Below are 461,373 nucleotides of genomic sequence, written 5' to 3' on the forward strand. Positions count from 1 at the left end.
CAGGTCCGGGGCGATGCCCCAGGACTCCATGAGCCGGAACAGCGCGGTTTCGATGGCGAAGAGTCCGGCCTGGGTGTAGGCGGTCTGGTCGATCAGCCCGGCGGCCTCGGAGTCTTCTTCTGCCCACATGACCTCGCGCAGCGGCCGGTCCAGGTGGGCGTCGAGCGCAGCGCACGCGGCGTCGAAGGCGTCGGCGAAGACGGGGAAGGCCGCGTGCAGCTCGCGCCCCATCCCGGCGCGCTGCGACCCCTGCCCCGAGAAGAGGAGGGCGAGGCGGTCGCCGGTGACCGAGCCGTTCACCACAGCGGGGTCGGGGGTCTCCTGCGCCAGCGCGTCCAGGCCGGCCAGCAGGGTGTCCCTGGTGTCCCCGACCACGACCGCGCGGTGCTCCATGGCCGAGCGGGTCGCGGCCAGGGAGAACGCGGTGTCCAGGAGGTCCAGGTCGGGGGCGGCCTCCAGGTGGGCCCGGAGCCGCCGGGCCTGGGCGCGCAGCGCCGCCCTGCTCTTGGCCGAGACCGTCCACGGCACGACCGGCAGGCTCCGGGGCTCCTCCGGAGCGGCGTCCTCCGCGTCCGGCGCCTGCTCGATCGGTGCCTCTTCAACGACGACGTGCGCGTTGGTGCCGCTCACACCGAAGGAGGAGACGCCCGCCCGGCGGGGCTCGCCGGTCTCCGGCCAGGGCCGCTCCTCCGCCAGCAGCTCCACCGCGCCGACCGACCAGTCGACGTGCGGCGAGGGCGCGTCCACGTGCAGCGTCTTCGGCAGCACCCCGTGGCGCATGGCCATGACCATCTTGATGATGCCGCCGACGCCCGCCGCGGCCTGGGTGTGGCCGACGTTGGACTTCAGCGAGCCGAGCCAGAGCGGCCGGTCCTCGGGGCGCTTGCGGCCGTAGGCGGCCAGCAGCGCCTCGGCCTCGATCGGGTCGCCCAGGGTGGTGCCGGTGCCGTGCGCCTCGACCGCGTCCACGTCGGCGGGCGACAGCCGCGCGTTCTCCAGGGCCTGCCGGATGACCCGCTGCTGGGAGGGGCCGTTGGGCGCGGTGAGCCCGTTGGAGGCGCCGTCCTGGTTGATCGCCGATCCGCGGATCACGGCGAGCACCTTGTGGCCGTTGCGGCGCGCGTCGGACAGCCGCTCCACCAGGAGCATGCCCGCGCCCTCGGCCCAGCTGGTCCCGTCGGCCGCGGCGGCGAACGGCTTGCACCGGCCGTCGGGGGAGAGTGCGCGCTGCCGGCTGAACTCGATGATCGCCCCCGGCGTGGACATCACCGTCACGCCGCCGGCCAGCGCCATCGAGCACTCGCCGTTCCGCAGCGCCTGCGCGGCCAGGTGGAGCGCGACCAGCGAGGACGAGCACGCGGTGTCGATGCTGACGGCGGGCCCTTCGAACCCGAAGGTGTAGGCGACCCGGCCGGAGGCGATGCTGCCCGCGCTGCCGGTGCCCAGCAGCCCCTCGAACCCTTCGGGTACCTGGGGCATCCGCCCCGCGTAGTCGTTGTACATCACGCCCGCGAACACGCCGGTGCGGCTGCCGTGCAGCGCCTCCGGGTCGATGCCGGCCCGCTCGACCGCCTCCCAGGAGGTCTCCAGCAGCAGCCGCTGCTGCGGGTCGATGGCCAGCGCGTCGCGCGGGGAGATGCCGAAGAACGCGGGGTCGAACCGGTCGGCGTCGTGTAGGAACCCGCCCTCGCGGGTGTAGGTCTTCCCCGGCCGCTCCGGGTCGGGGTCGTACAGGTCCTCCAGATCCCAGCCGCGGTCGGCGGGGAAGCCGGTGATCCCGTCGCCGCCGGCGGAGAGCAGCTCCCACAGCTCCTCCGGCGAGCGCACGCCGCCGGGGTAGCGGCAGGCCATGCCGATGATCGCGATCGGCTCGCTCGACGCCTCTTCAAGCCGCCGGTTCTGCTCGCGCAGCCGGTCGCTCTCCTTCAAAGAGGCCCGCAGGGCCTCAACGATCCTGTCCTCAGACGTAGCCATCGTGAACTCCGAAATCCAAGCCGTGTTAGGAGTGGTCGCCGCCGAGCGCCAACGTGACGAGGTGGTTCACGTCCATGGCATCGATCGAGGTCTGCCGGTCGCTTTCGGCCGGGGCGGGGTGGTCTTCGTGCCGGGCCGCCAGCTTCAGCAGCGCGTCGAGCAGCCCGGCTTCGCGCAGGCTGGCGACCGGAACCGACTCCAGCGCCCTCCTGACGTCCGCTTCGTCGGGGTCCTGCTCCGGAGCCGCCTCCGGCGCCAGGCCGTCGAGCAGCTCGGCCCTCAGGTGGTCCGCGAGGGCGGCGGGTGTCGGGTAGCTGAAGACGAGCGTGGCCGGGAGCCGCAGCCCGGTCTCGGCGGCCAACCGGTTGCGCAGCTCCACCGCGGTGAGCGAGTCGAAGCCCAGCTCCTTGAACGCCTGCCGGGCCTGCACCACGCCGAGGTCGGCGTGGCCGAGCACCGCGGCCACCTGGGTGCGCACCAGGTCTTGAAGGGTGCGGACCTGCTCGGCCTCGGACATGGCGGCCAGGCGCTGCGGCAGCGCCGCCGTCCGGGCCGCCGACGCCCCCGAAGCCCGGCGCAGCGGGGCGCGGACCAGGCCGCGCAGCAGCGGCGGCACCGGCGCCGACCCGAGAGAGGAGAGCAGCGCCCGGGTGTCCAGCCGGACCGGCACCAGGGCCGCCCTGTCCTGTGCGCGGGCGGCGTCGAAGAGGGCCAGCCCCTCCTCCGAGGTGAGCGGGGCGAACCCCCCTCGGCCGATCCGCCGCACATCGGCGTCGTCCAGGTCGCCGGTCATCTCGCCGGCCTGCTCCCACAGGCCCCAGGCCAGCGATTGGCCGGGCAGGCCGAGGGTGCGGCGGTGTTCGGCGAGGGCGTCGAGGAAGGCGTTGGCGGCGGCGTAGTTGGCCTGGCCGGCCGCGCCCAGCGTCCCGGCGGCCGAGGAGAACAGCACGAACGCCGACAGGTCCCTCTCCTGGGTGAGCTCGTGCAGGTTCCAGGCGGCGTCCGCCTTGGGGCGGAGCACCGTCTCGAACCGCTCGGGGGTGAGGGTCTCGACGGTGCCGTCGTCGAGCACACCGGCGGCGTGGACGACCGAGGTCAGCGGGAACTCCGCCGGGACGGACGCCAGTAGGTCGGCCAGCGCGTCGCGGTCGGCGGCGTCGCAGGCCGCGACGGTCACCGTCGCGCCCAGCTCCTCCAGTTCGGCGGCCAGCTCCGCGGCGCCGGGCGCCTCCATACCGCGCCGGCCGGTGAGCAGCAGGTGGCCCGCACCGCGCCCGGCCAGGTGCCGGGCGACCAGGCCGCCCAGCGCACCGGTGCCGCCGGTGATGAGCACCGTGCCCTGAGGGTCGAACACCGGAGCGTCCGCCTCAGCGGGCGTCGCCCGGGCCAGCCGAGGCGCGAGCATGCGGCCCGCGCGCACCGCCGCCTGGGGTTCGTCACCCGGAACGGCGGGCAGCAGCGCCATGGAGTCCTCGTGGCCGTCCGCGTCGATCAGTACGAACCGGTCGGGGTGCTCGGCCTGGGCGGTCCGGAGCAGGCCCCACACCGCCGCGCCGGCCAGGTCGGTGACCTGGTCGTCCGCTCCGGCAGCCACTGCGCCCCGGGTCACCAGGACCAGGCGCGACTCGGCGAACCGCTCCTCCGCCAGCCAGGTGCGTACCGCGTCGAGTGCGGCGGCGGTCGCCGCGCGGACCTGGGACGGCGCGTCCGCAGCCGCAGGCTCCTGGGCGAACCGCAGGTAGACCACGTCCGGCACCGGCCCGTCAGCGGCGGCGAGCGCGGCCACGTCGGCGGGCACCGCTCCGTTCACGGTCACGGTCTCCGAGCCGGCCCGCTTCAGCGCCGCCTCCAGGTCGCCGTCGCCACCGCCGACCACGGCGCACAGCGGCGGGGACGCGGGAGCGTCGGCCGCCACCGGCACCCAATCGACGTAGAACAGCGACCCGCGCCGCTCACCGCCGTCACTGAGCCGCTCGGGCGAGACCGGCCGGAGCACCAGCGACTCCACGGCGGCCACGGCCTCCCCGACCCCGTCCGCCACCGAGATGGAGACACCGTCCCGGCCTGCGGGGGAGAGCCGAACCCGGAGCGTCGAGGCGCCGGACGCGAACAGCGACGCCCCCGACCAGGAGAACGGCAGGTGCCCCTGCTCCGGGTCGGAGACGAAGCCGCCGAAGCCCACGGCGTGCAGGGCGGCGTCGAGCAGCGCCGGGTGGAGCCCGAACCCGTCGCCCTGCTCCTCATCGGGCAGGCTCACCTCGGCGAACACCTCGTCACCGCGCCGCCAGGCGGCCCGCAGCCCCTGGAACACCGGTCCGTAGCCGAAGCCCTGCTCCGCGAACCGGTCGTAGAGGTCGGCCGTGTCGATCGGCTCCGCGCCGTGCGGAGGCCACTGCGCCAGGTCGGCGGAGCCCACCGGGGCGGGGATGAGGGTGCCGGTCGCGTTGCGGGTCCACGGCTCGTCCCCTCCCGCGTCGTCCCGGCGGGAGTGGACGCTCACCGGGCGCCGGCCGGACTCGTCGGCCGCGTCGGTGGCCACCTGGATCTGGACGCCGCCGCGTTCGGGCAGAACCAGCGGAGCCTCCAAGGTCAATTCCTCGACCTGTGCGCAGCCGACCTCGGAGCCGGCGCGCAGGGCGAGTTCCAGCAGGGCGGTGCCGGGCAGCAGCACGGTGCCCTGCACGGCGTGGTCGGCCAGCCAGGGGTGGGTGCGCAGCGAGAGCAGGCCGGTGAACAGGACCCTGTCGCCCTCGGCCGGTACCACCGCGGCGCCGAGCAGCGGGTGCTCGGCGGAGTCCAGGCCGGCCGAGGACACGTCCCCGATCGCCGCCGGGGCGTCCAGCCAGTACCGCTCGTGCTGGAAGGCGTAGGTGGGCAGGTCGACGCGCTGGGCGCCGGGCCGGGAGAACGCGCTCGCCCAGTCGCCGGAAACACCGTCCACGTACAACCGGGCGACGGCGGTCAGCAGCACCGTGCTTTCCGGGCGGTCGGCGCGCAGAGCGGGGACGGTGGTCGCTTCACCGGTCAGGCTGTCCTGTGCCATGGCGGTGAGGACGCCGTCGGGGCCCAGTTCCAGGAAGCGGGTGGTGCCTTCGGTTTCCAGGGTGCGGATTCCGTCGGCGAAGCGGACGGCTTCGCGGACGTGGCTGACCCAGTAGTCGGGGGAGCAGAGTTGTTCTGCGGTGGCCTGCTCTCCGGTCAGGTTGGACACGACGGGGATGGTCGGCGGTGCGAAGGACAGTCCTTCGGCGGCCTTCCGGAACTCCTCCAGCATGGGTTCCATCAGGGGCGAGTGGAAGGCGTGGGAGACCGTCAGTCGCTTGGTCTTGCGGCCTTCGGCAGAGAACCGCTCTGCGACTTCGACGACAGCGGTTTCTTCACCGGAGACGACGATCGAGGTGGGCCCGTTGATCGCGGCGATGGAGAGTTCGTGTTCGTGTCCGTCCAGGTGGGGAAGGACTTCGTCTTCGGTGGCCTGGAGGGCGACCATGGCTCCGCCTGCGGGGAGGGCCTGCATGAGGCGTCCGCGGGCGGCGACGAGTGCGGCGGCGTCCTCCAGGGTGAGGACTCCGGCGGTGTGTGCGGCGGTGATCTCTCCGATGGAGTGGCCGGCCAGCAGGTCCGGGCGGATGCCCCAGGATTCGACCAGGCGGAACAGGGCGGTTTCGATGGCGAAGAGTCCGGCCTGGGTGTAGGCGGTCTGGTCGATCAGCCCGGCCAGGTCGGAGCCTTCCTCGGCCCACACGACCTCGCGCAGCGGCCGGTCCAGGTGGGTGTCCAAGGCCGCGCATGCGGCGTCGAAGGCTTCGGCGAAGACGGGGAAGGCCGCGTGCAGCTCGCGGCCCATCCCGGCGCGCTGCGACCCCTGCCCGGAGAAGAGGAAAGCCCGCTTCCCGGCCGCGTTGGCGGTGCCCTGGACGAGGTTGGTCGCGGGCTCGCCGGAGGCGAGCGCGCCCAGCCCTGCCAGCAGGCCTTCGCGGTCGTTTCCGACCACGACCGCGCGGTGCTCCATGGCCGATCGGGTCGTGGCCAGGGAGAAGGCCACGTCGTCCATGGCCAGGTCCGGGTGCGCGGTCAGGTGCGCGTGCAGCCGCTCGGCCTGGGCGCGCAGCGCCGCCTCCGTCTTCGCGGAGACGACCGTCGAGGCCAGCCCCGCACGCCCCTCGGCGGAGACGGGGGACTCCTGCTCGGCCGGTGCCTTTTCAACCGGCGCTTGTTCGACCGGTGCCTGCTCGATCACGACGTGCGCGTTGGTTCCGCTGATCCCGAAGGAGGAGACGCCCGCGCGGCGGGGTCCGCCGGTCTCCGGCCAGGGCCGCTCCTCGGTGAGCAGCTCGACGGAGCCCGCCGACCAGTCCACGTGCGATGTCGGTTCGTCCACGTGCAGGGTCTTGGGGAGCGTGCCGTTGCGGATGGCCAAGACCATCTTGATCACGCCCGCCACGCCCGCTGCGGCCTGGGTGTGGCCGATGTTGGACTTGATCGAGCCGAGGAAGAGCGGCCGGTCCTCGGGCCGCTCCTGGCCGTAGGTGGCCAGGAGCGCCTGGGCCTCGATCGGGTCGCCGAGGCCGGTGCCGGTGCCGTGCGCCTCCACCGCGTCCACGTCCGAGGGGGACAGGCTCGCACCGGCCAGGGCCTGGCGGATGACCCGCTGCTGGGACGGCCCGTTGGGGGCGGTGAGCCCGTTGGAGGCGCCGTCCTGGTTGACCGCACTGCCGCGGACCACGGCGAGCACCTGGTGGCCGTTGCGGCGCGCGTCGGACAGCCGCTCCACCAGCAGCATTCCGACGCCCTCGGACCAGCCGGTGCCGTCGGCCGCGTCCGAGAAGGACTTGCACCGGCCGTCGGGGGAGAGCCCGCGCTGCCGGCTGAACTCCACGAACGTGCTCGGTGAGGACATCACGGTGACGCCGCCGGCGAGTGCCATGGTGCATTCGCCGTTGCGCAGCGCCTGCACCGCCATGTGCAGGGCGACCAGCGACGACGAGCACGCGGTGTCGATCGTCGCCGCCGGGCCCTCCAACCCGAAGGTGTAGGCGACGCGGCCCGACAGCACACTGCCCGAGCTGCCGATGCCGATGAACCCCTCGACGTCCTCGGGCACGCTGGTCAGGCGGGACGCGTAGTCGTGGTACATCAGCCCGGCGAACACGCCGGTCCGGCTGCCGCGCACCGCGGCCGGGTCGATGCCGGCCCGCTCGAACGCCTCCCAGGTGGTCTCCAGCAGCAGCCGCTGCTGGGGGTCCATGGCCAGCGCCTCGCGCGGGGAGATCCCGAAGAACCCGGCGTCGAACTCGGCCGCGCCGTACAGGAAGCCGCCCTCGCGGGTGTAGCTCGTGCCGGAACGCTCCGGGTCCGGGTCGTACAGCCGCTCGATGTCCCAGCCCCGGTCGTCGGGGAAGCCGGAGATCCCGTCACCGCCCTGGGAGACCAGCTCCCACAGCTGCTCGGGGGAGGCCACCCCGCCCGGCAGGCGGCAGGCCATGCCGATGATCGCGATCGGCTCGTCGGTGCCGGTGCCCGCCGCGACCGCGGGCGGCGCGTCGGCGGTGCCGTCCGGCGCGTCGAGGAGCCGGTCCGCCAGATGGCCGGCCAGCGCGTCCGAGGTCGGGTAGTCGAACACCAGGGTCGCCGGGAGCCGCAGGCCGGTCGCCTCGTTCAGCGCGTTCCTCAGCTCGACCGCGGTGAGCGAGTCGAAACCGAGGTCCTTGAACGCCTGGCCGGGCTCGACGCCGCGCGACGAGCCGTGCCCCAGGACCGCCGAGGCGCGGGAGAGCACCAGGTCGAGGAGGGCGGGCCGCCGCTCCTCCTCCGGGAGCGCGGACAACCGCTGCCTGAGACCGGCCGCCGGGTCGGCCCCGGCGGCCGTCGCCGCCGCGCGCCGGCTGCGCACCCGCACCAGCCCGCCCAGCAGCGGGGGAACGGCGCCGGAGGCGGCGCGCGCACGCAGGGCCGGGATGTCCAGCGCGACGGGGAGCAGCAGGGGCTCGTCCGTGCCGTATGCGGCCCCGAAGAGGGCGAGGCCCTGCTCGGACGGGAGCGGCCGCACGCCGGAGCGTGCCATCCGCTGCAGGTCGGTGGTGGCGAGGTCGCCGGTCATCTCGCCGGCCTGCTCCCACAGGCCCCAGGCCAGCGATTGGCCGGGCAGGCCGAGGGTGCGGCGGTGTTCGGCGAGGGCGTCGAGGAAGGCGTTGGCGGCGGCGTAGTTGCCCTGGCCGGGGCTGCCGAACACGCCGGTGACCGAGGAGAACAGCACGAACGCCGACAGGTCCAGGTCCCTGGTGAGTTCGTGCAGGTTCCAGGCGGCGTCGGCCTTGGGGCGCAGCACGGTGTCCAGGCGCTCGGGGGTGAGGGACTCGACGGTGCCGTCGTCGAGGACGCCGGCGGCGTGGACGACCCCTGTCAGCGGGAACTCCGCCGGGACGGACGCCAGCAGGTCGGCGAGTGCGTCGCGGTCGGCGGCGTCGCAGGCCGCGATGGTCACCCGGGTACCCAGTTCCTCCAGTTCGGCGGCCAGGTTCGCGGCGCCGGGCGCTTCCATGCCGCGCCGGCCGGTCAGCAGCAGGTGGCCCGCACCGCGTCCGGCGAGGTGCCGGGCGACCAGGCCGCCCAGCGCACCGGTGCCGCCGGTGATGAGCACCGTTCCGTGCGGGTCGGGCTCGGTGGCGTCGCCCGCGATGGACGGCGCGGGCACCACCCGGGGTACGAGCACCTCGCCCCGGTGGAGGGCGGCCTGCGGTTCGGCGCCGGCCAGCACTGCGGCTGCGGCGGGGAGGTCCGAGAGCTCCGCCGCGTCGATCAGTACGAACCGGTCGGGGTGCTCGGCCTGGGCGGTCCGGAGCAGGCCCCACACCGCCGCGCCGGGCAGGTCGGTGACCTGCTCGTCCGCTCCGGCCGCCACCGCGCCCCGGGTCACGACGACCAGCCGGGAGCCGGCGAACCGCTCCTCGGCCAGCCACCCCTGCACCAGGCTGAGCGCGCGGGCCGTCGCGGCCCGGACGCCGGCCGGGACGTCGCCCCGCTCGGGGCCGTCCGGGGTGAGGAACGCGAACACCGTTCCAGGGACGGGGGCGTCCGCCGAGGCGAGGGCAGTGAGGTCCGCGAACGCCTCGGCCCGGATCCCGGCGTCCCGGAGCGGCGCCGCTTCGCGGTCGCCACCGAGCACGGCGCAGGACTCCGGCGGAAGGCCATCGGTGCTCCGGGCCCGAACCCAGTCCAGCCGGAACAGGGAGTCGGGCCGGGCATCGCCGACCCGCTCCGCCGAGACGGGCCGCAGCACCAGCGATTCCACCGTGGCCACCGGGGCGCCGGTGGCGTCGGCGGCGGTGACGGCGACCGCGTCCGGGCCCACGGGGGTGATCCGCACCCGCAGACTCTGAGCGCCGACGGCGTGCAGGGCCGCACCCGACCAGGAGAAGGGAAGGAGGCCGCGCTCGGGCTCGGCGATGAAGTCACCGAGCCCCACGGCGTGCAGGGCGGCGTCGAGCAGGGCGGGGTGTACGCCGAAGCGGGCGGCTTCGCTCTGTTCCTCCTCGGGCAGGGCGACCTCGGCGAACACCTCGTCGCCGCGCCGCCAGGCGGCCCGCAGCCCCTGGAACACCGGGCCGTAGTGGAAACCGGCCTCGGTCACCCGCTCGTACAGGTCGCCGACCTCCAGCGCGACCGCACCCGCCGGAGGCCACTCGGCGAGGACGCTCGCCTCCGCTCCGGGGCCATCCGGCACGGAGCCGCCCAGTACGCCGTCGGCGTGCCGGATCCACGGCTGGTCGAGCGGGGCGTCGACCGGTCGCGAATGGACGGTCACCGAGCGGCGGCCCGCGCCGTCCTCGGCGGCCAGCGAGACGCGGACCTGGACACCGTCGCGCTCGGGGAGTACCAGAGGGGTTTCGAGGGTCAACTCCTCCACCCGGTCGCAGCCGACCTCGGAGCCGGCGCGCAGGGCGAGTTCCAGCAGGGCGGTGCCGGGCAGCAGCACGGTGCCCTGCACGGCGTGGTCGGCCAGCCAGGGGTGGGTGCGCACGGACAGCACACCGGTGAAGAGCAGGCCATCGGTGTCGGGCAGTTCCGCCACCGCTCCGAGGAGCGGGTGGTCGGCACCGGCCAGCCCCGCAGAGGCGACGTCTCCCGGCGACCACGGAATGTCCAGCCAGTAGCGTTCGCGCTGGAAGGCGTAGGTGGGCAGGTCGACGCGCTGGGCTCCGGTTCCGGCGAAGAGCGCGGCCCAGTCCGGGGTCACACCGCTGGTGTGGAGCCGGGCGATGGCGGTGGTGAGCGCTTCGGCTTCGGGGCGGTCCTTGCGGCTTGCCGCGACGGCCGTGGCGGCGGTGTTGAGGGTGTCCTGTGCCATGGCGGTGAGGACGCCGTCGGGGCCCAGCTCCAGGAAGGCGGTCGCGCCCTGGGCGCTGAGGGTGCGGATTCCGTCGGCGAAGCGGACGGCCTCCCGCACGTGGCGGACCCAGTACTCCGGCGAGCAGAGCTGTTCAGCCGTCGCGAGGGCACCGGTCAGGTTGGACACCACCGGGATCTGCGGCGGTGCGAAGGAGAGTCCTTCGGCGGTCTTCCGGAAGTCCTCCAGCATCGGTTCCATGAGGGGCGAGTGGAAGGCGTGGGAGACCGTCAGCCGACGGGTCTTCCGTCCCTGCTCACGGAAGCGGTCCGCCACCTGGGTAACCGCGTCCTCTTCGCCGGAGACGACGGTGGAGGTCGGCCCGTTGAGCGCGGCGATGGAGAGTTCGTGTTCGCGTCCGTCCAGGTGGGGAAGGACTTCGTCCTCGGTGGCCTGGATCGCGATCATCGCTCCGCCTGCGGGCAGTGCCTGCATGAGGCGTCCGCGTGCGGCGACCAGCGCGGCGGCGTCCTCCAGGGTGAGCACCCCGGCGGTGTGTGCGGCGGTGATCTCTCCGATGGAGTGGCCGGCCAGCAGGTCGGGGCGGATGCCCCAGGACTCGACCAGGCGGAACAGCGCGGTTTCGACGGCGAAGAGTCCGGCCTGGGTGTAGGCGGTCTGGTCGATCAGCCCGGCGGCCTCGGAGCCTTCCTCGGCCCAGACGACCTCGCGCAGCGGCCGGTCCAGGTGCACGTCGAGCGCAGCGCACGCGGTGTCGAAGGCGTCGGCGAAGACGGGGAAGGCCGCGTGCAGCTCGCGGCCCATCCCGGCGCGCTGGGACCCCTGCCCCGAGAACAGGAAGGCGGTGGTGCCCTGAGCGCCGACCACCCCGTGCACGACGTCCGTCGAGGGCAGGTCCTCGATCACGGCGCGCAGTCCGGAGAGCAGCGCTCCCCTGTCCCGGCCGGCGACGACGGCGCGGTGCTCCAGCATCGATCGCGTGGTCGCCAGGGACAGGCCGACATCGGTCGGCGGAGTGTCCGGGTTCCCGAGCAGGTGGGAATGGAGTCGCTGGGCCTGCTCGCGCAGAGCCTCATGGCTCTTGGCGGAGAACACCAGTGGAATGACCGGGAGGAGGTCTCGCCCCTCGGGGCGGGACTGCTGCCCCATCCCTGCCGGGGCCGAGGCCTGCTCGACCGGTGCCTCTTCAACCGGTGCCTGCTCGACCACGACGTGCGCGTTGGTGCCGCTCACGCCGAAGGAGGAGACGCCCGCCCGGCGCGGCCTTCCCGCCTGCGGCCATTCGACCGTGTCGGTCAGCAGCTCCACCGCGCCGGAGGTCCAGTCCACGTGCGGCGAGGGCGCGTCCACGTGCAGGGTCTTCGGCAGCGTGCCGTGGCGCATGGCCATGACCATCTTGATGATCCCGGCGACGCCGGCCGCGGCCTGGGTGTGGCCGATGTTGGACTTGATCGAGCCGAGGAAGAGCGGCCGGTCCGCCGGGCGTTCCTGCCCGTAGGCGGCCAGTACCGCCTGGGCCTCGATCGGGTCGCCCAGCGTGGTGCCGGTGCCGTGCGCCTCCACGGCGTCCACGTCGGCCGGGGTGAGCCCGGCGTTGGCCAGGGCCTGGCCGATCACCCGCTGCTGGGAGGGGCCGTTCGGCGCGGTGAGCCCGTTGGAGGCTCCGTCCTGGTTGACCGCCGATCCGCGCACCACCGCCAGCACCTCGTGCCCGTTGCGGCGCGCGTCGGACAGCCGCTCGACCAGCAGCATGCCGACGCCCTCGGCCCAGCCGGTGCCGTCGGCCGCCGCGGCGAAGGACTTGCACCGGCCGTCGGGGGAGAGGCCGCGCTGGCGGCTGAACTCGATGAACGTGCCCGGTGTGGACATCACCGTCACGCCGCCCGCGAGCGCCATCGTGCATTCGCCGTTGCGCAGCGCCTGCACCGCCAGGTGGAGCGCCACCAGGGAGGAGGAGCACGCGGTGTCGATCGTCGCGGCCGGGCCCTCCAAGCCGAAGGTGTAGGCGATGCGGCCCGACAGCACGCTGCCGGACGTCCCCACCCCGATGAACCCCTCGACGTCTTCCGGAACGGTCGCCAGGCGGGACGCGTAGTCGTGGTACATCAGCCCGGCGAACACGCCGGTCCGGCTGCCGCGCACCGATGCCGGGTCGATGCCGGCCCGCTCGAACGTCTCCCAGGTGGTCTCCAGCAGCAGCCGCTGCTGCGGGTCCATGGCCAGCGCCTCGCGCGGGCTGATGCCGAAGAACCCGGCGTCGAACTCGGCGGCGTCGCGGAGGAAGCCGCCCTCGCGGGTGTAGCTGGTCCCGGAACGCTCGGGGTCCGGGTCGTAGAGCCGCTCGATGTCCCAGCCCCGGTCGTCGGGGAAGCCGGAGACGCCGTCGCCGCCCCGGACCACCAGCCGCCACAGCTCCTCGGGCGAGGCCGCTCCGCCGGGGTAGCGGCAGGCCATCCCGACGATCGCGATCGGCTCGTCCGCTGCGGCGACCGCGGTCGCCCGCTGTGCCGCCGCCGGTGCGTCGGAGCCCCGAACCGCGTCCAGCAGGTATCCGGTCAGCGAGGCGGGGTCGGGGTAGTCGAAGACGAGCGTCGCGGGGAGGCGCATGCCGGTCGCCGCGTTGAGCCCGTTGCGCAGGTCGACGGCGGTCAGCGAGTCGAAACCCAGGTCCTTGAACGCCCGATCGGGGGGCACGGCCTCGGGGGTGGCGTGCCCGAGGACCATCGCGACGTGCGTGCGTACCAGGTCGAGCACGGCCCGCCGCTGTTCGTCCTCGCGCAGGCCGATCAGGCTGCGGGACAGCTCGGATCCCGCCGAGGCCGGATCCGCGGCCTGGGCCCGCCGGACGGGTCCGCGCACCAGGCTGCGGAACACCGGCGGAACCGGTCCCGAGCCGAACCGCGCGCGCAGCGCGGCCAGGTCCAGGCGCATCAGGGCCAGGACGGCGTCGGCCATCGATCCGGAGGCGTCGAACAGCTCCAGGCCCTGCTGCGGCGGCAGCGAGGGGACGCCGCCGCGGTCGATGCGCGCCCGCTCCGCGTCGCCGAGGCCGCCGGCCATGCCGCCGGCCTGCTCCCACGGGCCCCAGGCCAGCGATCGGCCGGGCAGGCCGAGGGCGCGGCGGTGTTCGGCGAGGGCGTCGAGGAAGGCGTTGGCGGCGGCGTAGTTGGCCTGTCCGGCCGCGCCCAGCGTTCCGGCGATCGAGGAGAACAGGACGAAGGAGGAGAGCTCCGTGTCCCGGGTGAGTTCGTGCAGGTTCCAGGCGGCGTCGGCCTTGGGCCGGAGCACCGTTTCGAACCGCTCGGGGGTGAGGGTCTCGACGGTGCCGTCGTCGAGGACGCCTGCGGCGTGTACGACCCCCGTCAGCGGGAACTCTGCGGGGATGTCCGCCAGCAGGTCGGCGAGTGCGTCGCGGTCGGCGGCGTCGCAGGCCGCGATGGTCACCCGGGTACCCAGTTCCTCCAGCTCGGCGACCAACTCCGGGGCGCCCTCCGCGTCGATCCCGCGCCGACCGGCCAGCAGCAGGTGGCCCGCACCGCGTCCGGCCAGGTGCCGGGCGACCAGGCCGCCCAGCGCACCGGTGCCGCCGGTGATCAGCACCGTGCCCTGAGGGGCGGGCGCCGGGGCGTCCGCCTCGGCGGGGGCCGACGCCCGGACCAGCCGGGGCACCAGCACCTTGCCCGCGCGCACCGCCACCTGCGGCTCACCGCCGTGGGCGGTCGGCGGAAGCAGCGCCGCGAAGTCGTTCCGGTCGTCGGTGTCGATCAGCACGAATCGGTCGGGGTGCTCGGCCTGGGCCGAACGGAGCAGACCCCATACGGACGCGAGGGCCGGGTCGGTGACGCCGTCCTCCGCCCGGGGAGCGACCGCGCCCTCGGTGACCACGGCCAGGCGCGACCTCGCGAACCGCTCGTCGGCGAGCCAGGAGCGCACGGCCTCCAGCGCGCGGGCGGCCGCGGCGCGCGTTCTGGACGGCACGTCCTCCGGGCCGCCGGCGAGGGGCAGGAAGACCACGTCCGGCACCGGCGCGTCGGCCTGGGCCAGTGCGGCCGGGCCGTCGTCGGTGAGGACCGCCCAGCGGGCCGCCCCCGTCCCGGACTCCGCCCCCTCTTCCGGAGCCGGGGCGGAGAGGGCGGGCGCCTCGATCCAGTCGAGGCGGAACATCGAACGCCGGCCGGCGTCACCCGGCACGGCGGGAGCGGCCGGGCGCATCGTCAGCGCGTCCACCGAGGCGACCGCCCGGCCGGCGCCGTCGGCCGCCACCAGCGAGATGGTGTCCGGTCCCGCGGAGGACAGCCGAACCCGCAGGTCCGACGCGCCCGCCGCCACCAGTGAGACGCCCGACCAGGAGAACGGGAGCCGGCCCGTGCCGTCGTCGGAGAACACGCCGAGGGCGGCGGCGTGCAGGGCGGCGTCCAGCAGTGCGGGGTGTACGCCGAACCGGGCGGCCTCGGCCTGCTCCTCCTGGGGCAGGGCGATCTCGGCGTAGACCGCGCCCTCGCGGCTCCACGCCTTGCGCAGCCCCTGGAACAGCGGCCCGTAGGCGAACCCCCGGTCCGCGAACCGGTCGTAGAGGTCGGTGACGTCGACGGGGTCCGCGCCCGCCGGGGGCCACTCCGTGATGGCCTGCGCCTCGGCATAGGACTCGACGGCCAGGGTGCCTGTGGCGTGGCGGGTCCAGGGCTCGTCGAAGGCGGCGCCGGCGGGGCGGGTGTGGATGCCCACGGATCGGCGGCCGGCCCCGTCCGCCGCGCCGACCGCGATCTGGACCTGGACCCCGTCACGCTCGGAGAGCGCCAAGGGGGCTTCGAGGGTCAGCTCCTCCACCCGGTTCGCTCCGGCCTGCTCACCGGCCCGGATCGCCAGCTCGACGAACCCGGTGCCGGGGAAGAGCACGGTGCCCTGCACGGCGTGGTCGGCCAGCCAGGGGTGGGTGCGCAGGGACAGCACACCGGTGAAGAGGAAGCCGTCGTCGTCGGCGAGCGCCACGGCGGCGCCGAGCAGCGGGTGGTCCGGGGAGCCCAGGCCGACCGATGAAATGTCGCCCTCGGCCGGGCCCGGCTCCAACCAGTAGCGTTCGCGCTGGAAGGCGTAGGTGGGCAGTTCCACCTGCTGGGCGCCGGTGTCGGCGAAGAACGCGGACCAGTCCGGGGTCACACCGCTGGTGTGGAGCCGGGCGAGGGCGGTGGTGAGCGCTTCGGCTTCGGGCCGGTCCTTGCGGGCGGCGGGGACGAGCAGGGCGGTCTCGGAGTCGACGCTGTCCTGTGCCATGGCGGTGAGGACGCCGTCGGGGCCCAGCTCCAGGAAGGCGGTCACGCCTTCGGTTTCCAGTGCCCTGATGCCGTCGGCGAAGCGGACGGCTTCGCGGACGTGGCGGACCCAGTAGTCGGGGGAGCAGAGCTGTTCAGCCGTCGCGAGGGCACCGGTCAGGTTGGAGACCACCGGGATCTGCGGCGGTGCGAAGGAAAGTCCTTCGGCGGCCTTCCGGAAGTCCTCCAGCATCGGTTCCATGAGCGGCGAGTGGAAGGCGTGGGAGACCGTCAGCCGGCGGGTCTTGCGGCCCTGGTCGCGGAACCGGTCCGCGATCTCCAGCACCGTGTTCTCCTCGCCGGAGACCACGACCGAACCGGGGCCGTTGATCGCCGCGATGCTCACATCGGCGTCCCGGCCGCTCATGTACGGCTGGATCTCGTCTTCGGTGGCCTGGAGGGCGACCATGGCTCCGCCTGCGGGCAGTGCCTGCATGAGGCGTCCCCGGGCGGCGACCAGCGCGGCCGCGTCCTCCAGGGACAGCACCCCGGCGGCGTGCGCGGCGGTGATCTCCCCGATGGAGTGGCCGGCCAGCAGGTCGGGGGCGATGCCCCAGGACTCCATGAGCCGGAACAGGGCGGTTTCGATGGCGAAGAGTCCGGCCTGGGTGTAGGCGGTCTGGTCGATCAGCCCGGCGGCCTCGGAGTCTTCCTCGGCCCACATGACCTCGCGCAGCGGCCGGTCCAGGTGGGTGTCCAAGGCCGCGCACGTCGCGTCGAAGGCGTCGGCGAAGACGGGGAAGGCCGCGTGCAGTTCGCGGCCCATGCCGGCGCGCTGGGCCCCCTGCCCGGAGAAGAGGAACGCGGTCTTCCCCGCCGCTCCGGTCGTGCCCTGGACGAGGTTGGCCGCGGGCTCGCCGGACGCCAGCGCGCCCAGCCCCGCGAGCAGGCCTTCGCGGTCGTTCCCGACCACGACCGCCCGGTGCTCCAGCGCCGAACGGGTCGCGGCCAGGGAGAACGCGGTGTCCAGGAGGTCCAGGTCGGGGGCGGCCTCCAGATGGGCCCGGAGCCGCCGGGCCTGGGCGCGCAGCGCCGCCTCGGTCTTGGCCGAGACGGTCAGCGGCAGCGCGGGGAGCGAACGGGCAGGCGCCTCCGCCTTCTCTTCGACGGCCTCCTCGTCGGAGGCCTGCTCGGCCGGTGCCTCTTCGATCACGACGTGCGCGTTGGTGCCGCTCATCCCGAACGACGAGACGCCCGCCCGGCGCGGCCGCCCCGTCTCGGGCCACGGCCGGGCCTCGGTGAGCAGCTCCACCGCGCCCGCCGACCAGTCCACGTGCGGGGTCGGCTCGTCCGCGTTCAGGGTCTTGGGCAGCACCCCGTCGCGGAGCGCCATCACCATCTTGATGATCCCGGCCACGCCCGCCGCGGACTGGGTGTGCCCGATGTTGGACTTCAGCGAGCCGAGGAAGAGCGGCCGGTCCTCCGGCCGGTCCTGGCCGTAGGCGGCCAGCAGCGCCTGCGCCTCGATCGGGTCGCCGAGCCGGGTGCCGGTGCCGTGCGCCTCCACGGCGTCCACGTCTGCGGGCGACAGCCGCGCGTCGGCCAGCGCCTGCCGGATCACCCGCTGCTGGGACGGCCCGTTCGGCGCGGTCAGACCACTGGACGCGCCGTCCTGGTTGACCGCCGATCCGCGCACCACCGCCAGCACCTTGTGGCCGTTGCGCCGCGCGTCGGACAGCCGCTCGACCAGGAGCAGCCCGGCGCCCTCGGCCCACCCGGTGCCGTCCGCGTCCGCGGAGAACGCCTTGCACCGGCCGTCGGGGGAGAGCCCGCGCTGGCGGCTGAACTCCACGAACAGCGCCGGGCTGGACAGCACCATCGCCCCGCCGGCCAGCGCCATCGAGCACTCGCCGTTCCGCAGCGCCTGCACCGCCAGGTGGAGCGCGACCAGCGACGACGAGCACGCCGTGTCGACCGTGACCGCCGGGCCCTCCAGGCCGAACAGGTAGGACAGCCGCCCGGTCACCACGCTGCTCGCGTTCCCGGTGAGCAGGTGGCCCTCCAGGCCCTCCGGGGCGGTCTGCCAGGCGGAGCCGTATCCGGAGGCGGCCGCGCCGATGAACACGCCGGTCCGGCTGCCGCGCACCGTGTCCGGGTCGATCCCGGCGCGCTCGAACGCCTCCCAGGTGGTCTCCAGCAGCAGCCGCTGCTGCGGGTCCATCGCCAGCGCCTCGCGCGGCGAGATCCCGAAGAACCCGGCGTCGAACTCGGCGGCGCCGTCCAGGAAGCCGCCCGCACGCGCGTAGAAGGTGCCCCGGTTGTCGGGGTCGGGGTGGTACAGCCCGTCGAGGTCCCAGCCGCGGTCGCCGGGGAAGTCCCCGACCGCGTCGCGGCCCTCGCCGACCAGCCGCCACAGCTCCTCGGGGGAGACCGCGCCGCCGGGGTAGCGGCAGCTCATCCCGACGATCGCGATCGGCTCCCGGTCACCGGACTCGACCTCCAGCAGCCGCCGGCGCGTCTGGTGCAGCTCCGCGGTCACCCGGCGGAGGTATCCGACAAGCTTGTCCTCGTTCGTCACGCGACGTCAGCTCCTTGAGTCACCAGGAAAGTTCGAGTCATCGGCTCAGGCACCGCCGAGCGTGTCGTCGATGAAGTCGAAGAGGTCGTCGACCGAGCCCGACTGCAACCGGTCGGCCACGGACGCCTCCGCCTCCGCCCCGGTCGAGCCGTTCCACTTCGACAGCAGGGTCTGCAGGCGGCCGCTGACGGCAGCCCGGCCGTCCTCGTCGGAGGGGAGCGACAGCAGCGCGGCCTCCAGCCGGTCCAGCTCGGCGAGGAGCGGCGCCACCGGGGACCCGTCCTCGTCGCCGGTCAGCTCCGAGCGCAGGTGCGCGGCCAGCTCCTCGGCGCTGGCGTAGTCGAAGATCAGCGTGGACGGCAGCCGCAGCCCGGTGGCCGCCTGCAGCCGGTTGCGCAGCTCGACCGCGGTCAGCGAGTCGAAGCCCAGGTCCAGGAAGCCGCGCCCGGAGTCCACCGACGCGGCGTCGGCGTGCCCGAGCACCGCGGCCACGTGCGTGTGCACCAGGTCGAGGAGGGCCCGGTTCCGCTCGGCCGCGGGGAGCGCCGCCAGCCGCTGCCGGAGCGTGCCCCCGTCGCCGGCCGCCTCCGGCCCGGCGGCGCGCCGCGCCGGCGCGCGGACCAGCCCGCGCAGCACCGGCGGCAGGTCGGCGCCGCGCAGCGCGGAGACGTCCAGCCGCATCGGGACGAGCACCGCCTCGTCCAGCGCGCGGGCGGTGTCGAACAGGGCCAGGCCCTGCTCCGGAGAGAGCGGGCGCATCCCGGCGCGGCCCATCCGCGACCGGTCGGCCTCCTCCAAGGCGGCCGCCATGCCGCCGGTCTGCTCCCACAGCCCCCAGGCCAGGGAGACCGCGGGCAGCCCGAGGCCGCGGCGGTGCTCGGCGAGGGCGTCCAGGAACGCGTTGCCGGCCGCGTAGGCGCCCTGACCGGCCGCCCCGGACACCCCGGCGACCGAGGAGAACAGCACGAACGCGGCCAGATCCAGGTCGCGGGTGAGTTCGTGCAGGTTCCAGGCGGCGTCGACCTTCGGGTGCAGCACGGCGTCGAACCGCTCCGGGGCGATCCCCTCGACGGTGCCGTCGTCCAGCACGCCGGCCGTGTGCACCACCGCCGTCAGCGGGTGCTCGGCCGGAAGCCGGTCCAGCAGCCCCGCGAGCGCGTCGCGGTCGCCCGCGTCGCAGGCGACGACGGCGGTGGCGGCGCCGAGTTCGGCGAGGTCGGCCAGGAGCTCCGAGGTGCCCTCGGCGTCCGGGCCGCGGCGGCCGACCAGCAGCAGGTGCCGGGTCCCGCCGGCGGCCAGGTGCCGGGCGACGAGGCCGCCCAGGCCGCCGGTCCCGCCGGTGATGAGCACCGTGCCCTCCGGGTCGGGGACGCGCGGCGGGGTGAGCACCACCTTGCCGACGTGCTTCGCCTGGCTCATGTACCGGAAGGCGTCGGGGGCCTCGCGCAGGCCGAAGACGGTGGTCGGCAGCGGGGCCAGCACGCCCCGCTCGAACAGCTCCAGGAGCTCGGCGAGCATCCGGCCCGTCCGCTCCGCCCCCGCCTCGGCCAGGTCGAACGCGCGGTACTCCACACCGGGGTGGTCGGCGCGCAGCGACTCGGCGGAGCGGACGTCGGTCTTGCCCATCTCCAGGAAGCGGCCGCCGTTGGGCAGCAGCCGCAGCGAGGCGTCGACGAACTCCCCGGCGAGCGCGTTGAGCACCACGTCCACCCCGCGGCCGCCGGTGGCGGCGAGGAAGCCGTCGGCGAACTCCAGGGTGCGGGAGGAGGCGATGCGCCCGTCCTCCAGGCCGAGCGAGCGCAGCGCGCCCCACTTGCCGGTGCCGGCGGTGCCGAACACCTCGGCGCCCAAGTGCCGGGCGATCTGCACGGCGGCCATGCCGACCCCGCCCGCGGCGGAGTGAACCAGCACCGACTCGCCGGGACGCAGACCGGCCAGGTCGACCAGCGCGTAGTAGGCGGTCAGGAACGCGACCGGGACGCCGGCGGCCTGCTCGAACGACCACCGCGGCGGCATCCGGGCGAGCAGCCGGTGGTCGGCCACCGCGGCCGTGCCGAGCGAACCGGACCCGGACAGCACGCCCATCACCCGGTCGCCGACGGCCAGGCCGGTGACGCCGGGCCCGACCTCGGTGACCACGCCCGCCGCCTCCTGGCCCAGCGGACCGGCCTCGCCCGGGTACATGCCCAGGGCGTTCAGCACGTCCCGGAAGTTCAGCCCGGCGGCGCGGACCGCGATGCGGACCTGCCCGCCGGAGAGCGGCTCGGCGGCGTCGGGGGCGGCGACCAGGGCCAGGCCGTCCAGGGTGCCCTTGGCGAGGGCGTCCAGCCGCCACGGCGACCCGCCGGCGGGCGGCAGCAGCGAAGAGCCGGAGGACACGCGGGCGAGGCGGGGCACGAGCAGCGTCCCGTCCCGCAGCGCGGCCTGCGGTTCGCCGGGGTCCGCGGCGGCGGCGACCAGCAGGGCGGCGGACGCCTCGCCGCCGTCGGTGTCGACCAGGCCGAACCGCCCGGGGTGCTCGGCCTGGGCCGAGCGCACCAGGCCCCAGACCGCCGCCCCGGCCAGGTCGGTCTTCCCGTCCGAGCCCTGGCCGGCGGCCACGGCGCCCCGGGTGGCGACGGCCAGCCGCGACCCGGTGAACCGGTCGTCGGCGAGCCAATCCTGCAGCACGCCGAGGACGCGCAGCCCGGCCGCGTGCACGCCCGGCGCCACCGCTCCGCCGTCCGCCGTGACCGGCAGCAGGACCAGGTCGGGGACGGGGGAGCCGGCGTCCACCGCGGCGCGGAGCGCGGCCAGGTCCGCGGCGGGCTCGGCCTTCACGCCGTTCCGGGCCAGGGCCGCGGCCAGATCGGGGCCGGCATCGCCCAGCACCGCGCAGCCGCCCGGCCGGGCGGATCCGGCGGGGACGGCCGTCCAGTCCAGGCGGAACAGGGAGTCGTGCTGCTCGCCGCGGGCGGCGCTGAGCTGCTCGGCCGAGACGGGCCGCAGCACCAGCGAGTCCACCGAGAGCACCGGTCGGCCGGTGCCGTCGGTGACCTGCAGGGCGAGCGCGCCGGGTTCGGGCTGCGTCAGCCGCACGCGGAGGGCGGACGCGCCGTGCGCGTGCAGGGACACGCCCGACCAGGAGAACGGGAGGCGGCCCTGCCCGTCCTCGGGGAAGAACGAGCCCAGGCCCACGGCGTGCAGGGCCGCGTCCAGCAGGGCGGGGTGCATCCCGAACCCTGCCGCCTGCTCCCGGTGGTCGGCGGGCAGCGCCACCTCGGCCAGCACCGCCTCGGTGAGGACCTCGCCGCCGTAGCGCAGGCCGGAGCGGAGCCCCTGGAAGACCGGGCCGTAGGCGAACCCCCGGTCCGCGAACCGGTCGTAGAGGTCGGTGACGTCGACGGGGGTCGCGCCCTCCGGCGGCCAGACGGGGTCCGGGACGGAAGCGGGGGCCGCCGTACCGGGGACCAGCGAACCGGTGCCGTGCCGGGTCCAGGAGGCGTCCGGTCCGGCGTCGGCGCTGCGCGAGTGGACGCTGATCGGCCGGCGGCCGGAGTCGTCGGCCGCGCCGACGGTGACCTGGATTCGGACCCCGCCGGTCTGCGGCAGAACGAGCGGGGCGGTGAGGGTCAGCTCCTCCACGGAGCCGCATCCGACCTGCGCACCGGCGTGCAGCGCGAGCTCGACGAACGCGGTGCCGGGCAGCAGCACGGTGCCCTGCACGGCGTGGTCGGCGATCCAGGGGTGGGTGCGGAGCGAGAGCAGGCCGGTGAAGAGGAACCCGTCCGTCTCGGGCAGCGCCACGGCGGCGCCGAGCAGCGGGTGCTCGGCGGAGTCCAGGCCGGCCGAGGACACGTCCCCGGCCGCCGCCGGGGCGTCCAGCCAGTACCGCTCGTGCTGGAAGGCGTAGGTGGGCAGGTCGACGCGCTGGGCGCCGGTGCCGGCGAAGAACGCGGTCCAGTCCACGGCCGATCCGTTGGTGTGCAGGGTTCCGAGCGCGGTGACCAGCGCGGTCGTCTCGGGCCGGTCCTTGCGGGCGGTGGGGACGAGCAGGGCGGTCTCGGAGCCGACGCTGTCCTGCGCCATGGCGGTCAGCACGCCGTCGGGGCCCAGTTCCAGGAAGCGGGTGGTGCCTTCGGTTTCCAGGGTGCGGATTCCGTCGGCGAAGCGGACGGCTTCGCGGACGTGACGGACCCAGTAGTCGGGGGAGCAGAGCTGTTCGGCGGTGGCGGTTTCCCCGGTCAGGTTGGAGACCACGGGGATGGCCGGGGGCGCGAAGGACAGTCCTTCGGCGGTCTTCCGGAAGTCCTCCAGCATCGGTTCCATGAGCGGCGAGTGGAAGGCGTGGGAGACCGTCAGCCGCTTGGTCTTGCGTCCCTGTTCACGGAAGCGGTCCGCCACCTGGGTAACCGCGTCCTCTTCGCCGGAGACGACGGTGGAGGTGGGCCCGTTGATCGCGGCGATGGAGAGTTCGTGTTCGCGTCCGTCCAGGTGGGGAAGGACTTCGTCTTCGGTGGCCTGGAGGGCGACCATGGCCCCGCCTGCGGGCAGGGCCTGCATCAGGCGTCCCCGGGCGGCGACGAGTGCGGCGGCGTCCTTGAGGGTGAGGACTCCGGCGGTGTGTGCGGCGGTGATCTCTCCGATGGAGTGGCCGGCCAGCAGGTCGGGGCGGATGCCCCAGGATTCGACCAGGCGGAACAGGGCGGTTTCGATGGCGAAGAGTCCGGCCTGGGTGTAGGCGGTCTGATCGATCAGCCCGGCGGCCTCGGAGCCTTCCCCGGCCCACACGACCTCGCGCAGCGGCCGGTCCAGATGCACGTCCAGCGCAGCGCACGCCGCGTCGAAGGCGTCGGCGAAGACCGGGAAGGCCGCGTACAGCTCACGCCCCATCCCGGCGCGCTGCGAACCCTGCCCCGAGAAGAGGAACGCGGTCTTCCCCGCCGCTCCGGTCGTGCCCTGGACGAGGTTGGCGGCGGGCTCGCCGGACGCCAGCGCGCCCAGCCCTGCCAGCAGACTCTCGCGGTCGTTCCCGACCACGACCGCGCGGTGCTCCATGGCCGAGCGGGTCGCGGCCAGGGAGAACGCGGTGTCCAGGAGGTCGAGGTCGGGGGCGGCCTCCAGATGGGCCAGCAGCCGACCGGCCTGGGCGCGCAGCGCCGCCTCGGTCTTGGCCGACACCGCCCACGGAAGCTCCGGAAGCACCCGTCCCGGACCGGTCTCCGGAGAAGCGGCGGTCGGTGCCTGCTCGACCACGACGTGCGCGTTGGTGCCGCTGATCCCGAACGAGGAGATACCTGCCCGGCGGGGTTCGCCGGTCTCGGGCCAGGGCTGCGCCTCCGCCAGCAGCTCAACGGCCCCGGCCGCCCAGTCCACGTGCGGGGTGGGCTCGTCCACGTGCAGGGTCTTCGGCAGCGTGCCGTTGCGGATGGCCATGACCATCTTGATCACGCCGGCCACGCCCGCTGCGGCCTGGGTGTGGCCGATGTTGGACTTGATCGAGCCGAGGAAGAGCGGCCGCTCTTCGGGCCGGTCCTGGCCGTAGGTGGCGAGGAGCGCCTGGGCCTCGATCGGGTCGCCCAGCCGGGTGCCGGTGCCGTGCGCCTCCACGGCGTCCACGTCGGCCGGCGCCAGACCGGCGTCGGCCAGCGCTTGGCGGATGACCCGCTGCTGGGACGGGCCGTTCGGGGCGGTCAGCCCGTTGGAAGCGCCGTCCTGGTTGACCGCCGATCCGCGCAGCACGGCCAGCACCTCGTGGCCGTTGCGGCGCGCGTCCGACAGCCGCTCCACCAGCAGCATGCCGACGCCTTCACCCCAGGCGGTGCCGTCTGCCGCGGCCGCGAACGCCTTGGCCCTGCCATCGGGGGAGAGGCCGCGCTGGCGGCTGAACTCCACGAACCCGACCGGGGTGGACATCACCGTCACGCCGCCCGCCAGCGCCATCGTGCATTCCCCGTTGCGCAGCGCCTGTGCGGCCAGGTGGAGCGCGACCAGCGACGACGAGCACGCCGTGTCGACCGTGACGGCGGGGCCCTCGAAGCCGAAGGTGTAGGAGATCCGGCCGGAGAAGACGCTGGCCGCGCTCCCCGTGCCCATGTAGCCCTCGACCGCGTCACCGGCGCCCAGCAGGAGCGAGGTGTAGTCCTGGCCGTTGGTTCCGGCGAAGACGCCGATCCGGTCGCCGCGCACCGACTCCGGGTCGATGCCGGCGTTCTCGAACGCCTCCCAGGTGGCCTCCAGCAGCAGTCGCTGCTGCGGGTCCATCGCCAGCGCCTCGCGCGGGGAGATCCCGAAGAACCCGGCGTCGAACAGCGTCGCGCGGTCGGTGAACGAACCCTCGCGCACGTACGACGTGCCGTGGCCGTCCGGGTCCGGGTCGTAGAGGTTCTCCAGGTCCCAGCCGCGGTCGTCGGGGAACGGGCCCGCCGTGTCGCGACCCTCGGCCAGCAGGCGCCACAGCTCCTCAGGGGTGTCCGCGCCGCCGGGGAACCGGCAGCTCATCGCGACGATCGCGACGGGCTCGTCGGCGGATCCCCGGACCGCCTCCGGCGCGTCGCCTCCGGTCTCGGCGCCGGTCAGCTCTCCGGCCAGGTGGACGACCAGGTCGGCGGGGGTGGGGTGGTCGAAGACCAGGGTCGCGGGCAGCCGGAGCCCGACGGCCGCGCCCAGCCGGTTGCGCAGCTCCACCGAGGTCAGCGAGTCGAAGCCGAGGTCGCGGAAGGCCAGGCCGGGCTCGACCGCCTCCGGCGCCGCGTAGCCGAGCACATCCGCGATCTGCGTCCGCACGATCCCCAGCAGCAGTTCGTCGCGGTCCTGCGCGGAGAGCCCGGCCACTCGGGCGGCCAGCGGGGAGGCGGCCCCGGTCGCGGAGCCGGCGGTCTCCGCCGTCTCGGCGGGCCGGTCCGTCCAGCGCCGCTGGAACGCGGGAAGCTCCCGGACCAGGGCCCTCGGGGATCCGCCCTCGGGGATCGAGCGCTCCCACTGCACGTCGGCGATGACGATGCACGTCTCGTCCCGGTCCAGCGCCCGCTGGAGGCCGGAGACGGCGAGCTCGGGGTCCATGGAGGGGACGCCGCGCTGCCGCAGCCGCCGCTCCAGCGCCCCCTCGGCCAGGCCGCCGCCGGCCCAGTGGCCCCAGGCGACCGAGGTCGCGGGCAGCCCTTCGGCCCTGCGCCGCAGCGCCAAGGCGTCCAGGAACGCGTTGCCCGGCGCGTAGTTGCCCTGGCCGGCGCCACCGTAGACCCCGGCGAGGGAGGAGAAGAGGACGAACGCCGACAGGTCGCGGTCGCGGGTCAGCTCGTCCAGGTTGACCGCGGCCTGCATTTTGACGCGCAGGGCCCGGTCCAGCTGCTCGATGGTCAGCGCGGCGACGAGGTCGTCGTCCAGCGCGGCGGCGGTGTGCACCACCGCGGTCAGCCGCCCGGGCAGCCCGGTGAGCAGTTCGGCCAATGCGTCCCGGTCGGCCACGTCGCAGGCGGCGATGGAGACCTCGGCGCCCAGCGCGGTGAGCTCGGTTTCGAGCTCCTCGGCGCCCTCGGCGGCCCGGCCCCGGCGGCTGACCAGCGCGATGTGCTCGGCGCCGCCGCGCGCCAGCCACCGGGCGGCGTGCGCGCCCAGCGCCCCCGTTCCCCCGGTGACCAGCACCGTCCTGTGCGGCCGCCAGGCGGTCTCCCCGGTCCGGTCGTCGCCGGCGGCGGCCTCCAGGAGCCGGCGGCCGAAGACGCCCGACGGCCGGACGGCCACCTCGTTCTCGCCGCCCCCGCCGGTGAGGACGGTGCGCAGCCGGCGCACCGCGGGCTCGTCGGCGGTCTCCGGAAGGTCGACCAGGCCGCCCCAGCGCTGCGGGTGCTCCTCGGCCACGACCCGGCCCAGGCCCCAGACCAGGGACTGCTCCGGCCGGTCCGGCCGCTCGGAGTCATCGACGGCCACGCCTCCGCGGGTGGCCAGCCACAGCGGCGCGTCGATCCCGGCGTCGCCGAGTGCCTGCACCAGGCCGAGCGTGCCCGCCAGGGCGCGCGGGACGGACGGGTGGCGGCCGTGCGGGCCGGACGCCAGGGCGGTGAGCGACAGGACGCCGCGGACCTCGGTGGACGGCCGCCCGGCCAGGGCGCCGCGCAGCAGTTCGGCGATCCGGTCCCGGTCCGCCTCGGCGTCGATCTCGACCCGGACGGCCTGACCGCCGTCCGCGTCCAGCAGCGCGCCGGCCGCGTCGGCCCAGGGGCGGTCGGCGGGCTCCCCGGTGACGACCAGCAGCCAGGTCCCGGGGGCCGTCTGCGCGGCCTGTGCCGATGCGTCGGCCAGCGGCTTCCAGGCGACCTTGTACCGCCAGCCGTCCGAGGTCGCCTCCGTGCCGCGGGCCCGGGGAACCTTGAGCCAGTAGTGCTCGCGCTGGAAGGGGTAGGTGGGCAGGTCGGTGCGCTCGGCGCCGGTGCCGGTGAAGACCTGGGTCCAGTCCACGGCGGTGCCGTTGGCGTGCGCTTCTGCCAGGGAGGTGAACAGGCGCTCCAGGCCGCCCTCATCGCGGCGCAGGGTGCCGAGCACGGTGGCGCGGTGCTCGGCGGCCGCGGCGGTGTCCTCCACCGCCGCCGTCAGCACCGGGTGCGGGCTGCACTCGATGAACGCCCCGTGCCCGTGGCTCAGGAGCGTGTACACGGCCGGTGCGAGCTGGACGGTCTGGCGGAGGTTGGTGTACCAGTAGGCGGCGTTGAGTTCTGCGGTGTCGATGGGCTCGCCGGTGACGGTGGAGTAGAACGGCACCTGCGAGCTGCGCGGCTCGATCGGCGCCAGCACGTCGAGCAGCCGCTTCTCGATCCGCTCGACGTGGGCGGAGTGGGAGGCGTAGTCCACGGGGATGCGTTTGGCGCGCACGCCGTCGGCTTCGCAGGCGGCGATCAGTTCGTCGAGGGCGTCGGTGTCGCCGGAGACCACGGTTGCGGCGGGGCCGTTGACGGCGGCGACGGAGAGCCGTCCGTCCCACTTCTCCAGGCGCTGGCCGATCTCCTCGGCGGGCAGTGCCACGGAGACCATGCCGCCTTGGCCGGAGAGTTCGGGCAGGGCCTTGCTGCGCAGCGCGACGACGCGGGCGGCGTCTTCGAGGGTGAGGGCTCCGGCGACGCAGGCGGCGGCGATCTCTCCTTGGCTGTGCCCGACGACGGCGTCGGGCTGCACGCCGTGTGCGCGCCAGACTTCGGCGAGGGAGACCATGACGGCCCACAGGGCCGGCTGGACCACATCGACCCGGTCCAGGGTCGGTGCGCCGTCGGTGCCGCGCAGGACGTCGATCAGCGACCAGTCGGTGAAGGAGGCCAGGGCGGCCGCGCATTCGGCCATCCGCTCGGCGAAGACCGGGGAGGAGTCCAGCAGCTCGACGGCCATTCCGGCCCACTGGGATCCCTGGCCGGGGAAGACGAACACCGTCCGACCGGGGGAGCCGGCGGTGCCGCGCACCGCGCCGGAAGCGGCGTCGTCGTCGGCCAGCGCGGTGAGCCCGGCAAGCAGCTCCTCCCGGTCCCGGCCGATCAGAACGGCGCGGTGCTCCAGCGTCGAGCGCGTCGTGGCGAGGGAGTATCCGATGTCCACGGGGTCCAGGTCGGCGTGCTTCCGGACGTGGGCCGAGAGCCGCTCGGCCTGGGCGCGGAGCGCCGCCTCGGTCTTCGCTGACACCGCCCACGGCACCACCGGCAGTCCCCGGAGCGGAGCCGCACTGGGCCGTGCCCCCTCTGCTCCTTCCGCGACCGCCTGCTCGACCGGCGCCTCTTCGATCACGACGTGCGCGTTGGTGCCGCTCATCCCGAAGGAGGAGATGCCCGCCCGGCGGGGCTCGCCGGTCTCGGGCCAGGGGCGGGCCTCGGTGAGCAGTTCCACGGCCCCGGCCGACCAGTCCACGTGCGGGGTCGGCTCGTCCACGTGCAGGGTCTTGGGCAGAACCCCGTGGCGCATGGCCATGACCATCTTGATCACGCCGCCCACCCCGGCCGCGGCCTGGGTGTGGCCGACGTTGGACTTCAGCGAACCCAGGAAGAGCGGCCGCCCCTCCGGCCGGTCCTGCCCGTAGGTGTCCAGCAGCGCCTGGGCCTCGATCGGGTCGCCCAGCGTGGTGCCGGTGCCGTGCGCCTCGACCGCGTCCACCTGGGAAGGGCTGAGCCCGGCGCCGGCCAGCGCCTGATGGATGACCCGCTGCTGGGACGGGCCGTTGGGGGCGGTCAGCCCGTTGGACGCCCCGTCCTGGTTGACCGCGCTGCCGCGCACCACCGCGAGCACCTTGTGGCCGTTGCGGCGCGCGTCGGACAGCCGCTCGACCAGCAGCATGCCGACGCCTTCGGCCCAGCCGGTCCCGTCGGCGGCCGCGGCGAACGCCTTGACCCGCCCGTCCGCCGCGAGCCCGCGCTGGCGGCTGAACTCCACGAAGCCCTCGGGCGTGGCCATCACGGTCACCCCGCCGGCCAGCGCGAGCGAGCACTCGTCCTTGCGCAGCGCCTGCGCGGCCAGGTGCAGGGCGACCAGCGAGGACGAGCACGCGGTGTCGATCGTCGCCGCCGGGCCCTCCAGGCCGAAGCTGTAGGCGATCCGGCCGGAGAGGACGCTGGCGGCGCTCCCGGTGGCGTAGTAGCCCTCCAGCTCTTCGGCGGCCTCGTCCAGGCGCGGGCCGGACACCTGCGCCATGCCGCCGACGAACACCCCGGTCCGGCTTCCGCGCAGCGCGGACGCCGGGATGGCGGCCCGCTCGAAGACCTCCCAGGAGGCCTCCAGCAGCAGCCGCTGCTGCGGGTCCATCGCCAGCGCCTCGCGCGGCGAGATCCCGAAGAAGAGGGAGTCGAATTCACCGGCGTCGTGCAGGAAACCGCCCTCGCGCACGTACGACGTTCCGGAGCGCTCCGGGTCCGGGTCGTACAGCCGCTCGACGTCCCAGCCCCGGTCGACCGGGAAACCGGAAACGGCGTCGGTGCCGTTCTCCACGAGCCGCCACAGCTCTTCCGGTGAATTCGCGCCCCCGGGGAACCGGCAGCTCATCCCGACGATGGCAAGGGGCTCCCGCTCCTTGTCCTCGACCTCGCGCAGGCGTGACCGGGCGTCGTTCAGGTCGGCTGTCACCCGCTTCAGGAAGTAGCGGAGCTTCTCTTCACTCGTGGTCATGGGGAGGTCCTTGGGGTCGATCGCCGGAAAGTCACGTTCATGGAGGCGGGGTGCGCGGTCAGGAAATGCCGAATTCGTTGCCGAGCAGATCGAATATCTCGTCGTCGGACGCCGATTCGATGCGGTCGGCGATCGATGAGCCGTCCGCGGCTCCGGCGGACCCCTTCCACTTGGCCACAAGGGCTTCCAGGCGTGTCGTGATGCGTGTGCGGTCGGTGTCGTCGGCGGCGATCGCGTCGAGCGACGCCTCCAGGGCGTCGATCTCCGCGTCCACCGGCGCGCTCTCCCCGGTGTCGGGCAGGAGCCGCTCCCGCAGGTGGTCGATGAGCGCCGCGGTCGTGGGGTGGTCGAAGACGAGCGTGCTGGGCAGCCGCAGCCCGGTGGCGCCGTTGAGCCCGTTGCGCAGTTCCACGGCGGCCAGCGAGTCGACTCCGAGCTCACCGAACGGCTGGTCGAGGTCGACCGACTGCCCGGACGGGTACCCCAGCACCGTCGCCACCTGGGCGCGCACCGCCTCCGACAGCAGCCGCTCGCGCTCGGCCGCGGGCGCGGCCGCCAGGCGCTCCGCCAGCGCGGAGCCGCCGGACGCGGCGGCGTCGAGTTCGGCCGCCTCCTGCTCCAGGACCTGGCGGACCTCCGGCAAGTCGCCGAGGAGCGGGCTGGGGCGCATCGCGGTGAAGGCGGGGACGAACCGCGCCCAGTCCACGTCGGCCACCACCACGGCGGCCTCCCCGTGCGCGACCGCCTGATGCAGGGCGGTGAGCGCGAGCCCGGGGTCCAGCCCGGGGACGCCGCGCCGGTGCATCTGCTCACCCGCCTCGCCCTCGGCCATGCCGCCTCCGGCCCAGGGGCCCCAGGCGACCGCCGTGGCCGGCAGGCCGCGGGAGCGCCGCCGCTCCGCCAGCCCGTCCAGGAACGCGTTGGCCGCGGAGTAGGCGGCCTGGGCGCCGCTGCCCCAGGTCGCGGCGATCGAGGAGAACAGGACGAAGGCGTCCAGCGGGGTGTCCGCCAGCAGCTCGTCCAGGTTCCGCGCGCCGGCCGTCTTGGCGGCGACGACCCGGGCGAACTCGGCCAGGTCGGTGTCGATCAGCGCGGTGGGGTCGCCCACCCCCGCGGCGTGCACCACGGCGGTCAGCGGGAACTCGGCCGGGACGGACGCCAGCAGTTCGGCCAGCGCCTCCCGGTCGGACACGTCGCAGGCCGCCACCGTCACCCGGGCACCGAGAGCGCTCAGCTCCGCGACCAGCTCGGCGGCTCCAGGGGCCTGGTGCCCGCGGCGGCTGGTCAGCAGCAGGTGCTCGGCGCCGCCGGCGGCGAGGCTGCGCGCGATGCGGCCGCCCAGCGCCCCGGTTCCGCCGGTCACCAGCACGGTGCCGCGCGGCCGCCACTCGGAGATCGGGCCGGAAGGCAGGGGCGCCCGAACCAGCCGGCGCGCGTACACGCCGGAAGGGCGGATCGCGATCTGGTCCTCGCCGCCGTCGCCCGCGAGCACACCGGACAGACGGTCCAGCGCCGGCCCGTCCAGCACCGGCGGCAGGTCGATGAGCCCGCCCCACCCTCGAGGGTGCTCCAGGGCGATCACCCGGCCCAGACCCCAGGTCTGCGCCTGCACCGCGCTGACCTCGGGATCGGTGGAGCCGGTGGAGACCGCTCCCCGAGTGAGGCACCACAGCCGCGCCTCGATGCCCGCGTCCTCCAGCGCCTGGACCAGCAGCACGGTGCCGGCCGTTCCGGTGTGCAGGGCGGGCAGGCCGGGGAAGTCGGCCTCGTCCAGGGCCAGCAGGGAGAGCACGCCGTCGGGGCGCACGCCGTCCAAGGCGTTCCGGAGCTGCTCGGCGAGTCCGGCGCGGTCGTCGCGGGCGGCCGGTTCGACCTGCACGACCGAGGCGCCGCCGTCGGCCAGGCGACGCGCACAGGCGGCCACGGCCTCATCGTCGCGACGGCCGGGCGGGACCACCAGCAGCCAGGTGCCGGACGGGGCCGCGGCCGCGGGGTCGGCGGTGGGCTTCCAGGCGACCTGGTAGCGCCATGCGTCAAGGGTCGACCGGGTGTCCGAACTCTGCCGCCAGCGGGAGAGGGCGGGCAGAACCGCGCCCAGCGCCGCCTCGTCGGTGATCTGGAGCGTATCGGCCAGAGAGGCGAGATCCCCTTGGCGCACCGCTTCCCAGAACCGGGCGTCGACCGACGATGCGCCGCCGGCCGAGGCGGTGGCGGAGCCGTCCAGCCAGTAGCGCTCGCGCTGGAAGGCGTAGGTGGGCAGTTCCACCTGCTGGGCGCCGGTCCCGGCGAAGAACGCGGACCAGTCCGGGCTCACGCCGCTGGTGTGGAGCCGGGCGATGGCGGTGGTGAGCGCTTCGGCTTCGGGGCGGTCGGCGCGTAGGGCGGGGACGGTGGTCGCCTCATCGGCCAGGCTGTCCTGTGCCATGGCGGTGAGGACGCCGTCGGGGCCCAGTTCCAGGAAGCGGGTGGTGCCTTCGGTTTCCAGGGTGCGGATTCCGTCGGCGAAGCGGACGGCTTCGCGGACGTGGCGGACCCAGTAGTCGGGGGAGCAGAGCTGTTCAGCCGTCGCGAGGGCACCGGTCAGGTTGGAGACCACGGGGATGGCCGGGGGCGCGAAGGAGAGTCCTTCGGCGGTCTTCCGGAAGTCCTCCAGCATGGGTTCCATGAGGGGCGAGTGGAAGGCGTGGGAGACCGTCAGGCGCTTGGTCTTGCGTCCCTGGTCGCGGAAGTGGTCCGCGATCTCGATGACCGCGTCCTCTTCGCCGGAGACGACGGTGGAGGTCGGGCCGTTGATCGCGGCGATCGCGGCCCGGCCTTCGAAGCCGGCCAGGGCCTCGGTGGCCTCGTCTTCGGTGGCCTGGAGGGCGACCATCGCTCCGCCTGCGGGGAGGGCCTGCATCAGGCGTCCGCGTGCGGCGACCAGCGCGGCGGCGTCTTCGAGGGTGAGGACTCCGGCGGTGTGTGCGGCGGTGATCTCTCCGATGGAGTGGCCGGCCAGCAGGTCGGGGGTGATGCCCCAGGATTCGACCAGGCGGAACAGGGCGGTTTCGATGGCGAAGAGTCCGGCCTGGGTGTAGGCGGTCTGGTCGATCAGCCCGGCGGCCTCGGAGCCTTCTTCTGCCCACATGACCTCGCGCAGCGGCCGGTCCAGATGCGCGTCGAGCGCAGCGCATGCGGCGTCGAAGGCGTCGGCGAAGACGGGGAAGGCCGCGTGCAGCTCACGGCCCATCCCGGCACGCTGGGACCCCTGCCCCGAGAACAGGAACGCCGTTCCTCGGGGTGATATCGAGCCGTTTACCACAGCGGGGTCGGGAGTCTCCTGCGTTAGCGCCGCGAGCCCCGTGAGCAGGCCTTCGCGGTCGTTTCCGACCACGACCGCGCGGTGCTCCATGGCCGAGCGGGTCGTGGCCAGGGAGAACGCGGTGTCCAGGAGGTTCAGGTCGGGGGCGGCCTCCAGATGGGCCAGCAGCCGACCGGCCTGGGCGCGCAGCGCCGCCTCGGTCCGGCCCGACAGCGCCCACGGCATGGCCGGAAGCCCTGCGCCCTCGGAGACGTCCTCGGTCTCCGGTGCCTGCCCGATCGGTGTTTGCTCGACCGGCGCCTCTTCAACCGGTGCCTGCTCGACGACGACGTGCGCGTTGGTGCCGCTCACACCGAAGGAGGAGACGCCCGCCCGGCGCGGCCGTTCGGCCTCGGGCCACGGCCGCTCCTCGGTGAGCAGCTCCACCGCCCCGGCCGACCAGTCCACGTGCGGGGTCGGCTCGTCCACGTGCAGGGTCTTCGGCAGCGTGCCGTGGCGCATGGCCATGACCATCTTGATGATGCCGCCGACACCGGAGGCCGCCTGGGAGTGGCCGATGTTCGACTTCAGCGAGCCGAGGAAGAGCGGCCGGTCCTCGGAGTGCTCCCTGCCGTAGGTCGCCAAGAGGGCCTGGGCCTCGATCGGGTCGCCCAGCGTGGTGCCGGTGCCGTGCGCCTCCACGGCGTCCACGTCGGCCGGGGTGAGCCCGGAGTTGGCCAGGGCCTGATGGATGACCCGCTGCTGGGCGGGCCCGTTGGGGGCGGTGAGCCCGTTTGAGGCGCCGTCCTGGTTCACGGCGCTGCCGCGCACCACCGCCAGCACCTGGTGGCCGTTGCGGCGCGCGTCGGACAGCCGCTCCACCAAGAGCATGCCGACGCCCTCGGCCCAGCCGGTGCCGTCGGCGGCCGCGGCGAACGCCTTGCACCGGCCGTCGGGGGAGAGCCCGCGCTGGCGGCTGAACTCCTGGAAGGCGGCGGGAGAGGACATCACCGTCACGCCGCCGGCCAGCGCCATCGCGCATTCCCCGCTGCGCAGCGCCTGCGCGGCCAAGTGCAGGGCGACCAGCGATGACGAGCACGCCGTGTCGACCGTGACGGCCGGGCCCTCCAAGCCGAAGGTGTAGGAGATCCGGCCGGACAGCGCACTCGCGGCGGTGCCGATGCCCAGGTAGCCCTCGACCTTTTCCGGGGCCTCGTGCAGCCGGGGGCCGTAATCCTGCGAGGCGACCCCGGCGAACACGCCGACCTGGCCGCCGCGCGCCGCCGCCGGGTCGATCCCGGCGCGTTCGAACGCCTCCCAGGAGGTCTCCAGCAGCAGCCGCTGCTGCGGGTCCATCGCCAGCGCCTCACGGGGGGAGATCCCGAAGAACCCGGCGTCGAAGTCGGCCGCGTCGTGCAGGAAGCCGCCCTCGCGGACGTAGGACTTCCCGGGGCGCGCCGGGTCCGGGTCGTACAGCCCGTGCAGGTCCCAGCCGCGATCGGTGGGGAAGGGCGAGACGGCGTCGCCTGCGGCGGCGACGAGCCGCCACAGCTCCTCCGGGGACCGGACCCCGCCCGGGTAGCGGCAGGCCATGCCGACGATGGCGATCGGCTCGTCGGCGGCGACGGCCGCGGCCTGCGCCGGGACCCGGGTGTCGGCCCCGGTCAGCTCGGCGTTCAGGTGGTCGGCGAGCGCCTGCGGGGTGGGGTGGTCGAAGACCAGGGTGGCGGGCAGCGACAGGCCGGTTGCGGTGTTCAGCCGGTTGCGCAGCTCGACGGCGGTCAGCGAGTCGAAGCCCAGCTCTCTGAAGGCGCGGCCGTCCAGCATCGCCTCCGCGGAGGAGTGGCCGAGCACCGCGGCCGCCTGCGCGGCGACCAGATGGATCAGGGTGCGGTCCCGCTCCTCGCCGGGGAGTGCGGGGAGGAGCGGTGCGTCGCCGGCCACCGCCCGGGGGCGCTCGGCCTCCGGCGCCTCACCGGGGGAGACCGGCGACCGCCCTGCCTCCAGCCAGTAGCGCTTGCGCTGGAAGGCGTAGGTGGGCAGGTCGGTGCGCTCGGCGCCGGTACCGGCGAAGATCGCGGCCCAGTCCAGGCGGACGCCGTGGACATGGAGTTCGGCCAGGGCGGCGAAGAGCGTCGCGGCCTCGGGGCGGTCCGGCCGCAGCGCGGTCGCCGCGGCGGGAGCGGTCGCGGTCTCCGCGGCCATGGCGGTGAGGACGCCGTCGGGGCCCAGCTCCAGGAGGGCGGTCACGCCTTGGGTCTCCAGGGTGTGGATCCCGTCGGTGAAGCGGACGGCCTCCCGCACGTGGCGGACCCAGTACTCCGGCGAGCAGAGCTGTTCGGCGGTGGCGGTCTCTCCGGTCAGGTTGGAGATCACCGGGACGGCAGGGGAAGTGAAGGAGAGCCCTTCCAGCGTCGCGCGGAACTCGGCGAGCATGGGTTCCATCAGGGGCGAGTGGAAGGCGTGGCTGGTGTTGAGCCGCTTGGTCTTGCGGCCCTGCTCGCGGAAGTGCTCCGCGATCTCCAGGACGGCCTTCTCCTCGCCGGAGACGACGACGGAGACGGGGCCGTTGATCGCGGCGATGCCCGCGCCGCTGCCCGATCCGACCAGGGCCTCGAAGACCTCGTCTTCGGTGGCCTGGATCGCGACCATGGCTCCGCCTGCGGGGAGGGCCTGCATGAGGCGCCCGCGGGCGGCGACCAGCGCGGCGGCGTCCTCCAGGGACAGCACCCCGGCGGTGTGCGCGGCGGTGATCTCCCCGATGGAGTGGCCGGCCAGCAGGTCCGGGCGGATGCCCCAGGACTCGACCAGCCGGAACAGCGCGGTTTCGACGGCGAAGAGTCCGGCCTGGGTGTAGACGGTCTGGTCGATCAGCCCGGCCAGGTCGGAGTCTTCTCCGGCCCAGACCACGTCGCGCACGGGGTGCGGGACGTGCCCCGAGAGCTGCTCGTCGAGCGCCGCGCACGCCGCGTCGAAGGCGTCGGCGAAGACGGGGAACGCCGCGTGCAGCTCGCGGCCCATGCCGGCATGCTGCGACCCCTGCCCGGAGAACAGGAACGCGGTCTTGGTCTCCAGCCGGGCCGTGCCGCTGACCACGCCTGCGGCGGGGTCTCCGGCGGCCAGCGCGTCCAGGCCGGCCATCAGGTCGTCGCGGCCGCCGCCGATCACGACCGCGCGGTGGTCCAGCGCGGATCGGGTGGTCGCCAGGGAGTAGGCGGTGTCCAGGAGATCGAGGGCGGGGGTGGCCTCCAGGTGGGCCCGGAGCCGCCGGGCCTGCGCGCTCAGGGCCGCCGCGGTGCGGCCGGACAGCGCCCAGGGCAGCGCCTCGGGGGCGGCCGCCGCTCCCGCCTCCGCCGCCTGACCGTCCGCCGCCTGCCCGTCCGGTGCCTCTTCGGCCGGTGCTTGCTCGACCACGACGTGCGCGTTGGTGCCGCTCACGCCGAAGGAGGAGACGCCCGCCCGGCGCGGCCGTTCCGCCTCGGGCCAGGGGCGGGCCTCGGCGAGCAGTTCGACGGAGCCCGCCGACCAGTCCACGTGCGGGGTGGGCTCGTCCAGATGCAGCGTTTTCGGCAGTGTGCCGTGGCGCATGGCCATGACCATCTTGATGATGCCGCCGACACCGGAGGCCGCCTGGGAGTGGCCGATGTTGGACTTCAGCGAGCCGAGGAAGAGCGGCCGGTCGTCCGGGCGGTCCTGGCCGTAGGTCGCCAGCACCGCCTGGGCCTCGATCGGGTCGCCGAGCCGGGTGCCGGTGCCGTGCGCCTCCACGGCGTCCACGTCGGTCGGCGACAGCCGCGCGTCGGCCAGCGCCTGCCGGATCACCCGCCGCTGGGCGGGCCCGTTGGGCGCGGTGAGGCCGTTGCTGGCGCCGTCCTGGTTCACGGCGCTGCCGCGCACCACCGCCAGCACCTGGTGGCCGTTGCGCCGCGCGTCGGACAGCCGCTCCAGCAGCAGCACGCCCGCGCCCTCGGCCCAGCCGGTGCCGTCCGCCGCGGCGGCGAACGCCTTGCACCGGCCGTCCGGGGAGAGCCCGCGCTGGCGGCTGAACTCCACGAAGCCGCCCGGCGTGCTCATCACCGAGACGCCGCCGGCCAGCGCCATCCCGGACTCGCCCCGGCGCAGTGAGCGGATCGCCAGGTCCAGCGCGACCAGCGACGACGAGCACGCGGTATCGACCGTGACCGCCGGGCCCTCCAGGCCGAGCGTGTAGGCCACCCGGCCCGACATCACGCTGGCGGCCTGCCCGCTGAGCAGGTGGCCCTCGGCGCTCGGCGGCGCCTCGTGCAGGCGGGGGCCGTAGTCCTGGCCGTTGGACCCGATGAAGACGCCGGTCCGGCTGGACCGCACCGACTCCGGTCCGATCCCGGCGCGTTCGAACGCCTCCCAGGAGGTCTCCAGCAGCAGCCGCTGCTGCGGGTCCATCGCCGATGCCTCGCGCGGGCTGATGTCGAACAGGTCCGCGTCGAACTCGGCGGCGTCGTGCAGGAAGCCGCCTTCGCGGACGTAGGACGTGCCGGACGCCTCGGGGTCGGGGTCGTAGAGGTTCTCGATGTCCCAGCCCCGGTTGTCGGGGAACCCGGTGATCGCGTCCGCGCCCTCGGCCACGAGCCGCCACAGGTCCTCGGGTGACGCGACGCCGCCGGGGTAGCGGCAGGCCATCCCGATGATCGCGATCGGCTCGTGCTCCCGGTCCTCCAGCTCGCGCACCTGCCCGCGCGCCTGGCGCAGCTCGGCCGTGGTCCGCTTGAGGTAGTCGAGGAGCTTCTCCTCATTGGTGGTCAACACGGGCTCCCTTGGGACGGCGCGGAGGCGGGCTCGGGACGGCTCACGAGGCGCCCAGCTCTCGGTCGAGGAGGTCGAACATCTCGTCGGCGGTCGCCGCGCCGAGTCCACCGGTTTCGCCGCCGGGCTCGGCCCGGCCGCCGGTCCGGTCGGCGCCGGTCCAGCCGGCGAGGATGCCGCTCAACCGGTCGGTGATCCGCTCCCGCTCCGCGGCGTCGCCGGCGCCCGAGGCGAGCCCCACCAGGGCGGACTCCAGCGCGTCCAGGTGGGCGTACACCGGCGCGGCGGGCGCCGAGGCGGACAGGATCCCGGTGCGCAGCAGCCGGGCCAGCGCCGACGGCGTGGGGGTGTCGAAGACGAGGGTGGCGGGCAGCGCCAGGCCGGTCCGCGCGTTGAGGCGGTTGCGGAGCTCGACGGCGCTCACCGAGTCGAAGCCCAGTTCGCGGAAGGTGCCGCCGAGTTCCAGCTCGTCCGGTGAGGCGTGCCCGAGCACGGCCGCGGCCTCGGTGCGCACCGCGCGCAGCAGCAGGCGCTCCTGCTCGGCCTCGGGCTGCCCGGACAGCCACTCGGTCCACCGCGCCAGTGCGTCGGTGGCCGGCTCGGCCTCGGGTGCCTGCTCCACCGCCGGGGACGGGGCGGACACCGCCGCGGTACGGCCCCCGGTGCTGTCCGCCAGCCAGTAGCGCCGGTGCTGGAAGGCGTAGGTGGGCAGGTCGGTGCGGTGGGCGCCGGTGCCGGCGTACAGCGCGGCCCAGTCGACCGGGGCGCCGTGCGCGTACGCCTCGCCGAGCGAGGTGAGGAAGCGGACCGGGCCGCCGTCGTCGCGGCGCAGGGTGCCCAGGGCGGCGGCGGGGCGCCCGGCCTTCTCGAACCCCTCCTGGAGCCCGGCCGTCAGCACCGGGTGCGGGCTGCACTCGATGAACACCCCGTGGCCGTCGTCCAGCAGGATGTCCACCGTCTGCGCGAGCTGGACGGTCTGGCGGAGGTTGGTGTACCAGTAGGCGGCGTCGAGCTCTGCGGTGTCGATGGGCTTGCCGGTGACGGTGGAGTAGAACGGCACCTGCGAGCTGCGCGGTTCGATCGGGGCGAGCGCGTCCAGCAGGCGCTCTTCGATCTGCTCGACGTGGGCGGAGTGGGAGGCGTAGTCGACCGGGATGCGTTTGGCGCGCACGCCGTCGGCTTCGCAGGCGGCGATCAGTTCGTCGAGGGCGTCGGTGTCGCCGGAGACCACGGTTGCGGCGGGGCCGTTGACGGCGGCGACGGACAGCCGTCCGTTCCACCGCTCCTCCAGGCGCCGGATGGTCTCGTCCGCGGAGAGCGCCACGGAGACCATGCCGCCCTTGCCGGAGAGCTCCAGCAGGGCCTGGCTTCTCAGGGCGACGACGCGGGCGGCGTCTTCGAGGGTGAGGGCTCCGGCGACGCAGGCGGCGGCGATCTCGCCCTGGCTGTGCCCGACCACCGCGTCCGGCTGGACGCCGTGGAACCGCCACATCTCGGCGAGGGAGACCATGACCGCCCACAGCGCGGGCTGGACCACGTCGACCCGCTCCAGGGACGGCGCGCCCTCGGCGCCGCGCAGGACGTCCAGCAGTGACCAGTCGGTGAAGGGCGCCAGCGCGGCCGCGCATTCGGCCATCCGCTCGGCGAACACCGGGGAGGAGTCCAGCAGGCCCACGGCCATCCCGGCCCACTGCGAGCCCTGGCCCGGGAACACGAACACGGTGCCGTCGTCCGCCCCGACGGTGCCGGTCACCACACCGGCCGCCGACTCGCCCGCCGCGAGCGCGGCGGTCCCCCGGAGCAGCGCCTCGCGGTCCTCGCAGACGATCACGGCCCGGTGGTCGAACCTGCTCCGCGTCGATATCAGCGAGTGGCCGACGTCCACCGGGTCCAGGTCGGTGTGCTCCCGGACGTGGGCCGAGAGCCGCCCGGCCTGGCCGCGCAGCGCGGCGGCGCTGCGCGCCGAGAGCACCCAGGGAACGGCGGGCAGGTCGGAGATCGGCAGGGACGCGGCCGGTGCCTGCTCGGCCGGTGCCTCTTCGGCCGGTGCCTGTTCGATCACGACGTGCGCGTTGGTTCCGCTGATCCCGAAGGAGGAGACGCCCGCCCGGCGGGGTTCGCCGGTCTCCGGCCACGCGGCCGGGTCGGTCAGCAGCCGAACGGCGCCCGCCGCCCAGTCCACCCGCGGCGAGGGCTCGTCGATGTGCAGGGTCCTGGGCAGGACCCCGTTGCGGATGGCCATGACCATCTTGATCACGCCGGCCACGCCGGCTGCGGCCTGGGTGTGGCCGATGTTGGACTTGATCGAGCCGAGGAAGAGCGGCCGGTCCTCGGGCCGGTCCTGGCCGTAGGTGGCGAGGAGCGCCTGGGCCTCGATCGGGTCGCCGAGGCCGGTGCCGGTGCCGTGCGCCTCGACCGCGTCCACCTGGGAAGCGCTGAGCCCGGCGTTGGCCAGGGCCTGGCTGATCACCCGCTGCTGGGACGGGCCGTTGGGGGCGGTGAGCCCGTTGGAGGCGCCGTCCTGGTTGACCGCACTGCCGCGCACCACCGCGAGCACCTGGTGGCCGTTGCGCCGCGCGTCCGACAGCCGCTCCAGCAGCAGCACGCCGGCGCCCTCGGCGAACCCGGTGCCGTCCGCGGCGGCCGCGAACGCCTTGCACCGGCCGTCCTCGGCCAGACCGCGCTGCCGACTGAACTCCACCAGCACCGACGGGGCGGACAGCACCGTGGCGCCGCCGGCCAGCGCCATCGAGCACTCGCCGCTGCGCAGCGCCTGCACCGCCGAATGCAGGGCGACCAGCGAGGACGAGCACGCGGTGTCGATGGTGACCGCCGGGCCCTCCAGGCCGAAGGTGTAGGAGACCCGGCCCGACGCCAGCGCGCCGGAGGTGCCGATGGTCAGCCGGCCGTCCAGCTCCGCGGGGAGGCCGGGAAGCCCCTGGCCGTAGTCGTGGTACATGACCCCGGCGAACACGCCGGTCCGGCTGCCGCGCACCGTCGCCGGGTCGATCCCGGCGCGCTCGAACGCCTCCCAGGAGGTCTCCAGCAGCAGCCGGTGCTGCGGGTCGGTCACCCGCGCCTCGTCCGGGGAGATCCCGAAGAACCCGGCGTCGAAGCCGGCCGCGTCGTCCAGGAACCCGCCCTCGCGGGTGTAGCTGGTGCCCCGCCGACCGGGGTCGGGGTCGTAGACGGCGTCCAGGTCCCAGCCCCGGTCCTCGGGGAACCCGGTGATCGCGTCCGTACCGCCATCGACCAGCCGCCACAGGTCCTCGGGCGAGGCCGCCCCGCCCGGCAGGCGGCAGGCCATGCCGACGATCGCGATCGGTTCCCGGCGCTCCTCCTCCGTCTCGCGCAGGCGCTGCCGGGCCTTGTGCAGCTCCAGCGTCACCCAGCGGAGGTTCTCCACCAGCTTGCCGTCATCCGCCATGGGGGCGCACCTCCTCGGAGTGGGGGAACGGGTCGTGGGGGGATCCGGTTGCGAGTGCGTTCACCTGCTGCCTCCCAGTTCCTGCTGGATGAGGGCGAGGAGTTCGTCGGCCGACGCCTCCTGGATCCGGCCCTCCACGTCCCCGGCGGCACCGTCTGCGGGGCTCGCGGCCGGGCCCCGGGAGGCCTCGGCCTGGAGGAGGCCCAGGCGCTCCGCCGCCTCGGCCCGGACGCCGTCGTCCACACCGGGTCCGGCGAGGGCGGCGGCCAGGTCGTCCAGGAGGGCGAGGACGCCCCGCCCGGAGGGGGCGGGGGCGGGCGGCGCCAGCCGCTCGTGTACGTACGCGGCGACCGCGGCCGGGTTGGGGAAGTCGAAGACCAGCGTGCTGGGCAGCCGCAGCCCGGTCGCCGCGTTCAGCCGGTTGCGCAGCTCGACCGCGGTGAGCGAGTCGAAGCCGGCTTCGGTGAACGCCTGCTCGGGCTTGACCGCGCCCGCCGTGCTGTGGCCCAGCACCCCGGCCGCCTCGGAGCGGACCAGGTCGAGCACGGCCTGCGGGCGGTCGGCCTCGCCGACCCCGGCCAGCGCCGCCTGGAACGTGCGTGCGGGCGCGGCGCCCGCGCGCCGGGCGGGCGCGCGGACGACGCGGCGGAACAGCCCCGGCACCCCGGCCGCGCGCAGCGCCGCGGTGTCCAGCCGGGCGGGCAGCAGCACCGGCTCGCGGGCGGCGCAGGCGGCGTCGAACAGGTCGAGCCCCTGCTCCGAGGGGATCGGGAGCAGCCCGGAGCGGGAGAGCCGGGCGAGGTCGGCGGCGGCGAGGTCGCCGGTCATGCTGCTGGTCTGCTCCCACAGGCCCCAGGCCAGGGAGGTCGCGGGCAGGCCGAGGGTGCGGCGGTGTTCGGCGAGGGCGTCGAGGAAGGCGTTGGCGGCGGCGTAGTTGGCCTGGCCTGCGGTGCCGATGGTGCCGGCCGCCGAGGAGAACAGGACGAAGGAGGAGAGCTCCGTGTCCCGGGTGAGTTCGTGCAGGTTCCAGGCGGCGTCGGCCTTGGGCCGGAGCACCGTTTCGAACCGCTCGGGGGTGAGGGTCTCGACGGTGCCGTCGTCGAGGACGCCGGCGGCGTGTACGACCGAGGTCAGCGGGTGCTCTGCGGGGACGGACGCCAGCAGGTCGGCGAGTGCGTCGCGGTCGGCGGCGTCGCAGGCGGCGATGGTCACCGTCGCGCCCAGTTCCTCCAGTTCGGCGGCCAGGTCTGCGGCGCCGGGCGCCTCCATCCCCCGGCGGCCGGTCAGCACCAGGCGGCGGGCGCCGTGCGCGCTCACCAGGTGCCGGGCGACCAGCGCACCGAGGGTGCCCGTGCCGCCGGTGACCAGGACGGTGCCGCCGGAGCGGAGCAGGGGAGCGGAGGCGGCCGCGGACGCCTCCGGGCGGTCCAGGACCGGGGTGCGCGCCGTCCCGGAGCGCAGTGCCAACCGGTCCTCCTCCGTGTTCAGCAGCGCGGGGAGCGCCGCCAGGGAGCGGCCGTCGCCGTCCAGGTCGACCAGGAGGATCCGGCCGGGGTGCTCGGTCTGCGCGGAGCGGACCAGACCCCACACCGCCGCACCGGCGAGGTCGGTGACCTGCTCGTCCGCGCCGACCGCCACCGAGCCGCGGGTCGCGACCACCAGGCGGGCGCCGTCGGACCGGGGGTCGGACAGTCGGCTCTTGAGCGCGTCGAGGACGCGGGCCGTGGCCGCGCGCACCGCACCGGGCACGTCGCCGCCGAAGCCCGCCGGCCTCCCCGACGCCGCTCCTGCGGAGATCAGGACCGCCTCGGGCGCGTCCCCTCCGGGGGCCGCCGTGCCGTCGGCGGAGGCCGGACCGGCATGGGCGACGGCGGCCCCGGCCGCCGCCAGCGCGGCGACCAGGTCCTCGTCACCGGCCACGGCGACCGGCGCCGCCGGGGCGGGCGGCACCGGGACGGGCGCCCAGTCGATCCGGAACAGGGAGTCGTCGCGGGCGCCCCGGGCGGCGGTCAACTGGGCGGCGGACAGCGGGCGCAGCACCAGGGAGTCGACCGAGAGCACCGGGCGGCCGGTCTCGTCGGCCGCCGCCAGCGCGACCGACTCCGGCCCGCGCGGTGAGATGCGGACCCGCAGGGCCGAGGCTCCGGAGGCGCGCAGCTCGGCGCCCTCCCAGGAGAACGGCAGCCGGGCCCGTGCGGATTCGGCGGGGGCGCCGTCCAGCCGGGTCGCCTGCGCGGCGGCGTCGAGCAGCGCGGGGTGGAGGGCGAACCGGGCGGCGTCGGGCTGAGGGACGTCGGGCAGGCGCACCTCGGCGAAGACCTCGGCGCCCGCGCCGTCGGCGGACGTGCGGCGCCAGGCGCGCACCAGGCCCTGGAAGGCCGGCCCGTACCCGAACCCGTCCTCTGCCGCGGCGGGGTAGAAGTCGCCGAGATCCACCTCGGCGGCGCCGGGCGGCGGCCACTCGGCGGCGGACGCCCCATCGGCCGACGCGGGGGCCGGCGCCGCGCCGCCGGGGGCGAGCATGCCGTCGGCGTTGCGGGTCCACGGGGCCTCGGACGGCGCGGACTCGGACCTGGAGTGCACGCTGAGCGCCCGGCGGCCGTCCTCGCCGGGCGGGCCGACCGAGACCTGGACCGCGACACCGCTCCGATCGGGCAGGACCAGCGGAGCCTGCAGGGTCAGCTCCTCCAACCGGTCGCACCCGACCTGCTCGCCGGCGGTCAGGGCGATGTCGAGGAAGGCCGTGCCCGGCAGCAGCACCGTGTCCAGCACGGCGTGGTCGGCCAGCCAGGGGTGGGTGCCCTGGGAGAGGCGCCCGGTGAACAGCAGGCCGTCGGAGTCGGCGAGCCGGACGGCGGCACCGAGCAGCGGGTGCCCGGTGGAGTCCAGGCCCACCGCCGCGACATCCCCGGCGGCCGGAGTGTCGGGCATGTCGATCCAGTGGCGCTCCCGCTGGAACGCGTAGGTCGGCAGGTCCACTCGGCGGGCTCCGCCACCGAAGGCCGGCCGCCAGTCCACCGGGGCGCCCGCGGCGCCGGCTTCGGCCAGGGAGGTCAGGAACCGCTCCAGGCCGCCTTCGTCGCGGCGCAGAGTGCCCGAGGCGGAGGCGCGGCGGCCGGTGTCGCCGATGGCGTCGATGGTCTGCGCGACCGCCATGGTGAGCACGGGGTGTGCGCTGACTTCGATGAAGACGGTGTGGTCGTCTTCGAGGAGCCTGCGGGTGGTGTCCTCCAGTAGGACGGTCTGGCGGAGGTTGGTGTACCAGTACCCCGGGTCCAGTTCTGCGGTGTCGATCGGCTTGCCGGTGACGGTGGAGTAGAACGGGACCTGCGAACTGCGCGGCCGGACGGGGGCGAGCGCGTCCAGGATCCGCCCCTCGATGGCTTCCACGTGGGCGGAGTGGGAGGCGTAGTCCACCGGGACGCGCTTGGCGCGCACGCCGTCGGCTTCGCAGGTGGTGATGAGTTCGTCGAGGGCGTCGGTGTCGCCGGAGACGACGACGGAGGAGGCGCCGTTGACGGCGGCGACGGACAGCCGTCCGTCCCACTTCTCCAGGCGCCGGCCGATCTCCTCGGCGGGCAGGGCCACGGAGACCATGCCGCCTTGGCCGGAGAGTTCGGGCAGGGCCTGGCTTCTCAGGGCGACGACGCGGGCGGCGTCTTCGATGGTGAGGGCTCCGGCGACGCAGGCGGCGGCGATCTCGCCCTGGCTGTGCCCGACGACGGCGTCGGGCTGGACGCCGTGGGAGCGCCAGACCTCGGCGAGGGAGACCATGACGGCCCACAGCGCGGGCTGGACCACGTCCACCCGCTCCAGCGACGGCGCGCCGTCGGCGCTGCGCAGGACGTCGAGCAGCGACCAGTCGGTGAAGGACGCCAGGGCGGCCGCGCATTCGCTCATCCGCTCGGCGAAGACCGGGGAGGAGTCCAGCAGCTCCACGGCCATCCCGGCCCACTGCGAGCCCTGGCCGGGGAAGACGAACACGACCTTGCCGACCGGTCCGGCCTTGCTCTGCACCAGACCGGGGTGGTTGCGGTCCTCCGCCAAGGCGTCCAGTGCCGCCAGCAGGCCGTCGCGGTCGGCGGCGACGGCCACGGCGCGGTGGTCCAGCAGCGCGCGCCCGGTGGCGAGGGAGTATCCGATGTCCACGGGGTCCAGGTCGGTGTGCTCCCGAACGTGGGCCGAGAGCCGCTCGGCCTGGGCGCGGAGCGCCGCCTCGGTCTTCGCCGACACCACCCACGGCACCGCCGGTGGGGCGGCAGGCGCGCTGTGGACGGCTCCGGTGCCGGCATCCGCCTCTGAACCCGGCACCGGAGCCTGCTTGATGGGTACTTCTCCGACCGGCGCCTCTTCAACCGGTGCCTGCTCGATCACGACGTGCGCGTTGGTCCCGCTCACGCCGAAGGAGGAGACGCCCGCCCGGCGCGGCCGTTCCGCCTCGGGCCAGGGGCGGGCCTCGGCGAGCAGTTCGACGGAGCCCGCCGACCAGTCCACGTGCGGGGTGGGCTCGTCCAGATGCAGCGTTTTCGGTAGCGTGCCGTGGCGCATGGCCATGACCATCTTGATCACGCCACCCACCCCGGCCGCCGCCTGGGAGTGGCCGATGTTCGACTTCAGCGAGCCCAGCCAGAGCGGCCGGTCCCCAGGACGCTCCCGCCCGTAGGTGGCGAGGAGCGCCTGGGCCTCGATCGGATCGCCCAGCGTGGTGCCCGTGCCGTGCGCCTCGACCGCGTCCACCTGGGGTGCTCCCAGACCGGCGTCCGCCAGCGCTTGGCGGATCACCCGCTGCTGGGCGGGGCCGCTGGGCGCGGACAGGCCGTTGGACGCCCCGTCCTGGTTGATCGCCGAGCCGCGCACCACCGCCAGCACCTCGTGCCCGTTGCGGCGCGCGTCCGACAGCCGCTCGACCAGCAGCACGCCCGCGCCCTCGGCCCAGGTGGTCCCGTCGGCGGCCGAGGCGAACGCCTTGACCCTGCCGTCCGGGGAGAGCGCGCGCTGCCGGCTGAACTCGATGAACGTGCCCGGGGTGGACATCACCGAGACACCGCCCGCGAGCGCCATCGAGCACTCGCCGCTGCGCAGCGACCGCACCGCCAGGTGCAGGGCGACCAGCGACGACGAGCACGCGGTGTCGATGGTGACCGCCGGGCCCTCCAGGCCCAGCGTGTAGGCGACCCGGCCGGACACCACGCTGCCGGAGCCGCCGGTGAAGGAGTAGCCCTCCGCTCCCGCCGGGGCCCGGCCCAGGCGGGAGGTGTAGTCGTGGTACATCGCGCCGGCGAACACGCCGACCCGGTCGCCGCGGACCGAACCGGGGTCGATCCCGGCGCGTTCGAACGCCTCCCAGGAGGTCTCCAGCAGCAGCCGCTGCTGCGGGTCCATCGCCGCGGCCTCGCGCGGGTTGATCCCGAAGAACGCCGGGTCGAACATGTCGGCGTCGTGCAGGAAGCCGCCTTCGCGGACGTAGGACGTGCCGGATGCCTCGGGGTCGGGGTCGTAGAGGTTCTCGATGTCCCAGCCCCGGTTGTCGGGGAACCCGGTGATCGCGTCCGCGCCCTCGGCCACGAGCCGCCACAGGTCCTCGGGTGACGCGACGCCGCCGGGGTAGCGGCAGGCCATACCCACTACGGCGATGGGGTCACCGTCCGCTGCGGCGGCCACCGGCGGCCCGCCCGCGTCGGTCTCCTCCCCGCCGGAGAGCTTCGCGGTGATGAGCCGGATGACCGCGGCCGGGGTGGGGTGGTCGTACAGGAACGTGGTGGGCAGCCGCAGCCCGGTGGCGGTGTTCAACCGGTCGCGCAGCTCGACCGAGGCCAGCGAGTCGAAACCGGCGTCCTTGAACGCCCGGTCGGGATCGACGGCCTGCGGGCCTGCATGGCCGAGGACGGCGGCGGTCTCCGAGAGCACCAGCTCGTCGATGGCCTTGCCCGGCGCCGGGACGGGCGCTCCGGATCCGGAGGCTCCGCCGGGCGCGCCGGCATCGACCGCTCGGAGGTCCGGGGAACCCAGGCCGGCCGGCGGCGCGCCCGCCTGCTGTCCGGCATCGCTCTCGGAGACCTCCAGCCAGTGGCGTTCGCGCTGGAAGGGGTAGGTGGGCAGGTCGGTGCGCTCGGCGCCGGTGCCGGCGTACAGCGCGGCCCAGTCGACCAGGGCGCCGCGGGTGTACGCCTCGGCCAGGGAGAGGAGCAGCCGGCCGGGTCCGCCGTCCTCGCGGCGGAGGGTGCCGACGGTGGCGGCCGCCTTCTCCTGGGCCTCGGCGGTCTCCTGCACGGCCATCAGCAGCACCGGGTGCGGGCTGCACTCGATGAAGACGGTGTGGTCGTCTTCGAGGAGCCTGCGGGTGGTGTCCTCCAGTAGGACGGTCTGGCGGAGGTTGGTGTACCAGTAGGCGGCGTTGAGTTCTGCGGTGTCGATGGGCTTGCCGGTGACGGTGGAGTAGAACGGCACCTGCGAGCTGCGCGGCTCGATCGGCGCGAGCACGTCGAGCAGCCGCTTCTCGATCTGTTCGACGTGGGCGGAGTGGGAGGCGTAGTCCACGGGGACGCGTTTGGCGCGGACGCCGTCGGCTTCGCAGAAGGCGATGAGTTCGTCGAGGGCGTCGGTGTCGCCGGAGACGACGACCGAGGACGCGCCGTTGATCGCGGCCAGGGAGATGCGCCCGTCCCAGGCTTTCAACCGCCGGGCGATGCCTTCGGCGGGCAGTGCCACGGAGACCATGCCGCCCTTGCCGGAGAGCTCCAGCAGAGCCTGGCTGCGCAGGGCGACGACGCGGGCGGCGTCTTCGAGGGTGAGGGCTCCGGCGACGCAGGCGGCGGCGATCTCGCCCTGGCTGTGCCCGACCACCGCGTCGGGTTCGACGCCGTGTGCGCGCCACATCTCGGCGAGGGAGACCATGACCGCCCACAGCGCGGGCTGGACCACGTCCACCCGGTCCAACGACGGCGCGCCCTCGGCGCCGCGCAGGACGTCGATCAGTGACCAGTCGGTGAAGGACGCGAGGGCGGCCGCGCATTCGGCCATCCGCTCGGCGAAGACCGGGGAGGAGTCCAGCAGCTCGACGGCCATCCCGGCCCATTGCGAGCCCTGGCCGGGGAAGACGAACACCGTCCGACCGGGGGACCCGGCGGTGCCGCGCACCGCGCCGGAAGTGGCGTCGTCGTCGGCCAGCGCGGTGAGCCCGGCAAGCAGCTCTTCCCGGTCCCGGCCGGTGAGCACGGCCCGGTGCTCGAAGGCGGACCGGGACGTGGCCAGGGAGTATCCGATGTCCACGGGGTCCAGCTCCGCCCGCTCCCGGACGTGGGCCGAGAGCCGCTCGGCCTGGGCCCGGAGCGCCTCCCGGGTCCGGCCGGACAGCGCCCACGGCATGGGCTCGGGGGCGCGCAGCGGGCGCCGCGGGGCGGCGGAGCGGGCCGGGGCCGGGGGTTCGGTGAGCACCAGGTGCGCGTTGGTGCCGCCCATGCCGAACGAGGAGACCCCGGCGACCAGCGGCCGCTCCTCGTCGGGCCAGGCGCTGAGCGAGGTCTGCACCCGCAGCCCCAGTTCCTCCAGGGGGATCTCCGGGTTGGGGGTGCTGAAGTTGAGGCTCGCCGGGAGCCGCCGGTGCCGGATGGCCAGCACCGCCTTGAGCAGCCCGGTGATCCCGGCCGCGCCCTCCAGGTGGCCGACGTTGGTCTTGGCGGAGCCGACGGCCAGCGGGCGGTCCGGCGTCCGCACCGAGCCGAGCACCCGGCCCAGCGCCGCCGCCTCGACGGGGTCGCCGCGCCGCGTCCCGGTGCCGTGCAGTTCGACGTACTGGACCGACGCGGGATCGACGCCGGCCCGCCGGTAGGCCCGCCGGAGGACGTCCTCCTGGGCGGGCCGGTGCGGAGCGGTGAGGCCGTCGCCCCCGCCGTCGTTGTTCACCGCGCCGCCGCGGATCACGCACAGCACGTCGTCGCCGTCGGCGACCGCCCGCTCCAGCGGTTTGAGGAGGAGGAAGACGCCGCCCTCGCCGCGGACGAACCCGTTGGCCCGGGCGTCGAAGGTGTGGCAGCGGCCGTCCGGGGAGAGCCCGCCGAACCGCTCGGCGACGACCCCGCTCTCCGGGGCGAGGATCAGGTTCACTCCGCCGACCAGGGCGGTGTCGGCCTCGTCGCGCAGGAGGCTCTCGCAGGCGCTGTGCACGGCGACCAGGGAGGAGGACTGCCCGGTGTCCAGGGTCAGGCTGGGGCCGCGCAGCCCGAGGACGTAGGAGACGCGGTTGGCGATGGTCCCGCGGTGCAGCCCGGTCATGCTGTGCCGGGTGACGGCCGCGGGGCCGTGCCGGTGGTGCAGGGCGGCGTAGTCGTCGGTCATCGCGCCGACGAACACGCCGGTGCGGGTGCCCGCGAGCGACGCCGGGACGATGCCGGCCCTCTCCAATGCCTCCCAGGCCAGTTCCAGCATGAGCCGCTGCTGCGGGTCCATGGCCGCGGCCTCGCGGGGCGAGATGCCGAAGAAGTCCGGGTCGAACAGGTCGACCCGGTCGAGGAACCCGGCCCGCCGCGCGCCCGGGCTCCCGGTGCGCAGCGCCTCGGAGCCGGGCCGGTCCGGCGGGGCCTCCCCGACGGCGTCGGTGCCGTCCCGGAGCAGGCGCCAGAAGCCCTCCGGGTCGGGTGCCCCCGGCAGGCGGCAGGACGCGCCGATGACGGCGATCGCACCGGACGGCGTCGGACTTCCCGACATCGGGCCTCCAAGGGCAGATGGGCGGTGGTCCACCGACGGCCCGTGCCGGGAACAGGGCGGGCCGCGTCCGCGGGGCGTGCTGGGAGCACCGGTCTCCTGGCGGGTCGCGCCGGCCCTGTCCCAGGGGGCGGCCGGGAGCGGCCCGGCCGGCGCGCATGGCGCGGTCAGTGGAACAGTGGGAAAACTACGGAGCCGCACTACCAAAGCGCTCCCTCGCAGCTTTCATCCGAATGAAAGTCACTCCAGGGGGTCGCCCGTGAGCGTGAGGTAGCGGTCGGAGGGGTGTCGACCAGCGGTGAGGCCGGGGATCCGGGCGGGGCGGGGCCATTTCGGACCCGGTTTCGTTGAAAATTTAATTGCTTCCCGGAATGGCGTCCGCAGGGGGTGGAATTCGCCCCGGCGCGCCGGTTCCGGGCATTCGGCGGACCGCCGGTGAACCGCCTCCGAAGGGCGGCCGAAAACGAGAAAAGCGGGGCGCCGCCCATGGGCGCCCCGCCGTTCCGATCCCCCGCGCCGTTCAGCAGCGCTGCACTGCTGCCACCGGCTCATCGCAGAACTCCTCCAGCCACCGGCGGGCCTGGTCCCGCATGATCGCCAGCCCGTTCTCCTCGGCCAGCTCCATGCTCCGCCGCCCCAGGTCCCGGGCCCGCACGGGATCGCCCAGGCCGCGGTGGGCCCCCGCCATCGCCAGCAGGCACTGCGCCTCGATCAGCCACAGCCCGCACCCGTGCATCAGCCCCACCGCCTCCCGGCCGGTGTCCAGGGCGCCGAGGTGGTCGCCCTTCAGGGTCTGCACGGTGCACAGCTCGGAGAGCGCCTCCGCGATGTGCACCAGGGAGCCCCACTCGCGGGCCAGCTCGACGGCGCGCCGCATGCTCTGCTCGGCGGAGTCCGCCTCGTCCAGCGTCGCCTCCGCCCGGCCGAGCGCGATCAGCGCGAGGACCTCGGTCTCCACGTTGTGCTCGTCCTGGGCCAGCTCCAGGGCCTGCAGCGCGCTCTCCCGGGCCCGCTCGCACCGGCCGGCGTCCGCCTCCAGCGCGCTGAGGCCGGACAGCGCGTAGGACTCGCCGTACCTGTGCCCCAGCTCCCGGTGGATCTCCCGGCCCCGGGTCAGCGCCTTCTCCGCCGCGTCGTGCTCGCCGCGCAGGCGCAGCACGAAACCCTCGCTGACCAGGTTCACCGCCTCGTCCCACGGGGTGCCCTCCGCGATGGCCAGCGTCCTGCCCAGGCCGAGGTGCTCGGCGGCCTCATCGAGCCGGGCCAGCATCCGGTAGACCAGGCCGAGGTTGTTGTAGACCATGATCTCGCCGCTGCGGTTCCCGAGCGCCTGCTGCAGTTCCAGCGCGCGCTTGAGTTCGGTGGCGGCCTCGTCCAGCCGCCCCACCGACTGCAGGGTGACGCCGAGGGAGTTGGTCGTGCTGGCCTCGCCCTGCGGGCAGTCGTCGCCGATGTAGATCCGCCGGGCCTCGGTGAGGCAGCGGATGGCCCGCTCGTGCTCGCCGATCTGGATGCAGGCCACGCCCTCGCTCTCCAGCATGAGCGCCTCGGCGCGCCGCGCGCCGTGCTCGCGCGCGGCCGCCCGGATCGCCGGCGCGACCTCCACCCACTGGGTGCGCAGCCCGCGGTGGTTGAAGATGATGCGCAGGCCTTCCGCCAGGCACCACCCCAGCGGGTGCGGCCCGCGCACGGCCGCCTGGAGCAGCAGCGCCACCAGGTTCTCGTGCTCGGCGTCGAACCAGGCCAGCGCCTGGAGGGAGTCGGTGAAGGCCACCGGGAACCGCTCCTTGACCGACGGGTCGCGGGGGATCCGCAGGTCCCGGGTCCGGAACCGCTCGTAGGCGGCGTCGACGGCGGACACGTGGTACTCGATGAGCCGGGCCCACGCCTCCTCCCGCGGCCCGGCCTCCTCGTCCTCCTGCACCCGGTCGCGGGCGTAGTCGCGGACCAGGTCGTGGAACCGGTACCGGCCTGTGACGTGCTGCTCGACCAGGTGCGCCGCGGCCAGCCTGCTGAGCCGCCGGGAGGCCTCGGCGACCGGGACGTCCGCCAGCGCCGCCGCGGCCTCCGGGGTGAAGTCGGCGCCGGGCACCAGCCCGAGCAGCCGGAACAGCCGCTGGGGGCCGGGGGCGAGCGCCCGGTAGGACACGGTGAAGGCCCGGGTGATGGCGCTCTCCTCCGAACCGTCCACGGTCAGCACGTCGAGCGGCCGGCCGCGGGTCAGCTCGGTGACCGCGTCGGAGATCCGGGGCTCGGGGCCGGCGCTGATCTTCGCCGCGGCGATCCGCAGCGCCAGCGGGAGGTGACCGCAGAGCCGGGCCAGTTCCCCGGCGGCCTCCGGCTCGGCGCGCAGCTGCTCCTCGCCGAGGATCTCGCCGAGGAGCGCGCGGGAGGAATCGGGGTGGAGCGTGCTCAGCGGCAGCGGGCGCGCGCCGTCGGTGACGATCAGCTCCCCGAGCCGGTGCCTGCTGGTGACCAGCACCGTTCCGGTGGGCGGCAGCAGCGGGCGCACCTGGCGGCTCTCCCGGACGTTGTCCAGTACCAGGAGCAGGCGCTTTCCCTCCAGCAGCGACCGGTACAGCCCCACCAGCTCGTCCGGGTCGTCCGGGATCCGCTGCGGGTCCGTTCCGAGGGCGCGCAGCAGCTGGGCCAGCGCCGCGCTGGGGTCCAGCGGTTCCCGCTCGACGTCGAACCCGCGCAGGTCGAGGTAGAGCTGGCCGTCGGGGAAGCGCTCGCGGACCCGCCGCGCCCAGTGCACGGCCAGCGCCGTCTTGCCGACGCCCGCCGTTCCGCTGAGCACCCAGACGTCCACCAGTCCTTCGCCGGACCCCGACCCGCCGCCGAGCTGGTCGTCCAGCCGGGAGAGGCAGTCGGACCGCCCGACGAACCCGCGCACGTCGTGCGGGAGCTCCGCGGGGCGCACCACCGCCGCGGGCTTGGCGGGCGGCGGCTCGGCCCCGCCCTTCTCGGCGCCCTGGCCGCCCTGGCCGTTCAGCACCTGCAGATGCAGCTCCTGCAGGGCCTTGCCGGGCTCGATGCCCAGCTCCGTGGAGAGCGTCCGGCGCACGTCGGCGTAGGTCTCCAGCGCCTCGGAGGAGCGGCCCGAGCGGTGCTGCGCCAGGATCAGCAGGTACTGGAGCCGCTCCCGGAACGGGTACTCCTTGCTCGCGCGGCGCAGCTCACCGGTGACCTGCACATGGCGGCCCAGGGTCAGCTCCGCGTCGAAGAGCTGCTCCAGCGCGGCCACCCGCCGCTCCTCGAACATCGGGGCCTCCCGGGCCGCGAACGGCTCGGCCACCCCGCCGAGAGGCGGGCCCTGCCACAGCTCCAGGGCGGTGCGCAGCAGGTCGGCGGCCCGGCGCGGGCGGCCGGCCGCCGCCTCGCGCTCGGCCTCGGCGGCCGTCGCGTCGAAGACGTCCAGGTCGACCTCGCCCGGCTCGGTCTGGATCAGGTAGCCGGGCGGCCGGCGGACGATGGCGGAGCGGCCGAGGAGCTTCCGCAGTTCCCAGATCCGGACCTGCAGCTGGCTGCGCGCGCTGCTCGGCGGGTCGTCCCCCCAGAGCGCGTCGATGAACCGCTCCTCCGACACCACGCGATTGGCGTTCAGCAGCAGCAGGGCCAGCGTCGTGCGCTGCTTGGCGCCGCCGAGCCGCACCGGGCCGGCGTCGCCGCGGACGGAGAGCGGCCCGAGGACCCGGTACCGCACCCGGTCGTCCTCCTGGCCGGGGAAGGTTTCGGGGGCGTCGCCGCCCCTGGTGGTGGACACCAACGAGTTCCCTCCTTTCCTGCGGCCCGACCGGGACCGCGGATCCGGCTCCTCGGACGTCCCGGTACACGCCGCGAATGCTCGGTCGTGTCTTCTGCGCCGCCTCGGGCCCGGGGACGCGCCCCGGGGCCTGCGGCACCGCCGCCGGTGGGGGACGCCGGCGGGTCGGGACCGGTCAGGGGATCGTGTTCAGCCGTCCCGCGATGAGCTCCAGCACCTCGGCCTGGCGGTCGGCGAGGTAGAAGTGCCCGCCGGGGAACACGCGCAGGTCGAAGCCGCCGGTGGTGTGCTCCTCCCAGGCCCGCGCCTCATCGATCGAGACCTTGGGGTCGGCGTCCCCGGTCATCGCGGTGACGGGGCAGCTCACGGCGGCCCCGCCGGGCCGGGGCCGGTACGTCTCGGCGGCGGTGTAGTCGCCGCGGATCGCGGGGAGCACCATGCGCAGCAGCTCCTCGTCGCCCAGCACGTCGGAGTCGGTCCCGTTGAGCCGCTTGAGCTCGGCGACGATCCCGTCGTCGTCGCGCCGGTGGACGGTCTCCTCGCGGTGCCGGGACGGTGCGCGCCGCCCGGACGCGAACAGCGCGGCCGGCACCGTGCCGGCCTTCCGCTCCAGCCGCAGGGCCACCTCGAAGGCGAGGGAGGCGCCCATGCTGTGGCCGAACAGGGCCAGCGGGGCGTCCGTCCACGGCTCGAGCGCCGAGGCCACCTCGTCCGCGAGCTCGTGCAGGTCTTCGATGCACCGCTCGGTGCGCCGGTCCTGCCGGCCGGGGTACTGCACGGCGAGCACGTCGACGGCCGGAGCCAGCGTGCGGGCGACGGGGAGGAAGAAGCTCGCGGACCCGCCGGCGTGCGGCAGGCAGGCCAACCGGACGGAGGCGTCCGGCGACGGGGAGTATCTGCGGATCCAGAGCGGGGAAGCGGGAGTAGACCCGGGCATCGACCAGCCGTTTCTTAATCGGGCGGAATGCGCCGTAGTGGCTGCGGCACTCCGCCTGGAGAGGTCGTGACTGCTTTGTGGTGAATTGTCAGCCATGTTGTGCCTTGGGCAAGTTCGTTGATGTTACCCCACCCTGGTGAATACCGGATCAGCTCCACATAAGCTCACGTCAGAGGCGGATTTCGAAACTATGAATGAAGCCGGCGGGCGAGGATGCGACGGAATCGGTCGCCCTGGCGCGGGTGCGCTCCCCCCTCTCCCTCCGGCCCTGGGGCGCCATCCCGCGGAAGCCGTCGGCGCGGTGCCCGGCCGGTCGCCGGACCGCGGTTCCCCGCGCCTCGTGGGGCGGGGCGGTCGCCCGGCGCGGTCCGGCGGGCGGCGTGTTCCGCTCCCGCCTCTGACTCCCGGCCCCGGACGCCGGTTCCAGTGCATCGACGCATCGCAGGGCCGCGGCGTTCCGAACTTTTCGCGCGAGATGCCTCCCGGTCGGAAGGCGCGCCGAGCGGATGCGGTGGCGCGGGTCACCACCGGAGGTCTTGAGGCGGGGGGAGCGGCGCAGCATACTTCTGGGACGGACGTCCCAGTTTTTTTTGCCGCCGTTCCGCCCCAACCCCCGAGGAGACCGCCATGCCCAACCCCTACGCACGGATATTCGCCGCCCCGGGAGCCAAGGGGTTCACCGCGGCGAGCCTGATCGGGCGGATGCCGGTGGCCATGACCGGCATCGGCATCATCACGATGCTGTCGGTCACCGAGGGCGACTACGCCCTGGCCGGTGCCGTCGCCGCCACCTTCACCCTGGCCATGGCGGTGATCGCGCCCCAGGTCTCCCGGCTCGCCGACCGGTTCGGCCAGCGCCGGGTGCTGCCGGCCGCCGCCGGAGCGGGCATCGCCGGGATCTGCCTGCTGCTGCTCGCGGTCCGGCTCGACCTGCCGGCCTGGACCTTCTTCGCGGCCGCCGTCCCCGCCGGGGCCGTGCCGAACATGTCGGCGATGGCGCGGGCGCGCTGGACCGAGCTCTACCGGGGCACGCCCCGGCTGCACACCGCCTACTCGTTCGAATCGGTCGCCGACGAGATCACCTTCATCGCCGGCCCCGCCCTGTCCGTGGTGCTCAGCACCATGGCCTTCGCCCAGGGGGGACCGCTCGCCGCCGCCGTCCTCCTCGCCGCGGGCGTCCTGCTCTTCACCGCGCAGCGGTCCACCGAGCCGCCGGTCCGCCCGGCCGCGGAGCGGGCCCGCGGTGCGCTGCCGCTGCCGCTGCGCAGCGGCCCGCTCGCGGTGCTCGCGCTGACCCTGCTGGCCGGCGGGGTCATCGTCGGCACGGTCGACGTGGTCGCCGTCGCCTTCGCCGAGTCGCTGGGCGTGCCCGGCGCCACCGGGATCGTGCTCTCCGCCTACGCCCTCGGGTCGGCCGCCTCCGGGCTGGCCTTCGGCGCCCTGGACCTGCCCTGGAAGCCGCACCGCGCCCTGCTCGCCGCCGTCGCCGGAACCGGGCTGACCACCCTGCCCCTCCTGTTCGCCGGGGGCATCTGGACGCTGTCCGCGGCGGTCCTGATCGCCGGGGCGTTCTTCGCGCCCACCATGATCACGGCGATGACGCTGATCGAGAAGGCGGTCCCGGCCTCCTCGCTGACCGAGGGCATGACCTGGGCGCTCACCGGGCTGACCGTCGGCACCGGGATCGGCACCCTCGCCGCCGGCCTTGTCGTGGAGCGGGCCGGCACCACCGCCGGCTTCGCGGTCGCCGTCGCCGCCGGTGCGCTCGCCGCGGCCACCGCCGCGCTCTCGCAGCGCCTGCTCGGCCGCGCGGTCCGCGCCGCAGAGGACGGCGGGGCGCGGCACGCCGGCGCCGTCGGGTAGAACGGGGCTACCGCCGCGCGGAGCGGCCCCGGCCCACCCGAGGAGGAGCACTGAGCGAGCCCACCACCGACGGGCGCAGGATCAAGGGCCTGCGCCGCCGGAACGCGCTCATCGAGGCGACCCTGCGCGTGATCGAGCGCGACGGGGTGGCCGGCGTCAGCCACCGCTCGGTCTCCCGGGAGGCGGGGCTGCCCACCTCGGCCAGCACGTACTACTTCACCGGCCTGGGCGACCTGCTCACGGCGGCGCTGACCAGCGTCATGGAGGAGGACTCCGAGCGGATGCGCAGGCTCTCGGCGGGCGGGGACCGCCGGCGCGACCTCGCGGTCCTCCTCGCCGAGGTCGCCGGGGAGCCCGGCCGGCTGCTCGCCGAGTACGAGCTGTTCCTGCTCGCGGCCCGCCGCCCGCACCTGCGCGAGGCGACCGACGGGTGGATCCGGGCCGTCCGGGCCTTCGCCGCCGGCTACACCGGCGACCCGGTCCGGGCCCGCAACGTCGCCGGCGCCGTCGACGGGCTCCTCCTGCACAGCCTGCTCACCGAGGAGAAGCCGACCGCGGACGAGTTCGAGGCGGCCCTCGCCGACCTCCTCCCCGGCCCCGGACGGTGAGGGGCGCCGGGGGAGGGGCGGCCGGAGCCTCGGAGACCGGTGTGCTTTCCGCCGTGAACAGCGGTGATGTCACTGTTTTATGCGGATCGCCGGATTCGGGAAAGTGTCCGGCGCCGCTGCTAGCGTCCCCGCATGCGACTCGCCACCCTCGAACAGGCGCTGCGGGCCCGCCCCGAAGACCGCGCGTCGTGGCTCGCCTACGCCGAGCGGCTCACCGAGCGGGGTGACGCCCGGGGCGAGCTGATCCGGCTGGAGCAGCGGCGCGAGCACCTCGCCCCGGCCCGCCGCGGCGGAGTGGAGCAGGAGATCGCCGCCCTGGTCCGAGCGCACGAGCGGAGCTGGGACGCGGAGCTCCCGCCGGAAGCGGAGGTCCTGGAGCGACGGCACGGGTTCGCCGTGAAGGTCCGCGTCGAATGGTCCGACCGCGCGCCGGTGGCCGCCAACGAGGCCGTGCGCGCCCCCTTCGTGACCGCGCTGCAGATCGGGCCGGGCGCACGGATGGACGACGCCCCGTGGCACGAGGACCCCGATCAGGACCCGACCGAACCGCCCCCGTCCCTCGACGCCGGCGCCCTGGCAGCGCTCGACCTGGGCCGGGTCACCGAACTCGAACTGCCCTACCTGCAGATCGGTGCGATCGGCGCCAGGGCGCTCGCCGTCTCGGAGCACGTCCACGCCGACCCCTCCGGACCCGGGGCGGCCGGGGCGGGCCGCCTGGAAGCGCTCGACCTGCGCTACTGCGGCGTCGGCGACTCCGGACTGGCCGGGCTCGCGGAGTCCCCCCGCTTCAGCGGCGTCCGCCGCCTGCGCCTGCAGCGGAACGCGCTCACCGCGGAGGGCGTGCGCGCGCTGCACCGCTTCGACCGGCTGACCGAACTCGACCTGCGCTACAACGGCCTCGGTGAGGAGGGGGTGCGGGCCCTGCTCGCGGCGCCGTTCGCCGGCTCGCTCCGCCGGCTCCTCCTCAACCCCGGCGACGCCGGAGCCGGCGGCGCGCGGCTGCTCGCGTCGGCCACCGGCCTGCCCCCCGAAATCCGCAGCTTCTGGAGGAGCATATGAGCACCGGTCTCCGCGACCGCTTCTTCGCCCTGTCATCGGGCGGGGCCTCGGAGGAGGAGGCCGCCCGGTACCGCGCCGAGGTCGACGCGAACCACGCCGGCCCCGCCGCGGTGATCGACGGCCTGTCGGTCTCCTGGCACCCGACGGCGCGCTTCAAGTCGGTGCGCTTCGTCGACGCCGAACGGATCGACGCCGCGGTGCGCGACTCGTTCGCCCGGCCCAGCGAGGCCGCGCCGTACCTGGCCGCCGTCTTCGCCGACCCGCTCGAGCTGTCCTTCCGCACCTTCGAGAACATCCTCCCGCTCGACCACCTGTTCGCGGACGCCGCGGACTTCGAGCTCACCGGGCGCGAGGAGGTCGCGGAGGGCGCGTACACCTTCTCGCTGCGGCTCCCGGACCCCGCCCGGGCCGCGCTGGAGGGCCTCGACGCGCTGGGCCTGTACGTCCCGCCGCTCAACGCCGCCTCGCGCGGCGGCGACCGCTTCATCTTCCACTCGGCGCTGCTGGCCGAGGCGCTCACCGGTGCCGCGGCCGAGGCCCTGCCGGAGCCCCTGCGGGACGGCTTCTCGCACGTGAACCCGGTGTTCCGGTGCAACCGCTTCGAACCGGGCGACGCCAACTTCCACCGGCACCTCGACACCCCCTACTACGACGGCGCGCGCGGCCACGTCTCCCGGTACACGCTCCTGCTGTACCTCACCGGCGGGTCCGGCGACCCCGTCCTGGACCTCTCCGGCGGCGCCGCGCTCACCGAGATCGCCCCCTTCACCTGCGTGCTCTTCGACCAGCGGTACGAGCACGAGGGCGCCCCCTACCGGGACGGCCGCAAGGTCTTCCTCCGCACCGAGCTCGTCTTCACCGACCCGGGCACCGGGCACGACCCCGAGATCGGCGCGCTGTTCAGCAAGGCCTGCTACCTGACCGGCGAGAGCGTCTTCGCCCCCGAGCTGGCCCGGCACGCCGACGACTACTACGACCGGGTCGCGCGGGCGCACTGGAACGGCCTCGCCCCCGGGGCCGCCCGCGAGCCCTTCGTGCACAAGCGCTTCCAGGGTGTGGACTTCGTCGCGAACGGCTACGACTTCTGGTTCCCCCGGAGCGGGGAGCTCTCGCTCGCCGAGTGCGCCGCGATCACCCTGATGGACTACTTCAACTGCCGGATCGGCGAGACCTCGTTCCGCGCCCGGTGCGACTCCGAGGTGATCGAGGCCGAGGGCACCGACTGGATCCCCGGGTTCCTCCGGGAGCGGGGCGGAGGCTCGGCGGTCCCGCCGTTCGACAAGTCCCTCCTCTTCCCGGAGCCGGAGCGGCCGGTCGCCGACGCCGAGATGCCCTGCTGCGCCTTCCACGGCATGGACGGGATGGACACCACCCGCAGCGAGGAGGTCATCGACTGCTACACGGATGAGCAGGAGGAGGCGAAGGCCGAGGTCATGCCCGCGCCGATCCTGGTCCTCGGTGAGGAGGCGGTCCTCGACCCGGACCGCTTCGTGGTCCAGGGCAACCGGATCCACGTCCTCGGCAAGCAGGCCCTCGCCCCGGTGAACTTCGCCGCCTGCCAGGGGCCCGGCCTCGAACCCGGCGACTTCATCGACACCGCGACCACCGTCGGCGCGGTGGACCTCCTCGTCCCGCCGATCCTCTTCGCCGAGTCCGACGGCTGCTACCACCTGCGGTTCGACTTCTTCCGCAACTCCTGGACCGTGGCCCATGAGCAGTCCGCCGTACCGATCCCGGTGATCCGCCCGCTGGAGCTGTCCGACCTCGACCTCTACGAGGACTACGACGAGGACGAGGACGAGGACTACGACGAGGAAGAAGACGAGGAGGACGAGGAGTAGCGGCGGCGGAGGCCGCGTGCCCGCCCGCCGGGCACGCGCCCCGGCGGACCGCGAGGCGGGACCGCCGGCGCCCCTCCCGCCTTCCGGCCCCTCCGGCCGGGGCCCGGCCGGAGGCCCCTCCGTCCTCGAAGGGGCGGGCAGGAGGGCCGGCCGACCCGGCCGGCTCGGAGGTCCCGTACCCGGCGGCCCCCGCGCCGGCCCGGACCGGCCGGTCGCTACACCCGCGGGGCGGTGACGGGCGCGACCGGCTGGCGGAGGACGGTGCGCCGCTTCTCGGGCGCGGTCCTGCGGAAGTCGCTCAGGTAGATCTCGTGGTGCCGGCCGGCCATCCGCAGCCCGCAGCCGGGGATGAACTCGCGGTGCATCCGCGCGAGCACGTCCGCCTCCTCGTCGAAGGAGCCGACGTGCAGCGTCTGCGCGCACCGCCCCTCGGACAGCTCCTCCAGGCGGACGTCGCCGAGGCGCTCCGGGCGGTTCCGGGCTCCGGCCTGCTCGACGGCGGCGGCGAACATGTCCGGGCCGATCCAGTCCGGGACCATGATCATCAGCGTCCACTCCCACCGCGCCTTGTCCCGCGCCGAGGTGAAGGAGTCCATCTCCTCGGCCCACCACAGGCCCTCCAGCGGCGGGACGACGTAGTCGCGCCCGAGCTCCCGCTTGCCGGCGAACTTGAGCTTGTAGGCCACCGGGTAGAGGGCCTCGATCGCCCCGGCGAACGCCGGCGAGGTGTTCGGGTCGCCGTGCCCGTCGACCATGAGGTACCGCATGTCGGGCACGTCCAGCAGCCGGAACCGGCCCCGCCGGGCCTGATAGGCGTCGAGGGTCTTCTTGAAGTCGGTCTTGTCCGCCATCGGGAACCTGGACTCGGGGTGCGAGCCGCTGCCTCTCCGCATCCGGGGGTCAGGGGAGTAGGAGGATACTCCGCGCCCGGCGGGCGGGCCCCGCGTGCGCCGGTTCCGGCGGCCGCGGCGGAACCGGGCCGGTGGGAGGGCGCACCGGGGAACGGGAGGGGCCTCGCCCGCGCCCCCGGGGTCACGGCGACAGCGAGGTGCGGTGCGCCCGGCGGACGGCGAGGGCGCCCGCGGCGGCCGCGGCGGCGAGTCCGCAGAGCAGCACGGGCAGGGCGGCCGCCTCCCCGGGGTGGCCGGGGACCGCCAGCAGCGGCCAGGCGGGCGGGAGCACCAGCAGCGCCCGGCCCCAGGCCTCGGGCAGGGACCAGGCCAGCGCCGGCAGCAGGACCGAGACCGCGCCGGCGGCCTTGACCACCACCAGCGCTTCGACCTTGTTCCCCGCCAGCGCGGCGGTGGCCAGGACGATCAGCGGGGCCTGGGCGGCCGCGAGCAGGACCGCGGCCGATGCCTGCGGCCACGGCCAGGGGGCCGGCGCCAGCCCCGACAGCGGGACCGCGACCGCCAGGCCGAGCAGCGCGAGCGCGGCCGCGCTCGCCGCCCGCAGGGCGAGGTAGGCGCCCGGCGGCAGCGGGGAGGTCCGCAGCACCGGGATGATCTGCTCGTCGGCGTCGTCGATGAGCCGCAGCGCCACCGCGGCCCCGGCCATCACCGGGACGTGCAGCAGCACCAGCGCGGCGAAGAGCGCCGGGGCGGCCGGGGCCGGGTCGAGGCCCTGCGACCGCTCGACGAAGGAGGCGGCCGGCGGGTAGAGGAAGCGCAGCAGCAGCGCCAGCGGCAGCGGCGCCACCGCGATGGCGACCAGCAGCGGATCGCGCGCGGATCCCAGCAGGTCGAAGCGGGCGAACGCGGCGGCCGCCCCGCCGCGCCGCCGGCCCCGACGGTGCCCCGCGCTGCGCTCCGCGGCCCGCTCCCGCCCGGCGGGGCGGTACCGGCCCCGGGGGCGGAGCACCGCGGCGGCGGGCCGGCGGCGCGCCTGCTCCTCGGGGACCGCCCGCCGGGCCGCCCACGCCCAGGCCGCGGCGGCGCACACCGCCGTCCACGCGCAGGCCGCGAGCGCCGGGGCCGGCGGCGGGGCCCCGGCGGAGCCGCTCCGGATCAGCTCGGCGGCGCCGGTGGTGGGGACGGCGAACGCCAGCGGGGTGTCCACGGCGCCGGCCAGGTGCAGTCCGGGCAGGGCGACCAGCGGCGCGACCCAGGGCACCGCGGCGAAGGCGGCGCCCAGCAGGGTGCGCGCCCGCGCCCCGGCGGCCATGCAGACCGCCACCAGGACCACCGAGGTCAGCGCCACGCCCGCGCAGACCAGCGCGGCGGAGGCGGCGCGCGGCAGCGGCCCGCCGGGCGGGGCGGCGGCGGTGATGGGCAGCGCCATGGCCGTCGCGGCGGCGGTGATGGGCAGCGCCATGGCCGTCGCGGCGGCGGTGAGCAGCACCAGGCGCGCCGCCACCGCCTCGGCGGGGCGCAGCGGCGCGGCCGCGCGCGCCGCCTCGGCGCCCTCGGTGCGCTCGAAGAGCAGCAGCCCGACGGCGATGAGCGCGCCGAACCCGGCGGTGTCCAGGAACAGCACGAACGGGGCGAGGACGCGGGCGGCCGCCGGCGGGAGCAGCGCCATGGCCGCCGCCCACAGCACCGCCAGCACGGCGGCCAGCAGCAGCACCCGGTAGCGCAGCGCGATCCGGGCCTCCAGCACCAGGACCGCCCGGAACCGCCTGAACGCGCCGGTACGTCCTCTGCTCATCGCCGGCTCCCGTCCTTCCCCCGGTCCGCCCGGCCGGGTGTCCTCCCGCGCGGCGCCCCTGACCCGCCGGATCCGCGGGCGCGGCCCCCTCCCGGGGACCCGGCCCCGGGCGCGCCCGCGCCGGACCCGCCCGCGCCGGAGCGGTGCGGTGCCGCCGGGCCCCGCTCGGCCGTCCTCTCCGGGCCCGCCGGCGGGCGGAGGCCCCGACCGGAGGAGGGAAGGGGGCGGGAGGGAGCGGCGGCCCCGGACCGCCGCCGGCCGAGAGACCGTCGGGCATGCGGGTGGCCGCCCGGGGTGCTCGGCGGCGGACCGCCCCGTTGGTCTCGGCGCTGCGGGGGCATCAGGGCGCCCTGATACCCCCGCAGCGCCGAGACCAACGGGGAAGCGGGGCGGCGGCGCGCGGCCCGCGGCGGCCGCGGCGGCGCCGGGCCCCCGATCCCCGCCTCTCCCGGCCCGCGGCCGGACACTCCGGGCGACCGGCCGCGCACCCGACGGTCTCCGAGGGGCGCGGGGAGGCGTCCCGCCGTCCTTCCGCCGAACGGGCGCGCCGGCCTGCGGCCGCCGGCCGGGACGCGGGCCTGCCATCGGCGGTGGCGGGGGCCGTGGTGCCGGGCCCGGGAGCCGGCGGGGTTCCGGTGCGGGGGCGGCGCCGTCACAGCCGGACCTTGGTGACCTCGGCGAAGACCTCGTCCAAGGCGGCTTCGCGGGTGTGCAGGGAGGCCAGGCCGCCGCCGGCGATGATCCGGGAGAGCTCGGCGGCGTCGTCCGGGCGGGCGGGGTCGAAGGTGCGCCGCCGCAGCACGCCGTGCTCGGTGTACTCGGCGCGCAGCCCGGGGCGGCCGTGGCGGAGCTTGAAGGCGGCCGGGGTGTCCACGGCGGCGATGCGGCCGCCGGCGACGAAGGCCACCCGGTCGCAGAGGCGCTCGGCGGTGGCCATGTCGTGCGTGCTCAGCAGCACGGCGGCGCCGCGGTCGGCCTCGGCCCGCACGATCGCGCGGATCCGGGCGGCGCGCACCGGGTCCTGTCCGGAGGTGGGCTCGTCCAGCAGGAGCAGCCGGGGCCGGTTGACCAGGGCGCGGGCCAGGTTCAGCCGCATCCGCATGCCCTTGGACAGCTCCGCGACCCGCCGGTCGGCCTCGGCGCCCAGGTCCAGCCGGTCCAGCAGCTCGCCGGGGTCCTCCGCGGCCCCGCGGTAGAGGGAGGCGAAGGCGGCCAGGTTCTCCCGGGCGGTCAGCCGGGTGTAGGCCGCGGGCAGTTCGAAGCCGACGCCGACGTGCTCGAAGTAGTCGGACCCCCACTCGGGCAGCGGGCGGCCCAGGGCGCGCACCGCGCCGCCGTAGCCGCGGACCAGCCGGGTCAGCACCTTCTGCACGGTCGACTTGCCCGCCCCGGAGGGGCCGAGGAGGCCGAAGACCTCACCCGGGGCGACCTGGAAGGTCATCCCGCGGACGGCGGGGTGCGGCGCGCCCCGGTAGCGCACCTCCAGGTCGGCCACGCGGACCGCGCCGCCGGTCACGCCGGCTCCCCGGGCGGGTCCTGGAGGGCGGCCAGCGCCTCGTCTGCCAGGTCGGGCAGGTGGGCGGCGCCGCCGTCCCGGGCCCAGGCGGTGACGGCCTCGGCCAGGGCCGCGGTGCAGGCGGCCGCGACGGCGCGCACCGCCAGCGGCGGATCGGTCCGGCCGGGGGCGAGGCCGCGCTCGAAGGCCTCCTGGGAGCCGCGCATGCTGTCGCCCATGCGGCGGCGGAGCGCCGGGGTGTCCAGGATGAGGCGGGCGCGGAGCAGCAGGTTCTCCCGTTCGCGGGCGTAGACCTCGGGCAGCGCCCGGGCCAGGGCGGCGCGCACCCGCGCGACCGGCGGCTCCTCGCCGGGCCGCTCCCGGACGAGCCGCTCCAGCAGCGGGTCGTAGTCGTCCCGCAGCACCACGTCCTCCTTGGTGGGGAAGTGGCGGAAGAAGGTCATGTGGGAGACCCCGGCCTCGGCGGCGATCCGGGCCACCGGGGTCCTGTCGTAGCCGTCCTCCAGGAAGAGCCGGTAGGCGGCGGCGCGCAGCGCATCGCGGGTCCGCTCGCCCCTGCCCCGGCCGCCCGGGGTCCGATCGCGCCGTGCCATGGCATCCCTCCGAGTGTTATCGGCTAACACGTTAGTCGCTAACATTCGAGGTGTCCAGGGGCGTCCGGCGGACGGCGCCGCTCGGGGGCGATCGGACGCGCGGCGGCCTTCCGGCCCGACCGGCGGACCGGGCGCCCCCGCGCTCTCCGGGCCGGCCCCGCCCTCCGCCGCCGCCCCGCCGGGGCCTCAGCCGATCACCGGGCGCTCCTCGGGGTAGCCGACGCGCCGGGCCCGGCTGCGCAGGGCCAGCGCGGTGGCCAGCGTGATCGGGCCGATGCGCCCGACGAACATCAGCAGGCAGAGCACGATCTGGCCCAGCGGCGGGATGTCGGCGGTGATGCCGGTGGACAGCCCCACCGTCGCGAACGCCGAGACCACCTCGAACAGCACCTGGTCCAGGCTGAACGGGGTGATGGTGATGAGCAGCAGGGTGGAGGCCACCACCAGGCCGATCGCGAGCAGCACCACCGTCACCGCCTGGCGCTCGGTGTCGGCGGGCAGCGTCCGGTCGCCGACCACGGTGCGCGGTTCGCCGCGGACGTTGGCGAGGATGACGAACGCCAGCAGCGCGAAGGTGGTCACCTTGATGCCGCCGGCGGTCCCGGCGCTGCCGCCGCCGATGAGCATCAGGATGTCGTTGACGAACAGCGTCTGGGTGTGGAACCCGGCCACGTCCAGGCTGTTGAACCCGGCGGTGCGCGGCATCACGCCGTGGAAGAAGCCGACCAGGAGCTTCTGGCCGGTGTGCATCGGCCCCAGCGTCGCGGGGTTGGACCACTCCAAGGCGGTCACCAGGAACGATCCGGCCGCCAGCAGCACCAGCGTGGTCCAGGCGGTGATCCGGGTGTGCAGCGACCAGCGCCCGGTCGGACTCGGCCGGCGCCGCCGCCAGACCTCGATCCACACCGGGAAGCCCAGCCCGCCGGCGATCACCGCGAAGGCGATCGGCAGCACGATCCAGGGGTCGGTGGCGAACCCCATCAGCGAGTCGGAGTAGAGCGCGAAACCGGCGTTGTTGAACGCCGACACCGCGTGGAAGACCCCGTGGTAGAGGGCCCGGCCCACCGGGTAGTCGTAGGCGGCGGCGAACCGCGCGGCCAGCAGCACCGCGCACACCGCCTCGAAGACCAGGCTGAACGCGGTGATGCCGACCACCAGCCGGCGCACCTCGCCCAGCGTCACGGCCTTGGCCTCGCCGCCGGCGGTCAGCTGCATCCGCAGGTTGATCCGGTGCCGGACCAGCAGGATCAGGGTCGAGGCCAGGGTCATGACGCCGACCCCGCCGATCTGGATCAGCACCAGGATCACCGACTCGCCCAGCAGCGACCAGTGCGCGGGGGTGTCCACCACGATCAGGCCGGTCACGCAGAGCGCGGACACCGCGGTGAACAGCGCGTCGACGAACCCGGTCTCCTCGCCGGCCTGCGTGGCCGCGGGCAGCATCAGCAGCAGCGTCCCCGCGGCCACGACGAGGGCGAAGGCGGCGGCCGTCGCCTGCGGCGGCCGCGCCCTCCCGGCCGCGGCCGAGACCGCCCCGACCGCCAGGCGCCGCGCACGCCGCAGCGCCCTGACGGGCAGGCTCTCCCGCCCCTGCTCCATGCGGTCCCCCCGCTGTGAGATCCCGGCGGCCGCCTTCCGATATGCGGCCTGTGCCGCCCTTCCGGGCGGCGGACGATCCTATCCCCGACCAGGAGCGGCACCGCCGCCGACACGGCCGGAGCCGCCCGGCGCCGGCCCGGGAGGGCACGGAGAGGGCCGCCCCGCCGGAGCGGAGCGGCCCTCTCCCGGCCGGCGCGGGCCTCACCGGTTCCGGCGGTCGAACCCCCAGAGCAGCAGGGCCAGGTAGGCGCCGTTCACCGCGATTCCGCCGAGCAGCCAGGGCCAGACCGCCCCGCCCTCCGCGGCCACCCAGAAGACCTTGACGGCCCAGTAGGACGGCAGCACGCCGAAGGCCAGGCCCCAGGCTCCCGGGATGAACCAGGGCAGCAGGGGGAGCGCGAACAGCAGCGTCCCGATGCCCCGGACCACCGCGAGCCCTTCCAGCTTGTTCCGGGCGACCATCGCCATCAGCACCGCGACCACCGCGGCGGTCAGGCTCGCGGACAGCGCCGCGGCCGCGGTGCCGGCCAGGCCGCCGCCCGCCGGCATGAACCCGCTCAGCCCCACCGCGACCGTGATGAACACGGTGGTCACCGCCACCAGGGTGGCCACCCGGTACAGCGCGAACACCGGCATGGTCACCGGGGTGACCCGCAGCGCCTGCAGGGTCCCGGAGTCCTTCTCCTCCAGCAGCATCAGCCCGGCCAGCGCGCCGAGCACCGCCGGCGGCCCCAGCACCAGGAACATCGAGACGATCAGCGGGTGGTAGGGGACCAGGTCGAAGCCGTACCGCTGGTCCAGCATCTCCGTCAGCGGCGGCAGCGTGAAGCGCACGAGGGCCAGGTAGAAAAAGGGGGCGACGGCCAGGAAGCGCAGCATGGAGTCGCGCCGCAGCCCGATCAGGTCGTTGCGCCCGAAGGCGCGCACCGAGGCGGCCATGTCACTTCCCCCCTGCGACGACGAACCGGGTGAACAGGCGGCGGGCGAGCAGCGCCAGCAGGGCCGTCCAGAGCAGCTGGTAGCCGATCGCGTAGGCGTACTCCCACGCGGCGGGGTCGGTCTGGCCGAACGCCGCGCCGAGCAGGATGAGCGAGCCCTGCGTCGGGATCAGGTAGAGCACCGGGTGCTCCCAGAGGCCCGAGTAGTGCAGCAGCGGCGCGTTCACCAGGGCCAGCCAGAACGTGGACGGGACCACCCAGTCGGTGACCGAGGAGAACGGCAGCGCGGTGGCGAAGCTGAGCACCAGCATGAGCATGGTCGTGGTGACCAGCCCGGCCAGCAGCGGCAGCGGCGAGAAGGAGAGGCCGTGCGCGATCACCGTGATCACCAGCGCCAGCACCGTGCTGAGCAGGGTCAGGGTGGCGACCTTCGCGCCGAGGTATTCGCGGAAGCGCAGCGGCGAGACGGTCAGCGCGAACAGGGTCCGCTCGCCCTTCTCGAAGAAGAGCGAGGCCGCGATGAAGAAGAACGGGACGACCACCAGGTCGCCGAAGAGCACCAGCGGCGCGGCGACCTCCCGGTAGCCCGTCGGCAGCGGCAGCAGGACCGCCAGCCACAGCGCGACCGAGAAGACGGCGGCGTAGAGGAACCCGTAGCGCTTCTGCAGCCGGAGCTCCAGCCGCATGGCGCTGCGCAGCCGGGCGGGCCGGCGCGCGGCGGGGGCGGCGGCGCTCATCCCAGGCTCCTTCCGGTGACCTCGACGAACACGTCGTCGAGCCCGGCCTCCTGGCTGTGCACCGATTCGATCCGGCGCTCCCGGAGCAGGGCGTGCAGCGCGGCGTCGTCGGCCATCCCGTCCAGCGGGAACTCCGCGGACTCCAGGCGGCCGTCCTCGCCCCGGTAGGCGACCCGCACGGTGCGCCGGCTGCGGGCGAGCCTGAGCTCCTCGGGGGAGTCCATGGCGGCGATGCGCCCGTCGACCACGAACGCCACCCGGTCGCAGAGCTCCTCGGCGGTCTCCATGCTGTGCGTGGTCAGGAAGACGGTGCGGCCCTGCCCGGGCAGCTCGGCGATCATCTCCTTGACGATGCGCGCGTTGGACGGGTCCATCCCGCTGGTCGGCTCGTCCAGGAAGACCAGCTCGGGTCGGTGCAGCAGGGCGCGGACGAAGGTCAGCCGGGTCTGCATGCCCTTGGAGAACCGGCCGACCCGGGTGCGGGCGGCGTCCCCGAGGCCGACCCGGCGCAGCAGCGCCATCGGGTCCTCGGCGGGCCCGCCGTACAGCGAGGCGAAGAACTCCAGGTTCTCCAGCGCGGTGAGCTTCTGGTAGTGGTTGGGCAGCTCGAAGGAGACGCCGATCCGCCGGTAGTAGTCGGCGCCCTGCTCCTCCGGGGGGCGCCCCCACACCCGCACGGTGCCCCGGGCGCCGGTGAGCAGCCCGGTGAGGATCTTCTGGGTGGTCGACTTGCCCGCGCCGCTGGGGCCGAGGAAGCCGAAGACCTCGCCGCGGCCGACGGAGAAGTCCATTCCGCGCACCGCGGGCTCGGCGGCCCGGGGGTAGGTGTAGGTGAGGTCCGCGACGTCGATGACCGGCGGGTCCTGCGGCGGCGCCGCGGCGGCCGGGCCGGTGTCGGGCCGGGTCTGGGCCATGGTGGTCCCCTTGCGATGGCCGGGTGGAGCCGGCTACCCCTCCCGCGCCCCTCCGGCCTCGTGCCAGGAGTCGCGCAGGGCGGCGTAGCCGCGTTCCAGGAACGTGTACATCTCGTGCAGGTCGCGGAGGCGGTCGAGGTCCTCCTCGGGCGCGCCCTCCAGGCGCTTGAGCCCGTCCTCGGCCAGAGTGCGGACCGCCGCCGCCTCCTGTACGCGGGTGTCGATCTCCCCGCGCCAGAAGCCCGGGCGGAGCCGGTAGTAGTGCCGCCGCGAGCCGGGGACGGTGAACCGCTCCACCGCCTCGGAGCGCTGGAGCAGCCGGATCGCCATGCTGATCGCTCCGCGGCTGGCTCCCAGGGCCCCGGCCAGTTCGTCGGCCGACTGGTGCGCGGGGGAGCACACGATCAGTCGGCCGAGGACTCGCCCCTCCATCCGGGGCAGCCCCCTCTCCTCGAAGAACCGGCCGAGTTCCTCGGCAAAGACCTGGCGCTCACGCTCCATCCCCGCCTCCGCCATGCTTCTGCTCCTCACCGTCGCGGGTGCCGTCGGAGACGACGGTAGAACGATCCGCATGAACTTTCAATACTTTTTGAAAGTTCATTCCGCAGGGGCGGAAGGGGCGTCCGTCCTTCCCCTGGACCGCCCGCCGGCGGCGCGTAGGGTCGGGGTGCGGGGGTCTGCGATGCTGGGCGTCAAGAAAGCGCGTCCGGGCGTCAAAACCGCGTATGCGCGCCCCGCCGTGTGCGCGGGGGCGGGCAGAGTGGTCCTCCGCGCGGCGCGGTGGGCGGATCCGGGATCCGCGGACCGGCCTGCGGCGTCAGAAGCGGGGCGGCCGAGGTGGCGGCCCGGTGCGGAGCGGTGACGGAGGAGAGGCAATGGAGTTCGGGCGACGCCTGCTGGCGACGCTGGGCATCGGCGGAGCGAAGGTCTACAGCGAACCGGTGGGGCCGGTGCGGCCCGGCGAGGTGCTCCGGGGCAGTGTGCTCATCGCCGGCGGAGACGCCGCGCAGCGCATCGACGACCTCACTGTGGGGCTGCAGGCGCGGGCGATGATGGACAAGGGCGAGACCGAGTGGGACGTCATCCTGGAGTTCGCCCGGGCCCACGTGGAGACCGGGATCGACATCGCCTCGGGGGAGCGCAAGAAGCTCGACTTCGAGCTCGCCGTCCCCTATGAGGCGCCGCTGACCAGGCTGGACGGCACCCCGATCAGCGGGATGGGCGTCGGTCTGGACACCCGGCTGCACCTGCACGGCGCGGTGGACGCCGCCGACCTGGACCCGGTCGACGTGGAGCCGCTGCCCGCGCAGCTGGCGGTGGTGGAGGCGCTGCGGGAGCGGGGCGCGGAGCTGGAGCGGGCGGTGCTGCACCGCGGCCCGGGGCCGCTGGGCGCCCCGGAGGACTTCTTCCACCAGAGCCTGGAGTACGGGATCGCCGACCGGCACCTGTCCCTGGTGATGCGCGCCGACGCCGAGGGGTGCGAGGTGGCGGTGGTCGTCGCGGGCCGCCGGGGCCCCGCCCGGCAGGTGCGGGTGGAGGGCGCCGACCCCGAACCGGGCCTGCGCGAGCTGCTGGCGCCCCCGGTGGTGCTGGAAGGCGCCTGAGCGGCGACCGGGCCGGCCGCCCCGCGCGGCCGGCCCGCGCCGTGCCCGCCCGCGGTTTCAAGCGGCCTTCTCGGGATATGCGTGTGAGAGCCTTCCCCGGCACCCCCGCCCTCTGATCCCCGAGAGGAAACCGCCCCATGTCCGATGGGACCGAGACCCCCGACAGCGGCTCGGCCGCCGGACCGCCCGACAGCGGCTCCGGCGCCGGACCGGCCGGTGCGGGCATCGCCCGCCACAAGGTGCCGGTGATCGCCGGCGCGGTCGTCGCCGGGACCGCCGCGCTGCTGGTCCTGCCGGTGGTGCTGCACCCGGGGGACCCGTTCGAGGACGTGGGCTCCTGCGAGGACGTCTTCACCGACGAGTTCGTCAGCGGCCTGCCCCTCGACGGCGACCTGATGATGCTGGAGTCCGAACCCGGCGAGAGCGGGCTCCCGGAACGGTTCGACCCGACGCTCATCTGCGTGGACGCGGCGGACAAGAGCCTGGTGGCGGAGTTCTTCGTGCTGGATCCCGCCGAGGACCCGACCGACTACGGCGCGGCGCGCGACATGGTCTCCACCAGGCGCGGCATCGCCGAGGAGACCCGCTCCAACACCGATGAGGAGCGGCCGTTCCGGACCACCGAGCTGGAGGACCTCGACGCCGGCGACGGCGGGTTCACCGCGCTGTACGAGCCGCCGGAGGAGCTGCGCGGCGACTACGCCGAGTGGGCGCCGGACTCCTTCCGGAACGGCCACGCCACGGCCGTGTTCAGCCTCCGCAACGTCGTGGTCCAGGTGACCTCGTTCGGGAGCGGCGACCTGTCGGCCCCCTCCCGGTCCTCCGTCGAGCGCGTGGCCGAGGACCTGGCCGAGCGGATCCCCGAGACCGGCGAGGAGGGCGGCGGCTCCCCGCCGGAGAACACCGTGGAGCCCTGACCCCGGCCCTCCCCTCCCGAACACCCCTCGGCCCCGGAGGCCCGGCGCGCGCGGCGCGCCGGGCCTCCGCCGCGTCCGCCCCGGACCGCCGCCAATACACTCTGGACAAGAAACAATAATCTCGTATAGCTTCGAATACATGATTCCAGTATCCAAGTCAGGCGACCGGCCGCCCGAGGACCTGACCGCCCGGGCGCGGATCAGGGACGCCGCGCTCGCGCAGTTCGCCGCGCGCGGGTACGCCGGGGCGACCCTGAAGAGCGTCGCGGAGACCGCCGGGGTCTCGATCGGCCTGGTCCAGCACCACTTCGGCACCAAGGACGACCTGCGGCGGGCCTGCGACGCCTACGCCGCCGACAGCCTGGCGAACCTCGACAACCTGGGCGTCACCGGAGGCGAGATCGGCGACCCCGACTTCCTCTCCCGGATGTTCCGGCAGAGCCCGCTGGTGCTGCGCTATGTCGCCCGCCTCATGGTCGACGGCTCCCCCTCCGCCGCCGCGTTCTTCGACAGCGGCGCCGAGGCCACCGAAGAGTTCCTGAGCCGCACCTGGCCCGACCGCTTCCCGCCCGGCTCCGGGCGGACGCGCGACGCCGCCGCGGTGATGGCGGCGATGCACCAGGCCACGGTCGTGCTGCACGAGCACCTGTCCCGCCGGATGGGCGGCGACGTGCTGGCCCCGGAGAACACGGCCCGCATCGGCCTGGCGATGTTCGACGTCTACACCTCCATGGCCGAGTTCGCGGCCTCCGAGACCGGCGCGGCCGTGCGCGACGCGGCCCGCGCCCACCAGCACGGCGCCTCCGCGCAGCGGCCCGCGCCGGAGAAGGGCGGCCCGGACGATGACCGCGACCGTTGACATCACCGGACTGGAGAAGGCGTTCGGGGAGACGCGCGCCCTGGACGGCCTGGACCTGACCGCCCGGCAGGGCGAGGTGCACGGCTTCCTCGGCCCGAACGGGGCGGGGAAGTCCACCGCGCTGCGAATCCTGCTCGGCCTGGTCCGCCCGGACGCCGGGGCGGTGCGGCTGCTCGGCGGGGACCCCTGGCACCGGGCGGTGGAGCTGCACCGCCGGCTGGCCTACGTCCCCGGCGACGTCGCCCTGTGGCCCGGCCTCACCGGCGGCGAGGTGATCGACCTGCTGGGGCGGCTGCGCGGCGGCGCCGACCGGCGGCGCCGCGACGAGCTCATCGAGCGCTTCGGCCTCGACCCGACGAAGAAGTGCCGCGCCTACTCCACCGGCAACCGGCAGAAGGTGGCGCTCATCGCGGCCCTGGCCGGCGGCGCCGAGCTCCTGGTGCTCGACGAGCCCACCTCGGGGCTGGACCCGCTGATGGAGGCGGTCTTCCGGGAGTGCATCGCCGAGCAGCGCGCCGAAGGGCGGACCGTCCTGCTCTCCAGCCACATCCTCGCCGAGGTCGAGGCGGTGTGCGACCGGGTGACCATCGTCCGCGGCGGCCGCACGGTCGAGGCCGGCACCCTGTCCGAGCTGCGCCACCTCACCCGCTCCTCGGTCTCGGCGGAGCTCGCCGCCGCACCGCGGGGGCTGACCGGCATGGCCGGCGTGCACGACCTGCGGACCGAGGGCCGCAGGGTCCGCTGCCAGGTGGACACCGACCGGATCGGCGCGGTCCTGGCGCACCTGCACGGCCTGGGGATCGCCGACATCACCGTGCAGCCGCCCACCCTCGAAGAGCTGTTCATGCGCCACTACCGGGCCGAGCCGGCCGGCGCCGCCCCCGGGGCGGTGGCCCGGTGAGCGCGCCCGCCGCCGCACCGCGGGCCGCGACCGCGGGCCCGCTGACCGGGACCGGCGCGCTGGCCCGGCTGCTGCTCCGCCGCGACCGCGTGATGCTCGCGGTGTGGCTGCTGCTGAGCTGGGGGGTGGCGGGCGCCCGGGCGGGCGGCACCTACGAGGCGCTGTACCCGACCGCCGAGGCCCGCCAGGACCGCTACGACCAGGTCATGTCCGAGGTCCCGATGTTCCTGCTGTTCCAGGGGCCGGCCTACGGGACCGACACCAACGCGCTCCTGGTGCAGGAGTCGTTCGGCGCCGCGACCCTGCTCTCGGCGCTCGGCGCGGTGGTCTTCACCGTCCGGCACACCCGCACCGACGAGCAGTCCGGGCGGCGCGAGCTGATCGGCTCGACGGCGGTGGGGCGGCACGCCCCGACGGCCGCGGCCCTGGCCGTGGTCTCCGCCGGCGGCGCGCTCCTGGCGGCGCTCACCGCCGCGACGATGCTGGCCTCCGGGATGCCCGCCGCCGGATCGCTCCTCTTCGGCCTGGTGGTCGGCGCGGCGGTCTGGGTGTCGGCCGCGATGGCGGCGGTCGCGGCGCAGCTGACCGCGAGCCCGCGCGCGGCCGCCGTCGGCGCGTTCGCGCTCTTCGCCGCCCTGCACTTCGTCCGCGGCGTCTCCGATCTCGGCGGCCCGGGGCTGACCTGGCTGGGCTGGCTGACGCCGAACGGGTGGCTGCAGCGCACCCGGCCGTTCGCCGGGGACCACTGGTGGCCGCTCCTCCTGGCGGCGGCGCTGCTCGCGGCCCTGCTCTGGGGGGCGCTCGCCCTGTCCGACCGGCGCGACCTCGGGTCCGGCGTGCTGTCGGCCCGCCCCGGCCGCGGCACCGCCCCGCGCACGCTGAGCGGCCCGTTCGGCCTGGCCTGGCGGCTGCACCGGGGGACGGCGCTGGCCTGGCTGACGGGCACCGCGGCCATCTGCCTGCCGACCGCGCTCGTGGGGACGGCCGCCATGGAGCAGTACGCCGCCGGCGACCGGATGGCCGAATGGGCCGCCTCGGCGGGAGCGGCCCCCGCCGACGTGCTCTTCGTCTACATCGCCTTCAGCACCGTCTTCCCGATCACCCTCTACACGGTCCAGACCGTGCTGCGGATCCGGGCGGAGGAGGCCGACGGGCACGCGGCCCTGCTGCTCTCCGCCCCGCTCGGCCGGGTGCGCTGGGCCGCGGGCCACCTCGCGGTGGCGCTGGCCGCCCCCGCGGTGCTGCTGCCCGTGGTGGGCCTCTGCTTCGGCGCGGGCGCGGGCGACATGGCCACCATGCTCGCCGTCACAGCCCGCCTCGTCCCGGCCGTCTGGGTGATGGCGGGGATCGCCATGGCCGCCTGCGGCCTGGCCGGCCGCGCCGCACCGCTGATCGGCTACGGCGCGCTGGCCGTCGCCCTCACCGCCGAGTTCGGCCAGCACCTGGGCTGGCCGGAACGGCTCTTCCAGGCGCTCTCGCCGTTCGCCCACGTCCTGCCGTTCTTCGGCGCCCCCGGCCCCGGCACCCTCCTCACCCTCACCGCCCTGGCGGCCGCACTGTGCACCGTCGGCCTCACCGCCCTGAACCGCCGCGACCTGCTCACCTGAGACCGGCCTCCGCGCGGGGGCCGGAGCGTTCCCCGTGAATACGAGGGCCGTTCGGAACATCTTTCCCTCCGCCGCCCCGGAAAGGCGTACCGAAGGGGTCCCGGGGCCTCCGGCCCCGGGACCCGGCGCCCGCGCGAACGGTTACGCTTCCCATATCGAATCGTGATGGACGTGGTGTTGGCTTCTTTTTCGAAGCCCCCCTCACACGATTGATCCCCCAATGACGCCCTTTCCTCGATCCGGCAGCGACCGGGGAGCGAGCTTCGTCGAATACGGAGCGGTGATCCTGCTCGTCGCCGCGATCGCGGCGGCGGCCGTGACGGCGGGATACGGCCGCGAGATCGCGGGAATGGTGCGCACCGCCATCGATTGCGCGGCGCAGACCGGAACCTGTCCGACCGGGGATTCCGCCTCCTCCGGCGAAGAGCCGTCCGAACCGGACGGGAACGGGGCGGCGCCGGTCCTGCCCGGCGGGGAGGCGGGGATCCCCGACCCCCTCGATTGCTGGGGATGGGTCCAGGGCGCCTGCGATTTCGGGCAGGGCATGTGGCTGGAAGGGTCCGACATGGCCACGGAGGCCGTCGAGGGGGCCCAAAGCCTCGGCTGCCATTTCCACATCTGCAACCCCGACGACTTCCGGGAGACGTGGTCGGCGACCGGGGACGGCCTCTGGCACACGGTGACCGACCCGATCGGAGCCGCCCAGGACAGCTGGGACGCCGCCACGGCGGGCATCCGCGGCGACTACAACGCCGGCCACGAGGAGCGCTCCGCCGGGCGGGTCGCGCTCATCGTCGGGTCCTCGGTGTTCGGCGCCATCGGTCTGGGGATCCGGTCGGTGCCCGACCGGGACCTCCCGGCGGGCACCGTCGCCACCCACCTCGCCACCGCGACCCGCGAAGGCCGGATGGGGAACGTGGGCGGCGCCGAACGCGCCGCGGAGAACGCGGAGCGGCTGGCCGAGGCGAGCGAGGAGCGGGCCCGCGAGGACCCGACGCAGGACAACCTCGACCAGGCCGAACGGGACCGGCGCGACGCGGAGCGGGCCCGGCTGGAGGCCAAGGCCGCCCCCGCGTTCGAACTGCTGCTGGAGACCGAGACCGGACGCGGACTCAACGGCTTCCTGCACCGCCAGGGGACGCAGATCGAATTCGTCAACGACCCGGACCGGCGCGGCCACGTGATGTACGACCCGCACACGGACACCATCATCATGGGCGAGGACTTCCTCGACACGGACCCGGTGGTGGCGGCCTCGCGGCTCGCGCACGAGATCACCCACGCCCGGCAGAGCTCGGAGGGCGGACTTCCCGACCCGACCCGGATGGACCGCGATCTCTACATCAAATCGGCCCTGGGAACGGAGGCCGATGCGGTCGTCAGTGAAATCCGGGTCTATGAAGAGCTGCGGGAACAGGGGCACGATATCCCGATCACCGAATGGGAGACCGTGTACAACGAATCCTACGAGTCCTATATGGAAGAGGCCGAAGGGACCGGGATGAGCACGGGGCGGGCCGAGGAGAACGCCGACATCGTCGCCAGGGGTGAATTGGCGCGCCTGATCGGCACACAGAACGCCTCCGTCGGAAACATTCCCTATACGGAGTACTATGGAAATATCTGGGACCAGTATTGATCAGGGCCGTGCGGCCCCGGGGCGGTGACGGAATGGCGGACGAGAGCCCCCCGATCGCGGCCGCCCGAATCCGCCTCCCCGGACGGCTCGCCGTCGCCGCCGCGCTGACCGCGGTCCTCGCGGCGGGCGGGTGCGCGGCCGACCCCGCCGGCACCGAGGAGCAGGGAGAGAGCGAGATGCCCGGGACGCAGTCGAGCGGACCGCCGGAGGTGCCGCAGGGCGCGGATTTCGCCGAGGAGCGGCGAGCGGTGGCGGAGGAGATGTGGTCGGCCGGGCGGACCGGGTTCGCCCCGGACGTCGCGTCCCCGCGCTCCACGATGGTCGGCGAAGAGGAGCAGGCCGCCCTCCCGGACGACTGGCGGGTCCTCCTCTTCCAGTCCACGCTCAACCCCGGCCTCGGCGTGTTCGCGGCGCTCGGCCCCGGCGGCGAGGCGTTCGTCCTCACCGGGGACGAGGACGCCTACACCCGCTTGGCGGAGGCGTCCGGGATGGCGGTGGACGGACCGGAGGCGGCCGTCGAGGCGGCCGCCTTCTTCCTCGAGTACACCCGCCGCTCCCAGGACCCCCTCGTCGTTCTCCGCTCGCCCTCCGACGCCGTGCTCGGCCCGTCCGGCGACGAGGCCCGCGAGGAGGCCGAGAAGCGGATCGAGGACGCCGTCTCCGCCCCGGAGGCGGAGCCGGACGGGGACGGCTTCACCGTCACGCTCCACACCCAGCGCGGCGACCGCCTGGACCGCTGGACGGGGACCGTCCGGCGGAACGGGGCGGTGGAAGGCGACTTCAGCACCGTCCTCGAGGACCTTCCCGCCTCCTACGGCCGGCCCTGAGCCCGCCGCGCGCTCCACGACCGGAACAGGAACCGCGATGCCCGCCGCTCCCCCTTGGCCGCTGAGAACGGCCCGCGTGCTGCTCTGGGTGATGTCCTTCCTCACCGCCCTGACCGCGGTGCAGGTCTTCCTGCTGATCGGCGGGGCCTACGGGGCCGGGGTCGCCGCGATGCAGCTCGTTCCCGCGCTGATCTGCGCCCTGGCGGCGGTGCGCCTTCCGCGCACGGGGCGCGCGGGGTACGCGCTGCTGCTGGCCTTCCTCGCCCTCGTCGCCCTGTGGCAGGTCGACCGGTTCACCGGCGGGGAGCCGTTCGGCATCGTCGGCTTCGCCTTCGTCGCGGTGCTGGTGGCCCTCCTGGCCGCCCCGGGAACCCGCCGCCACCTGCGCTCCCACGCCGCCGCAGGCCGGTGACCCGGCCGGAGAGCGGGCGCGGGGCGCGAGAAGGGCGAGACCCCGGGCCCGCGTGCCGTGAGCACCGCGCCGACCCGGGGGTTCCCGGTGGGCCCGGGGGGATCGGGCCCCGACCGCGCGGGTCGGAAGCCTCCTCCGCCGCTCTCCTCTCCGGCGCGGAACGGGCGCTGTGCGCTCTTCCGCGTGCTTTCCGGCCAAGGGGGGAGGGCGGCCGCCGGCCGCCCTCCCCCCTTGGGGAGCGCCGGTCACCGGTCCGCGGCCGCCTCGAAGGCCACGGTGGCGGCGACCTCGATGCGGGGCACCGTCACACGCCAGCGGCCGCGGTCGCGGTGGACGGGCAGGCGGGTACCGGTCCGGGCCTCGAAGGCGCCGCTGATCGGGGTGTCGACGGCCAGGGCGACCTCCACACCGTTCAGCGGGATCGGTTCCTCCAGCCTCGCGATGCGGCCGAGCGGGGCGCGCATCGGTGAGTAGTTGACCACGTGTGCGATCCAGCGCTCGGGGCGGTTCCCGGCCCGCGTCTGGTGGGTCAGGGTCACCTCGGCGCTGCGGGGCGCCGTGGTGCGCAGGACCGGCTCGGGCAGGAGGCGGCCGAGCATCTGCCCGAACAGCTCGCGGTAGACCCAGTATCCGTGGTTGAAATAGCTCGTCCCGACCGGGAAGGAGAACACGCCCACCCCGCCGGCCTCGGCGACCGCGGCGTACTCGCTCGGAACACCGGAGGCCGGGACCGCGTAATCCTTGAGGTGCATGGCATCGGAGACCGGTTCGGTCAGGTGGGCGTGGACCCGGGCGCCGTCGCCCGCGATCCGCCACTGCTCGGCCCCTTCATAGAGGGCGAAGTCGAATTCGGCGTAGCGTTCCGCCTGCCCGAGGAGTTCGCCCGCGACCCGGGTGTAGGGGCGCTCGAACGGTGCCGGGCCGTGGTGGGTGCCGCCCAGGGCGGCCGGCCACAGCCGGTCGCTGCCGGCCAGGTGCGCGGCGTGGTGGGAGGCGATCACTGCGCCGCCGGACTCCGCGAAACCGTTGAGGCGCCCGGCCAGCGCGGCGTCGACCTCGACACTCTCCGGCAGCACCAGCAGCCGGTAGCGCTCCAGGTCGGCCGAGAGGTCGGCGACGTCGAACTGGACGCCGTGCTCCATCAGCAGGCGGGCGACGCCTGACACGCTCGTCCCCAGCATGTGGGCGGCCATATAGGCTTCGAGCGTCTCCTGGGGGCGCTGGAGGGCTTCCTCCAGCCCCGCGCCGTTGTCGCTGTCTCCCCCGGCGAAGAACTGCGACAGCAAAGGGCCGTCGACGACGATGGCGGCCTCGGCGACCGGGACCGCCTGCTCCAGGTAGGGCTCGAGGCGGGCGACCTCGGCGTACGCCTCGCCGATGGTGGAGTAGGTCGCGGGGTCCAGGCGCAGGCCGGGGCCGGGGTCGTCGCCGATGTCGCAGTGCAGGCCGTTGGCGACGGTGCCGGCCAGCTCGGTGCGGAGCTGCACCGGGTGCTTCAGGCCGCCGTAGTCGCCCCAATGCGTATTGAACTTGCCGGTCATGCCGTAGACCGGAACGCCCAGCGTGCGCGCGTAGCGTCCGTGGACCGGGAGGTAGTCGTAGCCCCACAGCCCGGTCGGCTGGCACTCGATCTCGATGTTGTCCAGGTGGGGGATGCGGTCTTGGGAACCGAGGACGGCGATCGTGTTGTACTCGACCTGAATGCCGGGGCGCAGGGAGCGCGTGTGCTCGCTGAGGCGGCGCACCGCTTCGGTGAACAGGTCGTTCTGGCGGCGGCGCTGGGCGTCCATGTCCAGCGGGTCCTCCCCCGCGTCGCGCAGTTCCGTCACGCAGCGCAGGCAGTAGCACTCGGCGACGGAGAACGGCGCGGGGTTGATCATGTCGAACCACATGCCGTCGACGTCGCAGCCCTCCAGGATCTCAGCGGTGTGCTGGAGGGCCGTGTCCAGCACCCCCGGGTGGGAGATGCACATCTGGGTCATGGTCGGGGTCTCGCCCACCGGCGGCGCGCCGGTGGTGCGGTCCCGCCGCATGAGCAGCCACTCGGGGTGCCGCTCGGCCAGATACTCGTCCGCCCAGACGGGGTAGATCGCCTGGACGCGGATGCCGGCGGCCTTGCAGGCCTCGACCTGGCGCACGAGCAGGTCTCCGCTCCCGGGCTCGGGCAGGTGCGGTCCGAGCCCGCTGGGGAAGTAGCAGTAGCCGTTCACGTCCTTGGCGACCACGGTGACCGCTTCGACGTGCGCGTCCTTGAGCGTCGATGCGAACTCGCCGGGGTCGAAGGCGGCGCCGACGCCCTGCACGCCCGGACTGTTGTTGAAGTCGATCATCACCTGGCGCCAGGGCCGCTGCGGCAGCTCGCGCAGCCGCTCGTCGATCCAGAGGCTTCCCGTGTCCATGCACGTTCTCCAATACTCTATATAGCGTACAGAGTAATTAGTATGTACACCATAAGATGTTTTCGAGCGCGGCACAACGCGAACATTGGAGAACGCCATGACCACGGAATACGCCGGGCAGGGGGATCCCGGTCGCACCCTCGGACTGCTGTGGGGCACCAAGGAGCAGCCCCGCCGCGGCCCCAGGCCCAAGCTCACCGTTCCGCAGATCGCCGCCGCGGCGATCCGGGTCGCCGATGAGGACGGGCTGGATGCCCTGTCCATGCGGCGGGTGGCCGAGCGGCTCGAGGTCGTTCCGATGTCGCTGTACACCTATGTGCCGGGCAAGCACGAGCTGATCGACCTCATGCTGGACACGGTGATCGGCGAGGTCCCCCCGGCCGACGGGCACGAGGGGGAGCCGCGGGCCCGGATGGAGCGGATGGCGAGGGAGGACTGGGCGTTCTTCCACCGTCATCCCTGGGTCCTGGAGATCTCCGGTCACCGCCCGGCGATGGGGCCCAACTCCCTGGCGGCCTTCGGCTCCGGGATGCGCGCCTTGTCCGGCCTGGGCCTGTCCGGCGCCGAGCAGGTCATGGTGATCAGCCTCCTCGACGGATATGTGCGCGGCATGGCCCGCGAGTCGATCGACGCCGCCCAGGCCGAGCGGCGCACCGGTGTCAGCGACGACCAGTGGTGGTCCGCCCTGCTACCGCACTGGACCGAGCACGCCGACCCCCGCCTCTCCCCGGACCTGGCCGACCCCTCGGTGGGAGCCGCCGTGTTCGGCGGGTACGAGGAGAAGTTCGATTTCGGACTCCAGCGCCTGCTCGACGGCGTCCAGGCGTTCATCGGCGCACGCGGCGCAGAGACCGGCCGATGACCCCGCAGCCCCCCGGATCCCGAGCGCGCGGGCCCGCGTTCCCGCCGCACTCGAGGCCCCCGGCGCGGCCGATGCCGCCTACCCGGAGCAGAGCCTCGGCCGGGGAGCCGGCACCGAGCCCATCCACGGCGAAACCCCAGGCCCGCGCGCCGCTAACACTGCGTTGACCTGGGGTTTCTCGGTGGGCCCCCAGGGGATCGAACCCTGAACCCGCGGATTAAAAGTTCCCTCCGATGCTTCTATCGCCAGCGCGAAATGGGTGATCTATCCCTGTTTTACGTATATTCCGCGAAGGCCAGGCGGCCCAGGTGGGCGAGGACATCGCCTATTGGCCGCCGCTCCTCATAGAGGTTCTCAAGGTTGAGAGTCCTGCTCAGAGGCCCTCTTCGGAGGAGTGGTAGCTTTCCCCCAGCTGCAGAGCGAACGCGGAGCGATCAGGAGGGATGGCTGCGTGGAGCTGCCGGTGGCGGGGTACCGAAAACGAGACTTGTCCAGGGAACGGATCTGGTGGCGCCAGGAGTGAGGAGTCCAGGCCGTCGGACAGGTCTGCTGGGATGGAGCAGACGCTGGCCGTGTGCGCACTCCCGGCGCCCTCCAACGCCTCGACCAGGGCGTGGCTTAGCGGTGACACGTTCGCCTCGGACGGTCAAACTCAAAACGAGGAACAGGCCCACCTCGCCTCGCCGGGCAGCCGCGGTGATCGTGCTTCCAAGCAGCGCGGCGAATACATCAGTTATGAGGCAGTGCCGGAATCGGTTGTAGATGGTCTGAAGTATTCGGGCATCCCCCGCCAATAGGTGAACTTTCACGCCAGGCCTTCGAACTGTGATCGTAGGTTGTGCGTGTAGGGGCGAAGGTATCGGTCGGCGGGAACGAGGCGATGGAATCCTACTCGGCGCCCCTTGGTTGTGCTCGTGTCACGGCAACCGTTCTACAGAGTATTCTGGCTGGCCGAGGCCTGAATCTCGACAGAGAGCACAACACCACAGCCCCGGCTCAAGGACAGTGAGGCTACCAAGATCAACCTGACGAGTGAGGCGTCGCGTCACCACAGAGCCGCCTGGGGCTGATGATTCGAAGAGTTCTCCCCGTTGGCGGCGACCGGAGCCTGCTCTGGTAGCCGCCTATTTTTGCTTCACGTCTAGAAACGGCACAGGTACTGTCGTACGATTGATTGAAGCGTTGGAGTTATTGCTCCACGAAGTGAATAGAGGGGAGTGTGGTGGTTGTTTAAAAAGGGTGTCCTGCAATTGGCGCTGCAGGCCGTGACTCGCGTACCTCTGCGTGCTGAACGCCAAGAGCAGGAGGCGCTGAGTGAAACATTTATTGACGTTGGCCCCGTTGCTTCGTCGCTGCGCAGGCCGGACCATCAGATCATGTATGGGCGACGTGGAACCGGTAAGACACACGCCCTCTTGAACCTCAAAGGCGAACTGGAGGCTGATGGTGTAAATGTTGTATATCTCGATATGCGCACGGCGGGTTCGGCTTCTGGTTTGTACGGATCAAGAAACGAGGGAATCGCTGAGCGGGCAACTCCGCTTTTGGTTGATGTAATCGAAGAAATTCATAATTCTCTGCTCGATTTGGCAATCGAACGGGGGAACGAAGACTTGCTTGAAGCATTGAGTGGGCTGGCTGCAGCATCTACTGAAATTGAGGTCGTTGGTCCGGTAGAACTGGAGCATGCACGACAAGAGAATAATAAGGGTGCTGATGAAGTCGCCTTTAAAGCTGGAACTGCCGGTGGTGCGAACCTGTCATACACAGTCGGCATGAGTCAGGAGAGCGCGAGCGAAGTCAGGAGTAAGGCGTCGGGAAGTTTTCAGTTCTCACTAAAATTCGGCCCGATCGCTGCGGCGCTGCGCAGGGTAGTCCGTAGAACACCTGGAAGACGTCTTTGGATCCTGGTCGACGAGTGGAGTGCTACACCACTTGACTTGCAGCCACTATTGGCCGACTTGTTTCGGCGTGCCCTATTTCCGGTCGGCGGCATCACAGTTAAAATTGCAGCGATCGAACGGCGATCGGAATTCTCTCTGAAGGCAGGAGGAGGGGAGGGAGAATATGTTGGAATTGAGCTCGGTTCTGACGCATCCCAGGATATATCACTTGACGACTACCTGGTGTTCACAGAAGAAGATGGGAGAGCAATTGAGTTCTTTTCAAATCTTTTCCATCGACATTGTGTTGCTATGTATCCGGAACTTGAGACTTCTTTTCCTGGTTCCCCGGAAGGTGTAACTAATTTCATTTGGGCAATTTGGGGGAATTGGGTATCGTTCGAGGAACTTGTTCGAGCTGCTGAAGGGATACCTAGGGATGGAATAAACATTGCAGGTCTGGCTGCCCAGCGAGCAAGTCCCCAGACTCGATATATGGAGAATGGGATATCTGTCAACGATGTGAGGGGAGCGGCTAGGGCGTGGTTTGTTCGCGATAAAGAAGGCGCGATTAAAGCGGACAAGATAGCTAGGCGAGCACTGGCCAATCTGGTCAGTTTTGCGTGTGCTCGCAGGAGGAGGACCTTTCTAGTTGAAAGGGGGTACGATTCTCACCACAGAGTCATTCGTTCACTGTATGACGCTCGACTTGTGCATATTTTGCGAAGTGCGGTGGGGCCCGGTGGGCAATATGATCTATTTGCCCTCGATTATGGTGCGTATGTGAATGCTCTCTCAGATCATGAGGCAGTGAAATCATGGAACGAACCCTGGGTGCAGAGGTGGGCTGCCCCGGATCCGGTGACGTCACCAGAGGTGCGGAAGGCGATCTTCGCGATTGACCGACTCCTCGCTAAGCCCATTGACCCCCCGCCTTCCCAAGCAGACTGACTCATTGAGGTTTCCGGGGCACGGACTTTTGGCTGGTATGCTCCTTCGCTTCTGGGGGGTAGGGTGAGCTGGGTATGGTCAGCCTAGTGAGGGATCTATAAGCGGACGCTTGAGGTTGGTATTTAGAGCTTCTTGGCGTTGTTGCTCGAAATGCTCGCCTTTGGCGTTTGGGCCGTCTCCAAAGCTTCTTTTATGGCTGCCACGGCATCTGTGAGATCGCGATAGACTTGCGTCTTTTTCTTTGTCCGCTTTAAACCGTGCTTTAGAGGATCTCGCATGTGTCGCTCGCACGCCACGAAGTCCGCATAGCCGGCCGCACACGACAGATAGACCATATCAGTAAGGTCGTTTGGGCTCCATTTTGTCCCTTTATTGAGGTGTCGGCTATGTAGCATCTCCCGAAACAAGCCGGTCGCGGGAAGCTGGGCAATCTCATTTGCGGCATGCTTGAGTGCCCAAGATTTAAGTTGCGGGATGGTTGCACCTGAAGCCCATGCCTCCTCCGCGATTTCCTTCTGAAGATCTGAAAGGAGGAAGGCGTCAATAGTTTTGCGCTTCTGCTGGGAGTCGCGATTTTCGCTGTCTAGCCAATCGCTGAACTTCTGGTTCAGGGGCGTCCATCCGGTCTCCAGGCCGGACTCCACACGTTCAGAGTCGAGCATGACGTCGATCGAGGAAACTGCTTCAGTCAGTGCTGCGATTCGAAAATCGAGAGGGGTTTTTGTGGGAATCGATTTTTGAATGGGCGTTGAGTGTCGAGCTGTAGAGTAGAGTGTGTATGGATCGAGTGTGAATACTGGGTTGGTGCGGACATCGCTGGGGCGACCCGTGTAGCGGCAGAATCCGTTGTGCAGCTCATCGCGTCGAACCTGCAATGGGTCCCGCATTTGCCAACCGCGGCTGTACTGAAGGATTGTTAGTCCTAGATAGTAGCGTTTTTCTTTGTTGAACCGCTTGCTGGTCTCATAGTAGTGGGCGGCAGAAGCGGGTAGGATGATCTTTCCCTGCTCCACCCATCTTTTGAGCTGTTGGGCGGCAGTTCGGTTCTTCTCGGTGCCTCTCTCTTCGTCATATAGGGCATTGCTTATAGCGCTCCACTGGTTCTGATCCAAGTAGACAATGAGTCGCCCGAGTAGCTGGTTGCCAGCCTTCTCGAGTGGCATCTCAAAAAGAACCTGGTCGCCACTTAAAGTGGTTGCGAGGAGCGTCCTGTAGGACGGGGTGAAGTCAATTCTCGCCAGGACGCTTGTTTCCTCGAACGGGGATGGGGTCAATGGAAGTCGGGCTTCTTTTCCATCTGAGCGTGTTAAAATCGCGCATCCCGCATTGCGATCCAATGTTATCAATACGATGGTCGGGTTGTTTTCGCTGTCCACGAGGACAATATAACGCTTTGTTCTGTTGGCGGCTACAAAAGTCCATCCCCCGTCGGGTGCAGCGCCTACTCCAGGGGGACCAGAGCGGTGAGTGGGCGGGCCAAAACTACTGTGATCAGGAGGCTTCGGGGCGAGGAGTCCCGAGGTCGGTCACCGGGGTGTTGGCGCGCAGCACCCGAACTGGCGCCGTCCGTGCGTAGGCGGCCAGGGCCAGGGACAGCTTGGGCTCCCCGCCCGGAGGGCGGTAGGAGTGCAGGAAGTCCAGGAAAGACCGGCCGACCCGTGCCCGCCCCTCAAGCAGTGCGAGGTTGTCTGGCCCGTAGCGGGCCTCAAGACCTCGAGCGGTCGGGCCGTCGGGTTTTTCCACCAGGCCGATCGCGTGATCGCCGTCGCAGACCAGCACGCCGCGGTGGGCGGCTTCGTCTCGGCTGTAGGGGCGCGCGAACACCACCGTCCCGACGTCGCCGAGATCATGCAGCGACGCGGTGGGGTGCGCGCGGGGGTAGAGGTTGTCGGAGTAGAGGACGAAGAGGTCCGTGGGGCGGCCGAGGTGGTCGTCGGCGTTGAGCACGGACGTGATGTCGCCATAGGGGCCGCGCTGGGGGATGAGCTCCAGGCTCACCCCGGGCCGGCTTTGAGGTCGGGGAGCGGTTCCGGCGAGCCGGTCGTAGGTGTCCGGTGCGTTCAGCACGCGGCTCGCCCAGGTGGCGAACTGCGAGTAGTAGGGGTGGTGGACCATGACGGCGTGCACGTTTCCCAGCTCCGCGATTTCTTCCAGGAGAAGGGCGATTCCGGGCTTCCCTCGGACGGGGAAGTACTCTTTCGGAATGAAGCGGGACCACTCGGCCCGCCGCGTCCCCAGCCCGCCCGCGGCGATGACCGCGAAATTCTGGTTTCGGGTGAACGATTCCATTCATTCGTCCCCGTTCGCTAGGGTGCCGGTATGGATGTTCGAGTGACGGGCCTCCTCGTGGAGGACGGGAAAGTTCTGCTGCTCGACCAGGACACCGACGGGCCTCGGCGGTGGAGCCTGCCGGGCGGCCGAGTCGAGGAAGGCGAGGCGCTCGGCGGCGCCCTGGTGCGCGAAATGCGCGAAGAGACCGGTATCGAGGTGGAGGTCGGGCGCCTTCTTTATGTGTGCGACCACATCGTTTCCGAAAAAGGGCTTCATGTCGTTCACATGACTTTCGAGGTGGGAAAAGTCGGCGGGGTTCTCGGTGAAATCACCGAAGGTGTGGACACCCGCCCGATCCGCGGTGTGGAATTCGTGAAGACCGGCGACCTGCCCCAGCGGGGTTTCAGCCAGCGCTTCGCCGACCTGGTCGAGGCCGGGTTCCCCGGCGCCGGCTCCTACATGGGGCCGAAGTCGGCGATCGGCCTATGACGACAGCAGCGTGATCGCCTCCCGATCGATCTCGGACAGGAGGCGGTCCCGCTCGCCCAGCGATGCGAGCCATCGGTTCAGGCGGTCGGCGACCTCGCGGGGCGGACACGGCGGGCCGGTGGAGGCGTCGCGGACCAGGCGCACTCCGACGCCGCGGGAGGCGCCGAGCAGGTGCCGGGAACGCCGCCGGACCACCTCGGCCCGGGGAGCGGGGGTGTTCCACGCGGCGCCGTGCAGGTACCGGGTCACCGGAGCCCACCCGGGTTCGCTGCCGGGGCCGTCGGCGCACCAGGTTTGCAGGTTGCCGACCCGGTGGTGCACGGCATCGGCACCTGCGCCGGGCTCGACCACGGGGGTCGCGTCCCCGAACCGGTAATCGGCGTTGCGCGCCGTAGCGCCGTCGGTGAGGCCGTCCAGCTCGGCGGCGGTCGGCAGCCGCGCGCCTTCGCGAAGGGCATAGGCGGCCGCACCCAGCCAGGTGATCCAGTAGGCCGGGTGGTGCTCATGGCCCGGGCTCACGATCCACCCGTCAAGAGCCGGGTGGAGACGGCCGCCGCGTTCGTGGGGCATCGGGATCGCCAGCAGGTGGACGCCGTCCTGGGTGGCGGTGACGCCGGCCTCGGCGAGCTCGTCGAGGAAACCGCGCATCTCGGCGTTGGAGACCAGCAGGTTGCGCCACGCGATCCCTCCAGAGGCGGGCAGATAGGCCGGCGCGATCCGCCTCGCCTTCTGCGCGGTCGGCGGGGCCGGGGCCGGCGCCTCGGCGGTGATCAGGGTGGTCCGCCTGTAGGCGTGCGCCCCGTCCAGCCAGTGCTCGACCGTCTTGGCCACCCCTGGTGCGGTGATGCCGCGGACCAGGTTCAAGCACCGGGCCGTCTCGCTTTCGACCAGGTCGGCTGCTCCCGGGCGGAGCCGGGTGACCAGCTCGTCCTTGCGCGTGGTGGTGGCGAAGGTGTCGTCGGCGACCGGAGCGGCCGCCTTGGCCGGGGGCGCCGTTCCGGTGCCGGGGAGCAGCCGGGTCACCGGGGCCATGGCGGTCGGCCGGTCGAGCACCGCGGCCTCGTAGGAGACGTGTACGTGGTCGCGGCCGTCGAGGGCTTCGGCGAGCAGGGCCGCGTTCAGAGCGATCAGCCGGGGGAGGGCGACCGGCGGGCACGGGTCGTCGTCGGGAACGAGCTCGGACCAGCGGCGGTGTTCGTCGTCTTGAGCCATGGCCACGATCCGCCGGTAGATAGCGCTGTAGCCCCAGCGCTCCCACAATCCTCCGCGGGTGAAGGAGGAGGCGACGCCCAGCGGGGAGCGCGACAGGACGACCACGGGCGCGTCCGGGAACAGGCCGAGGAAGGGCTTCGCGGTGAAGTAGAGGTTCGTTTCCTTGATGACGTGGCGCCCGCCGTGGTACTTGCTGCGCCGGAACACCTCGACCCAGTGGCTCGCCAGCCGGGACCGGGTCGCGGGGGCGGCCGGGGCGCTCAAAGGCGACAGCGGGTGGCCCCGGCCGAGCTGTTGGCGCAGCGGCTCGTTGTGCTGAACCGTGGCGTGCCGCATGGAATCCAGCACCCAGTTGGAGCCCACGCGCTCGGAGGTGCCCAGAACCAGAAGCGGGGGCATCGGCTCGGTATCCATGTCTTGTGTTCTCCAGGGGGTAGGGAGCTCGAAAAGCGTTGGAGCAGCGGGGAACGGCCGGCGTGCGCGGTGGCCCGCCCTGCCCGCCACCCGGCCGGGACGGGGTGGTACGGCGGGCAGGGTGCTCTTCCGCGGTGGATTCCATCGCCTGCGGCCGACTCGTGCCCGCTGCTGTGGCCGGACGATCGACGGCCCGGCGCTGCAGGTGTCGGGCGGTTCGAAGGGGTCACCGCAGGCTTTTGGGATGTAGGCGCCGCTCACCTGGACCATGGGAAGCCCGGCCGAGGGGAACGGCACCTGCCCGAGCCCTTGGGGAGGGAACCGCGGCTCGGTGGCCGGTCAGAGCGCTGGCGGCCCGGCAACCGGGTTCGGTTCCGGTGCCGTCGGGCTCGGTGCGGGTCGGTGCGGTCGGCCGGGGCGGAGCAGTCCGCGCGCGGTGGCGATCGCCGTGGCGAGGCGGGTGAGGTAGGCCGCGGCGTTGGGTCCGGCCAGCAGCACCTCGACGCCGTCGGCGAGGACCAGGGCGGCGCCGCCGGCTTCGGGCGCGGGCTCGGCCCGGACCGCGTCGGGGTGCAGGGTGCGGATGACGGTGCGGTTCTCGGCGGAGGTCATGCCGCCTCCCGCAGGACCGCCGCGAGCAGCCGCTGCTCACAGGCGCGTTCCTGCTGCTCCTCGGGGAGGTAGGGGCGCACCCGGGCAGGCGGGGCGAAATCGATGAGCGCCTGCTCGAGCACGTCCACCCTGGATGCGGCGAGGACGATGTCGGCGTTGGCCTTGTGCCGGGCCGCATACGGGGCGGGGGCACCGTGCTCGTAGGTCAGTGACCAGTGGGCGGTGTGGCGTAGTGCCACGTCGCAGAAGGCGTAGTAGTCCGGGATTCGGCGGGGTTTGGGAGCGGCCGTGGCCATCACCGCTCCCCCTCCGCGGCCTCCAGGAGCTTGCGCAGCTCCCGCACCGTCCGGGCGGTGAGGATCTGGCCGGCGCGCTCCGCTCGCCAGTCTCCGTGCCCTTTGAGGAGGTCCCGGCTGATCTCCCAGCCGGGGAAATCCGCGGCCAAGACCTCGGCGTCGGTCGGCCACGGCCCGTGCAGCTGTTCACGCTCCATCGCTCGGGTCCTCATAGCTTCTCCTTGATCGGGGTAGGCACGAAGCTACGGAACGTGAAAGAGGGGAAACAGAAACGGGGCGCAGCCTTTCGGCTGCGCCCCGAATCAAAGGGATATGGCGCGTATCCCCTATAGGGGAACCCCCAAGAAGTCGGCCATCTCGCGCTGCTCAGAGTTGGGCATCCGCTTCGGCGCGGCCAGGATGTCCTCGGCGATTTCGCGGGCCGCCTGCTGGTAGCGCAACCACTCCGGCGCGTCCTGCCGCAGCTCCTGCAGCACCTCCAGCGCGGCGCCCGGATCACCAGTCTGAAGATGGGCCTTCGCCCGGTCAATGCGGTGCCGGTTCACGCCGGTCTTCAACTGCTCGCCCACATCGCCCGGAACCTCTCCGGACAGCTCCAGCGCCTGGTCGGGGTGGCCTGTGATCAGCTTCGACTCGATGGTCTTCAGCCGCACCGTGGTCTTGCCGAACATCAGGTGCTCGGCGGTGTCCACCTCTCCGCGCAACCGGGCCGCCGCCGAGGCCGCCATCGAGTGGAACTCCTCGGACTCTGAGGGCCGATTGTTGCGCGCCGCCGCCGCGCCGGCGCGCAGCAGCAGCCATCCCCAGGCCGACAGCTGCTCAGGGGTGGCCCGCGACATCCGCGGCTCGATCTCGTCGGCGGTGCGCACGCACAGCGATTCCACCTCGGAGAAACGGGCCTGCCTCATCAGCGCCCACGCCTGGGAAGAGATCGCGGCCGCGGCGAGCGGCTGGTCGCCGATCTCCAGGGCGTCACGAAGGCTGTCGCGCAGGGCGGTCAGCGCGAGGTCGTGCTGGCGTACCTGGATCAGGTACCGCCCGGCGACACCGAGGACGTCGGCGCGCAGGTGCCGGGCCCGGTCGCGATCGCGACCGTCGAGCTCGCGGACGTGCAGGTGGGCCGATCGGATCACCGAGGGGGCGAGCCTGGCGACCTCGTCGTAGCGGTCGGCGTAGTAGGCCGCGGATACCGACTGGGCGGCGCGGCCGAGCATGGTGAGGTCGGGCTCGTCGGCGCCGAGGTCGAGCAGCGGTTCCCCGGTGATACCGGTCGGAGGGTTGATGGCGGCGCGGATCGCGGCCAGGGAGGCGTCCTGATACTCGTCGCCGGGGGTGGGGGCGGTAGGGGTGGCGAACGCGAGGGTGGTCTTGCCGAGGGCTCGCGCGATCGCGTTGAAGGTCTCCATCCTCGCGCTGCCGCCCTGCTCGATCTTCTTGACGGTGGCGAGGGAGAGCCCGGCAGCCTCGGCGAGGCGCTCTTGGGTCATGCCGCGGCGGCGGCGCAGCTCTCGTATCCGGTCACCCGGATTGATATCGTGGCCCATAGTCAGGTCCCGTCCTTCTGGGGGTTCGCGCTTCCCAGAGTAGGTCGGGGCCTTTTCCGTGTCAGGGCAAGCATGTCGGCATCTGCGAACCGGCCACGCCCTGACGGTCGTCTCCGGTACTCGGTCCAGGTACCCGGAGAAGGCGCTGGCGAGGCCTGTGGCTGGCGCGCTTCGGAGGTGTTGTGCCGGCTGGTCCTGCACCGAGGTTCTTTTCCGGTTTCGCTTGAAGAACCTCGTCGAGCAGAGCGCCCATGGCCCCCGGGGGGCGCCGCGCGGGGCGGCGCCCGGGACGGAAGGTGCTCACGATGACGCCCATGGCGCTGCCCACGACCACGCAGGACACCGGGCCGCTGGGGTTGGTGCGGCCGGTGCCGCGCGGTTCGACCGCGCCCCTGCGGGCGTTCGGCGGCCAGCGGCCCCGGACCGCCCCCGGCCGAGCCGCGGGGGCGGGGTGGGCCCGCACGGCACCGGCGGGCCAGCCGGGCGGGGAGGGGGCGGCGGGGTGTGTGGCGGGCTGTGGTGGCCGTAGGGCCGTCAGAGCCGGGGAGCCGTCCCCGGGGGCGGCTCCCCGGGGGATGCGGGCGGTGTGGGGCCGCTGGTGGGCGCGGTCGCGGGCCCGGGGCGGGGCCGTTTCGTGGAGCGAATCGAGCTCGAGTCAAGCTGAAGAGCGAGCGCGGAGCGCGCAGACGGCGAAACCCCAGGCCCACGCACCTTCTATAGGGCGCTGACCTGGGGTTTCTCGGTGGGCCCCCAGGGGATCGAACCCTGAACCCGCGGATTAAAAGTCGCCGTGATGACGTATCGGGCGATGACGCCTGATGTCGGACCCTCTCGTTCCCGCACGTAGCTGCCCTATCGGGTGTGCCATTCGGTGCCGTTCTCCCCCCATTTGTTCAGGCCGTTCTAGGACGTCCGGGCTCCCTGCGGGCTCCCTGGGCTCCCCGAAGTAGGACGGCCCCGACCTGGTGATTCCACCACCAGCCGGGGCCTGAACCCCCACCTGAACCAGCAGGAAGGCATCCGATGCGCAACCTTCCCTCCGCTCCGGCGGCGCCGCTGTGCCTCGCCACCGCTCCGCTCCCCGCCAACGTGCCCTACGTCCTGACCGAGGTCCCCGGCGGGCCCGTGCTGATCACGGTCCGCGCCGGCATCGGCGCCGCCCAGCTCGCCGCCGCCTTCCGGCGGACCCTCACCGGGCCGGTGCGCCCCTGGGCGTTCGCAGCCCTGGGCATGCCCGACCCCGACACCGCCCCGCAGTCCTACGAGGAAGCGCGGCGGCGGCTGTGCGGCCGGGTGGTCGACGCGGCCGCGGCGGAGCAGCGGGAGCAGGACGGCCGGCCGTGCCCGCGGCCTCACGGCGCCGGGTAGGGCTATCAGGGGCGAAGCCGGTGGTCTGCGGCTGATCCCCTGACACGCAGGAGGGGCCTGCCTATCCTGAGTCCGATCGTTCAGGAAAGGCAGAGCCCTCATGAGCCCGGCCCATCCCCCGGACAGCATCGGCCGTCGTATCGCGCGCGTCAGGAAGCGTCGATCCCTCACCCAGCAAGGCTTGGCCGACCGCTGCCACTATTCCCGTTCGCACATCGCCCAGGTCGAAACCGGACACAAGCTCGCCACTCCGTCTTTCGTCGCCGCTATCGCGGTGGTTCTGGGCATCGACCCCGCCGAGCTGTTCGGACAGCCCTACCGGGGGGACACCTTCGCCGACGATCAGGTGCATGCCCCCATCGCCGCGATTCGGCGGGCCATCGCCTTCGTCGACGTCGCGCCTGAGTTGGAGGCGCCGCCCCGCTCACTGGATGAGCTGGCCTGCGCCCTCTCCGAATGCCAGGGACTGCGCCGGAAAGCACAGCACATCCGCTTGGGCGCCCGCCTTCCCGCACTGCTCGAAGAACTCGCCGTTCACGTCTGCGACCCCGTGGACGCCCAAGCCGAGCATCGGGCTTGGAAGCTCCTCTTCACCGCGCAGGACACCGCAGGGGAACTGGTCCGCCGTCTGGGGTACACCGACCTGGCCAACCAGCTCTTGGAGCGCTTGGCAGTGACCGCCCAGCGCACCGGGGAACCGCATCTGCCTCTGATGGTGGCCCGCCGCCGTGCTCTGCTCATGGCCGGGGTCGCCGCCTACGGTCCGGCCCTGCGTCTACTGCGATCCTCCATCGACCGCGTTCAAGAGGGCCGCCCCGGCGCCGCTGAGGCAGCTGGTTCCCTGCACCTGCGGGCGGCGGTCATCGCCGCACGAGGAGGCCAGGAGGACGCCGCTTGGAATCATTACGCCCAGGCGTGCGAGACCAGCCGCATTGCCGGGGCCCGGCCCTTGGACACCTACGGGACGAACTTCGTGCCCGGCAATATCGCGATCCACGGAGCCGCCATCGCGGTCGAGCTGGGAGACTACGAAGAAGCCGAGCGCCGTGACGCCGGGATCGGGAAGCAGCTGCTCGGCTCGGTCTCCCCCGAACGGCGCGCCCACCACGGCGTTGACATGGCCCGCGCCCACGCTGAGACCGGCCGGCGGGAATCTGCTCTGCGCCGACTGCTCGCAGCAGAACGCGCGGCACCGCAGATGGTCCGCTACCACCCAGTGGCCCAATCGGTCGTCCTGCACCTGGGCAACGCCTATCGCTCCATGCCCGAAGAACTGAGGATGTTCATGGGGCGCATGCACCTGGCCTGAGCCTCCTACGCCTCGGCTGGAAGACTGCGGGCCATGACACGCACCCTCTACCTCACCGTCTCCGGCGCCTCGACCACCGATGAAGAGACCATCCCCGACCTGGTCCGCCTTCTCACGGCCGAAGGCTGGGATATCACCGTCGTGTCCACCCCTACCGGGACGCACTTCCATGATCCTGCTGCCCTCGAGGAGGCCACCGGGCGCCCGGTGCGCACTGAGTTCCGCATGCCCGGTACCGGGACTCGCCTCGTCCCCGGCGGCGCCGTGCTCGCCTGCCCCTGGTCGTTCAACTCCACCAACAAGACCGCCTACGGCATTGCCGACACCTTCGCTGTGGCGCTGGTGTGCGAAATGATCGGCCATGGCGTGCCCACCGTGATCGTGCCCAAGGCCGGCGCACCGCTGGCCAGGCACCCGGCTTTCGGGCGCAGCATGACCGAGCTGGCCTCCATGGAGCCGGTCACTGTCCTGTACGACCCTGATCGGCGCTTGCCTTCCTGGCACGAGGTGGTCGCCGCGCTGTCCGCCGCGGCCCGGTAGTTCCTCCTCCCCAGGGCGTCAAGGCCGCGCATGTTCCAAGCGGGAACATTCGCCAGGTCGCAGGTGGCGACCCTGAGGGCATGGAAACGACCACGACTTCCCCGGCAGCACTTCTGGCCGCGGACTTTCCGTCCTGGTACGTCTTCCGGGACCTTCTTGATGGCCCCGGGCACTGGCGCGCCGTCCGGCAGGACCCGGCGCGGGCGGTGTCCGCGCCGACGCTCGCCGGGCTGCGCGGGCGCCTGGCCGCGGTCGAGGGGGCGGAGCGGTGATGGTCCCACCGGCCGCCCGCATCCCGGGCCACTTCGAGTTCTGCGAAGTCGCGTTGCGCCACCGGGCCCTGTGGTCGCTGTCCTACGAGCACGGCACCGCCGCCCCCTACACCGCCTGGTACAAGGTGGTCCCCGGCGTCGTGCTCGCCGCGTCCCGGTTGGAAGTCCTCGACGCCGCGCTCACCGACTTCACCCCGCCCGCCCGGGTCCGGCCCTACCTGCCCGAGGAGCAGCAGGCGCGCACCGAAGAGCAGCGCCTTCTCGCCGACCTGGCCGAGGCGGTGGCCCGGTGACCTCCGCCGAGCACCACATGGTGATCCGCGCTCCGCACGGCGGGATGGTGCGCGTCGAGGACGCCCCCGAGACCGGCGGCGCCGCCCTCGTGCTCGCCCCCGGGGTGGAAGTCCTGCTCCGCCCCGGCGACACCGACGCCGCGGCCTACCTCACCCGGCTCGCCTCGGCGGTGGCAACCGCGCGCGGCAGGCTCCACCGCCCCGTCTGAAAGCCGCCGCCCGCCCCCGCGGCTCCCCTTGCCGGGGCGGGCGGCACCCCGCACTCCCAGGAGCCCGTGATGACAGAGCCCGTGATGACAGAGTCCGCCCGATGCGGCGCCTGGCTGCCCGGCCACCCCCACCCCTGCGCCCGGACGGCCGGGCACGGCGGCGCGCACGAATCCGTCGTGGGCGGCACCTGGGAGCACCGCCGCCTCCACAAGGAAGAGGAAGGCGAGCACGATGCCTGACAGCAGCGGCGAGGACTACGAGACATGCGACACCTGCCGCACCCGCTACCAGAAGGGCCAGACCAAGCCCTGCGGCTGCCCCTGACCCCGCCGGGACACCCCCGCCGGGGGCGGGCAGGGGTCAGCGGGCGGCCCTCCTGCGTGCGCGCCTGCGGTGCGCCCTGACCCCCGCCTCGGTGTCGGGGCGCAGCGACGCCCCCGCCGCGGCGGCCAGCACCTCACGGACCGGTTCCGGATCGGCCGGGGCCAGCCCGCGGGCCAGGGCGGCCAGCACGACCGGGCGCGGCCGGCGCCGACCGCGCTCCAACCTCGACACCGTCGAGGCGGCCAGCACCGCCCGGTTGGCCAGGCCCCGCACCGACAGCCCCCGCTGGGTGCGCAGCCGGCGCAGCAGCGCGCCGAACGTGGCGGCCAGGCGCGCGGCCTCCTCGGGGCCGGGACGGCCCGGCGCCCACCGGTCGGCCGGCGGGCGTTGCCCAACGTGCGCGCGCCGACCTCCTCGACCGAGCGAACCGCCGGGCTCGGCGGCGTCTGCGTGCACGCTGTGCCTCCTCGGTGCTGGTAAGGCGGGGCGGTGGTTCAAGCGGCCTCGTGGTCGGCGGTGGTGATGGGGTCGGTGCTCATCTGCTGGTTCCTTCCTGGTGGGTGAGTTGGTCGGGTAGGTCGAGGGCGGTCCGGGTGTCGGCGCCCGGGTGGCGGGCGACGGTGGCCTTGGCTAGGAGGCGGCCGGCAGCGGAGCAGCGTGGGCGGGGTTTGGCGGTGTCTGGGGTTTGAGGTCGCCCCTCTGTGTGCACGGCGCCCCCGCCCGCGGTTTTCTCCACTTAAGTCCTCTCGTGTCCGTTTCTTTTCCTTCACGCATTGGGTTCTAGACCGCTAAACCCCGCCAAACCCCGCAGACTCTCAGGGAACCTGCCTTGACCTGGGGGAACTCCCGGCGGGGTTTAGGCGGACCGTGGAACCCCAAACCCCGCCGCCCACCCCCGCCGGTGGCGCCCGCCCCCGGTGTTTCTCCAGGCCAGCGCCCCGCGCGGGGACAGCGGGGTTTGCGGGCAGCCAAACCCCGCCCCGCTGCCCGCTACACATGGGCCGGCTCCGCGCCGACCGGCGCTTCGGCGCGCACGCGGTCGACGTAGTAGCGCCACACCTTCGTCTTCTTGTCGAGCACGCCCCGGACCGTGTACTCGCCGTAGAACCGCCCCTGCTTGCCGGAGAGCATCTTGCCCAGCCCCCGGGGCGAAGGGCGGGTGCCGTCGGCCCTGGTGAGGAACGTGCCTTCCCAGGGATCGGCGCCGGGCGGGCCGGGGAAGGGAACCTCGGCGGACTTGAGCAGGTCGCTCGCCGACTTGGGGGTGTCGCCGAACATGGTGTGCCAGGTCGCCAGGAAGGCGTGCCAGGTCGCGGCCTCCTCGTCGTGTGAGGCGAGCTGGTCGGCGTTGGCCATGAACCCCGGGACTCCGAGCCAGCCGGTGAAGCCCGCCATGGCGCGTGCCCAGCGGCGGAAGTTCCGCATGCTCAGCTCCGCCTTCGGTGCCCCCTCGACCACCCACGCGCGGGCGAGCACGAGGAGCTGGTGGAGCAGAGTGGCGAGGTTGCCGGCGTCTTCCAGCCACTCGGTCAGGTCGGGGATGGTGAACCCGGTCCGCAGGTCCGGGTTGGGCATGCGGGGGTCCAGGACGACGAGGACGGTCCGCGAGGGCATGTCCCCGCCGAAGCTGATGTTGTTTCCGGTGACCAGCCACAGCCGGTCGTTGGGCACGCCGATCTGGTTGGAGCTGCCCAGCTCCCGGTCCGACCAGGCGGCACTGGTGAGCAGCTTGGCCAGGGAAGGCTGGTCGACCTGGTCGAACTCGCCGATGTTGTCGAACACGACCACCGGGTCCGAGGAGGTCTTCAAAGTGGCGGTGATCGCCTTGCGCAGCTCGGCGTCATCTTGGACCCAGGGGCGCGAGGTCGCCCCGTAGAGCTTGCCGGGGATGTCGGTGAGCAGGGTCTTGCCGGAGCCGGGAGCCGACGCCGACACCGCGCCGAGCGGGGCCAGGCCCCCGATGAACGGGCGGAGCAGCGGGGTCATGAGCAGGGCGACGAAATTGGCGCGGCTGCCCCCGTCTGCCCACGGGAAGTCGGCGAGGACGTAGTCCAGGAGGTAGGACCGGGCCCTCGCGACGTCGGCGGAGGTGGGCAGGTGCGGCACGTGGGGGACCTCGCGGACCGGCGCGTAGTAGAGCCGGGTCGCCTCGTCGTAGCCCGGCTCTTGCAGGATCGTGCCGTCCGGGCGCATCACCGGGGAGCCGACGACTCCGGAGAGCGGGCGCACCTGCGGCCAGTGGGTCTGGGAAAGGACGGCCTTCGCCACCCCCACCGACGGTGAGGCCGGGGTCCGCGCCTGGTCGCCGTTGGGCTTCGTCCGGGACTTGTACAGGTGCGTGTGACGCGCCAGGAGCCGCCGGAGCATGTCCGGGGTCACGTCGACCACGGCGAGCGGGAGCGTGTTCTCCTGGGCCGCTAGAACATCGCCGGAGACCTGCACGATCTGGGCCAGGGCGCCGTTGCGGACGTAGGTCTCGGGGATGGCGCACTCGCCGAGGAGGTCGGCCAGGCCGAGGATGGCGTAGGGCTCATAGGTGATGTCCAGCTCGGGGCGCTGGGCGGGTTGGACGCCGTGGGCGTCGAGGACCTGGGCGACGATGTCCCCGGGGGTCGGTGGGGTGGGAGCTGTCTCGGTCACCGCTGCCCCCTGCGCAGGCCGGAGCCGATGGTGCCGTGGCGCGGATCGCGGCCGGCGTCGCGTTCGGGGATGCCGAGCTGGGCGGCCGCGGTGAACAGCACGTCGTAGGCGACGGCCTCGCTGATCTCGCCGGCGCGGACCATCTCCCCGGCCTTGCAGCTCGCCCAGTACAAGGTGTTGTTGCCGTTGCCCTCCTCTGCGTTCAAAACGGCGGCGGCCAGGCCGCGCAGGCGGGCGGAGGAGACCTCGGTGAACCGCCCGCCGGTGTCGAGCCGGGGCCGGGGCGCGGGCGGCCGGAGCCGGGCGGCGAGGGTGGGGTGGAGGTCGTCTATGGGCGCCGTGGGCCAATCCCAGCGCCAGGTGTAGGGCTCGCCGGTGCGCGGGTGGGTGCTCGGCGCGGCGACGATATAGCCGCCGTCGGCCTTGCTGTCGACCTTGGGGCCGATCTTGCCCGCGCCGGACATGAGGTATCCGCCGGGGTGGCGGTAGAGCAGGTGCCAGCCGCCGGAACCGGTGCGCTGGGCGCAGGTCTCCGGAAGCAGGCCTTCCGCCATGAGTTGGCGCATGGTGCCGAGTCCTTCGGGTGGGTCGACGTCGACGACGGCCAGGCCGCTCGCGGCGCCGGTGCGGATGGCCAGCAGCCGCCCGGGGTGGCCGGAGAACATGGCCTCGACCCGGTCCACGTCGTCGGTGGCGGCATAGAACCCGTGGCAGGTCAGGCACTCGCACGCCTCCATCTGCACAGGGGTGCGGTGTTCTGCGCGGCAGGGGTCGCAGTTGGCCAGCGGGGATTTCTTCGTGGACAGAGCGAAGACCTTCCAGCCTCGTTCGACGTAGGTCTGAGCGGCCTCGCGGATGCGGTCGAGTGCGGTCACGGCCTCACCGCCGCCGGGGCGCCGTCCTCGTCCTCGGTGCGCGCGAGGGCGTCGGCCAGGGCCGCGCGCACGCGGGCCACCCCCACCGGGTCGTTCCCGCGGACCTCGACCGAGGCGGCCGCGCGCACCAGGCGGGCCGTGATCGGCGCGTCCCATCCGGCGTCGAAGAACCCGGGGGCGTCGCCGATGTCGAGGACGACGTGGGCCCCGGCGAGCGCGGCCGGCGGCAGGTCTCCCCGGGTCGGGTGCCGGGGCGGGGCCGGGGCGGTGGCGCCGTCGAACCCGGAGATGAAGTAGTCCGGGCCGCTCCGGCGCCGGGGGGTGTCCCGGTGGAGCGGGCAGGTGAGGACGACGGTGCCGGTGATGGGCGGGCGGGCGTCCCCCGGGGCGGGTGCCGGCCCGGGGCGGTGCCGTAGGCTGGACATGGCTTCCTTGTGGTGAGGAGTCTGTTTCGCGGTGGCCGGGGTGGCAGCCCCGGCCATTCGCATGTGCGGGGAGGGGCCGGCGGCGCTCACGCGGTGGCCGGTTCGGGCTGGTCGCGGATGCCGAGGGCGTCGAGGAGGTCGGCGCGGCGGACGCGGTAGCTGTTGCCGATGCGCAGCACGGGGACCGGGAACTCGCCGGACCGCACCAGGTCATACGCCTTCGTCCGCTGTACTCCGAAGGCTCGCGCCGCGGTCACGATGTCCGTGCTCACGGGGAGCGCCCGGACCTCGTCCGAAGTCATGCCCTTTGAGATCACAAAATCACCGACCCTTCGATCTGGGATCACCGTATTCGATAGTATCCGCCAGCGATCGACAGGAGCGCAAGTTTCGGGTTACTGTGATTTCATGTCACAAGAAGAGTGGGCGGCAGACATCGCCCAGACGGTCGGGCGTGAGGTGCGGAGGTACCGGAAGAAGCAGGGGATGAGCGCTGAACAGCTAGCCCAGAAGTGCACCGCGGCCGGCCTTCCGATGAAGCGTCCGGTGATCGCCAACCTGGAGAGCGGCCGGCGGCCGACGGTGAGCCTCGCGGAGCTGCTCATTCTGGGGAAGGTGCTCGAAGTCCCGCCGTTGCTGCTGATCTTCCCCGTAGGGAGGACCACGGTCACCGAAGTCGTGCCGGGGAGGGAAGCCCCCACGTGGCTGGCGGCCAAATGGTTCACCGGCGAGGAGGCGTTGCCGTGGAAATCCTCCGAGGGCTGGGTGGTCTCCCCGGAGGACTGGGCGGCCTGGCAGGACGGCGGGGAACCCGCAGACAGGTTCCGGTGGCAGGACCGGCAGTTCGCAGAACTCCGTGCGACGGCTGCGCGTGCTGATGGCCACAGGAAGGCCGCAGCGGCCGTAGAAGACCCCGAAGCCCGTGAACGGGAGGAACGGGCAGTCAGGGCGGAGGAGCGAACCATCCGGTTCCTGGAGGAGGAGATCCGGCGCGGGCGACGCGAAATGCGAAGGCTGGGGCTGAACCCGGGGGAGCTGCGGCCGGAATCCGCGCATATCGACCAGGGCGACATGTAAGGGAGCGAAGTGAAGGGTTCAACCTACAAACGGTGCAGGTGCCGCGATGAGAAGGGCAAGGAGCTGGGCCAGTCCTGCCCCAAGCTCCGTAGGAAGAACGGCACCTGGAACCCCCGACACGGCATCTGGTACTTCCGCCTCGAAATCGAGGCCGGCAAGAACGGCAAGCGCCGCACCGTGCGCCGCGGCGGCTACTCCACCCAGGACGCCGCCCAGGAAGCGCTCGACGAAGCCAAGGTCAAGCACGGCCAGGGGCGCGACGTGACGGTGAAGCTGCTGTTCAGCACCTTCTTCGACGGATGGCTCGACGGGAAGAAGAACCTCGACCGGTCGACCCGCCGCGGATACGAAGCCCACGGACGTCTCTACCTGAAACCGTACCTGGGGCATATCGAACTCGACCAGCTCCGCGCCGGCCACGTCTCCGCGATGTTCACCGCGATCGAAGCCGACAACGAGGAGATCAGGAAGGCCCGGGAATCCGGCGACCCTGCAGTGCAGGAGGCGGTCAAGGGGCGCAGGATCGTCACCCCGGCGACGCAGCAGCGCATCCGGGCGACCCTGCGCTCATGCCTGTCCGCTGCGGTCAAGCAACAGATCATCACGGTCAACGTGGCGAAGCTGGTCGAGCTGGAAGCCGGCAGGCGGCCGAAGGCGGTCGTGTGGTCGCCGGAGCGAACCGAGCAGTGGCAAGCCCAGTTCGCCCAGGTGCTCGACGAGGCCAGGCGGAACGCGCGCGGCCAAGAGGTCCTTGGGTTCAAGCTCTGGCGGGCGCTGGAACGCCCCTCGAAGGTGATGGTGTACACGCCTGAACAGGCCGGGGCCTTCCTCGACCACGCGGTAGGGCACCGCCTCTACGCGGCCTTCCACGTGATCACGTTCCGGGGCCTGCGCCGTGGGGAAGCGTGCGGGTTGCAGTGGCCGGACATCGACCTTGCGGCGGGCACGCTCACCGTGCGCAGACAGCGCCGACAGCTCGGCTGGGAGGTCGACGAGGCGGACGCCAAGACCGAGGACAGCGAAGCGACCGTCGCCCTCGACGGCGGCACCGTGGAAGCCCTGAGAGCGCATCGCGCCCGGCAGAACGAGGAACGCCTCGCGTGGGGCGACGCTTGGGAAGGCGTCGGGCACGTCTTCACCCAGGAGAACGGGGCGCCCCTGCACCCCGCGACCCTCACCGACGAATTCGAGCGGATGGCGTTCGCGGCCGGCCTGCCGCCCATCCGGCTGCACGATCTCCGGCACGGAGCGGCGACTCTCGCGCTGGCCGCCGGCACCGACATGAAGGTGGTGCAGGCGATGCTTCGGCACTCGTCGATCACCATCACGGCGGACACGTACACGTCGGTGCTTCCGGAGGTCGCGCACGAGGCGGCGGAAGCATCCGCGGCGATGGTCCCCCGGGCCGCTTCCGAGGACAGTCCCAGCACTCCCGGGCTCCCTACGGGCTCCCAAGGGGCGAAGAAAACCGAAGGGCGCCCCTCCCGTAGGAGGAACGCCCAGGTGAGACGGCTTCCAAAGAGTGGGCCCCCAGGGGATCGAACCCTGAACCCGCGGATTAAAAGTCCGCTGCTCTGCCAGTTGAGCTAAGGGCCCGCGACATCGGCCGGTGTAGCAGGGCAGATGTCACCGGCGCACACTTTACCCGAGTCGCACGACGGTTGCACAGCAGAGGATCCGGTCGGTGGAGGTGCGCGAGGGGACGGTGGGGCGCCGCCCCGAGGGGGTGGGGCGGGGCGGGTCGGGGTGCGGGTCAGGGAGGGATCGGGGGGCGCTCCGGGGGGTGCCGGATGGGAAGGCGGCGGCCGAGCGGGCAGGCTGGGGGACATGAACGAGAACTTCGGGAAGAAGAGGCTGCAGCGGAGCAGGACCAACCGGATGCTCACCGGTGTGTGCGGCGGGGTCGGCGAGTTCATCGGCGTCGACGCCAATCTGGTCCGGTTGGCGTTCGCGGTGCTCACGCTGTTCGGGTTCAGCGGGGTGCTGGTCTACATCATCGCCTGGGTCGTGATGCCGGAGGAGGGCGGGCAGACCTCCGTCGCCGAGCACGTCATCCGGAACTTCCAGGGGAAGAAGTCCGACCTCTGAGACCCGCGGGGCGGGGAGCGGGCCGGGAAAAGGGGTCAGTCGGAGCGCTCCGGGGCGTCCATCAGCCCGGTGACCTGGGGAGCGAGCCGGGTCCACGGGGCGGCCAGCAGGAGGGCGCCGACGATGCCCAAGACGCCGGAGCAGACGATGACGGCGCCGAGGTCGACCACCTCCACCAGCAGGCTCGCCACCGCGATGCCGATCCCCTGGACCGCCTGGAGGCCCGCGGCGACCAGGCCGAAGGCGAGGCCGCGGCCGACGGCGGGGACGCACAGCACGAACGCGGCGTTGGCGACCAGCTGGTAGGAGGCCAGGGCGCCGGAGAGCGCGAGCAGCGCCACCATCGCCCACAGCGGCAGGTCGGCCAGCCAGGCGAGGAGCGGGACCGAACCGCCGACGGCCAGCGGGCCGATCAGCCGGATGCGGGTCACCGGGGCGATCAGCCGGGTCAGCACGAAGCCGCCGACCAGGGCGCCCATCGACGGGCCGGCCATGATCAGGCCGGTGCCCACCGCGCCCGCGCCGACCTCGTCGGAGAGCGGGCCGGCCAGGCCGAACGGGACCATGTAGAAGCCGGCCAGCCAGGCGAAGAGCGCGAGGGTGCGCAGCCGCGCGTCGCCGAAGACGAGGCGGGCGCCGTCCCGGGTGACCTGCCACAGCGTCGGCCGGGCCGCCCCGTCGGGCACCGGCGCCGGGCGGGCGCGCACCCCCAGCCGGACGATCAGTGCGGAGGCGACGAACGTCGCGCCGTTGATCATCACCGCGTTGTTCGGCCCGACCAGCGCGACCACCGCGCCGCCGGCCACCAGGCCGACCAGGGTCCCCACGTGCGAGGTCAGGTTGATGATGGCCGATCCGGCGACGTACCGCTCGCCCTGCACGATCTCGGTCATCAGCGCGGCGCGGGCCGCGCCGAACGGCACCATCGGCAGGATCGAGCAGAACAGCAGCGACCAGACCGCCCACAGCGGCAGCCCCGGGATCCCGATGCCGACCACCAGCGCCGCGCGGACCAGGTCGGAGGCGAGCATCACCCGGCGGCGCGGCAGCAGGTCGGACAGGCCGGACAGCAGCGGCCCGGCGAGGATCTGCGGAATGAAGGTGATCGCGCTGGTCACCCCGGCCGCCAGCGGTGACGAGGTCTGCCGGTAGACCAGCAGCACCACCGAGATGCTGAGCAGGTAGCCGCCGGACATGGACAGCGCGTGCGAGAGCCACAGGGAGCGGAACTCCGGCACCCGGATCACGTCGGTGTAGGCGCGCTTCCAGTCGGGGCGGACGTCGTGGCCGTCGCCGGCCGTTCGCGGGTCCCCCACCGGCGGCTCCCTCATCGGCGCGTTCGCGTTCACGCTGGGTCGTTGTTCGATGACCTACGGTCTCGAAACGGGGTCGCCTTCCGCAAGCGGTTCGCCGGAATTCGTAGCTGATTCGTTGTCGGGGCAGATCCCTCACGACATGGGTGGAAGCGTGCGCCGACGGGGCGGTTCCGGACGTGCCGGCGCAGAGGTCAGGCCCAGCCCAGTTCGTGCAGCCGGTCGTCGTCGATGCCGAAGTGGTGCGCGATCTCGTGGACCACGGTGATCCGCACCTCCTCCACGACGTCCTCCGGGACCTCGCAGATCGCGCAGATCTCCCGCCAGTAGATGGAGATCCGGTCGGGCAGCACCCCCGCGTAGAAGTCGCCGCGCTCGGTGAGCGGCACACCCTCGTAGAGCCCGAGCAGGCCGGGTTCGGGCGGGTCTTCGGCGACGGTGATCACCACGTTGTCCATGTAGCGGGTCAGGTCCTCCGGGATGGAGTCCAGAGCGTCGGCGACGAGTTCTTCGAATTCCCTGCGGCTGAGTTCGACCACGCCGCCATTGTCCGCCAGGAAACGGCGTGTCGGCGGTGAGGCGTTGCCGAACCGGGGTGCACGGGCATGATGGACTCGTGTTGTCTCGGTTGAGCACGGCACTCGCGGTGGTCCGCGAACGGGTCGCCGCGAGGCGGGAGCGGCTGCTGCGCGCGTGGCGCGTCGCGGCCGTCGTCCTCGCGGGCCTGGCCGGCGGCTGGCTGGGCCTGGCGCTGGGCGGCAGCGCGCTGACCCCGATCGGCCCGGCCGACGTGAGCCTCTCGGTCAGCCCGAGCTGGCAGGGCGAGACGGTGGTGGACGTCGCCCCGCTGGGCACGCTGCAGTTCGACACGCACACCGCGCCGCTGCGCTTCGAGGCCTCCATCACCGAGATCCGGCTGGCCGCCGCGGAGGAGATGTTCTCCGACCCGGAGGCGATCGACCGGATGGCGCGCGGGATCGGCGCGGAGGTGCGGGACGGCGTCATCCGGCTGTTCGCCCAGTCCGCCGCGGCGGCGGTGCTCGGTGCGGCCCTGGTCGGCCTGGTGCTGTTCCGGGACTGGCGGCGGGCCGCGCTGAGCGCGGGGACGGCGCTGGCCGCGTTCGCCGGCGCCGGGGGCCTGGCCGTGGCGACGTTCAACCCCTCCGCGGTGGCGGAGCCCCGCTACTCCGGCCTGCTGGCCGGCGCGCCGCAGGTGGTGGGCAGCGCCGAGGCGGTGGTGAGCAGGTTCGAGGAGTACCGGGAGCAGCTGGCCGGCCTGGTCGGCAACGTGTCCCGGCTCTACGAGGTGACCTCGGAGCTCCCGGTGTACGAGGGCGACGAGTCGACGGTGCGGGTGCTGCACGTCTCCGACATCCACCTCAACCCGGCGGCGTGGAACGTCATCGCCTCGCTGCAGGAGCAGTTCCAGGCGGACGTGATCGTCGATTCCGGGGACCTCACCGACCGGGGCAGCGCGGCCGAGGACGCCTTCGCCGACGAGATCGCCGAGCTGGACGTGCCCTACGTGTGGATCCGCGGCAACCACGACTCGATGGGCACCCAGCGCGCGGTGGAGCGCCAGCCCAACGCGGTGGTGCTGGACGACTCGGTGGCAGAGGTCGCCGGCATCGTCTTCTACGGGGCGGGGGACCCGCGGTTCACCCCGGACAAGACCGCGGACAACCCCGGCGCCGACGAGGTGCGCCGGATCGGCGAGGCCCAGGCGGTGGGGGTCGCCGACGCGGACCCGCCGGTGGACGTCGCCGTGCTGCACGACCCGGTGCAGGCCGAGGGGTTCGACGGAAGGGTCCCGCTGGTGCTGGCCGGACACGGCCACCGGCGCTGGACCGAGCTGACCGGGTCCGGCACCCGGTTCTTCGTCCAGGGGTCGACCGGCGGCGCCGGGCTGCGCGGCCTGGAGAACGGTGCGGCCGACCCCAAGCCCTACGAGGCCTCGGTGCTCTACTTCGACGCCGAGACCAAGCGGCTGCAGGCCTGGGACGACGTCACGCTGGGCGGCCTGGGCCTGACTTCGGCCCGGATCGAGCGGCACATCGAGGAGGACCCGGACCGCCCGATCGCCCCGCCCGAACCGACGGCCCCCGGCCCCGCCGGGCCGTCCGCCCCGGCCTCCTCCCCGCCCAGCCGGGAACCGGCCTCACCAGCATCGACGCCCTGACCGGCGGCCGCTTCCGGGGGCGCGGGGGAAAGGATTTGGCACTGGGGCGAAATCTCCCCTATGCTTGTCGAGTCCCCGACGACAGGCGCAGCGGGCAGGTGACGACCTCGTTCGTCGTCGAGGCCCCCATCGTCTAGTGGCCTAGGACGCCGCCCTTTCAAGGCGGTAACGCCGGTTCGAATCCGGTTGGGGGTACCACTCCGGTCGAAGTGGTGTCAGACCTCTGGCACAATGGAGAGCACGGAGGACGCCCGCAAAGCCCGCCAGGCGGCGCGGACGCACAACCGCATACGAGGTCCTGTGGAGCAGTTAGGAGTGCTCGCCACCCTGTCAAGGTGGAGGCCGCGGGTTCAAATCCCGTCAGGACCGCTCGCCACTACCGACCAGTGGCAGGGGCCAGGTAGCTCAGTTGGTACGAGCGTCCGCCTGAAAAGCGGAAGGTCGGCGGTTCGACCCCGCCCCTGGCCACCCCGAGAGAGCACGAGAAAAGCCCCGTGACCTGCGCAGCAGGGCACGGGGCTTCTTCGTGCGTCAGGCCGCGGGGGCCTCGCAGTACTCGGCCTCCTTGCCGATGGAGCGGTAGGGGCAGTCGGCGTAGTCGAGGAGGGTCAGGACCGCCTCGCGGTTGCGGGAGGTCTCGGCCGGGATGACCTCGTCGCCGGGGTAGAAGCCGCCGCCTCCGCTGCTGGAGGGGTACATCTCGAAGGTGAAGCTGAAGATGCCCTGGTCGCCCCAGAGCCAGTCGTTGATCGAGCCGTCGGTGATGTAGAGGTCGCTGGACTGCTGCGGGGTGTAGCCGTTGGTGTCGGCCATCATCGTGCCCAGGGCGGCGTGCGCGTCGTAGTCGTCCTGGCTCATGCCGGGGGCGGTGTCGCCGTAGGTGTGGCCGTAGGGCCACAGCACCAGCTCGCCGTAGGTGTGGAAGTCGATGGCCGCGGTGATCTGCTGCTCGCCGCCGACCACCCGGCTGCGGACGAAGTCGGCGACCTGCTTCACCTCGGGGGCGGACTCGGGGGCCGCGCCGCGGTAGGTGATGTCGCCGGGGTTCCCGGAGGAGCCGCCGCAGCACCCCCACTCGTAGGCCCAGTTCCGGTTCAGGTCGGTGCCGGTGGTGCCGGTGCCCTCGTTGGGCTGGGTGTTCTTCCGCCACGACTTGTACGAGCCGTCGGCGATGTCGTACTCGCTGCCGTCCGGGTTGACGTTGGGCAGGATCCAGATCTCCCGGGTGTCGACCAGCTCGGTCAGCTCGGGGTCGGCGCCGTACTCGTCGGTGAGGGTGCGCAGCAGGTAGACCGCCATCTCCACGGTCAGGTGCTCGCGGGCGTGCTGGGAGTGGGTGAACAGCACCTCGGGGCGGTCGTGGTCGGTGCCGACGTCGGAGGTGATCTTCACCGCGATCAGCTCGCGGCCCTCGTGCGAGGTCCCGACGACCTGCTTGGCCGCGAGGTCCGGGTGGTCCGCGACGGTGGCGTCCACCACCTCGTTGAGCTCGGCGAAGGAGTGGAAGTCGGAGTCCTGCGGCGGGAAGTCGCGGACCCCGGCGCCGCCCCGGTCCTCGGGGCCGGGCAGCGCGGTGACGGTGTGGCCGAGGCCGTCGATCTCATCGGCCTGCTCCTCGGTGGCGGTCACCACCACCGAGCCGTCGCCGACCTCGTCGACGGCGGCGCCGGTGCGGGCCACCTCGGTGCGCTCCTCGGCGGTGTCCGGGCCGGTGACCAGGTACTGCCCGGGGCCGTCGGCGGGATCGGCCGCCGCGCCCGAAGGCGGCAGGGAGAGGAGCAGCGCGGCCAGAGGTGCGGCCGCGAGCGCGGTGCGCGTGCGCATGGGGTGGGCCTCCTAGCGGGGTGGGGGGAGTGAGGCTCATGCACCCGTCAATTGGATTCGGACACGGGGAGCGATGTCAACGATCCGCTGCGCAGCGGGCGCGGCGCGGCTCCGGGACCACCCCGCCGACCCGGTGCGGAGCCGCCCGGCCGGAACCGGCCACCGGACTCACCTGGCCGCGGGATGCCGGGCCTGGTAAGCGATCCGCTCCTCCGCGCCGGAGGCCGACTCGGACAGGACGCCGTCCAGCTCGACGAAGGCCTCCCAGGCGGGCAGGGCGCGCGCGTCCGCCTCGGCGGGCGGCGCCGCCCCTGCCTCCTCGGGTACTCCGGTCCGGTCCGCCATGTCCGGTGCTCCTCTCCGTCCGCAGGGAGACGCGCGGGGCCGGGCCGGGTTCCCGGGCGGGTCATCGGCGGGCCAAGAACGCCCCGGCTCCGGTTACCCGGGCCGCCGGAGCGGCAACGCCCGTCCCCGGGCGCCGGAACCGGGTGCCCGGAAGGGAGAGGCATGCGGATCGGGTTCAAGCTGATGGCCGAGGTGCACGGGCCGGGGGAGCTGGTCCGGCAGGCGGTCCGGGCCGAGCGGGCCGGATTCGACTTCGTGGAGGTCAGCGACCACTTCCACCCGTGGCTGCACGACCAGGGGCACTCGCCGTTCGCCTGGTCGGTACTGGCCGCGGTCGCCGAGCGCACCGAGCGGATCGAACTGGGCACCGGGGTGACCTGCCCGTCGGTGCGCTACCACCCGGCGGTCGTCGCGCAGGCCGCGGCGACGACGGCGCTGCTGGCCGAGGGCCGGCACTTCCTCGGGGTCGGCTCGGGGGAGCGGCTCAACGAGCACGTGGTCGGCGCGGCGTGGCCGGCGGTGGACGTCCGGCAGGAGATGCTCCGCGAGGCGCTGCGGATCATCCGGCTGCTGTGGGCCGGCGGGTACCGGTCGTTCCGGGGCAGGCACCTCTCGCTGGACGGCGCCCGCCTGTTCGACCTGCCGGAGGAGCCGCCGCGGCTGATCGTGGCGGCCGGCGGCGGGAGGGCGGCCGCGCTGGCCGCGGAGTTCGGCGACGGGCTGTTCGCCAACGAGCCGCGGTCGGACCTGGTCGATGCCTACACCGGGGCGGGGGGCGCCGGGCCGCGCTACAACGAGGTGCCGCTGGCGGTGGGCCGGGACCGGGGCACCGCGCTCAAGGCGGCGCACCGGATGCTCCGCTTCACCCCGGGCGGCTGGAAGGTCATGACCGAGCTGCCGAACCCGGTGAACTTCGAGGCGGCGGCCGGGAGCGCGACCAGGGAGCAGATCGCCGGCGCGGTCTCGGCCGGCCCGGACCCAGAGGAGCACATCGCCCAGGTGCGGGCGTTCGCCGGCGCCGGATACGACCACCTGGCGCTGATGAACGCGGGCGGCGACCCCGACGAGTTCCTCGACTACTGCGCCGCCGAGCTGCTCGGCCCGCTGCGCGCGGGCACCGGGTGAACCGGGCCATCGCGGAGGGGGCGGGCGCAGGGCGGGGCGCCGCCCGGGGTGCACGTCCCCGGCGCGGTGAGGAGGCGGTGCGCGCTCTCCCGGGCGCCGCCGGGCGTCCGGCGGCGCCCGCCCGGAGGAACGCGGTGCGGTGCGGCCGCCCGCCGGGGTCAGCGCGCCGGGATGAGCGGCCAGTCCCGATCCACCACGGCCTGCGGATCCTTGGCGCGGCGGAGGTAGGCCTCCAGGGAGGCGGCCTGCTCGGCGCGCCAGGCGCGCTGGGCCTGGTGCAGGTCGTCGATGTCCATCGCGGCCAGCTCCGGCCGGGTGGAGCCGAGCCGCCAGGCCAGCCGGGCCGCGGCCAGCGCGTCGGCCTCGCAGCCGTGCGCGTCGCCGGGGTCGAGCCGGATGCCGTAGTGCGCGCACACGTCGACCAGGCGGCGGGAGCCCTTGCGGTATCGGTCGATCTGGCGGTCGAGCACCATCGGGTCGATCACCCGCATCCGGCCGCCGAAGTCGGTGGGGGCGCCGTGCCGGGCGAGCTCGCGGTCGAGGAGGGTGAGGTCGAAGGCGGCGTTGAACGCGACCAGCGGCACCTCCTTGTCGGTGAGCTCGGCCAGCTCGGCGGCGATCTCGCCGAGCACCTCGGCGGCCGGCCTGCCCTCGGCGCGGGCCCGCTCGGTGGTCACCCCGTGGATGTCGGAGGCCTCGACGGGGATCTCCACCCCCGGGTCGGCCAGCCAGGAGCGGACCTGCTTGCCCCCGGTGGACGGGTCGATCCTGATCACCGCGGCGGTGACCACCCGGTCGGCCTCCACATCGGTGCCGGTGGTCTCCAGGTCGAAGGCGGCCATGGGTCGGAGATGCCAGTCGCTCACGTTGCCTCTTTCCGGTCGCTGTCCCCCGGTGCCTTCCCCCGAGCGGCCCGGGGGAACGCGTCCGGTGTCCCGGGGACGGGCGACACCGACCATGAAACCGTACGCCGGGCCTCTGACCGTCCGGAACGCGGGAGAACGCGGGCCGGTGCCGGACGCCTCACCCCTCGGGGCCGGCGCGCCCGCAGAGGCGGCCGGTGAGCGGCACCGCGCTCGCGGTGGCGCACGCCATCGGCAGCAGGAACATCGAGGCGATCGTCCACTCGTCCCACCCGCTGAGCGCGGCGGCGCCGTCCGGGATCAGGCCGGCCTCATCGACGAGCAGGAACAGCGCCCCGTAGCCGAGGCAGAGCGGCAGGGCGAGGAGCGCGGAGCGGCCCGCCCAGGGCACGCGCAGCAGCCGGAGCAGCGCCCAGGCGGTCAGCCCGGCGGTGGCCAGCAGCAGCACCAGGTACCTGAGCACGGCCAGGGCCGCGTCGGCGGCGGTGAACCCGGGCTCGGCGCCGGTCGGGTCGAACGCGGACGCCGACGCGTCGGCCACGAGGAGACCGGTGAGGCCGGCTCCGGCGCCGGCCAGTGCGGCCCGGCCGAGAAGGGATCGGAGGGAGGGGGAGCGCCGCGGTCGGGGAGTCCGGTTCGTGGACACGCCCGCAGTGTCGCCCGGCCGGCCGGGCCCGGCAAGGGCACCGGGGCCGTACCGGAGCGCCGCCGCCGGGGCGTGCCGGGTCAGGCGCCGGTGAAGATGGTCGGCCCGGCGCTGGGCTCGCCGCTGGGGCCGTCCGTCGGCCCGTCGGTGGGTCCGTCGGTGGGGCCGTCCGTCGGCCCATCGGTGGGGCCGTCCGTGGGGGCGTCGGTGGGTTCGTCGGTGGGGCCGTCCGTCGGCTCGTCCGTGGGGGCGTCGGTGGGCTCCTCCGACGGCTCCTCGGGGCCGCTCGGCGAGGGGGCGATCCCGGGCTCCTGGACGGGGACGGGCTCCGCCCGCGCGGTCGGATCGGGCCCGCCCCGGTCGCGGGGCGCCCCGTCCGGGGAGGACCCGGGCGAGGAGGCCGGGGCCTCCGGCGCGACCCGGTCGGCCTCCACCCCGGCCGGGGCCTCCCGGTTCAGCCCGGCCCAGCCGGCCAGCCCGGCCAGGGCCGCCAGCCAGGCCGCGGCCACGCCGAGCAGGATCCTGTTCCGCCGCCGCTCCCGGCCCGCGCGCCTGCGCATCCGGGACGGCGGCCCGGCGCCCCGCACCGCGGCCTCCCTGGCGGCCGGGGCGTCCTCCTCCCGGTCCGGAGGTTCGCCGGCCACCACCCGGCGGGCGACCGGCGCACCCGAGCGCTCCGGCAGCACCGGGGGAGGCGGGGGGAGCGGCGGCACCGCGGTGTCGCGGACCGTGATCCGGCCGTCCCCGTCGCCGGCGGGCGGCCGCTCCGCCGGCTCCCGCGCGGCGGGGAGGGGGACGGCGGGGAACGCCAGGGTGGTCGGGTCGTCGGCCGCGGCGGCGGCGCGGTCCAGCAGCCCGGGGTCGCCCTCCTCGCCGCCGATCAGCGCCGCGACCACGCCGGCCGCGGACGGGCGGAGGCCCGGGTCCTCGTTCAGGCAGGCCGCCAGCAGCGACCGGAGGGGCTCGGGGGCGCCGCCCAGGTCGGTGCGGGCCCCGGACAGCCGGAGCGGGACGGTCAGCGCCTCCGCGCCCGAGAAGGGGGCGCGGCCCAGCGCCGCGAACGCCGTCGCCTCCGCCCAGGCGAACATGTCGGCGGCCGGGGTGGCCTGGGCGAAGACGCCCTGCGCCGCGGTGCGGGGATCGGTCCCGACGACCCGGGGGCCGTCGGGGCCGAGGATCACGCACCCCGGGGAGAGGGCGCCGTGCACCGCGCCGCGCAGGTGCAGCGAGGCCAGCGCGGTGGCCGCGGCGATCGCGGTCCGGTCCAGCTCGGAGCCGGTGAGCGGGCCGCCCTGCCGGACCGCGGTGTACAGGTCCGGGCCGGGAACGTAGGCGGTGGCGAGGTAGGGCGGGTCGGCGTCCGGGTCGGCCGCCAGCACCTCCGGGGTGCAGCGCGCCGCCGGCGGGAGCGCGCCCGGGTCGGCGCCCTCGTCCAGGAGGTGCACGGCCGCCCGGCGCCCGGAGCCGTCCTCCCCGAGGTAGACGCCCCCGCCGAGCCTCCCGACCACCCGGTAGGGGCCGATCCGCGCGGGGTCGTTCGGCCCTGTCCCGGTGATCATCGGGTCCTCCTCCGCTCGTGCGCCCGCGGCGTCCGCCTCTCTCCATGGGACGCGCTGAGAGGGCCACCGCCCCGTCTCTTGAGGGGAAGTTTTTGCTATCCCGGCCGACACCGGCCATTCCTGACAGCAGATGGCAGGAACGCGCCGTAGAACTTCGGGTGACGGAGGCGGAAGACACGAGCGGGAACGCGGAGGACGTCGTGGTGAACGGTCTGCAGGGCAAGGTCGCGCTGGTCGCCGGGGCCACCCGGGGCGCGGGGCGGGCGATCGCGGTGGAGCTGGGCCGGGCGGGGGCGACGGTCTACGCCACCGGCCGCACCACCCGGGAGCAGAGGTCGGAGATGGGGCGCCCGGAGACGATCGAGGAGACCGCCGAACTGGTCGACCGGGCCGGAGGCCGGGGCATCGCGGTCCAGGTCGACCACCTGGAGCCGGAACGGGTCGCGGCGCTGGTCGAGCGGATCGACGCCGAGCAGGGCCGGCTGGACGTGCTGGTCAACGACGTCTGGGGCGGCGACGTCTACCTCACCCAGTTCGGCCTGCGGCTGTGGGAGCACTCGCTGGAGGAGGGGCTGCGGATGCTCCGGCTGGGCATCGACACCCACGCGATCACCAGCCACCACGCGCTCCCGCTGCTCAACCGGAACCCCGGCGGCCTGGTGGTGGAGATGACCGACGGGACCGACGCCTTCAACGCCGCCTACCGGGCCGACGTCGGCCTCTTCTACGACCTGGTGAAGTCCTCGGTGCAGCGGATGGCCAGGGCCCAGGCGCACGAGCTGCGCGACCTGGGCGGGACGGCGGTCGCGGTCACCCCCGGCTGGCTGCGCTCGGAGGCGATGCTGGAGCACTACGGGGTGACCGAGGAGAACTGGCGGGACGCGCTGGAGAAGGTTCCGCACTTCTGCATCTCGGAGAGCCCGGCCCTGGTGGGGCGCGGCGTCGCGGCGCTGGCCGCCGACCCGGGGAAGGGGCGGTGGACCGGGCTGACGCTGTCCAGCGGCCACCTGGCCAAGGTCTACGGCCTCACCGACGCCGACGGCAGCCGGCCGGACGCCTGGCGCTACATCACCGAGGTGGAGCAGGCGGGCCGCTCGGCCGACGCCACCGGCTACCGCTGACCGGGACCCGGCCGGCGGGGGCGGCCCGGACGGCGGGGAGCGCCCGCGCGTGCGGGCGGGCCGGGGAGGCGCCGACCGGATCGGGAGGAGCCGGCGTCCCGCCCGGTCCGCTCGGCGGCGGGCGGGCGCTCACGGTGTCCGTCCGGCCTGCGCCGGTGCGCCGGTCCCCGCCGGGTCCCGGGGCGGGCCGTCCGGGCAGGTCACGCCCCGGCGCGAAGAAGGACCGGTGCGGGCGGCGAACGCGGACACGAAAGGTCCGCGATCGCTCCTAGCTTCGGGGCCATGAGCGAAGCGATCGAGGAATTCCGCGTCGAGGTCCCGCAGGGCGACATCGACGAACTGCACCGGCGGATCGACGGCTGCCGGTGGCCGGACGCGCTGCCCGGAGCCGGCTGGGAGTACGGGGTGGAGCGCGACCACCTGCGCGAACTGGCCGAGTACTGGAGGGACGGGTTCGACTGGCGGGCCCAGGAGGCGCGGCTCAACGCGCTCCCGCAGTTCCGCACCGGGATCGACGGGCAGAACGTGCACTTCGCGCACGTCCGCTCGCCTCGGCCGGACGCCGTGCCGCTGCTGCTCACCCACGGGTGGCCGAGCACCATCGCGGACTTCCTGGACATCATCGGGCCGCTCTCCGACCCGGGCGCGCACGGGGCGCCGGACGCGCCCGCGTTCCACGTGGTCGCGCCGTCCATCCCCGGCTTCGCCTTCTCCGGGCCGACCCGGGAGAAGGGCTGGGGGCCGCCCCGGGTCGCCCGCGCCTGGGCGGAGCTGATGCGCCGCCTCGGCTACGACCGCTATATCGCCCAGGGCGGCGACGCCGGCTCGATCATCTCCCCCGAGCTCGGCCGGGCCGACACCGCGCACGTGCTGGGCGTGCACCTGAACGCGCTGGTCGGCGCCGGCCCGGACTGGGAGAGCGAGGACCCGATGGCCGGCCTCGCCGAGGAGGAGGCGGCCCGGGTGTACGCGGGGGCGGCCGAGTGGGAACAGCGGTCCGGGTACGCGATCATGCACTCCACCCGGCCGCAGACCATCGCCTACGCGCTGAACGACTCCCCGGTCGGCATGCTCGCCTGGAACCTGGAGTGGTTCGTCGACTACGACCCGGCGCGGGCCGTGCAGACCCCGGTGGACCGGGACGCGGTGCTGGCCAACGCCTCGATCTTCTGGTTCACCGGCACCTCCGGGTCGGCCGCCCGGCTGTACAAGGAGTCCGGCGACGAGTTCTACGGCGGACCGGTCTCGGGGGTGCCGACCGCGGTCGCGGTCTTCCCGGGCGACGGCGCGCTGCGGGTCTTCGCCGAGCGCTCCAACCGGATCGTCCGCTGGACCGAGTTCGACCGGGGCGGCCACTTCGCCTCGCTCCAGGCCCCCGACCTGCTGGTCGGCGACATCCGCGGCTTCGCCGCGGAGCTGCTGGGCTGAGGGGGCCGGTCCCGGCCGCGGCGGGGGAGAGGGCCCGCGGTCCGGAGCGGGGCGCCGCTCCTGCCGCGCGGCCGCGGCCTCTTCCGATCCGGCCGCAGGGGCCGCCGGGCATGCGGGCGGGCGCCCGGAGGCCCGCTCGGGAGGGCGGTGTGCTCTGCCAGGGCGGAGAGCGCGGGCGGGCCGCTCCGCCGGCCGGGGCGGGCGGGCGCCCGCGCGTCCGGCGGCTCGGAGACTGTCGGGTGTGCGGCCGGTCGCCCGGGGTGTCCGGCCGCGGGCCGGGAGAGGCGGGGTTCGGGGGCCCGGCGCCGCCGCGGCCGCTGCGGGCCGTGCGCCGCCGTCCCGCTTCCCCGTTGGTCTGGGTGCTGCGGGGGTATCAGGGCGCCCTGATACCCCTGCAACTCCAAGATCAACGGGGCGGTCCGCCGCCGGGCACCCCGGGCGACCACCCGGATGCCCGACGGTCTCTCAGCCGAGGCCCTCGTGGCGGAGGCGCTCCATCTGGCGGCGGTCCCGCTTGGTGGGGCGGCCGGCGCCGCGGTCGCGGCGCGGCGGGGCGGCGAAGGCCTGCGGCGGCGCGCTCGGGGACGGTGCGGGGGTCCGGTCGGTGTAGCAGCGCACCGCGATCGGCGCGCCGACCCGCTTCTCCAGGATGTGGCCGACGTCGACGATCCGGGTGGTGCCGTGCAGCCGGAGCCGGACCTCGTCGCCGGGGGAGACGGAGGCGGCGGGCTTCGCGGGCTTGTCGTTCACCCGGACGTGGCCGCCGCGGCACGCCTGCGCGGCGTCGGCGCGCGTCTTGACCAGGCGCACCGCCCACAGCCACTTGTCCACGCGGGTGCTCGGCGGCCCCTGCGGAAGCGGCGGCTGCGGCGCGGGGCCGGCGTCGTCCCGGCGGTCCTCGGTCACGGTCGGTCCTTCCCCTCGGCGGACGGTCCCGGTCGGCCCCGGACCGGTGCGCCCGGGCCCTCCTCCTGTGCACTCTACGGTCGGCGGCCGATCTCCGCCGCCCCGGCGGACGGCCGGGGCGCGTCCTCCCCCGCGCGGGGGAGGGGCGGCCCCTGAACCCCTCGGCGGAGGGTGAAACCGGGGCGCCACCGGGGCCGACGATGGGGCCATGGCACAGGGCGAAGCGGTCGCGGAGCAGGGGACGGCGCCGGGCGCGGAGCGGAGGACGGGCGCTCCGCGCCGGGCGAGCGGCGCCGCCCTCGCGGCGCTGGTGTGGGCGGTCGGCTACGGCGGGCTGCGGCTGTACTGGGCGCTGACCGGGCGGCCGTGGATGCCGCCGATCGGCGACGACCTCGGGCCGTTCTCCGACTGGCCGGCGGTGCTGCTGTGCGCCGCTGCCGCGCTGGCCTCCGGGGTGCTCGTGCGGCCCGCCCGCGGGGCGTCCGGCGTCCGCTGGGCGGCGGTGGCCGCGGGGGCGGCCGCCGCCCTCGGGCTGGTCTTCGCCTCGTTCCTGCTCCTGCTGGACGTGGTGGGGCTGCTGATCTCCTGGGCCGGCCCGGGGCTGGAGATCCGAGCGGACGCCGTGCTCAGCCGGGCGGGCTGCGCGGCGGGGGCGGTGCTGCTCGCCGCGGCGGTGCTGGCGGAGTACCGGCGGCTCCGCGCGGCCTGCGCCTCCTGCGGGCGGACCGCGCGGTCCCGGTCCGCGCCGGAGCGGGCACCGGGCTGGGCGCGGTTCGCGGCCGGCGCGGTGGTCGCCGCCTGCGCGGTGCGGATCGCGGCCCAGCTCGCCGCCGACCCGGGGCTGATCACCGGCGAGGGGGCCTCTCCGCTCGCCGGCGGGGCGGGCGTCTACGCCTTCGAGGCGCTCTTCCTGCTCGCCGGCACGCTCCTGCCGCTCGCCCTGGTGTCGGGGTGGGGCAGGGTGTGGCCGCGCCGGGTGCCGCTACTGGCCGGGCGCCGGGTGCCCCGGCCGCTGGTGCTGGTCCCCGGCGGCTTCGCGGCGGTCGGGATGAGCTGCTACTTCCTGGTGGGCCTGGGGCAGATGGCGCTGGCCCCGGGCGACCTGGCGGCGTCAGGGGAGGCCATGGGCGGGTACGAGCCCTGGTTCTTCTGGGTCGCCGTCCCGGCCTATGTGGTGTGGGGGCTCGGCCTGCTGGCCGGAACGGCCTCCTACCACCGCACGGCCCGCCCGGCCTGCCGGTCCTGCGGCCGCGGCTGACCCGGCCGCCGGGGAGGCCGCGGCGGGAAAACCGCTCGACCGGTGCCGGGCGCGGTCGGCATAGTGGCGGGCATGGGCCATATCGACGTCGCCGGGGTGGGCTACCGCCTGCCCGACGGGGCGATGCTGCTGGACGAGGTGTCCTTCCGGGTCGGGGAGGGGATGAAGGCGGTCCTGGTCGGCGCGAACGGCAGCGGGAAGACGACCCTGCTGCGCGTCATCGCCGGGGACGAGCAGCCGACCGAGGGCACCGTCGCCGGCAGCGGCCGGGTCGGGGTGATGCGGCAGTTCATCGGCTCGCACGGGGCCGGGGCGCTGCCGCCGGAGGCGAGCGTGCGCGAGCTGCTGCTGTCGGTGTCGCCGCCGGCGGTCCGCGCGGCCGGGGCCGAGCTGGACGCCGCCGAGCTGGCCATGATGGAGGACGACGCCGAGGAGGTCCAGCTCCGCTACGCCCAGGCGCTCTCCGACTGGTCGGACGCGGGCGGCTACGACGCCGAGGTGCTCTGGGACGTGTGCACCGTCGCCGCGCTCGGCACCCCCTACGCCCGCGCCCAGTACCGGGAGCTGGCCACCCTCTCCGGCGGGGAGCAGAAGCGGCTGGTGCTGGAGGCGCTGCTGCGCGGCCCGGACGAGGTGCTCCTGCTCGACGAGCCCGACAACTACCTGGACGTGCCGGGCAAGCGCTGGCTGGAGGAGCGGCTCCGCTCCACGCCGAAGACGGTCCTGTTCATCAGCCACGACCGCGAGCTGCTCGCCGCCACCGCCACGCACATCGTCACCCTGGAGGGCGGCAAGGGCGCCGGTGCGACGGCCTGGGTGCACGGCGGCGGCTTCGAGGGCTACCACCGGGCCCGGGAGGACCGGCACGCCCGCTTCGCCGAGCTGCGCCGCCGCTGGGACGAGCGGCACGCCCAGCTCCGCGAGCTGGTGCGCAACCTGCGGCAGAAGGCCGCGAACAACGACGACATGGCCAGCCGGTACCGGGCCGCCATGACCCGGCTGCGCAGGTTCGAGGAGGCCGGGCCGCCGCCGGAGCCGCCGCGGGCGCAGGACATCCGGATGCGGCTGGCCGGCGGCCGCACCGGGGTGCGCGCGCTGACCTGCACCGGCCTGGAGCTGACCGGGCTGATGAAGCCGTTCGACGCCGAGGTCTTCTTCGGCGAGCGGGTCGGGGTGCTCGGCTCCAACGGGTCCGGCAAATCGCACTTCCTGCGGCTCCTCGCCGACCCGGGGTCGGTCCTGCACTCCGGTACGGCGAAGCTCGGCGCCCGGGTGGTGCCCGGCCACTTCGCGCAGACCCACGAGCACCCGGAGTGGAACGGCCGCACGCTCGCCGGGATCCTCGCCGAGGACCACGCCATGCAGCTGGACAAGGCCGCCCCCGCGCTCCAGCGCTACGAGCTGCTGCACCGGCGCGACACCCGGTTCGACGCGCTCTCCGGCGGCCAGCAGGCCCGGTTCCAAGTGCTGCTGCTGGAGCTGTCCGGGGCGACCATGCTGCTGCTCGACGAGCCGACCGACAACCTCGACGTGGAGTCCGCCGAGGCGCTGGAGGCGGCCCTGGGCGGGTTCGAGGGGACGGTGCTCTCCGTCACGCACGACCGCTGGTTCGCCCGGTCCTTCGACCGGTTCCTGGTGTTCGGCGAGGACGGGACCGTCTACGGGTCGGGCGAACCGGTGTGGGACGAGCGGCGGGTGCGCCGGAACCGGTGAGCACCGGTGGCGCGAACCACTGGAAAAGCCCGGTAGAGTGTTCTTACCGGACGCGGGCCCCTCAGGGGGACGCGCGAATGGTCCTGTGGAGCAGTTAGGAGTGCTCGCCACCCTGTCAAGGTGGAGGCCGCGGGTTCAAATCCCGTCAGGACCGCATCGATCCAGGCCCGGAACCGCACGGTTCCGGGCCTTCGTCGTCCCCGGGGAGGAACCGTGGCCTACCGCTTCGCGACCGACCGGGCCGACCGCTCCGACCTGGCCTCGGGCACCGTGCTGCGGTCCGCCCCCGGCCACCCCGGCTACCCGGTCCGGCTCGCCGAGGAGCTGCTCGGCCGGGTCCTGTCGCATCTGCCGGGGCGTCCCGCCGGACTGTGGGACCCCTGCTGCGGCAGCGGCCACCTGGCCGCCTCGCTGGGGCTGCTGCACCGCGCGGAGCTGGCGCACGTGCTGGCCGGCGACGCCGACCCGGACGCGGTCGGCATCGCCCGGCGCAACCTGGCCCTGCTCGCCCCGGGCGGGCTGGCCGAGCGCGAGCGCGAACTGCTCGCCGCCGGCGCCGAGACCGGCCGGGAGTCGTTCGCCGGGCGCGCCGCGGCGGCCCGCCGGCTCGCCGCGGCGCTGGAGGGCGGCGGCGGGCCGCTGCCGGCCGAGGCCCGGGTGGAGGACGCGTTCCGGCCCGCGCCGCCGCCCCGCCCGGTCGACGCGGTCATCACCGACGTGCCCTACGGCGACCTGGCCCGCTGGCACGGCGTCCCGCCCGGCGCCGAACCCGTCCCGGCGCTGCTGGCCGCGCTGGCCGGGGTGCTGCCGGACCACGCGGTGCTGGCGGTCTCGGCCCGCGCCCGCAAGGTCGCCCTCCCCGCCGGCGTCGCGGTACTGGAGCGGGTGCGGGTCGGCAGCCGCGCCGCGGTCCTGGTCCGCGCCGCCGACCTGCGCGCGGCGGGAGGCTGACCGCCGGGCTCAGGCCACCGAGCGGAACGCCCGGGAGGTGTACAGGGCGACGCCCAGCGAGACCGCGGCCAGCAGCACGAACCCGATGGTGTAGGCCCCGGTGGCCTGGTAGACGGCGCCCATCACCAGCGGCGGGAAGTAGCCGCCCAGCCCGCCGGCCGCGCCGACCAGGCCGGTGACGGTGCCCACCCGGGACGGCTCCACCACCTTGGCGACCAGCGCGAACACCCCGCCGGTGCCCAGTCCCAGGGAGAACGCGATGAGCACGAAGGTCAGCCCGGCGGGGAACTCGGCGGGCGGGTGGAAGGAGAGCAGGACCGCGAAGAGCGCGGTGCCCAGGAACGACGCCAGGCAGACCCGCACCGGGCCGACGCGGTCGGAGAGCGTCCCGCCGATCGGCCGGGCCACCACCGCGACCAGGGCGAACCCGGCGGTGCGCAGCCCGGCGTCGGTCTGCGCGAAGTCGTAGGCGGCGGTGAGCAGCGTCGGCATGTAGGTGGAGAACGCCACGAACCCGCCGAACGCCACCGCGTACAGCAGCGACGCCTGCCAGGTGGCGCGGAGCCGCAGCGCCTCGCGCATCCGCGGCAGCGCCGGGCCGGTGCTCGGCCGCCACCCCGGGGCGTTCCGGCTGAACAGCCACATCACCGCGCCCATCGCGGCCAGCGCGGCGCACATCGCCAGGTGGGTGCCGAGCAGCCCCAGGGCCGCCGCCAGGTGCGGGGTGAGGAGCGCGGACAGCGCGGTGCCGCCCATCCCGGCGCCGAAGACGCCGGTCGCGAAGCCGCGCCGGGACGGGGCGTGCCAGGCGTTGACGAACGGGATGCCGACCGCGAACGAGGTGCCCGCGACACCGAGGAAGAACCCCCACAGCATCAGCATCGGGTAGGAGCCGCCGGAGACGCCGACCAGGAGCACCGGGACGATGCTGATCAGGCAGATCGCGGTGAACATGGCCCGGCCGCCGTACCGGTCGGTGAGCACCCCCACCGGGATCCGGCCCAGCGATCCGACCAGCACCGGGAACGCCACCAGCAGCGACGTCTGGGACGGGCTCAGCGCCAGCTGCTCGGTGTAGGTCCTGGACAGCGGGCCCACCAGGTTCCACGCCCAGAAGGTGAGCGCGAACGCGGCGGTGGCCAGGGCCAGGTTGGCCCCGGCGCCGCCGGCCGCGGCGGCGGGCGCGTCGGCCCCGGGTTCCCCCGTACTCATCGGATCGCCTCCTCGGCGCGGATTCCCGATTCAGGCTAAACGGATCGAAGGGAAATCCGAATTAGGTGCGAGAGGGAGAAAAGGCGTGTCGGGGTGGATTCGAAGAACAGAGCGGCCGATGATTTCCCCTGCGTGGTCCGACAGTGTCGCGGCGCGGAGTAAAAGGCGAGTGATGTTCATGGCCGATGACGGCAAAAGCGCCGGTCGCAGCGGTGGTGCCGGGGATTCCCTGCTACGCCTCGGAACATATCTGACGCGAACTCCGACCACCGCCGACATGCGCGCCGAATTCAAGTCCGGCGGCCGCGGGGGCGATGTCTTCTATCGCGACCGGTGGAGCCACGACAAGGTCGTCCGCTCCACCCACGGGGTGAACTGCACCGGGTCGTGCTCGTGGAACGTCTACGTCAAGGACGGCATCATCACCTGGGAGACCCAGGCCACCGACTACCCCTCGGTCGGCCCGGACCGCCCCGAGTACGAGCCGCGCGGCTGCCCGCGCGGCGCCGCGTTCTCCTGGTACACCTACTCGCCGACCCGGGTGCGCTACCCCTACGCCCGCGGGGTGCTGGTGGAGATGTACCGGGAGGCCCGGGAGCGGCTGGGCGACCCGGTCGCCGCCTGGGCCGAGGTCAGCACCGACCCGGAGAAGCGCCGCCGCTACCAGTCGGCCCGGGGAAAGGGCGGGCTGGTCCGGATCACCTGGGACGAGGCGCTGGAGATCGCCGCCGCCGCGCACGTGCACACCATCGCCGCGTACGGCCCGGACCGCATCGCCGGGTTCTCCCCGATCCCGGCGATGTCGCAGGTCTCGCACGGGGTCGGCGCCCGGTTCGTGAACCTGCTCGGCGGCTCCATGCTCTCCTTCTACGACTGGTACGCCGACCTGCCGGTGGCCTCCCCGCAGGTGTTCGGCGACCAGACCGACGTCCCGGAGTCCGGCGACTGGTGGGACGCCGCCTACCTGGTGCTGTGGGGCTCCAACGTGCCGGTCACCCGGACCCCCGACGCGCACTGGATGGCAGAGGCCCGCTACCGGGGCCAGAAGGTCGTGGTCGTCGCCCCGGACTACAGCGACGCCGCGAAGTTCGCCGACGAGTGGCTGGCCGCCCACCCCGGCACCGACGGCGCGCTGGCCATGGCCATGGGCCACGTGGTGCTCACCGAGTTCTTCGCCCGGCGCACCGTGCCGGCCTTCGACTCCTACGTGCGCAGCTACACCGACCTGCCGTTCCTGGTCCGGCTGGAGGAGCGGGAGGACGGCTCCCGGGTACCGGGCAAGTTCCTCACCGCCGCCGACGTCGAGGAGCTCGCCGGGGAGCCCGAGGCGCGCTGGAAGCCGCTCTTCACCGACGAGGCCGACGGCTCCCCGGTGGCGCCCGCCGGGACGCTCGGCCACCGCTGGGGCGCCGACGGCGCCGGCCGGTGGAACCTCGGCCTGGACGGCCGCACCCCGCGGCTCACCCTGCACGGCGCCGAGGGCGCCGAACCGGTGGAGGTGCTGCTGCCCCGGTTCGACGCCGAGGACGGCTCCGGTCGGCCGCTGCGCCGCGGAGTGCCCGCCCGCCGGATCGGCGGCCACCTGGTCACCACCGTCTTCGACCTGGTCATGGCCCAGTACGGGGTGGCCCGCGAGGGGCTGCCCGGGGAGTGGCCGGCCGGCTACGACGACCCGTCGCTGCCCTACACGCCGGCCTGGCAGGCGGAGATCACCGGGGTGCCGGCCGACCGGGCCGCCCGGATCGCCCGCGAGTTCGCCGCGACCGCCGAGGCCAGCGGCGGCCGGGCGATGATCGTGCTCGGCGCCGGCACCAACCAGTGGTTCCACGGCGACACCATGTACCGGGCGTTCTTCACCCTGCTGCTGCTCACCGGCTGCCAGGGGCGCAACGGCGGCGGCTGGGCGCACTACGTCGGCCAGGAGAAGTGCCGCACCAGTACCGGCTGGGCGGCCTACGCCTCGGCGATGGACTGGAGCCGGCCGCCGCGCTTCATGGCCGGAACCGCCTACTGGTACCTCCACACCGACCAGTGGCGCTACGACACCTACGGCGCCGACGCGCTCACCTCGCCGCTGGGGCCGGGCGAGGTGGCCGGAAGGCACACCGCCGACCTGGTCGCCGCCTCCGCCCGGATGGGCTGGATGCCCTCCTACCCGACCTTCGACCGCAACCCGCTGCGCATCGTCCGCCAGGCCGAGGAGGCCGGCATGGACCCGGCCGACTACGCGGTGGAGGAGCTGCACGCCGGCCGGCTCCGGTTCGCCTGCGAGGACCCCGACGCCCCGGAGAACTGGCCCCGGGTGCTCACCGTGTGGCGGTCCAACCTGCTCGGCTCCTCCGCCAAGGGCAGCGAGTACTTCTCCCGGCACCTGCTCGGCACCGACTCCGCGGTCCAGGGCGGGCAGGCCGGCCCCGGGCACCGCCCGGGCGGCCTCGCCTGGCGCGAGCCGGCCCCGGAGGGCAAGCTCGACCTGCTGGTCACCCTGGACTTCCGGATGACCACCACCACGCTGATGTCCGACATCGTGCTGCCCGCCGCCACCTGGTACGAGAAGCACGACCTCTCCACCACCGACATGCACCCGTTCGTGCACGCGTTCAACCCGGCGATCGACCCGCCCTGGCAGGCCCGCACCGACTTCGACGCCTTCCACGCGCTGGCCCGGGTGTTCAGCGGGATGGCCGAGACCCGGCTGGGCCGGGCCGGGGACCTGGTGGCGGTCCCGCACGGCCACGACACCCCCGGCGAGCTGGCCCAGCCCGGCGGGACCGCGCCGGACTGGAAGGCGGCCGGGGAGCGGCCGGTGCCCGGCCGCACCATGCCCGCCCTGGTCGTGGTGGAGCGCGACTACCCGGCGGTGGCCGACCGGATGGCGGCGCTCGGCCCGCTCGCCGAGGAGGCCGGGCTGCCGGTGAAGGGCGTCTCGTTCACCCCCGACGAGGAGGTGGAGTGGCTGCGGCGGCGGAACGGCGCGGTGCGCGGCGGCCCCGCCGACGGCCGGCCGTCGCTGGACACCGACGTCAAGGCGTGCGAGATGATCCTGGCGCTCTCCGGCACCAGCAACGGGCGGCTGGCCGCGCAGGGCTTCGCCCGGCTGGCCGAGCGCACCGGCGCCGACTTCTCCGACCTCATCGAGCAGGGCCGGGAGCGCCGGGTGGTGTTCGGCGACGCCCAGGCGCGGCCGACCCCGGTCGGCGCCAGCCCGGAGTGGTCCGGCAAGGAGGCGCCGGACCGCCGCTACTCGCCGTTCACGGTGAACGTGGAGAACGGCAAGCCGTGGCACACCCTGACCGGGCGGCAGCACTTCTACGTCGACCACGACTGGATGGCGGAGTTCGGCGAGCAGCTGCCGGTGTACCGGCCGCCGCTGGACATGCACCGGCTGTTCGGCGAGCCGCTGCGGGGCGCGGACGGCCGGCGCGAGGTCGCGGTCCGCTACCTCACCCCGCACTCCAAGTGGTCCATCCACTCCGAGTACCAGGACAACCTGCTCATGCTCACCCTCTCCCGGGGCGGGCCGGTGCTGTGGATGAGCCCGGTCGACGCCGAGGCGATCGGCGCCCGGGACAACGACTGGGTGGAGGCGGTCAACCGGAACGGGGTGATCGCCGCCCGGCTCGCCGTCTCGCACCGGATGCCCGCCGGGACCGTGTACATCTACCACGCCCAGGAGCGGACCGTGGACATGCCGCGCACCGAGACCACCGGGAAGCGCGGCGGCATCCACAACTCGCTGACCCGGCTGCTGGTCAAGCCCACCCACCTCATCGGCGGATACGCCCAGTTCAGCTACGCCTTCAACTACATCGGCCCGACCGGCAACCAGCGCGACGAGACCACCGTGGTCCGCAAGCGCACGAGCGAGGTGAGGTACTGATGGCGGGCACGACCGGCGAGCGGCCGATCGGCCGCGTCATGGCGCAGGTCGCCATGGTGATGAACCTGGACAAGTGCATCGGGTGCCACACCTGCTCGGTCACCTGCAAGCAGGCCTGGACCAACCGCAGCGGCGTGGAGTACGTCTGGTTCAACAACGTGGAGACCCGCCCCGGCCAGGGGTACCCGCGCCGCTACCAGGACCAGGACCGGTGGAAGGGCGGCTGGGCGCGGACCCGCTCCGGGCGGCTCAGACCGCGGGCCGGCGGGCGGATCAGGAAGCTGGCGACCATCTTCGCCAACCCGCTGATGCCCTCCATCGAGGACTACTACGAGCCCTGGACCTACGACTACGACCACCTGATCAGCGCGCCGCTGGGCGACGACGCGCCGGTGGCCCGGCCCCGGTCGCTGCTGTCCGGCGAGCCGATGCAGGTGCGGTGGAGCGCCAACTGGGACGACGACCTGGCCGGCGGCCCCGAGCTGGCCTCCCAGGACCCGGTGGTGCAGCGGCTCGGCGACAGGGTGCGGCTGGAGTTCGAGCAGACCTTCATGTTCTACCTGCCGCGGATCTGCGAGCACTGCCTCAACCCGTCCTGCGTGGCCTCCTGCCCCTCCGGCGCGATGTACAAGCGCTCCGAGGACGGCATCGTCCTGGTCGACCAGGACCGGTGCCGGGGCTGGCGGATGTGCGTCACCGGCTGCCCGTACAAGAAGGTCTACTTCAACCACAAGACCGGCAAGGCCGAGAAGTGCACGATGTGCTATCCGCGCATCGAGGTGGGCATGCCCACCATCTGCTCGGAGACCTGCGTGGGCCGGCTGCGCTACCTGGGCGTGGTGCTCTACGACGCGGAGCGGGTCGGCGAGGCCGCCGCGGTCGCCGACGAGCGCGACCTGTACCGGGCCCAGCTCGGCGTCTTCCTCGACCCGGAGGACCCCGGGGTGCGGGCGGCGGCCCGGCGCGACGGGGTGCCGGACCGGTGGGTGGAGTCGGCCCGCCGCTCCCCGGTGCACGCCCTGGCCGTCCGGCACCGGGTGGCGCTCCCGCTGCACCCGGAGTACCGCACCATGCCGATGGTCTGGTACATCCCCCCGCTCTCCCCGGTGGTGGACGCGCTCTCCTCCACCGGGCACGACGGGGAGGACGCCGGCAACCTGTTCGGCGCCATCGACACGCTGCGCATCCCGGTGGAGTACCTCGCCGAGCTGTTCACCGCGGGCGACCCCGCGCCGGTCGAGGCGTCGCTGCGCACGCTCGCCGCGATGCGCTCGCACATGCGCCGGATCAACCTCGGCCAGGAGCCGGACCCCTCGATCGCCGAGTCGGCCGGCACCGACCCGGAGCGGATCGAGGAACTGTACCGGCTGCTCGCCCTGGCCAAGTACGACGACCGCTACGTCATCCCCACCGCCTACGGGGTGGACGACGCCGACCGGGGCGTGATCGACGAGGTCGGGTGCAGCCTGGACTACGAGGGCGGGCCGGGCATGGGCGGCATGGGCGCCTCGCACGGCCGGGCGCTCGGCCCGCCGCTCGGCGAGGCCTCGGGCCGCCCCGACCCCGCCGGCGTGGAGACCTTCCACGCGCTGCGGATGCGCCAGACCAGCGACGCGCCGGTCGACCGGGACGAGCTCAAGGGCAGGGTGAACCTGCTCAACTGGGACGGCAACGGCCGCCCGGAAGGGCTCTTCCCCGGAGAGCAGCACGGCCCCGGTGAGCGCCGCGCCGACCGGGAGGAGGACCGGTGAGGACTCAGGGGAGGCAGGTGCGCGACCGGGACACCGCGGTGGTGCGGCGCGCCGCCGCGCTGCTGCTGGACTACCCGGACCGGGCGTTCTTCGAGCGGCTGCCCGGCATCCGGGCCGCCGTGCTGGAGCTGCCCCGCGGCGGCCCGCGCACCGCCCTGGACCGGTTCTGCGCGTTCGCGGCCTCCACGCCCGAGCTGGAGCTGGCCGCGCACTACGTGGAGACCTTCGACATGCGCCGCCGCCGCGCGCTGCACATGACCTTCTACACCGACGGCGACACCCGCAGGCGCGGGCACACGCTGGCCCGGCTCAAGGAGGTCTACGCCGAGTGCGGCTGGCGGCCGGGCCCGCGGGAGCTCCCCGACCACCTGTCGGTGCTGCTGGAGTTCGCCGCCCGCGGCGACTCGGAGTGGGGCCGGGCGCTGCTGGTCCGGTTCCAGCCCGGCCTGGAGCTGCTCCGCGCCGGGCTGCACGAGCACGGCACGCCCTACGCCGAGGTGGTGGACGCGGTCGCGGCGACGCTCCCGCCGCCCGCGGCGGCGCAGCGGGCCGAGGCCCGCCGCCTCGCCGAGCAGGGGCCGCCCGCCGAGGACGTCGGGATGGAGCCCTACAGCGCGGCCGGCGGCGACGGGGCGGCCGGCGCCGCCGGGCCGGTGCAGCTGGGCATGCCCGCGGTGGGCGCCCCGGCGCCCTTCGACCCGTCCGCGGAGGGGCCGCGGTGACCCCGGCCGGCGTGATGCTGTGGGGCGTGCTTCCCTACGTCGTGCTGGTGCTGTTCATCGGCGGCGCGGTCTGGCGCTACCGGTACGACCAGTTCGGCTGGACCACCCGCTCCTCGCAGCTGTACGAGTCGAGGCTGCTGCGCATCGGCAGCCCGCTGTTCCACTTCGGGCTGCTGGTGGTGGTCATCGGGCACGCGGTGGGGCTGGCGGTCCCGAAGGCGTGGACCGCGGCGCTGGGCGTCACCGACGCGGCCTACCACGCGGTGGCGCTGGGCCTGGGCGCGGTGGCCGGGGCGTGCACGCTGGCCGGGGTGGCGCTGCTGGTCTGGCGGCGGCGCACCGCGGGGCCGGTGTTCAGCGCCACCACCGCCAACGACAAGGCGATGTACGCGGTGCTGCTGCTGGCGATCGTCGCCGGGCTGGCCACCACGCTGGTCTCCACTGCGGCCGAGTTCACCGGCGGGCACGAGCCGGACTACCGGACCACGGTGTCGGTGTGGTGGCGGAGCATCTGGGTGCTCCGGCCGGACGTCGCCGCGATGGCCGCCGCGGGCATGGTCTTCAAGGTGCACGTCCTGGTGGGGATGGCGCTGTTCGCGCTCTTCCCGTTCACCCGCCTGGTGCACGCGTTCAGCGTCCCCTGGTTCTACCTGTTCCGCCCGTACGTGGTGTACCGCTCCCGGGACGAGGCGGGCGGGCGGGCGACCCGGCCGGTCCGCCGCGGCTGGGGATGACCCGCGAGCGGCCCGACCCGATGACGAGAAGGGAGCCCGGCCATGCGGCTCTTCCCGCCGATCCCGCTGGAGGAATGGGATCGGACCAAGGCCACGCTGCACCGGTTCGAGCAGATCGTGGGCAAGATCAGGATGGCCTCCAGCCCGCGGCGGAACCACTGGTGGCACGTGCCGTTCCGGCTGACCGGCACCGGCCTCACCACCCGGCCGATGGGGCTGGTGGACGGCAACCCGCTGTTCACCGTCGACTTCGACTTCGTCCGGCACCTGCTGGTGGCGCGCACCGCCGAGGGGCGGGAGGCGTCGTTCCCGCTCAGCGGGCAGAGCGTCGCGTCGTTCTACCGGGAGGTGCTGTCCGCCCTGGAGGGGATCGGGGTGCACGTCGACATCGCCCGCCCCTACCCGTTCGACCTGCCCGACTCCGGCCGGCCGTTCGCCGAGGACACCGAGCACGCCACCTACCAGCCGGCCTGGGCCAACCGGTACTGGCGGGTGCTCGGCCAGGTCGGCGCGGTGCTGGAGGAGTTCGCCGCCGGCTACTCCGGCAAGACCAGCCCGGTGCACCACTTCTGGCACACCTTCGACATCGCCCTCACCCGGTTCGGCGGTGCGGAGGCGCCGCAGCCCGAGGAGGCGGGCCCGCTGGTCAGGGAGGCCTACTCCGAGGAGGTGACCAGCTTCGGGTTCTGGTTCGGCGACGAGAAGGTCCCCGAGCCGGCGTTCTACTCCTACACCGCGCCCGAGCCGGCCGGGCTGGCCGAGGCCCGGCTGCCGGCCGGCGCCGAGTGGGCGGAGAGCGGCCGGGGCCACCTCGCGCTGCTGCGCTACGGGGCGGTCCGGGAGGCCGAGGACCCGAAGGGCGCGGTGCTCTCCTTCTACGAGGCGGCCTACCGGGCGGGCGCGTCCCTGCTGGGCTGGGACACCGAGCGGCTGGCCTGCCCGAACGGGGTGACCGATCCGTACAGCGAAGCGAGGGGGAACCGGTGGGAGACGAACTGAGGCCGGAGGTCACCGACGTCCCGGCCCGGCGCCGCTACGAGGCCCGGCTCCCGGACGGCACCGTCGCGGGGTTCGCCGAGTACCTGCTGGCCGGGGAGATGGTGGTGTTCACGCACACCGAGGTCGACCCCGCCCACGAGGGCAAGGGGGTGGGCGGCGCGATCGTCCGCGCCTCGCTGGACCACATCCGCTCCCGGGGCCTGGTGGTGCTGCCGCTCTGCCCGTTCTACCAGGGCTGGATCGCCCGCCACCCGGACTACCGGGACCTGGTCTACAACCGCCCGGAGAGCAGGGTCACCGACTGACGGCGGGCGCCGGCCCCGGCCGGGGAGGGGGCGCGGGGCCGTGCGCTGGGCGTTCCCTCTGTCACGCAGGGGAGGCGCGGGCACCGGCCGGGTCACGAAACGGCCGACATCGGACAACGTCCGCGGCTCAGGCGGGTCGCGGGCCGAACCGGGGGTAGGGACGCGGTTCATCCGACCGTCCCCCCTCGGCCGCGAAGGAAACCCTCTTGGACCGTCTCAACGAACTCATCGTCTCCGCCACGGACGTCTTCTGGCTGTGGCTGCTCATTCCACTCCTGGTCCTGCTCAGCCTCTATTTCACGGTGCGGCTGGGCGTGGTGCAGATCCGCCTGGTACCGGAGATGCTCCGCCAGTTCCGCGGGAAGCCGGAGACCGCCGCGGACGGCAAGAAGGCGGTCTCGCCGTTCCAGGCGTTCTCCATCTCCGCAGCGGCCCGGATCGGCACCGGCAACGTGGTCGGCGTGGCCGGCGCGATCGCCATCGGCGGGCCCGGCGCCGTGTTCTGGATGTGGGTGATGGCGCTGCTGGTCGGCGCCGCCAGCTTCGTGGAGTCCACGCTGGCGCAGCTGTACAAGGCGCGCGACAGCAAGGGCTTCCACGGCGGCCCGGCCTACTACATGACCCGGGGCCTCAACGCGCGCTGGGCCGGCGTCATCTTCGCGGTGCTGATCACGGTGACCTTCGGGTTCGTGTTCAACGCGGTGCAGTCCAACACCATCTCCGGCGCCGTGCAGACCTCGGTGGAGGCGGCCGGCGCCGAGGTGCCCGGGTGGCTCCCGGTGCTGGTCGGGCTGGCGCTGGTGGCCGTCACCGCCGCGGTCGTCTTCGGCGGGGTGCGCCGGATCGCGCAGGTCGCCCAGGCCCTGGTGCCGTTCATGGCGCTGTTCTACATCCTGATGGGCCTGGCCGTGGTGGCGCTCAACGCCGAGAAGATCCTGCCGATGCTCACCCTGATCGTGCAGAGCGCCTTCGGGCTGCGCGAGGTGGCCGGCGCCGCGCTGGGCACCGTCATCGTGCAGGGCGTGCGCCGCGGCATGTTCTCCAACGAGGCGGGCCTGGGGTCGGCGCCGAACGCGGCCGCGACCGCCTCGGTCAGCCACCCGGTCAAGCAGGGCCTGCTGCAGACCTTCGGCGTCTACTTCGACACCCTGGTGATCTGCTCGATGACGGCCTTCCTGATCCTGGTCTCCGACCCGGTCTACGGCGAGGAGCGCGGCCCGGCGCTCACCCAGGAGGCGCTCCAGGCCGGCCTGGGCTCGTGGTCGCTGCACGCGCTCACCGCGGTGCTGCTGCTCCTGGCCTTCACCTCGGTGCTGGGCAACTACTACTACGGCGAGGCCAACGTCCGCTTCCTCAGCGGCAAGCGCGGGGTGATGCTCGGCTTCCAGCTGATCTTCCTGGTCGCCACCTTCCTCGGCGCGATCGGCAAGGTCGACGTGGTGTGGAGCCTGGCCGACACCACCATGGGCCTGATGGCGATGGTGAACCTGCTGGCCATCGCGCCGCTGGGCGGGATCGCGCTGCTGCTGCTGAAGGACTACGTGGAGCAGCGGCGCCAGGGGCTGGACCCGGTGTTCACCCGGGACCGGCTGCCGCAGCTGCGCAACGTCGAGTGCTGGGAGCCGGCGCGGCCGGAGGCCGAGCCGGCCGCCGAGCGCTGACCGGCGGACCTCATCAGGGTGCCCGACACGCTGGGTGGCGGTCGGGCGCCCCCGGCGACCCGGAGTGATCCCGGCAAAGCGTTGATCAGGTCGAAAACCCCTTATAGCGGGCGGGAGGGCGTGTCCGCGGCGCACCGAGTCGCTAGTGTGCTATGTCACATCGCCGCGCCTGTGCCGAGGGGGACACGATGCCCATCGTCTCGATCGAGCCCGCCACCCCGGACCGCTGGGACGACCTGGAACGCATGTTCGGACCGACCGGAGCGTACGGCCACTGCTGGTGCGCGTTCTTCCGGCGCCGCGCGAAGGACTTCACCGCCAGCACCTCCTGCCCGCCCCCGGAGCGCGGCCGGGGCAACCGGGAGACGCTGCGCCGGCTCACCCTCGACGGGCGGGTCCCGGGCCTGATCGCCTACGACGGGGCGGAGCCGTGCGGCTGGGTCGCGGTCGCGCGGCGCGAGGACTTCATCCGGCTGAGCCGCTCCCGGGCGCTGCGCCCGGTGGACCCGGACGAGCCGGGGGTGTGGTCGGTGGTCTGCTTCTGGCTCCCGCCGCGCCGGCGCAAGCACGGGCTGGGCACCCGGCTGCTGGACGCCGCGGTCGAGTACGCCCGGGCCGAGGGCGGCAGCGTGCTGGAGGGGTACCCGGTGGACACCGCCGGGGGGCGCGCGCCCAGCGCCGAGGTCTACACCGGGAGCGTCCGGATGTTCCAGAAGGCCGGGTTCAGCTGCGCGCCGCACCCGGTCAGCGAGCGGCCGGTGGCCCGGCTGCGGCTCAAGGAGGGCTGAGCCGCAGCCGGGTTCCGCGTCGCGGGTCAGCGGGTGGAGACGTCCACCGTCTGCTCGGAGGCGGCCACCGCCTTGTCCACGCTGTGCCCGAGGGCGAAGCCGGCCGGCGCGTAGGCGACGCCGAACTTCTCGGAGTAGGCGGCGGCGAAGTCGGCGTCGGTGACGGACACGTCGGTGTCGGCGGAGGCCGCGCCGGCGAATCCGAAGAAGGCGGGGATGACGATCGCGGAACCGAGGAGGATGCGCTTGATGCCGTTCATGTCAAGCCTCTGCATTTCTTTTCGAGGGAGTCATCTGCGTCCAGCAGCGGTCTCGGCCGTGCTTTCGGCGGGGGTTTCGTGTGCGTGGGCCCTGCACGGTCAGGACTCTCGCCACCTGCGGGGCAGGCCAACCGGGATCCGTTGAGTGATCCAGATCACTCCGTTTGCGACCCGGGGCGAACACGGATGAAAAGGGTGTGCGCCGCCCCGGAAATCCGGTGAAAATGCGGGCGGTTTCGGTTTCCGTCCGCTCCCCGCTTTCCCGTCTTTGAGTCGAGGGATTACGCATTTTCCGGCCCGGTCCGTTTCCGCCGGGACTCGCCCGGGAGGGAGCCGGTGCGGCCGACCCGCCGGGCTTGCCTACCCCCTAGGGGTATGTTAATCCTTGTCTCCGAGATACCCAGTAGGGGTATGACGAGAGGAGACCGACCATGTGCCAGCCCTGTGGGTGCGACACCGCGGCCGCCGACACCGCCGGTGCCGCCGCCGCGGACGCCGCCGAAGGCGTCCGCGTCTACACGGTCGAGGGGATGACCTGCGGCCACTGCGTGAACTCGGTGAGCGCCGAGGTCGGCCGGGTCCCCGGCGTCACCGGCGTCCGGGTGGACCTGGAGGCCGGGCGGGTCTCGGTCAGCGGCAGCGGCTTCGACGACGCGGCGATCGGCGGCGCGGTCCGCGACGCCGGGTACGCCCTGGCCGCCGGCTGACCCCGGGCCCCTCCGCCCCGCCGCGCGCCCGCGCGGCGCCCGCGGGCCGCCGCCCCTCCTCCGGGGGCGGCGGCCGTCGCCGTCCGGGGGGCGACTTTACTTAACCCGTGGTCAAGTGAAAGACTTGACCGCATGGAAAGCAACGAGCCCCCGCACGGCGGAACGCCCGAGGAGGCCCGGGCCGCGCTCGCCGCCCTGCAGGCGGACCGCGCCGCCCTGGCCGAGCGGATCGCCTCCCCCTGGTGGTACCACCCGGCCCTGGCGGCCGTCATGGCCGCCTTCGCGGTCTCCCCGGCCACGTCCGCACCGGGCGTGCTCGTCGTCGGAGGGAGCGTCGCCCTGATCTTCCTGGTGCAGGCCCAGGAGAAGGGGAGCGGCCTCTCGGTCACCCGCCCGGCCGGTCCGCGCAGCCTGGCGGTGCTGCTCGCCTACGGCGCGGTCGCCATCGCCCTGGTGGTCGCCTCCCTCGTGCTGGCCGCCGCGGGGGAGCGGCCGTGGATCGCCGCCACCGCCGGCCTCGCCTTCGCCTCGATGCTGGGCGGCGGCCTGGTCTACGACCGCGTCTACCGCGCAGAGCTGCGCGATGGCCGCTGACCCCCGCTTCGACGAGGCCATCCACGCGCCCAACCGGCTGCGCATCTGCGGCCTGCTCCGCCCCGTCGACGGCGCCGACTTCGCGGTCCTCCGCTCCACCCTGGGGCTGAGCGAGGCCAACCTCTCCAAGACCCTGCGCAGCCTGGTCGGACTCGGCTACGTGCGCACCGACAAGTCCGCCTCGCCCGCCCGGTCGGACGCCCGCCGCACCACCCGGGTCTCGCTGACCCCGGCCGGGAAGCGGGCCTTCGACGCCCACCTGGCCGCACTGCGCGACCTGGCCGAGGGGCGGCTCCCGCCGCAGGCCGGCGCGGGCCGGGGCCGGTAGCGCCCCGAGCCGCCGGGCCGGCGGCGGTACCGGAGCGGCCCGGCGGGCGGCGCGGCTACCCCCCGCCCGCCGGCAGGGCCCCCGCCCGCTCCGGGGGCGCCGGGTCCTCCCGGTCCGGTGCGTGCAGCGGCAGCCGCACCGTCACCGCCAGGCCGCCGCCCCGGCGCGGCGCGGCGGCCGCCGCGCCGCCGTGCGCCGCCGCGATGGAGGCGACGATGGAGAGCCCCAGCCCGCTGCCGCCCTCACCGGTGCGCTCCCGGCCCCGCCCGCCGCGGTGGAACGGCTCGAAGAGCCGGCCGGCCTCCGCCACCTCGGGGCCGGTGTTCTCCACCCGGACCACCGCCGACCCGCCCTCGGCGGCGACCCCGACCCGGACCGACCCGCCCGCGGCGTTGTACCGCACCGCGTTGTCCACCAGGTTGCGCACCAGGTGCTCCAGGAGCACCCGGTCGCCCAGGACCACCGCGCTCCGCTCCGCGGCCCGCAGCCGCACCCCCCGCTCGGCCGCGGCCTCCCGGTGCGCGGCCAGCACCCGGCGCGCCGGGCCGGCCAGGTCCACCGGTTCGGCCGCCTCCAGGCCCCGGTCGGAGCGGGCCAGCAGGAGCAGGCCGGCGACCAGCCGCTCGCTCTGCTCGGCCGACTCCAGCACCCGGCGCAGGTTCGGCTCCAGATCGGGCGGCACCCGCCCCTGGGAGAGCGGGATCTCCACCGCCGCCCGCTGCACCGCGAGCGGGGTGCGCAGCTCGTGCGAGGCGTTGGCGACGAACCGGCGCTGGCTCTCGAAGGCGTGCTGCAGCCGCTCCAGCATCCCGTCGAAGGTGTCGCCCAGCTCCCGGAACTCGTCGGCCGGCCCGGTCAGCGCGAGCCGCCGGTCCAGGTCGTGCTCGGAGAGCCGGCGCGCGGTCTCGGTCACCCGGTGCAGCCGGCGCAGCAGCCGGCCCGCCACCAGCCAGCCGGCGAAGGCGGCCAGCGCGGTGACCGCGACCAGCCCCGCGCCGGAGCGGAGCAGCAGGTCGCGCAGGACCGCCGCGCGGTAGTCCTGCATCGAGAGGGCGAGCTCGGCGGCGATCGGCTCCCCCGCGTCGGGGCCCCCGGCGGCGCCCGGGTCCGGCCGGACCGGCTCCGCGGGCATGAACGGGGGCGCCTCGCCGGGGGCGGTGCCCTCCAGCGGGGCCGCGGTGACCACCGTGCTGTGGTCGATCAGCCCGGCCGAGACGGTCGCGTAGTTCAGGGCCAGCAGCAGCACCCCGGCGGCGAGGAAGACCCCCGCGTAGACCAGCGCCAGCCGGGTCCGGACGGTCAGCGCGGCGCCCTTCGGCAGGGCGCGGATCCGGGAGCCCACCTCAGAGCCGGTAGCCGTGCCCGAGCACGGTGCTGATCAGCGGCGGCTCGCCGAGCTTGCGGCGGAGCCCGTGCACCACCACCTTCAGCACCCCGCTCGCCGCGTCCAGGTTGGCGTCCCACACCTTCTCGGTCAGCTGCACCGGGGAGACCGGGGCGCCGTCGGCCAGCAGCAGCTCCTCCAGCACGCCGAGCTCCTTGGGGCTCAGCTCCAGCGGCCGCCCGTCCCGGCTGGCGGTGCGCCGGTGCGGGTCCAGTTCGAGGCCGGCGCGGCGGAGCACCGGCGGCGGGGCCGGCCGGGACCGCCGGGCCAGCGCGCGCACCCGCGCCACCAGCTCCGGGTAGGCGAACGGCTTGGGCAGGTAGTCGTCGGCGCCCAGGCCGAACCCCTCGACCCGGTCCCCCACCCCGCCGGCGGCGGTGAGCATCAGCACCCGGGCCTGCACCGACGGGTCGCCGACCAGCAGTCCGCACACCTCGTCGCCGTGCCGCCGGGGCAGGTCGCGGTCGAGCACGACCACGTCGTAGCCGTGCACCATGGCCATCTCCAGGCCGGTGTCGCCGTCGTAGGCGGTGTCCACCGCCATGCCCTCGCCGCGCAGCCCGTCGGCCAGCATGTCGGCCAGTGCCTCGGTGTCCTCCACGATCAGGATCCTCACCCGCGCGCCCCGTCCTCTCCGCCTTCTCGCTCCCCCGGTTTTCTACTCGGCGCGGGTTAGCCCGGGGTTAAGGCCTCCGCGCAGCTCAGCGCCGTAACCCCGGGCTAACCCGGTGACCGGTGGCATGGGTGCGGCCCCGGCCGGGCGGCCGGGGACCGAAAGGAGACGCGATGCGAGCGATCACGGCCGCGGCGGCCCGCGGGGGCGCCGGCGCGCTGCTCGCCCTGGGGCTGCTCACCGGGTGCGGCACGGCCGGCGGCGGCCAGGGGGAGCAGGCCGGCGGCGGGGCGGAGAGCGAGGAGGAGCGCCTCCAGGAGGCGCAGCTGGAGTTCGCCCGGTGCATGCGGGACAACGGGGTGGACATGCCCGACCCCGGCGGGGACGGGTCGGTCGCGGCGCTGCAGATGGACGGGAAGACCGAGAAGGCGCTGGAGGCCTGCGAGGAGGAGGTCCCGATGGACGAGTTCGAGCCCTCGGAGAAGGAGCTCGCCGAGATGCACGAGCGCGACCTGGAGCTGGCCGAGTGCCTGCGCGGCGAGGGCATCGAGGTCGAGGACCCGAAGAAGGGCGAGGGGATGACGCTGCCCGCCGACGCCGACGGCATGGAGGAGGCGATGGAGGCCTGCGGGCAGGACGGCGGCATGGCCCCCGTGCAGGGCGGGGGCGGGGGGAAGTGAGGCGGATCCGCCGCCCCGGCCGCCGCGCCGCGGCCGCACTGGCCTGCGCGGCCGTCCTCGCCGCCGGCGGGGGCGCCGCGCTGGTCGCCTGGGGCGGGCCCGAGGAGGAGCGGGACGGCGCCGCCGGCACCGGGGCGAGCGAGGAGGTCCGCCGCACCGACCTGAGCGAGCACACCGCCCTGGACGGCGAGCTCGGCTACCGCGGCTCCGGCGAGGTGCTCGCCGGCGGCGAGGGCGTCCTCACCCGGCTGCCGAAGAAGGGCGCGGTGGTCGGGCCCGGAGAGGTGCTCTACGAGGTGGACGACCGCCCGGTGGTGCTGCTCCGCGGCGACGCCCCCGCCTACCGGCCGCTCGAGCCCGGCGCGGAGGGCGAGGACGTGCACCGCTTCGAGCGGGCCCTCGCCGAACTGGGCTACACCGGCTTCACCCCGGACGAGGAGTACACCGCGCTGACCGCCGAGGCGGTGAAGCGCTGGCAGCGCGACACCGGCGCCCGCCCCACCGGCGAGGTCGACCCGGCCGGGGTCTGGTTCGCCCCCGGTGAGCTGCGCGTCTCCGGGCACCCCGGGAAGAAGGGCCAGCGGCTCGCCGGCTCCGAGCCGGTGCTGGAGACCACCACCACCGAGCAGGTGGTGCGCACCGAGGTCGAGGCGGCCGACCGCGGCCTGGTGGAGGAGGACGACGAGGTGGAGGTGGTGCTGCCCAGCGGCGAGCGGGTCGCGGGCCGGATCACCTCGGTCGGCACCGTGGCCGAGGAGCGCGACGACGGCCAGGGCGGGAAGTCCGACCCGGTCCTGTCGGTCTCGGTGGAGCCGGAGGAGAGCGCCACCGCGGCCTTCTTCGACCGGGCCCCGGTCGAGGTCGAGGTGCGCACCGACACCCGCGAGGACGTGCTCGCGGTGCCGGTCGGCGCGCTGATCTCGCTGCCCGGCGGCGGCTACGGGGTCTCGGTGCTCGGCTCCGGCGGCCGGGTGGCCGACGTCGAGGTGGAGACCGGCCTGTTCGCCGACGGCCTGGTGGAGATCGAGGGAGACGTCGAGGAGGGGCAGAGAGTGGTGGTCCCCACGTGAGCGCGGACGGGACCGGCCGCGCGGCGCCGGGAGCGGAGCCGGCGCCCGCGGCCGAACTGGCCGGGGTCTCCCGGCACTACCCGGGCGGGGTGCGGGCGCTGGACGGGGTGTCGCTGCGGATCGGCCGCGGCGAGCTGCTGGCCATCGTCGGCCCGTCCGGTTCGGGCAAGTCCACCCTGCTCAACCTGCTCGGCATGCTGGACGTGCCGACCGGGGGCACGGTCCGGGTCGCCGGGCACGACGTCGGGGAGCTGGACGACGACCGCCGGTCGGCGCTGCGCGCCCGCGCCGTCGGGTTCGTCTTCCAGCAGTTCCACCTGGACGCCGGCGCGAGCGCGCGGGACAACGTCGCCGACGGGCTGCTCTACGCCGGGGTGCCGGCGCGGCTCCGCCGGGAGCGCGCCGAGCGGGCGCTGCGCCGGGTGGGCCTGGGCGACCGGCTCGGCCACCGGCCGGGCGAGCTCTCCGGCGGGCAGCGGCAGCGGGTCGCGGTGGCGCGGGCGCTGGTCGGCGAGCCCGGCCTGCTGCTGGCCGACGAGCCCACCGGCGCCCTGGACACCGCCTCCGGGGCCGCGGTGGTGGAGCTGCTCCGCGAGCTCAACGCGGCGGGCACCGCCGTCGCGGTCATCACGCACGACACCGGGCTCGCCGCGTCGCTGCCCCGCCGGGTGCGGGTGCGCGACGGCCGGATCACCGCGGACGAGCGCGGCGGCGCGGCGGAGGTGCGGCCATGACCCCGGGGGCACCGCCGCGCCCGGCCCGGCTCTCCCCGCGCGACGTGCTGGGCACCGCCGCGGCCGGGCTGCGCGCCCGCCCGCTGCGGGTGCTGCTCTCCGCGCTGGGCATCGCGATCGGCATCGCGGCGATGGTCGCGGTGGTGGGCATCTCCGCCTCCGGCCGGGCCGGGCTGGAGGAGCGGCTGGAGAGCCTGGGCACCAACCTGGTCACCGCGGAGCCGGGGAAGTCGCTCTTCGGCGGGGAGGCGGAGCTGCCCGCCGAGGCCGCGGGCCGGGCCGGGCGGATCCCCGGGGTGCAGCGGGTCGGCCAGGCCGGCGAGGTGCCCGGCGCCTCCGTCTACCGGTCCGACCTGATCCCGGAGGAGGAGTCCGGCGGGCTCAGCGTGCAGGCCGCCGGCCCCGGCCTGCCCGGGGTGCTCCGGGCCGAGATGGCCGAGGGGTCCTGGCTGACCGCGCCGGCCTCGCGCTACCCGGCGGTGGTGCTCGGCGCCACCGCGGCGGAGCGGCTGGGGATCACCCGGGTCGCCCCGGACACCCGGGTGCTCATCGGCGACGCCTACTTCAGCGTGGTGGGCGTGCTGGAACCGGTGGAGCTGGCCCCGGAGCTGGACACCGCGGCCCTGGTCGGCTGGGACGCGGCCGTCCGGGAGCTGGGCTTCTCCGGGAACCCCACCCGGGTATACGTGCGGGCCGACCCGGAGCGCCTGGGCGCGGTGCGCGAGCTGCTCCCGGGCACCGTCGACCCGGAGCGGCCGCACGGCGTCTCGGTCTCCCGCCCCTCCGACGCGCTGGCCGCGCAGCAGGAGGCGGACCGGGCGCTCACCGGCCTCCTGCTCGGCCTGGGCGGGGTCGCGCTGCTGGTCGGCGGGGTCGGGGTGGCCAACACCATGGTCATCTCGGTGCTGGAGCGGCGCGGCGAGATCGGGCTCCGCCGCGCGCTGGGCGCCACCCGCCGGCAGATCCGCGGCCAGTTCCTGGCGGAGGCGGTGGCGCTGTCCGCGCTGGGCGGCGCGGCGGGCGCGGTGCTGGGCGCCGGGGTCACCGCCGGGTACGCGCTCTTCCAGGGGTGGGCGATCGCGGTGCCGCCGTGGGCGCTGCTCGGCGGGGTCGCCGCGACGGTGCCGATCGGCGCGCTGGCCGGGCTGCTGCCCGCGGTGCGCGCCGCGCGGCTGCCGCCGACCGAGGCGCTCGGGCCGGGCTGACCCGGGCGCCCGGCCCCTCCCCGCGGCCGCCGCGGGGAGGGGCTTCGGCGTTTCCGGGCGCGCCCCGGTGCCCTTGATATACCCTAGGGGGGTATGGTACTCATATGAGTGCGGGCACGGAGGCGGCGGAGCCGCCCCGGGCCGGACGGGATCAGAGGGACGACAGGAGGCGGAAATGTCCGGTGCGACCACCACCGTTTACACCGTTCAGGGCATGACCTGCGGGCACTGCGTCGCCTCGGTCACCGAGGAGGTCGGCGAAGTGGCCGGCGTCACCGGGGTCGAGGTCGACCTGGCCACCGGCCGATTGGAAGTGTCCGGCGACGGCCCGGTGGACGGAGCGCTGGTGCGCGCCGCCGTCCAGGAGGCCGGCTACGAGGTGAAGGACTGACATGAACGTTCCCGCGAAACTGGGCCTCTACGGCCTCGGACTGGTCGTGGCGTTCGCCGGGGCGCTCGGCGCCGGAACGCTGACCGGCCCGGTGCTGTCCGGCGGCCCGGCGGCGGGCTCGGAGGGCGGCCACGGCGGCGCCGGCGGCCACACCGGCGCCGAAGGCGCCGGGGCCGGCGCCCCGCCCGGCCTGCAGGTCTCCGACGGCGGCTACACCCTGGAACCGGTCTCCGCGCCGGAGAAGGCGGGGAAGAAGGGCGAGCTCTCCTTCCGCATCACCGGCCCCGACGGCGAGCCGGTCACCGGCTTCCGGGTCGAGCACGAGAAGCGGATGCACCTCGTCGTCGTCGGCCGGGACACGGCGGGCTACCGCCACCTGCACCCGAAGATGGACGGCGACGGGCTCTGGACGGTGGAGACCGAGTTCGATACCCCCGGCCCCTACCGGATGTTCGCCGACTTCGCCCCCGAGGGCACCGAGGAGGGCCTGGTGCTCGGCGCCGACCTCGCCGTCCCCGGCGACTACGAGCCGGAGCCGCTGCCCGAGATCGAGCGGGTCGCCGAGGTCGACGGCTACACCGTCCGCCTGGGCGGCGCCCTGGCCGCCGGCGGCTCCGGGGAGCTGGACTTCACCGTCACCAAGGACGGCGAGCCCGTCGACGACCTGGAGCCCTACCTGGGCGCCTACGGCCACCTGGTGGCGCTGCGCGCCGGCGACCTGGCCTACCTGCACGTGCACCCGCACGGCGAGCCCGGCGACGGCGAGACCGCCCCCGGCCCCGAGGTGCGTTTCACCGCCGAGGCGCCCAGCACCGGCGAGTACCGCCTCTTCCTCGACTTCAAGCACGGCGGGAAGGTCCGCACCGCGGAGTTCACCGCCGCCGCCTCCCCCGGCGGCAGCGGCGGCCACGGGCACTGACCCGGCGCGGACTTCCACGATCCACCCCACGGAGGACACAGCGATGAGCGGAACCGATCAGGCGGAGCGGGCACAAGGCCAGGTGGAGCTGGCCATCGGCGGAATGACCTGCGCCTCCTGCGCCAACCGCATCGAGCGGCGGCTGAACAAGCTGGAGGGCGTCACCGCCACCGTCAACTACGCCACCGAGAAGGCCCGGGTGGTCTTCGACGAGGGCGCCGCCGAGATCCCGGTCGACCGCCTGATCTCCCAGGTGGAGGACGCCGGCTACACCGCGGCGGTGCCCGCGCCGCCGAAGCCCGCCGGCGGGGGCGCCCCCGCCGGGGACGGGGCGGCCGAGCCCGACCCGGTGCGGGCGCTCCGCGACCGCACCCTGGTCAGCCTGGTGCTGTCCGTGCCGGTCATCGCGATGGCGATGTTCCCGGTGCTGCAGTTCGCCTACTGGCAGTGGCTCTCGCTCACCCTGGCCGCGCCGGTGCTGGTCTGGGGCGCGCTGCCGTTCCACAAGGCCGCCTGGAAGAACCTCCGGCTGGGCACCGCCACCATGGACACCCTGGTGTCGATGGGCACCCTCGCCGCGTTCGCCTGGTCGCTGTACGCGCTCTTCTTCGGCACCGCCGGAGAACCCGGCATGGTGCACCCCTTCGAGCTGACCATCGCGCCCAGCGACGGCGCCGCCAACATCTACCTCGAGGTCGCCGCCGGCGTCACCACGTTCATCCTGCTCGGCCGGTACTTCGAGGCGCGCTCCAAGCGGCGCGCCGGGGCGGCGCTGCGCGCCCTGCTGGAGATGGGCGCCAAGGACGTCGCGGTGCTGCGCGACGGCACCGAGCAGCGCATCCCGGTGGAGGAGCTGGCCGAGGGCGACCTGTTCGTGGTCCGCCCCGGCGAGAAGATCGCCACCGACGGCACCGTCGAGGAGGGCAGCTCCGCGGTCGACATGAGCATGCTCACCGGCGAGTCGGTCCCGGTCGAGGTCGAGCCCGGCGCGCAGGTGGCCGGGGCGACGGTCAACGCCGGCGGGCGGCTGGTGGTGCGCGCCACCCGGGTCGGCTCCGACACCCAGCTGGCGCAGATGGCGCGGATGGTCGAGGAGGCGCAGAACGGCAAGGCCGAGGTGCAGCGGCTCGCCGACCGCATCTCCGGGATCTTCGTCCCGGTGGTGATCGTGCTGGCCGTGGCGACCCTCGGGTTCTGGCTGGGCACCGGCGGCGGCGTCGCGGCGGCGTTCACCGCCGCGGTCGCGGTCCTCATCATCGCCTGCCCCTGCGCGCTGGGCCTGGCCACCCCGACCGCGCTGATGGTCGGCACCGGCCGCGGCGCCCAGCTCGGCATCCTGATCAAGGGCCCGGAGGTGCTGGAGAGCACCCGCCGCATCGACACCATCGTGCTGGACAAGACCGGCACCGTCACCGAGGGCAGCATGGCCCTGGCCGAGGTGCACGTCGCCGCCGGCGAGGACGAGAAGGAGGTGCTCCGGCTGGCCGGGGCGCTGGAGCACGCCTCGGAGCACCCGATCGCCCAGGCCATCGCCAAGGGCGCCGCGGAGCGCGCCGGCGCCCTGCCCGCCGTCGAGGACTTCGCCAACCAGGAGGGGCTGGGCGTGCAGGGCGTGGTCGACGGCCACCTGGTCCTGGTCGGCCGGACCGCGCTGCTGGCCGAGTGGTCGCAGCACCTGCCGGAGGAGCTGGAGCGGGCCAAGGCCGATGCCGAGGCGCGCGGCCGCACCGCCGTCGCGGTCGGCTGGGACGGCGCCGCCCGCGCGGTGCTGGTCGTCTCCGACACGGTCAAGCCGACCAGCGCCGAGGCGGTCCGCCGCTTCCGCGAGCTGGGCCTCACCCCGATCCTGCTGACCGGGGACACCACCGCGGTCGCCGAGTCGGTCGCCGCCGAGGTCGGCATCGACGAGGTCATCGCGGAGGTGATGCCCAAGGACAAGGTGGACGTGGTCAAGCGGCTGCAGGGCGAGGGCCGGGCGGTGGCCATGGTCGGCGACGGGGTGAACGACGCCGCCGCGCTGGCCCAGGCCGACCTGGGGCTCTCCATGGGCACCGGGACCGACGTCGCGATCGAGGCGGGCGACCTCACCCTGGTCCGCGGCGACCTGCGCTCCGCGGCCGACGCGATCCGGCTCTCCCGGCGCACCCTGGCCACCATCAAGGGCAACCTGTTCTGGGCCTTCGCCTACAACACCGCGGCCCTGCCGCTGGCCGCGGCCGGGCTGCTCAACCCGATGATCGCCGGTGCGGCGATGGCCTTCTCCAGCGTCTTCGTGGTCGGCAACAGCCTCCGGCTGCGCCGCTTCAAGGCGGCCGACTGACCCGGAGGGGAGCGAGGAGCGCCGCGGGGCGCCGGGCCGGCCGGCCCGGCGCCCCTTGCGCTTCCGGGGCGCGCCTCGGGCGCCCCGCGCGGTCCGGGGCGGCGGGGGCGCGCCGGCGGCCGCTCCGCCGAGGGGCGGCCGGGAGCAGGGGAGGGGAGTGCGCCCGGCGGGGCCGGGCGGCGCCGTCCTCGCGGGACCGGCGCCGCCCGCGGGGCGTCCGGGGTCCCGGCCGGAGCCCCGCGCGGGAAGGGGTCAGCGCGCGGCGGGCTCGGGCGCCTCGGCCGCGGCGGTCCGCTCCACCCAGGCGCGCACCTCCGCGGCGGTCCGCTCCACCGGGGAGCCGGTGGTGTCCAGCAGCTCCACCGGCGGGTCCAGCTCCGCGCCCTCCTCGGACAGCCAGGCCGCGTAGTCGAGCATCTCCGCGATGCGCGGCTCGTCCCACCCGCGCCAGGCGGGCCGGGCGCGCAGCCGCGCGGCGAGCACCTCAGGGTCGCAGGTGAGCGCCAGGTAGTGGATCCGGGAGAACAGCGCCCGCTCCGGCAGCGGCTCCAGCTCGGGCGGGACCACGGTGCCGCAGAGCACCACCGGGCGGCCGCTCTGCTGGATCATCGCCGCGGTCCGCAGCCAGGTGGAGCGGAACGCCCGGTGCTCCCCGGCGGGGTCGCGCAGCGCCCCCACCCAGAGCACGTCCTGCTCCAGCACCACGAACCGGTCGGAGAGCGCCTCCACCAGCAGCCGGCCCACGGTCGACTTGCCGGTGCCGCTCGGCCCGGCCACGCAGAACAGCGGGGACCGCAGGAAGGGGCGGTCGCGGCCGCAGAAGCGGCAGCGCAGCCCCCGCCCGCCGGCCCCCGGTTCCGGAGCCTCGTCGAATTCGCCGCACTCCGGGCAGATCAGCGGGTTCAATCGAACAGGTTCTCCAGGAAGCTCTTCTTCCGGCGGCGCCCGTACGGGCCGGGCGAGTCGGAGTAGCCGCCCCGGTACCCGTGCGGCGAGTCGGGGTAGCCGCCCCGGTGGCCGCGCGGGGAGTCCGGGTAGCCGCCCCGGTGGCCGCGGGGCGAGTCGGGGTAGCCGCCCCGGTGGCCGCCCGGCGGCACCTGGCCGGCCGGAGGGGCGTAGGGCGGAGGGGCGGCGCTGCTGTAGTGGCGCTTCTCCGCGGCGATGATCTGCTCGAGCTCACCCCGGTCCAGGAAGATCCCCGAGCAGCCGAGGCACTGCTCCAGATGGATCCCCTGTCGGGCGACGGTCTGCAGGCTTCCTTGGCACTTTGGGCATATCACGCCGACATCGTATGCGAGGCGCCGCGGGCGCGGTCACTGGCTGTGGACAGGGCACTATCGATCCGTCGCCGAAACCGCTACGGTACGTCCGGAAACCCTTGCGGTTGAGGGGTTTTCGTGCAATTCCGCGACCCAGGACGGCGACGGCCTTGACGAGTAGCTGCCCTCATCTGAAGCTCTACGACCCCGAGTTCCACCGGGACCACCACGCCGCGTACGAGAAGATGCGCGCCGAGCACGGCCCGGTGATCCCCGTCGAGCTCGAGCCCGGTGTCGAAGGCTGGCTGGTGATCGACTACGCGACGATCACCGCCTGGTGCCGGGACGAGCGCGCCTTCAGCCGGGACGCGCACCGGTGGCGGGACTGGCGCGAGGGGCGGGTCCCCGACGACGCCGCGGTGATCGGGATGATGAAGCCCCGGCCCAACGCGCTGTTCTCCGACGGCGAGGCGCACCGCCGGGTGCGGCGGGCGATGACCGACGCGTTCGCCCGGTTCGACTCGGCCCGGATCGCCGCGGACGCGCGGGAGCTGGCCGGCGGCCTCATCGACGAGTTCTGCGCCCGAGGCGAGGCCGACCTGGTGGCGGAGTACGCCAACCCGCTGCCGCTGCTGGTGATGAACCGGCTGTTCGGCATGGACGAGGCGTCCGGCCGGCGGTTCTTCGCCGCGCTGCGCGACATGTGGGACGGCGTCGACGCCGAGCGCGCCAACCAGGAGATCGAGACGGTCCTCTCCGAACTGGTCGGCGCCAAGCGCGACCGGCCCGGCGAGGACATCACCAGCATGCTCATGCAGCACCGCGCCGGGCTCACCGACGAGGAGGTCATCCAGCACCTGGTGCTGATGATCGGCGCGGGCAGCGAGCCCAGCGCCTGCCTGCTCTCCAACGCGGTGCGGGTGATGCTCACCGACCGCCGCCTCGGCGACGACCTGGCGTCCGCGCGCACCGCCATCCCGGACGCCATCGACCAGGTGATGTGGACCGCGCCGCCGGTCACCAACTACCCGGTCATGTACCCCACGCAGGACGTCACGCTTCCCAGCGGCGCGGTGATCCGCGAGGGGAGCCCCGTCCTGCTCGGCTTCGCCGCGGCCAACCGGGTCGTCGCCGACGAGTACCGCGACCGGCTGGAGGACGCCCCCAACCGGGCCCACCTGGCCTGGGGCGTCGGCCCGCACCGCTGCCCCGCCAAGGAGATGGCCACCGCCATCTCCATCACCGGCATCGAGGTGCTGCTGAACCGGCTGCCCCGGCTCCGCCTCGCGGTGCCCGCCGACGAGCTGGCCTGGCGCCTCTCGCCGTTCGGCCACGCCCTGACCCGGCTCCCCGTCGCTTTCGATCCCCAGTCCCCCGAGCAGGAAGGAACGGCGTGGAAGCCGTCAGACTCCGAACCGGATACCTCCACGACCAGGCCGCCGAGCTCCGAGAAGCAGGGGCGGTCGTCCCTGTCGAGCTTCCTGGCGAGGTTGCTGCGTGGGCGGTGACCCGGCACGCCGCGGTGATGGAGGTGCTCACCCACCCCCAGGTCAAGAAGAACCCGAAGTACTGGCGGGCCTGGCGGGACGGTGAGATCCCGCCCGACTGGCAGCTCATCTCCTGGGTCGCCGCGGACAACATGCTGGCCCGCGACGACGAGGACCACACCCGGCTGCGCAAGCTCGTCTCCAAGGCCTTCACCCCGCGCCGGGTGCAGGGGATGCAGGACCGCATCGCGGAGATCGTCGAGGGGCTGCTGGACGGCATGGAGGCCGGTGACGGCACCGCCGACATCAAGGCGCAGCTCGCGCTGCCGCTGCCGATGACGGTGATCAGCGACCTGTTCGGGGTCGAGGAGGAGTCCGCCCGCGCCGAGCTGCACCGCCGGATCGGGATGATGTTCGACCAGAGCATCACCCCCGAGCAGGCCTACGAGAACCACGTCGGCACCCAGCGGTTCCTCACCGAGCTGGTGGCGCGCAAGCGCGCCGAGCCCGGCGACGACATGACCAGCGCCCTGATCGCCGCGCGCGACGCCGACAACGACCGGCTGTCGGAGTCGGAGCTGGTGTGGACGCTGATCCTGATCATCGGCGCCGGCTACGAGACCACCATGAACCTGCTCACCAACACGGTGCAGGCGCTGCTCACCCACCGGGACCAGCTCGACATGGTCCTGCGCGGCGAGCGCGAGTGGAGCGACGCCGTCGAGGAGACGCTGCGCTGGAACACCTCGATCCAGAGCGTCCCGCTGCGCTACGCCGCAGCGGACATCGAGATCGACGGCACCGTGGTGCCCGAGGGCGACGCGCTGCTGGTCTCCTACGGCTCGGCCGGCCGCGACCGGCTGCTGCACGCCGAGGGCGCCGACCGGTTCGACATCACCCGGGAGGACAAGACGCACGTCTCCTTCTCGCACGGGGCGCACTACTGCCTCGGCGCCAACCTGGCCCAGATGGAGCTGGCGGTGGCGCTGCCCGCGCTCTGGAAGCGCTTCCCCGGCCTGGAGCTGCTGGAGGCCGACCCCGAGCAGGTCCCCTCCATCGTCTCCAACGGCGTCACCTCGCTCCGGGTGCGCCTGGGCTGAACCGCGCGGCGGGGGCGGCCGCTCTCCCGGCCGCCCCCGCGCCCGCGCCCGCGGGCCGCGCCTCTCCGCGTGCGCGCGGGCACACCGGTGACGGTTTCGGGCCGGCCCCGCCGCCGCCCCGGGTGACCGGGACCGGTCTGCTCAGGGGATCCGGGACCGCCTCCGCCGGGAGGGACTTAGACTCGCCTGGGTGGCGCCCGGATCGCGTGCGCACCTCTGACGAGCCCGAGGAAGCCCCAGCCATGAGTACTGAGCAGACCGGCCCCGGACACGTGCTGTCCGGGCGCTACCGGCTCACCGAGCTGATCGGTGCGGGCGGTATGGGCCGCGTCTGGCGGGGCGAGGACGAGCTCCTCGACCGCCAGGTCGCGATCAAGGAGCTCATCATCTCCCCGCAGCTTCCGCAGCAGGAGATCGACGTACTGCGCACCCGGATGCTGCGCGAGGCGCGCAGCGCCGCCCGGCTCGGCCACCCCTCCATCATCACCGTCTTCGACGTGGTGGAGAGCGACGACCGCCCGTGGATCGTGATGGAGCTGGTCCGCGGCCGCTCGCTCGGCGACATCATCAAGGAGGACGGCGCGCTGACGCCGGCCCGCGCCGCCAAGATCGGCCTGCAGATGGCCACCGCGCTCTCCATCGCGCACGACCGGGGCATCGTGCACCGCGACATCAAGCCGGGGAACGTGCTGGTCGGCAGCGGCGACCGGGCGGTCCTCACCGACTTCGGCATCGCCCGGCTGGAGGGCACCTCCGGGCTGACCAGCACCGGCCTGCTCATCGGCTCGCCCGGCTACCTCGCGCCGGAGCAGGCGCAGGGCCGCCCGGCCACCCCGGCGACCGACATCTGGTCCCTGGGCGTCACGCTGTACCAGGCGGTGGAGGGCAGGATGCCGTTCCACCGGGAGGTGCCGGTGGCCACGCTGACCGCGATCGTCACCGAGGAGGTGCCCCCGCCGGGGTCCGCGGGGCCGCTGACCGGGGCGCTGGAGGCGATGCTCACCAAGGACCCGGAGGGGCGCCCGTCGATCACCGAGGCGCACGCGCTGCTGCACGCCGCCTCGGTCGCCGCGGAGCGGAGCCGGGCGCGGGCGGACCGGGACGCGATGCGCGCCGCCCGGACCACCGTCGCCGAGCCCCCGCCGGTCGCGGACCCGTCGGCGGCCGCCGCCCCGGCGGGGGCGGCGGAGGCGGGGGGCGGGGAGCGCCCGCCCTACCTGCCGCCGGGCGCCGGCGCGGCCGCGCCGCCCGGGACCGGGCGGACCGGGCGGGCGGCGCTGCTCATCGGGGCGGCCTGCGTCGCCCTGCTGCTCGCCGTGGGCCTGGCGTTCTGGCTGGGCCAGGGGGAGGGGGCGGACCCCGCCGAAACCGGGCCCGCCGCCGAGCAGGACGCCGGCGGGGGCGCGGGGGAGGCCGCCCCCGGCGGCGAGGACGGCGCCGAAGAGGAGCCGGAAGAGGAAGAGGAACCGGAGCCGGAGGGCCCGCCGGTGGAGAACTACGCCGACGAGACCGGCTTCTCCGCCGACCTGCCCGAGGGCTGGGAGTACGACCGCCGGGAGGGCACCAGCGTCTTCTTCGACCTCCCCGGCGGCGGCTACCTGCAGATCGACCAGACCGACTCCCCGGGCGACGACGCGGAGCAGGACTGGCGGCAGCAGGAGGGCGCCATCTCGCAGAACTTCTCCGGGTATCAGCGGCAGCACATCAAGGCCCTGGACGACCCCTGGACCGACCGGTACGTCAGCGCCGCCGACTGGGAGTTCACCTTCGACGGCCGGCACGCGGTCAACCGCGCCTTCCACACCGAGGACAAGGGGTACGCCCTCTTCCTGGTCTCGCCCCCGGAGACCTGGGAGGAGAACCGGGGGCTGCTGGACGGCGTCGCCGCCTCCTTCGAACCGGCCTCCTGACCCCGGCCCGCCCGGACCGGCCGGGGCCGCCCCCCTCCCCCGCGCCCTCCTCGCCGCGGGGCCGGGAGCGCGCCGTCCACAGGCGGTGGACGAGGGGGCGGCGGCCTCTCCCGGCTGTGCGATGCTGAGCTCCGGACCGTCCCCGACGAGCGGAGGAACGCGGGCATGGCCGTCATCGCCGCCCTGCTCTACCTGGTGCTGATCCTGGCGAGCGGCGGCCTGGCGCGCCGGGTGCTCGGGGTGCCCATCGGCTGGCCGCGGGTCATCGTGGTCGGGTTCGCGGTGCTGGCCAGCGCCTACGGCGCGGTCTACGGGGTGCTCACCTCCTCCGGCCTGGAAACGGGCCCGGAGGCGGCCCAGGGGGACCCGCTCCCCTACATCGTGCTGCCGGTCCTCGCCATGGCCTGGACCTTCCTGGGCGGACTGGTCGTCCTGGTGCTGCTGGAGATCTTCCTGCCCACCGGGACGCTGCCGCCGGTGCGCGCGCTGTTCACCGGGTGGCGCTCGCGGCTGCGGCGGGCCCGCCGGTACGCCCAGATCACCGCCATCGCGGCCAAGCACGGGCTCGGCGCCTACCTGCGCGGCCGCAGGCGGACCGCGCCGGCGCAGGGGATGGCCAAGACCGCCCGGTCGCTGACCGCCGCGCTGAACGAGGCCGGGGTCGCCTTCATCAAGTTCGGCCAGATGCTCTCCTCCCGCCCCGACCTGGTGCCCGACGTCTTCGTCCGGGAGCTCTCCCGGCTGCAGACCGCGGCCGACCCGGAGCCCTGGCCCCGGATCGAGGCCGCGATCGAGGGGGCGCTGGGCCGGCCCGTCGGCGAGGTGTTCGCCTCGATCGACCCCGAGCCGCTCGCCGCGGCCTCGGTCGCCCAGGTGCACGCCGGCGAGCTGCTCGACGGCGAGCGGGTGGTGGTGAAGGTGCAGCGCCCCGGGGCGCAGCGCCAGGTCGAGGCGGACGTCGACATCCTGCTCCGGCTCGGCCGCCGGCTGGACCGGGGCACCGCCTGGGGGGCGGCGCTGGGCGTGCGGCGGCTCGCCGAGGGGTTCGCCGACTCCCTGGAGGAGGAGCTCGACTACACCGTCGAGCTGGACAACATGCGCGCCATCGCGGCCGCCGGCGGCATCCGGGTGCCCGCGCCCCGCCCCGAGTACTCCTCGCGGACCCTGCTGGTGATGGAGCGGATCGACGGCACCCCGGTCGGCGGCGCCGCCGACCTGCTCGCCGGCTTCACCGCCGAGGAGCGCCGGGAGCTCGCCGAGCGCCTGGTCGGCGAGGTGCTCAGGCAGATCACCGTGACCGGGGTGTTCCACGCCGACCTGCACATGGGCAACATCCTGATCGGCCCGGACCGCGAGCCCGCCATGCTCGACTTCGGCTCGGTGGGGCGGCTGGACGGCGGCGCCCGCACCTCGCTCGGCCTGCTGCTGATGGCCATCGAGCGGGACGACTCCGCCGCCGCCGCCGATGCCCTCATCGACCTGCTGGACCGCCCCGACGAGCTGGACGAGCGGCGGCTGGAGCGGGAGGTCGGCCAGCTCATGGTCCGCTTCTCCGGCGGCCTCGGCGGGCGGGGGAGCGCCGACATGTTCTCCCGGCTGCTCCCGCTCATCCTCGGGCACGGCTTCTCGGTGCCGCCGCAGATCGCCGCGGCCTTCCGCGCCCTGGCCGCACTGGAGGGCACCCTGGCCGCGATCAGCCCCGGCCTCGACCTGGTCGAGGCCGCCCGCCGGCAGGGGCGGCTGCTCGCCGGCGAGACCCTCGGCGGCACCGACGTGCGGGCCGCCCTGGAGCGGCGGCTCGCCGCGATGCTGCCCGCCCTGGAGCGGCTGCCCCGCCGGCTGGACAAGATCACCCAGGACCTGGAGCAGGGCCGGTTCACCGTCGGCATCCGCCCGTTCGCCGACCGGCGGGACCGCGGCTTCGCCACCGGACTGGTCCGCCAGACCGTCCTCGCCCTGCTGGCCGCCACCGCGGTCCTCGGCGCGATCCTCCTGATCACCGCCGACACCGGCCCGATGGTCGCCCCCGCGCTCCCGCTCTACGCCTTCTTCGGCTACACCCTGCTCTTCGTCGGGTTCGTGCTCGCGCTGCGCTCCCTGGTCCTGGTCTTCCAGACCGACCGCCCCGGCGACGGCTGAGCGGCCGCCGGGCCCCGGCCGGGGCGCGCCGCCGTCCGCACCGCGGGCGCCTGCGCCGCCCGCCGGGCGGACGGGGCGTTTCGCTCCGCCCGGCATCGGCGGGCACGGCGCCCGCGCCGCCCGGGGGCGGGCGGGGCGCCCGCCCCCGGGCCCTCCGGGCCTGCTCCGCCACCGGCCCCGCTACCGGTCCAGGTGCACGTCCAGGCCGGTGCGGCCGGGGGCGAGGTCCGGGCGGAGGACCAGGTCGTCGTCGTAGTCGCCGCCGTTCTGCCGGCGGAACGGCAGCGGTTCGGCCTCCGGGACCGACAGCACCCGGTCCACCAGGGCCTTGGCCGCCCGCTCGGCGTCCTCGGCGCTCGCCCGGTCCGCGGAGTGGACCGGGAACGGGGGGAGCGGCGCCATGCCGGTGTACCAGAGCGTCCCGTGGGTGAGCGGGAAGAGCAGCTGCTCCAGGTCGCCGTTGACCCCGCGCGGCCCGATCGACGACTCCCGCGCGCCGATCGTGACCACCGGGAGCACCCGCCTGCCCTCCAGCGGCCCCTCCCCGTAGCGCATCGCCCGCCCGGTGACCGGGTCGTGCAGCCCGAACGCGAACCCCTTGACGAACACCCGGTCGAACCAGCCCTTGAGTATCGCCGGCAGGCCGTACCACCAGAGCGGGAACTGCACCACCACGGTGTCGGACCAGGCCAGCTTCTCCTGCTCGGCGACGACGTCCGGGCTCAGCAGCCCCTCCCGGAGGGCCCGCTCCGAGGCCGCCCCGACGTCCAGCCGCTCCGCCGGGTCGTGGCCGTAGTCGGCGGCCCGCACCACCGGGTCCCAGCCCATCGCGTACAGGTCGGACTCGCGCACCTCGTGCCCGTGCTCCCGCAGCGCGGCGACGCCCGCGTCGCGCAGCGAACCGTTCAGCGACCTCGGCTCCGGATGCGCGAACACCCACAGAACTCTCATGTTCTCCTCTTCTGCGCTTTCAGTGCCCCTGAGGCAGTACCCCGATCATCCGGATGGGAACGCGGACCGGCGCCCGGCCTGCGAGCCGCGCACGCGAGATGCGCATCGGGTGGCAGAGAGTTCGCCGAAAGTGATTCCCAATCCCTTTGATACTCTCCTTGCATGGCTGATGACGAGTACCCCGTGGGTGACGGCCCTGCCGTCAGAGTGAGCCTCTCCCTTCCGGAGGGAACGGCAGAGGCCGTGCGCGCCATCACGGGCAAGCGCGAGTTCTCCGCCTATGTCGCAGAGGCCGTCGAGCACCGGCTGCGCGGCGAACTGATCGCCCGGGACCTGGAGGAGTACCAGGAGGAGCATGGGAGGTTCACGGACGAGGAGCGCGCCTGGGCGGATGACGCGCTGTCGGGTGAGGCGCGGCTGCCCGGGGAAGCGGCGTGAAGGGCACTCTCGTCCTCGATTCCGCGGGGCTGGCCGGCTACCTGGAGAGCGATCGGAAGGTCATGCTGCTCGTCGATGCCGCGAAGCGGCAGGACCGTGCCCTGGTCATCAGCGCGGCCACCGTCATCGAGGTGCAGCATGGAAGGGTCCGGCCCGCTCGGATGAACTGGGTCCTCTCCCGTCTCAGGGTCGAAGACCTGACCAGGGACGCGGCCCGTGCGGCTGCGGCGCTGCTCGAAGAGGCCGGCCTGCACGGCCACCGCTGCGCGATCGACGCGATGGTCGCCGAGGCGGCTCTGCGGCAGCGGCCTCCTGTCACCCTGCTCACCTCGGACGTCGGCGACCTGTCCCGGCTCTGCGGCTCCGCTGTCCGGGTGATCGGTATCTGACGGCTGTCCGCGCTCGTTCCGCGGGGGCGAGCACGGGCAGTCCGGCGGGGAAGCAGGGGGCCGCATCCGGGCCGCCCGGCACCGGCGGTGCCCCTCCCGGCGCGCGCCCGCCCCGGGCCGTCCGCCCTCACCTCATGTGCATGGAGAAGCCGACGGCCTCCAGGTCCAGCATCCCGGTGAGGGCGTCCCAGGCGCCCGGGTCGCCCTCCAGGACCCGGGCCGAGGCGAGCACGTCGGCTCCGGCCTCGACGAGGGCGTCCCGCTCCTCCGCCGGCCCGTCCTCGGCGGCGAGGATCCGGTGCCGGACCCTGAGCGTCACCTCGTCCCCGGTGTCGGTGAAGCGCAGCACGACGGCGAGCGTGCGCCCCGCGGCCTTCTCCGGGTCCAGCCGGTACCGCCAGCCGCGCACCGTCTCGGCCCCGGTCTGCGAGGCGGCGATCATCCCGCCGATCCGCGTCAGCGCCGCGCCGGGGTCGATCGCGTGCTCCAGCTCCAGGGCGCCGGTGAGGTACCAGGACCGGGCGATCGGGTTGACCTGCCGGTACCCGATGGCCCGCAGGGCGGCGGCCTTGACCAGCCGGGCGTCCTCGTCCCCGGGCGCGGCGCGCAGGGCGAGCTGCGCGAGCTCGGCGGCGAGCTGGTGCTCGCCGCCGCGGTGGTGCTCCTTGGCGGCCTCCAGCACGCGCTCCACCCCGCCCATGAGCTCGGCGAAGCGCCGCGCCCGGACCGCGGGCGGCGAGGGGAGCATGTCGGTCGCGTCGCCGCTGAACCAGCTCACCCAGCCGGTGAAGAACTCGGGCACGGCGGTGAACGGGACCCCGTAGGAGGGGACGGTGAACGGGGGGTCCAGCACCTCCTCGGGGAGCTCCTTGAGGGCGTGCTGCAGCTCGACCGGGGTGTACCCCTTGTTGATCAGCCGGATCGACTGGTCCCACAGGTACTGCGCGGCGTCGCGGTACTTGGTGACCGCCTCGGAGATCCGCTCCTTGCCCCGCATCGGGATGATGTGCGAGCCGAGCAGCCACTCCGGGCGGATCTCCCGGACCCGGTCCAGGGCGGCCGTGTAGTTGTCCGGCACCCGCGGCTTGGACCCCCGGATCGTGTGCATGTTGGGGATCCCGGTGAGGAATTCGTCGGCGATGACCACCATGTCGTAGGCGGGGATGTGGACGCCGAACTCGCTGATGGCCTCGCCGCCGGTGTAGAAGGCGCGCAGCTCCACGCCGGCGATGGTCAGCGTCTCGTCGCCGGAGAGCAGCCTGGTCGGGGGGATGTACCCGGCGTCCCCGCCGGCGGGGACGGTTCCGATGCCGTGGTGGTGCCTCTCCTCCGGGCCGAGGAAGGCGCCGCCGTAGTAGGCGACGCCCATCGCCTGGCGGTCCGCGATCTCGCCGAACTCGTTCGCCCGCTCGGCCGGGAAGTTCTCCCAGGCGTAGACGTCCACCGCGCCGGACTCCACGTCCTCGGCGGAGACCAGCGCGGCCGTGCCGTTGTAGTGGTCGGTGTGGTGGTGCGAGTAGAAGACCGCGCGGATCGGCTTGTCCGAGACCTTCCTGATCTCGGCCGCGATGATCCCGCCCGCTTCGAGGTTCACCCCGGTGTCGTAGACGATCAGGCCGTCGTCGCCCTCGATCACCGTGCTGCCGCCCAGGTGGCCGCCGGGGCAGTAGACGTTCCACACCGGGAGGTCCCCGCACCGGTAGGTGCCCTGCCGGTCCACGGTGAGCCTGCGGTGCTCCAGGAAGTACTCGGGCCAGCTCCGCTCGACGTCGTACGGGTTGGCCATCTTCCCTCGCCCCCTGGTGAGCGGCGGGCCCGCCGCCGCTGAGGAACCCGGGCCCGGGCACCCCCTGCGCACCGGGCCGGCGGCGCGGGAGGCCCCCGCACCGCCCCCTCATCCTCACCCGGCCGGCCCCCGCCCGCCCGCACCGACACGGCCCCGGGACCGGTGCCGCGGCCCGGCGGAGCACGGCCCTCCGACCCTGCTCCGGCGGTGGAGGAGAGGGGAGTGGTGCAGCCCTGGTCGCGTCCTCCGGGAAGAGGGCGTGACCAGGGCTTTTTTGTCTCTCCGGCCGCTACTTGAGCAGCTGGCGGGCCATCACCAGGCGCTGGATCTGGTTGGTGCCCTCATAGATCTGGGTGATCTTCGCGTCGCGCATCATCCGCTCGACCGGGAAGTCCTTGACGTATCCGGCGCCGCCGAGGAGCTGGACCGCGTCGGTGGTGATCTCCATGGCCGCGTCGGAGGCGTAGCACTTGGCCGCGGCGCCGAAGAAGGACAGGTCGGAGTCGTTCCGCTCGGACTTGGCGGCGGCCGCGTAGACCATCTGGCGGGCGGTCTCCAGCTTCATCGCCATGTCGGCGAGCATGAACTGGACGCCCTGGAACTCGGCGACGGCCTTGCCGAACTGCTTGCGCTCCTTGACGTAGGCGACCGCGGCGTCCAGCGCGCCCTGGGCGATGCCGATCGCCTGGGCGCCGATGGTGACCCGGGTGTGGTCCAGGGTGCGCAGCGCGATCTTGAGTCCCTCGCCGACCTCGCCGACCCGGCGGTCGTCGGGGATGCGCACGCCGTCGAAGAAGAGCTCGCGGGTGGGGGAGCCCTTGATGCCGAGCTTGCGCTCCGGCTCGCCCAGGGTGAAGCCCGCGTCGTCGGCGTGCAGCACGAACGCGGTGACGTTGGAGCCGCGCTTGCCCTGCGGGTCGGTCACCGCCATCACCGTGTAGTACTCGCTGACGCCGGCGTTGGTGATCCACGACTTCTGCCCGCTGACCACCCAGGAGTCGCCGTCGCGGACCGCCTGGGTGCGCATGCTCGCGGTGTCCGAGCCGGCCTCCCGCTCGGACAGCCCGTAGGAGAACATCGCCTCGCCGCGGGCGACCGGGGCCAGGTAGCGCTGCTTGACCTCCTCCGAGGCGCCCAGGATGAGCGGCATGGTGCCGAGCTTGTTCACCGCGGGGATGAGCGAGGACGACCCGCAGGCGCGCGCCACCTCCTCGATGACGATGCAGGTGGCCAGGGCGTCGGCGCCGACCCCGTCGTAGGCCTCCGGGATGTGCGGGGCGTGGAAGTCGGTGGCGCGCAGCGCCTCGTAGGCCTGCTGCGGGAACGCGCTCTTCTCGTCCACCTCGGCGGCGTGCGGGGCGATCTTGTCCTCGGCCACGGCGCGCACCGCCGCCCGCAGCTCCTCATGCTCCTCGGTCGTGGTGAACAGGTCGAAGCTCATGTCTTCCTCGCCTCCGGGCCGGGCTCGCGTGGCACGTGGTGCCGAACTGTGGCATTCAGTGTCAGCATAGGTGATGCAGGAGGACGGCGACGGAATCGGGGGGCAGGCATGTCGGAGGCGGCGGAGCCGGGGCGGGGCGCCCGGCCGGAGCGGCACGACGTGGTGGCGGCGGCGGTCCGCCTGTTCGAGCAGGCCGGCTACGAGCAGACCACGATGGGCGACATCGCGGAGGCCGCCGGGCTGAGCCGGCGCAGCCTGTTCCGCCGGTTCGGCACCAAGGAGGACATCCTCTTCGCCGAGCTGGAGGAGGTGTTCGCCGCGGTCCGGCGCTACCTGGCCGCCGCACCGGAGGGCGACCCGGTCGCCGCGGTCACCGCCGCGGCCCGGATGGTCTTCCAGGGCTACGCCTCCACCCCGGAGATCACCGTCCCCCGGTTCCGCCTGGTCCGCGCCGTCCCGCGGCTGCGCGACCGGGAGGTCGCGATGACCGCCCGCTACCAGGCGGCGTTCAGCCGGCACCTGGCCCGGGGGGAGAGCGACGGGGACCGCGCGCTGGCCGCCGAGGCGGTCGCGGCCGCGGTCATCGCCGCGCACAACCACGTGCTCCGCTCCTGGCTGCGGGCCCCGGAGCGGCCGGTGCCCTGGGACCGGCTGGACGCCGCGATGGCGTTGGTCACCGAAGGGCTCGGCGCGCGGCTGCGGGACGGCGGGACCCCGGCCGCCCCGGAGCCGGCAAGGGTGCTCGTCGCGGTCTATCCGAGCGGCGCCGGAGCCTCGGAGGTCCTGGACAGGGTGCGCGAGGCGCTTGCGCCGGACGGCTGCGACCGAGGTTAGAGGCGGGTAGATTCGCGGGGGCGGTGCAGCGCGATCAGGACTGGGAGACGACCTCCGGTGAGTACGGCGGCGAACGAGGCGGCGAAGAGCGGGTCCACCGAGGCGGCGGCGGAGGCGTCGCGGCGGCGCACGTTCGCGGTGATCTCCCATCCGGACGCGGGCAAGTCGACGCTGACCGAGGCGCTGGCGCTGCACGCCGCGGCGATCACCTCGGCCGGCGCGGTGCACGGCAAGGGCGACCGGCGCGGGGTCACCTCCGACTGGATGGACATGGAGCAGGCCCGCGGCATCTCCATCACCTCCGCGGCGCTGCGCATCGACTACCGGGACACGGTGCTCAACCTGCTGGACACCCCCGGCCACGCGGACTTCTCCGAGGACACCTACCGGGTGCTGTCGGCGGTGGACTGCGCGGTGATGCTGCTGGACTCGGCCAAGGGCCTGGAGCCGCAGACGCTGAAGCTGTTCGACGTGTGCCGGGCGCGGAAGATGCCGGTCATCACCTTCGTCAACAAGTGGGACCGGCCCGGCCGCGAGCCGCTGGAGCTGATGGACGAGATCGAGCAGCGGATCGGTCTGCGCCCGACCCCGCTGAACTGGCCGGTGGGCATCGCCGGCGACTTCCGCGGCCTGCTCGACCTGACCGAGGGGGAGGAGTCGGCCGGGGCCGGCTTCACCCGGTTCCGCCGCGCCCCCGGCGGGGCGGCCAAGGCCGAGGAGGAGTTCGTCGGCGCCGGGCAGGCCGCTGCGGAGGAGGGCGCCGCCTGGACCCAGGCGCAGGAGGAGATCGAGCTGCTCGGCGAGATCGGCGCGGTCTACGACGAGAAGTCGTTCCTGGCCGGGGAGTCCTCGCCGCTGCTGTTCGGCGCCGCGCTGCCCAACTTCGGGGTGGGCGCGCTGCTGGAGACCCTGGTCCGGCTGGCCCCGCCGCCCGCGCCCAAGGCCGACACCGAGGGCCGGGCGCGCCCGGTGGAGGCGCCCTTCTCCGGCCAGGTGTTCAAGATGCAGGCCGGCATGGACCGGGCGCACCGCGACCGGATGGCCTTCGTGCGCATCTCCTCGGGCCGCTTCGACCGCGGCATGGTGCTCACCCACGGCGCCACCGGCCGCCCCTTCGCCACCAAGTACACCCAGGCGGTGTTCGGCTCGGAGCGCTCCACCATCGACACCGCCTTCCCCGGCGATGTCATCGCGCTGATCAACGCGGCCGCGCTCAGTGTGGGCGACACCCTCTACGACGGCCCCAAGGTCGCCTACCCGCCCATCCCCAGCTTCGCCCCCGAGCACTTCGCGGTGGCCCGCGCCGTCGACGCCGGCCGCTACAAGCAGTTCCAGCGCGGCATCGCCCAGCTGGACAGCGAGGGCGTGGTCCAGGTGCTCTCCTCCGACGTGCGCGGGGAGCAGGCGCCGGTGCTGGCCGCGGTCGGCCCGCTCCAGTTCGAGGTGGTGGCCCACCGGATGGCCGAGGAGTTCCGGGCGCCGATCGACCTGGCGCACCTGGACTACTCGCTGGCCCGGCGCACCACGCCCGAATGCGCGCCGGTGCTGCACGGGCTGTCCGGGGCCGAGGTGCTGCGGCGGCGCAGCGACGGCGAACTGCTGATGCTGGTGCACAACAAGTGGCGGCTGCGGGTGATCGAGCGCGAGCACCCCGACATGGTGATGGAGCCGCTGCTGGCCGGCGGGGTCGATCCGGGCGAATGACGCGCCGCGCGCACTCCGCGCACGGATGTGCGCATGAGTGAACGGCGACGAATGACATACGGAATCATCACGATTCTCCCCGCCGAGCTGGGAAGGACTCCCTCGGTGGGAAGTTTCACAGGGGCGCCGAGCCGAGGCCGGCGACCTCGGACCGGGCACGGCGTTGCCGTCGCGTGACGACCGGCTCATCCTGCGTGCGTAAAAACTTGCATTTATTTACAGTACGATGAATCCGGGTACTGCTTCCGGTGTGTCTCACGTCACCTGTTCGTTAATGCGTGAGAATTGTATGATTTTACTTCACTGGAGTTTAATAAAAGGGAACAAAGTCAGTACCGAAAGCGTGGCGGAGGGCACCCCTCCGCACGCCCCCGCACCCCGCCTGGAAGGCTTGAAAGGTTGGCTCGGGCATGAGTGAAGACGGCAAAGGGCGCACGGTCGAGCTGCGGTACGACGGCGGGGAACAGACCTTCCCGCTGCTGACCGGTTCCGAGGGCGACCAGGCCATCGACGTCAAGAACCTGCTTTCGGGCGCCTCGATGACCACTCTCGACCCCGGTTTCGGCAACACCGCATCCTGCCGGTCGGAGATCACCTACATCGACGGTGCCGCCGGCATCCTCCGCTACCGCGGCTATCCGATCCAGGATCTGGCCAAGCACAGCTCGTTCCTGGAGGTGGCCTACCTCGTCATCCGCGGCGAGCTCCCCTCCCCCGGCGACCTCAAGGAGTTCGGCGAGCAGCTCAGCGCCAACGCCGAGATCCCCGCCGAGATGAGCGCCCTGCTCGACGCGCTGCCGCGCAACGGGCACCCGATGACGCTCCTCGCCGCCGCGGTCAACACGCTGGCCGCCTACTACGCCGACAGCGCCGACCCCAAGGACGACGGCCAGGTCGAGAGCGCCACGATCCGGCTGTTGGCCAAGCTGCCGACGATCGCCGCGCACATCTACCGCCGCTCCATCGGGGCCGAGCCGATCGCCCCGGACCCGTCCCTGGACTACGTCGGCAACCTGCTGCACATGCTGTTCGGCGACGGCAGCGGCGACAGCGAGCTGGACGCGCTCTACGCCAAGGCGCTCGACCTGCTCCTGCTGCTCCACGCCGACCACGAGCTGAACTGCTCCACCGCCACGGTGCGCGTCGTCGGCTCCTCCGACGCCGACATCTACGGCAGCGTCTCGGCCGGCATCAACGCCCTGTTCGGCCCGCTGCACGGCGGCGCCAACCAGGCCGTCCTGGAGATGCTGGAGGAGATCCGCGACCTCGGCGGCGACATCGACTCCTTCCTCGCCAAGGTGAAGGACAAGGAGTCCAAGACCCGCCTGATGGGCTTCGGCCACCGGGTCTACAAGAACTTCGACCCGCGCAGCCGCGAGATCAAGGGCCTGGCCGCCGACATCCTGGCCCGCCAGGAGCGGCCGGACGAGCTCTTCGCGCTCGCCCTGGAGCTGGAGGGCAAGGCCCTCGAGGACTCCTACTTCACCGACCGCAAGCTCTACCCCAACGTCGACTTCTACAGCGGCGTCATCTACCGGGCGATGGGCTTCCCGACCAACATGTTCACCGTGCTCTTCGCGCTCGGCCGGCTCCCCGGCTGGATCGCGCACTGGCGGGAGCAGCGCAAGGACCCGGCGACCCGGATCGCCCGCCCGCGCCAGCTCTACACCGGCCCGACCGAGCGCGCCTACCCCGGCCAGGGGTGAGCCGCGCCGCCCCGGAGCGGGCGGCGGGCCGAGCGGTGCCACCGGGTGCGGTGGGCGGCGGAGGACGCCGCCCACCGCACTCTTCGCGCTTCCAGCGTCACTTTGAGTGAGATTTTCCCTTCCGTTGGTGATCGTCCCGGAAGGGAGCGGGCACCTCTCGACCATGCTCGACTTCTTGAGCCGGAACTGGTGGGTCCTGACCGTGCGCGGCGCCGCCGCGGTGCTCTTCGGGCTGCTCGCGCTCTTCTGGCCGGAGATGACCGCCCTCGTGCTGGCCCTGCTGTTCGGCGCCTACGCCCTGGTCGACGGGGTGCTCGCCGGCGTCCACGCGGTCCAGGCCGACTCCGGGAGCCGCGTCCCGCTGGTGGTGGAGGCGGTGGTCGGCATCCTGCTCGGCATCGCCGCGCTGCTCTGGCCGGTGGCCACCGTCGTCGTGCTCACCGTCCTCATCGGGGCCTGGGCGGTGATCACCGGCGTCGTCGAGATCGCCGCGGCGGTCCGGTTGCGCAAGGAGATCACCGGCGAGTGGCTGTACATCCTCAGCGGCGTGCTCTCGGTCTGCTTCGGCCTGCTGCTGTGGTTCTGGCCGCTGGGCGGCGCGGTGGCCATCGCGCTGATCATCGGCGTCTACGCGGTCTTCTTCGGCATCGTGCTGATCTTCCTCAGCCTGCGGCTGCGCAAGCTCCGCGGCACGCCCGGCCCCGCGGCCTGACCCCGGCGTACCGCTCCGGGTGTAGCGGGGGTGTCGACCGCCGGCCGACGACGCCCGCCCGCCCGGCCGCATAGCGTTTCACCCGGACCGCGCGGAGCGGGGGAGGGAGACGCCATGGCGGAGGGCCGGCCCGAGAGGGAGAGGCCGTGGTCGTACCGGCTGACCGGGCGGCGGCTGAACATCGCCTGCGCGGTGCTGCTCGCGGCGGCGCTGCTGCTCGGCGAGGCCGTGTTCGCCACCGCCCGGGGCGCCGCCGTCCAGCCGCACGTCGTCGCGCTGCTGCTCGCCGGCTCGGCGTCGATCGCGGTGCTGGACCGCTTCCCCTTCGCCACCGCCGCGGTCGTCGGGCTCTCCCTGCCGCTCTACTACATCTTCGGCGCCACCGACAGCTGGCTGCCGTGGTCCCTGCTGGTCGCCGCGGTGGTGCTGCTCGCCTCGGCGCGGAACCGGACGGCCGCCGACGCCACCCTGCTGATCGCCCTCGCGGCGTTCGCGGTGGGCGAGCTCTTCGACTTCCAGCTGTGGCGGACCCTGGCCATCGCGGCGTGGATGGCGGTGGTGCTGGCCCTCGGCGAGATCGCCCGCAGCCGCAACGCCTACCTGCGGGAGGTCGAGGAGCGCGCCGCGGAGGCCGAGCGGACCCGCGAGGAGGAGGCCCGGCGCCGCGCCACCGAGGAGCGGATGCGCATCGCCCGCGAGCTGCACGACGTCATCGCGCACGACATCTCGCTGATCAACGTGCAGGCCGCGGCCGCCGCGCACCGGCGCGACCCGGAGCAGGCCTACGCCGCGCTGGAGGCGATCAAGGACACCAGCAAGGAGACGCTGCGCGAGGTGCGCGCCACCCTCGGGGTGCTGCGCCAGGTCGACGAGGACGGCGCCGGCGGCGCGCCGGTCGACCCCGCCCCCACCGCCGGCCGGATCGGGGAGCTGGTCGAGGCGGCCCGCCGGGCCGGGCTGGACGCGACCCTCACCGTCCGGGGCGAACCCGACCCGGCGCCCTCCGCGCAGGCGGGCCTGGCCGCCTACCGGATCGTGCAGGAGGCGCTGGCCAACGTCCGCCGGCACGCCGGCGCCTCCTCGGTGCGGGTGGCCGTCGGGCACGCGCCCGGCGCGCTGACCGTGGAGGTCGCCGACGACGGCACCGGCGGCGCGGGGACGCCCGCCGAGGGCAACGGGCTGCGCGGGATGCGCGAGCGGGCGGCCGCGCTCGGCGGCGGGCTCAGCGCGGGGCCCCGCCCCGGCGGCGGCTTCCTGGTCCGGGCCGAGCTGCCCACCGGGGGTGCGGACACGACCGGAGGATGACCCGTCCGCACGCCTGCGCGCCGCCGCCGGGTGGTGCAGTATGGGGGCGCCCGCCGGGCCCCGTCCCGGCCCGACCCGGGAGGCCGAGAATGATCCGCGTGGTGATCGCCGACGACCAGACCCTCGTCCGCGCCGGGTTCCGGTCGATGCTGGAGGGCGAGGGCGACATCGAGGTGGTCGGCGAGGCCGCCGACGGCGCGGAGGCGGTCGCGCTGGCCGCCCGGGAGCGGCCCGACGTGGTGCTGATGGACATCCGGATGCCCGGCGTCGACGGCCTGGAGGCCACCCGCCGGATCGCCGCCGACGACCGGCTCTCCGGGGTCCGGGTCGTCATCCTCACCACCTTCGACCTGGACGAGTACGTCTACGGCGGGCTGAAGTCCGGCGCCGCCGGGTTCCTGGTCAAGGACACCGAGCCGATGGAGCTGATCCACGGGGTGCGGGTGGTCGCCCGCGGCGACGCGCTGCTGGCGCCCTCGGTCACCCGCCGGCTCATCTCCGAGTTCGCCGGCCGGATCAAGGAGCCGCCGCCCGCCCCCCGGCTGAACAGCCTCACCGAGCGGGAGCGCGAGGTGCTCTCCGCGGTCGCCGCCGGGCTGAGCAACGAGGAGCTCGCCCGGCGCCTGGTGGTCAGCCCCGCCACCGCCAAGACCCACGTCAGCCGGGTCCTCACCAAACTCGGCGCCCGGGACCGCGCCCAGCTGGTGGTGATCGCCTACGAATCCGGCGTGGTCCGCCCCGGCTGGCTCTCCTGACCCCCCTTCCCACCGGCGCTGCGCCTCACGGGGTGGGGGGCCAGGCGGGCGGCGAGGGCAGGAGGGCGGGCCGACCGGTCGATCGGGTGCGGCGTCTCACGGGGTGGGGGTTCAAGCGGGCGGCGAAGGCGGTGGTGGGGGCGGGGCGGAGGTGGTCGCCCGGGCGCGGCTCCCCACGGAGCGAAGGTTCAAGCGGGCGGCGACGGCAGGGAGGGGAACCGGCTGGTCGGTCGGGCGCGGCACCCCGCAGAGCGAAGGTCAAGACGGGCGGCGACGGCGAAGGTGGGGGCGGGGTGCAGGTGGTCGCCCGGGCACGGCCTCTCGCGGGGGCGGGGGTTCAAGCGGGCGGCGAGGGCGGGGAGAGGGGAACCGGCTGGTCGGTCGGGTGCGGCGGGGCGGGTCGGGGCGGCAGGGGTGGGGTAGGGGCGGGATCGCCGTTCCCGTGCCGCCCCGGGCGCCGGGGCCGGCCGCCTTCGAAACCGCCACACTCCTCTGGCCTGGGCGAATACGCACGGTGATGGCGGGGTGGGGTGCCCTGCGCACCGCGAGAGCACCCCGGTGATTCCCGGGCGCGCATCCCGGCCCGGATCGGCCCCCGGGAGGCCCGAATCGCCCTGACCGGGCCGGTGATCGGGGGTTCGAGCACCCGCAAGGCCGCAAAGCAGAGGGCCGGAACCCGGGAAGGGCAGAGGCGGGGGCGAGATGTCGCTTTTGCTCTGCGAGGAGGGCCCACTTTGACCACTCTGGGTAACCAGTGAGGGGGTATTGGGGCTTCGGGGCTTACTACTCGCTGGTAGATGTAATCGGGGTGCCGCCGGGGTGCGCAGGGCGCCCGGCCCCTGCCCGATTCCCGCCGCGAACCCGGCATATGGGATACGGCCCCTGGGTGGCGCGGGCCGGGCCGGTGAACGCGGCGCCCGGCCCCCTCCCGCCCTCGCCGCCCGTCTGAACCCCGGCCCCGTGGGGCGCGCGCCCGGGCGAGGCCTGCACCCCGCCCCTACCGTTGCCGTCGCCGCCTGCGTGAACCTCGGCCCCGTGGGGCGCCGCGCCCGGGCGACCGCGTCCGCCCCGGCCCTACCTTCGCCGTCGCCGCCCGTCTGAACCTGCACCCCGTGAAGCGCCGCGCTTGACCGACCAGCCGGCACGCCCTCCCCGCCTTCGCTACCTGCTTGAACCTCGGCCCCGTGGGGCGCCGGGCCTGGGCTGGGCACCTTTTGTTCCTCAGCAGGGTCAAGATCATCGCCCTGAGGGCGCTCGCCGCAGGGCTCCGGTTCGGGACTGGCCACAGGCGGCCGAACGCCGCAGGGCCCCTTGTCCAGGGGGTTCGGCTGGCTGAGACTCATGGGCATCGGGCGTCTCGGGCGACCGGGGCGAGGGCTCCCGGCAAGGGGGTGGCAGAGGCGGTGGTGGACACGCGCACGCTGGACGGGGTGCTCCACGTGCGCGACCGCGTCGCCGCCGTCCTCGTCGAACTCGACCGCGGCGTCGCCCACCGGCTGCTCCAGGGCGCCGAGCTGACCGGCGCCACCCGGGAGCGCTGGGAGCGGGGCCGCGCCGAACTCGCCCTGCTCTGGCGCCTCTTCGACGCCTACGGGCACGCCGCCTCCCGGGCCGAGGCGGTCCGGGACGACCCCGCCGCGCTCGCCGAGCTGCTCCGCGGCCCCTCCGTCGAACTGGCCCGGCCCGAGGCGGCCGCCGGCGACGCCGGCCTGCTCGGCGCGGAACCGGAGCGGTACACCTTCGCCGCGGCGGTCCGGCGGATGAGCGCCGCCTACGACACCGGGGCCGCCGCCGTCACCGCGATCGACGCGGCCTGGGCGGAGCTGCTGCCCCGGGTGGAGCGGCTGGAGGCCGCGCTCGCCGAGGCCGGCGCCGAGGCCGGCCGGACCGGCCCCGCCCCGGGCCGGGACGCGCTCGCCGCCGGGGTCGCCGCGGCCGCCGCCGCGGCCCGCACCGACCCGCTCGGCGGCGGCGCCGACACCGCCCGCCTGGACCGGCTCGACGCCGCCGCGGCCCGGATGCTGGAGGCGGTGCGCGCCGCGGAGCGCGCCCGCACCGGCTTCCCCGCCCTCCGCGCCGGCCTCGCCGCCGAGGTCGCCGAGGCCGACGCCGCCGCCGAGGCCGCCCGCCGGGGCCGGGACCGCACCGGCGCGCGGATCGCCGGCCCCGCCCCGGCCGGTCCGCCGGACACCGCCGGCCTGCGCGGCCGCCTCGCCGACCTGGACCGGCTCCACCGCGACGGGCGCTGGACCGAGCTGGCGGCCGCCGCCGACGCGGTGCGGCGGGACGCCCGCGCCGCCGCCGAGGCGGCGCGCCGCTGCGAGCGGGCCGACGCCGGCCTGCTCGCCCGGCGCGCCGAGCTCCGCGGCCGGCTGGACGCCTACCGGATGAAAGCGGTCCGGCTGGGCCGCGCCGAGGACCCCGAGGCGGCGCGGCTGCTGCGCGCCGCGCACGACCTGCTCTGGTCCGCCCCGTGCGACCTGGCGGCGGCCGAAGCGGCGATCACCGCCTACCGGAGCGCCGCCGCGGCGCCGGAGGGCCCCGAGGCGCCGGCCGCCCGGGGGAGAGGAGGGACGCCCCGATGACCACCTGCACCGACCGGGCGTGCGGCGGGACCGTCGAGGACGGCTTCTGCACGGTGTGCGGCCTGGCCCCGTCCCGGTCGCCGGCCGCGGCCGGCGCGGCGCCCCCCGCCCCGCCCGCGCCCCCGGCACCGTCCGGACCCGCCCCCGGCCCCGCCCCCGGGCCGGCCTCCGGCTCCGCCCCCGGGTCGGCCTCCGGCTCCGCCCCCGGGTCGGCGCCCACCGCCGCTCCGGCGCCCCGGGTGCCCCGCCCGGCGCCGGGGCCGGGCCACCCCTCGCACCCCTCCCCGGCCGCCCGCCGCCCCGCCACCCGGGCCGGGTCGCGGCCCTCCCCGGTGAGCGGCCCCTCGGGCCGGCTGGCCGGCCGCAGCACCCCCTCCGGCCGGGTGAGCCGCCGCACCGGGTCGAGCCGGCGCGGCATGCTCGGGCTGGGCCTGGTCCAGGTCCCGCCGGTGCCCTACCGGGACCCGGCCACGGCGGTGATGCCCGCCCCGGCCGTCGCGGAGAAGAACCGGTTCTGCGGCAACTGCGGGGAGAAGGTCGGCCGCTCCCGAGGCGACCGCCCCGGCCGCACCGAGGGGTTCTGCCGGGCCTGCGGCACCGAGTTCTCCTTCACCCCCAAGCTCCGCAAGGGCGACCTGGTCGCCGGCCAGTACGAGGTGCTGGGCTGCCTGGCGCACGGCGGGCTCGGCTGGATCCACCTGGCCCGCGACCACAACGTGAGCGACCGCTGGGTGGTGCTCAAGGGCCTGCTGAACAGCGGCGACGCCGAGGCGCACAAGACCGCGGCGGCGGAGCGCTCCTTCCTCGCCGAGGTGGAGCACCCCAACATCGTCAAGATCATCAACTTCGTGCAGCACCCGGACCCGCGCACCGGGGTGCCGGTCGGCCACATCGTGATGGAGTACGTCGGCGGCAAATCGCTCCGCGACCTCATCGTGGAGCTGCGCGAACGCGAGTCGGACTCCGCGAGCCTGCCGGTCGCGCAGGTCATCGCCTACGCGCTGGAGGTGCTGCGGGCCCTGGACCACCTGCACGCCAAGGGCCTGCTCTACTGCGACTTCAAACCGGACAACGTGATCCAGAGCGAGGAGCAGATCAAGCTCATCGACCTGGGCGGCGTACGGCGCATCGAGGACGCGGTCACCCCCGTCTACACCACCCCCGGCTACCGGGTCCCCGAGGCCGAGCTGCGCGAACTGGGCCCCACCGTCTCCTCCGACCTGTACACGGTCGGCCGGACCATGGCGGTGCTCAGCACCCGGTTCAGCTTCACCCGGGAGCACCCGCACACCCTGCCCGACCCCGCGCAGGCCCCGGTCTTCGAGGCCTACGAGTCCTACCACCGCTTCCTGCTGCGCACCACCCACCCCGAGCCCGACAGCCGGTTCCACAGCGCCGGCGACATGTCCGACCAGCTCACCGGGGTGCTCCGGGAGGTCCTCTCGCTCGACTCCGGGCAGGCCCACCCGGCGCCGTCCGCCCTGTTCGGGCCGGAGCGGTTCCTGTCCGGCGCCGCCCCCGAGGTCCGCGCCGGCGGCGCCCCGGACGCCCTGCTCGAACCGGACTCCCCGGCCGGCCTGGCCGCGACCCTCCCGGTCCCGCTGGTCGACCCGGCCGACCCGGCGGCGGGCCTGCTCGGCGGGCTGGCCGCCGGCCGCGCCGAGGAGCTGGTCGCCACCCTGGAGGCCGCCCCCTCGCCCACCCCGGAGACCCGGCTGATGCTGGCCCGGGCGCTGATCCTGTCCGGCCGCGCGGAGGAGGCCGCCAGGCCGCTCGCCGAGTTCGAGGCGCGCATGCCCGGAGACTGGCGGACCCACTGGTACGACGCGCTGACCTCGGTCCGGCTCGGCGACTGGGCGCACGCCCGGGACCGCTTCGACGAGCTCTACGCCCACCTGCCCGGGGAGGCCGCCCCCAAGCTCGGCCTCGCCGCCTGCCTGGAGCGCACCGGCGAACCGGACACCGCGGCCCGGCTGCTGGACACCGTCTGGACCACCGACCGCTCCTACGTCGGCGCCGCGTTCCGGCTGGCCCGGATCCGGCTCGCCCAGGGCGACCGGGGCGGGGCCGCCCAGGTCCTGGACACCGTGCCCGAGCTGTCCAGCCTGTACACCGCCGCGCAGACCGCGGCGGTCGCCGCCCAGGTCGCCGCGGACGGGAAAGGGGCGCTCGGCGAGGCCGACCTGACCGAGGCCGGCCGCCGGCTGGAGCGCCTCGGGCTGCAGGGCGCGGTCGGCGACCGGCTCCGCACCCGGGTCCTGGAGACCGCCCTGGAGTGGACCCTGGCCGGGGGCGCCCCGGCCCGCCCGGTCCGGCTGCTCGGCGACGACCTCGACGAGGAGGGCCTCCGCCGCAACCTGGAGCGCACCTACCGCGCCCTGGCCCGCACCGCCACCGACCCCGCCGAGCGCAGGAGGCTGGTCGACCGCGCCAACGCCCGCCGCCCGAGGACCTGGATATGACCCCCGCCCCGCACCCCCGCCCCCTCCGCGACGGCCCCGGCGCCGCGGCCCCGCCAATGCGCGCTGACAGGGCCGCGGCACCGGGGCCGTCGCGGGACGAGCGAACGACACCGGGCCTCCCCCGCCCGTGGAAAGGCGTAAGACTATGAACGGGGAGGAGGCCGGGGCGGGAGCGGAGGTGCTGCTGACCTGCCCGGCCTGTGATGACGTGATCGGCAGCGAAGACGAGTACTGCGAGAACTGCGGCCACCGGCTCGGCGAGGACCCGCCCGAGCCCGAACCGGAGCCGGAGCACGAGCCCGCCGAGCGGGACCGGATCGAGGCGGCGCTGGGGCCCATCGCCGGCGTCACCGACCGCGGCCTGCGCCACGAGCGGAACGAGGACGCGATGGCGATGCTCACCCCGGGCTCGCGCTCGCCCGCGATGATCGGGGTGGTCTGCGACGGGGTGTCCTCCTCGCCGCGGTCCGACGACGCGTCCCTGGTCGCCGCGGAGACCGGCGCGGCCGCCGTCGCCGAGGCGCTGCGCGGCGGCGCGGACCACCGGGAGGCCGCCGCGGCCGGGCTGACCCGGGCGGCCGCGGCCGTCGCCGCGCTCGCCGGCCCGGACGGCGCGCCCGCCTGCACCTACGTGTCGGCGTCGATGCCGGAGGGCGGCGGCCCGGTCACCATCGGCTGGATCGGCGACAGCCGCGCCTACTGGCTGCCCGGCCCGGGCGCCCCCGGGCCCGCCCGCCGGCTCACCCGGGACGACTCGTGGAGCACCGCCATGGTGGAGGCGGGCGTGCTCACCGCCCAGGAGGCCGAGGAGTCGCTCTACGCGCACGCCATCACCGCCTGGCTCGGCGCCGACTCCGGCGAGGTGGACGGGCACGTCGTCACGGTCGAGCCGCGCGGCCCCGGGGCCATCGCGATCTGCTCCGACGGGCTGTGGAACTACGCGCCCGAACCCGACGAGCTGGCCGCGGTCCTGGCCGGCGCGCACGGCGACCCCGCCGGGGCGGCCCGCGCCGGGGTGCGGTTCGCCCTGGACGCCGGGGGCCGGGACAACATCACCGTCGTCGTGATCAGCGTCCCCGAGGAGGTTCCGTGAACACAGCGTCCGGCGGACCGCCCGGCTTCCGGGTGGACGTGGACCAGAACCCCTACCTTCCCGTCGGCGGCACCGAGGTGCACGCCATCGTCACCGTCGCCGCCGGCCCCTCCGGGCCGCCGCCCGCCGCCGCCCCCGGCGCGGGCCCTCCCCGGCCCGCCGCCGGCCCGCCGCCCGCCGCCGAGGTCGTCATCATCGACGGGTCCGGCTCCATGTACGGCGAGAAGATCGTCGCCGCCAAGCGGGCGGCCCGCGCCGCCGTGGACGCCCTCCGCGACGGGGTGCACTTCGGCATCGTCTGCGGCACCGGCGTCGCCCGGCCCGTCTACCCGGCCGAACCCCGCCTGGTCCCCGCCGACGCGGGCACCCGCGCCGCCGCCAAGGAGGCCGTCGGCTCCCTGGACGCCTCCGGCGGCACCCGGATGGGCACCTGGCTCACCCTCGCCGACGAGCTCTTCGCCCCGTTCGGCGCGGGCGCGCTCAAACACGCCGTGCTCCTCACCGACGGCCAGAACAACGAGCAGACCGAGGGGTTCGAGCGGATCCTGGCCCGCTGCTCCGGCCGGTTCGTCTGCGACTGCCGCGGCGTGGGCACCGACTGGAACGTCGACGAGCTGCGCCGGATCGCCTCCGCGCTCCTCGGCGACGTCGGGTTCATCCGCGACCCGGACCGGATGGCCGACGACTTCCGCGCGCTGACCGAGCGGGCCATGGGCAAGAGCGTCGCCGACGTCGCGCTCCGGCTCTGGGCGCCCAAGGCGGCCCGGGTCCGCTTCGTCAAGCAGGTCGCCCCCGGGGTGGAGGACCTCACCGGCCGGGCCGCCCCGAGCGGGCCGCAGACCGCCGACTACCCGCTGGGCTCCTGGGGCGAGGAGAGCCGCGAGTACCACCTGTGCATCGAGGTGCCGGCGGGCGCCCCCGGGCAGCAGATGCGCGCCGGCTGGGTCAAGCTGGTCGCCCCCTCCGCCGGCGGCGCGGTGCTCGCCTCCGGCAACGTCCTCGCCGAATGGACCGAGGACGAGGCCAGGGCGACCGAGATCAACCCCCGGGTCGCGCACTACACCGGCCAGGTGGAGCTCTCCCGCGCCATCCAGGAGGGGCTCAAGGCGCGCCGGGAGGGCGACGACGAGTCGGCCACCGTCCGGCTCGGCCGCGCCGTCGCGCTGGCGCACGCCTCGGGGAACCGGGCCACCGCCGAGATGCTCGGCCGGGTCGTCGACGTGGTCGACCCGGCCACCGGAACGGTCCGGCTCAAGAAGGAGGTGGAGAAGGCGGACGAGATGACCCTCGACACCTACTCCACCCGGACGGTGCGCACCAGGGGCGCGGGGGAGTCCGCGAAGGGGGAGTAGGAAGAGGGAGGACCGTCCATGCCCAGATGCCCGGCAGGGCACCAGTCCGCGGCGCCGGACTTCTGCGACGTCTGCGGTATCCGCATGGCGCCGCGCCCGGCCGCGCGCCGCGCCGGGCCGGAGGAGGGGCCGCCCTGCCCCAACTGCGCCACACCGCGCGCCGGGCGGTTCTGCGAGGAGTGCGGCCACGACTTCTCCCTGGACGACGCCACCCAGCCGGACGGGCGGCTGCCCGCGGTCCGCCCGGACGGGCCGCGGCCGCCCTCCGAACCGCCGCGCCGGCCCCCGGCCGGCCGGGAGGGCCACTCCGGGCCGAGCGCCCCCGGCGAGAGCCGCCCCTCGGTCCCCGGCCTGTGGCGCGCGGTGATCACCGCCGACCCGGCGTTCTACCAGGCCATGGCGGACCGAGGGATGCTCGACCCGAACCGGCTCGCCTTCCCCGCCCAGACCCCGCGCCGCCGCGTCCCGCTGAACCGCCCGGAGGTGCACATCGGGCGGCGCAGCAGGCGGCGCGGCATCGTCCCCGAGATCGACCTGGCCGGCCCGCCGGAGGACGTCGCCGTCTCGCACCGGCACGCGGTGCTGCTCGCCCGGCCCGGCGGCGCCTGGGGCATCGTCGACCTCGGCGCGGTCAACGGCACCACCATCAACGGCACCGACAACCCGATCGAGCCGCACCGCGAGTACGAGGTGCGCGACGGCGACCGGGTCTACGTCGGCGCGTGGACCGTGATCACACTGCAGAAGGGGTGACCCGGATGGCGCAGACGCACGCACCGCCTGCGGAGCCGGCTCCGCGGGCCCCCGAACCGCCCTCCCCCCGACGCGGGGCGCGCCGGGCCCGGGCCGTGCTCCGGCACTGGCTGGGCAGCGGCACCCCGGGCCGGATCCGGCTGTCCGCGCTGGCCTCGCTGGCCGCCGCCGCCCTGCTGTTCGCCGCGGCCGCCGCGGCGATGTCCCAGGCCAGGGAGGGCTTCCAGGTCATCGGGGGCGGCGCCGGGGCCAAGGTCGCCGCCTCCAGCGACCTGTACCTGGCGCTCAGCGACATGGACGCCCAGACCGCCGACATCCTGCTGATCGGAGGGGACGGCACCGAGCAGGCCGAGGAGGCGGAGCGGATCTACGACCGCAGGCGCGCCGAGGCCGGCGCCGCCCTGGTGCAGGCCGCCCAGCTCGCCGAGGGCAGCGGCGCCGAGGAGCGCAACGTCCGCGAGGTCATCGACGGGCTCGGCGCCTATGAGCGGCTGGCCACCGAGGCCCGGGCCGCCGGGACCGACGACGGGGAGCCCTCGGACGAGGCGGTCGGCCTGTACCGGGACGCCACCGACCTGATGCGGCTGGAGCTGCTCCCCAAGGCCTACAACCTGACCCTGGACAGCGGCGCCACCGTCCGCGTCACCTACGAGGAGAAGCGCGCCGCGGTGCTGGCCGGCGCCGGCTGGACCGCCGCCGCCGGGCTGGCCGCCGTCGCCGCCCTCGGCTGGCACCACCGCAACCTCGCCACCCGGTTCCGCCGCCGGATCAACCCGGCGGTGGCGGTGGCCGCCGCCGGCGCGCTGCTGCTCACCGGGGCCGCCGCCGGCACCCTGCTGCTCCAGGCCGAGCGGATGCGCGCCGCCAAGGAGGACGGCCTGGACCCGGTGCTGGCGCTGTCCAGGGCGCACGCGATCAGCACCGGCATGCACGGCGACCAGAGCCGGTTCCTGCTCGACGGCGAGCGGGCCGACACCTACGCCCAGGTCTACCTGGACGGCGCCCGCTCGGTGGTGTTCGTCGAGGGGGAGGACCTGGCCGCCTACACCGCGCAGCTGGAGGAGTCGGTCGGCGCCTACCCCGACGCCGAGCTGCTCGGCCTGCTCGGCCTGGAGGCCGCCGAGCCGTCCCAGGACGGCGGCCGGGAGCGCGCCGCCGACGTGCTCGACGCCTACCTCGCCTTCCAGCAGGCCGACGCGGAGCTGCGGGAGATCGCCCGGGACGGCTCCCGGTCCGAGGCCGCGGAGTTCCGGATGGGCGAGGCGGAGGAGGCCTACGCCGCCTACGAGTCGGCCCTGGCCGACCTGACCCGGATGCACGCCGACGCCTACGAGGAGGCCGTCGCGGCGGGCGACCGAGGGCTGCGCGGGTGGGGCTGGATCCTGCCCGCCGCGGTGCTCGCGGTGGCCGCCCTGGCGGTCGCGGGCGCCTACCCCCGATTGGCGGAGTACCGATGACCGACCCGACACCGCGCCGCCCGCCCCTCCCGGCCCGTTCGTCCCTTCCCGCCCGCACGGCCGCCGCCGCGGCGCTGGTCTGCCTGGCGCCGCTGGCCGGCTGCTCGTCCGCGCTCGCCGGGACCCCCTCCCTGCTCGGCAAGGACTCCCTGGTGGTGGGGGTCAAGGCCGACCAGCCGGGGCTGGGCCTGGAGACCTCCGAGGGCAGGTTCGAGGGCTTCGACGTGGACGTCGCCCTCTACATCGCCGGCCACCTGGGCATCGCCGAGGAGGACGTGGAGTTCACCGGGGTCACCTCGGCCCAGCGGGAGGACGCGATCACCGGGGGGAAGGTGGACATGGTGGTCGCCACCTACTCCATCACCGAGCAGCGCAAGACCGTGGTGAACTACGCCGGCCCCTACTACGTGGCGCACCAGGACATCCTGGTCGGCGCGGACGAGGAGGACGTGGAGGACGTCCGCGACCTGGAGGGCATGACGCTCTGCCAGGGCGAGGGCTCCAACTCCGCCAACCGGATCATCGAGGAGAAGGGCATCGCCGCCGAACTGGAGGAGGAGCCCGCCTACGGCGACTGCGTCGCCCGGCTCGCCGGCGGAACGGTCGACGCGGTCTCCACCGACGACCTGATCCTGGCCGGCTTCCTCGCCTCCGACCCCTCCGCCTTCCGCCTGGTCAACGCCCCGTTCACGAACGAGAAGTACGGCATCGGCATCGCGAAGGAGGACGTCGGCGGCTGCGAGGAGGTCAACCGCGCGGTCACCCGGATGTACCAGGACGGCACCGCGGAGAAGCTCCTGGACGAGTGGTTCGGCGAGACCGGCCTGGAGCTGGTCACCTCCGTCCCCCAGTTCGAGGGGTGCGGCTGACCCGCCCCGGGCCGCCCCGGAGCACCGCGGGCGGCCCGGGGGACGGCTAGCCGATCCGGTCGCTCATCTGCGGCTCGGTCTCCTGCCCGTGGGTGAACGCCTCGCGGGCCACCCGCTCCACGGCCTTGCCGAGGGCGCCGGCCACCTCGTCCACCGCGAAGTTCTTGCCGACCGGGGTGCTCTGCAGCAGCGAAGTGCCCAGCGATGCGGCGTTCGCCCCGATGTCGTAGGGGGAGCGGGGGATGTCCACCATGTCGGCGTAGGTGTCGCCGAGCGCCTTGCGCATGAACGCGGGGACGGCCGGCTTGAGCCCCGGCGGCACGTACGAGCTGTACAGGTCGATGCACTCCTTGGTCAGCGCGATCCCGTCCTCGCTGGAGGCCCACTCGATCTCGCGCCCCTCGTGCCACAGCTCGGTGGCCTGGCGCCGGTCGCCCATCTCCATGAGGAACTCGTCGGGCACGCCCAGGAAGTGCGAGATGATCTTCCAGGCGTAGGCGAATCCGTCGGCCTCGTTCGCGTCGACCTTGAGCCCGACGTTCTCCATCCCGTCCAGCACCGCGATGGAGAAGACCAGGGCGGCGCCGGCGGTGTAGAGCTGCGACACCGGCATGCCCATGCCCTCGTAGTCCCACTGGCCGGAGCGCCGGTGCAGCTCCCGGATGGCGGCGTGCACCAGGCGGACCTTCTGGCAGGTCGGGATGAGCTTGGAGTGCTCGGTGAACGCGTCGGAGTCGCCCATGCCCATGAACAGCCGGGTCGACTGGGACAGCCGGCGGTGCGGCTGGTGCGAGAGCCGGTGGGTGGAGTGCAGCGTGTAGGCGCCGATCGGGGAGAGGTAGGTGCCGACCAGGCCGACGGTGGCCTGCATCCCCGACGCCTCCATGTGGTGGTGGCGGAAGAACTCGGCGATGTCCGGCAGCCGGCCGCGGTCCATCCAGTCCGGGAAGTCCCGGGTCGCCTCCAGGAACTCGTGCAGCACGGGCGGGGCCTGCGCGGGGATGTCGTCGTCGGCGGAGGAGATCTGCCGGAACAGCCGGTTGACGCTGTCGACCTGGCCGTCGTCGAGCAGCTTGCGGACCACCTCGTCGGCGGGCGGGTCGCCGAGGTCCTTGAGCCGCTCGCGGAACTCGGGATAGGTCATCACCATGGGAACGTCCCCTCGGGTAAATCGCGCGGAGGGCGACCGGGCGCCCCGCGCACCGGAGGGACCCCGGAACACCGCACCCGGCCACCGGACCGGGAGCCCCCGCACGGCCGACGCACTGCGCACCGCACCCGCGGCCCCCGGCCATCGATTGCGTGGGTGGCCCTGCTCACCCGCCTCCCCCGCCAAACCCCGCCCCCGCCTGCTGGAATGCCAGGTGGGCGAGATGGCGGGCCGTGCCTCCGGCTATCCCGTCATGGGGCCTTCACCGAGGCGAGGAACGCCTCCCACTCGGCGGCGGGGAATTCGAGGTGGCCGAGGTGGCGGTGGCGGGTGTCGCGGACGGCGGTGGTCCGGCCTTCGGCGACCTCGACGCAGTTGCTTTCGCCCGTTGAATAGGTGGCCGTGTGCCAGGTCCGTCGAGGACTCACGGTAGTTCTCCTCTGATCCGCTTCATCAGGGACAAGGACTCTTCGGCGGGGAGAGCCGAACCGAGGATGTCGGCGAACAGGCTCGCGTGCTCGGCGACATGATCGGGGTTCTCCACCGGCCCGCCCGCCCGCCGGACCTCCCGCCACAAGATGTCCCCGAGGTCGGGGACGCTCAGCAGGCGGAAGGGGCCGTCCAGCCCTGGATGCATCTTCGTTTTCAACGGAACGATCAGTAGCTCTATGCGCTCATTGCCAGATGAGGCGATGAGGTGGTCTATCTGTTCTTTCATCACCTGCGTTCCACCGGTGGGGCGCAGGAGGACGGTTTCATCGATGACCGCCGTGTATCGGGGAGCGGCGGGAGAGGCCAATATCCGCTGTCGCTCCAGGCGGGAAGTGACCAGGGCGTTGACCTGCTCTGGTGTGGCGTTCATGTTCCCGGCGCGGATCGTGGCCCTGGCATATGCCTCAGTCTGGAGGAGACCGGGCACGACGAGGGGATGGTAGTCCCGGATGCACGCGGCTCTCTGCTCTAGCTGCGAGACCTCCTTGACCCAAGGGGGGACCTGATGGGCGTTGAAGCGGAGCTTCCAGGAAGCCGCCACCCGCCCGCGAGTGGTGAGCACGTTGTCGATTCGTTCGACATGCTCCCATTTCGGGGCCACGCGACCGCGCTCGATATCGCTGATCATCGATTGGGACATCGGGATCGCATCGGCCAGCTGCTGCTGCGAGAACCCGCTCTGTCTGCGGAAACGGCGTAAGTCGTCACCGAACTTGAGAGCGGCGTCTTCAGTGGGAGTCATTGATCACCACCTTTTACCGATACTCTATCGGATTCCATCGATGGGTATAGCTGTTTTTCGAGGACAGCAGCGATATGTGGATATCGGTGGCGGCGCCCGGTGATGGTGAACCCATCGAAAGGCCCCCGCGACGGTGCCAGCCGTCCGGAGGCGTGGCCATCACCCGACTTTCACACCGAGGTGACGACATGTGCCAGGGTATCCACCATCGCGATGGGGAGCGCTTCCCCACCCTGTGGAACCTGCTGTCCGTACTGATCCTGCTCGTGGTCCCGGTGCTGGGCGTGCTGCCCGACCCCGGGCCCGGCCCCCGCCACGCGCGCGGGGCCCGCCGCCTGCCCGAGCCCCCGCCCCGCCGGGAGGACCCGCCTGCGGTTCCGCCCTCGCGCTGCGTCCCCGGGGTGGCCCCGGACTACAACGCCTTCCTCGCGCTGCACACCGAGCACCGGGCCACCTGGCTGCTGACCTACCGCGAGGAGTCCGACAAGCCCTACCAGGCCGGCAACCGCATCGACCCCGACATCGCCCTGGCCGCCACCACCCTGCAGGCCCTGGCCCGCGCCCTGGCCTCCTTCCCCGCCCCGGCCTACGCCCGCCCCTACATCGACTGCGTCCGCACCGACTGACTCCCGACCGGGAGGGGGAAGCCGCGCGCCCGGCCCACGGGGGACCGGGCGCGCGGCCGCGCATCGGACACTCGCAGTAGTCTTCAGCTCGCAAATCGGATTCGGAAGGGCGAGGATGAGCGAGCCGGACAGAACCCCCACTGGAGCGGCGACCACGGCCGAAGAGGCCGGAACGGAACCAGGGAAGCCGCCACCGAGCGACCTGGAGTCCACCGGCGGCGTGAAGGAACTCCTGGCGAAGGTCGCCCGCACGGTCCCGAAGACGCTGTGGCCGATGCTGGTCGCCGCCTTCCTGCCGGCCGCGCCGCTCCTCCTGCTCGGCCACGGCCTCCAGGTGTGGGAGAGCAGGGACGCCGTCTACCTCAACGGCTCCCTGGAGGCGCTCTCCGACCCGAGCGCCCCGTTCCTCGCCTCCGCCGGGGTGCTCGCCCTGCTCGGAGTGGCGCTCGTCCCCATCGTCATCGGTGCCCCTGTACTGATCGGCGGCGCCGCCCTGCTGGGCCGGACGATCGCCGTCCGCGACGCCTGGCGGGCCGCGCTGCGCCGCTACTTCACCGTCCTCACCTGGTTCCTGCTGGTGATCGCGCTCGCCACGGCGGTGGCGGCGGCCGCCATCGGTCTGGCGGTCGCGGAGACGCCGTCCTGGTTCGCGGTCGGAGTCCCCGGGCTGCTCGGCCTGCTCCTGCTGGCGCCGTTCATGGTGGCGCTCCCGGTCGCCCTGCTGGAGAGGCGAGGCGCGTGGCAGGGCCTGACGGTCGCCTACCGGCTGGGGCGCGAACGCCGCCGCATCCACCTGATGTTCGTGGTCGCCTCCTGCGGACTGTCGGCCCTGGCAAGCACCGGGCTGGACCGGCTGCTCCAGGCCTGGCCCGGCTGGGGCGACGGGCACCCGGGCGCGGAGGCGGCCGGCCTGCTCGCCTCCGCGCTGGTGCTCGCCCCGGCGGTCCTGCTGCTCTGCGCGCCCGTGGTGTACCGGGAGCAGGCGGCCCCCGCCGACCTCGTGCCCGGCCCGGACCTGGACCGGATCGCCGCGCACCTTCCCCCGCCGCACATCGGAGGCCGCTCCTGGGCGGTGCTCCCGGCACCCGCCCTGGCCGCGCTGCTCCTCCTCCCGACCCTGGCCGGCCCGGCGGCGCTGTGGGCGAACCCGTTCGATGCCCTGTACCTGGAAGGGAGTCCCATCGACTCGGTATGGAACGACGATGGCGTCGTCGACATCTCCCCGCAAGGGGAAGGGGCGCTGATCGCCGTGGCGAACGGGGGAGCGTTTCTGGAAGTCTGCGACCCCGAGTGCGAAGCCGTCACCGAGAACGGGGGCTTCGAAGGGGGCGGCGCCGCAGTGGTCGGCGAAGGGCTGGTGCACACTGGCTGGCAGGACTCCTTCAACTGGGAGGCAGGAGAAGAAGAGTTCTACGCCCCGAACCCGGACTCCGGTCTGTACCTGTGGTCCTGCGTTGACGCCACCGACTGCGATCTGGGCGACGGAACCCAGATCCGCTCCTTCCAGGGCGATCTCTACAGCCTCGCCTCAGCGGTGGCACCCTATGGGGACGGTCTGGTCATCGCCTCCTACGTGCCGCCCGCCGATGACAGCGACTCGGCCAGGGGGATCGGTGACGACGAGGGCGATCTGCTCCTGCAGGTATGCGACGAGCCGACCTGTGCCGATCCGCGCACGATCGAGCCGCCCGGCGACGTCGCAGCGGGCGGCTTCCCCACCTACGACGCGTTCCTGGACATCGCCGTCTCTCCGGCGGGAGGCTTCGCCGTCGCCGCCTTCGACGCCTCCTACGGCGTCCTGAACGTCATCTCCTGTTCCGACGCCGAATGCGCCCAGCCCGAGGTGAACGAGATCTTCGGGGAGCAGTTCCGCAAGAAGTTCGACGACGATCTGCAGGCCCGCTTCGGTGCGCGCATCGAGTACCGCCCGGACGGCACCCCGGTGCTGGCCTACCGGTCCATTCCGGACGGCGCAGTACACGTGACCGACTGCCATGACGCGGCCTGCACCGACTTCACCGACAGAACCATCACCGGCCCGGCATGGAGGCGGCCGCTACCGGGGCTGGCGGTGGACTCGCAGGGCAACCCGCAGCTGGCCACCTTCGACCCGGCCGAAGGGCGGCTGGTGCTGCTCTCCTGCCTGGACGGCGGCTGCACCGAGACGGTGCGGACCCCGCTGGCCCGCACCGATGAGGAGCCCGGGGTGAGCGCGCTCGCCCTGGACGATGAGGACCGGCCGCACATTGTCTGGGCGGACGCGGACGGGGAGGCGTTCCTCGGCGGCCGCTTCCTCGCCGATGCGCGCTATCTGCGCTGCGCCGAGCCGCTGTGCGGCGCGCTTCAGACTCCGTAGTCGACCGCGAACAGCCGCGGTGACGTGCACCGCCACCCGCCGGCCCCGACGTCCGGCCGGGGCGGCTCCAGCCCGCCGGGGGCGCACCCGTTGTACAACCCGACGGCGGAGCCGTCCTCGGCGGCGTAGGAGGCCAGGTTCCAGACCGCCGTTCCCACGTCGACGCTGAACTCCTCCACCCCGGGGCCATAGGCGTAGGGGGCAGCGGTGATCAGGTCGGCCATGGGGGCCTCTGGATCAGATTCCCGGTGCTGGGCACCGAACTGGTCGATCGGCACCTTGGCCCCCTCGGAGACGTCTTTTTCTGAGACCTTCCCGGTTCCGGCGTCGATCGCCCGGTGTTCCTCGCCTTCCTGCACGTGAACCAGGTCGCCGCCGGGATCGATGGAGATGACCGAGACCGGCTCCGGGTACTTCCAGAGCGTCTCTCCGGTCTCGGTATCGGCGGCCCAGAGGAGGCCGTCGTCGCTGTCCTGGATGGCGAAGACCGCCGTCCCGTCCGCCACGGTGAGCAGGTCGGCGATATCGGCCCTCTTCGGCAGGTCGACGTCGGACAGCGTCCGACCGTCCTTCAGACCAAGGCGGATCAGCCGGGACGGCCCTTTCTCATCCTTGCCGGGCTTGTCCAGGAGGTACGCTCCATCGTCGTTCAGAGATCCGACGGAGGCATCGGTCGGCGGTTTTCGCGACCACACGATCTCACCGCTGTCGGTGTCGACCAGGAAGTACCGGCCGTCGGCGTCCTCGATCAGGACGCGGCGCTCGTCGGTGGCCTCCGGGGCGATGAAGGCCGAGGCCGTGTCGATGTCGATGCGCTTCCACTCTCCGCCGCTTTCCGGAGAGACCAGATAGAGCAATGCCTCCTCGGTTCGTTCACGCCAGGCATTGACGATCAGATTGCCCCCCGCGAAAAGGACCTCTTTCACGTTTTTGGACTGCTCAGGATCGACTGTGACCTCCCACAGCTTCTCGCCGGTCTCGGCGTCCACCGCGATGAAGTGGTCCTGCTCGTAGTAATGGACGGTGCCCTGGTGGGCCAGCGCGGAAGGAGAGGAGTAGGCCTGGTCCAACCACTCGGCCTCCGGGAGCAGCAGAGGGGTGCCGCTGTCTTCGTACACCGTGTGGTAACCGCCGTCCAGCGGCAGCGACCAGCGCACCGACCCGGCCTCCCCGCAGTCGCCGACCTCCGCGCAGGTGACCACCCGGTCCGGACTGATCGCGGTCGGCTCCGACGGCAGCTCGATCTCGGCTTCCTCTTCCTCCGACGGTGCACATGCGGAGAGCAGCACGGCGCAGAGGACGCCGGCGGACAGAGTGAGCCGGCCGCGGCGCACGCCGAAGGTTTCCGTGGCATGCGGGAGCGGGCGCTTCATCAACGGACTCCTTCTGGTGTGGACGACGAGTTCGGGGCTTCCCGATCACGAGCTGTACGTGTTGCTGCCTGCTCGGTAGGTGAGCCCCGACGAGGGGAAATACGCAGCTTGTGAGGCTGTGGCCGCAAGCGGCCGCCGAATGACCACCTCAGGTGAGTAACCGTCACAAGACACGGGGTAACCTAGCAGGTCGTAACACCACGGGAGCCAGCGTACGGCACGGAATTGAATTAACAGTAATAATTTCATTGGAAGCCCGGTGAAAGGAGAGAGATTAAGTGAGTGGCGTCGGTGTTAATGGAAACCCCGCAGTATCAAAAGCGGAAGATGCCCAAGGTGCGGCAGGGGCGATGGTTGGCTTGAGGGGGGATTTTGTAAAAGCGATGGGATTGGCTGAGACTGCTGTAGGGAAAGAGCCCGGTGTTGGGGGGTATGAAGAGTACATGGTGCGAAACGTTAACTATATGGCAAAAGTCGAAGAACATTCGATCTCTGCAGCGGAAAACACAGAAGGAGCGAGTAAGTCTATAACGAACGAGGACGCTGAAGCGGCGGAGACGTATGACCGCTCTACGGGAGGAATTTCGAGAAATATTAATGTTTACTAATTGAAGTCAATATAGAACAGAATCGTTGGGAGTAAGTCATGGGGTTGGTCTACAAGAAGCCGGACGCTGAGCCGGGGGCTGTTGAAGATGCGGCCGGGGAGATCTGGGCGGTAGGTGGAACGCTTATGGGCCAGTCGGGAGACGTCAGAGAGCATCTTACGGGAGCAGCGAACGAGTTCACGGAGTTGGTATCGGATGATATTCGCAGCGCCGGTATCTACAGTGAAGGTAAATGGAATAATGCTGCGGAAGCTATTTTTCATGCGGCATTTGTGACAGAGAAATGGGCTTCGGACCTTAAATGGTACGATCTTGAGATCGTTAAACTAAAGACACAAGAGGCATTTCACAGAGTTAGGCTTTTGGGGATTTTTGGAACCTTGGAAGATGCAACCAATGTGGCAAATGCAAAAGAGTATGCAGATATTCTTGAAGGTCTGAATAAGCAGGCAAAGAAACTATGGGATGACTTGAGTGATCGGGGTGACGACTGCCAGAGAGTTCTTAGAAGCGGTTGGTCCGAGAGTGCAGTGAAAGAACTTGGGCAGTCAATTGATATGGGGTGGGCTCCATATAATGTAAGTGGAGCAGGAATGCCTCTTCCTGTCACAAAGAACGAGGGAGAGGAGATGGCTGAGGAGATGGAGCTTTACGCAACGGGACAGCGCCCGATTGACGATCGTTACTATGAGATTATTGCAGCTCTAAATGCCGTTAATGCTCGGGCTTTGGAGAGCCAGAGAAGAGGAGCGAAGCTCAGCGAAGATGAGATAGCCTTCCTGGAAGGCTTCCACACCGAACTAGGGAATCTGGAGAAAAACGGCGCGCAAGGCGCGCTGGCGGTCCCGTTCCTTCTCGATGAAATGGGATTGGTGGACTCTGAGGGAAATCCGACTCAAGAGGGTGCCGATCTTCTGAAGACCCTTGGCGGGGGGATCCTCGTCCTCTCCAATGCCGACTATGGCGGTGGGTTCGACCGGCTCCCCCCAGAGCTCCAAGCGCTCGCCTATGGTCCGCAGGCTGATTACTATGGAAACTTCGTTCCCCCACAAACCGATCCCTCTTCATCGGAAGCGCCGCACGAAGAGAATACAGTAAGGGGTTCGGCCTGGCGCTCAGGAATGCTTGGGTTGGCAGGGCTCTTCGAGGGGGTGGATGAGAATCTTCGAGGAGGAAAGGCTTTCTCTGCAGGGATTACCACATCGATCGCCCATAACATGAATCTCCCCGACTCTCTCTCGGAGCCTGCTCGAGAGCTTATGGGGGCGCTCCCTGAAAAAGATATAAATAATATCCTTGAAGTGTCGACCAGAAACCCGGAGGCAAATCACGCTATTCTGACGGGTCAACATGACCATCGTTACTATGGCTCTGACCCATCGAAAACTATTGAAAATCTGTTCACGTATAACTGGGAAGACGATGAAGCCGTCTCTGGGCTCATCGATTGGATTCCAGAGTATGGAAGCCCAATGTATTCAGAAGAGACGCGAACTATGGCAGGGGAGGCCTCTGCGGCGCTCATAGGAATAATGACGAATCCGGAGATGTTCGATAGCCTGACTAACACAGGACTACAAAAGGACACTTCATTCACGGCATACAATGTTACTATAGCAGATAGTCTTACCGATATTTTTGAAAGGTATGTCGTAAGTTTTGCAGACTCGACGCTCGCGCAGGAAAAGTCCGGATCGAAAGCAGATATCGGGGCTGGTGATTTTTATGTAGAAACGAATAAGATTGCAATGGGGGGACTGGAAGCTGTTCGATTCATGCAGTATCTAGTCGGGAACGACTATACTGCAGCGAGAACTCTCGGAATAGTCGATGAGTACATTAACGTTGCGTACGGTGCTGCTCTAGTAACCGGCGACACGGTTCGTTACGCTGAGTCCAGCGGCGGCTTGTCGTCGCTCTATAATTCAGCACTAAGCAACGAAGCTATGGCTAGAGGTATCGACGAGGCAGAAGCGAATAAGAGAAATCAAAAAATTGCTGATCTGTCGATCGAGATCGGCAAGGCTGCGCTTCCAACAAGTCGCTTTCCGGTTGTCGCTGAAAGTGTTGGGTTTCTGATCGACGTAGCTAAGGAACCTACGTTTAAATATCTTTTCCCCACTCCTCCGCCGGCAGAGATGCGGCTGAATGGGGCGGAGGTAGAACTGAAACCAGAGATGATTGAGCGGCGCTTTCAGATAATGTCACTTGGCCATTCACTCAGTGGTTCAGATGGCGTTATCAGTAAAAGTGAGCTTGATTCGCTGAGTGATGAAGAGTATAAGACTTTGGTCGATGACTATGGTGTTATTAGAGAAGATAGAGATGGGAATTATCGAGTAGAGGTTGATCCTGAAAAATGGAAAAACTACAACCCGGAGGATACGGGAGCAGATGACCCCGCAGGGGGAACTGACAACACCAAGATCGATCAAGCTTTGGTGAATTCAGTTACTGGTGAGGCGGAAGATCGATCTGACGATTTTGTGTCTTACTATGAAAAAAACTGGAATGGAACTAAAGAAGCGTGGAGTGCGAAGAGCGAGGGGGAATATAAAGCCAAAATCGAAGGAAAGAAAAAGTGATCGTTTTGGTGTTTGCCTGCAATGGGATGGTATGAAACGGTGAATGATAGAAGGAGGCGTCGACTTCCTGGGCTTCTCGGTGGGGTTGCTATCGGAATTTTGATGCTGACAGCAGCTTCGTGCGCTACGAGTGGGGCAGACGGGTCGCCTTCCGAAGAAGGGGATAGTCCGGAAACTTCAGAAAACCTGTCTGCTTCATGGGTTACTCGAGTCGTTAGGGTCTATCTAATTTCGGAGCAGTTTGAGGAATTCTCTGAACCCGAGAAAGAAGAGTATCTGGCCGGGGTGGATAATTATAGGGGGGAGAGCGTTGACATATTGACGTCAGGTGGAATAGTTGAAGAAGAGGAAGGTGGGGGGCTTGAAGTAGTTCAAGATTACCAGAAGTGGAAATTTTGGGATCGCCTTAATGAGGAAGGCGGCGATTTTGCCGATTTTCAAATAGCACTGGATGAGAGCCTTTGGGAACTGGCTGAAGAAAGGGAGGTTGAAGTTTGCGAAAAAAAGGTGAAAGGTGTGGAGATAAGGAGAGAGTATATGGAAAACCACTTCTCTCCAAGTGATACTCAGGAGGAGCAGGTTGCGAAAATCGAAAATTATTTTTCATGTTAATTGGTGAGTGGTTGTGAAAGTTATGTCAATCGGGTTGCCAACGGATACCCATCCATAGACGCGTCCCGCGGCACCTTGAACAGCTCTTCCGCCTCCCTCTCCGGCTCCCCGCCCTCTCCGAGTGGGAGCCGGTACCACGCCTTCTCCGTCTGGAGGAGGACCGCATCGTCCTCGGCCGAAAGCAGGTACTGCACCACTTCCCCCTCCCCCTCCAGCAGCGGGGTGTCGGTGAAGGCCGTTCCGGTCTCATCCAGGGTGATCAGGCGGCCGGCCGGGCCGGTGCCCCCCGGTGTCTGAGTGCCCTGCTGGGCCGTCTGCCCCTGCTGCTGCGGAACGGGCTGGACCCCCTGCGCGGGAGATGGCGCCATGGCCCCGCCCACCGGCGACAGCAGGGCCGTTCCTCCGCCCCAGACCGGCGCCCCCGGCAGGTGCTGCCATTCGGTGCCGGCGGTGGTGAGGGAGGCGTTCATCAGGTTGTCGCCGCTCATCCGGACCGTGAGGGGCTCGCCGGCGGGGCCGGTGGCCTGGGTGATCGGGGCCTGGTCGCGGATGTGCAGGGCGCCGTCGGGGTCGACGGCCCACTCCGAGGGGGTGCCGTGCTCGTCGAAGGGGACCGTGCCCTCCTGGGTGGGGGAGGCGGTCGGGTCGTCCAGGGGGACGGAGAGCACCTGGAAGGAGCCCGCCTGCCCCTCGGCGGCGCGGGCGGCGAACCAGATGCGGTCGCCGTGGATGCGCGGGTCGGTCCAGACCTCCGCGGGCGGGGCCTCCAGGGCGCCCGCCTGCTCGTAGATGTAGCCGCCCTTCTGGTCCTTGGTCAGCTGGGCGACCTGGACCGTGGGCGACTCCGGGGGCGCGTAGACGAAGTGGTTCCAGTCCTCGGAGAACCAGGAGTGCGCGGGCAGCGCCGGCGCCATCGGGTCGACCGCCCCCTCCGGCAGCTGGAAGGACGCCTTCTCCTTCCCCGAGTCGGGGTCCAGGAAGACCAGGGCCTGGTCCTGCTCCGGGTCGCCGCCGTCGTGGCCGCGGTAGAGCAGCGCCAGCCCGGTCGGCGGCCCCTCGGCGGAGCCGCTCCCGGCGGCGGTGCCGCCGGCCTCCGTGCCGGTCGAGCAGGCGGACGTGGAGAGGAGGGCCGCGGCCGCGATCGCGGCCGCGGGGCGTGCGAAGCGCATCGGAACGCCTTTCCGTTCTCTGGGGGCCGGGGCTACTCGGCGGGGTCGCTCCAGGCGACCTGGACCTGCTCGGGCGGGCGGCCGCGCTTGGCCAGCAGCGCCCGGCCCTGCGGCAGCCGGCGGGAGGCGACCCCGTTGGCCAGCCGCCCCTCCGAGCGGTCGCCGGAGAACAGCACCCCCGGGGTGGACATGTCGCCCAGTCCCTGCAGCACCGGTTCGAACACCGCGCGCGACGCGCCGCCGGTGCGGCGGGCGGCGATCAGGTGGAACCCGATGTCGCGGCCCTGCGGCAGCAGCTCCGCCAGCGGCGACAGCGGGCTGGTCCGGCCGGCGACGATGTCCATGTCGTCCACCACCACGAAGATCTCCAGCCCCTTCCACCAGCTGCGCTCGCGCAGCTGGCGCGGGGTGACGTCGGGCCCGGGCAGCCGCTCCTTCAGTGAGCGGGCCAGGTCCGCGGAGACCGCCTTGGTGTGCTCGGCCGACGTGCAGTACGCCAGCAGGTGCTCCTCGTCGACCAGGCCCAGGTGGGCGCGGCGGTAGTCGACCAGGACGATGCCGACCTCCGCGGCCGGCCGCGCCGCGACCTGGCGGAGCAGCGCCCGCAGCAGCGTCGACTTGCCGGTCTGCGGGTCGCCGTAGACCACCAGGTGCGGGTCCTCGTCGAACTCCATCGAGGCGGGGCCGAGGTCGCTCTCGGCGACGCCCATGACCAGCTTCTTCCGGCGGCGGGCGGGCTTGGTGGAGGAGAGCAGGCCGTCCAGGTCGACGCGGGCGGGCAGGGTGCGCACCTGCTGCACCTCGCCCTGCTTCCACCGGGCGCGCAGCCGGTCCACCAGGTCCCGCACGCCGTCGGAGAGGTCGGCGTCGCCGGCGGTGCCGTCCAGCCGGGGCAGCGCGATCTGCGCGGTGTTCTCCTCCGGCAGCAGCGCCCGGCCGGGGGTCTCCTTCGGCAGCTCCTCGGAGAGCTTGCGGTCGATGCCGGAGTCGAAGGCGTCGGTGAGCCGGAACTCCATTCGGCCGCCGAACAGCGCCTGCAGCCTGCTGCGCACCTGCGAGCTCGCCGCGCCGGTCAGCAGGGTGTGCACGCCCAGCGAGGGGCCGCGCGAGGCGATGTCCAGCAGCGCCTCGTCGGCGTCGTCGAAGGTCTCCCGCACCGACGACCAGCCGTCGATCAGCAGGAACACGTCGCCGGCCACCCCGGAGGGCGCCTTCCCCTCGGCGCGGGCCCGGCGCAGCGCCGCCGGGGAGTCCAGGCCGAGCTGCTGGAAGGCGCGCTCCCGCCGGTCCAGCTGGTTGCGCACGTCGGTGAGGACCCGCCGCACCCGCTCCGGGTCGGACCGGCCCGCGATGCCCGCGACGTGCGGCAGCCGCTCGAACGCGGCCAGCTGCCCGCCGCCGAAGTCGATGCCGTAGACCGCCACCCGACCCGGCGGGTACCGCCAGGCCAGCGAGGCGATCAAGGTGCGCAGCAGGGTCGACTTGCCGGTCTGCGGCCCGCCCAGCACGACCATGTTCCCCTCGGCGCCGGAGAAGTCCAGCTCGGTGGGGACCTGCCGCTGCTCGCGGGGGATGTCGGTGACGCCGACGACGGCCTTCACCTCGGTGGGCTCCGGTTCCACCGGGTCGCCCCCTGCGTCCTCCCCGGCGAGTTCCAGCACCTGGTCCAGGGTGAGCGCGGGCGGCAGCGGCGGCAGCCAGACCGCGCGCACCGGCGGCGCGTCCGCCGCGACGATCCGGTCCACTGCCACTTGCAGCGTGCTGCGGGCCTTCTCCTCGCTCCGCGCGGGCTCGGCCGGGGCGGCGGCGCCCAGCGGGCCGTCCAGCAGCAGGCCGAGGCCGTTGTAGGAGATCAGCGGCAGCACCGGGTCGTCGGACCGGTCGGTGTCGGTCGGCGGCGCGTAGGGCTGGGAGACCATCGCGGCCTTGAACCGCTCGAAGACCGAGGTGTCCACCTTCAGGTAGCCCGACCCCGGCTCGGGCGGCAGGTGGTAGGCGTCGCCGACGCCGATCGCCTCCCGGCTCTCCGCCTCGGAGAAGGTGCGCAGCCCGATCCGGTAGGACAGGTGCGACTCCAGGCCCTTGATCTTGCCGGACTCCAGCCGCTGGGTGGCCAGCAGCAGGTGAACCCCGATCGACCGGCCGATCCGGCCGATCGCCACGAACAGCTCCGCGAAGTCGGGGTGCGCGGTGAGCAGTTCGGAGAACTCGTCGATGATGACCAGCAGGTGCGGCAGCGGCTCCAGATCGGTGCGGCCCCCCGCCCGCTCCTGCTCGTAGGCGTGCAGGTTGGGCAGGTTCCCCGCGTCCTTGAGCAGCTGCTGGCGGCGGGTCAGCTCGCCGTACATCGCCTCGCGGAACCGCATCACCAGGCCGTCGTCGTCGGCGAGGTTGGTGATCAGCCCGGCGCTGTGCGGCAGCCGGTCGGTGTCGGCGAACGTCGCGCCGCCCTTGAAGTCCACCAGCAGCAGCGCCAGCCGCTCCGGCGGGTGGCTGATCACCAGCGACGCGACCAGGGTGCGCAGCATCTCCGACTTGCCGGAGCCGGTGGCGCCCACCACCAGCCCGTGCGGGCCCATCCCGCCGAACGCCGACTCCTTCAGGTCGAGCAGGATCAGCCCGCCGGAGGGGCCGATGCCGATCGGCACCCGGAGGAAGTCGCCGGTGCTCCGCGGCCGCCAGGTGCGGCGCGGGTCGAGCCGGGCGGCGTCCGGCACGCCCAGGATCTCCGGCAGGCCCACGGTGCCGTGCAGCGCGTCGCCGCTGTCGGTCGCGGCCAGCCGCAGCGGCGACAGCAGGTGGCCGATGGTGGTCATCAGCGCGGCGCCGGCCCGGTCCGCGGTTCCGGACAGCGGCGGGTCGGCGTCGGCCGGCCGGGTCGCCTCCCCGATGTCCTCGGCCAGCGCGCCGTCGGCGTCCACGGTGAGCCGCATGTCGACCTGCTCGGGCTCCTCCCGGCGGTCGCCGAGCAGCACCACCAGGTGGATGCCGAGGTCGGCCAGGGAGGAGACCGGCGGCTCGGCGGCCAGCCCGGACAGCGTGGACTGGAACTCGCCGTCCACGATGAGCACCAGGCGGCGGGTGCCCGGTCCGGGCCGCTCCCCGCGGCGCCGCTGCATGTCCACGGTGCGCTGCTCGATCTCGGCGGCGAGCAGCTCCGCCATCTCCATGGTGTTGCCCGCGACCAGGCGGGTGGTGAACGCCCGGCCGGGCCCGACGTGCTCCAGGTCCTCGGCGGCGTTGTGCGGCAGCCACTTCAGCCAGTCCCACTCGGCGAGCAGCCGCTGGTGCCGGACCACGCCGATGCGCACGTCCTCCGGCGCGGAGGACGCGGCGATCTGCGCGGCCAGGGCGCGGGCGGCGTCCCGTCCGGCGGCGCGGTCGCCCACGACCGAGACGGTGCCCAGCTCCTCCAGCGGCAGCACCAGCGGCATCTCCGGGACCTCGGCGTACAGCTCGACCAGCTGGTCGCCGAGGCCGCGGCAGACCGGGTCGTAGACGATGAGCGGGTTGGAGGTGTCGACCCTCAGGCTGAGCCGCCGCGCCAGCGGCCGGGTGCCGGTGCCGATCCGGACCCGCAGGAAGTCGGGGTCGCTCGCGCGGCGCTCCCAGCGCCGGGCGGGCAGCCGCACCGTCTCGGTGAGCAGCTCCGGGGCGGGGTGCCGGAACGCGGCGCCGGCCCGCTGGGTGGCGGCGACCTCGCGCACCGTCTCGCGGAGCTGGTCCAGGTAGTCCAGGTAGCGCTCGCGCTGCTCCCGGATCCGCTTGCGCGGCCCGTTGTGCTGCGCGGTGAACATGACGATGCCGATGACCACGCTGGCGATCATCACCAGCATCGCGGCGGCCGCGTACAGCGGCCGGTTCCCCATCGTGATCGCCATCAGCAGCGAACCGGAGCCGCTGATCACCGGCATGATGATCATCGCGATCGAGCTGTTGGCCGGAGGGTTGTCCGGCAGCTGCGGGGGAGGGGCGATGACCAGCGGGTCGGACCCCGGATCGGGGACCGAGTGGCGCGCCGGCCGGTGGATGAGTGTGGTCGCCACGGCGAGGTCTTTCGTACGGCTGGGAACAGAGAGGAGCGGGGTTGCTACGGTAATGATCCCGCGATCGGGTGCTTTCACCTAATTCGCTGCGCACGGACGGCGTTCGAGCGACCACCGCGCGCACTTGTCCTTCCCCATCTCCATCCTGTAAAGGACCAGACGGACGTGAGTGGATACTGTCGGGTCAAGGTCGCCGGGCCGCAGCGCTGGGCGGACCTGGCGCTCCCCGGGACCGTGCCGGTGGCCGGCCTGCTGCCGCAGGTGATCGGCGTCTGCTCGCCGGAGGCCGACGGCACCCGTCCGGCCGGATGGACCCTGGTCGACGCCGGGGGCGCCCCGGTCCCGCCGGAGTCCACCCTGGAGGCGGCGGGCGTGCTCGACGGCGACGTGCTCACCCTGCGCCGGGTGACCGCGCCCGAGCGCCCGGCCCACGTCGACGACGTGCGCGGCGCGGTGGAGGACCGGGTCGACGAGTCCGGCGGCATCTGGACCTCCTCGACCACGTTCGCCTTCGGCACCCTGGTGGCCGGAATCGGCCCGCTGCCGATGCTGGCCGCCATGCAGTACCTGGACCCGTCGCCGCTGAACATCGCGGTGGCCGCGGCGGGCGCGCTGCTCTGCCTGGCCCTGGGGGTGTTCGCCTCCCGGCGCGGGATGCGTGCGGTCTCCGGGGTGCTGCTCGGCGCCGCCTGCGCCTGGGGCGCCTCGGCGTCGGTGCTCGCCGCCCTGCTCGCCTCCGGGCCGGACCCGCTGGTGCTGGGGGTGTTCGGCTGCGTCGGGGCGCTGCTCATCGCGGCCGTGGGCTGGGCGCTGAACGAGACCGGTCTGGCCTACCTGGCCGCGCTGGCGGTGCTCGCGGTCTCCGGGGGCGTGCTGGCCGGTACCGGCATGTTCACCGACCCGGCCCAGGGCGCCCGCGCCGCGGCCGTGCTGCTGGTGCTGATGGTGGGCGCGCTCCCTCGGATGGCGCTGTCCATGGGCGGGCTGTCCGCCCTGGACTACGAGGTCCGCCACTCCGGCCAGGTGGCCACCGACCGGTTCGAGGAGACCCTGACCAGCAGCGACCGCCTGCTGCACGGACTGGTCCTGGGCTGCGCCCTGGCCGCCGCGGCCGCCGCCCCGCTGCTGGTCCTGCTCGGCGGCCGGACTCAGGACGTGCTGCTGGCCGCCCTGGTCTCGCTGCTGATGGTCTTCCGCGCCCGGCTCTTCGACCGGATCCGGCACACCCTCCCGCTCCGCCTGGGCGGCACCTTCGGCCTGGGAGTGAGCGCCCTGGGCGCCTGGACCCTGCTGCCGTCCCTCGGCCCCTGGCTCCCCGCCCTCACCCTCGCCGCCGGCGCGGTCCTGGCCGTCCTCAGCTGGGTCCGCCTCGCCGACGTCCCCCGCGCCTCCCTCCGCCGCACCCTGAACGGCGTGGAGATCGTGCTGGTGATCGCGCTGTGCGGGGTGCTGGCCTGGTCGATGGGGCTGTTCGACCTGGTGGTGCGGCTGACCTCGGACTGACCGCCCGGTCCGCCGCGGCGCCGTCGGAAGAGGCGGGGGAGTTTCCGGCGCAAGGGGAGGTGAGACAGGGCATGTCCGGAATCGGACATCTTGGGGTGTGTGATCGTCGGTGAGGGACGATACGCTCACAGTGAGCCCATGCGTGGCGTGGGTGATCCCCTGCGTGAGAAGGAGTGTCCTGTGTCGAACTATGCCGGTTTGACCGAGGCCGATGCCCTCGGGAAGGGCGGGGAAGACCTCGGGATCTCTTCCGAGGGGCTCTACCAGCGGCTCAACAACCTGATCCAGGACATGGACCGGGACGGGGACTCCCTGCAGGGCAATGCGCTGGCGAGGTTCCGGGACGCGCGCAACGAGCTGACCACGCGGTTCGACGAGCTGATGACCTGGTGCCGGAACAACGGGATCAAGCTCAACGAGGGCCAGCGGGAGTTCACCGCGGTCGACAGCGACTCCGGGGACGAGTTCGCGGCCGCCGGGCGGCAGGCCGGGGGGCTGTCCCGGCCGATCAACGGCTGACGCCGGGCGCACGCTGAGCCGAGCACGTCTGAAGGAGAGGAAGAGTCGTGAGCTACGAGGTCTACGGCAACGTGGCGGGCCTGCAGGGCCTCGCCGAGGACCAGCAGGGGCACCTGAGCCGGTTCCAGGCGATCATGGAGGAGATCAAGACCCAGTCCGAGACCACGGTGAACAAGTGGGAGGGCTCGGGGAACGACCAGTTCAAGGCCAAGGCCGAGGAGTTCGACACCCAGTTCGCCGCGGTGAACGACGCCTTCGCCAAGGTCATCGACGCCACCGACGGCGCCGCGAACAGCTACTCGCGGCTGACCAACCACCTGAACAACCTGTTCTAAGCCCCTGCTCCGCGCCATGACCCAGCCTGCGACGACGCCCCCGCCTCCTGCCCCGCGACCGGGGCCGGCCCCCGGAGGGCCCGCGCCCGCGGACGCCGGGGAGCATGTGCCGGAGGCCTTCCACTTCACCCCCAACGCCGAGCAGTACGTGCTGCAGGCCGACGCGCTGCGCCGGCGGCAGCTGCGCGCCGCCCTCCTCTACGGGTCGAGCCGGTACTGGCGGCGGCGCCAGGCGGTGTGGCCCGCCCTCATCGGCGGCGCCATCCTGATCGCCCTCATCTGCGGCGGCATCGCGGTGCACGCGGCGTTCGAGAAGCAGCAGGTCATCAACGAGCAGCGGAACAGCGGCGGGCAGACCGGCCCGCTCTTCGGCGGCCCGGGGCAGCAGGGGGCGCCGTGACCGCCCCCCGATCGGAGAAGTGAGCACGCAGATGCCCGGTGGAGAACCGCCTTCCACCGACTGGATCCCCGGTTTCCACTCGCCCGTACTCGCCTACCGCGGCCGGAACTCCCAGGTCTTCAAGGCCGTCAGCGCGCGCACCGGGGCCCCGGTCGCGGTCAAGGTCATGCACGCCCCCGGCGCCTACGACGAGATCCAGCTCCTGCGCGACCTGGCCGGGGCCCGCGGGCTGGTGCCGCTGCTCGACGTCGCCCGGGCCGCCACCGGGGAGCCCGCGCTGGTGATGCCGTTCCAGCCGGACGGCTCCTACGCCGACGTCATCGCCCGCGGCGGGCCGGTCGGTCTGGCCGAGGCGGTCCGCGCCGGGCGCGCCGTCGCCGGCGCGCTCGCCGCCGCGCACGCCCGCGGCCTGCTCCACAACGACGTGGTGCCCGGCAACGTGCTGCGCGCCGGCACCTCGGCGGTCCTCACCGACTTCGGGTCGGCCGCCGCGGCCGGCTCCCCGCCGCCCCGCCTGCGGACCAGCAGCGAGCTGGCCTTCCACGCCCCGCCGGAGATCCTCCGGGCCCGCACCCCCGTTCCCGCATCCGACGTCTACGCGCTCGCCTCCACGCTGTGGACGCTCATCGCCGGGCACGCCCCGTTCTCCGACGGCAGCGGCGACCGGGCCGACGCCCAGGCCTCGGCCCGCCGGGCGCTGCGCGAACCCGTCCCGCCGCTCCCGGAGGCACTGGCCCCCGCGCAGGTGAGCGGGCTGCTCGCGGCGGCCATGGCCAAGGACCCGGAGGACCGGCCGGTGACCCCCGCCGCGTTCGAGACCGAGCTGGAGCGGATCTGGAGCGAGGCGGGCGCCGCGTTCCGGTCCGACACCCCGGCGGCGGGTACGCGCCCGGCCGCTCCGCCCCCCGCGCGGCCCGCGCCGCCGCCCGGGCCGGGCGGCACGGAGCCGAGGCCGGCGCCGCCCTCCGGACCCGGTGCGACGGAGCCGCGGCCGGCTCAGCAGGCGTCGGCGGCACCGGTGGCGCCCGCGTCGCCGAACCGGCCTTCGCGACCGCCGGCGCGGCCGGGCGCGGCTCCGACCGCCCCCCGGGCGCCCCACCCGGCGCCGGCGGCCCGGCCGGCCGAGGAAGGGCCGACCGGGCCGGCCGCGGCCCCCGGGCGGACGGCGGCGGTGCCGTCGGGTCCGCAGGTCCCGCCGGTCCCGCAGGAGCGGCCGGGACCGGGCGCCGGGGCGGCGCCGCAGCCGCTGTGGGGCGCGCCGGGCGGGCACCCGTCTGCGGCGCCGTCTCCGCAGGTCCCGCCGGGTCCGGAGGACAGGGGCCCGGGGCCCGCGCCGGAGCGGTCGGCGGGAGGCGCCGACTGCCCACCCGCCGCGCCGGCTCCACCGGAGGAGCCCGAGCCGCCGGTCCGCCAGGTCGGCCGGCGGCCCCAGGCCAAGCCCACCCCGCTGCCCAGCGAGGGCGGGGAGGAGCGGGCGGCGCCCTCCCCGGAGCTGCCGGAGATCCGGACCGAGGCGTGGGCCCTGCTGGAGGGGTGGAGCGGCGGACCGGACTCCCCGCCGCTGCCCGGCGCCGCCTGGAGCGGGCCCGAGCCCGTGGACGGCGGGCCCGACCACAGCGACCTGGAAGGGCCGGCCCGGCCGCCGCGCTGGCGCCGCCACCTGCACATCGCCGCCGCGGCCGGGTCCGTCCTGGCGGTCTCCGCGCTGCTCGGGGTGGGCGGGGCGGTCCGCCCGGCCGAAGTGCGGACGGCCGCCGCCGAGGAGCCGGCCGCCGAGGAGAAGGGGAAGGACGCCGCCGCGGACGAGGGGAAGGGCGCCGGAGAGGCGTCCGGCTCGGAGGGGAAGGCCACCGCGCCGCGGCCCCCCGGGCGGGTCTGGCTGGAGGACGGCTTGACCGGGGTGCAGGTGAAGTGGGAGGACGCCTCCGGCGGCACCGCCCGCTACTTCGTCGTGGGCGGGGTGTCCGGGCAGCCGCAGACGACGCTCGCCCGCACCGGCCCCGGCGTGGAGGAGGCCCAGGTCCCGACCGGGAGCGAGACCGCCGAGTACTGCTTCACCGTCGTCGCGGTCGACGGCCTGTCCGCTCCGTCCGCCCCGGCCTGCACCGACCGGGCCGGCGCCCGGGCCCAAGCCCAGGCCGAGGCCGAGAAGGAGCGGGAGGAGCAGGAGGCCGCGGAGAAGGAGAAGGAGGAAGAGAAGAAGAAGGAAGAGGAGAAGGCGGCGGAGGAGAAGGAGTCCTCTTCCGGCGCTTCTTCATCCGCCGAGGGGTAGGACGGCGGGTGCTCTCGTGTCACCGGTACTGCTTCAGTAGCGGCGGTACACGTTCGTACGGGGGCCGACCGCGATGACGAGGATGACGAGTCGATCATTCTCGATGCGGTAGACGGCTCTGTAGGAGCCACTCCTGATCCGGTAGAGGGAGTCGTGTCCTTTCAAAGGCTTCACCTGGGGGTTCGGGGCATAGGGATCATCGCCGAGCGTGCTCAGTGCGCGCAGTAGCGCGATGGCGTCGGGCTGCGGGATCTTCTTCAATGCCTTCGTGGCGGCCTCTTCGAAGACGAAGGCGTACTTCAAGCGGCGTCCCCAGGGTGTGCTTCGCCCATGATCTCGGCCATCACCTCGGACATGGAGTAAGTACGTCCACTGCTTTCGGCCTGGATCTGCTCGGCCTCCTTGGCGAGCTGCTCGTCCTCCCACTCTTCGAGCTTCTCGAGCATGAACATGGGAACGAAGGCGCCTACGGGTTTCCCATCGCGTGTCACCACCGTGACGCTGCCCTCCTGGGCCGCGGCATCGATGGCTTTGGCGAGTCCGGATCTGAACTCTCGGATGCTCATCGTCTCGTCCATAGGGTCAGTGTACTCAGAATGTGTACACATTGCTGGTAAAACGTTAGTTCATCGCCGTGTGGTGGGGCGAAATTACTAGCGTTTTGATAGTTCATCGCCGCGGGGAACGGGTGCGGCCCCGGCCCGGAGGGGGTCCGGGGCCGGGGCCGGGTCGGGGGTTTTCAGGGACTGCCAGCGAACGGGGTGCTTACAGGCCGGAGACGTTCAGGAGGAGGTTGGGGGTGTTGGCGGGGACGCCGGAGAGCTTGTCCTTGGAGGCGTTGTCGGTCAGCCAGGTCTGGACGGTCGCCTGGTCGGCCTGGCCGTTGGCGTCCTTGTAGAGCGCGGCGGCGCCGGCCACGTGCGGGCTGGCCATCGAGGTGCCGCTGAGCGCGTCGGTGCCGCCGCCCGGGACGGTCGACTCGATGTCCACGCCCGGGGCGTAGATGTCCACGGGGGAGCCGTGGTTGGTGAAGTAGGCCGAGGCGTCCGAGGAGTCGGAGGCCGCGACCGTGGTGACGCCCTCGGCGCGGGCCGGGGAGACGTTGTTCGCGTCCTGGCCCTCGTTGCCGGCGGCGACCGCCACGAACACGCCGGAGCCGGCGAGCGCGTTGACCGCGTCGTCCACCGCCTGGGAGGCCGGGCCGCCCAGCGACAGGTTGGCGACCGAGCCCTCGGGGGCGTTCTGGGCGACCCAGTCGATGCCGGCGATGACGTCGGCGTAGGTGCCGCTGCCGTTGTCGTCGAGGACCTTCACCCCGAACAGGTCGGCCTCGGGGGCGACGCCGTAGGAGGCGCTGCCGATGGTGCCCGCGACGTGGGTGCCGTGGCCGTTGCCGTCGGAGCCGTCGCCGCCGGTGGCGTCGAAGGCCGACGAGGCGCGCCCGCCGAAGTCGGGGTGCCCGGCGTCGATGCCGGTGTCGATGATGTAGGCGGAGACGCCGGCGCCGGTCGCCTGGGTGGTGTAGGAGTCGTCCAGGGGCAGGTCCTCCTGGTCGATCCGGTCCAGGCCCCACGGAACGGCGCTGGCCTGGACCTTGCCGACCTGCTCGACGTAGGCGACCTCGGGGTTGGCGCGGACCTCCTCGACCTCCTCGGCGGTCAGTTCGGCCGAGTAGCCCTCCAGGACCTCGCTGTAGGTGTGCTCGACGTCCTTGGCGGAGATGTCGACGTCGCCGCTCTCCACCGAGCTGGTCTTCATGCCGTCCTCGAGCACCACGATCCACTCGCCGGAGACGGCGGCGTCGCTGGTGCGCAGTGGAGCGAGCTCGTCGGCGGAGGCGGCGCCCGCGCCGCCCAGCAGCGCGGCGGGGATGGCGAGCAGGCCCGCGGTGGCGACACCGATGGTCGTCCGCTTCGCGAAGGTCTTCTTCACGTGCACCCTCCTCATGGGAGCAGGGCCCGGAACCCGTTGGGGGTGACGGGCCGTGTGACGTGTTTCGTCACGACGCGGGGACTTTAGCCAGAAATCCGGGGAATGCGACAGGGTCTTCACGTTCTGTGACCCTGTCGGGCAGTGCCGGGAGAAGGTGTGCAACTTGTGCACCCTGCGGCCGCTTTTCCTGTCAAGGCGTCTAGGTGGCAGGATCCGGCCAGAAAAACGTGTAAACCGTGTGTTACCTGTGGCGTTACGTAATCGGTGGCTCGTGTTCAGCGCCGTGTCCGGTTCCGGTCCGTATAACGGAAGGGGCCGCGCCCGAATCGGGCCGGGCGCGGCTGCCGAAGGCCGGCGGGGAAGAGGGGGCGCCCCGGGCGGGCGCAAGGAGGCGCGCCGGGGCGGCGGCCGGTGGCAGGATCCGGCCAGCGGGGAACCGCGCGGGGCTCCGCGGGGTCTGAACGGGTGGAGACGGCGAAAAGCGGAGCGCCGCCTCCCTCGGGGGAGAGGCGGCGCTCCGGAGGTCTCTGCGGGGCTCTCAGGCGGCGCTGAGGTCCCGGGAGTGGTGCCGGCCGCGCTCGAAGGTGCGGCGGTGCGTGGAGACCGGCGAAGAGGGGTACAGCAGGGCGGCGGCTCCGGCCGGGTCACTGGCGGGGTGGGTGACGGTGTCGCCGAGGTAGTCGCTCCAGATGTACTTCCCGTCGCGGCACCAGACGTTGATCCCCCGCATCACCGAGATGACGGCCATCTCGCTGGTGCCGGCGCGGTACATCGGCCGGACCGCGGAAGAGACGAGCTCCTCCCAGAGCGCCACGATCGCGCGCTCGGCGCAGAAGGCGTGCCGTGGTCTGTGCTTGACCCGGTTGGCCAGGGCCGTCTTCACCCGGTTCGCCCTCGGGTTGTTCAACCGCCAGTGACTCAACGACGTCTCCCGATGTGTCGGTTGCCGCGGTGGGGTGCCGCTCATTCAGATGCGGCCACGTGTCCGCGGCCGGACCACGTGCCCGGCCTCCGTCGGGGCGGGTGCCTGACCCGTGATCTCCACAAAGCTCAGCGAGGGACAACGGCTTCGTTACCTCGCGGTTATTCTTTGCGATCCGGATAGTAGCAGCATCTGACCCCTAGGGGTCGAGGGCTTCAAAAGTGGCCCATGTCACATTCTCGAATCTCGGGAAGAGTCGAGGTTTGGAATGTCTTGGCAGGTCAGATCGGTGGACTCGAACGGGTGGGCGAATCGGGGGCGCGTCTCCGAGGTGCGCCGGCCCCCGGAAGGGGGTGCCCGCGGCAGGGCTCGCGGAGGGCGTGCCGGGGCGCCGGTTCCGCCTGCTCCGTGGCGGTTTGCGGGTGGGTTGTCACAGATGGTGCTGTGATGGGCGTCTCTTGGGCTTCGGTTGAGGTTCGCTTGACCTTCTCCCCTTCTCAGGTCCGCTGTCCGGTCGGCCGGTTCCAGCCCCGGGCCAGAGCGGTCAGCCACCCCACCCCGAGCACGGCGACCAGCGCCATCCCGGCGCAGTCGAGAACCGGTACCAGTGCCGCCTGGACCGGGGTGAACGGCGGGATCCGGCCCTGCTCCAGCAGCTGGGCCTGCCAGTAGGTGCCGGTGAAGAGGAAGGCCAGCACGGCCGCGATCGAGTGCACCGAGTCCCAGAGCGCGTGCAGCAGCGAGACCCCCAGGAAGGCGAGGAGCACGCGCAGCGTGATCCGCCAGCGCCCCGGGGAGGAGGCGGCGAACAGCACCCCGCCCAGGATCGCCGTCCACAGGCCGTGCCCGACCGGCGCCAGCAGGCCGCGCAGGATCTCGGTCTGCACCAGGGCCAGCAGGTCCAGCCCGCTCTCGGTGATCAGGGCGTTGAGCGCGTAGCCGGCGCTCTCGAAGGCGGCGAAGCCGAACCCCACGGTCGCGCCGAGCACCATGCCGTCGCGCGGGGAGGTGGACGCCAGGCCGCGGGCGGTGAGCATCAGCGCGCCCGCCTTCACCGCCTCCTCGATCAGCCCCACCCCGAGGTAGACGAAGGCGGCCTGGCGGAGCAGGTAGCTCTCCAGCAGCGAGGCGCCCAGGACGCCGAGCACCCCGCCGACGATGAAGCCGAAGAAGAGCGCCTCCGGGCCGATCGCGCCGCCCGGGGCGGTCCGGGTGCGCTCGTAGGCCCAGCAGACGAAGGTGACCGGGACCAGGAAGCTGCCCAGCAGGATGACGGTCGGCAGCAGGGTGGGGTTGGCGGTGGCCAGCGTGACCGCGACGGTCGCCAGCCACAGCGCCAGGCCGGTGCCGAACAGCCGGGGCCAGACGTGCCTGCGGTGCTGCCGCCGCGCGGTGTGCTGCGGGCGCGGCGGTGTGCGGGGCGGCTGCATGTTCCCTCACCCTCCTTGCGCGCCCTCCGGGCGTGGGCGCAGCCGCCATGCTGGCAGGGGAGGGAAGGGGGGCGGCGGCGGATCGCGGGCGCGCTGTGTGACCTTTGCCCGACTCCGGGGCGTTCTTTCCAGGTCCGGGCGCATGCCAGCATGGATACAACATGGATACCGTCACCGGCAGCGCGACCGAGCGCGCCTACCGCCACACCAAGAACGCGATCCTGGACCGCCGCTACGCCGGCGGCGAGCTGGTCAGCGAGGGCGACATCGCCTCCGCGGTCGGCGTCTCCCGCACGCCCGTGCGCGAGGCACTGCTCCGCCTGGAGTCCGAGGGCCTGGTCCGGCTCTACCCCAAGCGGGGGGCGCTGGTCGTCCCGGTCTCCCCGGAGGAGATCGCCGACGTGGTGGAGGCCCGCAGGCTCATCGAGACGCACACCGCCGAGCGCGCCGCGCGCGCGGGCGGGCAGGACCGCGCCGAGCTGGCGGTCCGGCTCACCGGGCGGCTGGACGAGATGCGCGCCGCGCTGGGCGCCGGGCCGGACCGGCCCGCCTTCATGGCCGCCGACCGCCGCTTCCACCGGGAGATCGTCGAGGCGAGCGGCAACCGGATCCTGATCGGCCTGTACGACTCGCTGCGCGACCGGCAGCTGCGGATGATGGAGGAGGGGGCGCGGACCGTGCGGCGCATGGAGCGCAACGTGGAGGAGCACGCGGTGATCCTGGAGGCGGTCCGGGCCGGGGACGCGGAGGCGGCGCGCACCGCCGTCACCGCCCACCTGGACACCGCCGCGGAGCTGCTGGGGGTGCGCCGGTGAGCGCGGAGGGAACGGCGGAGGCCGCGCGCGTGCGGACATCGGGTGATCGGGTGACGGACCCTCCCGGCGGGGCGCGCGCCTGGCTGGTCTGGACCGTCGGCGTCGGCGTCTACTTCCTCGCCATGTTCCACCGCAACGGGATGGGCGTGGCGGCCCTGGAGGCCCAGGAGCGCTTCCAGGTCGGCCCCGCGGCGCTCTCCCTGCTGCCCATGCTGCAGCTGCTCGTCTACGTGGCGCTGCAGGTGCCGGCCGGGCTGATGGCCGACCGGGTGGGGCCGCGCCGCTCGCTCCTGCTCGGCCTGGCCTCGATGGCGGCGGGCGTGGTGCTGTTCGCCTTCGCGCCCGGCATCGGCGCGGCGGTCGCCGGCCGGGTGCTGATCGGCCTCGGCGACGCCGTCACCTTCCTCAACGTCATCCGGCTCGGTGCGCTGTGGTTCCCGCGCCGCCGCTACGCGCTGGTCAGCGCGCTGACCGGGGTGGTGGGCGGCCTCGGCCAGGTGGCCAGCGTCGCGCCGCTCTCCTTCGCGCTGCACGGCCTGGGCTGGACCGGCGCGTTCCTGCTCACCGGCGGGGTGACCGCGGTGATGATGCTGCTCGTCGCGCTGGTGGTGCGGGACCGGCCGAAGGGGGAGCCGGCGCCGCACCCGCACGCCTCCGTGTCGGTGCCGGAGAGCCTCAGGGAGGCGCTGCGGGCCCGCGGCCCGCAGGTGGGCATGGCGCAGCACGCCGCGCTCATGGCGCCCTACACGATGCTGGGCGTGCTGTGGGGGTACCCGTTCCTGGTGGAGGGCGTGGGGCTGAGCCCGGCGCAGGCCGGTGCGCTGCTGACCACCCTGGGCGTGGCGGTGCTGTGGATCTCCCCGGTGCTGGGCGCCGTGGTGGGCCCGCGCCCCGGGCTGCGCCGCCCGATCGGCATGGGGCTGGCACCGCTGCTCGGCCTCTGCTGGCTGGCGCTGACGGCCTGGCCGGGGAAGCCGCCGGTGCCGCTGGTCGTCGCGGTGATCGCGGTGAGCGCGGCCGCGGCGGTGATGGCCCCGGCGCTCTCCTTCGACTTCGCCCGGGACGGCATGCCGCCGGAGCGCACCGGGGTGGCCTCCGGCCTGGTGAACATGAGCGGCTTCACCACCACGGTGCTGGCCACCGTGCTGGCCGGGGTGATCCTGGAGTCCGGCGCGGGCTTCCAGGCGGCCTTCGTCCCGGTCACCGCGACCACGCTGGGCGCGGCGGCGCTGCTGGTGGTGCTCCTCTGGCGCTACCCGCGGCAGGACCGCTGACGGCCCCTCGCGCGCCCGCGCGCCCGCGCGGGGGAGATAAGGGGAGGCGAGGGGAGGGGCCCGCCCCGGTCGTCGGCCGAGGGCGGGGAGGCGGGTGCTCTTCCGCGCCCGCCGCCTTTCCCGGCGGCGGTCCACCGGCGGCGGTCTAGAAGACGTCCGGGTCGCCGCGGATGCCCGGGCGGGGCCGGTCCCGCCGGGTGATCATCAGGATGACGGTGATGACGACGACGGCCGCCCCCGCGGCCATCAGGATCATCCCGATCGCGTTCAGGTCCAGGCCCGCGACGTCGGCGGTGATGCCGAAGGCGAGCACGGCGCCGATGACGATGAGGAAGATGCCGAGTCCGATGCCCATCTGAGCCTCCGTACGGAGTGGGAACACTGGCCGTCCGTCCGCTCGGCAGTATTCCACGCGAAGGCCGCCCGGTCCGAGGCGCGGACGACCGCAACCCGGACCGGAAAGGGCCGCGGGGCGGGGCGGCGGACCGCCCCGCCCCGCGGCGGGCGGGCGGCCTTCGCAGGTCACCCGGTGATGAGCGGTTCCGGGGCGGGTGCGGTGAGCCCCGGAACCGGGATCAGAAGGCGGATTCCGGAACGTCCATCAGCTCCAGGCCGGTGGCCTCGGCGATGGCGCGCTCGGCGGAGAGCTTGGGCAGCACCTGGGTGGCGAAGAACCGCGCGGCGGCGATCTTGCCGGTGTAGAAGTCGGTGTCGGCGGCGTCCGCGCCGTCGATCCGCCCCAGGGCCACCTCGGCCTGGCGCAGCAGCAGCCAGCCCAGCACCACGTCGCCGACGGCCATCAGCAGCCGGGTGCTGTTCAGCCCGACCTTGTACAGCGTGCGCGGCTCCTCCATGGCCTTCATCGCGTCGCCGACCATGACCTCGACGATCTTCTCCACGTCGGCCACGGCGTCGGCGAGCAGGCCGCGCTCCTCCTTGAGGCGCCCGTTGCCCGCGTCGCCGCCGGCGAACGCCTTGATCTCGCCGAGCAGGGAGCCCAGGGCCTGCCCGTTGTTCTTGACGATCTTGCGGAAGAAGAAGTCCTGCGCCTGGATCGCGGTGGTGCCCTCGTAGAGGGTGTCGATCTTGGCGTCCCGGATGTACTGCTCGATCGGGTACTCCTGCAGGTACCCGGAGCCGCCGAGGGTCTGCAGCGACTCGGCGAGCAGCGCGTAGGAGCGCTCCGAGCCGACGCCCTTGACGATGGGCAGCAGCAGGTCGTTCAGGGCGACGATGTCGTCGTGCGCCTCGCCGGCGTGCTCGGCGATCTGCACCGCGTCCTGCTGGGTGGCGGTGTAGATGACCAGCGCGCGCAGCGCCTCGGCGTAGGCCTTCTGGGTCATCAGGCTGCGCCGGACGTCGGGGTGGTGGGTGATGGTCACCCGCGGGGCGCTCTTGTCCGCCATCCGGGTGAGGTCGGCGCCCTGCTTGCGCTCCTTGGCGTACTCCAGGGCGTTCAGGTAGCCGGTGGACAGCGTGGCGATCGCCTTGGTGCCGACCATCATCCGGGCGTACTCGATGATGAGGAACATCTGCCGGATGCCGTCGTGCTTGTCGCCGACCAGGTAGCCGATCGCCGGGTGCTCGGCACCGAAGGTCAGCTCGCAGGTGGTGGAGGCCTTCAGGCCCATCTTGTGCTCGACGTTGGTGACGTAGGCGCCGTTGCGCTCGCCGAGCGAGCCGTCCTCGTTGACCAGGTACTTGGGGACCAGGAAGAGGGAGAGGCCCTTGGTGCCGGGCTTGGCGCCCTCGGGGCGCGCCAGGACCAGGTGGAAGATGTTCTCCGTCATGTCCTGCTCGGCGGAGGTGATGAAGCGCTTCACCCCGTCGATGTGCCAGGTGCCGTCGCCCTGGTCGATCGCCTTGGTGCGGCCGGCGCCGACGTCGGACCCGGCGTCGGGCTCGGTGAGGACCATGGTGGCGCCCCAGCCGCGCTCGATGGCGAGCCGGGCGAACTCCTTCTGCTTCGCCGTGCCCTCCTGGTAGAGGACGTTGGCGAAGCCGGGGCCCGCGGAGTACATGTGGATGGAGGGGTTGGCGCCGAGGATCAGCTCGGCCGCGCCCCAGACCAGGGAGCGGGGGGCGCCGAGGCCGCCGAGCTCCTGCGGGAGGTCCATGTTGTACCAGCCGGCGTCCATGTAGGCCTGGTACGACTTCTTCAGGCTCTCGGGGATGGCGACCGTCTTGGTCTGCGGGTCGAACACCGGCGGGTTGCGGTCCGCGTCCTCGAAGGACTCGGCCACGACCCCGGTGGCGAGCCGGTTGACCTCGTCGAGGATGGTGCGGGCCGTGTCCTCGTCGAGCTCCGCGAACGGGCCGGTGCCCAGCACGTCCTGGCGCTTGAAGACCTCAAAGAGGTTGAATTCGAGGTCACGGAGGTTGCTCTTGTAGTGCGTCATTCGCGCGCTCCGCTGTCTGTCGTGGCCGCTGTGCGTGCACAAGCGATCGACTACTGGTGGGTAACAACATCATGTTACTACCCGGTAGTAGCCGTTTGCCAAGACGCGCCGCGGATGGATCCACCCCTCCCTTCCGGTCACCCCTTCCTGACCGGTCGGAACGCGTGCGCGGGTGCCCGCGGCACGGCGCCCCGGACCGGTCGGCGGTCCGGGGCGCGGCGCGGGCGGTCGTCCGAGCGGGCGGAGGGGTCAGGAGCGGTGGCCGGGCTCCAGCCGGGGCGGCAGGCCGAACAGCGGGAAGAGGTTCTGCGCGTCCAGGTAGAAGTGGAGCCCGGTGATGGCGCCGTCCTCGATGTCCAGGATCTGCAGCGCCCACGGGTCGTGGCCGCCGTCCTCGGCCGGGTGGTAGTGGCCGAAGGCCGGGGCGCCGTTGGCCGAGGTGGGCACCAGCAGCGAACCGCGGCACTTCTCGCCGGTGCCGAGCATCCAGCCGGCGATGTCCTCGTGGCCGCGCAGCCAGAGCTCGAACGGGGGCATGGTCATCGCGGCGTCGTCGCGCAACAGCGTGACCAGCGCGGCGATGTCGTACCGCTCGAAGATGTCGACGTACTTGGCGAGCAGCTCCCGGTGCTCCTCGTCCATGTCCGGGCGGCGGCCGGACGCGCCGGCGGCCTCGGCGCCGTGCTCGGCGAGGGTGGCGCGGGCCCGCTGCAGCGCGCTGTTGACCGAGGGGACCGAGGTGTCCAGCAGCTCGGCGACCTCGGCGGCCTTCCAGCGCAGCACCTCGCGCAGGATCAGCACCGCGCGCTGGCGGGGCGGCAGGAACTGCAGGGCGGCGATGAAGGCGAGCCGGATCGACTCCCGGGAGACCACCGCCTCGGCGGGGTCGGCCTCGGGGGAGAGCACCCGCGCGTCCGGGATCGGCTGGACCCAGGCCGACTCGGGCAGCGGGGCGCCGAGCGGTCCGGCGCAGGTGCCGACCGGGGCCAGGTCGACCGGGCGGGCGCGCCGCTGCCGGCCCTGGAGCATGTCCAGGCAGACGTTGGTGGCGATGCGGTACAGCCAGGAGCGCAGCGCGGAGCGCCCCTCGAACCGGTCGTGCGCCTTCCACGCCCGGACCAGGGTCTCCTGCACCGCGTCATCGGCCTCGAAGGCCGAGCCGAGCATCCGGTAGCAGTGCCCGGTCAGCTCGCCGCGGTGCTGCTCGAGTGTCTCGTCCAAACGCTGTTCGCCCATCAGCGGGACCCTTCTCGTCTCAAGGAGCGTCCATCGTACGCGGGAGGCCCGACAGAACAGGGGCTCGGTTCCGAGAATGCCGCACCGCTCCGGTTTTCGGGCGAATTTCCGGTTTTTCAGCGGACTTTTCAACGGCGGTACTTCGTGAACGGCGCGGAAGCGCCCAATCGGGGAGAAGGGGAATAAGGGGCGGACCGGAACACCGTCCGGCCGCCCCTCGGCGCGGGCCCGCCGCTCAGAACCCGATCTCGGTGAACTCCCGGGTCCGGGCGGTCAGCGCCTCCTCCACCGGGAGCCGCTCCATCGACGAGGCCCCGTAGAAGCCGTGCACGTTCTCGCAGGTGCGCAGGATGTAGCGGGCGTCGTCCGGCTCGGCGATCGGGCCGCCGTGGCAGAGCACGGTGACGTCGGGGCGGACCGCCAGCGCCGCGCGGGACCAGGCGTCGATCCGCTCCGCGCACGCGGGCAGGCTGAGCGCGGTCTCCGCGCCGATCCGCCCGCCGGTGGTCAGCCCCAGGTGGCAGACGACCACGTCCGCGCCGGCCTCGGCCATCGCCGCGGCGTCCTCCTCGGAGAAGACGTAGGGCGAGGTGAACAGGTCCAGCCCGCGGGCGCGGCGGATCAGCTCCACCTCGTGCGCGAAGCCCATCCCGGTCTCCTCCAGGTTGGCCCGGAACACCCCGTCGATCAGGCCGACCGTGGGGAAGTTCTGCACCCCCGAGTAGCCCAGCGCGGCCAGCCGCGGCAGGAACACGTCGAGGTCGCAGAACGGGTCGGTGCCGTTCACCCCGGCCAGCACCGGGGTGTCGGTCACCGCGGTGAGCACCTCGCGCGCCATGTCGACGACGATCTCGTTGGCGTTGCCGTAGGCGAGCAGCCCGGCCAGCGAGCCGCGGCCGGCCATCCGGTACCGGCCGGAGTTGTACACCACCAGCAGGTCGACGCCGCCGGCCTCCTGGGACTTCGCGGACAGGCCGATGCCCGCCCCGCCGCCGATGACCGGCGCCCGCCGCTCCCGCTTCTCCCGGATCCGCTCCAGGATCGCCTCTCTGGGAACCCTGCCCATGCCTCTCCCCCTCGTCGTCGTGGTCGTTCAGGTCCCGCCCGGGGCCGCGCCGGCCCCCGGGCCTCATCGGAGCAGCCCGTCCAGCAGCTCCACCGCGGTCTCGGCGAACACCGGGTCGTTGATGCGGGCGTCCAGCTCGACCAGGCGGACCGCGCCGCCGGCCAGCCCGTCGCGGACCGCGCCGAACAGCGCGGCGTCGGCTGCCGGGTCGTGGAACGGCCCGCCCTCGGCGGAGACGGCCGAGACGCCGCGCAGCGGCAGCAGCACGGCGGCCGGCGCCGGCAGCGCGGCGACCCGGGCGGCCAGCCGGGCACCGAGCTCCGCGCACTCCTCCGGGGTGGTCCGCATCAGGGTGACCGCCGGGTTGTGCACGTGCAGCAGCCGGCCGGCGTAGCGCTCCGGCACGGTCTCCCGGGCGCCGAAGTTCACCATGTCCAGGGCGCCGACCGAGACCACCCGGGGGGTGTCCGGCCCGCCCCCGGCCAGCCGGCCCGGCCCGGCCGACATCACCCCGCCGGCCAGCTCGTCGGCGAGCTCGGTGGTGGTGAGGTCCAGGATCCCGCTGAGCCCGCCCTGGTCGGCCAGGGCCTCCAGGGTCCGCCCGCCGGCCCCGGTCATGTGGAAGACCAGGACCTCGCGGCCCTGCTCCTCCAGCAGGTGCCGGGCGTGCGTGACGGCGGGCGTGGTCACCCCGAACATGCTCGCCGCGACCGTCGGACCGGGCGGCCGGTAGGCGACGGGGGCGCCGCGCACCATGCCGGCCACCGCGTCGGCCGCGTTGGACAGGATCCGCGCGGAGACCGAGTTGATCCCGGACACGTCCACCACGCTGGGCATCAGCACCAGGTCGCTCTCCCCGACATAGGGGGCGGTGTCGCCGGAGGCCGCGGTGGACACGGCCACCTTGGGCAGGCCCAGCGGGAGCGCGCGCATCGCGTGCGCGGCGATCGAGGTGCCGCCGGTGCCGCCCGCGGCGACGGCGCCGGCCAGCCGGTCCTCGCCGTGCAGCCGGAGCAGGACCGCGCGGGCGCCCTCGGCCATGGCGGCGACCGCGGCGCCCCGGTCGCCGGCCGCGGCGAGCTCCGCGGCGTCGTGCCCGGCGGCCCGGGCCACCTCGGTGTGCGCGATGTCCGGGCCGCGCGGGGCGCCGGCGGCCGGGCCGAAGACGCCGCAGTCGACCAGGACCGGGCGGACCCCGGCGGCGGCCAGCCGGTCGGCGATGAAGCAGCTCTCGGCGGCCTTGGTGTCGAAGGTGCCCAGCACTGCGACGGCGGGCCGCGCGGGGGCGGTCATCCGTTCTCCACCGGGTGCCCGGCGCCGGCGGGGATCTCGCGGAAGTCGGGGGCGCCGCGCAGCTCCTCCTCGGCGCCGGCCGGGCCGTAGACCACCACCAGCTGCAGGGTGGTCCAGCCGGTGTTGTGCGTGGAGTGCGGGGTGCCGCGCGGGATGTGCACCACGTCGCCGGCGGCGATCGGGAACGCCGGCCCGTCGTCCACGGTCTGCTCGCCGGTGCCGGACAGCACGTAGATCACCTCGTCGGAGCCGGGGTGCAGGTGCCGGGCATGCCCCTTGCCGGGGAAGACGGCGACGTCGCCGACGCTCACCGCGCCGTCCGGCCGGTTCCGCAGCGACACGCGCCACTTGATCCGGCCCCAGTCGAAGAGCTGGGTGGGCAGTTCGCCGGGTCCGCTGCCGTCGGTGCTCGCCATGGAAGGCCCGCCTCCTCGCGCTCGTGCGGCGCGGCCGCGCCGCGCCGTCCGGTCCGTGGGCCCCGGCCGCCCCGGGGCTTCGGTCCCGGGGGGCGGGGCGGTGCACAGGGGGTCTTCCCCGTCCTCCCGCCGGGCCAACGGCCGATCCGCGCCGCCCGGCGCGCGCCCGCGCGGGCCGGCGGGGGAGCACGACCCGTCGACCTAATTTCGGTCTGACCGTATGTCGCGGCTGACCTGGGCGCTCCGCGGCGACATGATGGGAGTCCCCCGTACCCGGTGGGTAGAGAACGTGAATAACACGCGGTGAAACTAATTTTCCGGGAAATGCGAGCAGGAATGGTGTTCCTGTGGCTAGATATGGGGGGTGGCGGACACGTTCCGTGTCCGCTCGGACACCATCGGCTGAAAAGCGAGGTGCCCGCCTCGAAGCGGGTGCCTCTGGACCAAGAGGACGGAATCACATGCTGAAGAAGATGATCGCCGCCGGTGCCGTCACCGTGGCCTCCGCGGGGGTCCTCATGTTCGGCGCGGGCACCGCTTACGCGGGCGGCGACGAGATCGAGACCTCCGGCAACGGCTCGATCCTCGGCGGCAACCAGATCGTCGCCGACCTGAACGTCCCGATCAACGTCTGCGGCAACGCGATCGGCATCCTCGGCAACGCCGGCGCGGCCTGCGAGGACTCCGGCGCCGTCGTCCACGACTGACGCGCGTCCCCTTCTCGCGGACAGTGGACTGAAGGGGCGGGGCGGCGCCGGACTCAGCGGTCGGCGCAGTCCCGCCCTCCCGCGTCCCCGGGCCCCTGGCCCCGGCCCGTCCGCGATGATGCCGGCGCCGCGGCCCCCTCCCCGTGCTCGGGCGGGGCCGCGGCGCTCCGCGGCCACCGTGCCGGAGAACCGAACGGGCCGCCCCCGGTCAGCCGGACCCGGCCCGCTCGGCCGGTGCGGTCAGGCAGAACACGTTGCCCTCCGGATCCCGCATCACCTGGAACGACCCCTGCTCGTCGGTGACCGGGGGGCCTTCGGCCGAGGCGCCCAGCCGGGCCGCGGCCGCCGCGGCGGCGGGGAGGTCGGCCGTCCGGACGTCCAGGTGCAGCCGGACCGGGCCGGACGCCGGGGCCGGGTCGGGCTGGAAGGAGATCCGCGGCCGCCCGTGCGCGGCGGGCAGATGGGACCACCCGTCGGCGCGGTCCACCGGTCCGGCGCCGAGCAGCGCGCCCCAGAACCGGGCCAGCCGGGGCGGGTCGGCGGCGTTGACCACGATCTGGTCGAAGGCGGAGCCGGGAAAGGTCTCGGGCATGGGGCAATGCTAGATGGGAGATTCCGCCCAGGGCGATGATCTTGGAGCTCAAGCATGAAGAAGGCCCGCCCGCCGCATCCTCGCAGGTGGCAAGGGTACGGCGGGCGGGCCGGGCGGCCGCGCGTCATCACGGCGTCAACGGACCAGGCCCAACCACCCCGGAAGAGCCCTCCGGGACGCCCAACGCGTCATCGATGGCGGCACTCTGGGCGCCCTCAGGATCGTCGTACAGGTGCCCGTAGACGTCCATGGTCACCGAGAACGAGGCATGGCCCATCCACGCCTGTATCCGCTTTCCCGGCACGTTCCGGGCGATCAGCAGCGAGGCGAAGGTGTGCCGCAGGGTGTGCACCTTGGGCGCCCCCTGGACCCCCACCGCCTTGCACGCCGCTTTGAACCGGTCGCGGGCCGTACTCTGGCACACCGGCAGCACCCGCCCGCCGCGCACCCGGTAGAACACCAGCTCCGCCGTGGACGTGCCCGCCGCCGCGTCCGGCGCGTCGACGGGGCGGCGGGGGAAGCGCGCGGCGTGGGCTTGCAGGGCCAGGGCCACCCGGGCGGGCAGCGGCACGGTGCGGCGCGACTTCTTGCTCTTCACCGCGACCAGCTTCCCTTTCTGCAACTGCCGGTCCACTGTGACGGTGCGCGCTTTGAAGTCGATCCGGTCCCAGGTCAGCCCGAGCATTTCACCCATGCGCAGCCCGGTACCGGCCCCGAGGACCACCAGCAGGCGCCAGTCCGGCGGAACCGCTTCTTCCAGCGCGTCCACCTCAGCCAGGGTGAAGGGCACCACTTCGCTTTCGGGGAGTTCGGGCAGCATGATCGCCCTGCACGGTGTCTTGCTCCGCTTTTCTGCTTCCACGGCGGTGCCGAACAGGGCGCAGCAGATCTTGTAGGTCAGGTGGACCGAGCGGGGCGAGAGGGTTTTGGCCCACCGGTTGACCGCGCGCTGAACATCGGAGGAGGTGACCGCCCGCACCGGAGAGTCGCCCAGGGCGGGGATGACGTGGCGGTTCAGCCAGGCCCGGTAGGTCCGATACGTGGAGTCGCGGGCCGAGGTCTTCACCGCTTCCAGCCATTCGGCGGACCAGGAGGCCACCGACACCTCACCGGCCTGGTAGTCGGGGAGGATGCCCGCCCGCTTCTGGGAGCGCACCTGGTCGCGGAAGGCGCGCGCTTCCTTCAGGGTGGACCAGGTCTCCGAGGTCTGCTTCCCCGCAGGCGTGCGGTAGGGGACCTTGTAGGCATAGACCGTGCGGCCGCTCCGCTTGCTCTCCCGCTTCCGTTCGACCTTGCGGATTCCCTCGCGCATTTCACCAGCAGGCCACGTGTCCGCCATTCCAACCTCCCGAACTCTCGCTTTCAACCTGCCTGTATTTTATCGGAAATGCCCAGGATTAACGCGGGAATTCATGGCCGCATCCGGCCCCGGACCCATTCTTTGATTTCCTCCGGAGAGAACAGCAGCGCCCGCCCCGCGCGGGCCGCACGGAAATACCGCTTGTGGTTGTCATACACCCACGACGCGGGTTTGCGCAGGTAAGAGGCGACGTCTTGGACGGTCCACAGTTCATCCACCGAGAATTCCTTTTCCTTCAAAATTCAACCTCACAATTCTGCATTCCGGGATAGCGGCGACGCCGAACAACAATCCGCATTTCTGGCCCGTGCCGGCCTCCCACGAACCAGCCCCCGACCCCCGCCCCTTCGCCCGGCTCCGCCAGGGCGCATAAGACGCGCTCCGCGCGACGTGTCTCCTCCGGCGGCGGGCGCGGGAAGGCAGGCCCGCACAGCTTCAGACAAGAACGGACGCGCTCCGCGCGCAGCCCTCCCAGGGCCGCCGTGGTGACCGCCACCGGGAACGTGCAGGTCGATGCGGCGGGAACCCGCCGGCGGTCGTTCCTCCCGACGGCACAACCCCGCCATCACGCCGCCCACACCGCCATCTGCGCCTCGCGCCGCAGCACCGCCTTGTACTCCGCCCGCGCGACGGCGCGGTCCTGGGCCATCCGGTGCGCGATCAGCACATCGGCCGCGCCAAGGTAGCCCGACCCGGCATAGGACCACGCCCCGACCACCTCCGCGCCTTCCAGTCCCCACACGTCGGCCCGCCCGGCCTTGCGGGACTCCCGTGCCCGCCAGGCGCGGCGCACCGCCCGCAGCACGCCCAGCGTCAGCGAATAGGCCCGCGACTTGGTGGTGAAGTGGCCCCGGTAGCCCAAGCAGTGCGCCCACCGCCGCAACCGCAGACCGGACAGGTCGCGCCGCTTGCCCAACTCCCAGCAGGTCGCCACCATCCGCGCCAGGTGCGCCCCGACTTCCCGGGTTAGTGCAGCGCGGTCCAGTCGCCGCAACCGCCGCGCCAGCGCATCCGAGTCCGCGTCCACGGTCTTGGTCGCGTACTTGGCCAGATACCCCGCCGCCTTGGCCGGGTCATCCAGAGGCCGCACGTCCAGCTGGGAACCCCACTCCGCCACCCGCGCCACACCATCGGGGGAAGGCAGGGCGAACGCGGTCGAGGCCACCGCCGAGCGCACCGCCGAGGCCAGCAGTTCCGCCGTGGCCCAGGAGGGCGGGGCCACCACCGCCGACCGGTCGCCCGGGACCACCCCGTCCAACCGCAGCACCGCATGGACGTGCGCCAGCCCGCGCCGCTGGAATTCCACGACCTTCACATAGGACAGGCGCAGCAGGCGGGGGACCTCCCGGACCCCCACCTTGCGACCCAGCGCGGCCGAGGCCGCCGGAGCCAACGCGCGTTCGATCCCGATCCGGGTCCGCCGCCACAACTCCCCAAGAGAGGCGTTCCACAGCACCGCCCCCGTGTAGTCCCAGCAGTCCGGACAGACCGGGGTGCCCACCGCCGGGTGATCCGGTTCGTGGACCAGGCCGCACCCCGCCGGCCGCCCATGGGGACAGGTCTTCTTTCTGCCGCGGGGCAGCCGGCAGGGCGCTCCGCCGTCCCGGGCCGCATGCACCGCGCCGAAGCCCGGCGCGGTCAGGGTGAGGAACAGCGCCGGATGCTCCCCGACCGAGGAGGGCACCGCGTCGTCTTCTCCGGTGGGGGTCCGGCCCCGCATCCCCGCCGCGATCATGTGCCACGCATCGGCCCGATAGGTGCGCGAGCACGGCGGGCACACCGCAGCCCGGCGATCCCCACAGGCCACCAGCAGCACCCCGTCCGGAGCATCCGCCGTCGAGGTCTGGGCCAGCACCTCACCACTGGAGGTGTCCACCGCCGCCGCCCGGCCCGAGACCCGCACCGGCCGCACACAAAACCCCGCACGCGCCACCTGGCCACGCCACACCGCGAAATCAGGTCGGCACGCCCGAGCCTCCAACGCGTCCACACCCACCACCCCCGCAACCGGCCGCCTTCCCCTTCCACCACCAATCCTCAAACAGAACGGCCGGATCACGCCGCAAACTTCGTCTGCTTTTCGGGGCAGCGCCTGTCACCGGTCTTCGTACTTGACCGGTAAGCGCACCCCTTCCACCCTTGTCCCTATGCGCCTGTCACCGGAGGAATCCCGCACTCGATTCGCAGCAAGCCGTGTGGCCAGACTGGCCACCGCCGACGCCGAAGGGCGGCCGCACCTTGTCCCGGTGACGTTTGCGACCTGCGGCGACGCGGTGGCCATCGCCATCGACCACAAGCCCAAGAGCACCCGCGCGCTCAAACGGCTCCGCAACATCGCGGACAACCCCCATGTCGCGCTGCTGGCCGATGACTACGGCGACGATTGGGAACGGCTGTGGTGGGCGCGGGCCGACGGAGAAGCGCGCGTTGAGCACGAAGGCGCAGCATGGTCCCAGGCCCGGGACCGTCTCGTTGAGCGCTACCCGCAGTACCGGGAGAACCCGCCGGACGGTCCCATGATCATCGTTGAGGTGCAGCGCTGGTCCGGCTGGTCGTTCCGGTAGCGTCAGGGCCATGCCAGCCGAAGCACTCCACCGACAGATCGCTGACGCGATCCGTGCCGACATTCTGTCGGGCGTGCTGCAACCCGCCGACCCCGCGCCGTCTGAGAACGAGCTTGCCGAAAGGTTCCACACGACACGGAACACCGTGCGGAAGGGACTCGCTCTTCTCAAGGCGGAAGGCCTTCTCGTGTCCGGTCAGGGGCGCCGGACGATCGTCCGTCCCAGACCGAATATCCGCCTGCTCTCCACAGGGATCAACCACCGGGCCCACAGGGACGCGGGGCGGTCCAACTTCAACGCCGAAGCCGAGGACCAGGGACGCCGCCCGGAACAGCGCCTCTTGGAGGTGGCGACGGTTCCGGCACCTGATGAGGTGGCCGAAAGGCTCAGCGTCCCGCCCGGGGCCAAGGTCGTGGTACGGCGTCGGTTGTTCCTGGTCGATGGCGAGCCCATGCAGCTCTGCGATGGGTACTACCGGCCAGAGCTTGCAGAAGGCACCTCGCTGGTCGAAGCACGCAAGATCAAGGGCGGCGCACACGGAGTGATCGAGGACCCCGAGGGCCCGGTACGGCGACGCATCGTCCAGTTCGTGGAGGACCTGGAAATCCGCATGCCGCTCCGTTCGGAAGTGGACGCTCTCCACCTGCCCCAGGGGGTTCCCGTGGCCCGGACTCTGCGGACCGCTTACGACAGCCATGGAGACGTGGTGGAAGTCCTCGATTCTGTCATTCCGGGCGATCGTTACGCATTCCGGTACATCATTGACGTTCCGTAGCGCGTTCTTGTTCGAAGCACTTGTGTACCCAAGGTGGGGCGGTTAGCGTAGCGACTCACAACTTGTGTACCCAAGTGATGCCGACACGAAGAAGCCTCGACCGGTGCCGTTACACCGCCGAGGCGCGGCCTCACCCGAGAAGAGGACCGGTGAGACATGACCCATCGTAGTCACCGCCGCTCGCATGCCAAGCCCGCCTGCTCCCTTTCCGTCCGTCTACTGCTCTGGCTCTTCCTCCTGTTCCTGCCTCTGGGGTTCGCTTCCGTCGGTCGCCATGCGGCCGGTGGCGATGAGCACGACCCCCACCAGGAGCCGCAGGAGCCTTCAGAGCCCCGCGAAACGCCAGCACACCCCGACCGGCCTGTATCCCCCTGGATCCCGGACTACTTCGCTTTCTGCGAGGTGGCGCTCCGCCATAAGGCGCAGTGGGACCTCACCTACTCCCCCTACCAAGCAGCATCGTTCGTCGCTCGCCACCGGGCCGATGAGACCACGATGGCGACTTCCACCCTCGAACTGCTCGACCACGTGCTCACCACCTACGCCGCTCCCTCCCATGTCCGCCGCTATGTCGAGGACACGGCGGTGCGAAGCGCTGAACAGCAGGAACTCACCGAACTGCTCAAGAAATTCGGAGAAGGCACCGGATCAGAACGCGCGAGTCAGGAGTGATCGAGCCGTGAACGAGACCACCAGCAGAGCAAAACTTCTCTGGCCCCGAGTGCACCGGCCTGACCCTGCCACCGACCACGCCGATGCCCTCTACGACCGGCTCTCAGACGCCCTGCGGGAACGCGGCCGCACCGTGGCCGACCGGGCCCGCAACCAGCAGGCTGCCGACGACGCCTTCACTGCGTTGGACGAGCACCTTCGCTCCGGCGGACTGCTGCCCACCCCGTGGCGCGGAGCCGCCGCCGAAGCCGAGCAGGCGAGTACCGACTAACCAGGCACCGGACCGACGCGGAAGTGCAGCCGACCTTTGCCGGCCGAGCCACCGCCAACGCCCGGACCCCGCACCCCGCACCCCGAACAGCAGAGAAGAGGAGACCGCCATGCGCACACCCCAGGACCCGCGCCCACCCCCGGGAGCGGGACAACAGAGAAAGGAAACCCCTCATGAAGAAGATGGTCCGCCGCATGGCTGTGGTGTTCGGCTACCCGCCGACCAACATCTGCCCCAACTGCAAGAAGCCGATGGGCCCCGGCCACAACTGCGGCTAGCCATAGAGAAGAAAGGCGGTCCGCCCCCGAATGAGGCGGGGGCGGACCGCCGCCCACCAGCAAACCACACCCCCGGGAGCCCGACCATGTCCCCACCCCCTGAAGCCCCAGAGTGCAGCGCCGAAGCCCTCATGTCCTCCACCGAGGTAGCCCGCCGTGTTCGGAGCCTCCCTGAAGAGCGTGGCCCGATGGCGCAAGACCGGGCGCATCACCGGCTTCCGCACCCCCGGCGGAGCCTGGCGATACCCCGCCGACCACATCCGCACCCTCTACCGGGCCGCCCGAACCGAACGCCTGTGAGGACTTTCCCTACGCGATCAAGGAGCCCGCCCGCGCCATGGGCGCGGGCGGGCTTTCGCGTCCCCCGGGCGGTTGGTCGGCCGAGGTCGGGTGCGCTTGGGCGGGCATCCGCGCTGCGCGCCCTCCTCCGTCGGGTGCTCGCGCGGCACCCGCCCCGCGCCCCTCCCCGGCCTCCCTTCCCCCGGCTGCCCGCGCACCCCGCCGCGCCCCGGCCGACGCGCGGAGCCCGCCCGCGCCGGGAACACCTCTCCCACTCGGTCGGGGAGGCGCCCGGCCGTGTGCGCCCCGCTCTGACCGGCCCGCCCGGGACGCCCGTCGCGCGGGGCCGGACGCTGCCCGCTGCGCGCGCCCGGGTCCGTCCACCACTCCGCATCGGCGCGGGGCCCCGACGACCGGGCGGCCCGGCGGGCAAAGACGCGGTGGAGCCCCGGAGGGCCCCGACGCGCCGGGCAAGCTTAAGGCCGCCCGGCCTCCCCGCGCGATGCTCCCCGGCGACCGGACCCGTACCCGCTCCCCTACTCGCCCGGCCCGCCGGGAGACACGGAGCGAAGGGAGACGCGGGAGGACCCGTGGCCAGGGGCGGGCTTTCTCCGGCGGGCCACGCCCCGCCCGGGGCATCGAGCCCCGCCGCAGCGTCCGCCCAACCCGGCCGGGGCCGCCGGGGACCACCCGGGCGCATCCGGCCCACCGGGCTACGCGGGTCCGCCGGCGAACCCCGCCCCGGGCCCCCTCCCCGCCGCTTCCACGGGACGGCAGACCCGCTGCGCCCGCCGAACCTCCCCCTGTAGCGTCGAAGCATGAGCGACGACGAAACCGTCCGGCCCATCGGCTCAGCCCCCAGCGCCCGCGCCCAGGACCAGGCCCAGCACGACGCCGAACAGCGCCAGGAGCACCAGCGCGCCATCCTGGCCGCCGAGATCGGCGCCGAACTCAACCGCGCCGGTCAAGTCGTACTCCACCCCGCCAACGACCAGCAGCGCACCCTGTTCAAGGCCGCCATCCGCCGCGCAGCGAAAGAGATCGGTAAGAAGGTCATACACCGCACCCTGAAAACCGGGTCCCTGATGGCCGCCGTGGACGAGGAACCCAGCCCCCTACAGGAGCAGCTCAACCACGCCCGCGCCCGCAACGCCATCGACGACGCGCTAGGCGACCCGCGTCAACACCGGTGATGACACCAACGCCCCCGACCCCGAGCCGGGCCACCAGCGGACCGAACGCGTCAACCAGGCGTCACCAGACCCCGCCCGAACAGGCCGGAACACACCCCACCAGACCCAAGCGCGCCAACACGCAGAAGCGGCGCTGACCAGGGCAGACGCCACCAACCGAGGCCAGTCCGGACCAGGCCGAAACCACCCTTTCAAGGGTGCGTTGATCTTGGAGTTGCGGGCCTATCGGAGCGCTCCGATAGGCCCGCAACGTCACGATCATCGCGAGGGAGGGGCGGCACCGGCGCCGCGGCGGCCGAAAAACCATTGGCGCCGGACCGGCCGGAGGACCAGGATCGCTCGCAGAGGCCAGGGTAGGGCCCGGGAACCGGGCGAAAAGGTTCATCAGGATAGCCTTACCTGAGTTCCCCGCCCCGTTCTGGAGAGCAATGTCCGAAAGGCAGTCCGCCGGCGGCCGCCGGATCATGCGGCGTGCGCTGGTGCGCAACCGCGGCCGACTGGCCGCAGGCATCGTCGGCACCTCACTGCACCAGGCGGCCGAGGCGCTGGTGCCGGTGGCCATCGGCGTCGTCATCGACCGGGCCGTCGCGACCGGCGACGGCACCGCGCTGGCCCTCTCCCTCGCCGGCCTGGCCGCGCTGTTCACGGTGCTCACGCTCTCCTGGCGGTACGGGGCGCGCTCCCTGGTCGCCGCGGTCCAGCAGGAGTCGCACCTGCTCCGGGTGGAGGCGTCCGCCCGGGCGATCGACCCGCGGCGCGCCGACACCGGGCTGCGCTCCGGCGAACTGCTCAGCGTCACCACCTCCGACGCCGACCGGACCGCCCGGGTGCTGCACTTCATCCCGGGCGCGTTCGCCACCGTCGTCGGGCTGGCCGTCGCCGCGGTCTCCCTGCTCCGGATCGACACCGCGCTCGGCGCGGGCGTGCTGGTCGCGGTCCCGGTGCTGGTCGCCGCGGTGCAGCTGGCCGGGCCGCTGCTCACCCGGCGCGCCACCGCCCAGCAGGCGGCGGTGGCCCGCACCGCGGGGCTCGCCACCGACCTGGTCCGCGGCCTGCCCGCGCTGCGCGGCATCGGGGCCGAGGAGAACGCGGCGCACCGCTACCGGGAGTCCAGCGCGACCGCCCTGCGCAGCGCGCTGCGCGCCGCGCTGCCCAGCGGCCTCTACCTCGGGGCGACCACCATGGGCGGCGGGCTGCTGCTCGCCGGGGTCGCCGGCTTCGCGGGCACCGCCGCGATCCAGGGCCGGATCAGCGTCGGCGAGCTCGTCGCCATCGTCGGCCTGGCGCAGTTCCTCGCCGAGCCCGTCCGCGAACTCGGCATGTACACGATGGGCTTCGCGGTCTCCCGCGCCTCGGCGAACCGGCTGGCCGGGGTGGTCGACGCGCCGTTCCGGCTGGACGCGGCCGAGGCCGGCGGCGGAGCGGAGCCGGCGGAGGCCCCCTCCGACCCCGAGGCCCGGGTGGAGTTCAAGGGCGTCCGGCACGCCACCCTGGACGGCCTCGACCTGGTGCTGGGCCCCGGCGAGATGCTCGGCGTCGTCTGCCTGGAGCCCGCCGACGCCCAGGCGCTGTTCGCGCTGCTCTCCGGGCGGGTGCCCGCGGCCGAGCGGGAGGGCCGGGCGGTGGTCCGCCCGGGGCTGCTCGCCGAGCCGCACGACGTCGACCTGTTCGAGGGGACGCTCCGCTCGAACATGCTGGCCGGCGTCCCCGGCGGGGACGGCGACATCGGGCCGGCGCTGCGCGCCAGCGCCGCCGACGAGGTGGTCCGCACCGTCCCCGGCGGGCTGGACGCACCCGTCACCGACCGCGGGACCACCCTCTCCGGCGGCCAGCGCCAGCGCGTCGGCCTGGCCCGCGCCCTGGCCGCCGACCCGCCGGCGCTGGTCCTGCACGACCCGACCACCGCGGTGGACGCGGTCACCGAGGAGAACATCGCCGAAGGGCTGCGCGCACTGCGGCACGGCCCCGGCTCGGACCGGTCCACCGCCGTGCTGACCTCCAGCCCGGCGCTGCTCGCCCGCGCCGACCGGGTGCTGGTCGTCGCGGACGGCAGGGTCGCCGCCGAGGGCACGCACGCGGAGCTGGCCGCCTCGGACGCCGGCTACGCCCGGGCGGTGCTGCGGTGACCGCCCGGTGCGCGCCGGGCGCGCTGGAACAGGGGACCGACGACGTGCAGGGGGAGCAGGGATGAGCGGGGAGAGCGCACACCGGATGCTGCCCGTGGCGTCCGCGCGGCAGACCTGGGCCGTGGCGCGGACCGCCTTCGGGCGGGCGCGCGGGGCGGCCGCGGCCGCGCTGGCGGTGAGCGTCGCCGCCAACCTGTGCGCGCTGGCGGCGCCGTGGATCCTCGGGATGCTGGTCGACGCGGTCACACAGGGGCGCGGCGCGGAGCGGGTCGGCGTGCTCGCCGGGGCCATCGCGGTCTCCGCGGTGGCGGCCGGGCTGCTGAAGAGCGTCGAGGTGGTGCTGGTCGCCCGGGTCGGCGAGACCGCGCTGGCCCGGCTCCGCGAGGACGTGGTGGAGCGCGCGCTGCGCCTGCCCGCCCCGGTGCTGGCCCGGCTCAGCGGCGGCGACCTGCTCTCCCGGGTCTCCGACGACGTGGCGGTGGTCGGCGACATGGTCCGGGAGAAGGGGCCGATGGTGCTCTCCTCGCTGATCACCGTGGTGCTGGCGCTCGGCGGCATGGGGGCGCTGGACTGGCGGCTGGGCCTGGCGGGCGCGTGCGCGCTGCCGGTCTACGTGATCGCGCTCCGCTGGTACCTGCCGCGCTCGGCGCCGCTCTACGCCGAGGAGCGCGAACTGCTGGGTGAGCGGGCCCAGGCCCTGGTCGGCACCTTGCACGGCGCGGAGACGGTGCACGCCTACCGGATGCACGGCGAGCGCGCCGCGCTGATCGACGAGAAGTCGGACGCCGCCCGGGGCGCGGTGCTCCGGGTCTTCCGCAAGTTCACCCTGTTCGCGGGGGGAATGAACGCCGCCGAGTGCGTCGGCCTCTCGGCGATCGTCGCGGCGGGCTTCTGGCTGGTCGGCGCGGAGGCCGTCACGGTCGGCGCGGCCACCGCCGCCGCGCTCATCTTCCACCGGCTCTTCGGGCCGCTCGGCGCGCTGATGACCACCTTCAACGACATCCAGTCGGCGGGGGCGAGCCTGGCCCGGATGGCCGGGGTGACCCTGCTGCCGGAGGCCGCCGCGCCCGCCGACGCGGAGCGCCCGGCCGACGGCGGGATCGAGCTGCGCGGAGTGGGCCACCGCTACGACGGCGGCCCGGCGGTACTGGACGGCGTCACGCTGACCGTCGCCCCCGGCGAGCGGGTGGCGCTGGTCGGCGCCAGCGGCGCGGGCAAGACCACCCTGGCCTCGGCGGTCGCCGGCGCCATCGACCCGGCCGAGGGCACGGTGCTGCTCGGCGGGGTGCCCCTGGACCGGATCGACCCCGGCGCGCTGCGCCGGCACAAGGCCCTGGTCAGCCAGGAGGCGCACGTGTTCGCCGGGACGCTGGCCGACAACGTCCGGCTGGCCGCCCCGGAGGCGGGCGCGGACCGGGTGGCCGCCGCGCTGGAGACGGTCGGCGCGCGCGGCTGGGCCGAGGCGCTCCCCGAAGGCCTGGACACCGTGGTCGGCGAGGGCGGCGCCCGGCTCACCGCCTACCAGGGGCAGCAGCTCGCCCTGGCCCGGCTGGTCCTGGCCGACCCGGCGGTGGCGATCCTGGACGAGGCCAGCGCCGAAGCGGGCAGCGCCGGAGCCCGCGACCTGGAGCGCGCCGCCCAGGCGGCGGTCGAGGGGCGGACCGCGCTGGTCGTCGCGCACCGCCTCGCCCAGGCGGTCACCGCCGACCGGATCATCGTGCTGGAGTCCGGCCGCGTCGCCGAGCAGGGCACCCACGGGGAACTGGTGGCCCGCGGCGGCCGCTACGCCGAACTCTGGTCGGCCTGGAGCGGCGGCGGGGACGGCGGCCGGTAGCGGCCCGGAAGAGCGCGGAGCGGAGCCGCGGCCGGAGGAGCCGGCCGCAGGGGAGCCGGAGGGGATGCCGGAGACGTCGGCGGCCGACCCGCTGCGGTCGGCGGACGGGGGCTTCGTTCCGGTGAGCGCCTGGTCCGGAGGCTTTGCAGACCCCGACCGCATCGACGGGGCGATCGTGCTCTCCGTCGACGGCCAGGTGTTCCTCGATGAGGACTACGGGGACCTTGTCGACCGGCTGTGGGCCTACATCCTCACCATGCTGGAGGAACCGGGGGAGAAGGACTCCGTGGAGGCGTTCTTCCCGGGCCGGCCCCTCCGGCTCGCCTTCCGGAGGGTCGGTGGCGGGCGTCTGCCGGCCTCGGTCGGCAGATAAGAGGGTGCCGGAGAAGAGGGTCCAGGCCGGCGAGGCGGAGTTCGCCCGGGCTCTGCTCGATGCCGCGGAGGAGTTCTCCACCGGGATGGAGCGGCTCCTCCCCGGGCGCTACGGGTATCGGCTCGACCGGGTCGGCCGGCTGCGGAACCGCCGGTGAAGCGGGCCCCGGGGCCGGGTCGGCGCCCGGGGCGGCGGAGCGGTCGGTACACCGGCCGGTCAGTACACCAGCACGGTGTCGTACACGTCGAGGCGGCCGCTCTCCCAGAGCCAGTCCATCGCGGGCAGGCTCACCCGGGCGCAACCGTGCGAGGCGGGGTAGGTGGGGACGGAGGTGTAGCCGTGCACCGCGATGCCCCCGTTGAAGTACTTGGGCTTGTACAGCGCGCCGAGCGGGCCCGGGTCCCAGGCGTCGACCTCGCGGAAGACCGTGTACTCGCCGGTGGGGGTGGTGGCGACGTGCTCCTCGCCGTCCTGCTCGTAGGTCTCGCCGGAGCCGGTGGAGGTGCTGAAGGCCTGCTCGACCTCGCCGTCCGAGACCACCAGGAGCAGCTGCCGCTCCAGGTCGATCTCGACCACCTCGCCGGAGGAGCTCTGCGCCGAGGGGCGGACGCCCTCGTCGAGCGCCTCGCGGGTGTCCGGGCCGACGATGCCGTCCCGGTCGATCCCGGCGGCCTTCTGCAGCGCGTGCACCGCCTGCACGGTGACGGTGCCGAAGTGCCCGTCGGCGGAGTCGATCCAGTAGCCGAGCTCGATCAGCCGCTTCTGGACCTCCTTCACCTCCGCGCCGGAGTCGCCGTGGCGCAGCTGGTCGGAGGAGGAGGCGGGGGAGAAGACCGCCGGAGCCGCCGCGGCCTCGGCGGTCCCGGTCAGCGGGGACGTCGGAAGGGGGAGGACGACGGCGGACACGGCGAGCGCGGCGGCCGCCGCCGCGCGCCGGGGGGCGCGTCCATGCTTGCGTTCGGTCATCTCTGCGCTTTACCCGCCTTTTGCCGACCTCTACCGGATCGCAGGCCGCGGCCGCATCCGCCCCCGAACGCCCCCGCGCCCCGGACTCCCCACCAGTCTCCCTCCGGCCCGCACCGCGTACGGGGCCGGCCGCCGGGGCCGCCGTCCGGCGGGGACGGCGGGGGCCGGGCGGTGCGGGGACGGCCGCCCCGCCCGGCCGGGGAGGTCCGGGCGGCGGTCACCAGGCGACCGGGACCCGGGACGGGCCGGAGTCGATGAAGCCGCTGACCCACGGGATCCCGGTGACCGGGACGGCGAGGCGGAGGCCGGGCAGGCCGGCGGCGAGGGCGCGCAGCGCGGCGGTGACCACGGTGCGGGCCAAGGCGGCGCCGAGGCAGTGGTGCGGGCCGCGGCCGAACGCGATGTGGCCGGCGGGGGTGCGGCCCGGGTCGAACCGGGCGGGGTCGGCGAACCGGTCCGGGTCGTGGTGCGCGGCCTCCAGGCGGACCAGCACCATATCGCCGGCGGCGATGCGCACGCCGCCGACCTCGGCGTCCACGGTGGCCCAGCGCGGCATCACCTCGCCGGTGGTGCCGGCGAGCCGGCGCAGCAGCTCCTCGGTGACGGCGGCGGCGCGCTCCGGGGCGGCCGCGTATTCGGCCATCCGGCCGGAGTCGAGCAGCAGGATCGCGCCGGTGCAGATCGTGTTGGCGGTGCTGAGGTAGCCGGACCCGGCCAGCGTCATGGCCATGGCGGACAGCTCACGGTCGGTGAGCCGGCCGTCGTCGGCGTCGTGCACCGCGATCAGCGCGCTGAGCGGGTCGTCGCCGAGTTCGGCGCGCTTGGCGGTGATCAGCTCGTCGGCATAGGCCGTGAACGCGCCCCAGGCCTGCGGGGTGCCCTCAGTGAGGGCGGGTTCGGCGGCCCCGCGCAGCCGGTCCCGGGCGGCCGCGGGCACGCCCAGCAGGTCGCCGATGACGGCGAGGGAGAGCGGCGCGGCCAGGTCGGCCATCAGGTCGGCGGGCGGGCCGGCGGCGGCCATCGCGGCGACCCGCTCGGCGGCGGCCGCCTCCACGCCGGGCCGCAGCGCGGCGATGCGGCGCGGGGTGAACGCCTTGGCGACCAGCCGCCGCAGCCGGGCGTGCGGCCCGCCGTCCTGGAACAGGGTCTCGTTCCCGGGGTCGCGCCCGGTGGGCGGGGTGACCCCGAAGCGGGCGTCGGTGAGCACCCGCACGGCGGCGTCGTAGGAGGTGACCAGCCAGGCGGGGGCGCCCTCCGGGGTGAGCACCCGGGTGACGGGGGCGGTCCGGCGCAGCTCGGCGTAGGCCGGCGGCGGGTCGATCGGGCGCGGGCGGTCGAAGGGCAGGACAGGGGTGTCCGGCATGGTCGCCTCCGGTGGTCGGCGGCCCGTCCGCCGGGGCGCGTCGGCCGCGTTTTCCAATACGACTGCAATGTAATGATGTCCCTCCGTGCGTGTCAATGCGACTGCATTGTGAAAAACTGGGGCGGTGCCGAAGAGAGTCGACCACCGCGCCCGCCGCGCCCAGATCGCCGACGCCCTGACCCGCCTGGCCGCCGAGCGCGGCCTGGAGGCGGTGAGCCTGCGCCACGTCGCCGCGGAGGCCGGGGTCTCCGCGGGCATGGTGCAGCACTACTTCCGCTCCAAGGACGAGATGATGGCCTTCGCGATGGGAACGGTCGCGGAGAACGTCGAGGCCAGGCTGGCCGAAGAGGGCGCCCCCGCCCCGGACGCGCCGCCCCGGGACGCCGTCGGCGCCCTGCTCCGGCAGCTGCTCCCGCTGGACGGGCCGCGGCTGGCCGAGGGGCGGGTCGCGCTCGCCTTCCACGCCTACGCCGCGGTCCGCCCGGACGCGGCCGGGCCCCTGCACCGGGGCGGCGACCGGCTCCGCGCGTTCATCGCCGACCGGCTCCGCGCCGCCCGGGCCGAGGGGACCGCCCCGCCCGGCATCGCCGAACCGGCCGCCGCGGCCGGCCTGGCGGCCCTGGTCGAGGGCCTCGCCCTGCACGCCCTGACCGGCCAGACCGCCCCGGGGGAGGCCGCCGCGGTCCTCGACGCCCACCTCGACGCCCTGTTCGGCCCGCCCCCGGCCGGAGCCTGACCCCGCATCCCGTGCGGGCAGGGGAACGGGAGGCATGCGGATACCACCGGGCGCAGGCGAGGACGGGGCGGCGGAACCCCCGGCCGCATCCAGGGGCATCCCGGGACGCCCCTGTACCCGGACGGCGGTATCGCGGCGGGTATCGGCGGCGGGGCGTCCGAACCGCTCCCGGCACAGGCGCACCCGTCGCCGATCTGCGGCGGCTCGGCCCGGACGCCGTTCCCAAGGTCCTCGAGAAGGTCCTTCTCCTGGAGGAGGACCCAGAAGCCGGATACCCCCTGGGCGGCGAACCCACGGGGTTCCGAAAACCGGTCGTCGGACGCGACACCCGGCGTGTCGTGTACCGCGTCACCGACGAGAAGCACGTGGAGATCCGCGAGGTCCGGGCCGTCGGAGCGCGAGCGGACGCCCAGGTCTACGCCGAGGCCTCCCGGAGAGTCCGGGCGGCATCGGAGAACACTCCCACCGCCCGGAAACTCGCGGCCGTCATCGAGCACCTCGGCAGACCGGCGGAGAGGGCGGCGCATGAATCGCCTCCCACGAGAGAGCCCGTCCCGGACCGGTCGGCCGAACGCCTGATCCATACCGTCGGCATGCTCCCTGAGGACGTGGCCGCCCTCGATCTGGAACAGGCCGTGGACCTCTGGGCCGACTTCCGATCACGACCGCACTGACCCCGCACCGACCCTGCGGACGGGGGAGCGGAGCGGGGCGGCCCGTCCGCCGCGGACGCGCCCACGGCCGCGCGGTGGGGGAAGCGGGCATGGCCGGGCCCGCTTCGCGGGCCCCCGAGGCCGGGGTCAGGGGAGGGGGACGGGGGCGGCGGCCAGGCGGTGCACGGTCTCGGCCAGGCCCCGCCAGCCGAGTTCGGTGTCGCGGGTGCGGGTGTGCGGGGCGCGGAACCAGCCGAGGTACTCGGCGGCCTCGCCGAGGTTCCAGCGGAGCGGGTAGAGGGCGAGCGCGGCCGGGTCGGGGGCGTGGCCGGTCCGCTCGGTGTACCGGGCGAACAGGGCCGGGTCGGTGCCGAACTCGGACAGGTCGCGCTCGGGGACGGCCAGGCCCGCGGTGTCCCAGTCCACCAGGCGCAGCGCCGACCCGTCGTCCATCAGGTTCCCGGGGTGCGGCTCGCCGTGCGTCACCACCTGCGCCGCGCCGCGCCGCTCCACCTCGGCGGCGAGCCGGTCGAAGTCGGCCAGCCGGTCGCGCAGCGCGTCGGCGCAGGCCGCGATCAGCTCCCGGGCGGGCTCGGCGAACGGCCCGCCCCGCCACGGCGTGCCGGTCTCCTCCAGCGCCGCCGCCAGCCGGTCGCGCCCGTGCGGCTGCAGGGAGGTGCGCGGGGTCCGCGCCGGCGGCGGCTGCCGGTGCAGTTCGGCGAGGAGGTCCAGCACCCGCTCCCGCTCCTCGTCGGAGCGCTCGCCGTCGTAGCTCCCCGAGGAGCCCGGGGTGTGCGGGAAGACCGCCAGCGCGTAGCGCCCGCCGACCCGGACCGTGCTCCGCCCGTCCCCGGTGCGCAGCGGGGCGACGACGAAGCCCAGCCCGCGCCCGCCCAGTTCGACCGCGGTGTCCATGGCGTCGCGCAGCCCGGCGAAGGCGGCGTCCGGCGTCGGTCCGCAGTGGTCCTTGCGCTCCAGGTCGGACAGGGTGGTGAAGTACCGCCGTCCGTCGGCGCCGGTCACCGACCAGTGGTGGTCGCCGAACCCGACCGGGAGGTAGCCGGTCTCCGCCGCGTCGATCCCCCACTCCCGCAGTACGCCGGTCAGCCGGTGGTCGTCGAAGTCCTCGGGCCGCTGCTCCATGCGGCGCACGCTAGCAACGCCCGCCCCGGCCGGGCACCCGGTTTTCCGCCCCTGCGGACGGACGGCCCGCCGGGCGGCGGGGCGGAGCGGTGGCGGCAGGACCTGCGCGGGCCGGGTGCACCGGACCGCCCAGGACGGTCCGGCCGGGCTCCCTCTCGGCGGTGCTCCGCCCCGATGGACCGCCTGCGCCGCCAAGCCGCCCGGCCCGCGCACGCTCCACCGGGGCCCGCATGCCCTCGCCGCCGGTGCCCGTCCCCTCCGTGCGGGAGGCGGCCCTCCCCGGCCGGGGCCGGCTCCGGGCCGGTCAGCGGAGGGCGGACGGGGCCAGGCGGTGGATCTCGGCGCGGAGCACCGGGTCGGTGTCGAAGACGCCGGTGAGGTGGGTGGTGACCATGGCGGCGCCGTGCGCCTCGGCGCCGCGGAGGGTCATGCAGGCGTGCTCGGAGCGGATCAGGCAGGCGGCGCCGGCCGGGGAGAGGCCGCGGTCGAGGGCGGCGACGGTCTGCTCGCCGAGCCGCTCCTGGACCTGGGGGCGGGCCGCGTACTCGCGGAGCAGGCGGGCGAGTTTGGACAGGCCGACGATGGGCGCGCCGGGCGCCGGCAGGTAGGCGACGGTGGCCCGGCCCGGGAACGGCAGCAGGTGGTGCTCGCAGAGCGCGACGAACGGGACGTCGACGGCGGCGATCACGCCCTGGGACGCCGACTCGGGCGGGAACCGGACGCCGAGGTGGCGGTCGGGGTCCAGGCGCAGGCCGCGGGTCATGTCGGCGAGGGCGGCGACGAACCGCTCCGGCGTCCGCCGGGTGGACTCGGTGTCGCAGGCCAGCCCGAGTTCGGCCAGCATGGCGCGGGCGTGCTCGACGGCGGCCCGCGGCGGCGCGCCGTCCCGGGGCGCGCGGTCCCGGCGGGCGTCCGGCGGTGCGCCGTCGCGGGGTGCGTCCGCCGGCCGTGCGCCGTTCGGGGGGAGGGCGCCGTCCGCGGCCTCCTCCCGGGCGGCGGTGTCCCCGGTGGCGTCCCCGGCGGCGCGGGGCGGGGAGGCAGGCGGTTCGGCGGCGCCGTCCGGTGGTGCCTCGCGTGCCGGGCGGGCGCCGTTCGGGGTGTCGCGGGCGGCCGGAGTGGAGACGGTCGTCACGGGTGTGCTCCTCATGCTTGCGGGGCGGCCGCCGGGCGGGCCGCGGTCGGGCGGAGGGATGCGCGGCGGTGGCCGGAGCGGCGGCCGGGGCGGCGGGTCATCCGGTCCACTCGGCGCGGTTGACGTGCGTCTCCTGGACGTGCACCGAGCGCAGCCGGGCGCCCGGGGCGGTGTCCAGGGAGCCGAGCAGGTCGGCGGCGACCCGGCCGAGGAGCTCGGCGACCGCCTCCACCGTCGGGTAGGGCAGGCCGGCGGCGAACCGCTCCGCGGGCGCCGGGTCCGCGGCGCCGAACCGGTAGACCCGGCTGCCCAGGTCGGGCAGGGCCTTGGCCAGCGGGTCGTCGGCGCCGAGCATCGCGCCGTGGTCCAGGTTGGCGTCGATCCAGGCGCGCAGCCCGGACTTGAACGCGCCGAACTCCACGACGGTGCCGGCGCTCAGCTCCGGGGCGGCCACCGACACCTCGGCCCACCAGGAGTGGCCGTGCAGGTTCTCGCACTTGCCCGAGAGGTGCGGCAGCCGGTGCGCGGTCTCGAAGTTGTGCCGGACGGTCACCCCGTGCCGGAGCGGCGCGTCCTGGGCGGTCGGTGCGGTGCTCATCAGGCGATCCCCAGTTGCTTGTGGGTCTGCAGGGACAGGTTCCAGCGCGGGTGGTCCAGGCAGTAGGCGACGGCGGCGCGGGTGTTCTCCTCCACCTCCGGGCCGTCCATCGGCTGCAGCCGGAACGACCCGAAGTCGAGGTGCTCGAAGAGCGCCGGGTCGCCGCCCTCCTGCGGGTAGACCAGCTTGAGCTCGTCGCCGCGCTCCACCACCAGCTCCGCCCCGATCTTCGGGCTGATGCAGAGCCAGTCCAGACCGGGCGGCGGCACCTGGGTGCCGTTGCTCTCCACGGCGATCTCGAAGCCCCGGTCGTGCAGCGCGTCCACCGCGGCGGCGTCCAGCTGGATCAGCGGCTCGCCGCCGGTGCACACCACGAACCGGTGCGCCGCGGTGTCCGGCAGCCACTGCTTCTCGACCGCGTCGGCCAGCTCGCCGGCGGTGCGGAACCGGCCGCCGTTCACCCCGTCGGTGCCGACGAAGTCGGTGTCGCAGAACCTGCAGACCGCGCGGTGCCGGTCGCGCTCCAGCCCGGTCCACAGGTTGCACCGGGAGAAGCGGCAGAACACCGCGGGGCGGCCGGCGTGCGCCCCCTCGCCCTGCAGGGTGTAGAAGATCTCTTTGATGAAGTAGGTCATCGCGGCGTGCTCCGGTAGGGCGCGGGGTCGGGGACGCCGGCCTCGGCGAAGCCCTTGAGGCGGAGCCGGCAGGTGTCGCAGCGGGCGCAGGCGCGGCCGTCCCCGTCCGGGTCGTAGCAGCTCGACGTGGCGGCGTAGTCGACGCCCAGCCGCAGCCCCTCCCGGATGATCTCCCCCTTGGTGAGGTCGATCAGCGGGGCGTGCAGCCGCAGCGGCCGGTCGCCCTCCACCCCGGCCTTGGTGGCCAGGTTGGCCATCGCCTCGTAGGCGGCCAGGTACTCCGGCCGGCAGTCCGGGTAGCCGCTGTAGTCGACCGCGTTGACGCCGGTGAACACGTCGGCCGCGCCGATGGTCTCGGCGTAGGCCAGCGCGAAGGAGAGGAAGATCGTGTTGCGGGCGGGCACGTAGGTCACCGGGATGCCGGAGGAGATCTCCTCGTCGGAGGAGTCCTTGGGCACCTCGATGTCGTCGGTGAGCGCGGAGCCGCCGAAGACCCGCAGGTCGATGTCGGCGACCACGTGCCGGGCGACGCCGGCGAGCTCGGCGGTGCGGCGCGCGGCCCGCAGCTCCGCGGCGTGCCGCTGGCCGTAGCGGAAGCTCAGCGCGTAGGGGGTGAAGCCCTGCTCCGCGGCGATGGCGAGCGCGGTCGCGGAGTCCAGGCCCCCGCTGAGCAGGATGACGGCGGGTCGGTTCATGGTCGGTGCCTTTCTCAGGAGGGACGGGGAAGGGGCCGGCTCCGGCGGTGCACCGGCAGGGCGGCGGGCATGATCGCCATCCGGTCGGGCTCCCACCCGACCTGCTCGGCCGGGACCGCGAGCCGCAGCCCGGGGACCTTCGCCAGCTCGGTGAAGGCGATCCGGGAGACCACCCGGGTCAGGTGCGCGCCGGGGCAGTAGTGCGGGCCGTGCCCGAACCGCAGGTGCGGGTTGGGGCGGCGCTCCGGGATGTAGCGGTGCGGCTCGGGGAAGGCCGACGGGTCGTGGTTGGCGGCGTCGGTGGAGACGAGCACCATCTCCCCGGGGCGCAGCCGCACCCCGGCCAGCTCGGCCTCCTCGGTGGCGATCCGGGCCAGCGCGTTGCCCAGCACCACGCCGAACCGGAGCGCCTCCTCCACGTGGCCGTGCGCCGACTCCGGGCGGGTGCGCAGCTCCTCCAGGGCGTCCGGGCGGCCCAGCAGGTGGAACGCGGCGACGCCGAGGAAGCTCGCCAGGTCCTCGTAGCCGGCGACGAACACCACGCCGAGCACGTTGGCCAGCTGCTCCCGGGTGAGCGCCGGGGCTCCGGCGCCGTCCGCGCCGTCCGCGCGGGCGGCGCCGGCGGCGTTGGCGGCCGCCAGCCGGGGCAGCAGGCCGGCCCCGGGCGGGCGCTCCCCGTCGGCGAACGGCGCCATCCGCGCCATCAGGTGGTCGCGGAGCCCGCGCCAGTTGGCGTGCACGGCATCGGTGGGCAGCCCCATGGTCAGGTCGGTGTCGGCCCAGGCCGCCAGCCGGGGCAGGTCCGCCGCGGGCAGCCCGAGCAGCCTGCACATCGCCCGCCCGGCCAGGCGCGCGGCGAAGACCGCCTGCAGGTCGGCCCGCCCGCCGCCGGGGCCGGGCACCTCGGCCAGCGCCGACCGGGCCTCGCCGGCCAGCCACTCCTCCGGCAGGTCCGGCAGGTCCGGGCCGAGCGCCCGGCGGACCTCCTCGTACAGCCCGGCCCGGCGCAGGTACTCCAGGGCGTCGAGGAGCTCGGGCGCGAAGATCGGCGCGTCCTGGACCGGGCTCTGGTCCCCGGCGACCAGGGACCGGGCGAACCGGGGGTCGCGGAGCACCGTCCGGGCCTCCCGGTGCCCGGTGACCAGCCAGGCCTCGTCGCCGCCGTTGGTGGTCACCCGGCCCACCGGGCAGCGGGCGCGCATCTCGTCCAGCCGGGGGGAGAGCCGGTCCCCGTCGGTGCTGAACGGGTACCGGGGCAGGGTCTGCTCGGGGGCGGTCACGCGGCTCCCACCTTCTCTCTCGGCTCTGGGCGGTCCGTCCGGGGGACGGGCGGTATCGGGGGTGCGGCCCCGCCCGCGCGCGCCGGCGGGGCGGCGGGGGTGCCGGGGAACCGCTGCGGCCCCGGTCCCTTCGGGTTCCGGAGCGGGGCGGCGCCGGCGGTTCCGGCCACCGGGCGGCCGCGGTTCCGGGCGCCGGCCGCCCGGTCCCCTCGGTGTGCGGGCCCCGGCGCCGCCGGCCGGCCCGCCCGGTGCCCCCGCTGGAGGGCACGGGCGGCCGCGGCCGGCGCCGCGCAGGCGTTCCCGGGGCGGCGGAGCGCGCCGGCGGGCGTCCCCGGCGGCGGGCCTGGCGTCCTCAAAGCGCTCTCCTCACACTTCGGCGTATCGGCGGTCACCAGCGGACGGGCAGCCGCAGCGGCGCGCGGAGCGGGGAGGCGTCGTCCCACTCCACCTCCTCGGGGCGGACCGCCAGGCGCAGGCCGGGGAAGCGCTCGGCGAGCACGCCCAGGCCGATGCGGAGCTGCATCCGGGTCAGGTGCGCGCCGAGGCAGTAGTGCGGGCCGCGGCCGAACACCAGGTGCGGGTTGGGGGCGCGGCCCGGGTGCAGCTCGTCGGGGGAGTCGAACACCGCGCCGTCCCGGTTGGCGGAGGCCAGCACCGGCATCACCGCGTCGCCGCGCCGGATCTCCGCCCCGCCCAGCTCCAGGTCCTCCTCGGCGACCAGCAGCACGATCGCGTTCATCAGCGGGACGTACCGGAGCAGCTCCTCGACCAGCGGCCCGGACGGGTCGGCGGGCAGCGGACGGGCCGGCCCGCCGTCCCCGCCCAGCAGGGAGAGCACGGCCGCGGCGAAGTGCTGGACGTTGGTCTTGTACCCGGCCATCAGCATGCTGACGGTGAAGGTCACCAGCTCGTCCCGGCTCAGCCCGCCCTCCGCCGCGGAGCCGGCGGCCAGTTCGCCGAGCACGTCGCCGCCGGGCTCGCGGAGCTGCCGGTCCACCAGGGCGGCGGCGAAGTCCTGCAGCTCGGACAGGGCGCCGAGGATCCGCTCCAGCGGCACCTGGGTCGCCTTCAGCACCGTCTCCACCAGGGGCTGGAACCCCTTCTCCGCGCCCGGGGCGATGCCCAGCAGCGCGCAGAGCACCGCGACCGGGAACGGGCCGGTGAAGTCGGCGACCAGGTCGGCGGAGCCGCCGCGGGCGGCCATCCGGTCGGCGGCCTCCTCGGCCAGGGCGCGGACCCGCGGGGCGAACCGCTCCAGGCGGCGCGGGGCGAACGCTGGGGAGGCCGCGCCGCGCACCCGCCGGTGCTCGGGGCCGTTCAGCTCCAGCAGGGTGAGCACCCGGCGGCCGGCGCCGCCGCCCCGGCCCGGCGGCCAGGTGGAGATCACCGGGCGGACCAGCCGCGGGTCGGCCAGCGCGGCCTGCACCTGCTCGTACCGGGTGACCAGCCAGACCGTCTCGCCCTGCGGCAGCACGGCGCGGGTCGGCCCGCCCGCGGCGCGCAGCGAGGCGTACCCGCACGGAGACCCCGGGGAGCCCGGCTCGGGCGGGGGGACGGGCGGCGCGGCGGGGGCGTGCGGTGCGCCGGGGGCGCCGTCGAGCGCGGTCATGCCTCCCCCTCCAGGCGCAGCTCGGCGAGGTAGGTGGGCCACGGCGTGGCGGGGTCGTGCACCACGTCGGCGAGGCGCCAGCCGGCCTCCGCGGCGGCCGCGGCGATGCCGTCCGGCGGCAGGAAGTGGAAGTCGGACCACTCCGAGGCGGCGGCGCCGTACCGGACCCGCATCCGGGTGGTGCCGCCGGGCACGATCATCGTGGTGCCGAGGATCCGCGCGCCGGGGCGGGCCAGCCCGGCGAGGCGGCGCAGCGCCGCCCGGGTCCCCTCCGCGCCGCCGAGCAGGCCGAGGTTGGCCCCGGCGAGCAGGAAGGAGTCGAACGGCGGCTCGTCCAGCTCCAGCTCCGGCAGCGAGCCGGGGAGGGCCCGCACGCCGCGGGCGCGCGCGGCCGCGACCGCGCCGGGCGACGGGTCCACGCCGACCACCTCGCAGCCGCGCGCGGCCAGGTGCACCGCCTGGCGCCCGGCGCCGCAGCCGACGTCCAGCACCCGGCCGGAGCAGCGGAGGTAGGCCTCCCGGTCCACCGGCCACCACGCCTCCGGGCCGGACAGGTAGAACGCCGCGTCCTCGGCGTAGACGTAGCCGTCGGCGAGCTCGTAGACCAGGTGCGCGGCGCCGGGGCGGCCGCCCGCCGCGAGCACCGCCCGGTAGGCGTCGCCGAACGGGTCGCCGGGCGCGGGCCCGGCCGGCGCCGCGGGGACCGGGGCGCTCATCGGGCCTCCACCGGTGCTCCGGGCCGCCGGATGTAGCCGGAGGCGAAGAAGAACTCCAGGTAGCGGTCGATCAGCGCGTCGTCCACCGGCGGGCAGTGCAGGCCGCTGCCGGCCAGCGCCGCGTCGGTGTTGTCCCGGAGCAGGTCGGGGAAGACGCCGCGCAGGTACATCTCCTTGACCGACCGGTCGGAGCCGCGGCCCCGGTCCACGCAGAGCGAGACGAACGGCGCGGTGGGGCTGGTCGGGTCGGCCGCGACGTGCTCGACCAGCGCGGCCACCCACCGGTCGTAGGGGATGGTGCGGATCTCGTACCCGGCGGCCCGCATCCGCGCCACCACGTCGCCCAGCCCCGCCGGGCGCGGGTTGGTCAGGTGGTAGGTGCGCAGGCCGGGGGCGCCGGAGGCGGCGATGTGCAGCACCGCGTCGGCCAGGTGGTCCACCGGGACGAAGTCCATCGGCAGCTCGATGCCGGGGGCCAGCCCGGTCTCCGCGACCATCTTGAACAGCGAGCAGATCGCGGTCTCGGTGTTGCACACCCCGGTGTCCGGGGCGCCGGTGACCTCGTAGGGGCGGTGCACCGCGACCGGCAGCCCCTGGGCGGCGGCGCCGCGCAGCACCTCCTCGGCGACCCACTTGCTCTCCCCGTAGCCCATGGTCAGCCGGTCGGCGTGGGCCAGCGGGAGGTCCTCGGAGACGGTGCGCACCCCGGCGGCGCCGAACCCGGAGAGCACCGCCACGGTCGACAGGAAGTGCACCGGGACCCGGCGCGGCGCGGCGATCCGGACCACCTCCCGGGTGCCGTCCACGTTGGCGGCGCGCAGCGCGGTGTAGGGGTAGATGAAGTTGACCTGCGCCCCGGAGTGCAGCACCAGGTCGAGCCGGTCGGACAGCTCGGCGGCGCGGCCGGCCTCCAGGCCCAGCCCGGGGGCGGCCAGGTCGCCGGGGAAGCAGACGGCGCGCTGCTCGGCGCCGCCGGCGTCCAGCCCGTACCGGTCCAGGTTGGCCAGGACCCGGCGGCGGGCGTGCCCGGCGTCGCGGGCCCGCACCGGGCAGTGCACCCGGGCGCCGGTGCGGGTGAGCAGCCGGTGCAGCAGGAACGCGCCGACGAACCCGGTGGCGCCGGTGAGCAGCACGTCCTCGGGTGCGTGCGGGCGCGGCGGCGGGCCGGAGGCGGGCGGCAGGGTGAAGCCGAGCTCCGCCTCGGCGGCGAAGTCCACCGGGCCGGGCTCGGCGCCGCCGGCGGGCGCCCCCCGGACGCCGTCGACGGCGGCGGCCAGCCCGGCCGGGGTGGGCCGGTCCAGCAGCGCGCGGATCAGCCGGCTGCCGTGCCCGGCGTCGATGCCGAACATCGCGCGGAGCCGGACCACCACCTCCGAGGCGAGCAGCGAGTCGCCGCCGGAGCGGAAGAAGTCGTCGTCGGGGCCGGGGCGGGAGCCCAGCACGCCCTCCCACACCGAGGCGACGGCGTCCGGCACGCCGCGGACGGCGGGCGCGCCCTCCCGGTCCGCGCCCCGGGGCCCGGCCGGGGGCCGGACCGGCGCGGCGGCGAGCCGGCCGCGGTCCACCTTTCCGGCCGCGGACACCGGGAACTCGGGCAGCTCGGTGAAGGCGCGCGGCACCGCCGGTCCGGGCAGCCACTCGGCGCAGAAGGCGCGCAGCTCGGCCGGGTCGAGCGGGCCGGCGCCGGGGGCGGCGGTCAGGTAGGCGGTGAGCCCGCCGGAGGGCGCGGCCTCCACCGCCGCCTCGCCGACGGCCGGGTGCTCGCGCAGCCGGGCCTCCACCTCGTCCGGCTCGATGCGCTGGCCGCGCACCTTGAGCTGGCGGTCGACCCGGCCCAGGTACTCCAGGGCGCCGTCGGCGCGGAGCACCGCCCGGTCGCCGGTGCGGTACCAGCGCCCGCCGCCGGGGCCGCGGACGAACCGCTCCGCGGTGCCGGCCGGGTCGCCCAGGTAGCCGAGGGCCAGGCCGTCCCCGCCGACCAGCAGCTCGCCCTCCTCGCCCGCGTCGGCCACCGAGCCGTCCGGGCGGACCACCCGGCAGGAGGAGTTGGCCAGCGGGCGGCCGATCGGCACGCTGCGCGCGCCGTCGGGCACCTCGTCCACCAGGTGCACGGTGGAGACCACGGTGTTCTCGGTGGGGCCGTACAGGTTGGCGACCCGGGTGCCGGGGCAGGCCCGGAGCACCGCGCGGGCCAGCGCCGGGTCCATCGCCTCGCCGCCGGCCGAGGCCCAGCGCAGCGGGCGCAGCGCCGCGGGCAGGGTGCGGGCGGTGTGGTGGAAGACGCTGGTGGTGAGGTAGGCGACGGCGATCTCCTCGGCCGCGATCAGCCGGCCCAGGGCGGGCGGCGACACCAGCACCTCGCGGTCGGCGATCACCAGGCAGGCCCCGCCGAGCAGGGCGGACCAGATCTCGATGGTGGAGGCGTCGGAGGAGAGCCCGTAGCCGTGCAGTACCCGGTCGCCGGGGCCGGGGCGGGGCAGGTCCGGGTCGGAGGCGGCCAGCCGGAGCACGCCGCGGTGCGGCACCGCCACCGGTTTGGGCCGCCCGGTGGAGCCGGAGGTGAACATGGTGTAGGCGGCGTCGGTCGCCGCGGCGGGCGGGCCGTCCGGCGCGGCGGCCGACGCGCGGTCCGGTGCGGAGCCGTCCAGGTCGAGCCGGGCGCGCAGCCGGCGGATCCGGCAGGAGCCGCCGGGCAGCACCACGGCGGTGCGCACCCCGGCGTCCTCGGCCATCGCGTTCAGCCGGGCCGGCGGGTGGTCGTCGTCGAGCGGCACGTAGGCGGCTCCGGCGCGGAGCACGCCGAGGAAGGCGGCGAGGGCCTCCGGGGAGCGGCGGCCGCACACCCCGACGGCGTCGCCGGTGCGCACGCCCGCGCCGCGCAGCCGCGCGGCCAGCGCGCGGGACCGGTCGGCCAGTTCGCCGTAGCTCAGTTCGCGCCCGCCGTGCCGCACCGCCGGGGCCTGGGGGTGCAGCAGCGCGCGGACGTCGAACAGGTCGTGCAGCAGGGCGTCGCGGGGGTAGTCGGCGGCGGGTCCGGCGAGGTCTGCGGTCCGCGCGGCGGCCGCGGCGGAGCGGGTCGTCGTCACGTGGGCTCCTTTCGTGGTGCCGGCCCGGGTCAGCCGAATTCCGCGGCGAAGGAGGCGAAGTCGGCGGCTCGCCAGCGCTGCGGGCGCATCCGGACCGTGACGTCGCCGTCGAGCTGCTCCTTGGTGGCCTCCAGGTAGCGGGCCGCCTCGTCGGGGCCGAGGTAGCGCAGCGCCATGGCCTCCCGGGCGGCGGGGTCGGCCGGGTCGGCCCATCCGGTGACCGGGCCCTCCGCGCTGACGTAGCGGTAGGGGGCGGTCTCGTCCTGGACGCACAGGCTGAACCTGCGGGCGGTGCCGATCAGCCGGGCCTTGACCGAGTCGCGGCCGGTCTGCACGGTGATCTCGCCGCCGGGCTCGTACAGGTACCAGACGGGGGCCAGCAGCGGCGCGGAGGCTCCGCGGGGGTCGTCGACGCCGAGGACGCCGACGCGCACCTCGGAGAGGAACGCCTCGCGCTGGTCGCGGGGCATGGCAGGAAGCATGGGGGTCCTTCGGGTACGGGGGAAGGGAAAGGCGGCCGCGCGCCCTGGTCAGGGCGCCGCGGAAAAGGCTCCCACGGTGCGGTCGAATTCGTATCCGAAGGAAGGAAAAGAGAAACGAGGCGACGGGTGTCCGGAGATCTTTCGTCCGTTTAGGTGGCGTTTCGTCGGCCGGGAATTCTGATCCGCGGACGGGTTGCGGCGAGTTTGTTTCCGGTGCGGCGGGCTCTCCGATACCCCTGGTCGCGCCGGTGGGGGGCGTGCGGGCTCCGCTCGGGCCGGTGGACGGAATGCCGATTCGGGGATGAAAAAGGGGAGAACGGCGATCTCGTCGCCGTTCTCCCCTTTTTCGCCGGAGATCGGAACCGGGGTCAGGTGCTCCGGGTGCCGGGGAATTCGGGGATATCGCCGCGCGCGAACTCCTGCTGCGTGCTCTGCATGGACGCGGTGTCATTGAGGTGCGGGAAGGGCTCGTCCGGGACGCCGGTGCCGAGGAAGGCGCAGAGCCGGTCCCAGCCCTCGCCGACCCGGTACACCAGCAGCCGGTCGGCCGGGAGGGCGGCCCGGACCTCGGCGTTGTGCCGCTCGAACGCGGCCACGGCGGTCGCCTCGTCCGGCGTGCGGCCGAGGGGCCCGCCGAAGTGCGTGCGCCACATGTGCTCCATCAGCGGGGTGAACGCCCGCATGTGCGCCATCGCGTCCGGGAAGGGGGTCCCGCCGCGCTGCTCGGCCAGCTGGAAGATGGTCTCCCGCATGCTGGTGTACCAGCGGTGCGGGTCCCTGGTGGTGAGCACGAACTTCGCCTCCGGGAAGGCCTCGGCCAGCTCCCGCCAGAAGAAGGAGACCGGCCAGTCCACCCCGGACCGCCAGCCCTGCAGCAGGTGCTCCCAGTCGGTCTCCGGGCCGGGGGAGGCGTGCGCCTCGGCCCACCGCTCGGCCAGGGCCGGGGTGCCCATCACGTCGAACATGTGGTGGCAGGGGCCGAGGCCGAGCAGCTCCAGCGCCGCCTTCATCGAGGTCGTCCCGGTGCGCGGGAACCCCGCGCCGATCACGTTCAGCATCCGTGCTCCTCCGATCCGCGCGGCCGGGGGGCGGCCGCGCCGCGATGGGGATACCCCTCCGCCGCGATGCGCAGTCGCGCGGTTGCGGAAGGCGGCCTCCGCCCGGCGGGGCGGCGGACCGCCCTGCCCACCCATCCGGACACGGACCCCGAAAAAGCGGACGAAGGCGGAACTCCGGGGAACTCCCGGGGCGCAGGGGCCGACGGTTCCCGGTGACGCCGACGCCCGGTCGGCCGGAGACGGACGGAGGCACCCTGATGAGGCGGCGGAGAACGAGGACGGGAACGGCCGGAGGCCTCCCGGGGCGGAGGCGGGGATGACCGCGGCCGCTCCGGGAGCACCCGCGTCCGGCGCACCCGCCCGGGCCCCGGGCGGCCCCGGCGGAACCGGGCGCCGGCCGGCCGTGCCGCTGCCGGTGCTGCTCGCCGCGCTGGCGCTGCTGCTGGCCGGGTCCGCCGTGGTCGCGGTGGGCGTCGGACCGGTCGGCATCGGCCCCGGCGCCGTGCTGCGGGTCCTCGCCGACCGCCTCTCCGGGGCCGGCCCGCCCGGCCCCGGCGCCGGATACGCCGACTACATCGTCTGGGAGCTGCGCGCCCCCCGCGTGGTGCAGGGGGTGTTCGTCGGCGCCGGGCTCGCCGTCGCCGGGATCGTGGTGCAGGCGGTCGTCCGCAACCCGGTCGCCGACCCGCACGTCCTCGGGCTCTCCTCCGGGGCCGCCGTGGGCGCGGTCGCCGTCACCACCACCGTCGGATCGGCGCTGCTCGGCGCGGTGACCCTGCCCGCCGCCGCGTTCGCCGGGGCGCTCGCCGCCGGAATCGGCGTCTACGCGGTCTCCCGGACCGCGGGCACGCTCTCCCGGACCCGGCTCATCCTGGCGGGCATCGCCGTCGGCCAGCTCCTCGGCGGCCTCACCTCCTTCCTGGTGCTGCGCGCGGAGTCCGCCGACGCCCAGCAGCAGGTGCTGTTCTGGCTGCTCGGCAGCCTCGCCGGTGCCCGCTGGGACCTCGCGCTGACCTGCGCCGCCGCGGTCACCGCGCTCACCGCGGCGGTGCTGGCCTCCGCCGGGCGGCTGAACCTGCTGGTGCTCGGCGACGAGGCCGCCTCCGCGCTGGGTCTCGACCCCGGCCGGGCGCGGGCGGTGGCGTTCACCGCGACCGCGCTGCTCACCGGGACGGTGGTCGCCGTCTCCGGCACCATCGGCTTCGTCGGCCTGGTCGTTCCGCACCTGGCCCGGCTGCTGGTCGGCGCCGAGCACCGGCGCGCGGTCCCGGTCGCCGCGCTCCTCGGCGCGCTCCTGCTGGTCTGGGCGGACACCGCGGCGCGCACCGTGCTGGCCCCCACCGAGCTGCCGATCGGCATCCTCACCGCGGCGGTCGGAGTGCCGTTCTTCGTCGCGGCGCTCCGCCGCTCGAACCTGGTGGGAGGGGACGCCCCATGAGGCTCCGCGTACGCGGCGTCACCGCCGGCTGGACCGCGGTGCCCGCGGTCGAGGGCGTGGACCTGGATCTCGCGCCGGGCACCCTGACCGCGCTGGTCGGGCCGAACGGCAGCGGCAAGTCCACCCTGCTCAAGACCGTCTACCGGGTGCTGCGCCCCGGCGCCGGGCGGCTCCTGCTCGGCGAGGACGACCTGTGGCGCCTCCCGCACCGGGACGTCGCCCGACGGGTCGGCGTGCTCGGGCAGGACCAGCACGGCGGCTTCGACTTCACCGCGGAGGAGGCCGTCGCGCTGGGGCGCTCGCCGCACCTGGGGCCGCTCGGCCGGCTCGGCCGCACCGACCGGGAGGTCGTCGCCGAGTCCCTGGAGTCGACCGGCTGCGCGCACCTGGCCGCGCGGCCGATCGCCACGCTCTCCGGCGGCGAGCGGCAGCGAGTGCTGCTCGCCCGCGCCCTCGCCCAGCGCCCCCGGCTGCTGGTGCTCGACGAACCCACCAACCACCTGGACCCCCGGCACCAGTTCGAGGTGCTGGACCTGGTCCGCGGGCTGGGGATCACCGCCGTCGCGGCGCTGCACTCCCTGGACCTCGCGGCCTACTGCGCCGACAGCGTCGCCGTCCTGGACCGGGGCGGCATCGCCGGACACGGCGCACCCGCCGAGGTGCTCACCGCCGAACGGCTGCGGGAGGTGTTCGCCCTGGAGGGCGACGTGATCCCGGACCCGGTCGACGGCCGCCCCCGGCTGCTCACCCGGCCGCTGCGCACCCGCCCGGGTGCGCGGACCGGCCCCCACCGAGAGGAAGCGAGACCGTCATGACCCCCTCCGCAACCGCCGCCGGACCAGCCCGCACCCCGGTCATCGGCATCCTGTTCTTCGACGACGTCGAGGAGCTCGACGCGGTCGGCCCCTGGGAGGTGCTCTCCTTCTGGGCCGCCCACGTCGCCGCCGGCGCCCCCCGCACCCTCGCGATCAGCCCGGACGGGAAGGACGTCCGGTGCGCCAAGGGCCTGCGGGTCTCCGCCGACCACTCCCGGGACGACGCCCCCGCGCTGGACGTGCTGATCCACCCCGGCGGCCGGGGCACCGGCGCCCTGGCCGAGGACCGGGAGCACCTGGACTGGCTGCGCGCCCGCGCCGTCGCCACCCCGATCACGGCGAGCGTGTGCACGGGGTCCCTGGTGCTGGCCGCGGCCGGCCTGCTCACCGGGCGCCGGGCCACCACGCACTGGCGCTCCCTGGGCCTGCTCGCCCAGGCCGACCCGGGCATCGACGTGGTGCACGACGCCCGGTTCGTGGACGAGGGCGCCGTCATCACCTCCGCCGGGGTCTCGGCCGGCATCGACATGGCCCTGCACCTGGTGGCCCGCCTGGACGGGCCGGCCGCCGCCGACCAGGTGCGCCGCGGCATCCAGTACGAGCCCGGCCGTGGCTGACCGCGGGGCCGCCGGGGCCGCCCGCCGCCCCGGCGGCCGGGCGGCCCGGTGCGGGCGCGCCCTCGCGGCGGCGGGGGCGCTGCTCCTGGCCGCCGCGTGCGGCACGGCCGGCGGGCCCGCCGCGGCCTCCGAGACCGATGCGTGCCCGGCGCCGCCGGAACCGGGCGCCCCGCCGCGCAGGGTGGTCACCATGGACGGCGGGTCGGCCGCGATCCTGCACGCGCTGGGGGAGGGGGACCGGATCGTCGGCACCGCCGCGCCGGACTTCTTCGCCGCCTTCGACGGCCCGGAGCGGGCCGAACTGGACCGGATCCCCGTCATCGACGAGGGGCAGGGCAACCGGGAGGCGGTCGTCGCGGCCGAACCGGACCTGGTGATGGGGGTGCACATGTTCCAGTTCGGCACCTTCGACGGGACGCCGACCGTGCACGAGCTCTCCGGGGCCGGGATCGACGTGCTGGTCTCCTGCTCCCCGCCGGGCCCGGTGTCCGGCCTCGGGGAGACCGAGGAGTTCATCCGGAACGCGGCCGGGGTGCTCGGCGTCCCGGAGCGGGGGGCCGAGCTGGTCGAGCGGATCGAGCGGGACGCCGGCCGGGTCCCGGAGGGGAGGCCGGTGCGGGTGCTGGCGCTGTCCGCGCCTCCCGGACCCGGGCGGCCGATCGGCACGATGGGCGGGACGAGCCTGGTCAACGGGATCATCGCCCGCGCCGGAGGGGTGAACATCGCCGAAGGGGAGGGGGCGGACCTCGCCCAGCTCAGCGCGGAGCAGGTCGCCGCCGCCGACCCGGAGGCCCTGGTGGTGCTCACCGGCTTCTCCCCGATGCCCGAGGAGAAGCTGATCGCGGCGGTGCGCGCCAGCCCGCTGCTGTCCCGCAGCACCGCCGTCCGCGACGGCCGGATCGCGGTGCTGCCGCAGTCGGTCGCGCTCTCCCCCAGCGTGCTCAACGGCCGCGCCGTCGCCGGCCTCGCGGAGGTCCTGCACGCCCCGGAACGGTGACCGGCGCGGGCCGCGCCGGCCCCTCGCCGCTCTGGGGCCCGGCCGCCGCTGCCGGCGTCCGGGCGGTCCGCCCACCCGCTGTGCGGCCTCGCGCCGCCGCCGGGACCCGGCCTTCCGGGCGGTTCCGGGCCCTTCGGGCCGGGGGCGCCCGGTGGGGAGCGGTCAGCGGGTGAAGGCGCCCGCCCCGGCGGCCGCGGCGTCCCGGGCCGCGCCGGCCCCCCGACGGTGAGCAGCCGCGCGGCCGCTGCGCCGGTCCCGGAGGACGCACCGGTGGCGGGGGCGCCCTTGCCCTTGGGGGCCAGGCCCATGACGACCCCCCGCTGAACGGGATCGGAGTTCCTTCAGCCCGGGAGGCGCCGGCGCGGTCCGGGCTCCCCGGGAACCGCGATTCCGCCGGCGGGGTCGAGGGGCGGGGCCGCCCCGGAGCCCGGTCACCCCCGGGCGCCGGTCCGCGGGCGGTCCGCCTCCTCGCCGGCGGGGCCGGGCGGCGGGGCGGGGTCCGCCGGCTCCTCGCGCAGGCCGAAGCGGCGGTGCAGGGCGCGGAGCGGGCCCGGCGCCCACCAGTTGGCCCGGCCGGCCAGCCGCATCAGGGCCGGCACCAGCAGGCCGCGGACCAGGGTGGCGTCGGCGATGACGACCAGGGCGGTGCCCAGCCCGAGCATCTTCAGGAAGACCACGCCGGAGGTCGCGTAGGCGGCGAAGGAGAGCGCGAGGATCGCGGCGGCCGCGGTGACCAGCGGCCCGGTCCGCTCCAGCCCGGCGGCCACGGCGGCGGTGTTGTCCCCGGTCCGCTCGTACTCCTCCTTCATCCGGGCCATGATGAACACCTCGTAGTCCATGGACAGCCCGTAGACGATGCAGAACATCAGGACCGGGATGCTGGTGTCGAGGAACCCGGTCGGGGTGAACCCCAGCGCGCCGGCCAGGTTCCCCTCCTGGAAGACCCAGACCAGCGCGCCGAACATCACCGACAGGCTGAGCAGGTTGAGCGCGGTCGCCTTCAGCGGCAGCAGCACGCTCCCGGAGAGCAGGAACAGCACGGTGACGGTGGCCGCGAAGACCAGCGCCAGAGCGAGCGGCAGGCCGTCGACCACCGCGTCCCGGTAGTCGAGGAACTCGGCGGGGGTGCCGCCGACGGCCGTGCCGAACGGTGCGTCGACCGCGCGCACCTCGCGGACCAGGCTCTCCGAGCCGGCGTCCATCCGCTCCTCGGTCGGAACGGCGGAGAACCGGACGGAACCGCCCTCGGCGAACCGGTCCGGGGTGCCGGGGCCGGTCCGCTCGCCGCCGGCGTACCGGCCGGCGGGCGAGTCGACCTGGGCGATCCCGGGGACCCGGGAGAGTTCGGCGGCGTAGGCGGCGACCTGCTCCGGGGCGGGCTCCGCACCGGTCGCGACCACCTGGATCGCGTCCGGGGCCTCGGTGGAGAACCCGGCGCGGAGCTCGTCCTCGGCGGCGCGGACCGCCGAGCCGGGCGGCAGGATCCGCTCGTCGGAGGGGCCGAACCGGGCGTCCAGGAACGGCGAGCCGAGCACCAGCAGCACGGCCAGCGCCGTCCCGCCGAGCAGCACCGGGCGGCGCATCACCCGGACCGCCAGCGCGTGCCAGAACCGGCCGCCGCGCTCGGCGCGGCCGGCGGGCTCCCGGCGCAGCACCCGGTCGCCGGCCAGGGCCAGCAGCGCGGGCAGCAGGACCAGGGCGGCGAGGACGCCGAAGAGCACCACGGCGACGCCGCCGTAGGCGAACGAGCGCATGAACGGCATCGGGAAGACGAGCAGCGCCGCCAGCGAGGCGAGCACGGTGACGCCGCTGAACACCACGGTCCGCCCGGCGGTGGCGGTGGTCGCGGCGACGGCCTCCGGCACCGGGCGGCCGCGGCGGCGCTCCTCGCGGAACCGGGAGACCATGATCAGCCCGTAGTCGACCCCCAGGCCGATGCCGAGCACCAGGACCAGGTTGAGCGCGAACGTGGACACCTCGGCGGCCAGCGCGGCGGCGCGCAGCGCGGCCAGGGTCCCGGCGATGGCGGCCAGGCCGGCGGCCATCGGCAGCGCCGCGGCCCAGGGCCGGCGGAGCAGCAGGAGCAGCAGGACGAAGACGCCGGGGAAGACCAGCGCCTCGGCCCGGACGAAGTCCCGCGAGGACTCCTCGCCGATCTGCCGGAAGACCTCCTCGCGCCCGGTCACCCGCACGGTGAGGCCGTCCTCGGCGCGGTCGAACTCCGCGTGCAGCTCGGCCAGGACGCCGCGGGTGCGGTCCGCGTCGCCCGGGATGAAGCCGAGCACCAGCGCCTGGGAACCGTCCTCGCCGCGGAGCGCGGGCGAGGAGGCGGAGTCCCAGTAGGAGTGGGCCTCGGCGACCTCGGGGACGGCGGCCAGCTCCTCGGTCAGCGCCCGGCCGGCGGCGCTGCTGGCGGCGGAGTCGACGTCCCCGTCGTCCGCGGTGACCAGCAGGGTGACGCTGGGCGCGCCGGTGCCGAACTCCTCGGCCAGCGCCGCCCTGGCCTGGGCGGACTCGCTTCCGGGCGGCCCCTCCAGCCGGGAGAGGGAGAGCGCGTTCAGCGCGCCCGCGCCGTAGCCGACGGCGATGAGGAAGAGCAGCGCGGACAGCGCGGCGACGGCGGTCCTGCGCCGGGCGGCGAAGGCGCCCAGCCGCCACAGGGCGGTCCGGTGCGGAGGACGCGGCGGGCGTCCGGGTCGGGTGGGCATCGGAGGATCCCTATCGCTCTACGATCTTGGGATGCCGAGACTATAGGGAGTCGGGATCATATGGAAGGCATATTATTGTGAAGTCTTATGATGTTCGCATGGCGGAGAAGAGCACGGAAGAGAAGGGCGAGCGCGCCGGCGTGCGCGGCCCGCTGGCCGACCTGACCGCGTTCCGGCTGATCAAGCTCGGCGACCTGATCTACGCGGAGGCCCAGCGGACCCTGGCGCCGCTCGGCCTGACCCCGCGGACGTTCCACGTGCTCGCCGGCGCGGCCTCCATGGACGCCCCGTCCCAGCAGGACCTCGCGAAGACCCTGGGCTTCGACCCCAACGTCATGGTCGGCGCCGTCGACGAACTGGAGCGCCTCGGCCTGGCCGAGCGCATCCGCAACCCCCGCGACCGCCGCCGCTACATCGTGGCCCCGACCGGGGCCGGCACCGCCAGGCTCGCCGAGGCCGCCCAGGCGGTCCGCGAGGCCGAGGACCGGCTCCTCGCGGAGGTTCCGGAGCAGGACCGCGCCGCCCTGCACCGCGCCTCCGGCCTCCTCCTCGCCGCCCACCCGGGCCCGATCAAGACCGAGTAGCCGACCCGCGGCCGACCCGCCCGGCTCCGGCCCGGTGAGCGGGCTCGGCGCCGACGACCGGGTCGGCCGGACCGCGGCGGCGCGTGCCGCGCGGACCGCGGTCCGCGCGGCACGGGCTCGCGCCAGGCGGAGCCCGCCGCCCGCGCAGGTCGGAGCCGGACCGGTACCGGGAGGCGGGGAAGGGCGTCCCGGGCGGCCGCCGGATACGCGGTGGGGAGAGCGCGGCCCGACCCCCGGCGGACCGGCCGCCCGCCCTGCGGGCGGGGCCGGGGGGCGCCTGCATAGCCGGGGCCCTTCGAGGGGGCGGGGCCGCCCGGCTGCGAAGCCGGGGCCGGAGGCGTTCCGCCGGCTCCGAGTCCCGGGGCGGAGGCGCTCTCCGTCGGTGCCGTCCGGTGGGGCGGCTCCGCCTCCACCCACCGGAGCGGGCGCCCTGCGGGTCGGGTCGGGGGGCGCCTGCATACCCGGGGCCCTTCGAGGGGCGGGGGCGTCCGGTTCCGGAGTCGGGGCCGGAGGCGTTCCGCCGGCGCCGTCCGGTGGGGCGGTCCCGCCTCCATCCGGCAGCGCGGCCGGCCGGCGGACCCGGAGGGGGCGGAAGGCGCCCCCGGGGGACGGTCCCGGGGGCGCCGCGGGCGGGGTCAGGCCCCGGAGGCGGGCAGGCGGCGCGCGCCGGGGGAGGGGGCGGCGCGGAAGAAGGACGGGGGAGTGAAACCCGCCGCCGCGTAAGCGGAGCGGACCTCCTCGGCGCAGGCCCCGGCGCGGTCCGACTCGACCAGGGCGATGACGCAGCCGCCGAAGCCGCCGCCGGTGATCCGGGCGCCCAGCGCGCCGGCGGACAGCGCCGCCTCCACCGCGGTGTCCACCTCGGCGACGCTCACCTCGTAGTCGTCCCGGAGCGAGGCGTGCGAGGCGGTGAGCAGCGGCCCGATGTCCCGGACCAGCCCGGAGCGGAGCAGGGCGACCGTCTCCAGCACCCGCGCGTTCTCGGTGACCACGTGCCGCACCCTGCGCCGCACCACCGGGTCGTCCAGCGCCGCCAGCGCATCGGCGAGCCCCTCGGCGGGGACGTCGCGCAGGGACGGGACGCCCAGCACCCGGGCGGCGTGCTCGCAGGCGCGGCGCCGCTCGGCGTACATCCCGCCGACCAGCCGGTGCGGCGCCCGGGTGTCGATGGTCAGCACCGCCAGGCCGTGCGCCTCCGGGGCGAAGGGCACCTGCTCGGCCTCCAGCGACCGCACGTCCAGGAAGAGGGCGCGCCCCTCGGCGGAGAGCAGCACCGCCGACTGGTCCAGCAGCCCGCACGGCATGCCGACGAAGTCGTTCTCCGCCCGCTGCGCGGTCCGGGCGACCTCCCAGAGGCCGGGCGCCCGGCCGTGCAGCGCGGTGGCGGCCAGCACCGTCGCGCAGGTCAGCGCGGCCGAGGAGGAGAGCCCGGCGCCGGCCGGGATGGCGCTGTCCACCAGCATGTCCATCCCGCCGACCGGGTGCCCGGCCTCGCGCAGCGCCCAGACCGAGCCGGCCGGGTAGGCCGCCCAGCCGGACACCGCCCCCGGCTCCAGGTCCGCGACCGGGATCTCGACGGCGCCGCCCCCGGACTGCAGGGAGCGCAGCCGGAGCAGCCCGTCGCCGCGCCGGGCGGCGGCCGCCGCCAGCGTGTGCGGCAGCGCGAACGGCAGCACGAACCCGTCGTTGTAGTCGGTGTGCTCCCCGATCAGGTTGATCCGGCCGGGCGCGGCCCAGACCCCTTCCGGGTCGCGGCCGAACGCCTCCCGGAACGCCGCCCCGGGGCCGCCCGCGGTGTCCGGGGCGGTCATGACGGGCTCCCCGGGCGGCGGGCGAAGGCCCAGGCGTCGGAGACGGTCTCGTCCAGCGAGCGGCGGGGCTTCCAGCCCAGTTCGGTGCGGGCCCGGTCGCCGGCGGCGATGAGCACCGCGGGGTCGCCCGGGCGGCGCGGGCCCTCCTCGACCGGGACCGGGAGGCCGGTGACCCGGCGGACCGCGCCGAGCACCTCGCGGACCGTGGACCCGCTGCCGGTGCCCAGGTTGTACACCCGGTGCACCCCCGGCCGGACCGCCTCCAGCGCCCGCAGGTGCGCGTCGGCCAGGTCCAGGACGTGCAGGTAGTCGCGGACCGCGGAGCCGTCCCGGGTCGGGTAGTCGGTGCCGTGCAGCCGGGCCGGCTCCCCGCCGCCGGCCGCGGCGCGCAGCAGGTTGGGCACCAGGTGCGTCTCGGCGGCGTGCCGCTCGCCGAACCGGCCGTACGCCCCGGCGACGTTGAAGTAGCGCAGGCTCACCGCGCCCAGCCCGTAGGCCTCCGCCCAGCCGCGCAGCATGTGGTCGACGGCGAGCTTGCTCGCGCCGTAGGGGCTGGTCGGCCGGGCCGGGTCGTCCTCGGAGACCGGGACGGCCTCCGGGTCGCCGTAGACCGCGGCGGTGGAGGAGAAGACCAGGCGCCGGACGCCGTGCCCGCGCATCGCCTCCAGCAGCGCCAGCGTCCCGGCGACGTTGGTCCGCCAGTACGGCGTCGGGTCCCGCACCGACTCCCCGACCAGCGACTCCGCCGCGAAGTGCAGCACCGCGTCATAGGAGGGGCCGAGCACCGAGGCGGCGTCGAACACGCTCGCCTCGGCGAACGACGCGCCCTCCGGCACCGCGTCCCGGTGCCCGGTGGACAGGTCGTCGAGCACGGTGACGGCGTGCCCGGCCTCGGTCAGCAGCGCGGCGACCACGCTGCCGATATAGCCGGCGCCGCCGGTGACCAGGAGTTTCACGGTGCGGCCTCCCTCAGTCGCCGGGCGGTGGTCTCGGGCAGCACGTCGCTGACGAACACGCCCATGCCGGATTCGGATCCGGCCAGGTACTTGAGCTTTCCGGGCGCCCGGCGCACCGAGAACACCTCCAGGTGCAGGTAGGCCAGGCCGGGCTCGGCGCGCACCGGGGCCTGGTGCCAGGCGGCGACGTAGGGCAGCGGCGCGCCGAACAGCCGGTCCAGCCGGCCGAGCAGGTCCAGGTAGAACGGGGCGAAGTCGTCCCGCTCGGCGCCGGTCAGCTCGGGCAGCGAGCCGGCCCTGCGCCGCGGGTACAGGTGCACCTCGACCGGCCAGCGGGCGGCGGCCGGGACGAACGCGGTCCAGTGCGCGCTCTCGGAGACCACCCGCAGTCCGGCGCGGCGCTCCGCGGCCAGGTTGTCGGCGAGCAGGTCGCCCCCGGTGCGCTCGCGGTACTCCAGGGCGGAGGCCAGCATCCGCTCGGTGCGCGGGGCGGTGAACGGGTAGGCGTAGATCTGGCCGTGCGGGTGGTGCAGGGTCACGCCGATCTCCGCGCCCCGGTTCTCGAAGCAGAACACCTGCTCCACCCCGGGCAGCGCGGACAGCGCGGCGGTGCGGTCGGCCCAGGCGTCGACGATGGTGCGGACCCGCTCCGGCGGCAGGTCGGTGAAGGACGCGCGGTGGTCGGAGGAGAAGCAGAGCACCTCACACCGGCCGGCGGCCGGGCGGCGGGACGGCTCCAGCTCCCCGACGCCCTCCAGGCCCGCGCCGTCCCGGGAGGCCAGCGAGGGGAAGCGGTTCTCGAAGGCGACCACGTCGTAGGCGGGGGCGGGGACCTCGGTCGGCCGGTCCGGGGTGGACGGGCAGAGCGGGCAGTCGTCGCTGGGCGGCAGGTGGGTGCGGCCCTGGCGGTGCGCGGCCATCACCACCCACTCGCGCAGCAGCGGGTCGAACCGGGCCTCCGGCGCCGCCTCGCGCGGCGGCAGCCCGCGCGGGTCGGCGGGCGGCTCCGGCCGGTCCTCCGCCTCGTCGAAGTAGATGATCTCGCGCCCGTCCGCCAGGCGCGCCGACGTCCTCTTCATCTCCCCGTCCGCTCCTCGTCCCCGGCGCCGCCCCCGGCGGCCTCCGCGACCACCAGCTCGCCGACGTGCTCGGCGAGCACCCCGCGCGCGGCCGCGTCCAGCCCGGCGTCGCTGACCAGCACGTCGCACCGGTCCAGCGGGGCCATGGTGCTGATCCCGACCGTCCCCCACTTGGTGTGGTCGGCGGCGACGACCAGCGAGCGGGAGGCCCCCACCAGCGCCCGGTTCATCTCCGCCTCCATCAGGTTGGGCGTGGTGAACCCGGCCCGCTCGTGCATGCCGTGCACCCCCAGCACCAGCAGGTCCAGGTGGAGGTCGTGCACCGAGCGGAGCGCGATCGGCCCGACCAGGGCGTCGGAGGGGGTGCGGAAGCCGCCGGTCACCGCCACCGTCTGGTCGGTGCGGGTGCTGCGGTGGAACACGTCGGCGACCCGCAGGCTGTTGGTGACCACGGTCAGCCCGGGCACGTCGCGCAGGTACTCGGCGACGATGCTCGGCGTGGTGCCGGCGGACAGCCCGATGGCGCTGCCCGGCTCCACCAGCCGGGCGACCTCGCGGGCGATCGCGTGCTTCTCCGCCACCTGCAGGGTGGACTTGGCCTCGAAGCCGGGCTCCTCGGTGCTGGTCCCGGACGGGGCGACCGCCCCGCCGTGCACCTTGCGCAGCTCGCCCCGGGACTCCAGGGCGTCCAGGTCGCGGCGGACGGTCATGTCGGAGACGCCCAGCCTCCCGACCAGGTCGGTGACGCGGACGGCGCCCGTCCGGCGGACCTGTTCGAGGATCAGCTCGCGGCGCTGTGCGGCCAGCATCGGCCCCTCCCGTTCCGTCGCACCGCCGGCCCCGGAGGGCGGCCGGCGCCGGTCGATGATTGATTCTGTTTGATTTTGTTGCCTCTAGCTTCTCAGCTTGCCCGGTGATGTCAAGGCGGGGCGGGGGGCTCCCGCGCCCCGGCGTCCGTACCGGGTCGGATGATCCCAGGTGATACCGGATTCTCCGGGGTCGTCGGGGGCCGGTCGACACCCTTCATCGCTGTTCGGATATGGGGGAGTGTGTTGACAGTCGATGGATTATATGAAGATTATGTGAATGTTTGTGCGGGTCCGTGCCTGCGGCCGGCCGGTGCCGGTGAGCGCGCCGCGCCCGCATGATCGCACTCCGGAGGCGGTCCGAGAGGGGCCGGCTCCGCGCCCCCCGAAGCAGGACGAGGTTTCCAGAGAGGACGGGCCACCGTGCACGTACTGGCCCAGGACCAGCTGCGGCTCGACGCAGCCGGGGTCGACTATGCGCTGCTCGCGCTCTACTTCGTGTTCGTACTGGGAGTCGGGTTCATGGCCCGCCGCTCGGTCTCCGACAGCCTGGACTTCTTCCTGTCCGGGCGGTCGCTGCCCGCCTGGGTCACCGGCATCGCGTTCGTCGCGGCCAACCTCGGCGCCATCGAGATCATCGGCATGTCGGCCAACGGCGCCAAGTACGGCATGCCGACCATGCACTACTTCTGGATCGGCGCCGTCCCGGCGATGCTCTTCCTCGCCCTGGTGATGATGCCGTTCTACTACGGCTCCAAGGTGCGCAGCGTCCCGGAGTTCATGCTGCTCCGGTTCGGCAGGCCCGCGCACCTGGTGAACGGGGTCAGCTTCGCCGTCGCGCAGATCCTCATCGCCGGCGTCAACCTGTTCCTGCTGGCCAGCATCGTCAACGTGCTGCTGGGCTGGCCGCTGTGGGTGTCGCTGCTGGTCGCCGCGGCCATCGTGCTGACCTACACCGCGCTGGGCGGGCTGTCCGCGGCGATCTACAACGAGGTGCTGCAGTTCTTCGTCATCGTCGCCGCGCTGCTCCCGCTGACCTACGTCGGCCTGCACAAGATCGGCGGCTGGGACGGCCTGGTGGAGAAGGTCTCGGCGAGCCCGGGCGGCGCCGAGCAGCTGTCCGCCTGGCCCGGCAAGGAGCTCACCGGCTTCGGCGACTCCTTCCTCAGCGTGCTCGGCATCGTCTTCGGCCTCGGCTTCGTGCTCGCCTTCGGCTACTGGACCACCAACTTCGTCGAGGTCCAGCGGGCGATGGCGTCCAAGAGCATGTCGGCGGCCCAGCGCACCCCGATCATCGGCGCCTTCCCCAAGCTGCTCATCCCGTTCATCGTGGTCGTCCCCGGCATGATCGCGGGCGTCTCGGTCTCGGAGATGGTCGCGCTGAAGGCCGGCGAGAGCCCCGGCGTCGACTACAACGACGCGATGCTGCTGCTCATGCGCGACCTGCTGCCCAACGGCATCCTCGGCGTCGCGCTGGCCGGCCTGCTCGCCTCGTTCATGGCCGGCATGGCCGCCAACCTGAGCGCCTTCAACACGGTGTTCACCTACGACATCTGGCAGTCCTACGTGGCCAAGGGCCGCCCGGACCGCTACTACCTGAAGATGGGCCCGTGGGTGACGGCCGGCGCGACCCTCGGCGCGGTCGGAACCGCGTTCATCGCCTCCGGCTACAGCAACCTGATGGACTATCTGCAGCAGCTGTTCTCCTTCTTCAACGCGCCGCTGTTCGCCACCTTCATCCTCGGCATGTTCTGGAAGCGGATGACGCCGACCGCGGGCTGGGTCGGCCTGGTGCTGGGCACCGCCTCGGCGGTGGCGGTGTTCCTGCTCTCCGAGGCCGGCGTGATCGCGCTGTCCGGGCAGGGCGCCAGCTTCGTCGGCGCGGGCGCGGCGTTCGCGGTGGACATCGCGGTCAGCGTGGCCGTCAGCCTGATGACCCGGCCCAAGCCGGACGAGCAGCTGGTCGGCCTGGTCTACTCGCTGACGCCCAAGGAGTCGCTCAAGGCCTCCAGCACCGGCGAGGACGCCGGCTGGTACCGCAGGCCCTGGCTGCTGGCCGGCATCGTGCTGGCCATCGCCGTCGTGATGAACATCGTCTTCGGCTGAACCGGGAGGAACAGCGATGAGCAGCCCGAACCCCGCCCGCGGCCGCACCGCGGCGAGCCTGCTGACCGACATCAGGACGATCATCGCCCTGCTGTTCGCGATCTACGGCGCGGTGCTGGCCGTCCTCGGCGCCGCGCCCTCCGCCGAGGACCTGGAGAAGGCCGGCGGATTCAACGTCAACCTCTGGGCCGGCCTGGGCATGCTGGTGTTCGCCGCCGCGTTCGCCGGCTGGGCCTGGCTGAGCCCGGTCGCCCCGGCGGCCCCGGCCGATGAGGAGCCGGGCGCCGCGGAGTGACCCGGGACCGGCCCCGGGCCGGGAGCGCCCGCCGCGCCCCGGCCCGGAAGGGCCCGCGGGGCCGCTCACAGCTCCCGCAGCACCTCCTCGGCGGCGCGCCGGCCGCTGGTCAGAGCGCCGTTGAGGGTGCCGTTGTACGGGAAGTCCGCGGTCTCGGTGCCGGCCCAGTGCACCCGGCCGAGCGGGGCGCGCAGCAGCGGCCCGTACTCGGTCAGCAGGCCGGGAGGGGCGGGCGACTGGTAGGCGCGGCTGTAGGGGTCGGGCTCGGCGTTGAAGGCGACCACGTCCAGCGGCTCGCCGGCCAGCGGGCCCAGCGCCTGCTCCAGGTTGTCCAGCAGCATGCCGCGGTGCCGGGCCGGGTCGTCGGTGACGCGCTTGTCCGCGCCGAGCGGGTCGGCCTCGCCGAAGGTGTAGGTGTGCGCGATCAGCCGGCCCCGGTCGGAGTCGGCCGGGCTGTCGTCGAAGGTGAACGCGGGGACCCCGGACTCGAAGTGGACCTCCCCGGAGAGGCCGAAGTTGGTCCAGAACGGCCGCTGGTAGACCAGCTCGGTGCGGATGACCTCGGCCTGCGGCCACTGCCGCTGCAGCCGGCGCCGGCTCGGCGGCAGCGGCGCGATGTCGATCCGGGAGGCGTCGGCGGGGGAGAGCGCGAGGATGACGCGCCGCGCGGAGATCGAGCCCCACGGTCCGGACACCTCGGCGCCGTCCCCGCCGTGCTCGATCCGGGCCACGTGCCGGCCGGTGCGGATCCGGTCGGCGACCTGCTCGGCCAGCCCGCGCACCAGCTCCGCGGCGTCCAGGCGGAACGGCACGATCTCCTCGATCGGCCCGGGGCCGATGTGCGCCAGCAGCCACAGCAGGCTGATCCGGTCGGCGGGCACCCCGGCCTCCATGGTCAGCTGCTCCTCGATGAAGGTCAGCGACTCGGAGTCGAAGGCGTGCGTGCGCAGCCAGGACCGCACCGACTGGGAGTCCAGCTCCTCGGCGCGCTCGGAGTTCCACGGCTCGGCGAAGTCGATCTCCTCGGCGAGCTTGGCCAGCCGGCCCAGGATCCACTCGTCGCGGACCCGGGTCCACCAGGAGGCGGCGAGCGGGACGTTCTCCTCGCTGACCGAGGTCTCGCCGTCCTCGTCCATCCGCAGGTCGTCCAGGGCGGTGTCGCAGTCCACCCGCTCCACCTCGACGCCGAACCCGCGGGCGGCCGCGATCAGCGCGTCGTCGTGGTCGCACAGGTAGAGCGAGCCGGGGGAGACGCCGTCCACCCCGGGGTCCGGCAGCAGCGCCCGCCCGCCGGGCGCGTCCCGCCCGTCCAGCAGCACGACCGAGCCGGCCCCGGCCTCCTCCAGCCGGCGCGCGGCCGCCATCCCGGACAGCCCGGCTCCCACGATCACGACGTCGGCCCGCTCCATTGCCGCCTACCCCTTCCTCCAGGTTCCCTTACGACGGGCAACGGCCCGGAAGGGCCGCGAGTGCCGCCGCCGGCCGGTGATCTCCGTCCAGATCAGGCCAGGCTTCCCGGCACCGGCGGAGGAACCGCGGAGGCGCGCCGCGCGTCGCCTGGGGCGGTGCGCCGCTCAGCCGGGCTCCCCGGCCCCGGGGCGGGCCCCGCGCTCCCGGCGGGGGCCGTCCGCGGGGGCGGCGAGGGCGGTGAGCCAGCGGGTCAGCTCGGCCAGCGGGGACGGGTCGAGGGTGTAGAACCGGCGCCGCCCCTCGGAGGCGTCGTGGACCAGCCCGCACTCGCGCAGTACGCGGAGGTGGCGGCTGACCGCCGGCCTGCTGATGGTGAACCGGCCGGCGATCTCCCCCGCGGTCAGCCGGGTCCCTCGGAGCATCAGCAGGATCTCCCTGCGCACCGGGTCCGCGATCGCGACGGCGACGTCGTCCATGCCGGAAAGCGTAACCTTTACGTTACGCATTGGCAAGGTCCGGAGCCGTGAAGCGGGGCTGAACTCCGCCGCACGGCTCCGCTGCGGTCGGCCCGCGGCGCCGGGCGGCCTTCCGGGGGGAGAAGCGGCTTCCTCGGTGGAAAGCGGGCGTCGTATGGTGTCCCCTGCGTGTTAAGTACCGGTTTCGGTACAGGTAAAGCCGTGATGAAATCGCTGCTCTCCAGGCATGGCCGGGCCCCGGGCCCGGTGCGACGATGAGCGGTGGTCACACGGCACCGGGGCCGGACCCGTCCGGCCCGCCGTGAGGGAAGAGAAGAAGGAGGACCGGCCAGATGTCCGCTGCTCCGGCCGATGCCAAGGCGGAAGGGCGCCCGCCGAAACCGAAATGGACGCCGGCGAGCATCGCCGTGTGGACCGCCGTCGCCCTGCTCGGCGCGGTCGCCTGGGCCATGCTCGCGATCTCCCGCGGCGAGGAGGTATCGGCGGCCTGGCTCATCTTCGCCGCGGTCTCCTCCTACGCCATCGGCTACCGGTTCTACGCGCGGTTCATCCAGTACAAGGTGCTGATGACCGACGACACCCGGGCCACCCCGGCCGAGCGGTTCAACAACGGGGCCGACTTCCACCCCACCGACCGCCGGGTGCTCTACGGCCACCACTTCGCCGCGATCGCCGGCGCGGGCCCGCTGGTCGGCCCGGTGCTGGCCGCGCAGATGGGCTTCCTCCCCGGCACCATCTGGATCATCCTCGGCGTGATCTTCGCCGGCGCCGTGCAGGACATGGTGGTGCTGTTCTTCTCCATGCGCCGCAACGGCCGCTCCATCGGCCAGATGGCGCGCGATGAGATCGGCCCGGTGGGCGGAGTGGCCGCCCTGGTCGCGGTGCTGGCCATCATGGTCATCCTGCTCGCCGTGCTGGCGATGGTGGTGGTCAACGCGCTGGCGGACTCCCCCTGGGGCGCCTTCTCGCTGATCATGACCATCCCGATCGCCCTGTTCATGGGCGTCTACCTGCGCTACCTCCGCCCCGGCCGGGTGATGGAGACGTCCGGGATCGGCGTGGTGCTGCTGCTGGCCGCCATCGCGGGCGGCGGCTGGGTCGCCGAGCACCCGGTGCTCCGCGAGATGTTCCACTTCTCCGCCAACGAGCTGACCTTCGGCCTGATCGCCTACGGCTTCATCGCCTCGGTGCTGCCGGTGTGGCTGCTGCTCGCCCCGCGCGACTACCTCTCCACCTTCATGAAGGTCGGCGTGGTGGTGCTGCTGGCGGTCTCCATCCTGATCGCGATGCCGAGCCTGCAGCTGCCGCAGTTCACCGACTTCGCCTTCAACGGCGAGGGCCCGGTGTTCGCCGGGTCGCTCTTCCCGTTCGTGTTCATCACCATCGCCTGCGGCGCGCTCTCCGGGTTCCACTCGCTGATCTCCTCGGGCACCACGCCCAAGCTGATCGAGAAGGAGAGCCAGGTCCGGATGATCGGCTACGGCTCGATGCTCACCGAGTCGTTCGTGGCGATCATGGCGCTGGTGACCGCCTGCATCATCGACCCGGGCGTGTACTTCGCGATGAACATGCCGGCCAACGCGCTCGGCGACACCGTGCAGAGCGCCGCGGCCGCGGTCAGCCAGCTCGGCTTCACCGTCGACGCGCAGACCCTGCAGTCCACCGCGGAGCTGATCGAGGAGGAGTCGATCCTGGCCCGCACCGGCGGCGCGCCGACCTTCGCGCTGGGCGCCGCGCAGATCTTCTCCTCGGTCTTCGGCGGGCCGGCGATGATGGCCTTCTGGTACCACTTCGCCGTCATGTTCGAGGCGCTGTTCATCCTGACCACGGTGGACGCCGGCACCCGCGTCGGCCGGTTCATGCTCCAGGACACCCTGGGCAACGTCTACAAGCCGATGCGCGACGTGAGCTGGAAGCCCGGCCTGTGGCTGTGCAGCGCGCTCACCGTCGCCGCCTGGGGCTACTTCCTGTGGGCCGGGGTGAACGACCCGCTGGGCGGCATCAACCAGCTGTTCCCGCTGTTCGGCATCGCCAACCAGCTGCTGGCCGCGGTCGCCCTGGCGGTCTGCACCACGCTGCTCATCAAGTCCGGCCGGGCCAAGTACGCCTGGGTGACGCTGGTCCCGCTGGCCTGGGACGCCATCGTGACGCTGACCGCCAGCTACCAGAAGGTGTTCTCCTCCGACCCGGCCATCGGCTTCTTCGCCCAGCGGGCGCAGTACGCGGAGGCGCTGGCCGCCGGCGAGACCGGCCTCGGCGCCACCCAGGGCGTCGAGGCGATGCAGAAGGTCGTGGTCAACACGACCGTCAACGGCGTCCTCTCGGTGCTGTTCGCGGTGCTCATCATCATCGTCCTGGTGGACTCGGTGCGGGTGTGGATCAGGGCGCTGCGCGCGCCGGAGGGCGTCCTGCCCACCACCGAGCACCCGCACGAGCCGTCCGGCCTGTGGGCGCCGTCCGGGCTCATCCCGACCAGGGAGGAGCGCGAGACCGCCAAGCGGCGCGCGGCCGGCGTCGGAGCGGGGGCCGCGGAGGGGAAGGACGGGGAATAGGCGGGGCCTCCCCGCGACGAGCAGACCGGAAGGGAGCGAGCCCATGGTGTCCGACCTGATCCCGAGGGTCCGCCGCGGCCTCCGCGAGGCCTGGTGGATCGCCCGCGGCATCGCCGGCGAGCGCGCCTACGAGATCTACCTGGAGCACCACCGGCGCGAGCACCCGGGGGAGGAGCCGATGGGCGAGCGCGAGTTCTGGCGCCGCCACACCGACAAGGGCGACACCGACCCCGGCGCCCGCTGCTGCTGACCGGCCCCGAGAGCGGCCCCCGGAGCCCCGGCTCCGGGGGCCGCTCCGCGTCCCGGCCCCGGGCGCGCTACGCCGCCTGAGCCGGCCTCTTCAGCACCTCCGTCACCGCGGCGATGCTGTGCTCGCCGTGCCCGGCCTCGGCGGCCCGGCGGAGCAGGTCGTGGAAGGGCCGGTGCCACTCGGTGTCGAGGCCGGCCTCCCTGCCGAACTCCTCGTCGTGGGCGGCCCCGGCGAGGAAGGTGTTCACCGAGGACAGCGGGGTTCCGTAGTCGCCCTTGTCGATCTCCTCGGCGAAGACGGGCAGCACCGACCCGATCATCTGGAACCACTTGGCGCTGAACCGCACCATCGAGGCGGCGTCCAGCCCGCGCGCCCGCAGCGCCGCCGCGCCCTGGAAGAAGCCGACGAGCGCGGGCAGCAGGGTGCCGCCGACCGCCATCTCGTACAGGGACGCGAGGTCCGGTTCGCCGCCGAGGTGGACGGTGTCGCCGCCGAGCACCCGCAGCACCGGCTCGAACTCGTCGAAGACGGCCCTGTCGCCGCCGTAGTAGAGCAGGGTGTCCTCCGCGCCCACCGCGGTCGGCACGTTCTTGACCGCCCCGCCGAGGTAGCGCGCGCCCTGCTCGGCCGCCCACGCGGCGGTCCGGCGGGCGTCCGCGGGCGAACCGCTGTTCAGCGTCACGAGCGTCCGCCCGTCCAGCGCGGCGGCGGCCGGCCCCAGCGCCTCGAGCGTGGCGCCGTAGGTGGTCAGGCAGGCGACGACCAGCGGGCTCGCCGCGACCGCAGCCGCGACGCCCTCCTCGTGCGCGGCCCCTTCGGCCACCAGCGGCCCGGCCTTGGCCGCGGTCCTGTTCCACACGGTCACCGGGTGCCCGGCGCGGATGAACGCCTCGGCCAGCGCCCGGCCCATCGAGCCCAGCCCGAGGACGGTGACGGGAATTCGGTCCTGCCCGGTCATGTACCGCTCCTGCTCCATCGGCGCATCGCCGCAGATCGGAAAAGGGGAAAGGGCACCGGCGCCGCCTCTCCGCGATCTCGGCGGGTGCCCGCACCATGCTGCAGGGGCGCGGAAATTTCTACAAGTACCTACAATTCTGTTCGGTACCTACATTCCTGTCAGTGGGGGTCGCGTTGAAGAAGCGGAAGTACAGCTGCGGGCTCGACGCCGCCATCGACGTCATGGGCGGCAAATGGAAGGGGCTGATCCTGTTCTGGCTGGGCGAGGGCCCGCACCGCTTCGGCGAGCTGCGCCGCGCCGTCGAGGGCATCAGCGAGCGGATGCTCATCCTCCAGCTGCGCGAACTCCAGGCCGCCGGCCTGGTCCACCGCGAGGTCCACCAGCAGGTCCCGCCGAAGGTGGAGTACTCGCTGACCGGGTTCGGCCGCTCGCTCACCGACGCGATGGCCCCGCTCGGCGAATGGGGCGAGGAGAACATGGAGCGCCTCGAAGCCCTCCGCTGAGCCGCCCCCGGACCCCCTCCCGACCTGCGTGTCCGGCCCCTGTCCAGGCCGCTGTCCAGGGCCTGTCCAGAGAACCGGCCGCCGCCGTCCCGCCCGCCGTCCGGCGGTCCGTCCGGTCCCGGCCCGCACCGTCCCTCCCAGTGGCCCGGCGGCGAGGAACCGGGCCGTGAGGCGAGGAGGCAGGCGATGGAGCGCTGGCTGCACACCCCGGTGGGGATGAGCGCGCAGCGGTGGGTGACCCGGCCCGGGTGCAGGACGGTCCTGGTGGTGGTGCACTCGGTGGCGTGCGCCCAGCGGCTGATGGACGCGGTGGCGCTGATCCAGGCCGACACCCGGGTCCAGGCGGTGTTCACCGCGGCGCCGTCGGTGTTCACCCGGGGCGTCCGCGAGTGGCTCGCGGACCTGGACTGCGTCGAGATCCCCTGGGAGCAGGCCGAGCAGACCCGGTTCGACCTGGCGCTGGCCGCCAGCTACTGGGGCATCGAGCGGGTGCACGCCCCGCTGGTGCTGCTCCCGCACGGCGCCGGGTTCGGCAAGTTCATGACCCCCGCGCTGACCGGCGCCGCGGCGGCACCGCGGCAGACCTTCGGGCTGGACCGGCAGCGCCTGGTACACGACGGCCGGGTGGTCCCCTCCGCGCTGGTGCTGGCGCACGAGAGCGAGCGGGACCGGCTCGCCGCCTCCTGCCCGGAGGCGCTGCCCTGCGCCGAGGTGGTCGGCGACCCGGTCGCCGACCGGCTGGCCGAAGCGCTGCGCGCGCCCGCGCGGTTCCGCGCCGCCCTGGGCCTGGCCGGCGGGGAGCGGCTGGCGCTGGTGCTGTCCACCTGGGGCCGGCACTCGCTGATCGGCGCCCGCCCGGACCTGGTCGCCCGGCTGGCCCAGGAGGCCAGGGAGCACGACGGGTGGCGGGCGGCGCTGCTCATGCACCCCAACGTGTGGGCCGGGCACGGAGCCTGGCAGCTGCGGGCCTGGACCGCGGACTGGAGGGCGTCCGGCCTGATCGTGCCGGGGCAGCGGACCGACTGCGCCGGTCTGCTGGCCGCGGCCGACGCGGTCCTCGGCGACCACGGCTCCACCACCCTGTACGCGGCCCTGACCGGCCGCCCGGTCGCGGTCGCCGCGGCGGGCGGCGCCGACGTGGACCCGGGCTCCCCGATGGCGGGCCTGCTGGCGCGGGCCCCGCGGATACCCGAGCGGGGGCCGGTGCTGCCCTGCCTGGAGTCGCTGCCCCCCGGCGGCCCGGGCGGCCACCTGGACGGGGCGGCGGCCCGGATCACCTCCCAGCCCGGCCGGTTCGCCGAGCGCATGCGGCGCCTGCTCTACGACCGGCTGGAGCTGCCCGAGCCGCCCTGGGCGCCGCGCCTGCCCGCCACCGGAACCGCGCCGCTGCGCGCGGCCGCCGCCGAGGCCGCCCGGGGAGGAGCCGATGCCTGAGGCACCGCGCATCGTGGTGGCGGGGGTCGCCAGCCTCACCGTGGCCCTGCCGGTCGACGGCTTCCCCGTCCCGGACGGGGGCGCGCGCTTCCCGGAGTGGATGGAGGCCGGGGCGGCCGGTGTCGGGGCCGACGTCGCCCTGGCCCTGGCCGCCCTGGGCAGCAGGGTGGAGCTGTGCACGGTGATCGGCTCCGACGCGGCCGGGGAGGCGGTCCGGGCCGAACTGCGCGCCGCGGGGCTGCTCGGCACCGGCTGCCTGACCGGCGGCGGCTCGTCGCTCTCGGTCTCGCTCTCCGCTCCGGACGGGCGCCGGCGCGATTTCGCCCGGCACGAGCCGGTCAACCGGGCCGGCTACCCGGTGCCGCTCTTCGAGCACCTGGTGCGGGGGGCCGACCTGGTGGCGCTCACCACCGCGGCCTTCACCCGGCCGCTGCTCGGGCCGGCCGGCCGGTCGGGGGTCCCGGTCGCGGTGGACGCCCAGCTGATCGCGGACGCCGGCGACCCGCGGCGGGCGGACTGGCTGGACGTCGCCGACGTGGTGTTCTGCTCGCACGAGCGGCTGCCCTGCCCGCCGGAGGAGTGGATCGGCCGGATCTTCGCCGAGTACCCGGGGTGCGCGATCGCGGCGGTCGGCCGGGGTGCGCAGGGGGCGAGCATGGGGCTGGCCGACGGGACGCTGGTGCACGCCGCGACCGAGCCGCCCCGCCCGGTGGTCAGCCCGGCCGGCGCCGGGGACGTGCTGTTCGCGTCGTTCCTGCACGCCTGGCTCTCCGCGGGCAACCCGGCGCGGGCGCTGACCGAGGCCGTCGTGCACGCCTCGTACGCGACCGGCGAGCCGTTCCCGTCCCGCGGCCACCTCACCGCCGAAGGGCTGCGGGCCCTGGCCGGCCGGCACCCGGTGGACGTCACCACCGGCCGCTGGAGGTGACGGAGGCAGTGCGGAGGAGGGGCGGCCCGGCCGCCCCTCCCTCCCGAAAACCCGATGATCTCGACGTTGCGGGGGTATCGGAGCGCCTTGTCGTCAAGCGGCCGTTGCACCGAGGAACACCGAGGAAAACGAGGAACCCGGGGAAGGGCGAGAGACGGAGGCGCCCCGACCGGGCGCGGCGCCTCGCGGGGCGGGGGTTCAGGCCGGCGGCGAGGGCGGAGTGGGGGACCGGCCGGTCGGTCGGGCGCGGCAGAGTGGGTGGAGGCGGTCGGGGCGGGCCGGGGCGGGGGGCGCCGTGCCCGCGTCGCCCCGGGGCCGGCCGCCACTGAAACCACCACCCCTCCCTGACCTGTGTGAATACGCAGGGTGATGGTGGGGTGGGGTGCTCTGCGCACCGCGAGAGCACCCGGGTGATTCCTGGGCGCGCATCCCGGCCCGGATCGGCCCTCCAGGGGCCTGAATCGCCCTGATCAGGCCGGCGATCGGGGGTTCGAGCCGTTCGGAAGGCCGGGGAGTGGGGACCGGAAGCCGGGAAGGGCAGGGGCGGGGGCGATATTTCGCTTTTGCTCTCCCGAGAGGGCTCGCCTTGGCCACTCTGGGTAACCGACGAGAGGGTGGTGGGGTCCCCGGGGCTTACTACTCGCTGGTAGATGTCATCGGGCCTGCCGCGGAGGTGCGCAGGGCGCCCCCGCCCCACCCCGTTCCTCGCCGCGAACCGGGCATACAGGGATACGGCCCTCTGGTGAGTACGTGCGGCCCGCCCGCACCGCCGGGGCGCCTCTTCCTCGGCCTCTCCCCGATGATCTTGACGTTGCGGCCCTATCAACGCGGCTTGATAGGGCCGCAACGTCAAGATCATCGGGGAAGTGCGGAGCGCGCTGCGTGCTACGCCTGCCGCTTGGCGGCCGCGCGGCGCTTCCAGGCGAGTTCGAAGCGGCTCGGGTAGCGGATCTTGAGGTTGCCCATGGTGACGTTGCCGGAGAAGCGGAGGAGACGGGAGTCCTGACCGGGCGGGTCGGTGGCCCGGTTGACCACGTTGCCCATGCCGGCGCTCATCTCTTGTGTCTGGATCTCCCAGCCGCGCGGTACCACCACGACGATGTTGCCCATGCCGGCCGAGACCTTGACGGTCATGGTCTTGTGCGGGCACTCGGCCTCGGTGAAGTCGAGCTTGATGTTGCCCATGCCGGTGCTGGCGACGATCTCGGACGGGGCGACCCAGTAGCCGGTCTGCCGCAGGTTGCTGCCGGCGGCCTTGAGCACGAGCGGCTCGTCGGCCCGGCGCGGGGCGGACACCGTCTCGGGGAGGTCCTCGACGATCGGCTCCAGATCGGCGAAGGTCTTCGCGGAGAAGGCGGCGTCCAGCCGCTCCTCCAGCTCGTCCATGGAGAGGCGGCCCTCGGCGGTGGCGTCCCGCAGCCGCTCGGCGACCGCTTCGCGGTCGGTGTCGGCGGCTCTCATCTTCGCGGCGTCGGGGCGGTGGGGCGAGATTTCGTCAGAGGGCATGGCAGGAGTTTACGGGGGGTTTCGTCCGGACCCCCAGAGGCGATCGCGCCCGGTTCCTCCCGGAAGGAGCCGTCAACCGTGCCGTCGGCTGCTGGGACGAAGCGGGTGTCAGAGGGTACGATTCCTGCGGATGAGTACGAGAAGGCCCTCGCCGACGGCGAGGGCCTTCCGTCTGTTCAGGTCAGACCGAGCCGGTCTTTACCGCGCTCAGCAACGCGGCCCACTCGGCGCTCGGGACGGCGAAGTACCCGTCCCGGGGGTTCATGGAGTCGCGCACGGCGGCGTCGCCTCCGGGGATGTCGGCCACCTCCACGCAGTTGGACGGGTTGCTGTAGCTCGACTTGCGGAAGCGGAGTCCCGTGTCGTCAGTGGATGAGTACATGGTCGGCGGTTCTTTCTAAGCGGATAGGGATCGCAGGTAGCCAGGAACGTCGTCAGGGTCGAGCGCCTTGGCGAGCAGCCGATCGAAGCATCTGCGGTAGCGGTCGATCTCCGGCGGCTTCTCCAGGTAGAGGCCATCCGTGTTGGTCTCCAGGAACACGAGCGACTGAGCTGCGTCCTCATAGTCCAGGATGACAAACGGGCCTCCCATGCCGGCGTGCAGTCCAGCGGACAGGGGGAGGACCTGCAGCGTGACGCTGTTCGGCGACTCTGCCAGCTCGATGAGCCGCTCGACCTGGGAGGAGAACAGGTCCGGCGTCGCGCGCAGCATCTCGACCGCGCTCTCGTGGATTATGGCCCACACGTCCGGCGGATCTTCCTGTTCCAGGATCTTCTGGCGCCGCATGCGGGCCTCAACGGTGCGCTGGATGTCGTCGGGGTCGCGGATGAGCGTCGCCTGGGCGCTCGCTTCGGCGTACCCGGCGGTCTGGAACAGGCCGGGGATGTATTGGGCTTCGAAGAGGCGGACACTCTTGGCGCCTGCCTCCAAAGAGGCGTAGGCCCCGCCGAGCACGTCGTCATAGCGGTTCCACCAACCCCGCTCACGGGATTGGCGGGTGAGGGCGAGGATCGACTCCCGCTCCCGCTCATCTTGAACCCGGTAGAGGTCCAAGAGCAGCCGGATGTCGGTGACGGCTGGCTTCTTGCTGCGGCCGGTCTCGATGTTCGACACCTTCGTCATCGACCATTCGAGCGAGTCGGCGGCCTGCTCGATCGTCATGCCGGCATCGAGGCGCTTCCTCCGCATTTGCGCTGATAGCTGGCGGCGGCTGACTGAAGGACTGCTCATCTCGACCTCCCGGATGGACGCCGCTGAGCCTACCGGCGAAGCCCCTGAAACAGACATTTCGTAAGTCCTTGATTAGGAGTTGTGGATAGCGAATCTTCTCATGGGACTTGCGATTCGAAAGTTTTAAAAGCAGGATGAGGGCACGTACTCATCCAGCCGCCCTCATCCAGCGGCATCCATCCCGAGGAGGTCGCTCATGCGACTCTCACTGCTGCTCTGCTGGCTGTCCTGGCTCCCCGTCTGCCGCTTCCCGGCCTGGGGCCCGCCCGGACGCCACCGCGCCACCCGCGAGCCCGCGCCCGCGTCCGCCCCCAGGCCCGCCCCGGCGCCGGAGCCGGTGCCGGAGCCAGCGGAACCCGAGCCCGAATCGGCCCCCGACACGGAACCCGCGCCCGCCGCGCGCCCCGAGCCCTCGCCCATCCGCCCCTACACCCGGTGGCAGATCCCGGACTACAACGCCCTGTGCGACCTCACCCTGCGCCACAAGAACCGCTGGAGCCTGAGCTACAAGGACGGCCAGGACGCCTGCTACACCGCCACCTCACTGGTGGAGGACGGCGTCGTGGTGGCGGCCTCCTCCACCGACCTGCTCGACGCCGCCCTCACCGAGTTCACCCCCTCGCCCCGGGTCCGCGCCTACGCCCTCGACCCCCGGGCCGCAACCATGGCCCGCGAATCCGAGCAGCGCCTCCTCGCCCGGATGATCCGAGAGGCGGCAGCCGCATGACCGCCCCCGGCCCCCGGAACGTCCCGGCCCCGCTCTCCCGGCCCGCGCAGCACCGGACGGTCCGCGACCCCCGGCCCGGCATGGTCCGCGTCGACGCCGACCCGGACGGCGCCGCCCTGGTCCTGGCGCCCGGCGTCGAAGTCCTGCTCACCGGCCCGCACGCCGGCGCCTACCTGACCCGCCTGGCCGCCGTGCTGGCCACCGCCCGCGCCCTGCTCTCCCGCCCGTCGCCCACGCCGGGCGGCGCCCGAGTCCTCCACCCGCGCGTCCACCGCCCCGACGAGGTCACCGACCACGCAGACGGCCTCTACGACGCCCTCTCCGAAGCGCTGTGCGAACGCGGCCGCACCGTCGCCGACCGGGCCCGCAACCAGCAGGCCGCCGACGACGCCTTCACCGCGCTCGACGAGCACCTGCGCCGCGCCGGCGTCCTTCCCACCCCGTGGAAGAACGCCGGGCCGCCGCCCGCCCTGCTCTGACCGGCGCCGCCCCTGAACGCCGCCCGCCCGGGTCGCTCCCCTTCCCGGGCGGGCGGCCGGACCTCGCCCACCGGGCGGAAGAGCACCCGGGAACGCCGCACCTCCCCCGCCTCTCCGAGGCCGGGGAGCGTTCCGGGCAGGCCACCGCCCCGAAGACGCGGAGCAGCCGAAACGGAGACCGGACGGCTCCCGGGAGCGCCCGGCATGGACGCCTCCGGGAGCCACCGGCGTGCAGGGATCACTCGTCGGGAGCGGGAGGCAGCGCGGACATCCGCTCGCGCACGGAGGCGATCGTCTCCTCGGCGCCCATTTCATACAGGGCCTCCACGGCGGCGGAGTAGTGCTCCACCGCCCGCTCGGTGTCGCCGGCCCGGGCGGCGAGATCGCCGAGCGCCTCCAGGGCCTCGGCCCGGGCGGTCTCGGAGCCGCGTTCGGACGCCTCCGCCAGCGCCTCGTCCAAGGCCGCACGGGCCTCCGGGAGGTCGTCCTCGTCCGTCGCGGCGCGGGCCAGCGCGATCCGGGCGCGCAGCGCGTGGTCGATGTTCTCGCCGGCCTCCAGCAGGCCGTGTGCCCGCCGGAGTAGCGGCACGGCCTCGGCCTCCCCGCCGAGCCGGTTGAGCGCGCGCCCCATGGCCAGCAGGGTGACCCCCAGGTCGTTCCGGACCTCCGCTCTCTCCTGCAGCGCACGGGCGGCCCGGAGGTGGCCGAGGGCCTCCTCGGGGCGCTCCGCTCCGAGCGCGAGCAGGCCCCGGCGCTGCCGGACCTGGGCCACCTTCTCCGGCTCCTCCAGCTCCTCCCATAAGGCCGCGCTCCGGGTGAGCGCCTCCTGCGCCTTTTCTTCGAGACCCAGGAAGCCGAGAGTGAGGCCCTGCTTGCTCAGCAGCCGGGCGCGGAGGCGCTTGTCCGTCGCGACGCGCAGCGCGGCGTCCCCCGCCCGCAACCAGCCGGAGGCGTCGCGTCGGCGAAGGTAGAGGGGCCAGAAGCCTTCGGCGATGGCGGTCGCGCAGGAGGCGAGCCCGGCCCCGGCGGCGTATTCGCCGATGGCGATGAGGTTCTCCCGCTCCCTGTCCAGCCAGAGGAGGGCCTCCTGTGAATCGGCGAACCGGCCCTGTCCGCCCCGGTTGGCGCGGACATAGGGGCGCAGCGCGCGATCCGCCGCGCGCGCGTCCCGGGCGAACTCCTCGGCTAGGTGCCGCAGTGCGTCCGTCCGGCTCTCGGCCTCCTGCTCCGCTGCCTTGCCCTGGGCGTGCAGGGCGAGCAGGTCGTGGAAGCGGTACCGGCCGCCGCGCAGGTCGGTGAGCATGCTCGCGGAGGCCAGGGAGCGCAGCAGCCGGGCGCATTCGCGCTCGTCCCCGCCGACGAGAGCGCGGGCCACGGAGACCGTGACGTCCGGGCCGACGTGCCGCCCCAGCCTGCGGTAGGCGCGGGCGGCATCGGGGGGCAGGGCGTCGTATGAGAAGTCGAAGGCGGCCTGGACCGATTCTTCCTCGGCATCGCTCAGTACGGACAGCCGGTCACGGAGGCGGGACAGCTCCGTTTCCGCGTCGGCGAGTGTGAGCCCTTCGGCGGTGTGCACGCCCACCGCGTTCACCGCGATCGGCAGCCCGCCGCAGAGTTCGGCCACTCGGGAGGCGGACGCCTCGTCGGTCTCGGCATCGGCGTCGGCGGCCCGGGTCAGGTCCAGAAGGAGCTTCGTCGCGTCGGTGTTGTCGAGGGGATCGACCCGCAGCAGGCGGCCCCCGTCGAGGGTGAGGCCGGCGAGCCGGTCCCGCGCGGTCGCCACGACGACGTGCGCTCCCTCCCCGGGCAGCAGGCTGCGGACCTGGGCCGCGGAGACGGCGTTGTCCAGCAGAATTCCGAAGCTCTTTCCGGCGCTGATCGACCGCCACCAAGAGGCCCGCGCGGGCAGCCCCGGCGGGATCGCCGCGGGAGGAACGCCCAGGGAGCGGAGGAACACCTCCAGTACGTCACTCGGCCCGGCGGTCTTGTCGGGGGAGAATCCGCGCAGGTCGTAGAAGAGGTTTCCGTCTCGGCCCGCTCCGCCGTTCCCGGTCTGGAGTTCGTAGAGGAAACGCGAGGCCAGGCCGCTCTTTCCCACCCCACCCATTCCGTACAGGCAGATCAGCGCGGTGCGCCCGCCGGCCTGGGAGATGATCTCCCGCATCGCGTCCAGGATGGGGCCGCGGTTGACGAAATGGGGGGTGACCGGCGGTACCTGGCGCACCATCTGCGGAATGGTGCCGGAGTTCTGGATGAGCTGGGTGCTCTGCACGTCCCCGTGCACGGCACCGACCTGGATGACGGTGCCGAAGCGGTCGCCGCTGACCCTGTTCGAGGTGGATGTGCCCTGGTCCGGTGGGTTGCCCTGCGGTTCTTCCGGACGGTGCATGTCTCACCCCGTATGTCTTTTTAAAGCCACCTTGTAGGCACGCTCGATTCTCTCCCATGGTCACAGAACGGAGCCAGGCGGGGGAGTGACAAGGGTGATATGCGGAGGTAGGGATGGGAGCGGAGAGGGCCGCGCCGAGAAGCGCGGCCCATGTCGACGGCTTGGCCGTCCCCTCAGAGGGGGAGGAGTTCGATGATCTCCCCGGCGATCGTTGTCGCCGGTCCGATCAGCGCCTCCGCAGACCATTTGCCGATCCAGTCGAGCGCGGTTGCGGCAAATGTGGCCAAGTGGGCCGCTCCGGTCATTGTCGTGACCTTCCGATTGGTCGTAGTTATGGCTGAAAAATCCCTACTGAAGCATGAAGGTGTGTCGAATTGCGGCCTTTCCGAAGGGCTCTTCGCGGCAAGCGAAAAAAGGGGTGGAGGTGGGGTCGGCGTACAAGAAGGCCGACAGGGCCGCCTTGGCGGTGGCAAAAGGAAGGCTACACCATAGGGGGCCTAGAAGGAGGCTTTCGGGAGGGTGTCCAGAGTTAACCGGATATACCCGGCTTCGGGTATAGAGAGTTCGGTGAAGATGCGCTCCGCGAGCTCAAAGCGGTCCTTGGCTCCCCGGACGGCTCCCTGCGCTGCGAGGAGGTAGCCGAGCGCGGTCAAAGCCCGCCCCTGCTCCAGGCGCAATCCCGCCTGGCGGGCTTCTTCCAGGGCCTGCGTGAAGTATTCGCGGGCGACCTGCGGGCGGCCGTGGGCCAGTTCGACTTCCCCCTGCCCGAGATGGATCTCGACGCTGATCCCTGGGCTGCCGTATGTGGTGCAGTCTTCTCGTGCGAGTCGGAAGTACTCCTGCGCTATGTCTATATTGCCGAGTTTGAGGTGTGATTGTGCCGAATTGCTGAGGATGGCAACTTCGGACCAGCGATCGCGAAGTTCGCGAACTATGCCCAGAGCTCTGCTGTAATGCCGGAGGGCCTGCTCGTCATCCAGGCGGTAGGAGGCTATTTCTCCCAGGTTCGCGATGATGACCGCTCTGGTGCGCTGGTCGCCGGACTCCTGCGCCTTCAGGAGCGCCTCCTCGCAGAGGGAGGTGGCCTCGCGGTGGTATCCGAGCCGGTAGAAGGCGCCCGCGAGGTTCATCTGGGTGTCGGCGAGGGCCACCGGGTCGGACAGCCGCTCCTGCAAGCGCAGGGCGTCGCTGTGGGCCGAGATCGCCGCGTGGAAGTCGCCGTCCCGGAAGTGGCAGGCGCCCCTCCGGTCCAGGCTGAGGGCGATGCCCGGCCTGTGCCCCGCGCGCTCGAACTCCTCCTGGGCCTCTTCGTGCAGGCGGGCCGCGGTGCGGTAGTCGCCTCCGACGAAGGCGATCAGTCCGAGCTGGTGCCGGGTCCAGGCCAGGCCCGTCCCTTCGCCCCGCTCCTGCCACAGGTCCAGTGCCTCGCGGGCGCACCTCTCCGCGTTGCCGCGGTCGCCCATGCGCAGGTAGGCGCGGGAGAGCTGGTAGGTCGCGTGCGCCTCGGCCCCGGTGTCGCCCCTGCCGCGCCAGATGCCCAGGGCCCTGCTGTGCAGCGGGACCGCGGTCTCCCACGGGCCGTGGGAGAAGAGGTGCTCGGCGACGGTGTCGGCGAGGAGCGCCGCCTCCCGGTCGTGGTCGGTCCGGGCCGAGTGGTGGACCACGTCGAGGACGGCCGGCAGCCGGCGGTTGAGCAGCTCCATCGCCGACGCCTTGTCCCGGGGCGGCGGCGGCAGGAACGGGGCGACCGGGGCGGCCGTGCGGTCGAAGCGGTCCAGCCGGAGCCGGTCGGGGTAGAGCAGCCGGTCGGCCTCGGTGCAGACGGACAGGTAGGCGTCGAGCATCCGGGAGCGGACCGCGTGCTGCTCGGCGGGCGGCAGCCCGGTGCGGGCCCTGCGGTACGCGTGGTTCATCACCAGGCTGTGCAGCCGGTAGCCGCCGGAGCCGGGGTCGGTGTCGATCAGCGACGCGTCCTCCAGCTCCTCCAGCGCGTCCTCGGTCTCCACCGGCTCCAGGCCGACCATCGCGGCCGCGACGTCGCGGTCGATCACCGGCGACGGGTGCAGCCCCAGGCGGAGCAGCGCGCTCTGTGCGGAACCGCCGAGGCTGCGCAGCGACACATCGAAGACGCTGGAGAGCCGGCGGCTGCCCGCGCGGAACTCGCCGACCCGGTCGCCGGCCGCGCGCAGCCGGTCGATGAGCCGGTTCCCGGCCAGGTCGGCGCGGGTGTCCAGCCGGGTCGCGATGAGCCGCATCGCCAGCGGCAGCTGGCCGCACAGCTCCACGATCCGGGCGGCCGTCTCGGCCCCCTCGGACGTCTGCTCCCGCGCGGCCATCCTGGTGAACACGGCGACGGCGTCGCCCGGCGCGGGCACCTGCAGGCGGACGTGCCGGGCGCCGTCGATGTCGGGCAGGCTGTTCCTCCCGGTGACGAGCACCGCGCAGCCGGCCCCGGCCGGCAGCAGGGGGAGGACCTGCTCGGCGCCGGCGGCGTCGTCCAGGACGATCAGCATCCGGCGGCGGGCAGTGTAGTCCCGCCACACCGCCACCCGCCGGTTGAGCGAGGCGCCCTCGGCCTCCGGCAGGCCGACCCCGACCAGCTGGAGCAGCTCGCCCAGGGCGCCGAACGGGGTCAGCGGGTCCCGGTGCTCGTGGTGGCCGCGCAGCTCCAGCATCAGCCTGCCGTCGGGGAACTCCCCGGCGAGGCGGTGCGCGGCGTGCACCGCGAGGCTGGTCTTGCCCACCCCCGGCATGCCGCTGAGCACGCAGACCCGGGCGGCGGTGGGGACCGCGGAGGAGGTCAGCAGGCCCAGGATGCGCTCGGTCTCCGCGGTGCGGTCGGAGAAGTCGGCGAGGTCGCGCGGGAGGTTGGTGGCCACGGCGCCGGGGTCCCGGAGCGGGGGCCCGGCCTCCGCGGGCCGCGGGCCGGCCGGCGGGGGAGCGGAGCCGGCACCGGCCGGCTCCGGGCGGCTGCGCAGGATCTCCTGGTGCGCGCGGACCAGCCGGGGGTGCGGGTCGGAGCCGGTGCTCTCGGCCAGGCGCTCGCGCACCAGGTGGAAGTGGTCGAGGGCGTCGGCGGTCCGCCCGGCCTGGTGCAGCGCGCGCATCAGCAGCTCGGCGAGGGACTCGTTGAGCGGGTAGGCGGACGACGCCTCGCCCAGCCGCTCGGCGGCCTGCTCGGCGAGGCCGGCCCGGAGCGCGTGCTGGGCCCAGGAGAGCAGGACCGACTGGTGCACGCCGCGCATGGACAGCCGGACCGACTCGATCCAGCGCCCGGTCAGCCCGGGAAGCGGTTCGCCCCGCCACAGGGCGAGGGCCTCCTCCAGGAGCCGGAGCCCCGCGTCCCGGTCGCCGCGCCCCAGCGTCGCCGATCCCCGGGTGCGCAGCTCCTGGAAGCGCGCCCAGTCCACGTCCTCCGAGGCCAGGCCCAGGACGTACCCGCCGACGGCCTGCCGGATCCGGGACCGCGGGACCCCCGCCCCGGCGAGCCGGCGGCGCAGCCGGGTGACGTAGGTGTGCAGGGTCGGGCGCCAGTTCCCGCCCACCGCGCCGTCCCACAGCCGGTCCGCGAGCACCTCGGGGGCGACGGGCCGGCCCGTGTTCAGGGCCAGCGAGACGAGGAGAAGCATCTCCTTGCCGGAAACGTCCACGCCCGCCCCGTCCACCGTCACGTCGAGCGAACCCAGCACGGAGATCTGCACGCCGCCGCCTCCCAACCGGCTCGGGAAGGAAGGGCTATTTTGACATTCCGCCAACTGCTCTAATGGCGTCCGGAAACAGAATTCCGGTGTTATCGGGCGGCCTGAGCTGTGCTTTCTCTGAGAAAAACGGCTAAACCACTACCGGGGAGATCGACCGGAACAGGACGTGCGGGCCGGGTGCATATGGGCGGTGCACATGCACCTGAGGATGCAAGGCCGCTATGGCGCGGACATTTGCAGGTGCACGGACCAGGGAATCCGTTCCGACCTGCGGGGACAGGGGCGGGGGCGGTGGGGGTCCGGCGGGCGCCCGTGTGCGGCGCGTGTGCGGCTCCGCTGCTCCGGGGGCGGGGGTCCGGAAAGGAGGGCGCCGTTATTGAAATGAAACGCGTCGCCCGCCGCCCGTTCGGGGGCGGCCGGTTCCAGTGGGCCGCGATATCTGCAGAGAACCCGCCGGGCCCCCGCTCCCGCCGCCGGGACCCGGTGCGCCCTCCCGGGCATGGAAAAGGCCGCCGTCCGGCCCCGAGGAGGGGCCGGGCGACGGCTCCGTGGGACGTCCGGTACCAGGGCTCGGCCTGGTACCGGCCGGTCAGTTCACGGAATCAGGCACCGGGAGATCTAGTCGTCGATCTCGACGGAGCAGTAGGTGAGCACGTCCAGGTTGACGGCGACCAGGCCAAGCGCGGTCTGGTCCTTCACACAGGCGGTGAAGTCATCGTGCCCGCCGGCGAAGGCGGTGCCGCCGCCCAGGCCGATCAGACCGGCCGCGATTACAGCGGGCAGGGCGAACTTGGCTGCGGTACGCATGGTTCTCCCCTTACGGGTATGGGTCCTGTGAGCGGGTCGGCCTCCCCACAGCTGTAGTAACCGATACGAACCTTACGGAAACGTTCAGTAGTTAAATGCTCGCTGATCTCTGTTTAGATCCAGCACCAAGAGTCACAGCCGCACCGCCTTCCGGGGCCTGCCGCGGGTGCCGGTGAGCATGGCGGAACTCCTGCGGCGCAGGGGATCCCGCGATCCGGGCCGGGCGCTATGGGGCGGTATGGGGTGGATGGGCCGGCTCGGGCGAGTGCCGGGCCGGGGCGCCCCGGATCAGAGCAGCCCGGCGAGGCGGTACAGGACCAGCGAGCCGGCCACCGCGACGTTGAGGCTGTGCCCGGTGCCGACCATGGGGATCTCCACGGCCGCATCGGCCAGCTCCAGCGCCTCCGGCGGAATGCCGCTCTGCTCGTGGCCGAGCAGGGCGACCGCGGGGGTGCGCGCGGGCGGCAGGTCGGCCAGCCGGACCGACTCGTCGGTCAGCTCGACGGCGACGATGCGCGCGCCCCGCTCGCGCATCCGCTCCAGCCAGCGGACCTGGTCGCCGCTCCAGTGCACGCAGGACGGGCGGCGCAGGGTGTTCCCCCGGTCCAGCGCGTCGGGCACCCAGCGGAACCGGGGCACCGCCAGGCACGCGCCCACCGCGTCGCAGGTGCGCAGCAGCGTGCCCAGGTTGGCCCCGTGCATCGGCCACAGCGGCGCCGCGTACAGGTGGTCCCAGCAGGTGTGCGCCTTCCGCCGGCGCTCCCGGCGGAGCTCCTTGCGCGGCCGCGGCCGCGGGGCGCTCACGCCGAAGGGGAGGCGCCCTCCCCGGTGCGGAAACCGTTCATCGAGATCATCATCGAGGGGCGTTTCGTCGGCACGCCCGGGCCATCGACGGTGGAAACGGTGCACTGCGACGGTAGCCGCCCGGCGGGCCGGGCGCCAGCCGCCGAGGTGGGGGCGGGTGCGGGCGGCCGTCAGCGGGTGGCCGGGACGTACTCCGGGCCGCCGCTCCCGGGGACCAGGAACGCGGCCGGCCGGTCCGCCGGCGGGGCGCCGCCGCGCAGTTCCTCGCTGGGGGCGGCGTCCAGCTCGAAGCCGATCATGGCGAGCCCCGGACCGGCCTCGCCGAGTACCCCGCGGGCGACCTCCGCCAGCCAGGCGTCGAGCGGCGCGCGCCACTCCAGCGACTCGGCCCCGCTCCGCGGATCGAACGGGAACCCGCCCACCCGCGGGTCGGCCCTGCGCAGCGTGCTCAGCGAGAAGTGCAGGTCGAGCAGGAGAGGGCCGTCCTCCCCGCCGAACAGCGCGCACCCGCACGGGACCCGCGGCCCGCCGGGCAGGCGGACGGCTCCGATCAGCCGCCGGGCGTCCCGCAGCGCCCGCACCGTGCGGGGCGCCTCCCGCGGCGCGCCGTCCGAGCCGTAGGGCTCGGCGTAGCACCCCTCGACCGGGGCGGACGCCCAGAGGGCGGTCAGCAGCCGCTGCAGCCGCTCCTCGCCGACGGGCCCCTCGGGTTCCAGATAGAGCCGGTAGAAACCGCCGGTCCAGGAGGCTTCGGCGATGATCGGGGGGACGCTCACCGGGCCAGTCTCGCCGACGCGCGGCCCGGTCCGCCAGGGGAGGGCGGTGTGCGTGTGCACATGCGCGCCCGGGAACGGTGTGCGAATGCCGATTGCGGTCCCGGCGCCGCTGCGGAGAGGCTGGCAGGGGCCGCCGCGCCCGTGCCGGCCGTCCCCCGGAACGGCGCCCCGGCCTCCCGCCGGCAGACCCTTCCGAGGAGGACACCCATGGACACCCCGCAGCGCGCCGAGGCGGACGCCGCGTTCCTCGCCGACTTCGCGGCGATGAGCTCGTTCGGGGCCACGCCCGACGGCGGCGTCGACCGGCAGGCCGCGACCGGGCCCGACATCGCGCAGCGGCGGTGGTTCGCCGGCCTGCTGGAATCGCGCGGCCTGCGGGTGGTCTACGACCGGATCGGCAACCAGTTCGGGCTGGTGGAGCCCGTCCCCGGCGCCCCCTGCGTGGTGGTGGGCTCGCACATGGACTCGCAGCCCACCGCGGGCCGCTACGACGGCGCCTACGGGGTGCTGGCCGGCGCGCACGCGGTGTTCCGCATCGCCGAGGAGTGGCGGCGCGGGGAGGCCGAACCCCGGTTCAACCTCGCCGTGGTCAACTGGTTCAACGAGGAGGGCTCCCGGTTCGCCCCGTCGATGATGGGCAGCTCGGTCTACACCGGGAAGATGCCGCTGGAGGCCGCGCTGGCCGTCCGCGACCGGGACGGGGTCTCCGTCGCCGAGGCGCTCGCCCCCACCGGCTTCCTCGGCGAGGGCGACGGGCCCGAGGCCGCGTTCTGCGCCGAGATCCACATCGAGCAGGGCCGGCTGCTGGAGAAGGCGGGCACCCGGATCGGCCTGGTCACGGCGGGCTGGGCGGCCCGCAAGTACGAGATCACCGTGCACGGCGACCAGGCGCACTCCGGAGCGACCGTGATGGAGGACCGGCGCGACGCCCTCTACGGCGCGGCCCTGCTGGTCGCCTACGCGCGCGAGCTGGCCGACCGGTTCCCCGGCGCGCTGCACACCGCCGTCGGGCAGCTGGACGTCTACCCGAACTCGCCGGTCGTCGTCGCCTCCCGGGCCCGGCTCCTGCTCGACCTGCGCTCCGCCGACGAGGAGGTGCTCGCCGCCGCGGACGAGCTGATCAACGAGCGCTTCGCGGAGATCGAGCGGACCGCCGGCGTCTCCATCGAGCGGACCCTCTCGCACGCCTGGGACATCGACCCCTACCAGCCGGAGGGCGTGGAGCTGGCCCGGCGGACCGCGGCCCGCCTCGGGCTGCCCGCCGACGAGATCATGACCGTCGCCGGGCACGACTCGACCAACATGAAGGGCATCGTGCCGACCGTGATGCTCTTCGTGCCCTCGGTGGAGGGCGTCTCGCACAACGTGGGCGAGTACACCGCCGACGAGGACCTGCTCGCCGGCCTGGAGGTGCTCACCGGCGTGGTCCGCGACCTGGCCGGCGGCGCGCTGGCCGGCGGGGCCCCGGCGTCGGACGGCTGAGTGACCGTTGGGCGTGCGGCCGGTCGCCCGGAGTGTCCGACCGCGGGCCGGGCGGGAGCGGAGTTCCCAGGCCGCCGTCTTGCCGACCCCTGGGGTCCGCGCGGCCGCAGCACGGGCAGGGGGTCGGCCGGGGCGTTCGCGGTGGCGGGGGAGCGGGGCGCGGGCGGCATGCCGCCACCCGGCCCCGCCCCCGGTCGACCGGTTTACCGGAAGGAACCGCCGGAGCGGGTGGCTACTCCTCTTCCTCCTCCTCCGGCTCCTCCTCTTCGAAGACCTCGTCGATGACCTCGGCGGCGACGTAGCCGGCGGCCAGGCCGCCGGCCATGCCCAGGGCGGCGCCGCCGACCGCGCCCATCATGCCGCCGCCGTGGTCGTCCCCGTGGTCCCCGTGGTGGCCGTAGTGCCGGTGGCCGCCGAACAGGGAGCGGTGCCGGTCCAGCGCCTGGCCGATCCAGTCGGCGACCAGCGCGGTCCAGTCGGTGCCGTGCGCCTGGGCGTGCTCCACCCGGAACAGGCCGTAGGCGTCGCCGCCCCCACCGAACACGCCGCCGCGCCGGTCGAACTCGATCACCACGTCCATGCCGTGCTCGTCGGCGACGAAGGACAGCTCGATCTCGTTCACCTCGTGCGCGTACTCCGGCGAGGCGTAGTACTCGATCTCCTGGAACAGCGGGAACTCCTGGCGGGTGCCGCCCAGGTGCCCGTGCTCGACGTCGGTGTGCTTGAGGCCGAACCCGAGCCGGGCCAGTGCCTCCAGCACGCCGTCCTGGACCGGCAGCGGGTGCACGTGCACCCGGTCCAGGTCGCCCTTGTCCGGGGCGCCGTCGATCACCACCTCGGTGCGCAGCCCCAGCACGGCGCCGGGCAGCGGTGCGCCGCCGGCCTCGGTCAGCGGCGCCTGCCACGGCACCGGGTAGCGGAACGGCAGCGAGCGGCGCTCGCCGGCCTCCAGCCGGAGCGGGCCGGAGACCGGGATCCGGGCGAACTCGACGCCGGCCGCCGCTTCACCGTCCCCGACCTCCACCTCGGCCCGGGTGGCCAGCGCCACGGCGATCTCGCCGATCCGGGCGTCGACGTCGCCGCCGTGCAGCTCGACGTGCCCTTCGAGCACCCCGCCCGGCTGGACGTGCGGGTTGGCCAGCACGGTGTCGATGCTGGGGCCGCCCACACCGAAGGCGGCGAGGAAGCGTTTGAAGACCATTGCGTCCTTCCGAAGAGATCCTGGGCGCACCGCGGGCCCCGGATGCGGAAACCCCTGCGCCACAGGCGGAACGGTGCCCCGCGGAGCGGAGTTCCCGACCCGCTTTTCCGGTCGGGGCGGCCCCCGGAACGCTCCCGACCGCAACCGCGGGCCGGGGCCGCCGCTTGACCTTGACGCCGGTGTCAAGCCCCTACGGTCCCGGCATGTTCACTCGACAGAGCGGTGCCGCGGGCACCGGATGGCCGGTGTGCCTGCTGCTGGCCACCTTCGTCATCGGCACGGACGACTTCGTCATCGCGGGCGTGCTCCCGGAGATCGCCGCGGAGCAGGGCATCAGCGAAGCGGCGGCCGGGCAGCTGGTCACCGTCTTCTCGATCACCTACGCGCTGGCCGCGCCGGTGATCGCGGTGGCCACCGCGCGCTGGCCGCGCAAGGCCCTGGTGGCCGGCGGGCTCACCGTGTTCGCGCTGGTCAACCTGGTCACCGCGGTGGCTCCCGGCTACCCGGCGCTGATCGCGCTGCGGGTGCTGGCCGCGCTGGTGGCCGCCTCGATCACCCCGGCGGTCTTCGGCATGGCCGGGCGGCTGGCCGCACCCGGCCGGGTCGGATGGGCCATGGGCGTGGTCTCCGCGGGCCTGACCGTCTCGCTGTTCCTGGGCGTCCCGATCGGCTCCCTGCTGGGCACCTGGTTCGGGTGGCGCTCGACCTTCGTCGCGGTGGCGCTGCTGGCGGTGCTCGTGGCGGCCGCGAGTGCCGCGCTGCTGCCGAGCCTGCCCGGGGCCCCGCAGACCGGGGTGCGCCGCCGGCTGCGGACCCTGACCCGGCCCGCGCTGCTGACCTGCGTGCTCGGCACCGCGATGGGCGCCTCGGGCGGGCTGCTGACCTACACCTACATCGGCCCGATCAGCCACGACCTGAGCGGCCGGGGCGGATGGATGCTCGCGGTGTTCATCGGGGTGGTCGGCGCGGCCGGCGCGGTGGGCACCTTCGCCGGCGGGCGGCTGACCGACCGGTGGGGCGCCGACCGGGCGCTGCTGAGCGCCTTCGCCCTGCTGGCCGCGGCCATCGCCGCCCTGGCCGGGATCGGGCTGGCCGGGCAGGGGGCGGCGCCGGTCTGGCTGGTCGCCGCGGCGCTGGCGGTGTACGGGTTCGCCGGCTGGGGGTTCAGCCCGCCGATGAACACCCGGGCGCTCCTGCTGGCCGGCGACGCCGGCACCGAGGCGGTGGCGCTGAACACCAGCGCCCTCTACGTCGGGGTCTCGGTGGCCGGAGCGGTGGGCGGCGGCGCGGTCGCGCTGTACGGGGGCACCGGTGCGGCGGTGGCCGCGGCGGCGATCGCCGCGGTGACGCTGGGGGTGATGGCGGCGTCGGTGCGGCGGTTCCCCTCCGCGCCCGCCCGGACCGCCGCGGAGGAGGCCGCCGCGGGGTAGCGGAGGCCGGAACCGGGCGGTCCCCCGGCGACCGCCCGGCCGCCGGGGCCCGGCTCCTCGTAGAGTGAGCGCATGCCCTCCGAGGACCGCACGGCGAAGGCGGCCATTCGCGACGCAGCGATCGAGCTGTTCGGGACCTATGGCCCGGACGCGGTCTCGCTGCGCGCGGTCGCGGCCGCGGCCGGCGTTTCGCAGCCGCTGATCATCAAGCACTTCGGTTCGCGGCACGGGTTGAAGGAGGCGGCCGACGAGCACGTCCTGGCGCTCGCCCGGGAGGCGCTGGAGCCGCTGCTCACCGGAGGGGAGATGGCCGATCGGGGCATCGCCGGCGCGCTCGCCTCGACTCCGGTCACCCGCTATCTGGCCTACCTGCTCATCGGGGACGGGCCGCACGCGGACGAGGCCTTCGCCTCGCTGCAGCGGTTCAGCGCGGTGCTGGTCGAGCGGATGGCCGCGGCGGGCATGGTCGCCTCCGGCGTCGACCGCGAGCGGCTGGCCACCGTCATGCTGGTGCACGACCTGTCGGTGGCGCTGCTCCGCGAGCGCATCATCCGGAGCCTGGGCGAGGACCCGCTCAGCGATACCGGCCTGCGGCAGTGGCGCGACCTCGTCGGCCGGCTCTACAACGGCACCGTCCTGGGCCCGGCCCCGATGGGCTGAGGGCGGAGCCCGGTCCGCGGGGCCCTCTCCCCCTGCTCTCTCCCGGCCCTTTCCGCGCCGCCCGGGCTCTTCCCCGGCGGCGGTCGGCCCGCACCCGGACCCCCTCGGGATTCGCCGGAAATTCCGGCCGGTGCCGGTGGCACGGGGGGTGAGCGCTTCTCATGGGCGTCCCCGGAGGCCTCCGGGCGGTGCTCTGCGCGATTCGCGGTCATCGATCGATTACCATGGTGATCGATTATTCACCGTTGCCGATGCGGTGGCCGGCCCGTGCCCCTGGCCCGGTGCGCCCGCCCCGCTCGACCCAGGAAGCACGTGCTCACCCCCGCGCTCTCCGCCCCGGGCCCGCCGTCGCCGCGGGCGACCGGAACCCCGTCGGCGCGGGACGGGCGCCGGCGGGGTTCCGGCCGCCCGCGGCTCCGGAGCCGCCGGCCTCACCGCGGCGCGGTGGCGGCCGCGTTCCTCCTGCCGATCAGGAACCAGCACAGCGCCCCCAGGAACGGCGCGCAGAAGATGAACAGCGCCCACACCAGCTTCATCCCGATCTCCAGTTCGGAGGCCAGGCTGCTGATGAAGGCGGCGACGATGAAGGCGGCGTAGGCCAGCAGGAAGAGGCCGACCAGGATCAGTGCGGCCACACCCCAGAACTGGCCGTCGGCGAACAGGGCGGCGCTGTGGGCGAGCATGGTACGGAGTCCGATCAGTAGGTGTTTCAGCGTCGGCTCAACGCTAGGAATCCGGATCCCCTCCGCGCGTCACTCCGTGGAGCCATCCTCGCCTTGCGACGGAAGTCGGTGTTCGGGGCGCCCCGGCGTCCGATCGTCGGTGACGCCGGACACGGCGGTGACCTGGCCGGACCGGACCGAGGCGGGGCGGCGGCCGCTCCGCGCACCGCCCGGCGGAGCCGGACGGAAAGGTCGGTCCGGCGGACTCCGGCCGGGGAGGGGCGCTCCGGGGGGCGGTCCGCTGTCTCCGGGGCGGTGCGGCTCCGCCCGACCGGACCGGTACGCCCGCCGCCCCGCGCCCTCCGTGCGCGGCGCCGGAACCGGTACGGGATACCAGGTCAGAAGGGGTGAGGGGGCTCAGGTGGCGGGGTGTGCGGGGGGTTAGCCTGAGGGCCCCTCCGCGACACGACGGGAACCCCGCTCATGCCCGCACATCCCCCCGGACGGGAGGCCCGGCCCCGGCCGGAGCGCGCCCGTATGGACACCCGGACCCTCCGCGCGGACCTGAGGGCCCTGCTGCTCGACGCCTCGATCGCCCTGGTGCTGACCGCCGGCGTCTACGCCCTGCTGCACCACCGGATCGAGGCGGGGTCCTCGCAGACCCTCATGGTGATGCCCTTCCTCGACGACGCCCACCGGTACCGGTTCTACTGGGCCTGCCAGGCGTTCGGCTGGACCGGGCTGCTCTGGGCCTGGATCAGCGTGCTGCTCGGGCTGCTCCGCGCCACCGCCCCCGGGCGGTGGACCGTGCTCTCGCACGCCGGCATCGAGCGCTGGCACCGGGTCAGCGGCATCACCACCGTCGGCCTGATGCTCGGCCACATGCTGGCGTTCTTCTTCGAGCTCCTCCGCGAGAACGCGGAGACCGGTGAGGGCGGCGCGCTCACCGCCTTCGCCGACGTGTTCGTCCCCGGCTGGTACGGCTCCGGCACCGGCCAGGTCGCGATCCTGCTCGGCCTGATCGCCTTCTACCTGGCGGTCCCGCTCGGCTTCTCGTTCTACGTCCGCAGGTGGACCGGGACGCGGATGTGGCGGGTGCTGCACCGCTTCGTCATCGCGGTCTACGCGCTCAGCGTCTGGCACACCCTGCTCTACGGCACCAACGTGTGGTTCGACGGCTGGTTCCGCACCGCGGTGTGGCTGCTCCAGCTGCCGGTCGCCCTGCTCCTGCTGGCCCGGCTGCTGGCCCCGCTGCGCCCGGCGGAGCGCCTCGCCGCCGCCGACCTGCGCGGCCCCGGGCGGTGGCGCGCCCTGGCCCGGCTGGCCGGCCGCGCCGCGGCCGCCCTCGCCGTCCCGGTCCTGCTGCTGGTGGCGGCGACCGGCCGCGACGGCGGCCGCACCCCCGGCGAGGAGGCCGGCGACATGCTGGTCACCCGGCCGATGGTCTGGGCCGGGCTGGCCGTGCTGCTGACCGTCCTCGCCGCGGTCGCCATCGCGGTCCGCCGGGACGCCCGCCCGGCCGAACCGGAGCCGTCCCCGGGGCGCTGACCAGGGAAGGGGAGACGGCCTCCGCCGAAGGTCGCAAACCCGGTGGGCACCTGAACCGGATGTGCCGGAGGGGGCCGCTCCGGGACCGTGGAGACCGACGGGGCCGGACGGTGCGGACGCCGCCGATCCGGCCGCCCTTGGTGCGACCCACGGAGCAGGAGTGACTCGTGAACCCGACCGAGACCATCGGAACGTCCCCGCCGCCGGGCCCGGCCCGGCGGCGCCGGCTCCGGACGCCCTTGGCCGCGGCGGCCGCCTTCGCGGCCGTCGCCGTCCTGGCCGCCGGTTGCGCCGGGGGCGCAGCCGATCCGGTCCGCAACCCTCCTCCCACCCTCGCCGAGACGGCCGGGCTCACCGCGCAGGACGTCGATGCCTGGCTCGACGGCCTGGTTCCGGACGCGCTGGCGCGCACCGGCGTCCCGGGCGCCGCGGTCAGCGTCGTCCATGACGGCGAGATCCTCACCGCGCGCGGGTTCGGTCTTGCGGACACCGGGGCGGACGGAGGTGACCCGGTCCCGGTCGACGCCGATGAGACGCTCTTCCGACCGGGATCGGTCTCCAAGGTGGTCACCGCAACGGCGGTGATGCGGCTCGTCCAGGACGGCGAAGTGGACCTGGACACCGACATCGCGGAGTACCTGGACTTCGAGCCGCCCTCCTCCTTCGAGGAACCGGTCACCATCCGCCACCTGCTGAGCCACACCGCCGGCTACGAAGAGCGGTACGGCGGCGGTATCAGCGGGGAGGGGAAAGTGCCCGACCTGGGCGAATATGTGAAGAACGACGCCCCGGAGCAGGTGTACGAGCCCGGCACGATGCCCGCCTACTCCAACTACGGCATCACGCTCGCCGGCTACATCGTCGAGCGGGTCGGCGGCGTCCCCTTCGAGGAGTACCTCGAGCAGAATGTGTTCGAGCCGCTGGGAATGGACTCCTCCACCTTCGCCCAGCCCGTTCCCGGGGAGCTGGAGGGGCGCCTGGCGAAGGGGTACATGACCGACACCGAGCCGTCCAGGCCTTTCGAGGTCGTCGCGGACGCCCCCGCGGGTTCGATGAGCACGTCGGCGACCGACATGGCCCGCTTCATGCTCGGCCACCTGGGCGAGGCCGGCGACCGGTCCCCGCTGAGCACCGAGACGCTCCGGCTCATGCACGCACCGGCCCTCGGGGAGGAGGAGCTGGGAGGCCTGGCCGCGGGACCGCGTATGGCACTGGGCCTCTTCGAGCAGGACCGCAACGGCCGCAGGATCGTCGGTCACGGAGGGGACACCGCCCTTTTCCACGCCCACATGCAGCTCTACCCGGACGAGGGGACCGGGGTGTTCGTGGCGCTCAACGGCACGGGCGAAGGCGACGACGTGCGCCAGTCCATCCTGGACGGGTTCACCGACCGCTACTTCCCGGACGAGGGCAAGGACGGAACCGGGGTGCAGCCGACCGCCGCCGAACACGCGGCCATGGCCGAGGGCACCTACGAGGTGTCGCGGATGCCCTGGAGCACCTTCATGACCATCACGGGCCCGCTCATGGGGCAGACCCGGGTCACCGCGCAGGAGGACGGCACGCTGCTGTTCGCCCCGTGGCCCTACACCGGGCGCCCCACGCTCTTCGAGGAGGTCGAGCCCTGGGTGTGGCGCGAGGTCGACGGCCGGACCCGGGTGGCGATGCGAGTAGAGGGCGGACGCGTGGAGGCGATCAACCTCGACGCGGCCATCACGTTGCAGGCCGTCGACGGTATGCGCGACGCGGACACGGCCCGGCCGGTGCTCCTCGCATCCGCCGCGGTGCTGCTCACCGTGCTCGCGTCGGTGCCCGCCGGAGCGCTGCTGCGCCGTCTCACCGGTCGGCCGCGCCGGGACCCCGCCGGACGTACGGCCCGGGTCCTGACCAGGATGGGCGCGGCCTGCGCGCTGGCGTCGCTCGCGGGCTGGGGGATCGTCTTTACGCGGATCATGGAATTCCAGGCGGTGGGGCAGGGCACGCTGTACATGCTCCTGCTGGGCCAGCTGCTCGGTGCCGCCGCCATCGCGCCCGCAGCCGTGGTGCTGTTCGAGGCCGTCCGGCGCCGTGCCGGATGGAAGCGCTGCCTGGGCGCCGTGCTCGTCCTGTCGGCCCTGATCGGGGTGGCCGCCTTCGCGGCCGTCTTCAACCTGTTCTCCTTCGATCTGTCGTACTGACCGCCTGTCCGCCGCGGGAGGGAGGACTCCCGCGGCGGGAACGGCATCATGTCCACCATCCGAATCAGCCGAGAGAGCAGGGTGACGATGACCGATGGAGATCCCTCCTCGCCTGCGTCCGGCCTCTCGGACCCCAGGGTGACCGCGCGTGCCGATGCGGCGCTGAACCGCCTGGGGGTGCGTTCCGCTTCCGCGCGGGACCTTCTTCTCGCGGCGGCCACGGCACTGGCGTCCGGAGCCGCGCTCTGGTCCGTGGCGGGGCTCCTGACGGTGCTGGAAGGGGACGAGCCGGTCCCGGAGGCTCCGGTCGCCTTGACCGTGCTCACCGCCCTGCTGGCCGTGCAGGCCCTGGTACTGGCCGTGCGGCGCAGGAGCCCGGTGGCGTGCCTGGCGGCCGCGGTCGCCGTCCAGGCGGGGATCTTCGCCTGTACGCCCCCGGAGCTGGACCTCCAGGGGCCCGCCACACTGGTCGCCGCCTACACCTGCGGAACCCTGCTCGAACCGCGTCGACTGCTTCGGGTCGCGGGGGTCGCTGGAGCCGCCCAGGGGATCGGAGACCTCCTCCTGGCGGGGGTCCTGCTCCCGGTACTGGAAGGCGGTTCCGCGATGCCTCCGTCGACCACCGTCACCGAGGATCTGGGCCGGATCGGCGGAGCACTGCTGCCCGCCCTGTTCATCTACGGGGGGGCCGCCGCGAGCGGGGCCTATACCGCGACCCGCCGCCGCTACACCGGGCTGGTCCGCCTCCGCGCCGCCGAGGAGGCCGAGCGGCAGCGGGAGCGGGCCGCGGGCGCGGTCATGGCCGAGCGCGCGCGGATGGCCCGCGAGCTGCACGACATCGCCGCCCACCACCTGTCCGGCATGGTCGTCCAGGCGGGCGCCGCGGAGCGGCTGATCGGCCGGGACGACGCGGCCGCCCGGGAGGCGACCGCGTGGATCCGCTCCCAGGGCCGGGAGACCCTGGACGGCCTGCGCCTGGTCGTCGGCGCGCTGCGCGACCCCGGGGAGGCGGACGGGGGCGGGCTCCCGGACTCCGGGGCGCCGGTGCCCGGCGCCGCCGCCCTCGACCGGCTGGCCGGCTCCGAGCGGGAGCTGGGGGCCGACGTCGTGCTGGTGCGCGAGGGCGACCCGTGCGACCTGCCGCCGGTCGCCGACGTCACCGTCTACCGGGTGGCCCGGGAGGCGCTCTCCAACGCCCGCGACCACGCCCCGGGCGCCCCCGTGCGGATCCTGCTCCGCTGCGGCGCGTCCCGGGCCGTGCTGCAGGTCGACAACGGGGCCGCGCCGGGCGGGGGCCGCCCCCCGGAGGAGGCCGCCCCGCGCGGGATGGGGCTGATCGGCATGGCGGAGCGGGCCCAGCTGATCGGCGCCGGACTGGAGGCCGGCCCGGCCCCCGGCGGCGGGTGGCGGGTCCGGCTGGACATCCCGCTCGACCGGGAGGGCCGGGGCGCGGTCGCGCCCGGCGGCACCGCGGACAAGGAGAGGGAGGGCTCCCGGTGATCAGGGTGCTCCTGGTGGACGACCAGACCGTCGTCCGGGCGGGCTTCCGCGTCATCCTCGGCTCGGCGGACGGCATCGAGGTGGTCGGCGAGTGCGGCGACGGGCCCACCGCGGTGGAACTGGCCGGGCGGCTGCGCCCCGACGTCATCTGCATGGACGTGCGGATGCCGGGCGGCGACGGCCTCGCCGCCACCCGCAGCATCCTCGCCGGCGGCCCGGAGGACCCGCCGGAGGTCCTCATCGTCACCACCTTCGACCTCGACGAGTACGTCTTCGGCGCGCTGGAGGCCGGGGCGGCCGGCTTCATCCTCAAGGACACCGAGCCCGACGACCTGATCGACGCGGTCCGCCGGCTCGCCGCCGGCCACGGCCTGATGGACCGGTCGGTGACCCGGCGGGTGATGGCCGAGTTCGCCCGCCGCCGGCCCGCCCCCCGCCCCGGGGCGGGGGTCCTGGAGCTGCTCACCGCCCGCGAGGCGGAGATCGTCCGGCTGCTCGCCCGGGGCATGTCCAACGCCGAGATCGGCGCGAGGCTGTTCATCGAGACCAGCACCGTCAAGTCCCACCTCGGCCGCGCCATGACCAAGATCGGCACCCGCGACCGGCTGCAGACCGTCGTCTGGGCCTACCAGAACGGCGTGGTCCGGCCCTGACCGCCCGCCCCGATCCCGGCCCCTCCGGCCGGCCCCGGGGCGGCGCCGGCGCCTGGGCCGCCCCGGGGGAGGCGCGGACGGAACCGCGGCGGAAGGGGGCCGCGGCGCGGGTAGGGTGCGGGGATGCAGCAGTGGCCCGAACAGCCCCAGTATCCGTACCCGCACCACCAGGGGCCCCAGGGGCCGCCCCCGCCGGCCGGGCTCGCCGGGACTCCGGTGATGTTCGACGTCCGCCCCTTCCAACAGGTCAGGGAGAACGTCTGGGCCGACGGCGCCGGTGACGCGGTGGTCCTCGACTTCTTCAACGTCGTGCCGGACCTGCCGGCCCCGCTGGAGGACCCCGCGAACCTGCAGGCCCGGATCAGCGCCAACACGGCGCAGGCCGGGATGGGCCTGGTCGACCTCGACGTGGTCGGCCTGGACGGGCTGCCCGCCGTCCGCCAGATGGTCAAGGGGCCGCACCCGCAGCAGGAGCGCGGCACGGTCTACCTGGGCTCCTACACGATCCCCCGGGCCGCCTGCAGCGTCACGGTGAAGGTCCAGTGCCTGGAGGGCCAGCCCACCGGGACGCGCGAGGCCGCCGTGTTCCCGCAGTTCCTCCAGCAGTACAAGGGCGGCGCCGCCTCCCCGGACGAGGCGATGGCGGCCTGGGCCCAGCACCCCTACGCCTACGGCGTCACCGGCGGCTTCCCCCGCAACCACGCCGACGACCCGGCCTGGGACCCCTACTTCCCCGACCACCCGCTCTCCCGCGCCCGCCGCCTCCTCGGCTCGCTGGCCCACTCCCTCCGCCTGGACCCCGCGTTCAAGGGCCTGCCGCCCTTCTGGCCCTACCGGTAGCGGCGGGGGGGCGCCCGGAAGCGGGGCGCGTTCCCGGCCCCCGGGAGGAACCGGCGCGGGAGGACTCCGGGGCCCGCGCGGAAAGGCGGCCCCGGGCGGGGGGATCCGGTCGGAGCGCCCCGCCCGCCCGATCGCCGGAGCGGAACCCGCGGGCCTTTCGGATCATTTTCCGGACGACCGGAATACATGATCTGCGCATTTTCCATCAGAAGCGGATATGGCCGGAGAAAACGTGCGGTTTCTGTGGGTCTGCGTGTTCATGCCGAGTGGTGCGCCGGAGTTCCGATAGCGTCCTTCGGGCGGCGCTCATTCGGTCGCCGGCAAGGCGGAGACCTGGCCTTATGGTCTCCTCCGCCGTGCGGTGGGCCGAGAACGCGGCATTCGAATCGGGACCGGCTCCATTCGCCGTTCGTCATCGGAAGGTGGTCGACCGTTGGCCGACGGCTGGGGCACCGTTCAGCCGTCTCAAGAAAGGTTGCTCTCCGCCGGTCCCCCCTGGCCGGTTTCGTCCCCCGATGAATCGGAGAGCGCTGCATGTTGAAGACATATCCGCGACATGCGCAGACCCGCCGCGCCCCGCGGGTGCGCCGCTGCTTCCGCACCGCGCTGGCGGCCTCGGCGGCCGCCGCCGTCGCCGGTTCCCTGACCCTGGTGGCCGCGCCGGCCTCCGCGCAGCCCGCGGAGGGCCATGGCGACGGCGTCTACCGCGGCGAGGTCGAGGTCGTCCGGACCCCGGCCGGCGCCGGGAAGGATTCGGTCCTCACCGGCAAGGTGTTCGTCGACGCCGACCGGGACGGCGGCAGCGACGGCGAGCGCGGCCTGGCCGGCGTCATGGTCACCAACGGCCGCGACGTGGTGCGGACCGACGGGAAGGGCCGGTACCGGCTGCCCGCGTTCGACAACATGACGGTCTCGATCACCCAGCCGTCCGGGTACCAGGTGCCGCTGGACGAGCACAACATCCCGCAGTTCCACTACAACCACCTGCCCGAGGGCTCCCCGGAGCTGCGCCACGGGGGCATCGAGCCGACCGGCCCGCTGCCCTCCGCGGTCAACTTCCCGGTCGTGGAGAGCGAGGAGACCGCCGACAGCGCGCAGAGCTGCGTCATCGCCGGCGACCTGCAGACCACCGACCGGCAGGAGATCGCGTACGCCCGGGCCGGCGCGATCGAGGACCTGTCCGAGCGCGACGACTACACCGGCTGCGGCGCGCTGTTCGTCGGCGACATCGCCAACGACGACCTGTCGCTCTACCCCGACATCAAGAAGGAGCTGTTCACCGAGGTCAACGGGCCGGTCCGGCTGCTGCCGGGCAACCACGACATCGACTTCGACGCCCCGAGCGCCGAGCACGCCTTCGACACCTTCCGCGCGCAGCTGGCGCCGGAGTACTACTCCTACGACGTCGGCGACGTGCACGTGGTGGCGCTGAACACCGTCGAGTACCCGTGCACCGCGGCCGAGGACGGCCCGGACGGGATCAAGGAGCGCTGCGCCGACCCGGAGGGCGCCCCGGCCTACAACGGGCGGATGGACGAGGACCAGCTCACCTGGCTCAAGCGGGACCTGGCCAACGTCGACCGGGACCGGCTCATCGTCGTCGCCGGCCACATCGGCCTGCTCAACTACGCCGACCAGAGCTCCCCGGTGCACCAGGTCGACCAGGTGAAGCGCGTGCACGAGCTGCTCCGCGGCCGCCCCGCCGTGGCGGTGGCCGGCCACAGCCACAGCATCGAGAACCTCAAGGCCGGCGACGCCGCCAAGGGCTGGCGCGACCTCTTCGGCGTCGAGGGCCTGCCGTTCCCGCACATCACCGCGGGCGCGATCTCGGGCGACTGGTACTCGGGCGAGGTCGGCGAGGAGGGCTACCCGGCGGCGATCGGCCGGGACGGCGGCCGCCCCGGCGTGGTGACGCTGGACATCGAGGGCAGCGGGTTCCGGGAGCGCTACACCGTCACCGGCGAGCCGGACGGCGTGCAGACGCAGCTGGGCGTCAACAGCCCGACCTACCGCCGCTGGTACGAAGAGCGGAAGAAGTGGAACGACGACCCCGCCGGCGAGGCGCCCGAGCTGGAGGACCCCCTGGCCGTCGACCGGGGCGACCTGGCCGGCGGGACCTGGCTGACGACCAACTTCTTCCCCGGCTCCACCGGCTCGAAGGTCGAGGTGAGCATCGACGGCGGACCCGCGGGGAAGGCCGAGCGCACCCAGCGGATGGAGGGCGAGGCGGTCGGCACCGGCCCCGAGTACTCCGACCCCTACGCGGTCTCCCGGCAGCTGGTCCACGGCGGCAGCCTCGCCGACCGGACCATGCACCTGTGGCGGTTCGACCTCCCCGCCGACCTCGGGGCCGGTGAGCACACCGCCGAGGTGACCGCGACCGACTCCTACGGCCGCGAGTTCACCGACACCCTCGAGTTCGAGGTGGTCGAAGAGGCGTAGCGCGCCCGCCCCGCCGCGCGTCCTTCTCCGGGGCCGCCGTCCGCGCGGACGGCGGCCCCTCCGGCTTCGGCCGCCCGCTCCCCGCGGTGGCCTCCCGGCTCCCGTTCGCGTGCCAGGTCGGCCGCCCTTGACGACATGAATACCCTAGGGGGGTATATTGACGGTCCTGGCGTCCCCGAGAGGCAGGAGAGCCCCCCATGCGCCTGTTCGCGATCCGCGATTATCGCCACCTGTTCAGTGCCCAGGTAATCGCGCTGTTCGGCACCGGTCTGGCGACGGTCGCCCTCGGGCTCCTCGCCTACGAGCTCGCCGGCCCCGACGCCGGCGCGGTCCTCGGCACCGCCCTGACGATCAAGATGGTCATGTACGTCCTGATCGCACCGCTGGCCGCCGCCTACGTCGACCGCCTGCCCAGGCGGACGTTCCTCACCCTGCTCGACGCGGTCCGCGCCGGGGTGGTGCTCGCGCTGCCGTTCGTCACCGAGGTCTGGCACATCTACGTCCTGATCGGCCTCCTCCAGGCCGCGTCGGCGGCGTTCACACCGACCTTCCAGGCGGTCATCCCCGACATCGTGACCGAGGAGAGCGACTACACCCGCGCACTGTCGGCCTCCCAGGTCGCCTACACCATGGAGAGCCTGCTCAGCCCGGTTCTCGCGGCGGTCGCGCTGACGTTCATCACCTTCGACCTGCTGTTCATCGGCACCTCGATCGGGTTCGCCGCGTCCGCGCTGCTGGTGCTGGCGACCCGTATCCCGAACGCCCGCCCCAGCGCCCGCACGGGCGCCTGGGACCGGGTCGCATCGGGGATCAGGGCCTTCGCCGCGACACCGCGGCTGCGCGGGGTCATGGCGCTGAACCTGGTGGTCGCCGCGGCCGGGTCGATCGTGGTGGTCAACACCGTCAACCACGTCCGCGACCGGCTCGGCGGCACCCAGGCCGACGTGGCCTGGATGCTCGCCGCCTCCGGCGGCGGGACGCTCCTGGTCGCGCTGGCCCTGCCGCGCGTGCTCGACCGGCTCGCCGACCGCGCGGTGATGACGACCGGCGCCGGCGTCCTCGTCGCCGGGACGGCCGCGGCCGTCGCGATGACCGCGACCGGCCTCGCCTCCTGGGCGGCCACGGCCGCGGTATGGGCGGCCATCGGCGGCGGGATGGCGCTGATCGTCACCCCGACCGGGCGGGTGATCCGGGCATCGGCCCCCCGGGACGGGCTCCCCGCGGCCTTCGCGGCCCAGTTCTCCCTGTCGCACCTGGCATGGCTGGTCACCTACCCGATCGCCGGGTGGATCGGCACGAGCGCCGGGTTCACCCTCGCGTGGTCGCTCCTCGCCGCCCTCGCCGCGGCCGGGGCCGCGGCCGCACTGGCGCTGTGGCCGCGCGAGGCCGGCGCCGTCGCCCGGACTGGGGACGCCCCCGCCGGAGGGCCTGGGACGCCCGAGGGCGCCGAGGCGTCCGAGGGCTCCCGGACGCCCGGAACCTCCGGGACGCCCGGGACCCTCCGGGCCTCCGGCGCACCGGGGGCGCTCGCCCTGCGCGAAGAGGCGGGGAGCGCGGAAGGCACCCTCGCGGCGGGCCAGTGCGCCTGCACGCGCCCCGTCTGAGCCGTAGGGCGGGGGGCGGCCGGCTCCCGCGCCGGCCGCCCCCGCCCGGCTCCCGCCCCGGGGCGGCCCGGGGGCCGGCCACGGGCGGATCAGGGGCGGACCGCGCCGACGAAGTGCTGGTCCCAGTAGTCGGCGAGATTCACCACGGAGACGGTCTTCCCGCTGCTGGGGGCGTGCACCATCTTGCCGTCGCCGGCGTACATGCCGTTGTGGCCCAGGTCGTCGAAGAAGAACATGATGTCGCCGGGCTGCAGGTCCTCCCGGGAGACCTTGTTCGCCAGCTCGAACTGCTGGTAGGTGGTGCGGGGGATGTTGACCCCGGCGGACCCCCAGGCGGCCTGCATCAGGCCGGAGCAGTCGTAGCCGTCGGGGCCGGTGCCGCCCCACAGGTAGGGGGTGCCGATCTTGCCGTAGGCGAAGTCCAGGGCCGACCGGGCGCTGCCGGAGGCCGAGCCGGAGTACCCGCCCGCCCCGCCCTCCGAGGCCGTCCCGGCCACCGGGTTCTCGCCCTCGAACCCGGCGAGCAGCTCCTCCTGCTCGGCCAGCTTCTCCTCGACCTCCTCCTTCTGCTCCTTGAGGTCGTCCCGCTCCTCCTCCGCCTCGTCGCGCGCGTCCTCGGCCTCCTCCTTGAGGGCGATGAGGCGCGCGGTGGAGTCGGTGAAGTCGTCGAGCCGCGCCTTCTGGTTCTCCGACAGGTAGGTCATGTCGGAGGAGTGATCCAGGACGTCCTCGGGCCTTTCGACGCTGAGGACCACGCCCGGGGAGGCCGGGTCGACGGACTTGTAGGCGGCCGACGCGAAGGCGGACACGTCGTCCCGCAGCCCCGCGTAGCGGTCCTCCTCGTCCCCGACCTGCTCGTCCAGTGAGTCGGCGCGCTCCTCGGCGGCCTCCAGGTCCTCCTCGGCCCGGTTGTACTCCTGGACCAGGCCGCTCGACTCCTCGGTGAGCTCCTCGATCTCGGCCCTGACCTCCTCCTCGGTCGGTTCGGGCTCGGCGTGGGCGGTGCCGGCGGGAAGCAGCAGGCCCCCCGCGGCGAGGGCGCCCAGGCCCGCGAGGACGTGCTTCTTGGCGTTCTTCTCATCGGTCATGAGGGGGTTCCGCTCCTTGCTGCGTGGATCAGACGAGGGGAGCGCGCCTCCGCGGCCGGACCGGCCCCGCGGCGAGCACGCGAACGGCGCACTCGCCCCCGGAAGCCGCACACGGGAACCGACCCGGCGACGGTTCGGCCGTGCCGGCCGTCGTGCCGGCGGTGGTGTCGGCCGCACCAAGGCCGCGGAAGGCGCGATGAGGCCGGGCGCTCCCGGGCGCAGGGCGGACGCCCCGCGCCACCGGCGGACGGCGGGGGCCGGCCCCACCGCCGCGAGCGCGCCGGCCGGGCTCGTCTAAACCCGGATCACGCAGAGGGAGAGCAGCAGCCGGGAACCGGCCAGGGGGACCGGGCTCCGGCGGAGGAAGCGCACCCGCCCGCCGCCCGGCGGCGGGCCCGCCCACACCATCGAGAGCGGCAGCAGCCCGAGGAGCACCGCCACGGCCAACTGGACCGCGCCGGTCCTGTGGTCGGCCCCCAGCAGCCCGCCGTCATTGCAGTGGGCGTCTCCGAGGTGCCCATGCCCCCCGTCGGCCACCACCGCCTCCGCGACGGCGGCCGCCCCCTGCCCGGGGAAGGCCGGAGCGCTCTCGACATGGCAGATGAAGAGGAAGAGGAAGGCGCCGGCCAGCACCACCGGCGACAGCCCCCTTGCCCAGGGCTGCCGCAGCACTCTCGTGATCCGGCCGAACACGGCGAGAAGAATACACGGCGCCGGGCGCCTCTCCCTTTTCCGCGGGCTCCGCGGGGCCGGGGCCGGAGGCTCCCGACCCGCCGCAGGGCGGAGCGGCCCCGCGCGGGAGGCCTGCGCGGCAGTACGGGGCCCGCCCCGGAAACGACGAAGTCCCAAGCTCTCCACCTGGGAGAACTCGGGACTCGTGATGTGTCCGAGGGGGGACTTGAACCCCCATGCCCTTAACGGGCACTAGCACCTCAAGCTAGCGCGTCTACCTATTCCGCCACCCGGACCGGTGTGGACGGCGCCTCAGCGCCGGACAGGGTCAACCATAGCAAAGGTCCGGGGGTGGGCGGACATCGTTTTTTCCGGGCGGGGCGTGGGAGGGTTCGGGGGACAGTGGTCGCGGAGCGCGGAGAGGAGCGGGGTTCCATGGCGGAGCCGGTGGAGCGGAAGGCGGGGGCGGCGGAGGAGGAGGTCGTGGAGCTGTGCCGGGAGCTCATCGCGATCGACTCCTCGAACTACGGGGACGGGTCCGGGCCCGGGGAGCGGGAGGCGGCGGAGTACACCGCGGCCAAGCTCGACGAGGTCGGGGTGGAGGTGCAGGTCTTCGAGTCCGCGCCGAAGCGGACCAGCCTGGTGGCGCGGATCGAGGGGGAGGACCCCTCGCGGGCGCCGCTGCTGCTCCACGGGCACCTGGACGTGGTGCCGGCCGACGCCGCGGACTGGACCCATGACCCGTTCGCCGGGGAGATCGCCGACGGGTGCGTGTGGGGGCGCGGGGCCGTCGACATGAAGGACATGGACGCGATGATGCTGGCGGTGGTCCGCGAGCGGATGCGCACCGGGCGCAAGCCGCCGCGCGACATCGTGCTGGCCTTCCTCGCCGACGAGGAGGCCGGCGGGAGCTACGGGGCGCAGTGGCTGGTCGACCGGCACCCCGAGCTCTTCGCGGACTGCTCGGACGCGGTCAGCGAGGTCGGCGGGTTCAGCGTCACGGTGGAGGAGGACCGCCGGCTCTACCTGATCGAGACCGCGGAGAAGGGCATCGCCTGGATGCGGCTGACCGCGCGCGGCACCGCGGGGCACGGGTCGATGGTCAACGACGACAACGCCGTCACCGAGCTGGCCGAGGCCGTGGCGCGGCTGGGCCGGCACGAGTTCCCCGTCCGGCTCACCAAGACCGTCCGGACCTTCCTGGAGGAGGTCTGCGAGGAGTTCGGCATCCCCTTCGACGAGGGGAGCCCCGAGGCCGCCCTGGAGCGGCTCGGCCCCGTCGCCGGGATGATCGGCGCCACCCTGCGCAACTCGGTCAACCCGACCGTGCTCTCCGGCGGCTACAAGGCCAACGTGATCCCCGGCACCGCCACCGCGCAGGTCGACGGCCGCTTCCTGCCCGGGATGGAGGAGGAGTACTTCGCCGAGATCGACCGGCTGATCGGCCCCAAGGTCGACCGGGAGTTCATCCAGTACCTGCCGTCGGTGGAGACCGAGTTCTCCGGCGGGCTGGTCTCGGCCATGGGCCGGGCGCTGGAGGAGGAGGACCCCGGGTCGAAGGCGGTGCCCTACTGCATGTCCGGCGGCACCGACGCGAAGAGCTTCCAGCGGCTCGGCATCCGCAACTTCGGGTTCGCCCCGCTGAGGCTCCCGCCCGAGCTCAACTTCTCCGGCATGTTCCACGGCGTCGACGAGCGGGTTCCGGTCGACTCGCTGCGCTTCGGCGCGCGGGTCCTGGACCGGTTCATCGATCTGAGCTGATCCGCCTGGAGCGGGGAGGGGAGGGGCGGCACGCCGCGCCTCCCCTCCCTTTTTCGCGTGCGGGAGGAGGGAGGGGAGGGGAATCGGACGGGGAGGGGGAGGAGGGGGAAGCCGAAAAAAATCCGTTCCGGTTCCCCGTTTTTACCCGAACGATCGCCCAGAGTGGTGCTAGCGTGACTCTCGGTCGGCAGGGGAGGGTCTCTGCCGGCGGCCGGAATCCGGCCGCTCGTTTCCGTCCATCGGTGTGCACGAGGTGGCTTCATGGCGCAGAACGAACGCGTACGGCGGGGGCTCCCCGCCGCTGCGCGTCTGCGCGGGAGCCGGGCGCTCGGGCGGGCCGCGGTCCTCCTCGGCCTGGTGGCCGGCGGATGGCTGCTCGGCGCGTCCGCCGCCCAGGCCGACATGCCCGACGCCCCCGGTGCCTCCGGGGTCGAGGCGGTCGTCGACGGCGCCGCCGAGCAGAGCGAGCGCCTCGTCTCCTCCGCCGGGAAGCGGGGCCCCGCCTTCGAGGGGGCCCGGCCGGACGGCTCCGGACTGAGCGGCCTGCGCGCCGCGGTGCCGTCCGAGGGCGGCTCCGAGGGCAGGGCGCCGGTCGGCGAGGCCGTCGGCGGCACCGTGCAGGGCGCGGTCGGCGGTGTGCAGGACACGGTCCAGCGCACCGGCGGCGCCGTCGGGGGAACCGTCGGCGCCGTGGAGGAGCAGGCCGAAGGGGTCGTCTCCGGCACCGTCGAGGCCGGACGGTCGGTCACCGGCGGATCGCTCGCCGAGGGCGACCTCGCCGACGCGGTCTCCGGTATCGGGAGCACCGGCAGCCGACTGCAGGAGGGGCTGGAGCGCACCGTCGAGGGCGCCGCCGACATCACCGAGCGGCCGTCCGACGACGGCTCCGAGGACCCCTCCGAGCGCTCCGGCGACCGGAGCGGGAACGAGCGCGGCGAGGAGGAGGACGGCGCCGAGCGGCGCGCGTCCTCGGCCGCCGCGCAGACCCCGGCCGCACCGGGCACCGCCCGGATCCCCGCGGCCGTTCCCGCGGGCTCCGCGGACGCCGGCGAGCAGGGCGCGATCGGCGCGCCCGGCCACCCCCGCGTCTCCGGATCCGACTCCACCGGCGGACCCGCGTCCCCGGTCCCCGCGCCCGCCGCAGGCTTCCTGCTGCAGCAGCGCGCCGACACGCTGCGCCCGTTCGCGCACCGCGTCGACCTGCCCGGCGACCCGACCCTGGTGGTCCGCGACGCCGCGGACGACCCGTCGTTCTCGCCCGACTAGTTCCACCTCTCCAGGCGGCCGGCGCCGCCGCGCCCCGGCGATGCCGTGCGGCCGCTCCGGCGCCTCCGCCTGTTCTCCGTGCCCGCAGGGGGCACGCGCATCCCGTCTCACGCCCCGCTCGGCTTGTGCCGCAACGCAAAGGACCAGCATCATGCCCAGCACCGCAAGGACCGCAGTGACCGCCTTCGTCGCGGCCGGTGTGCTCTCCACGGCACCGTTCGCGCTCGCCACCGCCCCGGCCGCCGCCGATAGCAGCACCAGCGGGAACGGCTCCATCGGCGGGGGGAACCAGGTGGACCTCGGCGCCGACCTCCCGATCAACCTGTGCGGCAACGCGATCGCCGTGCTCGGCAACGCCGCCGCGGCCTGCAAGGACTCCGGGGCGGTCAGCGAGGACTCCGGCTCCTCGTCCTCCACCTCGGGCAACGGCTCGATCCTCGGCGGCAACCAGGTCGGCGCCGACGTGGACGTGCCGGTGAACGCCTGCGGCAACGCGGTGGGCGTGGCCGGCAACGCCGGGGCGGCCTGCCAGGACTCCGGGGCGTCCAGCGGCGGCGACGGAGACGACGGCGGGGACGACGGCTACGAGCCCGAGGAGCCGGGTGAGCCGGAGCGCCCCGGTGAGCCCGAGGAGCCGGAGCACCCGGGCGAGCCCGAGGAGCCGGAGCACCCGGAGCACCCGGGGGAGCCCGAGGAGCCGGGCGAGCCGGGTGAGCCGGAGCACCCCGGCGGGCCGGAGGAGCCGGGCGGGAAGGAGCCCTCCCCCTCCCCGTCCGCCCCGGTCGCCGATGACCGCACCGAGCCCGCGCTGCCGCTGACCGGGTCCGCGGTGCTGGCCATGGCCGCCGCCGGCGCCGCCGCGGTGGTGGCCGGCCTGGGCGCCCTGGTCATGGGGCGCCGCAAGAGCCGGAGCGGCCGGTAACCGGATCGGCCTCCCGGTCCTCGTGACCGGGGGCTGACGCGAGTCCCGCGGGCGCGGCCACGTCCGCGGGGTTCACGTCAGCCGCCGCTCCCCGGAGCGGAGCTGACCACGGAGCGTGTCCGCCAGGCACGCCGGACGCCGAGACGCCCGCCGACCGCGAGGCCCGGCGCCCCTTCCACGGGCGCCGGCCCCCCCGGGGTCCCGCAGTCACGCAGTCCCATCGATTCCATCTCATCCGCTTTCTTGTCCCTGAAAGGAAATCCCACATGCGCAAGTGGGCCCGAATCTCAGCAAAGGCCGTCCTGCTCACCGCCGGCTTCGTCGCCCTCGGCGCGGGCGTCTCCTTCGCCGACGCCGGCACCGTGGAGACCTCGGGCAACGGTTCCATCCTCGGCGGCAACCAGCTGGTCGCCGACGCGAACGTCCCGGTGAACGTGGCGGGCAACGCCATCTCGGCCATCGGCGGGAACTCCGGCGCGGCGGCGGAGAACGTCGGCGCCGTCGTGCACGACCGCGGCCCCGACACCGTGGAGACCTCCGGCAACGGCTCGATCATCGGCGGCAACCAGGCCGTGGTCGACGCCGACGTGCCGGTCAACGTCGCGGGCAACGCCGTCGGCGCGGTGCTGGGCAACGCCGGCGCGGCCGCCCACGACACCGGCAGCGCCGTCGTCGAGCACGACCGGCACGGGGACGGCCGCGAGGTCGAGACCTCCGGCAACGGCTCCATCATCGGCGGGAACCAGGGCGTGGTCGGCCTGGACGTGCCGGTGAACGTCTCCGGCAACGCCGTCGGCGCGGTGCTCGGCAGCGCCGGCGCGGCCTCCGAGGACGTCGGCGCGATCGTGGACCACCACGGCCACCACCACGGCCACGACCACGACCGCGGCTACGACGAGCGCAGCGCGCAGTCGTCCCCGGTCGGCGGCGGGCTGGTCGACCGGCTGAGCGAGGCCGCCCGCCCGCTGCACCTGCAGACCGGCGGCCTGGACGCCGGCCCGGTGCTGCACCAGAGCGCCGAGCGCGAGCGCCAGAGCTGGTCCGAGGGCGACTCCGTGGAGACCTCGGGCAACGGCTCGATCCTCGGCGGCAACCAGCTGGTCGTCGACGGGAACATCCCGGTGAACGTGGCGGGCAACGCCATCGCGGCGGTCGGCGGGAACGCCGGCGCGGCCGCGGAGGACACCGGCGCGGTCGTGCACGACCACGGCCGCGACGTCGAGACCTCCGGCAACGGCTCCATCATCGGCGGGAACCAGGGCGTGGTCGGCCTGGACGTCCCGGTGAACGTCTCCGGCAACGCCGTCGGCGCGGTGCTGGGCAACGCGGGCGCCGCCTCCGAGGACGTCGGCGCGATCGTGGACCACGGCGGCCACGGCGGCCACATGCACCAGGCCGCGGAGGAGCCCGCCGCCCCGCTGCCCGCGCCCGTGGACTCCCTGCCGCTCAACGCGGAACTGCCCGAGACGCCCTCCCTGCAGGTGCCCGGCTCCGAGACGCTGCCGCTGACCGCGGAGGAGCCCGCCGCGCCCGAGGCCCCGGCCGAGCTGTCCGGGCTGCCCGAGGCCGGCGGGCCCGCCGAGACGCTGGGCGGCGCCGTCGACGGCGTGACCGGCGGCACCGAGTCCCTCGGGGTGGACCTGGGGGCCTGATGCCGGCGGTGTGACCGCTCCCTCCCCGGCCTCCGTCGCGACGGCTCGCGGTGGACTAGCGGAGGCCGGGGGCAGGGGAGCGGGACACCGCTGAGGCGAGTCCCCGCGGAGGCGCGCGCGCTCCGCGGGGACTCGCCCGTTCCGCGGCCGGATCCGGACACCGGCCGCGGGCAACCCCGGGGTGCTTCGGGCGTCCCGGAAGGGGCGCCGGCCTGTTCCCGCGGGCACCCCGTCGACATGTGATGGAACTCACATGGTCCGCACCTGTCGGATGATCCGGCGCCGGATGACCACGGTTCGGCTGCCGTCCCGGTAGAGCCGGACCCGGGCCAGTTCCCAGCGGCCGTACTCGGCATGGTCGGTCAGCGTCTGCCGCGTCACATTGCGCGATGTTCCCCTCGGGAAGCGGAGTTCCCGGTATTCGTAATCGAGCATTAGGCCTATTCTGCGACTGGCCACGGTGTACGTGCCATAGCGTTCCTACCCGTGGACGACCGGAGAGCGGCCCGGAGGGGACCGGGAGGGGACCGGGAGGGGAAGAGCGCTCCTCCGGCGGCGGACGGGAAGCGATCCGCGAGGCCGTCGGTTACCGTCAGTGGCCGGGGGACCGGAGAGCCGACCCCGGGCCGCACCGACACGGCGGCCGCAGGGAGAACCGGCCGCAGAGACAGCGCAACGCGAGACGTAGGGGAACAGCGTGCCACCCAAGAAGGGCAGCGCCGGAGAGAGCGGCGCGAAGGGCTCCGGAGCGAAGGCCGGAGGGAACAGGCTCGTGATCGTGGAGTCGCCCGCCAAGGCGAAGACGATCGCGGGCTACCTCGGCCCTGGGTACACCGTGGAGTCCTCCATCGGCCATATCCGCGACCTCCCGACGAAGGCGGCCGAGATCCCCGCGCGCTACAAGGGGGAGTCCTGGGCCCGCCTCGGCGTCGACGTCGACCACGGCTTCGAGCCGATCTACGTGGTCAACACGGACAAGAAGGCGCACGTCAAGAAGCTCAAGGAGCTGATGGCCCAGGCCGACGAGCTCTACCTCGCCACGGATGAGGACCGCGAGGGGGAGGCGATCGCCTGGCACCTGCGCGAGGAGCTCAAGCCGAAGATCCCGGTCCGCCGGATGGTCTTCAACGAGATCACCAAGGACGCGATCCAGCGCGCCGCGGACAACACCCGCGACCTCAACCTGCGCCTGGTCGACGCCCAGGAGACCCGGCGCATCCTGGACCGGCTCTACGGCTACGAGGTCTCCCCCGTGCTGTGGAAGAAGGTCATGCCGAAGCTGTCGGCGGGCCGCGTGCAGTCCGTCGCCACCCGGCTCGTCGTCGAGCGGGAGCGGGAGCGGATCGCGTTCACCCCCGCCGAGTACTGGGGCCTCAAGGCGGTCTTCGACACGCTCGGCGGCTCCGGCGACGGCCCGTCCACGTTCGCCGCCGCCCTGGTCTCGGTGGACGGCGACCGGGTCGCGGTGGGCCGCGACTTCACCTCCGAGGGGACGCTGCGCTCCCCGAAGGGCGTGCTGCACCTGGACGAGGCGGCCGCCCGCGGTCTGGCCGACCGGCTCTCCGGCGGCGAGTTCGGGGTGCGCACCGTGGAGCGCAAGCCCTACCGGCGCTCCCCCTACGCCCCGTTCCGCACCACCACGCTGCAGCAGGAGGCCTCGCGCAAGCTGGGCCTGTCCGCCAAGCAGACCATGCAGGTGGCGCAGCGGCTCTACGAGAACGGCTTCATCACCTACATGCGGACCGACAGCACCACGCTGTCGGAGAGCGCGCTGGCCGCCGCCCGGGGGCAGGCGACCCGGCTGTACGGCGCCGACTACATCCCGGACAAGCCGCGCGCCTACTCCAGCAAGGTGAAGAACGCCCAGGAGGCGCACGAGGCGGTCCGCCCGGCCGGCGACACCTTCCGCACCCCGGCCCAGACCGGGCTGAGCGGCGCGGAGTTCCGCCTCTACGAGCTGATCTGGAAGCGCACCGTCGCCTCGCAGATGAAGGACGCGGTGGGCGAGTCGGTCACGGTCAAGGTGGCCGGCACCTCCAGCACCGGCGAGCAGGTCGAGTTCACCGCCACCGGCAAGGTGATCACCTTCCACGGCTTCCTCAAGGCCTACGTGGAGGGCTCCGACGACCCCGAGGCCGAGCTGGACGACCGCGAGCGCCGGCTGCCTCCGGTCGAGGAGGGCCGCCCGCTCAAGGCGGAGGGCATCGAGGCCGAGGGGCACGCCACCCGGCCGCCGGCCCGCTACACCGAGGCCACCCTGGTCAAGGAGCTGGAGGACCGGGAGATCGGCCGGCCGTCCACCTACGCCTCGATCATCGGCACCATCCTGGACCGCGGCTACGTGTTCAAGAAGGGCTCGGCGCTGGTGCCGTCCTTCCTGGCGTTCGCCGTGGTGCAGCTGCTGGAGCGGCACTTCGGCAACCTGGTCGACTACGACTTCACCGCCCGCATGGAGGACATGCTGGACGGCATCGCCCGCGGCGAGGCCGAGCGGGTGCCGTGGCTGCGCCGGTTCTACTTCGGCGCCGAGCAGGAGGCCGGGCTGAAGGAGCTGGTCGGGGAGAACCTCTCCGAGATCGACCCGCGCGAGGTCAGCTCCTTCCCGATCCCGGGCACCGACATCGTGATGCGGGTCGGCCGGTACGGGCCCTACATGGAGCGCGAGGGCGCCCGGGTGAACGTCCCCGAGGACCTCGCCCCCGACGAGCTCACCCCGGAGCGGGCCGAGGAGCTGTTCGCCGCGCCCAGCGGCGACCGCGAGCTGGGCACCGACCCGGGCACCGGGAACACCGTCGTGGTGAAGAGCGGCCGGTTCGGCCCGTACGTGACCGAGCTGCCGCCCGCGCCCGCGGAGCCCGCCGAGGAGGGCGAGGCGAAGAAGGGGAAGGCGAAGTCCAAGGCGAAGCAGGCGGAGAAGCCGCGCACCGCCTCGCTGCTGAAGTCGATGACCCCGGAGACGGTCACCCTGGAGGACGCGCTGCGGCTGCTCTCCCTGCCGCGGGTCGTCGGCGAGCTGGACGGCGAGCCGGTCACCGCGCAGAACGGCCGGTTCGGCCCGTACCTGAAGAAGGGCACCGACAGCCGCTCCCTGGAGACCGAGGAGCAGATGTTCACGGTCACCCTGAAGGAGGCCGAGGAGCTCTTCGCCAAGCCCAAGCAGCGCGGCCGCCGCGCCGCCGCCGCGCCGCTGCGCGAGCTCGGCGAGGACCCGGCGAGCGGGCAGAAGATGGTGGTCAAGGACGGCCGGTTCGGCCCCTACGTCACCGACGGGGAGACCAACGCCTCGCTGCGCAAGGGCGACGAGGTGGAGTCGATCACCGACGAGCGCGCCGCGGAGCTGCTGGCCGAGCGCCGGGCCAAGGCCCCGGCGAAGAAGGCGGCCGCGAAGAAGCCCGCGGCCAAGAAGGCGACGGCCGCCAAGAAAACGGGCACCGCCAAGACCGCGGCGAAGAAGACCACCGCGGCGAAGAAGGCGACCGGCAAGACCGGGACCCCGAAGAAGAGCGGCGGCTCCGCGGAGTGACCCGCCGGGCCCGGACCCGTTCCGGGCCCGGCGGAGCGGCGCCCCGGCGGCCCCGACCGGTCGGATGATCGGCCGGCTCCGCTCCCCGCCCGCCCGGTCCGCCCCCGGGCCGCTCTGCCCCGGTGGGGCGGGAGCGGCGGCGGCCGCGGGAGCGGGCAGGGTGGCGTGGATCCCCGGGCGGCAGTAGTGTGCCGCGCACGGTCCCTGATGCCCCGCGCCCCCGCAGGTTCGCGGTGGCGCGGATCACCGACCGTCCCGCGCCGCCGGTGAAGGGCACATATCGGCCGATCAGCGGCGTTGGTCACCCGTACCCTGCCCCGGCGGGCGCCCGTCCCCTTCCGGAAGCCTCGCTACCCTTCACGAATATGAGCAGATCTGCATCCCTAGGAGCGCCCGGAGAGGCGCGCAGCGTGCTGGCGATCAAGCCGTTCCGGCGGCTGTGGGTCTCGCTGTCGCTGTCCGGCCTCGGCGACTGGCTGAGCCTGCTCGCGATGGTCTCGCTGGCGGTCGCCCTCACCCGGGACGCCGCCCCGGCCGTCCCCTACCTCGCGGTGAGCGGAGTGCTCGCGCTCCGCCTGCTGCCCTGGCTGCTGCTGAGCGGCCCGGCCGCGCGCGCCGCCGACCGGCTCGACCCGCGGTTCACCCTGGTCGGCGCGGACGCGCTGCGCGGCCTCCTCTACCTGTCGGTGCCCCTGGTGGGCCGGCTCGACTGGCTGCTCGCCGCGCACCTGCTGGCCGAGGCCGCGGCGCTGTTCCGCGCCCCCGCCAAGGAGGCCGCGATCGGCGGCCTGGTCCCGAAGAAGCGGGTGGCCCAGGCCGACCGGATCGCCCTGCTCGCCGGGTACTGGACCGCCCCCGTCGCGGCCGCGCTGTTCGCGCTGCTGGCCGGGGTCGGCACGGTGCTGGGCGCGCTGGCCCCGGCGCTCGCCGGGCCCCGCGCCGACCTCGCCGTCTACCTCGCGCCGCTGGCGCTGCTGGCCTCCGCCGCCGTCGCCTGGACCGCCCCGGTGCAGGGGCGGCCGCGCTCCGAGCGCCCGGCGCGGCGCCCGGAGCCGGAGCAGGCCCCGCAGCCGCCGTCCGGCGACGAGCAGCCGACCCAGGAGGTCCGCGCCGTCGAGGTCGACCCCAACGAGCTCACCGCCCCCATCGGCACCGCGGAGACCCTGCAGGTCCCCGCGCTGCCCGACCCCGAGAAGCAGAAGGCCGAGGAGGAGGCGCGCAAGGCCGAGGAGGCCAAGCGGAAGGCGGAGGAGCGCGCCCGGCTGCGCGCCGAGCGGCAGGCCGCGGCCGAGGAGCGCCGCCAGGCCCGCCGCACCGGCTCCGAGACCGACCCGCTGGCCACCCTGCGGGACGGCTTCCGCACGGCGGGCTCCGGCGCGCTCCCGCGCGCGCTGCTGCTGGGCATGCTCGGCTCGTTCGCGGCCGGCGGCGCCCTGGTCGGCGTCGGCCGGATCCTCGCCGACCGGCTCGGCGCCGGCAGCGCCGGGTTCGGCGTGCTGTTCGGCGCGCTGGCCGCGGGCGCGGCGCTGGGCGTGCTGGCCGGCCCGCGCACGCTGCGCCAGTTCAGCCGGCGCCGGCTGTTCGGCCTGGCGCTCGGCGCCTCGGCGGCCGCGCTGCTGTTCACCGGCCTGATCCCGAACATGGAGCTGGCCGCGGTGCTCTCCCTGGCGGTGGGCGCCGGCACCGGCCTGGCCTGGACCATCGGCCTGACCCTGCTCACCCAGGAGGCCGACGGGCCGACCCGCCCCGCGATCCCGGCCTTCGCCTACACCGCCGGCCGCGCGGCGCTGCTCACCGCGGCGGCCGTCGCCCCGCTGCCCGCCCTGCTGATCGGCGACCACACCCTGGCCGTCCGGGACCTCACCTACGACGTCCTCGGCTCCGGCACGGTGCTGGTCATCGCCGCCCTGGCCGCGGCGGTGGCCGCGGTGGTCTGCTACCGCCGGATGAACGGCGAGCCGGGCGACGTCCCGCTCCTCACCGAGCTGCTCGCGGCGGTGCGCGGCGTCCCGGTCCCCGGGGACAAGGGCGCCGGGGAGCAGGAGCGCCCGCCCGGCACCTTCATCGTGCTGGAGGGCGGCGAGGGCGCCGGCAAGTCGACCCAGGTCGGCCAGCTCTCGGTCTGGCTGCGCGACGAGGGCTTCGAGGTGGTCACCACCCGCGAGCCCGGCTCCACCCGGCTCGGCATGCGGCTCCGCGCGCTGCTGCTGGACAAGGAGCACACGGGCATGTCGCCGCGGGCCGAGGCGCTGCTCTACGCCGCGGACCGGGCGGACCACGTGAACGAGGTGATCATGCCCGCGCTGCGCCGCGGGGCGATCGTGATCAGCGACCGCTACGTCGACTCCACCCTGGCCTACCAGGGCGCCGGCCGGGACCTGCCGGTCTCCGAGATCGCCCGGATCAACGACTGGGCCACCGCGGGCCTGGTGCCGCGGCTCACCGTGCTGCTCGACCTCCCGGCGGAGGACGGGCTGGCCCGGCTGGGCGGCACCACGGACCGGATCGAGGCGGAGTCGCAGGAGTTCCACGACCGGGTCCGGCGGGGCTTCCTCGACCTGGCCGAGCGGGACGCCGGACGCTACCTGGTGGTGGACGCGCGCGGCGCGGCCGAGCAGGTCACCCGGGAGATCCAGCGCCGGATCCGCCCGCTGCTGCCCGACCCGGTGCCGCAGGACGCCGAGGCGATCACCGGGATGATGCCGGTGATCAAGGACGACGAGGGCTGAGCCGCACCGCCGGCGGCCCCGCGGGCCCCCTCCGCCGCCGGCGGAGGGGGCCCGCGCCCGTTCCGGCCGCGGCGGCGGCCCGGGGCTCCGGCGGGAACGGCTCCGGCGCCGCGCGGACCGGCCGCCCGGCGGCCGGGCGTCGGCCGCAGCGCCTATGCTGAACCCCGATGAGCGTCTTCGATGACCTGGTGGGCCAGGAAGCGGTGGCCGGCGGGCTGCGGGCGGCGGCCGCGGCGGCGAGTGCGCTGCTCGCGGGGGACGAGGCGGCCGGCAAGCGGATGACGCACGCCTGGCTGTTCACCGGCCCGCCCGGATCCGGCCGGAGCGAGGCCGCGCGGGCGTTCGCCGCGGCGCTGCAGTGCCCGGACGGCGGCTGCGGCCACTGCACCTCCTGCCACCAGGTCCTCGGCGGCACCCACGCCGACGTGCTCTACGTCCGCCCCAGCGGGCTGAGCTTCGGCGTGGACTCCACCCGCGACCTGGTGCTCCGCTCGGCGTCCCGGCCCACCGGCGGCCGGTTCCGGGTGGTGCTCTTCGAGGACGCCGACCGGGCCACCGAGGCGGCCTCCAACGCGCTGCTGAAGGCGGTGGAGGAGCCCGCCCCGCGCACCGTGTGGCTGCTGTGCACCCCCACCGCGGAGGACATGCTGGTCACCATCCGCTCCCGGTGCCGGCAGGTGGTGCTGCGCACCCCGCCGACCCGGGCGGTGGTCGACGCCCTGGTGAACCGGGACGGCATCGACCCGGCGACCGCGGACGAGGCCGCCCGGTCCGCGGCCGGCCGGCTGGACCGGGCCCGGCGGCTGGCCATCGACGACGAGGCCCGGCGGCGCCGCTCCGAGATCCTGGCGATGCCCGCCCGGCTGGACGGCACCGGCGCCTGCGTCACCGCCGCGGCCCGCCTCTACGAGCTGGCCGAGGCCGAGGCGAAGGCCACCACCAGCGCCCTGGACGAGACCGAGAAGGCCGACATGAAGGCGGCCTTCGGCGAGGGCGCCACCGGCAAGGGCGTGGCCAAGGCGGTGCGCGGCGCGGCCGGCGCGCTCAAGGACCTGGAGGAGCGGCAGAAGCGGCGCGCCACCCGGCTCAAGCGGGACTCCTACGACACCGCCCTCACCGACCTGCTGCTCTTCTACCGCGACGTGCTGGCGGTCCAGTTCGGCTCCGGGGTGGAGCTGTCCACCGGGGCGAACCGGGCCGACCTGGAGCGCATCGCCCGCTCCTCCGCGCCCGAGGCCACCCTGCGCCGGATCGACGCGATCATGCGCTGCCGGGCCCGGATCGACGCCAACGTGCACCCGCAGATCGCCCTGGAGGCGATGACCTCCGCCCTCTACCAGGGCTGAGCGCGGCGCCGGGGCCGCCGGGGAGGCGCGCGGGAAGCCGCCCCGGCCGGAGGGTGACGGAGATCATGCCCGGAGCCTAGGGTGTCCGGATGGGCATGATGATGGCGGTCAGCTTCGAGCGCTACGGGCGGCTCTACTACCTCGACCCCGGGGACGCCTCGCCCCGGGTCGGCGACAAGGTGCTGGTGCCCACGGACGACGGCCCGGAGGTGGCCGAATGCGTGTGGGCGCCGCAGTGGGTCGGCGACGACGTGGAGGGCCTGCCGGTCTGCGCGGGCCTGGCCGGCCCGGAGGACCTGGAGCGCGACGAGCGCAACCGGAGGTTCCGGGCGTCCGGGCGGGCCGCCGCCAAGCGGCTGATCCGCGCCGCGGGGCTGCCGATGCGCATCGTCGCCGTCGACCACCTCCCGGCCGAGCCGCTGTTCACCGTCTACTTCACCGCCGAGCGCCGGGTCGACTTCCGCGGGCTGATCCGCGACCTCGCCCGCGAACTGGGCGTCCGGGTGGAGTTCCGCCAGGTCGGGGCGCGCGACGAGGCGCGGATGCAGGGCGGGGTCGGCTCCTGCGGCCGGGAGCTGTGCTGCGCCACCTTCCTGAAGGACTTCGAGCCGGTCGCCGTGCGGATGGCCAAGGACCAGGGGCTGCCGGTCAACCCGATGCGCATCGCGGGGGCCTGTGGCAAGCTCATGTGCTGTCTGAAATACGAGCACCCGCTGTACCAGAGCCCGGGCACCGAGCAGGCCCGCGGCAGGCGCGGCGGGGGAGGCTCCTGCGACCGGGCGGCGGTCTGCGGCCCGCGCAGGGCGCACGAGGCGGCGCGGGACGCGGGCGGCGCCTCCCCGGGCGGGTGCGGCGGCGATGGAGCGGAGACCCGACCGGCGTGAACAGGACTGGACTGGCCGCCTGCGCAGCGGCGCTGGCGGTGGCGGCGGCCGGCTGCACGGGCGAGGGGGCGGACCCCGGCGGCCGGGGCGGTGCCGACCGGGCCCCCGAGCCGGGCCTGGAGGGGTTCTACTCCCAGGAGATCGACTGGGGCGCCTGCGAGGACGGCGACGAGGACTTCGAGTGCGGCGCCTACGAGGTCCCGCTCGACTACGGCGACCCGGGCGGGGAGCGGCTGGAGATCGCGGTCAAGCGGCGGCCGGCCGCCGCCGAGGCGAAGGGGTCGCTGCTGGTCAACCCCGGCGGGCCCGGCGGGTCCGGATACGACTACGCCGGCGCCGCCTCCTCGGTGGTCGGCCTGGACGTGCGGAAGCACTTCGACGTCGTCGGCTTCGACCCGCGCGGGGTGGCCCGCAGCGAGCCGATCGCCTGCCTGGACCTGGAGGGCATGGACGACTACCTCGGCACGGACGTGCTCAGCGAGGACGGCGACGCCGACCCGGCCGAGGTCACCGACGCCGGGGTGGAGCGGCTGGAAGAGGGGGGCCGGGCCTTCGTCGAGGGCTGCCGGGAGCGCGCCGGCGACCTGATGATGCACATGGGCACCGATTCGGTCGCCCGGGACATGGACGTGCTGCGGGCCGTGCTCGGCGACGAGGAGCTGACCTATCTCGGCAAGTCCTACGGCACCATGATCGGCGCGGTCTACGCGGACCTGTTCCCCGAGCGGGTGGGCGCCGTGGTGCTGGACGGGGCGCTCGACCCGGAGCTGGACCAGCTGGAGGCCGGGATCGAGCAGGCGAGCGGCTTCGAGACGGCGCTGCGCGCGTTCGTCGAGGACTGCCAGGGGCTCCCTGACTGCCCGGTGCGGGGGAGCGGCGCCGACGCCGGGACGGCCTGGATCGAGGACCTGCTGGAGAAGGCCGGCCGGGAGCCGCTGGAGGGGCCGCCCGGCGACGACCGGGAGGTCGGCCGGGCCCGGGCCGAGCTCGGCATCGCCGGGGCGCTCTACTCCGAGCAGACCTGGCCCGAGCTGCGGGCGGCGCTGGCCGAGGCGGACGAGGAGGGCGGCGGCGCCGGGCTGCTCGCACTGGCCGACGCGATGTACGGCCGGGACGACGAGGAGGAGTACCTCAACTCGACGTCGGCCCTGGTCGCGGTCAACTGCTCGGACGCGCCGAGCCCGCGGGACCCCGAGGCCTACCGGGAGGCCGCCGAGCGCGCCGAGGAGGAGTACCCGCTGTTCGGCGCCTCGTTCAGCTGGTCGGCGATGACCTGCGCGTACTGGCCGGAGGAGGCGGTCGCCGACCGGCCCGCGCCGACGGCGGAGGGCGCCGCCCCGATCCTGGTGGTGGGCACCACCCGGGACTCGGCCACCCCCTACGAGTGGTCGGAGAAGCTCGCCTCGACCCTGGAGTCGGGGGTGCTGCTCAGCCGGGACGGCGACGGGCACACCGGCTACCGGATGGGCGACGGGTGCGTGGACCGGGCCGTCGAGGCCTACCTGCTGGAACGGGAGGTCCCGGAGGACGGCGAGGCGTGCATGCCCTGACCCGTTCCGGCCGCCCCGGCGCCGCACGGCGCGGGCGGTCCGCCGGGCACGCTAGAATGGTGGCGGTCTCGCGCCGAGCGCGGGACCGACGCCGCCTTAGCTCAGTCGGCAGAGCGATTCACTCGTAATGAATAGGTCGTCGGTTCGATTCCGACAGGCGGCTCCAGCCGAAACGCCATCCCGGACCGGGGTGGCGTTTTCGCGTGGGTGGCCAATCGGGTGGCCAGTGGCCTGCTCGGCGAAGAGGTCCCCATGACGTGGGCGCCCTCGGTGATCACCGGGCGAAGCTCCTTGCGGTAGACGACCTCGGTGGTGCGGGTGCTGCTGTGGCCGACCAGGCGGGCGATGTCCTCAGCCCGCCTCTCCGCAGGGCCGGGTCCCGGTGTCCTGCCCGTGCCGCTGCCGCTTCCCTGCTCTTCAGGGAGCGGGAGCAGGGGGCCGGGCCGTCTTCTCGCCGGCCTTCGGCGGCGCCGGGCCCGTCCTGGCGGGGCCGGCGGCGACCAGGGAGCATCGCAGGCAGGGGCGCGGCGCCGGGGCGGTATCGCGCCCGTGTCCACCGCTTCTTCCGCGCGCTCCGAGGGGTGAGCGGGGCCGGGCGCCCGGCCCCCGCTCGCTCTCGGCGGGCCGGGGCCGGGTGGCGGCCCCGACCGGGGCCGGGGAGCGGCGTCCCGGGGTCAGCCCTTGCGGCGGCGGCCGCGGTAGACGGTTCCGGTGCGGACCCGGCGGCCCGGGGCCATCGGGGCGGCGAAGAGCAGGGCCAACATCAGGACCAGCATCAGTACGGCCGGAGAGACGGCCGAGGTGAGCTGCTGCTCCTCGGCGGCGGCCCGCTCGGTGCCGTCGCCGCGGCCTGCGCCGGGGGCGACGGAGGGCAGGTCGGCCGGGTCGTCGGAGAGGCCGGGGGCGCCGGGGGAGAGCGAGGGCAGCGCCGGCGGGGCGGTCGGCAGCGACGGGCGGCCGCCCGGGGCGCCCGGGGTCAGGGGACCGGGCGGTGTGGAGCCGGGGCCGGGGACGCCGGGCAGTTCGGCGCGCTCGCGGTCGTCCGGCCGCCCTCCCTGCGGGCCGCCGCCCTGCGGGGAGGACGGGCGCTCCGGTGACGACGGCGTGCCGCCCGGCTTCTCTGGCTTCTCGGTCTTCTCGGTCTTCTCCGGCTCGCTCGGCTCCCCGGGCTTCTCCGGTTTCCCGGGCTCCTCCGGCTTCTCCGTCCCGCTCGGCTCCTCCGGTTCCCCGGGTTTCTCCGAGGGGTCGGGAGAGGGGGAGGGCGGGGGCTTCGAGGGGGACGTCGGCGGGTCCGTCGGGCTCGGGGTGGGCGTCGGCGTGGGCGTCGGAGTGGGGGTCGGCGTGGGCGTGGGTGTGGGAGTCGGCGTCGGCGTCGGCTCCGGGTCCTCTACGGCCACATCGGTCGAGGCGGCGGCGGGCAGCCGCTCCTCCTCGGGGACCGCCTCGCAGTCGCCGCCCTCGGGGGCGGGCGCGTAGAGCACGGTGGCGGTGACCCGGAGGCTCTCCTTCGGGGCCCCGGTGACCTCGGTGCTGAACGGCAGCTCGGCCGGGTCCCCCAGGGCGGGCTCGAAGCCGTTGTCCGCGGTCACGCCGTAGAGGCAGAGCCGTTCGGCGCCCTCCTGCGCGTCCAGGGTCAGCACGGCCTTCTCACCCGGGGCGACCGGCGGCCCGCTCGCGGTCAGGGAGAGCGGGAACGGCGCGGAGGCGAGCGCGGGCGGGGCGAAGGCGGCCAGGGTGCAGCCGACGAACGCGGTGGTCAGCGGGATGGCGGCGGGGATCCGGGGGAACGGCCGGCTCCGGCCGCTGCTCCGGGCGCCCGCGGGTCGCCGGCCGCTCGGCATGGGGTCGCCTCCTCGGGGGCCGTTCGGCGTTGGGCGTCGGTCCAGCATCTTAGGCAATCGGGGCGGCGAACACGAGGCCCACGGCCGGGCCCTTCATGAAGATCTTCCCTGTTGTCCGGCCTGTCGGGACCGCCCCGTTCTCCGCCGCGGGGTGCGGCCGGCCGGGGCGCCGCTCCGCGTCCCGGCCGGCCGCACCGCCGTTCCCTCAGCGCTTGGCCGACGCCCGGGGACGGGGGCTCCGCGGGGCCGGCGCGTCCCCGCCCCGCTCCTCGCCGGAGGCCTCGTCGGCCTCCTGGGAGCCGGAGCGGGCCGGGAAGTCCGGGACGAACCGGTAGCCGACGTTGCGCACCGTGCCGATCAGCGACTCGTACTCGCTGCCGAGCTTGGCGCGGAGCCGCCGCACGTGCACGTCGATGGTGCGGGTGCCGCCGAAGTAGTCGTAGCCCCAGACCTCCTGCAGCAGCTGGGCGCGGGTGAACACCCGGCCCGGGTGCTGGGCCAGGAACTTCAGCAGCTCGAACTCCTTGAAGGTGAGGTCGAGGATGCGCCCGCGCAGCCGGGCGATGTAGGTGGCCTCGTCGATGACCAGGTCGCCGCGGCGGATCTCGTCCGGGTCGTCCGGTCCGGCGTCGGCCTGGCCGACCGCCAGCCGGAGCCGGGCCTCGACCTCGGCCGGGCCCGCGGTGGCCAGCAGGAAGTCGTCCACCTGCCAGTCGGTGGTGAGCGCCGCGACGCCGCCCTCGGTGAGCACGGCGATCAGCGGGCAGTCCAGGCCGGTGGTGTCCAGCAGGCGGCAGAAGTTGCGCGCGGACGCGAGGTCGCTGCGGGCGTCGACGAGGACGGCGTCCACGGCCGACGCGCCGCGCTCGCCCCCCGCCGCGAGCAGCGCCCCGGGCTCCGCGGGCGCCACGCGCACCGAGTGCAGGAGCAGGCCGAGGGCGGGCAGGACATGGTCGGACGGTTCGTTGGAGTTCGTCAGCAGCAGCAGGTGGCTCATGCGTCTCTTCCCGTCACCCCGCCGAAGTCAGCGGTCGATCGAAGGCGCCATTGCCCCCGGTGGAGAATTAATCGAGTTCATGCCTCCGAGAAGCACAAGGATAATCAACCGATGCCGAGCGGAACCATCAGGTACTGGGCCGCGGCGAAAGAGGCCGCCGGCACCGCGGAGGAGCCCTACACCGCATCCACCCTGGCCGAGGCGCTGGAAGCCGCGCTGGGCAGGCGGTCCGGGGACGATCGGCTGGCCGCCGTGGTCCGCCGCTCCTCCTTCATCGTCGACGAGCGCCCGGTGGGAAAGCGGGACCACGGAGAGGTCTTCCTCACAGAGGGCGGAGTGGTCGAGGTTCTTCCCCCCTTTGCGGGAGGATGATCGGGAAACGCCGAATTCCGGCGTTCAGAAGGTGATTCGGGGTGCTCCGCCGAGAGCACGGTTCGCGAAGGAGGTCCGGTGGCCGACGGGGGACAGGGCGCGCGGGGAGCGGGGTCCGCGGGCGGCGCGCCGCGCATCACCATGCTCGGCAAGCACGGGTGCCACCTGTGCGAGGAGGCGCTGGAGGTGATCCGCAGGGTGTCCGCCGACACCGGCGCCGGATACACCGTCCGCTACCTGGAGGACGCCTCCCGGCAGGAGCGGGACGAGTACTGGGAGCGCATCCCGGTGACGTTCGTGGACGGCGCCCCGCACGACTTCTGGCGGGTCAGCGAGCGGCGGCTGCGGGCCGCGCTGGACTGACCGGGCGCCGGTCCCGGAGGGCCCGCCGGGCGCGGCGGGCGGGAGGGGAGGCCCACTTTGTGCGTGCTTTCACAAGGGCGTAATCTGAGGGTCAAATTACGCCGCCGCCGGGGTCCCGCCGGACGCGCCGCGCGCGCATGGGAGACCATCGGACGGTGGCGGTTCGACCTCCGCAGGCCCAGACGACCGCAGCTCAGGAGCGCCCGACCGTGACCCCTCGTTCGACCCGGCCCCGGGAGAGGGGCATACCGGAGGCCACGGTCGCCCGGCTCCCGGTCTACCTGCGCGCCCTGCAGGGCCTGGCCGAGCGCGGCATCCTCACCGTCTCATCGGAGGCCCTGGCCTCCGCGGCCGGGGTGAACTCCGCCAAGCTCCGCAAGGACCTCTCCCACCTCGGGTCGTACGGGACCCGCGGCGTCGGCTACGACGTCGACTACCTCGTCTACCAGATCTCCCGTGAGCTCGGTCTCACCCAGGACTGGTCGGTGGCCATCGTCGGCGCCGGCAACCTGGGCCGCGCACTGGCCAACTACGGGGGGTTCGGCACCCGCGGGTTCCGCATCGCGGCCCTGCTCGACGCCGACGAGGGCGTCGTCGGGGACGAGGTGGCGGGCCTGCGCGTCGGGCATATCGACACGCTGGAGGACGTCGTCTCCGCGGAGAGGGTCTCGATCGGGGTGATCGCCGTGCCCGCCGTGGCCGCGCAGGGCGTGTGCGACCGCTTCGTCGAGGCCGGGGTGACGAGCGTGCTCAACTTCGCACCGGTGGTCCTGAATGTGCCTCCGGCCGTCGATGTGCGTAAGGTCGATCTATCCATCGAACTGCAGATCCTCGCCTTCCACGCCCAGAGGAAGGCGGACGGCCGGGCGACCGCACCGCCCGGAGGACGGATCGGCGCGAAGGAGAAGGCGTGACCGCCCCCGGCGGCACCGCCTGTGAGGCCATGCAGTACGCGGCCGGTGGCACGGCCGTATCCGCGATCACCGCATAGGAGTGCAGATGAGTGTCCTCGCCGTGGGGCTGAGCCACCGCAGCTCGCCCGTGGCGCTGCTGGAGCGCGCCGCCCTGGACGGTGAAGAGCGGCTCAAGCTCATGGCGGAGATGACCGGCTCCTCGGTGATCGACGAAGTGATGATGGTCTCCACCTGCAACCGCACCGAGATCTACGCCGAAGTCGGCAAGTTCCACCCGGCGCTCACCGAGGTCATCGGGAGGCTGTCCGAGCGGACCGGGATCTCCACCGCCGAGCTCACCGAGCACGCCTACGTGCACTACGAGGACCGCGCGGTCCAGCACCTGTTCTCGGTCGCCTGCGGACTCGACTCGATGGTCGTCGGCGAGGGCCAGATCCTCGGCCAGGTGCGCAACGCGCTCAAGGACGCCCAGCACGGCGGCACCCTCGGCCGGGTCCTCAACGACCTCGGCCAGCGCGCGCTGCGGGTCGGCAAGCGCGCCCACACCGAGACCCACCTGGACCACGCCGGCGCCGACATGGTCACCCTCGGCCTGGAGGTGGCGCTGGACCGGCTCCGCCCGAGCGGCGCCCCCGCCGCGGCGGCCGCCCCGGCCGCCTGCCCCGCCGCCGGAACCGCGGTCGCCGACGCCGCCGCCGACGTCGCGGCCGCGCTCCCCGAGCCGGGCCCGCTCACCGGGCTGCGGGTGCTGGTGCTCGGCGCCGGCTCGATGAGCGCCCTGGCCGCCAACACCGTCGCCCGGCTGGGCGCCTCCGCGGTGACCGTCGCCAACCGCACCGCCGAGCGCGCCGAGCGGCTCGCCGAGTGCCTCACCGAGGCCTACGAGCCGATCCGCAGCCGCGCGGTGCCGTTCACCGAGGCCGCCGCCGAGCTGCCCGCCGTCGACCTGGTCGTCTCCTGCACCGGCGCACAGGGCCTGGTGCTCACCGCCGCCGACGTGCGCTCCGCACTGGCCGGCGCGCCGCGCGGCGGCCGCCCGCTGGTCCTGCTCGACCTGGCGCTCCCGCGCGACGTCGACGAGGAGGTGCGCGCCCTGGACGGCGTGCACCTGGTCGACATCGAGGACCTCCGGCAGGCCGCGGCGGCCGGCGCGGGCGGCGCCGGCGGGCGCACCGGGGCGATCTCCCTGGTCCGCGAGATCGTGGACGAGGAGGTCGCCGAGTACCGGTCGGTGCGCCGCGCCGACGAGGTCGCGCCGACCGTGGTCGCGCTGCGCGCGCACGCCGGCGAGGTGGTCGCCGCCGAGCTGGCCCGGCTGGAGAACCGGCTGCCCGGCCTCGGCGAGAAGGAGCGCGAGGAGGTCTCCCGCGCCCTGCGCCGCACCGTCGACAAGATCCTGCACCGGCCGACGGTCCGGGTGAAGGAGCTCGCGGCCCGGCCCGGCGGGGACAGCTACGGCGCGGCGCTCCGCGAACTGTTCGACCTGGACCCCGCGGCCCCGGAAGCGGTGGCCCGGCCCGAGACCGTCCCCGGGGAGGACGCATGACCTCCGCAGCCGCCGCCCGCCTGGGCACCCGGCGCAGCAACATGGCCACCACCCAGTCCGGGCTGGTCGCCCGCGCCATCACCGAGCGCACCGGCGTCCCGGTCGAGCTGGAGCTGATCACCAGCTTCGGCGACGTCACCAAGGCGCACCTCACCCAGCTCGGCGGCACCGGCGTGTTCGTCAACGCGCTCCGCGACGAGCTGCTGGCCGACACCGTCGACTTCGCGGTGCACTCGCTCAAGGACCTGCCCACCGCGCCCGCCGACGGCCTGGTGCTGGCCGCCATCACCGAGCGGGACGACCCGCGCGACGCGCTGTGCGCCCGCGACGGCCTCGCCTTCGAGGAGCTGCCGGCCGGGGCGCGGATCGGCACCGGCTCGCCGCGCCGCGTCGCCCAGCTGGCCGCCCTCCGCCCCGACCTGGTCTACGTGCCGATCCGCGGCAACGCCGAGACCCGGCTGGGCAAGGTCGCCTCCGGCGAGGTGGACGCGGTGGTGCTCGCCTACGCCGGGCTGGTCCGGGTGGGCCGGGTCGGCGACGTCACCGACGTGTTCGACCCGGACCGGATGCTGCCCGCCCCGGGCCAGGGCGCGCTGGCCGTGGAGTGCCGCACCGAGCGGGCCGGCGCCGACCTGTCCTACCTGTCCTCGGTGGACCACGCGCCCACCCGGCTGGCGGTCACCGCGGAGCGGACCGTCCTGGCCGAACTGGAGGCCGGGTGCGCCGCCCCGGTCGGCGCGTACGCCACCTACGCCGGCGGGCGGCTGCGGCTGCGCGCCGCGGTGGTCTCCACCGACGGCACCCAGGCCGTCCGCGGCGAGAGCGGCGCCGAGGTCGAGGCCGACCCCGCGTCGCTGAAGGCCGCGGCCGACCTCGGGCGGGAACTGGCCCGGTCGATGATCGCCGACGGCGCCGACCGCATCGTGGCGGATGCGGCCGCCGGCGGCACCGCCGACTGAGCACGTCCGAAGCGAGAAAGGCGGACCATGAATCCCCAGAGCGAGGAGCCGCGGCCCGGGACCGGAACGGTCTCCCTGGTCGGCATCGGACCCGGCGACGCCGGGCTGCTCACGCTGCGCGGCGCCGAGGTGCTCGCCGAGGCCGACGTCGTCATCACCGCCCGCGAGCCCGGCCCGGAGATGGCCAAGCACCGCGCGCCGCTGCTCGCGCACTGCCGCGACGGCGTCCAGGTGATCGACCCCGAGCAGGTCGCCGAGGAGATCGACACCACCGCGGTGCGCCACGCCGAGCAGGGCCGCAGGGTCGTCCGGCTGTACAGCGGCGACCCGTTCCTGGGCTGCCGGGGCGACCGGCTGGCCGACGCCTGCCGCGCCGCCGGCGTGGACGTCGAGGTCGTCCCCGGCGTCTCCTCGGTGACCGGGGTGCCCGCCTTCGCCGGCGTCCCGCTGATGCCGCCCGGCGTCAGCGAGCTGCGGGTGGTCAACGCCCGCGAGGACAAGGTCGACTGGCCGCGGCTGGCCGCCGACCTCGCCGAGCGGGACGACGCCGTGCTCGCCGTGTTCTTCCCCGAGGTGCCCGACGACGGCGGGCGCAGCGGCACCGGTTTCGACTGGCTGGTCAAGACGCTGACCGCCGGCGGCCACCCGGGCACCACCCCGGTCGCGGTCACCCGGATGGGCGCCACCACCGAGCAGTCCACCATCCGCTCCACGCTCTCCCGGCTCACCGCGGAGATGAAGGCCGCCGACGCCAAGGGGCACAACATCACCGCCCCGGCGCTGTTCATGATGGGCCCCGGCGTGGCCCGCCAGGCCGAGCTGTCCTGGTACGAGAGCAAGCCGCTGTTCGGCTGGCGGGTGCTGGTGCCGCGCACCAAGGAGCAGGCCGCCGGCCTCTCCGAGCAGCTGCGCGGCTACGGCGCGGTGCCCGAGGAGGTGCCCACCATCTCGGTGGAGCCGCCGCGCACCCCGCAGCAGATGGAGCGCGCGGTCCGCGGCCTGGTCACCGGCCGCTACCAGTGGGTGGCGTTCACCTCGGTCAACGCGGTCCGGGCGATCCGCGAGCGGTTCGAGGAGTACGGGCTGGACGCCCGCGCCTTCGCCGGGGTGAAGGTCGCCGCGGTGGGCGAGCAGACCGCGGCCCGGCTGCGCGAGTTCGGCATCCAGCCGGACCTGGCGCCGCCCGAGGACAAGCAGTCCGGCGCCGGCCTGGTCGAGGTCTGGCCGCCCTACGACGCCGAGCTCGACCCGATCGAGCGGGTGCTGCTGCCGCGCGCCGACATCGCCACCGAGACGCTCTCCGCCGGCCTCGCCGACCTGGGCTGGGAGGTCGACGACGTGACCGCCTACCGGACGGTGCGCGCGGCCCCGCCGCCCGCCCCGGTCCGCGAGGCGATCAAGGGCGGCGCGTTCGACGCGGTCCTGTTCACCTCCTCCTCCACGGTGCGCAACCTGGTCGGCATCGCCGGCAAGCCGCACAACACCACGGTGATCGCGGTGATCGGCCCGGAGACGGAGAAGACCGCGCTGGAGTTCGGGCTGCGGGTCGACGTGGTCGCGCCCAAGGCGTCGGTTTCCGCCCTCGCGGAGGCGGTTTCGGAGTACGGTGCCAAGCAGCGGGCCGAGGCCCTGGCGGCGGGCAAGCCCGCCCTCAAGCCGAGCCAGAAGCGGCGCGGACGCCGCCGCAAGGCCCTGTGATCAGGGGCCCGGTGAAGTAAGACGATGGAGGACCGTCCCGTGAACGCCCGCTTCCCCGCAGCGCGGCCCCGCCGGCTGCGCCGCACCCCGGCGCTGCGCCGGCTGGTGGCCGAGACCCGTCTGCACCCCTCCGAGCTCATCCTGCCCATGTTCGTCAAGGAGGGCATCGACGCGCCCAACCCGGTGTCGTCCATGCCCGGCGTGTTCCAGCACACCCCGGACAGCCTGCGCAAGGCCGCCGAGGAGGCGGTCGAGGCCGGGGTCGGCGGCATCATCCTGTTCGGCATCCCCGCCGCCAAGGACGAGCGCGGCTCCGCCGCCGACGACCCCGACGGCGTGGTGCAGAAGGCGCTCCGCGACCTCTCCTCCGACCTCGGCGGGGACATCGCGGTCATGGCCGACCTGTGCCTGGACGAGTACACCTCGCACGGCCACTGCGGCCTGCTCACCGCCTCCGGCGAGGTGGACAACGACGCCACCCTGGAGCGCTACGCCTCCATCGCCGTCGCCCAGGCCGAGGCGGGCGTGCAGGTCGTCGGCCCGAGCGGGATGATGGACGGCCAGGTCGCCGCGATCCGCGCCGCGCTGGACGGGGCCGGCCACCACGAGGTGGCGATCCTGGCCTACGCCGCCAAGTACGCCTCCGCGTTCTACGGCCCCTTCCGGGAGGCCGCCGAGGGCGCGCCGCAGTTCGGCGACCGCACCGGCTACCAGCAGGACCCGGCCAACGCCGCCGAGGCGCTGCGCGAGGTGGAGCTGGACGTCGCCGAGGGCGCCGACATGGTCATGGTCAAACCGGGCCTGGCCTACCTGGACATCGTCGCGAAGGTCGCCGCGTCCTGTCCGGTGCCCGTCTCCGCCTACCAGGTGAGCGGCGAGTACGCGATGGTCGAGGCGGCCGCGGAGAAGGGCTGGCTGGACCGCGAGCGGGCGATCATGGAGACGCTGCTCGCCTTCCGCAGGGCGGGGGCGGCGCAGATCCTCACCTATTGGGCCGTAGAGGCCGCGCGCATGCTGCGCTGAGGGCCGGAACGACCGGGAGGCACCCGGGCGGGACGGCGCGAAGCGGCCCCGCACCGGGTGGCAGAGACGACACGGAGCGGGGAGGCGGAAACGATGGCCGACGTACTCAACCGGCGGCGCCGCAGGCACGGGCGCCAGGCCGGGGGGAAGCAGAGCAGCAGGATGGACGCGGCCCTGGAGTACGCCTCCCTGGGGTGGCCGGTCTGCCGGGGCGCCTCCCCCTCCTCGGACGGGGCGCGCGCCTGCGGCTGCGACCGGATGGGCTGTCCGGCCCCGGCCGAGCATCCGGTGTCGGCGGCCTGGGCGGTGGAGGCCACCACCGACCCCGACACGATCCGCCGCTGGTGGACCGCGGCCCCCGAGGCCAACGTGATCCTGCCGACCGGCCGCGTCTTCGACGTCTTCGACGTGCCGGCCGGCGCCGGGGTGATGGCCCTGGCCCGGATGGACCGCGCCGGCACCCGGCCGGGCCCGGTCGCCGCGGTCGACGCGCAGCGCTACCTGTTCTTCGTGGCCACCCGCTCCCCGGCGGACGAGGACGAGTGGTGGTCCTGCCACCTCGACTGCGTCCCGGAGGCCGTGGAGGAGACGCCCGGCCTCCGCTGGCACTGCCGGAACAGCTACGTGCTGGCCGCCCCCTCGCCGCTTCCCTCGGGCGGCGGCGCCTCCTGGATCCGCCCGCCCCGCCTCGGCACGTCCCCCTCCGGTCCCCTCACCGCCCCCGCCGAACTCCCCGACCCGATCGCCGTCCTGGCGGTCCTCGCCGACGCCTGCGAGGAGTTCACCGCCTGACCCCTCCCCGGAGGCCCCTTCCCGCCCGGCCGGGGGACGGCCGGAGCCGGGGAGCGCGGAGCCCCGGCCGGGGGCGCCCGCCCCCTTTCGGTCCGGGCCCGGCACCCGATGTACTGGACGGGGCGCCCGCGAGCGGGGCGCCGGCCTGCTGAGCGGTACCGCCCCCGCCGCGCCCTTTTCCCGCCGCCGACCGCCCGGGGGGCGCCGCGCCCCGCGGACGGCGCGGCCATCGGAGCCGGCGGGCCCGAACGGGCTCCCGCTCCGCCCCGTGCTCTCCTCGCCGCTCCCGGGCGGCGCCTCCGCGCCCCGCGGGGCTCACCGCCGAGCGGCGGCGGAGGGCGGCCGCCCTCCCGGACCGGTGCGCTTCCGGGCCGGCGGCCCCGCGGCGCCGGGCGTCAGCCCTTCTTCGGCGGGTCCAGCCGCTGCTCGCTGACGAGGATGCCGTCCTCGTCGCTGTAGAGCCAGGCCTCGGGGGTGAAGACCACGCCGCCGAAGGCGATCGGCGCGTCCAGCAGGCCGGCACCGGACTTGGCGGACTTGCGCGGGTTGGACCCGAGCGCCTTGACGCCGAGGTCGAGCCCTGCCAGCGCGGCGACGTCGCGGACCGCGCCGTTGATCACCACCCCGGCCCAGCCGTTCTTCTCGGCGGCCGCGGCGATCATGTCGCCCATCAGCGCGGTGCGCAGCGAGCCGCCGCCGTCCACCACCAGCACCCAGCCCTCGCCGGGCTGGTTGAGCTGCTCCTTCACCAGCGCGTTGTCCTCGTGGCACTTGATCGTGGCGATCGGGCCGTGGAACGCGGACCGCCCGCCGAAGGACCGGAACTGCAGCTCGCAGCTCTGCAGCGCGTCCCCGTGCTCGTCGATCAGGTCGGCTGTGGCGAACACCTCGTTCATCGGGCTCCCTCGGATGCGCGTGGGGCGGTGGCGCGGGCCGCCCCGGGCCCGCGCACGCTGTCCCCGAAACGCTATCCGGGCCGGCCCGGTCCGCCGCGCCCGCCCCCGCCGCCCCGCCACCCGGCCCCGGGGCCCGGCGGGGAGGCGGCGCGGAGCGGGCCGGAAGCGGTGCCACACTGGATCCGTGGCTACACATCAGACTTCCGTTGAGCTGTTCGAACGCGCCGGCGCCGTGGTGCCCGGGGCGGTCAACTCCCCCGTGCGCGCCTTCGGCGCGGTCGGCGGGACGCCGCCCTTCATGGCCTCCGGGAACGGCCCGTACCTGACCGACGTGGACGGCAACACCTACGTCGACCTGATCTGCTCCTGGGGGCCGCTGCTGCTGGGGCACACCCACCCGGCGGTCGTCGACGCGCTGCAGGAGGCCGCCGCGCACGGCACCTCCTTCGGCGCGCCCAGCCCCGGCGAGGTGGAGCTGGCCGAGGAGATCACCGCGCGCACCCCGGTGCAGAAGGTCCGCCTGGTCAACTCCGGGACCGAGGCGACCATGTCGGCGATCCGGCTGGCCCGCGGCGCCACCGGCCGCAGCAAGGTGGTGAAGTTCGCCGGCAACTACCACGGCCACGTCGACGCGCTGCTGGCCGCCGCCGGCTCGGGGGTGGCGACCTTCGCGCTGCCCGACTCGCCCGGCGTCACCGGGGCCAGCGCCGCCGACACCCTGGTGCTGCCCTACAACGACATCGAGGCGGTGGAGCGGGCCTTCGCCGAGTCCGGCGACGAGATCGCCTGCGTGATCGCCGAGGCCTGCCCGGCCAACATGGGCATCGTGCCGCCCAAGGACGGCTTCAACGCGAAGCTGCGGGAGATCACCCGCCGGCACGGCGCGCTGCTGGTGCTGGACGAGGTCCTCACCGGCTTCCGGGTCTCCCGCTCCGGCTGGTACGGCCTGGAGGGCGTCGAGCCCGACCTGACCACCTTCGGCAAGGTGATGGGCGGCGGGCTGCCCGCCGCGGCCTTCGGCGGCCGCGCCGACCTGATGGACCAGCTGGCCCCGACCGGCCCGGTCTACCAGGCCGGCACCCTGTCCGGGAACCCGCTGGCGACCGCCGCGGGCCTGGCGACGCTGCGCAACGCCACCGACGAGGTCTACGCGCACATCGACCGGGTGTCCGCGCAGGTCTCCGACGCCGCGGAGAAGGCGCTCGGCGCGGCCGGGGTGCCGCACCGGGTGCAGCGCGGCGGCAACCTGTTCACCGTGTTCTTCACCGACGCCGAGGTCACCGACTTCGACGGCGCCCGCGCCCAGCACCTCCAGCGCTACTCGGCGTTCTTCCACGCCATGCTGGAGCAGGGCGTCTACCTGCCGCCCGCGGCGTTCGAGGCGTGGTTCTTCTCCGCCGCCCACGACGAGGAGGCCGTCGGCCGGGTGCTGGCCGCGCTGCCCCGCGCCGCGGAGGCCGCCGCCCGGGTGCCCTAGCCGCCGCCGGGCGCCGCGCCGGCCCCTCCCGGCCGCCGCCCCCGGTGCCGCCGGGGCCGGCGCGGGAGGCCCGCCGCGGCGCCCGCCCCGGCGCCGTCCGCGCTCGTCGGAGGCGGTCCGGTCCGCTGGGACGGGGATTAAACCCAGGGTCTAGGGTTGTTATCGACCCTGGTTCCGGACGGCGGTCCCGGAACCGGGCGGTTCCAGAGCCGGGCGAGGCCGGGGAGGGCGCCTCCCGCGGCCGCCCCACCCTGTGCGACCCGAAGGGAAACCATCGGCCGATGACCACGACCACCGTCGTCCACCTCCTGCGCCACGGCGAGGTGCACAACCCCGGGGCGATCCTCTACGGGCGCCTCCCCGACTTCCACCTCAGTGAGAACGGGACGGCGATGGCCGACCTGGCCGCCAAGTGGTTCGAGGGGCGCGACGTCGCCGCACTGCACTCCTCGCCGCTGGAGCGGGCCCAGGAGACCGCCGCGCCGCTCGCCGCCGCGACCGGCCTGGACGTGCGCCTGGACGACCGGCTGATCGAGGCCGCCAACCGGCTGGAGGGGCGGCACGTGTCCGCGCGCTCGCTGCGCGACCCCTCGCTCTTCCGCCACCTGTACAACCCGTTCCAGCCGTCCTGGGGCGAGCCCTACCGGCGGATCGTCACCCGGATGGTCGACGTGGTCAAGCACGCCCGCAAGGAGGCGTGGGGGCGCGAGGCGGTCTGCGTCAGCCACCAGCTGCCGATCTGGATGGCGCGGATGGCCGCCGAGCGCAAGCGGCTCTGGCACCGCCCGGACCGCAGGCAGTGCAACCTGGCCAGTGTGACCTCACTCACCTTCGAGGACCAGCGCCTGGTCAGCGTGGGCTACACCGAGCCCGCGGCGGAGCTGTACGGCTCCGATCCGGTGCTGCCGGGCGCGTGACGCGCCTGGTGCATGCACCGACGGGGGAGAGGGTAGGCTGGTCCTTCGGGTGCGGTGACCGCGCCGGCGGGACCGCCCGCGCAGCCGCACTCCCCCGATCGCCCCTGGCGCCTCTGGTGCTTGAGGGCCGTCATGTCCTCGATGTCTTCTGCGAGAAGGTGATCGCATGGGTTCCGTGATCAAGAAGCGCCGCAAGCGCATGGCCAAGAAGAAGCACCGCAAGCTGCTCAAGCGCACCCGCGTCGCGCGCCGCAACAAGAAGTAGAAGTAGGACCGTCTCTCCGCCGACGCCTGCGGCCGACGCGGAGAAATCCCCCTCTTCCACGATTCCCGATCTGCGGAGGCGTGAGGCCATGGGCCGCGTCGTTCTCGTCACCGGTGTCTCCCGGTACCTGGGTGCCAGGGTCGCCGAACAACTGAGCGCCGACCCCGGGGTGGACCGGGTCGTCGCGATCGACTCCGCCGCGGTGGCCCGGCCGCTCGGCACCGCCGAGTTCACCCGGGTGCGGCTGCACGACGACAGCATCAGCGCGGCCCTGCGCGATTCGGACGCGGACACCGTGGTGCACCTCGGCTTCGCCGAGGCGCCCCGGGGCCGCGGCGGCCGCCGCCGGACCCCCTCCGGCGGCAACGTCCTGGGTACCATGCAGCTGCTCAACGCCTGCCAGCGGTCCGGCACCGCCCAGCGGCTGGTGGTGCGCTCCAGCGCCGCCGTCTACGGCAGTTCGGACCCCGGTGCCCCGTGCACCGAGGAGCTCGGCTCCCGGGAGGTTCCGCGCTCGGCCTACGCCCAGGACGCGGCCGAGGTGGAGCGCTACACCCGGACGCTGGCCCGGCGCCGCCCCGACCTCTCGGTGGCGGTGCTCCGCTTCGCCAGCCTCATCGGCCCCGCCATGGAGACCCCGCTGACCCGGTACTTCGGGCTGCGGGTGGTGCCCACGGTGCGCGGCTACGACCCGCACATGCAGTTCATCCACTCCGAGGACGGGGTGGAGGCGGTGCGCCGGACGGCCCTCGGCGGCGACGGCGGCGGCGCCCTGGACGGCGTGTTCAACGTCGCCGCCCCCGGCTCGCTGCCGCTCTCGCACTGCCTGCGCCGGGTGGGCGGCCGCCGGTTCGCCGTCCCCGAGCGCGGCCTGCGGATGCTGCGCGGGATCGCCCGCCGCACCGAGCTGGACTACTCGCCCGAGCAGCTCCGCCTGCTCTGCTGCGACCGGGTCCTGGACCACGGGAAGCTGGAGCGCGCGCTGGGCTGGAGCCCCTCCTACACCTCGCAGGAGGCCTTCGAGAGCTACCTGGCGGCCGCGGCGGCCTGACCGCGCCCTTCCCCTCTCCCCTTCTTCTCCGCGCCTCTTCCCGGTGCCCCGCGCCGATGCCGCCGCGCCGGAGAGCCGGGGCGCGCCTGCCGCCGCCGGGCCGGATCGTTGATGGGAGACCGTCCCAGGGCGATGATCTTGACGTTGCGGGGCCATCAGAGCGCTCTGACGGCCCCGCAACGTCAAGATCATCGGAGGAGGGGCGGGGCCGGGGGCTGCTGCGGCGGCCGCCCCTTTCCCGCCGGCGGTCTAGCGGCGGGAGCGGCGCACCGCGCCCACCGCGAAGCCGCCGACCAGGGCGCCGGCCGCGGCGGCCGGGACGCCCACCCGCAGCGCCGCGCGGTGCCGCCGGAACTCGTGCACCGGCCAGCCGTGCGCCAGCGCGTACCTGCGCAGCCGGTCGTCGGGGTTGACCGCGTTGGGGCGGCCCACCTCGCCGAGGAGCGGCAGGTCGTTGGCGGAGTCGCTGTAGGCGGTCGAGGAGGCCAGGTCCAGCCCCTCCCGCTCGGCCAGCTCGCGCACGGCCGCGGCCTTGGCCGGCCCGTGCATCATCTCGCCGATGAGCCGCCCGGTGTACACCCCGTCGGCGGTCTCGGCGATCGTGCCGATCGCCCCCTCCAGGCCGAGCCGGCGCCGGATGATGTCGGCCAGCTCCACCGGGGTGGCGGTGACCAGCCAGACCCGGTCGCCGGCCCGCAGGTGGCGCTGGATCAGCGCGCGCGAGCCCTCCCAGATCCGGTCGGACATGGTCTCGTCGTAGATCTCCTCGCAGAGCTCGACGAGGTCGTCGACCCGGTACCCGGCGACGAAGGCGAGCGCCGCCTCGCGGGCGGCGTCCATGTGCTCGCGGCGCTCGTTGCCGCCGACCCGGAAGACCAGCTGGCCCCAGCCGAAGCGGAGCAGGTCGCGGGTGGTGAACAGGTCGCGGGCGGCGAGCCCGCGGGCGAAGTGGTAGATCGACGCTCCGCGCATCAGCGTGTTGTCGACATCGAAGAAGGCCGCGCGGTGGCGTCCAGGGGTTCGGCCCGGCATGGCATCGAGCCTATGGCCCGGCCGGAGGCGCCCGGCGCCGGGGAGGGGGCGCCGACCGTGTCGTGATGTAACTCACAGCATGAACGGCGATGCAGGTGATCGCGGTGTGCCGGGCTGCGCGTTCCGCCCCCCGGACGGGGGTCGCGGCGCCCGCCGATTCACGTTCACTCCTCCGCGTGCAGCATGATTAGCGGGATGGTCGAGGTAGCACTGGCATTCGTCTGCGCCCTGGTCGCATGGAGCGCCGCGGCGGCGCTGATCGCGCGCGCCCTGCGTGAGCCGCGCACCTACGCGAAGGTGCTGGCAGGTTCCGCGGGGTCGGTCGCGGTCGCGCTGAGCGCCGCGTTCATCGGGGCGCTTCTCGATTTCTCCGGTCCGACGTTCCGCCTCCTGCAGATCGGCGCGGGCCTGCTCGGCCCGCTCCTCGCCGCGTGGGGGGCGGCCGAGTACGCGGTGGCCTCCGCTCGGGCGCGGTTCGGGCTGCGCCTGGGCGTGGCCGTGCTGTCGGTGGTCCCGGTGGTGGTCCTGGCGCTGGACCCGGTCCGCGGGAACTTCGACAAGGACTACCCGGCGATGTCGGACCACTACGACCTCATCCCGGGGATCGCACTGGGCGCGGTGCACGTCTTCTCCGTCGGCCTGCTCCTGGCCTGCGCCGTTCTGGCCGTGCGCGCCGAGGGGCGGCGCACCGCGAACCACCGGCTCTCGGTGGTCGGGCTGATCGCGCTGGCCGTGCTGCTGGAGATCACCGTCACCCGGCTCGGCCTGGGCATGCTGGGGCAGGTGCTGATGGCGGGCGCGCTCGGCGCGCTGTGGACCGGCTTCCTCCGCGCGCAGAACCCGCCCGAGGAGCCCAGAGGCCGCCGCCGGGGCCGCCGGCGCAGCGGTGCGCCGCGCTCCGGCGGCGACGACCTGGACGAGCACGACCGAGAAGACCCGGACGAGGGAGACGACGAGGTGTGGGGACGGCGCCGCAAGCGGACCGAGGACGACCACTACGACGACGACGGCTACGGCGACGGCTATGACGGCGGCTACGACGAGCCGCCCGCCCCGCGGGCGCCGTCCAGGCTGCGCGGCGTCATCACCATCTACACGCTGGCCGAGGGCGGTGCGGACGGCTTCGACGACTGCGCGGACCTGGTCGTGGACGAGGTCGCCCGGCGGGAGCCGGACACCCTGCTGTTCGCCTGCCACACCGTGCCCAGCGCCCCGCTGCAGCGCATCGTCTACGCGATCTACCGGGACGAACTCGCGCTGGAGGAGCACGAGCAGCAGCCGCACGTCCGCGAGTTCTCCCGCCGCTCGGGGCAGTTCGTCACCGCGACCAACGTCATCGAGCTGGCCCTGTCGGGGGCGTCGGCCACCGACAACCTCGCCGACATGCTGATGCCCCGCTAGCCCGCCGGCCGGGCCCGGGTCCTCCCCTCCGCGATCCCCGGGGAGGAGGGCGGGGGAGCCGGGCCCCGCGGCCCCTCCCGGGCCGTTCCCGCCGTGCGGGGCCGCTCTTCCCCGCCGGTTCGCCCGCCGTTCGGCGGGGCGTTCCGGCCCGGCGGCCGGAAGCCCTCCGGCGGCCGGTTAGGCTCGTACGGCCGCCCGGCTCCGGGCGCCCCGCGCCGCAGGTCGGGGCCTCGGCGCAGGGCAGCGCCCGTGCCTCGGCGCGGGTGAAGTACCCTTCCTTGAGGTATCCGTCCCCCGGCGTCCGAGACGTCGCAGCGGGACCGCCGCCGGCCGGCCCCCCGGTCCGCGGGCGCCGCCGAACCCCTACGGAGCGTGCTGGAATCCCGATGCGCAAATTCCTCGTCTTCCTGGTCCTTCTGCTGATCCTGCTGGTGGTGGCGGACCGGGGCCTGCACGCGGCGGCTCAGAGCGAGATCGCCAAGCGCGTCTCCGCCCAGTACGAGCTGGCGTCGGAGCCCGCGGTCACCATCGGCGGCATCCCCTTCCTCACCCAGGCCGTGGGCGGGAACTACTCCGAGATCAACATCGTCACCGGCGCGATGAACGTCGGCGACGTCCAGCTGGAGCGGGTCGACGTCACCGCCTACGACGTCCAGGCCCCGATCTCGGAGCTGATGAGCAGCGCCCCCCAGGCGACCGCCGGGCGGGCCGAGGCCACCGTGAAGCTGCCCTACAGCGAGCTGCAGAAGCGGCTCCCGGAGGGCATCGTGATCAACAACGAGGGCGGCGAGCCGCGGATGAGCGGCGACCTGTCCCTGGGCGGGTTCAGCCGCCCGGTCTCCGCCGGGCTGGACATCGCGGTGCAGGGCGACGCCATCGCCGTCACCCCGGTCGACGTGCAGATCGGCGACACCGGCCTGGACCTGGCCGGCCAGGTCGAGCAGCGGCTCGCCGTCTCGCTGCCCATCCCGAGGCTCCCGTTCGGCCTGGAGATCACCGGCATCCAGGCCAAGCCCGGCGGCGTCGAGGTCTCCGCCGAGGCCGCCGACGTCCAGCTGATCGGCGGGCAGGCGCAGCAGGGGTGAGCGGCGCCGCGCTGACCGCCGGGGACCTGGGCGGCCCGCTCGGCGAGCGGGCCACCCTGGTGCAGTTCTCCTCCGCGTTCTGCCGCCCCTGCGCGGCCACCCGGCGGGTGCTGGCCGAGGTCGCGGGGATGGTCCCGGGCGTCGCCGCGCTCGACGTCGACGCGGAGTCCCACCTGGAGCTGGTCCGCGCCCTGGAGGTCGAGTCCACCCCCACCGTGCTGGTGCTGGACGCCGGCGGGCGGGAGCGGGTCCGGGCGGCCGGCCTGCCCAGAAAAGCCGACGTGATCGCCGCCCTGGGCCGGGTCCTGGACTGACCTGCGCCTTCCGCGCGAACCGGCCGCCCGGCCCCGGCGCCGGCCGCGGCGGCGGGCGCCGTGTGAGGCGGGCCACGGGTGACATCCTCGGCCCGAGCCCGTACGATCGGTCACGTGAACTCGGTGACAGGCGCGTTTCTGACGAAGCGGCGGGCAGTGGACTACTGCCACGTCGCCGCCGCGCTCTGTCTTCCCCGCCCGTAGAGCGGGACACCGCCGCGCCCTGAACCGGGCGCGCCCGTGGACCACCGCCGACGCCGCGCGCATCCTCCCGCCCCGCCCCGGCACCGCTCACGCAGCAGGGACACCACCATGCAGCCGGTCATCCAGGACCGGCGGTGGACCGCACCGCCGCAGTCCGCGAACCGCCTCGCACACCCGACCGCCGACGCACGCCTCCGGGCGGCCGGTCCCGCATGCGCGCACGCCCCTCTCAACGCCGCTGCACACATCGATCAAGGAGGTTCCCCATGAGCCGCTCCGACGTCCTGGTGGACGCCGACTGGGTGGAGGCTCACCTGGACGACCCGAAGGTGGTCCTCGTCGAGGTCGACGAGGACACCTCGGCCTACGACAAGGGACACATCCGCAACGCGATCAAGCTCGACTGGAAGAAGGACCTCCAGGACCCGGTCCGCCGCGACTTCGTGGACCGGACCGGCTTCGAGAAGCTCCTCTCCGAGCGGGGCATCGCCAACGACGACACCGTCGTCCTCTACGGGGGCAACAACAACTGGTTCGCGGCCTACGCCTACTGGTACTTCCGCCTCTACGGGCACCAGAGCGTGAAGCTGCTCGACGGCGGCCGCAAGAAGTGGGAGCTGGACTCCCGCGAGCTGGTCGACACCGCGACCGAGCGGCCGGCCGCCCAGTACACCGCGGCCGAGCAGGACACCTCGATCCGGGCGTTCCGCGACGAGGTCGTCGAGGCGATCGGCAGCAAGGCGCTGGTCGACGTCCGCTCGCCCGACGAGTTCACCGGCAAGCTGCTCGCCCCGGCGCACCTGCCGCAGGAGGCCTCGCAGCGCGCCGGGCACATCCCGACCGCGCGCAACATCCCGTGGGCGAAGGCGGCCAACGAGGACGGCACCTTCAAGTCCGACGAGGAGCTCCGCGAGATCTACTCCGAGGCCGGCGTCGACCTGGACGGCGACGTCATCGCCTACTGCCGGATCGGCGAGCGCTCCTCGCACACCTGGTTCGCCCTGCACGAGCTGCTGGGCCTGCCGAACGTGAAGAACTACGACGGATCCTGGACCGAGTACGGCTCCCTGGTGGGCGTCCCGGTCGAGCTGGGGGAGGCCAAGTGAGCGCGGACGGATGCGGCGCGCCGGTCGGCGGTGTGGTGCTCTCCGAGGGCGCCGCGGCCGACCAGGCCGTCATTCAGGGCGTGGTGAGCCGGGGCGGCGCGCCGCTGGCCGGCGCCTACGCCCGGCTGCTGAACGGGTCCGGCGACTTCGTCGGCGAGGTCGCCACCGGTGACGAGGGCACCTTCCGCTTCTTCGCCGCCGACGGCGACTGGAAGGTGAAGGTCCTGGCCTCCCGGGGCTTCTCCGCCGAGTTCGATGTGCGCGCGGAGGTCGGCAAGGTCGCCGACCTCGCCGTCCAGGCCTGACGGCCGGGCGGAGGGCGCGACGGCGTCCGCGGAGGGCCCGCCGAGGGAAAGGGCCGATGACCCGACCGGATCCGCCGGTTGCTAGGGTTCGCACCGTTCACCTCCCCCCGCACGGAGAAGCAGCAGGACATTGACCACCGCCGCCGCCATCGCGGTCCTCGCCGCGGCCCTGCTGCACGCGGGGTGGAACGCCATCGCGCACGCGATCACCGACCGGCTGCTCGGCTTCGCGCTGATCGGCGCGGCGGGCATGGCGGGCGGCGCGGCCACCGCGGCCTTCGCCGGCCTGCCCGACCCGGCGTCCTGGCCGGCGCTGGGCCTCTCGGCCCTGCTGCACGTCGGCTACATGGGCCTCCTCATGCTCTCCTACCGGGTGGGCGACTTCGGCCAGGTCTACCCGCTGGCCCGCGGCACCTCCCCGTGGCTGGTCGCGCTGGGCGCCGCAGTGCTCCTCGGCGAGACGCTCTCCCCGCTGCACCTGGCCGGCGTCCTGGTGGTCTCCGCCGGGCTGACCGCGCTGGTGTTCGCCGGCGGCGTCCCCGGCCGCGACCGGCTGCCGGCGCTGGGCGCCGCCCTGGCCACCGGGGCGATGATCGCCGCGTACACGGTGGTGGACGGCGTCGGGGTCCGCGCCTCCGGCGACCCGCTGGCCTATCTGGCCTGGCTGATGATCCTGGAGGGGCCGTGGTTCCTCATCGCCGCCCTGGTGCTGCGCCGGGGCCGGCTGGCGTCGCAGCTCCGCCCGGTCTGGCGGATCGGCGCGCTCGGCGGCCTGCTCTCCATGGCCGCCTACGGGCTGGTGCTGTGGGCGCAGACCATGGGCAGCCTGGCGGCGGTCGCGGCGCTCCGGGAGACCAGCATCATCTTCGGGGCGATCATCGCCGCCCTGGTCTTCAAGGAGGGCCTCGGCCGGCTCCGGGTGCTCTCCGCGGTGGTGGTGGCGACCGGGATCGCCCTGCTCAACCTCTGACCGGGGGCGGCCGCCCCCGGCCCCTCCGCCCGGCACACCGAACGGGGACGAGTCCGGCATCGGGGCGAAAGGTCGTGACAACTCGGCTCCGTCCTGTCAGCATTTCCTCTCACCAGGAGGTGCTCGGAGTTGCCCGAACCAAGGACTGGACCCCCGCAGCATCGGACGACCCACCTCGGCTGGCGGCACGAGGTGCTGATCGGCGACCCCGGCCCCCCGCCGCGCCGCCCGGCCCCCGCCGAGCGCGCCGAGGTCAGCCCGGAGTGGGTGGCGGCGCAGCGGGGCACCGAGGCGCACACCAACCGGCCGCTGGTCGTCGCGGTGCGGGTGCTGTGCGGGCTGGCGCTGCTCGCCGTCGCCCTGTGGCCGCTGCGCATCCTGCCCGGCCTGCTCGCCCTGGTCGCGGTGCTCGCCTGCCTGGTGGTCGCGGTTCCGGTGGCGGTGGCGCTGCTGCAGAGCCGCCGGGTGGTCGCCGAGCGGCTGGCCGCTGAGCGGGCCCGGCTGGAGGCCGAGCGGCGGGCGGCCGAGGGGGAGCTCCGCCGCCGCCAGGAGGAGCACGCCCGGGAGCACACCGCCTGGCGGGCGCGGCGCCGCGCGTTCGAGGCGCAGCCGCGCTGGTACGGGCTGAAGGTGCCGGAGGACGCCGCCGCGGTGCTCGTCGCCGGCGGCACCGACGCCGGCTGGTCGGCGGTGCTGACCGCGGTCGGCGCGTCCCGGGTCGGCTCCGGGGGCGACGTCACCGTGCTCGACCTGTCCGGCCGCGCCGTCGCCGGGGACCTGGCCGCGCTGGTCCGCCGGGCCGGCATCGCCCCGCGGATCTGGGTGCTCCCCGCCGACCTGCCCCGGATGAACCTGGGCATCGGCCTGGAGGCCGCGCAGCGCGCCCGCACCCTCGCCGCGGTCGCCGCCGCGTTCGATCCCAAGGCCGACACCGAGGCCGACGTGGAGCTGATCGGCGCGGTGCTGGAGGTGCTCGGCCCGGACGCCGGGACCGGCGACCTGCTGGCCGGCCTGCGCGCGCTCGCCCTCCCCGAGGAGGAGGCGGGGGAGGAACCGCCGGACCCGCTCACCGCGGAGCAGCGGGCGCGGATCCGGGAGCGCTGCGGCACCGGCCGGGAGCGCGCCGAGCGCGCCTGGGAGCTGGAGGGCCACCTGGCCCCCTTCGAGGGGGTCGGGGCGCGGGCCGAGGCCGAGCCCTACGCCCAGGTGAAGATCATCGCCACCGACCGGGCCGCGGGCGCCGTCGCGGCCCGCGCCTACGGCACCTACACCGCGGCCGCGCTCTGCCGGCTGCTGGAGATGCGCGGCGCCGCCGCCGACGGCCGCTGGGGCCGCACCATCATGGTCTGCGGCGCCGACGCCCTCTCCGGCGCCGACCTGGACCGGCTGACGGCCGCGGCCGCCGCGGCCGGAACCGGGCTGGTGCTCTTCTTCCCCGAGGCCGACGACGAGGTGATGGCCCGGCTGGACCGGGACGACGCCTTCCCGGTGCTGATGCGCCAGCCCGCCGGCCGTCCCGCGGCCCGGCTGGCCGAGTGGCTGGGCGGCGCCCCGGAGCTGCCGCTGCACCGGCTCACCGAGGTGATCGGCGAGGCCCTGGACGGCACCGTCGCCGACAGCTACGTGGAGGACGTCCACCCCGGGGCGGCGGCCACCGCGCCGGTCGCGGTCCGCAACGCGGCCTCCTCGATCCCGCCGCTGGACCTGGCCCGGCACCTGCGCGACGCGACGTCCTGGGGCCGGGCCACCGCCCAGGCCGCGCAGATGGACGAGGAGGGCGCGGGGGCCGGCACCCGCTCCCACCGGATCGACGCCCACGGCCTGCGCACGCTGCCGCCCACCGCGATGCTGGTGCCCGGCCCGGACGGCCCGGTCGCGGCCGACGCCAACCCGGGCATCCTCACCCTGCCCGCGGCCACCCTGGCCACCGTGGAGGAGGGGCCGCCCGCCCCGCCGCCCGAACCGGAGGGGGACGCCCCCGCCCCCAACCTCGGCCCGCCCCCGGAGCGCCTGGACTGGCGCTCGGAGCGGCAGCCCGAGGCGCACTGACCGCGACCGGAGGCCGGCCGGGCCGGCGGCGGGGAGGCCCGCGCATCCGCCGGTCCGCGGGACCGGGGAGCACACGGGACGGCGGTGGGCCGGGCCACGGCGTGCGGCCAATAGGCTAAGAGGGGAACCGCGCCCTCCGACCGGACGGGGCGCTCCCGCCGGCCCGGGGCCGGTGACTCCGAGCGGAAACCTAGTGGGGATCATGAGCGAACTTCCCTTGCGCGCCCAGCTCGCCTCCGTGCTGGGCAAAGGAGCGGCGTCGCTGTCCCGGGCGACCGGGCGGGGCGACGGCTCCGTCATCGGCGGCCGGGTCGCGCTCAAGGTCGAGCCGGACCTCCTCTCGAAGCTGGCCCGCGGCCGGCGGCTCGCCCTGGTCAGCGCGACCAACGGCAAGACGACCACGACCCGGCTGATCACCGCGGCGCTGCGCGACCTCGGCGAGGTCGCCACCAACGACCAGGGCGCCAACATGCCCACCGGGCACATCACCGCCCTGTCCCGCTACCCGGACGCGCGCGTCGGGGTGCTGGAGGTCGACGAGAAGTACCTGCCGCAGGTCATCAAGGACACCAAGCCCGCGGTGACGGTCCTGATGAACCTCAGCCGGGACCAGATGGACCGCGCCTCGGAGATCAACCTCCTCGCCAAGAAGTGGCGCGACGTCCTGCGCACCAGCGAGACGCACGTCATCGCCAACGCCGACGACCCGCTGGTCGCCTGGGCGGGGCTGGGCGCGCAGCACGCCACCTGGGTGGCGGGCGGCCAGCGCTGGAAGGAGGACTCCTGGTGCTGCCCGGAGTGCGGCGGCCACCTCAAGCGCGACCCCGACCCGCACTGGGAGTGCCCGGAGTGCGGCCTGCGCCGCCCGGACGCCTCCTGGGCCGTGGACAACGCCTCCGACAGCGTGGTCGACCCCAACGGCGGCGCGCTCCGGCTGGACCTGGGCCTGCCCGGTGACGCCAACCGGTCCAACGCCGCCATCGCCCTGGCCACCGCCGCCGCCTACGGCATCCACCCCAAGCAGGCGCTGCCGCGGCTGCGCGAGATCCGCTCGGTCGCCGGCCGCTACACCTCGGTGGTCACCCACGGCGTCGAGGTCCGGCTGCTGCTCGCCAAGAACCCGGCCGGCTGGCTGGAGTCCTTCGCGGTGCTCGGCCCGCCGGACGTGCCGGTGCTGCTCTCGGTGAACGCCCAGATCCCCGACGGCAAGGACACCTCCTGGCTGTGGGACGTCGACTACACCGTGCTGCGCGGCCGCCGGGTGTTCGTGCTCGGCGAGCGCCGCACCGACCTGGCGCTGCGCCTGGAGACCGACGGCGTGGCCTTCGAGACGGCCGACCGGGTGGACGACGTCGTCGCCCGGCTCAAGGGCGAGCGCCCCGACCTGACCAAGGTCGACGTGATCGCCAACTACACGGCCTTCCAGCAGATCCGCGCGGCCTACGGGCGGGTCCAGTGACCGCCCGGCACCCAGGACACGAGGACAGGTGAGCATGACCGACACGAGCAGCGCGCTGCGCATCGTCTGGATCTACCCCGACCTGCTCAGCACCTACGGCGACCAGGGCAACGCGCTGGTCCTCCAGCGCCGCGCCGAGCTGCGCGGCATCCGCACCGAGATGGTGCACGTGCTCTCCAGCGACCCGGTGCCGGCCGAGGGCGACGTCTACCTGCTGGGCGGCGGCGAGGACCGGCCGCAGATCCTCGCGGCCCAGCGGCTCCGCGCCGACGGCGGCCTGAAGCGCGCCGCGGAGGCCGGCGCCGCGGTGCTCGCGGTCTGCGCGGGCTACCAGATCATCGGGGAGAGCTTCGGCGACGACGCGGACAACCCGCTGCCCGGCGTCGGCATCCTGGACGTCCGCAGCGGCCGCGGGGAGACCCGCGCGGTCGGCGAGATCGTCGCGGACATCGCCCCGGAGCTGGGCGGCGGCCGGATCACCGGGTTCGAGAACCACCAGGGCCGCACCTCCATCGGCCCGTCGGCCCGCCCGCTGTCCACCACGGTCGCCGGCATCGGCAACGACGGGCGGACCGAGGGCGCCTACCAGGGCCAGGTGCTCGGCACCTACCTGCACGGCCCGGCCCTGCCGCGCAACCCCGCCCTCGCCGACATGCTGATCAGCTGGCGGGTCGGCCAGATCGCCCCGCTGGAGCCGTCCTGGGGCGAGCGCCTGCACGAGGAGCGCCTCGCCGCGGCCCTGAACGCCTGAGCCGGTCCCTCCCCGGCCTCCGCCCGCCGCGGAGGCCGGGGGCCGCTCCGCCCCGCCGCCGGGCAGGCGCCCCGGAAGGCGCCGGACCCGCGCCGCTCCCGCCGCCCGCCGTCGACCTCCCCTCGAGTCGAAGTCCTACGATGCGGATCGACCGGTGGGAAGCCGTCCACGGCACTGAGGAGCGGGCAGTGATCGTCACCATCGCCAGGGTCATCGACCCCGATCGATTCCTCGAGGTCTTCGAGACCTCCGGCGCGGAGAAGCGGCGGGAGCACGGCTGCCGGGGAGCCTGGGCCTACTTCGATCCCGACGACGCGCACCGGGTGTGGTCCGTCTTCGACTGGGACGCGGAGGACTACGCGGGCTTCCTCGCCGACCCCGAGGTCCCGGCCATCGCACGGCTGCTCGGGATCGAGGCGCCGCCGGTGCACGCCGCCCCCGCGGCCGAGCTCGACGCCTGACCACCGCGCCGGGCCCGCCCGCGGACGGGGCGGTTCCGCCGGCCTCAGCGGCCGCGCAGGCCGCGCAGCCGGTCCTGGGCGGCGGCGCCGGTGTCCGGCGGGACGATGACCTCCTGGGCGGCGGCCACGCCGTCCACCAGGAACTCGGCGTCCACCGGGACGTTCCGCTTCACCAGCGCCAGCGCGATCGGGCCCAGCTCGTGGTGGCGGGCGGAGGAGCCGACCCTCCCGACGGAGCGGCCGTCCAGCTCGACGGCGGCGCCGCGCTCCGGGAGCCGCTCGGCGGTCCCGTCCAGGTGCAGCATGACCAGCCGGCGGGGCGGCCGGCCCAGGTTCTCCACCCGGGCCACCGTCTCCTGGCCGGGGTAGCAGCCCTTCTCCAGGTGGACGGCGGTGCCGATCCAGCCCATCTCGTGCGGGATGCTCCGCTCGTCGGTGTCCAGCCCCTGCCGGGGGCGGTGCCCGGCGATCCGGCCGGCCTCGTGGGCCCAGAGGCCGACCGGGCGCGCGCCGGCCTCGGTGAGCGCCGAGGCGGCCGCGGACAGCGCCTCGCGCGGCAGCAGCAGGTCGGTCTCCTCCTCGGCCCGGCGCACCGGAAGGTCCTCGGGGAGCGACCCGGCGGCCTTGCCCAGCACCTCGTCCCGGTCCGGCCCGGCGAGGGTCAGCACGGCCCGCTCGCCGGTGGCGTCGGCCACCTCGACGCGGAGCATGAACCGCATGGAGTCCAGGAAGGCGGCGAGCTCGGCGCCCTGGCCGGGCTCGGTGTGCAGCCAGGTGGCGGAGCCGTCGTCCAGCACGGCCATGTGCTGCTTGACCCGGCCGTTGGCGTCCATCAGCAGCGCCTCGGTCGCGGTGCCGGCGGGGATGCCCTCCAGCGCCTGGCTGGTGAGGCTGTGCAGCAGGGAGAGCCGGTCCGGCCCGGTGACCCGGACGACGCCCCGGTCGGAGCGGTCGACCCAGCCGGCGGAGCGCTCCAGGGCGCGCGCCTCCTGGGCCGGTTCGCCGTAGTGCGCGGCGACGGCGGAGTCCGGGGCTTCGGCGGCCACCGCCCCGGGGCGGCTCAGCAGGGGTGAGGTCATGCCTGTGAGCCTACGCGGCAGTCGCGGCATTCGCCGAACACGGACAGGTGGCGTGCGTCCGCGCGGAACCCGAACCGCTCCTCCAGCTCCGCCACCAGCTCTTCGGCGAGCTCCAGCGGGACGTCGGAGGCCTCCCGGCAGGACCGGCAGACGAGGTGCAGGTGGTCCGCCTCGGCGGCGAGGTGGTAGGAGGGCGCGCCGGCGCCGAGGTGGGTGTGGGTGACCAGCCCGACCTTCTCCAGCACGTCCAGGGTCCGGTAGACGGTGGACAGGTTGAGGCCCTCGGAGGTCCGCTGCACGCGGGCGCGGATGGCATCGGGCGTGGCGTGCTCCAGCTCGCCCACCGCCTCCAGCACCGATCGCCGCTGGGGCGTGACTCGGTAGCCGCGGGAGCGCAGCTCGTCCTGCCAGGTCCGGTCGGCCATGCCCCGAGTCTACGGGCGCCCCCGGACGCCCGGAGAAGCCCGCGAAAAAACATTTGCCCCACCGCCGGGGGGACGCATACCTTCGAGTCACGCAGGAAAGGAGGTGGTCCTGAAGTGAAGGTTTTTAGGGCTGGCGAGGTGTCCGCCCGCTAGGGCGCACCCAAGCGGTTCGCACCGGCGAATCCACAGCGGACACCCGAACCCCCGGGAGGCCGGACTAGTCCACCGGCCCCGCCGTCCGAGGCGGAGCAGCCCCGGGGGTTCGCCATGCCCGGACCCCGCCCAGAGGAGAAGGGGCCGGCCGGCCGCGTGCCCGGGGCCGAGAACCCTTCCCCCGTTCAGGGCCGGAAGATGAATGCAGAATGACTTCATGGCATCGCTGACCATCCGCGACGTCTCCGATGAGGCCGTTCGCACCATGAAGATCCGCGCCGTGACGAGCGGGCAGTCCCTCCAGGCCTACTTGCGGGCACTCATCGAACGGGAGGCCGCGAAGCCGACCCTGGCCGAGATGGCCGAGCGGATCGAGCGGCGCGCCAAGCCCGAACTGACTGCGGAGGACGTCACCGAGGCGACCGACCAGGGCCGGGAGGGCCGTTGATCGTCCTCGACAACTCGGCGGCGGTCCGGATGCCGACCTCTTCCGACCCCGGCGCGCATGAGCTCCTGCGCCGGGTGGCCGGAGAGGACGTGCTGTGCGCCCCCCACCTGGTCGACACCGAGTCCATGTCGGCGGTCCTCGGGCTCAGGACGGGCGGAAAGATCACCGGCTCCGACGCGGACGCGGCCGTCGCCGACTTCCGCGAGCTGCCGATCGAACGCTATGAAGTGCTCCCCCTGTGGCCCCGGCTCAAGGTGCTGAGGTCGAACCTGTCCGCCTACGACGCCGCCTATGTGGCATTGGCCGAGGCGCTGGACGTACCGATGATCACCGCTGACGCGCGGATGGCGCGGAGCGGGGCGGCCCGCTGCCCGCTGGAGGTCTTCGGCTGGCACGGGCGCTCCCTCACCGGCCCCGCCCGCCTCGTGCGGTGCGGCACGGTGCCGCTGCGCCGTCGGCGGGGCGGGTCGGCCTCCGGGCGGGGTCAGTCCTTCTTCGCGGTCTTCTTGTCGGCGCGCTTGAGCTGGGCGGACATGTAGGAGCGCAGGTCGTGGCCCTGGGCCGCCATGTCCCAGGCGTAGCCGAGGGTCTCGCGGTCGTCGCCGAACAGGCCGTAGAGGCGGTGGCCCGCGGTCACCTCCAGCCCGGTCTCGGTGCGCAGCACGGCGTCGGTGGAGAGCTCCACCCGGTTCGCGAAGACGTTGCCGAGGTAGACCTCGCTGAAGCCCTCCGGGTGCGAGATGAGCACCTCCACGTGGACCGGCGTGGTGCCCTCCGGGGCGTCCTTCGGCAGCTCGGTGCCGGCCGGGCGGATCCGCCAGTAGCCGTTCTCCGAGGTGACGTACTCGCCGAGCGAGCCGTCCCCGGCGACCCGCCAGGCGCAGGACCGGTAGGCCAGGAACGGGCCGCCCTCGTAGGAGAACTCGATCTCCTGGCCGAACTGGAACTCCTCGGTCCCCTCGTAGCCGGCGACGCCGACGCCCTCCCAGCGGCCGATCAGGAAGGACAGTTTTTCAAGATCGGGGTGGATTTCAGGCTGCATAATGTCCGAGAGTAGCCGCGCGCGGGCGGTGCCGGGGCCAGGTCGCCCGGCGGGGCGCAGCCCGGGGACGGGATCCCTTCCGGAGCTGGTAAAGAAGAGGGATGCCCGTGCCCGCCGCCGCTGAGGCGCGGCGCTGGCGTCCAGGGCATGTGCGCCGGGTGCGCGGACGGACGCGCACGGTGCGGGGACCACAACGGAACGGGGGCCTTTTTCAATGCTGGTGATCGGGGCGGTCCTCATCGTCGTCGCGGCCGTGCTGGCCGTACCGGCGGTGATCGCGCTGCTCCGCTACACGGCCCACCGGGACTTCGAGCGGCTGCGCCCGCGGGCGCTGGTCGCGCGCGACGGCCAGGACATCGAGGTGACCGGTGTCGCGGTGGCGGGCCCGTACGGCGAGGACGAGTCGCGGCTGGCCCGCATCGCCTGCGTCTGGCACTGCCACGAGGTGCTGCGGCACTACTGGACGCCCGCCCCGGTCCCGGAGACCGGTGAGCGCGAGCGCACCTACGACTCGATCGCCGAGTACGGCGAGGAGGTGCCGTTCGGCCTGGTCGGACCGGGAACGCCCGAGGACCGGGCGGCGACGGTGCTGGTGGACCCGGCGGACGCCGCCGCGGACGGGATCGACCTCGCCCTGCAGCGCGTCGTGGGCCGCCCGCAGAAGGGCGTCCGCGCCCCCGCCGACGACCTGCTGCCCCGGGTCAAGGGGCGGATCTCGGGGCTGTTCCGCGGGGAGACCATCGAGTTCGAGTACCGGGAGTGGCTGATCAAGTCCGGTACCCCGGTCACCGTCCGGGGACGCGTGCAGGTGCGCGACGGCCGCCCCTTCCTCACCGCCCCGCCCGACGACAAGCTCCGCATCACCCGGACGGAGCAGCCCCCCGCCCAGGAGGCGGCCCACAGCGCCCGCAAGGCCCTCCTCCTCGGCGGAGGCACCCTGGCCTCGGTCGGCGTGGGCCTGCTGATGGTCCTCGGCGCGGTCTGACCCGCTCGGAACGGCCGCCCCCGGACGCCGTCCGGGGGCGGCCGTTCCGCTTGGGCGGGGGAGGCGGCCGGGCCTCTAGGCTTGCGCCATGAGTCGCGCACTGGTGGTCAAGGTCACGGCAGGGGAAGACGCGCCGGAGCGGTGCAACCAGGGGTTCACGGTGGCGGCGGCCGCCGTCGCGTCGGGGGTTCCGGTGTCGCTCTGGCTGACCGGGGAGGCCGCGTGGTTCGCGGTCCCCGGGCGGGCGGAGGGGTTTTCGCTGCCGCACGCCGCGCCCCTGGCCGACCTGCTGGAGAGCGTGCTGCTGGCGGGCCGGGTCACGGTCTGCACCCAGTGCGCCGCCCGCCGCGGCCTGGAGCAGGCCGACCTGATCGAAGGCGTGCGCATCGCGGGAGCCCCGAGCTTCGTCGAGGAGGCCGTCGCGGAGGGAGCGCAGGCCCTCGTCTACTGAGGACCGCCGAGGAGCGCGGAGGACGAGCGGGCGGCGGCGGAGGAGGTAGGGCCGGGGTGCAGGGTCGCCCGGGTGGGGCGTGCACCCGGGCTCGTTCTACCGGCGAGGAGTGTGCGGCCGACGCTCCTGCCTCCGGCCGATCTGCGGGGCGGGGAGGAGGGCCGGGCGGTCCGGAAGGCAGCAGATCCTAGGCGCGGAGAGCCCGCCCCGACTCTGGGCGATCGTCGATGAGGCGGCTCTCGTCCGTCCTGTAGGCGGTCCAGAGGCGATGCGTGGGCAGCTGGAGCATCTGATCTCTGTCGGCCGGAAGCACGACAACGCGCATGTTCAGGTATTGCCGTTCTCTGCTGGTGCTCACGCTGGTCTCGCGGGCCGGTTCGTCTTGCTGGAGTTTCCTGAGGACCCTGGGGTGGTCCACGTGGAGTCCGCTGCAGACGGCCTCTACCTGGAGACTCCTCAAGATCTTCAGCGCTATCAGCTGCTCTACGATCACGTGCACGCATCTGCATTGTCGGTCCGAGATTCCCGGGGATATCCCAAAAACCGGGTGTCAGCCCTCTAGAAAGAAGAACCAGATGGAACCGGTCTTTCACAAGTCCAGCTACAGCGGGTCTCACGGGGACTGCGTCGAGGTCGCCGACTCTCCCCAGGCGAGCGCAGTGCGCGACACCAAGAACCGCCGCCTCGGCGCACTCCTCTTCCCTTCTCCCGAGTGGCGTTCCTTTGGGCTGACCGCTCCTGGCGACGGAGAAGGCCCGCCGCGCTTCGCGCGGCGGGCCACGCGGGTGGGAGCGCGGAGCGCCCATCTCTCCGGCTACGCCTCGACGAGCTCGATCCCGATCGCGACCACGCCCAGGGCCTCGCGCTCGGGCGGGTAGATCTCCCGGATGTTGCGGAGCTGGTCGGCTTTTGAAGCGTTCGGGTTCACCGACGAGACCGGCTCGTGCTCGAACATCTCGTCGAAGTCCCGATAGCGGGCAAGCCGCGTGATCCGCGTGAGCACTTCCTCGTTGCGGCACTTGAACCGGAGAAGGTCACCTTCCTTAAGCCGCTTGCGGCTGCTGTCGTCGACCCTGATCTCGGTCGTCTTCTTGCCCGAGGCGATCAGGTCGAAGTAGCGCTTGTAGATGCCCATCTCGTGCGCGCGGGGGCGCTGGTCGAGGTCGGCGGGCCGGTCGGTCATGAGTCGTCCGAGTTCCTTGACGGTGAAGCTTCGGAAGAAGTGCTTCGGATCGGTGAGCAGTTCGCCGACGAGCCACAGCAGCGCGTCGACGTAGTGGTCGGTATCCCCCGGCCATTGGGTGGTGTCGAGCATCCACGGCTCGACGTCGGCCGGCAGCGCGCCCGGGCCGCGGTCGCGCAGCAGCGACTTGGACAGCTTCGCGCCGGTCGGGGCGAGCACCTGGGGCGTGAAGATCCGGAGCGGCATCCGCGCGCCGGGGGTGTCCAGGACGCCGAGGGCTCCGTCGACGAGCTGTGAGCCGAACGCCCAGTCGCCGCCCTTGAGCATCACCCGCAACGTGGTGTCGTCGCGGACGAGCAAGCGCTCTTTGACCAGGTTCCGGTACAGGGTGGCCACGTCGATGTAGGCGTCGTTCTCCGGGTCGACGTCGATCTCGTAGGCCCCGTGGTCGAGGCAGACGGCAGCGAAGCGGGCGCCGTCTTCGTCGAGGTGCACGAGCTTGGTCCGGTCGGCGCGCTTCTCCGCCCACCCGCAGTCGGGGCAGGGAACCCGGATGTGCACGACCCCGTGCGAAGGCGCCATCCACCACCGGATCTCGTCGAGCCGCTCAAGGGTGCGGAGGAACTCGGCGCGAAACGCCGGGCTCGACTGCTGGTCGGTGTAGGTCTCCAACGCGTAGTCGGTCGCGGTGGCCTCCGACAGGGAGTCGAAGAACGCCCGGTAATAGGTGTCGATCAGCTCGTCGACGCCGGCCTTGCCCAGGGCGTGAAAGTAGGTGGCCTGGTAGGCGTGGTGGGTCTCGGGGTCGAGGATCACCTCATGCGGCGCGTTGTCCAGCGCGCCGAAGCGTACCGAGGTCTCGACCGGGAACTCGCGCCGGGCGATCTTCGCGAGGAGGAAAGCCGTCGTCTGAACCAGGTTCGTCCCCAGGTGCGGGGCGCCGTTGATCTGGGTTCCGACGACGAATTCGATGCGCCGGGGCCGCATGGCGTGCACGCGGGGGCGCAACATGTCGATGGACCGGAGCAGGGCGTTGGCCAGAACCGAGTTGGGGGAGATCAGCAGGGGGGCGGCCGGCACGGTGTCACCTCTGGGGCTTGGGTATGCGCACGTTCGCGAGGATGAAGTCGACCCGGTGCTCGGCCGATTCGGCGGGGACGAAGGTCGGTTCGTACCCGGCGTCGTAGTAGCCCTGAACGATCAGCTCGTGAACGCGGCGGATCTCGCGTTCCTTGGCCCACACGATGTCGTCGGGGTCTTCGAAGGTGTCGAGGGGGTCGAGCACGAACACCGTGTCGTACCGGTAGATCCGGTTCGCCTCTTCGAGCTGGGGGGTCGGCGACAGACCGAAGAACCGCTCCCACCCGTAGGAGTCCGGAATACCGCGGTTGTAGAAGCGGAACCCGTGCTTGTGGCCTTCGAACTCGGAGACGAAGGCGTCGAGCACCTCAGCGGCGTACTCGCGCCGGTCTTCGGCGCGCAGGTGCCGGCCGAGGCGCTGGCGGTGCTTGCGGTAGATCGCGCGCCCGGGCTCGCTCTCCATGCACGGGATGCCGTGGCGGATCAGCTCGGCTATCACGTCGTCCTTGCCGGCCGAGGGGCCACCGGTGATGACGAACCGCCGCGGCGGCTGGGTCTTGGCGGCTTCGATCGCCGCGGCAAGCCGGTCGGTCTGGGAAGTGGTCATGATGCCGGGTCCTTGTCGGTGGTGGTGCGCCGGTCGAGCCACGGGGCCGACCAGGCGTCGCCGAGGGCGACCTCGGCACGCATGGCGGCGACGAAGCCGTCGCGGTCGCGGCGGTCTCTTCCGGCGCGGGTGAGCTTGTCGATGTCGTCGGCGCCCAGGGGCGGTGTCCATCCGGCGAGCGCGACCAGGTCGTCGGCCGAGGCGTCGGCGAGCGCACCGAACCCGCCGGAGGGATAGGCGTCGAAGTAGTCGCCGACATCGGCGCGCAGGACGCCGTATCGCCACGCCGCGGTGACCGACTGCCGGATGATCTCTTGCCGACCGGCGCCCATCGCGGCCATACGGCCGAGGGTCAGCAGCTCGGCGCGGAGGGCGTAGATCGAGGCCCATACGCGCGAGAGCTGGGTTTCGTGCTCGGCGAGCTCCCAGGCGAACACATCGGCCGGAAGGCTCGGCATGTCCTTCGAGGCCCGGGTGAGCCGGGGGGCTGCGGCCGGCATCGCGCGGAACTGTTCGGAGTCTTGCCACAGCATCCACGCGAGCCGTTCGACGAGCTTGGGCTCGACGCGCTTGCGGAAGTGGTCGACGTCGTGCCCGCACGCCTTCGCTGCGGCTTCGCGCCGCCTGGTGAGCGTGGTTCCCGGCTCTCCCGGGGGAAGGCCGAACAGGGCGCGCGCCGACTCGGCGTACCGCGCATCGTCGAAGCGCGCCAGCAGTCCGCGGAGAACCGTGTTCAGCGCAGCGGTGCGGGATGCGGCGTCGGCGGGGTCGGCCGCGCGCACCAGGACGGCGCGCAATGACAGTAGATCGGGGTCGGTCCCCGGCGGCACCGGAAGGCCCTTGCGGAGTAACGAAGCCAAGGACGAGCGCAAGAGCTCGCCGTCGGCCCTGGGGGGCTCATGGGGCATGCGACCAGTGAAACACGATGCCCAGAAAATGCCCAGTGCTCGTGCCCAGAAAATGCCCGGTCGATGAGAGCACGGCAGAACGGGGCGGCGGTTCGGGTGGTGGTGCCTGCTGTGGGGCGTGGACACGACCTCGGCCGACACCGATCACGTCGGCCGCGGAGAGCCGGGGGCGCTTGGGTCTCCGCGGAGGCGGTGGACGTCCGGTGGCTCACCCCCGACGAGGTCCGGGCGCGGATGGCGCCGGCCTATGCCTGCCGGATCCTCGATGCCCTCGCCTCCGGTCCGCCCGCCGTGCGTGCCCATGACGGGCGCGACCTGCTGGGCTGACCGCCCCTGAAACGGAGAAGGCCCGCCGCGCGAAGCGCGGCGGGCCGGGGCGGATGCGGGGCGGGGCTACTTCTTGCCCTGGTTCTTGACCGCCTCGATGGCGGCCTTGGCGGCCTCCGGGTCGAGGTATTCGCCGCCGGTCTTGCGCGGGGTGAAGTCGTCGTTGAGCTCGTAGACCAGCGGGATGCCGGTCGGGATGTTCAGCCCGGTGATGGCGTCGGTACCGATCTTGTCCAGGTGCTTGACCAGCGCGCGCAGCGAGTTGCCGTGCGCCGCGACCAGCACGGTGCGGCCCGCGGCCAGCTCCGGGACGATGGCGTCGTACCAGTAGGGCAGCATCCGGTCGACCACGTCGGCCAGGCACTCGGTGCGCGGCATCAGCTCCGGCGGAAGGTCTGCGTAGCGGGCCTCGCCGACCTGGGAGTAGGTGTCGCCGTCGGCGATCGGCGGCGGCGGGGTGTCGTACGACCGGCGCCAGACCATGAACTGCTCATCGCCGTACTCCTCGCGCGTCTGCGCCTTGTTCTTGCCCTGGAGCGCGCCGTAGTGGCGCTCGTTCAGCCGCCAGGTGCGCTGCACCGGAAGCCAGTGCAGATCCGCGGCGTCCAGCGCGATGTTCGCGGTGCGGATGGCGCGCCGCAGCAGCGAGGTGTGCACCGAGTCGGGCCGGATCCCAGCGTTCCGAAGCAGCTCACCGCCCTTGCGCGCCTCGGCCTCGCCGGTCTCGGAGAGGTCGACGTCCACCCAGCCGGTGAACAGTCCTTCGGCATTCCAGACACTTTCGCCGTGTCGCAGCAGTACGAGCTTCCCCATGGCGGCCAGCCTAGCGACTCGGCGCAGGGAGGAGAGCGGCGCCCGCCCTCACTCGGCCCGCGCCGCCCGGCGTTGATCTTGGCGTCGTTGCCGTCTCAAAGCCGGGTGGTCTCCAGTGGCTGCTGCAACACCGCACACCAGAGGAGGGGAGGGGACGGGAGGGGGCCGACTGGTCGGTCGGGCGCGGCGCCCCACGGGGCGGGGGTTCAAGCCGGCGGCGACGGCGGAAGGGGGCCGGCCGGTCGGTTAGGCGCGGCGCCCCACGGAGTGACGGTTCAAGCAGGCGGCGACGGCAGAGGAAGGGGCGGGTGCCAGGCGTCGCCCGAGTGTCGGGCCCCCGGGGTCGGGGTTCAAGCCAGCAGCGAAGGCGGCGGTGGGCACCGGCTGGTCGGTCGGGTGCGGCAGGGCGGGTGGGGCGGGTCGGGGCGGGCAGAGGGCGGCGGGGGTGTCGTTCCCGCGTTGCTCTGGCGGCGAGGTCGGCTGCCTCTGAAACCGCCACACCCCTCTGGCCTGGGTGAATACGCAGGGTGATGGCGGTGTGGGGTGCCCTGCGCATCGCGAGAGCACCCCGGTGATTCCCGGGCGCGCATCCCGGCCCGGATCGGGCCTCTGGGGGCCTGAACGGCCCTGATCGGGCCGGTGGTGAGGGGTTCGAGCCGCCCGGAAGGCAGGGAAGTAGGGGGCCGGAAGCCGGGGAGGGGAGGCGCGGGGGCGGGATGTCGCTTTTATTCTCCTGGGAAGCCCCGTTTGGCCACTCTGGGTAATCGGCGCGGGGGTGCTGGGGGCTTCGGGGCTTACTACTCGCTGGTAGATGTAATCGGGGTGCCGCAGAGGTGCGCAGGGCGCTCCCGCTCCCGCCCGCTCTCCGCCGCAAACCCGGCATAGGGGATATGGCCACCCTGGTGGGTGCGGGCCGGGGAGTGAACGCGGCGCCCGGCTCCCTCCTGCCCTCGCCGCCGGTTTGAACCCCTGCTCCGCGAGGTGCCGCGCCTGACCGACTGGCCGGTCCCCACCGCCGCCTTCGCTGCTTGCTTGAACCCCCGCTCTGCGGGGCGCCGCGCTCGGGCGACCGCCTCCGCTCCGCCCCTACCGCTGCCGTTGCCGCCGGTTTGAACCCCTGCTCCGCGAGGTGCCGCGCCTGACCGACTGGCCGGTCGCCCCCGCCGCCGTCGCTGCCCGCTTGAACCCCCGCTCCGTGGGACGCCGCGCTCGGTGGGGCACCTTATGTCCCTCGACCTTCTCCGGGTTCCTCGTCGCAACGGGCGCTTGACGGCAAGCCGGTTGAGACGGCAGCGGCGCCGAGATCAAGGGGAGGGAGGGGGCGTGGGTCAGTCCTCGGCGGCGCCGTCCCGGGCCGACTCCACCAGGTGCCGGAAGGACTCCAGGTTGCGCAGGCTGTAGCCGCCCTTCTCACGCCACTCCCACTCCTTCCGGATGGAGGAGGCGAAGCCCAGCTCGAGGGCGGTGTTGAAGTTCTCGTCGGAGTAGGTGAGCACGCAGCCGAGCACCCGGTCGACCTCGTCCGGGTCGATCGCGGGCAGCGGCAGCCGGCCGGTGATGTAGACGTCGCCGACGTCGTCGGCGGAGAACGCCATCCCGTAGGCGGTCTCGTTCTTCTGCAGCAGCCAGCGGTAGAAGCCGCCCTCGTTCTCGTCCGGGCGGCGGCAGAAGAACGACTTGACCAGCAGGCTGTGCTCGCCCACGTCCAGCCAGACCAGGGTCTTGAGCTTCCGCTGCCCGGGGAGCGTCGCCAGGAACGCGCTCGGGCGGGGCCGCTCGTACTCCACCCCGGCCTCGGCCAGGGCCGCCTCGATGGCCGCCGCCGCGGCGGCGCGCGGGCCGTCCGGCAGGGCGTCCGCGCGCGGTCCGCCGTCCGGCCGCTCGGTCGGGTCAGTCGCCAACGTCATGCCCCCATGGTGCCGTGCCGGTTCCGCCGGTGCGCGCCCGGGCGCGCTCAACAGGCGCGCACCTCGGCCAGCGGCTCCGCGCCGGAGCCCTCCGACACCAGCCCGCGGTAGGCGCCGAGCAGCCCGTCGGCCGTGGCCGACCAGCTCAGCCCGGCGGCGTGCGCGATGCCCGCCTCGCCCATCGCGGCGCGCAGCCGGGGCTTCCGGATGACCTCGTGCAGGGCGCGGGCGTAGTCGAGCGGGTCGTGCCCGTCGATCAGCACCCCCGAGGCGCCGTCGTGCACCGCGGTGGGCAGCCCGCCGACCCGCGCCGCCACCACCGGCGTGCCGCAGGCCTGCGACTCCACCGCCACCAGCCCGAAGGACTCCGAGTGCGAGGGGACCACGGTCGCCGCGGCCGCCCGGTAGTAGTCGGCCAGCTCGGCGCGGGGGGCCGGCGGCTCCAGCCGGACGAGGCCCGCGATCCCCAGCGACCGGGCCAGCTCGGAGAGGCGGCGCGGCTCGTCGGCGCTCCCGGACAGCCCGCCGACCACCGCCACCACCAGCCGGCCGCGGAGCGAGGGGTCCTTCTCCAGCAGCAGGGCCGCGGCGCGCAGCAGCACGTCGGGGGCCTTGAGCCGCTGCACCCGGCCGACGAAGAGCAGCAGCTCGGCGTCGTCGGGCAGGCCGATCCGGCGCAGCGCCTCGACGCGCGAACCGGGGGTGAACACGTCCAGGTCGACGCCGGGCGGGACGATCCCCACCCGCGCCGGGTCGGCGCCGTAGTGCCGATCGAGCTGGCGGGCCTCGTCGTCGGTGTTGGCGACCAGCAGGTCGGCCTGGCGGACCAGCTGGTCCTCGCCGCGGACCCGCAGCTCCGGTTCGGGGGCGTCGCCCTCGGCCAGCGCGTGGTTCTTCACCCGGGCCAGGGTGTGCATCGACTGCACCAGCGGCACGCCCCAGCGCTGCGCGACGGCCATCCCGGCCCGCCCGGAGAGCCAGTAGTGGCCGTGCACCAGGTCGTAGTGGCCGGGGCCGTGCCCGGCCTCGGTGCGCAGCACGCCGAAGGTGAACGGGCACAGGTAGCGGGCCAGCCCGACCTTGTCCAGCGGCCCGTAGGGGCCGGCCGCGATGTGCCGCACGGTGGCGCCCGGGGCGAGTTCCACCGCGGGCGGCTGACCGGGGCGGGTCGCGCGGGTGAAGACGTCGACGGCGGCGCCGCGCTCGGCCAGCCGCCGGGCCACCTCGACGATGTAGACGTTCATACCGCCCGCGTCGCCGGTTCCCGGCTGGTCGAGGGGGGAGGTGTGCATGCTCAGCATGGCCACGCGGAGGCCCTCGGCCCCGCCGCGCGGCTCCGGCATGTCCGGCTCCACTGGTCGTCGTCCCCTTCCCGCTCCTTGTCCCGCGCTCCGCGGAACCCCTCCGCACAACAGGGAGGGAACACGGCGTGTTCCCGATCATGGCGGGGGCGCGGGGAGGGCCGGGGACCGGGGTGGCCGCAGCGCCCTCCCGGGGCGCGGCGGGGTCAGTCCGCGGCCGGGGCGGGGCCGGCCGACCAGCCCTCGGTGAGGAACGCCACGGCCTCGGGGTAGGTGGGCTTCCACGCGGAGTAGGTGTGGCCGCCGGACGGGAAGAGCGTCCGCACCGACATGTCGTGCTCGCGGAGGAGCTTCGCGAACCGCTCCGCCTCGCCGTGGATGCTGCCCTCCTGCAGCGGCGTGCGGTCCTCGGTGCCCTCGATCAGCATGAACCGGATGTCGCGCACGTCGGGGTCGCCGAGGAGCCGGTCGGGCGCGTGCGCGTCGGTGTCCCGGCCGAAGGTGCCGCTGGGGTCGTCCACCTTGAAGTAGCCGGCCCAGCTGACCGCCTGCGAGTACAGGTCGGGGTGGCGCAGCGGGATGGCGGCCGCGCCGTAGCCGCCCATGGAGAACCCGCCGATGGCGCGGAGCTCCCGGGGGCGGCGGTCCTCGCCCTCGACGGCCTCGATCGCCTTCTCGGTGACGAAGGTCTCGATCTTGTAGTCGTCGTCGACCGCGTCGCCCCACTCGGTGTCGGCGCCGCCGACCTCCTGGCCGAACGGCGCGGCGATGACGAACTCGACGCCGGTGCGGCACATCTGCTCGTCCATCGCCTCGCCGACGCCGGAGTCGATGATGTCGCGGTGCGTCCCGGTGGAGCCGTGCAGCAGGTAGAGCACGGGCAGGTCGGCGCTGTCCGGGCCGGGCGGCCGGTGCACCCAGATCGGGCGGCCGCCCTCCGGGGCGGCGGCGTCGGGGACGCGGACCACCTCGTCCTCGCCGGGCTGGTCGCACACGGCGACGGAGCCCGGGCGCGGGTGCACCCCGGCGGCCGCCGGGCCGCGGCCGGCCGGGCCGCCGTTCGGCACGCTCTCGGCGCCGGCCTGCGGGGCGGCCTCGGTCGGCCGGTTCGCGTCCTGCATCGCGGCCAGGGTGGCCGCGGCGGCCACGACGAGCGAGGACGACACCAGGACGGTGGCCCTGCGGGAAAGCGAGCTGAACACACCGCGATCCTATGGTCCGGGACGGATGGGACGGGTCCCGCGGTGCGGCCCCCCGGGCGGGGGCGGCGCGCGTGCCGCCCGAGGAGCGGAGAGGCGGGATCTCGCAAAGTGTAGTCGGTCGACCGCATCCTGTCAGGGCTGCTCCAGTGCCTCCTGGAAGGCGGCGCAGGCGTCCGCGGTGAACAGCGCGGACCGCACCTCGCGGACGGAGGCCGCCGGGTGCGCGCGCACCTTGCGCACCGCGATCCGGGCCGCGGACTCCGGCGGCCACCGGTGGACCCCGGTGGAGACGGCGGGGAAGGCCGCGCTGCGCGCGCCCGGCTCCTCGGCGACCGCCAGGGGGACCGGTGGTCAGGAGGCCGGCGCCTCGGAGTGATCCTGTTCGGCGCTGTACACCGGGCCGACGGTGTGGGTCACCCGGCGGGCCGGCGGCCGTCCGGCGGTCGTGGCCACCGCCCGGCCCGCCGGCAGGCCGCGCCCGTTAGGAGGAGGCGCGCAGCCGCCGGCGCCCCGCCAGGATCTCCGGCCCGCCGCCGCGGTGGATCGCCCCGTCCACCCCGCCGCCGCCCAGCAGGCCGGAGTCGGCCGCGTTCACCACCGCGTCCCCCCGCTCCTCGGTGATGTCGCCCTGCACCGGCGACACGTCCATCCGCCCGCCTCCTTCGACTTTCCTCTTCCGCCCGCGGGCGGCGCCGCCCGGATGGGCCATCGGACCCCCGGCGCGCTCTCCCTTCCGCGGAAAGAGGGAGGCCGCACCCCCGCCGACGCGACCCGCGGCCTCCAGCGGGACCGGGCCGGCCGGCGGGCGGACGCGCGGGGGCGCGGCCCGGCCGCGCTGACCGCCCGGGCGCCGCCCCCGCCGGAGCCCCGATCCGGGGCCCGCCGGGCGGCTCCGCCCCGCGGGGAGCCCCCGCCGGACCCTCTGCCCTGCAAGGGAACCGGAAGCTAACCCGGGGGTGCCACAGGGTGTAGTACTACCGGGCGTAGACTCATGTCCATGAATCGGCTCGGCGACCTTGAACGCGCGGTTATGGAGGTACTGTGGCAGCGAAGCGAGCCAATGACGGTCCGCGAGGTGGGGCGCGCCCTGCATGAGCGCGATCTCGCGCACACGACCGTCATGACGGTCCTCGACCGCCTGGCCAAGAAGGGCGTCGTCGATCGGGCTCGTGAAGGTCGAGCGTGGAGGTACCGTCCGGCGGCCAGCCGGGAGTCCTACGTATCCGAGCTGATGTTCGACGCGCTCGGGCAGACCGGAGACCGCGACGCGGCACTCGCGGCCTTCGTCCGCTCCATGAGCGACGACGAGGCCGAGGCGCTCCGCCGCGTCCTGGGGGAAATCGACGAGCCAAGGACGTAGCCCGATGGTCAGTGCCGCTCTGCTCGCCGCGATCGCGATCGGTTGCTTCGCGGCCGCGGCACGCCTGCGACGTGCGTCCTGGCCCTACCGCGGCCCCTATGTGGCGGTCATCGCCTGGCAGGCGCTCGGACTCGCCTGGGGGGTCTCCACCATCGGCGCGCTGCTCGCCTTCGGCCTGTCCGTCTACGGGCAGGGCGTGTTCGGCGGGCTGCTCGCCCTGGTCGGCGACGCGTCCGCGCACGGCTTCTACCTCACCGGCGCCGCGGAGAGCCCGTTCGCACCGGTGCAGGTCGCCGCGATCCTGTTCGCCCTCGGCCTCACCCTGGTGCTGTTCTGCGGCCTGACCGCCTCCTTCGTCCAGGTGGTGCGGACCCGGCGCCGCCACCACGACCTGCTGGAACTGGTCGGCCGGGACGACCCGGGCGTGCCCGGCGCGCGCATCCTGGACCACCCGGCGGCCGCCGCCTACTGCCTGCCCGGGGTGCTCCGCTCCGAGGTGGTGATCAGCGCCGGCGCGCTGAAGGTGCTGGACGAGCGGGAGCTGGCCGCGGTCATCGCGCACGAGCACGCGCACCTGCGCCAGCGGCACGACCTGGTGCTGCTCCCGTTCTCCTCGCTGAAGCGGGCCTTCCCCCGGGTGCGGCTCATGGAGGGCTACTACCGCACCGTGGCGCTGCTCATCGAGATGTGCGCCGACGACCAGGCGCGCCGGGAGCGCCCGCCCAAGGAGCTCGCCACCGCGCTGATGCGGTTCGGCGCCAACAACGCGCACACCCCGGTCGGGGCGCTGGCCGCCACCTCCGAGCAGACCGAGGTGCTGGCCCGGGTGAAGCGGCTGCTCAGCCCCGCCCGCGCGCTGACCCGCGCGCAGAGCGCCGCGGTGCTCTGCGGCGCCGCCCTGCTGATGGCGGTCACCGTCCTGCTCTGGCACGTCCCGGTCTGAGGCGCGGCCCGGCCCCGGGGAGCGGCCGCGCCGCCCGGGCACGAATCCGGCGCTCCGCGCGTTTACCCTGGGACCGGCGGCTTCGGGCCGGCGGTCACGGTTACGGCGCTACGAGTGCGGGGTCTCGGTTATGGGTTTGATCTGGCAGGCCATCTACATCGCCATCTTCGTGACGTCACTGTTCGCCCTGGTCGAAGCGGTGCGCACGCCTTCGCAGGCGTTCCCCGCGATGGACAAGCAGACCAAGGGGATGTGGGTGGCGATCCTCGGCGTCGGCACCGGCCTGTCACTCCTGGCCGCGCTGAGCGGAAGCGGGATATTCACCTTCCTCGCCCTGGTCGCGGCGCTCATCTTCATCCTCGACGTGCGGCCGGCCGTGCGCGGCGTCGGCCGCAGCGACGGCCCCTACGGTCCCTGGTAGCAGCACCCGGACCGCGCGCTCGGCCGCCGCGGCGTAGGCCGGGTCGAGCACGTAGAAGGAGTGGCCCAGCACCTCCGGGTGGAGGGCCTCGCCCGGGGGCACGTCGTAGCTGCGCGGGTCGGGCAGCGGGTCGGCGAAGGCCACCGTCCCCCCGCCGCCCGGAGCGGTGTGCACCGGCCCCCCGATCGCGTCGGTGCACCGCCAGAGGTTCCGCCAGTGCGCCACCCGGCGCTCCACGTCGGCCAGGGCCGCCGGGCCGAAGTGCGCCGGGAAGTACCGCGCGTAGAGCCGGTGCAGCGGGGAGCCGTGGGTGATCAGCGCGACCCGCGGCCGGCAGCGCGGCGGGAGCTGCCACACCGTCGCCGCCGCCAGCACCGACCCCTGCGAGTGGCCGGAGAGCAGCACCGCCCGCCCCTCGTCGGCCTCCCGCGTCACCCGCGCCACCAGCTGCGGGACGGCCCGCTCGGCGTAGGACGGCGGGGCCAGCGGGTGCGCGGCGCGCGGCCAGAACGTGCCGATGTCCCACAGCACGCCGACCGCCTGGCGCACCGGCCGGTTCCGGTAGGCGCTCTGCCCGACCAGCACCAGCGCGGCCAGCATCAGCCCGCCCAGCCAGGAGCCGGCCGTCACGCCGAAGGAGAGCGCGCCCTGCACCCACTCGGTCGCCCCGCCCGCGAAGGCGGCCGGGCCGCCCGGCGGGCCGTCCGGGGCGGCGGTGAGCCGGCCGGTGCCCAGCGCCACCGCCACCAGCACCATCAGCGCCCCGCCGGGCACCAGGAACGCGGCCAGGCAGGCCGGCAGGGCCTCGGTCAGCCCTCCGCGGGCGCGGGCCGCGGCGATCTCCCGGGTGCGCCGCGCCTGGCGGGGCCGGCCGTACAGCGCGGCCACCGCCTCGGCCTCGGCGCTCCGGCGCCGCCGCAGCCGCGCCGCGAGCACCGCCGCCACCGCCGACGCGATCACCGCCTCCATCGCGAAGGCCAGCTGGAGCCAGTGGTAGGCGCCGGGCACGTGCAGCGGCAGGCAGCCGGCCCGCTCGGCGCCGGGGTAGTAGCAGCCGCCGAGCAGCCCGGCGCTCTGGTAGACGACGGCGGCGGTGAACACCCCGCCCAGCAGCAGCCCGACCGCGGTCGCCGCCGGACCGGCCATGCCCCGCATCGCCGCGCCGCCCCCGCCGGGGGTCCGCCGGTACAGCACCGCGGCCGCGCCGAACAGCACCAGCAGCAGCGCGCACTCCAGCGCGAGCAGCGAGTTGAGCGCGGGCGCCAGGCCGGGCAGCCGCCCCTGGGCCTCCCAGTCCGGGCGCGGCCACAGCAGGTACCCGGCGGCGGCCGCCAGCAGCAGCAGCGAGGTGTCGCGCAGCCGCGCGCACACCGCGTCGGCGCGGTCGTTCCAGCGCCGCGCCGTCCCCGGCACCAGCACCATCAGCGCCGAGGCGGCGACCGCCAGCGCGGCCCCCGCCGCCACCGCGGTGCCCGCGGCGTGCAGCGGGCCGCCGGCGCCGCCCCGGTCGTACCCCAGCGCCGGGGCGGTCAGCAGCAGCGCCACCGTGCCCACGGCCACCGCGATGTGCGCCGACCGGAGCCGCCCCATCACCAGGCTGTTCTGCCAGAACTCCGGGCTGCTCAGCGTCGCGCTGCCGGACGGCGCGGGGGCCGCGCCGTCGGCCTCCGCCTCGTAGATGCCGGAGGTGCGCCGGGAGAGCCGCCACAGCAGCGCCACCACCGCCAGCGGCAGCACCGCCCCGGCCAGCACGGCGCGGCCCGGTTCGGCCAGCAGCCCGCCGGGCGCCGACACCACCCCGAGCAGCGGGCGGAGCTCGGCGCAGCGCGCCCCGTAGTACCCGGCGCACTGCCAGCCCACCAGGTCCATCCCGATCCCGGCCGCGGCCAGCGTCAGCAGCACGGTCAGGCAGAGCGCGAGCAGCCGCACCGCCGACCCGTACACGGAGTCGGCGACGAGGTGCGCCCTCGACCCCGGCGGGCGGTCGCCCGGCTCCCCCGGCCGCATCCAGTAGGCGATGTTGACCAGCATGAACGGGAGGAGCAGCAGCCACAGGGCGCGGGACGCCCGCCCCGAGGTCAGGTTGCCCCAGGCGAAGATCTCCCGGGGGACGCCCGGCACCACCTCGGTGTCGGCGGCGCGGCGGCGGCGGAAGAACCCGGAGAGCCGGTCGCCCCCCACCCGCATCGCCGGTTCCACATCGAGCAGCTCCTCGGCCTGCCCGCCGCTCACCCCGTGGATCCGCAGCTCCACCACCCGAACGTCCGGCATGGCAGGGATTGTCGCACGCAGGCCCGCGGAAGGAACGGGCCCCGGGCGGATCTCCCGGGAGCGCCGCCGCCCCGCCCCTCTCGGCCCGCCGCCGCCCCTTCCCCGTTGGTCTTGGAGTCGCGGGCCCATCAGGGCGCCCTGATAGGCCCGCAACTCCAAGACCAACGCGAGAGGCAGGGGTGCGCCGGCGCGGAACGGGCACTTCGCGGGGCGGGCCGGGCGAAGCCGGGTGCGGGCGGCGATCACAGGCCACGTCCACCCATCGGCCGCCTCGATGCCCCGGCCGCCCCCGAGGTTGAAGAACAAGCTCAGGGGCGGGGGTCAGGACACCAGGTCGGTGCCGGCCGCCCAGGTGTTGCAGGCGCCCGGGGTCTGCTCCTCGAAGCCGTGCCGCAGCCATGTCCGGCTGTTGCGGGCCGAACCGTGCGTGCGGTCGGCCTCCGGGCCGCCGGGGCGGTCGGCGGTCGCCTCGGCGTCCTCCAGCATCAGGTCGGCGTCCTCGGAGGTGAGGCCGTAGGAGACCCGGATCGAGCCGAGGAACACCCCGGCGAGGCAGTTGGCCTGCAGCTCGGCCCGGCGGGTCCAGGCGTTCTGCGCGCCGCGGTCCTCCTCGTCGCCGCGGCGCCGGTGGTAGTACTCCAGCAGCCCGGACTCGCCCTGCACGTGGTGGGCGTACTCGTGGGCGAGCAGCGAGGCGTACACCACCCCGTTGGGCTCGCCCTTCCACTTGCGCACCACGTCCTCGGTGCCGATGTAGATGCTGGTGCTGGTCCGGCAGTAGAAGGCCCCGGCCTCGGAGGGGTAGTCCCGGCAGGGGCTGGTCCCCGGCTCCTCCCAGAAGACCCGGGACGGCGGCCGGTAGGGCAGCTCCGCCTTGGCGAACTGGGCCTGCCAGGCGTAGTCGAGGCAGTCGGCCAGGGTGTCCAGGAACCGCTCGACCGACCCCGGGTCCTCCACGTCGAGCGGGGACGTCGGACAGGGCAGCGGAGAGAGCCGCCCGGTCCGGTACAGCGGGTTGTCCACCAGAGCGTCCCGGCCGCTGGGCCGCTGCGCGCCGGCCGGCGCGCCCGCCGCGTCGGCGTCGGTGTCCGGGGTCCCGGGAGGCACCGCGCCGCCCGGGCCGACCGCGGTCCACAGCAGCACGGTGAGCGCGACGACGAGCGCGGCCAGCGCCGCGTAAAGCGCGCCGCGCCCCCTGCGGGGCCGCCGTGCCCCTGCGCCGATCCCCCGCTCCACGCTCCCCCGATCCGCCTCAGCCGACCACGTTCTCGCCCGCACTCCAGGTGTTGCACGCGGCCGGGTCGCCGCGGTCCATGCCGTGCGCGGTCCACATGGCCCCGTTCTCCGGAGAGCCGTGCGTCCGCTTCTCGGGGTCGAAGTCGCCCCGGCGCTCGGCGTCTTCGAGGATATTCGCCTCCTCCTCCGAGCCGACCGGGAGGCTGTCCTCCACCGACCCGAGGAAGGTGCCGCCCAGGCAGTTGGCCTGCAGCTCGCTGCGGCGGGTGAGCAGGCTCCGCTCCCCGGGGTCGGAGAGCGAGCCGCGCTCGGTGTGGAAGTAGCCGAGGATCCCCGCCTCGCCCTGCACGTGGTGGCCGTACTCGTGGCTGAGCAGGAAGGTGTAGGCCTCCGGGTGCTCGGTCTCGTTGGAGTTGGCCACGATGTCCTCCACGCCCAGGTAGAGGCCCTTGTTGGCCTGGCAGTAGAAGGCGGCGGTGCCCTCGGTGGGGAAGTTGCCGCACGGGCTCTGCCCGGAGGCGTACCAGAAGATCCGGTTGGGCCGCTCGAACTCCATGCCGCCCTCGGCGAACTGCTCGCTCCACGCCTTGTCCAGGCAGTCGGTGATCTCGTGCAGGAACGCCTCCATCGAGGCCTCGTCCTCCACGTCCACCTCCGGCGCCGGGCAGGTGACCTCGGTCATCTCCCCGGTGGCGTAGAGCGGGTTGGCGGTGAGCACCGAGGCGTCGCCGGCCGGGTCCGGCGTCGGCGCGGTGCCGGGGCCCTGCGACGCGGCGGCCGGGCTCCCCCCGCCGAACAGCGCGGAGAAGGTCATGAAACCGGCCAGGCCGACCGCGGCCAGGCCGGTGAGCAGCACCAGGGTCACCGCGGCGCTCGGCCGAGGGCGGTCCCCGCGCAGCGCGCGCGGCGCACCGAGGCGGGCGGCGGCGCCGCCCGCTCCTCTCGCCCGGTCCCTGCTCGGAAAACGGGAAGCCCAGTCGCGCATGGGGCCGGCCCACCTCCTTCGGATCCCGATCGGAACCACTGACCTTCGGCCCTTGACGATTATGGCGGGTATGGGGGTGTTCCGGTGCACGGGTGCGCGGCCGGCACCGGTCCGAGAGGGCGCGCCGCCGGAGCGGATAAGCTCACCCCCGACGTCGACCGGCGACGAGACGAACGAGGTGAACCGGTGCGCACCGCTGCGACGGCCCGGGCGGCCGCTGCGCGCTTCGCGGCGCGCACCGCCCCGACCCGCGTGCGCGCGGCGGCGCTGTGCGCCGCGCTCGCGGCCCCCCTGGCGCTGGCCGGCGCCCCCGCGGCCGCCGCGGACCAGGGGCCCGGGACCGCCCCCGACGCGATCCCGGACACCGCCCCGGAGACGCACACCGTCCCGCAGGGCGGCGAGAGCGACGGCATCACCAACGACGTGAACGTGCTGCTGGACCAGCGCGGCGTGCTGCACGTCGAGGAGACCCTCGCCTTCGGCGGGGGCGGTGCGGCCGAATTCACCCGCACACTGCTCGCCCGGGAGCCCTACGACGCCGACCACGACCGCCTCTACCGGGTCTCCGGCATCTCCGCGCAGGCCGCCGGCGGCGCCGGGGTCCCGGTCCGCACCGAGGAGTACGACGGCATGGTCGACCTCGTGCTGGAGCGCGGCGAGGCCGAGACCGTGGTGCTGGACTACACGGTGACCGGGGCCATGGAGCAGACCGCCGACGGCGTCGAACTGGAGTGGTCGCCGATCGCCGGGTACAGCGAGCGGGTGGCCGAGACCACGGTCCGGGTGGACGCCCCGCAGCCGCCGCGCGCCCTGTCCTGCTCGGCCGGGGTGCCGCGCAGCTCGATCTACTGCACCTCCTCCGACATGGGCGGGCACGAGGGGCTCGTGGCGCGCTTCCTCCAGGCCGACATGGCGCCGGGGGAGCGGCTCTCCATCGTCGTCGCCTACCCCGAGGGCACCGCCTCGGCCGACCCGGTCCTGGACCGCACCTGGTCGCTCACCTCGGCCTTCGCCATCACCCCCAAGACCGCCTCGGTCTTCGGGCTGCTGCTGCTCGGCCTGATCGGCGGCCTCATCGCGCTGATCCGGCTGCGCGGCCAGGACGAGCGGGCGCTGCGCACCGAGTCCGGCGCGGCCTCCAACGCCCCGCTGGAGGCCGGCCCCGACGACGGCCTGCGCTTCCGCCCGCCGGACGGGGTGCACCCGGGCCAGATCGGCACCCTCATCGACGGCCAGGCCGACGTGGTGGACATCGCCGGCACCGTGGTCGACCTGGCGGTGCGCGGCCACTTCACCATCGAGGAGCTGCCGCACGAGAGCGGCGCCTCGGTGGACTGGATGCTCAGCAAGCGCGTCCCGCCCGCCGACGAGGAGCTGCTGCCCTACGAGCGGATGCTGATCGACGCGCTGTTCGACCGCCGGGTGCGGGTCCGCCTCTCCCAGCTGCGCCGCGGCGGCTTCGCCCAGCGGCTGGGCGGCGTCCGCGACGAGCTCTACCGCGACATGGTCCGGCTCCGGTGGTTCGCCAACCGGCCCAACGTGGAGCGGAACGGCTGGGCCAGCGCCGGCATCGGCCTCACCGTCGGCGGCGTGCTGCTCACCGTGCTGCTCGCCGCCTTCACCCAGGCCGCGTTCACCGGGCTGGCGGTGGTCATCGCCGGCGCCGCGCTGACCGTGGGCGCCCAGTACATGCCGGCCCGGACCGCCAAGGGCAGCAGCGTCCTCGCGCACACCCTGGGCTTCCGGGCGTTCCTGATGAGCGCCGAGGCCGAGCACGTGCCCGAGGGCCGCCGGGTCGACCTGTTCTCCCGCTACCTGCCCTACGCGATCATCTTCGACAACGTGGACCGGTGGGCCACGGTGCTGGCCGCCGCCGGCGCCACCGAGGAGACCGCGAACAACCGGCTGCCCTGGTACGAAGGACCCGACGAATGGCAGGTCGAGGACTTCGCCGAGTCGATCAGGGCGTTCGTGCTCACCCTGGCCGGCGTGATCTCCAGCGCCCGCCAGCTCCGCGCCCTGGGCTGACCGGCGGGCGCGGCCGGACGGAAGGAGACGGGCCCATGCGGGCGGTACTGCAGCGCGTCGACGGGGCGTCGGTCACCGTCGGCGGAGAGGTCGTCGGGTCGATCCCCGGGGAGGGCCTGCTGGCCCTGGTCGGGGTCGCCCACGACGACACCGGCGCGCAGGCGCGCCGGCTGGCGGAGAAGATGTGGCGGCTGCGCATCCTGGAGGGGGAGCGCTCCTGCGCCGACGCCGGCGCACCGCTGCTGGTGGTCAGCCAGTTCACCCTGTACGGGGACGCGCGCAAGGGGCGCCGCCCCACCTGGCAGGCGGCGGCCCCCGGGCCGGTGGCCGAACCGCTGGTCGACACCGTGGTCAAGGAGCTGCGCGGTCTCGGCGCGCACGTGGAGACCGGGGTGTTCGGCGCGAAGATGTCGGTCGGGCTGACCAACGACGGGCCGTTCACCGTCCTGCTGGAGGTCTGACCCCGGGCACGGCGGCGGCCCCGGCCCTCCCCGAGGGGCGGGGCCGGGGCGCCGGGCAGGGCGGCGCGGCCGCTACTCCTCGCCGGGCTCGAACTTGTAGCCCAGGCCGCGCACGGTGACGATGAACCGCGGCGCCCCGGGGTCGCTCTCGATCTTCGCCCGCAACCGCTTGACGTGCACGTCCAGGGTCTTGGTGTCGCCCACGTAGTCGGCGCCCCAGACCCGGTCGATGAGCTGCATCCGGGTCAGCACCCGCCCGGCGTTGCGCAGCAGCACCTCCAGCAGCTCGAACTCCTTGAGGGGGAGCTGGACCTGCTCGCTGCGGACGGTCACCACGTGCCGCTCCACGTCCATCCGGACCGGCCCGGCCTCCAGCGCGGAGGGGAGCACGGCGTCGCCCTCCTCGCCCTGGCGGCGCAGCACGGCGCGGATCCGCGCCACCAGCTCCCGGGACGAGAACGGCTTGGTGACGTAGTCGTCCGCGCCCAGCTCCAGGCCGACGACCTTGTCGATCTCGCTGTCCTTGGCGGTGAGCATGATCACCGGCACGTTCGACTTCTGCCGCAGGGTCCGGCAGACCTCGGTGCCGGAGAGCCCGGGGAGCATCAGGTCGAGCAGGACCAGGTCGGCCCCGGTCCGGTCGAACTGCTCCAGGGCGACGGTGCCCGTTTCCGCGACGTTGACCTCGAAACCTTCCTTGCGGAGCATGTACGACAAGGCGTCGCTGTAGGATTCCTCGTCCTCGACGACGAGTACGCGCGTCACTTTCGCTGCCTCCCGATCGGCTTGGGTCGTTCGTTGGGGGGAGGGCCGCCGTCGCCGGCGGTGCTGGTGCTCGGGGACGGCCCGTCGCCCTCGTCGCCCTCCGCCCCTTCGCTGAGGGGCAGGCGCAGGGTGAACGTCGAGCCGGACCCCTCCTTGCTCCACACGGTCACTTCACCGCGGTGGTGCGTCATGATGTGCTTCACGATGGCCAGTCCCAGGCCGGTGCCGCCGGTGGCCCGGCTGCGCGCCGCGTCCACCCGGTAGAACCGCTCGAAGACCCGCTCCAGGTCCTGCGGCGGGATGCCGATGCCCTGGTCGGCCACGCTGATCTCGACGGCCTGCTCGGTCGCCTCGGCGCTCACCGACACCCGGGTCCGCTGCGGGCTGTAGGCCACCGCGTTGGAGACCAGGTTGCGCAGCGCGGTGGCGAGCAGCCCCTCGTCGCCCATCACGACCAGCTCCGAGGTCCCGCCGGAGGCCAGCTCGATGCCCTTGGCGTCGGCGGCGGTGCGCACCGTGTCCAGGGCCTCCTCGATCACCTCGTCCACGTCGACCTCGGTGGGCTCGGCCATCGGCTCGGCCCCCTGGATCCGGGAGAGGGTGATCAGGTCCTGGATCACGTGGGTGAGCCGGGAGGCCTCCTGCTGCATCCGGCCGGTGAACCGGCGGACCGCGTCCGGGTCGTCGCTGGCGTCGGCGATCGTCTCGGCGAGCAGCGACAGCGCCCCGACCGGGGTCTTGAGCTCGTGGCTGATGTTGGCGACGAAGTCGCGGCGGACCGCGTCCACCCGGAGCCGCTCGGTCTGGTCCTCGGCGAGCACCAGCACCAGGCCGGTGCCGCCGAGCGGGGCGACCCGCACCGCGAAGGTGGCGGCGTCCGGGCCGAACCGGCGCATCTCCACCTCGATCTCGGTCTCCCGGATCACGCCGTCCCGGCGCACCTGCCGGGCGAGCGCGAGCAGGTCGCCGATGACCATCTCGTCACCCCGGACGATGCCGTAGGCGCGCGCCGCGGAGCTGGCCCGCAGCACCCGGTCGGCCGGGTCCAGGACGACGGCGGAGGAGGGCAGGGCGGCGAGCACCTCGGCGGTGCCCGCGGGCAGCTCGGTGGAGGGAGGGGACGGGGGAACGGGGGATCGGCGGCGGCGGCCCCACGGGATCGCCAGCCCGGCGCCGAGCCCGATCGCCAGGCCGGCGAGGGCGGCGACCATGGTCAGGATTTCGCCTTGCACAGTTCGATCGTAAGCGGACGGAGGTCGCCGCTACCCCTTTGACCATGTGTTACAACCGAGGTTCCGCGAATATTCACCGACACTTACGGATTCCTTCAATGACCAGCTGGGACGATTGAGACCATGCGCGACACCTACCACGAGGAGCTCGACGCCCTCAGCGACCGCCTGATCGAGATGACCAGGCTGGCCCGGCACGCCATCGCCCGTGCGACGACGGCGCTGCTCGACGCGGACCTCTCCGCCGCCCAGGAGGTGATCTCCGGTGACGAGGAGATCAACCGCCTGGACGAGGAGATCGAGGTGAGCGCGTTCGACCTGATGGCCCGGCAGCAGCCGGTCGCCACCGACCTGCGCGCCATCATCACCTCGCTGCACATGGCGGGCGACCTGGAGCGGATGGGCGACCACGCGGTGCACATCGCCAAGATCGCCCGCCGCCGCCACCCGGACTCGGCCATCCCCGCGGAGCTGCGCTCCATCGTCCTGGAGATGGGGCACCAGGCGGAGCTGCTGGTGATCAAGGCCGGCGAGGTGGTGGCCAACCGGGACGCCGAGACCGCCCTGGAGCTCGACGCCGACGACGACCGGATGGACAAGCTGCGGCGCAAGCTGCTCCGCCGCATCCTCGACCCGAGCTGGGAGCACGGCGTCGAGGCGACCATGGACGTGACCCTGGCCGGCCGCTTCTACGAGCGGTTCGGCGACCACGCCGTGCACGTCGCGGACAACCTCGTCTACATGGTCACCGGGGAGAAGCCCAAGGACTTCGAGCCCGAGGCCTGACCCGGCCGGCCCGGGCCGCCGCCCGCCCCCGGGCGCCGGCCTGGGCCCCTTCCCCGGAGCGCCCCGGGGCGCACCCGAACCGCCTCGAAGAAAATGTGATTTACGTCACGCCCCGGAGCGGCCTCGATCGTGCCGCCCGGGGCGTTCTTCCTTGTGCGGGGCGGAGTGTCGCCCGGCGTGTCGGGCCCCGGGCCGCGGGGCCGATTCCCCGTGCGGGGCGTCACGCGGGGTGTCGGGGACCCCGCCTCCCACCGGGAAGAACTCGCCTTCACGGGGCTTTCGAGAGGGGGCGCGGACAGGTCCATGCGCCTTTGTCAAGACCTAGAATCCGGCGCTGACCTGCGCGTACGTAAACCGAATAGGTACGTTAAGTCACAGATTCGTGGTACCCTTGTGGTAGCGGAAGGGGTACTTGTCACATGACTTTCAAGGTCGGCGACACCGTTGTCTATCCCCATCACGGGGCTGCTCGTATCGAGGCGATCGAAACTCGAACCATTAAGGGCGAGGAAAGGTCGTACCTCGTCCTCCGGGTCGACAAGGGTGATCTTACGGTACGCGTGCCCGCCGCGAACGCCGAAGACGTCGGCGTCCGCGACGTGGTGGGCCAGGACGGGCTGGAGCGGGTCTTCGAGGTGCTGCGCGCCCCGCACACCGAGGAGCCCACGAACTGGTCGCGGCGGTACAAGGCGAACGTCGAGAAGCTCGCCTCCGGCGACGTGAACAAGGTCGCCGAGGTCGTCCGTGACCTTTGGCGGCGCGATAAGGAGCGCGGTCTTTCCGCGGGCGAGAAGCGGATGCTCGCCAAGGCGCGGCAGATCCTGGTGAGTGAGCTCGCCCTCGCGGAAAAGACGAATGAGGACAAGGCAGAGGCCCTTCTCGACGAAGTCCTCACGAACTGACATAAGCCACGAAGAGCAACTGCATTCATGCTGAAAATGCCACGGGTGGGCGTCGGTACCGACGTCCACCCTTTCATGTCGGGCCGCACCCTCTTTCTCGCCGGGCTGGAATGGCCGGGGGAGACCGGGGTGAGCGGCCACTCCGACGGCGACGTCGCGGCACACGCCGCTTGCGACGCCCTTTTCTCCGCGTGCGCGCTGGGTGATCTCGGTGCCCAGTTCGGGACGGCCGACCCGAGGTGGAAAGGCGCGTCCGGTATCGCGCTGCTGACCGAGTCGGCGGTGCGGGTCCGCGCCGCCGGGTTCGAGATCGGCAACATCGCGGTCCAGGTGATCGGCAACCGGCCGAAGTTCGCCCCGCGCCGCGCCGAGGCGGAGAAGGCCCTCTCCGAGGCCGCCGGGGCACCGGTGACCGTCTCGGCGACCACCACCGACGGGCTCGGCCTCACCGGCCGGGGCGAGGGCATCGCCGCCGTGGCCACCGCCCTCTGCGTCCCCCGGGACTAGACCGCCTGCCCCCGCCGGGGCTCCGGCTCCGGCGGAAGGCGCCCGCTGAGCGGCGCGGCCCCACCGGAGCGCTCCGGTGGGGCCGCGGTACCGGGCCTGCGGATCAGGCTCCGTCGTCCTCGGGGGCGTCGGGTGGCGTGGGGCCGCTGCGGACGCGGCTGTTGGGCGGGGCCTCCGGCGCCGGCGGGAAGCCGCGCATCGGCGGCCGCCGCGGCTTGAGGACCATCGGCCGCTTGGGCAGCCTCCGGGGCTGCGGGGGATCGCCGGCGACCAGGGTCGAGGCGTCCGGGGGCACCGGCGCCGAGGCGGCCCCGGACGGTTCCGCGGACTCCGCCGGTTCCGCGGGCTCCGCCGGCCCGGCCCCCTCCGGCGCCTCCCGGACGCTCGCGGGGGCGGCCTCGTCGCTGGTCGGATCGTCCTCGGTGAGCAGGTCCACGAAGCCGTCCTCCGCCCCGTCCTCGGACGGGGCGCCCGGCCCGCCGGCGGCCGGGAGCGGGCCGAGGCTCTCCGCGGCCAGCCGGATCGCGCTCTCGCCGGACTCCGGGTCGCGGCGGGGCAGCGGCGGGCGCTCCCCCTCCGGGGGTGCGGCCGGCCCCGGTCCCGCCTCCTCGGGCCCCGCCCCCTCCGGGTCCTCCGCGTCCTCTTCCTCTTCCTCTTCGGCGGAGGACGGGCGGAGCGGCACGGTCGGCGCGGTGATCACCGACGGCCCCGCGGCCTCCCCGGAAGCGGGAGCCGGCTCGGCCCGGTCCTCCCCGTCCCGCTCCTCTTCCTCCTCCGCGCCATCGGCGCGGTCCGGCTCCCCGGCCGGCTCCTCCCGGTCCGGGAGCGGCTCGGCCTCCGGAACCGCGTCCGGCCCCTCTGCCTCTTCTGCCTCTTCCCAGTCCTCCCAGGCGTCCCGGGCCTCCGCCCCGCGGGGCTCGGAGCCGGCGCGGACCGGCCCCTCCGCGCGCGCCCCGGCGCCCTCCGGGCCCTCCCCGGGCCCCTCGGCGGGGGAGGACCCCTCGCGGAGGACGGGCGGCGCCTCGGCCGGGTGCAGCACCCGGACGGTGGGCATCGGGTCGGTGTCCGGACCGTCCTCCTCCGCGGGCTCCGCGTGGAGCGGCCGCGCACCGGCGCGCGGCCACAGCAGCGTGGCGGTCTTCTCCGCCGGCGGCTCCGGGGCGGGCTCCGCGTCCTCGGGCTCCGGGTCGGCGGCCTCGGCGCCGGTGCGCTCCTCGGCGCGGACCGCGGTGCCCGCGGGCAGCGGGGCGGCCCGCTCCTCGGGGCGGGGGGCCCGGCGCGCCGCACGGCGCCGGTCGGGCAGTTCGCCGTGGAGGTGCCGCCAGACCCGGACGAACAGCAGGAACGCGATGAGCAGGGCGACCCACGGGGCGGCCGCGACCACGACCAGGGCGACGGCGTCCACCAGCCGCTGGTCGCTGGCGCGCAGCGCGCTCGCGCCCGCGGCGATCAGGATCAGCACCAGGATCAGGCCGTCGACCTGCAGCCGGTGCACCCGCGGGGCGGCGCGCAGCACGAAGCTCGCCCAGAACGCGAGGAGCAGCAGGAGGGTGAAGACCGCCGGGTACAGGTGCGCGTACGGGGGCTCCGCCCCGCCCTGTACGGCGACCTGGTAGATGCCGTTGTAGGAGAGGACGACGGCGCACGCGGCGATCACCAGGACGCCGACCCCGGACAGCAGGATCGCTACCGCCCGGGATCCGCCGCCCTCGCGGGCGGGTCGCGTCCCGGTGCGCGGAGGAGAGGAGGAGGGTTTCACGGCCATGGTGGTCGGAAGCGTAGCCCAGCAAAGGCGGCGAACACGAGGAACGACGCGAAAACGGCCGTAACCCGCCGTGGTCGCATGGAATACGGAAGTGATTCCGGACGACCTTTTCCAAGCGGCCCCGAGGGGGCGGGAAACGGCTACCCTGGGGTGCGTGAGTCTGCGCTTTTACGACACCAGGTCCAGGCAGGTCAGCGATTTCACCCCGGTCACCGAAGGGTGTGCCTCGCTGTACCTGTGTGGTGCCACGGTGCAGGCTCCGCCGCATATCGGGCACATCCGCTCCGGTGTGAACTTCGACATCCTCCGCAGGTGGCTCACCTACCGGGGGTACGAGGTCACACTCTGCCGCAACGTCACCGACATCGACGACAAGATCATCAACGTCGCCCGCGCCGAGAACGTGCACTGGTGGGCGGTGGCCGAGCGCAACCAGCGCGCGTTCACCTCCGCCTACGACGCGCTGGGCTGCCTGCCGCCGTCGGTGGAGCCGCGCGCCACCGGGCACGTCCCGGAGATGGTGGAGCTGATGCGCCGCCTGATCGACCGCGGCCACGCCTACCCGGCCGGGGACGGCTCCGGCGACGTCTACTTCGACGTGCTCTCCCACCCCCCCTACGGGGAGCTGTCCGGGCAGCGCGTCGACCAGATGCGCGACCCCAAGGACGCGGAGGGCGCCAAGCGCGACCCCCGCGACTTCGCCCTGTGGAAGGGCGCCAAGCCCGGGGAGCCCAGCTGGGAGACGCCGTGGGGGCGCGGCCGGCCGGGCTGGCACCTGGAGTGCTCGGCCATGGCCACCAAGTACCTCGGCTCCTCCTTCGACGTCCACGGCGGCGGACTGGACCTCGTCTTCCCGCACCACGAGAACGAGCTGGCCCAGTCCAGGGCGGCCGGCGACGCCTTCGCCCGGTACTGGATGCACAACGGGCTGCTCACCCTCGGCGGCGAGAAGATGAGCAAGTCCCTGGGCAACTCGCTGCTGATCAGCGAGATGGTGCGCCGGGTCCGCCCGGTGGAGCTCCGCTACTACCTGGGCCAGGCGCACTACCGGTCCGCGCTGGACTACTCCGAGGAGGCGCTGCGCGAGGCCGCCTCGGCCTACCAGCGGATCGAGGGGTTCCTCACCCGCGCCGCGGAGCTCGCCGGCCCGGTCCGGCCGGCGCCCCGGGTGCCGGACGCGTTCGCCTCCGCCCTCGACGACGACCTCGGCGTCGCCCAGGGGCTGGCGGTCGTGCACGGCCACGTCCGGGACGGCAACACCGCGCTGGGCGAGGGGCGCAAGGAGCGCGCCGCCGAGCTCGCCGCGGAGCTCCGCGCCATGCTGGCGGTGCTCGGCCTCGACCCGGGCGCCGAGCAGTGGGCCTCCGAGGGCGACGGGGCGGGCCTGCGCGACGTGGTCGACGCGCTGGTCTCGGTCGCGCTGGAGGAGCGCCAGTCCGCCCGGGGCCGCAAGGACTACACGGCCGCCGACCGGATCCGCGACCGGCTCACCGCTGCGGGGATCACCGTCGAGGACACCCCGAACGGGCCCCGCTGGGAGCTGCGCCGCGACTGACCGCACGGGTCCGCTCGCGCACCCGTGCGGGCGGGCCCGCGCCGCGGCGCGGGCACCGGCGCACCGGGTCCTCCGGGGCGCCTATCATCGCAGTCTGGAATACGTATCGTTCCCGAGATCAACGCGGATTCGCCGCAGGCATGCGCGCACGGGACCAACGGGGGAGGGGCGGCGGCCATGACTGCGAAGAAGAACAAGAAGGGACCGACCAAGGGCAGCGGGGGCAAGAACCGCCGCTCGCTCGAGGGCAAGAAGGGCACCCTGCCCGCGTCCGAGCGGCACTGGTACTCGGACAAGAAGCGCAGGACCGCCGACCGGGGCGAGGCCGCGCAGCAGCAGCGGCCCGAGCGCCAGTCCTCCGGCCGCACCGGGGAGAGCCCGCGCGGCCGCGGCGAGCTGCTCGTCGGCCGCAACCCGGTGCTGGAGGCGCTGCGCGCCGGCATGCCGGCCACCCGGCTGTTCCTCGCCAACAGCCTGGAGCAGGACGTCCGGGTGAACGAGGCGGCGAAGCTGGCCGGCGACGCGGGCCTGGAGATCAGCGAGGTCCCCCGGGCCGAGCTGGACCGCCGCTGCGACAGCAACGGCCTGCCCGGCGCCGCCCACCAGGGCATCGCCCTGCAGGTGCGGCCGTACCGCTACTGGAGCGCGGAGGACCTGCTCGACGCGGCGAAGCGCTCCGAGACGACCCCGCTCATCGTCGCCCTGGACGGCGTCACCGACCCGCACAACCTGGGCGCCATCGCCCGCTCCGCGGCGGCGTTCGGCGCGCACGGCATCCTCATCCCGGAGCGCCGCTCCGCGGGCGTCACCATGGCCGCCTGGAAGACCTCGGCCGGCACCCTGGCCCGCCTCCCGGTCGCCCAGACCGTCAACCTCACCCGGGCGCTGGAGGCCTACAAGCAGGAGGGCCTGTTCACCGTCGGCCTGGACGCCGGCGGCGACACCCGCCTGGACGAGATCGCCTTCGCCGCCGACCCGCTGGTCGTGGTGGTCGGCTCCGAGGGCAAGGGCCTGTCCCGCCTGGTCCGCGAGGCCTGCGACAGCATCGCCTCGATCCCGATCAGCGGCGCCGAATCCCTGAACGCCTCGGTCGCCGCCGGCGTCTCCCTCTACGAGGTGGCCCGCCGGCGCACACCCGCACGGTAGCCGGAACCGGTACCATGCGACTGGGTGTCCCCCGGACACCGGCCGGTGTAGCTCAATTGGCAGAGCAATCGCCTTGTAAGCGATAGGTTAGGGGTTCAAGTCCCCTCACCGGCTCTCAGCGGTTCCGAACCGCGAGAACGCCCCGGGGCGGATCAGGTCCGCCGACCGGGGCGCTCTTGTTTCCCAGGGGCTTCCCCCGGGCTGCCCGGGGCGTTCGGTGGGGGTGAAGGCGGTCTTTTCCGGTGCGGAATCTTTACCGGAGGCGGCGCGAATCTCGGATACATTCTCGGCGTCCCCCATTGAGGCCGGAAAGGTCTGAATCGTGAAGAAGTCGGGAAGAATTCTCGGAGTCCTGGGAGCCGCCGTTCTCGCGGTCACCCTGACCGCCACCCCCGCCGAGGCGACCATTAAGACCCTCTACACCAGGGACGACCCCTCTGGTGGGAAGGCGTACTGGAGCTCCGTGAACCACAGGCTCAGCGTCTACGACATCAAGAAGGACGGAAGGTCGGTCGTCGGGCGGGTGTACACCTCGCGCGGCTATGTGCTCGGAAAAGTGTCCGTCGGCGGGTACGGGAAGTCCGCTTCGAAGGTCATCGACGTCGGTTCGGCGAACACCGTGAAGGTCGAGGTCTGCCTCACCAACAGCGTCTCCCTGAAGGTCTCCTGCAGCTCCACCATCAGTTACACCTGATGCCCGTGCGGCGGCCGCCTTTCCGGGGAGCCCTTCCCGGAAAAAGCGGCCGTCCGGGTCGGCGGGCGCGGATCACGCGGCGGCGACCACCACGGCGACCGAGCGGTCCGGGGTCGGTACCTCGCGGGCGGTGCGCAGGCCGGCGGCGGTGAGCCGGTCGGCCACCTCGTCCGGGGGCCAGGGGGTGACGCCGCGGCGGGACATCCGCCAGCGGAGCACGGCCTCCCGCACCGCGCCGGGGCCGGTGTCGCCGGGGGCGCCCTGCGGAGCGGAGCGGAGGGCGGTGGCGGCGATCAGCCTGCCGCCGGGGCGCAGCGCCGCCGCGACCCGGGGCAGGGCGGCCGCGGCGGCCTCCGGGGAGAGCACCGCCAGCGGCAGCCACACCAGGTCGTAGGCGTCCTCCTCGATGAGGCCGGCGACGTCCTGCAGGCGCGGTTCGACCCGGTCGCGCACACCCCGCTCGGCCAGGTGCCGCTCGGCCAGCCGGAGCATCCGCGGGTCGGTGTCGAGGCCGACGGCCCGGGCGCCGGGGATCCGCTCCACCAGCGCGGCCGAGACGCCGCCCACCCCGGTCCCGACGTCGAGCAGCACCGCCCCGGGGCGGAGCAGCAGGTCGGCGAGGCCCGGGTCGTGCCGGGCGGCGAGGTCCAGCAGGCCGCTCATCCGCTCGCCGGACGCCTTCCCCTCGGCGAGCAGCACCGCGTCGCCGTCGGCCGGCTCCTCGACGGCGCCCTCCGCGGCGTTCGCGGCCAGCCGGAGCATCCGGGCGGTGCGGTCGGGGAGCGCCCCCGCGTCGGGCCGGGCGTGCAGCGCCGCGCGGTACTCCTCCCGCAGCCTCCACCCGGACGCGGCCCGCTCGGCGAAGCCCGCGGCGCCGAGCAGCGCGCCGTGCTCCTCGGAGAGGCCGGTGCCGGAGCGCTCGGCGGAGACCGCCGAGGCCAGGGCCGCCAGCGTCCAGGCTTCGCCGACCAGCGCGTCGATCCGGGAGAACAGGTCGGTTCCGGGGGTCGCCATGGCGCGAGTCTGCCAGGCCGGGGGCGGAAAGGCACGGCGGTGAACAGGCGGATACCCGGCGAATTCCCCGCACCGGACCCGGTGACAGTCCCCGGAGGTCTGCTGTAGAAAGGCTCGGGTGCGGCACCGGCCGCACGTCCGTCTCCTGCACGAAGGAGGTTCCGATGGCATGTGTCGGGTACGACCTGACGGTTTCAGTGGACCACGTGGAAGACGTCGAGCTGCTGGTCGACGAGCTGGACGAGGCGACCGCAGCGGAGTCCGTTGAGCTCTGACCGGCTCCCCCCGGGCGGGGCCGGGTCGGCCCCGCCCCCCGCCGCCCTCCCGCCGCAGGTCGGAGCCTGGCCGGGCGCCCGCGAGCGGGAACTCCCCCTCGCCGAGGCGGACCGGCGCATCCGGGCCGACATCGCCGCCCAGGGCTGGCGGGCGCGGTACCGGTTCCTCGGCTCCGGCGACCCCGGGGAGCCCGCCGCCGCCCAGTGCGAGCTGTGGGGCCCCGACGGGACCGAGGTCCCCTACGGGCTCGGCAGCGGCAAGGGGGCGCACGCCCCGGCCCTGGTCGGAGCGGAGTACGAAGCGGTCGAGCACGCCCTGACCGGCCCCGGCCGGCTGGACGAGCTCCCGCTGGCCGCCGTGCCCGCCGCCGACCTGCTCGACGGCCCGTTCGCGGCCGACAGGGCGGTGCGCGACGTCGCCCGCCAGGACGGCGCCCGCGTCGCGGTGCTGCCCTACCGCGGCCTCGACGGCGGGCCCCCCGTCGACGTCCCGCTCTACCTGTGGGCGCCCTGGTACCCGGTGCCGACCGAGGGCATGCTGCGGTTCCGCGCGGAGTTCGGCGACACCGCCGACTACACGCACGCCATGTCCTACAGCGTCAACAGCGGCTGCGCGATCGGGGCGACCTTCGATGAGGCCGCGCTGCACGCGCTCAACGAGTGGGTGGAGCGCGACGCCCTCTCGCTGTTCCTGCTGGGCGCCGTCTACGACGGCGGGCCGATGCCCGGGGCGGTGCGCCCCGAGACGCTGCCTCCCCTGCTCCGGTCGCGGCTGCGGGCCGCCGAGGAGACGGTCGGCGCGCGGGTCGTCGTCCTGGACCTCACCACCGACCTGGGGATCCCGGTGGCCATGGCCTACGCCCCCGACCTGGCCGGCGGCGCCGCCCGCTACCACGGCATGGGCGCCTCGCTGTCCGGGGAGACCGCGGTGGACCGGGCGCTGACCGAGTTCGTCCAGGGCGAGCTGCTGGCCCGGGTGGTGGAGGCGCACCGGGCGGGCGCCGAGGACGACGGGCGCCCCGCCGAGCACCCCACCTTCGACCGGCTGGTCGCCGAGCACGACATCGCCGCGGGCGTGCGCCGCCGGCTCGCCGCCCACCCGCGCCTGCTGGCCTGCGCCCACCTGGACTTCGCGGACCGGCTCGCCGAGGCCCCGGACGCCGGCCCGCCCCCGGAGACCGTCCCGGAGGGGACCGGGGTGGCGGCGCAGCGCGCGGCGGTGGTCGAGCGCCTGGCGGCCGCCGGGCACCGCGCCGTCGCCCGGGAGCTGGCGGTACTGGAGCACGGCACCACCGTCGTCCAGGTGCAGTGCCCCGGCCTGGAGCGGTTCCACCTGGTCACCAAGGGCCACCTGGCCCTCCCCGGCGCCCGCGGCCGCCGCCACCGGGCCGTTCGCACGCCCTGACGGCCCCGCCGCCGGGCCGGCGGCGGTCCGTACCGACGGACATCCCCCGCGTTCTCCCGGACATGGCCCCTCGGGGACCCCGCGGGCGAGGATCGTGCCATGGCGAACGAGAGCGGAACGGTACTGGTCATCGGCGGCGGCGGAAAGGTCGGGCGGCGGGTCGTCGCGCGGCTGCGGGAGAAGGGGGTCGAGGCGCGCGCGGCGTCCCGGTCCGGGGACGTGCGGTTCGACTGGAACGACCCCGGGACCTGGAAACCCGCCCTGGAGGGGATCGACCGGGTCTTCATCACGCCGCTGGACACCACCCCGTCGCCGACGCCCGCGTTCGCGGCGGAGGCGGTGGCCGCCGGGGTGGAGCGCCTGGTGCTGCTGTCGGCGCGCGGCGCGGACGTCCCCGGATACTACGGCGACGGCGGGGAGGGCGTGCAGCCGCACCTGGACGGGGAGCGGGCGGTCCGCGGGTCCGGTGCGGAGTGGACCGTGCTCCGGCCCGGCTGGTTCATGCAGAACTTCTCCGAGGGGTCGTTCGTCGACGGGGTGCTCGCCGGGGAGCTGGCGCTGCCCGCGGGGGAGGACGGCGCGTCGGCGTTCGTCGACGCCGAGGACATCGCCGCGGTGGCGGCCGCCGCGCTCACCGAGGACGGGCACGCGGGGCAGGAGTACGAGCTGAGCGGGCCGCGGCCGCTGGGCATCGCGGCGGCGCTGGAGGAGATCGCGGCGGCCTCCGGCCGGACCGCCCGGTACCTGCCGGTCAGCGTCGAGGAGTTCACCGGCGGCCTGGTCGCGCAGGGCGTGTCCCGGGAGGAGGCGGGCCTGTGGGCGTCCGCGCTCACCCCGATCCGGACCGGCGCCGACGCCGCGGTCGCCGACGGGGTCCGGCGCGCTCTGGGGCGGGACCCGCGCGACTTCGCGGAGTTCGCTCGGGACGAGGCCGGGGCCTGGCGGGGCTGACCGCCCGGGGGCGGCGGGCCGGCCCGGGTGGGACCGCCCGCGCCCCGGGGCCGCCCGGAGGGCGGGGCCGGGGAAGGGCCGTCGGAACCCGGCCTCTCCCCGGTCGCGGGCGGGGACTCCGGTCCGCCCGATGCAGGCGGCCCCCGGTCCGCGGCCGGTACGGCCGGGCGGCGGGCGGCCTGTTCCGGCGGCGGGTGCCGGATCGCGGGCGGGGAGGGGGCGCCGCGGACGGGCGGGACTTCGGCCCGTCCGGTGCGGGCAGCGGTGCACCGGGGACCCGCCCGCGCCCCGCTGCCCGTCCCCGGTGGCGGGTGCTCGGGCCGGCGGGGCGGGCGGTCGCGCTGACCGGGTGTGGTCCCGCCGGTCAGCCGGCCGGGGCGCCGGCCTGTTCGGGGGCGGGGGCCGAGGCGCGGCGGTAGGCGGTGGGGCTGGTGCCCTGGACCCGTTTGAAGGCGGCGGAGAAGCCGAACGCGTCGGCGTAGCCCACGCGGCGGGCGACGGCGGCGACCGTCATGTCGGGGCGGGAGAGCAGGTCCGCGGCGAGCGTCATCCGCCACTCGGTCAGGTAGGCCACCGGGCCCTGGCCGACCAGCTCGGTGAAGCGCTTGGCGAGGGTGGTGCGGGAGACCCCGGCGCGGGCGGCCAGCGCCGCCGTCGTCCACGGGCGGGCCGGCTCCTCGTGCACCGCGTGCAGCGCCGGGCCGACCACGTCGTCGGCGAGCGCCCGGTACCAGGAGGGCGGGGCGGCCTCGGGCCGGTCGAACCAGTCGCGCAGGCTGCACACCAGCAGCCAGTCGAGCAGCCGGTCGAGCACGATCTGCCGGCCGGGGCGCTCCCCGCAGAGCTGCGCCTCCAGGTAGTCGCGCATCGCGGTGCAGTCCTCGTCGTCGGGGACGACGGCCACGCGGGGCAGCACCCGGAGCAGGCGCTGCGGGACCTCGGAGCGGACGTCGTAGGCGCCGGCCATCAGCACGGTGGCCGCCGAGACCTCGGAGCGGACCGAGCCGCCCGGGTCGCCGAAGACCCCGCCGCAGCGCACCTCCCGGACCGGCGCGAGGTGCCGGGGATCCGGGTCGTCGGTGAAGGCGAACGGTTCGGGCCCGCGCACGATGGCGGCCTCGCCCAAGCCGAGCCGGAGCGGCTCGCCGCCCTCGGGCACGATCCACCCGCCGCCGCGCAGCGGCACGCACAGCGTCAGGTAGGCCCCGTCGGTGAACCGCAGCGACCAGGGCGGATACAGCACCGACCGGCCGAAGACCGAACTCCGGCCCCGCACGTTCCGCAGCAGCTCGTCGAAGACGTCCATGCCGGCAACGATAGGCGGCCCGGCGGCCGGCCGCCGGGGCGGGCACCGGCCGGGTCCGCCTCGCGCGGGGTACTCCGGCGGCGCATCGCCGGAGGGGCGGGCGCGCGGCGGCCGTCCGGGCGGCCGCCGCGGGCAGGGCGGTACCTCCTGAAGAGCCCCTTCCCGAGGTGTTCACCGAAGGGCCCGCGGAGGGCGCTTCCGCCGGCGCCGATGGGCGTCATCGGCCCTCGGGCCCGTTTTCGAGCTGGTCGAGCAGGGAGCGCAGGCGCTGGATCTCGGCGATCAGGCCCTCCCCGTCGAGGTTCTGATAGGCGCTGTCCCGGGCATCGGCCGTCTTCGCCTTCGCGGCCTCCTCGGCCTCGGGGGCGGGGGCGTTCTCCGCCGGGCGCATGTGCTCCCCGGGGAGCAGGGACGCGGTCTTTGCAGGAACGTCTTCGAGGACCGCGGCAGGGGTGCGGGGGCCGATCTCGTTCATCCGGCCGTCCTCCGGTGCCGCGCGTGCGCTGCGGAAGGGGAGCGGGCGGTCTCCGCCGCGGGGCCGCCGCGCCGCCGGCCGAAGCGCCGTCCGGCCTCGCCCGCGGGTCTCCGGGGCGGGGCGGCCGGGCGGGGTCAGCGGTCCGCCCGGTGCGAGGCGTCGATCGTCGCGGCGATGCCGTCCAGGATGAGTTCCAGGCCGAAGGTGAAGTCGTGGTCCTCGGCGGGGTCGGCGGGGTGCTCGAAGACGCCGGAGGCGAACAGCTTCGCGGCCTCGGGGTAGCGGTCGGGGTCGACCAGGCCGGCCAGGGCGCGGCCGTAGGCCCGCTCGGCCTCGGCCTGGTCCAGGCCGGAGGCGCGGCGGCCCTCGGCCATCTGCCGGTCGGTGGAGCCGGTCCGCTGCACGTATACCGAGACCAGCATCAGGATGCCGACCTTGGCGCCCCAGTCCAGGCCGGTGCCGCGCAGGGCGCGGAGCAGCGCGTCCATCCAGCCGACCATGTTCGGGCCGCTCGGCGGGCCGCTGACCGGGATCTCGGCCAGCCAGGGGTGCTCCTCGAAGAGCGCGCGCAGGGCCAGCGCCCAGCGGCGCACCCCGTCGCGCCACTGCCCCGGGGGCGGGTCGATGTCCGGGACGGGGGCGCCGACGTGGTCCTGCATCAGCGCGAACAGCTCGTCCTTGGAGCCGACGTGCCGGTAGAGCGACATCGCGGTGAAGCCCAGCTCCTTGGCGACCTTCGCCAGGGTCACCCCGGCCAGGCCGTCCCGGTCGGCCAGTTCGACGGCGGTGCGCACGATCCGGTCGGCGTCCAGCGCGGCGGGCCGGCCGAGCCGCGCCGCCGTCGGCACCCGCCACAGTCGGCCCAGCTCCGGGGGTACTTCCTGGTCGGCCATGTCTGAAAGATACCGCCGCCCGCGGCGGCTCCGGGGCCCCGCCGTCTCGGGGGCCCGGCGGCCCCGTGTTAGTTTATGTCATATAGTTTTAGGCATAAATTAAGTCGGGTCCGGTGGGAGCGAGGAGATCGGGATGGCGGAGACGGGCAGGATGCGGGCGCAGAGGCCCGGACCGGTGCCGGACGGGGAGCGGGCGCTCGCGCCCGACCTGGCGCGCGGGGCGATGCTGCTGCTCATCGCGGTGGCCAACGCGGCAGGGCTCTTCCTCGGCGCGGCGCCCGGGGTGGAGCGGGACCCCGAAGGCGCCGAGCGGGTGTTCAACCTGCTCATGATCACTCTGGTGCACGCGCGGACCTACCCGCTGTTCGCGCTCATGTTCGGCTACGGGCTGGTCCAGCTCGCCCGCAGGCTGGACGCGGCGACCGGGTCGCCCGCCGCCGCGCGGGCGGTGCTGCTCCGCCGCAACGCCTGGCTGCTGGTCTTCGGACTGGTCCACGCGGCCCTGCTGTTCGCCGGCGACGTGCTGGGCGCCTACGGGGTCGCCGGGATCGTCTTCACCCTCCTGCTGCTGCACCGCAGCGACCGGGTGTACCGGATCGTGCTCTGGTACTGGGGCTTCTCCGCGGTCTACGTCGCGGTCCTGTTCGGGCTCGCCGTGCGGGGCCTGGCGGCGGGGAGCGGCGAGCGGGCGCCGCTGCCGCTGCTGGGGTCGGACTCCGACGCCGCGCAGGACTACCTCTCCTCGGCCGCCGCGCGGATGAGCGAGTGGCCGCTGCACACCCTGTACATGTCCGGGTTCGTGCTGGTGGTCTGGCTGGGCGCGTGGGCCGCCCGGCGGCGCGTCCTGGAGGAGCCGGCCGAGCACGTGCGCCTGCTCCGCACCGCGGCCGCGGGCGGCCTGGCGATCGGTATCGCCGGCGGCCTGCCGATGGGCCTCTACGCCGCGGGGTGGCTGGACGCCGACGCCGGCACCGCCGCGCTGCTCAAGCAGCTCTACCAGGTCTCCGGCATGTTCGGCGGGGTGGGCTACGCCGCGCTGTTCGGGCTGGCCGCCCTGGCCCTGGAGGGGCGGCGGCAGGGGGTCGCGCTCCAGGCGCTCACCGCGCTGGGGCGGCGCTCGCTCAGCGGCTACCTGCTCCAGTCGGCGGCCTGGCTGGTGCTGGTCGCCCCGTACCTGCTCGCTCTGGGCGAGCGCTCCTCCAGCCCGGCGCTGGCCTCGCTCGGCTGGGCGGTCGCGGTCTGGCTGGCCACCCTGGCCGCGGCCTACGCGATGCAGCGGAGGTCGCTCCGCGGCCCGGCCGAGGTGCTGCTGCGACGGCTCTCCTACCGGAGGCGCTGACCCTTCCCGGGCGGGCCGGTCCGGTGCACGGTGGACGCCGACACAGAAGCGGAGGACCCGATGCGCTCCCGGATGTTCGGCGGCAGCGGGCTTCGGGTGTCCGAGGTCCACCTCGGCGCCACGGGGTTCGGCCGGACCGGCCGGGGCGAGGTGCGCCGGATGGCGGACCTGTACGCCGAGGCGAATGAGGGCGGTTGTGGGCGACGGGCGGGAGGAACGCCACCGACACCGCCTCGGGGTACGGGGCCGCCCTCAGAGACGGACGACGACGGTGCGCGCGGCCTTGTCGTGCACGGTCTGCCGGCGGTCGTCCCACAGCGGCCAGAGCAGGTCGATCAGCAGGCCGATGTAGGTGAAGGCCAGGGCCGCCAGGACCAGTTCGCGGACGAGCGCGCCGCCGGCCGAGGGCGGCTCGCAGGTCTCCCAGACGACCAGCCTGCTCCGGCACAGCCGCTTGCCGAGGGTCCGGCCGGACCGGGAGTGGCAGCCGACCCGGTACACCAGGCCGAAGAGCAGCCAGCACGGCAGGCCGATGACCACGCCGACGATCATCAGCGGCGACGAGCCCTCCTCGTACCCGGCCGGGTCGGTGAGGTAGGCGAGGCCGAAGAAGGAGCCGATGATCGCGGCGCCGACGGCGATCCCGCCGAAGACGATCACCAGCCGGTCGATGAGGTAGGCGCCGACCCGGCGCCCGTAGCCGGCCAGCGGAGCCCCGTTCGGGGCGGTGAAGGGCGGCGGGCCCGGGTACGGCGGCGCGGCGGGCGGGTGGCCGTACCCCTGGGGCGGGTACCCCTGGCCGCCGTGCCCCTGCGGGTGGGCGGGGGCGCCGTAGGGGGAGGGCGGGCCGCCGTACGGCGGGCCGGGGGAGGGCGGGTGGGTCATCGGTCTCTCCGGGTCGGGGGGAGGGGGCCCGGGGGCGGCGTCAGTCGGAGACGACGACGGCGGTGTTGCCGACCTTGTCGTGCAGCGCCTGCTTGCGCGGGTCCCACAGGATCCACAGGCAGCTGATCCAGCCGAGCAGGCAGTAGACCAGCTCGCGGACGAACGTCCGGCCCTTGGCCGGGAGGCCGCCGCCGGTCTCCAGATTGACGACGTGCAGGCCCAGCATCCGCTTGCCGAGCGTCCGCCCCTTGCGGGTGTGCGACAGCCAGCGGTACAGGAACGGCGCGAGGAAGGCGAACGCGTAGGTGAGCACGATCCCGATGACCAGCACCGCGGCCGCCCCGCCGGTGAGCTCCTCGCTGTCGCCGGCCATGGCGAAGGTCAGCGCCATGGTCAGGCCGAGGGTCACCCCGATGGTGACGAAGAGGATCACCATCATGATCGCGGCGTCGATGAGGGCGGCGAAGAGCCGCTTGTCGGCCTCGGCGGCGTACAGGCCCGGCGGCAGCATCTCCTGCTGCTGGTACTGGCCGTAGCCCTGCTGCGGATGGCCCTGCTGGTACTGGCCGTACGCCTGCTGCTGGTAGCCGTGCCCCTGCTGCGGCCACCCCTGGCCGCCGGGCTGGTTCTGGTAGGACGGGTCCATCGAAGAGCTTCCCCTGAGGATCGAATGCGGTACCCGCCCCGCGGCGGGGCGAGCGGCCGCCCCATTGTCCCCTCTCCCCCGGCCCCCGTCGACCGCGGGTCCGCCGCCCGGGAGACAGGGCGTGTACAGCGGTTTCCCGGCCGGGACCGGCCGCTCCGGCGCGGGCCGGGGGAACGGGCCTTACCCCGGACCGGCGGGTGTGCCAGGATCGCACTGCCCTGGCAAGCGCCCCCGGCTCGTCGAAGGGACGACCCCCATGCCCCGCCCCTCCCTGCGCATGCTGATCGCCGGGCCGGCCGCCGCCGCGGTCCTGCTGCTCGGCGCACCGCTCCCGGCCGCCGCCGAGCAGGCCGCCCCGGCGCGGGCGGACTGGATGGCCGCGGTCCCCGACTCGGCGGGCGTCGCCGAGCTGTCCATCCCGGGCACGCACGACACCGGCGCGTGGCGCGGGACGGTCTGGTCGCGCACCCAGGACATGGACCTCGGCGCCCAGCTGGAGTCGGGGGTGCGCGCCCTGGACGTGCGGACCCGGCACTACCGGGACGCGTTCCCCATCCACCACGGGCCCGAGTACATGCACCTCAACTTCACCGACGTGGTCCGCACCACCGCGGAGTTCCTGGCGGAGCACCCGACCGAGACCGTGCTGATGCGGCTCAAGGAGGAGCACACCCCGGCGGAGAACACCCGCGGTTACGAGGAGACCCTCGACCACTACATCGAGTCGGACCCGGACACCGCGCCGCTCCTGTCCGAGCGGCTGTGGCGCCCGGACGGCGGGACCGCCCTGCCCGACCTGGGCGAGGTGCGCGGGAAGATCGTCATCCTGCAGGACTTCGACGCCGGCAAGGCGTACGGCCCGCGCTGGGGCGGGCCCGCCACCGACATCCAGGACGACTACCGGGTGCCCACCCTCTTCGACATCCCCGCCAAGTGGGAGAAGGCCCGCGCGCACTTCGAGCGGACCGCCGCCGGGGACCCCGGAGTGCTCCACATCAACCACCTGAGCGGGAGCGGGGCGCCGTGGGCCAACCCGCGCGAGGTGGCCACCGGCGGTCCGGGCTTCCGCGGCGTCAACGACCACGCCCGGGAGTACTTCGCCGATGCCGGCCCCGATCGGGCGGGCACGGTGATGATGGACTTCCCCGACCAGCCGCTCATCGACGAGGTGCTGGCCCGCAACCCGGGCTGAGCGGGGCGGCGGTCCGGGCGGCCGAGGGCCGGGACGGGGCGGGCGGACCGGGGGACGTCGGCGGGGTTGGCTAGACTGCGACCCGCCGCCCCTCCCCCCGTGAGCCCCCGACGCCACCGAGCACGACGGCGGTGCTCCCCGCGCGCCGGAGGCGCCCGCCGAAGAAAGGCCCGTTCGTGGATCCCTCCCGCGCGCAGCTGATCGCAAGCATCTCCGCGGCCGTCGAGGCGTCCCCCTCGGACCCGGTGCTCCGGCTGCACCTGGCCGGGCTCCTGCTGGACGCGGGGGACACCACGGCCGCCATCCCGCACATCGCCACCTCGCTCCAGCAGGACCCGCAGTCCGAGCAGGCCAAGGCGCTGATGGGCCGCGCGCTGGGCGCCCCCGGGGCCCCGGCGCCCCAGGCGGGGCCGCCGGCGCCGCCCGCGGCGGCACCCCCGGCTCCTCCGGTCGCGCCTCCCGTGTCCCCGACTCCTCCGGTCGCGCCTCCCGCGCCCCAGGCCCCTCCGGCCGCACCTCCGGCGCCGCCCGCGCAGCCGCCCGCCGCCCCGTGGGAGCAGGCCGCCCCCGCCGCCCCCGCCGCGCCGGCCCGGTCGGCGGACGAGGACCCGGGGGCGGAGCCGGCCGCCGGTCCCGGGTTCGGCTTCGCCGACGCCGGCCGGGGCGGGACGGCCCTGCTGGAGCGGGACGGCGACCGGGAGGAGCCGGACCCCGGCTCCGCCCCCTGGCCGGACGGCTCCGCGCCGCCGCTGGCCTCCGAGGACTTCCCGCCGGAGCCGGTGCGCACCACGCTCGCCGACGTCGCCGGGATGGACAAGGTCAAGGACCGGATCAACGCCGCGTTCCTGATGCCGATGCGCAACGAGCGGCTGCGCAAGGCCTACGCCAAGAGCCTCCGCGGCGGCCTGCTGCTGTACGGCCCGCCCGGGTGCGGCAAGACCTTCATGGCCAAAGCGGTCGCCGGGGAGATCGGCGCCCGGTTCCTCTCCGCCTCGGTCGCCGACATCGCCGACACCCGGATGGGCCGCGCCGAGCAGAACATCCAGGCGCTGTTCCGGCAGGCCCGGCAGTACCGGCCGTCGGTGGTCTTCCTCGATGAGCTGGACGCGCTGGGCGGCCGGCGCGGCAACGCCTCGGCGATGCTGCGGCCGCTGGTCACCCAGCTCCTCACCGAGCTGGACTCGGTGGAGGACGACAACGACGGCGTGTTCTTCCTCGCCGCCACCAACCACCCGTGGGACATCGACAGCGCCCTCAAGCGGCCCGGCCGGCTGGACCGGATGCTGTTCGTGCCGCCGCCGGACCGCAAGGCGCGGGCCGCGCTGGTCGCCTCTGCGATGGCGGACCGGCCCGGCGCCGGCATCGACCCCGGGAAGATCGCCAAGCACACCGAGGGCTTCTCCGGCGCCGACGTCGCCCACCTGGTGGACAGCGCCGCGGAGCGGGCCATGCTGGACTCCGCGCGCACCGGCACCGTCCGGCCGATCACCATGGAGGACTTCCAGGCGGTGCTGGCCGAGGTGCGCCCGTCCACCGGGCCCTGGCTGGAGACCGCCCGCAACGTGGTGGAGTTCTCCGGCGACAGCGCCTACGACGAGCTCGGCGCCTACCTGCGCGCCCAGCGGCGGACCCGGAGGTAGCGGTGGGGCCGGTCGCGGAGGCCGTCGAGCGGGCCGAGGCCCGGATCGAGATGAAGCGGCCTGAAGAGGCCCTGGAGATCATCGGGAAGGCGCTGGCCGGCGAACCGGAGAGCGCCGAGCTGTGGCTGGTCAAGGGCAAGGCCCACCTCACCGCCGGCGACCCCGGCGGCGCGGTGGAGGCGGCGCGCCGCGCGCTGGCCGCGGGGGCGGACGGCGGCGCCGCGCCGTACTACCTGCTCGCCCTCGCCCTGCTCCAGAGCGACCGGGCGTACGAGGCGCTGGACCCGGCGCTGACCGCGGTCCGGCTCGCCCCGGAGTACGCCCGCGGGCACGCCCTGGCCGCGCTCGCCCTGGCCGACCGGAGCCGCAAGCGCCTCCCCGGGGCCGACCGGGCCGCCGCCGACGCGCGCGCCGCCGCGGCGCAGGCGGTCGCGCTGGCCCCGGAGGAGGCGTGGGTCCAAGGACAGGCCGGGATGGCCTACCGGTGGCTCAAGGACCACGCCGCGGCCCGGCGCCACCTGCACGAGGCGGTCCGGCTCGCCCCGGACTACAGCTGGGCGCTGACCCAGCTGGCGGTGGTGGAGTCGCAGCGGCACCGCCCGGTCAAGGCGCTGCGCCTGGCGCGCTCCGCGCTCGCCGCGGACCCGGGCAACTTCACCGTGCTGCGCGCGGCCTACGGCGAGTGCCGCGCGTTCACCGCCCGGATGGTCTGGGGCTGGGTCGTCCTCGGCCTGATCTCGCTGCTCGCGCTCGCCCCCGCGAGCGCCGCGCCGGAGGCCGGGGGCGTGCTCCGGATGATCACCGCGGGGACCGCCACGGCCGTCCTCGCCTTCGCGGTGTTCACCGCCTGGCGCGTTCCGGCCCAGGTCCGCGGCTTCCTGCTGAACCGGCGCCGCGGCCGGGCGTGGGCGGCCAGCCTGCTCGCGACGGGGCTGTCGGCGGCGGCCATCGGCTGGGTGCCGCTCTCCCACGCGTGGATCCCGGGGCTGCTCTTCCCGGCGGCGGTGATCGCGCACGCGGTGCTGGTCAGGGCCGTGGACAAGGACGCGCAGGCCCGCTTCGAGGCGGGCGAGAACCCGGAGGGGCGGCCGCGGCGGACGAGCGGCCCGGGCCCGATCCCGCCGCACGCCCGCGCCGGCGCCCGGCCGGGGCTGCGCCTGGCGGCGCTGCTGCTGGACGCGGTGGTCTGCGGGATGCTCGCCTTCGCCGTCTACTTCGTCGGCATGCTGGTCAACACGGTGATCACCCTGGGCGTGCTGGGCGACGACACGGAGGCCTTCATGATCGGCACCTTCACGGTGCTGGGCCTGGTCGTGGCGGTGCTGTTCTGCTACCACTGGCTGCCCGTCACCCGCCTCGGCGGCACCCCCGGCAAACTGGTGTCCGGGCTGCGGGTCATCGACCCGGCCACCGGCCTCCCCCCGACGGCGGGCCGCGCGGCCGCCCGCTCCGCCCTCCACTTCCTCCTCGGTCTGCTCCCCGTCCTCGGCTACACCGCCGAGGCCCTCGTCATGCAGCGCGACCGCCCGCACTACCGCGGCCTCAAGGACGACCTGGCCAAGACCTGGGTGGTCCGCGTCCTCCCCTCCTCCCCACCGCCCCCCGCGCAGGGCGCTACGCCGGCCCGGCCTTCGCCCCCCGGCGGACCGCATCGATGAGGAGCCAGGCGCTGGTCGACGGGTTGGGGCCGACGGTGCAGGGGGCCTTGGGCGCGTCCGAGACGCGCAGGGCCCGCCTCTTGGCCTCTTCATGCGCCCCGAAGGGGAAGTCCTTCGGAAGGCGCTTGGCGTACCTGTCGATGTGTTTGCAGAGCTTCTCTCTGCCCAGCACCGAGCGGTGGATCGAACTCGTGTAGTCCTGGAAGTGGTAGAGGAGCCAGAGCTCGAAGCAGGGGTTGGAGACCACGGCGTCGACGCCCTCCCGCTTGGCGAGGGCGACCGCCTGATGGAGCCGGGTGTGCTCGTCGACGTCGACCAGGCACCAGACCTCTTCGAAGCGGAGGTTCGCGTCCCGCTGGCGCTTGGCGTTCTTGGCGGCCTCGTCGCGCTCTTCGACGGCCCGCTCGACGACCCGCAGCGGATCGTGTCCTTCCCCGATCGGAACGATGTCCACGGGGAGCGCCGCGAAATGGCGTTTGAGCCCGTTGAGGTAGTCGACCTCGGTCACTTCGCCTTCGCAGACCACCAGGATCCGCGGTTTCGCCTCACGGTGCGGCTTGCGCCGGGAGAGATCCTTCTTCGCCCTCCGGGGACGGGTCATCGGCACCCCTGTGCAGATCTATGAACATCGACCGGATGTCGTCGAAGTCGACGAACGGGACCGCCCCGTAACGCCCCTGAAGATATCCTCTTTCGGTGTTCTCTGCGCCGCGCGGGTGGAAATCGGCGAGCGAGTAAAGTGCGGTGGCGCCACTGCGGTCCTTCTCGGTGAACCAGACTTCGTCCCGTCTGAGCAGGTCGCTTTCGAGCATGCTGCCGAGGAGCGTGGTGTCGTGGGAAGCGAAGACGAGCTGTGCCTGTTTCGGGTTGGTCTCTGGATCCTTGAAGATCCTGATCAGAGTGGAGGAGAGCATCGGGTGGAGGCTGGAATCGATCTCGTCCACGAGGAAGACGCCGCCGGTGATGATGGTGTGCAGCATCTGTCCTGCGAGAGAGAGCCAGACACGGGTTCCGTCGCTCTCCTCGTCCAGGTCGAGCTTCCGGGGGCGGCCGTCGGCGCTGTGAGAGAGCGTCAGCCTGGTCTCCAGATCCTTCCTGGTATCGGACAGGAGGGATTCGGCCGTTCCGCTGTCGGTTTCGAAAGCCTTGATCGCTCGGCTGATCTGCTCGAAGTCTTCATCCGGAATCGGCGTTCTTTCCAGTGTGACCCTGGATATTCCGAGGTCGGCCACGCGGACCAGGTGATCGACCAGTGCCGGTAGATTTTTTTCCTGCAGGAGGATCTTGATGACGCGCAGGCGGTGGCGCTCATCATCGAAGTCGTGTGCGGCGTACGTCATTCCCTGGGTGAGGGACCGGTAGACGCGGAGAAGGGTCGGGTGGTCGTTGGAAGCCGCTGTCGAAAGGTAGAGGGCATTGGCCCGAGTGAGCCGCTGGATCCGCCTGACCTCGCCGGTGAGCGATCTGCCGAAGCGGTAGTCCTCTTTTCCGTGCCCGGAACGCTCGAAGAGCCGCCGGGCACGGCCGTTCGGGTACGCGAACAGCCATTCTCCGGTGACCTCGTCATCGGTCACCTCGAAACCGTAGGTATGCCGTTCCCCTCTGTGGACGAAGTCGACTTCGTAGAACGAAGGGGAGGAACGGGATGTGTCGTCCAGCCGGAAGGGGCGCCGGGGGAATCCTCCTTCGGGTCGCCACCGTGTGTGAGAGTCCGACACCGCGCGTTGCATCCAGCGCAGCGCGTCCAGCACGTTCGACTTCCCCGAGGCATTGGCGCCGTAGATGCCCGCCACGCGCACGGTCGGAGGCAGGGCGTCGCCCTTGGGCTTCGGTTCGCCGCGCTTGGGGACGGCGACGAGGGAGAGCTCCTGCTCCTCGCGGATGGACCGGTGGTTGGCGACGCGGAACCTGAGCAGCACGCGCGGCCTCCCTCTTCGTGTCTGACACGCCATGACTCTTGCGGTGAGCATCGTATGCAGAGAAACACCGAACAACGAAGAGTTTTGCCGTAAGCAAGCCGTAAAAAACATCACTGACGCAACTTCGAAGTGATGTCTTGCCGTGTGGAGACCGAAGGGGCAGGGCCGAGCGCCCCGGCCGGGTGCGGTGTCTCGCGGGGCGGGGGTTCAAGCGGGCAGCGACGGCGGGAGGGGGACCGGCCGGTCGGTCAGGCGCGGCGCCCCGCGGAGCGAAAGTTCAGACCAGCGGCGACGGCGAGGGTAGGGCCGGGGTGAAGGCCTCACCCGGGTGCGGCGTCTCGCGGGGCGAAGGTTCAAGCGGGCGGCGAGGGCGGGAGGGCGTGCCGGCTGGTCGGTCGGGTGCGGTGGGGCAGGGTGGGGCGGCAGGGGCGGAGTAGGGGGCGGGGGCGCCGTTCCGGCGTTGCTCTGGCGGCGAGGTCGGCTGCCTCTGAAACCGCTGCCCCTCTCTGGCCTGACCGAATACGCAGGGTGATGGCGGTGTGGGGTGCCCTGCGCACCGCGAGAGCACCCCGGTGATTCCCGGGCGCGCATCCCGGCCCGGATCGGCCCCCGAGAGGTCTGAATCGCCCTGATCGGGCCGGTGGTGAGGGGTTCGAGCCGCCCGGAAGGCAGGGAAGTAGGGGGCCGGAAGTCGGGGAGGGGAGGCGTGGGGGCGGGATGTCGTTTTTGTTCTCCTGGGAAGCCCCGTTTGGCCACTCTGGGTAATCGGCGTGGGGGTGCTGGGGGCTTCGGGGCTTACTACTCGCTGGTAGATGTAATCGGGGTGCCGCAGAGGTGCGCAGGGCGCCCCTGCCCCTGCCTGATCCCTGCCGCAAACCGGGCATAGGGGATAAGACCCCTCCTGGTGGGCGCGGGCCGGGCCGGTGAGCGCGGCGCCCGGCCCCCTCTCGCCTTCGCTGCCTGCTTGAACCCTCACCCCGTGGGGCGCCGCGCTCGGGCGACCGCCTCCGCTCCGCCCCTACCGCTGCCGTCGCCGCCTGCTTGGACCTTCGCTCCGCGAGGTGCCGCGCCCGGCTGGGGCGCCCGGCCCCGCCCCTTCCTTGGCCGTCGCCGCCGGTCTTGACCTCGACCCCGCGGGGCGCCGCGCCGGACCGACCGGCCGGTGCCCACCGCCGCCGTTGCTGCCTGCTTGAACCCCCGCCCCGCGGGGTGCCGCGCCCGGCTGGGCGCCGCGCCCGGTTGGGGCCGGGGCCGCGCCTGGGGGAGGGGAGGCGGCGCGGCCCCGGGGGCGTGCGGGGTCAGGGCACGTCGGCGGGGGTGAGGACGACCATGTCGTCGCGGGTCGGCTCGGTGAGCGAGATGAGCCGGCCGGCCTGGCGGGTGATCATCTTCTCCAGCACCTGGCGGGCGTAGCGGGCGTTGCCGAAGGCGTCGGTGCGCGGGACCGAGTCGAAGTGCGCGAGCAGCGCCTCCGCCGTCTCGGCGGGGATCCGGTAGCCGCCCGCCTCGGACATGCCCTCCACGATGGAGACCAGTTCGGGGCCGGAGTAGTCGGCGAACGGCACCCGGTGCGCGAACCGGGAGGCCAGGCCCGGGTTGGAGGCGAGGAACCGGTTCATCTCCGCGTCGTAGCCGGCGACGATCACCGCCACCTCGTCCCGGTGGTCCTCCATCAGCTTGACCAGGGTGTCCACCGCCTCCTGGCCGAAGTCGTTCCCGCCGCCCGCCGGGGTCAGCGTGTAGGCCTCGTCGATGAAGAGCACCCCGCCCTTGGCCTTCTCGAACACCTCGGTGGTGAGCTGCGCGGTGTGCCCGACGTACCGGCCCACCAGGTCGGCGCGGGCCGCCTCCACGGTCTGCCCGCCGGGCAGCACGCCCAGCGCGTTCAGCAGCCGGCCGTAGAGCCGGGCCACCGTCGTCTTACCGGTACCGGGCGGCCCGGAGAACACCAGGTGGTGGCTGAGGGTCGGCACCGGCATCCCCAGCTCGCGCCGGCGGGCCGCCGCCACCAGCACGTTCACCAGGTCGTTGACGACCGTCTTCACCTCGGCGAGCCCGGTCAGCCCGTCCAGCTCGGCGCGGAGGGCCGCCACCTCGTCGGTGCCGGCGCCGGACTCCTCGGCCTCGGCCGCGTCGCCCAGGTCCTCGGGGACCAGCAGGGTCAGCTCCGCCGGGTCGGCGGGCGGGTTCTCGCCCAGCCGGTGCGCCTGCCGGTCCACCATCTCCTCGAACACCTTGCGCGCCTCGCGCCCGTTGCCGAACGCCGGCCCCTTCGGCATCTGGTCGAAGTAGCGGAGCAGCAGCGGCGGCAGCCCCTCGTCCAGGGTGTAGCTGTGCCGGGAGCCCAGGCTCCGGACGATCTCCACCAGGTCCTCCGGCCGGTAGTTGGGGAACTCCACGGTGCGGGCGAACCGCGAGGCCAGACCGGGGTTGGAGGAGAGGAAGCCCTCCATCTCCGGCGCGTAGCCGGCGACGATCACCACCACGTCGTCCCGGTGGTCCTCCATCAGCTTGACCAGGGTGTCGATGGCCTCCTGGCCGAACCCGCCGCCGCCCTCCGCGGAGAGCGTGTAGGCCTCGTCCACGAAGAGCACGCCGCCGCGCGCCTTCTCGAACACCTCGGTGGTCTTGATCGCGGTGGCGCCGACGTACTGCCCCACCAGGTCGGCGCGGGCCGCCTCCACCACGTGGCCGTAGCGGAGCACGTCCAGGTCGGCCAGGAGCCGCCCGTAGAGCCGGGCCACCGTGGTCTTGCCGGTGCCGGGCGGGCCGGCGAACACCAGGTGCCGGGCGACCGGCGGCGACGGCAGCCCCATCTCGGCGCGGTGCCGGGCCATCCGGTTCCGGTTCACCAGCGTGGTGACCTCGCTCTTCACCGTCTCCAGGCCGATCAGGGCCTGCAGCTCGGCCAGCGGACCCTCGTCCTCCTCCTCATCGGCGTCCCGGCCGGAACCGCCGCCGGGCGCCCCCGGGACCGGCGCGCCGGCCGGAACCGCGTCCGGGCCGTAGCTGTCCTCCGCCCGGTTGCCCTCGCTGACCAGCTCCTCGGCGCGCACGTGCGACCCGGCGACGGTCTGCCGCAGCCCGGCCCTGCCGTTGTCCCGCACCGTGCAGCCGTCGACCAGCACGTCCTCGCCGCTGCCGACGAGCACCCCGTCGGCCTCGTTGCCGAACAGGTCGCAGGAGCGCAGCACCGCCCGGCCGCCCGCGGCGACCAGCGCGCCGTTCCGGCCGTTGCCGTGCACCCGCACCCGCAGCGCGGTCACCTCGCCCTCGGCGTGCACCGCCAGTCCGTCCCCGCCGCACCCGGAGACCTCGCCGTCCCGCAGGTCCAGTACGGCCCCGCCGGAGGCGGTCACCCCGTTCTCCCGGGCCTCGGCCACCCGCAGCCCGGTGACGGAGAGGCGGACCTCGCCCGAGGCGTGCACCCCGGCCCGGCGGGCCTGCGCCACCTCGACGTCCTCCAGCCGGCCCCCGCCGCCCTCGAACCGGATGCCGTGCCCGCGCACCCGGTGCAGCCGGACGCGGCGCAGGAACGGGGCGGCGCCGGAGAGCACCGACACCCCCGCCCCGGCCGCCCCGTCCACGGTCAGCTGGTCGAACTCGGCGGTGGAGTCCTCGGCGACGACCACCCCGCCGCCCTTGGCCGCGTGCACCTCCAGCCCGCTGAACGCGGTCGAGGAGCGGCCGGCGACGCGCACCCCGTCGCCCCCGGCCTCGCGCACCTCCACCCCGGTGAGCAGCCCGCGCGCCTTCTCTTCGGCGAGGACGCCCTCGCGGCCGCTGCGCACCACCGTCACCCGGTCGGCGCGCGGGTCGGTGCCGCCGTGCAGCACCAGGCCGCGGCCGGCCGCGTCGCGCACCTCCACCTCGGACAGCCGCACCGCGGAGCGGGACGACACCACCACCCCGTCGTCGGCGACGTCGTGCACCCGCAGCCGGACCAGCTCCGTCGCGGCGTGCTCGTCCACCGCCACGGCGGGCTTGGCGGTGCCGCTCACCTCGCACTCCTCCACCAGGCCCGCGCCGCCGCCGGCCGCGTAGACGCCGTTGCCGCCGGCGTCGCGGATGGTGCACCGGCGCACCTGGGGGGCGCCGCGCTCGTTGATCACCAGGCCGCTGGTGGCCACGTCCTCGATGACGCAGTCCTCGATCACGCTGGGCTGGGCGGAGGTCACCACGATGCCCGCGCCCTCGGTGCAGGTCACCCGGCAGTCGCGGAGCGCCAGCGCGCCCTCGTCGCGGGCCAGCACCGCCGCCCAGGCGGCGCCGTCCACCCGGCACTCGGCCAGCTCCACCTGCCCGGCGGCGGCGTCCACCACCGGGGCCTCGGGGTCGCGGCCGCGCAGCACCAGCCCGGTCAGTTTGACCGCCTCGGCGATGGAGGTGATCAGGCTCCCCTCCGAGCAGAGGAGCTCCACCGAACCGGGCTCCTCGGCGGCCATCAGGGTCACCACCCGGGTGAGGACCAGCTTCTCGTCGTAGCGCCCCGGCGCGAGGGAGAGCACCGCCCCGTCGCCGGCGGCGGCGACCGCCTCGCCGATCGTGCGGTAATCGGCGCCGCCCGACGGGTCGACGGTGCGCATGTGCGGGGTGTTCAACTCTTCGTCTCCAAGATCGTTCAGGTGGACGCGGCCGATCGCCGGGTGGACGGCGCCGCATGGGCGGCGGCCGGGCGGACGGGGCGCCGGCGGCGGACCGGTGCCGGGCCCCGGTCCCAGAATGCCGCCTCCGGCCCCAGCGTGCCGCCCCGGGCCGACAGTCCCCGGGGAGCGGCCCCGGAGCACCGCACCGGCCCCGCGCCGCCCGGGGCGCGGGGGAGCGGTGCGGTGCTCATCAGGGGGCCCGCCGCCCCGGCGCCGTCCGGGCGGCCGCCGGTACTCCGCTCACCGCCGCTCCGCTCACCAGCACTCCGCCTCGACGACCGAGGCGGGGAGCTTCCCGGCGCTGCCGGTGTTGGTCAGCCGGAGGGTGAACGACCGGTTCACGTCGCCGAACTCGGTGACCGCCCAGTAGTTGCCGCCCTCGGGCCTGCCGATCTTGTACACGCCGCGGTTCTCGCCGCCGGCCCGGTCCCCGTTGAACAGCTCGTAGTGCGCGGGCTCGCCGCTCTCCCACAGCGGGTGGCCGTCGTTGACCACGAGGATGCGCAGCGCGCAGGTGGCGTTTGTGGTGCCCGGGGTGAACGTCCAGGTCGCGGCGGTCTCGGCGTAGGAGTTGGGGTCGCCGCTGACCGGGAGGGCGTCGTAGGAGTCGTCGCAGCCGAGGTCGGTGTAGCCGGAGGAGCCGGTCCGCTCGATGCCGCCGCCGTGCAGGGCGTAGGAGGCGCCCCTGTCGTCGCAGCCGGGTCCGGCCACCGCGACGTAGTTCCCATCGTCCTTGACGTCCCGGGAGCCGGGGGAGGAGTCCAGGTGGGTGGAGAACGGGCCGCCCTCCTCTGCGGCCTGCGGGTCCTGCTTCTCCGGGGCGCCGCCGCCGGAGCCGCCGTCACCGCCGCCCTCCCCCTTCCCGGGGCCCTTCTCCTCGGGCCGCTCGGGGGCCTCGGCGCCGCCGCCCTTGCCGCCCTCCTCGCCGCCGGGGCCGTCCTCGCCCTTCGGGGCGCCCTTCTCCGGGTCGGCCTCCGCGTCCTTCTCCCCGCCCTCGCCGGGCCGGTCGCCGGGGCCCTTCTCCCCGTCCTTCTCTCCGTCCTTCTCCCCGCCTCCGCCGGCACCGCCTTCGCGGTCCTCGCCGCCTTCGCCGTCCTCGCCCTCCCCGGGGGCGCCGTCGACCAGGGACTGCGCCGGGGCCTCGCCGACCGGGCCGGAGCCGCCCTCGCCGCCCCCGCCGCCGGACTCCCCGCCGCCTCCGCCGTCCTCGCCGTCCTCCTCGCCGACCGCGCCGGGCGCCTGCGGCAGGACGTCCGGGACGAAGCCGCCCGGGTCCTGGCCGCCGCCCGCACCGCCGTCGCCGGGCACCACCGGTCCGCCGCCCGCCGCGGGCACCTGGGCCCCGGCGGGGGCGCCCGCGGCGTCGGCCGGGCCGCCCTCCGTCCCCGCGGCGCCCGCGGCGCCGGCCAGCCGCATGCCCGTCTCGGAGAAGCCGAAGGGGGCGGCGACCAGCATCAGGCCGGCGATGGCGGCCAGTGCCATGGTGGGCTTGCCCGGCCGGTGCGCGCTGTCCGCGGCGCCCTTGCCGTCCACCGCGGGCCGGGCGCCGAACCGGCCCAGCGCGGCGGTGAGCCCGGCCGCGGCGCCGGCGGGGGGAGCCGTCCCGGCGGCCGCCGCGGCCGCGGCGGCGGGGCCGGCGGGGGCCGGCGGCCGGGGCGCGGACGCCGGGCCCGGCTGCGCCGCGGCCGACTCCGGTGCGGGGTCGGCCGAGCTCATCAGGGCTCCGGGCCGCTCGGCCTTCGCGGATTCTCCTGCCATGTCTCGGTTCCTCTCTGAATGGGGCCGGTCGCGGGCGGGGCGCCGCGCTCCGGTCAGGGGGCGGGGGGCGGTGAGGTCTGCGGATTGAGGGCGGAGAAGAAGTCCGAGGCCAGCGACGGTGCTCCCGCCGCCGGCACGGGCGCGGCGGGGCCGCTCCCGTGCGGTTCCCCGGCATTCTCCTCCACCGAGTCCTCCTCGGGGGCAGGCGGTCCGCCGCCGGAGCCCGGGGCGGACCCCGAGGGGCGCGGGGGCGCCCCGCCGGAGCCGGACCCGCTGGAGGCACCGGAACCGCCCTCGGGTGGTGCGGTGGTGGAGCCGGATCCGCCGGAGGTATCGGAGTCGGCCCCGGGCGCTCCGTCGGTGGAGCCGGAGCCGCTGGAGGTGCTGGAGCCGCCCCTGGGCGGCGCGGCGGCCCGCACCGGGGGGCCGTCCGCGGGCGCCGGCCGGGGCATCCCGGAGAGCGGGCCCTCCATCCCGGCCCGCCGGGCCAGGTCCAGGGCCCGGGTGAACCGGCCGTCGGCGGCCCACCGGTGGGCGGTCGCGTCCAGCTGGTCGCGCAGGCGCGGCGGCAGTCCGGCGCGGACCTCCTCGTCGGAGCGGCCGCGCACGTCGCGGTCGTAGAGCGCGCCGAACAGCTCGACGGCGTCGTTCCGGTCCCGCGCGGAGGACGCGTCCGGGTCCAGGGCCTCGGCCAGCTCCCGGAGGACCGGGGCGGGCAGGTCGGCCAGCCGGGCGGGCGCGTCGTAGCGGGACGCGGCGTCGGCCGTCGCCTCGATCTCCTCCAGGTAGCCGGCGAGGACCTTCGGCGGCGCGCCGTCCCCGCCGCCGTGCGGGGCGTCCATGTACCCGCCGGCCTCGCGCACCGCGGTGGAGCGCGGCGAGCGGCGGAGCGCGCCGGGGGGCCGCTCGTTCTCCGCGTCCTGCGGCGGGTCGGCGTACTCGTCGCGCAGGCCGAGCCCGTGCAGGGTCTCGTGCAGCCACACGTCCGGCCCGTCCCCCAGCCGCCAGGCGGCGGTGTCGCTGCGGCCGGGCAGGTCGGGGTTGTCGTGCACCCAGGACACCCGGGTGTGCGGAGCCTCCTCCGGGCCGACCGACTCCACCCGGACGTGCAGCTGGTCGCCGCTGCCCGGGAGCCGGTACCGGCGGTTGAGCACCTCCTCCAGCCGCGCCCGGTACTGCTGCTCGGCGTCGGCCGCCTCCCGCTCCGAGACGTCGGGCCCGGGGCCGAAGTGCACCCGCACGGTCAGCTCGCGCACGTGCGTCGGGCCGCCGGGCACCGGGTCGGGCAGCGGGATCCGGCGGACGTCGAAGCCGTGCTCGGCGACGGACACCGACGGGTTCCGCACGTCCGCGTCCGGGTCGTCCAGCACCTCGGTCCGCGCGGCCTCCACGCCGGAGGTGTCCCGGTTCCCGCCGACCCGGGCGACCGGGGCGCTCTCCCGGGCCTGCGCCCAGGACTCCGGGCCGGCCAGGCCCTCGTGCACCGGCGCCTCCCGGAACCGGTCCGGGTCCTGCCGCGGACCGGGTGCGCCGTCCTGCTCCGGGGCGTCCTGCTCTGGGCCGTCCTGCTCCGGGGCGGGCGTGGTGGGGGAGCCGTCCTGTTCCGGGGAAGAGCCGTCGTCCCGCCGGGCGGTGTCCCCGCCGCCCTGCGGCGCCGGGTGCGGACCGTTCGCCGGGGCGGGGCCGGGCGGGCTCGCGGCGTCGACCCGGATCCCGGAGGAGGTCCCCTCCCCGTGCTCCGGGCCGCCGCCGGTCTGGGTCCCGCCTGTCTCCGTTCCGCCGGACCCGGTCTCGCCGGGGGCACGGGCGCCGGCCAGCGCGGTGCCGAGCGCGTCCAGGCCGCGGCGCTGCCCCTCCAGCGCCTCCTGCAGCCGGGTGCGGCGCTCGGCCAGGTCGCGCAGGGCGGTGCGGACGCCGTCGTCGAAGACCGGGCGCCCGGCGGCGGCCTCGCGGTCGATCAGGTGCAGGGCGCCCTCGGCGGCGGCGCGGTCCCGGGCCTCCTGCTCCGGGGTGCGGTCCCAGCCGCCGTCCGGGGCGGCCGGGCCCGCGCCGAGGTGCCTGCGGAGGGCGGCGACGGCGTCCCGGACCTCCGGGGACCAGTCCGAGGGGTCCAGGTTCGGGGGGAGCCCCAGCAGGTCCATCGCGGTGCGGGCGTGCTCGGCGGCGTTCCTCCCCGCCTCGCCGCGGGGGTCGCGGTCCAGCCCGAGGTGCCGGTCCACCGCGTCGAACAGCGCCTTCTCCGCGTCGGCGGCCCGCTGCTTCGCGGCGGCGACCCCGTCCCACGCGGCCTCGGCGCCGCCGCCGAGCAGCCCGTGGGCCTCCGCCTCCTCCCTGGTCAGCCAGACGTCGGCGTAGGTCTCGGTGGAGACGGCGCGGGCGTGGTGCCGGACCGGGCCGAACGGCCCGTACCGGTGTCCGGGGGAGTCCGCGACCACCAGCGCGTCCATCGGCATCCGGACCAGGTAGCGGCCCTTCTTCTCGGCCGGGCCGCGGTGGTCGGTGTCCACGGTCGTGGCGGCCTGCTTGCCGCCGCTCGCGCCGCCGCCCGGTGCGGCGCTCCCCGAGGCGGACTGCGAGGCGAAGACCGCGCTCGGGGCGAACCCGTCCTGGGCCGGGTCGGTGCCGGTGCCGAACGCGGCCGTGCCGTCGGCGGAGACCGGCTGGGCCATGTCCCCCTCGTGCGACCCGGACTTCTCCTCGCGGTGCAGGGTCTGCACGGAGCGCTCGGTCGAGGCGTCCGCGTCCACGTCGATGATCCGCCCCTCGCCGGGCCGCAGCGAGGTGAACAGCCGGGCGTCCAGCCCCGGGACGTCGAACGGGCCGTCGCCCCCGCCCTTCAGCAGCGCCGCGCCGCCCTCGCCCTGGGAGGCGGAGAAGAGCGAGCGGAGCGCCTGCTCCCCGGCGGCCGCCGGGAGCATCCCGCCGCGCACGCCCGCGCCGCGCCGCCCGTTGAGGAAGGTCTGCGCCGCGTCGGGGGAGGGGGTCCCCTCGCCGGGGCTCCACCCCTTCGCCAGCGCGGCGGCCACCGCCAGGGCGTCACCGGCGCCGGGACCGATCGACTCCGGCATCGGGAGGTTCTCCGGCCCGGAGGAGGGGCGGCCCAGCACCAGTTTCCGCCACCAGGAACCGACGTCCTCCATGTCGTTCTGGAACTCGGCGTCCCGGTTGAGCGGGACGGCGGCGGGGCGCTCCTCGGGCCGCACCGGCCGCCGGCCGTCCTCGGCCGCCGGCCCCGGAGGAGCGGTCTCCATGGCGCTGACCGGGACGATCTCCTTCAGCGCCCCGACGTCGTCCACCGCGCCCTCGATGGGGGCCTTGGGGTCGTTCCAGCCGCCCTCGTGGGTGAGGGTGAACAGCAGCCGGGGCCGGGACTCGGTGTTCACGCCCGGTTCCTTCACCGTGCGGGTGCGGTTGTCGCTGGTGGAGTCGGCGGACGCGGTGGTGTGCTCGGTGCCCAGCTCCGGCGCGGGCAGCGGGCCCTTGAGGCCCAGCGTGTTCACCCGGTCCGACGGCAGCTGAGGGGAGCCGCCCTCGGTGGCCGGCGGCTCCGCGGCGAGCGGCCGCGCCCCGCCGTCGAGGCCGCTGGAGAGCGCGAACTTGTTCCCCTCCGCGGTGGAGGTCCCCCGCTCCTCGGAGTCGGTGTCGGTGCGCTCGGAGGTCATCTGGGACTCCACCGCGCCGGCGGCGGGCGCGCCCCGGTCCAGCCGCAGCCGCAGCCAGCCGCCGTCGCTGAACCGCTGCCCGCCGAGGGTCCTCTCGCGCAGCCGGACCCGCACCACCAGGCCCTCGCTGAGCAGCGGCCGGCGCATCCCCCGGGCGCCGTTGGGGGAGAGGGCGACCCGGACGTCGTGCTCGCTCTGCTTGGTGAGCCGGTACCCGGCGGCCTCCACCTGGTCCTTGATCCCCTGGACGGCGGCGTCGACGTCCAGGCCGCCGAGGGAGAGCCCGCGGCCGGTCCCGGGGGCGGGGGCGGAGAGGCCCTCCGGCGCGCCGCGGGCGGTGCGCAGCCGGGAGGACAGCCCTTCGGTGCCGCGCAGCAGCCCCTTCATGGCGAGGTCGATGACGCGGTACCGGGTCTCCTCGCGGCCGGTGGTCCCGTTTCCCCCGTCGCCGTCTTCGGCGCCTCCGTCCGCCGGGCTCCGGGTGGTCCGCTCGAACGGCATGCTCACCAGCATGTTCCACCGTTCGCGGATGTCGGCGGAGAACCGGAACCGCACGTCGCGGGAGACACCGGCGGTGCTCCCCTCCAGCTTGAACTTGTCCTCTTCGGAGAACCCGGTGCTCTCTGCGGTGGCGTCGGACCGGCTCCAGGTCCAGGAGCCGCCCAGCGCCCCGCGGATCAGGTTGTACACCGGGGAGCCGCGGTCCGGGGAGCCCTGGAACTTCAGGCCGGCGTCGGCCTTGTTGGAGAACGCCCGGCCGCTGCCGGCGGCGCGCTCGGTCTCGGTCTTGACCGTCAGGTCGAGGCCGCCGTCGCGGAACGCCTCGGAGACCGACATCCCCCGGTCCTCGGCGGTGATCATCCCGTCCACGTCGGAGCGCCTGGTGATCGCGTCCTCGTACTGCTGCCGGAACGGCAGCCCGCCGCGGTGCAGCGCGTCGGATCCGGCGGCGAGCGAGCGGGGCGAGGTGAGCGTGCGCAGGTGGCCGCCGACCGCCTCGCCGGACCACAGCGCCCTGGCGTACCCCGTCGCCCGGCCGAGCGCCTGCTCCACCGCGTCCAGCAGGCCGTCGGCGTGCGCGGAGCGGTTCGCGTGCGGCAGGTCGAGGAGGGGGTCACCGCCGCCCTCCCGGATCCGCCGGTCCCGCTCGGCGCGGAACTCGGCGTCGCGCACCTCCGACCGGGCCCGCGCGGCCCGCGAGCGGGCCTCCGCCTCGCCCACCCCGTCGAACCCGGCCCGGCGGACCTCCTCGCGGGTGTTCCGCAGCGCCCTGTCGGCGCCGTCCGCCCGGTCCCGGGCCTCCCGGGCCCGCTGCTCGGCGCCGTCGGCCTCGTCCTCGGCGGCCTCGCGCCGCTCCCGGGCGCCGTCCAGGTCCCCCTGGGCCTCGGCGAGGTCCTCTTCGGCCTGCCGGACCCGCTCGTTCCGGTCGCGGAGCCCCTCCCGGGCCTGCCGGAACAGGTCCCGGGCTTCGCGGAGTCCGTCCTCCGCCTCCCGGAGGCCGTCCTGCGCCCGCCGGATCCCGTCCCCGCTCTCCTGCGCCGCGCCGCCGTCCCGGCCGCCCGGGGCGCGCCGGTCACCGGAGGATCCGGCCGCCTCGCCCGGGGTGCGCCGCCCCGGCGCCGCCTCGGCCCTCCGCCGCTCCTGGGCGAGCCTGCCCTCGGCCTCGGTCACCCGGTCCTGCGCGGCGGTGATGCCCCGCCACGCCCGGGTGAGGCCGCGCCGCGCCTCCGGGAGGCCCCGCTGCTCCTCCCGGAGGCGCCCCTCGGCCCGGTCGACGCGTTCCAGGGCCTCGCCCTGGAGCCGCGCGGCCTCGCCCGCCTCCTCGCGGAGCCCCCGGGCGGCCTCCTCGGCGGCCCGCGCGGTGCGGTCGGCCTCCGCGGCGGCGTCCTCCCTGCCGGGCAGGCGCTTCAGCGCGGACAGGCCGTTCCGCAGCCGGTTCGCCTCGGTGTGCAGCGCCTTCAGGGGGCGCGGCCGACCGCCGCCGTCCACCGGCCGCCGCTCGCCGGGGACCTCCCGGGCCGCCGGGGTCTCCACGAGGAGCACCGGCGGGGGGTCGCCCTCGCCGGCCCCGCGGTAGAGGGCCTGGGACTCGCCCCCGGCCAGGGAGATCCGGAGATCCGCGGTGTAGCTCCACCGGTCCACCGGGCCCGACGAGCCGGCGCCGGCCTCCACCCCGCCCTTGCCGCCGTCCTGCGCCGACCGGGTCCATCCCCACTCGGCGCGGTCGGTCGCCCCGAACTCGGTGATGAACCAGGGCATGTCCGCGGGGGTCTGGCCGTGCCGGTACTGGGCCTTGAAGCCGCCCTCGACCGCGGCCTTGCGGCCGTGCTCGGTGGCGTCGCCGAGAGCGGCGCTCCCGGTCAGCGCGGAGGAGAGCTTCCCCGAGTCGCGGGTGCCCCGGTGCACCCCGTCGGTGAAGTCCGCGCCGACCCGCACGCTGAAGTGGTTCGCGCCATCCTGGGAGCTGCGGTCGGACATCATGCCCAGCCCGCTGAGCACCTGCCGGGCCGGGCCCGGCCCGAGCCGGAACAGGTTGGTGAACCCGGACGGGCGCAGGTCGATGGTGACGCCCTCCCCGGAGAGCGCGTCGGCCTCCACCGCCGCGCGCTCGATCCGCGCGTACAGCCGCATCGTGTTCAGCAGCCGGGTGTCCCGCTTGCGCCACAGCCGGTTCCACGCGCCGGGCCGGTCGCCGGTCCGCTCGCCCGGCGGCAGCACCAGGTCCGGCCGGGCCCGGTGGACCGCCTCGTGGACGCGGCGGGCGATGTCCCCGGCCGGGGTGGCGCCGGGCTCCTGCCGGCCCTGCCCGCCGTCCTGCTCCCCGCCCGGGGCCTCCCGGCGCAGGTCGCCGTTGCCCCAGCGCAGGCCGACCGGGTGGGCCTCGCCGAAGTCGGTGATCCGGCCCCGGTCCAGCCCGAGCCCGCCGGGGGAGGGGTGCTCGGCGCCGGCCGGCGGGTCGGCCCAGGCCGGACCGGTCAGCTCGGCGGCGTCCTCGGCGGAGAGCAGGTCCAGGGTGGTCGTCTCCACCGTCCGGGACACGCCCTCGGTGGTGGTGATCCGGTACCGGCGGGTGACCTCGTACAGCGCGGAGTGGTCCTCCGCCGACGCGGTCCGGTTCCGCTCGGCCCCGTGGTCGGTGGAGCGGCCTTGCTTCACGGTGCGCTGGTGGCCGCCCTTCAGGGAGCCGCCGACCCGGGCGGTGGCGCCCGGGGTGGGGTCGACGGTGCCCATCACGCCGCCCTCGGCCTCGACCTCGAACTTCCCGCTCCGGTTGGCGGTGGCCGACGCCGACGCCGAGGACTTGTCCCCGTCGCTGAACGAGCTGCCCTCCAGGACCGGCCCGACCTTCCGGTAGTGCACCGGACCGCCGTGGATCTCGGCGCTGTTCAGCCACTCCCTGGACCCGGTGCGCCCGGACTCCCGCTGGGTGTAGGGGAGGGACAGCGTCTCGCCCCGGTCCAGCCGGGCCATCGCCTCCTTGACGCCGTTCGGGGCCAGCAGCCGCTCCAGCCGGTCCCGCTCGCCCGGGGCCAGGTCGTGCCGGGAGCCGGCCGCGTCCGCGGTGGAGAGCCCGGTCCCGGTCCGGTCCCCGCCGGGGCCGAGCAGGGCCAGTGTCCGGGCGAACCGCGGGGCCCGGCGCAGCACGGGGCCGCCGGCGGCGCCGATCGCGTCCGGCAGGGCGGGGACGCCGTCCCCGGTCGCGACGCGGCCCGGCAGGGTCACCCGGCGGACGTCGGACACGGTCGCCTCGGGGTCGCGGAGCGGGCGGTCGCCCCCCTCCCCGGGCGCGGCGCCGGCGCGCTCGCGGGCGGTGGAGCCGCCCCCCGGTCCCTCCTCCCGGAGAGTGAGCCGGATCCGGGTGTCCGCGGTGTACTCGGCCGCGTCGCCCGAGGCGTCGACCGCGCGCTTGGTCCTGGTCTCGGCGGCCGTCTGGTACTGGGTGCCGCGCTGCCGCTGCGCCAGCAGCACCTTGAGCTTCACGTCGAGCAGGGCGACCTTGCCCATGATCTTGCCGACGACGGTGGCCGGGGCGGTGATGTTGACCTGCTTGCGGGACTGCTGGGAGGCGGTCCCGGTGCTCTTGGCGCGGTCCTCGTAGGTGGTGGTGGGCCGCCCGGTCGCGCCGTCCGCCGCCCGCCACACCCGGGAGAGCTCGACGTCGACGGTGCCCCGGCGCGACCCGTCCGCGGACTCCACCGGGACGGCGACGGTGAGCCGGCCGCTCTGCTCCGAGGAGCGCGGCCCCTGCTCGGCGGCGTCCTGCAGCAGCCGGAGCCCGTCGCGGGTCGGCCACCACCCGTTCCGCCGCATCCGCTCGCGGACGGTGTGGACGGTCTCCGCCGCCGCGCTCGAGCGCGGGGCGTGCACGCCGGAGAACCCGCCCTGGTCGCGGGTGCCCGCGCGGGTCAGCGCGTCGAGCAGGCCGCGAGTGCCGCGGTCGACGGGCGGGGGCGGGGCCGTCTCGCTCCGCACGGAGGAGGCGTCGGAGTCCTCCGCCTCCTGATGGGCGGTCTCCGTCTCCTGGGCGGTCTCGGTCTCCTGGGCGGTCTCGGGGTTCTCCTCCGCTTCCGGGATCGGGTCCAGGTCGTGCCGCCGTCCTCGCAGGCCGCCCTGGTTCTGCTGTGCGGTGGAGGACTCTGCCTGGGAGGAGAAGTCGGTCATCTCGTAGGACTGGGTCCCGACCCGCTTCGGCGGGGCGGCGGCCGGGAACCGGCGCTGCTTCGAAGGGCCCGCGTCCTCCTTCGCGTCCTCCTTCGCGCCGTCCTTCGCGCCGTTCTGCGGGTCTTCGCCGAGGGAGCGGCCGGTGCGCTGCGGGCGGTCCTGCGGGCCGCCCCGTTCGCTCCGCCCGCTCTGCCCGTTCTGCTCGTTCGGCCCGCTCCGCTCACCGCGCCCGTTCCGCGCGCCGTCCCGGTCTCCGCCGGTGCGGTTCCCGCCGTCGCCCCGCCGGCCGTTCTGCGCACCGTCCTGCGCGCCGCCGCGGGCCCGGGACAGGCTGTCCGCGTAGTCGTCGAGCGCGTCCCGCTGCCCGCCCAGCCGCTTCTGCAGCTCGCCGCGCCGTTCGACCAGGTCGTCCAGGGCCTTGCGGAGATCGGGGTCGAGGCGGTCCTCGTCGGTGAGCGCCGCCAGCCGCCGCTCGGCGTCCTCGCGGTCCGCCTTCTCCTGCTCGGGCGTCCGGCTCCAGCCTCGGTCGGCCGCGCCCTCGGTGAGCCCGAGGTGGCGGCGGACCGCCGCGACGGCGTCCCGGGCGTTCCCGCTCCACTCGGCGGGGTCCAGGTCCGGGGAGAGCGCCAGCAGGTCGGCGGCCCGGCGGGCGTCCCGCTCCGCGTCGGAGCCGGCCTCGCGGTCCAGGCCGAGCTCCCGGTCGAGCGCGTCGCTCAGCGCCTTCTCCGCGTCGGCGGTCTTCTGCTGCGCCTCGGCGGTCTTCTCCCAGGCGTCCTTGGCATCGGGGCCGAGCAGCCCCAGCTCGGCGGCCTGGCCCTCGGTGAGCCACACGTCGGCGTGGGTGCGCACCGTCTCGGTCCGGGACCGGCGCAGGGGGAGGCCGAACGGCCCCTCGGTGGCGGTGTCCTCCGCCCTGACCTCCGCGTCCAGCGGGATGCGCACCAGGTAGCCGGCGGCCTTCGGGGCGGCCTGCCCGTACTCGGTGCCCTGGGAGGTCACGGCCTGCTTGTCCCCGGCGGAGGAGGCCGACAGGGCGCCCGAGGTCCCCGATCCGCCGGTGATGAACAGGGAGTTCTCGTTGAAGCCGCTGCGCGGTTCGCCGCCGGTGCCGGTGGCGCCGGTGATGTCCAGCGACATCGGCACCGTGGCCCCGTCCGACCGGGTGGTCGTGCTCTCCTCGCGGCGCGCGGTCTGGACGTAGCCGTCCGAGCCGGCCGAGGCGGAGACGTCGATGATCTTCGCGCCGCTCTTCAGGGCGGAGACGTTCAGCGACACGTCCAGGCCCGGCACGGCGAACGGGCCGCTGCGGTCGAGCAGCGGGGCGCCGGGACCGCGCTGCGCGTCGGGGAAGCCCGTCCGCAGCCGCTGCTCGCCGGCGGCGGCCGAGAGCACGTCGGCGCGGGCGGCGGCCCGCCCGCCGCGCAGGAAGCCGGTCGCGGCCTCGACGGTGTCCCGCCCGTCCGCGGGCCTCCAGCCCAGCGCCCTGGCGCCGGCCCGGACCAGGGCGTCGGCGATCGGGCGGTGCGCGACCCCCTCCGGGACCGGCAGGTCGAACGGGACCTTCTCCGGGCTCCCCCGCCCGTCGCCGCCCTGCTCGGCCCCGGTCCCGCCGGTCTCGGCCCCGGCGGTCCCAGAGCCCTCTCCGGCCGTGTTCCCGGGGGTGCTCCCGGTCCCGGCGCCCTGCCCGCCGGCCTCCCCGGTCCCGGCCCCCTCCTGCCCGGGGCCGGCCGGCTCCAGCGCGCCCACCGGGACGATCTCCTTGAGCGTCCCGACGCCGCCGACCCTGCCGGGCACGGTGTCCAGGGAGCGGTCGGTCATGCCCTCCAGGCCGAGGGTGAACTCCAGCCGCACCGGGGTCTCCGCGTGCACGCCCGGGGCGTCCACGGTGCGCTCCCGGTTGTCCGCCGTCGACGCGGCGGAGGCCTTCGCGGTCTCGGTGCCGAACTCGGCCACCGGGACCGGGCCCTGCACGTTGACCACGTGGATCCGGTTCTCCGGGAAGGTGGGGTCGCCGCCGGCGTCCGGCGCCCCGGCGCCGACCGGGTGGCCGCCCCCGTCCAGCCCGAACACCACCCCGGCCTTGTTCTGCCTGGACGCCGAGTCGCTCTGCTCGTCGGTGCCGGTCACCGTGCGGGTGGAGGTCATGCCGGCCTCGACCGGGCCGAGACCGGTCCCGTCCGCCCCGGGCTCCCGGACCAGCCTGATCCGCATCCAGCCGCCGTGGCTGGCCCCGCCGGAGCGCACCCCGCCCTTGGCCCGGACCTGGACCACGGTCCCCTCGCCGAGCAGGTCGCGCATGGCGGGCCGGGAGTGGTTGCGGGAGAGCGCCACCCGGATGTCGTGCACGCTCTGCTCGGTGAGCTCGTAGCCCCTCTCGCGGACCCGGGCCTTGATGCCGTCCACCGCCCGCTGCACGTCCACGCCGTTGAGCGCGTGCCCCCGGGTCGCCCCCTCGGGCAGGGAGCCCAGTCCGCGGCCGGCCTCCCGGGCCTCCCGCAGCCGGCGGTCCAGCCCCTCGGTGCCGCGCAGCAGCCCGCGCATGGCCAGGTCCAGCACCCGGTGCCGGGACTCCGAGGCGTTCTCCGTGCGCCCCTGGGCGTCGAGCGGGCCGGCGCCGACGTCCTCCTGCCGGTCCCTGCTGGTCTGCCAGGGCATCGGCAGCGCCAGCGTCCACCGGCGGCGCTCCGAGCCCCGCACCCGGAGCCGGCCGTCGCCGTCGACCCGCACCGTGCTGCCGGGCAGGCCGATCTGCTCCTCCTCGGTGGAGGTGGCGCTGTCCGCGCGGCCGGTGCCGGACTTGCCGGTCCAGCGCAGCCCGAACATGCCCCGGAGCCGGTTGTGGTTGGCCGAGTCGGGGTCGGGCGCGCCCTGCCCCTTCAGGCCGAAGGAGAGCAGGTGCGCGTCGCTCTTCCCGGTGCCGCCGGACTTCTCGGTCTCCGCCTTGTAGGTGAGGTCGATGCCGCCGCCGAGCAGCGCGTGCGAGGTGCGCATGTTCAGCCGCTCCGCGCTGAGCAGCAGGTCCACGTTGCCCCGGCGGGTCAGCGCGCTCTCGTACTGGGCCTGCACCGGCAGGCCGCCGTTGCGCAGGTCGTCGCCGTTGGCGGCGAGCGACTTGGCGGAGGTGAGCAGCCGCGGCTGGTCGAGCAGGGCCGGGCCGGACCGGGCCGCCGCGTCGAAGCCGACGGCCTGGCCGAGCAGCCGCCGGACCGAGCCCCACAGGCCGTCGCCGTCGGCGTTCACCGGGGCGTGCGGCATGTCGTCCAGCAGGCGCGAGCCCTCGTCGAGGATCCGCCGGTCCCGACGCTCGGCGAACCTCCGGTCGGCGTCGCGGCCCTGCGCCGCGGCGGCCTCCTCCCGGGCCCGGCGCGCCCGGTCGACGGCCCCGTCCGACCGGGTGCGGGCCTCCCGGGCCTCCTCGCTCCGCCGGTTCGCGGCGGTCTCGGCCTGCTCGGCCCGCCGCTCGGCGTCCTCGGCCCGCCGGGCGGCCTCCTCCGCCTTCCTCCCCGCGTCCTCGGCCTTCTTCCCGGAATCGCCGGCGTCCCGCTCGGCCCGGTCCGCGCGGCGCCCGGCCTCGGCGGCCCGGCCCCCGGCCTCCTCGGCCCGCCGCCGGGCGCCCCCGGCCTCGCGCTCGGCCTCGGCGGCGCGGCGCTGGGCGCCCTCGGCCCCGCGTTCGGCCTCGGCGGCGCGGCGCTCGGCGTCCTCGGCCCGGCCCCGCGACTCCTCGGCGCGGCGCTGGGCGCCCTCGGCTCCGCTCCGGGATTCTTCGGCGCGGCGCTCGGCGTCCTCGGCCCCGCGTTCGGCCTCGGCGGCCCGCCGCTCGGCGTCCTCGGCCCGGCTTCGGGATTCCTCGGCGCGGCGCTCGGCCTCCGCGATCAGGTCCTCGGCCCGCCTGCCGGCGCGCCGGGACCGGTGCGACGCGGTGTCGCCTCCGTGCTCCGCACCGCCGCTCCGCTCCGGGCGCCGCTCGGCGTCCTGGTCCCGGCCCCCGGCCCTGTCGGGGCGCGGCTCGGCGCGCCCGAACCGGCGCTGCGCGGCGTCGGCCTCGCGCCTCGCCTCCTCGGCGCGGCGCTCGGCGGCGTGCAGCTCCTTGCCCAGGGAGTCCAGCCGGTCGGTGAGCCGCAGCCCCCGGGCCTGGTCGGCGGCCCGCCGCGGCCCGTCGCCCTCGCCGCGGGCGGCGGCCTCCTCGGCGGCGAACAGCTCCTCGCTCGCGGTGCGCCACCGCTGGGCGGTCCGCTCCTGCTCGCCGCGGGCCTCATCGGCCTGCCGCCGCAGCTCCTCGTAGAGCGCCCGGCCCCGGCGGAGCGCTTCGGCGCGCGCGGCGGCCTCGTCGCGCAGCCGCCCGGCCTCCCCGGCCTTCCGCCGCTCTTCTTCGGCCCTGTCCCGTTCGGTCCGGGCCTTCCGCTGCTCTGCTTCGGCCTTCTCCCGCTGGGCCTGGGCCTTCTGCCGCTCTTGCTCGGCCCTGTCCCGTTCAGCCTGGGCCTTCTGCCGCTCTGCTTCGGCCTTCTCCCGCTGGGCCTGGGCCTTCTGCCGCTCTTGCTCGGCCCTGTCCCGTTCAGCCTGGGCCTTCCGCTGCTCTGCTTCGGCCTTCTCCCGCTCGGCCTCGGCCTTCTCGCGCTCGGCTCCGGCCCGCTCGGCGTCCTCCTCGGCCCGCTCCTTCAGCGAGCTGTGCTCGGCCCGCAGATCCCTCTGCTCCCCGCGGGCCTGCTCCGCGTCGCCGCGGGCCTCCTCGGCGTCCTTCTCCGCCTGCTCGGCGCGGCGCTCCCTCTCGCCGGCCTCGCGGAGGGCCTCCTCGGCCTCGCGGCGCCGCTCCCGGGCGTCCCGGGTGAGCGCCCCGGCGTCCTCCCCGTCCGGGGCGGGGGAGGGCTCGCCCGGGACCGGCCTGGTGCGGGGCGTCTCCACCAGCAGCCGCGGCTCGTCGGCGGGGGAGTCGAACAGCTGCGCGGGGTCCCCGTCGCCGACCTTCGCTTCCAGGTTGAGGGTGAGGCTCCACGCGTCCACCCGCCCGGAGGCGGAGGAGCCGCCGGTGACGCCGCCGTTGGCGGTGCCGGACAGCGGGACCGAGTGCTCCCGGTCGAACCGGTAGGAGAGCCCGCCGTCCACGATGTGCCGGGGCAGCCCGGAGGGGGTGCTGCCGAACCGGCCCTGGACGCCCAGCGCGGCCTGCCCGTACCAGCCGGTCCCGCGCTGCCGGCCGAGTCCGATGCCGGTGGTCCCGCCCAGCGAGGAGGAGAGCTTCCCGTCGTCCCGGCCGCCCTGGTGCACCGGGTCGGTGGGGGAGGCGGTGAGCACCACCCGGACGAAGTTCGCCCCGTCCCGCACGTCGCCGCTGAACGTGTCCGTCCACTTCGACGTGGTGTTGATCAGGAAGTCCTTGAACCGGCCCGGTGCGGGCATCAGGAAGTTGCGCAGCCCGCCGGTGAGCAGCCGGACGGAGACCCCCTCCCCGATGAGCGCGTCCGGCTCGGCGGTGATCCGCGCGGCCAGGTCGTCGATGGCGCGGGTGTTGAGCTCGCGCATGTCGGAGCCGAGCCACGGCACCTTCCACCGGCTCCGGGGCGGCGGGTTCTCGCCGGGCGGCAGGACCAGGTCGGGGAAGCGGGCCCGGACCGTGTCGCGCAGCCGCTCGCGGACCCGCAGCACGTGCGGGTCGCCGTCCGCGCCGCGGACCGTTCCGTCGCCGCCCTGGAGCCGGACCGGGACGGCCTCGCCGAGGTGGCGCACCCGACCGCCGTCCAGGTCCATGCCGCCGGGCCGCTCCGGAGGAGCGTCGGCCGGGGTGTCGGCCGGGGGGTCGGCCGAGGACCCGCCGTCCTCCCGGGGCGCCTGTCCGGCGGTGTCCCCGGTGCCCTCCGCGCCGGTCTCCTCCCCGGCCGTGTCCCCGGCGGCGTCCCCGGCGGTCTCCTCCCCGGCCGTGTCCCCGGCGGCGTCCCCGGCGGTGTTCGCACCGGTGTCCGCGGTGCCGGTGCCGCCGTCCCGGTCGGGGCCGTCGGTCGCCCGCTTCAGCTCGGCGGCGTCGGAGACCGGCAGCAGGTCCCGGGTGACGACGGTGATCTCCTCGGTGCCGCCGTCGGAGTGGACGACCCGGTAGCGCCGGGTGACCTCGTACAGCGCGGCCGGCCCCTCGGTGCCGGAGCCCCGGGCCCGCTCGGAGGCGTGCTCGGTGCCGCGGGTCTTCTTCACCGACCACTGGCCGCCGCCGGTGGCCTCGCCGCCCACCCGGACCTTGGTGGCGCTCTCCGGTGCGGACACGGTGCCGGTCACGCCGAGCCCCGCGCCCAGGTCGTACTTGTTCGTCCTGGTCGCCGTGGTCGAGGAGGAGACCGACGACTTGTCGGTGTCGCTGAACGCGCTGCCGTCCAGCACCGCCGGGCCGATCCGCCGGTAGCCCACCGGGCCGCCGTGCACCTCGGCCCGGAGCACGCGCGCCTCGCCGCCGAACCGCTTCCGCCGCACCTCCGTGTGCTCCCGGACCAGGACCTCCCCCTGGTCCAGCAGGGGTGCCGCCTCCTTGAGGGACTCCGCGTCGAGCAGCGACCGCCACCGCTCCCCGCCCCGGTCGGCGCCCTCGCCGCCCTGGTCCCCGGTACCGCGCACGTCCTGCACCGCCAGGGTGCGGGTGAACCGCGGGGCGCGGGTGAGCACCGGGCCGTTCCGGTCGCCCGACCCGATCCGGTCCGGCGGGGCGGTGCCCTGCCCGCCGCCGGCGGAGGGGCGGCCGGGCAGCGCGACGCGGACCGTGTCCCGCACGGTGAACCCGCCCCCGTCCCGGGGGCCGCCGACCTCGCGGACGGTGGTGTCGGCGGTGAACTCGGAGGCGCCGTCCCCGTCCGCGTCGACGCCGCGCTTGTGCTTGTGGTCGCTGAAGGCCTGGAAGTCCATCCCGCGCTTGCGGACGCCGATGGACGTCTTCACCTTGGGGGTGATCAGCCCGGTCTGGCCGGCGATCTCGCCCACCACGGTGATCGGCATGGCCGGGTTGAACGCCTTGGTGGACTGCTGGGTCCCGGCGGACACCGTCTTGCCGCGGCTCTCGTGGACGGTGTTGCCGCGGGGTGCGGAGTCCGGGGAGGTCCGCCAGCGGTGCCCGGTGCGGAACCGGGCGGTTCCGGCGCCCCCGTCGGCGCCGACCACCCGCACGTCGACGGTGCGTTCGCGGGCGAAGAACCCGCCGGGGTCGCGCCGGGCCTCGCCGGCGAGCCGGTCCCGCTCGCCGTCGGCGAGCCGCCGGCCGTCGGCCTCCAGGTGCGCGGCGAGCCCGTCCGCCCAGCGTCCGGCCGGGTCGCCCGAGCCGGGGCGCACCTTGTCGTAGCCGCCCTCGCCGGGGCGGCCGGCGGTGGCCAGCGCGTCCAGCAGCGGGACGGCGCCCTCGTCGGCCGGCGGGGTCTCCCGTGCGGCCTCCTCCCTGCCGGGGTCGTCCCCGGGCGGCTCCTCCGCGTCGGCGGAGTCCTCGGTCCGCTGCCGCTCGGGCCGGTCCTGCAGGTTCTGCGAGGACTCGCTCTGGGGCGGGGGACCGCCGCCGTCCTCGGCGCCGTCCCCGGTCCGGTCGGTGGAGAGCACGGTCATCTCGTGCGACTCCGCGGATTCGGGCGCGGTGGGGTCGGTGGTGGTCGGGTCGGTATCGGCGGGATCCTTCGCCGTGCCCGTGCCCGTGCCCGTGCCCGTGCCCGTGCTCTGGGTCGGGGTCTGCTTCGGCTTGGGCGGTGCGGCGGCCCGGAACCGGCGCGGGGCCGGCGGGGGGCCGCCGTCCCGGGCCTCCCCCTCGGTCCGGACCGGACGCGGGGGCTCCGGGCGGCGCGGCGCCCCGCCGCCGCCCTGTTCGGCGCGGTCGAGTGCGGCGGCCAGGCGGCCGTCGGCGGTCCACCGGCGGACGGCGTCGTCGAGCCGGTCGCGCAGCCGGGGCGGCAGGCCGGCCCGGACGTCCTGGTCGGACCGGCCGCGGACGTCGCGGTCGTAGGCCGCGTTGAACAGGGCGGCCGCGTCGTCGCGGTCCCGCGCGGAGCCCTCCGGCTCCAGGGTCCGCCCGATCTCGGTGCGCACCGGGGCGGGCAGGTCGGCCAGGGGGGACGGGCCGTCCTTCGGGGGCTGGGCGTTCGGGGACCGGGCGCCGGGCTCGTCCGTCCGGCTCTCGGTGCCGGTCCGCTCGGGGGAGGAGGGGACGTCGGTGCCCTGTTCGCCCTTCCCGGACCGGTCGGCGGTGCTCTCGGCGCCGTCGGAGCCGGTGGACCGGGACGGCTGGGCGCCGGCCGGGGAGCCCGCGCCGGGGTGCTGCTTGGCGGGGGAGGAGGCGCCCTGGCCGGATCCCTGGTTGGAACCTTGGGCGGCCCCCTGTCCCCCCGTGCCCGCCTGGGACGGGGCCACGGTGACGGGGGTGCCGGTTCCGGTCGCCTGCGTCTGCTCCGTGCCGGCGGTCTTGTCTTCGGCGGTCTCGTCTCCGGCGGGGCGGTCGTCCTGGGTGGTCTCGTCTCCGGCGGGGCGGTCGTCCTGGGAGGCCTTGGCCCCGGTGGGGCCGTCGTTCTGCTCGGCCTCGCCGTCCTGAGCGGGGCGCTCGGACGGGGCGGGGGTCTCGGAACCGTCGTCGGCGGCGCGGGTGGAGGGGGCGTCCTCCGAGGTGCCGGCCTGCTGCTCGGTGGTCGGCTTCGGTGCGTCCTGCCGGTTCTGCGGGTCGCCGCCCGGCCGCTCTGCCGGAGGCGCCGTCTGCTGCTGCGTGCCTGGCGGACGCTCGGTGGACTGCTCCGAACGCCCGTCCGATCCGGCGGGGGCCGGTGCACCGTTGTGCACGCTGTCCTGATCGGTGTCCTGATCGGTGCTCTGGTCGGCGTCCGGAATCGCGGCGGCCCCGTTTCCGTCCTGCTCGGTCTGCTGTGTGTTCTGAGACCCCTGGGATTCCTCGTGCGCCGGGAGGCCGCTCTGCTCCGGGGCGCCGTCCTCGTTCTTCCCCGCTGCGCTCCGGTCGCCGGCGGAGGAGCCGGAGCCCGCCTCGCCGTCCTGCCCGTCTCCCGTCGCCTTCTGGTCCGAGGAGGTCGGCACCTGCTGCGGGGGCGGGACGGTGTCGGTGGCGGTGTCGTCGGCGGCGGCGTCGGCGGTGCCGTTCCGGCCGTCCTCCTGCGAACCGTCCCGCTCCTCGTCGTCGGCCGCGCCGCTCTCGCCGTCGTCCTTCCCGGAGGAGTCCCGCGCCTCCCCGTCGCCGCCGTTCCCGTCGCCGGTGGAATCGCCCGCCAGGGTGGTGGCGTCATCGTCCGTCCCGGAGGGGTCCGGGGTCTTCTCCCCGCCCCCGGCCGGGTCGCCCGCGAGGGTGGACGAATCGTCCCCGGTGTCCTTCGGGGCGTCCGGTCCGTCCGCTCCGTCCGCCCCCAGGGAGAGCGCGTTGAGCTTGTCGACCAGGGCCATGCCGCCCTGGGTCAGCCCCTGCTGCACCGCCCCCGACACCGCGCCGGAGACCGCCGACAGCCAGGTGATGGAGAACGTCTTCTCGTCGCTGAACAGCAGGTTGAAGAAGCCCTCGCTGAGCGTTCCCTGGGCGGCGTTGGCGATCGCCTGCGAGCTGTACTGGGAGAGCATGCTCTTCCAGGTGGAACCGGTCGAGGCCAGGCCGTCCCGGACGCCGTCGGGGAGGCCGCGGGCGAGCGCGTCGCGCAGCTGCGGGCTGAGCCCGCCGGCCTTGCCCAGCACCTCGTCGAGCCTGTCGCCCAGCTCCTTGGAGCCCCAGTGCCGGGCGAACGCGTCGGCGTACTCCCGGCCGAGCCGGTCGGCCTCCTCGCGGCCCAGTCTGGACCCCAGCCGGTCGGCGAACGCGTCGCCCATCCGGTCCCGGAACCGCTGCGCGGCGATCGGCGTGGCCCAGCCGTCCCCGGCCTCCTTGGCGAACGGGACGAGCAGCTGGTTCGCCTCGTCGCCCATGATGTCGCCGATGTCGTCGGCCAGGCCCTTGCCGGCCGGGCCGGTGCCGTCGAAGGCCTCGTCCAGGTTCTTGGAGATGGCCGGCCCGGCGGAGTTCTTGAGCAGGTCGTCGAACTTCTTCGCCAGCGCGTTGCCGCCGAACGCCGCGGCGGTGCCGAACACCCCGTCGAGCACCGCGCCCTTGGCGGCGTCCTCGGTGAGCTTCTTGTCCCAGGAGTCCCGGTAGCCCTTGTCGATCTGGATGCGCTGGATCAGCGCGTCCAGGGTCAGCGCGAACATCTGGCTGATGATCATCTGCTGGACCAGCTCGGAGAGGAGCCGGAACATCACCCGCTGGATCACCGTGCGGGTGATGGCCTTGAAGATGGGGATCTTGAGCAGCGACAGGCCGAAGGTCTTCGGCGCCATGGCGATGGCCCAGGCGATCTCGACGGCCAGCTGGATCAGCTGCCCGATGATCATCCACTTGGCGTACTGCACCTGGGTGGCCGCGTTGCTGAGGTACTCCTGCAGGCCGCGCGTGGTCTCGGCGCCCTGCTGGAGGTAGCTGCGCTCACCCCCGGTGAACTGGTCCACCGAGTCGGAGAAGAAGTCCGCGGCGGTGGCGTCGAAGCTCTCCCGGACCTTGTTCTTCACGCGCAGCACGAGCTGCGGCAGCTCGTTCTCCAGCTGCTCCGCCGTCACGCCGTAGACGTCGGCCAGCGCCCACAGCCGGTCCTCGTCGGCGGTGGGCCACTCCGAGCCGGTGAGCACCATGAACAGGGTGCGCAGCTCGGAGGGAAGCTCCATCCCCATCCCGCGTCACCGTCTCCTGGAAGGGCCGTCTCCGCCCATGTCCCCGATCAGCTTGTCGGACAGCCCCTTCCCGTAGTCGTCGTCGGCGGCGAACTGCTTGGCGGTCTCCACCGTGCCCTCGGCGGTGTCCTGGAAGGCGTCGGCCAGTGCGGTGAAGAACCTCTCCACCCCGTACTTGGCCGGCAGGTACTTCTCACTGATGGAGTCGGCGATCTCGTCGCCCTCGCCCCACGGCCGCCCCAGCGCGTCGGCGGAGGAGGAGAAGCGGGACTTGATGTCGCGCACGTAGTCGGCGAGCTGGTGCATCTCCGCGCCGTCCTTGGCGACGGCGTCGGTGTCGATGGAGATGTGGTCGGTCATCGGATCTCCTCTCCGTGGGGCGGCGGGCCCGGCCTCCGGCCGGACGGGAGCCGGGGGCGGGCCCGCCAGGGGCGGGCGGGGGTCAGGGCCTGGGCGGCCCGGGGAAGTCGAGGCCCAGTTCGGCGAGGAACGCCGACGGGTCGCCGCCGCGGATCACCTCGGCCCGCGACTCGGGGGTCCCCGGGGCCACCGGGCCGAGGGCCTCGGCGACCCGCCGCTCCATCTCGGCGCGGGCCCGCCCGATCACGTCCAGTACCGCGGCGGACAGCTCGGCCGGGGCCATGGTCCGGTACTTGGAGGTGTGGAACCTCAGCTCATCGATCTCGCCTCTGGCGTTCACCTTCGCGCTGACCATCCGGTCCTTGGACACGGCCTCTGCGGTGGCCGACTCCAGGCTTTCGCTTGCCTCCGAGAGGCTGCGCTGCGTCTCCCGAAGCCGTTCGAGTTCCCGGGCCATCTGCTCCGGCAGGGACATGTCCAACGCCGCTCGCTCCCTTCCCGGGGCCGGCGCCCGGCCGGCCCAGCACCGCGGGGCCCCCGTTCGCGGAGGTGCCCCACACCTTCTCGTCCTCGGTCAGCCAGGTGCTGCGGTTCCGCTCCTGGTTCCCGGCGCCGGCCCCGCCGGCGCCCATGCCCCCCATGCCGCCCATCGGGGGCATCATGGGCGGCATCATCGGCCCGCCCGGGCCCGACTGGCCGTTCTGGCCCGCGGCGCCCTGGCCGCCCGCCGCCCCCTGGCCGCCGGCGCTTCCGGAGCCGAGGCCGGAGCCCTGGTCCGAGCCGAGACCGGCCCCGGCCCCGGCTCCGGACCCGGAACCGGCCAGGTCGGACATGTTGAACGACCCGCTGCCGCCGGAGGAGCTCCCGGTCAGGTCCGACGACCCGAGGGAGCCGCCCGGCCCCGGAGAGAACCGGTCCTCCGGAGAGGAGCCGAAGTCGCCCAGGCCGCCGGGGCGGTCGCTGCCGGACATGTCGAAGGAGCCGCCGGTCCGCTCGTCGCCTCCCGACGACCAGAGGTCGTCCGAGCCGCCGGTGCGCCCGGGGATCCCGGGCATGTCGAAGGAGCCGCCGGTCCGCTCGTCGCCTCCCGACGACCAGAGGTCGTCCGAGCCGCCGGTGCGCCCGGGGATCCCGGGCATGTCGAAGGAGCCGCCGGTCCGCTCGTCGCCCCCCGACGACACGAGCTCGTCCGGGCCGCCTATCCGCTCCCGGTCGGGGAGGTCGGACATGTCGATCGACCCGCCGGCGGGCGGCTGCTCCTCCAGCGATCCGCCGTCCGGGCCGCCGCTCTCCACCCCGGTGCGCTCCGGGAGCCCGGGCAGGTCCACCGAGCCGGAGGGGGCGTCCGAGCCGGCCTCGTCGGACGAGGACGTCAGGTGCTCCCCCCGGCCCAGCACGTCATCGGGGCCGCGGCCGTTCAGCCCGTCGCCCCACGGGTCGTCCAGCGACCCGCCCGGCAGGGGCCCGCCGTTCTGGTCGCGGTTCCGGTTCCCGGTGCCACCGGATCCGGTGAGCGGCCCGCCGCCGACCGGCGGCGGGATGAAGGGGGAGCCGCCGCCCGGCCCGCCGCCGGGACCGGAGCTCATCTCGAAGGAGCCGCCGTCCGGGGCCTTCTGCCCGGGTCCCCCCTCGGTCCCGCCCTCGGGTCCGCCCCTCAGGTGGACGCTGCCCTGGGCCTGGCCGTCTCCGTCGCCGTCTCCGCTGCCCGTGCCGCCGGACCCGCCGCCGGGGCCGTCGCCCATCTCGATGGTGCCCTTGTTCTCGGGGCCGCCTTCGCCGAAGAGCTCCTTGAGGATGTCGTCGGCGCTCTTGCCGCCGTTCCCGCCGTCGCCGTCTCCGCCGCCGCTTCCCTCCCCGTCCTTGTCGCCGTCCCCGTCCTTGTCCCCGTCGCCGAAGAGGTCCCGGAAGGCGTCGTCGATGTCCTTGTCGCCCCCGCCGCCGCCGTCCCCGTCGCCCTCCCCGTCGCCGCCGCCGAAGAGCTCGTCGAGGATGTCGTCGATGTCCTTGTCGCCGCCGGGCCCGTCATCGGAGCCGCCGGGGCCGGGCTTCACGGTCCTGGGCGGCGTGTAGGGCAGGATGGACGTCGAGGCGTTGGAGTAGCTGGTGGAGAGCGGGCCGATGTTCTCCGCGGCGGCCTTGCGGAGCGGCTCCAGCTTGGCCCACCACAGGTCCTTCATCTCCTGCTCGATCTCGCGCCAGGCGTTCACGTCGTCGGTGGACCTGCCGCCGATCTTGATGACCCCGTCGCTGTCCTTGGTGACGGTGCTCCGGTTCTCCTCCCACCAGATGCGCACGATCCGGCGCGGGCTCCGGTCGGGGTCGGCGACCCAGGTGTTGTAGGCCTTCACCACCGGGTCGGAGAAGGTCGGGTCGACGGCCTTGACCGCGTCGGCCACCGCCTTCTCCACCGGGCTGAGGTAGTCGGCGACGCTCTTCAGCTCCAGGGCCTTCATCTTGAGGTGCTCGGCCAGCGCCTTCGCGGCCGCGCCCTCGAACGACTCGTTCCCCGGCTTGACCTTCTGGTACAGCGCCCAGAGCTCGTCGTACCTGTCGTCGAAGAACGTGTGGTAGTCCTTGAGCCGCGTGGAGAGCCGGCTGAGGCCGGCGCCCTGGTAGGAGTCGCTGCCGAAGTTCGGGTCGCCGAGGCCCTTGGTGACCACGGTGCCCATCGAGGAGGCGAACTTGCCCCACAGGGTGTCGGCGCCGTCCAGGATCTGCGGGTTCAGGAAGATGCCGGAGTAGTAGTCGCCGATGCCCTTGTGGTAGTCGCCGTACAGCTGGTCGCCGTGGGCGAAGCCGTACCACTCGTCGGCCTCGTAGGGGTTGCCCTCGTTCCAGAAGACCCGCTCGAACCAGCCGGTCTCGTAGACGGTCCGGGCGCTCGCCATCGGGGGGACCGCGCCGCTGTCCTTGGCGTCGGCGAAGACGTTGAGGACGTGGTCCAGCTCGGTGGAGCCGACGCCCTCGGAGCCCCCTCCGGCCACCCCGTCGGAGGGGGCGGTTATCCCCTGCCCCTCTGTGGGGTGGAGTTCCTTCTCGTTGTCCACGCCGCCTCCTCGGATGCGGTCGGGGCGGGCCTGCGGCCGCGCCTACTCGTCGGTGGACGAGGTGACCCCGTCGCCCTCGCCGTTCCCGCCGTTCCCGCCGCCGTTCCCGCCGGTTTCGGAGGAGAAGATCCAGGCCAGCTGCTCGGCGGTGAGCTCGGCGTCGTTCTCCAGGTCGTCGAAGACCAGCTCGCTGTCGGCGATGCCCTTGGAGATGGCCAGCAGGTCCCCCTCGTACTTGACGAACATCTCGTCGACCTTCGTCAGCACCGCCGCGACCTCGTCGGAGAGCACCCCGGCCGACGGCAGCAGGGCGCGGTTGCCGAACTTCGGCTTCTTCGCCTCCTCGCCCGCGTAGTACTGGTCGAACTCGGACTTCTCCGCGGAGAACAGCTCCCGCATCGGGTCGATGTCGTTCTCGCGCAGGGTCCGCAGGTACTCCGGGGTGACCTTGAGCTGGTCCTCGGCCATCTCCGCTCCCGTCTCCGATTGCCGTCTTCGAAACGATCGGCCGCCGCGGAGGGGCCGGCGCCGGGCCGGCCCCTCCCCGGGGTCACTTCTTGCTGCTCCAGACGCCGGCCTCGGTGAGGTCGCCGCGCTTGTAGCGCTCGGTGATGTCGTCCAGCGAGACCTGGGCGCTGGTCAGCAGCACCCGCATGTCGTCGACGTTCTTGCGCCAGTTGGCGATGGCCACCTCGTACTGCTCGGAGGCGTCACCGACCCACTCGCTCTTGATCGACTTGACCTTGCCGTCCAGCTCCTCGATGGCCCGGGCGACCTCCTCGGTCGCCTGGCGCAGGTCGAGCCCGGCGGTGTCCATGCCGCCGTACTTCGCCGAGAAAGTGCTCATGCTCAGGGCTCCTCTCAGGAAAAGGGGGGTGGGACGGGTCAGCGGCCGGAGGCGGCGTCGCGCTGGTTGGGGTTGAGCGCGGAGCTCCAGTCGGCGGTCGCCATGTTCTCGTCCTCCATGGCGTTGAAGCTGCGCTCGGTGCCGCCGAGCATGCCGATCATGTTGTTCATGTCGTTGGTGATCAGCCGCAGCTCCTCCAGCCACTTGACCAGGGCGGTGTCGTAGCGCATCGCGGCGCCGCCCTGCCAGTTGCCGCCGAGCAGGTCGCGGGTGGCGTCCACCCGGGTGTAGATGCCGTTGCAGGTGGAGTGCGCGGTCTCCATGGCGTCCTTGCCCGTGCGCATCGCTTGGTCACTGCTCTTGAAGTCGCTCATCCGGGCCGCTCCTTTCTGGTGGTCGTCCTCCGGCGGTGGTGGGGCCGCCGGTCCTCACTCCGGGCAGTCGGGCTCGCCCGGCGGCGGTGGCGCGGCGGCCGGGGAGGCCGCCGCGGCGGTGCTCAGCTCGGGGCCGGTGGGCAGCATGTCCAGCAGCGGGCTCGGCACGTCCCGGGCGGTGGACGGCGGGTGGCCGAGCTTCTCCGCCGACTCCTTGTCCGGCACCGGGTACTTCGCGCCGGTGTCGGTGACCAGGAAGTAGGAGCCGCGGGCGGCGTCGCCGCCGGCCCGCGCCGCGCGGACCAGGCCGCCCTCCCCGGAGCGGACCCCGATCAGGTCCGGCGCGGTGCACGAGGGGGTGCTGCCGGCCGGCGGCTCGGCGGCGCGCGCGGTGATCGACGCCGGGGGGCGCAGCGCCAGGCCGACCGCGTCCCCGCCGTCCTCCACCGCGCACAGCGCGGACCCGCCGGTCCCGGCGAGCTCCGGCGGCTCGGCGGGCAGCCCGCCGCTCTCCGGCTCCCGGCCGGACAGGTGCGGGCGGAGCTCGGCGACGGCCAGCGGAACCGCCTCGGCGGAGCCGCCGCCGTAGGCCTCCTCGGCGGTGCGCGGGTCGGCCAGCAGCAGCCGGGCCGGCACCTCGCCGACCGGCGCCAGGCCGTCCCGCTCCAGCACGTAGTACTGGCCGGCGTCCCCGCCCTCGCCGTCCACGGTGAACACCTGGCCGACGCGGCGCGGCTCGCCGCCGATCTCCGGGCCGCCCCCGCCCAGGCCCTCCACCTCGGGCGCGGCCAACTCCGGGCCCTCCGGGAGCGCGGCCAGCAGCTGGGCGGAGACCGGGTGCGCGGGCGAGGTGCCGTACCCCAGCGCCTCCGCCGCCCCGTTCTCCTCGTCCAGCCGCAGCCGCTCGCCGCCCCACAGCAGGTGGCGGGAGCCGTCCGGGCCGGCCGCCAGCACCGCGCGGTCCCCGGCGACGTCCTCCCCCTCGGCCTTGCGGCCCACGGTGAGCGCGGTCAGCGCGCGCGGCGCGTCCCCGGCGCCGGTGGCCACCGGCACCGCGCACACCTGCCAGACCAGCGGCTTCTCGGCGCCGCCCGCGGGCACCCCGTCCGGGGCGCCGGGGATGCCGATCGGCGCGGCCACCGGGGTGCCCTCCAGCGACGCCGCCGCCACCCGGACCGGGTCGCCCGACCCCAGCAGCAGCGCCGACGCGCGGTTGGCCACCGGCCACAGCGCCGAGTCGGAGTAGACGTAGCTGCCGCCGCCGTCCTTGACCGCGATGACCGCGCCCTCGGTCCGCCAGGACGTCGCGCCGCCCGGGAAGATCAGCCCGAACACCAGGAACCCGGCGCCGATCAGCAGCGCCAGCACCAGGCCGATCGCGGTGCCGGAGCGGGTCCGCCGCATCGGCGCCTCAAGGGCGTCGGGGTCGGCCTCCAGCATCGCCGTGGACAGCCGGCCCACCATGAACCCGTGCGCCTGTACCTGGTCGCGCCGCGTCTTCATCGGCGCCGCCTCTCACCGGTCACGCTCACCCGCCGATCCCGCGCAGCAGGGCGAACAGCCCCAGGTTGGCCGGGATGAGGCAGACCAGCACGATCGCGGCGAGGCTGTGCAGCAGCTCCCCGGCGCGGCCCCAGTGCGGCAGCACCCGGTTGCCGGGCAGCGCCCAGGCCGCGACGAGCAGCCCCAGCGCCGCCGAGAGCAGCACCCCGAACAGCACCAGCCGGGCGGTGTCCCCGCCGAGCGCGGCGCCGCCCAGGGCCAGCGCCAGCGCCCCGGCGCAACCGGGGACCAGCAGGCAGAGGCGCTGCGCGGTGCCGCTCAGCCCGCGCGCCTGCAGCAGCAGCACCAGGCTGAGCGCCGCGCCCATCGAAGCGGCCGCCCAGCCGGGGTGCGCGGCCAGCACCGCCAGCGCCGCCGCGCACACCGCGCCGGAGGCGGCCAGCAGCGCCGTCTGGAAGGCGTCCGCGCGGCGGGTGCGGTCCAGCACGTCGCGGGCGGGGTGCGGGTCGATGTGCTCCTGCAGCTCGTCGGCGCCGGCGGGCAGCGGCGGCAGCCGCAGCCCCGACAGCCGGAACGCCAGCGCGGGGGCGAACGTGCCGAGCAGCACGGCCACCCCGGCGAGCAGCCCGGCGACCCCGGGCAGCGGGACGCCGTCCCAGAACATCAGCAGTGCGCCGGCGCCCGCGCCGAACACGGTCAGCACCCCGACCCCGGTGAAGAACGGCAGGCAGCCGGCGGTCGCCGCGACGGCGAGCACCGCCGCACCGGTGCCGGCCGCGCCGCCGGCGAGCATCCTGGCCCCGGCCAGCGCGGCGCCCGGGTCGCCGTCCGGGGCGCACGCCCCGGCGAAGGCCATGAACAGCACCGCGGCCGCCCCGGTGGCGGCCGCGCCCTCGGGGGAGTCCAGTGCGCGGGAGGCCGCGGCGGCGGCGAGGAGCAGCAGCACCGCGGTCCCGGCGGCCAGCGCCGCGGAGAGCGCGGAGAAGCCGAGGAAGGCCGGCGGGACCAGGGCCGCGGCCAGCGCCGCGGCGCCCGCCCCGATCAGGAAGCGGCGGGCCGGGGCGGCGCCCCACGGGTCCGGCCGCTCGGCCATCCCGGTGGCGACCCCGTCGACCAGGTCGTCGAAGTGGACCGGCGGCATCTGGTCGCGCCGCTCGCGCAGGTAGAGGGCGTCCCCGTCGCACAGGCCCAGCGATTCGGGCGTCTCGTCCTCGTCCAGCGGCGGCGACCCCAACCGCTGGAGCACCCAGCCGGAGTGCTCCAGCCCGCTCTCGTCCAGGTCCTCGCCGTCGTTCTCGGCATAGAGCAGGAATGTCGGCAGGAGTTCCGCGAGCGGAACGTCGCAGGGCACCGCGATTTCAAAGGAGGACTCGGGCGCCCGAATGGTGAGACGGCACAATTCCGCCGCAGCGGTCTCCGTCATCATACCCCCGGTCTTCTCTCGCTTCGGCGCGGGAAGGCACTGTACCGCAAGGCCTCCCGGTCTCCCGTATGAGCGGGGTCACCCCCGGTCGGGTGCTCAAACGAGCACATCGCACCGGACTGCGCCCTCGATGCGGCCGGAAATGCTCGGCTACATTAGCACCGCTCCGATAATGGCGATCGTGACGTTTCGATCAACATTCGGTGACCGAGAAGGGCGGCCAGCATAGATGAATCCGAGCGGGTCAAGATTGGCCGTTCGAACATCTTTTCCGTCTTGATTTGTCCGATGGAACAGAAGCAGGGGTCCACGCAGCCGTGAGCACGATCATCGTCCGCAGGCCGGCCCGCCGGCCCGGCCCGGAGCTCCCCGGCGGGGAGCTGGCCCTCCAGGAGCCGCCCGTCCTGCCCGAGGCCAACAACGACATCTCGGCCGTCTTCATGTACCTGCCGATGGCGCTCAGTTCACTGGCCATGGTCATGATGTTCATGCGCCCCGGCGCCGGCGGCGGCGCGATGGGCACCGCCATGCCCTACGTCGCCGGCGGCATGATGCTGGTCGGCGCGGTCGCCATGATCGGCGGGCAGTACCTGCGCACCCGGCTGGAGCGCCGCCGCCAGCTGGCCGGCGAGCGCCGCGACTACCTGCGCTACCTCGGCCAGATGCGCGGCCGGGTGCGCGGCCTGGTCTCCGCCCAGCGCGACGCCCGCGCCTGGAGCGGCCCCGACCCCGAGGCGCTGTGGTCCCTGGTCCGCACCACCCGGCTGTGGGAGCGCCGCGCCTCCCACGGCGACTTCGCCGAGGTGCGCTTCGCCGTCGGGCGGCAGCCGCTCAACACCGCCATCGCGCCGCTGTCCACCAAACCGGTGGAGGACCTGGAGCCGCTCTGCGCGCACGCGCTGCGCCGCTTCATCAACGCCTACGCCACCGTCGACGACCTGCCGGTCTCCATCCACCTGCGCGGCTACTCCCACATCGCGCTGCGCGGCGACGCCGAGGCCGGCCGGTCCATGGTCCGCGCCCTGCTCGGCCAGCTCGCCGTCTTCCACGCCCCCGACGAGCTGCGCGTCGCCGCCTGCGTCGGCGACGACCGGCTGGCCCGCTGGGAGTGGCTCAAGTGGCTGCCGCACTGCCTGCACCCCGCCGAGCGGGACGGCGCCGGCCCGGTCCGGCTGATCGCGCCGGACGCGGTCGAACTGGAGCGGCTGATCGGCCCCGACCTGGCCGACCGCCCCCGGTTCGACCCGCAGGCCGCCCCCGGCCGGGAGGAGCCGTTCACCGTCCTGCTGGTGGACGGCGGCCGGGTCCCGCAGGGCGCCCGGATGGCCGGCGGCGGCTACCGCAACGCCGTCGTCGTGGAGATCGGCGCCGACCGCACCTGGGACGGCGCCCCGCACACCCTCTCGCTGCACGTCGAGGAGGACGGCATCGAGGTCGCCGACCTGGACCGCTCCGGCCGCGAGGTGTTCGCCCCGCTGGGCCGCCCGGACCGGCTCGGCGAACCGCGCGCCCGCGCCCTGGCCCGGCTGCTGGCCCCCTACCGGATGAGCGTCTCCACCGAGGTGGTGGAGCCGCTCACCACCGACTTCGACCTGACCACCCTGCTGGGCATCTCCAACCTGCACGCCTGGGACGCCCGGCGGAGCTGGGAGGCCGGCGACCGCCCGGAGTACCGGCTGCGGGTGCCGATCGGGATGACCGAGAGCGGCGGCCCCCTGGAACTGGACCTCAAGGAGTCCGCGCTGGGCGGGATGGGCCCGCACGGCATGCTGATCGGCGCCACCGGCTCCGGCAAGAGCGAGCTGCTGCGCACCCTGGTACTGGCCCTGGCGCTCACCCACTCCTCGGAGACGCTCAACTTCGTCCTGGTCGACTTCAAGGGCGGCGCCACCTTCATCGGCCTGGACGGGCTGACCCACACCTCGGCGCTGATCACCAACCTCGCCGACGAGACCGCCCTGGTCGAGCGGATGCAGGACGCGCTGCACGGCGAGCTGATCCGCCGCCAGGAGCAGCTCCGCGCCGCCGGGAACTTCAGCTCCATCCACGAGTACGAGAAGGCCCGCCGCTCCGACCCGTCCATGGAGCCGATGCCCACCCTGGTGGTCGTGGTCGACGAGTTCAGCGAGCTGCTCGCCGCGCACCGCGACTTCATGGACCTGTTCGTGATGATCGGCCGGCTCGGCCGCAGCCTCGGCGTGCACCTGCTGCTCGCCTCCCAGCGGCTGGACGAGGGCCGGATGCACCAGCTGGAGAGCCACCTGTCCTACCGGATCGCGCTGCGCACCTTCTCCGCGATGGAGAGCCGCGGCGTGCTCGGCGTCCCCGACGCCCACCAGCTCCCCTCGGCCCCCGGCAACGGCTTCCTGAAGAGCGACACCGACGACCTGGCCCGGTTCAAGGCCGCCTACGTCTCCGGCCCCTACCGGGCCCGCCGCCGGCCGGTGCGCACCGCCGCGGCCACCGGCGAGGTCGCCCCGCTGCTGGCGACCTACGTGGCCAAGGCGGCGCCGGCCGCCGCACCGGAGCCGCAGAGCACCGAGGAGGAGCCCACCGCGACCCTGCTGGAGACCGCGCTGGAGGCGGTCCGCGACGCCGGCCCGCCCGCCCGCCGGGTCTGGCTGCCGCCGCTGGACGCGCCGCCGACCCTCGCCGAGCTGCTCGGGACCGACGGCCCGTCCTGGTCGGAGGAGCCGGTGCTGGAGGTGCCGCTGGGCCAGGTCGACCGCCCCTTCGAGCAGCTGCGCACCCCGCTCGGCGCCGACCTGCGCGGCGCCGGCGGGCACACCGCCGTCGTCGGCGGCCCGCAGTCCGGCAAGAGCACCCTGCTGCTCACCCTGCTCTCCGCGCTGGCGCTCACCAACACCCCCGCCCAGGTCCAGTTCTACGTGCTGGACTTCGGCGGCGGCACGCTGCGCGGCATCGCCGGCCTGCCGCACGTCGGCGGGGTGTGCGGCCGGCTGGACACCGAGCGGATCAACCGCACCGTGGCGGAGATGACCGGGCTGCTCGCCCGCCGGGAGCGGCTCTTCGCCGAGCACGGCATCGACTCGATGGCGGCCTACCGGCGGCGCCGCGCCGCCGGGGAGTTCCCCGACGAGCCGCACGGCGACGCGTTCCTGGTGATCGACGGCTGGGCCACCGTCCGCCAGGACATGATGGACCTGATGCCCGACATCGTGCAGATCGCGCAGCGCGGGCTGAGCTACGGCGTGCACCTGGTGGTGGCCTCGCCGCGCTGGGCCGACGTCCAGTCCAGCCTGCGCGACCTGCTGGGCACCCGGTTCGAGCTGCGGCTGGGCGACGCGGTGGACTCCGCCATCAACATGCGCAAGGCGGAGACGGTGCCGCGCATCCCGGGCCGGGGCCTCACCGAGGAGCTCAAGCACTTCCTCACCGGGGTGCCCCGGCTGGACGCCGAGACCGACGCCGCCTCCCTCGGGGCCGGCCTGGCCGACCTGGTCCGCAAGGTCGACGAGGCCTGGGACGGCCCGCCCGCACCCCCGGTGCGCACCCTCCCGCTCCGCCTGCCGTCCTCCGAGATGCCGCCCTCCGAGGCGGGCCCGCGGGTCCCGCTGGGCCTGGAGGAGCGCCGGCTGGAGCCGCTCTGGCACGACTTCTCCACCTCCCCGCACCTGCTGGCGGTCGGCGACACCGAGAGCGGCAAGACCAACCTGCTGCGCCTGGTCACCCGGGCGATCCGGGAGCACTACACCGCGGAGGAGGCGCGGGTGGTGCTGGTCGACCCGCGGCGCGGCCTGTACGACGCCATCCCCGAGGAGCAGCGGCTCGGCTACGCGGTGACCGGCGCCTCGGCCCAGGAGATGATGAAGGCCGCCGCGCAGGCGCTGCAGCCCCGGCTGCCCGGCCCCGAGGTCACCCCGGAGCAGCTGCGCGCCCGCTCCTGGTGGACCGGGCCGGAGCTGTTCGTGGTGATCGACGACTACGACCTGCTCGGCACCGGCGGCGCCGGGCCGCTCACCCCGCTGCTGGACATGCTCCCGCTCGGCGCCGACATCGGCCTGCACCTGATCCTGGCCCGCGGCGCCGGCGGCTTCAGCCGCGCCATGGGCGAGCCGGCGCTGCGCATGCTGATCGACGCCAACACCCCCAGCATCGTGCTGTCCTGCCCGCCCTCGGAGGGCGTCCTGTTCGGCTCGATCCGCCCGCGCACCCTGCCCCCGGGCCGCGCGCTGCGCCTGGACCGCCGCGACCCGGTCCAGATCCAGCTCGCCCTCGCCCCGGAGACCGAGGAGGCCGCCCGCCGCTGACCCGCAGAACACGGCAGACGGGGCGGCGCCCGAGCGGCGCCGCCCGGGGAGCACCGCAGCAGACGCAGCAGACGGAGCAGAGACCAGGAGGCGGAATGGACGGCGACCGGCGGCCCGCGCAAGGAGGCGGCGTCGACATGGTGATGCAGGTCCCCGAGGACGTCTACGACAGGACCGCGGCGTTCTACCGGGACGCGCTCGGATACGACACGACCGAGGAGGAGACCGGAGACCCCGCGGCCCCGCGCGTCCTCACCGTGGACCTCGGGCCCGCCACCCTCAGGCTGGAACTGGTACCGGGCGCCGCCCCCGCCGACTTCCGCATCGGACCCCGCGGCCTCCCCGGGTGACCCGGCCCCGCCGGAAACGTCGCAGCGGGCCGCTACCGTTCGGGCTCCGCACGGGCGACCAGGAGGCGGCATGAGCGGTGACGGACGGCCCTCGTTCAGCGGCGGGGTGAACATCGCGATGAAGATCCCGAAGGCCGACTACGAGGCGACGGTGGCGTTCTACCGGGACGTCCTCGGACTCGACATGACCGAGGAGGAGGAGACGGGCACCCCGTCGGTCTCGCGCACCTTCGCGGTGCGGTTCGGGCCCACCACGCTCTGGCTGGACTGCGTGGACGGCGCCGCGCGCTCCGACCTCTGGCTCGAACTGCGCACCGACGACCTGGAGGCCGCCACCCGGGCGCTCGCCGAATCCGGCCACTCGCCCTGCGACGAGGTGGAGCCCTTCGCCGACCCGGACGCCCGCGCGCACTGGATCCGCAACCCGGCCGGAGTGGTCCACCTGCTCGCCCAACACTGACCCGCCCCGGCGGCGTACGGTGGCACCCCTTCGCGCGCTGGTCGGTCGACCGCGGCGCCTCACGGGGCGGGGGCTCGAGCAGGCGGCGAGGGCGGTGGTGGGGACCGGCTGGTCGGTCGGGCGTAGTGCTCCACAGGGTCGGGGTTCAGACGGGCGGCGACGGCGGTGGTGGGGGCGGGGCGGAGGCGGTCGCCCGGGCGCGGCGTCTCGCGGAGCGAAGGTTCAAGCAGGCAGCGAGGGCGGCGGTGGGGACCGGCTGGTCGGTCGGGCGTAGTGCCCCACGGGGTCGGGGTTCAGACGGGCGGCGACGGCGGTGGTGGGGGCGGGGCGGAGGCGGTCGCCCGGGCGCGGCGTCTCGCGGAGCGAAGGTCCAAGCGGGCAGCAAGGGCGGCGGTGGGGACCGGCTGGTCGGTCGGGCGTAGTGCCCCACGGGGTCGGGGTTCAGACGGGCGGCGACGGCGGTGGTGGGGGCGGGGCGGAGGCGGTCGCCCGGGCGCGGCGTCTCGCGGAGCGAAGGTCCAAGCGGGCAGCAAGGGCGGCGGTGGGGACCGGCTGGTCGGTCGGGCGCGGCAGAGCAGGGCAGGGAGGCAGAGGGGCGGGATCGCCGTGCCCGTGCCGTCCCAGGCTCCAGGGCCGGCCGCCTGGAAACCACCACCCTCTCCCCGACCTGGGCAAATACGCAGGGTGATGGTGGGGTGGGGTGCCCTGCGCACCGCGAGAGCACCCCGGTGATTCCTGGGCGCGCATCCCGGCCCGGAACAGGCCCCCGAGGGGCTGGATCGCCCCGGTCGGGCCGGTGATGGGGGGTTCGAGTGGCCCGGAAGGCCGGGAAGCAGGGGCCGAAACCCGGGAAGAGCAGAGGTGGGGGCGAGATGTCGCTTTTGCCCTGCAGAGAGGGCCCGCCTTGGCCACTCTGGGTAACCGGCGAGGGGGTGGTGGGGGCCTCGGGGGCTACTACTCGCTGGTAGATGTAATCAGGGTGCTGCGGAGGTGCGCAGGGCGCTCCCGCTCTCGCCCGATCCCCGACGAGAACCCGGCATAGAGGGATAAGGCCCCCTGGTGGGCGCGGGCGGGCCTACCCACCCCTTCGCCGGGGCGCCGCCTCCCCCCGTCGGGGGCACGCGCCGCGCTGGGCCGGGCCGGTGAACGCGGCGCCCGCCCACTCCCGCCCTCGCCGCCTGCCTGAACCCTCGCCCCGTGGGGCGCCGCGCCCGGGCGACCGCCTGCGCCCCGCCCCTACCCTTGCCGTCGCCGCCGCTTGAACCTTCACTCCGTGGGGCGCCGCGCCCGGGTGAGGCCTGCGCCCCGGCCCTTCCCTCGCCGTTACCGCCTGCTTGAACCTGTGCTCCGGGAGGCGCCGCGCCAGGCCGGAGCGCCCGCCCCGGCCCCTGCCCCTTTTCTCCGCCGTTGCCGCCGTCGCCGTCGACCTCCACCCCGCCGGCCGTCACCGTGCGGCGCCGGCCGCACCTCCCGGCGGCCTTCAGCCCTCCCTGGTGCGGCGGTACCTCAGCGCCGCTCCGCCCAGCCCCAGGACCAGGATGAGCAGGGCCGAGCCGCCCACCACGGCGAGGGTGCGGCCGACGGCCGGCCCGGACGGCGGGTCGGGGGAGAAGGCCGCGGCCTCCACCCCGCCCCCGCCGGACCGCGGGGCGGGGGCGGCGGTCAGCGCGGCCACCGGGTCGAGGGTGCCCGCGCCGAGCAGCGCGCCCGCACTCTCCCCGGGGGCCGGGTAGGCGGTCGAGACCAGCCGCTCGGCGGTCTGCCCGGCGGTCAGACCGGGTTCGCGGGAGCGCACCAGCGCGGCCGCGCCCGCGACGAAGGCCGCGGCGACCGGGTCCCCGCCGGCGACGAAGTGGCCGTCGCCGCCGGGACCGACGCTCATCACCGCCCGGCCGGGGGCGGCCAGGTCCACCGGGGCGGGCCGCCCCTCGGCGTCCGCCGCCGGCTCCCTGGCGGCGGGCGCGCCGTCCGGCCCGGTCGCGGCGACCGCCAGCACACCGGAGCCGGAGCGGGGAAGGGCGGGCGCCGCGTCCTTGCCCGTCCCCCCGTCCACCGGGGCGGACGCGGGCGCCACCACCAGCGCGTCGGCCTCCGCGGCCGCCCGCACCGCCGCGGCCACCGCGGGGTTCTCGGCGTCCGCCGGGACCGCCGCCCCGACCAGCACCACGCCGGCCCCGCCGTCCACCGCCCGCTCGATGCCTTCGGCGACGTCGCCGGGCCCGGCGGCCCCGCGGTCGCCGGCCACCGGAACGGAGAGGATCCGCGCGGCGGGGGCGACCCCGGTCATCCCGCTGCCGTCCTGCCCGCGCGCGGCGACCACCCCGGCCAGGAAGGTGCCGAAACCGGTGCAGTCCTCCCCGGAGCCCTGCACCGCCCCGTCCAGCGCGGCCGCGGTGTCGTCCACCCCGCCGCCGACCACGGCGACGGTGACCCCGCCCCCGTCAGCGAACCCGCGCGCCTCGGGCAGGCCCAGCGCGTCCTCGGTCCACACCCGCCGGTCGATCACGGTCTCGGAGGGCGGCAGGCAGCCGTCGCCGCTCCGCACCGCCGAGACCTCGGGCAGCGCGGGCGGGGAACCCGAGGCCCCTTCCGCCGTGTCCGCCCGCCCGGTCCCGGCCCCGGACCCCGCGAACACCGCCGCCGCGAGCAGTACCGCCCCGCCGGCCCTGAAGTCCCGCACCGACCCCACTCCGTCCTCCGGTCGCCCGTCCGGGCCGGTCCCGGCCCGATCCGGGGCAACCCTAGCGGCCGGGGCGGAACCGGGCGGGCCCGCGCCCCGGCCGTCGCACCGGTCTGCCACACTCCGTGCTGACCGGGAGCCCGACCGGGCGGTCACCGGAGCAGCGGATCGGACGGCCAGAGAGGCGCATCCATGTCATTCCTCGTCACACCACTCCTGTCGTCCCTGCCGGACGGAGAGGTGCTCGTCATCGGGCGCCCGAAGTTCCGCAAGCGGCGCACGGCCGAGAGCATCGAGGTCCTGGACGGGTGGAGCCGGGAGATGGCGGAGAGGTTCCCGGACGAGGCCGCGGAGCACCCCTCCTGGGACCTGCACGCCTGCTCCGACTTCGAGCTGGACCGGTTCCGCAGGAGGTCGGTCCGCGACCCCGAGGGCCGCGACCCGCGCCAGGCCGAGGCGCTCGAACTCTCCTCCCAGTACTACTCCGCCGCCTTCGAGGTGGCGGTCGCGGCCGGCGGGACCGCCGAGATCGCCATCGGCGGCCGGACCGTGTCCCAGCCCAGCCCGGAGGACCCGGGGGAGATGTGGTACTCGGGCCTGAGCCGGGCGGCCGAGCGGGCCATCGTCTCGGGCTCGCCGGAGCGGCTCGCGGCCCTGCTCGCCCACCCCCGGGACCGGTTCCCGAAGGCGGCGGGGATCGCGCTGATCGACTCCTACGCCGAAGCCCTCCTCACCCACCTGCGCGGGGAGCCCGCCGGCCCCGCCCTGGACCGGGCCTTCGCCGACCTGGCCGGCTTCGAGGCCTACGGCCTCTGCCCCGCCCCCGTCGCCGCCCTGCACCGGCTCGACACCGGGGACCGCGAAGGCTTCGCCCAGGCCCTGGCCGACACCCTGGCCGAGTTCCGCGACGTCTTCCACCAGCGGGGCCTGAAGAGCGCCGACGCCGGGCTGATCAACATCGAGGCCCTCGCCCTGGCCTGCCTGGCCCGCTCCCGCGGCTGGGACGTCCCGATCGACTCCCCCTACCTCCCGCAGGGCGTCCTCGACCGCGCGGCCGGAGTCTCCTTCCGCTGACCGGCACCCCGGTCAGCGCGCCGCCGCCTCCGCCGGGCGGCCGCCGCGCGGGAACGCGCGGCGGTACTCGCCGGGGGTGACGCCGACCCGCTTGGTGAAGTGGTGCCGCAGGTTGTTCGCGCTGCCCAGGCCGCTCAGCTCGCCGATCCGCTCCACCGGAAGGTCGGTGGCCTCCAGCAGCGACTGGGCCCGGGCCAGCCGCTGGTCCAGCAGCCACTGCAGCGGGGTGGCGCCGGTGGCGGCCTGCAACCGCCGGTAGAAGGTGCGCGGGCTCATCGCCGCGCGGCGCGCCAGGTCGGCCACTGCCAGCGGCCGGTCCAGGTGCTCCCGCGCCCACTCCAGCACCGGCGCCAGCCCCGCGTCGTCGGAGGGCGGCACCGACAGGTCGACGAACTGGGCCTGGCCGCCGGGGCGGTGCGCGGGCACCACCATCCGGCGGGCCAGCTGGTTGGCGACGTGCGCGCCCAGGTCGCGGCGGACCAGGTGCAGGCAGAGGTCCAGGCCCGCGGTCAGACCGGCGCTGGTCAGCACGTCGCCGTCGTCCACGTACAGCACCGAGTCGTCGACCCGCACCTCCGGGAAGCGCCGGGCCAGCTGGGCGGTGTGCATCCAGTGCGCGGTGGCCCGCCGGCCGTCCAGCAGTCCCGCCTCGGCCAGCGCGAACGCGCCGGTGCACAGCGACACCATCCGCGCCCCCGCCGCATGGGCCCGGCGCAGCGCCGCGACCAGGTCCGGCGGCACCGGCGCGCCCTCCTCCACGCAGGCGTCCGGGACCGACGCGACGACGACGGTGTCCGTGCCCTCCAGCCCGTCCAGCCCGTACGGGGTGCGCACGGACAGGCCCGCGCCGCTCCCGCCGGGCCCTGCGCCGGCCCCGCACAACCGCAGCTCGTACCAGGGGTCGGCCAGGTCCGGCTGCGGCTTGCCGAAGACGGTGCACGGGATGCTCAGCTCGTACATGTCCCAGGAGGGCAGCCCGATCTCCTCGGGGACGACCAGGGCCACGGTGCCGGTGCTCATGCGCCGAGGCTACGGCAGCGCGGCGCCGGGGGAGCGGTGGCAGGAATTGGGTGAGGGCCGTCACTCCGGCCACTGTCGGGGCCGCCCGCCCGCTGCGAACGTGGTCTCCGCCCGCCTCCCCGGCGGGCGGAGACCGAAGAGAGCAGGGAAGCACGGACATGGCGATCGACCGCACGGCCGTCGGAGTGATCGGACTCGGCGCGATGGGCTCGGCCCTCGCGGGGGCGCTGCTGGACCGCGGCCACCCCGTCACGGTATGGAACAGGACGCCGGAGAAGGCCGCCGCGCTGGCGGAGCGGGGCGCCCGCGTCGCGGCCGCCCCCGAGCAGGCGATCGAGGCGGGGCCGCTGGTCGTCGCCTGCGTCCTGGACGACGACGCGCTGCACGCCGCCGTCGACCCGGCCGCCGCCGCGCTGGCCGGGCGGACCCTGGTGAACTTCACCTCCGCCTCCCCGGAGCAGGCCAGGGCCAACGGGGACTGGGCCCGCCGGCACGGCGCCGAGCACCTGGACGGGGCGATCATGACCACCCCGCCGGGGGTCGGCGACAAGGGGATGATGTTCCTCTACGGCGGCTCGCCGTCCGCCTTCGCCGAGCACCGCGCGGCCCTGGCCGCCCTGGGCGACCCGCTGCACCTCGGCGAGGACCCCGGGCTGGCCTCGCTCTACGATGTCGCGCTGCTCGGCCTGATGTGGTCCGCCATGTCCGGCTGGCTGCACGGCGCCGCCCTGGTCGGGGCGGAGAAGCAGAGCGCGGAGGAGTTCACCCTGCTGGCGCTCCGCTGGCTGGACACGGTCGCCGGGTTCATCCGGACCTACGCGCCGCAGGTGGACGCGGGCCGCTACCCCGGCGACGACGCCACCATCGACGTGCAGATCGCCACGATCGGCCACCTGCTGCACGCCGCCGAGGAGCGCGGTGTGGACACCGCCCTCCCCGCACTGCTCAAGGAGCAGATGGAGCGGGCCGCCGCACGCGGCCACGGCCGGGACAGCTACGCGGGCGTCATCGAAGCGCTGCGGAAGGCCGACGCGTGACCGCCGGCGCCGCCGCGGACACCTCCCCGGCGGCGGCGCCGGACCGCGCCGGACCGCGCCGGACCGGAGGCGGTGCGGGCCCTCACCCCTTCGGAACGAGGAACCCCGAGGTGTCCAGGTCGAACCCGAACGGCTCCGGCAGCGTGATCGGCCGCCCCCACGGCGCGGAGCGGACGTCCAGGTAGTCCCGGCCCTCGGGGCGGGAGAGCAGCGACACCCGGGGGCCGTTCGGGTCGTATCCGTCCACGAGCAGGTAGAGCGGGACGGCGGCGGAGGCGTAGTCGGCCCGCTTCGCCCGGCGGTCGTCACCGGCGTTCCCCTTGGAGGCGATCTCCACGACCAGTTCGACGTCGTCCGGGGCCACCGGCTCCCCGCGGCCTTCCGGGACGGCCGACTCGGGCAGCACCACCAGGTCGGGCGTCCTCAGCCGGAGCGCGGAAGGGATCACGACACCGGTGCCGTGGTGGATCTCCCGGCCTTCGGGGAGGCGGGGCAGGAGCTGCCTGACGATCTTGAACTCGTTGCTGCTGTGCCTCGGCGCGGGCGGCGGGACCAAGACGATGCCTTCCTCGCGGATCTCTGCCCGCCAACCGTCGGGCACGTCCATTTCCTTCCAGGTGCGAAGGAGGAAGTCCCATTCGGCGCCGGTGCGCTCTGCGGCGGCCTGCTCCTCGATCACGGAGATCCCCAAGCGACGTCACCTCCCGGTCCGGAGGCTACTCGGATCCGCCTGTCCCTGCGGTGTGTGCTCCACAGTACGCGGCGGGAGGCCGGCCGCCGGGTACCCCGCCCGCGCCCCGGCTCACCCCAGGCGCCTGCTCCAGGCGACCTCCTCGGCGAGCTGCCCGGTGCGGGCGAACAGGCGGACCTGGTGGGTGGAGGCCAGCACCCGGGCCATCTCGCCGCGGTCGGCGGGGGTGAACCCGAGCTTCCGCCAGAACGGGCCGGAGCGGCGGCTGAACAGCCAGGCCCGCTCGGCACCGCGCTCGGCGGCCCGCCGCACGGCGTACTCGGCGAGCCGGCCGCCCAGGCCGGAGCGGCGGGCGTCGGGGCGGACCGCCACGCTGCGCAGCAGCACGTCGCGGCCGTCCCCGCCGGCCTCGAAACCGGTGCTGGCGTAGATCCGCCCGTCGGCGTCCCGGGCGATCCACAGCGCCACCTCGGGCGAGTCCAGCCCGCTGAGCGTCAGGTCGGCCCCGGTCAGGAAGGCGGTGAGGTCGTCCAGGTCGGTCCCGGTCACTTCGCGAAGCTCGTCCACGGGGCGCGACCCTACCGGTCACCCCCTGACGGCCCCGCGCAGCACCCGGGCGAACTCCTCCGCGTGGTCGATGAACCCGGTGTGGTCGCCGGGGAACTCCACCGGCGGGACGCCGAACAGCCCGGCCAGCGCGGTGGAGGTGCGGTGGGTGATCAGGCCGCCGGAGCCGGCGCCGATGCCGACCACCACCCGGACCGGGCCGGCCTTGAGCGCGGCGGTGTCCGGCAGGTGGCGGGTGGTGCCGCGCAGCTCGTGGGCGAAGAACCGGGCGGCGTCGGCCTCGTCCTGCTCGCTGCTCTCGCCCTCCGGCGGCCCGGCGGCCTCCTCGTCCATCTCGCCCATGTCGAACCCGGCGTTGGCCATGAACTTCATCCAGGCCGCGCCGGTCCCGTGGCGGTGGAAGGTGTCGATGATGTCCTCGGTCGCGGCGCGCTGCTCGGCGGCCTCGGGGAGCAGCTCCAGCAGCGGCGGCTCGTGCGCGACGGCGGTCCGGACCCGGCCGGGGTGGCGCTCGGCCAGCGCGAGCACGGTGACGGCGCCCCCGCTGCTGCCGAACACGTCGGCGCTCTCGGCGCCGACGGCGTCCAGCAGGGCGGCGACGTCGTCCGCGCGCAGCTCGGGGGTGGAGTCCTGCTCCGGGTCGTCGACGCGGCTGCCGCCGACGCCGCGCGGGTCGTGCGTGACGACCGTGTACTCGCCGGCCAGGGCGTCGGCCAGCGGAGCGAAGTCCGCGGCCCCCATCGGCGAGCCCATCAGCAGCAGCGGCGGACCGTCGCCGCGGACCTCGTAGTGCAGCCGCGCACCGGGGACGTCGAGGGTACGGGTGGTCGCCATGGGCCTCGTCCTTTCGGGATGGGGTGCACCGCCGGCGCGGTACAGAAAGGAGACTCCCGGGCCGACCGGAATTCATCGCCGCTCTTTCTGCGATGATTCATGCCGCCATGCCCCTCCGGCGGGGGCGTCGACATCGGGCGGCCGCCCTGCGGGACCGGGGCCGGACCGCCCACCGAGCGGATCGGGGCGGACATGGGCGGACACGTGGAGCAGCGGTTCGAGCGGATCCTCGCCATCGACTGGACCGGCTCCCGGGGCGGGAGCCGCTCCCGGGGGGCGCTGATGCGCGAGTACCTCAGGCGGGCCGCCTGGTGGGGGAAGGCCCTCCAGCTGAAGGGGTGGCCGTTCATCGACCCGGCGGACGCGCTCGCCCCCGACGTGCAGGCCCCCAAGGAGCTGGTGGACCGGCTCTACGAGGACGAGCGCTTCCTCAACCAGGACATGCGGGTGGTGAAGACATGCGTGCGCTCCATCCGCCTCGCCGCGGTCCGCGACGCCGGCCGCCCGGTGCCGCCGTTTCCGGACATGTTCGAACCGCTCATCGCCATGTACGAGCGGGGCGGCGGGTTCTCGCTGGACAAGACCGGGATGGTCGGCGTCGGCGGCGCGGCGTTCCACCGCGGGATCCTCCCCGACCACCTGCACAAGAAGCCCGGGATCCCGCTGGACCACGCGTCCCTGGACGCGATGGACGCCGCGGACGCCTGACGTCGGTCCCCGCCCCGGTGAGGAGGGGGCCCGGGGCGTCGCCCGCGCGGCCGACACGCAGCGGCCGGCTCAGGAGCGCTCCGCCCGCCGGCCGCCGAAGCCGCGGCAGAGGTCCGGGCGCGCCGGGCAGGCGGACCGGGACGCGGACGGAAGACGGGGCCGGGCGCGGACGCCCCTCCGCTCAGCCCCGGCGGGCCCTCCGCTCCGAGTAGAAGTAGTCCTTGGAGGACAGGGTCAGCACCAGGATGAGCACGGAGAAGACCATGGACCCCAGGGCGCCCGGGGCGATCAGGATCGCGACCATGTTGAACAGCGCGGACACGCCGTACACCACGGTGATCGTCCACATCACCCACGGGCGCGGGCGGCCGGCCTTCACGCCCAGCAGCACCAGTCCGGCGCCGACGCCGAGGAAGCCTGCGGCGACGATGCTGTTCACCAGCGGGCTTTCGACCCCGTCCCACATGCCGGTCACGGAGAGCACCGCGCTGACCGCGAAGCTGATTCCGGCGAGCAGCGGCAGCACGCTGGAGAGGAAGAGCATGACCCGAACGGCGGTCACCGCGCCGGGGACCTGCGGCCGCCCCTGAGCCGGATACGGGGCGCCGTACCCGGCGGGCGCTCCGTACGCCTGGTGCGGCGCCCCGTACCCGGGCCGGCCGGGGTACGGCTGCGGGTACGCCCCGGGCTGATGCCCGTGCCCGTGGTATCCGGGCCACGACCCCGGTGGGGGAGGCGCCTGCGGCGGCTGCCCAGGGTGCGGCGGGTGGGACATCGATCGACTCCTCATCGGTGACTGGGGGGTTCTGCGCGGTGAGGGCGCCGGATTGCCCAGGGGGTCGAGGTGACTCTGTGCTGGAGGGACCCTCACCGTCGGTGGTCGACTATAGGTGCGCCGTGTCCGGAATGGCACTCGGTGCGCCGGGAGGGAAGAGGCATGCGTCTCGCCGGCCGCCCGGTGTCCGCACCGGCGGAACGCCGTGGACGCACCTCCGCCGACACCCCTTCCCGGCACCGGCACACCGCCCCCGACCGGCAAGGACTGCGACCGCCCCGCTGACGGGCCCTCGGCTGCGAAGGGCGTTGAACCGGCCGCCCGAACCCCGCCCAGCCCCGCACGGCGCCCACCACCGATGACCGGAAGCGGCCGCCGCCCCGGCCCTCCGCCCGGGGCCACCGGGAAATCGGCCACCGGCCATGGCACGATCTGTCCCGTCCGCGCCGCGGAGGTCCTCTGGTCCGCCGGCGTTCACACCGTGGCGCCCTCGATGACGACATCGCCACCCGTATTCAACGGAGCAGAACGGAAGAGATGGAACCGACCCGCCAGAACGAGCTCCTGCGGAGCATCGGCACCCGGCTGCTGGATCACGTGCCGGAGGAATGGACGGAGATCCGCATGACCTACCACGCGGTCAGGAAGCACAAGGCCGCAAGCGTGCAGGTCCGTGGGGCGGACGGCTCCGAGGAGGAGGTGGGGATCACCGCCGAGATCTACCTCGACCTGGAGAAGCTGCGCAAGGGCATGTACCAGGGAGGCAAGGGCACCTGGTTCCTGATGGAGTACACGATCACGCCGCCCGGCCGCTTCTCGGTGGATTTCGATTATGAATCCGAGCCCGACTTCTTCGGTGTCCCCTCGGGCGGTGGGGATTTCCTTGATGACCTCCACCACTTCCCTCGAGACGAGGAGAACATCCCGGCCTGGCTGGCGCAGAAGATCTCCGGAGGCTGACCGGCCGCCCGGCGGGGCGAGCGGAGCCGCCAGGGCACAGAGAAAGAGGGACTGAAAGAAGGAGGGGCGCCCACCGCCGGGCCGGGCGCCCCTCCCTCACAAGGCCGGTGTCAGTCCTGCCGGACCGCCTGCCTCGAAGTGAAATACCGCCGGGAGCGGCCGTTCAGCAGCAGGAAGGGGAGGACAGCGAAGGCGACCACCATCAGCAGTCCGCCTCCTTCCGGGCTCCTGCCCGCCGCGGCTTCGAGGGAGGCCGAGACCAGGATGGCCAAGGCGAGCGCTCCGTAGAGACCGGCGCTCGTCCACATCACCCAAGGACGGGGCTTCCCGGAGATGACACCGAGCACCACGGAGACGCCCCCGAAGGCGAGCAAGGCCGCGGCGACCCCGAAGCGCGACCAGAAATCCTCAGCCGCCTCCATGCCGGAGAGGAGGACGATTGTCCCGGCGATGAGCTGCTGCCCTCCGCTGAGGACCGATGGGATGCCGATGAACAGCATCAGGAAACGCGCGAAGGTGATCGAGAACGGGACCGACGGTCTGGCCGCCGGCGCCGGATGCGGAGTGTGGGGCGGAAGGTGGGGCCCCGGTGGCGGGCCGTACGCCCCATGCGCCCCGTACGGCTGCGCGGCCGGAGCGGGCGCTCCCGGCGGCATCTGCCCCGGGGGCGGTGCGAACTGCGGTCCGGAGTAGGCACCGGGCGGCGTGGGCCAGGCGTTCGGGGGCTGGTTCCGCTGCACCGGCCGGGGAGCCCCGGGAGGCGCCGGCTGCGGAGGTCCCTGGGGAGGCTGCCAGGACGGCTGCGGGGACGGGGGATGGGTCACGAGGATCCTTCCGTTCGGTCGGCCGATGTGCGGTCCACATCGCTGGGGGAGAGGAGAACGAATCGGCGCGGCGCGGTGGAGCGCCTGCCGGGACGCGCCGAAGAAGACCCGGCCGGGCGGAAGGCGCCCGGTACGGAGGAAGAGGAGCGCGACCGCTCCTCATCCGGCGGCCGGTCCGCCGTCCGGTTTTCCGGATCTGCTGTACGTGAACGAGTCGAGGACCGGAACCGGTCACGGAGCGTCGGGTCCGCGTCGGCGGCGCGCGTTTCGGGCCGTGCGTATCACCGTGCGCAAGAGGCGCGATTCCGGGAGCGGAGCGAGCTCGCGCAGCTCCGCCTCGTAGCCGCCGGGGAGTGCGGGCGCAGCCGGAGCGGACGGTGCCGGGGCGGAGGAGGCCGGTTCGGCGGGGCGGGAGCGCTTCCGCCCCTTCCCCTCCTTCCGTTCCCTCCTCTCCTCTCTCTCCTTCCGCTCCTTCTTCCGTTCGGCCTTCCGCCCGGTCCCGGCCGGCCGGGACTCTTCCGGGGAGGCCGGCCGCGGCTCCTCCACCGGGGCCGGCGCGGCGGCCTGCTTCCGCCGCCTCTCCTCCTCTTTCTCCTGCTTCCTGGCCCGCTTCTTCTCCCGGCGCTGCTCGTCGCGCCCAGGGCGGCTCCGCGCCGGCTTCGCGGGCGGGGCGGCGGTGCCCTCCATGAACGCGCGCGCCGCGTCCGACCCCGGGACGGCGGCGGTCCGGCGCGGTGCGGCCGGCCGCACCGCCGGGGGCGGCACGGGGGAAGAAGACGGCGCCGGCCGAGGGGCCTGCGGCGGCTGAGCCCCCGCCCGCGCCCCGGCCGGGGGGACTCCGCGAGCGGCGGGAGGCGCGGGCGGTCCCCCGGCCCGCCCCGGCTGCGGGCCGGCCGGCGGTCCGGGCGGGGCCGCGCCGCGCGGCCCCTCCGGGCCCGGGGCCCCGGGCCGCTGCGGTCGGGGTGCGTTCATCCGGCCCTCCTCAGCGCGTGCAGGGCGATGCGGGTGGCCGCGGTGTGCGTGGCCCGCGCGATCCGGCGCGGCTCCAGCGCCTCCGCGCCGGCCAGGTGCCGGTCGTGCCGGAGCGGCACCACCGCGGCGCCGCTGCGGCGCAGCACCGCGGCCGCGCCGTCCAGGTCGAACGCCGGGTCCTCGTCCGGGCCCTGCTCGACCAGGGCCACCACCGCCCGCTTCGGTGTGGCGGTGTCGCCCTGGGCGGCCATCCAGTCGAACCCGCGCGCGATGTCGGCGGCACCGTCGGCGGTGGCGGGCGCCACCAGCACGTGCGCGTGCGCGCCCGCCTGGGCGGCGTGGTTGAAGCCGTCGTACACGTCGGCGCCGCGGTCGACCAGGGTGATCCCGAAGTAGCGGGTGAGCGGCAGCAGCGTCTCCCGGAAGTCGCGCGCCTCCAGCGCCTCCTCGGCGCCGCCGTGCACGGCGGGCAGCATCCACAGCCGGTCGCGCACCCGGGCCAGGTGCTCCTCCAGGTCCTCGAAGGAGGACGCGGCGACCCGCCGCCGGGCCACCTCGCCCAGCGAGGAGGACGGCTCCACGCCCAGCCGCCGGGCCAGCGAGGTCGACCCGGGGGTGATGTCCAGGGTGAGCACCCTGTCCTGCCGGTAGTGCGCGAAGACCGCGGCCAGCAGCGCGGTGACGGTCGCCTCGCCCGCGCCGGCCCGCGGCCGGGTCACCACGATCCGGCGCCCGGTGGTGATCGGCCGCTGCAGCTCCTCGCCCAGTTCCAGGGCGCGCCGCGCGCCGTCGGACGGCAGGAACGGCAGGGCCAGGCCCTGGCCGGCCCGGCGCAGCAGGGAGTCGCCGCGCCTGCCGGTGCGGGTGGGGGCGCCCATCGCGCTCCTCTCATCAGGCGGCTCGGGTGAAGCCGCGCGGGGCGGTCAGAAGGTGGCGAGCAGCCGCTCGTAGGTGCCCAGGGCGCCGACCGCCACCGGCACGCACACCACCACGGCGACCGCCTCGATCCGGGAGGCGGTCCGGCGCAGCATCGCCCGGGTGTGCTCGGCGGGGTCGGCCGCCAGCGCCACCACCGGCAGCGCCAGCACCGCCGCGAGCAGGCCGATCGACGGCAGCGGGGCGAACGGCACCGCCGCGTCCAGCGCCCAGGCCAGCGCCAGCACCGCCGCCACCGCGGCGGCCAGCAGCGGAGCCTTCTCGGTGACCAGCGGGAACATCCGGGAGCGGCCGGCCAGGATGATCGCCAGCAGCCCGGTGAGGACCATCGTCCACGGCGTCGGGTCGCTGCTCAGCCCGTACGCGGCGGCCACCGCGCACGCCGCGACCGCGACCGCCGCCACCACCAGGCCGCGGTGCGTGCCGGCCAGCGCCGAGCGGACGTCCTCCCGGGGCACCTCCCCGCCTTCGCCGCGCCGGTCGTCCAGCACGGTCAGCCCGGACAGCGCGCACCCGGCCCACAGCGCGGCCAGGCCGGCCCCGGTCGCGCCGCCGACCACCCCGCCCCGGCCCAGCGGCGAGGTGAGGCCGAGCAGTACGAGCAGCACCGATACGACCGCGGCGGTCCCGGCCCACGGCACCCAGCCGGGCCAGTCCTGGTGCGCGGCGGCCGTCCACACCGCGAGCACCCCGGTGCAGCCGCCGGCGATGGTCAGCGCGGTGCCCAGCGGCTCCCGCCAGGCGGGGCCCAGTGCGGCGCCGCCGGCGGTGAGCAGCACGCCCATCCCGGCCAGGACGGCGACGGCGGTGCCGGGCGCCCCGCCCCGGACCAGGAACCCGATGCCCAGGACCAGGGCGACCAGGGTCGCGGTGCCGGTCCACCGGGCCGCGGAGGCCGACCAGTACGCCGGGTGCTCGCCGAGCGCGGTCCCCACCGCCTCCGGCACCTCGTGCACGATCGGCGCGGGCAGCGGGTCGTCCGCGCGGACCAGCCGCAGCACCGAGCCGTCGGGGACCTCCCGGTCGGCCAGGGTCGCGTCGGCGTCCAGCAGGTCGCCGCCGACGGTGCTCAGGTGCCGGGGCGCCGCCGGGCCGTCGGGGGCGTCGCCGAGCATGCGCAGCACGTCCGGCATGAGCGCCCCGATCGGCTCCTCGGCGGGCAGCACGGCGTCGACCCTGCGGCGCTCGCCGACCAGCGTCACCCGGCTCCAGGTGGTCATCGCTGTCCTTCTCCTCTGTCTCCGGCGGTCACGCGGGCACCTCGCCGGGCTCGATCCGCTCCAGGTAGCCGTTGCGCAGCAGCCAGCGGACGCTGGGCAGCTCGGGCGGCTCGGTGAAACCGCCGGGGTCGATGCCGAACCGGAGGCCGCCGCCGGGGTTGCCGCCGCTCTCCGGGGAGAGCGACGCCGAGACCTGGAACGGGTAGGTGACCCGGTAGCGGTGGTAGCCGGACGGGTCGGCCGCGGAGCCGGGCAGCCCCCGCTCCTCGAACGGCAGCCCGTCGGGGAAGAGCAGCGAGCCGCTCTCCTGCCCGAACGCGTCGACCACCAGGCCCGGCTCCAGGGTGAGCTTGGCGGAGTCGCCGCCGCCGGAGACCCGCTCCTTCGCCTCGGCGTCGAGTCCGGCGCGGCGCTCCTTGGCCTGCGCCCGCTCCTCGGCGGTGAGCTCGCGGGGGCCGGGGTCCACGATCGCGAGCTCCTGGTAGAGCCAGCGCGCGGCCTCGTCCTCGGAGGGGAACTCCACCCCCGTGCGGCCCCGCTCGTACTCGACGATGCCCACGGTGAAGTAGTCGCCCTCCTTGCTGACCAGGTAGTAGCTCTCCACCTCGCCCGCCTCGGGCCGCGGCTCGCCGGGCAGCACGTACAGCTCCTCGTCGACGCCGGCCTGCTCCAGCTCCTCGCGGAGCATGCCCAGGCCGACGTCGGCGCCGACCCAGTCGGCGGGGACCGGCAGCGACCCGGGGGCGGGCGGCCCGGCCTCGGCCTGGGCCTTCTCCTCTTCCTGGGTCTTCAGCCTGCTCTGCAGGAAGGACCAGCCGACCGTCCCGGCGCAGCCGACCGCGGCGATGACCACGCCGGCGATGATCTTGGTGAGGTGCTCCTCCAGCCGGCGCCGGCTGCGCTGCGGGCCGAACACCGCGGCCTCGCGGAGCCGCTTGCGCCGTACGGCGACCGACTCCAGCAGCTGGCTGTCGTAGTCGCGCGGCACGGGGGTCCTTTCCGGGGGACAGGGGAGCGGCCTCCCGCACCGTAGCGGAAGGCCGCGACGAGGGGGCGGGCGCCCCGGGGCGGGTCAGATGGACTGCACCGCGGCCCCGGCCCGGCCGAGCGCGGTCTGCGCGGTGCCGTCGTTGCTCTCCAGGGTGTTGCGCACCAGCCGGATGATCTCGCGGACCTCGTTGCCGGCGTTGTGCCACTTGAGCTCTTTGGCGCTGTACTCCTCGGAGACGCCGGTCGCCTCGAAGTCGGCCATGGCGTTGGAGACGTCGGTGTCGTGCTCGCCGATGATCGACTCCAGCCGGGCCATCACCCCGTGGATGTTGCCCTGGGCCTCCTGCGAGGCGCCGATGTCGTAGCTGTTGCGGCCGGTCATGCGATCCCTCCTCGGGCTGCGTCAGCCCCGGAACTTGGCGGCGTCGAAGTTGGCGGTGCCCATGTTCTGGTTGGCCTCGTCGGCCATGGTCTGGCTGCCTTCGGAGAAGGCCTGGTCCATGCCGCGCTGGCCCTCGTTGATGGAGCCCAGGCCGGCGTTGAGGTCGGCGGTGATCTGGTCGGCCCGCGCCTTGAACGAGTCGAAGGCGGCCTTCCCCGAGCCGTCGAACTTCCCGGCCAGCGGCTCGGCGGCGTCGATGAGCTTGGTGATCAGGTCGCTCAGCTCGTCCCCGGACCCCGAGGTGTTCTGCGTCAGGGTGGTCAGGGTCTGCTCCCCGAAGTCCCAACGTGTCATCCGCCGCTCCTCAGCCGCTCGGTACCGCTTCACCGGTTTCGGGCCCGTGACACTGCGCCGGGGGAGCCCTCACCGTCGGTGGTCAAGGATAGGCATAATGCGCCCAAAGCGACACTCAAGGGGCTTGGTGTGCACGACGGGGCGGATGGGAGCGGACGAGTGAAGTTCGAGCTGGTGGAAGCAGTGATGCAGGCCGACGGGGCCGAGCGGGAGACGGTCTCTGAGCCGACCTCCGAACCGCCGCTGCCCCGGCCGCTCCAGCTGCCTCCCGGCGACCTCATGAGGCAGCGGAACGCGGCCCTGACCACCCGGATCACCAGCGTGATCGCGTCGGTGCGCCCCGCTCTGGACCGCCTGGGCGCGAACGTCGCCCACACCCGGGAGGAAGTGGCCGGATCCGGTCGTGTGACCCCGCTCCCTCCGGAGGGCTTTCGTCCCGACAGGTTCGCCCCCGGAGGGTCCCGCTCCGCGCAGCGGCCGGAGGAGGGCCGATGAGCAAATGGGACATCGACGCCCTCGGTGTCCAGGGGGTGCTGAACACGGTCATCGCGGTGCTGGGGGAGAGCGAAGGCGAAGGGCTCGGCGGTGCCCTGCAGAAGGCCGGCGACGGGCTCGCGGACTCGGCCGCCAACGCGGTCAGCTTCCCCATCGAGTCGGCGCTCTTCAAGTACGCGGAGGAGTACGGCGGCCACGCGGAGAAGATGGCCGACCGCGCGGCCTCCGCCCTCGGAGGGTGCGCCGACGCGGTGAACGCCTACCTCACCGGCGACCTGGAGATGGCTGAGGAGGCCCAGTCGAACGCGGGAACGGTCGAGTCGGATCTGCCCACGACGTCCAACGGCTCCGCGCAGTTGATGTGAACACCCCCGGTCACATGAGAGGAAAGCCCGCGGGCACATGGAAACCTACGCACCCGACGCGACCCTGCAGACCGGTCTCGACACCGACGCCAGCGTCCTCATCGTCCCCGATGCCATTCCGATACCGGGGACCGCTCTGGAGGCCCTCTCCGAATCCGTCTCCAGCATCCGCTCAGCGGCCGGCGACATCGCGGATGGCGGAGAGGGCGTCAAGTCCTCGTGGCAGGGGCTGCGCTCCGTTTACGAGGCGCCTGAGGACGAAGAACTCTTCTCCGTGATGGACCCGGTCGCCGCACAGGGGAACGCGCTCCGCGACGATCTGGTCGACATCGCCGACGCCCTCGACGAGTTCGGAGAGGAGGCGGCGGATGCGAAGAACAAGCTGAAGGCCCTCAAGATCATGGCCACCGACTTCGTCGATGAGGTCTCCGAGGACCCTCTCGGGTTGGCCAATCTCTACAACCTCGCCATGAACCGAGCGCTGAAACGCATGGTGAACAACGCCTGGGAGAAATTCCAGGAGGCGGAGCGGACCTGCGGGAACAAGATCTCCAAGCTGTGCGATGGGCCGAAGTTCGTTCCGGCGACCGGAGGGGAGCCCGGGAAAGGGGAGATCCCCTACGGAGGGGCGCCTGGAGACACTCCTGAGGCCGACTACGACTACGGAAAGTTCTCCGAGTGGATCCGGATCGGCCGCGACGGCTTGGACCTTAAGAAGTCGTATATCGAGGATGTGGATAAACCCTGGCCCCTGGACTGGGCGGTGGACGGGTATTCGGCTGCCTGGGACAACTTCACCGGTGGCGCGACCTGGGGGTTCGGTGTCGCTGCGGTCTCCGCCGCAGGGATGTGGCGCGAGGGCAAGGGATGGGCCCGCAGCCCCGGGGAGGTCATCGACAACGCTCTCCAGTTCCAGAAGGAGAGACTCCAGGGCGCGGGAGCCCTGGTCGGTGTCTACGGTGAAGACGGCTGGATGACGCCCTTCACCGACGAATGGTCCTGGGGCAAGTTCGGCGACAACGCCGGCGCCGCATGGGGGGCCACCGCAACCGAGTTCTTCGCCTTGGACGAGTGGGATGACCGCCCCGCTTACACGGTGGTGACCAGCGTCGGGAACATCGCCACCTTCTTCACGTCCTTCCCCGCTCGCGGTGGCACCGTCTTGACCCGAGCCCTTGAGATGAGAGGGGAAGGCAAGGGGGCGGGCGACTGGACAGTCCAGGAATTCTGGGGGCGGGGCGAGGCAGGGAAGAGTGGATTCAGCCTCCCGAAATCGTTCCAGGAATTCAAAGCGAAGTACGCTCAGATAAGTTCTGATATCCAGATTCGCCTGGACTCTGTGAAGGCAGATATTCTTTTGCGATTCGGAAGGCCGGCTGATGCCGGGCGCGGAATTGAAGAGTTCAGTTTGGAGGAAGAGCGGAAATCTGAAGCGACTGAGGATGACTTTTCTCGAGAGAGCGAGTCCAACCTCGACCCGACTTTCGAAGGATCGATCGAGCCTACTGGCCAGCAGCAGAGAGGGGTGGACGAGAGCTACGAGAGCCGTATTGATGTGCAGCGCGATGAGGCATTCTCTGGCGAAGCTCCAGAGCGAAGGGTGTTGGAAGCCGCTAGAGCAGTTATCGAAGAGGCTGAGCGTATCCTTCGCGAACCTCAAAGGGTTCTAGTGGGCGCCAATGGAATGGAGATCCCTGAAAGAAGAGGGGATGGAGAAAACGATGTCGACGGACTGATGATTTCTTCATCTCATGATGAATCTGGTGGTGTAGGCGATGGAAGGCAGGGCGATACAGGTTCTCAAACGGTTCAGCAAGAAGGTCCCTCGCAGCAGAATTTGGTAAGCGACACTTCTGCAAACTCGCAGGTTGTCACGAGCCTTAGCCCCGACCTTACTGGTGGCGGTAGATTTGGGGCGCCTCCAGGAGGAAGCCGTCCTGGTACAGGGGATGGGGGAGTGGAAGGCGGGGGTGAGCCCGCTGGATCTCCTATCAAAATTGACGATAACCACCCGCTTTCTCCTGATAGGGAGGAGCGGTTTGGTGATCGGGGTGGCCTCTCCCCGAATGCGATATACCAGGTTTCTTATAAAGATGGCGCACACTGTGGAATTTTCAAGACCGACTCCCACGGTGAAATTATAGAAATCGAAACCTGGTCAAAGTCTTCGCAAGGGGCCACGCGGGCCAATTTTGAACTTAACAACCCAAGGCCGAATGCAAAATATAAGGTCGACGGACTTGTTTTTGAAACCGATCATCTCGGGCGCACGGTTTCCGTGGAGGGTGAGATTTCGCTTGGGCCTGGAGTTCGGGATAAAGAAGCCGAAGAGGATGTCAAAGAGCAAGGAAAAGCAGATTTTATTGAAATCTATGAAAAAGAAAATCAAGAAATCTTGCGACTGGCTAGACAGCGTTCTGGAAATAATATTTCACTCGATGATGTGCCTCACTACATGGAGGTTGTCTGGAACGCGGGGCATCTGATCGCTCGCCAGTTCCTTGGGCCGGCGGAGAAAATTAATTTGGTCCCTATGGTAGAGTACTTGAATAGGGATATTCGCCGTGTTGATGGAAGTAAAGCGACTCTCCAGGATAGCTTCAGGGTTGCCGAAAGAACGTGGGTAAAAGCTCTAGATGATACCCCCCCTGGCAAGGTGAAGGTTCGCATTGAATTGTCATATGAGGGAGATGCTTCAACGCCGGAGATAGTGGATGTGAGGTACACTATCAATGGGACTCCAGAAGTCATTTCTTATAGCAATATTCCCCCCATAGTAAAGGGATAGTCGTGAGAGGGAAACAATGGATTCGGAAAAAATAAATGATCTTATTTCCGGAATCGCAGAAAGCGTGGTTTCTGTTGCACCTGATGGGTGGATTGAAGTAGGCTTGAATTCAGCAAATGTTGCGCTTTTCCAGAAAATTAGCGCACCGGTTCTCTTGGAAGGAGGGGAGGTTTATGACAACGTTTCACAAATATCTTCTTCGACAATGAAAATGGTGCGCACATTGCGAGAAGAGATGTACAAATCCGGGAAAGGTACTTGGTATTCCATGGGGATTGTGATAACAAAAGAAGGGAAGTATAGAGTTGAGTATAATTACGATGAACCTCTTTCTGTAGACCTTCCGATTCCCGATAATTATTATGCTCTAGATTTAAATTTTTTCCCTAGGGATGCAAATTGCATTCCAGGGTGGGTTGCAAAGAAATTGGAGAAGGTGAATAAAGAAAAAGAGGGGGGTGGTACTTAAATAAAACTTCCTGTTCTTGCATTGATTTGCAATGCACGAAAAGCGATGAAGGCGGCCAGAGTGAAAGTTGTTGCTTATTTTTCTGGTAGAGCTAGAGGCATTTAAGGGTTTTGGGTTGACTTTAGATACTCCATCTGTGCTTTAATATTTTCAGTCGCCCGAGATGGGAAAAGCTGCTCTCGTGTGCCGAATGCCATATATATTGTTTCTCTCTGCTTTCAATTGGAACTCCTCTGAGTGGGCCGGCGAGGATGAGCCTTTTTCATCCTGTTTCTCGGAGCTGAAGAACGAGCACGGCTCGAGCGATCTCGCTGGCGTGGCGGGGGGCAGCAGCGTAGGCGGCGCAGGATGCGCCACTGCTCGAGCTGGGCGATCGCCCGTTCGCCGGGCCCGCGGAGCTGGGCGTGTTCGGAGTTGATGTCCTTCTTCCACTGCGGCTTGCCTCGGCCTTTGAATGGGCAGAACGCCAGCTCGGACAGGCCCACGTAGGCTTTGTCGCCCAGAGCGATCAGTCCTTGGGTCCGGAGGCGTTCGGCGATCTTCCAGATCCGGGCTGCCCGCACGTCGTGCACTGGCCCCAGGAGCGCTCCCGAGGTCCACAGAAGGGCCCCGTCCGGGGCCGCGACGACCTGGATGTTCATGCCGTGTTGTTTGTGCTTGCCGGAATAGAAGGGGCGGTCGGCCGCCACGCGGTCGCAGGCGATGAGTGTGCCGTCGACGATCACATATCCCCACCCTGTGCGGCGTGCGCGGCGTAGGCCCTGTTCGAGGGTGGGTGCCTGCTTAGCGGGCAGGGCTGTGGTCTCGCGCACGTAGCGCCAGGCGGTTGTGGTGCCCACGTCGAAACCGGCTGCGACCTGGGTGAACGTCTCACTTTTGTGTAGGTGGACCAGTACGAGCAGGGCCTGTTGTGCGGGGGCCAGGCGGTGCCATCGGGAGCCGGTGTTCTTGCGGTGGGCGCGGATGGTGCGGGCGGCCGGGTTCAGGGTCCGGCGTGACAGGGGCAGCGCGGCACGGTAGAACAGCATGTGAAGCCTCTGGTGCTGGTTCTTCTTGGTCGAAGACCCGTCTACCAGGGGCTTCTTGCTGTCAGGGGAGGTTTCGTCAGACCGGTACGCGGCTGTGACCTGCACACTCAGAATGAAAAAGGCTCAGTAAAGAATTTGGGAATGGCGTAACTTGGTGGGCAGATGGCGAAAATTGGTGGCGCTTCCACCCGCGTTCTTCAGATGAGTCAGGAATACTTTGAAGATATTGAGGTGATCTCAACGAGTTCGGAGACCGGGATGAAAGCCGCGAACAGCAGAAAGATGACGTCGGGGTGTGAACCGTCGTTCCCCTGACACAGGTGTGGAGCCCCAGGCAAAAGGCGAGGTGACGAATCTGCGCCGGTCCACCTGAAAGGCTCCACGTGGTTCCCTATACCGCCACCCTCGAGGTGCCCGTGGACACCGTTCTCCGCGTTTCCGCTCTCCTGGCGGCCGAGCGCCGCCGCGTCGGCCCCCCCCGCCCGTTCCCGGGCCCTGTCCTGCTGCAAGCAGGCCGTCCCGGTCCTGCGCCGGTTCCGCGACGACACCTCCATCGAGGCCCTGGCCGGGGACAACGACATCTCCCGCGCCACCGGCTACCGCTACATCGACGAGGGCGTCGCCGTCCTGGCCGATCAGGCCCCCGACACCTGCACCGGGTCCTCGACCACGCCCGCACCGCCCCCGCCAGGCCGATCGTGCCGGACGGCAAGCTCTTCGCCGGCGACCGCCGCTCGGAAAAGGGCCCCGACGACACGAAGGACCTCTGGTACAGCGGCCACGAGCACCGCCACGGCGGCAACGTCCAGTTCCTCGCCGACGCCCGGGGAGAGCCGTTGTGGGTGTCCTATGTCGAGCCCGGATCGACGGCGGACATCACCGCCGCCCGCCCGCACGTGTTCCCTCTGCCGCACAAGGCCGCCGTACAGGGGCCGGTGGTGCCGGCCGATCCCGGATACGACGGTGCGGGAACCGGTGTGCACACCCCTCTCAAGCGCCCGCCCGAGGCGGACGAAGAGCGGTGGGATGTCGACGACCGGGCCCACGACCTGCCGCTACGCGGCCTGCGGTGCATCGGCGAGCGCGCGATGGCGGTACTGGTGGGCCGGTGGCGGGTGCTGCGCCACACCGCGATGAGCCCGTCCAAGACCGGGATGATCGTGCAAGCCGCCCTTGTGTTGACCACCATCGAAAAACAAACTCGCTGAGATCACCTCATTCGACGATAGAGGGTTAATAGGATGCTTGAACGAGGATCTCTGGACCTTATAGAGCAGGGCGAATACATCCATAAAGCCGTTGTTGTAATGGTGCGCTCCTTTGTAAAAGAATGGAAAGAATTCAAGTTTCGATTTGATGTTCTTCATGGCTGTTCAACTGGAAGAGGCATTGTTGCATACGTGGACGGCGCGTGGGAGGAGATGAAAATTCCTCTGCAAGTACTTTCTGTGCTGGACGACCTGCGAATAGGGATGTATGTTGAAGATGAAGGCACTTGGTTCAGTATGTTGATACACTGCAATAAAGCCGAAGGATATACTACCAAGTACAATTATAAATCTAAGCCTATTTTTGATGTCGAGCCGACAAATGAAACATACGCAGAGGACTTTAAGTACTTTCCAAGAAGTCCCGACCTCACGCCTGAATGGCTTCGAGACAAGATCGCCGAAGCTTGAGATCGGAATTTATTGAAGCTATTGCTTGAGGTCTACGAAAAGCGTATATTTGCAAAATACCCTAAAGAATTCGAAGAGGTAATGGAAAGAGTTGATTGAAGTAAGGCAAAGTCTGCAGTGATTTAGGGGGTGACTTAAATTTTTTTGTCACTCTTGAAGGGGGTGGTGTCTGGCAGTCGGAACCATTCGGGAAGTGGAGGTGATTTCAGTTCCTGTCGGCTGGTAGCCGGCAGAGGTGAGGTCAGTGTTTGGCAGGTGAGGAGTTCAGGTGATGGAGTTGAGCCTTGATGAGCTCTGTCTTCATCTGCGAGGGAATAGAGGACTCAGTGAGCAGATACCAGGCCGCTTGAGCCTCGCGCTTTCCCAGGAGTACCCCTTTGATTGGGCCTGAGAGCGCGTGCCCTTCTCCTGTCCTACGCAGGGTTTCCGGCCCGGCGGCCATACCTAGAGGAACGGGTAGTCCGTGCCACCGGGGCTCATAGGTGGTGTCACTCCGCCCACGCATGCGGCGGACGTGGAGCATCGTCAGAAGCTCTTCCTCCGCAAGGGCTTCCACCAGCTTGGGCAGCTGGGCCAGCGGAAGCTCCGCCTCGTCCTGGTAGCCGATCGCCATGGAGATGTGCTCGGCCCCCTTCTCGCCGTTCCAGGTGACACGCATACTTCCGGAGAACGGGCGGCCGCCGTCCTGAGGAGCGGAGAAGTGCAGTACCGAAGGCCTGAGAGCCCGGTGTCGGCACAGGCGGATCAGCCTCTCCGGGACCCAGGGAGCCAGGGCCGGCTCGTGCGGGCCCCAACCGGCGGGGTGGGAGTCGGCGAGGTGGTCCGTGATGATTTCGACCGCCCGACCCAGCGGGGGAGCGTACGGCTCGCCGTGCTGAATGGTGAGGTCGAGGACGAGTTGTGCGCCCAGGGGGGAATCGTCGAGGAACCCCGGAGCCGGCTGCGGGCCGTTCTCGGAGGGGGCCGGGATGTACCCCTCCTCGGAGTCCCAGTGGAGCGGTAGGCCGCTGATCCCGTCGAAGTGGGTGCCTTCCTCGGTCTGGGCGACCCAGCGGGCCGCCGGGGTGCCCAGGAGGGTCCGCAGCGGGTAGGTGATGCGGGACGTGGACGGGGTCAGGACCTGCAGGATCTTCCCCTGCGGGGCGTGCATGGACAGCGCATCGGACATCCACGAGGAGAAGGGGACGACCTCGCGGTCCTGGGCGATCACGAACGCCTTCTCCGTAGTGCGCTCCACGGCCGGGTGGTCGGTCTCCTCCCAGACGGAGAAGTCGGCCTGACCGGAGGTCCAAACGGTGCCGCCCAGACGCCAGGCGAGGCTTTCGGCGAGGCGGTGCGCGATCTCCCGCCCCTGTTCGTCGGGTCTGGCCCGGACTTCGACCCACCAGCACTCCTCCGGTAGGCCGACCGCGGCCTCAGGGCCGAGCAGCCTGGCGACCTCACCGGGGGACTCCACCAGCTGCGCGGGTTCGAGGGTCGCCAGCACATGGCGCTCGTCGCTGCGGATCTGCAGGACGTTCCCGCCGCTGAGCGGACGGAGCCACGCCTCCGGAGCGGCGTCCCGGAGCGCATGGGCGATGGCGCGCATGTCGGGGTCTTTCGCCACCAGGGCGACCACGTCGTAGCTCAACGATTCTCCTTACGAGGCGGGTGAATGGGGGGAGATATGACCCCGAGTGGCCAAGCATAGGCAGTATGCGACGGAAGTGGAGGCTGGGAGTCGGGCTTCTGCTCTCTCCACGAACTCCTCCAAGGTGCTCGCCGTATCGGTGAACGGGTGGGGGTGGCCGCTTCCGGCCTCCGCCGTACAGCCGCTTCGGAGCGGGCGGGGCGGCGGCGATATCAAGACCATCGGAAGGGTGCGGAGTTTCGGGTGTAGGGGAGCGGCGGCCGAAATACGATCACCTTGTGCCCCGATAGCGTCACGAGGAGTCATATGCCTGTCGTCCGCCGCGCCCTGTCCCTGCTTCCGGCGGTGAGCGCGCTCCTGCTCGCCTGTGCCGTCCCGTCCGCCTCGGCCGCGGTCGGGGAGGCCGGTCCCGGGGGCGCCCGGGCGGAGACCGGGGACACCCGAGTGGAGGCGGGGCCCGGCGGGGTCCGGGTCGATACCCCCGACACCCGGGTGGAGGTCGAGCCGGACGAGCCCTACGTCCTGGTCTGCTCGAACGGGGTGCGGGTGGTGGTCACCGCCGGGCGGGTGCCGGACTGCCCGAGCACGCCCGAACCCCCTGCGTCGCCGCCCGGGCCGCCCGAGCCCGCCCCCGAGGAGCCCCGGCTCCCCGGCGCCCCCGACCCCGAGGTTCCGGACGAGCCGGTGGCTCCGGAGCCGGAGGCCGAAACCCCGGTTCCGGAGGACCCCGCCCCGGAGGCCCGCGCGGAGGAGCAGGCCGCCGCCCCGGCGCCGCCCGCGCCGCCCGCCCCCGGGGCGGAGCCCCCCGCCGAGGAGGAGGCGGTCCCGGTGGCCTCGTTCGTCCCCGGCGGGCAGCAGCCGTCCGACGCCTTCACCCCGATGCGCGCCATGGTGATCGTCGTGGTGGTCGCCGTCACCGCGGCGGGCGCCGGCCGGGCCGCCGCCGGGCGCCTCGGCGGCTGACCTCCGGGGAGGCGGGGGCCGCCCCACGAGGAGAGGGCGGGCCGCGACGCGCGGCCCGCCCCCGGGATGGTCGTCAGGGCCGCCGCTCGGACGGCCGCGCTCGGGCGGTCAGGGGGCGTCCAGTGCCGCGTCGGCCTGCTCGAAGCCGGCCAGCGCGTCCTCGATCCCGCCCGCGTCGTTGACCAGGATGCCGGTGTACGGGCTGCCCATGTAGAGCATGAGCACCACCGGCGCGAAGACGAACAGCAGGTTGACCGCGGCCCAGAAGTAGGCGGCGGCCGAGCGCTGCTTCATCATCGCGAACGGCAGCACCGCCACGGCCACCGCCGACACCGCCGTGATCGCGGTCAGCACGGGCGGGATGCCGTCCCCCGCCGCGTCCGCCCGCTCGATGCGCGCGTCGCTGAGGTTGGTGAGCTCCTGGCGGGCGGTGAGCAGGTCCAGCCCCTCGCCGGTGTCGGAGCTGGACAGCACCCGCACCGACGCGGCGAGGTCGGCCAGCGCCTCGTCGCCCTCGGGGCTCAGCCCGCCCTCCCGCTGCATCAGCGGCCAGTCCTCCTCCACCACCGTGGTCAGGTAGGTGCGGAGCTGCCCGCGGACCGTCTCCGCCTCCTCGGCCGGCAGGGCGGCGGTGCTCCAGTACAGCGCCTGGGCGGCCCCGGCCTCGGTGGCGACGCCCTCTTCGGCGCCCTTGAAGTCCTCCCAGCCGATCACCACCCCCATCGCCGCCGCCGCGAGGTAGAGCGCGAGCGCGCACGGGGCGATGACGACGCCGACCGCCCCGCCCGAGGAGTCGTCGCTGACCCGGAACCTCCACGCGGCGAGTATCGCGCCGAGGACCATCGCGGCGAGTATGGAAAAGGCGAGAACAGACGTCATCATGTGCATTCCGTAAAGGGAGGCGGATGGTTTCCGCTCCATCGGTAGCACGGAATCGGTCACCCGCTCGGCGGAAAAAGAGAACACCCGGAAAAGTGCGTTTTCGGTCGTTCGGGAGGTCTTGTCTCAGCCGAGGAGGGGGAGCAGGCGGGCCGTGGCGAGCAGGGCCAGGCCGGTGGCCAGGCCGGTGGTGAAGGCGAGCGCCTGGGCGGCGAGGTGGCGGCCGGATGCGGCGGCGCGGCGCGCCCTGCTTCCGGGCCGGTGCGAGGGGGAGGGATGCCGGTCCGGCGGCGGGTCGGTGTGGGGCCGGGGCGCCTCGGGGCCGAGTTCGGCGTGCGTGCGGAGCAGCCAGGGCGGCAGGGCCGGTTCGCCGGGCGGGTGCGCCGCCCGGGCGTAGGGGGAGAGCAGCAGCGGAGGCCCGTCCGGTGGTCGCCGGGGAGGAGCCGGGGAGGCGGCCGGGGCCGCGGAGGCGGCAGAGGCGGCGGAGGACCTGTGCCGTCCGCCCGGCGGGTTGAACCGGCGGCCGCGCGGGCGGGAGGTCAGGGCGTGCAGCCGGTCGGTGGTGCTGGTCGAGGTGGATGCGGTGATGCTCATGGGCGGGTGTTCCCTTCGGGGCGGGGGCGCCCGCCCTGCCCCCTCCGGCGCGGGGCGGGCGCCCGGTCTGCGGGTCAGGCGGCGTCCCAGGCGGTGCCGTCCAGGTCGTGGTCGAGGTGGAGCCAGACGTTCCGGTGGCCGGACCCGCCGTGCTGTCCCCAGGCGGTGGACAGGGCGTCGACCATGGCCAGCCCGCGCCCGTGGGTGGAGTCGGGGTGCAGGCGGCCGGGGGTGAGCGGGCCCTCGTCGGCGGGCTCGGCGGCGCCGCTGTCGCGGCAGGTGAGCATCAGGCCGGCGCGGCGCCGGTGGACGAGGAGGGTGTAGCGGCCGCCGGGGCGCCCGGAGCGGGAGTGCGCGATGGCGTTGGTGGCCAGTTCGGAGCCGAGCAGGGTGAAGAGGTAGCGGAAGTGGGCGTCGTGCTCGGCGGCGCAGGTGTCGAGGAAGGCGCGGGCGAGCGGGAGGAAGCCGGGCAGGCCGGGGAAGTCGTAGCGGCGGGCGGAGTAGTAGGGGCGGTCGGGGCGGCGGTTGAAGTAGTGCCGGTACAGCGGCGGGATCAGCGCGTCGAGCGAGACGGTGACCTCGGGCAGCGGCGGCACGGGGGCGAGGACGGGCATGCGGGCACACTCCTCCTGCGAGAGCAGTGGACAGGATCGGGGAGGCATCCGCGCGGGCTCGTTCGAACAGCAGGTAGGGCAGCGGATGCCCGAGTAGCGTGACCGTCAGGTGTTCGAGTGATGTCATGGTCACCGACTACACTCTTAGAGTAACTAGAGATTCTCCAGGGTCAAGCATTCTGGAGAATCTCTAGATTTTTCGATAGCTTTGCCCCATGTCGCGAACCCTTAGCCCAACGGTCAGGCGCCGCCGCCTTGCACGAGTGCTGCGGCAGCTTCGGGACGAAGCTCGTCTGACTCTCGACGCCGCTGCCAAACAAGCAGGGATAGCCCGAGCGACGCTGGGCAAGATCGAAACCGCTGAGCTGAAGCGAGTTCGTCTGTCTGATCTCGACTCCCTTGCCGTTCTCTACGAGATCGACAACTCAACCCGACTGGCCTTGCACCAGTTGGCTAAGGACTCTTCTGAGAGGGGGTGGTGGTCAAAATACAAGGATGTCTTCGGAGGGAAGGCCCTTCCCGACTTCGAGGCGGAAGCATCTTGCATCCGAACCTTCCAGGCGCAAGTCGTCCCCGGTCTGCTGCAGACTTCGGACTACATCGAGGCCGTGTTCACGGGAACCAACGCGTTTGTCGCTGAAGAGGTCGCGCGGCATGTAGACGCTCGCGTGGAGCGACAGAAGATCCTCACTCATGCTTACCCGCCTGACTACACCGTCATCCTCGACGAAGCGGCACTGCGGCGGCAGGCCGGCTCTGCCACGGTCATGAAAGAGCAGCTCGAACACCTCGCTTACATGACCACCAGGCCCCACATCGCCCTGCACGTCCTGCCCTTCAGTGCAGGGATGCACGCGGCCAGCCTCGGCAGTTTCACCATCATGGACTTCCCCGACCCGTCGGACCCCTCGCTGGCTCATACTGAGAACCCGACTTCTATCCTGTTCGTTGAAGAGGAGACAGAGCTTCGCCGCTACGAAGCGATGTGGCGAGAGGCCCACAACGCTTCCCTGACGGTCAAGCAGTCCGTCGAGTTCATCAAGCAGATCGCCTCATCCTTGGAAAGCGAGCAGTGACAGCCGTGAGGTTCCGGAAGAGTAGCTACAGCGGTGCCGGTCAGGACTGTGTGGAGGTTGCGCACGTCCCCACCGACTACCGCAAGAGCAGCTACAGCTCCGGTAACTCGCAGGACTGCGTCGAGGTGGCCAGCCTTCCCCGGGCCGCCGCGATCCGGGATTCCAAGCACGCCGACGCCGGTCACCTCGCCTTCCCCGCCTCCGAGTGGGACGCCTTCCTCGGCGCCGCGCGGGCCGGGCGGCTGTAGGGCTCCGGCCGTGCGAGAGGGCCCGTCCCGGATTCCGTCCGGGGCGGGCCCTCCTCTGTGACCTGGGTTTTCAGGTCGGCTGTCAGACCTCGTCGGTATCAAAAAGGGCAACTCCCACCACGGAGAGAGGAAAGCCCCATGAGCAGCGTGCTGCGGATGACCAACGGCGATATGGACGACGTCCTGGCGATGCTCGGACCCGCTCCCCTCGACGACGAGCAGCGGCGGAGGCTCGCCTACTCGGAGCGGGCCGCCGCCGAGGTCGATGCCCGGCTCGACCACCAGGGCATCGACCTCGGGCTCTCGGTCGGTGCCGCGCTGGAGCACCTGGTGACCGGCGACGAGCGGGAGGAGGACAAGGGCACCTCCTACACCTACGCCTTCGACTGCCTGGTCGCGCCCTTCTTCTCCGACGTGTACGACCTGGGGGCGTGGAGCAGGTCCGCGCGGTTCTTCTCGCAGATGGGCGCCGAACTGAGGAAGCTCGGCGTGCCGGACGAGCTGTGCCCGACGTCCTTCCTGTTCACCGGGCCGCCGCTGGAGGCCCGCATCCCGCACACTCCGGACGGGCCGGTGCTCGGATACCTGCACTCCTCCAAGGCGGAGCCGCTGGTCAAGGCGTACGGCGAGGCGATCGGCCGGCTCCCCGCCGACTACCGGTACGCGGCCAAGATCTTCATCGAGACGATGGAGGTCGAGGTGGACTCCTACGAATACGGCCTCAAGCAGGGCTGGAACCGCACCTACAACCACTTCGTCCTGGAGGGCTGACCGGCGACGATGAAGCCGAGGAACCCCGGGGCGGTGGCCGGCCGCCCCAGGGTCCGGGCTCAGAGCCGGTCGACCTCGGTCAGGTCGATGTCCACCGGGAACGGGGCGGAAGCGGCGAGGTGCGAGTGGTGGATACCGGTGAGGAAGTAGGCCCTGGTCGCCGGATCGATCTCGTAGGTGTAGACGACGGGGCCGCCGTCCCCCTTCTCGACCCGCCAGAAGTGTGCGATCCCGGCCTCGGCGTAGAGCAGGGGCTTGCGCTTGCGGTCACGCTCCTCGGACTCGGTGGAGACCACCTCGACCACCAGGTGCACCGCCTCGGGCGGGTAGGTGGTCTCCGACCAGCCGGGATCGGCCTCCGCGGAGGCCTCGACCACGAGGACATCGGGCTCCGGCCGCTGCCGGGGTCCGAGGGTCACCGTCATCTCCCGGCGCACCTTCAGCGCCTCTGGCACGGTACGGCGCAGGCCCGCCACCAGCACATCGCCCATCAGAGCGTGGAAGGCCGTCTGCAGGGCGGGCACCACCAGGCCGCCGTCGATCAGCTCGGTGTGCGAGGGCAGACCGGGCAGCCGGTCCAGGTCCTCGGAGGTGTGGCCCTCGACGGGAGGCCGGAGCAGTTCGGGGGCGGGCACACCGGGGCCGGGCCGGGCGTACACGTCATCACCTCCGGCGGGCGGCGGGGAGACCGGCGTCCGCCAGGCTAGCCGGGCGGGGCGGCCGTACGCAGGGGAATCCTGTTACCGGAGGCCGACCGGGGCAGGCCCGTCATGCCGCGTCCCACCCCTCGGTCAGGGCGGTCGCGACCTCCTCTGACAGGGCCCGCAGGTCCGCGTCCGAGTACTCGGCGTCCTCTTCGGTCTCGGCCTCGACGACCAGCGAGTAGGCCTCGAACTGGACCAGGGTGACGCAGGTGCTGAAGCCGTCGCAGGTCTGCAGGGCGTCGCGGGGACCGATCCGGACGGCCCGGTGCTCCTCCCAGCCGTCGTTCACCGGGGTCTGGGGGGAGTAGGCCTCATAGGCCAGCTCGTCGATGGTGCCGTACTGCTCCGCGTCCTTGAGGTACATGTCGACCCCGGCCCGGTCCCCGGCGATGTCCGAGGCCCCGGAAGAGAGCAGATCGCTGCACCGCACGTCGATGGCGCCCTCCGGCAGGCCGCCGTCGTCCTCGACCGCGGATTCGGAACAGTGCGCCGAATCGGCGAGCGCCTCCTTCAGCACCGCCGGGTCGGGGGCGTCGGCCTCGGGGCCGAAGACGGGGTAGGCGCTGGTGAGGGTGGCGCAGCCGCCGACGGAGAGCAGCACGAGGCCGGCCGCCGCCGCTTTCGCGATCCGCACGTGGTTCCTCCGGAAGGGGAGTCGGGACAGGAGAGGGGCGGCGAGGCGCGCCGGGCCCACGGTGGCCCAGACGCCCCCGCCGCCCCGACGGTTCCAGGGTGGCGCGAACCGGACCCGCCCGGGGGAGGGCCGGGCGTCAGGCGTGCGCGCCCTGCCAGCCGCTGCACTTCGCCCTGGTGTACGACCCGTCGCTGCGCATGTTGGTGTAGCACGCCCTGAGGTACACCGGGGTGCCCTCGTTGATCCGCTTCAGGCTCTTATGTGTGCGCGTGTTGTACCCGCAGGACGTGGTGCTCCACTGGTGGAACTCGTTGACCTTGAGCTCGGCCGTCAGGCAGTAGCCGTCCTTCTCCAGGTCGTAGGAGTCGATGTAGTCGCCCTGGTGGGTGAAGCTCACCTCGCCCCCGGCGACCGTGATGCGCTCGTCCGTCCCGGCGTACGCGGCGGTGGCGGGCGCGATGGTCAGGGTCGCGGTGAGCGCGACCACTCCGAGGCGGGCGGCGATCCTTCTCTTGGTGGACATGCGGTTCCCCTTGCCGGAGACGACGAAAAGTCGGGCCGGGGGAGTATGTCATATTACGATCGGGATTTCGTAATAGGTTTATCGGCCCCTGGGTACGCGGGCAGCGGGCCGCCCGCGTCCCCGCGGTACCTGAGAGGGCCTCCGCCCGGCTCCCTAGTGGTAGTAGGTGACCAGGCCGCGCCCGGTGCGGGCGCATTCGCGGAACCAGCCGCGCAGCTCCCGGACGCCGTCCAGGGCCTGCGGGTCGATCCGGTCCTCGTCCATCGCGTCGAACTCGGCCGCCAGCTCGGCGGCCCGGTCCGCCTCGACGCAGCCGATCTGCGGGAAGTCGTCGATGGGAGGCAGCGGGACCACCTGGCCCTCGTATGTGAGAGAGGCGGGGTCGAAGGAGACGCCGGCCTTCTTCAGTTCGGCCTCCACCTCCTCGAACCAGTCATAGCGGACCGGGCTCCACTCGCCGTTGAACAAGAACGAGGCGCACGGGTGGGCCTCCAGGATCGTTTTGAGGCAGTAGGCGTAGAGCGCCCCGGAGCCCTTGTCGTACTCCTCGCCGAGGAGCAGGTGACGTACGGCCTCTCGGGCCGTCGGGCCGCCCGTCCGGTCGAGCCGGTCCAGGCTGTCGGCCCAGTCGGAGCGGAGCAGGCTGTTCAGGGCCTGCTCGCTGCTGGAGCCGATCACCGACCGCAGCTCGGCGAGATCGACGGCGTAGGGCATGAGGCCGTAGGACAAGACGGTGCCTTTCCAAGGAGATGAGCAGGACGGGGATGTGCGCGGAGCGCCGACGCGGCTACCGGTCGGCCTCCTTCTGCGGGTCGAGCAGGGCGGTCTGCACCAGCACCGGGGAGGAGCCGCGGCGGACCCAGCGGCCGCGGCCCGGGGGCTGGGCGTCGGCGTAGAGCCGGGGGAGGATCTGCCCCTCGCCGCGGTCGCCGGACATCAGCAGGGCGGCGGAGCCGGACTCGCGGACCGCCTGCACCAGCGGGTCGTACATGCCGCGGGAGGCGCCCGCGACCCGGCGGGCCAGCACGAAGTGCAGGCCGATGTCGCGGCCGGCCGCGGCGAACGGGACGAACGGGGCCAGCGGCTTCTGCCCGGCGGTGGTGAGCAGGTCGTAGTCGTCGGCCAGCACCACGATGCGCGGGCCGGACGGGCGGTCGCCGGAGCCGTCGGGGTTCCGCTCCTCCAGCTCCTTGGCCACGCCGGCGGCCAGGCCGGCGCAGAGCCGGGCGCTGCCGGCGTAGCCGCCCAGGTACGGCTCGGGGATCGCGTCCTTGAGGGTGCGCCGCGGGTCCATCACCGCGAAGACCACCTCCTCCGGCGCGTACCGGGCGGTCAGCCCGGTGGCGAGCAGCCGCAGCAGGTTGGTCTTGCCGCACTCGCCGTCGCCCAGCACCAGCAGGTTCTGGTCCCGGTCGAACAGGTCCAGCACCACCGGGGCGAGCGCCTTCTCGTCCACGCCCAGCGGCACCCCGGCCGGTTCGGCGTCCGGCCCCGGAAGGAAGCGCGGGTGGAGCGCCCGGGGCAGCACCCGGACCCGGGGGACCCGCGCCCCGCCCCAGGCCCCGGCGGTCTCCCGGGCCGCCTTCTCCACCGCCTCGCCCAGGTCGGAGGCGTCGTGCAGGCCGTCGATCCGGGGCAGCGCGATCTGCCCGAACAGCTCGTCGCCGGTCAGCGCCCGCCCCGGTACGTCCGGCGGGAAGGTGCCCGCGAGCTTGCGGTCCACGGTGGAGTCGGCCGGGTCGTTCAGCCTCAGCTCCACCTTCTGCCCGAAGGTGGACTGGGTCGCCATCCGCACGTCGTTCCAGCGCAGCATGGCCGCGACCACGTGCACCCCGTACCCGCCGCCGCGCTGCAGCACGTCGGTGACCAGCTCGTCGATCTCCTCGAAGTCCTTGCGGATCGCGCCGAACCCGTCCACCACCAGGACCACGTCGGCGGTGGGCAGCTCGGGCACCTCGCCGCGGGCGTGCATCCGGCGCAGCCGGTCCACCGAGTCGATGCCGTACTCGCGGAACACCTCCGCGCGGTGCTCCAGCATGCCGCGGACCTCCTCCACGGTGCGCCGGACCCGCTCCCGGTCCAGCCGGCCGGCCACCCCGCCGACGTGCGGCAGCTCGGTCAGCGCCTGCAGGCCGCCGCCGACCAGGTCCAGCCCGTACACCGCGACCTGCTCCGGGGTGTGCGTCAGCGCCAGCGACAGCACCAGGGTGCGCAGCAGGGTGGTCTTCCCGGTCTGCGGGCCGCCGATGAGGGCGGCGTGCCCGCCGGAGGCGGTCAGGTCCAGCTCCCACACGCCCTGCCACTGCTTGGCCGGGTCGTCCAGCACGCCGATGGGCACCCGCATCGGCGCGCGGTCGCCGGGCAGCCGCAGGCCGCCGGGGCCCGCGGCCGGCTCGCCGACGGCCTCGTCCAGCGGGGCCGCCGCGGGCAGCGGCGGCAGCCACACCCCGCGCGCCCGGGTGCCGTGCCCGGACAGCTGGTCCACCATGACCTCCAGCAGGCTGGGGCCGGTGGACCGCTCCGGCATGGCCGGCTCCTCGGCGGCGGGGGCGTCCCGGTCGCTCTCCGGCCGGTCGAACGAGGTGAACTCGCGGGGCCGGGGCGCGGCGTCGCGCTCCTCCTCGGCGGCGAGGGCGCCGCGGAACGGGCCGGACACGTACCCGGCCTTGAACCGCCGGTAGACGGTGGTGTCCACCTTCAGGTACCCGAACCCGGGCAGCGCCGGGAGGTGGAAGGCGTCCGGGGAGTCGAGCACGGTGCGGCTCTCCTCCTCGGAGAAGGTGCGCAGGCCCAGCCGGTAGGAGAGGTAGGTGTCCAGGCCGCGCAGCTTGCCGCCCTCGATCCGCTGGCTGGACAGCAGCAGGTGCACGCCGATGCTGCGGCCGATCCGCCCGATGGACAGGAACAGGTCGATGAAGTCCGGCCGGGCGGTCAGCAGCTCACCGAACTCGTCGATGATCACCAGCAGGTGCGGCAGCGGCGCCAGGTCCGGGTTCTTCCGCCGCAGGTGGGCGTAGTCGCCGATGGAGGCGACGTTCCCGGCGTCCTTGAGGACCTGCTGGCGGCGCTGGACCTCCCCGGAGAGGCTGGCGTAGGCGCGCTCGATCAGCGCGGCGTCGTCCTCCAGGTTGGTGATCAGGCCGGCGACGTGCGGCAGCCCGGCGAAGGGCGCGAAGGTGGCGCCGCCCTTGTAGTCGGCCAGCACCATGGACAGGTCGTCGGGCGAGTGCGTGGCGGCCAGCGACAGCACCAGGGTGCGCAGCAGCTCGCTCTTGCCGGAGCCGGTGGCGCCCACGCACAGCCCGTGCGGGCCCATGCCGAGCTGGGCGGCCTCCTTGAGGTCGAGGACCAGCGGCTGCCCGGTGTCGTCGGTGCCGATCGGGACCCGCAGGAACGCCCGCTCGCTGCGCGACGCCCACAGCCGGGGCACGTCCAGCGCGCCCGGGTCGGCGATGCCCAGGGAGGCGGCGAAGTCGGCGGCGCCGGCCTCGGCGGCGGACTCCTCGGCGGCCTCCGCGGAGAGCCGGAGCGGCGCCGCCATCCGCACCAGCCCGGTGAGCAGGGCGGGGGTGACGTCGTCCACGGTGCCGGCGGAGGTCTGCTCCTCCTCGCCGCGCAGGTCCTGCACGACGGCCCGGTCCCCGTCCACGGTGATCCGCACCGACACCTCGCCGGGCTCGTCCACCTGCCGCTCGACCAGGTGCAGCACGGTCGCGCCGAGCGCGCCGGGGGCGACGGCGTCGTCCGGCCGCACCAGGTCGGCGGCGGTCTCCCCGTGCGTGTCGTGCACGATCAGCAGCCTGCGCATGCCGGCGTAGGCCTCGCGGCGGCCCATCCCGCGCCGGATCTCCCCGGCCAGGTCGGTGCGGGAGCGCAGCTCGTCGGCGAGCAGGGCGCCCAGCTCGGCGGGGGCGGGGGCGATCAGCCGGCGGCCGCCGCCGCGCGCGTCGGCGTCGGCGGTGTGCGGCAGCCACTTCAGCCAGGACCAGTCGCCGGCGTGCTCGGCCGGGTGCGCGACCGCCACCGCCAGGTCCTCCGGGGCGTGGAACACCGCGGCCTGCGCGAGCAGCGCCCGGACCAGGCGGAGCACGTCCGGGCGGGCCCCGACCAGGCTGACGTCGCCGACCCGGTCCAGCGGGACGGTCAGCGGCATCTCCGGTGCGGTGGAGAACCGGTGGATCACCGCGTTCGCCTCGGAGGCCATGAACGGGTCGGTGGGGGTGAGCGCGCTGCCCTGGTCGGCCAGGGCCAGCGGCCGCGCCGCGACCTCCCCGGTCCCCGCCCGCACCTGCAGGAAGTCCCGGTCGCGCCGGCGCCGCTCCCACAGCCGGGCCGGGTCGCGGACGATGTCGTAGAGCGCCTCGGGCGGCGGGGCGAGCAGCCGGGCGCGGGCGCGGGCCTCCTGCTCGGCCCGGCCGAGGTCGTCCCGGAGCTCTTCGAGGTATTCGAGGTAGAGCTCGCGCTGGTTGCGCCGCTGCCGTGCGGCCTGCCCGCGCCGGGAGAAGAACATGCCCAGCGCCGCGAAGACCGCCACCACCAGGATGACCGCGCCGAACACGATGAACGCCGGGTTGCGCACCACCATCATGATGGTCAGCGACGCCATCATGCCGACCATCGGCAGCACCGCCATCAGCGGGCTCTGCTGGGAGTTGCCGTCGGGAAGCGTCGGCGGCGCCTCGACCTCGCGCGTGTCCTGCGGCGCGGGCGGATGCACCGTCCGCGCGGGGCGGTGCACGGTACGCGTGGCCACCGGCGCTCCTCTCGGGGGGTCTCGGGGGTGTGCCGTCCTGCGGGGCGGCCCGCTGCGGGGCGTGCAGGAGGGTTGACGGAGGGGATCCTACGGGAGTACCACCCATCGGGGACGAACGGGACGGCGTGCGGCCGGAGGCGGCCGCCGCGGGGAGGGGAATCGGGATGGACGATCGCGCTCGGCTGCTCGGGCGGGTCCGCGGGGCGGTGCGGGGGACGCCGTACCAGGTGGAGGAGACCGCGGCCGGTGCCCGGGTGCACGGGGCGGCCGGCGCCGGGCGGGGCGCCGCGGCCGCCTCGGTGGACGTGGTGCTGGACGAGCGGAAGGGCCGGGCGGTGCTGACGTCCGGCACCGAGGTGGACGGGCGGCCGGTGCGGGCCGGGTGGGAGCCGGGCCGGGGCGGTCCGGTCGGCGCCGAGGAGCTGGAGTCGCGGGTCGCCGGCGCCGTGGAGGCGGCGGGCTGGCGGGCCGAGACCCGGCCCGGGGACGCCGCGTTCGGGTTCGGGTCGCCGTCGGCGGTCGTCGCGATGCTGGTGCTGCTCTTCTCGCTGCCGCTCGGGGTCACCCTGGCCCTGGTGCTCTGAGCGGGGAGAGCGGACACGGGGAAGGGCGGCGGGGAGCCGTTCCCCGCACCGGCTCCCGCCCCCTCGCAGGGCGCTGTCGGCGGCCTCTTCCGGACAGCGGCCGCGGGGCGGCCCGGCGGGAGGAGCGGCCCGGATCCGCGCGGGGCGGACGGCGTAGCGGCACTTCAGCGGCCCGGGCGCTTCCGGGGCGCTCGCGGGGATACTCCGGCCTGGGACTCGGACGGGCAGCGGGCCGGTTCCGTTCCGTGGGATCGATGGTGCTCCGCCGTGCCGGGGCGGACTGGTGAGAACGTGCGTTCTCTGATTCGATCGCACCTCCGCAGCAACCGAGAAGACGGGGGTGGACGTGTCCATTCTGAAAAAGGGGGCGGTCGCGATCGCGGCCGCAGGGGCGATGCTGTTCGCCGGGACCGCCGTGGCGGCGCCGGCACAGGCGGCCACCGGGTACGACCGGTGCCCGCACGGGTACTTCTGCCTCTTCTCCGGCTACGGCGGAAGCGGAAAGATCGGGATCTTCAAGTACGGGTCGTCGGACCTGCGCCTGCAGGGGCTGGACAACGACGTCCACTCGCTGTGGAACCGCTCCGGTCGGCGGATCGAGGGGTGGGCCGGATACAACTACACCCCGACTCCGCCGAGCACGATCGGCCCGATCTTCGGTGCCAGCGCCTATGGCGTCCCGCGTGATCTGAACGATTTCGTCGGCGGCATCGTGAGCTCGGTCCGGGCCGTTTAGCGCCCGCGTCCGCGCCGGGCGGCTCCGGCCGTCCGGCGCGGCCCGCGCCCGTCGTACGGGGTTCGGCGGGCGCGGGCCGAGGGCGCCGGGCTCAGCAGGTGAAGCCGGGGGCGTCGCGGGTGAGCAGGGCCGGGCGGGACGGGGCGGCGCCGAGCGCGTCCAGGTCCGCGGCCAGCCTGCGGAGCAGGGCGCCGACGTCGGCGGCGGCGCCGTCGTGCATCGCCTCGGCGACGATCAGCGCCCGCCCGGTGCCGGGGCGGATCGCGGACAGGCCGCTCTGCCGGTTGGTCCAGCGCCGGGCGTGCGCGTTGCCGCCGGTGTCGGCGAAGACGATCTCGCCCGGGGCGGGGTGCTCGGAGCCGCCGGACAGCGGCACGTACACCTCTCCGCCGCCGGCCGGGCGGACCTCCAGGTCGCCGTCGATCCGGTCCAGGTCGAGGGCGGCGACCGGGATCGCGTAGGCCATCGACACCGCGTTGCAGAGGTCGACCAGCGGGTGGATCCCGGGCAGCGTCCCCTCCTTGGCGAACCGGCGGAGCAGCGACTCCGAGGCGCACCGGTACTGCGTCGGCTTCAGGCCCATCCGGGTGAACGCGCGGCGCCAGGCGCCGATCTCGGGCAGGGCGCTGAGCGGGGCGTCGGCCAGCCGGGCCTTCGCCTCGGTGTGCAGTGCCTCGGTGTGCAGTGCGGCGAGCCGGCCGTCGACCGGGGCGGCGGGGGCGCCGGCGGTGAGCACGCCTGCGGCGAGCTCGGGGAAGGCCGCCCAGACGTCGTCGGAGTGCCGGAAGTGCATGCGGGTCTCCTGGTTCCCTTCGGTCGTGTGCGAGGTGGGTGCGGGTCAGCGGGAGGCGAGTGCGAGCTGGACGCCGAGGGCGGCGAAGGCCCCCGCGAAGGAGCGGCGGATCCAGGCCAGGGCACGCGGCCGGGCGGCGATGAAGGAGCGGACGGCGGCGGCGAACACCCCGTAGCCGAGGAAGACCAGCAGGGTCAGCCCGGTGAAGACGCCGCTCAGTGCCGCCATCCGGCCCAGCGCGTCGGGCGCGGCCGGGTCGGCGAACTGCGGCAGGAACGCGAAGAAGAAGATGGTCAGCTTCGGGTTGAGCAGGTTGACCAGGACGCCGGAGGCGATCACCCGCCCGACCGGGCGGTGCTCGTCCCGGGGGTCCTCCGGGACGGCGAGCGCGCCCCGGTCGCGCAGCATGGCCCAGGCCATGTACAGCAGGTAGGCCACACCCAGGTACTTGAGCACCTGGAACGCCAGGGCGCTGGTGTGCAGCAGCGCCGCCAGCCCGGTCAGCGCCGCCGCCGCGTGCGGCAGCGTGCCGATGGTGCAGGCCAGCGCGGCGACGGCGCTCGCCCGCGCGCCCCGCGCGAGCCCGGCCGCCATGGTGAACAGCGCGCCGGTGCCGGGGGTGGCGACGACGATGAGCGACGTCAGCAGGAACTCGATGCTCATGGCGGCCTTCCGCTTCCGGACCTGGTCTGAAGGGGCGGCGGCACGACACGGCAAGGCACGGCCCCCGCTCTCCTGCCCAGCCTTCCGCTGCCGATGGCCCCCCGAACAGATCCAAAACCGGTGCAGAGGAGTGGTCCAAAGGGGGGGCGTCCCACGGGGCTGAGGTCCAGACGGGCGGCGACGGCGGAGGAGGGGCGGGGTGCGGGAGTCACCCGGGTGTGGCGCCTCACGGGGCGGGGGTTCAGGCGGGCGGCGAGGGCGGGAGCGGGTCCGGGGCGGCGGTCGTGTGCGGCGGGGCGGTGGGGCCGGCCGGAAGGGGGCGGGAACGCCGCGCCCGCGTCGCCGCCCCGTCCTCCGGGGGCGCCGGGCAGGGACGGCCGCGATCGCTGAAACCCCGTGACCTGGGTGAACACGAACAGTGAAGGGGGAGAGGGAGCGCCCTGCGCACCTGCGCGTCGCCCCGATGGCGCCGGGGTGCGCATCCCGGCCCGGATCGGACCCTTGCGTGCCCGAAGGGCGTTCTTTCGGGGCCGATCGGCAGGTTCGGAGCGCCCGGAAGGCGGGAAAGCGGGTGCCGGAACCCGTAAGAGGGCGGCGGAGGGGCGGTCCGCCGCCCCTCCCTCTCCTCGAAGCCCCGATTTCGCCACTCTGCGTGACCGAAGAGGGGGTGGGGCGGCCCCTGGGGCTTGCTACTCGCGCGTAGGCGTAGCCCGGGGCCACGCGGAGGTGCGCAGGGCCGCCCCATCCCGCCCACTCGCCACCAGAAACCCGACATATGAGGTATTCCTCCTGCCTGCAGGCCCAGGCCCTCCCCCGGCCCGCCTTCACCCCGCCATCACCGCAGACCGGCCCGGCAGGCGAACACGGCGCCCGCTCGCCTGAACCTTCACCCCGTGGGGCCCGCACCCGGGTGAGACCCGGGCCCCGGCCCGCCCGGCCCTGCCTCCTCCGTCGCCGCTGCTTGAGCCTTCACCCCGTGAGGCGCCGCGCCCGGCTGAGACGCCCGGCCGCCCGCCCTCTTCCGCCGTCGCCGCCTGTCTGAACCTCCGCTCCGCGATTTGCCGCGCCCGGTCGAAGAGGGGAGAGCGGATCGGTGCCGGGGCCGGGAGGGAGCCGGTTCCGGGTGGGGCCGCGTCGCTCCCCGTGGGGTGGGAGGGCGGGTGGGATACTCGGGGCATGGACGATGGCGCGAAGGCGTTCCTCGAAGGCGGACCGGGGGACCTGCGCGAGCGGGTCGTTCCCGTCAGGCCTTCGGAGGGCGAGATCAAGATCCCCTTCCAGGGCGGATACGAGCACTTCACCGCGACGCCGAGGCAGCGGGAGACCCCGGAGGGCCGGCTCCCGGTCTACGAGTGGTCCTCCCGGACGAAGGTGGCCGAGTAGGGGCACCGCGGCGCTCCCCGTCGGCACTCCGGCCGGCGGTGTCGTTACCGTGGGCCCGTGGAGCGGTCGAAGGACGGGGAAGAGGAGCGGGCCGGCGCCCGCCCGGCCGGTTCGGGCGCCGACTTCCTCCAGTTGGACACGGCGGAGGCGCCCCGCGGCGGCCTGGCCGGATGGCTGGCCGGGCGGCTGCGCGCGGCCATCGCCGACGGCCGGCTGCCCACCGGCTCGCGGCTTCCGCCCACCCGGACGCTCGCCGCCGAGCTCGGCGTCTCCCGCGGCGTCGTCACCGAGGCCTACCGGCGGCTCAGCGAGGGCGGCCAGATCAGCGGGCGGGGCCGGAACGGCACCGTGGTCACCGCCGCCCCGGCCCTGGTCCCCCCGTCCTCCGCCGCGCTGTTCGCCCCGGTCTCCGAGCCCGCTGTTTCCGAACCCTCCTCTTCCGAGTCGTCCGACGAGCCGCCGACCCGGGCCTCCGCGCTGTCCGCCGCACCCACCCCCGGCGGGCCGTTCTCCGCCGCTCCCGGGGCGGACGTCTTCGCGGAGCTGCGCGCCGCCCCCGCCCGGTACGACCTGACCCCCGGCGTGCCGTCGCTCTCGGCGTTCCCCCGCGCGGCGTGGCTCCGCGCCGAGCGGGCGGTGCTGGACGGCCTCTCCGCCGCCGACCTGGGCTACGGCGACCCCGCCGGCGCGCCCGCGCTGCGCCGCGCGGTCGCCGGCTGGCTCGCCCGCAACCGCGGCATCCGCGCCGACCCCGGCGAGGTGGTCATCGTGGCCGGCGTCTCCCAGGCGCTGTCCATGCTGGTCCCGGTCCTGGCGGAGCGGGGCATCGGCGCCGTCGCGGTGGAGGAGCCCGGGTCGATGGGGGTCCGCCGGCACCTGGCCGGCCGCGGCGCCGCCACCCCGCCGGTCCCGGTCGACGAGCACGGCATCCGGGTCGGCGAGCTGCGCGCCACCGGCGCCCGCGCGGTCGTGCTCACCCCCGCCCACCAGTTCCCCACCGGGGTCGTCCTCGGCGGGGAGCGCCGCCGCGAACTGGCCGAGTGGGCGCGCGCCGGCGGCCTGGTCGTTGAGGACGACTACGACGCCGAGCACCGCTACGACCGCCCGCCGGTGGCCGCCTTCCGCTCGCTCCTCCCGGACCGGGTCTGCTACCTGGGCAGCGTCTCCAAACTGCTGGCGCCCGCGCTGCGCACCGGCTGGATCGTGCCGCCGCCGGAGCTGCGCGGCCCGCTCGCCGCCGCCAAGCGCGACGACGACCTCGGCAACGCCGTCCTCCCGCAGCTGGTCCTGGCCCGGCTGATGGACTCCGGCGACATGGAGCGGCACCTGCGCTTCCTGCGCCGGCGGCACCGCCGCAGGAGGGACGCGATGATCGGCGCGCTCGCCGCCGGGCTGCCCGACGCCCGGGTGCACGGCGCCGCCGCGGGCCTGCACCTGACCGTCACCTTCGGCGGGGACTTCGACGACACCGCGCTGGCCGCGGCGGCGCTGGCCGAAGGGGTGAAGACCCAGCCGCTCTCCTGGCACCGCCGGCTCCCCGGCCCGCCCGGCCTGGTGCTGGGGTACGCGGCCTGCTCCCCGGGCGCGATCGCCGACGCCGTCGCGCTGCTGGCCCGCGCCCGGCGCGGCTTCCCCGGCCCTCACCGGCGGTGATGCGGCGCAGGAAGAAATGCACGACATCTCGGCCCGAAACGGGTGCCCGAATCCCCGGAACCGTGGCACGGGCGCCCGGTCCGCCAGGTTCGGCGGTTTTCGGTCCGGGCGGCGCGGGGCAATCGGCGGCGGAGGGGGTGAGGCCGCCCGGTGCGGGGGGTATCGCCACAGCGGGGAGTGGGATTTTCGGGGGGAGGGCGCGTGCACGACGGTGACTGGGTCGCGGAAACGGCGACGGACATCCGCGGCGTGCTGAAGGTGATGGTCGACGCCGGGTGGCTTCCCGGGGGGACCGCGGTCGTCGGCACCGGGAGCATGTGGGAGTTCGTGGCGGTCGGCGGGATCATCGGGGGCCGGGGCGACCTGCTCTCCGGGCCCGATGTCCGCTACGACGTCGCGAGCCTCACCAAGGTCATGGCGACCTGGCCGCTGGCCGGGCGCGCCGCCCGGGAGGGCCTGCTCGGGCTGGACGAGCCGCTGGGGCGGTACCTGCCGAACGGCCCGTACCCCGGCGGGGAGGTCACCGTCCGGCAGATCCTCACGCACACCTCCCGGCTCAACCCGGTGAGCTGGCTGGAGACCTACGTCGGCACCGAGCGGGACCTGGCCGAGGCGATCCTGGCCGAGCCGCTGGACGAGGAGGGGTACCGCTACATCGACCGCGGGTTCATCCTGCTCGGGCTGGTCCTGGAACGGCTGCTGGACACCACGCTGGACGTGGCCATGCACGACCTGTGGCGGGAGGCGGGGATGTCCGCCACCGGCTACGGGCCGCTGCCGCGCTCGGCCGGGGTCGCCCCGACCGAGCGGAGGCTCCCCGGCACCGGGCCGATATGGGGCGTGGTGCACGACGAGGCGGCCGCGCTGATGGGCGGCATCGCCGGGCACGCCGGCCTGTTCAGCACCGCGATCGACGTGGGCGCCTTCGCCCGCGAGGTGCTGCGCTCCGCGGAGGGGGAGGAGGGGACGCTGGTCCCGGCGGAGTTCGTGCACGAGAGCTGGGCCCCGGCGGTCCGCATCGACGAGCGGCTCTCCCGCGGGCTGGCCTGGCTCGTCGACGACGAAGGGGTGGTCTACCACCACGGCTACACCGGGACCAGCCTGTTCCTGCAGCCCTCCACCGGCCGCTACGTCGGCCTGCTGACCAACGCGGTGCACTACGGCCGCAAGCGCACCGGCCTCAGCGACCTGCGCGCGGCGGCCCGCGCCTGCTTCTCCGCCTGAGCCCGGCCGCCCCTTTCCGATGATCTTGACGTTGCGGGGGTATCAGAGCGCTCTGATACCCCCGCAACGTCAAGATCATCGCCGTGGGGGCGGGGCGCTCAGTCCGGGCGGACCGCCGCGAGCAGCGCCTCCAGCAGCTCGGCCACCCCGGGCGGGCCGTCCACGACCAGGTCGGCCTCCTCCGCCAGCGCGGACACCTCGGCGGAGCCGCTGCACACGGCCAGCCCCGGCACCCCGCCGGCGCGCAGCCGGCGCACCGCGGCGAAGGCGGGCAGGTCGCCCAGGTCGTCGCCGGCGTACAGGACCGACCGGGCGCCCCGGTCGGCGGCGAGGGCGGCCAGCGCGGCCCCCTTGTCCATCCCCGGCGGGCGGAGCTCGACCACCATCCGGCCCGGCTCCACCGCCAGCCCGGTCCGCTCGGCCAGCCGGGCCAGCGGCTCCCGGAACTCGCGCAGCGCCCCGCCGGGGTCGGCGGCGCGGCGGGTGTGCACCGCCAGCGAGCGGTCCTTGTCCTCCACCGCGGTGCCCCGGGCGCCGGGGAACCGGGCCCGCACCGCCTCGACCAGGCCGGGCAGCTCCGCGCGGACCTCGGCCAGGCCCGGGTGCGGCTCCGGGGCGTCCAGCCGGCCGCCCTCCCACCGCTCCAGGCCGTAGTGGCCCAGCACGGTGATGCCCGGCACCCGGTCCAGCCCGCCGTAGTCCACCGCGGTCGCGGCGGGGCGGCCGGTCACCACCGCGGTGCCGCCGACGAGCGGGGCCAGCGCGGCCAGCGCGCCGACCACCGACGGGAGCGGCCGGGAGTCGCGCGGGTCCGCGACGATCGGGGCGAGCGTGCCGTCGAAGTCGAAGGCGAGCAGCGCCGACGAGGGCTCCGAGGCGATCGCGGCGAGCGCGGCGCGCCCGGCGGGCGTACTCGGGCGGGGCAAGGGCATGGGCGGACCTGTTCCCTGCGGGAGCGAGCGGGGTGCGGCGGAGCGCGGCCCACCGGGCGGACCCGGTGCGGGGCCGGATCTCAGAGGCGGATTCCCAGGTCGCGGGCGGTCCGCTGGCGGCGGCGGTCGGCGCGCAGCCGACGGAGGCGCTTGACGGTCAGCGGGTCGAACGCCTGGGCCTCGGGCCGCTCGACGAGGCCGTTCAGCAGTTGGTAGTAGCGGGTGGGCGAGAAACCGAACTCATCGCGGATGGCCT

The 461,373-nt window shown here is 74.1% G+C and carries 361 protein-coding genes, 8 tRNA genes and 3 pseudogenes (2 of these 372 cut by a window edge); 202 read left to right on the forward strand and 170 right to left on the reverse strand.

The genetic code is table 11. The features are described 5' to 3' along the window. From J0910_RS03300 to J0910_RS03335, 8 genes are all read right to left on the reverse strand, one after another. Positions 1-1,974, reverse strand: the 5' portion of a protein-coding gene (locus J0910_RS03300; protein WP_420157024.1) for a type I polyketide synthase. The gene continues 12,360 nt to the left of window position 1, outside the view; the window shows 1,974 of its 14,334 coding nt (coding positions 1-1,974); the start codon lies at positions 1,972-1,974; its stop codon lies beyond the left edge, outside the window. 25 nt (positions 1,975-1,999) lie between these two features. Beyond that, on the reverse strand, positions 2,000-18,148 hold the full coding sequence (locus J0910_RS03305) for a type I polyketide synthase (protein WP_420157025.1): 16,149 nt from the start codon (positions 18,146-18,148) through the stop codon (positions 2,000-2,002). Positions 18,149-18,193: 45 nt separating this feature from the next. Further along, positions 18,194-29,260, reverse strand: coding sequence for an SDR family NAD(P)-dependent oxidoreductase (locus J0910_RS03310; protein WP_420157026.1), 11,067 nt, complete (start codon positions 29,258-29,260; stop codon positions 18,194-18,196). A 58-nt stretch (positions 29,261-29,318) separates the two neighbouring features. Further along, complete coding sequence (locus J0910_RS03315) at positions 29,319-37,322, reverse strand: type I polyketide synthase (protein ID WP_420157027.1); 8,004 nt, start codon at positions 37,320-37,322, stop codon at positions 29,319-29,321. A 43-nt stretch (positions 37,323-37,365) separates the two neighbouring features. Beyond that, complete coding sequence (locus tag J0910_RS03320) at positions 37,366-40,749, reverse strand: type I polyketide synthase (RefSeq protein ID WP_420157028.1); 3,384 nt, start codon at positions 40,747-40,749, stop codon at positions 37,366-37,368. Positions 40,750-40,809: 60 nt separating this feature from the next. Then, complete coding sequence (locus tag J0910_RS03325) at positions 40,810-49,452, reverse strand: type I polyketide synthase (protein WP_420157029.1); 8,643 nt, start codon at positions 49,450-49,452, stop codon at positions 40,810-40,812. A gap of 517 nt (positions 49,453-49,969) precedes the next feature. Then, entirely contained in the window at positions 49,970-53,215 is a 3,246-nt protein-coding gene (locus tag J0910_RS03330; protein ID WP_420157030.1) for an AfsR/SARP family transcriptional regulator, read from the reverse strand. A 175-nt stretch (positions 53,216-53,390) separates the two neighbouring features. After that, positions 53,391-54,152 carry a thioesterase II family protein gene (locus tag J0910_RS03335; protein ID WP_420157031.1) on the reverse strand — a complete coding sequence of 254 codons (762 nt, stop codon included), beginning with the start codon at positions 54,150-54,152 and terminating at the stop codon, positions 53,391-53,393. A gap of 627 nt (positions 54,153-54,779) precedes the next feature. On the opposite strand from J0910_RS03335, the gene J0910_RS03340 reads away from it, so the two are divergent. The 4 genes from J0910_RS03340 to J0910_RS03355 all read left to right on the forward strand — a co-directional run bounded on the left by J0910_RS03340 (position 54,780) and on the right by J0910_RS03355 (position 59,523). Next, on the forward strand, positions 54,780-56,015 hold the full coding sequence (locus tag J0910_RS03340) for an MFS transporter (RefSeq protein WP_420157032.1): 1,236 nt from the start codon (positions 54,780-54,782) through the stop codon (positions 56,013-56,015). Positions 56,016-56,143: 128 nt separating this feature from the next. Beyond that, a complete protein-coding gene (locus J0910_RS03345; RefSeq protein ID WP_420157033.1) occupies positions 56,144-56,623 on the forward strand; it encodes a TetR/AcrR family transcriptional regulator in 480 nt (159 codons plus the stop codon). 132 nt (positions 56,624-56,755) lie between these two features. Further along, on the forward strand, positions 56,756-57,682 hold the full coding sequence (locus J0910_RS03350) for a TIGR02996 domain-containing protein (protein WP_420157034.1): 927 nt from the start codon (positions 56,756-56,758) through the stop codon (positions 57,680-57,682). Further along, positions 57,679-59,523 (forward strand): hypothetical protein, encoded by a 1,845-nt coding sequence (locus J0910_RS03355; RefSeq protein WP_420157035.1) that lies wholly within the window; start codon positions 57,679-57,681, stop codon positions 59,521-59,523. The genes J0910_RS03350 and J0910_RS03355 overlap by 4 nt, the downstream gene beginning before the upstream one ends. Before the next feature lie 215 nt (positions 59,524-59,738). On the opposite strand, the gene J0910_RS03360 is transcribed toward J0910_RS03355, so the two are convergent. The 9 genes from J0910_RS03360 to J0910_RS03400 all read right to left on the reverse strand — a co-directional run bounded on the left by J0910_RS03360 (position 59,739) and on the right by J0910_RS03400 (position 68,982). Further along, positions 59,739-60,374, reverse strand: coding sequence for a GyrI-like domain-containing protein (locus J0910_RS03360; protein ID WP_420157036.1), 636 nt, complete (start codon positions 60,372-60,374; stop codon positions 59,739-59,741). Between the two features lie 181 nt (positions 60,375-60,555). Continuing rightward, entirely contained in the window at positions 60,556-62,169 is a 1,614-nt protein-coding gene (locus J0910_RS03365) for a hypothetical protein (RefSeq protein WP_420157037.1), read from the reverse strand. A 652-nt stretch (positions 62,170-62,821) separates the two neighbouring features. Next, on the reverse strand, positions 62,822-63,685 hold the full coding sequence (locus J0910_RS03370; RefSeq protein ID WP_420157038.1) for an ABC transporter ATP-binding protein: 864 nt from the start codon (positions 63,683-63,685) through the stop codon (positions 62,822-62,824). Next, complete coding sequence (locus tag J0910_RS03375; RefSeq protein ID WP_420157039.1) at positions 63,682-64,278, reverse strand: TetR/AcrR family transcriptional regulator; 597 nt, start codon at positions 64,276-64,278, stop codon at positions 63,682-63,684. The genes J0910_RS03370 and J0910_RS03375 overlap by 4 nt, the downstream gene beginning before the upstream one ends. Before the next feature lie 186 nt (positions 64,279-64,464). Further along, entirely contained in the window at positions 64,465-65,877 is a 1,413-nt protein-coding gene (locus J0910_RS03380) for a TrkH family potassium uptake protein (protein WP_420157040.1), read from the reverse strand. A 201-nt stretch (positions 65,878-66,078) separates the two neighbouring features. Beyond that, on the reverse strand, positions 66,079-66,816 hold the full coding sequence (locus J0910_RS03385; protein ID WP_420157041.1) for a hypothetical protein: 738 nt from the start codon (positions 66,814-66,816) through the stop codon (positions 66,079-66,081). 1 nt (position 66,817) lies between these two features. Then, positions 66,818-67,552, reverse strand: a complete 735-nt coding sequence (locus tag J0910_RS03390; RefSeq protein ID WP_420157042.1) for a fluoroquinolone export ABC transporter permease subunit — start codon at positions 67,550-67,552, stop codon at positions 66,818-66,820. Beyond that, complete coding sequence (locus tag J0910_RS03395) at positions 67,549-68,466, reverse strand: ABC transporter ATP-binding protein (RefSeq protein WP_420157043.1); 918 nt, start codon at positions 68,464-68,466, stop codon at positions 67,549-67,551. Before J0910_RS03395 ends, J0910_RS03390 begins: the two co-directional genes overlap by 4 nt. Before the next feature lie 33 nt (positions 68,467-68,499). Then, positions 68,500-68,982, reverse strand: a complete 483-nt coding sequence (locus J0910_RS03400) for a GbsR/MarR family transcriptional regulator (RefSeq protein WP_420157044.1) — start codon at positions 68,980-68,982, stop codon at positions 68,500-68,502. Positions 68,983-69,341: 359 nt separating this feature from the next. Here J0910_RS03400 and J0910_RS03405 point away from each other — a divergent pair, with 359 nt between their 5' ends. From J0910_RS03405 to J0910_RS03440, 8 genes are all read left to right on the forward strand, one after another. Further along, positions 69,342-70,070, forward strand: coding sequence for a sporulation protein (locus J0910_RS03405; RefSeq protein ID WP_420157045.1), 729 nt, complete (start codon positions 69,342-69,344; stop codon positions 70,068-70,070). 137 nt (positions 70,071-70,207) lie between these two features. Then, positions 70,208-70,987, forward strand: coding sequence for a hypothetical protein (locus J0910_RS03410; protein ID WP_420157046.1), 780 nt, complete (start codon positions 70,208-70,210; stop codon positions 70,985-70,987). 139 nt (positions 70,988-71,126) lie between these two features. After that, positions 71,127-71,846 carry a TetR/AcrR family transcriptional regulator gene (locus tag J0910_RS03415; RefSeq protein ID WP_420157047.1) on the forward strand — a complete coding sequence of 240 codons (720 nt, stop codon included), beginning with the start codon at positions 71,127-71,129 and terminating at the stop codon, positions 71,844-71,846. Beyond that, positions 71,830-72,747 carry an ABC transporter ATP-binding protein gene (locus tag J0910_RS03420; RefSeq protein ID WP_420157048.1) on the forward strand — a complete coding sequence of 306 codons (918 nt, stop codon included), beginning with the start codon at positions 71,830-71,832 and terminating at the stop codon, positions 72,745-72,747. The genes J0910_RS03415 and J0910_RS03420 overlap by 17 nt, the downstream gene beginning before the upstream one ends. Then, positions 72,744-74,354 carry an antibiotic ABC transporter gene (locus tag J0910_RS03425; protein ID WP_420157049.1) on the forward strand — a complete coding sequence of 537 codons (1,611 nt, stop codon included), beginning with the start codon at positions 72,744-72,746 and terminating at the stop codon, positions 74,352-74,354. The genes J0910_RS03420 and J0910_RS03425 overlap by 4 nt, the downstream gene beginning before the upstream one ends. A gap of 280 nt (positions 74,355-74,634) precedes the next feature. Further along, positions 74,635-75,993, forward strand: a complete 1,359-nt coding sequence (locus J0910_RS03430; RefSeq protein WP_420157050.1) for a DUF6782 family putative metallopeptidase — start codon at positions 74,635-74,637, stop codon at positions 75,991-75,993. 32 nt (positions 75,994-76,025) lie between these two features. Continuing rightward, the gene (locus J0910_RS03435) at positions 76,026-76,820 is read left to right on the forward strand and encodes a hypothetical protein (protein ID WP_420157051.1); all 795 of its coding nucleotides are present in this window, start codon (positions 76,026-76,028) and stop codon (positions 76,818-76,820) included. Positions 76,821-76,896: 76 nt separating this feature from the next. After that, positions 76,897-77,232 (forward strand): hypothetical protein, encoded by a 336-nt coding sequence (locus J0910_RS03440; protein ID WP_420157052.1) that lies wholly within the window; start codon positions 76,897-76,899, stop codon positions 77,230-77,232. A 245-nt stretch (positions 77,233-77,477) separates the two neighbouring features. Here the strand turns inward: J0910_RS03440 and J0910_RS03445 are convergent, their stop codons facing one another. Continuing rightward, positions 77,478-79,631: a beta-galactosidase trimerization domain-containing protein gene (locus J0910_RS03445; RefSeq protein WP_420157053.1), complete on the reverse strand. Its 2,154-nt coding sequence runs from the start codon at positions 79,629-79,631 to the stop codon at positions 77,478-77,480. 97 nt (positions 79,632-79,728) lie between these two features. Between J0910_RS03445 and J0910_RS03450 the strand changes: the two genes are divergently transcribed. The 3 genes from J0910_RS03450 to J0910_RS03460 all read left to right on the forward strand — a co-directional run bounded on the left by J0910_RS03450 (position 79,729) and on the right by J0910_RS03460 (position 83,327). Beyond that, positions 79,729-80,493 (forward strand): TetR/AcrR family transcriptional regulator, encoded by a 765-nt coding sequence (locus J0910_RS03450; RefSeq protein WP_420157054.1) that lies wholly within the window; start codon positions 79,729-79,731, stop codon positions 80,491-80,493. 554 nt (positions 80,494-81,047) lie between these two features. Next, positions 81,048-81,290, forward strand: coding sequence for a hypothetical protein (locus tag J0910_RS03455; protein WP_420157055.1), 243 nt, complete (start codon positions 81,048-81,050; stop codon positions 81,288-81,290). 429 nt (positions 81,291-81,719) lie between these two features. Further along, a complete protein-coding gene (locus J0910_RS03460) occupies positions 81,720-83,327 on the forward strand; it encodes a P-loop NTPase family protein (protein WP_420157056.1) in 1,608 nt (535 codons plus the stop codon). 122 nt (positions 83,328-83,449) lie between these two features. On the opposite strand, the gene J0910_RS03465 is transcribed toward J0910_RS03460, so the two are convergent. Together J0910_RS03465 and J0910_RS03470 are read right to left on the reverse strand one after the other, a co-directional pair. Next, positions 83,450-84,703: a hypothetical protein gene (locus J0910_RS03465; RefSeq protein WP_420157057.1), complete on the reverse strand. Its 1,254-nt coding sequence runs from the start codon at positions 84,701-84,703 to the stop codon at positions 83,450-83,452. Between the two features lie 115 nt (positions 84,704-84,818). Then, a complete protein-coding gene (locus J0910_RS03470) occupies positions 84,819-85,616 on the reverse strand; it encodes a sugar phosphate nucleotidyltransferase (protein ID WP_420157058.1) in 798 nt (265 codons plus the stop codon). A 30-nt stretch (positions 85,617-85,646) separates the two neighbouring features. On the opposite strand from J0910_RS03470, the gene J0910_RS03475 reads away from it, so the two are divergent. Further along, positions 85,647-86,087: an NUDIX domain-containing protein gene (locus J0910_RS03475; RefSeq protein ID WP_420157059.1), complete on the forward strand. Its 441-nt coding sequence runs from the start codon at positions 85,647-85,649 to the stop codon at positions 86,085-86,087. Here the strand turns inward: J0910_RS03475 and J0910_RS03480 are convergent. The 5 genes from J0910_RS03480 to J0910_RS03500 all read right to left on the reverse strand — a co-directional run bounded on the left by J0910_RS03480 (position 86,082) and on the right by J0910_RS03500 (position 90,165). After that, positions 86,082-87,698 (reverse strand): hypothetical protein, encoded by a 1,617-nt coding sequence (locus J0910_RS03480; RefSeq protein WP_420157060.1) that lies wholly within the window; start codon positions 87,696-87,698, stop codon positions 86,082-86,084. The two genes, J0910_RS03475 and J0910_RS03480, sit on opposite strands and share 6 nt — an antisense overlap. A 354-nt stretch (positions 87,699-88,052) precedes the next feature. Next, a complete protein-coding gene (locus J0910_RS03485; RefSeq protein WP_420157061.1) occupies positions 88,053-88,325 on the reverse strand; it encodes a hypothetical protein in 273 nt (90 codons plus the stop codon). Then, a complete protein-coding gene (locus tag J0910_RS03490; protein ID WP_420157062.1) occupies positions 88,322-88,621 on the reverse strand; it encodes a hypothetical protein in 300 nt (99 codons plus the stop codon). Before J0910_RS03490 ends, J0910_RS03485 begins: the two co-directional genes overlap by 4 nt. Then, a complete protein-coding gene (locus J0910_RS03495; protein ID WP_420157063.1) occupies positions 88,621-88,833 on the reverse strand; it encodes a hypothetical protein in 213 nt (70 codons plus the stop codon). Before J0910_RS03495 ends, J0910_RS03490 begins: the two co-directional genes overlap by 1 nt. A 114-nt stretch (positions 88,834-88,947) precedes the next feature. Beyond that, positions 88,948-90,165: a helix-turn-helix transcriptional regulator gene (locus J0910_RS03500; RefSeq protein ID WP_420157064.1), complete on the reverse strand. Its 1,218-nt coding sequence runs from the start codon at positions 90,163-90,165 to the stop codon at positions 88,948-88,950. A 1,023-nt stretch (positions 90,166-91,188) separates the two neighbouring features. Here J0910_RS03500 and J0910_RS03505 point away from each other — a divergent pair. The 7 genes from J0910_RS03505 to J0910_RS03535 all read left to right on the forward strand — a co-directional run bounded on the left by J0910_RS03505 (position 91,189) and on the right by J0910_RS03535 (position 94,396). Further along, positions 91,189-91,533, forward strand: coding sequence for a hypothetical protein (locus tag J0910_RS03505; RefSeq protein WP_420157065.1), 345 nt, complete (start codon positions 91,189-91,191; stop codon positions 91,531-91,533). A gap of 100 nt (positions 91,534-91,633) precedes the next feature. Continuing rightward, positions 91,634-92,842 carry a helix-turn-helix domain-containing protein gene (locus tag J0910_RS03510; protein ID WP_420157066.1) on the forward strand — a complete coding sequence of 403 codons (1,209 nt, stop codon included), beginning with the start codon at positions 91,634-91,636 and terminating at the stop codon, positions 92,840-92,842. 33 nt (positions 92,843-92,875) lie between these two features. Further along, the gene (locus tag J0910_RS03515) at positions 92,876-93,382 is read left to right on the forward strand and encodes a flavoprotein (protein WP_420157067.1); all 507 of its coding nucleotides are present in this window, start codon (positions 92,876-92,878) and stop codon (positions 93,380-93,382) included. A gap of 80 nt (positions 93,383-93,462) precedes the next feature. Then, positions 93,463-93,654, forward strand: a complete 192-nt coding sequence (locus J0910_RS03520; RefSeq protein ID WP_420157068.1) for a hypothetical protein — start codon at positions 93,463-93,465, stop codon at positions 93,652-93,654. Then, positions 93,654-93,947, forward strand: a complete 294-nt coding sequence (locus J0910_RS03525) for a hypothetical protein (protein WP_420157069.1) — start codon at positions 93,654-93,656, stop codon at positions 93,945-93,947. Before J0910_RS03520 ends, J0910_RS03525 begins: the two co-directional genes overlap by 1 nt. Beyond that, the gene (locus J0910_RS03530) at positions 93,944-94,156 is read left to right on the forward strand and encodes a hypothetical protein (RefSeq protein WP_420157070.1); all 213 of its coding nucleotides are present in this window, start codon (positions 93,944-93,946) and stop codon (positions 94,154-94,156) included. Before J0910_RS03525 ends, J0910_RS03530 begins: the two co-directional genes overlap by 4 nt. A gap of 69 nt (positions 94,157-94,225) precedes the next feature. Further along, positions 94,226-94,396: a hypothetical protein gene (locus tag J0910_RS03535; protein WP_420157071.1), complete on the forward strand. Its 171-nt coding sequence runs from the start codon at positions 94,226-94,228 to the stop codon at positions 94,394-94,396. A 121-nt stretch (positions 94,397-94,517) separates the two neighbouring features. On the opposite strand, the gene J0910_RS03540 is transcribed toward J0910_RS03535, so the two are convergent. The 5 genes from J0910_RS03540 to J0910_RS03560 all read right to left on the reverse strand — a co-directional run bounded on the left by J0910_RS03540 (position 94,518) and on the right by J0910_RS03560 (position 98,723). Continuing rightward, on the reverse strand, positions 94,518-94,937 hold the full coding sequence (locus J0910_RS03540) for a helix-turn-helix domain-containing protein (RefSeq protein ID WP_420157072.1): 420 nt from the start codon (positions 94,935-94,937) through the stop codon (positions 94,518-94,520). Positions 94,938-95,471: 534 nt separating this feature from the next. Further along, a complete protein-coding gene (locus tag J0910_RS03545; RefSeq protein ID WP_420157073.1) occupies positions 95,472-97,121 on the reverse strand; it encodes a hypothetical protein in 1,650 nt (549 codons plus the stop codon). After that, the gene (locus J0910_RS03550; RefSeq protein WP_420157074.1) at positions 97,118-97,996 is read right to left on the reverse strand and encodes a bifunctional DNA primase/polymerase; all 879 of its coding nucleotides are present in this window, start codon (positions 97,994-97,996) and stop codon (positions 97,118-97,120) included. Before J0910_RS03550 ends, J0910_RS03545 begins: the two co-directional genes overlap by 4 nt. Further along, the gene (locus tag J0910_RS03555; protein ID WP_420157075.1) at positions 97,993-98,421 is read right to left on the reverse strand and encodes a hypothetical protein; all 429 of its coding nucleotides are present in this window, start codon (positions 98,419-98,421) and stop codon (positions 97,993-97,995) included. The genes J0910_RS03550 and J0910_RS03555 overlap by 4 nt, the downstream gene beginning before the upstream one ends. A gap of 86 nt (positions 98,422-98,507) precedes the next feature. Further along, positions 98,508-98,723, reverse strand: a complete 216-nt coding sequence (locus tag J0910_RS03560; protein WP_420157076.1) for a helix-turn-helix domain-containing protein — start codon at positions 98,721-98,723, stop codon at positions 98,508-98,510. 106 nt (positions 98,724-98,829) lie between these two features. On the opposite strand from J0910_RS03560, the gene J0910_RS03565 reads away from it, so the two are divergent. Together J0910_RS03565 and J0910_RS31305 are read left to right on the forward strand one after the other, a co-directional pair. Further along, positions 98,830-99,498, forward strand: coding sequence for a helix-turn-helix domain-containing protein (locus J0910_RS03565; protein WP_420157077.1), 669 nt, complete (start codon positions 98,830-98,832; stop codon positions 99,496-99,498). Positions 99,499-99,675: 177 nt separating this feature from the next. Continuing rightward, positions 99,676-100,788, forward strand: a pseudogene (locus tag J0910_RS31305) (site-specific integrase); the annotation flags it as partial. Positions 100,789-101,021: 233 nt separating this feature from the next. Here the strand turns inward: J0910_RS31305 and J0910_RS03580 are convergent. Beyond that, positions 101,022-101,094 (reverse strand) — tRNA-Lys (locus tag J0910_RS03580). A 231-nt stretch (positions 101,095-101,325) separates the two neighbouring features. On the opposite strand from J0910_RS03580, the gene J0910_RS03585 reads away from it, so the two are divergent. Beyond that, positions 101,326-101,586 carry a PspC domain-containing protein gene (locus J0910_RS03585; RefSeq protein ID WP_420157079.1) on the forward strand — a complete coding sequence of 87 codons (261 nt, stop codon included), beginning with the start codon at positions 101,326-101,328 and terminating at the stop codon, positions 101,584-101,586. Positions 101,587-101,621: 35 nt separating this feature from the next. On the opposite strand, the gene J0910_RS03590 is transcribed toward J0910_RS03585, so the two are convergent. Further along, the gene (locus tag J0910_RS03590) at positions 101,622-102,902 is read right to left on the reverse strand and encodes an MFS transporter (RefSeq protein WP_420157080.1); all 1,281 of its coding nucleotides are present in this window, start codon (positions 102,900-102,902) and stop codon (positions 101,622-101,624) included. 191 nt (positions 102,903-103,093) lie between these two features. Then, positions 103,094-103,438: a metallopeptidase family protein gene (locus J0910_RS03595; RefSeq protein ID WP_017595774.1), complete on the reverse strand. Its 345-nt coding sequence runs from the start codon at positions 103,436-103,438 to the stop codon at positions 103,094-103,096. 89 nt (positions 103,439-103,527) lie between these two features. On the opposite strand from J0910_RS03595, the gene J0910_RS03600 reads away from it, so the two are divergent. From J0910_RS03600 to J0910_RS03615, 4 genes are all read left to right on the forward strand, one after another. Beyond that, positions 103,528-105,078: a metallophosphoesterase family protein gene (locus J0910_RS03600; protein ID WP_420157081.1), complete on the forward strand. Its 1,551-nt coding sequence runs from the start codon at positions 103,528-103,530 to the stop codon at positions 105,076-105,078. Positions 105,079-105,200: 122 nt separating this feature from the next. Further along, positions 105,201-105,276: transfer RNA gene (locus tag J0910_RS03605), tRNA-Glu, on the forward strand. Positions 105,277-105,372: 96 nt separating this feature from the next. Further along, positions 105,373-105,447, forward strand: a tRNA-Asp gene (locus tag J0910_RS03610). 25 nt (positions 105,448-105,472) lie between these two features. After that, positions 105,473-105,546: transfer RNA gene (locus J0910_RS03615), tRNA-Phe, on the forward strand. A 63-nt stretch (positions 105,547-105,609) separates the two neighbouring features. Here the strand turns inward: J0910_RS03615 and J0910_RS03620 are convergent. Next, complete coding sequence (locus J0910_RS03620; protein ID WP_420157082.1) at positions 105,610-106,902, reverse strand: M14 family metallopeptidase; 1,293 nt, start codon at positions 106,900-106,902, stop codon at positions 105,610-105,612. 168 nt (positions 106,903-107,070) lie between these two features. Beyond that, on the reverse strand, positions 107,071-107,247 hold the full coding sequence (locus J0910_RS03625) for a hypothetical protein (RefSeq protein WP_420157083.1): 177 nt from the start codon (positions 107,245-107,247) through the stop codon (positions 107,071-107,073). A 162-nt stretch (positions 107,248-107,409) separates the two neighbouring features. On the opposite strand from J0910_RS03625, the gene J0910_RS03630 reads away from it, so the two are divergent. Continuing rightward, entirely contained in the window at positions 107,410-108,372 is a 963-nt protein-coding gene (locus J0910_RS03630) for a TIGR03557 family F420-dependent LLM class oxidoreductase (RefSeq protein WP_420157084.1), read from the forward strand. Positions 108,373-108,530: 158 nt separating this feature from the next. Here J0910_RS03630 and J0910_RS03635 read toward each other — a convergent pair whose 3' ends face one another. The 3 genes from J0910_RS03635 to J0910_RS03645 form a co-directional block, all read right to left on the reverse strand. Continuing rightward, positions 108,531-109,238, reverse strand: a complete 708-nt coding sequence (locus J0910_RS03635; protein WP_420157085.1) for an exonuclease domain-containing protein — start codon at positions 109,236-109,238, stop codon at positions 108,531-108,533. A gap of 157 nt (positions 109,239-109,395) precedes the next feature. After that, positions 109,396-109,881, reverse strand: coding sequence for a hypothetical protein (locus tag J0910_RS03640; RefSeq protein ID WP_420157086.1), 486 nt, complete (start codon positions 109,879-109,881; stop codon positions 109,396-109,398). Between the two features lie 80 nt (positions 109,882-109,961). Then, on the reverse strand, positions 109,962-111,440 hold the full coding sequence (locus J0910_RS03645; RefSeq protein ID WP_420157087.1) for a hypothetical protein: 1,479 nt from the start codon (positions 111,438-111,440) through the stop codon (positions 109,962-109,964). A 200-nt stretch (positions 111,441-111,640) separates the two neighbouring features. Between J0910_RS03645 and J0910_RS03650 the strand changes: the two genes are divergently transcribed. Together J0910_RS03650 and J0910_RS03655 are read left to right on the forward strand one after the other, a co-directional pair. Continuing rightward, positions 111,641-112,561, forward strand: coding sequence for an SDR family oxidoreductase (locus J0910_RS03650; RefSeq protein ID WP_420161877.1), 921 nt, complete (start codon positions 111,641-111,643; stop codon positions 112,559-112,561). 282 nt (positions 112,562-112,843) lie between these two features. Next, positions 112,844-113,989 (forward strand): epoxide hydrolase family protein, encoded by a 1,146-nt coding sequence (locus J0910_RS03655; RefSeq protein ID WP_420157088.1) that lies wholly within the window; start codon positions 112,844-112,846, stop codon positions 113,987-113,989. 465 nt (positions 113,990-114,454) lie between these two features. Here J0910_RS03655 and J0910_RS03660 read toward each other — a convergent pair whose 3' ends face one another. Further along, positions 114,455-114,895 carry an RNA-binding S4 domain-containing protein gene (locus tag J0910_RS03660; protein ID WP_420157089.1) on the reverse strand — a complete coding sequence of 147 codons (441 nt, stop codon included), beginning with the start codon at positions 114,893-114,895 and terminating at the stop codon, positions 114,455-114,457. Positions 114,896-115,103: 208 nt separating this feature from the next. Here J0910_RS03660 and J0910_RS03665 point away from each other — a divergent pair, with 208 nt between their 5' ends. From J0910_RS03665 to J0910_RS03680, 4 genes are all read left to right on the forward strand, one after another. Further along, the gene (locus J0910_RS03665) at positions 115,104-116,153 is read left to right on the forward strand and encodes a hypothetical protein (RefSeq protein ID WP_420157090.1); all 1,050 of its coding nucleotides are present in this window, start codon (positions 115,104-115,106) and stop codon (positions 116,151-116,153) included. Between the two features lie 72 nt (positions 116,154-116,225). Continuing rightward, positions 116,226-117,866 carry an ABC-F family ATP-binding cassette domain-containing protein gene (locus J0910_RS03670; RefSeq protein WP_420157091.1) on the forward strand — a complete coding sequence of 547 codons (1,641 nt, stop codon included), beginning with the start codon at positions 116,226-116,228 and terminating at the stop codon, positions 117,864-117,866. 79 nt (positions 117,867-117,945) lie between these two features. After that, positions 117,946-118,020: transfer RNA gene (locus tag J0910_RS03675), tRNA-Asp, on the forward strand. A gap of 59 nt (positions 118,021-118,079) precedes the next feature. Continuing rightward, positions 118,080-118,817, forward strand: a complete 738-nt coding sequence (locus J0910_RS03680; protein ID WP_420157092.1) for an rRNA methyltransferase — start codon at positions 118,080-118,082, stop codon at positions 118,815-118,817. Positions 118,818-118,826: 9 nt separating this feature from the next. On the opposite strand, the gene J0910_RS03685 is transcribed toward J0910_RS03680, so the two are convergent. After that, positions 118,827-120,029 carry an MFS transporter gene (locus J0910_RS03685; RefSeq protein ID WP_420157093.1) on the reverse strand — a complete coding sequence of 401 codons (1,203 nt, stop codon included), beginning with the start codon at positions 120,027-120,029 and terminating at the stop codon, positions 118,827-118,829. Between the two features lie 178 nt (positions 120,030-120,207). On the opposite strand from J0910_RS03685, the gene J0910_RS03690 reads away from it, so the two are divergent. The 8 genes from J0910_RS03690 (at position 120,208) to J0910_RS03725 (ending at position 130,869) form a co-directional block, all read left to right on the forward strand. Then, a complete protein-coding gene (locus tag J0910_RS03690) occupies positions 120,208-123,909 on the forward strand; it encodes a nitrate reductase subunit alpha (RefSeq protein WP_420161878.1) in 3,702 nt (1,233 codons plus the stop codon). Beyond that, positions 123,909-125,660 (forward strand): nitrate reductase subunit beta, encoded by a 1,752-nt coding sequence (narH, locus tag J0910_RS03695; protein WP_420157094.1) that lies wholly within the window; start codon positions 123,909-123,911, stop codon positions 125,658-125,660. The genes J0910_RS03690 and narH overlap by 1 nt, the downstream gene beginning before the upstream one ends. Beyond that, entirely contained in the window at positions 125,657-126,382 is a 726-nt protein-coding gene (gene narJ, locus J0910_RS03700) for a nitrate reductase molybdenum cofactor assembly chaperone (RefSeq protein WP_420157095.1), read from the forward strand. Before narH ends, narJ begins: the two co-directional genes overlap by 4 nt. A 14-nt stretch (positions 126,383-126,396) precedes the next feature. Next, on the forward strand, positions 126,397-127,116 hold the full coding sequence (gene narI / locus J0910_RS03705; RefSeq protein WP_420161879.1) for a respiratory nitrate reductase subunit gamma: 720 nt from the start codon (positions 126,397-126,399) through the stop codon (positions 127,114-127,116). Positions 127,117-127,158: 42 nt separating this feature from the next. Next, on the forward strand, positions 127,159-128,115 hold the full coding sequence (locus tag J0910_RS03710; protein ID WP_420157096.1) for a DUF5996 family protein: 957 nt from the start codon (positions 127,159-127,161) through the stop codon (positions 128,113-128,115). Next, positions 128,100-128,420, forward strand: coding sequence for a GNAT family N-acetyltransferase (locus J0910_RS03715; RefSeq protein WP_420157097.1), 321 nt, complete (start codon positions 128,100-128,102; stop codon positions 128,418-128,420). Before J0910_RS03710 ends, J0910_RS03715 begins: the two co-directional genes overlap by 16 nt. A 206-nt stretch (positions 128,421-128,626) precedes the next feature. After that, on the forward strand, positions 128,627-130,081 hold the full coding sequence (locus J0910_RS03720) for an alanine/glycine:cation symporter family protein (RefSeq protein ID WP_420157098.1): 1,455 nt from the start codon (positions 128,627-128,629) through the stop codon (positions 130,079-130,081). A 188-nt stretch (positions 130,082-130,269) separates the two neighbouring features. Continuing rightward, on the forward strand, positions 130,270-130,869 hold the full coding sequence (locus tag J0910_RS03725; protein ID WP_420157099.1) for a GNAT family N-acetyltransferase: 600 nt from the start codon (positions 130,270-130,272) through the stop codon (positions 130,867-130,869). Between the two features lie 26 nt (positions 130,870-130,895). Here the strand turns inward: J0910_RS03725 and J0910_RS03730 are convergent, their stop codons facing one another. Continuing rightward, positions 130,896-131,129: a hypothetical protein gene (locus J0910_RS03730; protein ID WP_420157100.1), complete on the reverse strand. Its 234-nt coding sequence runs from the start codon at positions 131,127-131,129 to the stop codon at positions 130,896-130,898. Between the two features lie 431 nt (positions 131,130-131,560). Between J0910_RS03730 and J0910_RS03735 the strand changes: the two genes are divergently transcribed. The 3 genes from J0910_RS03735 (at position 131,561) to J0910_RS03745 (ending at position 132,758) form a co-directional block, all read left to right on the forward strand. Next, entirely contained in the window at positions 131,561-131,836 is a 276-nt protein-coding gene (locus tag J0910_RS03735) for a heavy-metal-associated domain-containing protein (protein ID WP_420157101.1), read from the forward strand. A 132-nt stretch (positions 131,837-131,968) separates the two neighbouring features. Then, positions 131,969-132,430, forward strand: a complete 462-nt coding sequence (locus tag J0910_RS03740; RefSeq protein WP_420157102.1) for a hypothetical protein — start codon at positions 131,969-131,971, stop codon at positions 132,428-132,430. Next, positions 132,420-132,758 (forward strand): transcriptional regulator, encoded by a 339-nt coding sequence (locus tag J0910_RS03745; RefSeq protein WP_420157103.1) that lies wholly within the window; start codon positions 132,420-132,422, stop codon positions 132,756-132,758. Before J0910_RS03740 ends, J0910_RS03745 begins: the two co-directional genes overlap by 11 nt. Before the next feature lie 55 nt (positions 132,759-132,813). Here J0910_RS03745 and J0910_RS03750 read toward each other — a convergent pair whose 3' ends face one another. Together J0910_RS03750 and J0910_RS03755 are read right to left on the reverse strand one after the other, a co-directional pair. Continuing rightward, positions 132,814-134,100, reverse strand: coding sequence for a sensor histidine kinase (locus J0910_RS03750; protein WP_420157104.1), 1,287 nt, complete (start codon positions 134,098-134,100; stop codon positions 132,814-132,816). Position 134,101: 1 nt separating this feature from the next. Beyond that, positions 134,102-134,758, reverse strand: a complete 657-nt coding sequence (locus J0910_RS03755; protein WP_420157105.1) for a response regulator transcription factor — start codon at positions 134,756-134,758, stop codon at positions 134,102-134,104. A gap of 170 nt (positions 134,759-134,928) precedes the next feature. Here J0910_RS03755 and J0910_RS03760 point away from each other — a divergent pair, with 170 nt between their 5' ends. The 7 genes from J0910_RS03760 to J0910_RS03790 all read left to right on the forward strand — a co-directional run bounded on the left by J0910_RS03760 (position 134,929) and on the right by J0910_RS03790 (position 142,074). Beyond that, positions 134,929-135,435, forward strand: coding sequence for a hypothetical protein (locus tag J0910_RS03760; protein ID WP_420157106.1), 507 nt, complete (start codon positions 134,929-134,931; stop codon positions 135,433-135,435). Further along, positions 135,432-136,505, forward strand: a complete 1,074-nt coding sequence (locus tag J0910_RS03765; RefSeq protein ID WP_420157107.1) for a peptidoglycan-binding protein — start codon at positions 135,432-135,434, stop codon at positions 136,503-136,505. Before J0910_RS03760 ends, J0910_RS03765 begins: the two co-directional genes overlap by 4 nt. Continuing rightward, positions 136,502-137,239 (forward strand): ABC transporter ATP-binding protein, encoded by a 738-nt coding sequence (locus tag J0910_RS03770; protein ID WP_420157108.1) that lies wholly within the window; start codon positions 136,502-136,504, stop codon positions 137,237-137,239. Before J0910_RS03765 ends, J0910_RS03770 begins: the two co-directional genes overlap by 4 nt. Then, a complete protein-coding gene (locus tag J0910_RS03775; protein WP_420157109.1) occupies positions 137,236-138,444 on the forward strand; it encodes an ABC transporter permease in 1,209 nt (402 codons plus the stop codon). The genes J0910_RS03770 and J0910_RS03775 overlap by 4 nt, the downstream gene beginning before the upstream one ends. Before the next feature lie 175 nt (positions 138,445-138,619). Then, entirely contained in the window at positions 138,620-138,835 is a 216-nt protein-coding gene (locus tag J0910_RS03780; protein ID WP_420157110.1) for a heavy-metal-associated domain-containing protein, read from the forward strand. Between the two features lies 1 nt (position 138,836). Further along, positions 138,837-139,754, forward strand: coding sequence for a hypothetical protein (locus J0910_RS03785; RefSeq protein WP_420157111.1), 918 nt, complete (start codon positions 138,837-138,839; stop codon positions 139,752-139,754). A gap of 43 nt (positions 139,755-139,797) precedes the next feature. Continuing rightward, positions 139,798-142,074, forward strand: a complete 2,277-nt coding sequence (locus J0910_RS03790; protein WP_420157112.1) for a heavy metal translocating P-type ATPase — start codon at positions 139,798-139,800, stop codon at positions 142,072-142,074. A gap of 252 nt (positions 142,075-142,326) precedes the next feature. Here the strand turns inward: J0910_RS03790 and J0910_RS03795 are convergent, their stop codons facing one another. Both J0910_RS03795 and J0910_RS03800 read right to left on the reverse strand, forming a co-directional pair. Then, on the reverse strand, positions 142,327-142,980 hold the full coding sequence (locus tag J0910_RS03795) for a P-loop nucleotide/nucleoside kinase family protein (RefSeq protein ID WP_420157113.1): 654 nt from the start codon (positions 142,978-142,980) through the stop codon (positions 142,327-142,329). Next, entirely contained in the window at positions 142,977-143,354 is a 378-nt protein-coding gene (locus J0910_RS03800) for a TFIIB-type zinc ribbon-containing protein (protein WP_420157114.1), read from the reverse strand. Before J0910_RS03800 ends, J0910_RS03795 begins: the two co-directional genes overlap by 4 nt. 224 nt (positions 143,355-143,578) lie before the next feature. Here J0910_RS03800 and J0910_RS03805 point away from each other — a divergent pair, with 224 nt between their 5' ends. The 4 genes from J0910_RS03805 to J0910_RS03820 all read left to right on the forward strand — a co-directional run bounded on the left by J0910_RS03805 (position 143,579) and on the right by J0910_RS03820 (position 149,969). Beyond that, complete coding sequence (locus J0910_RS03805; RefSeq protein WP_420161880.1) at positions 143,579-144,841, forward strand: cytochrome P450 family protein; 1,263 nt, start codon at positions 143,579-143,581, stop codon at positions 144,839-144,841. Next, on the forward strand, positions 144,838-145,920 hold the full coding sequence (locus tag J0910_RS03810) for a cytochrome P450 family protein (protein ID WP_420157115.1): 1,083 nt from the start codon (positions 144,838-144,840) through the stop codon (positions 145,918-145,920). The genes J0910_RS03805 and J0910_RS03810 overlap by 4 nt, the downstream gene beginning before the upstream one ends. Positions 145,921-146,162: 242 nt before the next feature. Continuing rightward, positions 146,163-147,830 carry a serine/threonine-protein kinase gene (locus J0910_RS03815; protein WP_420157116.1) on the forward strand — a complete coding sequence of 556 codons (1,668 nt, stop codon included), beginning with the start codon at positions 146,163-146,165 and terminating at the stop codon, positions 147,828-147,830. Between the two features lie 165 nt (positions 147,831-147,995). Then, a complete protein-coding gene (locus J0910_RS03820) occupies positions 147,996-149,969 on the forward strand; it encodes an ABC1 kinase family protein (protein ID WP_420157117.1) in 1,974 nt (657 codons plus the stop codon). Between the two features lie 180 nt (positions 149,970-150,149). Here the strand turns inward: J0910_RS03820 and J0910_RS03825 are convergent, their stop codons facing one another. Continuing rightward, a complete protein-coding gene (locus tag J0910_RS03825; RefSeq protein WP_420157118.1) occupies positions 150,150-150,920 on the reverse strand; it encodes an NAD(P)H-dependent oxidoreductase in 771 nt (256 codons plus the stop codon). 243 nt (positions 150,921-151,163) lie between these two features. Between J0910_RS03825 and J0910_RS03830 the strand changes: the two genes are divergently transcribed. Then, positions 151,164-151,358 (forward strand): hypothetical protein, encoded by a 195-nt coding sequence (locus J0910_RS03830; protein WP_420157119.1) that lies wholly within the window; start codon positions 151,164-151,166, stop codon positions 151,356-151,358. Next, the gene (locus J0910_RS03835; RefSeq protein WP_420157120.1) at positions 151,355-151,747 is read left to right on the forward strand and encodes a DNA-binding protein; all 393 of its coding nucleotides are present in this window, start codon (positions 151,355-151,357) and stop codon (positions 151,745-151,747) included. Before J0910_RS03830 ends, J0910_RS03835 begins: the two co-directional genes overlap by 4 nt. Before the next feature lie 127 nt (positions 151,748-151,874). Here the strand turns inward: J0910_RS03835 and J0910_RS03840 are convergent, their stop codons facing one another. Together J0910_RS03840 and J0910_RS03845 are read right to left on the reverse strand one after the other, a co-directional pair. Continuing rightward, positions 151,875-153,533, reverse strand: coding sequence for an alkyl sulfatase dimerization domain-containing protein (locus J0910_RS03840; RefSeq protein WP_420157121.1), 1,659 nt, complete (start codon positions 153,531-153,533; stop codon positions 151,875-151,877). A 289-nt stretch (positions 153,534-153,822) separates the two neighbouring features. Beyond that, positions 153,823-154,974 (reverse strand): acyl-CoA dehydrogenase family protein, encoded by a 1,152-nt coding sequence (locus J0910_RS03845; RefSeq protein ID WP_420157122.1) that lies wholly within the window; start codon positions 154,972-154,974, stop codon positions 153,823-153,825. Between the two features lie 108 nt (positions 154,975-155,082). Here J0910_RS03845 and J0910_RS03850 point away from each other — a divergent pair, with 108 nt between their 5' ends. The 13 genes from J0910_RS03850 to J0910_RS03910 all read left to right on the forward strand — a co-directional run bounded on the left by J0910_RS03850 (position 155,083) and on the right by J0910_RS03910 (position 172,561). Further along, a complete protein-coding gene (locus J0910_RS03850) occupies positions 155,083-155,808 on the forward strand; it encodes a TetR/AcrR family transcriptional regulator (RefSeq protein ID WP_420157123.1) in 726 nt (241 codons plus the stop codon). Between the two features lie 57 nt (positions 155,809-155,865). Further along, complete coding sequence (locus tag J0910_RS03855) at positions 155,866-157,512, forward strand: peptide chain release factor 3 (protein ID WP_420157124.1); 1,647 nt, start codon at positions 155,866-155,868, stop codon at positions 157,510-157,512. Positions 157,513-157,922: 410 nt separating this feature from the next. Beyond that, entirely contained in the window at positions 157,923-159,218 is a 1,296-nt protein-coding gene (locus tag J0910_RS03860) for a citrate synthase (RefSeq protein WP_420157125.1), read from the forward strand. Positions 159,219-159,345: 127 nt separating this feature from the next. After that, the gene (locus tag J0910_RS03865) at positions 159,346-159,930 is read left to right on the forward strand and encodes an HdeD family acid-resistance protein (RefSeq protein WP_420157126.1); all 585 of its coding nucleotides are present in this window, start codon (positions 159,346-159,348) and stop codon (positions 159,928-159,930) included. 114 nt (positions 159,931-160,044) lie between these two features. Then, complete coding sequence (locus tag J0910_RS03870) at positions 160,045-161,235, forward strand: sensor histidine kinase (RefSeq protein ID WP_420157127.1); 1,191 nt, start codon at positions 160,045-160,047, stop codon at positions 161,233-161,235. A gap of 89 nt (positions 161,236-161,324) precedes the next feature. Beyond that, a complete protein-coding gene (locus J0910_RS03875) occupies positions 161,325-161,990 on the forward strand; it encodes a response regulator (RefSeq protein ID WP_420157128.1) in 666 nt (221 codons plus the stop codon). Positions 161,991-163,396: 1,406 nt separating this feature from the next. Beyond that, positions 163,397-164,575 carry an ATP-binding protein gene (locus J0910_RS03880; protein ID WP_420157129.1) on the forward strand — a complete coding sequence of 393 codons (1,179 nt, stop codon included), beginning with the start codon at positions 163,397-163,399 and terminating at the stop codon, positions 164,573-164,575. Continuing rightward, positions 164,572-167,037, forward strand: coding sequence for a serine/threonine-protein kinase (locus J0910_RS03885; RefSeq protein ID WP_420157130.1), 2,466 nt, complete (start codon positions 164,572-164,574; stop codon positions 167,035-167,037). Before J0910_RS03880 ends, J0910_RS03885 begins: the two co-directional genes overlap by 4 nt. Before the next feature lie 145 nt (positions 167,038-167,182). After that, the gene (locus J0910_RS03890; RefSeq protein ID WP_420157131.1) at positions 167,183-168,130 is read left to right on the forward strand and encodes a PP2C family protein-serine/threonine phosphatase; all 948 of its coding nucleotides are present in this window, start codon (positions 167,183-167,185) and stop codon (positions 168,128-168,130) included. After that, positions 168,127-169,482: a vWA domain-containing protein gene (locus tag J0910_RS03895; RefSeq protein WP_420157132.1), complete on the forward strand. Its 1,356-nt coding sequence runs from the start codon at positions 168,127-168,129 to the stop codon at positions 169,480-169,482. Before J0910_RS03890 ends, J0910_RS03895 begins: the two co-directional genes overlap by 4 nt. 18 nt (positions 169,483-169,500) lie before the next feature. Further along, positions 169,501-170,235, forward strand: a complete 735-nt coding sequence (locus J0910_RS03900; RefSeq protein WP_420157133.1) for an FHA domain-containing protein — start codon at positions 169,501-169,503, stop codon at positions 170,233-170,235. 5 nt (positions 170,236-170,240) lie between these two features. After that, the gene (locus J0910_RS03905) at positions 170,241-171,692 is read left to right on the forward strand and encodes a hypothetical protein (protein ID WP_420157134.1); all 1,452 of its coding nucleotides are present in this window, start codon (positions 170,241-170,243) and stop codon (positions 171,690-171,692) included. Then, positions 171,689-172,561: a glutamate ABC transporter substrate-binding protein gene (locus J0910_RS03910; protein ID WP_420157135.1), complete on the forward strand. Its 873-nt coding sequence runs from the start codon at positions 171,689-171,691 to the stop codon at positions 172,559-172,561. The genes J0910_RS03905 and J0910_RS03910 overlap by 4 nt, the downstream gene beginning before the upstream one ends. A 46-nt stretch (positions 172,562-172,607) precedes the next feature. Here J0910_RS03910 and J0910_RS03915 read toward each other — a convergent pair whose 3' ends face one another. The 3 genes from J0910_RS03915 to J0910_RS03925 form a co-directional block, all read right to left on the reverse strand. Next, positions 172,608-173,711 carry an oxygenase MpaB family protein gene (locus J0910_RS03915; protein ID WP_420157136.1) on the reverse strand — a complete coding sequence of 368 codons (1,104 nt, stop codon included), beginning with the start codon at positions 173,709-173,711 and terminating at the stop codon, positions 172,608-172,610. Between the two features lie 251 nt (positions 173,712-173,962). Beyond that, entirely contained in the window at positions 173,963-174,139 is a 177-nt protein-coding gene (locus J0910_RS03920; protein WP_420157137.1) for a DUF397 domain-containing protein, read from the reverse strand. Next, complete coding sequence (locus tag J0910_RS03925; protein ID WP_420157138.1) at positions 174,136-174,945, reverse strand: helix-turn-helix domain-containing protein; 810 nt, start codon at positions 174,943-174,945, stop codon at positions 174,136-174,138. The genes J0910_RS03920 and J0910_RS03925 overlap by 4 nt, the downstream gene beginning before the upstream one ends. Before the next feature lie 188 nt (positions 174,946-175,133). Between J0910_RS03925 and J0910_RS03930 the strand changes: the two genes are divergently transcribed. Next, positions 175,134-175,571, forward strand: a complete 438-nt coding sequence (locus tag J0910_RS03930; RefSeq protein ID WP_420157139.1) for a hypothetical protein — start codon at positions 175,134-175,136, stop codon at positions 175,569-175,571. A 115-nt stretch (positions 175,572-175,686) separates the two neighbouring features. Beyond that, a complete protein-coding gene (locus J0910_RS03935; RefSeq protein ID WP_420157140.1) occupies positions 175,687-177,927 on the forward strand; it encodes a hypothetical protein in 2,241 nt (746 codons plus the stop codon). Here J0910_RS03935 and J0910_RS03940 read toward each other — a convergent pair. Next, positions 177,915-179,300: an outer membrane protein assembly factor BamB family protein gene (locus J0910_RS03940; RefSeq protein WP_420157141.1), complete on the reverse strand. Its 1,386-nt coding sequence runs from the start codon at positions 179,298-179,300 to the stop codon at positions 177,915-177,917. The genes J0910_RS03935 and J0910_RS03940 overlap by 13 nt on opposite strands. A gap of 278 nt (positions 179,301-179,578) precedes the next feature. Here J0910_RS03940 and J0910_RS03945 point away from each other — a divergent pair, with 278 nt between their 5' ends. Genes J0910_RS03945 through J0910_RS03955 form a run of 3 tightly spaced genes read left to right on the forward strand, consistent with a single transcriptional unit; the run spans position 179,579 to position 183,105 of the window. After that, positions 179,579-179,908, forward strand: coding sequence for a hypothetical protein (locus J0910_RS03945; protein WP_420157142.1), 330 nt, complete (start codon positions 179,579-179,581; stop codon positions 179,906-179,908). A gap of 38 nt (positions 179,909-179,946) precedes the next feature. Continuing rightward, positions 179,947-182,493 carry a TPR repeat domain-containing protein gene (locus J0910_RS03950; protein ID WP_474646586.1) on the forward strand — a complete coding sequence of 849 codons (2,547 nt, stop codon included), beginning with the start codon at positions 179,947-179,949 and terminating at the stop codon, positions 182,491-182,493. 21 nt (positions 182,494-182,514) lie between these two features. Beyond that, positions 182,515-183,105, forward strand: a complete 591-nt coding sequence (locus tag J0910_RS03955) for a hypothetical protein (protein WP_420157143.1) — start codon at positions 182,515-182,517, stop codon at positions 183,103-183,105. A 20-nt stretch (positions 183,106-183,125) separates the two neighbouring features. Here the strand turns inward: J0910_RS03955 and J0910_RS03960 are convergent, their stop codons facing one another. Next, a complete protein-coding gene (locus J0910_RS03960; protein WP_420157144.1) occupies positions 183,126-184,274 on the reverse strand; it encodes a hypothetical protein in 1,149 nt (382 codons plus the stop codon). Positions 184,275-184,306: 32 nt separating this feature from the next. Then, on the reverse strand, positions 184,307-188,188 hold the full coding sequence (gene eccCa / locus J0910_RS03965) for a type VII secretion protein EccCa (RefSeq protein ID WP_420161882.1): 3,882 nt from the start codon (positions 188,186-188,188) through the stop codon (positions 184,307-184,309). A gap of 297 nt (positions 188,189-188,485) precedes the next feature. Between eccCa (J0910_RS03965) and eccD (J0910_RS03970) the strand changes: the two genes are divergently transcribed. The 5 genes from eccD (J0910_RS03970) (at position 188,486) to J0910_RS03990 (ending at position 193,349) form a co-directional block, all read left to right on the forward strand. Beyond that, complete coding sequence (gene eccD / locus J0910_RS03970) at positions 188,486-189,823, forward strand: type VII secretion integral membrane protein EccD (RefSeq protein ID WP_420157145.1); 1,338 nt, start codon at positions 188,486-188,488, stop codon at positions 189,821-189,823. A gap of 180 nt (positions 189,824-190,003) precedes the next feature. After that, positions 190,004-190,342: a hypothetical protein gene (locus J0910_RS03975; RefSeq protein WP_420157146.1), complete on the forward strand. Its 339-nt coding sequence runs from the start codon at positions 190,004-190,006 to the stop codon at positions 190,340-190,342. A gap of 47 nt (positions 190,343-190,389) precedes the next feature. Next, positions 190,390-190,677, forward strand: coding sequence for a WXG100 family type VII secretion target (locus J0910_RS03980; protein WP_420157147.1), 288 nt, complete (start codon positions 190,390-190,392; stop codon positions 190,675-190,677). 16 nt (positions 190,678-190,693) lie between these two features. Continuing rightward, positions 190,694-191,077 carry a hypothetical protein gene (locus J0910_RS03985; RefSeq protein ID WP_420157148.1) on the forward strand — a complete coding sequence of 128 codons (384 nt, stop codon included), beginning with the start codon at positions 190,694-190,696 and terminating at the stop codon, positions 191,075-191,077. A gap of 31 nt (positions 191,078-191,108) precedes the next feature. Beyond that, positions 191,109-193,349: a serine/threonine protein kinase gene (locus J0910_RS03990; RefSeq protein WP_420157149.1), complete on the forward strand. Its 2,241-nt coding sequence runs from the start codon at positions 191,109-191,111 to the stop codon at positions 193,347-193,349. A gap of 33 nt (positions 193,350-193,382) precedes the next feature. Here the strand turns inward: J0910_RS03990 and J0910_RS03995 are convergent, their stop codons facing one another. From J0910_RS03995 to J0910_RS04015, 5 genes are all read right to left on the reverse strand, one after another. Next, the gene (locus J0910_RS03995; RefSeq protein ID WP_420157150.1) at positions 193,383-193,652 is read right to left on the reverse strand and encodes a type II toxin-antitoxin system RelE family toxin; all 270 of its coding nucleotides are present in this window, start codon (positions 193,650-193,652) and stop codon (positions 193,383-193,385) included. Continuing rightward, the gene (locus tag J0910_RS04000) at positions 193,649-193,927 is read right to left on the reverse strand and encodes a type II toxin-antitoxin system Phd/YefM family antitoxin (protein WP_420157151.1); all 279 of its coding nucleotides are present in this window, start codon (positions 193,925-193,927) and stop codon (positions 193,649-193,651) included. The genes J0910_RS03995 and J0910_RS04000 overlap by 4 nt, the downstream gene beginning before the upstream one ends. Before the next feature lie 187 nt (positions 193,928-194,114). Beyond that, positions 194,115-195,281, reverse strand: coding sequence for a S8 family peptidase (locus J0910_RS04005; protein WP_420157152.1), 1,167 nt, complete (start codon positions 195,279-195,281; stop codon positions 194,115-194,117). A gap of 538 nt (positions 195,282-195,819) precedes the next feature. Then, positions 195,820-196,203, reverse strand: coding sequence for a hypothetical protein (locus J0910_RS04010; RefSeq protein WP_193790263.1), 384 nt, complete (start codon positions 196,201-196,203; stop codon positions 195,820-195,822). A 497-nt stretch (positions 196,204-196,700) separates the two neighbouring features. Further along, the gene (locus tag J0910_RS04015; protein ID WP_420157153.1) at positions 196,701-197,633 is read right to left on the reverse strand and encodes a PrsW family intramembrane metalloprotease; all 933 of its coding nucleotides are present in this window, start codon (positions 197,631-197,633) and stop codon (positions 196,701-196,703) included. A 161-nt stretch (positions 197,634-197,794) separates the two neighbouring features. Here J0910_RS04015 and J0910_RS04020 point away from each other — a divergent pair, with 161 nt between their 5' ends. Together J0910_RS04020 and J0910_RS04025 are read left to right on the forward strand one after the other, a co-directional pair. Then, entirely contained in the window at positions 197,795-198,448 is a 654-nt protein-coding gene (locus J0910_RS04020; RefSeq protein ID WP_420157154.1) for a GntR family transcriptional regulator, read from the forward strand. A 50-nt stretch (positions 198,449-198,498) separates the two neighbouring features. Continuing rightward, a complete protein-coding gene (locus J0910_RS04025) occupies positions 198,499-199,722 on the forward strand; it encodes an MFS transporter (RefSeq protein ID WP_420157155.1) in 1,224 nt (407 codons plus the stop codon). Between the two features lie 145 nt (positions 199,723-199,867). Here J0910_RS04025 and J0910_RS04030 read toward each other — a convergent pair whose 3' ends face one another. The 6 genes from J0910_RS04030 to J0910_RS04055 all read right to left on the reverse strand — a co-directional run bounded on the left by J0910_RS04030 (position 199,868) and on the right by J0910_RS04055 (position 206,132). After that, positions 199,868-200,077 carry a DUF6458 family protein gene (locus J0910_RS04030; RefSeq protein ID WP_420157156.1) on the reverse strand — a complete coding sequence of 70 codons (210 nt, stop codon included), beginning with the start codon at positions 200,075-200,077 and terminating at the stop codon, positions 199,868-199,870. A gap of 220 nt (positions 200,078-200,297) precedes the next feature. Next, complete coding sequence (locus J0910_RS04035; protein WP_420157157.1) at positions 200,298-202,121, reverse strand: acyl-CoA dehydrogenase; 1,824 nt, start codon at positions 202,119-202,121, stop codon at positions 200,298-200,300. A gap of 249 nt (positions 202,122-202,370) precedes the next feature. After that, the gene (locus J0910_RS04040; protein WP_420157158.1) at positions 202,371-203,357 is read right to left on the reverse strand and encodes a sigma-70 family RNA polymerase sigma factor; all 987 of its coding nucleotides are present in this window, start codon (positions 203,355-203,357) and stop codon (positions 202,371-202,373) included. Positions 203,358-203,592: 235 nt separating this feature from the next. Then, entirely contained in the window at positions 203,593-204,423 is an 831-nt protein-coding gene (locus tag J0910_RS04045) for a phosphoenolpyruvate hydrolase family protein (RefSeq protein ID WP_420157159.1), read from the reverse strand. A gap of 63 nt (positions 204,424-204,486) precedes the next feature. Further along, complete coding sequence (locus J0910_RS04050) at positions 204,487-205,716, reverse strand: Tm-1-like ATP-binding domain-containing protein (protein WP_420157160.1); 1,230 nt, start codon at positions 205,714-205,716, stop codon at positions 204,487-204,489. After that, the gene (locus J0910_RS04055) at positions 205,713-206,132 is read right to left on the reverse strand and encodes a cupin domain-containing protein (RefSeq protein ID WP_420157161.1); all 420 of its coding nucleotides are present in this window, start codon (positions 206,130-206,132) and stop codon (positions 205,713-205,715) included. Before J0910_RS04055 ends, J0910_RS04050 begins: the two co-directional genes overlap by 4 nt. Before the next feature lie 461 nt (positions 206,133-206,593). Between J0910_RS04055 and J0910_RS04060 the strand changes: the two genes are divergently transcribed. Next, entirely contained in the window at positions 206,594-206,839 is a 246-nt protein-coding gene (locus J0910_RS04060) for a chaplin family protein (RefSeq protein ID WP_420157162.1), read from the forward strand. Between the two features lie 208 nt (positions 206,840-207,047). Here the strand turns inward: J0910_RS04060 and J0910_RS04065 are convergent, their stop codons facing one another. The 4 genes from J0910_RS04065 to J0910_RS04080 all read right to left on the reverse strand — a co-directional run bounded on the left by J0910_RS04065 (position 207,048) and on the right by J0910_RS04080 (position 210,790). Next, positions 207,048-207,431, reverse strand: coding sequence for a VOC family protein (locus tag J0910_RS04065; protein WP_420157163.1), 384 nt, complete (start codon positions 207,429-207,431; stop codon positions 207,048-207,050). 127 nt (positions 207,432-207,558) lie between these two features. Then, positions 207,559-208,770 (reverse strand): tyrosine-type recombinase/integrase, encoded by a 1,212-nt coding sequence (locus J0910_RS04070; RefSeq protein WP_420157164.1) that lies wholly within the window; start codon positions 208,768-208,770, stop codon positions 207,559-207,561. 71 nt (positions 208,771-208,841) lie between these two features. Further along, positions 208,842-209,009, reverse strand: a complete 168-nt coding sequence (locus tag J0910_RS04075; RefSeq protein WP_420157165.1) for a helix-turn-helix domain-containing protein — start codon at positions 209,007-209,009, stop codon at positions 208,842-208,844. Positions 209,010-209,356: 347 nt separating this feature from the next. After that, positions 209,357-210,790, reverse strand: a complete 1,434-nt coding sequence (locus J0910_RS04080; protein WP_420157166.1) for a replication initiator — start codon at positions 210,788-210,790, stop codon at positions 209,357-209,359. 148 nt (positions 210,791-210,938) lie between these two features. Between J0910_RS04080 and J0910_RS04085 the strand changes: the two genes are divergently transcribed. From J0910_RS04085 to J0910_RS04130, 10 genes are all read left to right on the forward strand, one after another. Continuing rightward, positions 210,939-211,355: a TIGR03668 family PPOX class F420-dependent oxidoreductase gene (locus J0910_RS04085; RefSeq protein WP_420157167.1), complete on the forward strand. Its 417-nt coding sequence runs from the start codon at positions 210,939-210,941 to the stop codon at positions 211,353-211,355. A gap of 10 nt (positions 211,356-211,365) precedes the next feature. After that, positions 211,366-212,130 carry a GntR family transcriptional regulator gene (locus J0910_RS04090; RefSeq protein ID WP_420157168.1) on the forward strand — a complete coding sequence of 255 codons (765 nt, stop codon included), beginning with the start codon at positions 211,366-211,368 and terminating at the stop codon, positions 212,128-212,130. A 156-nt stretch (positions 212,131-212,286) separates the two neighbouring features. Beyond that, positions 212,287-212,802, forward strand: a complete 516-nt coding sequence (locus J0910_RS04095) for a hypothetical protein (protein WP_420157169.1) — start codon at positions 212,287-212,289, stop codon at positions 212,800-212,802. A gap of 49 nt (positions 212,803-212,851) precedes the next feature. Further along, a complete protein-coding gene (locus J0910_RS04100) occupies positions 212,852-213,073 on the forward strand; it encodes a hypothetical protein (protein ID WP_420157170.1) in 222 nt (73 codons plus the stop codon). A gap of 434 nt (positions 213,074-213,507) precedes the next feature. Next, positions 213,508-213,651, forward strand: coding sequence for a MerR family DNA-binding transcriptional regulator (locus J0910_RS04105; protein WP_420157171.1), 144 nt, complete (start codon positions 213,508-213,510; stop codon positions 213,649-213,651). 797 nt (positions 213,652-214,448) lie between these two features. After that, positions 214,449-214,823, forward strand: coding sequence for a hypothetical protein (locus J0910_RS04110; protein ID WP_420157172.1), 375 nt, complete (start codon positions 214,449-214,451; stop codon positions 214,821-214,823). A 428-nt stretch (positions 214,824-215,251) separates the two neighbouring features. Beyond that, a complete protein-coding gene (locus tag J0910_RS04115; RefSeq protein ID WP_420157173.1) occupies positions 215,252-216,949 on the forward strand; it encodes an ABC transporter ATP-binding protein in 1,698 nt (565 codons plus the stop codon). 61 nt (positions 216,950-217,010) lie between these two features. Beyond that, a complete protein-coding gene (locus J0910_RS04120) occupies positions 217,011-218,783 on the forward strand; it encodes an ABC transporter ATP-binding protein (RefSeq protein ID WP_420157174.1) in 1,773 nt (590 codons plus the stop codon). A 64-nt stretch (positions 218,784-218,847) separates the two neighbouring features. Beyond that, positions 218,848-219,156 carry a hypothetical protein gene (locus J0910_RS04125; RefSeq protein ID WP_420157175.1) on the forward strand — a complete coding sequence of 103 codons (309 nt, stop codon included), beginning with the start codon at positions 218,848-218,850 and terminating at the stop codon, positions 219,154-219,156. A 4-nt stretch (positions 219,157-219,160) separates the two neighbouring features. Next, positions 219,161-219,313, forward strand: a complete 153-nt coding sequence (locus J0910_RS04130) for a hypothetical protein (RefSeq protein ID WP_420157176.1) — start codon at positions 219,161-219,163, stop codon at positions 219,311-219,313. A gap of 59 nt (positions 219,314-219,372) precedes the next feature. On the opposite strand, the gene J0910_RS04135 is transcribed toward J0910_RS04130, so the two are convergent. Continuing rightward, a complete protein-coding gene (locus J0910_RS04135) occupies positions 219,373-220,122 on the reverse strand; it encodes a L,D-transpeptidase family protein (RefSeq protein ID WP_420157177.1) in 750 nt (249 codons plus the stop codon). A 217-nt stretch (positions 220,123-220,339) separates the two neighbouring features. Further along, positions 220,340-221,485, reverse strand: a complete 1,146-nt coding sequence (locus J0910_RS04140) for a cytochrome P450 (protein WP_420157178.1) — start codon at positions 221,483-221,485, stop codon at positions 220,340-220,342. A 124-nt stretch (positions 221,486-221,609) separates the two neighbouring features. On the opposite strand from J0910_RS04140, the gene J0910_RS04145 reads away from it, so the two are divergent. Continuing rightward, positions 221,610-222,221 carry a TetR/AcrR family transcriptional regulator gene (locus J0910_RS04145; RefSeq protein WP_420157179.1) on the forward strand — a complete coding sequence of 204 codons (612 nt, stop codon included), beginning with the start codon at positions 221,610-221,612 and terminating at the stop codon, positions 222,219-222,221. Between the two features lie 338 nt (positions 222,222-222,559). Continuing rightward, on the forward strand, positions 222,560-222,895 hold the full coding sequence (locus tag J0910_RS04150; protein WP_420157180.1) for a hypothetical protein: 336 nt from the start codon (positions 222,560-222,562) through the stop codon (positions 222,893-222,895). A gap of 126 nt (positions 222,896-223,021) precedes the next feature. Here J0910_RS04150 and J0910_RS04155 read toward each other — a convergent pair whose 3' ends face one another. The 11 genes from J0910_RS04155 to J0910_RS04205 form a co-directional block, all read right to left on the reverse strand. Further along, positions 223,022-224,017, reverse strand: coding sequence for a phosphotransferase (locus J0910_RS04155; protein WP_420157181.1), 996 nt, complete (start codon positions 224,015-224,017; stop codon positions 223,022-223,024). A gap of 304 nt (positions 224,018-224,321) precedes the next feature. After that, entirely contained in the window at positions 224,322-225,149 is an 828-nt protein-coding gene (folE, locus tag J0910_RS04160) for a GTP cyclohydrolase I (protein ID WP_420157182.1), read from the reverse strand. Between the two features lie 97 nt (positions 225,150-225,246). Further along, positions 225,247-225,747 carry a 6-pyruvoyl trahydropterin synthase family protein gene (locus J0910_RS04165; RefSeq protein WP_420157183.1) on the reverse strand — a complete coding sequence of 167 codons (501 nt, stop codon included), beginning with the start codon at positions 225,745-225,747 and terminating at the stop codon, positions 225,247-225,249. Further along, positions 225,747-226,382 (reverse strand): 7-carboxy-7-deazaguanine synthase, encoded by a 636-nt coding sequence (queE, locus tag J0910_RS04170; protein ID WP_420157184.1) that lies wholly within the window; start codon positions 226,380-226,382, stop codon positions 225,747-225,749. The genes J0910_RS04165 and queE overlap by 1 nt, the downstream gene beginning before the upstream one ends. Next, entirely contained in the window at positions 226,379-227,077 is a 699-nt protein-coding gene (gene queC / locus J0910_RS04175; RefSeq protein ID WP_420157185.1) for a 7-cyano-7-deazaguanine synthase QueC, read from the reverse strand. Before queC ends, queE begins: the two co-directional genes overlap by 4 nt. A gap of 14 nt (positions 227,078-227,091) precedes the next feature. Beyond that, positions 227,092-228,357: a cytochrome P450 gene (locus tag J0910_RS04180; protein ID WP_420157186.1), complete on the reverse strand. Its 1,266-nt coding sequence runs from the start codon at positions 228,355-228,357 to the stop codon at positions 227,092-227,094. Between the two features lie 388 nt (positions 228,358-228,745). Then, entirely contained in the window at positions 228,746-229,966 is a 1,221-nt protein-coding gene (locus tag J0910_RS04185; RefSeq protein ID WP_420157187.1) for a cytochrome P450, read from the reverse strand. Beyond that, positions 229,963-230,682, reverse strand: a complete 720-nt coding sequence (locus J0910_RS04190; RefSeq protein ID WP_420157188.1) for a class I SAM-dependent methyltransferase — start codon at positions 230,680-230,682, stop codon at positions 229,963-229,965. The genes J0910_RS04185 and J0910_RS04190 overlap by 4 nt, the downstream gene beginning before the upstream one ends. Beyond that, a complete protein-coding gene (locus tag J0910_RS04195) occupies positions 230,679-233,768 on the reverse strand; it encodes an amino acid adenylation domain-containing protein (protein WP_420157189.1) in 3,090 nt (1,029 codons plus the stop codon). Before J0910_RS04195 ends, J0910_RS04190 begins: the two co-directional genes overlap by 4 nt. A 29-nt stretch (positions 233,769-233,797) precedes the next feature. Then, positions 233,798-234,238: a pyridoxamine 5'-phosphate oxidase family protein gene (locus J0910_RS04200; RefSeq protein ID WP_420157190.1), complete on the reverse strand. Its 441-nt coding sequence runs from the start codon at positions 234,236-234,238 to the stop codon at positions 233,798-233,800. A gap of 380 nt (positions 234,239-234,618) precedes the next feature. After that, positions 234,619-235,308 (reverse strand): sulfotransferase family protein, encoded by a 690-nt coding sequence (locus tag J0910_RS04205; RefSeq protein WP_420157191.1) that lies wholly within the window; start codon positions 235,306-235,308, stop codon positions 234,619-234,621. 403 nt (positions 235,309-235,711) lie between these two features. Between J0910_RS04205 and J0910_RS04210 the strand changes: the two genes are divergently transcribed. The 4 genes from J0910_RS04210 to J0910_RS04225 are packed head-to-tail and all read left to right on the forward strand — an operon-like array spanning position 235,712 to position 239,175. After that, positions 235,712-236,746 (forward strand): FecCD family ABC transporter permease, encoded by a 1,035-nt coding sequence (locus tag J0910_RS04210; RefSeq protein WP_420157192.1) that lies wholly within the window; start codon positions 235,712-235,714, stop codon positions 236,744-236,746. Continuing rightward, positions 236,743-237,561, forward strand: a complete 819-nt coding sequence (locus J0910_RS04215) for an ABC transporter ATP-binding protein (RefSeq protein WP_420157193.1) — start codon at positions 236,743-236,745, stop codon at positions 237,559-237,561. Before J0910_RS04210 ends, J0910_RS04215 begins: the two co-directional genes overlap by 4 nt. Beyond that, on the forward strand, positions 237,558-238,178 hold the full coding sequence (locus tag J0910_RS04220; RefSeq protein ID WP_420157194.1) for a DJ-1/PfpI family protein: 621 nt from the start codon (positions 237,558-237,560) through the stop codon (positions 238,176-238,178). The genes J0910_RS04215 and J0910_RS04220 overlap by 4 nt, the downstream gene beginning before the upstream one ends. Next, positions 238,171-239,175, forward strand: a complete 1,005-nt coding sequence (locus tag J0910_RS04225; protein ID WP_420157195.1) for an ABC transporter substrate-binding protein — start codon at positions 238,171-238,173, stop codon at positions 239,173-239,175. The genes J0910_RS04220 and J0910_RS04225 overlap by 8 nt, the downstream gene beginning before the upstream one ends. 431 nt (positions 239,176-239,606) lie before the next feature. Here J0910_RS04225 and J0910_RS04230 read toward each other — a convergent pair whose 3' ends face one another. Continuing rightward, entirely contained in the window at positions 239,607-241,883 is a 2,277-nt protein-coding gene (locus J0910_RS04230) for an MMPL family transporter (protein ID WP_420157196.1), read from the reverse strand. Positions 241,884-241,981: 98 nt separating this feature from the next. On the opposite strand from J0910_RS04230, the gene J0910_RS04235 reads away from it, so the two are divergent. Beyond that, positions 241,982-242,467, forward strand: coding sequence for a MarR family winged helix-turn-helix transcriptional regulator (locus tag J0910_RS04235; protein WP_420157197.1), 486 nt, complete (start codon positions 241,982-241,984; stop codon positions 242,465-242,467). A gap of 635 nt (positions 242,468-243,102) precedes the next feature. Here the strand turns inward: J0910_RS04235 and galK are convergent. The 4 genes from galK to J0910_RS04255 are packed head-to-tail and all read right to left on the reverse strand — an operon-like array spanning position 243,103 to position 247,122. Then, a complete protein-coding gene (galK, locus tag J0910_RS04240) occupies positions 243,103-244,278 on the reverse strand; it encodes a galactokinase (protein ID WP_420157198.1) in 1,176 nt (391 codons plus the stop codon). Then, entirely contained in the window at positions 244,275-245,234 is a 960-nt protein-coding gene (galE, locus tag J0910_RS04245; RefSeq protein WP_420157199.1) for a UDP-glucose 4-epimerase GalE, read from the reverse strand. Before galE ends, galK begins: the two co-directional genes overlap by 4 nt. Further along, positions 245,231-246,313, reverse strand: coding sequence for a galactose-1-phosphate uridylyltransferase (gene galT, locus J0910_RS04250; RefSeq protein WP_420157200.1), 1,083 nt, complete (start codon positions 246,311-246,313; stop codon positions 245,231-245,233). The genes galE and galT overlap by 4 nt, the downstream gene beginning before the upstream one ends. Continuing rightward, entirely contained in the window at positions 246,310-247,122 is an 813-nt protein-coding gene (locus J0910_RS04255) for a DeoR/GlpR family DNA-binding transcription regulator (protein WP_420157201.1), read from the reverse strand. Before J0910_RS04255 ends, galT begins: the two co-directional genes overlap by 4 nt. A gap of 420 nt (positions 247,123-247,542) precedes the next feature. Between J0910_RS04255 and J0910_RS04260 the strand changes: the two genes are divergently transcribed. Continuing rightward, complete coding sequence (locus J0910_RS04260) at positions 247,543-249,225, forward strand: sodium:solute symporter family protein (protein WP_420157202.1); 1,683 nt, start codon at positions 247,543-247,545, stop codon at positions 249,223-249,225. 16 nt (positions 249,226-249,241) lie between these two features. Further along, positions 249,242-249,520: a hypothetical protein gene (locus tag J0910_RS04265; RefSeq protein WP_420157203.1), complete on the forward strand. Its 279-nt coding sequence runs from the start codon at positions 249,242-249,244 to the stop codon at positions 249,518-249,520. Between the two features lie 65 nt (positions 249,521-249,585). On the opposite strand, the gene J0910_RS04270 is transcribed toward J0910_RS04265, so the two are convergent. Together J0910_RS04270 and J0910_RS04275 are read right to left on the reverse strand one after the other, a co-directional pair. Then, positions 249,586-250,929, reverse strand: coding sequence for a flavin monoamine oxidase family protein (locus J0910_RS04270; protein WP_420157204.1), 1,344 nt, complete (start codon positions 250,927-250,929; stop codon positions 249,586-249,588). A 165-nt stretch (positions 250,930-251,094) separates the two neighbouring features. Continuing rightward, the gene (locus J0910_RS04275) at positions 251,095-251,406 is read right to left on the reverse strand and encodes a metalloregulator ArsR/SmtB family transcription factor (protein ID WP_420157205.1); all 312 of its coding nucleotides are present in this window, start codon (positions 251,404-251,406) and stop codon (positions 251,095-251,097) included. Positions 251,407-251,738: 332 nt separating this feature from the next. On the opposite strand from J0910_RS04275, the gene J0910_RS04280 reads away from it, so the two are divergent. Together J0910_RS04280 and J0910_RS04285 are read left to right on the forward strand one after the other, a co-directional pair. Further along, positions 251,739-253,958 (forward strand): carbon starvation CstA family protein, encoded by a 2,220-nt coding sequence (locus J0910_RS04280; protein WP_420157206.1) that lies wholly within the window; start codon positions 251,739-251,741, stop codon positions 253,956-253,958. Between the two features lie 43 nt (positions 253,959-254,001). Then, complete coding sequence (locus J0910_RS04285; protein WP_420157207.1) at positions 254,002-254,208, forward strand: YbdD/YjiX family protein; 207 nt, start codon at positions 254,002-254,004, stop codon at positions 254,206-254,208. A 67-nt stretch (positions 254,209-254,275) separates the two neighbouring features. Here J0910_RS04285 and J0910_RS04290 read toward each other — a convergent pair whose 3' ends face one another. Further along, positions 254,276-255,166, reverse strand: a complete 891-nt coding sequence (locus J0910_RS04290; RefSeq protein WP_420157208.1) for an NAD(P)-dependent oxidoreductase — start codon at positions 255,164-255,166, stop codon at positions 254,276-254,278. Positions 255,167-255,387: 221 nt separating this feature from the next. Between J0910_RS04290 and J0910_RS04295 the strand changes: the two genes are divergently transcribed. From J0910_RS04295 to J0910_RS04305, 3 genes are all read left to right on the forward strand, one after another. Beyond that, entirely contained in the window at positions 255,388-255,669 is a 282-nt protein-coding gene (locus tag J0910_RS04295; RefSeq protein WP_420161883.1) for a winged helix-turn-helix transcriptional regulator, read from the forward strand. Between the two features lie 186 nt (positions 255,670-255,855). Continuing rightward, entirely contained in the window at positions 255,856-257,103 is a 1,248-nt protein-coding gene (locus J0910_RS04300) for a glycosyltransferase family protein (protein WP_420157209.1), read from the forward strand. Next, positions 257,096-258,031 carry a carbohydrate kinase family protein gene (locus J0910_RS04305; RefSeq protein WP_420157210.1) on the forward strand — a complete coding sequence of 312 codons (936 nt, stop codon included), beginning with the start codon at positions 257,096-257,098 and terminating at the stop codon, positions 258,029-258,031. Before J0910_RS04300 ends, J0910_RS04305 begins: the two co-directional genes overlap by 8 nt. 885 nt (positions 258,032-258,916) lie before the next feature. On the opposite strand, the gene J0910_RS04310 is transcribed toward J0910_RS04305, so the two are convergent. From J0910_RS04310 to J0910_RS04320, 3 genes are all read right to left on the reverse strand, one after another. After that, the gene (locus tag J0910_RS04310) at positions 258,917-259,537 is read right to left on the reverse strand and encodes a DUF1707 domain-containing protein (protein WP_420157211.1); all 621 of its coding nucleotides are present in this window, start codon (positions 259,535-259,537) and stop codon (positions 258,917-258,919) included. 181 nt (positions 259,538-259,718) lie between these two features. Beyond that, positions 259,719-259,919 carry a DUF397 domain-containing protein gene (locus tag J0910_RS04315; RefSeq protein WP_420157212.1) on the reverse strand — a complete coding sequence of 67 codons (201 nt, stop codon included), beginning with the start codon at positions 259,917-259,919 and terminating at the stop codon, positions 259,719-259,721. A 15-nt stretch (positions 259,920-259,934) separates the two neighbouring features. Beyond that, entirely contained in the window at positions 259,935-260,825 is an 891-nt protein-coding gene (locus tag J0910_RS04320; RefSeq protein ID WP_420157213.1) for a helix-turn-helix domain-containing protein, read from the reverse strand. Between the two features lie 139 nt (positions 260,826-260,964). On the opposite strand from J0910_RS04320, the gene J0910_RS04325 reads away from it, so the two are divergent. Continuing rightward, the gene (locus J0910_RS04325) at positions 260,965-261,495 is read left to right on the forward strand and encodes a hypothetical protein (protein ID WP_420157214.1); all 531 of its coding nucleotides are present in this window, start codon (positions 260,965-260,967) and stop codon (positions 261,493-261,495) included. Then, complete coding sequence (locus J0910_RS04330) at positions 261,492-261,974, forward strand: hypothetical protein (RefSeq protein WP_420157215.1); 483 nt, start codon at positions 261,492-261,494, stop codon at positions 261,972-261,974. The genes J0910_RS04325 and J0910_RS04330 overlap by 4 nt, the downstream gene beginning before the upstream one ends. Before the next feature lie 238 nt (positions 261,975-262,212). Here J0910_RS04330 and J0910_RS04335 read toward each other — a convergent pair whose 3' ends face one another. The 6 genes from J0910_RS04335 to J0910_RS04360 form a co-directional block, all read right to left on the reverse strand. Continuing rightward, positions 262,213-264,363 carry a hypothetical protein gene (locus J0910_RS04335; protein WP_420157216.1) on the reverse strand — a complete coding sequence of 717 codons (2,151 nt, stop codon included), beginning with the start codon at positions 264,361-264,363 and terminating at the stop codon, positions 262,213-262,215. 173 nt (positions 264,364-264,536) lie between these two features. Continuing rightward, positions 264,537-264,668 (reverse strand): hypothetical protein, encoded by a 132-nt coding sequence (locus J0910_RS04340; protein ID WP_420157217.1) that lies wholly within the window; start codon positions 264,666-264,668, stop codon positions 264,537-264,539. A gap of 192 nt (positions 264,669-264,860) precedes the next feature. Continuing rightward, complete coding sequence (locus tag J0910_RS04345; RefSeq protein ID WP_420157218.1) at positions 264,861-268,064, reverse strand: AfsR/SARP family transcriptional regulator; 3,204 nt, start codon at positions 268,062-268,064, stop codon at positions 264,861-264,863. Between the two features lie 618 nt (positions 268,065-268,682). Beyond that, positions 268,683-268,871, reverse strand: coding sequence for a hypothetical protein (locus tag J0910_RS04350; RefSeq protein WP_420157219.1), 189 nt, complete (start codon positions 268,869-268,871; stop codon positions 268,683-268,685). Positions 268,872-269,159: 288 nt separating this feature from the next. Further along, positions 269,160-269,675 carry a TrmH family RNA methyltransferase gene (locus J0910_RS04355; RefSeq protein ID WP_420157220.1) on the reverse strand — a complete coding sequence of 172 codons (516 nt, stop codon included), beginning with the start codon at positions 269,673-269,675 and terminating at the stop codon, positions 269,160-269,162. A 170-nt stretch (positions 269,676-269,845) separates the two neighbouring features. Continuing rightward, complete coding sequence (locus tag J0910_RS04360; protein ID WP_420157221.1) at positions 269,846-270,451, reverse strand: hypothetical protein; 606 nt, start codon at positions 270,449-270,451, stop codon at positions 269,846-269,848. A 207-nt stretch (positions 270,452-270,658) separates the two neighbouring features. Between J0910_RS04360 and J0910_RS04365 the strand changes: the two genes are divergently transcribed. Further along, complete coding sequence (locus J0910_RS04365) at positions 270,659-271,933, forward strand: M20 family metallo-hydrolase (RefSeq protein WP_420157222.1); 1,275 nt, start codon at positions 270,659-270,661, stop codon at positions 271,931-271,933. Positions 271,934-272,165: 232 nt separating this feature from the next. Here the strand turns inward: J0910_RS04365 and J0910_RS04370 are convergent, their stop codons facing one another. Further along, complete coding sequence (locus J0910_RS04370; RefSeq protein ID WP_420157223.1) at positions 272,166-273,134, reverse strand: sporulation protein; 969 nt, start codon at positions 273,132-273,134, stop codon at positions 272,166-272,168. Between the two features lie 203 nt (positions 273,135-273,337). On the opposite strand from J0910_RS04370, the gene J0910_RS04375 reads away from it, so the two are divergent. Both J0910_RS04375 and J0910_RS04380 read left to right on the forward strand, forming a co-directional pair. Next, the gene (locus J0910_RS04375) at positions 273,338-274,564 is read left to right on the forward strand and encodes an MFS transporter (protein ID WP_420157224.1); all 1,227 of its coding nucleotides are present in this window, start codon (positions 273,338-273,340) and stop codon (positions 274,562-274,564) included. A gap of 72 nt (positions 274,565-274,636) precedes the next feature. After that, on the forward strand, positions 274,637-275,224 hold the full coding sequence (locus J0910_RS04380) for a TetR/AcrR family transcriptional regulator (protein ID WP_420157225.1): 588 nt from the start codon (positions 274,637-274,639) through the stop codon (positions 275,222-275,224). Positions 275,225-275,655: 431 nt separating this feature from the next. Here J0910_RS04380 and J0910_RS04385 read toward each other — a convergent pair whose 3' ends face one another. Next, positions 275,656-275,907, reverse strand: a complete 252-nt coding sequence (locus J0910_RS04385; RefSeq protein ID WP_420157226.1) for a PLDc N-terminal domain-containing protein — start codon at positions 275,905-275,907, stop codon at positions 275,656-275,658. Between the two features lie 462 nt (positions 275,908-276,369). On the opposite strand from J0910_RS04385, the gene J0910_RS04390 reads away from it, so the two are divergent. From J0910_RS04390 to J0910_RS04420, 7 genes are all read left to right on the forward strand, one after another. Continuing rightward, the gene (locus J0910_RS04390; protein ID WP_420157227.1) at positions 276,370-277,434 is read left to right on the forward strand and encodes a ferric reductase-like transmembrane domain-containing protein; all 1,065 of its coding nucleotides are present in this window, start codon (positions 276,370-276,372) and stop codon (positions 277,432-277,434) included. A 167-nt stretch (positions 277,435-277,601) separates the two neighbouring features. Then, positions 277,602-279,611 carry a serine hydrolase domain-containing protein gene (locus J0910_RS04395; protein WP_420157228.1) on the forward strand — a complete coding sequence of 670 codons (2,010 nt, stop codon included), beginning with the start codon at positions 277,602-277,604 and terminating at the stop codon, positions 279,609-279,611. A gap of 252 nt (positions 279,612-279,863) precedes the next feature. After that, positions 279,864-281,111 (forward strand): sensor histidine kinase, encoded by a 1,248-nt coding sequence (locus J0910_RS04400; RefSeq protein WP_420157229.1) that lies wholly within the window; start codon positions 279,864-279,866, stop codon positions 281,109-281,111. Beyond that, entirely contained in the window at positions 281,108-281,764 is a 657-nt protein-coding gene (locus J0910_RS04405; RefSeq protein WP_420157230.1) for a response regulator, read from the forward strand. Before J0910_RS04400 ends, J0910_RS04405 begins: the two co-directional genes overlap by 4 nt. Positions 281,765-281,887: 123 nt before the next feature. Then, positions 281,888-282,604, forward strand: coding sequence for a hypothetical protein (locus J0910_RS04410; RefSeq protein WP_420157231.1), 717 nt, complete (start codon positions 281,888-281,890; stop codon positions 282,602-282,604). A 534-nt stretch (positions 282,605-283,138) separates the two neighbouring features. Further along, the gene (locus tag J0910_RS04415) at positions 283,139-285,046 is read left to right on the forward strand and encodes a calcineurin-like phosphoesterase C-terminal domain-containing protein (RefSeq protein WP_420157232.1); all 1,908 of its coding nucleotides are present in this window, start codon (positions 283,139-283,141) and stop codon (positions 285,044-285,046) included. Positions 285,047-285,243: 197 nt separating this feature from the next. Continuing rightward, a complete protein-coding gene (locus J0910_RS04420) occupies positions 285,244-286,650 on the forward strand; it encodes an MFS transporter (protein WP_420157233.1) in 1,407 nt (468 codons plus the stop codon). An 89-nt stretch (positions 286,651-286,739) separates the two neighbouring features. Here the strand turns inward: J0910_RS04420 and J0910_RS04425 are convergent, their stop codons facing one another. The 3 genes from J0910_RS04425 to J0910_RS04435 all read right to left on the reverse strand — a co-directional run bounded on the left by J0910_RS04425 (position 286,740) and on the right by J0910_RS04435 (position 288,706). Continuing rightward, on the reverse strand, positions 286,740-287,738 hold the full coding sequence (locus J0910_RS04425) for a C40 family peptidase (protein WP_420157234.1): 999 nt from the start codon (positions 287,736-287,738) through the stop codon (positions 286,740-286,742). Positions 287,739-288,032: 294 nt separating this feature from the next. Further along, positions 288,033-288,431, reverse strand: coding sequence for a hypothetical protein (locus J0910_RS04430; protein ID WP_420157235.1), 399 nt, complete (start codon positions 288,429-288,431; stop codon positions 288,033-288,035). A gap of 190 nt (positions 288,432-288,621) precedes the next feature. Beyond that, positions 288,622-288,706: transfer RNA gene (locus J0910_RS04435), tRNA-Leu, on the reverse strand. Between the two features lie 139 nt (positions 288,707-288,845). Between J0910_RS04435 and J0910_RS04440 the strand changes: the two genes are divergently transcribed. From J0910_RS04440 to J0910_RS04455, 4 genes are all read left to right on the forward strand, one after another. Beyond that, complete coding sequence (locus J0910_RS04440; RefSeq protein WP_420157236.1) at positions 288,846-290,171, forward strand: M20/M25/M40 family metallo-hydrolase; 1,326 nt, start codon at positions 288,846-288,848, stop codon at positions 290,169-290,171. A gap of 261 nt (positions 290,172-290,432) precedes the next feature. Beyond that, positions 290,433-291,437: a hypothetical protein gene (locus tag J0910_RS04445; protein ID WP_420157237.1), complete on the forward strand. Its 1,005-nt coding sequence runs from the start codon at positions 290,433-290,435 to the stop codon at positions 291,435-291,437. A 151-nt stretch (positions 291,438-291,588) separates the two neighbouring features. Continuing rightward, positions 291,589-292,359 (forward strand): chaplin family protein, encoded by a 771-nt coding sequence (locus tag J0910_RS04450; protein WP_420157238.1) that lies wholly within the window; start codon positions 291,589-291,591, stop codon positions 292,357-292,359. A 266-nt stretch (positions 292,360-292,625) separates the two neighbouring features. Continuing rightward, the gene (locus J0910_RS04455) at positions 292,626-294,011 is read left to right on the forward strand and encodes a hypothetical protein (RefSeq protein ID WP_420157239.1); all 1,386 of its coding nucleotides are present in this window, start codon (positions 292,626-292,628) and stop codon (positions 294,009-294,011) included. Between the two features lie 249 nt (positions 294,012-294,260). Here the strand turns inward: J0910_RS04455 and J0910_RS04460 are convergent, their stop codons facing one another. Beyond that, positions 294,261-294,446, reverse strand: a complete 186-nt coding sequence (locus J0910_RS04460) for a DUF5703 family protein (protein WP_026120864.1) — start codon at positions 294,444-294,446, stop codon at positions 294,261-294,263. Between the two features lie 262 nt (positions 294,447-294,708). Between J0910_RS04460 and topA the strand changes: the two genes are divergently transcribed. From topA to J0910_RS04490, 6 genes are all read left to right on the forward strand, one after another. After that, positions 294,709-297,534, forward strand: coding sequence for a type I DNA topoisomerase (topA, locus tag J0910_RS04465; protein WP_420157240.1), 2,826 nt, complete (start codon positions 294,709-294,711; stop codon positions 297,532-297,534). A gap of 365 nt (positions 297,535-297,899) precedes the next feature. Next, positions 297,900-300,263, forward strand: a complete 2,364-nt coding sequence (gene tmk, locus J0910_RS04470; protein WP_420157241.1) for a dTMP kinase — start codon at positions 297,900-297,902, stop codon at positions 300,261-300,263. Between the two features lie 167 nt (positions 300,264-300,430). Further along, positions 300,431-301,609: a DNA polymerase III subunit delta' gene (locus J0910_RS04475; protein ID WP_420157242.1), complete on the forward strand. Its 1,179-nt coding sequence runs from the start codon at positions 300,431-300,433 to the stop codon at positions 301,607-301,609. Between the two features lie 89 nt (positions 301,610-301,698). Beyond that, complete coding sequence (locus tag J0910_RS04480) at positions 301,699-302,493, forward strand: PSP1 domain-containing protein (RefSeq protein WP_420157243.1); 795 nt, start codon at positions 301,699-301,701, stop codon at positions 302,491-302,493. Then, positions 302,490-304,043, forward strand: coding sequence for an alpha/beta hydrolase (locus tag J0910_RS04485; RefSeq protein ID WP_420157244.1), 1,554 nt, complete (start codon positions 302,490-302,492; stop codon positions 304,041-304,043). The genes J0910_RS04480 and J0910_RS04485 overlap by 4 nt, the downstream gene beginning before the upstream one ends. A gap of 90 nt (positions 304,044-304,133) precedes the next feature. After that, positions 304,134-304,209: transfer RNA gene (locus J0910_RS04490), tRNA-Thr, on the forward strand. A gap of 508 nt (positions 304,210-304,717) precedes the next feature. Here J0910_RS04490 and J0910_RS04495 read toward each other — a convergent pair. Together J0910_RS04495 and J0910_RS04500 are read right to left on the reverse strand one after the other, a co-directional pair. Further along, a complete protein-coding gene (locus J0910_RS04495; protein ID WP_420157245.1) occupies positions 304,718-305,884 on the reverse strand; it encodes a hypothetical protein in 1,167 nt (388 codons plus the stop codon). A 205-nt stretch (positions 305,885-306,089) separates the two neighbouring features. Further along, on the reverse strand, positions 306,090-306,881 hold the full coding sequence (locus J0910_RS04500) for a winged helix-turn-helix transcriptional regulator (protein ID WP_420157246.1): 792 nt from the start codon (positions 306,879-306,881) through the stop codon (positions 306,090-306,092). A 111-nt stretch (positions 306,882-306,992) separates the two neighbouring features. On the opposite strand from J0910_RS04500, the gene J0910_RS04505 reads away from it, so the two are divergent. The 8 genes from J0910_RS04505 (at position 306,993) to J0910_RS04540 (ending at position 314,548) form a co-directional block, all read left to right on the forward strand. Continuing rightward, positions 306,993-307,253, forward strand: a complete 261-nt coding sequence (locus J0910_RS04505) for a MoaD/ThiS family protein (RefSeq protein WP_420157247.1) — start codon at positions 306,993-306,995, stop codon at positions 307,251-307,253. 141 nt (positions 307,254-307,394) lie between these two features. Beyond that, the gene (locus J0910_RS04510) at positions 307,395-307,616 is read left to right on the forward strand and encodes a glutaredoxin family protein (protein ID WP_420161884.1); all 222 of its coding nucleotides are present in this window, start codon (positions 307,395-307,397) and stop codon (positions 307,614-307,616) included. A 209-nt stretch (positions 307,617-307,825) separates the two neighbouring features. Continuing rightward, positions 307,826-308,530 (forward strand): redox-sensing transcriptional repressor Rex, encoded by a 705-nt coding sequence (locus J0910_RS04515; protein ID WP_420157248.1) that lies wholly within the window; start codon positions 307,826-307,828, stop codon positions 308,528-308,530. Positions 308,531-308,615: 85 nt separating this feature from the next. After that, complete coding sequence (locus J0910_RS04520; protein ID WP_420157249.1) at positions 308,616-310,076, forward strand: glutamyl-tRNA reductase; 1,461 nt, start codon at positions 308,616-308,618, stop codon at positions 310,074-310,076. Then, entirely contained in the window at positions 310,073-311,035 is a 963-nt protein-coding gene (gene hemC / locus J0910_RS04525) for a hydroxymethylbilane synthase (RefSeq protein WP_420157250.1), read from the forward strand. Before J0910_RS04520 ends, hemC begins: the two co-directional genes overlap by 4 nt. A gap of 27 nt (positions 311,036-311,062) precedes the next feature. Continuing rightward, entirely contained in the window at positions 311,063-312,733 is a 1,671-nt protein-coding gene (locus tag J0910_RS04530) for a bifunctional uroporphyrinogen-III C-methyltransferase/uroporphyrinogen-III synthase (RefSeq protein ID WP_420157251.1), read from the forward strand. Between the two features lie 24 nt (positions 312,734-312,757). After that, positions 312,758-313,756, forward strand: coding sequence for a porphobilinogen synthase (hemB, locus tag J0910_RS04535; protein ID WP_420157252.1), 999 nt, complete (start codon positions 312,758-312,760; stop codon positions 313,754-313,756). A 93-nt stretch (positions 313,757-313,849) separates the two neighbouring features. Then, positions 313,850-314,548, forward strand: coding sequence for a bifunctional DNA primase/polymerase (locus J0910_RS04540; RefSeq protein ID WP_420157253.1), 699 nt, complete (start codon positions 313,850-313,852; stop codon positions 314,546-314,548). Positions 314,549-314,943: 395 nt separating this feature from the next. Here J0910_RS04540 and rraA read toward each other — a convergent pair whose 3' ends face one another. Further along, positions 314,944-315,444: a ribonuclease E activity regulator RraA gene (rraA, locus tag J0910_RS04545; RefSeq protein WP_420157254.1), complete on the reverse strand. Its 501-nt coding sequence runs from the start codon at positions 315,442-315,444 to the stop codon at positions 314,944-314,946. Positions 315,445-315,628: 184 nt separating this feature from the next. On the opposite strand from rraA, the gene hemL reads away from it, so the two are divergent. From hemL to J0910_RS04565, 4 genes are all read left to right on the forward strand, one after another. Beyond that, positions 315,629-316,921 (forward strand): glutamate-1-semialdehyde 2,1-aminomutase, encoded by a 1,293-nt coding sequence (gene hemL / locus J0910_RS04550; RefSeq protein WP_420157255.1) that lies wholly within the window; start codon positions 315,629-315,631, stop codon positions 316,919-316,921. 281 nt (positions 316,922-317,202) lie between these two features. After that, entirely contained in the window at positions 317,203-317,838 is a 636-nt protein-coding gene (locus tag J0910_RS04555) for a histidine phosphatase family protein (protein WP_420157256.1), read from the forward strand. 166 nt (positions 317,839-318,004) lie between these two features. Then, positions 318,005-318,103 carry a 30S ribosomal protein bS22 gene (locus J0910_RS04560; protein ID WP_013155353.1) on the forward strand — a complete coding sequence of 33 codons (99 nt, stop codon included), beginning with the start codon at positions 318,005-318,007 and terminating at the stop codon, positions 318,101-318,103. Between the two features lie 88 nt (positions 318,104-318,191). Beyond that, complete coding sequence (locus J0910_RS04565) at positions 318,192-319,154, forward strand: NAD-dependent epimerase/dehydratase family protein (protein WP_420157257.1); 963 nt, start codon at positions 318,192-318,194, stop codon at positions 319,152-319,154. 249 nt (positions 319,155-319,403) lie between these two features. Here the strand turns inward: J0910_RS04565 and J0910_RS04570 are convergent, their stop codons facing one another. Then, entirely contained in the window at positions 319,404-320,186 is a 783-nt protein-coding gene (locus J0910_RS04570) for an HAD family hydrolase (protein WP_420157258.1), read from the reverse strand. A 195-nt stretch (positions 320,187-320,381) separates the two neighbouring features. On the opposite strand from J0910_RS04570, the gene J0910_RS04575 reads away from it, so the two are divergent. From J0910_RS04575 to J0910_RS04620, 10 genes are all read left to right on the forward strand, one after another. Beyond that, positions 320,382-321,587 (forward strand): putative quinol monooxygenase, encoded by a 1,206-nt coding sequence (locus J0910_RS04575; protein ID WP_420157259.1) that lies wholly within the window; start codon positions 320,382-320,384, stop codon positions 321,585-321,587. A 386-nt stretch (positions 321,588-321,973) separates the two neighbouring features. After that, positions 321,974-322,672 (forward strand): LmeA family phospholipid-binding protein, encoded by a 699-nt coding sequence (locus tag J0910_RS04580; protein ID WP_420157260.1) that lies wholly within the window; start codon positions 321,974-321,976, stop codon positions 322,670-322,672. Then, complete coding sequence (locus J0910_RS04585) at positions 322,669-322,986, forward strand: TlpA family protein disulfide reductase (RefSeq protein WP_420157261.1); 318 nt, start codon at positions 322,669-322,671, stop codon at positions 322,984-322,986. The genes J0910_RS04580 and J0910_RS04585 overlap by 4 nt, the downstream gene beginning before the upstream one ends. A 470-nt stretch (positions 322,987-323,456) precedes the next feature. Beyond that, positions 323,457-324,296 (forward strand): sulfurtransferase, encoded by an 840-nt coding sequence (locus tag J0910_RS04590; protein WP_420157262.1) that lies wholly within the window; start codon positions 323,457-323,459, stop codon positions 324,294-324,296. After that, positions 324,293-324,601: a DUF1416 domain-containing protein gene (locus J0910_RS04595; RefSeq protein ID WP_420157263.1), complete on the forward strand. Its 309-nt coding sequence runs from the start codon at positions 324,293-324,295 to the stop codon at positions 324,599-324,601. The genes J0910_RS04590 and J0910_RS04595 overlap by 4 nt, the downstream gene beginning before the upstream one ends. A 130-nt stretch (positions 324,602-324,731) precedes the next feature. Continuing rightward, positions 324,732-325,571: an EamA family transporter gene (locus tag J0910_RS04600; protein ID WP_420157264.1), complete on the forward strand. Its 840-nt coding sequence runs from the start codon at positions 324,732-324,734 to the stop codon at positions 325,569-325,571. Between the two features lie 192 nt (positions 325,572-325,763). Continuing rightward, positions 325,764-327,620, forward strand: coding sequence for a hypothetical protein (locus tag J0910_RS04605; RefSeq protein ID WP_420161885.1), 1,857 nt, complete (start codon positions 325,764-325,766; stop codon positions 327,618-327,620). 202 nt (positions 327,621-327,822) lie between these two features. Further along, on the forward strand, positions 327,823-329,079 hold the full coding sequence (locus J0910_RS04610) for a MurT ligase domain-containing protein (protein ID WP_420157265.1): 1,257 nt from the start codon (positions 327,823-327,825) through the stop codon (positions 329,077-329,079). 34 nt (positions 329,080-329,113) lie between these two features. Next, a complete protein-coding gene (locus J0910_RS04615) occupies positions 329,114-329,830 on the forward strand; it encodes a type 1 glutamine amidotransferase (RefSeq protein ID WP_420157266.1) in 717 nt (238 codons plus the stop codon). 188 nt (positions 329,831-330,018) lie between these two features. Continuing rightward, positions 330,019-330,291, forward strand: coding sequence for a hypothetical protein (locus J0910_RS04620; protein WP_420157267.1), 273 nt, complete (start codon positions 330,019-330,021; stop codon positions 330,289-330,291). 44 nt (positions 330,292-330,335) lie between these two features. Here the strand turns inward: J0910_RS04620 and ygfZ are convergent, their stop codons facing one another. Beyond that, positions 330,336-331,370, reverse strand: coding sequence for a CAF17-like 4Fe-4S cluster assembly/insertion protein YgfZ (gene ygfZ / locus J0910_RS04625; RefSeq protein ID WP_420157268.1), 1,035 nt, complete (start codon positions 331,368-331,370; stop codon positions 330,336-330,338). After that, complete coding sequence (locus J0910_RS04630; protein ID WP_420157269.1) at positions 331,367-331,795, reverse strand: Fur family transcriptional regulator; 429 nt, start codon at positions 331,793-331,795, stop codon at positions 331,367-331,369. The genes ygfZ and J0910_RS04630 overlap by 4 nt, the downstream gene beginning before the upstream one ends. 370 nt (positions 331,796-332,165) lie before the next feature. Here J0910_RS04630 and J0910_RS04635 point away from each other — a divergent pair, with 370 nt between their 5' ends. Beyond that, a complete protein-coding gene (locus J0910_RS04635; protein ID WP_420157270.1) occupies positions 332,166-332,396 on the forward strand; it encodes a FitA-like ribbon-helix-helix domain-containing protein in 231 nt (76 codons plus the stop codon). Beyond that, positions 332,393-332,935: a type II toxin-antitoxin system VapC family toxin gene (locus J0910_RS04640; protein ID WP_420157271.1), complete on the forward strand. Its 543-nt coding sequence runs from the start codon at positions 332,393-332,395 to the stop codon at positions 332,933-332,935. Before J0910_RS04635 ends, J0910_RS04640 begins: the two co-directional genes overlap by 4 nt. On the opposite strand, the gene J0910_RS04645 is transcribed toward J0910_RS04640, so the two are convergent. Further along, positions 332,881-333,438, reverse strand: coding sequence for a nitrobindin family protein (locus tag J0910_RS04645; protein WP_420157272.1), 558 nt, complete (start codon positions 333,436-333,438; stop codon positions 332,881-332,883). The two genes, J0910_RS04640 and J0910_RS04645, sit on opposite strands and share 55 nt — an antisense overlap. A 214-nt stretch (positions 333,439-333,652) precedes the next feature. On the opposite strand from J0910_RS04645, the gene J0910_RS04650 reads away from it, so the two are divergent. The 4 genes from J0910_RS04650 to J0910_RS04665 all read left to right on the forward strand — a co-directional run bounded on the left by J0910_RS04650 (position 333,653) and on the right by J0910_RS04665 (position 335,752). Then, positions 333,653-334,423 (forward strand): GIDE domain-containing protein, encoded by a 771-nt coding sequence (locus tag J0910_RS04650; protein ID WP_420157273.1) that lies wholly within the window; start codon positions 333,653-333,655, stop codon positions 334,421-334,423. An 88-nt stretch (positions 334,424-334,511) separates the two neighbouring features. Beyond that, entirely contained in the window at positions 334,512-334,874 is a 363-nt protein-coding gene (locus tag J0910_RS04655) for a DsrE family protein (protein ID WP_420157274.1), read from the forward strand. Positions 334,875-334,983: 109 nt separating this feature from the next. Next, the gene (locus tag J0910_RS04660; protein WP_420157275.1) at positions 334,984-335,436 is read left to right on the forward strand and encodes a DUF5753 domain-containing protein; all 453 of its coding nucleotides are present in this window, start codon (positions 334,984-334,986) and stop codon (positions 335,434-335,436) included. Positions 335,437-335,449: 13 nt separating this feature from the next. Further along, on the forward strand, positions 335,450-335,752 hold the full coding sequence (locus tag J0910_RS04665; protein ID WP_420157276.1) for a DUF397 domain-containing protein: 303 nt from the start codon (positions 335,450-335,452) through the stop codon (positions 335,750-335,752). Here J0910_RS04665 and J0910_RS04670 read toward each other — a convergent pair. The 3 genes from J0910_RS04670 to J0910_RS04680 are packed head-to-tail and all read right to left on the reverse strand — an operon-like array spanning position 335,689 to position 338,604. After that, positions 335,689-337,137: an ASCH domain-containing protein gene (locus J0910_RS04670; RefSeq protein ID WP_420157277.1), complete on the reverse strand. Its 1,449-nt coding sequence runs from the start codon at positions 337,135-337,137 to the stop codon at positions 335,689-335,691. The two genes, J0910_RS04665 and J0910_RS04670, sit on opposite strands and share 64 nt — an antisense overlap. Positions 337,138-337,141: 4 nt before the next feature. Then, entirely contained in the window at positions 337,142-337,744 is a 603-nt protein-coding gene (locus J0910_RS04675; RefSeq protein ID WP_420157278.1) for an AAA family ATPase, read from the reverse strand. Next, positions 337,741-338,604: a hypothetical protein gene (locus tag J0910_RS04680; RefSeq protein ID WP_420157279.1), complete on the reverse strand. Its 864-nt coding sequence runs from the start codon at positions 338,602-338,604 to the stop codon at positions 337,741-337,743. The genes J0910_RS04675 and J0910_RS04680 overlap by 4 nt, the downstream gene beginning before the upstream one ends. Before the next feature lie 240 nt (positions 338,605-338,844). On the opposite strand from J0910_RS04680, the gene J0910_RS04685 reads away from it, so the two are divergent. Beyond that, on the forward strand, positions 338,845-338,979 hold the full coding sequence (locus tag J0910_RS04685) for a hypothetical protein (protein ID WP_420157280.1): 135 nt from the start codon (positions 338,845-338,847) through the stop codon (positions 338,977-338,979). 66 nt (positions 338,980-339,045) lie between these two features. Here the strand turns inward: J0910_RS04685 and J0910_RS04690 are convergent, their stop codons facing one another. From J0910_RS04690 to J0910_RS04710, 5 genes and pseudogenes are all read right to left on the reverse strand, one after another. After that, entirely contained in the window at positions 339,046-339,792 is a 747-nt protein-coding gene (locus tag J0910_RS04690; protein ID WP_420157281.1) for a phosphoglyceromutase, read from the reverse strand. Between the two features lie 1,328 nt (positions 339,793-341,120). Further along, a complete protein-coding gene (locus J0910_RS04695; RefSeq protein WP_420157282.1) occupies positions 341,121-341,699 on the reverse strand; it encodes a YbjN domain-containing protein in 579 nt (192 codons plus the stop codon). Positions 341,700-341,746: 47 nt separating this feature from the next. After that, the gene (mshA, locus tag J0910_RS04700) at positions 341,747-343,042 is read right to left on the reverse strand and encodes a D-inositol-3-phosphate glycosyltransferase (protein ID WP_420157283.1); all 1,296 of its coding nucleotides are present in this window, start codon (positions 343,040-343,042) and stop codon (positions 341,747-341,749) included. Positions 343,043-343,206: 164 nt separating this feature from the next. Continuing rightward, positions 343,207-344,202, reverse strand: a complete 996-nt coding sequence (locus J0910_RS04705) for an alpha/beta hydrolase (RefSeq protein ID WP_420157284.1) — start codon at positions 344,200-344,202, stop codon at positions 343,207-343,209. 132 nt (positions 344,203-344,334) lie between these two features. After that, positions 344,335-344,851, reverse strand: a pseudogene (locus J0910_RS04710) (O-acetyl-ADP-ribose deacetylase). Between the two features lie 348 nt (positions 344,852-345,199). Here J0910_RS04710 and J0910_RS04715 point away from each other — a divergent pair. The 3 genes from J0910_RS04715 to J0910_RS04725 all read left to right on the forward strand — a co-directional run bounded on the left by J0910_RS04715 (position 345,200) and on the right by J0910_RS04725 (position 346,926). Then, positions 345,200-345,562: a BlaI/MecI/CopY family transcriptional regulator gene (locus J0910_RS04715; RefSeq protein WP_420157285.1), complete on the forward strand. Its 363-nt coding sequence runs from the start codon at positions 345,200-345,202 to the stop codon at positions 345,560-345,562. A gap of 4 nt (positions 345,563-345,566) precedes the next feature. Further along, on the forward strand, positions 345,567-346,505 hold the full coding sequence (locus J0910_RS04720; protein WP_420157286.1) for a M56 family metallopeptidase: 939 nt from the start codon (positions 345,567-345,569) through the stop codon (positions 346,503-346,505). Between the two features lie 130 nt (positions 346,506-346,635). Then, positions 346,636-346,926 carry a DUF2516 family protein gene (locus tag J0910_RS04725; protein WP_420157287.1) on the forward strand — a complete coding sequence of 97 codons (291 nt, stop codon included), beginning with the start codon at positions 346,636-346,638 and terminating at the stop codon, positions 346,924-346,926. A 2,592-nt stretch (positions 346,927-349,518) separates the two neighbouring features. Here the strand turns inward: J0910_RS04725 and J0910_RS04730 are convergent. Together J0910_RS04730 and J0910_RS04735 are read right to left on the reverse strand one after the other, a co-directional pair. Then, positions 349,519-350,433 (reverse strand): neutral zinc metallopeptidase, encoded by a 915-nt coding sequence (locus tag J0910_RS04730; RefSeq protein WP_420157288.1) that lies wholly within the window; start codon positions 350,431-350,433, stop codon positions 349,519-349,521. Positions 350,434-350,449: 16 nt separating this feature from the next. After that, positions 350,450-351,418, reverse strand: coding sequence for a neutral zinc metallopeptidase (locus tag J0910_RS04735; RefSeq protein ID WP_420157289.1), 969 nt, complete (start codon positions 351,416-351,418; stop codon positions 350,450-350,452). A 252-nt stretch (positions 351,419-351,670) separates the two neighbouring features. Between J0910_RS04735 and J0910_RS04740 the strand changes: the two genes are divergently transcribed. Together J0910_RS04740 and dtd are read left to right on the forward strand one after the other, a co-directional pair. Continuing rightward, on the forward strand, positions 351,671-353,446 hold the full coding sequence (locus J0910_RS04740; RefSeq protein ID WP_420161886.1) for a DUF2207 domain-containing protein: 1,776 nt from the start codon (positions 351,671-351,673) through the stop codon (positions 353,444-353,446). 35 nt (positions 353,447-353,481) lie between these two features. Continuing rightward, the gene (gene dtd / locus J0910_RS04745; protein WP_420157290.1) at positions 353,482-353,907 is read left to right on the forward strand and encodes a D-aminoacyl-tRNA deacylase; all 426 of its coding nucleotides are present in this window, start codon (positions 353,482-353,484) and stop codon (positions 353,905-353,907) included. A gap of 72 nt (positions 353,908-353,979) precedes the next feature. On the opposite strand, the gene J0910_RS04750 is transcribed toward dtd, so the two are convergent. Next, positions 353,980-354,672 carry a response regulator gene (locus tag J0910_RS04750; RefSeq protein WP_420157291.1) on the reverse strand — a complete coding sequence of 231 codons (693 nt, stop codon included), beginning with the start codon at positions 354,670-354,672 and terminating at the stop codon, positions 353,980-353,982. Continuing rightward, entirely contained in the window at positions 354,669-355,883 is a 1,215-nt protein-coding gene (locus J0910_RS04755; protein ID WP_420161887.1) for a sensor histidine kinase, read from the reverse strand. Before J0910_RS04755 ends, J0910_RS04750 begins: the two co-directional genes overlap by 4 nt. 144 nt (positions 355,884-356,027) lie before the next feature. Between J0910_RS04755 and phoU the strand changes: the two genes are divergently transcribed. The 3 genes from phoU (at position 356,028) to ispF (ending at position 358,099) form a co-directional block, all read left to right on the forward strand. Further along, positions 356,028-356,690 (forward strand): phosphate signaling complex protein PhoU, encoded by a 663-nt coding sequence (gene phoU, locus J0910_RS04760; RefSeq protein ID WP_420157292.1) that lies wholly within the window; start codon positions 356,028-356,030, stop codon positions 356,688-356,690. A 419-nt stretch (positions 356,691-357,109) separates the two neighbouring features. Next, positions 357,110-357,592, forward strand: coding sequence for a CarD family transcriptional regulator (locus J0910_RS04765; protein WP_420157293.1), 483 nt, complete (start codon positions 357,110-357,112; stop codon positions 357,590-357,592). Between the two features lie 36 nt (positions 357,593-357,628). Further along, positions 357,629-358,099, forward strand: coding sequence for a 2-C-methyl-D-erythritol 2,4-cyclodiphosphate synthase (ispF, locus tag J0910_RS04770; RefSeq protein ID WP_420161888.1), 471 nt, complete (start codon positions 357,629-357,631; stop codon positions 358,097-358,099). A 103-nt stretch (positions 358,100-358,202) separates the two neighbouring features. On the opposite strand, the gene J0910_RS04775 is transcribed toward ispF, so the two are convergent. Next, positions 358,203-359,864, reverse strand: coding sequence for a DUF2637 domain-containing protein (locus J0910_RS04775; protein WP_420157294.1), 1,662 nt, complete (start codon positions 359,862-359,864; stop codon positions 358,203-358,205). A gap of 154 nt (positions 359,865-360,018) precedes the next feature. On the opposite strand from J0910_RS04775, the gene cysS reads away from it, so the two are divergent. The 4 genes from cysS (at position 360,019) to J0910_RS04795 (ending at position 363,259) form a co-directional block, all read left to right on the forward strand. Then, complete coding sequence (cysS, locus tag J0910_RS04780; protein WP_420157295.1) at positions 360,019-361,419, forward strand: cysteine--tRNA ligase; 1,401 nt, start codon at positions 360,019-360,021, stop codon at positions 361,417-361,419. Positions 361,420-361,596: 177 nt separating this feature from the next. Then, a complete protein-coding gene (rlmB, locus tag J0910_RS04785) occupies positions 361,597-362,565 on the forward strand; it encodes a 23S rRNA (guanosine(2251)-2'-O)-methyltransferase RlmB (RefSeq protein WP_420157296.1) in 969 nt (322 codons plus the stop codon). Positions 362,566-362,606: 41 nt separating this feature from the next. Beyond that, a tRNA-Thr gene (locus tag J0910_RS04790) sits at positions 362,607-362,679 on the forward strand. A 208-nt stretch (positions 362,680-362,887) separates the two neighbouring features. Further along, complete coding sequence (locus J0910_RS04795; RefSeq protein ID WP_420157297.1) at positions 362,888-363,259, forward strand: hypothetical protein; 372 nt, start codon at positions 362,888-362,890, stop codon at positions 363,257-363,259. Positions 363,260-363,331: 72 nt separating this feature from the next. Here J0910_RS04795 and J0910_RS04800 read toward each other — a convergent pair whose 3' ends face one another. Continuing rightward, positions 363,332-364,273 carry an SAM-dependent methyltransferase gene (locus tag J0910_RS04800; RefSeq protein WP_420157298.1) on the reverse strand — a complete coding sequence of 314 codons (942 nt, stop codon included), beginning with the start codon at positions 364,271-364,273 and terminating at the stop codon, positions 363,332-363,334. Between the two features lie 264 nt (positions 364,274-364,537). On the opposite strand from J0910_RS04800, the gene J0910_RS04805 reads away from it, so the two are divergent. Next, positions 364,538-365,953, forward strand: a complete 1,416-nt coding sequence (locus tag J0910_RS04805; protein WP_420157299.1) for a YcaO-like family protein — start codon at positions 364,538-364,540, stop codon at positions 365,951-365,953. A 99-nt stretch (positions 365,954-366,052) separates the two neighbouring features. Continuing rightward, positions 366,053-366,904, forward strand: a complete 852-nt coding sequence (locus tag J0910_RS04810) for an NAD(P)H-binding protein (protein ID WP_420157300.1) — start codon at positions 366,053-366,055, stop codon at positions 366,902-366,904. A gap of 364 nt (positions 366,905-367,268) precedes the next feature. On the opposite strand, the gene J0910_RS04815 is transcribed toward J0910_RS04810, so the two are convergent. The 3 genes from J0910_RS04815 to J0910_RS04825 form a co-directional block, all read right to left on the reverse strand. Then, on the reverse strand, positions 367,269-368,210 hold the full coding sequence (locus J0910_RS04815; protein WP_420157301.1) for an AraC family transcriptional regulator: 942 nt from the start codon (positions 368,208-368,210) through the stop codon (positions 367,269-367,271). 217 nt (positions 368,211-368,427) lie between these two features. Next, positions 368,428-368,685 (reverse strand): hypothetical protein, encoded by a 258-nt coding sequence (locus J0910_RS04820; protein WP_420157302.1) that lies wholly within the window; start codon positions 368,683-368,685, stop codon positions 368,428-368,430. A 134-nt stretch (positions 368,686-368,819) separates the two neighbouring features. Beyond that, positions 368,820-369,578, reverse strand: coding sequence for a TetR/AcrR family transcriptional regulator (locus tag J0910_RS04825; RefSeq protein WP_420157303.1), 759 nt, complete (start codon positions 369,576-369,578; stop codon positions 368,820-368,822). 133 nt (positions 369,579-369,711) lie between these two features. Here J0910_RS04825 and J0910_RS04830 point away from each other — a divergent pair, with 133 nt between their 5' ends. Continuing rightward, the gene (locus J0910_RS04830; protein ID WP_420157304.1) at positions 369,712-370,917 is read left to right on the forward strand and encodes a DUF418 domain-containing protein; all 1,206 of its coding nucleotides are present in this window, start codon (positions 369,712-369,714) and stop codon (positions 370,915-370,917) included. A 252-nt stretch (positions 370,918-371,169) separates the two neighbouring features. Here J0910_RS04830 and J0910_RS04835 read toward each other — a convergent pair whose 3' ends face one another. Both J0910_RS04835 and J0910_RS04840 read right to left on the reverse strand, forming a co-directional pair. Further along, positions 371,170-371,802, reverse strand: coding sequence for an RDD family protein (locus J0910_RS04835; RefSeq protein WP_420157305.1), 633 nt, complete (start codon positions 371,800-371,802; stop codon positions 371,170-371,172). Between the two features lie 40 nt (positions 371,803-371,842). Continuing rightward, positions 371,843-372,448 (reverse strand): RDD family protein, encoded by a 606-nt coding sequence (locus J0910_RS04840; RefSeq protein WP_420157306.1) that lies wholly within the window; start codon positions 372,446-372,448, stop codon positions 371,843-371,845. 256 nt (positions 372,449-372,704) lie between these two features. Between J0910_RS04840 and J0910_RS04845 the strand changes: the two genes are divergently transcribed. The 3 genes from J0910_RS04845 (at position 372,705) to J0910_RS04855 (ending at position 376,938) form a co-directional block, all read left to right on the forward strand. After that, the gene (locus J0910_RS04845; RefSeq protein WP_420157307.1) at positions 372,705-373,640 is read left to right on the forward strand and encodes a phosphatidylinositol-specific phospholipase C; all 936 of its coding nucleotides are present in this window, start codon (positions 372,705-372,707) and stop codon (positions 373,638-373,640) included. A gap of 176 nt (positions 373,641-373,816) precedes the next feature. Next, the gene (locus J0910_RS04850) at positions 373,817-375,280 is read left to right on the forward strand and encodes an ATP-binding protein (protein ID WP_420157308.1); all 1,464 of its coding nucleotides are present in this window, start codon (positions 373,817-373,819) and stop codon (positions 375,278-375,280) included. A 2-nt stretch (positions 375,281-375,282) separates the two neighbouring features. Continuing rightward, on the forward strand, positions 375,283-376,938 hold the full coding sequence (locus J0910_RS04855) for an RDD family protein (RefSeq protein WP_420157309.1): 1,656 nt from the start codon (positions 375,283-375,285) through the stop codon (positions 376,936-376,938). Here J0910_RS04855 and J0910_RS04860 read toward each other — a convergent pair. The 13 genes from J0910_RS04860 to eccD (J0910_RS04920) all read right to left on the reverse strand — a co-directional run bounded on the left by J0910_RS04860 (position 376,895) and on the right by eccD (J0910_RS04920) (position 411,831). Beyond that, positions 376,895-377,446 (reverse strand): RloB family protein, encoded by a 552-nt coding sequence (locus J0910_RS04860; protein WP_420157310.1) that lies wholly within the window; start codon positions 377,444-377,446, stop codon positions 376,895-376,897. The two genes, J0910_RS04855 and J0910_RS04860, sit on opposite strands and share 44 nt — an antisense overlap. Before the next feature lie 37 nt (positions 377,447-377,483). Next, positions 377,484-378,857: an AAA family ATPase gene (locus J0910_RS04865; RefSeq protein WP_420157311.1), complete on the reverse strand. Its 1,374-nt coding sequence runs from the start codon at positions 378,855-378,857 to the stop codon at positions 377,484-377,486. A gap of 1,298 nt (positions 378,858-380,155) precedes the next feature. Further along, positions 380,156-383,443: a right-handed parallel beta-helix repeat-containing protein gene (locus J0910_RS04870; RefSeq protein WP_420161889.1), complete on the reverse strand. Its 3,288-nt coding sequence runs from the start codon at positions 383,441-383,443 to the stop codon at positions 380,156-380,158. Positions 383,444-383,758: 315 nt separating this feature from the next. Beyond that, a complete protein-coding gene (locus J0910_RS04875) occupies positions 383,759-385,261 on the reverse strand; it encodes a hypothetical protein (protein WP_420157312.1) in 1,503 nt (500 codons plus the stop codon). Positions 385,262-385,314: 53 nt separating this feature from the next. Next, on the reverse strand, positions 385,315-404,277 hold the full coding sequence (locus J0910_RS04880) for a WXG100-like domain-containing protein (protein WP_420157313.1): 18,963 nt from the start codon (positions 404,275-404,277) through the stop codon (positions 385,315-385,317). A gap of 6 nt (positions 404,278-404,283) precedes the next feature. Further along, entirely contained in the window at positions 404,284-404,637 is a 354-nt protein-coding gene (locus J0910_RS04885; protein ID WP_420157314.1) for a hypothetical protein, read from the reverse strand. A gap of 82 nt (positions 404,638-404,719) precedes the next feature. Further along, positions 404,720-405,031 (reverse strand): YbaB/EbfC family nucleoid-associated protein, encoded by a 312-nt coding sequence (locus J0910_RS04890; protein ID WP_420161890.1) that lies wholly within the window; start codon positions 405,029-405,031, stop codon positions 404,720-404,722. Then, a complete protein-coding gene (locus J0910_RS04895) occupies positions 404,952-407,684 on the reverse strand; it encodes a hypothetical protein (protein ID WP_420157315.1) in 2,733 nt (910 codons plus the stop codon). The genes J0910_RS04890 and J0910_RS04895 overlap by 80 nt, the downstream gene beginning before the upstream one ends. 42 nt (positions 407,685-407,726) lie before the next feature. Then, entirely contained in the window at positions 407,727-408,152 is a 426-nt protein-coding gene (locus J0910_RS04900) for a hypothetical protein (protein ID WP_420157316.1), read from the reverse strand. Between the two features lie 82 nt (positions 408,153-408,234). Beyond that, complete coding sequence (locus J0910_RS04905) at positions 408,235-408,531, reverse strand: WXG100 family type VII secretion target (RefSeq protein WP_420157317.1); 297 nt, start codon at positions 408,529-408,531, stop codon at positions 408,235-408,237. 38 nt (positions 408,532-408,569) lie between these two features. After that, on the reverse strand, positions 408,570-408,905 hold the full coding sequence (locus J0910_RS04910) for a WXG100 family type VII secretion target (RefSeq protein WP_420157318.1): 336 nt from the start codon (positions 408,903-408,905) through the stop codon (positions 408,570-408,572). A gap of 54 nt (positions 408,906-408,959) precedes the next feature. Then, the gene (gene eccB / locus J0910_RS04915; protein ID WP_420157319.1) at positions 408,960-410,408 is read right to left on the reverse strand and encodes a type VII secretion protein EccB; all 1,449 of its coding nucleotides are present in this window, start codon (positions 410,406-410,408) and stop codon (positions 408,960-408,962) included. Positions 410,409-410,433: 25 nt separating this feature from the next. Beyond that, on the reverse strand, positions 410,434-411,831 hold the full coding sequence (gene eccD / locus J0910_RS04920) for a type VII secretion integral membrane protein EccD (RefSeq protein WP_420161891.1): 1,398 nt from the start codon (positions 411,829-411,831) through the stop codon (positions 410,434-410,436). Positions 411,832-412,148: 317 nt separating this feature from the next. On the opposite strand from eccD (J0910_RS04920), the gene eccCa (J0910_RS04925) reads away from it, so the two are divergent. The 3 genes from eccCa (J0910_RS04925) (at position 412,149) to J0910_RS04935 (ending at position 416,912) form a co-directional block, all read left to right on the forward strand. Then, on the forward strand, positions 412,149-416,102 hold the full coding sequence (gene eccCa, locus J0910_RS04925) for a type VII secretion protein EccCa (protein WP_420157320.1): 3,954 nt from the start codon (positions 412,149-412,151) through the stop codon (positions 416,100-416,102). A 95-nt stretch (positions 416,103-416,197) separates the two neighbouring features. Then, the gene (locus J0910_RS04930; RefSeq protein ID WP_420157321.1) at positions 416,198-416,452 is read left to right on the forward strand and encodes a VOC family protein; all 255 of its coding nucleotides are present in this window, start codon (positions 416,198-416,200) and stop codon (positions 416,450-416,452) included. A 70-nt stretch (positions 416,453-416,522) separates the two neighbouring features. Next, positions 416,523-416,912 (forward strand): VOC family protein, encoded by a 390-nt coding sequence (locus J0910_RS04935; protein WP_420157322.1) that lies wholly within the window; start codon positions 416,523-416,525, stop codon positions 416,910-416,912. A gap of 1,480 nt (positions 416,913-418,392) precedes the next feature. Here J0910_RS04935 and J0910_RS04940 read toward each other — a convergent pair. Beyond that, positions 418,393-419,592 (reverse strand): S8 family serine peptidase, encoded by a 1,200-nt coding sequence (locus tag J0910_RS04940; RefSeq protein WP_420157323.1) that lies wholly within the window; start codon positions 419,590-419,592, stop codon positions 418,393-418,395. A gap of 192 nt (positions 419,593-419,784) precedes the next feature. On the opposite strand from J0910_RS04940, the gene J0910_RS04945 reads away from it, so the two are divergent. Next, positions 419,785-420,666, forward strand: coding sequence for an immunity 49 family protein (locus J0910_RS04945; RefSeq protein ID WP_420157324.1), 882 nt, complete (start codon positions 419,785-419,787; stop codon positions 420,664-420,666). Between the two features lie 12 nt (positions 420,667-420,678). Here J0910_RS04945 and J0910_RS04950 read toward each other — a convergent pair whose 3' ends face one another. Continuing rightward, positions 420,679-421,686, reverse strand: coding sequence for a GlxA family transcriptional regulator (locus tag J0910_RS04950; protein WP_420157325.1), 1,008 nt, complete (start codon positions 421,684-421,686; stop codon positions 420,679-420,681). Between the two features lie 158 nt (positions 421,687-421,844). Between J0910_RS04950 and J0910_RS04955 the strand changes: the two genes are divergently transcribed. Beyond that, the gene (locus tag J0910_RS04955) at positions 421,845-422,723 is read left to right on the forward strand and encodes an NAD(P)-dependent oxidoreductase (RefSeq protein WP_420157326.1); all 879 of its coding nucleotides are present in this window, start codon (positions 421,845-421,847) and stop codon (positions 422,721-422,723) included. 82 nt (positions 422,724-422,805) lie between these two features. Here J0910_RS04955 and J0910_RS04960 read toward each other — a convergent pair whose 3' ends face one another. From J0910_RS04960 to J0910_RS04970, 3 genes are all read right to left on the reverse strand, one after another. Then, entirely contained in the window at positions 422,806-423,414 is a 609-nt protein-coding gene (locus J0910_RS04960) for a Uma2 family endonuclease (RefSeq protein ID WP_420157327.1), read from the reverse strand. A 111-nt stretch (positions 423,415-423,525) separates the two neighbouring features. After that, a complete protein-coding gene (locus tag J0910_RS04965; protein ID WP_420157328.1) occupies positions 423,526-423,981 on the reverse strand; it encodes a GNAT family N-acetyltransferase in 456 nt (151 codons plus the stop codon). 18 nt (positions 423,982-423,999) lie between these two features. Beyond that, positions 424,000-424,815 (reverse strand): alpha/beta fold hydrolase, encoded by an 816-nt coding sequence (locus J0910_RS04970; RefSeq protein WP_420157329.1) that lies wholly within the window; start codon positions 424,813-424,815, stop codon positions 424,000-424,002. A 192-nt stretch (positions 424,816-425,007) separates the two neighbouring features. On the opposite strand from J0910_RS04970, the gene J0910_RS04975 reads away from it, so the two are divergent. Continuing rightward, a complete protein-coding gene (locus tag J0910_RS04975) occupies positions 425,008-425,523 on the forward strand; it encodes a hypothetical protein (protein WP_420157330.1) in 516 nt (171 codons plus the stop codon). 181 nt (positions 425,524-425,704) lie between these two features. On the opposite strand, the gene J0910_RS04980 is transcribed toward J0910_RS04975, so the two are convergent. Beyond that, positions 425,705-426,085, reverse strand: coding sequence for a hypothetical protein (locus tag J0910_RS04980; RefSeq protein ID WP_420157331.1), 381 nt, complete (start codon positions 426,083-426,085; stop codon positions 425,705-425,707). Positions 426,086-426,835: 750 nt separating this feature from the next. Between J0910_RS04980 and J0910_RS04985 the strand changes: the two genes are divergently transcribed. Next, complete coding sequence (locus J0910_RS04985) at positions 426,836-427,258, forward strand: hypothetical protein (RefSeq protein WP_420157332.1); 423 nt, start codon at positions 426,836-426,838, stop codon at positions 427,256-427,258. A 110-nt stretch (positions 427,259-427,368) separates the two neighbouring features. Here J0910_RS04985 and J0910_RS04990 read toward each other — a convergent pair whose 3' ends face one another. The 6 genes from J0910_RS04990 to J0910_RS05015 all read right to left on the reverse strand — a co-directional run bounded on the left by J0910_RS04990 (position 427,369) and on the right by J0910_RS05015 (position 432,936). After that, on the reverse strand, positions 427,369-427,758 hold the full coding sequence (locus J0910_RS04990) for a hypothetical protein (protein WP_420157333.1): 390 nt from the start codon (positions 427,756-427,758) through the stop codon (positions 427,369-427,371). 1,292 nt (positions 427,759-429,050) lie between these two features. After that, positions 429,051-429,932: a MinD/ParA family ATP-binding protein gene (locus J0910_RS04995; protein WP_420157334.1), complete on the reverse strand. Its 882-nt coding sequence runs from the start codon at positions 429,930-429,932 to the stop codon at positions 429,051-429,053. Positions 429,933-429,977: 45 nt separating this feature from the next. Then, the gene (locus J0910_RS05000; protein ID WP_420157335.1) at positions 429,978-431,210 is read right to left on the reverse strand and encodes an EsaB/YukD family protein; all 1,233 of its coding nucleotides are present in this window, start codon (positions 431,208-431,210) and stop codon (positions 429,978-429,980) included. Positions 431,211-431,238: 28 nt separating this feature from the next. Next, positions 431,239-432,198: a TNT domain-containing protein gene (locus tag J0910_RS05005; protein ID WP_420157336.1), complete on the reverse strand. Its 960-nt coding sequence runs from the start codon at positions 432,196-432,198 to the stop codon at positions 431,239-431,241. An 84-nt stretch (positions 432,199-432,282) separates the two neighbouring features. After that, complete coding sequence (locus J0910_RS05010; RefSeq protein WP_420157337.1) at positions 432,283-432,582, reverse strand: pore-forming ESAT-6 family protein; 300 nt, start codon at positions 432,580-432,582, stop codon at positions 432,283-432,285. A 21-nt stretch (positions 432,583-432,603) separates the two neighbouring features. After that, positions 432,604-432,936: a hypothetical protein gene (locus tag J0910_RS05015; protein ID WP_420157338.1), complete on the reverse strand. Its 333-nt coding sequence runs from the start codon at positions 432,934-432,936 to the stop codon at positions 432,604-432,606. 159 nt (positions 432,937-433,095) lie between these two features. Here J0910_RS05015 and J0910_RS05020 point away from each other — a divergent pair, with 159 nt between their 5' ends. From J0910_RS05020 to J0910_RS05035, 4 genes are read left to right on the forward strand one after another with little or no spacing between them, the layout of a single operon-like run. After that, the gene (locus J0910_RS05020; RefSeq protein WP_420157339.1) at positions 433,096-433,431 is read left to right on the forward strand and encodes a hypothetical protein; all 336 of its coding nucleotides are present in this window, start codon (positions 433,096-433,098) and stop codon (positions 433,429-433,431) included. Beyond that, positions 433,428-433,796 (forward strand): DUF6507 family protein, encoded by a 369-nt coding sequence (locus tag J0910_RS05025; protein WP_420157340.1) that lies wholly within the window; start codon positions 433,428-433,430, stop codon positions 433,794-433,796. The genes J0910_RS05020 and J0910_RS05025 overlap by 4 nt, the downstream gene beginning before the upstream one ends. A gap of 37 nt (positions 433,797-433,833) precedes the next feature. Continuing rightward, positions 433,834-436,584 carry a DNA/RNA non-specific endonuclease gene (locus J0910_RS05030; RefSeq protein ID WP_420157341.1) on the forward strand — a complete coding sequence of 917 codons (2,751 nt, stop codon included), beginning with the start codon at positions 433,834-433,836 and terminating at the stop codon, positions 436,582-436,584. A 16-nt stretch (positions 436,585-436,600) separates the two neighbouring features. Beyond that, on the forward strand, positions 436,601-437,053 hold the full coding sequence (locus tag J0910_RS05035; RefSeq protein ID WP_420157342.1) for an immunity protein YezG family protein: 453 nt from the start codon (positions 436,601-436,603) through the stop codon (positions 437,051-437,053). A gap of 262 nt (positions 437,054-437,315) precedes the next feature. On the opposite strand, the pseudogene J0910_RS05040 reads toward J0910_RS05035, so the two are convergent. Further along, positions 437,316-438,081 (reverse strand): annotated as a pseudogene (locus J0910_RS05040) (transposase family protein). Positions 438,082-438,779: 698 nt separating this feature from the next. Between J0910_RS05040 and J0910_RS05045 the strand changes: the two are divergent. Beyond that, positions 438,780-439,289 carry a transposase family protein gene (locus J0910_RS05045; RefSeq protein ID WP_420157343.1) on the forward strand — a complete coding sequence of 170 codons (510 nt, stop codon included), beginning with the start codon at positions 438,780-438,782 and terminating at the stop codon, positions 439,287-439,289. A gap of 33 nt (positions 439,290-439,322) precedes the next feature. Beyond that, positions 439,323-439,760 carry a hypothetical protein gene (locus J0910_RS05050; protein ID WP_420157344.1) on the forward strand — a complete coding sequence of 146 codons (438 nt, stop codon included), beginning with the start codon at positions 439,323-439,325 and terminating at the stop codon, positions 439,758-439,760. A 241-nt stretch (positions 439,761-440,001) separates the two neighbouring features. Here the strand turns inward: J0910_RS05050 and J0910_RS05055 are convergent, their stop codons facing one another. Beyond that, the gene (locus J0910_RS05055; protein WP_420157345.1) at positions 440,002-441,390 is read right to left on the reverse strand and encodes a DUF6177 family protein; all 1,389 of its coding nucleotides are present in this window, start codon (positions 441,388-441,390) and stop codon (positions 440,002-440,004) included. Between the two features lie 306 nt (positions 441,391-441,696). On the opposite strand from J0910_RS05055, the gene J0910_RS05060 reads away from it, so the two are divergent. Beyond that, entirely contained in the window at positions 441,697-442,353 is a 657-nt protein-coding gene (locus tag J0910_RS05060; RefSeq protein ID WP_420157346.1) for a hypothetical protein, read from the forward strand. A gap of 108 nt (positions 442,354-442,461) precedes the next feature. Here the strand turns inward: J0910_RS05060 and J0910_RS05065 are convergent, their stop codons facing one another. From J0910_RS05065 to J0910_RS05075, 3 genes are all read right to left on the reverse strand, one after another. Continuing rightward, a complete protein-coding gene (locus J0910_RS05065) occupies positions 442,462-443,235 on the reverse strand; it encodes a bestrophin-like domain (RefSeq protein ID WP_420157347.1) in 774 nt (257 codons plus the stop codon). 123 nt (positions 443,236-443,358) lie between these two features. Continuing rightward, the gene (locus J0910_RS05070) at positions 443,359-443,826 is read right to left on the reverse strand and encodes a hypothetical protein (protein WP_420157348.1); all 468 of its coding nucleotides are present in this window, start codon (positions 443,824-443,826) and stop codon (positions 443,359-443,361) included. A gap of 74 nt (positions 443,827-443,900) precedes the next feature. Continuing rightward, complete coding sequence (locus J0910_RS05075; protein ID WP_420157349.1) at positions 443,901-444,440, reverse strand: ATP-binding protein; 540 nt, start codon at positions 444,438-444,440, stop codon at positions 443,901-443,903. 215 nt (positions 444,441-444,655) lie between these two features. Here J0910_RS05075 and J0910_RS05080 point away from each other — a divergent pair, with 215 nt between their 5' ends. The 3 genes from J0910_RS05080 (at position 444,656) to J0910_RS05090 (ending at position 446,535) form a co-directional block, all read left to right on the forward strand. Then, positions 444,656-445,516, forward strand: coding sequence for a helix-turn-helix domain-containing protein (locus J0910_RS05080; protein WP_420157350.1), 861 nt, complete (start codon positions 444,656-444,658; stop codon positions 445,514-445,516). Further along, entirely contained in the window at positions 445,513-445,764 is a 252-nt protein-coding gene (locus tag J0910_RS05085; protein WP_420157351.1) for a DUF397 domain-containing protein, read from the forward strand. The genes J0910_RS05080 and J0910_RS05085 overlap by 4 nt, the downstream gene beginning before the upstream one ends. 138 nt (positions 445,765-445,902) lie before the next feature. Further along, positions 445,903-446,535: a DUF7691 family protein gene (locus J0910_RS05090; RefSeq protein ID WP_420157352.1), complete on the forward strand. Its 633-nt coding sequence runs from the start codon at positions 445,903-445,905 to the stop codon at positions 446,533-446,535. Positions 446,536-446,594: 59 nt separating this feature from the next. Here J0910_RS05090 and J0910_RS05095 read toward each other — a convergent pair whose 3' ends face one another. The 5 genes from J0910_RS05095 to eccCa (J0910_RS05115) form a co-directional block, all read right to left on the reverse strand. Continuing rightward, positions 446,595-447,194, reverse strand: a complete 600-nt coding sequence (locus tag J0910_RS05095; protein WP_420157353.1) for a Uma2 family endonuclease — start codon at positions 447,192-447,194, stop codon at positions 446,595-446,597. 109 nt (positions 447,195-447,303) lie between these two features. After that, positions 447,304-447,873 carry a hypothetical protein gene (locus tag J0910_RS05100; RefSeq protein WP_420157354.1) on the reverse strand — a complete coding sequence of 190 codons (570 nt, stop codon included), beginning with the start codon at positions 447,871-447,873 and terminating at the stop codon, positions 447,304-447,306. Between the two features lie 136 nt (positions 447,874-448,009). Continuing rightward, a complete protein-coding gene (locus J0910_RS05105) occupies positions 448,010-448,396 on the reverse strand; it encodes a hypothetical protein (RefSeq protein WP_420157355.1) in 387 nt (128 codons plus the stop codon). A gap of 153 nt (positions 448,397-448,549) precedes the next feature. Further along, positions 448,550-449,125: a DUF7691 family protein gene (locus tag J0910_RS05110; RefSeq protein ID WP_420157356.1), complete on the reverse strand. Its 576-nt coding sequence runs from the start codon at positions 449,123-449,125 to the stop codon at positions 448,550-448,552. 58 nt (positions 449,126-449,183) lie between these two features. Further along, complete coding sequence (gene eccCa, locus J0910_RS05115; RefSeq protein ID WP_420157357.1) at positions 449,184-453,149, reverse strand: type VII secretion protein EccCa; 3,966 nt, start codon at positions 453,147-453,149, stop codon at positions 449,184-449,186. Positions 453,150-453,313: 164 nt separating this feature from the next. On the opposite strand from eccCa (J0910_RS05115), the gene J0910_RS05120 reads away from it, so the two are divergent. Together J0910_RS05120 and J0910_RS05125 are read left to right on the forward strand one after the other, a co-directional pair. Next, positions 453,314-453,733, forward strand: coding sequence for a hypothetical protein (locus tag J0910_RS05120; protein ID WP_420157358.1), 420 nt, complete (start codon positions 453,314-453,316; stop codon positions 453,731-453,733). Positions 453,734-454,073: 340 nt separating this feature from the next. Next, positions 454,074-454,469 (forward strand): peptidase inhibitor family I36 protein, encoded by a 396-nt coding sequence (locus J0910_RS05125; RefSeq protein ID WP_420157359.1) that lies wholly within the window; start codon positions 454,074-454,076, stop codon positions 454,467-454,469. Positions 454,470-454,560: 91 nt separating this feature from the next. On the opposite strand, the gene J0910_RS05130 is transcribed toward J0910_RS05125, so the two are convergent. Beyond that, positions 454,561-455,262, reverse strand: a complete 702-nt coding sequence (locus J0910_RS05130; RefSeq protein ID WP_420157360.1) for a B3/B4 domain-containing protein — start codon at positions 455,260-455,262, stop codon at positions 454,561-454,563. Between the two features lie 45 nt (positions 455,263-455,307). Beyond that, entirely contained in the window at positions 455,308-455,925 is a 618-nt protein-coding gene (locus J0910_RS05135) for a LysE family translocator (RefSeq protein ID WP_420157361.1), read from the reverse strand. 1,176 nt (positions 455,926-457,101) lie between these two features. Here J0910_RS05135 and J0910_RS05140 point away from each other — a divergent pair. The 3 genes from J0910_RS05140 to J0910_RS05150 all read left to right on the forward strand — a co-directional run bounded on the left by J0910_RS05140 (position 457,102) and on the right by J0910_RS05150 (position 460,185). After that, a complete protein-coding gene (locus J0910_RS05140) occupies positions 457,102-457,308 on the forward strand; it encodes a DUF5988 family protein (protein WP_420157362.1) in 207 nt (68 codons plus the stop codon). A 57-nt stretch (positions 457,309-457,365) separates the two neighbouring features. Next, positions 457,366-458,961, forward strand: coding sequence for a MocR-like pyridoxine biosynthesis transcription factor PdxR (pdxR, locus tag J0910_RS05145; protein WP_420157363.1), 1,596 nt, complete (start codon positions 457,366-457,368; stop codon positions 458,959-458,961). 201 nt (positions 458,962-459,162) lie between these two features. Then, positions 459,163-460,185, forward strand: coding sequence for a serine hydrolase domain-containing protein (locus J0910_RS05150; protein WP_420157364.1), 1,023 nt, complete (start codon positions 459,163-459,165; stop codon positions 460,183-460,185). A 98-nt stretch (positions 460,186-460,283) separates the two neighbouring features. On the opposite strand, the gene otsB is transcribed toward J0910_RS05150, so the two are convergent. Both otsB and J0910_RS05160 read right to left on the reverse strand, forming a co-directional pair. Then, positions 460,284-461,117 (reverse strand): trehalose-phosphatase, encoded by an 834-nt coding sequence (gene otsB, locus J0910_RS05155; protein WP_420157365.1) that lies wholly within the window; start codon positions 461,115-461,117, stop codon positions 460,284-460,286. Between the two features lie 80 nt (positions 461,118-461,197). Further along, positions 461,198-461,373, reverse strand: the 3' portion of a protein-coding gene (locus tag J0910_RS05160) for a DUF3263 domain-containing protein (RefSeq protein WP_017592007.1). 130 nt of this gene lie beyond the right edge of the window; 176 of the gene's 306 nt are visible here — the last part of the coding sequence; the start codon falls outside the window, past its right edge — the gene reads right to left on this strand; the stop codon is at positions 461,198-461,200.

Source organism: Nocardiopsis oceanisediminis (assembly GCF_048595525.1).
GTDB lineage: Bacteria > Actinomycetota > Actinomycetes > Streptosporangiales > Streptosporangiaceae > Nocardiopsis_A > Nocardiopsis_A oceanisediminis.

What these genes read in the sequence shown, in the direction of transcription:
- J0910_RS03310 (WP_420157026.1), bottom strand. Translation starts at nt 29,260, where the DNA reads ATGACCACGAGTGAAGAGAAGCTCCGCTACTTCCTGAAGCGGGTGACA.
- J0910_RS03320 (WP_420157028.1), bottom strand. Translation starts at nt 40,749, where the DNA reads ATGGCGGATGACGGCAAGCTGGTGGAGAACCTCCGCTGGGTGACGCTG.
- J0910_RS03325 (WP_420157029.1), bottom strand. Translation starts at nt 49,452, where the DNA reads ATGTCGGGAAGTCCGACGCCGTCCGGTGCGATCGCCGTCATCGGCGCG.
- J0910_RS03335 (WP_420157031.1), bottom strand. Translation starts at nt 54,152, where the DNA reads ATGCCCGGGTCTACTCCCGCTTCCCCGCTCTGGATCCGCAGATACTCC.
- J0910_RS03340 (WP_420157032.1), top strand. Translation starts at nt 54,780, where the DNA reads ATGCCCAACCCCTACGCACGGATATTCGCCGCCCCGGGAGCCAAGGGG.
- J0910_RS03350 (WP_420157034.1), top strand. Translation starts at nt 56,756, where the DNA reads ATGCGACTCGCCACCCTCGAACAGGCGCTGCGGGCCCGCCCCGAAGAC.
- J0910_RS03355 (WP_420157035.1), top strand. Translation starts at nt 57,679, where the DNA reads ATGAGCACCGGTCTCCGCGACCGCTTCTTCGCCCTGTCATCGGGCGGG.
- J0910_RS03360 (WP_420157036.1), bottom strand. Translation starts at nt 60,374, where the DNA reads ATGGCGGACAAGACCGACTTCAAGAAGACCCTCGACGCCTATCAGGCC.
- J0910_RS03365 (WP_420157037.1), bottom strand. Translation starts at nt 62,169, where the DNA reads ATGAGCAGAGGACGTACCGGCGCGTTCAGGCGGTTCCGGGCGGTCCTG.
- J0910_RS03375 (WP_420157039.1), bottom strand. Translation starts at nt 64,278, where the DNA reads ATGGCACGGCGCGATCGGACCCCGGGCGGCCGGGGCAGGGGCGAGCGG.
- J0910_RS03380 (WP_420157040.1), bottom strand. Translation starts at nt 65,877, where the DNA reads ATGGAGCAGGGGCGGGAGAGCCTGCCCGTCAGGGCGCTGCGGCGTGCG.
- J0910_RS03385 (WP_420157041.1), bottom strand. Translation starts at nt 66,816, where the DNA reads ATGGCCGCCTCGGTGCGCGCCTTCGGGCGCAACGACCTGATCGGGCTG.
- J0910_RS03390 (WP_420157042.1), bottom strand. Translation starts at nt 67,552, where the DNA reads ATGAGCGCCGCCGCCCCCGCCGCGCGCCGGCCCGCCCGGCTGCGCAGC.
- J0910_RS03395 (WP_420157043.1), bottom strand. Translation starts at nt 68,466, where the DNA reads ATGGCCCAGACCCGGCCCGACACCGGCCCGGCCGCCGCGGCGCCGCCG.
- J0910_RS03400 (WP_420157044.1), bottom strand. Translation starts at nt 68,982, where the DNA reads ATGGCGGAGGCGGGGATGGAGCGTGAGCGCCAGGTCTTTGCCGAGGAA.
- J0910_RS03405 (WP_420157045.1), top strand. Translation starts at nt 69,342, where the DNA reads ATGGAGTTCGGGCGACGCCTGCTGGCGACGCTGGGCATCGGCGGAGCG.
- J0910_RS03410 (WP_420157046.1), top strand. Translation starts at nt 70,208, where the DNA reads ATGTCCGATGGGACCGAGACCCCCGACAGCGGCTCGGCCGCCGGACCG.
- J0910_RS03415 (WP_420157047.1), top strand. Translation starts at nt 71,127, where the DNA reads ATGATTCCAGTATCCAAGTCAGGCGACCGGCCGCCCGAGGACCTGACC.
- J0910_RS03420 (WP_420157048.1), top strand. Translation starts at nt 71,830, where the DNA reads ATGACCGCGACCGTTGACATCACCGGACTGGAGAAGGCGTTCGGGGAG.
- J0910_RS03435 (WP_420157051.1), top strand. Translation starts at nt 76,026, where the DNA reads ATGGCGGACGAGAGCCCCCCGATCGCGGCCGCCCGAATCCGCCTCCCC.
- J0910_RS03445 (WP_420157053.1), bottom strand. Translation starts at nt 79,631, where the DNA reads ATGGACACGGGAAGCCTCTGGATCGACGAGCGGCTGCGCGAGCTGCCG.
- J0910_RS03450 (WP_420157054.1), top strand. Translation starts at nt 79,729, where the DNA reads ATGACCACGGAATACGCCGGGCAGGGGGATCCCGGTCGCACCCTCGGA.
- J0910_RS03455 (WP_420157055.1), top strand. Translation starts at nt 81,048, where the DNA reads ATGGAGCAGACGCTGGCCGTGTGCGCACTCCCGGCGCCCTCCAACGCC.
- J0910_RS03470 (WP_420157058.1), bottom strand. Translation starts at nt 85,616, where the DNA reads ATGGAATCGTTCACCCGAAACCAGAATTTCGCGGTCATCGCCGCGGGC.
- J0910_RS03475 (WP_420157059.1), top strand. Translation starts at nt 85,647, where the DNA reads ATGGATGTTCGAGTGACGGGCCTCCTCGTGGAGGACGGGAAAGTTCTG.
- J0910_RS03480 (WP_420157060.1), bottom strand. Translation starts at nt 87,698, where the DNA reads ATGCCCCCGCTTCTGGTTCTGGGCACCTCCGAGCGCGTGGGCTCCAAC.
- J0910_RS03485 (WP_420157061.1), bottom strand. Translation starts at nt 88,325, where the DNA reads ATGACCTCCGCCGAGAACCGCACCGTCATCCGCACCCTGCACCCCGAC.
- J0910_RS03490 (WP_420157062.1), bottom strand. Translation starts at nt 88,621, where the DNA reads ATGGCCACGGCCGCTCCCAAACCCCGCCGAATCCCGGACTACTACGCC.
- J0910_RS03495 (WP_420157063.1), bottom strand. Translation starts at nt 88,833, where the DNA reads ATGAGGACCCGAGCGATGGAGCGTGAACAGCTGCACGGGCCGTGGCCG.
- J0910_RS03500 (WP_420157064.1), bottom strand. Translation starts at nt 90,165, where the DNA reads ATGGGCCACGATATCAATCCGGGTGACCGGATACGAGAGCTGCGCCGC.
- J0910_RS03505 (WP_420157065.1), top strand. Translation starts at nt 91,189, where the DNA reads ATGCGCAACCTTCCCTCCGCTCCGGCGGCGCCGCTGTGCCTCGCCACC.
- J0910_RS03510 (WP_420157066.1), top strand. Translation starts at nt 91,634, where the DNA reads ATGAGCCCGGCCCATCCCCCGGACAGCATCGGCCGTCGTATCGCGCGC.
- J0910_RS03515 (WP_420157067.1), top strand. Translation starts at nt 92,876, where the DNA reads ATGACACGCACCCTCTACCTCACCGTCTCCGGCGCCTCGACCACCGAT.
- J0910_RS03520 (WP_420157068.1), top strand. Translation starts at nt 93,463, where the DNA reads ATGGAAACGACCACGACTTCCCCGGCAGCACTTCTGGCCGCGGACTTT.
- J0910_RS03525 (WP_420157069.1), top strand. Translation starts at nt 93,654, where the DNA reads ATGGTCCCACCGGCCGCCCGCATCCCGGGCCACTTCGAGTTCTGCGAA.
- J0910_RS03535 (WP_420157071.1), top strand. Translation starts at nt 94,226, where the DNA reads ATGACAGAGCCCGTGATGACAGAGTCCGCCCGATGCGGCGCCTGGCTG.
- J0910_RS03555 (WP_420157075.1), bottom strand. Translation starts at nt 98,421, where the DNA reads ATGTCCAGCCTACGGCACCGCCCCGGGCCGGCACCCGCCCCGGGGGAC.
- J0910_RS03560 (WP_420157076.1), bottom strand. Translation starts at nt 98,723, where the DNA reads ATGACTTCGGACGAGGTCCGGGCGCTCCCCGTGAGCACGGACATCGTG.
- J0910_RS03565 (WP_420157077.1), top strand. Translation starts at nt 98,830, where the DNA reads ATGTCACAAGAAGAGTGGGCGGCAGACATCGCCCAGACGGTCGGGCGT.
- J0910_RS03585 (WP_420157079.1), top strand. Translation starts at nt 101,326, where the DNA reads ATGAACGAGAACTTCGGGAAGAAGAGGCTGCAGCGGAGCAGGACCAAC.
- J0910_RS03620 (WP_420157082.1), bottom strand. Translation starts at nt 106,902, where the DNA reads ATGCGCACGCGCACCGCGCTCGCGGCCGCACCTCTGGCCGCGCTGCTC.
- J0910_RS03625 (WP_420157083.1), bottom strand. Translation starts at nt 107,247, where the DNA reads ATGGCGGACCGGACCGGAGTACCCGAGGAGGCAGGGGCGGCGCCGCCC.
- J0910_RS03630 (WP_420157084.1), top strand. Translation starts at nt 107,410, where the DNA reads ATGCGGATCGGGTTCAAGCTGATGGCCGAGGTGCACGGGCCGGGGGAG.
- J0910_RS03645 (WP_420157087.1), bottom strand. Translation starts at nt 111,440, where the DNA reads ATGATCACCGGGACAGGGCCGAACGACCCCGCGCGGATCGGCCCCTAC.
- J0910_RS03655 (WP_420157088.1), top strand. Translation starts at nt 112,844, where the DNA reads ATGAGCGAAGCGATCGAGGAATTCCGCGTCGAGGTCCCGCAGGGCGAC.
- J0910_RS03665 (WP_420157090.1), top strand. Translation starts at nt 115,104, where the DNA reads ATGGCACAGGGCGAAGCGGTCGCGGAGCAGGGGACGGCGCCGGGCGCG.
- J0910_RS03670 (WP_420157091.1), top strand. Translation starts at nt 116,226, where the DNA reads ATGGGCCATATCGACGTCGCCGGGGTGGGCTACCGCCTGCCCGACGGG.
- J0910_RS03685 (WP_420157093.1), bottom strand. Translation starts at nt 120,029, where the DNA reads ATGAGTACGGGGGAACCCGGGGCCGACGCGCCCGCCGCCGCGGCCGGC.
- J0910_RS03690 (WP_420161878.1), top strand. Translation starts at nt 120,208, where the DNA reads ATGGCCGATGACGGCAAAAGCGCCGGTCGCAGCGGTGGTGCCGGGGAT.
- narH (WP_420157094.1), top strand. Translation starts at nt 123,909, where the DNA reads ATGGCGGGCACGACCGGCGAGCGGCCGATCGGCCGCGTCATGGCGCAG.
- narI (WP_420161879.1), top strand. Translation starts at nt 126,397, where the DNA reads ATGCTGTGGGGCGTGCTTCCCTACGTCGTGCTGGTGCTGTTCATCGGC.
- J0910_RS03710 (WP_420157096.1), top strand. Translation starts at nt 127,159, where the DNA reads ATGCGGCTCTTCCCGCCGATCCCGCTGGAGGAATGGGATCGGACCAAG.
- J0910_RS03725 (WP_420157099.1), top strand. Translation starts at nt 130,270, where the DNA reads ATGCCCATCGTCTCGATCGAGCCCGCCACCCCGGACCGCTGGGACGAC.
- J0910_RS03730 (WP_420157100.1), bottom strand. Translation starts at nt 131,129, where the DNA reads ATGAACGGCATCAAGCGCATCCTCCTCGGTTCCGCGATCGTCATCCCC.
- J0910_RS03735 (WP_420157101.1), top strand. Translation starts at nt 131,561, where the DNA reads ATGTGCCAGCCCTGTGGGTGCGACACCGCGGCCGCCGACACCGCCGGT.
- J0910_RS03740 (WP_420157102.1), top strand. Translation starts at nt 131,969, where the DNA reads ATGGAAAGCAACGAGCCCCCGCACGGCGGAACGCCCGAGGAGGCCCGG.
- J0910_RS03745 (WP_420157103.1), top strand. Translation starts at nt 132,420, where the DNA reads ATGGCCGCTGACCCCCGCTTCGACGAGGCCATCCACGCGCCCAACCGG.
- J0910_RS03760 (WP_420157106.1), top strand. Translation starts at nt 134,929, where the DNA reads ATGCGAGCGATCACGGCCGCGGCGGCCCGCGGGGGCGCCGGCGCGCTG.
- J0910_RS03775 (WP_420157109.1), top strand. Translation starts at nt 137,236, where the DNA reads ATGACCCCGGGGGCACCGCCGCGCCCGGCCCGGCTCTCCCCGCGCGAC.
- J0910_RS03780 (WP_420157110.1), top strand. Translation starts at nt 138,620, where the DNA reads ATGTCCGGTGCGACCACCACCGTTTACACCGTTCAGGGCATGACCTGC.
- J0910_RS03785 (WP_420157111.1), top strand. Translation starts at nt 138,837, where the DNA reads ATGAACGTTCCCGCGAAACTGGGCCTCTACGGCCTCGGACTGGTCGTG.
- J0910_RS03790 (WP_420157112.1), top strand. Translation starts at nt 139,798, where the DNA reads ATGAGCGGAACCGATCAGGCGGAGCGGGCACAAGGCCAGGTGGAGCTG.
- J0910_RS03805 (WP_420161880.1), top strand. Translation starts at nt 143,579, where the DNA reads ATGCGCGCCGAGCACGGCCCGGTGATCCCCGTCGAGCTCGAGCCCGGT.
- J0910_RS03815 (WP_420157116.1), top strand. Translation starts at nt 146,163, where the DNA reads ATGAGTACTGAGCAGACCGGCCCCGGACACGTGCTGTCCGGGCGCTAC.
- J0910_RS03820 (WP_420157117.1), top strand. Translation starts at nt 147,996, where the DNA reads ATGGCCGTCATCGCCGCCCTGCTCTACCTGGTGCTGATCCTGGCGAGC.
- J0910_RS03825 (WP_420157118.1), bottom strand. Translation starts at nt 150,920, where the DNA reads ATGAGAGTTCTGTGGGTGTTCGCGCATCCGGAGCCGAGGTCGCTGAAC.
- J0910_RS03840 (WP_420157121.1), bottom strand. Translation starts at nt 153,533, where the DNA reads ATGGCCAACCCGTACGACGTCGAGCGGAGCTGGCCCGAGTACTTCCTG.
- J0910_RS03845 (WP_420157122.1), bottom strand. Translation starts at nt 154,974, where the DNA reads ATGAGCTTCGACCTGTTCACCACGACCGAGGAGCATGAGGAGCTGCGG.
- J0910_RS03850 (WP_420157123.1), top strand. Translation starts at nt 155,083, where the DNA reads ATGTCGGAGGCGGCGGAGCCGGGGCGGGGCGCCCGGCCGGAGCGGCAC.
- J0910_RS03860 (WP_420157125.1), top strand. Translation starts at nt 157,923, where the DNA reads ATGAGTGAAGACGGCAAAGGGCGCACGGTCGAGCTGCGGTACGACGGC.
- J0910_RS03870 (WP_420157127.1), top strand. Translation starts at nt 160,045, where the DNA reads ATGGCGGAGGGCCGGCCCGAGAGGGAGAGGCCGTGGTCGTACCGGCTG.
- J0910_RS03875 (WP_420157128.1), top strand. Translation starts at nt 161,325, where the DNA reads ATGATCCGCGTGGTGATCGCCGACGACCAGACCCTCGTCCGCGCCGGG.
- J0910_RS03885 (WP_420157130.1), top strand. Translation starts at nt 164,572, where the DNA reads ATGACCACCTGCACCGACCGGGCGTGCGGCGGGACCGTCGAGGACGGC.
- J0910_RS03890 (WP_420157131.1), top strand. Translation starts at nt 167,183, where the DNA reads ATGAACGGGGAGGAGGCCGGGGCGGGAGCGGAGGTGCTGCTGACCTGC.
- J0910_RS03900 (WP_420157133.1), top strand. Translation starts at nt 169,501, where the DNA reads ATGCCCAGATGCCCGGCAGGGCACCAGTCCGCGGCGCCGGACTTCTGC.
- J0910_RS03905 (WP_420157134.1), top strand. Translation starts at nt 170,241, where the DNA reads ATGGCGCAGACGCACGCACCGCCTGCGGAGCCGGCTCCGCGGGCCCCC.
- J0910_RS03910 (WP_420157135.1), top strand. Translation starts at nt 171,689, where the DNA reads ATGACCGACCCGACACCGCGCCGCCCGCCCCTCCCGGCCCGTTCGTCC.
- J0910_RS03915 (WP_420157136.1), bottom strand. Translation starts at nt 173,711, where the DNA reads ATGGTGATGACCTATCCCGAGTTCCGCGAGCGGCTCAAGGACCTCGGC.
- J0910_RS03925 (WP_420157138.1), bottom strand. Translation starts at nt 174,945, where the DNA reads ATGACTCCCACTGAAGACGCCGCTCTCAAGTTCGGTGACGACTTACGC.
- J0910_RS03930 (WP_420157139.1), top strand. Translation starts at nt 175,134, where the DNA reads ATGTGCCAGGGTATCCACCATCGCGATGGGGAGCGCTTCCCCACCCTG.
- J0910_RS03935 (WP_420157140.1), top strand. Translation starts at nt 175,687, where the DNA reads ATGAGCGAGCCGGACAGAACCCCCACTGGAGCGGCGACCACGGCCGAA.
- J0910_RS03940 (WP_420157141.1), bottom strand. Translation starts at nt 179,300, where the DNA reads ATGAAGCGCCCGCTCCCGCATGCCACGGAAACCTTCGGCGTGCGCCGC.
- J0910_RS03950 (WP_474646586.1), top strand. Translation starts at nt 179,947, where the DNA reads ATGGGGTTGGTCTACAAGAAGCCGGACGCTGAGCCGGGGGCTGTTGAA.
- J0910_RS03955 (WP_420157143.1), top strand. Translation starts at nt 182,515, where the DNA reads ATGGGATGGTATGAAACGGTGAATGATAGAAGGAGGCGTCGACTTCCT.
- J0910_RS03960 (WP_420157144.1), bottom strand. Translation starts at nt 184,274, where the DNA reads ATGCGCTTCGCACGCCCCGCGGCCGCGATCGCGGCCGCGGCCCTCCTC.
- eccCa (WP_420161882.1), bottom strand. Translation starts at nt 188,188, where the DNA reads ATGCCGGTGATCAGCGGCTCCGGTTCGCTGCTGATGGCGATCACGATG.
- J0910_RS03985 (WP_420157148.1), top strand. Translation starts at nt 190,694, where the DNA reads ATGACCCAGCCTGCGACGACGCCCCCGCCTCCTGCCCCGCGACCGGGG.
- J0910_RS03990 (WP_420157149.1), top strand. Translation starts at nt 191,109, where the DNA reads ATGCCCGGTGGAGAACCGCCTTCCACCGACTGGATCCCCGGTTTCCAC.
- J0910_RS04000 (WP_420157151.1), bottom strand. Translation starts at nt 193,927, where the DNA reads ATGGACGAGACGATGAGCATCCGAGAGTTCAGATCCGGACTCGCCAAA.
- J0910_RS04015 (WP_420157153.1), bottom strand. Translation starts at nt 197,633, where the DNA reads ATGCAGCCGCCCCGCACACCGCCGCGCCCGCAGCACACCGCGCGGCGG.
- J0910_RS04020 (WP_420157154.1), top strand. Translation starts at nt 197,795, where the DNA reads ATGGATACCGTCACCGGCAGCGCGACCGAGCGCGCCTACCGCCACACC.
- J0910_RS04030 (WP_420157156.1), bottom strand. Translation starts at nt 200,077, where the DNA reads ATGGGCATCGGACTCGGCATCTTCCTCATCGTCATCGGCGCCGTGCTC.
- J0910_RS04035 (WP_420157157.1), bottom strand. Translation starts at nt 202,121, where the DNA reads ATGACGCACTACAAGAGCAACCTCCGTGACCTCGAATTCAACCTCTTT.
- J0910_RS04040 (WP_420157158.1), bottom strand. Translation starts at nt 203,357, where the DNA reads ATGGGCGAACAGCGTTTGGACGAGACACTCGAGCAGCACCGCGGCGAG.
- J0910_RS04045 (WP_420157159.1), bottom strand. Translation starts at nt 204,423, where the DNA reads ATGGGCAGGGTTCCCAGAGAGGCGATCCTGGAGCGGATCCGGGAGAAG.
- J0910_RS04050 (WP_420157160.1), bottom strand. Translation starts at nt 205,716, where the DNA reads ATGACCGCCCCCGCGCGGCCCGCCGTCGCAGTGCTGGGCACCTTCGAC.
- J0910_RS04055 (WP_420157161.1), bottom strand. Translation starts at nt 206,132, where the DNA reads ATGGCGAGCACCGACGGCAGCGGACCCGGCGAACTGCCCACCCAGCTC.
- J0910_RS04060 (WP_420157162.1), top strand. Translation starts at nt 206,594, where the DNA reads ATGCTGAAGAAGATGATCGCCGCCGGTGCCGTCACCGTGGCCTCCGCG.
- J0910_RS04065 (WP_420157163.1), bottom strand. Translation starts at nt 207,431, where the DNA reads ATGCCCGAGACCTTTCCCGGCTCCGCCTTCGACCAGATCGTGGTCAAC.
- J0910_RS04070 (WP_420157164.1), bottom strand. Translation starts at nt 208,770, where the DNA reads ATGGCGGACACGTGGCCTGCTGGTGAAATGCGCGAGGGAATCCGCAAG.
- J0910_RS04085 (WP_420157167.1), top strand. Translation starts at nt 210,939, where the DNA reads ATGCGCCTGTCACCGGAGGAATCCCGCACTCGATTCGCAGCAAGCCGT.
- J0910_RS04090 (WP_420157168.1), top strand. Translation starts at nt 211,366, where the DNA reads ATGCCAGCCGAAGCACTCCACCGACAGATCGCTGACGCGATCCGTGCC.
- J0910_RS04095 (WP_420157169.1), top strand. Translation starts at nt 212,287, where the DNA reads ATGACCCATCGTAGTCACCGCCGCTCGCATGCCAAGCCCGCCTGCTCC.
- J0910_RS04110 (WP_420157172.1), top strand. Translation starts at nt 214,449, where the DNA reads ATGAGCGACGACGAAACCGTCCGGCCCATCGGCTCAGCCCCCAGCGCC.
- J0910_RS04115 (WP_420157173.1), top strand. Translation starts at nt 215,252, where the DNA reads ATGTCCGAAAGGCAGTCCGCCGGCGGCCGCCGGATCATGCGGCGTGCG.
- J0910_RS04120 (WP_420157174.1), top strand. Translation starts at nt 217,011, where the DNA reads ATGAGCGGGGAGAGCGCACACCGGATGCTGCCCGTGGCGTCCGCGCGG.
- J0910_RS04125 (WP_420157175.1), top strand. Translation starts at nt 218,848, where the DNA reads ATGCCGGAGACGTCGGCGGCCGACCCGCTGCGGTCGGCGGACGGGGGC.
- J0910_RS04135 (WP_420157177.1), bottom strand. Translation starts at nt 220,122, where the DNA reads ATGACCGAACGCAAGCATGGACGCGCCCCCCGGCGCGCGGCGGCGGCC.
- J0910_RS04140 (WP_420157178.1), bottom strand. Translation starts at nt 221,485, where the DNA reads ATGCCGGACACCCCTGTCCTGCCCTTCGACCGCCCGCGCCCGATCGAC.
- J0910_RS04155 (WP_420157181.1), bottom strand. Translation starts at nt 224,017, where the DNA reads ATGGAGCAGCGGCCCGAGGACTTCGACGACCACCGGCTGACCGGCGTA.
- J0910_RS04165 (WP_420157183.1), bottom strand. Translation starts at nt 225,747, where the DNA reads ATGAGCACCGCACCGACCGCCCAGGACGCGCCGCTCCGGCACGGGGTG.
- queE (WP_420157184.1), bottom strand. Translation starts at nt 226,382, where the DNA reads ATGACCTACTTCATCAAAGAGATCTTCTACACCCTGCAGGGCGAGGGG.
- queC (WP_420157185.1), bottom strand. Translation starts at nt 227,077, where the DNA reads ATGAACCGACCCGCCGTCATCCTGCTCAGCGGGGGCCTGGACTCCGCG.
- J0910_RS04185 (WP_420157187.1), bottom strand. Translation starts at nt 229,966, where the DNA reads ATGACCGCGCTCGACGGCGCCCCCGGCGCACCGCACGCCCCCGCCGCG.
- J0910_RS04190 (WP_420157188.1), bottom strand. Translation starts at nt 230,682, where the DNA reads ATGAGCGCCCCGGTCCCCGCGGCGCCGGCCGGGCCCGCGCCCGGCGAC.
- J0910_RS04200 (WP_420157190.1), bottom strand. Translation starts at nt 234,238, where the DNA reads ATGCCCCGCGACCAGCGCGAGGCGTTCCTCTCCGAGGTGCGCGTCGGC.
- J0910_RS04205 (WP_420157191.1), bottom strand. Translation starts at nt 235,308, where the DNA reads ATGCTGAACGTGATCGGCGCGGGGTTCCCGCGCACCGGGACGACCTCG.
- J0910_RS04215 (WP_420157193.1), top strand. Translation starts at nt 236,743, where the DNA reads ATGAGGCTCCGCGTACGCGGCGTCACCGCCGGCTGGACCGCGGTGCCC.
- J0910_RS04220 (WP_420157194.1), top strand. Translation starts at nt 237,558, where the DNA reads ATGACCCCCTCCGCAACCGCCGCCGGACCAGCCCGCACCCCGGTCATC.
- J0910_RS04230 (WP_420157196.1), bottom strand. Translation starts at nt 241,883, where the DNA reads ATGCCCACCCGACCCGGACGCCCGCCGCGTCCTCCGCACCGGACCGCC.
- J0910_RS04235 (WP_420157197.1), top strand. Translation starts at nt 241,982, where the DNA reads ATGGCGGAGAAGAGCACGGAAGAGAAGGGCGAGCGCGCCGGCGTGCGC.
- galK (WP_420157198.1), bottom strand. Translation starts at nt 244,278, where the DNA reads ATGACCGCCCCGGACACCGCGGGCGGCCCCGGGGCGGCGTTCCGGGAG.
- galT (WP_420157200.1), bottom strand. Translation starts at nt 246,313, where the DNA reads ATGAAGAGGACGTCGGCGCGCCTGGCGGACGGGCGCGAGATCATCTAC.
- J0910_RS04255 (WP_420157201.1), bottom strand. Translation starts at nt 247,122, where the DNA reads ATGCTGGCCGCACAGCGCCGCGAGCTGATCCTCGAACAGGTCCGCCGG.
- J0910_RS04265 (WP_420157203.1), top strand. Translation starts at nt 249,242, where the DNA reads ATGAGCAGCCCGAACCCCGCCCGCGGCCGCACCGCGGCGAGCCTGCTG.
- J0910_RS04270 (WP_420157204.1), bottom strand. Translation starts at nt 250,929, where the DNA reads ATGGAGCGGGCCGACGTCGTGATCGTGGGAGCCGGGCTGTCCGGGATG.
- J0910_RS04275 (WP_420157205.1), bottom strand. Translation starts at nt 251,406, where the DNA reads ATGGACGACGTCGCCGTCGCGATCGCGGACCCGGTGCGCAGGGAGATC.
- J0910_RS04280 (WP_420157206.1), top strand. Translation starts at nt 251,739, where the DNA reads ATGTCCGCTGCTCCGGCCGATGCCAAGGCGGAAGGGCGCCCGCCGAAA.
- J0910_RS04285 (WP_420157207.1), top strand. Translation starts at nt 254,002, where the DNA reads ATGGTGTCCGACCTGATCCCGAGGGTCCGCCGCGGCCTCCGCGAGGCC.
- J0910_RS04290 (WP_420157208.1), bottom strand. Translation starts at nt 255,166, where the DNA reads ATGACCGGGCAGGACCGAATTCCCGTCACCGTCCTCGGGCTGGGCTCG.
- J0910_RS04295 (WP_420161883.1), top strand. Translation starts at nt 255,388, where the DNA reads ATGGGCGGCAAATGGAAGGGGCTGATCCTGTTCTGGCTGGGCGAGGGC.
- J0910_RS04300 (WP_420157209.1), top strand. Translation starts at nt 255,856, where the DNA reads ATGGAGCGCTGGCTGCACACCCCGGTGGGGATGAGCGCGCAGCGGTGG.
- J0910_RS04305 (WP_420157210.1), top strand. Translation starts at nt 257,096, where the DNA reads ATGCCTGAGGCACCGCGCATCGTGGTGGCGGGGGTCGCCAGCCTCACC.
- J0910_RS04310 (WP_420157211.1), bottom strand. Translation starts at nt 259,537, where the DNA reads ATGCCCTCTGACGAAATCTCGCCCCACCGCCCCGACGCCGCGAAGATG.
- J0910_RS04315 (WP_420157212.1), bottom strand. Translation starts at nt 259,919, where the DNA reads ATGTACTCATCCACTGACGACACGGGACTCCGCTTCCGCAAGTCGAGC.
- J0910_RS04320 (WP_420157213.1), bottom strand. Translation starts at nt 260,825, where the DNA reads ATGTCTGTTTCAGGGGCTTCGCCGGTAGGCTCAGCGGCGTCCATCCGG.
- J0910_RS04325 (WP_420157214.1), top strand. Translation starts at nt 260,965, where the DNA reads ATGCGACTCTCACTGCTGCTCTGCTGGCTGTCCTGGCTCCCCGTCTGC.
- J0910_RS04330 (WP_420157215.1), top strand. Translation starts at nt 261,492, where the DNA reads ATGACCGCCCCCGGCCCCCGGAACGTCCCGGCCCCGCTCTCCCGGCCC.
- J0910_RS04335 (WP_420157216.1), bottom strand. Translation starts at nt 264,363, where the DNA reads ATGCACCGTCCGGAAGAACCGCAGGGCAACCCACCGGACCAGGGCACA.
- J0910_RS04340 (WP_420157217.1), bottom strand. Translation starts at nt 264,668, where the DNA reads ATGACCGGAGCGGCCCACTTGGCCACATTTGCCGCAACCGCGCTCGAC.
- J0910_RS04350 (WP_420157219.1), bottom strand. Translation starts at nt 268,871, where the DNA reads ATGCGTACCGCAGCCAAGTTCGCCCTGCCCGCTGTAATCGCGGCCGGT.
- J0910_RS04365 (WP_420157222.1), top strand. Translation starts at nt 270,659, where the DNA reads ATGGACACCCCGCAGCGCGCCGAGGCGGACGCCGCGTTCCTCGCCGAC.
- J0910_RS04370 (WP_420157223.1), bottom strand. Translation starts at nt 273,134, where the DNA reads ATGGTCTTCAAACGCTTCCTCGCCGCCTTCGGTGTGGGCGGCCCCAGC.
- J0910_RS04375 (WP_420157224.1), top strand. Translation starts at nt 273,338, where the DNA reads ATGTTCACTCGACAGAGCGGTGCCGCGGGCACCGGATGGCCGGTGTGC.
- J0910_RS04380 (WP_420157225.1), top strand. Translation starts at nt 274,637, where the DNA reads ATGCCCTCCGAGGACCGCACGGCGAAGGCGGCCATTCGCGACGCAGCG.
- J0910_RS04385 (WP_420157226.1), bottom strand. Translation starts at nt 275,907, where the DNA reads ATGCTCGCCCACAGCGCCGCCCTGTTCGCCGACGGCCAGTTCTGGGGT.
- J0910_RS04390 (WP_420157227.1), top strand. Translation starts at nt 276,370, where the DNA reads ATGCCCGCACATCCCCCCGGACGGGAGGCCCGGCCCCGGCCGGAGCGC.
- J0910_RS04410 (WP_420157231.1), top strand. Translation starts at nt 281,888, where the DNA reads ATGCAGCAGTGGCCCGAACAGCCCCAGTATCCGTACCCGCACCACCAG.
- J0910_RS04415 (WP_420157232.1), top strand. Translation starts at nt 283,139, where the DNA reads ATGTTGAAGACATATCCGCGACATGCGCAGACCCGCCGCGCCCCGCGG.
- J0910_RS04420 (WP_420157233.1), top strand. Translation starts at nt 285,244, where the DNA reads ATGCGCCTGTTCGCGATCCGCGATTATCGCCACCTGTTCAGTGCCCAG.
- J0910_RS04425 (WP_420157234.1), bottom strand. Translation starts at nt 287,738, where the DNA reads ATGACCGATGAGAAGAACGCCAAGAAGCACGTCCTCGCGGGCCTGGGC.
- J0910_RS04440 (WP_420157236.1), top strand. Translation starts at nt 288,846, where the DNA reads ATGGCGGAGCCGGTGGAGCGGAAGGCGGGGGCGGCGGAGGAGGAGGTC.
- J0910_RS04445 (WP_420157237.1), top strand. Translation starts at nt 290,433, where the DNA reads ATGGCGCAGAACGAACGCGTACGGCGGGGGCTCCCCGCCGCTGCGCGT.
- J0910_RS04450 (WP_420157238.1), top strand. Translation starts at nt 291,589, where the DNA reads ATGCCCAGCACCGCAAGGACCGCAGTGACCGCCTTCGTCGCGGCCGGT.
- J0910_RS04455 (WP_420157239.1), top strand. Translation starts at nt 292,626, where the DNA reads ATGCGCAAGTGGGCCCGAATCTCAGCAAAGGCCGTCCTGCTCACCGCC.
- J0910_RS04460 (WP_026120864.1), bottom strand. Translation starts at nt 294,446, where the DNA reads ATGCTCGATTACGAATACCGGGAACTCCGCTTCCCGAGGGGAACATCG.
- tmk (WP_420157241.1), top strand. Translation starts at nt 297,900, where the DNA reads ATGAGCAGATCTGCATCCCTAGGAGCGCCCGGAGAGGCGCGCAGCGTG.
- J0910_RS04475 (WP_420157242.1), top strand. Translation starts at nt 300,431, where the DNA reads ATGAGCGTCTTCGATGACCTGGTGGGCCAGGAAGCGGTGGCCGGCGGG.
- J0910_RS04480 (WP_420157243.1), top strand. Translation starts at nt 301,699, where the DNA reads ATGGGCATGATGATGGCGGTCAGCTTCGAGCGCTACGGGCGGCTCTAC.
- J0910_RS04495 (WP_420157245.1), bottom strand. Translation starts at nt 305,884, where the DNA reads ATGCCGAGCGGCCGGCGACCCGCGGGCGCCCGGAGCAGCGGCCGGAGC.
- J0910_RS04500 (WP_420157246.1), bottom strand. Translation starts at nt 306,881, where the DNA reads ATGAGCCACCTGCTGCTGCTGACGAACTCCAACGAACCGTCCGACCAT.
- J0910_RS04505 (WP_420157247.1), top strand. Translation starts at nt 306,993, where the DNA reads ATGCCGAGCGGAACCATCAGGTACTGGGCCGCGGCGAAAGAGGCCGCC.
- J0910_RS04510 (WP_420161884.1), top strand. Translation starts at nt 307,395, where the DNA reads ATGCTCGGCAAGCACGGGTGCCACCTGTGCGAGGAGGCGCTGGAGGTG.
- J0910_RS04520 (WP_420157249.1), top strand. Translation starts at nt 308,616, where the DNA reads ATGAGTGTCCTCGCCGTGGGGCTGAGCCACCGCAGCTCGCCCGTGGCG.
- hemC (WP_420157250.1), top strand. Translation starts at nt 310,073, where the DNA reads ATGACCTCCGCAGCCGCCGCCCGCCTGGGCACCCGGCGCAGCAACATG.
- J0910_RS04530 (WP_420157251.1), top strand. Translation starts at nt 311,063, where the DNA reads ATGAATCCCCAGAGCGAGGAGCCGCGGCCCGGGACCGGAACGGTCTCC.
- hemB (WP_420157252.1), top strand. Translation starts at nt 312,758, where the DNA reads ATGGAGGACCGTCCCGTGAACGCCCGCTTCCCCGCAGCGCGGCCCCGC.
- J0910_RS04540 (WP_420157253.1), top strand. Translation starts at nt 313,850, where the DNA reads ATGGCCGACGTACTCAACCGGCGGCGCCGCAGGCACGGGCGCCAGGCC.
- rraA (WP_420157254.1), bottom strand. Translation starts at nt 315,444, where the DNA reads ATGAACGAGGTGTTCGCCACAGCCGACCTGATCGACGAGCACGGGGAC.
- J0910_RS04555 (WP_420157256.1), top strand. Translation starts at nt 317,203, where the DNA reads ATGACCACGACCACCGTCGTCCACCTCCTGCGCCACGGCGAGGTGCAC.
- J0910_RS04560 (WP_013155353.1), top strand. Translation starts at nt 318,005, where the DNA reads ATGGGTTCCGTGATCAAGAAGCGCCGCAAGCGCATGGCCAAGAAGAAG.
- J0910_RS04565 (WP_420157257.1), top strand. Translation starts at nt 318,192, where the DNA reads ATGGGCCGCGTCGTTCTCGTCACCGGTGTCTCCCGGTACCTGGGTGCC.
- J0910_RS04570 (WP_420157258.1), bottom strand. Translation starts at nt 320,186, where the DNA reads ATGCCGGGCCGAACCCCTGGACGCCACCGCGCGGCCTTCTTCGATGTC.
- J0910_RS04575 (WP_420157259.1), top strand. Translation starts at nt 320,382, where the DNA reads ATGGTCGAGGTAGCACTGGCATTCGTCTGCGCCCTGGTCGCATGGAGC.
- J0910_RS04580 (WP_420157260.1), top strand. Translation starts at nt 321,974, where the DNA reads ATGCGCAAATTCCTCGTCTTCCTGGTCCTTCTGCTGATCCTGCTGGTG.
- J0910_RS04590 (WP_420157262.1), top strand. Translation starts at nt 323,457, where the DNA reads ATGAGCCGCTCCGACGTCCTGGTGGACGCCGACTGGGTGGAGGCTCAC.
- J0910_RS04610 (WP_420157265.1), top strand. Translation starts at nt 327,823, where the DNA reads ATGAGCGAACTTCCCTTGCGCGCCCAGCTCGCCTCCGTGCTGGGCAAA.
- J0910_RS04615 (WP_420157266.1), top strand. Translation starts at nt 329,114, where the DNA reads ATGACCGACACGAGCAGCGCGCTGCGCATCGTCTGGATCTACCCCGAC.
- ygfZ (WP_420157268.1), bottom strand. Translation starts at nt 331,370, where the DNA reads ATGACCTCACCCCTGCTGAGCCGCCCCGGGGCGGTGGCCGCCGAAGCC.
- J0910_RS04630 (WP_420157269.1), bottom strand. Translation starts at nt 331,795, where the DNA reads ATGGCCGACCGGACCTGGCAGGACGAGCTGCGCTCCCGCGGCTACCGA.
- J0910_RS04635 (WP_420157270.1), top strand. Translation starts at nt 332,166, where the DNA reads ATGGCATCGCTGACCATCCGCGACGTCTCCGATGAGGCCGTTCGCACC.
- J0910_RS04645 (WP_420157272.1), bottom strand. Translation starts at nt 333,438, where the DNA reads ATGCAGCCTGAAATCCACCCCGATCTTGAAAAACTGTCCTTCCTGATC.
- J0910_RS04650 (WP_420157273.1), top strand. Translation starts at nt 333,653, where the DNA reads ATGCTGGTGATCGGGGCGGTCCTCATCGTCGTCGCGGCCGTGCTGGCC.
- J0910_RS04655 (WP_420157274.1), top strand. Translation starts at nt 334,512, where the DNA reads ATGAGTCGCGCACTGGTGGTCAAGGTCACGGCAGGGGAAGACGCGCCG.
- J0910_RS04665 (WP_420157276.1), top strand. Translation starts at nt 335,450, where the DNA reads ATGGAACCGGTCTTTCACAAGTCCAGCTACAGCGGGTCTCACGGGGAC.
- J0910_RS04675 (WP_420157278.1), bottom strand. Translation starts at nt 337,744, where the DNA reads ATGACCACTTCCCAGACCGACCGGCTTGCCGCGGCGATCGAAGCCGCC.
- J0910_RS04690 (WP_420157281.1), bottom strand. Translation starts at nt 339,792, where the DNA reads ATGGGGAAGCTCGTACTGCTGCGACACGGCGAAAGTGTCTGGAATGCC.
- J0910_RS04695 (WP_420157282.1), bottom strand. Translation starts at nt 341,699, where the DNA reads ATGACGTTGGCGACTGACCCGACCGAGCGGCCGGACGGCGGACCGCGC.
- mshA (WP_420157283.1), bottom strand. Translation starts at nt 343,042, where the DNA reads ATGCCGGAGCCGCGCGGCGGGGCCGAGGGCCTCCGCGTGGCCATGCTG.
- J0910_RS04715 (WP_420157285.1), top strand. Translation starts at nt 345,200, where the DNA reads ATGAATCGGCTCGGCGACCTTGAACGCGCGGTTATGGAGGTACTGTGG.
- J0910_RS04720 (WP_420157286.1), top strand. Translation starts at nt 345,567, where the DNA reads ATGGTCAGTGCCGCTCTGCTCGCCGCGATCGCGATCGGTTGCTTCGCG.
- J0910_RS04725 (WP_420157287.1), top strand. Translation starts at nt 346,636, where the DNA reads ATGGGTTTGATCTGGCAGGCCATCTACATCGCCATCTTCGTGACGTCA.
- J0910_RS04735 (WP_420157289.1), bottom strand. Translation starts at nt 351,418, where the DNA reads ATGCGCGACTGGGCTTCCCGTTTTCCGAGCAGGGACCGGGCGAGAGGA.
- dtd (WP_420157290.1), top strand. Translation starts at nt 353,482, where the DNA reads ATGCGGGCGGTACTGCAGCGCGTCGACGGGGCGTCGGTCACCGTCGGC.
- J0910_RS04755 (WP_420161887.1), bottom strand. Translation starts at nt 355,883, where the DNA reads ATGGTCGCCGCCCTCGCCGGCCTGGCGATCGGGCTCGGCGCCGGGCTG.
- phoU (WP_420157292.1), top strand. Translation starts at nt 356,028, where the DNA reads ATGCGCGACACCTACCACGAGGAGCTCGACGCCCTCAGCGACCGCCTG.
- J0910_RS04765 (WP_420157293.1), top strand. Translation starts at nt 357,110, where the DNA reads ATGACTTTCAAGGTCGGCGACACCGTTGTCTATCCCCATCACGGGGCT.
- ispF (WP_420161888.1), top strand. Translation starts at nt 357,629, where the DNA reads ATGCCACGGGTGGGCGTCGGTACCGACGTCCACCCTTTCATGTCGGGC.
- J0910_RS04775 (WP_420157294.1), bottom strand. Translation starts at nt 359,864, where the DNA reads ATGGCCGTGAAACCCTCCTCCTCTCCTCCGCGCACCGGGACGCGACCC.
- rlmB (WP_420157296.1), top strand. Translation starts at nt 361,597, where the DNA reads ATGACTGCGAAGAAGAACAAGAAGGGACCGACCAAGGGCAGCGGGGGC.
- J0910_RS04800 (WP_420157298.1), bottom strand. Translation starts at nt 364,273, where the DNA reads ATGGCGACCCCCGGAACCGACCTGTTCTCCCGGATCGACGCGCTGGTC.
- J0910_RS04810 (WP_420157300.1), top strand. Translation starts at nt 366,053, where the DNA reads ATGGCGAACGAGAGCGGAACGGTACTGGTCATCGGCGGCGGCGGAAAG.
- J0910_RS04815 (WP_420157301.1), bottom strand. Translation starts at nt 368,210, where the DNA reads ATGGACGTCTTCGACGAGCTGCTGCGGAACGTGCGGGGCCGGAGTTCG.
- J0910_RS04820 (WP_420157302.1), bottom strand. Translation starts at nt 368,685, where the DNA reads ATGAACGAGATCGGCCCCCGCACCCCTGCCGCGGTCCTCGAAGACGTT.
- J0910_RS04825 (WP_420157303.1), bottom strand. Translation starts at nt 369,578, where the DNA reads ATGGCCGACCAGGAAGTACCCCCGGAGCTGGGCCGACTGTGGCGGGTG.
- J0910_RS04830 (WP_420157304.1), top strand. Translation starts at nt 369,712, where the DNA reads ATGGCGGAGACGGGCAGGATGCGGGCGCAGAGGCCCGGACCGGTGCCG.
- J0910_RS04835 (WP_420157305.1), bottom strand. Translation starts at nt 371,802, where the DNA reads ATGACCCACCCGCCCTCCCCCGGCCCGCCGTACGGCGGCCCGCCCTCC.
- J0910_RS04840 (WP_420157306.1), bottom strand. Translation starts at nt 372,448, where the DNA reads ATGGACCCGTCCTACCAGAACCAGCCCGGCGGCCAGGGGTGGCCGCAG.
- J0910_RS04845 (WP_420157307.1), top strand. Translation starts at nt 372,705, where the DNA reads ATGCCCCGCCCCTCCCTGCGCATGCTGATCGCCGGGCCGGCCGCCGCC.
- J0910_RS04870 (WP_420161889.1), bottom strand. Translation starts at nt 383,443, where the DNA reads ATGCGCACCGTCGACCCGTCGGGCGGCGCCGATTACCGCACGATCGGC.
- J0910_RS04875 (WP_420157312.1), bottom strand. Translation starts at nt 385,261, where the DNA reads ATGGCAGGAGAATCCGCGAAGGCCGAGCGGCCCGGAGCCCTGATGAGC.
- J0910_RS04880 (WP_420157313.1), bottom strand. Translation starts at nt 404,277, where the DNA reads ATGGGGATGGAGCTTCCCTCCGAGCTGCGCACCCTGTTCATGGTGCTC.
- J0910_RS04885 (WP_420157314.1), bottom strand. Translation starts at nt 404,637, where the DNA reads ATGACCGACCACATCTCCATCGACACCGACGCCGTCGCCAAGGACGGC.
- J0910_RS04900 (WP_420157316.1), bottom strand. Translation starts at nt 408,152, where the DNA reads ATGGCCGAGGACCAGCTCAAGGTCACCCCGGAGTACCTGCGGACCCTG.
- J0910_RS04905 (WP_420157317.1), bottom strand. Translation starts at nt 408,531, where the DNA reads ATGAGCACTTTCTCGGCGAAGTACGGCGGCATGGACACCGCCGGGCTC.
- J0910_RS04910 (WP_420157318.1), bottom strand. Translation starts at nt 408,905, where the DNA reads ATGAGCGACTTCAAGAGCAGTGACCAAGCGATGCGCACGGGCAAGGAC.
- eccB (WP_420157319.1), bottom strand. Translation starts at nt 410,408, where the DNA reads ATGAAGACGCGGCGCGACCAGGTACAGGCGCACGGGTTCATGGTGGGC.
- eccD (WP_420161891.1), bottom strand. Translation starts at nt 411,831, where the DNA reads ATGACGGAGACCGCTGCGGCGGAATTGTGCCGTCTCACCATTCGGGCG.
- J0910_RS04930 (WP_420157321.1), top strand. Translation starts at nt 416,198, where the DNA reads ATGGACGGCGACCGGCGGCCCGCGCAAGGAGGCGGCGTCGACATGGTG.
- J0910_RS04935 (WP_420157322.1), top strand. Translation starts at nt 416,523, where the DNA reads ATGAGCGGTGACGGACGGCCCTCGTTCAGCGGCGGGGTGAACATCGCG.
- J0910_RS04945 (WP_420157324.1), top strand. Translation starts at nt 419,785, where the DNA reads ATGTCATTCCTCGTCACACCACTCCTGTCGTCCCTGCCGGACGGAGAG.
- J0910_RS04950 (WP_420157325.1), bottom strand. Translation starts at nt 421,686, where the DNA reads ATGAGCACCGGCACCGTGGCCCTGGTCGTCCCCGAGGAGATCGGGCTG.
- J0910_RS04955 (WP_420157326.1), top strand. Translation starts at nt 421,845, where the DNA reads ATGGCGATCGACCGCACGGCCGTCGGAGTGATCGGACTCGGCGCGATG.
- J0910_RS04970 (WP_420157329.1), bottom strand. Translation starts at nt 424,815, where the DNA reads ATGGCGACCACCCGTACCCTCGACGTCCCCGGTGCGCGGCTGCACTAC.
- J0910_RS04975 (WP_420157330.1), top strand. Translation starts at nt 425,008, where the DNA reads ATGGGCGGACACGTGGAGCAGCGGTTCGAGCGGATCCTCGCCATCGAC.
- J0910_RS04985 (WP_420157332.1), top strand. Translation starts at nt 426,836, where the DNA reads ATGGAACCGACCCGCCAGAACGAGCTCCTGCGGAGCATCGGCACCCGG.
- J0910_RS04990 (WP_420157333.1), bottom strand. Translation starts at nt 427,758, where the DNA reads ATGCTGTTCATCGGCATCCCATCGGTCCTCAGCGGAGGGCAGCAGCTC.
- J0910_RS04995 (WP_420157334.1), bottom strand. Translation starts at nt 429,932, where the DNA reads ATGGGCGCCCCCACCCGCACCGGCAGGCGCGGCGACTCCCTGCTGCGC.
- J0910_RS05000 (WP_420157335.1), bottom strand. Translation starts at nt 431,210, where the DNA reads ATGACCACCTGGAGCCGGGTGACGCTGGTCGGCGAGCGCCGCAGGGTC.
- J0910_RS05010 (WP_420157337.1), bottom strand. Translation starts at nt 432,582, where the DNA reads ATGACCGGCCGCAACAGCTACGACATCGGCGCCTCGCAGGAGGCCCAG.
- J0910_RS05015 (WP_420157338.1), bottom strand. Translation starts at nt 432,936, where the DNA reads ATGACACGTTGGGACTTCGGGGAGCAGACCCTGACCACCCTGACGCAG.
- J0910_RS05025 (WP_420157340.1), top strand. Translation starts at nt 433,428, where the DNA reads ATGAGCAAATGGGACATCGACGCCCTCGGTGTCCAGGGGGTGCTGAAC.
- J0910_RS05030 (WP_420157341.1), top strand. Translation starts at nt 433,834, where the DNA reads ATGGAAACCTACGCACCCGACGCGACCCTGCAGACCGGTCTCGACACC.
- J0910_RS05035 (WP_420157342.1), top strand. Translation starts at nt 436,601, where the DNA reads ATGGATTCGGAAAAAATAAATGATCTTATTTCCGGAATCGCAGAAAGC.
- J0910_RS05050 (WP_420157344.1), top strand. Translation starts at nt 439,323, where the DNA reads ATGCTTGAACGAGGATCTCTGGACCTTATAGAGCAGGGCGAATACATC.
- J0910_RS05060 (WP_420157346.1), top strand. Translation starts at nt 441,697, where the DNA reads ATGCCTGTCGTCCGCCGCGCCCTGTCCCTGCTTCCGGCGGTGAGCGCG.
- J0910_RS05065 (WP_420157347.1), bottom strand. Translation starts at nt 443,235, where the DNA reads ATGATGACGTCTGTTCTCGCCTTTTCCATACTCGCCGCGATGGTCCTC.
- J0910_RS05070 (WP_420157348.1), bottom strand. Translation starts at nt 443,826, where the DNA reads ATGAGCATCACCGCATCCACCTCGACCAGCACCACCGACCGGCTGCAC.
- J0910_RS05075 (WP_420157349.1), bottom strand. Translation starts at nt 444,440, where the DNA reads ATGCCCGTCCTCGCCCCCGTGCCGCCGCTGCCCGAGGTCACCGTCTCG.
- J0910_RS05080 (WP_420157350.1), top strand. Translation starts at nt 444,656, where the DNA reads ATGTCGCGAACCCTTAGCCCAACGGTCAGGCGCCGCCGCCTTGCACGA.
- J0910_RS05090 (WP_420157352.1), top strand. Translation starts at nt 445,903, where the DNA reads ATGAGCAGCGTGCTGCGGATGACCAACGGCGATATGGACGACGTCCTG.
- J0910_RS05105 (WP_420157355.1), bottom strand. Translation starts at nt 448,396, where the DNA reads ATGTCCACCAAGAGAAGGATCGCCGCCCGCCTCGGAGTGGTCGCGCTC.
- J0910_RS05120 (WP_420157358.1), top strand. Translation starts at nt 453,314, where the DNA reads ATGGACGATCGCGCTCGGCTGCTCGGGCGGGTCCGCGGGGCGGTGCGG.
- J0910_RS05130 (WP_420157360.1), bottom strand. Translation starts at nt 455,262, where the DNA reads ATGCACTTCCGGCACTCCGACGACGTCTGGGCGGCCTTCCCCGAGCTC.
- J0910_RS05135 (WP_420157361.1), bottom strand. Translation starts at nt 455,925, where the DNA reads ATGAGCATCGAGTTCCTGCTGACGTCGCTCATCGTCGTCGCCACCCCC.
- J0910_RS05140 (WP_420157362.1), top strand. Translation starts at nt 457,102, where the DNA reads ATGGACGATGGCGCGAAGGCGTTCCTCGAAGGCGGACCGGGGGACCTG.
- otsB (WP_420157365.1), bottom strand. Translation starts at nt 461,117, where the DNA reads ATGCCCTTGCCCCGCCCGAGTACGCCCGCCGGGCGCGCCGCGCTCGCC.